This is a genomic window from Rhodoferax antarcticus ANT.BR (genome assembly GCF_001938565.1).
GTDB lineage: Bacteria > Pseudomonadota > Gammaproteobacteria > Burkholderiales > Burkholderiaceae_C > Rhodoferax > Rhodoferax antarcticus.
Window position 1 is genome coordinate 1 of record NZ_MSYM01000018.1, and the last position, 395514, is coordinate 395514.

The window sequence follows — 395514 nt, forward strand, 5'->3', positions numbered from 1 at the left end:
TTTATTTCTACATTGCGACTTGGCAAGTTCTAAAAGAACGTGTTGCAGAATGCGCATTTTTGCAACGATGGCTTAGATGATGGGATAGAAAAAAACATCATCGTAGAAAATGAAAAAACCCTAAGTAAATCAATCACTTAGGGTTTTCATCTGGCGGAAACGGAGGGATTCGAACCCTCGATGAGGCTCTACACCCCATACTCCCTTAGCAGGGGAGCACCTTCGGCCACTCGGTCACGTTTCCTGAAAATCAGAGCCGCAATTATCTCACGACTTGGTAGTCATTTATCAGACAGGGGCCTGATCCAAGCCAAAAGCTTTGTGCAGGGCTTTCACTGCCAACTCCATGTACTTTTCGTCTATCACCACCGAGGTTTTGATCTCGCTGGTAGAAATCATCTGGATGTTGATGCCTTCTTCGCTCAGTACACGAAACATGGTGCTAGCCACACCCACATGGCTACGCATGCCGATACCAACGATCGACACCTTGCAGATATTGGTGTCCCCCACGACCGCTTGCGCGCCCAGTTTAGGCAATACCACGGTTTTTAGCATGTCCAGAGTCTTGGCATGGTCGCTGTGGTTCACGGTGAAGCTGAAGTCTGCCATGCCGTCCTTGCTGAGGTTCTGGATGATCATGTCCACTTCAACATTGGCGTCGGCCACCGCGCCCAGGATCTGGTAGGCGGCGCCGGGCTTGTCGGGCACGCCCAGGACGGAAATCTTGGTCTCATCACGGTTAAACGCAATGCCAGAAACAATGGCTTGTTCCATGTTTTCATCTTCCTCAAAAGTAATCAGCGTGCCAGATTTGGCTTCTTCAAGAATATCGATATCCCAGGGCGTGAAACTGCTCAAAACACGCAGCTTGACCTTGTACTTGCCGGCAAATTCTACCGAGCGAATCTGCAGAACCTTGGAGCCCATGGAGGCCATCTCCAGCATTTCTTCAAAGCTGAGCGACTTCAGTCGTTGCGCCAGCGGCACCACGCGTGGGTCAGTGGTGTAGACACCGTCCACGTCGGTGAAGATCATGCATTCATCGGCCTTCATGGCTGCAGCCACCGCCACCGCCGAGGTGTCTGAGCCGCCGCGGCCCAGCGTGGTGATGTTGCCTTGGTCATCCAGACCTTGAAAGCCGGTGACGATGACCACCCTGCCCGCATCCAGATCCGCGCGCACCTTTTTGTCGTCAATCGACTCGATGCGTGCCTTGGTGTAGGCGTTGTTGGTGCGGATTGGCACCTGCCAGCCAGCGTAGCTGACCGACTCCAACCCTAGCGCCTGCAGCGCCATGGCGAGCAGCGCGCTGGAGGCCTGCTCGCCAGTGGCGGCCAGCATATCTAGCTCGCGGCTGTAGGCATCAGTGGGCCTAGCGGGGGCCAGTTCTTTGGCCAAAGCGAGCAAGCGATTGGTTTCGCCGCTCATGGCGCTGGGCACCACCACCATCTGGTGACCGGCGCGTGCCCATTTGGCAACGCGTTTGGCAACATTGCTGATGCGCTCGGTAGAGCCCATCGACGTGCCGCCGTATTTGTGAACAATCAAAGGCATTTTGGGGTTTTTACAGGCTGAAAAGCTAAAGATTGTACCAATGCAAGTTCGCGCCACGGCGTTCGCAAAAGCCCTGGGCAATCTTTAGATGCAGCGCATGGCCGCGTGTCTGGCAGGCGGCAATCTGGCGCATCAACTCATCCAATTGCGCGGCGCTGGGTGTCGCCTGGTGGCAGCTGTGCAGCCAGTGACGCAGCACATTAGCCAAGCGCGGTTGGCTTAAAGCTTGCAAAAGCTTGATGCGCGGCGGCACGCCCACCAGTGCCAGGTCCTGCTGGGCCACTTCCAGCAAAATTGCTTGTGCCTGCGCGGCATGCGCGCTGCAGCGGGCAAAGGTGTCTCGAAAATGCGGGAAACACTGCGCCAGCGCGGGTAGCACCTGTGCGCGAATACGGTTGCGTGTGTAACGCTCATCCACGTTGCTGGGGTCGGTGACAAAGGCCGCATCCTGCTCTGCAAGCCAGCGCCGGATGTCAGCCCCACTCACCCGCAGTAAGGGCCGGTAATACCTCAGGCCGGCGCGCGTCCAGCGCTGCGGCATGGCGCTCAAGCCGGGCAAACCGGCACCCCGGCTCAGGGCCAGCAACAGAGTTTCAATTTGGTCATCGGCATGGTGTGCAATAGCTATTGATTTAATAGCTACTTGCGCTTTATCCATAAGGGCTAGAGCCTCAAAAGCCTTATAACGTGCACGACGAGCAGCGTCCTCTGGGCTTTGCCCAGGCGCGTGACTGGCATCCATTTTTTGCACCGTGAGCGACACATCAAGTGCAGCGCAAACGCGCTGGCAGTGCGCCTCAAAATCATCCGCCGCGTCTTGCAGCCCATGGTGCACATGCACGGCGCTCACCTGGCCGGGCCACTTTTGCACACACGCCAGCAGCAGCGCCGTGGAATCTGCGCCGCCGCTGTAGCCCACTGCCAATGGCAATTCAGGCGCAAAGGCGGCCATGGCTTGCGCCAAAGATTGGGTCATGGCGCTGCCTGCAATGTCAGCAGAGACAAAAATTTGTCGTGGTAGGCAACGCGCAGCGCAGCGCACCGAAGCGTGCGCCATCACGCATGAGCAGCGAATTTACTTGCCCGGTTTGATGTCAGTAAAGCGGCCATAGCTTTGCAAGCGGTTGTAGCGCCGCTCCAGCAACTCGTCGGCTTTGAGGTCTTTGATCTGGCGGTAGGCATCGGTGAGGGCGCGTTTCAGGAACGTGGCCATCTGTTTCGGGTCGCGGTGTGCACCGCCCACCGGCTCGTTGATGATTTTGTCAACCACGCCCAACGCCTTGAGTCGGTGCGCAGTGATACCCAGCGCATCCGCTGCTTCCTGCGCCTTCTCGGACGTTTTCCAAAGGATCGAGGCACAACCTTCAGGGCTGATCACCGAATAGATTGAGTACTGCAACATCAGCAGTTGGTCGCCCACAGAAATGGCCAGCGCCCCGCCCGAGCCGCCTTCACCGATGATGGTGACGATGATCGGCACTTCCAGTTGCGCCATCTCAAATATGTTGCGGCCAATCGCCTCGGACTGACCACGCTCTTCAGCATCAATGCCAGGGTAAGCACCAGGTGTATCGACAAAGGTGAACACCGGCAGCTTGAATTTCTCGGCGGTTTTCATCAGTCGCAAGGCCTTGCGGTACCCCTCAGGCTTGCTCATGCCAAAGTTGCGCAGGCCACGCTCTTTGGTGCCACGGCCTTTTTGCTGGCCAATTACCATGCAGGGCGTGCCGTTGAAGCGCGCCAGGCCGCCCACAATACTCAGGTCGTCTGAAAAGTGGCGGTCACCGTGCATCTCGACAAAATGGGTGAACAGCTCGTTCACGTAATCCATGGTGTAGGGGCGCTCGGCGTGGCGGGCAATTTTGGTGATCTGCCAGGGCGTCAGGTCGCTGTAGATATCTTTGGTGAGTTGTTGGCTTTTTTTGGCCAACTGGGTAATTTCAGCCGAGATATCGACAGCGGACTCGGTCTGCACATAACGCAGCTCTTCGATCTTGTTTTCCAACTCGGCGATCGGCGTTTCGAAATCTAGGAAAGTCTTTTTAGCCATAAGTAATCCTTTTTAGCGGTCCAGCCTGCAGGGCAAATATCCGACGACATGTTGGGGACAGAGCAGATTTCACTTCGTGTAAATCCTGGTCTGTCCCGCAAGGTAAACATCCAAATATCCGACGACATGTTGGGGACAGAGCAGATTTCACTTCGTGTAAATCCTGGTCTGTCCCGCAAGGTTTCAGTATTCCACCGGCACCGGGTCCAACGAGCGCCAAATATACCAAGTTGCCACGGTGCGGTATGGTGCCCAGGCCAGCGCCACCTCTCGGGCGTCGCTGCGGCTGACCACATCACCCGAAAAATAGCACTTGCTGATGCCGTTGATCAGACCCACATCGTCCAGCGGCAGCACGTTGGGGCGCATCAGATGAAAGATCAAAAACATCTCGGCGGTCCAGCGGCCAATGCCACGGATGGCGATCAGCTCGGCAATGATGGCCTCGTCGTCCATGCCCATCCAGGCATCCACATGCAGCGCACCTCTGTCAAAGTGCAGCGCCAGATCAACGATGTATTCCACCTTGCGCGCGCTCAAACCGGCAGCGCGCATGTCGTCAATCTTCAGTTTGAGCACCTGTGACGGGGTGATGTGTTCCGGTAGTTTCGCAAAGCGGTCCCAGACCGTTTGTGCCGCTTTGACCGAAATCTGCTGCCCCACCACGCTACGCGCCAGTGTGGCAAACGCATCGCCACGACTTTGCAAACACGCCTTACCAAACTGCGGGATCAACCGCTTCATGACCCGATCTTTCTTCATCAGATGCTTGCAGGCGTCCGCCCAGTAGGCTGGCACCTCGCATACTATTGATTCAATAGCTATCATCGCTTATTCAATAAGGGCTAGAGGCATAAAAAACATATAAGCCATCAGTTAACCGCTTCCCAGCTTGTCCCGGCTGCAGCGTCTTTCAGCACGATTCCCTGCGCCAACAAATCCTCGCGAATGCGGTCGGCCTCGGCAAAATTCTTCACAGCCTTCGCAGCCGCTCGCTCAGTGATCAAGCGGTCAATAGCGGCATCATCCAAACCCGGCTGGTTCATTGCCACAGCCTCTGCGGTGCCTGTTGCATGAAGCGTCGGGCTGGGCGCGGTGAGCGCCGCCCCCGCCCTAAATTGCAAAAACTGGCGTGGATCACCCTGCAACAAGCCAAGACAGCCCCCCAGCGCCTTGAGTTGGCCTGCGAACTGGCCGCTGTGAGTGCGGTTGACCTCGCTGGCCAGATCAAACAGCACGGCCACGGCTTCCGGCGTGCCAAAGTCGTCATCCATAGCCGCTTTGAAACGCGCGGCAAAAGGCTCGGCCCAGTCAATCGCCACTGCTTCTGGCGTGACCAGATCCAGCGCGGTGTACAAGCGCTTGAGGCCACTGCGCGCATCGTCCAGATGCACATCGCTGTAATTCAGCGCGGTTCGGTAGTGGGTGCGCAGCAGGAAAAAGCGCACGGTCTCTGCGTCGAACTGGGCGAGCACATCACGGATGGTGAAGAAATTGCCCAGGCTTTTGGACATTTTTTCGTTGTCCACCCGCACAAAACCGTTGTGCACCCAGAATTTGGCCAGCGCCTTGCCACTGGCACCTTCGCTCTGGGCGATTTCGTTTTCGTGATGCGGAAATTGCAAATCCGCGCCGCCGCCGTGGATGTCAAAGGTTTCACCCAGCGTCTGGCAGCTCATCGCTGAGCACTCAATATGCCAGCCCGGACGGCCTTTGCCGTAGCCGTAGCCCAGCGCGTCGGCATCCCACTTGGCGTCTTCGGGTTCGGTGGGTTTGGCGGCTTTCCACAACACAAAGTCCAGCGGGTCTTGCTTGCTGTCCTGCACCGACACGCGCTCACCGGCGCGCAATTCATCCACCGACTTGCCCGACAGCTTGCCGTAGCCGGGAAACTTGCGCACCGCGAAATTGACATCGCCATTGGCCGCCTTGTAGGCCAAGCCCTTGCCTTCGAGCTGCTTGATCAGGTTCAGCATCTGTGGCACATAGTCGGTGGCGCGTGGCTCCAGCGTCGGTGGCTCAATGCCGAGCAGCGCAATATCGTGGTGCATGGCGGCGATCATCTCATCCGTCAACGCGCGAATCGTGATGCCACGCTCCAGCGCACGTTTGATGATTTTGTCGTCAATATCCGTGATGTTGCGCACATAAATGACCTGGTAGCCGCTAGCCTTGAGCCAACGCTGCACCACGTCAAACGCCATCATCATGCGCGCATGGCCGATGTGGCACAGGTCATAAATCGTCATGCCGCACACATACATACGCACCTGGCCGGGTTCGATGGGGGAAAAAGTTTCCAGCTCTCGCGAGAGGGTGTTAAAAATGCGCAAACTCATGGGGTTTAAAAAATTGGATTCGATTAGAGGCTGAAAACGCCGGTGTCGTTCAAGCAATTGTTGAGGCAATTTGCCTGCGCGATCAGAGATGAAACGCGTTCAGGCTGGTCAGACAAGGGCTGCGAAAGCAAGCCCTCCGCTACAATGGAAGGCAGTATAAAGCCCCATCGTCAGTTGCCGGTATCGCGACTTTTTTCTCTACTCCAACCCTCAGTGTCCATGAAACAGGCTCCCAACGCTCTTTATAAGTCGCTTCGTTTACTGGTACTGGCTAGCGCCTGCTTGACTGCAACGGTCTATGCAGATGAGTACGCCGACGTGAGTCAGCTGATGCGCGCCAACAAGTTTTCTGAAGCCATGACGCGGGTAGATAGCCACTTGGCTGCCAAGCCGGGTGACCCGCAGATGCGCTTTTTCAAGGGCGTTATCCAGCGCAGCCAGGGCAAGCCCACTGAGGCCATTGCCACCTTCACCGAACTGACGCAAGACTACCCGGAACTACCCGAACCCTACAACAACTTGGCGGTGCTGTATGCCGGCCAAGGTTTGTATGACAAGGCCCGGTCGGCGTTGGAAATGGCCATCCGCACCAACCCCAGCTACGCCACTGCCCACGAAAACCTGGGTGATGTCTACGCCAGACTGGCCAGTCAGGCGTACAACAAGGCTTTGCAACTAGACAGCGGCAACACCGCCGTTTCCCCGAAACTGGCCGTGATCGGTGAGGTGTTTGCACCCAACTTGGGCAAGCCGCGCCCACCTGCCAGCCCGCCCGTAGTCACCGAAGCGGTGATTCCGGCAGCCAAGCCAGCGCCAATGGCAAGGGCAACTGCTATGGCCAAGCCCGCAGCCCCCGCTGCCGCCGTGGCAACAGCTACGCCGATAGCCACAACCTCCTCGGCAACCCCTGTTGCCACCAGCAGCACTGAGCCCACATCTGTGCCGCTGGACGCTGAAGCCAACAAGGCTGTTGAAGCAGCCGTGCTGGCCTGGACCAAGGCCTGGTCGGCCAAAAATATGGACGCTTACCTGAAAGCCTACAGCCCCGATTTCGACCCCGCTGGCAAGCAAAGCCTGAGCGCCTGGAAAAAAGAGCGTTATGACCGCATCGTTGGCAAAAAGAGCATCAGCGTCAAGGTCACCAACCTGAACATCCGTGTTCGGGGTGACGAGGCGGTGGCCAGTTTTCGCCAGGCCTACAAGGCAGAACGACTGTCGGTTTTCAGCCAAAAAACCCTGGACTTGAAGAAGTCGGGGCAAAACTGGCTGATCACCCGGGAATCGACAGGCCGTTGAAGCCGCGCCAAGCCTTGATCAGTGGGTGTTGGCCCGGTAGTGCCAACTACCGGTCATGTTCCTGAATCTTATGTTGCCAAAGACTGCTTCCCTGCTATGTGCGATTTGTTGGGCTTGCCTGATGTTGGCGCCAAGCAGCGCCAACACCTCTGTCACGCCCAAGCCAGTGACCACAAAAACCGAAACGCTTGCCAGCTCTGGCGGTGTGGCCGAAGCGCGTCTGATCGAGATTTACCGTCTGATTGGCCGCTCTGACACCCGCCCGGCGCTACGCCTAGCGGAGATTCTGGTGCGCGACTACCCCCACTTTGCGCTAGCCCAATTGGTTTATGCGGACCTTCTGTCGGCCCGGATCCGGCCCCCGAACAACGTTGGCAAAGTACCGGCCCCCCAGCGCCAGGCCAATGCTGCGGCCCTGGCTGATTTGCGTGCTGAATCAGCGGCGCGCCTGAAAGCCCTGAAAGAGCGACCACCCGCCGGTTTTGTACCCGCCGAGTTTGTGCAGCTGTCCGGTGCTAATAAGCACGCCATTGCGGTGGATGCCTCACGCTCGCGGCTTTACTTGTTTGAAAATCAACCAAGCGGCATGAAGCTGGTGGATGACTACTACATCTCGGTAGGAAAACTGGGTGTTGAAAAGCAGACCGAAGGTGACCAGCGCACACCGCTGGGCGTGTATTTCATCACCAGCCAGTTGGATCCGAAATCGCTGACAAAATTTTATGGCTCCGGCGCCTTGCCGATCAATTACCCCAACATGCTGGACTTGCGTCGCGGCAAAACCGGCAGCGGCATCTGGCTGCACGGCACACCGCCCGACCAGTTTTCCCGCCCACCACTTGCCAGCGACGGCTGCGTGGTGATGGCGAACCCGGACCTGGAACGCGTCATCAAAACTGTGGCGATACGCAGCACGCCGGTGGTCATCGCCAGCCAGATTACCTGGGTGGCACTGAGCCAGACGCGAAAGAGTTCTGGCCCGTTTGAGTCTCGCCTGGCTGCCTGGCGCAAGGCCAAATCCAGCGGCAATCTGGCGGAACTCAACAGCTTTTACGCCACAGGTTTAAGCATCAATGGTAAAACCATGGCCGGCCTGCTGCCCGAACTGACGCGCGAGCTGGCGAAAAACCGGGGCCGCGAGCTGGAGTTGAAAGACCTGTCGCTGCTGCACTGGCAGGACAAGGAGGAAACCATGGTGGTCACCTTCGGCGAAGTGGCTGCAGGCCAGCGCACCGGCACCACCAAACGCCAGTACTGGCAGCACCGCTCGGGCCAATGGACAATTTTTTACGAAGGGGTGATCTGATGAGTTTCAAGAAGAAAGCCACTCTAGCCCTTATGGCTATTGCGTCTACAGCTATTTTTTCAATAGCATCAAACGCGCAGGCCGAGGCCTCACCGCAGGTCAGGTTTGCCACTTCGGCGGGCGACTTTGTGGTGGAGTTGTACCCCGACAAAGCCCCCAAGACGGTAGAAAACTTTTTGCAATACGTGCGTGACAAACACTACGACGGCACCATCTTCCACCGCGTCATCCCCAATTTCATGGTCCAGGGTGGCGGGTTCGATCTGAAATACGCCCAGAAAGCCACCCGGGCACCCGTCGTGCATGAAGGCCGCCAGGCGCTTGAAAAAGGTGGTCCGCGCAATGTCTCCGGCACGCTGGCGATGGCGCGCACCAACGACCCGCAGTCGGCCACCGCGCAGTTTTTCATCAACGTCAACGACAACAGTTTCCTGAACCCGAGCGCGCGAGACTACGGCTACACGGTGTTTGGCCAGGTGGTCTCGGGCATGGCGACCATTGACAAAATAAAATCGACGCCCACCGGGTCGGGTGGCCCGTTCCCCTCGGACGTTCCCAAAACGCCTATTCTTATCAACTCTGCAACCCTGGTGAAATAAATCATGAGCAACCCAAAAGTCGAACTCTACATTGCCAACTACGGCGTCATCACCCTGGAACTTGACCAGGACAAAGCGCCCAAATCGACCGCCAATTTTTTGAGCTATGTGGCCAAGGGCCACTACGACAACACCATTTTTCACCGCGTCATCCCCGGCTTCATGGTGCAAGGCGGCGGCATGGAGCCCGGCATGGCACAAAAAAGCTGCGACGCGCCCATCACCAACGAAGCCAACAATGGCCTAAAAAATGTCAACTACAGCGTGGCCATGGCCCGCACCGGTGACCCGCACTCTGCCACCGCACAGTTCTTCATCAACATCGCTGACAACGGCTTTTTGAACCACACTGCACCCAGCCAGCAAGGCTGGGGCTACGCGGTGTTTGGCAAAGTAGTGGCTGGAAGCGAGGTGGTGGACAAAATCAAGGCGGTTAAAACCAGCCGCAAGGGTCACCACGACGACGTGCCGGTAGAAGACGTGGTGATCGAAAAGGCTGTGGCGTTGTAAACCGGCCCGGTCTAGCACAACGCATACCACCACGCATCACCACGACTGACCAGCGCTGGCTGTTCACCTTAGCCTGCCATGTCCAGCCCCTTAACCGCCGGTTTGATGCCATCAGACTGGCCGGTGCTGGCGGCACCTGCCCGCTGGCACCGTATCGACTTCATCTCTGACTTGCACCTGCAAGCCAGCGAAGCCGCCACCTTTGCCGCGTTTCAGACGTATCTGGGCAGCACCCAGGCCGACGCCCTGTTTATCCTGGGCGATTTGTTTGAAGTCTGGGTGGGTGATGACGTGGCCAGCGTGCTGCCCGGTCGACCGCCGGGTTTCGAGGCCCAATGCCAGCACTTTCTGGCTGCTGCCTCAGAGCGTATTCCGCTGTTTTTTTTACACGGCAACCGCGATTTTTTGCTGGGTAACGCTTTTGCGGCTGCCAGCGGCATGACACTGCTGCCTGACCCGACGGTGCTGGTGTTTGACGCGCAACGCTGGCTGCTGTCACACGGCGACGCGTTGTGTCTGGGGGATACCGACTACCAGCAATTTCGCGCCCAAGTGCGCACACCCGCCTGGCAAAGTGCGTTTCTGGCCAAACCGCTGGCTGAGCGCCAAATCATCGCACGCAGCTTGCGCGCGCAAAGTGAATACCGCAAAACCAGTGGCGCGGTTTATGCCGATGTGGACACTCCCGCCGCGCTGCACTGGCTGGATGCGGCGCAAGCCAACACCCTCATCCACGGTCACACCCATCATCCGGCAGATCACCTGCTGAATCCGGGGGGCATAAACCCGTTACGCAGACTGGTGTTGAGTGACTGGGATGCGGCTGCCACGCCGCCGCGTCTGGAGGTGCTGCGGCTGCGCCACGGAGCGACGCCAGAGCGCTGCAAGCTTTTTTAGTCAGCCACTTCTACAGAAGAAATTGACCCAGCCCTGGTCAACGGGCGTGGCCAAACTTCATCAGGGCTTCAACAGCACCTTCAGCACATTTTGCAGGCGCCGAGCTGCGGCGGGCTCAAACGCGCCACCCAACACCACGGCAGCGTCTTGACCCCAGGTCTGCACCGGTGCCGGATCGTTGCGCTTGGTGAGCAACTGCAACTGCAACATGCGCCGGTCGCTGATGTGCTCTGCGGGTGTCGGTACTTCAGCCGCCATCTCCAGGCGCAGCAGTGCGGTGCTGGCATCACCTGCTGGCGCTTGGTTGACGGCTTGGTTTATGGCTTTGGACCAAGCGGCCCGCACCGCCGGGGCCACGCGGTTGCCCAGCTCTTGCGTACCGGGCACCAGCTCGGCGTCACGCTTTTCCCAGGCGGTGAGCAAATGGGTCAGTGCCTCGCCATGGGCTTGGGCGGCCAGCTTGCGCAGCGCAAACTGGGCCTGCTCCAGCGCATCACGCTGGGCGCGGAAAGCAGCGTCGCCTAGGCGCGGTGCGTCAAAACGCTCACCCATCGGCGCGCGGTCTGGGCGCGCGTCGCGGAACCCGCCACGATCTTCGGTGCGCGCACCGGGGCGGGCATCACGGCCACCATCACGACCACTTGGGCGGCCGGCGTCTTTGCGGTCACCAAACTTACCACCACGTCCGGGGGCCGCGGGCGCCTCTTTTTTCATGCCGGGGCGGTCATCACCGCGCATGGCCACCACGGGTTTGCGCACCACAGGTGTCGGCGCCTCGGGGGCAGCGCCTTCACCTGCAGCTTCGCCGGAGGACTCGGAAGACCCCTCGGTGGACGCCTCGGCAGATGCCTCGGTCGTAGCATCAGGATTAGCTTCTGTTTCAGTAGCTGCTTGCGCAGACTGCGTCTGGGCTAGAGCCTCTTTTTCTTCAGAAGTCTGGGCGCTGGCAACGACGGCCGCTTGCGCCTGCGCCTGGCCGCGCAAGGCAGCGTCCAGCGCAGCCATGGCGCTCTTGATGGCCTGCGCGTCGCCCGAGGCGTTGGCCGCCTGCAGCGCCTTGGAGGCGTCCAAAACCATACGGTCGCGCTCGCTCAAGGCACTTTGTGCCTTTTCGCGGTCTGCGGTTTTTCGGGTGAAGGCGTCGTCGATGGGTTTGCGAAACGCGTCCCACAGCTTTTGCTCGTGGCGGCGGTCTACCGGCACGCGGTGCACCTCAGCCTGCCAGCGTTGCTGCAGCGCCTTCACCGCGTCAATGCGCAGCACCTCTTGGGCACCGAGGGCTTTGGCCTCGTCGATCATCGCGTGGCGGGCTGCCAGGCTGAGCTTTTGCAGCGCCTCCAGCGGTGCGGCGGCTTCGTCGATGGCGGCTTTCCAGAGCGTGTTCAGCTCGGCATAGATTTTTTCGCCCACATGGCCGGATTCGCGCCAGCGGTCACCAAACTGGTGCAGCACACGGCTGAAGCCCTTCCAGTCGTCGTCCAGCGCGGTGCGGTTGGCCTGTGCAAAGGCTTTGACTTCTTCAATGAGTGCCAGGCGATGCGCGCGGTGCTCGGCCGTTTCTGACTTGAGTTTTTCCAGCCAGACCTCGACCACTTTGTGGGCTTCGTTGCAGGCTTCATCAAAACGCTTCCACAGGCCGTGGTTCGGCACACCGCCCTGGTCGGTCAGCTTCCACTGGTCACGCAGGGCGCGCAGGGTTTCCTGCATCTTGCGCCCGCCGATGGCCTGACCTTCAGGGCGCTTGAGCAGCCCCTCAGCCTTGGCCACCAGTTCTTCGCGCAACTGGTCGGCACGCCAGCGCTGCCAGCCCTCCAACTCACCAGCTGCGGCCAGCGCGCCGCGCGCCTGGTTTTCCAGCTTGTCGTCGATGAGACGGCCAAATTCTTTCAAGGCATTGCGCAACGCGTTGGCGGCACCGGCGCTGGCCTTACCGTGACCTTGGGTCACTTCCTGCTCTAATTTTGCAAGTGCGTCAGCCACAGCAGACGTGGCCTTGGCTTTGATTTCTGGGTCAACCGGTGCTTTGGGTGCCTTCACCACTGGCTCTAGCGGAATGCCGCGCAGCACGCGCAGCTCATCCGCCCACACTGGCACATTTGGCAATGCGGCAGTGGTGTCTTCAGCGGCCAGCACGGTGGAAGTCAATGCGGCCTGGAAAGCCTCCCAAACCAGACCCAGCTGCGCTTGCGAGGCTTGCAGCAGCGGCGGGAACTTGGCGTCCACGCTGGGCCAATTGGCGTCGCCTGCCAAGGCGCTGGCCTCGGTCTGCCAGTTGCTCACATCCGCGCTGAGCGCATCGTGGGCAGCTTGCGCGTCGCGCCAGGGTTTGGTGGACAAGACTTCAATGCGCTGGGCGACCAGCACGGCCGCTTCGCGCTGCACCTGTACCCGGTGCTGCAGGTCTTCAATGGCGCGCACCCGCTCCATCAGTTGGGCTTTCAGGCCGGCCAGCGGCTCTTTGCTCAGCGGTGCACCGGCCTTGGCGGCGTCACGCTGCCAGGCCAGGGCATCGGCCAGGTTCAGCTTGGGCACGGCCAGCAGCGCCTGGGCTTTGTCGGCCCACTCCAGCGCAATGGTGGCTTGCGTTTTGCTGCGTTTGATCTCGTCGAGCTTTTCGCGCAGCAGCTTGGCTGCGCCCTTGTCCTTGCCGCTGAGCTCCTTGAACACCTGCTGCAACTGCTCAGGCGTAGGGCCGCTGGCCAGCCACTCGCGGATGCTGGCCATGCGTTCGCCGGAGGTTTGCGCCGAAAACGCGCCATGCGTCAGCACGTCCAGCGGATGAGCCTCGTGGGTTTTGGTGGGCGCCACAGGGGCGTCAGAAAGGTTGTCAGCAGGGTTGTTTTTGGAGAAAGGAAACATCGACATCGCGTACACAAAAATAAAGGACGCCTGCCAGGGTGCGACAGGGAAAGCCTCTATTTTCGCCGGGTTTTGCTGCTATAGCCAAAACATTTACGCAGTTTGGCCATGCGCCCTACTCTGTGGCTAGGTTTAACTCGGACCGCGGACGCCATTTGGCCTCTGGGGGCACCGCTTTGGCGGCCCCCAAAAACAGCCGGTCGCTGGGCAGCTTCAGGCTGGCCAAATAATCGCGCACCACCACCCCGCGCTTGACCGCCAGGGCCTGCATGGCGGCCTCGGAGGCGTCCAGATGCGCCAGCAGCAAGGCTTCCATTTCGGGCACGGGGATGTCTTTGGTCAGGCCCACCAGGTTGCGCGGCTTGGGAAAATCACCCCGCTTGTAGACCGATTTCAACAAGGCTGGGTAGTCCTCTGCCGTCACTTTGAGCGCCGCTGCGGTCTCTTTGCCCTCGGCAGACGGCTGGCTTCGGCGCTTTTCACCCTGCACCAGCGCCTGCAACTGCTGGCGTTTGTAGTCGTCGCGCTCCACCTCCAGGCTGGCGGTGCCGACCACCGTCATCTTCAAAGTTGGGCGGTCTTGCAGCGCCCGCGCTACCTTGTCCAGGCCCGTCTTGGCTTGGTCATTCAGCACCGCCGAGCCGGCATCAAAGGGCACCATGCTGAGCTCGTCACCGCCGCCGCCGCTTAACGCGCTGGCGAGCAGGCTGAAGGGCGAGGTAATAGCCTTGACGATCAGGTTGCCGATGATCCGAAAAACGAGGGGCAGCAGACGAAACTGCGGGTCGTTGAGCGAGCCGCTGATGGGCAGGTCAATGTCAATCACCCCGTTGCGGTCGGCCAGCAGCGCCACCGCCAGCTTCACCGGCAGGCTGCTGGTGGCGTTGGGGTCTTTGTCACCGAATTTGAGCTGGTTCAGCACCACCTTGTTGCTGGCAGTCAACATGCCATCCGGCTGCACCTTGTAGGCCACATCCACACTGAGTTTGCCGCGCTCGATACCGTAACCCGCGTAACGCGCTGAATAGGTAGAGAGCGGTGCCAACTCCAGATCACGCACCTTGCCCGTGATGTCCAGCGCAATCGGCTTTACCAAGGGGTTGATCTTGCCCAGCACCTCTAGCGTAGCGCTGCCCTCAGCGCGGCCACGCAGCGCCAGGTCGGCCAGCTGGATGTCACCCGCTGCAGTTTGCGATGAGAAAGCGCTGAGCTTGCCCACCAGCTCGGTCAGATCTGCCGAGTAATTGGGCTTGATGAAGCGGTCAGTGAAGTTGACGCGCCCGCCCAGCAGGCTCACCGGGCCAAAGTGAATCACCGGGGCCAGCGCGCTGCTCACCGGCGTGGCCGCCTGAGCCGGAGCGGAAGCAGCCGATACCACGGATGCAGGTGTAGTCGCTATACCATTAGTAGCATTTGACGCAGCATCTGCTTGGGCTGCAGCCTCTTTTGTTATATTTTGCAGATTCAGTCGTCCGGCTGCGCTCAGAATCAGTCGGGCATAAAAATCACTCAACACCGTGCCCTTCACCGCCAGCTGGGTGGCTACACCGGGCGCCATGGCCAGGTTCACGCCACTCAGGCTCAGGCTTTTCCAGCTCAGTAATTCTTCAGCGGCTACAAAAGGCTCGGCCTGCGCCAGGCTTCGGACCCGCAGGTCTTCCAGCCGCGCGTCGCCTTTGACCTGCAGCGCCAAACCAGCGGCTTGCTGGGTCACGCCGATGCGGCCTTTGAAGCTGGTGTCAGCGCGCAGCAGGTTGACGTTCAAGCTGTCACTCAAGTACGGCGCCAGCGCGTGTAGCGGCAAGCGCTCGGCGTTCAGGTCGCCATTGAGCGCCAGCGGGCTCAAGGCACCACTGCCACGCCAGGCCAGCTTGCCCGGCTCGGTGTGACTGTGGCGCAGGCGCGCCGACAGGTTCAGCCCGAAGGTCTGCCGGCCGGTGTTGGTGAAGTTTTTAACCTGCAGGCTGGCACCTGCCACGTCCAACGTCACCGGTGTGGGTGTGGACTGGTCGTCAAAGGCAAAGCTGCCATCGCTGAGTTGCAGGTCATCGAGCTTGATCTGCCATGGCGTCGGTTGATTGGCCACAGGCTTGGCGGCCACAGCTTTGGGGCCAGCGGTTGGCACTATTGATGGTGCAGGCGTTGCTGTTGCTGCTTGCGTGCCGGATGCCCTGATCCAATCCTGCACCATCCAGCGCCCATCAGCCGCGCGGCTGATAGCGAGCTTCGGCTGGCTGACCTGGACCTTGCCAAGGCTGGCGGACTGGCGGCCCAGATCTACCGCCATGTCGTTGACTTGCACTTGCCCGATGCTGGCCAGCGGCGGCTTTTTACCCTCGCGCAAGGCGAGTTTGTCCAGGCTCAGGCTCTTGACGTGTAGGGCCGTCTGCGCCGCTTGCTTGCCGCTGGCGGCGGCCCAGCGCACACCCAGGTCGGCCGTGACCGAGCCTTCCAGCCGGGGCACCAGCACATCTGCCAGATACGGCTGCGCCAAACTCAGCGGCCAGCCCGCCAACTGCGCCGTGACCTCGGCCGCCTGATCAGTGGCACTGCCTTTGAACTGCAGCGCGGCACCGGCCAACTGTGCGCTGCCATCAAACGGCGTGGGCTGGCTGAAAGGCCACGCCAGCGCACTGGTCTGCAGGTTCAGCGCCGTCAAGCTGAGTTGCGCAGGCTGCGTGGGCACTTGGTCTCGCCAAGCCACTTCACCGCCCTGCAAAACGATGCTGTCGACACTTACCCGCCAGGCGGGCGCGTCTGCAGTGGCTGCGGCGGTATTAGCAGGTTTTAGGTCTTTTTCGGCCTCAGCCCTTTCTGCTATTGCGCTGACAGCTTTGTTTCTTGTAGCATCTGATACCGCTGGTGAAATGGTCAGCGCCAGTACATTGATGACACCCGCGCGGTTGCGCTGCAGATTGAAGTGCGGCTGGGTCCAGGTCACCTGCCCCAAGCTCACCTGGCGCAGCAGCGGCTGCACACTCTTGAGCTGCACACTCAGGCGGTCAAAGCTCAGCAGCTCAGCGCTGGCCGGGGGCCTGGCGGCACCCACCTGCGCGGCGCTGATCTGAACTTTGCTAGCGCTGACCAGCCCGCTCAGGATCACCGCTGGCTTGTCGGTCTGCTCAAAGGCGAGTTTGAGATCGGCATCCAGCACCGCCGAGCCCAGCCGCACCGGCAGACTGGCGGGCAAATAGGCCAGGTAGGGCGCCAGGTCGAGGTCTTTGACCAGAAGTTGTGCGTCGGTCTTGCGCGTTTGGGCAAACGGCAAGGTGTTGGCGGTGCTGTCGAACTGGCTGCCATTCAGGTTAAATGCCAGCGCGGGCTGCACCACAATGTCGCGCTTGGCGTCCAGGTTGCTCAAAAACGGCAGGTTCAGCGTCAGCTGGTTTAACTTATGCACCTTGTTATTGGGCACGTCGGTCAATTCCACCAGACCGTCAGACAGCATCAGGTTGTACAGCGCAAAGCGCAGCGCGTTGGATGCTGGCTCAGCCGGGTCTGTCGGCTTGGGCGCCAACCGGGCCAAGATGTCATCCACGTCGTAATGCCCCTCACCCGTGTGTGTGAGGCGCAAATGTGGCGAATCCACCACAACGGCATCCACAACCGGCGCCAGCCGCAACAACGATTGCAGTTCCATATCTATATAGAGTCGCCGTAGCGTGAACTGGGACGATTTATCGGCCTGCGCTGGGTTTTCTGAGGTAACGCTGGGCTGCTCTGCGCTGCTTGCGCGGGCAACCACCACATCACGCACGCTGAGCTCCAAAGACCAGGGCCTGAAGTCGACCTCGCCCACGCTCACCTGACGCCCCAACAGCGTGCTTAGCTGGGACTGGGCTTGCGATTGGAGCAAAAGCGGCACCATCAGCCAACTCGCCGCCCACAGCATCAGCAGCCCCCCCAGCGCCCAAAGCAAGCGGCGAAGCCAGGGCTTGGCAAGGGTCGAATGAAGGGTCACGGCAAGGCTGCGCTGTTCAGTAGTCATAGCCCGGATTTTCAGGGCTGAAACTCGTCAAAAGGTGTAGCAAATTACTCGGCAATCCACTTTTTAGGCATAACGACTCAAACCCATATGGTTGACCAGGCATATTGATCCCCCCTAGAATTTGCCAAACTCGGAAAACCCGGGTATACCCTAAGCTGCCAACCCCGGCAACATCAAGTCTCTGCACCACACAAGAAAGAAGCCAACCGCAGGATATTGATAGCGTAACAACCCAGGCGAGCGTTCAGATCAGCAGCATCAAGTGCCACGCACTGAACCCCCGCGCAAGAAGGAGAAGCTATGTCAGCATCTACAAATTTATTCCTTGGCCTGCGACGCGTGACCTCGACCGTCGCCAAAGGCTTTTTCGATATCACCCACAACAGCATTGCCCTGATCGGGCTGGTTGTTCTCTTTGTCTCTATTGCGCTGTTTGCCCGCCCCGAATTGCGGGCTTTGGGCGAAACCCAATTGTTCAGTTGGCTGCAAGAACGCCGCGTTGACTTGACCGGCTTGGTCAGCGACCCGGTTGCCAGCGACCGCGCCACCGCCGCGCACCCCAAAGACCTGCCCAAGCAACAAGCCACTGTGGCGCTGTGGCTGAGCAAAAAATACCGTGTCGCGCCCGAGCCAGTCAGTGCCATCGTGGCGGAAGCCTACGACATTGGCAAACGCGTGAGCTTGGACCCAACTCTGATCTTGGCCGTCATGGCCATTGAATCTGGCTTTAACCCGTTCGCCCAAAGCCACGTGGGCGCCCAGGGACTGATGCAGGTCATGACGCGCGTTCACAGCGACAAATACCAAAGCTATGGTGGGGAATTTGCCGCTTTTGATCCGCTGGCTAATCTGCGGGTGGGCGTAAAAGTGCTGCAGGACTGCATCCGTGCTGCCGGCTCCATCGAAGGTGGCCTGAAATATTACGTGGGCGCAGCCAACTTGGAATATGACGGCGGCTACACAGCCAAAGTCATGAACGAATACGTTCGGTTGAAGCAAGTTGCTTTGGGCAAGCCGGTTCCAGCTTGGGTGCCACCGCCTACTGCGCCGCTAAAAGCCAGCACACCTGCGGCCCCGCCGAGCGTGCCTGAAAGCCCCGACGAGGCGAGTGCGACCTCGGCCACAGTGGCCTTGAAGTAAAAGCCGTCGGCTAAAATAGCCCGGCACGCAACTGGCGATAGGCGCTCTACCCGCATCGGGTTTAGAGCGCCGATGTGGGAACACCACGGGGGAGCGTGCCGCAAAACTCATGTGGGTGTTGTGATCAGCCGTTCGCCTGGGCAGCCCTGGTGTCATCAGATGGATGACGCTCAGGCCCATAGTCTTTTAGGACTGCCATGTTCAACCGCAATATTCTCATCGAGCAAACCGACCCAGAGTTGTTTGCTGCCATCCAATCCGAAAACCAGCGTCAGCAAGACCATATTGAGCTGATCGCCAGCGAAAACTACGCCTCGCCTGCCGTGATGGCCGCGCAAGGCACCCAACTCACCAACAAATACGCCGAGGGTTACCCCGGCCGCCGCTATTACGGTGGCTGCGAGTTTGTCGACATTGCCGAACAACTCGCCATTGACCGTGTCAAACAGATTTTTGGTGCTGAAGCGGCCAACGTGCAGCCGCACTGCGGCGCATCAGCCAACGAGGCCGTCTTTTTGGCCTTTTTGAAACCCGGCGACACCATCATGGGCATGAGCCTGGCCGAAGGCGGCCACCTGACGCATGGCATGGCGCTGAACATGAGCGGCAAATGGTTCAACGCGGTCAGCTACGGCCTGGATGCGAACGAAGCCATTGACTACGAAGCCATGGAGCGCAAGGCCCACGAACACAAGCCAAAACTCATCATAGCCGGTGCCAGTGCTTACTCTCTAGCTATTGATTTTGAACGTTTCGCCAAGGTAGCCAAAGATGTGGGCGCGATCTTCATGGTCGACATGGCCCACTACGCCGGGCTGATTGCTGCAGGCGTTTACCCCAACCCGGTGCCGCACGCCGATGTGGTCACCAGCACCACCCACAAGAGCCTGCGCGGCCCGCGTGGTGGCATCATTTTGATGAAATCTCAGCACGAGAAAGCCATCAACAGCGCCATCTTCCCCGGCCTGCAGGGCGGCCCGCTGATGCACGTGATTGCGGCCAAGGCAGTGGCTTTCAAGGAAGCGCTGCAACCCGAGTTCAAGCTGTACCAGCAACAAGTGCTGGTCAACGCCCGCGTGGTGGCCGAAACGCTCACTGCACGTGGCCTGCGCATTGTGAGTGGCCGCACTGAGAGCCATTTGATGCTGGTCGACCTGCGCGCCAAGGGCATCACCGGCAAAGAAGCCGAGGCGGTGCTGGGCAGCGCGCACATGACCATCAACAAAAACGCCATCCCCAACGACCCCGAAAAACCCATGGTCACCAGCGGCGTGCGCATTGGCACACCCGCCATGACCACCCGCGGCTTCAAGGAAGAAGAAGCTCGCATGACTGCTAATTTGATCGCGGACGTGCTGGACAACCCAAGAGACGCTACCAACATTGATGCGATACGCGCCAAGGTCAACGCGCTAACCGCACGCTTCCCGGTCTACGGTTAAGCCACAACAAGAGCACAGGTGCTATTTTTTATATAGCTGCCTGCGCTTATTTTGTAAGGGCTAGCGCCATAAATCGCTTATAAAGAAGCTTACCTCCATGAAATGTCCCTTCTGCAGCCACCCCGACACCCAGGTGGTGGAAACGCGGGAGTCTGAAGACGGGGGCTTTATTCGCCGCAGACGCCGCTGCGCGTCTTGCGACAAGCGCTTTACCACCTACGAACGCCCCGAGGTCAATTTTCCGGCGATCGTCAAGAAAGACGGCCGGCGCATCGACTACGAGCGCAGCAAGGTGTTGGGCTCCATGCGGCTGGCGCTGCGCAAGCGCTCTGTCAGCACCGAACTGGTGGATGCAGCGGTAGAGCGGATTGAAGAAAAACTGCTCACCCTCGGCCAGCGGGAACTGCCGTCAAACCGCATTGGTGAACTGGTCATGGCCGAGCTGAAAAAGCTCGACAAGGTCGCCTATGTGCGCTTTGCCAGCGTGTACCGCAGCTTTGAGGATGTGGATGAGTTCAGGGCGGTGGTGGATGAGATGGGGCGGTAGAAAGCTGTGACTGAAGTCCTATCAGTCAGGCCCCGCTAGCTACCTCAACCACCCCAATTCCTGACGAATGGTAATACGCAACCTAGTCAGCGGCGTTGCAGTAGGACGGTTCCCCACCCTAGACTGTCGCCATGGGCAAACCAACCTCCACGTTCAACAGGCCGAAGAAGTCTACCGGCTTTACCATCATCGAACTGCTGGTGACCATTGCCATTCTCGGCATATTGCTGGCTCTGGGCTTGCCTGAATTTCGCAGCTTCATTGTCAGCAACCGGTTGTCAACCGATGTGAAGGGATTCGTTGGACTCATCAACTACGCGCGAAGTGAAGCCATTACAAGAAATCAGAGCGTGGTGATTTGCCCGAAGGCCAATAATGCCATCACTTGCCAGAACTCTCAGTTCTGGGGTGTATATGAAATACAAGCGTTTGTTGACATCAATGGCAATGGACAGAGAGACACGTCGGACACATTGCTAAAGACTTTGACGGCGGTTGACCGTACATCCCTAGAACGAGGGTTCACTAGGACATCGGTAGGCACCATTGTTTTTCGATCTGTCGGACTCTCCACCGACACGCACACCTTTGACATTTGGACAAAGTCCAGCGACGTTGCCTATGAGACCAAATACGGCAGGCGTGTGTGTATCAGTCGGCCAGGGCGCGTCAGGGTCATTCCTTATCTGACAACCTGCACCAGTTTTTAAACCATGACTACGCAACACCCTCTGGTTTTTCGCCAACGCCTCAGCCAAAGTGGTGCCACTTTGATTGAAGCCCTGATTTCCATTCTGATCATGTCAATCGGGCTACTGGGCATAGCTGGCATGCAACTTAAGGCCATTTCGTACCAAAAGAATGCCTGGTCTACGCATCGGGTGGCAGAGATCACCAACGACATCGCCGAACGGATACTCGCCAACCCAACAGGCGCCAAAAATGGCAACTACGCCTATACAGCCGACTACGCCACTGGCAAGGCTGCGACACCTAGCAGCAACAACTGCCGTACTTCAAGTGCCTCTTGCACCACAGCGCAAATCGCTGCCGACGACATTGCAGACCTTTTAAATAAAGCACAAACCATTCTGCCCGGTGGGGCCGCACAGATTACCGGCACGCCAGCGACGGGCATGGTGGTGACGACCATGTTCATGGACAAGGAGTTCGTGGACCCCGCATCGGGTGCGCTCCTACCGTCAACAACCTGCACTTCCACTATAGATGCATCGACAAGCGACATAGCCTGGCGCAATTGCTGTCCGGCGGCAGCCAGCGTGCCTGACGGTGTGCGGTGCCGCCGATTCAATCTTGTCCCAATTGAGCCTTGACCTCATGCGCAGAGCCAACAAAACACCATTCGCCGGAACCAGATACGGCAACAGCGGCTTTTCACTGATTGAGCTACTTGTTGGTTTGGCTATTGGAATGGTGATTGCCATTGTGGCTTCAACCATCTACCTTTATTCCAAGACCGCCTATAACGCAGCGACTGAGACATCCGAAATGGAAGAAAACGGCCGGTTCGCGCTGAACCTGGTTGCCAAATACATTCAGAGTGCCGGTTTTGTGATGGTTGACCCTAAAGGTACTTTGCCGGAGGGTCCCATAGACAACAAGATATTTGGATGTGACCTGGGTTTTGTCAACCCCACCACAACCGCATCGCTTGCCGACCTGGCCTGCAGAACCGCCACGCCTGCGGGCGAATTGCCCTCTGCTTCCATTAGGCTGATCGCAGAAACCGATGCATACGACTTGTCATCAGCCAAGTATCAGGGGTTTGATTGTGTCGGGATGGGCTCAATACCAACGACATTGGCTACCGGCACAGTGGTGAATGAAACACGCTCATATTTTGTGGTCACCCACACCAATGTTCAGACGCCCAATGGAACCGTGCGTATGGGGCAGTTAACCTGTGTCTCCGATCGAACGCTCCCCGCAGGTACGGCGGCCTTCCAAATGCAACCATTGATTCCAGGTGTTGAGCAACTTAGATTCACTTATTTGCTGCCGTCATTAATCGATCTGAATTCAGCTCAAAGAGCCAGAACTGCTGCGCAAGTCACTTCGGCCGTCAATGCAAGCGATCAGTGGCCGGCGGTACTGGCTGTTGAGGTTTGCGTATTAACAAAATCGGTACAGCCTGGGGGTAACGACACCGGAACTACATACACAGATTGCTACGGGACCGCTTTAGCCGCAACAGCTGGCGAAAGTTATCGCACCTTCACGACAACGGTCAGGCTCAGAAACAGGACCAGTTCATGAAGAAGTCAAGAGTTCTTTCCATGCGTGGTAGCCAATCATCAGCTCGGTCCCAAGCTGGCGTGTCCTTGGTCATTGTGATGATCTTTTTGGTTATTTTGAGCGGACTCGCTATCACTGCCATGCAAGGCTCAACCTTTTCAGCGCGTATTGCAGGCAATGAATCAGATCGAACGCTGGCTTTTCAAGCCGCAGAAGCAGCGTTAAAAGATGCTGAAAATGACATACGGAGTCAGCTTTCCAGTGGTGCGGTTTGCCCTGTTACATCGACATTGTGCCGGGCTGATCCGATTGACAAAGGCAATGGTTTTGACACGGCGTGCCCAAACGGGCGCTGCAATCCGAATGTCGGTTCGCCAATCTGGGAAACATCGAGCCGCTGGACCAATGCCTCGCCTGCGAACAACACTGCGATTTCAGACGGGAGCGTGGTGTATGGCTTTTATACCGGAGCGGCTGCGCTGCCGGTCGTTGCCCAACGGCCAAGGTACCTCATTGAATATTTCCCCAAATACGAAGCTACCGTGTACCGGGTGACTGCTTTAGGGTACGGCGCCAATGCAACAACTCGCGTGATGTTACAAACTTCTGTGAAGGCCAAGTAATCATGTTTACAACCGAACTCACCAGGTTTTCTTCAAGGCGCACCGTATCAGGGACCAGGGCGGCCGCCTGCGCATTGATGCTGCTTGTTACGGTGCTCATGACATTTGCAGCGCATGCGGTCAACCTCACTGCATTGCCCCCGTACCTTTCGGAGAACAAGGGGTCGCCCATGGTCATGCTGAATCTCTCCAGGGATCATCAGCTTTTTTATAAGGCCTACAACGAATACTCTGATCTGGATGGCGACGGTTTACCAGAAACTCAATACAAGCACACCTATCGCTATTACGGCTATTTCGATAACCAACGCTGCTATTCATACAACACCACCTCAAATCGCTATGTACCAGAGCGCAAAGAGAATGGAAGCGCTGCGACCGACCCTACCTATTGCGGTGGCGCGGGAGAATGGCACGGCAACTTCCTGAACTGGGCAACCACTACCCGCATGGACGTGGTGAGGCGCATTCTTTACGGGGGCTATCGGAGTACAGATGCTTCCATTGTTTCTGGCACATCCTTAACCGTTCTGGAGCGCGCCCACTTGCCGACCGATGCGCATGCGTTCGCCAAGTACTACTCCGGCACAGATATTCGGAAACTGACCCCCTTCAGCGCAGTGACCGAGATCAGCATCTGCAACGCTTCGTTCAAGAATGGTACGGTTAATTATTCTCATGGGGCCATCAGCGCACCGTCCATACGGGTGGCCAATGGAAATTTCGCGCTGTGGAACTCCAATGAAAGGTGGCAGTGCTATTGGAGCGAAGACAAGACAGCTACCAACGGCAACGTCGCTGCAAACTCCGGTATCAACGCGAGTGCCAATAACCCCTCACGCGCAACAAATGGACTGGGTACAGGTTATGCTGCGGGTTCCTACACAGCTCGCGTTGAAGTTTGTAAAACCGGGTTGGACAGCGCCGTGGCGCCAGCGACCGGATTTACAGATGATGAAAAATCGCGCTGCAAGTTATACCCACTGGGCAACTACAAACCGGTGGGTTTACTGCAAAAATACGGCGAGAGTAACCAAGCCGCTTTCGGGCTGATGACGGGCAGCTTCGACAAGAATATCTCTGGTGGCGTTCTGCGCAAAAACGTGGCCTCATTTACCGATGAAGTTGATTTGGACGATGGCCAGTTCAAGACAGGCGTGAATGGCATAGTCGAAAATCTTAACGCGTTGAGAATATACGGGTACGACTACAGGGATGGCACTTACACCGGGTTAGACACGTGCAATTTCCAATTGACCTCCATATCGGAAGGAAGTTGTACCAGTTGGGGAAATCCGATGGGGGAAATTTACCTTGAATCATTGCGCTATTTGGTTGGCAAGGTACCTGGAAGCCCGACAACTCAGATTTCTCCAACCACGGCATTCAATAACGCTGCCGGGGCTAAAGATGCGGCGATTGGGTTGACAGTTGCAGCTTGGTCAGACCCGTTTGCATCAACAACAACCGCGAGCTTTGGTGACCCTATTTGTAGGCGCACCAGCGTGGTCAACTTCAACGCAAGCGTCACGTCTTATGACATTGATCAGTGGGGCAGTCAGACAGACATTAATGGCCTCAGTGGTGCTACGACAGTTGCTGCGCGTACAGATCAGATTGGCACATCCGAAGGTTTATATGCATCGGGCGCCAAATGGGCTGTTGGCAGCACCGCAACTGATCCCAGCAAAATCTGCAATGACAAGTTTTTTACCAGTCTTGCGGGCGTCAGTGGCATTTGCCCAGAGGCACCTACCGCCAATGGTGGCTACCTGATGGCCGGTTTGGCATTGCAGGCCCATACCACGCCCATTCGTACCGATATATACGTTCCCACAACGAATACGCGCGCCTTTCGCGTTGACACCTATGGCGTCGCATTGGCAACAGGCACGCCGCGTATCAAGGTGCCGCTGCCAACTGACCCTGCCAAGTTTGTGATCATTCAGCCGGCTTACCGCCTGGTAACAGGTGGTGGCCAGGGTGGCGGCGCGTTGGTTGACTTCCGGGTGGTGTCTCAAACGTCGACGTATGGTAAGTACCTCATACAGTGGGAAGACTCCGAACAAGGCGGCGACTACGACCAAGATCTTTGGGGCACGTTGGAATACACGGTGGTGGGAAATAACATCAAGATTTCCACACAGACTTTTTTCGAGTCCACGAATACTGCTCAGGGTTTCGGGTATGTCATCTCTGGCACGGGCCCGACAGTGGCTGCCAGTCAGGATGGTGTGCACTTCCACTCCGGTATCGAAAACTTTTACTATGTTGATCCTGCGAACATTTCGGTTACGCCTACAACCAACCTGAATGCCTCAGGCGGTTGCAACCCTTGCAATGTCGGAAACGGCAAAACCATTGCTACCTATTCGATGCTAGGGGTATCTGGTTCGGTACTACACGACCCTTTGTATTACGCCGCCAAGTATGGTGGCTTTGACAGAGCCAAATATTCGACAACAGCCTATGTGCCAGGCAATGTGCTGATGCCCGATGCCTGGGATGCAAAGAACACGGCTGGCACCACCGTTGCAGGCGGTGATGGCATTCCCGATACGTATTTTTATGCCGTGGATCCGGGTCAGCTGGAAACGTCTCTGGAACAGATTTTTCAAACTATCTTGAAAGCTGGCGGTGCTGCACCCGCTGCAGCAACCTCCTCGCGCACGTCGGCTGGGGGCTACGTCTATACCAGCACTCACAGCATCAAAGAGGCAGGCGCAGGCGTTGATGCGGACGTCAGCGGGCAATTTTTGCGCTTTGGCTTTGCGCCAGATGGCAATGTTTCAGGTACCCAGGATTGGGATGCTGGGGCTGTGATGACGACGCAGGCGGCTGGTTCCGGCTGGGACACAGGGCGGAAAATATTTACCTTGTCCGATACTGCATCCGTCGCGTTCCGTTGGGCAAAACTGTCCGCAGTACAACAAGACGTTTTGAGAACGAATCCAGCATCCGGCGCGCTGAGCACCGCCACAGTGGGTCAGGCTCGCCTCAACTGGTTGCGCGGTAGTGCATGTGACGAGGTTGCAGCCGGCAGCACTTCTTCCACAGCGGGATGTGCGGCCAGCGTGGGTTTGCGTGCCCGGCCAGTTACCAAACTCGGAGCAATCGTGAACTCAACGCCTTGGTACGTGGGGCAACCGTCCGCCGGTTATACCAACACCGAATATGACGGCGGCTACGGTACTTTCCGCACCACCAATGCAGCAAGAAACGCCGTATTCGTTGCCGCCAATGACGGCATGGTACATGGCTTTAGCGGAGCCACTGGAAGCGAATTGCTTGCCTATGTGCCGCGCGCCCTCTACACCACTAGCGGTACCGCGCCCTATTCCAAATTGGCCGCCATTACTGCCAAAGACTTCTCCTTAGGTACTGGTGTGGATCGCATGAATGCCGATGGCAGCGTGATGGCCGCCGACATGAAGACCGGCACAACACCCACAACACTGACTTGGAAAACGTATCTGTTCGGCTCCTTCGGGCGAGGCGCAAAAGGCGTATTTGCGCTTGATGTGACCAACCCAGCGTCTGTTACCGAGTTGGATACCGATGCCGCAAATGTTGTCACGTGGGAGTTCACTGAGTCCTCCGATACTGACGTTCCTTCGGACATGGGCTACATAGTGGGCCGTACAAACACCCGTTCAAATGGACAACCTACCCAGACCGGATACATGGCCAATAAAAAATGGGCCGTCATCTTTGGCAACGGATACAACAGTGCCAGTGGGAACGCGGCCTTGTACATTTTATTTGCCGACGGCCCAGCAACTGCCAGTTCAACGACTTGGACTGCTGGTACGCATTACAAGAAGATCGTGGTGGGCACAGCCGGGCTCGGGCCCAACAATGGCTTGGCAACCCCAACCGCTGTTGACAGCAACAATGATGGCGTCATTGACGTGATCTATGCGGGGGACCTGAAAGGCAACGTCTGGAAGTTCAACGTTTCGGACCCTAATCCCGCAAACTGGGGGGTAGCGACGACAGGAAGCGTTCCCTCGTACCAAGCAACGACCGAAGTCATCAACGTCGGGCCACCTTCTACCACGACCACTGTCGCGCAGCCGATCACCACGGCCATCGTTCCGTTTCCTCATCCGCAGGGTGGGTTTCAGCTTTTCTTTGGTACCGGTAAGGTACTGGAAACTGGGGATTACCCCATGGCCTCGCCATATAGCCAAACCATTTATGGAATTTACGATCAACCTGGGGTCTCAACGGCAATCACCACCGGCAAAACCAATCTAGTTAAGCAGACCACGACTACCGTTGGTGGCTATCGCTACTTTTCACAAAATGCTGTGAGCTACCCGAGCAAAAAAGGCTGGTATCTCGATTTGCCAGAGTCGTCAGAGAGTGTGATTTTTAACCCGGTATCCGAGGGCGCATACCGGGTAAATGTCCGATCTCTGGCACCGCAGTCGACTTCTGACGGATGCCGCTATGACGCGACTTCATTTGATGCGACCATCAACCCGATCGGTGGCAACCCAATTGTTAGGCTCGTACCCGGTGCACCACTCGTCACTGGTTATGGTGCGGTCGGTGGTTCAACACAGAATGCATTTGAGTTCTCCAAGGGCGGCGTTTTTTCAGCCCCCACTCCAGCCCCCAGTACTACTGTTTGTACGGCCGGCGACCCAGACTGCGTATGCAATCCAGCTGTGCCAACGGAGTGTGTTTTATGTCCTGACCCGCTAACTTGCAATCCGCCATGGGCACCCAGAGCCCAGAACCAATGCATGTTCCGCACGCTTACTGCCTTGGGTAGTGGCGGCATAGAAACGACCCAGCGATTTGGCGCATGCAGCGACGGCCGGATTACTTGGCGCGAAATCTTGCGTAATCAATAGAGAAGATCACACGGAAACGATATGAACAAGCGACTCAATGCCTCTGGTTTCACGTTAATTGAATTGATGATTGTTGTAGCAGTGATCGGAATACTGGCGGCAATTGCCATGCCCTCTTATAGTGAATACGTGGCCCGTGGCAAGCGCGCTGAAGCGCGCGCTGAGGTGCTCAAAGCAGAAGGATGGCTGGAGCGATACTTTACCGAGAACAACCGTTACTCTGACACACCGACCAGCACGGTGAATGCAGCCTTCTCGAGCCGCTTTGGGGCAGTGCCAGCAACCGGCGGAGCAAACTACAACATCACGCTAGCAGTGGCAAGCGCAACTTACACAATCTCAGCAACCCCAGAGGGCAGCATGGCCGGTGACACCTGCGGAAGTTACTCAAAGACTAACACTGGCTCGCTGGCTGCATCGGGCAGTGGCAGCGATCCCAAAAAGTGCTTTAAATAGCCTGCTCGTAGCACCCTTAAAACTTTTTTTGCGGCTGGTGTTGAATTCAACAATCCCTTTTGCACCAACAACAGCCGCAACAAAGATGAAGGCTTCTATGGGAGTAGTGGTCTGCACACTTCTCGTTTTGAGCTTGCACTGGGCGGTCTTAGGTGCAATTACCAGTTGGGGGAGGTCGCCCAAGAGGCAAATAGCTGGACCGCAATCAACTCTGAAAGTGAGCTGGATTCAGCCGAATCCATACTCAATGAAACCTGGAAATACAGGTTCGCTAGATCCGGGACTAACTGGGGCTGCGGAAAAGGACTTGCCTCTAGGCGCACAAACCAAGGCACCAAACGCCACGAGCAATTCAGAAAGCCTGGTTTCCCAGGCAGATTTGTCCAGTTCAGACTCAAATCCCGGATGGAGTCCTCTGCTTTATCGTTCAAGCCACGAGGTAGATACCCGTACAGTGCCAGCCGTTGACTGGGTGATTCATCCTGACTCAGCGCCCAAGAACACCTTGGCAACCGTGGTTGTGACGGTCTGGGTTTCTGCAATGGGTGTTGTTGATCACTTTCAGATTGAGGACCAGCAACCTGCTGGGGATTGGACGTCTGCCACGATGTCTTCGTTGCAAACCACCATCATGGAGCCCGCGACTCTTGGCGGCGAACCGGTTGCGAGCACTATGACGATAGAAATTTTTATTGACAACCATGGTGATGCACCTCGAACAAATTGACGTCATACTGACTGCGCTTAGATACGCCACTGAGACGCGAGATGTCACCCCACCTCATCCAACACAGTTGGGTGCGTGTAAACCGACCCAAACGGGCAAGCTATAGGTATCGGGGTAACACAGGCGATAGGCGGCCCGCACGCCGACATCATGGCCCCCCAAGTTCGACACTTCCTGCACGCAAGTGATTGATTTCATTAGAAACGGACTTCAAAGCGTAGACTACAAAACAGGCTTAGCCAAGTCAGACGGGGTTGGCGGTGTCAAATCCAGTGCGGTAAACAGCGACTTCTGAGCCGGTGTGATCTCAGTTAAACCCGCCAGCGTTTTGCCATCGCCGCTCTGCACGGTCTGCTGATGAATGCGCTTGAGGCTCTCCAGCAGCGTGCTGGGCGACTCGGATCGCTTCGCAGCTTTCAGGCGCATGCGCATCACCCGGTACAGCACTAGCGCCATGAAGCAAATCAGTGCATGCGCGCGAATGCGCTGAGGCAGCCGGTGGTACACCGGGCCAATCTCGATGTCAGATTTGAGCACCCGAAATCCCCGTTCAATATCGGCCAGACTCTTGTAACGCTGCACCACCTCAGCCGCTGGTGCATTGGTGTTGGTCACCAGCAGCAACTTGCCATCGAGTAGTTCCAGGTAGCGCTTCTTATCCTCATCAATTGAATAGCTGAACAGGTCGGCCTTCAAATCCACCTTGATCAAATGCGCCATATGCGCGTCTTTGACTGCATGGTAGAAGCGTGCTTTGGTCCCCGAATCCGACATCGGGCGGCCTTTGCTTTTGTTCTTTTGACCCGCGCGTTGACTCTCGTCTTGCGCATCGAGTTTGACACTGCACTGCTGGCCCAATTTGAGCAACTCTGCCATCGTGTTGTCACGCGCCGTGGTGCGCCGGTTGGCAGCCACCGGGTCGTGTGCGACCACCAGACGGCTATCGCTCCATTTTGTTTCACCGCACCATTCTTGGGTGGCATCCTGGCCCTTATGCAGTTTTTGCAGATCATCTGCAAAGTCACCATAACGCGCCGCCGGCACCGCCAGGATGTACTCAACGGCGACATCACGGCCATCCTTTTTCAACTGGGCCTGCAACTTGTCCAACTCTTCAATGTTGGCCGTGCTGAGCAGCCCCCGATCGGCAATCAGCACCACACGCTTGAGCGGGTAACGCACCAACAACCCCCGAATCATGGGCAGCAGGGTTTTGGCCTCTGCCGTGTTACCGGGATGTACTTCATGCGCGATGGGCAGGCCCTCGCAGGTTTGCACCAAGGACAACATGAACTGGCGCTCAATCAGGCCCGACTTGGCCAAGCCGTAAGCGCGCACATCGTCTTGCAAATCCGTCTGTCCGGTGACCGCAACCGTGGTGAGGTCATAAAACACCACCGAGAGGTCTTGGTCAATCAGCGGACGCATGAGCGTGGCCAGTCGGAGCTTGAGTTTGTCGCTGTGCTCATCGAGTACATCCATGGCGCGCAGCAGGTGCTGATGCTCAGTGACGATGCCAGAGCCTGCGGGCAAAGCCACGGTTTGCAGCCAGCGCAGCACACCGAGTTTGCTGCCAGGGTCACACAGGCGGTTGAAGACCATCAGGCGCAAACAGGTCAGAACATCAATCTCTGTTTTGGAGCGCCGCCAAGAAGTCGCCAAATCATCAAAGCCCAAGGTTCGCCAGAGTTCAGACAAGGCCCAGATGTCACCAGCATGGCGACTGTCAGTAAAGCGCAGGTCATCAAGTGCAGACGCAGCAGGGGCAATACCTCGGGCGCGTTGCAAGGAGGCAATCAGGGTGTCAACGTCGCCGCCGGACTCCAGACGACCCAGGGTGCAGACGGTGCGCTGGCGGGGTTTGCCTTCATCATTGCGAAAGGACTCCACCAACTGGGCGTAGCGGCGACCGCCAGACTGGGTGACTTTGATGAACATGGCGCTGAGTGTAGCGCAAGTCAGAAAAAACGAAAACTACCCACCAAATGAAACGTGCCACTACATGCACTTTTTGCTTTCAACCAGAAAATCAACGTAAGTGGTTGAATTCATTGGTAAGCCAGGGCGGGAAAACCAGGAATTCGGAAAAACAGTGTCGAACTTGAGTGGCCAAGGCTTTGCGCGCATGCGGGCGGCGGGCATTGAGGTGCTGGTATTGCCCCCTGATGACCCGCTGGCCATTGCGTCGCGCGAGCTCAATATCGGCTTTTTCAGCCGGATGATCCGCAAAACACCGTGGGTGCGCATGAAAATGGCAGCCTCGCCGGACGGCGTCACGGCGCTGCCCAACGGTGCCAGCCAGTGGATTACATCGCTCGAAGCTCGCGCCGACGGCCATGCCTAGCGCGCCCGTGCCTGCGCTGTGCTCACCGGCATGGGTACGGTTTTGGCCGACAACCCAAAACTTGATGTGCGCTTGGTGCCCACCCCGCGTCAACCGCATTTGGTCGGGGTCGATAGCCGCCTTGAGACGTCACTGGATGCTGCACTATTCATAGCTAGTCGCGCTTGCTACATCTACGCTGCAGTGCCAAATGACATAAAAAAACAGGCACTCGAAGCGCGTGGCGCCACCGTCATCTACCTGCCCGCCACACAGGCAGACGGCATGCCTACCGGCCAGGTTGATCTGGCGGCCATGCTGCAAGACTTGGCCAGGCGCGAGATCAACGAGTTACATATAGAAGCCGGTGCAAGGCTTAAAGGCGCGCTGATTCGCGCCGGGCTGGTGGATGAATTTTTGGTGTACCTGGCACCCAAGCTCATTGGCCAGGGGCGTGGCATGGCGGATCTGGGGGCGCTCACCGACCTGTCGCAAGCCGTGCCGCTGACGTTTGTATCCACCGAATTGGTCGGCCTGGGCCTACGCGTGCTGGCCAGAAGGCAAGGGCGAGAGCCGTTTTAGCTTTTAACGTCGCAAAGTGCTGTCATATCGGGCACCCAGCTGTCATGATGGGAAGCGGTCTACCTCTAGAATGGTTTTATGAGTTCCACAGTCGCCAACCACATCGCCACAGCCGCTGCGCCCCGGCGCAGGCTGCCCATTGGCATTCAAACCTTTTCTGAAATTATTCAAGAAGGCCATTACTACGTGGATAAAAGCGCCTACGCGGTAGGCTTGGCCAATGAAGGCAAATATTACTTCTTGAGCCGCCCCAGGCGTTTTGGCAAAAGTCTGTTTCTAGACACGCTGCGCGAAATGTTTGAAGGCAACCAGGCGCTGTTCAAAGGCTTGGCAGCTGAAAACGCGTGGGACTGGTCCAAAAAATACCCGGTGATTCGCATCAGCTTTGGTGGTGGCGTGCTGGGCTCAGTGGCCGACCTGGGGCAAAGCCTGCACCAGCAGCTCACCCTGCTGGAGCAGTCTTTTGGCTTGAAGCCGCAGTTTCCCGACCACCGCAGTCGCTTCAAGGAACTGATCATCCATGTAGCCACCCGTGCAGGCCAGCGTGCCGTGGTGTTGGTGGACGAGTACGACAAACCCATTCTTGACCGCATTGAGTCCCCGGCCATTGCCACCGACATTCGCGAGGTACTCAAAGACTTTTATTCAGTGCTCAAGGACAGCGACGAGCATTTGAAGTTTGTCTTTTTGACCGGCGTCAGCAAGTTCAGCAAAGTCAGCCTGTTCTCGGGCTTGAATAACTTCAAAGACATCACCTTGGACCCGCGCTACAGCACCATCTGCGGTTACACCGATGCGGATGTGGACACGGTGTTTGCGCCTGAGTTGCCGGGGCTGGACCGTGAGCTGATTCGCCAGTGGTACAACGGCTACAACTGGCTGGGCGCCTCGGTTTACAACCCGTTTGGGCTGTTGCTGTTGTTTGACACGCGACAATTCAAACCGCACTGGTTCGAAACCGGCACTCCCACCTTCCTGATCAAACTGCTGCAACAGCGCCAGCAGTTCACCCCTGATTTGACGCGCATCGTGGCCTCAGAGTCTTTGCTGGCGACGTTTGATGTGGACAACATTCCGGTGGAGGCACTGATGTTTCAAGCGGGCTACCTGACCATCAAAGACATTTGGCAGGCACCCGGACAAATGGAGCTGACGCTGAAATACCCCAACATGGAGGTTCAGTCAGCCCTGAACAACAGCCTACTGCAAAGCCTGACGGGCGGCTTGAATGTGCCAGGGCAGCACCTAAGCCGACTCTACAAACTGTTGCAAGCGCAAGACTTTACCGGCCTGAAAACCCTGTTTCACGCTTTTTACGCCAGCATTGCCAATGACTGGTATCGCAAGAACGAGTTGAGCGGCTTTGAAGGCTATTACGCGAGCATTTTCTACAGCTACTTTGCCGCGCTGGGGCTGGATATCCAACTCGAAGAAGCCACCAACCAGGGTCGCATCGACATGACGGTGCTGTTTAACCAACAGGTGTTTCTGTTTGAGTTCAAGGTGGTGGAGCTGAACCCGGCGGGCCAAGCCTTGCAGCAAATCAAAGACAAGGGTTATGCCGACAAATTCAAAGCCCGGGGTGAGCCGATTCATCTGATTGGGGTCGAGTTCAGCAAAGCCACTCGCAACATTGTCGGTTTCGAGGTTGAAACGCTACAAGTTGCATAGCTGCTTGCGCTTGTAACATAAGGGCTAGAAGGTTATTTCTTATATAAAGCTAACCATGCCTGATACCGAAGTCTTCATTCAACAAGCCCTGGCGCAAGCAGCGCAAAGCTTGCTGCTCACCTCCCCCAACCCGCACGTAGGCTGTGTCATCACCAGCCCTGACGGTAATCTGTTGGGCCAAGGCCACACCCAGCCAGTCGGCGGCCCGCACGCCGAGATCATGGCTCTGCGCGATGCCGCCGCCATCGGCCATGATGTCCGCGGAGCCACCGCCTACGTCACCCTGGAGCCCTGCGCGCACCAAGGCCGCACTGGCCCGTGCTGCGACGCACTGATTGCTGCAGGCATCAAAAAGGTGGTCGCCACCAACACCGACCCCAACCCGCTGGTGGCCGGTCAGGGCTTTGCGCGCATGCGGGCGGCGGGCATTGAGGTGCTGGTGTTGCCCCCTGATGACCCGCTGGCGATGGCATCGCGCGAGCTCAACATCGGTTTTTTCAGCCGCATGATCCGCAAAACGCCCTGGGTGCGCATGAAGATGGCCGCCTCGCTGGACGGTAAAACGGCATTGCCAAACGGCGTCAGCCAATGGATTACCTCGCCACAAGCCCGCGCCGATGGTCACGCCTGGCGCGCCCGCGCCTGCGCTGTGCTGACCGGCATGGGTACCGTGCTGGCCGACAACCCCAAGCTCGACGTGCGGCTGGTGGACACACCGCGCCAGCCCGCAGTGGTGGTGGTTGACAGCCGCCTTGAAACTCCGCTTGATGCTAATCTTTTCATAGCTGGTCGCGCTTGCTACATCTACGCTGCAGTGCCAAATGACATCAAAAAGCAGGCACTCGAAGCGCGTGGCGCCACGGTGGTTTACCTGCCTGGCGCACAGGCCAATGGCACGCCCACCGGCAAGGTTGATCTGGCGGCCATGCTGCAAGACATGGCCAAGCGCGAAATCAACGAGTTGCACACAGAAGCGGGTGAAAAGCTCAATGGCGCCCTGATTCGCGCCGGGCTGGTGGATGAATTTTTGGTGTACCTGGCGCCCAAGCTCATTGGTCAGGGGCGTGGCATGGCGGATTTGGGGGCGCTCACCGACCTGTCGCAAGCCGTGCCGCTGACGTTTGTATCCACCGAATTGGTCGGCCCGGACCTGCGCCTTCTGGCCAGAATTCCGGGACGAGACAGTTTTTAACCAGGTGTTTGCACAGGCGCCCGAAGCGGGCGCGCCATTCCCTGCGAAAATACGCCGATGTTTACAGGCATCATCACCGGCATCGGCCACATCATTTCCGCTCAACCCTTGGGCGATTCAGTCACTTATGGCAAGCGCCTGACCATCGAGCCACCCACGGGCTACCTAGACGACGTGGTTTTGGGCGACAGCATTGCACTCAACGGCGCCTGCATGACCGTGACCTCGTTGGAGCGAGCGCAGCAGCAGTTCACCGTCGACATTTCTGCAGAGTCGCTCAACAAGACCGCAGGTTTGGACAGCATGGGCGCGATCAACCTTGAAAAAGCCCTTCGCGCCAATGACCGGCTGGGCGGGCACATGGTGTCTGGCCATGTAGATGGCGTGGGTGAGGTCACGCGGTTTGAGCAGGTCAGTGAAAGCTGGCTGCTGCAGGTGTTGGCACCTACCGCTCTGGCGAAATACCTGGCCTACAAGGGCTCCATCACCGTCAACGGCGTGAGCCTCACCGTCAACAGTGTTCAGGACCTTCCCGAAGGCTGCCTGGTGAGCATCAACCTGATTCCCCACACCATTGAAAACACCGCACTGGGCACCTTGCGCAGCGGCTCCACGGTGAATTTGGAGATTGATCTGATTGCCCGCTATGTTGAGCGCATGCTCGACCCCGGCCTTCAGCCAGTCACATGAGCCACGCTACACCTTATTACTGCCTGCACTATCCCCAAACACATGACTACTGCACTGCAACCCGTTGCCATCTCCCCAGTTGAAGACATCGTCGCCGACATTGCGGCTGGCCGCATGGTGATTCTGGTCGATGAAGAAGACCGCGAAAACGAGGGCGACCTGATCATGGCCGCTGACCACGTCACGCCGGAAGCCGTGAATTTCATGGCCCGCTTTGGCCGTGGCTTGATCTGTCTGACGCTGACCAAAGAACGCTGCGAGCGGCTTCAATTGCCCCCCATGGCGGCCCGCAATGCCGACAAAAAAAACACGGCGTTCACCGTGTCCATCGAGGCTGCCGAAGGCGTCACCACCGGCATTTCTGCCGCTGACCGCGCCCGCACCGTGCGCGCCGCCGTAGCCACAAACGCCCAGCCTGAAGACCTGGTGCAGCCTGGCCATATCTTTCCGCTGCAGGCGGTAGAAGGCGGCGTGCTGATTCGCGCGGGCCATACCGAGGCGGGTTGTGATCTGGCTGCCATGGCCGGTTGCTCGCCTGCCGCCATGATTTGCGAGATCATGAAAGACGACGGCACCATGGCGCGGCTGCCCGATTTGCAGCTGTTTGCCGCCGAACACGGCCTGAAAATTGGCACCATTGCCGACATGATTCACCACCGAAGTCGCATGGAGTCACTGGTGGAGCACATCGGGCAGCGCCCTTTCAACACCGCTTTTGGTCAGTTCACCGCCCATGCCTTCAAAGACAAAACTGCCCACGGCGTGCACCTGGCGCTGGTCATGGGCGAATGGGCGGTTGACGAAGCCGTGCTGGCCCGCGTGCATGAGCCATTGTCTGTGTTGGATGCACTTGAAAAAGGCCGCACCATGCACTCCTGGAGCCTGGAAGCCGCCCTGACCCGTGTTGCCGCCGAGGGCAAGGGTGTGGTGGTTTTCCTCAACTGCGGCGAAAGCAGTGCGCAATTGCTGGCGCAGTTTGAAGGCACCGCCAAGGCCAGCCACGGCCCCGAGCGTGGCCGCCTGGACCTGCGCACCTATGGCGTGGGCGCACAAATTTTGCGCGAATGTGGCGTGCACAAAATGAAACTACTGGGCAACCCCCGGCGCATGCCCAGCATGACCGGCTACGGTCTTGAAATTGTCGGCTACGTCACGCCCTAACCCCAACAACCCATCCAAACACCATGCTGATCGCAGAACAAGGCGCACTTGACGCCACCGACCCCCGCCTGAACGGCAAAAAGCTCACCATTGGCATCGTGCAAGCGCGTTTCAACACCGACATCACCAACGCCTTGGCAGAGGCCTGCCGCACCGAACTGCTGGCCCTGGGCGTCGCCGAAACAAACATCACCCTGGTGCAAGTACCCGGCGCGCTAGAAGTGCCCGTTGCCCTGCAATCCCTGGCCGACAACCTGAAATACGACGCGCTGATTGCGCTGGGCTGCATCATCCGCGGCGAAACCTACCACTTTGAGCTGGTGGCCAACGAATCTGGCGCGGGCGTGAGCCGCGTTGGGCTGGACTACAAGGTGCCGATTGCCAACGCCATCCTGACTGTCGAAAACATCGCCCAAGCCGTGGCCCGCCAAACCGACAAAGGCCGTGACGCTGCACGCGCGGCCGTTGAGATGGCCAACCTGCTGGAAAGTATTGCATGAGTGAATCAAGCCACCCCAGCCCCTCCAAACGCCCGCCGCGCCAACCCCGCAAGGGCCTGACCAGTACCGGCGTGCGCAAAGCGGCCAGCAAGTCTGAGCGTTCCCGCGCTCGTGAATTTGCACTGCAGGCGCTCTACCAAGTGCTGGTCGGCAAAAATCCGCTGGACGACGTGGACACCTTCACCCGTGACCTGGCCGGGTTTTCCAAAGCCGATGCAGTGCATTTTGATGCGCTGCTGCACGGCTGTGCCGAACACGCAGCCGAGCTGGATACGCAAATTCAGCCGGCGCTGGACCGCCCTTTGAGCGAAATCTCGCCGGTGGAACACGCCTGCATGTGGATTGGTGTGTATGAATTTGCCCACTGCCCGGATGTGCCTTGGCGCGTGGTGCTGAACGAATGCATCGAGCTGGCCAAGGAGTTTGGCGGCACCGACGGCCACAAGTATGTGAACGCCGTGCTCAACGTCCTGGCCCGCCAGCTGCGTGAGACAGAAGTGAACGCCGACCGACCCTCGGGCCGCGCCTCTGCTTGACCATGAAGGTGTCTGAGCGCGCCCAGCGCATTGAGCCGTTTTACGTGATGGAAGTCGCCAAAGCTGCACAGGCTTTGGCAGCCGGTGCAGCAGATTCTGGCAAGCCGATGATCTTTTTGAACATTGGTGAGCCTGATTTCACCGCGCCGCCGCTGGTGCAAGAGGCCGCGGCCAAAGCCATCCGCGACGGTTTGACGCAATACACACCGGCCACCGGTCTGCCTGAACTGCGCGAGCGCATCAGCCAGTGGTACCTGCAGCGCTTTGGCGTGGCAGTGCCTGCCAGCCGCATTGTGGTGACCGCCGGGGCCTCGGCCGCGCTGCAACTGGCTTGTCTGGCGCTGATCGACCCGGGCGATGAGGTGCTGATGCCTGACCCCAGCTACCCTTGCAACCGGCACTTTGTGAGCGCTGCCGGGGGCAATGCGGTGCTGATCCCCACCACCGCTGCGGAGCGCTTTCAGCTCAGCGCCGACAAAGTCGCTGCCGCCTGGAACCAAAAGACACGCGGCGTGCTGCTGGCCTCCCCCTCGAATCCCACTGGCACCTCTATATCGCTATCAGAAATGAAGCGTATTCATGAGGTAGTACAAGGGCTGGGAGGCATTTCTATCATTGATGAGATCTACCTGGGCCTGAGCCATGAGGCCGAGTTTGGCCAGACGGCTCTGGCGCTGGGTGACGACATCATCAGCATCAACAGCTTTTCCAAATACTTCAGCATGACCGGCTGGCGCCTGGGCTGGCTGGTGGTGCCCGAAGCGCTGGTATCGGTGATCGAGCGGCTGGCGCAAAACCTGTTCATCTGCCCCAGCACCATTGCACAACATGCCGCGATGGCATGCTTTGAGGCCGAGAGCCTAGCCGAATACGAGCGCCGCCGTGCCGAGTTCAAGGCCCGGCGCGACTACTTCATCCCCGCCCTTAACGCCCTGGGGCTAAGCGTGCCAGTGATGCCCGACGGTGCGTTTTACGCCTGGGCCAACTGCGAGGCCGCGTGCGACAAGCTGGGCGTGCAAGGCAGCTGGGATTTGGCTTTTGCGCTGATGAACCGCGCCCATGTAGCGGTCACGCCCGGGCGTGACTTCGGCCATGCCGACACCGGGCACTTCATCCGCTTGTCAACCGCCAATTCAATGGCGCAACTGCAAGAGGCGGTCAGCCGACTCACCATGCTGCTGGCATGACGCGCACCACTGCCACCCAGCCAGGCACTGATCGGCCATCGTTTAGCTGGCCGTTGCGCGTGTACTGGGAAGACACCGACGCGGGTGGCATCGTCTACTACGCCAATTACCTGAAGTTTTGCGAACGGGCCCGCACCGAGTGGTTGCGTGCCTGCGGCATCCACCAACAAGCCTTGAAGCTGGAAACCGGCGGCATGTTTGTGGTGGGTGAAGCGCATGTGCGCTACCTGAAAAGTGCCCGGCTCGACGATGAACTTTTGGTGACCACCGCGCTCACAGAACCGGGTCGGGCGTCCATGACCATCCAGCAGCAGGTGCTACGCCAAACCGACAGCGAGCCGGTGCTGCTGTGCCAAGCCACCATCCGCGCCAGCTGGGTCAACGCCCAGGGCAAACCCACCCGAATTCCCCAAGTTATCCTGGACCAACTGTTATGAACCAAGACCTTTCCATCCTCACCATGGTGCTCAATGCCAGCCTGGTGGTGCAACTCGTGATGGTGCTGCTGATGGGGATTTCGATCGCCAGCTGGGCAGCCATCTTTCGCAAACTGTTTTCGCTGGGCAAGGTCAAGGGCCTGAACGACAGCTTTGAGCGCGAGTTTTGGTCAGGCAGCAGTTTGAACGACCTGTATGCCGGAGCGGCCAAAAACGCCAAAACCTCCGGCCCGATGGAGCGCATTTTTGCCAGCGGCATGCGTGAGTACCAAAAACTGCGCGAAAAACGCATTGCCGACCCCGGCACCCTGATGGACGGTGCCCGGCGTGCCATGCGCGCCAGCTTTCAACGTGAGATGGACGTGATCGAAACCCATCTGTCGTTTCTGGCCTCGGTAGGCTCTGTGTCGCCGTATGTGGGCCTGTTTGGCACCGTCTGGGGCATCATGCACTCGTTCATTGGCCTTGCTGCCTTGACCCAGGTGACCCTGGCCACAGTGGCGCCCGGCATTGCCGAAGCGCTGGTGGCCACCGCCATTGGCCTGTTTGCCGCCATTCCGGCGGTGGTGGCCTACAACCGCTTTGCACGCGACATTGACCGCATCTCCATCCGGCTGGAGACCTTCATCGAAGAGTTCTCCAACATCCTGCAGCGCAACGTTGGCGCCCAATCTGCCTCCGGGCATTAACCAGGAGCCAACAACATGCCAGCAACAGTGGGCCGGGGCCGCGGGCGGCGCGCCATCAACGAGATCAACATGGTGCCTTTCATCGACGTGATGCTGGTGCTGCTGATCATCTTTATGGTCACTGCTCCGCTGATTTCACCCAGCATGATCAACCTGCCCAGCGTCGGCAAGGCCGAGAAGCAACCGGACCAAGTGCTGCAGATCATCATTGGCAAAGACGAATCGCTGGAGCTCAAAGTCAAAGACAAAACCAGCTCTGTCACCCTCAAAGACGTGGCAGGCGTGGTCAAACAGGCCCAAGAAGGTGTCGCCAACTCGGCCGTGGTCATCAGTGCCGATAAAAACGTCAAGTACGAAGCAGTAGTGAAAGTCATGGACAAGCTACAACGTGCGGGTGTGGCGCGCGTGGGTTTGTCAGTGCAACTGGCCAACTGATCAACAGGACATGCACGCCCACACCGACCGCCTTGAATTCGCACCGCCAGGCACCCCTGGCCGGGTGCGCGCGGTGATTCTGGCGCTGCTGGTTCACGGCCTGCTGCTGGCGGCCCTGGCCTGGGGCGTGCGCTGGACCCGAGACACGCAGATTTTGAGCGCAGAGGCCGAGCTTTGGTCTGCCCTGCCACAAGAAGCCGCGCCCCGAGCCATTGAGCCACCGCCCCAACCTACAGTCCCGCCACCGCAACCGACACCACCACCGCCCAAGCCAGTGCCGGTAGTGGAACCCCCTGCCCCGCTGCCCAAAGTGGACATTGCACTGGAGCAGGAAAAACGTCGCTTGCAAAAAGAGCAGGCTCGGCTGGAAGAACTCAAGCAGGAGAAACTGCGCCAGAAGCTGGCCAAAGAGCGCGAAGACAAACTGGAAAAGGCCAAGCTTGACAAATTGAAGCAAGACAAGCTCAAGCAAGAGCAGCTCAAGCAAGAGCAGCTCAAGCAGGAGAAACTCCAAGCCGCGCAAGACAAGCTAAAAGAAGAGCAAGCCACCAAGGCAAAGCAAGCCGCCCAGGACAAAAAGCAGACCGCGCTGGAGGCCAAACAACTCCAAGCCCAGCGCCAGAAAAACCTGCAACGCATGGCCGGGCTGGCGGGCGCCAGTGGTGCGGCTAATGCCACTGGCAGTGCAATGAAGTCGTCTGGGCCATCGGCCAGTTATGGTGGCCGTATCCGCGCGCGGGTCAAACCCAACATCGTATTTATCGATGACATTGCCGGCAACCCCACCGCCGAGGTGGAGGTGCGTGCCGCGCCTGACGGCACCATTGTGGGCCGCAAGATCACCAAAAGCAGCGGCAACCAGGCCTGGGACGACGCGGTGATCCGCGCCATCGACAAGACCGAAGTACTGCCCCGCGACATCGACGGCAGCATGCCGTCAACCCTGACCCTGATCTTCCGGCCCAAAGACTAGCAGCTACTTCTGATAGCTGCCCGCGCTTTATCCATAAGGGCTAGAGGCTTATTTCATGTATAAAGTTCTTGCCCAGCCACACGGAATTCGGCGGCTTTTTCTGCCAGCGCGCTGCTGACCTGCGCAGCATCGGGCGCGCCATCAGAGCCCGCCAGTAGCGCATTCGCCGATTGAATGCGGGCAAATTCGCGCACCTCTTGCGAGATGCTCATCGAACAGAATTTGGGCCCGCACATCGAGCAAAAATGCGCCAGCTTGGCGTTGTCTTTGGGCAAGGTTTCGTCGTGGTACGCCATGGCCGTGTCGGGGTCAATGGCTAGGCGGAACTGGTCTTCCCAGCGAAATTCAAAGCGCGCCTTGCTGATTGCGTTGTCCCACATCTGCGCGCCGGGGTAGCCTTTGGCCAAGTCCGCGGCGTGGGCGGCGATTTTGTAGGCGATCAAACCCTGTTTCACGTCGTCGCGATTCGGCAAGCCCAGATGCTCCTTGGGCGTGACGTAACACAGCATGGCGGTGCCGTACCAACCAATGTTGGCCGCGCCCATGGCTGACGAAATATGGTCATAGCCCGGTGACACGTCGGTGATTAGCGGCCCCAAGGTGTAGAACGGCGCTTCAAAACAGGCGCTGAGTTGCTTGTCGACGTTTTCCTTGACCATTTGCAGGGGCACATGGCCGGGGCCTTCAATCATCACCTGCACATCATGCTTCCAGGCGATTTGCGTCAGCTCGCCCAGCGTGTGCAGTTCGGCAAACTGGGCTTCATCGTTGGCATCGGCAATCGAGCCGGGGCGTAGGCCGTCGCCCAGCGAAAAGCTCACATCGTAGGCTTTCATGATGTCGCAGATGTCTTCAAAATGCGCGTAGAGAAAGCTTTCACGGTGGTGCGAGAGGCACCATTTGGCCATGATTGAGCCGCCGCGCGAGACGATGCCGGTGAGCCGGTTCGCGGTCAGGGGGACATAGGCTAGGCGCACCCCGGCGTGAATGGTGAAATAGTCCACGCCCTGCTCGGCCTGCTCAATCAGCGTGTCACGAAACAGCGGCCAGCTCAGTTCTTCGGCTTTGCCGTTGACCTTTTCCAGCGCCTGGTACAGCGGCACGGTGCCAATCGGTACCGGGGAGTTGCGCAGAAGCCACTCGCGGGTTTCATGAATGTTCTCGCCGGTGGACAGGTCCATCACCGTGTCGGCGCCCCAGCGGATCGACCAGACCAGCTTGTCCACCTCTTCTTCAATGCCTGAGGTGGTGGCTGAGTTGCCAATGTTGGCATTGACCTTGACCAGAAAGTTGCGGCCAATGATCATCGGCTCGCTCTCGGGGTGGTTGATGTTGCACGGGATCACTGCGCGCCCGCGCGCCAGCTCGTCGCGCACAAATTCTGGCGTGACCGGCTGCGCCATCAGCGCGCCAAAGGCCTGGCCGGGTCGGGGCAAGCGCTCGGTGGCGAGGCGCTGGGCGAGTTGCGCGCGCACCAGGTTTTCACGGATGGCGACAAATTCCATCTCCGGCGTGATCAGGCCACGGCGCGCATAGTGCATCTGCGTCACATTGGCGCCGGTCTTCGCCCGCCGGGGAATGGGCGGCTGGGCCATGCGCAGAGCGCTCAAGCTGGGCTCGCTTAAGCGCTGCTGGCCGTAGGCGCTGCTCAAGCCGGGCAGCGCTTGCGTATCCAGCCGTTCGGCAATCCAGCCGCTGCGCAGGGCTTGCAGGCCCCGGGTAATGTCAATCTCAACGCTTGGGTCGGTGTACACGCCGGAGGCATCCGGCAGGCGCAAAGGCGGGTTCGGTACGCGGCTGACATCAGCTTGCGTGGGGCCAGACTTGACCAGCGTGTCGGTGAGGGCGACCTCGCGAAACGGCACCCGGATGTCGGGGCGCGAGCCAGTGAGGTAAATTTTGGACGAGCCAGCAAACGGCGTGCGCGTGATGCGACGGGTGATTTGGCTGATGTCTACTGCAGGTGAGTGAATGGTCAAGGTGGTCTCCTGAAAGGTCAAAGGAGCCTGCCTGGAGTGCCGGGGAGTCACTGGAGATCTTGGGTAGAGCTCACAGATGCGCCGGTGCCAATTGCGTTGTTCCCTACGCGGGCATGACCCCGATCAGGTTCAGCGGGTTCCACAGAAGTGGTCTCAGCCCCGACTTTCGTCTTGGGCGCCCCGACAAGCCAGACCAGTGTACCAATCTAGCATGCGCCAGCCGCCGGAGCGGCTCGGCAACGGCTGCTACGGCTGCTACAGCTGTCACGACTCGCTTGACCCGCTATGCCTGTGTTTGGGGCGTGGTTGCCGGGTGAACGCCTGAATGGCAATCGAAACAATTAACTACTAAATTAATAGCTACTAGCGCATTACCTACAAGGGCTAGACGCCAATTTCATTCATAAACAATGTCTGCTGTGCCCGGTGCCGCTTGCGCCCACCAACTGGCCAGCGCGGCGTTTGTGGGGTAAAACTTGGCGCGCTCACCCAACTGCAGTTCGACGCTGGCCGCACCCTCCTCGCCTTGGCAGGTTAACGCCATGCGCACCTGCAAGCCGCGCCACAGGTCGCCCTGCTCGGTCACCTCACGCTGCGCCGGGTAATCTTTGAGCAGGCGCGCCACATCTGGCGCTCTGGTGGGGGTGGCATGGGTTGGCGTCGCCAGGGTGGTCGCCGCACTGGCGGGGGCCACATCTGTCCCGGCACCGGTAGCATGCGCAGCATGCCCCAGCACCACCCGCAAATACTTACCAAAGCGGCAGCGCGCCTGCTCCAGGTCCCAAACCTGCGTCACCGTCAGCTGCATGCCGCCAGAGAAACGGTCTGGCTGCGCCTTGCCCATGACGATGATCAGTTCGTCGTCTTTCAGCAGGTTTTTATGCGCGTTGATCAGTGCTTCGTCGGCTCGCGCGTCGATCACGCCAGATTTATCGTCCAGCTTGAACAACCCCAGCTTGCCGCGCTGGCCGTTGATGATGCGAAAGTCGGTAACGATGCCCGCCAGCAATTGCGGCTCACGGGTGTCCAGCAGTTCAGCCACAGGCCGCTTGGCAAAGCGGCGCACCTCGTCAGCCACCTCGTCAAACAAGTGGCCTGACAAATAAAAGCCCACCGCCGTCTTCTCATACGTCAGGCACTCTTTCACGCCCCAGGGCGTGGCCTGCACCAACTCGGGCTCCTGGGTGCTGGAGCCCACATCGTCGGCGCCGCCCATGTCAAACAGGCTGCACTGGTTGGCGTTGGCCAGGGTGGCGGCACCAAACTCAAACGCCAGGTCCACGCTGGCCAGCAGACTGGCGCGGTTGAGGTGGATCGCGTCAAACGCACCGGCCTTGATCAGCGCCTCCACCGTTCGCTTGTTGATGCGGCTGCGGTCGACCCGGGCGCAAAAGTCAAACAAGCTCTTGAACGGCCCACTCACATCACCCAGCGGCCCCACGCCGCGGCCCGTGCGTGCGGCAACAATGGCTTCGATGGCTTGGGCACCGCTGCCCTTGACCGCCGCCAACCCATAGCGGATCACCGTGTCAGACACCGGCTCGAAACGGCTCACACCCCGGTTCACGTCAGGCGGCTCAAAGGTCAGGCCCATTTTGATGGCGTCTTCCAGCAACACTTTGAGCTTGTCGGTGTCGTCCATTTCCACCGTCATGTTGGCGCAGAAAAACTCGGCGGTGTAGTGCACCTTGAGCCAGGCGGTGTGGTACGCCAGCAATGAATACGCCGCAGCGTGGCTCTTGTTGAAGCCATAGCCGGCAAACTTCTCCATCAAGTCGAAGATGTCGTCGGCCTTGTCCTGGGTGATGGCGTTTTTGGCGGCACCATCACGGAAGATCTGCCGGTGCCGGGCCATCTCATCCGCGTCTTTTTTACCCATGGCGCGGCGCAGCATGTCGGCGCCACCCAATGAGTAGCCGCCCAGAATCTGCGCGGTCTGCATCACCTGCTCCTGGTAGACCATGATGCCGTAGGTCTCAGACAGCATGTTGGCCACCAGCGGGTGCGGGTACTCCACCACTTCGCGGCCGTGTTTGCGCGCCACAAAGCTCGGAATCAGGTCCATCGGGCCGGGGCGGTACAGCGCGTTCAGCGCAATCAGGTCTTCCAGCCGAGTCGGCTTGGCGTCACGCAGCATGCCTTGCATGCCGCGCGATTCAAACTGGAACACCGCCTCGGTCTTGCCGTCCTGAAACAGCCGGTAGGTGGCTTTATCGTCCAGCGGCAGGTTCTCAAAAGCAAAGTTTTCCTGCCCTGGATGGCGCTGGATGATGAATTTGCGGGCGATCTCCAAAATGGTCAGCGTCGCCAGGCCCAAAAAGTCGAACTTGACCAGGCCGACCGCCTCCACGTCGTTTTTGTCGTACTGACTCACCGCCGAGTCGCTGCCGGGCTGCTGGTACAGCGGGCAAAAATCGGTGAGCTTGCCCGGTGCAATCAATACGCCGCCAGCGTGCATGCCGATGTTGCGGGTCATGCCCTCCAACTTGCGCGCCAGCTCCAGGAGTGTGCGCACATCTTCCTCTTTGGCTTCACGCTCGGCCAGAATCGGCTCGGCCTCTGAGGCGTACACCAGTTTGTCGTCTTTTTTACGGTCGGGCGGCGGTTTTTGCAGGGTAACGGCCACGCCCGGCTTGTTCGGGATCAGTTTGCTGATGCCATCGCAAAAGGTGTAGCTCATGTCCAGCACCCGACCCACGTCACGAATGGCAGCGCGCGCGGCCATGGTGCCAAAGGTGGCGATCTGGCTCACTGCGTCTTTGCCGTATTTGTCTTTCACATAGTCAATCACCCGGTCGCGGTTGCCCTGGCAGAAGTCAATGTCAAAGTCGGGCATCGAAACCCGTTCCGGATTCAGGAAACGCTCAAACAGCAGGTTGTATTGCAAAGGGTCCAGGTCGGTAATCTTCAGCGCATAGGCCACCAAAGAACCCGCACCAGAACCGCGCCCCGGCCCCACCGGGCAGCCGTGGCTTTTGGCCCAGTTGATGAAATCCCCCACGATCAAAAAGTAGCCGGGGAAACCCATCTTCAAAATGGTGCCCAGCTCAAACTCCAGGCGCTCCTGGTAGCGTGGCATCTCCGCCGCGCGCTTGGCGGGGTCGGGGTACAGATGCGCCATGCGCTCTTTCAAACCCTCTTGCGAAGCGTAACGAAAGTAGTCGTCGGCCTCCATCACCACGCCATCGACTTGCGGAATCGGAAAATCGGGCAACTGCGGCTTGCCCAGCACCAGGCTCAGGTTGCAGCGCTGGGCAATCGCCACCGTGTTGGCCAGGCTGCTTGGCACATCGGCAAACAGCTCGGCCATTTGCGCCGCGGTCTTAAAGTGCTGTTCGCGGGTAAAGCGGCGCACCCGGCGCGGGTTGGCCAGAATTTCACCCTCGGCAATGCACACCCGGGCTTCGTGGGCTTCAAAGTCTTGCGGGGCGGCGAACTGAATAGGGTGGGTGGCCACCACTGGCAAGTTCATGCGCTGCGCCAGCTGCACGGCGGCAGCCACCTGCGGCTCGTCTTCGGGGCGGCCTACGCGTTGCAATTCCAGATAAAAGCGGTGCGTAAACACCTGCGCCAGCTGCATGGCGGCATCAAATGCCCGGGCCTCGTCGCCCTGCAGCAGCGCCTGCCCCACTGGCCCGGCCTGCGCACCTGACAGGCAAATCAAGCCCTCGTTCAAGGCCTGCAACCAGGCCATGCTGATGGTGGCTTGCGCCTTGTTGGCGTTTTGCGTCCAGGCGCGCGCCAGCAGTTCTGACAGATTCAGGTAGCCGGCGGTGTTTTGTACCAGCAACACTACGCGTGAAAGTTGCGCGGCATCTTTGCCCAAGCCCTCCAGCCAGATTTCCGCACCGATAATCGGCTTGACGCCGCGTTTACGACCCTCTTTGTAAAATTTGATGGCACCAAACAGGTTGCTCAGGTCGGTAATGGCCAGAGCGGGCTGCTGGTCAGTGGCAGCCGATGTGACGATCTCATCAATGCGGTTGGTGCCGTCGATGACGGAAAATTCGGTGTGAAGGCGCAGGTGTACAAACATGGCCTGCATTGTAGGAAACAGGACTCAAGCAAAACCGCCCCAGCTTCGTTGCGCCGCCTTGCCGTACCGGGTGTACTGTCTGCGTCGGCGTGCCTAGCTAGGACAATTTTGCTTAAGCCCTTAGAACAGTTGGAGCTTCTAAATTGAAAATCCTGGTGGTTGATGATCATGCGCTGGTGCGCGCGGGCCTGTGCCAGGTGCTGCAGGGCTTGGAGCCTCTGGAAACCACTGAAGTGATTGAGGCGGGTGACTGCGCCCGCGCTTTTGTGCTGGCCGCCTCCCACCCCGATCTCGATCTGGTGCTGCTGGACTACCACTTGCCCGACATGAATGGTCTGGCAGCGCTCGGGGTGTTTGGCAAACGACACCCGGAGCTGCCGGTGGTGATTTTGTCGGGCTCGGCCAACCCCAGTATTGCCCAGCGGGTGCTGGCGCATGGTGCTGTCGGGTTTATCACCAAGTCCGGTCTGAGTGATGAGCTGCTGCACGCGTTGCGTCAGGTACTACAGGGCCAGGTTTATTCCCCACCAGAGTTCGGCATCGGCCCTGGCCCATCACCCACAGAGGCAAAAGCCCCGGTTTTCACGCCGCGCCAGCAAGAGGTGCTGCAACTGCTGTTGGGCGGCTGCAGCAACCGCGATATCAGTGACCAATTGTCCTTGTCGGACGAAACGGTGAAAAACCACGTCAGCAGCATTTTGCGGGGTTTCGGCGTGAAAACCCGCACCCAGGCGGCGCTGCAAGCCGGGCGCTGGGGTTACGACCGATCCTCCCCCGTCAGCCGCTGATCGCGCTGAGCCATCAGCAAGTGGCGCAGCAAACTGCGCAGCTTGGCCGGGCGCACCGGCTTGTGCAGCAGCGTCAGCCCGGCCACTTGGACCGCCTGAATCACCGCCGGATCGGTGTCCCCACTCATCAGGCAAGCGGCTGTGGGGCGGCCCAACTGCTGTTGCAACTGCTGCACCAGTTGCAAGCCAGAAAGACCTTCTTGCAAACGGTGGTCACTGATGATCACATCGGGCAACACACCCTCGGCCAAGCGTTGCAACGCCTGCGCTGGACCTTGCGCCTGCGCCACCCGCATGCCCCAGCTTTCCAGCAAACCCACCAGGGCCGTGCGGGCCAGGTCGTCGTCCTCAATCACCAGCGCCCACTTGCCCGACACATCGTCCGCCAACTGCCGGTCTTTGGGCAGCGCCTGCATCACTGGCAGCTCCGCGGTTGCCAAGGGCAGACTCAAGCTGAAGCAGGTGCCACGCCCAAGGCGTGAGCTCAAGGTGAGCGGGTGGTCCAGCAAGTTGGCGGTGCGCTGCACAATATTCAGACCCAGCCCCATGCCTTTGGTGCGGTCACGCGCAGCATTGCCCACCTGGTAAAACTCGGCGAAGACGGCCTGCTGATGCTGCGGTGCAATGCCAATGCCGGTGTCCCACACCTGCAATTGCACCTGCTTGTTGGCACACCGGCGCGCCGCCACCAGCACACCACCGCGCTCGGTGTAACGCAGGGCGTTACTCACCAGGTTCAGCAGGACGCGGTAGATCAGGGTGGCATCGCTCATCACCCACAGATCAGTGGGGCGCACGCGCAGCGTCAGCCCTTTGTCTAAAGCCTCGGCGCTCAAATCTTGCTGCAGCTGCTCAAAAAGCGCTGCCAGCGCAAACGGTCGCTTGCTCACCTGGATGGCGCGCGCCTCCAGCCGGGAAATGTCCAGCAGACCGTCCAGCAGGTTTTGCATGGCACGCACCGAAGCATCCAAATGGCTGATCAGCTCGCCAGTGCGGGCGTCATGCGGAAGCTGCGCCAGGCGCGACACAAACAGGCCAAGCGCATGCGTGGGTTGGCGCAAATCGTGGCTGGCAGCGGCCAAGAAGTGTGATTTGGCCTGGTTCGCCTGCTCGGCCTCATCTTTCTTCTCACGCAGGGCCTGTGTGGCCAGCGTGACCTGCTGCTCCAGCGCACCCTGGGCCAGGGCCAGGCGTTCGGCCATCAGGCGAATGTGGCTTTGCAGCTCATGCAGCGGTTCCTGCTTAGCCGCCTGACCGTGCAGCTTGTCTACCGCAGCAAAGTCACCCCGGCCAATGCGCTCAACCAGTTGCGTGATGCGGGTGATCGGGCGGATCACGCCACGGCTCAAAAACACGGCCAGTGCCATGCCAAACAGCAGGCTCAAGATACCAATGCCTCCCCCGGTCGCCAGCATCTGGCGCTTGCGCGCGTCCACGTTGTGGCGCGAAAACACCACCACCACCTGCCCCAACTGGATGGGTACCTGTTCCGGCCCGACCGAATTTCTGGCAAACAGATCATCCAGCGGCACATCACTGGGAAACACCGGCTGCGCCAGCCAGTCCAGCTGAGCCTGGCTGTCAAATCCTTGCTGCTCTGAGGTGATGAGTGGGGGCATCGGCAGTTGGGCGCCGTCGCCCGCACTGGCCAGCGTTTGGCCACGGCTGTCCATCACCAGCACTTGGCGCACATCGGCTTCATGCAGGGCGCCGGCCGCCAGGGCTTGCAATTGCTGCAGGTTGCCTGAAAACAGGCCGTATTCGCTGGCCAGCGCCATTTGCCGCACCACCGAACGGTTGCGCTGCTCATACGCGGTTTGCATGTCGTCAAAGCGCGCCGTCAAAAACACCGCTGCCAACAGGGTGCTGATCAAGAACAGCGGCAGCAAGGCCGCCAGCAGCATACGCGAGCGGATGTTGAGAGGTTTCATGGCAGGCGCTCCAGACGCCGCAGTGCCAGGCGCAGGCTGATACCGTCAAAAGTCAGGCCCAAAGAGCGGGCAACATGGGCATTCACACCCACTTCAAAGTCATTGGGTTCGGTCGGGTGATCGGGCAGCGGCTTGCCTTGCAGCACCTGCCACACCTGTTCTGCCGCCTGTTGGCCAGCTTGCTCAGGCGTGGTGTACAGCGCCAGCACCGCACCGGCACGCACATACGCCGGGGAAAAAGCCACCATCGGCACCCGCGCACGAAAGCTCGACAACAAAATGTTTTGAATGGTGCTGCTGTTAAACACCAGCGGGTCGGGTAGCGCCAGCAACACGTCGCTGTCTGCCAGCAGCTCTGGCAGACTGGTGGACAAATCTTCCACCCGACCAAGCACTACCTCCGACAAGCTCACGCCGTAAGCCGCCGCTTGCAGTTGTAAGCTGCGCGCGTTGCCAAACGACTCAGGTCCCCATAAAACTCCCAGACGACCGGCCTGTGGCAAGGCCAGCCGAACCAATGTCAACTGGCGCGCCAGCGGCTGGTCCAGGTAAATCGCGCTCAAGCGCCCCGACATGACCCGGCCATTGCTGCGCAGCAAGCGCTCAAAACTACTACGCGGCAGCAGTGCACACAAAACCGGCGCTGGAACTTTGCGAGCCAGCAGAACTTGCGCAGCCTCGCTACCCAGCGCCACAAAAATATCCTGGCGCGGGGCTTGATCCGACTGCAGGCGCAGCGCCAGATCCGAGGCGAACGACTGCGAAATCTGGGCAGGCGCCACACCCAACCGCGCCAGACCATCGGTCAGCGCCTGCACTGCCTGCGCGTAGGCGGGCGCGGGGTCACTGCTGACAATCATGACCCGCACCTGGCCCAAGGGCGTTTGCGCCAGTGCTGCACCGCACAGCAGCCAAGCCGCCGCACAGAGCCACAGTAAACGCCGCTGAACCCGCATCTGTATCGTCGGCTCAGTTTTCCAGGCGCAGGGTGATGTAAGCCTGCTGTTGGAACAAGTAATCGCGCTTGAAATCGGCATAAGCCGAGCCCAGGTTTTGCACTACCAGCGCCAGCTCGCCTCGCTGAGCACCCCAGCGCAGGGCTTTGGCCAAGCGCAGGTCGGTGCGCCGTTGCGGCTGCGGCCGATCAGCGACCAGTTTCACCGGACTGTTATCGGTGTGCAACAGCGTCAGGTTCCACTGACCGGGCAGTTGCTGGAAAAGCGCCAAGGAACTGGTTCGCTTGGACGTGGCAGTGGAGGCGTGCGTCAAATTTTCGCGGCCGGTGGCATAGGTGTTGTCAATGTAGGTCTGACCAAAAACGACCTGCCCGCCTTGCCAGGGCTGTAATTTCAACTGGTATTCCAGCCCCCGAAGATCAAAGGCGGCATCATTGCGATAGTCGCTGGGTGAGGGTTTAGTTTGAATATAGATGAGCTTGTCAAAGCGCTCCTGAAACAGTCGCACATCCAGACCCAAGCGCCAGTCGGGAAAATCACCCAGATAACCCAGCTCTTTGGCCAGCAAGGTCTCGGGTTCAGCCTGCCCGGTGGACAGGGTATTCTTTAAAGGCGGGATACCGTTCACGATGTAACGCACGTCTGCAAACTTTTCATAGCTGCTCGGTGGCCGAAAGGCCTTGGACACCCCCGCGCGCACGGTGTGACCGGGAGCCAGGTGCCAATTCAGCATCAGGCGCGGCGCCAGGGTGTTACCGGTGACGCTGCTGTTCTCGGCCAGAGCGCCGGCATTGAGCAGCCAATCCGGCGCCAGCCGCCACTCCAGATTGCCAAACAGGCGAAGAAAATCGGTGTCAAACGGCGCGCTGGTGTTGTACAGCGGGGCCGACACAATGCGCTCGCTGCGGTACTCGCCACCCACGACGCTGCGCAGCGTTTCAGAATGCCGCTGGGTGTACTGCAACGACACCGCATCGCTTTGCGCTTCACCGTTGCCACGCACCATGTACACATCGTTGATTCCATACGACAACAACGAGACCGGAAACTCTTCCCGATAGTGCTCTTGGCTGCGCGACAACTTGAAAGCCAAGTCTTCATCACTACTGAGGACGACCTTGTAATCCAGCTGCGCATAAGCCGAATCAAAGCGGAACGGGCGCAGCGGGTCAGACGGATACGACTTCTGGCCACGGCCCGAATCCAGATTCAAGGCACCCAGGCGCAACTGAAGTTCGTGACCGGCAGCGGTGTACCAGTCGGCTCGCAGGTTAACCCGGCTCACTGAATTGCTGACATAGGCGCCTTCCAGACCGTCGTCAGCGCGCCGGTCAGCGCTCAGCCTGATGCTGCCAGGCCCGGCCGACCAGCCTATGCGTGCCTGCGCGTCATGAATGCCGTTTTGCCCCGTCGTCAGCGAGCCTTCGCCACCCAGCGTGTCAGCTGTGTGGCGCGTCACAATGTTGATCACCCCCAGAAAAGCACGCGCGCCGTAGGCCGCCGAGTTGGAGCCACGCAGCACCTCCATGCGCTCAATGTCTTGTAACGCCACGGTCTGCAAACCAGGTGCAACGCTGCCGATAAAGTACGGCGAATAAGCCGAGCGGCCGTCAATGAGCAGTTCGACCCGGTTGGAATAGCGCCCAAAAATACCGTGATATCCCACCTGCGGCGCCACGCTCTCAAACGAATTGCTAACGCGAAACCCCGGCACCAAGCGCAGCAGGTCGGCCACATCCCGCGCGCCAGAGCGACGGATCATGTCGCGATCCAGAATCGTCACCGCGCCGGGTGTCTCGTCTTGGCGCTGCGCCAGCCGCGACACGCTGAGCACGATCGGCATGTCGCTGAGAAAGTCGTTCTCCGACAGCGGCACTACCGGCTGCGCCAGCACCTGACGACAGCACAGCAACACGCCAATTGCCAACACCGTCGGTACAGGGCGCAAAACAACGACGCGTGGAACAGGTAAAGCGGGTTGCATAACAGGTCAATCATTGTGGTTTTTGTGCGCAGATTTTGATCTGTGCCGCCGACGGCACATTGACGTCTGTCAGTTAGGACGCAAATGACCCAAAGCGTAGAATAGTGTGCTATAGTTTATATAGCTATAGACGCTTTGTATTCAAGGGCTATAGGCCTAAAAGACTTATAAAATCAAGCTTTGAAACGCGCTGTCACCTCGGCCACGCGCTTGCCGAAAAGGCGCGCTGTTTCCAGGTCACCGGGCAACATCTCTGAAGGCGACGCGTCAGACGGCGACTGCGCCATGGCGCCGGCCCAGGAGCCCACATAGTTCACATCGTTGCGTTTGGCGGCCTTGGCATTGCTGGGCATCAGGCCGGTGCCGACCCAGATGCCGTGGTGCTGCATGGCCAGGGTGAACAGGTAAGTCAGCGTGGAATGTTTGTCGCCGTTCATGGTGGCACTGTTGGTGAAGCCAGCAAACACCTTATCTTTCCACGCCTGGGCAAACCAGGCCTTGCTGGTGGCATCGGCAAATTTCTTGAACTGCCAGCTGACCATGCCCATGTAGGTGGGGCTGCCCATGATGATGGCGTCTGCGTCCTGCAGCGTGGCCCAGCCGGCATCATTGACGTTGCCTTCGGCATCAATCATCACCAGTGTGGCGTCTGCGCCGTCGGCCACCGATTGCGCCATGCGATGGGTATGGCCGTAGCCGGAATGAAAAACAACTGTCATCTTCACCATGCTGAAAACTCCTTGAAAAAACTAAAAAGTCTGCAAGTGTGCCCGCTTTCACACAAGCCTGCCTGCGCGCGATAGCGGTTTAAGGGTTGGCTGGTGGGACAATGCGATACACCTGCGCCAGCCGCCTGACCCTATTTACCTCTGGAGAAAACAACATGAACACATCCCCCCGCACCCGACAACACTTTGCCATCATCGGCGCTGGCATGGCAGGCGTGACCTGCGCGCGAACCCTGGTGCAAGTCGGCCACAGCGTCACCCTGTTCGAGAAAAGCGCGGGCCTGGGTGGGCGCATGGCCACCCGCGACAGCGCTTTTGGATCGTTTGACCATGGTGCCCAGTACTTCACCGCGCGCGACCCGCGTTTCGTCATGGCGCTGGAAACCTCACCTACGCTGGTCAAGCGCTGGAGCGCCAGCGCCGTGCAGATGATCAACGCCAACGGCCAGATCAGCGCGCCTGAGGCGCCAGTGAGCGAGGCGCATTGGGTCGGCGTGCCAGGCATGAACGCACTGGTGACGGGCTGGGCACAGGACCTGAAAGCCCCCAGCCAGATCGAGCTGAACACCCGCGTGACGTTGATCGAGCCCGACGCAGTCAAACCTGGCTGCTGGCAACTGCACTCCGAAGGGGTGGACGACGCGCGCCATGTTTACTCTGGTTTTGATGCTGTTTTACTGGCTATCCCCAGTGCTCAAGCGCAAAGCTTGCTACAAACTTCAAAGCAGGCCGAGCCCTGGACGCAGCGCTTGGCTGCCGTGCAAGCTGCGCCCTGCTGGACGCTGATGCTGGCTTTTCCGCAAGCCATGCAGCCTGATTTATCTACCCTGGGCCCAGACTGGAGCGCTGCGCGCAGCAAGCACCACCGCATTGCCTGGCTGGCACGCGAGTCCAGCAAACCCGGCCGTGGTCCGATTGAGCGCTGGACGGTGCAAGCCAGCGCCGACTGGTCGCAAGAGCATTTGCAAGACGACCCGGCCCGCGTTCAGGCCAAGTTGCTCAAAGCGTTTGCCGAGGTCACCGGCATCCACGCCGAGCCCTCGCATGTGGACAGCCAGCGCTGGCTGTACGCCAAAACTGAAAAGCCGCTGGGCCAAAGCCATCTTTTCAACGCCGAGCAGGGCTTGGGCGTGTGTGGCGACTGGTGCCTGGGGCACCGTGTTGAAAACGCCTATGTGTCGGGGCTGGAATTGGCGCTTGCGGTGGTGTGACCCACTACACCGGCCGCTTCGCCCCCTCCCCCACCGGGCCGCTGCACGCGGGCTCGCTGGTGGCGGCGCTGGCCAGCTGGCTCGATGCGCGGGCTCACCAGGGCACCTGGCTGGTGCGCATCGAAGACGTGGATACGCCGCGCTGCCTGGCCGGCATGGACCAGACCATCCTGCAGCAGCTCGCGCTGTGCGGCCTGCACCCAGATCAGCCGGTGCTCTACCAATCGCGCCGAGCAGACGCTTACCAGCAGGCACTTGATGCCCTGGTGCAGCGCGGTCTGGCCTATGCCTGTGGCTGCAGCCGCAGAAAAATTGAAGCGACGCTGGCGCAACACGGCGCAGGCAAACCCCGCCACGGCGAGCTGATTTACCCCGGTACCTGCCGCGCTGGACGGCACGGCACACAGGCACCAGCGTGGCGGCTGCGTACCGATGTTTATATAAGAAATATGCCTCTAGCCCTTATCAATAAAGCGCTGGTAGCTCCTGATTCAATAGTATTCTCAACCCTGCCTGCAGCTACTGCCGAGCCGATAGTCGGGCCTATCACTTGGTCAGACCGGCGTCTGGGCACCCAGCAGCAGGATGTCGCCGCCACGGTGGGTGACTTTGTGGTGAAGCGCTCTGACGCCTGCTTTGCCTACCAGCTGGCGGTGGTGGTGGACGACGCCGCCCAAGGCACCACCAACGTGGTGCGCGGCGAAGACCTCACCGACAACACCGCCCGGCAAATCTTGCTGCAGCGTGCGCTGGGTCTGCCCACACCGCGCTACCTGCACACGCCGCTGGTATTGGGGGCCAATGGCGAAAAGCTCTCCAAACAAAATGGCGCCGTCGCCCTGGATTTACAGCAGCCACTCACCGCGCTCAACGCTGCAGCCCAGGTGCTGGGTTTGGCGGCATGCACCAGCACAGTGCCACAGGCGCTATTGGCCTGGACCCGCCAGTGGAAAACCCTGTGGTAACGACCACCAGCAGAGGTTTCCAAAGCGCCTGAGCGCGCCCATAATGGTGGGAAAACCTCATCCCCCATGACCCAGCCCTTGACAGCCACTCTGCGATTCGTGGGCCACACTAGCCCGCAGGTGATCGCCGCCAGCGAATCCATCAGCGCTCTGCTGGGTTTTGCCGCAGCGCAGTTTCTGGATGGCTCGGTCACTTGGACCGCGTTGGTACACCTTGACGACCAAGACATCACCGAGCGGCTGTTTGCTGAAGATCGTCAACCCGCGCAACGCAGCTGCAACATTCGTCTGCGGCATCAGGATGGTCGCATCCGTTGCGTCAAGCTGGATTACCGCTGGGAGCAACCAGACGCGCAGCCCGCTGTACTTGAACTGCAGCTCACTGATGAGCAAGCTCAGCAAGCACTGGCTGAAAACGAGCACCGGTTCAAGACCATTTTTGATCAATTGCCCGCCGTTTCGGTGCAAGGCTACAACCGGGCGCGCCAGGTTATCTTCTGGAACCATGCCAGCGAAATTTTGTACGGCTACACCCGTGAGCAAGCCATGGGCCAACGCTTGGAAGAGCTGATCATCCCGCAGCCGATGCGCCAGGCCGTGGCTGGTTTCGTCACCGACTGGACCAACGGCGGGTCGGCCATTCCCGCCGCAGAACTGACACTGCAAAACGCCAAGGGTCAGCCGGTGGAGGTTTTCTCCAGCCACGTGATGTTTACCGACACCCAGGGCGAGCCTGAAATGTATTGCGTGGACACCGATATCTCGCAGCGCAAGCAGGCTGACCAAGGCTTGCGCGCCAGCGAATCGTTTTTGCGCACCATCATTGATGAAATTCCCGACCCACTGGTTTTAAAGGACCAGCAGGGCAATTTTCTACTCTGCAATCAGGCTACGGCCAGGTTGTACAACACCACGCCCGCGGCGATGGTAGGCAAACACGATGGTGACTTTGGCGTTCCCCAGGATCTGGCCGACGCTATGCGCAAGAGTACGCTGGCCATCATGGCCCGGGGCGTGGCCGACATCGTTTTCGAGGACAGCCGTGACGCCGCCACCGGCGAACTGCGCCACTACCGCTCCATCAAAAAACCACTGAAGGACTGCAACGGGCAAGACCAGATTCTGGTCGTGGCGCAAGACATCACCGATGTAATTCGGGTGCAACGCCAGCTCAAGGAGAGTGAGCTGCGCCTGCTGCATGTGCTGGAGGTCACCCGGGAAAGCATCTGGGACTGGCACTTGCCCAGCGGCACGGTGCAGCATAACCGCCAGTGGTTCGAGGCCTTGTGCTACGCCGAGGGTGAAATCGCCTCGACCATGCAAAGTTTTGTGTCGCTGATCCACCCGGATGACCGCGCACAGGTCAGCCAGCGCATCAACGACCTGCTTGAGGGCACGGTGACCCAGTACAACTCAGAGCACCGCATGCTGCGCAAAGACGGTCAAGCCATCTGGGTGCGTGACCGCGGCCAGGTAGTGCAGCGCGATGCACAGGACAAGCCTGAGCGCCTGGTGGGCAGCTTCACCGACATCACCCTGCAGAAGGCGCAGCAGCAGTATCTGGAGCGCATTGCCCACTACGACGACCTCACCGACCTGCCGAATCGGGTGCTGCTAGCTGACCGCATGCACCAGGCCATGCTGCAGGCCAAGCGCCGTGGCACCCGCATCGCGGTGGTGTACCTGGATCTGGACGGCTTCAAAGCCATCAACGACCGCCACGGACACGCCATGGGCGACCGGCTGCTGGCAGAGATTGCCACACGCCTGAAGCTCGTGCTGCGCGAGGGCGACACCATCGCCCGCCTGGGCGGTGACGAGTTTGTGGCGGTGCTGGTAGATTTGGCAGACGTGGATGACAGCCTTGCGCTGGTTGACCGATTACTGCAGGGCGCCTCGCACCCCACGGTACTCGACGACATGACCCTCAATGTGTCGGCCAGCATGGGAGTAAGTTTTTACCCGCAGACCGATGACACCGACGCTGATCAATTGCTGCGCCAGGCCGACCAAGCCATGTATGGCGCCAAACTCGCCGGCAAAAACCGCTACCAACTGTTTGATGCCGAGCACGATCGCACCTTGCGTGTCAAAAATGAGTCCATCGGGCGCGTGCACCAGGCGCTGGCACAGCAGGAGTTTGTGCTGTATTACCAGCCCAAGGTCAACCTGCGCACAGGAAAGGTGGTGGGCGCCGAGGCCTTGATACGCTGGCAGCACCCTGAGCGCGGCTTACTCGCACCGGCGGCTTTTCTGGCGGATATTGAAGGGCATGCGCTGGGTATTGCGCTGGGTGAGTGGGTGATCAGTACCGCACTGCAGCAGATCGAAACCTGGTCTGCCCAGGCACTGAACCTGGCTGTGAGCGTCAACATTGCCGCGCACCATTTGCAGCAGGCCAATTTTGCCAAACGCCTCACCAGCCTGATGGCAGCGCACCCCAGGGTGCCCCATGGCCAGCTAGAGCTGGAAGTGCTGGAAACCACCGCGCTCGAAGAGCTTGACGCCGTTGTCCAGGTCATGCTTGAGTGCGCGCAATTGGGCGTGAGCTTTGCCCTCGATGACTTTGGCACCGGCTACTCCAGCCTGGCGTATCTGAAACGCCTGCCCGCGCACACCCTGAAGATTGACCAGTGTTTCATTCGTGACATGCTTGACGATCCGGAAGACCGGGCCATCGTTGAAGGCGTGCTGGGGCTTGCCAAAGCCTTTAGTCGCCAAGCCGTGGCAGAGGGGGCAGAAACCCAAGCACATTGCAAGATGTTGCTGCAGTTGGGGTGCGACTTGGCGCAAGGCTACGGCATTGCCCGCCCGATGCCCGCCGAGCAGATGCCACAGTGGTGCGCCAACTGGCGCCCCGACCCGGCCTGGGGACGGACGAGCGTCACTCGGTGTGATGCAGATGCCGCAGGTCAAGGCACTGCCGTCATCGTCTTGGCAAAGGCCTCAAGTTGATCCACCGGCAGCGGCTTGCTGAAGTAGTAGCCCTGCGCCTCGTCACAGCCTTGCAAACGCAAGAAGGCCAGCTGACCGGGTGTCTCGACACCTTCGGCAATCGTTTGCATTCCCAAGCTGCTGGCCAGGTTGATGACGGCGGTAACGATGGCGCGGTCGTCCTTGTCGTCGCCAATATCACGCACAAACGACTGGTCGATCTTCAGCTTGGACACCTTGAATTTCTTCAGGTAACTCAAAGACGAGTAACCGGTGCCAAAGTCGTCAATCGACAGGCGCACGCCCTGCTCGTGCAACTGGTTCATCAGTGCAATGGCGGCGGTCGGGTTGTCCATGGCCATGGCTTCTGTCAGCTCCAGCTCCAGATACTGGGCCGGCAGGCCCGCCATTTGCAGCGTCTGCATCACCAAGGCCAGCAGATCGGGATGGCGAAACTGCACGGTTGACAGATTCACCGACATCACCATCGGTTTCATGCCAGCGTCCAACCAGGCTTTCATCTGCGTCACCGCAGTGCGCAACACCCATTCGCCAATGGCAAGAATCTGCCCGCTATCCTCAGCAATCGGGATGAATTCGCTCGGCGCTACCGCCCCGAATTCCGGGTGCTGCCAGCGTATCAGGGCCTCAACGCCCACCATATGGCCGTCCTGCAGAGAGATTTGCGGCTGGTAGTGCAGCAGAAATTCACCTCGCGTCAGGCCAAAATACAAGGCATTGCTGAGCTGCAGCCTGCGCGCCGAGTGGGACTGCATCTCGGGCGTGAAAAAGCAAAAATTGTTGTGGCTGGAGCGTTTGATGCGGTACATCGCGATGTCGGCGTTTTTGGACAACGTCTCGAAATCGTCGCCATCGTGCGGATACAGCGCAATGCCGATTGACAAGGTGCTGACCAACTCATGGTCATCAATGATGAAGGGCTCGGCCATGACGGACAGCACCTTCAAGGCCATCTGGCTGGCACTTTCCTCGGTTGCCGAGGGCAGCAGCAGGATGAATTCATCACCCCCCATGCGTGACAGTGTGTCGCCCGCACTCAGCACGCCTGCCAGTCGCTGGCTCACCTGCACCAGCAGACGGTCGCCAATGGTGTGCCCCAGCGTATCGTTAACGTTCTTGAAATGGTCCAGGTCAAGAAACATCAAGGCCAGACTCTCGCCGTTGCGCTGCGCCAGCTGCCGCACAAACTCAAAACGCTCTTGCAATTGACTGCGGTTGGGCAAACCGGTGAGTTGGTCAAAATGTGCCAGTTGGTTAATGCGCTCTTGCGCCAGCCGGATGTCGCTCATGTCACGGGTCATCGAAAGAATGCAGTCCACATTGTCAAAGCGCACCAAGGCGGCGGACATTAACGCGGTCGCCACAGTGCCGTCCTTGCGACAAAACTCCACCTCCATGTTGTAGCAGTGGCCATCGCGGTTCAAAGCCCGCTTCAACCGATGGCGATCTGCAGGACACCGCCAGATATTGATCTCCTGCGAGGTTTTGCCAATCACCTCGTCCGCCGTCCAGCCGCTCAAGCGCTCAAACCCTTCATTCACGTCAATGTACAGGCCGTCGCTCAGGCGGTTGATGTTGACGCTGTCCGGGCTGGTATGAAAAACCCTGCGGTAGCGCTCTTCACTGTCCTGCAAGGCCATTTGCACCCGGTTGCGCTCCCGCTCATCGGCAAAGCGCGCCAGCGCAAAGCTGATGTCTTGCGCTATTTCCAGCAACAAGGCCTGTGCCGAGTCGTCAAACGCATTGACGGTACCCGAATAAACCGACAGCACCCCATACATGGCGCCATGGCAGGTCAACGGCAGGCCCGCCACGCTGGCCCAGCCAAACTCACTGGCGCGGGCGCGCCAGGCTTGCGCCCGAGGGTCATGCAGAAAATCCTGAAACCAGACCGGCCGCGCCTCACGAAATGCGGTACCCACCGGCCCCTGACCGCTGGGTTGATTGGCGTGCGGTGTGATCAAAATATCTTGCAAGTAAGCTGTGCCCTCACCACTTGAGGCCACTGGCACGATCAAGCCGGTGGCCGCATTCAACGTCCCAATCCAGGCCATTTTCATGCCGCCGTAGTTCACTGCGTCAGCACAGATGATGGGAAAAAGTTCAGCCGCGCTGGTGCAGCGCAGAATAGCTTGGTTGCATTGGCTCAAGGCGGCATAAAGGTCGGTCAGGCGCTGCAGCTTGTGCTCGGAAGCCACGCGTTGGGTCACATTGCGCGCCAGCACAATAAAACTCACCGAGCGGCCCGCACCGTTGCTTTTGCGGGAAATTGACAGCTCAAACCAACGGTGGCCCGCTGGCAACCTCAGCTCAATCAACCGCCCAGTCGAAAAACCTAAGGTGTTGGCCTCTTGCAGCGCGGCCATGCAGGCGTCGGCAGGGATGGCTGGCATGACCTCATGCACTGTTTTGCCCAGCAGGGTCTCAGGCGGCACGGCCAGCAAGTCAGCCCGTGGCGAGTGGTAGTCAAGGTAGCGGCCATCCAGATCAAGCTCAAACAATGCGTCTGGCAGGGTGTCCAAAATCGCCAACAAACGGCGCTCAAAACTAGCGGCTTCGGCGGAACAAGCGCCTGGATTGACGGGAGCGGCAAGACGAGGGGGTTCGGCGGGACTGGATGGCAACATATCAAACGTCCATTTTCACTCTTTTTAGTAAGGTTTTACTCTTTTTAACAGACGGCTTTACCCTTAGTGTTCAGACGGCAGACGTCGCCTGAAACCTACAATCCGGCCTCACTTTGAGCGTATGCACTATGACCCCAGACCCCACCCCCGAGACCACTGCGCTGCAGCACCGGGTCATTCGCAGCTTTGTCAAACGCACCGGGCGCACCACCTCAGGGCAACACAAAGCTTTGACTGAACTGGGGCCCAGGTTCTTGCTCCCCTACCAAGAATCTACTCTTGATTTTGTAGCTGCTTACGCAGACAGTACAAGGGCTACAGGCCAAAATAGCATCAAACCGCAGCCGCTGATTCTGGAGATCGGCTTTGGTATGGGTGAAGCCACAGCGCACATTGCCGCGCTGCTGCCAGAGACAAACTTCCTGTGCTGTGAGGTGCATGACCCGGGTGTGGGCGCACTGCTCAAGCGTATCGGTGAGCAAGACCTGCACAACATCCGCATCTGCGCGCATGACGCAGTGGAGGTGATTGACCACATGCTGCCCGAGCAATGTCTGGACGGCATCCACATCTTTTTCCCCGACCCCTGGCACAAGGCGCGCCACAACAAGCGCCGCCTGATCCAAAGCCCGCTCATTGCCAAGCTGGCACCGCGCCTGAAGGTGGGCGGATACATCCACTGCGCCACCGACTGGCAAGAATATGCCGAGCAGATTTTGCAGGTGCTGACCGAGGAACCACTGCTGAAAAACACCGCGTTGGCCGCCCACCCTGAGTTGCAAGGCTACGCCCCCAAGCCGTATTACCGACCACTGACCAAGTTTGAAAACCGCGGCCTGAAACTTGGTCACGGCGTCTGGGACCTGGTTTTTGAGCGGGTTTAAACCTCCCACCTTAAACGGTATTGGCCCCAGCTGCGTTGGCCTGCCCGCTGGGCCGTGGCCGACGCTAATCGACTTTTTGACCGAGCGCTTTCCCAACGTCGCACCCGCCACCTGGCTGGCACGCATGGCCCGTGGCGACGTGTTTGACGAGCTTGGCGCAGCCATCACCCCCCAGCAGGCCAGCCAGCCACCCTACCCCGCCAACACCCGCCTGTATTACTACCGCGACGTGCCGGATGAGCCGCATATCCCGTTTGAGGAAGTGGTGCTGTACCAGGACGAGCACCTGCTGGTGGTGGACAAGCCACACTTTTTGCCGGTGGTGCCCTCGGGTGGGTATTTGCGCGAAACGGTGTTGGTGCGCCTCAAACACAAGCTGGGGTTGGCTGATCTGGTGCCGATTCACCGCATTGACCGCGACACCGCAGGACTGGTGATGTTTTCCAAACAACCCGCCAGCCGCGCTGCCTACGCTGCGCTATTTAGCCGCCATCAGGTGCGCAAGACTTACCACGCCATTGCCCCCTGGCGCGCTGATGTGCCCCTGCCGCAGTTGCGCCAAAGCCGCATCCGGGAGGCTGGGCATTTCATGCTGCAGCACGAAGTGCCTGGCCCGGTGAACGCCATCACGCAGATTAATGTGCTGGAGGTGCGCGGTGACTTGGCCCGCTACGCGCTCAAACCCGTTACCGGACAGCGGCACCAGTTGCGTGTGCACATGCTGGCACTTGGCTTGCCCATTTTGAACGACGGGCTGTACCCCACGCTGACCCCCGAGGGTCAGATGGACCACGCCCACCCGCTGCAACTGCTGGCCCGGGAGCTGGTTTTTACCGACCCGGTGAACTTGGCCGAGCGGCATTTTGTGAGCCAGCGCCAGCTGATGTTCTGAACCGGCAATCGGTTAGGGGCGGCACTCTACCCGTGGCACTCCTGAGTGCGTGTGCTACCCCTAAACTGCCAGATGAATTCCGCCCCAGAGACCACAGCGTACGCACCACCACGGGCACGCTCCAAAAATGAAAAAGAGGACATCACCATGACAAGCTACCCCCACCTGCTCGCCCCGCTGGACCTGGGCTTCACCACCCTGCCCAATCGGGTGCTGATGGGCTCGATGCACGTCGGGCTCGAAGAGGTCAAAGACGGCTTTGCCCGCATGGCGGCGTTTTATGCCGAGCGCGTGCGTGGCGGCGTGGGCCTGATCGTGACCGGCGGCATTGCGCCCAATGACCGTGGCCGCCCCATGCCTGGCGGTGCAAGGCTGACCACCGAGGCCGAGGCCGACAAGCACCGTATGGTCACCGATGCGGTGCACCTGGCGGGTGGCAAGATTGCCATGCAGATCCTGCACTTTGGTCGCTACGCTTACCACGACCAGCTCGTCGCCCCCAGCGCCCTGCAGGCGCCCATCAACCCGATGACACCCCATGCGCTCAGCACCGAAGAGGTCTACCAGACGGTGGACGACTTTGTACGCTGTGCCGCGCTGGCGCAAAGCGCAGGCTACGACGGCGTGGAAATCATGGGCTCTGAAGGCTATTTGCTCAACGAATTTATTGCCACACGCACCAACCAGCGTGATGACGAATGGGGTGGCAGCTATCAAAACCGTATCAGGTTCCCGCTGGAAATCGTGCGACGCACGCGCGAGAAGGTGGGGGTCAACTTCATCATCATCTTCCGCTTGTCGATGCTCGATCTGGTCGAAGGCGGCTCAACCCTGGAGGAAGTGATCGAACTTGCCCAGGCGCTGGAAAAAGCCGGGGCCAGCATCATCAACACCGGCATTGGCTGGCATGAGGCGCGCATTCCGACCATTGCCACCAAGGTACCGCGCGCTGCGTGGGCCTGGGTCACGCAGCAGCTCAAAGGCAAGGTGAACATTGCGCTGGTGGCCACCAACCGCATCAACACACCCGAGGTGGCCGAGAAACTGCTGGCAGACGGTTTTTGCGACATGGTGTCCATGGCGCGGCCGCTGCTGGCAGACTCCGAGTTTGTCAACAAGGCCGCGCAGGGCCGCGCTGACGAGATCAACACCTGCATCGGCTGCAATCAGGCCTGCCTGGACCACACCTTTGCCGGCAAAGTGACCAGCTGCCTGGTGAACCCGCGCGCCTGCCACGAGACGCTAATGCCCCTGACACGCGCTGCGACTGCCGAGAAAATTGCCGTCATAGGTGCGGGCCCGGCGGGCTTGGCATTTGCCACCACCGCCGCCCGGCGCGGACTGACCGTGACACTGTTTGACAGTGCCGCCGAGATTGGTGGCCAGTTCAACATTGCCAAACAGGTGCCTGGCAAAGAAGAGTTTTATGAGACGCTACGCTACTTTGGCAAGCAAATCGAACTCACCGGCGTGCAGTTGCAGCTCAATCACCGCGTCAACGCGGCTGAACTCATCGCCGGGGGGTACAGCCACATTGTTCTGTCCACCGGTGTGCTACCACGCACGCCGCCCATTGACGGCATCGACCACCCCAAAGTGTTGAGCTACCTGGACGTGCTGCGCGACAAAAAGCCAGTGGGCAGGCGCGTGGCGCTGATCGGCGCGGGCGGCATTGGCTTTGATACCGCTGAATTTTTGCTGCATGAGGGCGTGAGCCCGAGCCTGAGCCCGATCAAATTCTTTGCCGAGTGGGGCGTGGACACCAGCTACGCCGAGCGCGGCGGGCTCAAACAGGCGCACCTAGAGAAAAGCCCGCGCCACGTTTACCTGCTACAACGCAAGGCCAGCAAAGTGGGCGACGGCCTGGGCAAGACCACTGGCTGGATTCACCGCACCTCACTGAAGAACCGCCATGTCGAGATGCTGGCCGGGGTGAGCTACCGACGCATTGACGACGACGGCCTGCACATCAGCATCGGCGGGGAAGACCGCACGCTGGCGGTGGACAACATCATCCTGTGCGCGGGGCAGGAGCCACAGCGTGCCTTGCAAGCCGAGTTGCTGGCCGCAGGCTGCAGCGTGTTTCTGATTGGCGGTGCCGACAAGGCCGAGGAGCTGGACGCCAAGCGCGCCATCCAGCAAGGCACCGAACTGGCGATGCGCCTGGGCCAAAGCAGCGCACCTGCCGGTGAGCCAACAAGCGCTTCAACCCCTCATACAGCCGCTGCCCAGGCCAAGGCGGGTTTATATGACAAATCGACCTCTAGCCCAGGTGAAACAAGCGCGAGTAGCAATAAAAAAGATAGCGCGATGCAGTTTGAAACCCTGACCGTCAGCCTGGCCGACCACGTCGCCACCATCTGCCTGAACCGCCCCGACAAAGCCAACGCGATGAACCTGGCCATGTGGCACGAGTTGCGCCGCGCCCTCCAGTGGGTGGACGCCACGCCGCAGGCGCGCGTCGCCATATTGCAGGGCGAAGGCAAAGCCTTCACCGCCGGCATTGACCTGCAGATGATGATGAGCCTGGGCGACACGATTCAAAACGACTGCGAAGCGCGTACCCGCGAAAACCTGCGCCAGGTCATCCTTGACCTGCAAGACACGCTGACGTCTCTTGAGCGCTGCCGCAAACCGGTGCTGGCCGCTATCCACGGTGCCTGCGTGGGGGGTGGCATCGACCTGATCTGCTGCGCTGACATGCGTTATTGCTCGGCTGATGCGTCTTTCAGCATCAAGGAAATCGATATCGGCATGACCGCCGACGTCGGCACCCTGCAGCGCCTGCCCAGGCTCATTGGCGAAGGCATGGCACGCGAGCTGGCCTACACCGCGCGCAAGTTTGGCGCCGATGAAGCCTTGCAGATGCGTCTGGTCAACCGCGTGTTTGACTCACGCGAGGCGCTGTACGCGGGCGTGCGTGAAATTGCTGCAACCATTGCAGCAAAGTCTCCTTTGTCCATAAGGGGTACCAAGGAAATGATCACCTACGCCCGTGACCACTCGGTGGCCGACGGCCTGAACTATGTGGCCACCTGGAACGCCGCCATGCTGCTCAGCAACGACCTGCAGGAAGCCATGATGGCCACTATGGGACGGCGCCAGCCCGAATTCAAGGACTGATTGCCCCGCCCCCACCTACGCCTACTGAATCCCTCAGCGTGTTGGATAGGGTCGCTAATTTATACTCCCAGCCACTTCCATCATGACCCGTCGCACCATGAATCTCCAACTGCTCGCTGTGCCCCTGTTGACTGCCCTGGCTCTGTCATTGACCGCCTGTTCCAAGCCCGGCGAGCCGCCAACGTCTCATGCGGCCGCCGCAACGGCACCAGCCGCAGTGAACACCTCGTCTTATGACACGGTGGCCAATACCGGGCGGGGTTTTACGGTGGGTTCGATGATGAGCGCGCAGCCGGTGTATGTGCTGTTTGAGCCGCAATGCACGCACTGCGCCAGCCTGTGGAAAGCCTCACTGGCACTGCACGGCAAGGTGAAATTCATCTGGATGCCGGTGGCTTTTAACCAGGGCAAGAGTTTGTCGCAGGCTGCGACCCTGCTGTCTGCCGCTGACCCGCTGGCCGCCATGACGGAACATGAGAAACTGCTGCTCTCGGGCAACGGCGGCATCACCGCGATCGGCAGCGTCTCGCCCGAGTTGGCGAAAAGCATCAAAACCAACACCGACCTGATGACCACGCTGGGCATCGATTCGGTGCCGTTTATTCTGGCCAAAAACCGCCGCACCGGCGAGATTGTCAGCAACAACGGCGCTTTGGATACCGCGTCTCTGGCCAAGTTGCTGGGCGTGGACTAATTCCATTTCCAAACCATCCGTTTGGTGCTTGCATCGCCTCCCCGGGCGAAGGCACTGTTTCAGGCTTCGCCCCGGGATATGAATAGTTTGAAACAGGAATAAAGCAGCTCTGGCAGTCTTTCAAGCGGTGAAACTACCGCCCAGCAGCTCTGGCAGGCGCTCGGGCTGCATCTTGAAGCCACACGCCTGGGCGTGGCCGCCGCCGTGCATGCTTTCGGCCAGCGGGATGCAGTTGAAGCCTGAGCGCGAACGCAGCCCGCACTTCACCACACCGGTTTTGTCGACCGCCCACATCAGGGCAAAGGTGCCCGACTTTTCACACAGGATATCGCCCACCAGGCTGTGAAAGGCGCTGGGCACATTCACCATCAGGCCCCGCAAACCGTTGAAGGTGAGCGGCTGCGCTGCCTCGCTCATACCCTGCGCCAACTTGACAAACTTTTCGTCCATGGCGCGACCGCGATTAATGAACGCCTGCAACGCAACGCCCTGCAGTTGGGCAATGGCTTGCCAGCGGGCAAAGTCAAACGGCTCCATGTCGAGTGCAGCCAGAAAGCCAGCGCTCTCGGGGTATTGCCAAACCCAGATGTCGCGGTCTTCCACATACTTGACCAGGTCAGGCGCGGCCACGTCGGGGTGAAAAAATGCCCATGCCAAGTGCGCGCCTGACTTTTTCATATCGAAATGCACCACGCCGCTGCGACATTGAAAACCGGTTAGCTTCTCGGCAGCGCTCAAATGATGGTCCAACACCACCAGTTTGGCAGCCACGGCGTCGATGTCGCGCAGCAGAGGTTCAGCAAACGAAAAATCCAGAATATAGACAGCGCGCCCGGCTACAGGGGGCAGGTCTGCCAGCGTTTTCACATCACCATGGTCCAGCGCCAAAAACTCGGCCTGACCGTCGTAATACAGCCAGGCCGCCAGGGCAGCGGCAAAGCCGTCCGGGCAACTGCGGCCGTGGTAGATCACCAGCGGCTGCGGGTCTTTGATGTCAGGAAACGCGGTTAAATTCAGACTCATTTTTTGTTACTCTTTCACTTTTTCCAACGAACAAAACGCTACTATATAAGTAGCTACTTACCCTTTATTTATAAGGGCTTGAGAACATTTTCAAACAACATACAGCAAAAACCATGGCATTGCACCCGCCACCCCCATTTTTTACTGGCCAAACTCTGCCCGACGGCCAGACTTTTGACGCCTGGGCTGAGCAGCCTGTGCTGCAATCCATGGCGTCCGGTGGCCTGGATTGGTCCAGTTCGTGCCGCAATGGCACCTGCCGCACTTGCATTGGCAAGCTCGAAAGTGGCCAGGTGCGCTACCAGATCGACTGGCCGGGTCTGAGCGCCGGGGAAAAAGCCGAGGGCTATGTGTTGCCGTGTGTGGCCTACCCGTGTTCGGATGTGGTACTGAGCCGCTTCGACTGAGCCACACATCAACCACACACTGGCCACAAATAAGCTCCTCATCCGCCACCCCTTAGCGCCGCGACGCCGGGCGCGGCACCTGCTTGAAGCGGATTTTGCGGTCGAGTTCGATGGCGTCTTTTTTCAGTTGCCGTTCGGCGTCAAGCTTCTGGCCGGTGGCCAGCCACTGCGCGAATTCATCAGGCGTCTCCAGAGTGATGCGGCCCATGACGGCGCTGCGAAAGTCGTAAATCACGATTTCGGCGGCTTTTTGCCAGTTCACCCCCTTGCCACTTTGCAGCGCGCCACGCTGCCGACCAAGGGCCTCCAACAGTTGTTCGTCTGCCATTTGGGCCACACCTTGCAGCTTAAAGCGCGCTTCCAGCAAGGTCGGGTAGTGGGTTTTGAGACAGTCCAGCAGCTCCAGGGCCACTTCCTGTTCGTCAAACGCATTGCGCCCGACTGCGCCGCTGGCGGCCAGGTTGTAGCCGCTTTTGGCGACGATGATGCGCGGCCACAGCAGGCCAGGCGTGTCATACAGGTAAAAGTCGGGCGCAATCGCAATGCGTTGCTCCAGCTTGGTCACACCGGCCTCGTCGCCGGTCTTGGTGGCGCGCTTGCCCGCCAGCGTGTTGATCAAGGTGGATTTACCGACGTTGGGTATGCCGCAAATCAGCACCCGCATGGGCTTGGCCAGGCCGCCGCGATTCGGTGCCAGCGCGTGGCAGGCCCCTAGCAGCGCCTTGGCAGGCGCGCTCATGCTGGCGTCCAGCGCGATGGCGCGGGTGCCCGGCAGCGCGTTGTAATGCGCCAGCCATAAGGCGGTGCGCTCTGGGTCGGCCATGTCTTGCTTGTTCAGCACTTTCAGCGTGGGCTTGCCTTGGGTCAGTGTGGCCAGCATCGGGTTGGCACTCGACCCCGGCAGGCGTGCATCGAGCAGCTCAACCACCACGTCGATGGCTTTGATGCGCTCGGCAATGGCCTTTTGCGTGAGGTGCATGTGGCCTGGAAACCATTGAATCATGGCCATGAGGCCTCCTGTGGCCAGTTAAAAACCATCTGTGCCATGGCGTTGCGCCTTGATTTGGCTCTGGAACCGCTTGTCAGCCAGTCGCCGCTGGCGAGACGCCCGCGTGGGCCGGGTGGCTTTGCGCGCCTTGGGCGGCTGCGCCACGCTATCAACCAACGCTTGCAGGCGGGTTAGCGCGTCAAAGCGGTTGGACTCCTGGGTGCGGTGGTTTTGCGCCTTGAGCACCAGCACGCCGTCTTGCGTGATGCGGCTGTCGCGCAGGGCCAGCAGACGCTCTTTCACGTCATCGGGCAGGCTGCTGGCAGAGATGTCAAAACGCAGGTGAATCGCGCTGGAAACCTTGTTGACGTTTTGCCCACCCGCGCCCTGGGCACGGATGGCGGTGATCTCCACCTCGGTCAACGGAATCTGCAACGCTCTCATAAAAATAGCTGCTTGCGCTTATTAGATAAGGGCTAGAGGCCTAAAACGCTTATAAACCCGAGGACTCAGTAGGCAGCGACTGCACCTCGCCCGCACCTTGGTACTGCTGCTGATGCTCGCCGCGCACCTCGCCCTGTCCCTCGCCCTCGCCCTCGCCCTCGCCGACAGGCTGCTGGCTCTGCTGCGGCGCTCTGGTCTCGGGCGCATTCACATAGCGCGCCACAAACGCACCCACCGCAGTCTCAGGCAGCGCCAGCCAGACGGTGTGGCCGCTGCCGGGAGCTACGCTGATGGCTTTCGCGTCGACGTTTTCCATGGCGGTCAGCAGCACGTCACTGTTGCCTGCGGGGTGGATGATTTCCAGCCAGTCGCCCACCGCAAAGCGGTTACGCACGTTCACTTTCATCAGGCCGCGCGCGGGGTCAAATTCGAGTGCATCGCCCACATACAGGCTGCGGCCGGACTCGGAGTAGCCGCGCAGGTAGTTTTGCGTGTCTTGCGGCGTGTGACGTTGAAAGAAGCCGCTGGTGTAACCGCGGTTGGCCAGGCCTTCAAGCTGGCCGAGCAAGGCGGGGTCAAGCTCGCGCCCGGCCACCGCGTCGTCGATGGCGCGGCGGTAAGTTTGCACGGTGCGCGCCACGTAATACGGGCTTTTGGTGCGGCCTTCGATTTTGAGCGAATCCACGCCAATATCGACCAGCCGCTTGACGTGTTCGATGGCGCGCAAGTCTTTGCTGTTCATCACATAGGTGCCGTGCTCGTCTTCCTCGATGGGCATGTAGCTGCCTTCGCGCTGGCTTTCTTCGATCATGTAGACCTGATCGGCGTCCGGTGAACGCGCGATGGCACCCTGCTCGCGCTCGTCTGCGGCCTGCTCGGTGAGCACGTCGCCCGAGGCATCGACCACGCCTTTTTGCGTCTTGTAGTCCCAGCGGCAGGAGTTGGTGCAGCTGCCCTGATTCGCGTCGCGGTGGTTGAAATAGCCCGACAGCAGGCAGCGCCCGGAATAGGCAATACACAGCGCACCATGCACAAAAACTTCCAGTTCCATATCCGGGCAGGCCTGGCGAATTTCTTCCACTTGGTCAAGCGACAACTCCCGTGAGAGGATGATGCGTTTCAAACCGACCTTTTGCCAGAATTTCACCGCTGCAGAATTGACCGTGTTGGACTGCACCGAGAGATGAATCTCCATCTCGGGCCATTTCTCGCGCACCATCATGATCAGGCCGGGGTCGGACATGATCATCGCGTCAGGCTTCAGGGCAATCACCGGCGCCATGTTGTCGATGTAGTGGCGGATTTTGTTGCCGTGCGGAAAGATGTTGCTTACCAGAAAAAACTTGGCTCCCTTGGCGTGGACGGTGTCAATGCCACGTTTGAGCACCTCAATGTCGCCAAAGTCGTTGTTGCGCACCCGCAAGCTGTAGCGCGGCTGGCCGGCATAAATGGCGGTGGCACCAAAGGCCAGCGCTGTTTCCAGCATGGAAATCGAGCCGGCCGGGGCCAGCAGTTCAGGTGTTTTCATGTTGGTTCATTCAAAGGGCAGGCACATCAGTGTACTAGAATGATATTATTTCAATAGCTACTAGCGCACTATCTATAAGGGCTAGAGCACGTTTTTATCACTAAAGGTGGGCAGCGATTGGGGCCAGCACACGCGGCACATCACCACACTGGGCGCGGTGGCGCAGCGCGTGTTCCATCACCACCAGCGCCAGCATGGCTTCAAGGATAGGCGTGGCGCGAATGCCCACACAGGGGTCGTGGCGGCCTTTGGTGACCACTTCGGTGCTGTGCCCGGCCCTGTCGATCGACTCGCGCGGGGTCAGGATCGAGCTGGTGGGCTTGATCGCCACCGACACTTCCAGGTCTTGCCCGCTGGTGATGCCGCCCAGCGTGCCACCGGCGTTGTTGCCTTTGAACCCGGCCGGCGAGAGTGAATCACCATGGGTGCTGCCGCGCTGCGCCACGCTGGCAAACCCGGCGCCAATTTCCACACCTTTGACCGCGTTGATACCCATCATGGCGTAAGCAATGTCGGCGTCCATCTTGTCAAACAGCGGCTCGCCCAAGCCCACTGGCACGTTGGATGCGCTGACCCGCAGGCGGGCACCGCAAGAGTCGCCACTTTTGCGCAGCGCAGCCATGTAGTCTTCCAACGCTGACACATCGGCCACCGGCGCGAAAAAAGGGTTGCTGGGCACGTGCTCCCATGACTCAAACGCAATCGGCAACTCACCGACTTGCGTCATACAGCCGCGAAAAATGGTGCCGTATTTCTCGAACAACCACTTCTTGGCCACCGCACCCGCCGCCACCATGGGCGCGGTCAGGCGCGCGCTGCTGCGGCCACCGCCACGCGGGTCGCGGATGCCGTATTTCTGGAAATAGGCGTAATCGGCATGGCCGGGGCGGAAGCTTTGCACGATGTTGCTGTAGTCCTTGCTACGCTGGTCGGTGTTTTTGATCAGCAGACAGATCGGTGTGCCGGTGGTTTTGCCCTCAAACACGCCGGACAAAATCTCTACCGCGTCGGGCTCGTTGCGTTGGGTGACAAAGGGGTTGGTGCCGGGACGGCGGCGGTTCAGGTCGGGCTGGATGTCGGCCTCGCTCAAAGCCAGCCCAGGCGGGCAGCCGTCAATCACGCAGCCAATGGCCGGGCCGTGGGATTCACCAAAGTTGGTGACCGCAAAAAGATGTCCGAAAGTGTTACCGCTCATGGGGCGGGATTATCCCTTAGGTCCTGGCGGCAAGCGCTGCCGGTCTACCGCGTCGGTGAGAGTCAAAGTGATGTGCCATTTCAATAGGAGAGATGTTGGGTCCGTGGTGATTTGACGGTGTTTGGCTCCAACAGCCGGGCGAGTCAAAAGCTGCTTGTGTTGGATATGGCGCGAATAAATGTGAATGGCTGACAGCAGACATTCTGACCCAGACAGCGCTAGGCACGGTGATTGGGTGGTGCGACCGGGCTTCGGGGTGAAAGGCGTGCGCTAATAGTCGCTAGCGTACTGGGCTCTGCGTTTCGCGCGTGTTTTCACCCGGAAACCGCATGTGCATGACCCGGTCGCCGTGCCGGGTTTGACATGAAGCGCTGAGCCAGGGTTGACGTGATATCTTGATGTCTTCAGGATGTCACATCAGTTTGAATCGCACCCCTACAGCGTCGGCGCGGCAGCAGGGTCTTCGCCAGCGCCTTCGGGCCAGTCGTGGATGTAGGCCTTGAGCATCTTGTTCTCGAAGTTCTGGCTGTCCACCACCGCGCGTGCCACATCGTGAAAACTGATCACGCCCATCAGCATGCGTTTGTCCATCACCGGCATGTAGCGGGCATGGCGGTCAAGCATCATGCGCCGCACTTCGTCCATGTCGGTCTGGGTGGTGCAGGTCAGCGGCGAGTCGTCCATGGCGGTGCGCACAATGGTGGTGCCGATAGTGCCGCCGCTCTTGACCAGAAACTGGGTAATTTCGCGCACCGTGAGAATGCCCACCAGGTCGCCATGCTCCATGACCAACAGGGAGCCAATGTCCCGGTCGGCCATCAACGCCAAGGCCTTGATCAGCGGTTCGCTGGGCGTCACCGTGTAGAGAGTGCTGCCTTTGATGCGCAGAATGTCGCTGACTTTCATGCTTATCCTGATCTGATGAGGTTGAGGTTGGGGGAAGGCTTGCTGGGCTCATCTTAATGGCAAACACCAACCCGTCAAACACAAGCTGTCAAACCGCACGGCGCTTGATGGCCAGACCTGAAGTGCCAACAGAGCATGCAGAAGGACGCTTTTGACCTAACCCGGTCAACCAGATCGACCCACGACAAGGACCCATCCCTGCCCGGCTACGCCGACCCCGGTTTTGACACCCTCGCCCTGCACGCTGGTGCCGCGCCAGACCCTGCCACCGGCCGTGTGCGGTGCTGGAGCAGCGCATCAGCGCGCTCGAAGGCGGCATTGGCGCCATCAGCACCGCCAGCGGCCAGGCCGCGCTGCACCTGAGCATTGCGACATTGATGGGCGCAGTGAAGGGAGTTGAGATATTCAAAGGAGGAAAGGCGCGATAAACCGTAAGCGATCCATAAACCCCAACCTTGTAAATCACTGCCAACTTCGGCAAGCTTGCGCCATCTCAACTCAGATGGAAAAACGGACATGCAAGCACGATCAACCTCATTTGCGCAACACGTTGCTGCGGCCTGGCGCGAAGGAGTCACCATGGCCGCATATGCCAAAACGCATGGCCTAGCAGCTTCAACCCTGTACCGCTGGCAACAAAAGCTGCGCCAGACCAAAGCCACTGCAATTGACGCAATTGCCCTGACCCCCTCACCCGCCAAACCCGAAGCCCTCGAACCCACAGAGAGATAAAAGGGGCCAGGCTCGGATTAATTCGCAAATGCCCCCGCCGCACGGGCTACCTGCCCAGCACAGGAAACAGTTTCATCAGTCCGTCGGACATCACCTCCGCCGCCAGCGCAGCCAGAATCAGGCCCATCAGCCGGGTCAGCACGTTGATGCCAGTTTTGCCCAGCCGATGCGCTATCGGCTCGACCAACGAAAAGCACACGGCTGTGGCGAGCGCCACCACCACGCCGTAGCCCACCAGGGTGGAGAGTTGCAGCACCGTCTTGGCCTTTTCGGCGTAAATCACCACCGTGGACATGGCCGCCGGGCCGGTGAGTAGCGGGATGGTCAGCGGCACCACGGCAATGCTGGCGCGGGCGGCGGCGTCGTGCGCTTCCCCCTGGGTGGTTTTGGACTCTGCCGGGCGCGCGTTGAGCATGTCCAACGCAGAGGTCAGCAGCAGCATGCCGCCACCCACCTAAAAGCTCGCCAGCGAAATGCCGAAGAACTTCAGAATATGCAAACCCATCAGCGCGCTGACGGCAATCACCACAAAAGTGCTGGAGGACAAGATCAGGATGGTGCGGCGCCGCTGGTCGGGGTGAAGTCCACCGTGTAGTGGATGAAAAATGGCACGATGGCCAGCGGGTTGACGATGGCCAGCAAGGTGACGAGGGGTTTGAAATCCATGGCGGCATGTTAGCCGTGTGGAAGAAAGAAAAAGGCCCTTTCTTTTTGGCGAACAGCCAGGCCCCTTTCTTCAATCTTTAGAACGCCAGATGTGCCCAAACGTTGGCTGTTGTGGCAAGCCAGTGCGAGCCGATTTGGCGGTTCAGGTCGAATCCGATACGGGCGCGTTGGCTAAGATCACCAGACAGCGCCAGACCCAGGTTCAGGCGATTTCGACCGATAGCGCCGCTCTCGATGCTGTAAGCCCTCTCCAAAATATTAGCGTCAAGCGTCGTCATGGTGTCGGCAAACGCATGGGTCAAACCGGCAAGCATTGAGCCGCGCCAGTCGATGCCCTTGGCCTGAAAAGGCACGCTGACACGGGTAGACAACGTCGCCGACATCGACTCTTGGTTTTGTGCCTTAACGCTGATTTCGCCAAATGCATCGCTGGTGCTGTCCTTGAACCCGAAGCTGTGCAGCGCCAGATAGTTCAGCCCGAATGAGGTTTCGTAGCGGACGGAGTCGCGCTCGCCACGCGCCCAGCCGGTCAAGGCGCAGACGTTCAGGTTGGTCGTGTCGATCGACGCTTCCTATGGGCTGCCCAGCATGGCGACGGTGCGTTTGGCCTCAATGCGACCTGCACCGCCGCCGACTGCGCCTTGCACAAAGAAGCCGCTGTCAAACGCGCGGCTGGCATAGGCCGTGAGTTGCAGGCTTTGTGTTGGGCCATTGCCGATGTTGTGATCGACCTGCGGATGGCTACTGGCATAAGCGATCGAGACACCAGCCAGGGTTTGCGCATCAAGGTGCTTTTGCACGCCGCCCATGAGGACGCCCAGGGCGTCAGTCATGCCATAAGCTGAACTGTCCCCGGCCCAGCGAGAAGATCGACCCAGGGCCAGCGTCCAGAGGCGTTCTGTGGCATTGCCAGCAAGATCGCTCGCGGCTGGCCCTGCCAACTGCGGGCCTTCGCCGCGGCGTTGGCTACCTACCGCGGCAATAGTCTGCTCGGTCAGAAACTGGGTGTTCTCAAAGTGCATGCCGATCAACTGCGCATAGCCCACGCCGCCGAGTTGGTCCATGCTGATGGGCAGGCTGCTCTGGCTTTGCGGCGCCAGGCTATCAAAGAGTCGTTTGGTGGTGGCCTTGCTTTCGCGGATGCCGGGTGCCGGGCGAATCTCTTCCAGAATGGCACCAAGTTGCTGCCGGTTGACGCTGTTGGGTACGCCTGCCGCGCCGATGTCGGCGAACGAGGCCGGGCTGGCGTAGAGAGTCAAGGCGGTTTTGCCATAGACCAGATCCATGCGGGTTCCTGGCAACAAACCGGCGCTGGGTTGCGTGAAGGTGCTGAATTCGCCCAGCACGCCGCCAGGGGCGCTCACAAACTCGAAGCCTCGGCCCACCGCTGGTTGGTAGGTGTTGCTGGCGGCACCGCTGATGCCGCGCAGCAGCGGGTTCAAGCTGCCGCCAGCGGTGTAGCTGCTGCTGGCACCGGTCAGCAGCAGGCGGTCGTGATTGCCCGCACCAATGCCTGTCCCCACGCCATCAATTTCCACCACGAAACTGCTGCTGGGCAGGTTAACTACCGGACCAACCGCCGTCAGGGTCCCTGGTGAATTCCCAGGCGAGAGGGTGCCGGCAATGGTGAGATCGCCATTGACACGACCGTTCCCGCGCAGCGTCAGCGTGGCCGGAATGCGCAAATCGGCATTCCAGGTGCCATTGAGTGTGAGGTCACTGCCCAGGGTGAAGGGGCCTCCGATGAAGGAAAGCGTGCCAGCGCCACTGATTTCGCCGCCGGTGTAGCGCAGCGTGTTGTTGCCGGTATCCAGCACGCCGTTGCCGGGGCCGATTTCCAGGGGGCGGTTGAAGATTCCCGCTTCAGCCACAACGAAATTGTTCAGCAGATTTAGCCGCCCGTCGTCCAGGCTTACCTTGCTGCCTGCCGCGCCAAGGTAGTCGTCGCGTTGCGCATGGACCTGGCTGCCACCCCTGACGGCGATGCCGCCTTGCTGACTGTTGACGCGATCAAGGGTGTAGCTGCCGGCACCGGTGACAGCAAATTGGCCGCTGCCGCTGATGTTGCTGCTTTGCGTTTTGTTGTAACCATTCAAATGGAGTGTGCCGCCGACCGCGCCGATCAGCAGATCACGGTTGAGCGCAAAGTCGGCGCCGAACTTGAGCGTGCCGCCGTTAAATTGAAGTGCGATACCGGAACTGCCAAGATTGGCTTGGCTGTTAGCCACCAGGTCGCCACCGTCAAGGTGGGTGTCGCCGCTGTAGGTGTTGCTTGCGCTCAGAATGAGGGTGCCCGCACCCAGCTTCAGTAGGCCCGCCGTGCCGGAAATATTGTTGCTGAAGGTCGAGGCGTAGCCAGAGCTGACATTGGCCGCGAAGTCTTCCTCAAAGATGGCGGGGCCGTTGATCGCCTTGCCAATGTTCAAGAGGCCGCGCCCCCATTCGTCATCCGGATTCGCCGCGCGGCTGGCGGTGGTGAGGATGGTGGTGGCGAGATTCTTGTTCGTCATCCACGGAAACTGCTCGGCCACCAAGGCAACCGCGCCAGACACGATTGGTGCAGCAACAGAGGTGCCGGCTTGGTAGTCGTAGCCGCTATGGGTTGCGCCATCCACACCAAGAATGCCTTGCTTAGCAGGCGGCTGACTTTCGATACCAGTACCGCCTGGCGCAACGATGCAATAGGCCTTGGTGATACCGCACCGGTTGGAGTAACCAGCCAATTGCGTACCGTCAATCGTGCTGGCACCTACGACGATAAAGCCACCTTTGGCAGCAATTTCAGCGTCAAAGGACGGCAACACCGCCGGGGTCGCAGGGGTGAGTGCCCCATTGTTACCCGTGGTAAAAACAATCACGCTGCCCCGATCCAATACGGTCTTGATCGCTGAAATAAGCTGCGGGCCGTCATGCACAAGTGTTTGGTAATCCAGCGCCGGATTGCCAATGTGCTCGACCGTATCCCAACTGTTGTTGATGACTCTGACCGATTGGCCGCTGACGTAATTCAGCGCTGCAGCCATGCGATCAAAATAGCCGGGGGCAACATCCATGGTGCCGATCACGATGCCCGCGTTGTAGGCGACACCCTGCAGGTTGTCGGCACGTGCAGCGCCATCCAGGCGGCCGGCTGCAACGCTGGAGGTAAAGCTGCCGTGATTTCCGTAAACGGGGTTGTCGTGCAGAAAACTCGAAAAATCGCTGGTTCCGGACCGGCCAGATACAGAGTCAAAACCCGCCACGATGGCATTGGCAAATTCAAGGTGATTCGGGTTGATGCCGCTATCGACCAGCCCCAGCCTGACACCAGCTCCGCTGAGTCCGGCGTTGTAAGCAGGAAGAATATTGACCGTGGCCAATGCGGGCTGGTTGGAGTATTCCAGCCCGGGAACGAACTGCGCGAACACCAACAATGGCACAGATGAAAACGCTGCGCCAACCAGTAGAAACGCAATAAATCGTGACTGGAGACTCATCAAAGCCATTGTGAACCAGTTCTTCCCACACCGAGAGAATGGGAGAGGGCCGCCCCTAACGTCCTCGATTTTTTGTTGTCAGGCTTGGCATGTTGCAGGTTGACGCCTAGATTGGGGTGAAGACGTAATGCGCCCCCAACCTGAACCTTGTATCACTATTGTCGTGTTTGGAGGTTGACGCTTTGGGGCTGAAGGCGTGGGTAAAAACGCTACTTTTGTGAGCGTTTCCTGTACGGCACATTGAAATTCCGAATGAGCAGTCTATGGGCCGGCGTTGGGTTCTTCGTTGATCAAACACGATCAGCGGTACTTTCCTGCATGCGGCGATGGAAGAAGAATGATGTGGCATGCCTTTTCTGCAGCGCTATATACGGTGCAAATTAAACCGCTGCCAAAATCTCTGGCAAATACTTTCTATAGCGCACTACGCATATTCAATGCGGGCCAGCGGCCGTTTTCCCATAAATTTTGCGTGGATGCCTCCTGCTGCAGCAACAAGGCATTGAACAGTGGCGCCAACAGCGTGGCATCCGGGTCGGCCAGCAACACCAGGCGCGCGCTGGCACCTGGGCGCTCCTCACTCAGCTGGCCTATCCAGTCCAGTTCCTGCAGGGTTTCCACCACCGGCTCCAGTTGCAACTGGTCCACCTGCAGCAAGGTGCTGAGCTGCTCCAGGCTCAGGCCACGCTCAGGTGACTGGTGCACACGCTCCAGCTGTTGCAGCATCTCCAGCGCCAGCAAAAACTGCCAACCGTGGGCGCGGGCGCGGCGCTGCACGCCGGTCATTAAACTGGGCAAATAGGCGGCAATCACCGCGCCCAGCAGCACAATCACCCAGGCCACATAGATCCAGATGAGCAGGATCGGCACGGTGGCAAAGGCGCCATACAGCACCGAATAGGTCGGCACTTTGCCCAAATACAGCACCAGCAGGCTCTTGGCCAACCCAAACCCGGCCGCCACAAAAATGCCCCCCGCCCAGGCGTGCCCCCAACGCACATGGGTGTTGGGCACATAGTGGTACAGCGCCGCCATGCCCCAGGCCAGCAGCAAAAATTGCAGCGTGTCCAGCAGCAGTTGCAGGCCGCCAGGCACCACGCCGACAACGCCTGTGGAGGCCGACAGCGCATAGGACGTTGCGCTCAGGCTCAGGCCCAGCAACAGCGGCCCCAGCGTCATCAACGCCCAGTAGACCAGCACCCGCTGCCCCAGTGGCCGGGCTTTGCGCACCCGCCAAATGCCGTTCAAGGTGCGGTCAATTGTCAGAATCAAGGCCAGCGCCGTCAAAACCAGCGCCCCCAGACCCACGCCGCCGAGTCGGCTGGCTTTGCCGGCAAACTGCGTCAGATAGCCCAGCACCTGGCGCGCAATGCTGTCGGGAATCAAACTCTGAATCAGCCACTGCTGCAGTACCTGCTGAAACTTGGCAAACATCGGAAACGCGGTAAACACGGCCAGCGCGACGGTAACCAGGGGCACCAGCGCAATGGTGGTGGTAAAGGTCAAACTGCTGGCGGTCAGACCCAGCCGGTCTTCGCGAAAGCGCTCGCGCAGGGTCAGCGCGGTGTTTTTCCAGGGAAAGCCGCTCAGTTGCTGCAAAAGGGCTTCCGGCAGCGTGGTTTGGTCAGGGCGGTCGTGTGGCAAATCGGTCATGACCGCTATGATGCCATCCCGATGAATGCACCCAACCCACCCCTTCAAAACCAACCGTCCACTTCTGTGGCCCTGACACGCTATGTGGCGGTGGGCAGCTTGCTGGGCCTGATCGCGCTAGGCCTGGCCTGGGAACTGGTGCTGGCCCCGATACGCCCGGGCGGCTCGCTGCTGGCGCTTAAAGTGCTGCCGCTGTGCTTGCCGCTGATCGGCCTGCTGAAAAACCGCATGTACACCTACCGGTGGGTGACTTTGCTGGTCTGGCTGTATTTCACCGAAGGTGTGGTGCGCGCCTACAGCGATCGTCCACCGAGCAACTACCTGGCGATGATCGAGATTGTGCTGTGTCTGCTGCTATTTGCCGCCAGCGCCATGCACATCCGTTGGCGTTTTCGTGATTCCCGCGCGGCAGCGGCGGCTGCTGCAGTGGTCACGCCCGTTTCCGAGCATGCAAACCCTTCTTGATACGCTGGCTGGCATCGTCGGCCCTGCCCATGTACTGAGCCAGGGCGACCTGACCGCCTGGGAACAAGACTGGCGCCAACGCGGCCATGGCAAGGCATTTGCGGTAGTTCGCCCGGCCAGCACCCTGGAGGTGGCTGGCGTAGTCAAAGCCTGTGCCGCCTTCTGCGCCGCGCACCCCGAAAGTGGCCTGAGCATCGTGCCGCAGGGCGGCAATACTGGTCTGGTAGTGGGCTCCACGCCCGATGACAGCGGGCGGCAAATTGTTTTGAGCCTGCAACGCATGGGCGCCGTGCGCCAGATCGACGCGGCCAACCTGACGGTGACGGTAGAGGCCGGCTGTGTGCTGCAAACGCTGCAGCAAAGCGTTTTGGACGCGGGTTATCTTTTCCCCCTGAGCCTGGCAGCAGAAGGCTCCTGCACCATCGGCGGCAATCTGGGCAGCAACGCCGGCGGCACTCAGGTGCTGCGCTTTGGCAACGCCCGCGAGCTCTGTCTGGGCCTGGAAGTGGTCACCGCGCAGGGCGAGGTTTGGCATGGCCTGAGCGGCCTGCGCAAAGACAACACCGGCTACGACCTGCGCGACCTGTTCATTGGCGCGGAAGGCACACTGGGCGTAATCACTGCGGCCACCCTGAAGCTGTACCCCTTGCCCGCTGCGCAGCTAACCGCGTGGGCGGCGGTGCCCTCGATGCAGGCGGCGGTTGACCTGCTGGGGCTGGCCCACCGCCATCTGGGCGCCGGGCTCACTGGTTTTGAGGTGATGGGCCAATTCGCCCTGAGCCTGGTCGGCAGCCATTTCAAGCAGCTACGCGTGCCACTGTTTCAGGACTGGCCGTTTTGCGTGTTGCTGGAAAACTCTGACCACGAATCTGAAGCGCATGCCCGCACCCAGTTCGAAGGCTTGCTCGAAGCTGCGATAGAACAGGGCTGCGTGTCTGATGCGGTGATTGCCGAAAGCCTGGCCCAAGCCCAGACGCTGTGGCAGGTGCGTGAGAGCATTCCGCTGGCGCAAGCCGCAGAAGGCCTGAACATCAAGCACGATATTTCCCTGCCGGTGTCGGCCATCCCGGCGTTTGTAGAGGCCACCGATGCATTGCTGGCGCGAGCTGTTCCCGGCGTGCGGCTGGTGAATTTTGGCCACTTAGGTGACGGTAACCTGCACTACAACGTGCAAGCGCCGTTGGGCCTGGACGCAGCAGCATTTTTGCGTGACTTTGAGCCCGAGGTGAACCGCCTGGTGTTTGACTCGGTGGTGGCTTTTAGCGGCTCTATTTCTGCCGAACATGGCGTAGGCAGTCTAAAGGTGGATCACCTCACCCATTACAAATCGCCGGTTGCCTTGGCGATGATGCGCAGCATCAAGCAGGCACTGGACCCGCACAACCTGATGAACCCGGGGCGGGTGGTCAAGGTTTGACCGGCATCATCTACAAAAAGTCCGCTGATGAACAGCCATTTGTTCTGGCCAACTACGGCGCTGATGCGCATAAAATTTGCGCATTATTGATGGAGGATTTCCATGCTGAACTTTGACAACGCCCCCAGAAAAGCCACCAATCTGTCGCTCAACGTCAAAATGCTGCAAGCCGCCCGCGAGATGGGCATGAACCTGTCGCAAACGGTGGACACCTTGTTGGCTGAAGAAGTCAAAAAACGCTACTGGGCCAAATGGAACGAAGACAACAAAGAGGCTGTAGCAGCGTACAACGAGCGGGTGGCTACCTACGGCTTGCCGCTGGCCAAATATCGAACATGGGGAAAGTCGCTCGGCGATGGGCGCACCAGGGACGACGATGGCACGATTTGATGTTTACCCCAACCCAGACCCGCAAGATGCTGAGCTTGTGCCCTATTTTCTTGATGTCCAAAACGATCACATCCAGGGCTTCAAAACACGTGTACTCGTGCCCTTGTGGCACGCAGGTGCCCTGCCGTCAAAGCTCAATGATTTGAATCCTGAATTTGAAGTCGAAGGAAAGTCAGTGATCCTGGATACCCCTGCGCTGGGTGCTGTTGCGATCAGTTCCCTCATATCCCCTGTTGCCAGCTTGAGAGCCCAACAGTTTGTGATTCAAAACGCCCTCGACACACTCTTTGGGGGCTACTGAAATTGATGTCTGGCTCAAATCAATACGAAGATTTCCTGCGCCATGTGAACAGCCACGGCGTGTTCAAGGCAGACCGCACCGGCACCGGCACCAAAAGCGTGTTTGGTTACCAGATGCGCTTTGACTTGAGCCAGGGGTTTCCGCTGGTCACCAGCAAAAAGGTGTTTTTGCGCGCCATCATCGTGGAGCTGCTGTGGTTCCTGCGTGGCGACAGCAATGTCAAATGGCTGCAAGAGCGCGGCTGCACCATCTGGGACGAATGGGCCCGCCCGGACGGCGACTTAGGGCCGGTCTATGGCGTGCAGTGGCGCAGCTGGCCCACGCCGGGCGGCGGCCACATCGACCAGATTCAGCAGGCCATCGACACCCTCAAAGCGAACCCGGATTCGCGCCGCATCATCGTCAGCGCCTGGAATGTGGCCGAGTTGGACAAGATGGCGCTGATGCCGTGTCACGCGTTTTTCCAGTTTTACGTGGCACCGCCGAGCAGCCCCGGCGCGCGCGGCAAACTCAGCTGCCAGCTCTACCAGCGCAGCGCAGATATTTTTTTGGGCGTGCCGTTCAACATTGCCAGCTACGCGCTGCTGACGCATATGGTGGCGCAGCAGTGTGATCTGGATGTGGGCGATTTCATCTGGACCGGCGGTGACTGCCATATCTACAGCAACCACCAAGAACAGGTTGACCTACAGCTCACACGTGTGCCTTTTCCATACCCAGCCCTTGTGATTAAAGGCAAGCCTGCTAGCATTTTTGATTATCAGTTTGAAGACTTCGAGGTGCAGGGCTACCAGTGTCACCCGGCGATCAAGGCGCCGGTGGCTGTGTGACCACTGATTCACGGTGCGTCTGATCAACAAGGTGGCGCTGGTGCACCTGGCCCTGCTGAGCATTATTTACTTGGCCTTTGTCAGTCTGGGCCTGCCCGACGGTGCGCTGGGCGTCGCCTGGCCCGCCATGCGGCTGGATCTGAACCAGCCGCTGGCCGCTGTGGGCCTGCTGACCATCACGCTCACTTTGTGCTCCGCACTGAGCGCGTGGGTGAGCCCTGCTGTGTTGAAAAAACTCGGTACCGGGCCGGTGGTGATGATCAGCGGTTTTTTGACCGGCTTGGCGCTGCTCGGATTTTCCATGGCGCCCTCGCTGGGCTGGCTGCTGGCGCTGGCGGTGCCGTTAGGTTTGGGCGCGGGCGCGGTGGATGCGGGTTTGAACCATTTTGTGTCGGCGCACTATTCATCTCGGCACATGAACTGGCTGCATGGCTGCTGGGGCATTGGTGCCACGCTGGGGCCACTGATCATGGGCGCGGCTTTGGCCACACAAGGCTGGCAGCAGGGTTACCAGACGATTGCCTGGTTGCAGCTGTCCCTGTTGCTGGTGCTGCTGCTATCGCTCTCATTATGGAAGCGCGAAAGCGCCAAACCATCGCCCGAACTGCAGATCAAAGCAATGGCTGCCCGCCTCAAGCCAGTCTTTACCACGGCCACCTGGTTAGCGCCGCTGGCCTTCTTGTTGTATCTGGCGGCTGAAGCGGGCACCGGATTGTGGGCAGCGAGTATTTTGGTCAACAGCCGCGGCACCCCGGCTGCCACGGCCGCGCTGTGGGTGGCTTTTTTCTTTGGTGCGATCACTGCCGGGCGATTTGGGGCGGGCTTGGTGGCCGGCCGACTCGGCAACCGGCGGCTGATCCGCCTTGGCATCTTGGTCGCTATGGTGGGTGCGGTGGTGTTTGCCGTCCCCGCCCTGCCTGAACCCCTGTCGCTGGCTGGCCTGATGCTGATGGGGCTGGGTTGCGCGCCGATTTATCCGTCCATGATGCATGAGACAGCGCGGCGGTTTCCGCCTGAACTGAGCGCCAAAGTCATTGGTCGGCAAGTCGCCCTGTCTTATGTGGGTGTCGCCGGGGTGCCCGCCGCCTGCGGTCTGCTGGCGGCTTATGCTGGGCTGGCGCTGGTGATGCCAGCGCTGGTGCTGGTCTTGCTGGGCCTGCTGCTGGTCACCGAGCAGCTCAACCGGCTAACCTGAACGCGGCCAACCGCGACAATGGCGCCTATGCCCGCCCACATCACCCGCCGTCAACTCTGGAGCCTGGTGGCCCTGACGCTGATGTGGGGCATCAACTGGCCGATGATGAAGTACAGCCTGCGCGAGCTCTCGCCGCTGTACTTTCGCGCGCTGACCATGACCGGCGGCGCGATCTGGCTCTATACCTATTACCGCGCCCGGGGCTTGCGCATGATGCCGCAAGGCGCTGAATGGCGCTCGGTGGTTTGGCTGGGCCTGCCCAACATGCTGGGCTGGCACACTTTTGCGATTCTGGGGGTGAAGGAGCTGGCCAGCGGGCGCGCCGCCATTTTGGGCTTCACCATGCCCATCTGGACGGTGCTGCTGAGCGTGCTGGTGCTGGGCGAGCGACTCACGCGCCGGGTCGGTTTTGCGGCAGTGGCCGTGGCGCTGGCCATTGGGCTGCTCACTTTTAATGAGCTGACCACGCTGAGCGGACGCCCGCTGGGCATTGTCTGGATGGAGCTGGCCGCCCTGTCCTGGGCCACCGGCACACTCTTGATGCGCCACGCCCGGCTGACGCTACCGATTGAAACACTCACCGTGTGGATGATGATTCTGGCCAGCGCCTGCCTGTGGGTCATTGCCTACCTGAACGAGCCCTGGCCGACCTGGCAGTTCTCAGGGCTGATGTGGGGCAGCCTGGCCTACGGCATGCTCATCAACTATGGCTTTGCGCAGACCATCTGGTCTGGCCTGGCGCGGCATTTGCCACCCGCTACCAGCGCCATGAGCATCATGGCCGTGCCGCTGGTGGGCACGCTTAGCGCCACCCTGATTGTGGGCGAGCGCCCCACCTGGCAAGATTTTGCCGCCATGCTGTGTGTGATGGCTGCCATTGCCGCCGTACTCTTGCCGCCGCGCAAAACCCAAGCCCCATGACCCCGGACAATCGCCCCTGACGCCACCCTGGCCTACCGCTTGCCTCACATGCCCCTCAAACTCATCTTCGCCCGCGCCCGCAATGGCGTCATTGGCCACAACAACACCCTGCCCTGGCACCTGCCAGAAGATCTGGCCCACTTCAAACGCACCACGCTGGGCTGCCCGGTGATCATGGGGCGCAAAACCTGGGACTCGTTGCCGCCCAAATTTCGCCCGCTGCCGGGTAGGCTTAATGTGGTGGTCACGCGCCAAGCCAGTTGGCAAGCTGAGGGCGCGGTGACAGCGCACTCGTTGGAGCAGGCCTATGCGCTGTGCCCAGCGCAGAGCACGGCCTGGGTGATCGGCGGCGCTGAGGTCTATGCCCAAGCGCTGCCGCTGGCTGCTGAGGCAGTGGTGACCGAGATCGACGCGGATTTTACGGGCGACGCGATGGCGCCAACGTTTGGCCCCGCGTGGCGTGAGGTGGCACGTGAAGCGCATACTTCCAGCACCGGGCTGGGCTACAGCCTGGTCACCCATTCGCAACAAATTTAATAGCTACTCACGCTTATTCCACAAGGGCTAGAGCCCTATTTTTCATATGAAACTTGCCACCTGGAACGTCAACTCACTGACCGTGCGTTTGGCGCATGTGCTGGACTGGCTTGCCGCCAACCCGGTGGATGTGCTGGCGCTGCAAGAGCTCAAGCTGACCGACGACAAGTTTCCCCACGCCGCTTTTGCCCAAGCTGGTTACAGCTGCCAGTGTTTCGGCCAGAAAACCTACAACGGCGTGGCGCTGATCTCGCGCACGCCTGCTTGGGCGGTAGTGAAAAACATTCCGGGCTTTGACGACGACATGGCGCGGGTCATCAGCGCCACCTTTACGCTGAGCACGGCACCCGCTGAATACTCTGCTAATGAGAGCAGCTTACGCAACTTGAATAAGGGCTTGCGGGTAATCTGCGCCTATTTCCCCAACGGCCAGGAGCCCGGCAGCGACAAGTTTGAGTACAAGCTGGCCTGGTTGGACGGCCTGCGCGCCTGGCTGCGCACCGAGCTGCAGACCTACCCCAATCTGGTGCTGATGGGCGACTACAACATCACCTTTGACGACGCCGACGTGTGGGACCCCGAGGGCATGCGCGACCAGATCCACTGCACCGACGAGGAGCGCTACCACCTGCAAGCGCTGATCACCCTGGGCCTGGTTGACGCGCACCGGCTATTTGCCCAGCCACCCAAAAGCTATTCGTGGTGGGACTACCGCGACATGGCGTTCAGGCGCAACCGGGGCATGCGCATTGACCACATTTTGGTCAGCAATGCGCTTAAAACCCTGGTCACCGCCTGCCATATCGACAAAACCCCGCGCAAAAACGAGCGCCCCAGCGACCACGCGCCGGTGGTGGTGGACCTGCAAGACCCGCCCAGGGCTTGAAACCGCGCGACAAAAACCCTTTCTTGGCTGCGACTGCGACCCAAAAGTTACATTACTAACCGATTAGTCATTAGCCCATGTCTGTGCCGCTCGCCGAAGACCCCCCCTTGATAGATGCACACACCCGACGCGCCCGTCGCAAAGACGCGCGCCCAAGTGAGCTGCTGTCTGCTGCGCTGGATCTGTTTGTGGAAAAAGGTTATGCAGCCACCCGGGTTGAAGAGGTGGCCAGCCTGGCAGGTGTCTCCAAAGGCACGCTGTTTCTGTACTTTCCCAGCAAGGAAGAGCTGTTCAAAGCCGTGGTACGCGAACATATCTCGGGGCACTTTGCCAGCTGGAGCGAAGAAATTGAGCATTTCGAGGGCAGCTCGCAAGACATGCTGCGCGACTGCCTGAAAAGCTGGTGGGAGAACATTGGTGCCACCAAAGCCTCGGGCATTCCCAAGCTGATGATGAGTGAGGCGCGCAACTTTCCCGAGCTCGGGGCGTTTTACCAGCAAGAGGTGATCCAGCCAGGCAGCGCGCTGATTGCACGCATCCTGCAACGCGGTATCACACGCGGCGAGTTCCGCCCGATGGACCTCAAATACGGCGTCTACATGGTGATGGCGCCGCTGCTGTTTCTGGCCATGTGGACGCATTCGCTGGATGCCTGCTGCGGCCCGCAGGCCCGCATCGAGCCTGACAAATACCTGGCCGCGCAACTCGACATGTTGCTGTACGGCTTTGGCGCAGGCCACCCCCCACAGGCGCCTGCAAACCTTTCAAATTCGGAGTAACCAACGGCATGAAACCCTGGATCAAATGGACCGCCACCGGGCTGGTCATCGCCATTTTGGCGGGTGGCACCCTGCGCACCCTGTCGGCGCGCAAAGACAAGCAGGCCGCGCTGGACGCCCAGCAACTGGCGCAGACCACCCAGATTTCCATCAGTCTGGTGCCAGGTGACCTGATAACGGCGAGCCAGCGCCAGCTGCCGTTGAACGTGGCCATCTCCGGCACGGTAGCGGCAGTCAACACCGCCATGATCAAGGCGCGGGTGGCGGGCGAGCTGCAAGGGCTGAAGGTTCGCGAAGGTGACCCGGTGCGTGCTGGCCAGGTGCTCGGCCAGATCGACGCCACCGAGCCGGATGCCCGGCTGCGCCAGGCGCGCCAGCAGGCTCAGGCGGCCAAGGCCCAGGTTGATATTGCCCAGCGCACGCAGGACAACAACCAGGCGCTGGTCGCCCAAGGCTTTATCTCCGGCACCGCATTGAGCGCGTCGCAGGCCAGTTTGGCAGCAGCCCAAGCCAACTACGCCGCCGCCCAATCTGGCGCCGATGTGTCAGCCAAAAGTGTCAGCGACACGGTGCTGCGCTCGCCCATTGACGGCTTCGTGTCGCAGCGCCTGGCTCAACCGGGAGAACGCCTGGGCGTTGATTCCCGCATTCTGGAGGTAGTCGACCTGAGCCGCCTGGAGATGCAGGCCGAGCTCAGTGTGGCTGATGCACAGCAGGTGCAGGTCGGGCAAACCGCGCAACTCCAGGTGCAAGGGCTGGAAGAGCCAATTGCCGCCAAGGTGGTTCGCATCAACCCCAGCGCCTCGGTGGGGAGCCGGGCGGTGGTGGTTTACTTGGCGATTGTCCCGGGCAGCAGTTTGCGCCATGGTTTGTTTGCGCAGGGGCTGCTGTCCACAGGTACGCTGAGCACAGTGGCCGTTCCCTTGAGTGCGGTGCGCACCGACAAGCCTCAACCTTATGTGCAGGTGGTGCGTGACGGCAAGGTACAACACCTGACGGTGACGCTGGGCGCACGCAGCGAGGTTGACGGCCAGACCCTGGTGAGCCTGAGCGGCCTGCCCGAAGGGGCCAGTGTGCTGGCCGGCACCGTGGGTATGCTGCGCGAGGGCACCTCAGTGAAGGTTCCGCCAGCGGCTCAGGAGGCAAGCTGAATGTGGTTTACCCGTGTCAGCCTGAACAACCCGGTTTTTGCCACCATGATGATGCTCGCCCTGGTGGTGCTGGGCCTGTTTTCCATTCAACGCCTGCAGGTGGAGCAGTTTCCCAACATCGACTTCCCGGTGGTGGTGATCAGCACCGACTACCCCGGCGCCTCGCCAGAAATTGTTGAGAGTGAAGTCACCAAGAAGATCGAGGAAGGCGTCAACGGCATCGCTGGTATCAATGCGCTGACCTCGCGCTCCTCTGAAGGAAACTCGCTGGTGATCATCGAGTTTGGCCTGCACGTGGATGGCCGCCAAGGTGCCGAAGACGTGCGCGAAAAAGTGGCCTCCCTTCGCCCGATGCTGCGCACCGAGGTGAAAGAGCCACGGGTGTTGCGCTTTGATCCGGCCAGCCGGCCCGTCTGGTCGGTGGCAGTGCTGCCCGATGACAGCACAGCCACCCAGGCCATGAACTCGGTGGAGCTCACCAACTGGGCAGAGCAGGTGTTCAAAAAGCGCCTGGAAAACGTGCGTGGCGTCGGCTCGGTCACTTTGGTGGGTGGCAGCAAGCGCGAGATCAACATCTACCTGAACCCGCAAGCACTGGAGGCCTTTGGCATCACCCCTGACCAAGTGGTGAGCGCGGTGCGCAACGAAAACCAGGATTACCCGGCTGGCAGCATCCGTTCGCTGGATCAGGACCGCGTCATCCAGATCGCTGCCCGGGTGCAGCGGCCTGAAGACTTCGGGCGCATCATCATCACCCGCAAAAACGGTGCGCCGGTGCGAATAGATCAAGTCGCCAGCGTGACCGACGGCGCGCAGGAGGTAGAAAGCCTGGCGCTTTACAACGGCCAGCGCACCCTGCTGTTGAACGTGCAAAAGTCGCAGGACGAAAACACCATTGCCGTGGTAGACGGTCTGAAGAAAACGCTGCAAGCCGTGCAAGCGCAGCTGCCACCGGGCGTGAAGCTGGCCCAGATCAACGACAACTCGCGGCAAATCCGCGTCTCGGTGGCCAATGTGCAGCAAACGCTGATTGAAGGCGCGGGCTTGACCGTGTTGATCGTGTTTTTGTTCCTGAACTCCTGGCGCTCCACCATCATCACCGGGCTGACGCTGCCGATTGCGCTGATTGGCACGTTTTTCTTCATGAACCTGCTGGGCTTCACCATCAACATGATCACCATGATGGCGCTGAGCCTGTGTGTTGGCCTGTTGATTGACGACGCCATCGTGGTGCGCGAAAACATCGTGCGACATGTGCAGATGGGCAAGGGGGCGTTTCAGGCGGCGATGCAGGGCACCCAGGAGATCGGTCTGGCCGTGTTTGCCACCACGCTGTCCATCGTGGCGGTGTTTTTGCCGATTGGTTTCATGGGCGGCATCATCGGCAAGTTTTTCCATGAGTTTGGCCTGACCATTGTGGCGGCGGTGCTGATTTCGATGTTTGTCAGCTTCACGCTGGACCCGATGCTATCGAGCATCTGGCACGACCCGAGCATTGAGCCCCACGGCAAGCGCCATCGGCCGGTGTCTTTTTACGACCGCACCATTGGCCGCGTCACCGGGTTGTTCGACCAGGGCACCGATGCGCTGGTGGATGTGTACCAGTCTATTTTGCGGGGGGCGCTCAAGCACAAGCTGGCCACCCTTGGGCTGGCGGTGGTGGTATTTGGCACCAGCATTGCCATGGTGCCGCTGCTGGGCACCGAATTCGTGCCCAAGTCAGATTTCTCTGAAACCAGCATCACCTTCAACACGCCAGTTGGATCGTCGCTGGAAGTTACCGAAGAGCGGGCGCGCCAGGTGGAGGCCATCCTCCAATCGTTTCCGGAGGTGGATTACACCCTGGCCACAATCAACACCGGCAACGCCGCTGGCAAGATTTACGCCAGTGTTTACATCAGATTGGTCGACCGCAAGCTGCGCGACCGTTCGCTGGAAGACCTGTCGACCCTCATGCGCCAGCGGCTGCGTCAAGTACCGGGCATCGCCGTGACCCATGTGGGCCTGCTCGATCCCATCGGCGGCCAAAAGCAGATTGCCTTCTCGATCCAAGGGGCCGATATTGCCGAGTTGGCACGCCTGACCGACATGGCCCTGGAAAAAATCCGCAACCTACCTGGCCTGGTGGACCTGGACTCGTCACTCAAACCCGATAAACCAACGCTGGATGTACAGGTTCACCGCGACGCGGCCTCTGACCTGGGTCTGAGCGTGGCGCAAATCGGCTCCGCCTTGCGCACTCTGGTAGCAGGGCAAACCGTGGGCAACTGGCGCGCGCCAGACGATCAGACCTATGACGTGAATGTGCGCCTGTCACCGCAGGCACGCAACCAGCCCGCAGACCTGAACAACCTGCCCTTCACTCTGGGCACCCATGCTGACGGCAGCTCGCGGGTGGTGCGCCTGAGCCAGGTGGCCAGCGTAGTGCCGTCTACCGGCTCCAACCAGATCAACCGGCGCGACCTGACCCGCGAGGTGGCTATCTCCGGCAACGTCTCGGGGCGCGCTGCGGGCCAAGTTTCTGCCGACATCAAGACCGCCATGGACAGCATTGCCATGGCGCCTGGCTACAGCTACAAGTTCAGCGGCTCGACCAAAGACATGGGGGAAGCGTTTGCCTACGCGGTGTCGGCGCTGGTGCTGGCGATTGTGTTCATCTACATGATTCTGGCCAGCCAGTTCAAGAGCTTCTTTCAGCCACTGGCGCTGATGAGCGCCCTGCCGCTGACCCTGATTGGTGTGGTGCTAGCACTGCTGCTGTTCAACTCCACGCTGTCGATGTTCTCAGTGATTGGGGTGGTGATGCTGATGGGGCTAGTCACCAAAAACGCGATTTTGCTGGTGGACTTTGCCATTCGAGCCCGCGAATCGGTGCTCGACGACGACGGCAACCCGCAGCCCGGTTTGTCGCGCCAAGAGGCCCTGCTGATGGCTGCTCGGGTGCGGCTGCGCCCGATTTTGATGACCACCCTGGCGATGATTTTCGGCATGCTGCCGCTGGCTTTTGCCATGACCGAGGGCTCCGAAATGCGCGCCCCCATGGGCCAGGCAGTGATTGGCGGAGTCATCACCTCATCACTGTTAACCCTAGTGGTGGTACCGGTGATGTACTGCTACATGGATGATCTTTCCCAATGGCTGAAAAAGACATTGGGGCCCAAACCCGTGCCGGCCAGTTAAAATGCCGCAGCCCACCTTTATACCCCCTGGAGTAAACAGATGAATCTGCCTGATGTCGAACAAGCGCGCTTCAACATGATTGAGCAACAAATCCGCCCCTGGGATGTGCTCGATGCCGAAGTGTTGCGTGTGTTGGCCGAGGTCAAGCGCGAAGACTTTGTACCCAACCCCTTCAAGGCCATGGCCTTTGCCGACATGGCGGTGCCGCTGCCCGGCCAGCAGGTGATGCTGGCGCCGCGCCTGCAAGCCCGGCTGCTGCAAGACGCTGCCGTCCAGCCCACCGACAAGGTGCTGGAGATCGGCACCGGGAGTGGTTTCACTACTGCCATGCTGGCCAGCCAAGCACAGCGGGTGATCTCGCTGGAAATCAACGCCGAACTCGCCGACCTGGCGCGTGCCAACCTGCAGCGCGCCAACATCCACAATGCCGATGTACGCTGTGCTGATGGCGCGAAGGGTGCGGCTGAACAGGCGCCTTTTGATGTCATCGTGCTCGGCGGATCAGTGTCTGAAGTGCCGCACGCGCTGCTGGCCCAGCTCAAGATCGGTGGAAGGTTGGTGGGCATCGTCGGTGACGAGCCGGTCATGCACGCACTACTGATCACCCGCACCAGCGAAACCAATTTCAAGACCGACGAAAAGTGGGATGACAACGCCCCGCGTCTGCTGAACTTCCCCGAGCCATCGACCTTCAAGTTTTGAACATGATTGCCCAGATACGTCCTTCACAGCTCGCGGCTTGGCTCGAATCGGTCAAGGAATTTGGCAGCCCCGCGGTGCTGGACGTGCGCGAGCCGTGCGAGTTGCAAATGGCCAGCATCAAGGCCGAAGGCTTTGAGCTGATCACCATTCCCATGGGGGTGATTCCGGCGCGCCTGCACGAGCTCAACCCAAGCCAGCCGCTGGCCTGTCTGTGCCACCACGGCGCACGCAGCATGCAAGTGGCCTACTTTCTGAAAGCACGCGGCTTCAACCACTTGGCCAACATCGCCGGTGGCATCAACGCCTGGTCAGCCGAGGTGGACCCCACCGTGCCGCGCTACTGAACACGCCCAAAAAAACACTGGATCACCATGAAAACACTGCGTCTGCTCCCTCTATCGCTTGCCATCACCGCTGCGCTGGCAATCCCCGCCCAGGCGCAAAGTTTGCTGGACCTGTACCAGTCGGCCAAGACCTTTGACGCCAACTACCAGTCAGCCAAGTCGCTGTATTTGGCCAATGTGGCACGGGGTGAGCAAGCCCGGGCCGGGCTGCTGCCAAACATCGGCTTCGGGCTGGCCGCCAACCGCATCGACTCGGGCAGCAACCTCGCTAACTTTGAGCGCAACTATGGCAACCAGACTGCCACCCTGAGCGCCTCGCAGCCTGTGTACCGTCCGGCCAACGTTGCCGCTGCCGAACAAGGCAAAAAACTGGCCGAACTGGCCCAAGCGCAGCTGATCTCCGCTTACCAGGATTTGATCGTTCGCGTCAGCCAGGCCTACTTTGACGTGTTGGCCGCAGAAGACAACCTGGCCTTAGTCAAAGCGCAAAGAACGGCTGTGTCTGAGCAATTGGCCTCGGCTAGGCGCAACTTCGAGGTGGGCACATCCACCATCACCGATACCCGCGAAGCCGAGGCCAGGTCCGACCTGGTGCTGGCACAGGAAATCGCAGCAGAAAACGACCTGCGCGTCAAAAAACTGGCGCTGGATCAGGCCACTGGGCGAGCGGGCGCTGAGCCCAAGCCTCTGCTGGTGCCGGTCGTCCTGCCTCCCATCCTTCCTGACCAAGTAGCGCCCTGGGTGGCTGAGTCTCAAGAACTCAGCCCCGCCATTGTGCAAGCCGAGCTGAACCTGGAAATCGCGCAGCTCGAAACGCAGAAAGCCCAGGCCGGCCACAAACCTACGCTGGATTTGATCGGCAGCTACAACGTCACGCATAACAATGGTTCGGCCATCGCAACACAGGATTACCGCACCAATGTGGCGGCGGTGAGCTTGAGCTTCAACCTGCCGCTGTTTGCCGGTTTCGCCATACAAAACCGCGTCAAGGAAACAGTCGCGCTGGAAGAAAAATCTCGCTCCGATCTGGACGCCGCCACACGCGGTGTAGCCCAAAACACGCGCGCTGCGTTCTTTGGTGTGCAGTCAGGGCTGGGCCAAGTTAAGGCGTTGGAGGCGGCTGAGGTCTCCAGCCAGAGCTTGCTGGACGCTACAAAACTAGGTTACGAGGTGGGCGTGCGCATCAACATTGACGTACTCAATGCACAAACCACCCTGTTTGACACCAAGGCGAAGCTGGCCCGGGCACGTTACGATGTGCTGGTGGGCGAGTTGCGCCTGCGCCAGGCCAACGGCTCGCTCAAGGAAGAGGATATCTACCCGATCAACGCGCTGCTGGCGCCTTAAGCTACCCCATCGGCAGTGGCTGCTGCCCCCGCCTAAGCGAACGCACTACAGCGACCGGGCTTTAGCGCCGTACCCAGGCCGCTTATCAAGGCCGCTTATCAAGGTGTTACCCAGTGCGCACCAAGCCCGCCACCGACGCGATCATCACATGCAAAATAGCGCGTGCCAGCAGCTGCGTCGCACCGCGGTGGGCTTGCGAAAAATCATCACACGCCTGACGCGCCGTGGCCAGGCGCTTGGCATCGACAACCACTTCAGCTGCGTCAGACACCGCCTGCGCCAGGTCAGCCACCCGCAGCGCCGCCCCGGCAGCCAGCGCCTGTTCGGCAGCGTCAGCAAAGTTGAAAGTGTGCGGCCCCATCAGCACCGGGCAGCCGCAGGCCGCGGCTTCAATCAGGTTCTGCCCGCCCAGCGGCTTAAAGCTGCCGCCCAGCAAGGCCACATCGGCCAAGCCGTAGTACAAGGCCATTTCCCCTAAAGAGTCACCAAGCCAGATGGTGGGCACGGCATCTCCAGCCGCTGTTTTGTCAAGCCCTGACATTGCCACGCTGTTGACCGAGGCCGCCGCGTCTAGAGCAGATTGCGCCGGGGTGGCAGGGCCTTGCGCGCCCCAACTGCTACGCCGCGACACAGAGAATCCTTGCTCGGTGATCAGTTCTGCCACGGCGTCAACGCGCTGCGGATGCCTTGGCACGATCAACCATTGGATATCACTCACTACATTATTTATAGCTGCTTGCGCTTTATCTATATGGGCTGGGGGCCTAAAAGCCTTAAGAATCTGCAGCAGCGCCAGCTCCTCGCCTTCACGCGAACTGGCAAACATCACCACCGGTTTGCCAATGCGTGCGCGCGCCGTGCGCCCCAGGGCAATCTGCCGCATATCAGGATTGGCATCGAACTTGAGGTTGCCAAACACCGCGCGCACCGGTGCGTCAAGCTGGTTCAAGCGCTGGGCGTCAGCCTGCGTTTGCGGCCAAACCGCGTTCAGTCCGGCAAACGCCGGGCGCGCCAGCCACGACAACTTTTGCGCCTGGCGCAAAGATTTTTCGCTCAGGCGGGCGTTGGCCAGCACCAGCGGCATCTGCCGTGCGTGGCAGGTGGATACCAGGTTGGGCCAAATTTCGGTCTCCATCAGCACACCGATCTTCGGCCTGAAATGCTTCAGAAAGCGTTGCGTGGCACCCACCGTGTCCCAGGGTTGCCAGGCCTGCAAATCGCCAGGCTGCAGCAGTTTGACACCCTCGGCGCGGCCAGTGGCAGTGCCGTGGGTGAGCAGCAGGCGCATGTCGGGTATCTGATCGCGCAGCGCGGCCACCAGCACCATGGCAGCGCGCGTTTCGCCCAATGACACGGCATGAATCCACACCGTGGGGCCGTCATGTGCTGGCACCGGGCTGGTGTAACGGCCAAAACGCTCGTCCATGGCGTGCAGGTAGCCCGGCTCCTGCTGGCCCCGGCGTTTCAATTTGAGTGTGAGCAGCGGCTGCGCCAGCCACATCGCTAGGGAGTAAAGAGTGCGTATCACAAAGGGGCCAGGCGCGAGGCCCGAAAAAATGGGTTTGAAGTCTGCGGCTGGTCGACGGCCGCAGCCACCGCTTCCCACGCTTGCCAGACCTTGTCTACCGACGGTGTGGGCTGCTCAAATACGCTGACCTGTCGCGCCAGCGGGCCGCCAGAGATGCGGTGCTGCTCGCCCAGCGGACCGGTGCGCCAGGCGGTATCAAAGTTGTAAATCTGCACATGTGCCAGGTCCAGCGCCACGGCGATATGGCTCAGACCGCTGTCCACACCGATCACCCCGGCGCAGTTGGCAAGCGAATCGGTCAGCGCGTCCAGCGCCAGCCGCGGCCAGACTTGCGCGTGCGCGAGACCATCTGCAATTTGGTGGGACACCGCTTCTTCAGCCGCGCTGCCATGCGGCAAGGCGACCATGAAACCAGCGGCGTTCAGGCGGGCGCCCAGCTCGCGCCAGTGCGCCAGCGGCCACTCTTTGTCAGCGCGTGAGGTGCCGTGCACCAGCGCCACCAGGCCTTGCAGGCCGCTTCTAAAAGCTACGTTTTTAGTAGCTGTTAGCGCTTTACCCATAAGGGCTAGAAGCCCAAAAGACATATAAAACGGCAGCGTGTACCCAAGTGCCTGGCCGCACAACTGGCGCGATCGGGTCACCGCATGGCTGTGCGCTGGCAAGCTGATGGCCACATCTGCCACCCAGCGCGCCGGGGCTTCAAAACTGGAGCCTTCAGTCTGGTTGGCCATGCCATAACGCTTGCCACCCTTGGCTAAGCGCGCCAACCTTGAGACCAGCGCCGATTTGGTCAAACCCTGTAGGTCAATCACCGCGTCGTAATCGTCTTGCCGCAAATCGGCCTTGAACAGCCGCCAGGCCTGGCGCGTCTCAGCGCTGAACATGTCTTTGCGCCAGCGCCGCAGCTCGCAGCCAATCACCCGGTGCACACCCTTGCAGCGCAGCACCAGCGGCGCAAAAGCGCGCTCCACCACCCAGTCAATGCGCGCGTCAGGGTGAGCCTGGCGAATGTCCTGCACCGCCGCCATGGCGTGCACCACATCGCCCAAAGATGAGAGTTTGACGATCAGAATGCGCAACGCAGCCCCCTTGCCATCTACTGTGAACCTGCGCGTGCGGCCTCAGTGCGCGGCTTCATCAAACTGCGCATCAGGTTTTAGCGAGTGCAGCAGCGCCAGCATGTCGGCCTGGATGCGCTCCAGAGCCTCGGGCGTGTGGCCCTCAAAGCGCAGCACCAGCACCGGCGTGGTGTTGCTGGCGCGAATCAGACCAAAACCGTCTGGCCAGTCCACCCGCAGCCCATCAATCGTGCAGACCTGCGCTGGCGCCGGGAAGTTGACCTTGGCGAGCAGTTGATCAACTAGCACATGCGGTTCGCCCTCGGCGCATTTCACATTGAGTTCGGGCGTGGAAAAGCTGGTGGGCAGCGCGTTGAGCACCGCATTGGTGTCGGGTGACTGGCTCAGAATCTCCAGCAGGCGGCAAGCGGCGTAGGTGCCGTCGTCAAAGCCGTACCAGCGCTCCTTGAAGAAAATGTGGCCGCTCATCTCGCCACCCAGCGGGGAGCCAATTTCCTTCATCTTGGCCTTGATCAGCGAGTGGCCGGTTTTGAACATCATCGGCACGCCGCCAGCCTCGGTGATGGTGGGCGCCAGGCGCTGCGAGCACTTCACGTCAAACACGATAGTGCCGCCTGGCGCGCGCTGCAACACATCGCGGGCGAACAGCATCATCTGGCGGTCCGGGTAGATGATGTTGCCCTCTTTGGTGACGATGCCGAGTCGGTCGCCGTCGCCATCAAAGGCCAGACCAATCTCGGCATCGCTGGCTTTGAGCGCGGCCACCAGGTCGCGCAGGTTTTCCGGCTTGCTTGGGTCGGGGTGGTGGTTGGGGAAGTTGCCATCGACCTCGCTGAAGAGCTCGGTCACCTCGCAGTTAATCGCCCGCATGATCTCTGGCGCAGAGGCCCCGGCAATGCCATTGCCGCAGTCCACCACAATTTTCATCGGGCGCGACAGCTTGATGTCGCCCAGAATGCGCGCCTGATAAGCAGCCAACACCTCCACACTGCGCACCGTGCCGCCCTCTTGCAGCGCCCAGGCTTCGTCTTTCATGATCAGACGCAGGTTCTGGATCTCGTCGCCATATATGGCGCGGCCAGCCAGCACCATCTTGAAGCCGTTGTAGTCCTTCGGGTTGTGGCTGCCGGTGACCTGGATGCCACTGGCGCACAGGGTGTTGGCAGCAAAGTACAGCATCGGCGTGGTGGCCATGCCGATGTCCAGCACCTCAACACCCACCGACACCAGCCCGCTGACCAGCGCCGCGCTGAGCGCCGGGCCGCTTAGGCGCCCGTCGCGCCCGACTGCCACCGTTCTCTGCCCCTCGCGCAGTGCCACCGTGCCAAAGGCCCGACCCAGGGCTTGCGCCATCTCGACATTAACGGTGCTGGGCACCACGCCCCGGATGTCGTAGGCTTTGAAAATCGACGGTGATAGCTGCATGGTTTCCCCTTGCCGTGGCTGATTGAATAGGCAGATTTGGTGGGGGGATTGTAGGGCGCACCCCCGACCAAGGAGATGTCCGGAAACGGCTAGACAAGCCCCTCCAGGGGCGGATGCAACACGTATCATCCAGCGCATGACCCCTGCTGATGCCACCGCATATGATGACGCCTGCCACTTGGCGTTGAAGGCGCGGGACGCCCGTTTTGACGGCAATTTTTTCACCGGCGTGACCTCCACCGGCATTTATTGCCGCCCGGTATGCCGGGTGCGCACGCCAAAACGCGAGAACTGCCGCTTTTTTGCGCATGCCGCGTTGGCAGAACAGGCTGGGTTTCGCCCTTGCCTGCGCTGCCGGCCCGAACTGGCACCCGCCAGTGCGGGTAGGGGCGGCGCAACGGGTGACAAAGCCTGGTCCATGCAAGATGCCAGCGCCATCCTGGCCCATCAGGCCGCGCGGCTGATGGATGCTGCCTGTGGCGCAGCGACCCAACCGCTAGGGGTAGCCGCACTGGCGCAGCGCCTGGGCGTGAGCGACCGGCATTTGCGGCGTATTTTTGAGGCGCAGCTAGGTGTCTCGCCGCTGCGCTACCTGCAAACCCGCCGCCTGCTGTGCGCCAAGCAGCTGCTAACCGACACCCGCCTTGCCGCAGCGCAGGTGGCACGCATGAGCGGCTTTGCCAGCGTGCGGCGCTTCAACGCGGTCTTTGCGCAGCAATATGGTCTGAACCCCACCCAGTTGCGGCGCACCGGTTCGGCAGCGCCAGGGTCTGATCAGCCAAGCGGCATTGACATCAAGCTCTCTTACCGCCCGCCGTATGACGCGCGGGCGATGCTGGCGTTTTTCGCCAAACGCCAGATCGACGGTACGGAAAACGTGTTCTTGTCACCCAAACGCCCGGCATTCGCCAAAACCCTGCACCTCCATAGCGGTGGGCAGTCATTGCGCGGCTGGGTGTTTGCCGTGTTCGACGAGCCAAATTGCCGGGTGGGTCTCACGGTGAGTGAGTCACTGACCGAGGTGCTGGCGCAGGTGATGGCAAGCGTGCGCACGCTGCTCGACCTGGACGCCGACCCAATCGCCATCAACAGCGTGCTGCATGCGCACTTTCCGCAAGGCGACGGGCTGCGCCTGCCCGGCGCGCTGGATGGTTTTGAGCTGGCAGTGCGCGCTGTGCTGGGCCAGCAAATCACCGTGGCTGCCGCGCGCACCTTGTGCCAGCGGCTGGTGGCGCAGTTTGGCGAGTCGCTGCAAACACCAGTGGCGGGGCTGAATCGGTGTTTTCCCACGCCACAAGTGCTGGCGGCAACCAGCGGCGACGAACTCGGGCAGCTTGGCATAGTGAAACAGCGCCAGAGGGCTTTGGTAGCCTTGGCGCAGGCGGTAGCCGACGGCACGCTGCAACTGCACCCCGGTGCCGATCCAACACAAACCCATACAGCCCTGCTAGCCCTGCTAGCCCTGCCCGGTATTGGCGACTGGACGGCGCAGTACATCAGCATGCGCGCGCTGGCCTGGCCCGATGCTTTTGTGGCCGGTGATGTGGCCCTGCAAAAAGCGCTTGGGGTGCGCCACCTCCCCAACCCGGCGCAAGCGGCGCGGGCCGCGGCCAGCGCCTGGCAGCCGTGGCGCAGCTACGCGGTGATCCGCGCCTGGGCCAGCTTGCCCGCTGTGACAACCCCAGTCGACTAGCCACCCATCACTATTCATTAAATAGCTATCAGCGCTTTCAACACAAGGGCTAGAGGCCAAAAACACATGAAACTCCCTGCCTATACCCAAACCAGTCGCATGTCCAGCGAACTGGGCACCTTGCTCCTGGCAGCTTCTGACAATCAGTTGGTCGGCGTCTGGTTTGACGATCAGGCGCATCTGCCTGACCTGTCCGCCTGTGCGCCCGATACCGGCCAGCCCGTGCTGCACCAGGCTCAGGCGCAGTTGGCAGCGTACTTTGCCGGCCAGCGCAACCAGTTTGATCTGCCTTTAAGCCTGGCGACCGGCACAGCGTTTCAGCAGGCGGTTTGGCAAGCGCTGCTGGCGATCCCATTTGGCAGCACCTGCAGTTACGGCCAGTTGGCCAGCCGCATTGGCAAGCCGAGCGCGGCGCGTGCAATGGGGGCAGCGGTGGGGCGCAATCCTTTGACCATCATCGTGCCGTGTCACCGCGTGATCGGCGCCAACGGTAGCCTGACCGGCTACGCTGGCGGGCTAAGCCGAAAAACCGCCTTGTTGCAACTTGAAGGTGCCGTTTGACTTCTCACGCTCCCAAACAACCCTGGCTAATCGAATTCATCCTGCTTGGCGCCATCTGGGGCGCTTCATTTTTATTCATGCACCTGGGTGCGGCGGAATTTGGTGCCTTGCCTACGGCGGGGGTGCGGGTGGCCATTGCCGCCGCATTTTTGCTGCCTTTGCTGCTGGCGCGGCGTCAAATGCCTGCGCTGGCGCGGCACTGGAAGAAAATTTTATTCCTTGGCATGCTGAATTCAGGCATTCCGTTTGCCTGCTACTCCTATGCGTTGATGTCTATTTCGACCGGCTTGTCGGCGCTGCTTAACGCCACGGTGCCTCTGTTTGGCGCGCTGGTGGCCTGGGCCTGGCTCAAGGACCGGCCGCACCGCCTGAAGATCATGGGCTTGCTGATTGGCTTTATCGGCGTGGCGATGCTGGCCTGGGGCAAAGCCAGTTTTAAGCCTGACGCCTCAGGCCTTTCCAGCGGCTGGGCGGTGGTGGCTTGTTTGGTGGCCTGCCTGTGTTACGGCATCTCGGCCAGTTTCACCCGGCGTTACCTGCAGGGTGTGCCGTCGCTAGCTGTGGCCAGTGGCAGCCAGATCGGCGCCACGCTGGGCCTGGCCTTACCCACCTTATGGCTCTGGCCGACCACCCCACCCAGTACGACGGCCTGGCTGGCACTGGTGGCGGTGGGCGTGCTGTGCACCGGTGTGGCTTATGTGCTGTTTTTCCGGCTGATCGAGAACGTGGGCGCGGCCAGCACGTTGACGGTGACCTTCCTGGTTCCGGTGTTTGCTGTCGTCTACGGCCTGATTTTTTTGGGTGAGGTCGTCACGCCGTGGATGCTGACCTGCGGCGCGGTGATTTTGTGTGGCACCGCGCTGTCGCTGGATCTCTTCAAGCTGCGCAGACCTTCGGGTTCTGCGTAAGGACTGACGCAAAATTGTTCCAACCGGCACATCGCCGCAGACAGTACACCGGGAACGGCCGGGCAAGGCAACGACGCTGGAGCGATTTTGCGTCAGCCCTTTGAATGTGTGCGAGCGAACAGACGTGCCGGTTGCCAACCCTTAAAGTCAACGCATCAGCACTCTTGCTGCTCGTGAAGGTCGTAACTCTAAGGAACTCTTATGAAAAACTCCCACAGTCTGCTCAGTGGTGTCGCCGTGGCAATGTGTTTGCTGTTTGGTAGCAGTGCGATGGCGCAAACCATGTCTGACAGCGATTTCAGCGCCAGCAAGACCCGCGTCAAAGCCGATTACAAGGCTGGCAAAAAAGCCTGTGACTCGCAGTCCGGCAACGCCAAAGACATCTGTCAAGCTGAAGCCAAAGGCAAGGAAGTCGTAGCCCTGGCCGAACTGGACAACAGCCACAAACCTACTATAAAAACCCAACACAAAGTCAGTGTGGCCAAGGCTGAAGCGGCCTACGACCTAGCCAAACAAAAATGTGATGACCAGTCTGGCAACCCCAAGGATGTGTGTGTGAAGGAAGCCAAAGCCGCCCTGACCGCAGCCAAAGCCGATGCAGATGTGCAACAGAAGACATCAGAAGCCGCTGAAAAGACCACAGACGCCAAAGCCAAGACCAATAGCGAGGTCAAAGAAGTTCGCGCCGATGCAGCCGCTGACAAACGCGCGGCTGACTTGAAAGTGGCCGAAGAAAAGTGTGATGCTTTGGCATCCACCGCCAAAAACAACTGCCTGAAAGAAGCCCAGGCTGCCTTTGGCAAGCGATAAATTGACCTGACCGGCGCAAGCCGATCGGTCAGGCGGTTCAACCTTTTAGGAGAATCCCATGCTAAATTACGCCATTATATTTTTGGTCATCGCGCTGGTTGCAGCCCTGTTTGGCTTTGGCGGCATTGCCGCCGGTGCTGTGGGCATCGCCAAGATCCTGTTTTTCATCTTTATTGTTCTGGCCGTTGTCAGCTTCTTGTTCGGCATGCGCAAAGGCCGCTAGTTCACCCATTCATCCATCCACTTTTAAGGAATGACCATGTCAACATTTCCCTCAACTGACAAATCCGCAGACTTGATCAACCAAGCTTCCCAGTCGGCCGACCACGCCATCCGTGCCACCCAGCAAGCCGCCAACGGCGTGGTAGACAGCGCTGCGAACTCCCTGCAGGATCTGCGCCAGCAAGCGGCGCCCGCCATGGAGCGCGCCAGTGAGCGGGTCAGCTCCATGGCCCACCGTGGTCTGGACAGTGTCCGCGAAACGTCGCACCAGTTGCGTGTCAAGGCGGAACACGCCTCGGACAGCACGGTCAGCTATATCCGGGAAGAGCCTATGAAATCGGTTCTGATTGCCGCTGCTACGGGTGCCGCCCTGATGGCGCTGGTCAGCCTGGTTGCACGCTCTCGGGATCGCGGCTAAGCCTTTGTTTCCTGGTTGCTGATGCACCCCGCTCTTTCTCTGCTGGCGACTCGGCCACAGCTGCTTGTTGACCACGCGCAGGCGTATGCCGCGCTGGTCAACGAGGAGTCTGGCTTGGCCTACGGTGTCTGGCTCCGTCGGGTGCTGTTGTATGTCATTGCCCTGTGCGCCGTGAGCGTGGCGGCGGTGCTGGCAGGTGTGGCAACCTTGCTGTGGTTTACCGTAGCGCCGCCCGCATCGGCGTTGGGAGTATTGGTGGCGGTGCCTGCTGTGCCACTCCTGCTGGCGGTAGTTTGCGTGCTACTAGCGCGCCAGTCATCAAAATCAGCGTCCTTTGCCAATTTGCGCCGGCAGATCAACGAAGACGTGGCGATGCTGCGCGCAGCGGGTGAGCCATGAGTACTGAAGCCAGCCCCTGCGAACGCCTTGCTGCGTCGCGCGAGCGATTGCGCCAAGCCATGCGTCAGGACAATTCGGCAGAAACCTCTGGCGCCAACGCAGAAGGTCTGCTTGGCGGCTTGCGTGACCGCTTGCAAGCCGTGCCCGGCGCCGGCTTGGTCATGGATGGGGTGCAATCCTGGTGGCAAAACCAGCCCATGCGTTTGGTCTTGCTACTGGCCTTGAAGATGGCCAACGTGTTGCTGCAACCTGTCGCCCAGCGCCACCCGTACCGCTTGGTTCTGGCGGCTGCTGCTGTGGGTGGTTTAACGGTGATGCTGCGGCCCTGGCGCCGCATAGCGATCTCGGCTCTGTTAGCCGGCCTGATGCCGCGCGTCTTGTCCCATGCAATGAAACTGCTGGCCCCCAAGGCTGGCGGTGCACCACCCAAATAGCGGGAAGATGCGCCCAGAACCCAGGCCACCTGGTACACCCCGCGACACCAACCGCCTGTTCCCAGCCCTGCTGCTGGTCGCCTCGGTTGCGCTGATCTACATTCTGCTGCCGTTTTACGGCGCTGTGATGTGGGGTGTGATCATTGCGTTGTTGTTTACCCCGCTGTTTCGCTGGATGCTGCCTAAGGTAGGGCAACGGCCAAACGTTGCCGCAGTGCTGACCTTGCTAATCGTTTTAGTGATTGTGGTGCTGCCTATGGCGCTGATTGCCGCGTCGTTGGTGAGCGAGGCTTCACTGGTGTACACCCAGCTGCAAAGTGGTGAACTCAAGCCAGCGCTCTACTTTCGCGGTCTGTTTGATACCTTGCCCAGCTGGATCACCAGCCTGCTGGACCGCTTTGGTCTGGGCAGCTTTAGTACCCTGCAACGCCGCCTGACAGCGGCCTTGACGCAGGGCTCGCAGGTCATCGCCACACAAACATTCAGCATAGGACAAAACACCTTTGAATTTGTCGCCAGTGTGTTCATCACCTTCTACTTGGCGTATTTCTTGATCCGTGACGGCAAATCCGTGGCCAACACGCTCAGGAACGCGGTCCCGATGGCCACTGCGCAAAAAGACGTGTTGCTGAACACCTTCACCAAGGCAGTGCGCGCCACCGTCAAAGGTAACTTGCTGGTCGCCGCCATTCAGGGCGCGCTCGGTGGCCTAGGCTTCTGGGTACTGGGCGTCAGCGGCGCGGTGCTGTGGGCGGTGCTGATGGCTTTTTTGTCGCTGTTGCCCTCGGTGGGTGCCGCGCTGGTTTGGGTGCCAGTGGCGGCTTATTTCTTGCTGGCCGGTGAATTGGGCAAAAGCGTGGCGCTGGTGGCCTATGGCGTGCTGGTGATCGGTCTGGTGGACAACCTGCTGCGCCCGATTCTGGTGGGCAAGGAGACGCGCTTGCCTGACTACATGGTGATGATCACCACCTTGGGCGGCATGGCCGTGTTTGGCATCAATGGCTTTGTGCTCGGGCCGGTGATTGCCGCCCTGTTCATGGCGGTGTGGAAAATTCAAATCAATAGCCAGAACGGCAAACGCCCGCCGTAGCCCTCACGCCGCCTCCTTGCGTGTCGTAGCGCACAGATCAGAGCAGCTGGCGGTCCGACACTGGGGTCTGACCTGGCCTTGAGAACGCCGCCATGACAAACAACACCCCATGCAGCACCGGCCGCCGCTGTGGCTGCTGGCGGGCTTGTCGGTTCGGGCGCTAGGTCTCAAAATCAAACCATGAAATACAAAGACTATTACGAAACGCTGGGCATACCCCGCGACGCCGATCTGGACCAGATCAAAAAGGCCTACCGCAAATTGGCGCGCACGCACCACCCAGACGTGTCCAAGGCGCCAGGGGCCGAGGCGTGCTTCAAGGAAGCCGCTGAAGCCTACGCTACCCTCAAAGACACCGCCAAACGCGCCGCCTATGACGAGTTGGGCCACCCACAGCCGGGCGCCGAGTTTTCACCACCGCCACAATGGCAGCAGGATTTTTCAACCAGCGGGCAGTCGTTTGAAGACATTGACCTGGCTGACCTGCTGGCGGCCATGGGTCGGGGGCGACAGGGGGCTGGGCGCGCCGCCATGCCGGTGAAGGGACGCGATTTTGAGACTGGCATCACCATCACCCTGGCCGATGCGCGCCGGGGCACCGGCGTCAACCTCAATTTGCAAGACGGCACCGGTGAGCGCACGCTGGAAGTCACCATTGCCCCCGGCGCGCGGCAAGACCAAAAACTGCGCCTGCGTGGCAAAGGCGGCAAGGGCCTGCACGGCGGGGCCGACGGCGACATTTACCTGCAGATCTCGCTGGCACCACACCCGGTGTTTCGACCCGATGGACTTGACCTGTACTTCGACCTAGCGCTGGCACCCTGGGAGGCCGCTTTGGGCGCCGAAGTACAAGTGCCCACGCTGGATGGCCCGGTGCTGCTGACCGTGCCAGCGGGTACTCGCTCCGGGCGCAAACTGCGCCTGCGTGGCCGTGGCCTGCGGGACGGCCACAGCGACCTGTACGCCATCGTTCACATCGACGTGCCATCCACCCTGACAGAGCCAGAACGTGCGCTGTACCTGGAACTGGCGCGTATTTCACACTTCAACCCGCGTGCAGCCACACCCTAGGAGAACACCACATGACACAAGATCAAACCCAGTGGCGGTGGCTGGACACCCGTGAAACCGTGAGCTTGACCGAACTCAGCCATTCCTGCGGCATGAGCGAGTCCGAACTGGACGAGCTGGTGGAGTATTGCGCCCTGGTGCCGGTGAGCCCGGCGACACCGGAACTGGTCTTCAGCGCCCAGTGGGTGACGCCGCTGCGCCATGCCTACAAGTTGCGGGTGGACTTTGACTTGGACATGTTTACCGTGGCGATTCTGCTGGACAACCTGACGCGCATTGAGGTGCTGGAGCGCCGGGTGCAGTCGCTCGAGGCCCTGATACCGCAGCACATGCGCCCGGACCTGCGCGGTTGACAGCCACAGCATGGCCGACCCACTTCCATGGCATCAGCGCGAGGCAGAAGAACTCCTGACTGAACAGGCGGTAGACGCTGCCCAAGGTTTGAGCCAGGACGAGGTCACCCGGCGGCTGCAGCGTTTTGGCGCCAACGCGCTCGTTAGCACGACGCAGCGCAGCACTTGGCGCCTGCTGCTGGCGCAGTTCTCCGACTTCATGGTGCTGGTGCTATTGGCCGCCGCAGTAGTGTCTGGCCTGATTGGTGACCTGATCGACACCTTGGCCATCCTGGTGATTGTGCTGCTCAACGCGGTGATCGGTTTTGTGCAAAGCTGGCGCGCCGACCGCGCCATGGCGGCACTACAGGTGCTGGCCACCGCACAGGCCAGCGTGCTGCGTGATGGCCAGGTGCAAGCGGTGCCCTCCCCGGCGCTGGTGCCCGGTGACATCGTGCTGCTGGAGGCGGGCAACCAAGTACCGGCAGACATGCGCCTGATCGACCTGGCGCAGTTACAGGTGGACGAATCGTCGCTGACCGGCGAATCCGTGACGGTGGCCAAACAAACGGCCGCCTTGGTACAACCCGCCAGCAACGCGCTGGGTGACCAGCTCAACATGGTGTTCAAAGGAACGACGGTCAGCTTGGGCCGGGCGCGCGGCTTGGTGCTGGCCACCGGCATGGCCACCGAGTTGGGCAAAGTCGCCCAATTGCTGGACCAACCCGACCGCAGCACCCCGCTGCAAAACCGGTTAGCGGCCTTTGGCAAGCGTTTGGCCTTATTGGTGATTGGCATCTGCGTCATCATTTTTGTCTCTGGCGTGTGGCGCGGCGAGGCACCGCTGTTGATGGCCCTAACCGCCCTTAGTTTGGCGGTAGCGGCCATTCCCGAGGCCTTGCCGGCGGTGGTCACTGTGCTGCTGGCGCTGGGCGCCAAACGCATGGTGGCCGTGCACGCGCTGGTGCGGCGTCTGCCATCGGTGGAAACCTTGGGCTCGGTCACTACCATCTGCTCCGACAAAACCGGCACCCTGACGCAAAACAAGATGCACGCCGAGCTGTTGTGGGCCAACGGCCAAGAATGGCTGCCGGGTAACAACAAGATGCCACCCGGCCAGGTGGTGATGCAAGCCCTGCGCGCCGGGGCACTGTGCAACGACGCGCACCGCAATGGCAACGGCAACGGCAACCGCAACGGCAACGGCAACCGCAACGGCAACGGCAACGGCAACGGCAACCGCAACGGCAACGGCAACCGCAACGGCAACGGCAACGGCAACGGCAACGGCAACGGCAACGGCAACGGCAACGGCAGCGGTAACGGCAACGCCAGCACAGCGGATGCCGCCCAGCCCTGGCAAGGAGACCCCACCGAAACCGCTCTGGTGGATGCCGCCGCCGCTGCCGGGCTAGACAAGACCGCGTTGGATTCCGATTGCCCGCGCGTGCAAGAACTGCCATTTGACTCTGACCGCAAACGCATGACCACCCTGCACAGCAGCGCAGCCGGATTTGTTGGCTACACCAAAGGCGCGCCCGAATCGGTGCTGGCCTGCTGTAACGCACAGTGGGCAGCGGATGGCGCACAAGCGCTAAATGCCCAGGCGGTGATCGACCAGGCCAACACCCTGGCAACACAAGGCCTGCGGGTGCTGGCCTTGGCGAGGCGCGATTTTGCCGCCTTACCTGCGCAAGATGCCCTGGCCGGGGAAGAGAGCCAACTACAGTTTCTCGCGCTGGTTGCCCTGATTGACCCGCCACGCGCGCAGGCGGCAACCGCCGTGCGCGACTGCATCAGCGCAGGCATTACCCCGGTGATGATCACCGGCGACCACCCGGCAACGGCTCTTGCCATTGCGCAACGTCTGGGCATCGTGCCTGACGCCCAGGCCCCAGTGTTGACCGGGCACGACCTGAGCACGCTGGACGAGGCCGCGCTGCTGGCACGCGTGGCGGATGTGCGGGTCTACGCCCGGGTCGACCCGGCGCAAAAAATCCGTATTGTGGAGGCCCTGCAGGCGCAGGGCCAGATTGTTGCCATGACCGGCGACGGCGTGAACGACGCGCCAGCGCTCAAACGTGCCGACATCGGCGTGGCCATGGGCAAAGGCGGCACCGACGTGGCGCGCGAAGCTGCCAGCATGGTGCTGCTTGACGACAACTTTGCCACCATCGTGGCGGCGGTGCGCGAGGGGCGGCGCATCTTTGACAACATCCGCAAATTCATCCGTTACGCCATGACCGGCAACTCGGGTGAAATCTGGACACTGTCTTTGGCGCCGCTGTTTTTGCTGCCGATCCCGCTGCTGCCGATCCACATCCTGTGGGTCAATCTGGTGACCGACGGCTTGCCGGGCCTGGCACTGGCGGCCGAACCGGCCGAGCGCGGTGTCATGCAGCGCCCGCCGCGCGCACCCAAAGAGAGCCTGTTTGCGGACGGCATGTGGCAGCACATTCTGGGTGTGGGGCTGCTGATTGGCGGCTTGTGCCTGGGCGTGCAGGCCTGGGCGCTGTCCACCGGCCACGCCCATTGGCAAACCATGGTGTTCACCGTGCTGACCCTCTCGCAAATGGTGCATGTGATGGCGATTCGCTCCGAGCGCGATGCGTTGTGGACGCTCGGCCTGCTCAGCAACAAGCCGCTGCTGGGCGCGGTGCTGCTGACGTTTGCGCTGCAAATGGCCACCATTTATGTGCCGCTGCTCAATCCCATCTTCAAAACCCAGCCGCTGAGTCTGGGTGAGTTGGGCATCTGCCTGGGCGCATCGGCGGTGGTGGGTGTGGTGGTGGAGTTAGAGAAAGCCTGGCGCAGACAGCGCACTGCTTGAGCGCCGCACCAGGTGCTCGCTCTCAATCCGTTCAAAACGGCAATCAATGCTGCGTTAAATATAGCTACTAGCGCATATGGATAGAGGGCTAGAGGCATAAATCGTGCTTAAAAGTAACGAAGGTAGTCTGAGCCACCATGCCCTGTGACATCGGCCAACGCCAGACGGTATTTCAACGACCTGCGCTCAAAGACAAGAAAGTCGCCTGTTTGCGCTGCTATCAGGCCTACGCTCAGACGATTTTTCTGGCTTCCATATAAAACCGTTTCTCATGTGCCTGGCCGAGCGAGAAGGTTTTGCGCGGCAAGGCACCTTCCAGAATGACTGTTTTGAACAGATCCGACTTGGGCATGCCCGCCAGATAAAAGCCTGCGTTGTCCGGCTGCAAAGCCAGCCGCTCCAGCACGTCGGCACCATGCAGGTAGTCAATCGTGTCCGCGCCAGCGTCTTTCATGAACTGGTCCAGAAAGGTTTGCAGCGTGCCCACGGCCAGATTTGACAATGGCTGATTAATTTCTATGACGCCAAACTGCCGCCCACCGCCCACCAGCCCGATGGTCTGCTGGGTGCCCTGTGCGCCATCCACGCGTTGGCGCATGGCCGCTGCGCTGGCCACTTCGGTGTAAGTGAAGCGCTCACCCCAGGCGCATTGCATCTCAGCCAACAGATTTTTCTTCAGGCCAAACAAGGCCCGATGGATCGGCTCAAACGCCAGGCCCTGATCGTGAACGTTTTCCATTTCAACCAGGGCATAGCGGCTCGGGTGGTCCATGCCGACCAGCGGCTTGTTTTTGTCCCAGATGGCTTTGGCGGTGGCCAGCGAGTGGTTGCCGTCGCCCATAGCAAACAGCAACACCGGCTGACTTTGATCTACCCCGTATTTGGCGGCAAAAGTGTCTGGCTGGGCGAGCGCACGCAGGGCTTGCACTACCTGGCCTTCAGCAGCGGCTGGCACGGCAAAACCGGTCAGGTGGCCACCGCCCTGCATCAGTTCCAGGTCATAAAGTGTGTCTAAGGCGGCTTTGGCGCGGGCAAGCGGCGCGATCACGCTGTGCTCGGGGTCGTCAATCAGCACCAGAATGTGCGGTAACTCCAGCGCCGCCGCTTCACGGATTTTGATACGCGGGGGCAAGCGGTCAACAATCGTGCCCTCGGTGGGGCGAATCAGGCTCGACGAGCCCGCGCGGATGTCATAACACTCCAAGTCCAGACACAGCATGATGCCGTGGCGGGTGATACCCTCCACGCAGCGCTCGACATACACCAGGCCCTCATGCGGCTCAAATAGGTCGGCCTGCAGATAGGTGTTCATGGTGCTGCCGATCGCCGCAATGCGCTCCGGTGCGCCGGGTTGCTCCAGATACACCTCGGGAAAGATCAGGTTAAGCGTCGAAGGCGCACCACCCACCAGTTGCTGCACGTCAGCCCAGTAGCTGGGCTCCGAGGTGTACTGGTCGCAGGCAACCACCGCCCACTTGTGCAGGTCGGTGCCGGCTTTGGGCAAAACCACCTGCGGAATCTGGATACCGATGTCTGGGAAATTTTTCATAAAGGGGTTGACGCGTTGGACGATGGGAAAGGTTTTGACAACGCCCCATTATTCACCGGCATCACACCCGCGCACCGGGAACAGCTGTGCCCTGCACTGCGGTTCATAAATTAATGACTTTTAGCCCCTCAGCCCATATAGAACAAGCAACTGTCACTATCCATTCAGCAGTAAACAAAGGGTGGAATTGTTGGCCCTAAGCGCTCGGCACGGGCGGCCTTGAGGACATCTGCCGCAGCGGCTGCCAAACGGTCTGCGGGTCTAGCCCCAGCCAGCAACGGGCTGGGCAGCGAAAACCAGCGGGCTATCTGCCAGTTGTCGTACACCTGAACCAATTCTGACAACACCTCATCAAGCCCGCTGAGACGAGACATGTCGGCGCGCTTGAACTGAAACACCGGCAGCCAGATGCGCGACAGCCATTCGAAACTGATCACCTGGCGATGCACCATCCAGCCCGCCAAGGTCGGCACATCCGTGCCACCGCGTGGCTTGCAGCGCGCTGCCGCGTCCTGCGCCCGCAGCAAGCCGCCGCTGGGACGGTAGGCTTTGAGCAGGCCCATGAACTGCTGGCTAATCTGCGGGCTGACGCTGTCTGGCTCAATGGGCTGGCTGACCTGCCATAACGCGTCTGAGGAAGCAGGCGCTTGGGCCCGCCCTGGCAGCGTGTCGGCCGAAAAATGGTGCATATAGGACATGCGGCCTCCTGGAGAAGATCGTTGAAGATACAGCTGTGCCAGCGCGCGGTCTGTGCGCTGGCGAACTTTGTTCATACGGATCACCTGGCTTTTGCGGCCAGCTGCAAAGCAAAAGGGGGCTGCAGGCTGACTATACGCTATGCTTTACATAGCTGTTAGCCATTTGGTGGTATGGGCTACAGGCTGTTTTCATGCCCGTGTGTTCGGCAACGCACAGACCCTGACCGCGGCCTGGCCCACACTCCAAACCGGATATACCCAGACCATGAAGTCGTGCCCTCCAGGCACTTTGGGGTATTCGCCAAATCTCAACACAGGGGCTTACCATGACTATTCTTACCCATACGCCTCACTTCCATAGCACGGCTTCCAATGGCTTCGCCGCCGACACATTGCCGGGCGATCTCTGCGAGCTGGGTGACCATCTGGGCACCTGTCAGAACTCGCACCGCCACCTGTTGACCTTGCGCTGCGCCGCGGTGTCGGCGCGCGGCTTCATCGCGACACGCCTAGTCACTACGGTGATGGTGGGTGTGGCCTTTGCGGGTCTGTACGTCTGGCTCGTCTAGAGCCACAGCACAGTGCCCGCCACACTGCAAAGCCTGCTTTCGGATGCCCCGCCTGCGTTGCGCGACATTCTGGACAGCCAACGCGGGCCAGTTCAAGCGCCGATCCGCTCGGAGATTTTTGGCCCTCAGCGCTTTGCCCAGCATGGTCGAAGCCTCGCCGTCACCCACCGCGCGGCGCACAGCACCTTAGGTGCCGCGACTTTTTTTCCGCGTCTTCAGGGCAATATTGCAGCGCTGCGCCAAGCCCATGGCTACATTGGCACTTTGGCGGGCACGGGCTATGACATCAGCCCAGCTGCCGAATGGCTGCTGGATAATTTCCACCTGGTCGAAACCCAACTTAAGGAAATCCGCAAGGGCCTGCCACCCAGCTACTACCGTTCGCTGCCAGTCCTGCTAGACGAGCCACTGGCCGGGCTGCCGCGTATTTACGGTGTGGCCTGGGCGTTTGTGGCGCACACCGATGGCGCTTTTGACGAGACCTTGCTGATCGAGTTTCTTCGGGCTTACGAAGAAGAACGCCAACTCAACCTGAGTGAAATGTGGGCGCTGCCCACCACCTTGCGGGTGGTGCTAGTAGAAAACCTGCGCCGCCTGGCTGAAAGTATTGCCGCCCACAAGGGCGCCCGCGAAGCGGCCAATCTGTGTTTTGATGAGATCGACACCCTGACGGTTGAGGTGCTGGAGCAACTCCTGGCCCTGCTTTACGAGCGTGGTGTCGGGCATGTGTTTCTGCTGCAGTTCGGGCTACGCCTACAAGACCACCGCTTGGCACGACTTGATGGCGAGCAGGCCGCACTGCACACCTGGCTGCAAAACGTCCTGCCCGATCTGGCCATGCTGCAAACCCAGCAAGCGGCTGATCAGGCGGCTGACAACCTGAGCGTGAGCAACGCCGTGACCTCACTGCGCGCCATTGGCGACGCCGATTGGCCCGAGATTATTGCCAGCACCAGCACGCTGATGCGCCTGATGCTGACCCAGCCTGTATTTGAAGCCGAAGACAACATCACCCGTGACCACAGTCTGCACGCGATCGAACACCTGGCGCGTCAAAGTGGTCACACCGAGGTGGTGGTGGCGCAACGGCTGCTGGGGCTGATGGCAGGTACCAGCAGCCAGGCCCAGCCCGGCGCAAACCCCGCCCATTGGCTGCTGGGTTTGGGCAAGCCCGACATGCTCCAAGCACTAGGTCTGCCAACGTGGCGCGCGCGCGCCTGGTTGGTGGTGTCGCGCCAACTGGCGCTCCCTTTTTACCTGGGCACGCTGAGCGCTGTTTTGGCCTTGCTGATGTGGCTGATGCTGCGCGACAGCCCGCAACCGCTGGACTGGAGCCTGTGGCTGCTGGGGCTGCTTGCGGTGTTTCCAGCGTCCGAGGCGGTGGTAGCCGTCATCAACCGGCTGATCAGCGAGTCTGTCAAGCCACAGCACTTGGCGCGCCTGGCGCTGACCAACGGCATCCCGCCAGAGCACCGCGTGCTGGTGGTGATTCCGGGCATGCTCAGCAGCGCTACTTCAGCCACTGAGCTGGCGCACCAACTGCATCTGCACTATCTGGCCAACCCCGAACACGAGGCGCAGTTTGCCCTGTTGACCGACTTCTCTGACGCCGGCACCGCGCAACTGCCCGGTGATGCCGACCTTTTGGCCAGCGCCGTGGCACAGATTCAAGCCCTCAACGCCCGCCACGCCAGCACCGCTGAAGGCATGGGTGCGCCACGTTTTGTATTGCTGCACCGCGAGCGCCAATTCAGCGACACTGAGCAGCGCTGGATTGGCTGGGAACGCAAGCGCGGCAAGTTGGAGATGCTGATTTCCGCGCTGGCCACTGGCAGCCCCAGCGGCTTCATCGATCTCGGCGACAACTCGCGCCTGGCTGGCGGCGTGACCTATGTGCTAACACTCGACAGTGACACCCAGTTGCCACCGGGACGACTGCGCGAGCTGGTGGGCGTGGCAGCCCACCCGCAAAATCAACCCAAGTGGGACGCCAATGCCAGGCGTGTGGTGGCGGGCTACGGGATTTTGCAACCCCGGGTGGCCACGCCGCTGCCCGATGTGTCGGAGTTCACCCGTTACCACTGGCTGTTTGCTGGGCAGTGCGGCATGGACCCCTACAGCGCGGCCAGCTCCGAGGTCTATCAGGACGTGTTTGCAGAAGGCACTTTCACCGGCAAAGGCCTGCTGCACGTGCAGGCCATGCATGCGGTGCTGGCCAACCGCCTGCCCGACGGCCAGGTGCTCAGCCATGACTTGCTGGAAGGCTCGGTAGCGCGCTGCGCCGCGGTGACCGATATTTCGGTGATTGAAGACGCACCGTTCCACGCCGATGTGGCGGCCTCACGGGTGCACCGTTGGACGCGCGGCGACTGGCAGTTGCTGCCCTTCATGCTGCAGCCCAAGCGCTATGGTCTGAGCGCCATCCACGTCTGGAAGATGACCGATAACCTGCGCCGCTCGCTGGTGGCACCGATGTCGCTCGGGCTGCTGCTGCTGACCTTGGCAGGCAGTGTCATGTCGCCCTGGACAGCCCTGCTGCTGGTACTGGCAGCGTTTTCTGGCGGGCCGCTGATGGGTGCGCTGGCGGGCCTGGCACCCGGCAGCAGCGACATCGCCATGCGGCACTTCTACCGAGAAGCGCTGACCGACTTGGCGCGCGCCGTGCTCAGCGGCATCTGGCTGCTGGCCGAGCTGCTACAGCATGCCAAAGCCAACCTGGATGCGATCAGCCGGGCGCTGTACCGCACGCTGGTGAGCAAACGCCATTTGTTGCAATGGACCACCGCCGCTGCTGCCCAGGCGCAAGCCAAAAGCGGCCTGGCAGCCATTGCGCGTCAGCACTGGCGCGAGCCGGTGCTGGCTCTTGCGCTGCTAGTTGTGTTACTTTTCTTGCCCACACCCACGCCAGTATTGGCTACATTGCTATGCTTTTTGTGGGGTGCGTCACCCGTTTGGACTTGGTGGGTCAGCCGGGTCAGCCCGCGGGGCGTGCAGGAACAGCTCTGCGCATCAGACCATAACTACCTGCAAGGTGTAGCGCGTGACACTTGGCGCCTGTTTGAGCGCTGCGTCGGCCCGGAGGATCACCACCTGCCGCCCGACAACCTGCAAGTGCTGCCGCACGACCTGGTAGCACACCGCACTTCACCCACCAATATCGGCATGTACTTGCTGAGCACCGCCTGCGCCCGCCAGTTTGGCTGGATCGGCATGCAAGATTTTCTCGCCCGGCTCGAAGCCACACTGTCCACCTTGCAAGGCATGCAGCGACACCGTGGCCACTTCATGAACTGGTACGACACGCAAACCGCCCAGCCCATGCTGCCCATGTATGTCTCCGCCGTGGACAGCGGCAACCTCAGCGGGCATCTGCTGGCGGTGGCCGAGGCCTGCCTTGAATTCGCCGAAACCCCTGACGATGGTGGCACCTGCCAAGCCGCGCTGAACGCCAGCAAGGCGCGACTGATGCCGCTGGTGAGAGAGCGCCGCACCTTGTCTATCGCTCGGCGCGAAGAGCTCAAATGGCTGCTGGCTGACCACCGCAACACCCGGCGCTCAGCGCAGCGCGATACGCGGGCGCGCAGCTTCATGGGTCAGTCCGGCTTCGCCGACGCCGTCCAGGCGCGCTCAAAAGCACTGTCCCAGGCCTTGGCCACGCTGGCTTGGGAAGCGGATTTTCAGTTTTTGTATTCGCGCAAGCGGCATCTGTTGCACATCGGCTACCGGGTGGCAGAGCGTCAGCTGGACGCCGGTTTTTACGATCTGCTGGCCTCCGAATCGCGGCTTACCAGCCTGCTGGGGATTGCCCGGGGAGACTTGCCAGTGCGGCATTGGGCGCACCTCGGACGCGCCTTTTTTGCCCGAGGCACTGACACCGGTCTGCGCTCTTGGAGCGGCTCAATGTTTGAGTACATGATGCCGAGCCTGGTGCTGAAAGAACCGCTGGGCAGCGTCCTGTGTGGCGCCTGCCATACCGCGCTGCTGGAGCAAATGGACTTTTCCAAGGCGCACGGCGTGCCCTGGGGCATTTCAGAATCGGCCTATGCCGCCAGCGACTACACCTTGGCCTACCAATATTCACCGCAAGGCGTGCCACGCCTGGCCTTGCGGCGCACACCGCCTGACGAGCTGGTGATTGCGCCTTACGCCACCGCATTGGCCGCCCTGCTGGCGCCACAACTGGCCAGGCAAAACTACAACCTGATGCAAAACATGGGTGCGCGGGGCCGCTACGGCTTCATTGAAGCGCTGGACTTTACCCAATCTCGGCGCGTGGGCGCCGAGCCATTTGTGCCGGTGGCCACCTTCATGGCGCACCATCAAGGTATGACCATTGTGGCTCTGGCCAATGTGCTGCTGGCCGGCACGCCGCAGCGCTGGGGCATGGCCAACGCGCATTTGCAGGCGGTGTCGTCGCTGCTGCATGAGCGCATTCCGCGCGCGGTATCTAGCCTGTATGCACCGCCGGTGAGCGTACGCCCATTGACACAGCGGCGTCGTTCAGTGGGCATGCTGCGCGAAATCGTGCCGGGCAACACCGCCATCGAACCCACCCATTTACTCTCCAACGGGCGCTACAGCGTGACGCTGCGTGCCAATGGCGCAGGCAGCAGCAGCTTTGAGCAAATTGGCATCACCCGCACACGTGACGACGCGCTGCGCGATGACCGGGGCAGCTTCTTTTACCTGCGCCGTGCGCCCGGTGCGGGTGTTTTTTCGATGACCCAGCACCCGGCACCTGACCCAGGTGCGAAATACAGCAGCGTCTTTCATGCCGACCGAATCTGCCTGAACGCCGCGTGGGACGACCTCCAGGCCACCACCACCGTCTGGACCAGCCCGGAGGACGACATCGAGTTTCGCCAGGTGGAGCTGCGCAACACCGGCACCTCGGCGCTGGACCTGGAACTGCTCAGCGCTTTTGAAGTGGCACTGGCAGACGCGCGGGCCGACGAAGCCCACCCGGCTTTCAGCAACCTGTTTGTCAGCGCCCACTGGCTGGCGTCGCACCAGGCCCTGCTGATGGAGCGCAAGCCGCGCCTAGCCACCGAGCAAGGGCTGCGTTTGGCTCACTTTTTGACCGACAGCCGACAACCCATCGGACCGGTACGCTTGGCCACCGACCGCCAAGCCTGGCAGGGCCGCAACCGCGCTGCCAGCCAGCCCTTGGCGCAACTGAGCCTAGCCCCCGCCACACCCACCGCAGGAGCCGAGGAGTCCAGCCTGCTAGACACCGGACTGGACCCGGTCTGCGCCTTGTCGGTGGCGTTGCACATTGCCCCGGGCGCTACCGCGCGCATCACTTTTGCCACCGCTGTTTCCAGAGATGCCGATGTATTGCGTGCGGTGATCGACAAATACCGCCTGGCCAGCAATGTGCAGCGTGCCTCACTCATGTCGGCCACGCTGGCTGGCATCCGGCTGCGTGGCTCGCGCATCAATGCAGACAATTTCAACGCCATTCAGACCCTGACCAGCACCCTGGTGATGAGCCTGAGTCGCTCGCAGGCGCGCGCTGTGCGACCGCAAGGCGCTGCAGCCGAGGTCTGCGACCGGCGCTTGTTGTGGCGCTTTGGTATCTCTGGCGACCGCCCCATCGTTCTGGTGCTGGTCAGCGTGGCAGAAGGTCTGGGTCTGATTCGGGCGCTGTCACAAGCCTTGGGTCTGTGGCTTTGGGGCAATGTGCCTTGTGATCTGGTGGTGATCAACGCCGAGCCAGCGTCTTATCTGATGACGCTGGACCATGAGATTGCCGCGCTGCGCGACCGCCATACCGCCGAGGTCAACGCCCATGTTGGCCCGGCCAGCACCCGCCTGCACCTGTTGCGCGCCGACGACCTGACCCACCCCGAGATCAACACACTGCACAGCTTGGCGCGGGTGATGCTGCGCGCTGACGGCCGCCCATTCACCCACCACGTGAGCGATTGGTTGCGTCGGCAAGAGTTGGCGCTGGCGCGCAGGCGCGACAGCTCAAGAACCCCGCTGGCCTTGGCAGCACCGTTCAGCGGGCATGTCTCTGCCGCACAGGGCGCATTTGCACCAGCGTCAGCCGACTTCAGCTTCCTGGTCTCGGCACGGCAACGCCCGCCGCGGCCGTGGATCAATGTGCTGGCCAATGCCGACTTTGGCGCGCACCTGTCAGAAGCGGGTGGCGGCTACACCTGGGCGCTCAACAGCCGCCTGAACCAGCTCACCGGCTGGTCCAATGACGCCCTGTCTGACCCACCCAGCGAGTGGTTCTTGCTGCAAAACACCGCCACCCGCGAAGTCTGGTCAGTCTGCCCCGGCGCCGGGGTGGGGCCAGCACTGAGCTACCAGATCACCCACGGCCAGGGCTTCACCCAGGTGCAGCACCGTTATGCGGATATGGAAGTCACTGCCACCTGGTGTGTGGATTCCCATACGTCGATCAAGCAGATCCACATCACGCTGGTCAACCACGGCACCCGCACGCTGCGCCTGCGGGTCATTGGTATTGCCGAATGGCTCATGGGTGCCAACCGCAGCGACCGTGGCACGGTGCGCACTGCTATGTTGAACCACAGCGGCCAGACTGCTCTGCTGGCCACGCAGCGCGAGCTGGCCAGTGGCTTCGGCGATGGCACCGCCTTTTTGAGCCTGAGCAGCACTGGCAAAGACGCCCCGGACTGGACCTGTGACCGCCGCGAGTGCTTTAACTCGCGCGGACGCTTGGTGCTACCTGAGTCATTTGACCAAAACAGTGGCGACGGCCTGGACCCCTGTGCCGCGCTCGCCACGCCGCTGATGTTGGCTGCCGGGCAGTCCGAGCAGTGCCGCTTTTTGCTTGGCTTTGCAACACATGCCGACCAGGTGCCAGCGTTGCTGGCGCAGGCCGCAGCACTGCCCGCAGACGCGCGACTGGCGCAGGTGCGCGCTGGCTGGGACCGCTTGCTGGGCGCCACCACTGTGAAGACGCCCGATCCGCTGCTGGACGCACTGGTGAACCGCTGGCTGCTGTACCAGACGGTGTCTTGCCGCCTGTGGGCCAAGTCCGGCTTTTACCAGGCCGGCGGCGCCACTGGCTTTAGAGACCAGTTGCAAGATGCGATGGCGCTGGCATGGGCGGCACCCGACATGCTGCGCGAGCAGATCGTGCTGCACGCGTCGCGCCAGTTTGTGCAGGGGGATGTGCAGCACTGGTGGCACGCGCCCACCGGCGTCGGCGTGCGAACGCATTTTTCTGACGACCGGCTGTGGCTGGTGCTGGCCTGCACCCGCTACCTGCAAGCCACCGGTGACGCCAGCCTGCTCGATGCCCAGGTGCCGTTTTTGGAGGGCAACCCCATCCCCGCAGGCGCGGAAGATATTTACGAAACGCCCACCATCAGTGCCCAGTCCGCCACGGTTTATGAACACGCCGCGCGCACGCTTGACCGCAGCATGGCGCTGGGCAGCCACAACTTGCCGCTGATGGGCAGCGGTGACTGGAACGATGGCATGAACCGCATCGGCATCGAAGGCCGGGGCGAGTCTGTCTGGCTGGGCTGGTTCTTATGCCGCCTGATTGCCGACTTTGCGCCGCTGGCGCAGACCCGCGGTGACGCCCAGCGGGCTGCACGTTGGCAGCAAACCGCACAAACCATCCAGTCCGCGCTCTCCACCACCGCCTGGGATGGCGAGTGGTTCAAGCGCGCCTACTTTGATGATGGCCAGCCCTTAGGCTCGAAAGACAACACCCAAGGCCGCATCGACCTGATTGCCCAGGCCTGGGCGGTACTTTCCGCAGTGGCGCCACCAGCGCTGGCACAACAGGCCCTGGCTTCCTCGCATACCCATCTGGTGGACCCGGTCGCCGGGCTGATCAAGCTGCTCGACCCGCCGTTGACCGATGCGGTGCCCAGCGCCGGTTACATCCAGGCCTACCCACCCGGCGTGCGTGAAAACGGCGGGCAATACAACCACGCCGGTATCTGGGCACTGATGGCGCAAGCCCAGGCCGCTGCCGACGGCGACGGCGACACCGCCTACCGTTACTTCACCTACCTGAGCCCGGCACACCGCGCCAGTCACCCAACGCGCGGGCCGGTCTACGGGCTAGAGCCCTATGTGATGGCCGCCGACGTGTACACCCAGCCGCCTTATGTGGGGCGCGGCGGCTGGAGCTGGTACACCGGTGCAGCGGCCTGGTTGCACCGCGCCGCCATCGAATCGATTCTTGGCCTGACCCAAGAGGCGCAAACACTGGCATTCCAGCCCCGTCTGCCCAGCCATTGGCCCCAAGCCGAGCTGACGCTGGTACGCGGCACGCGCACCATGCGCTTTATCCTGATGCGCGCCTCGCCAGAGGTGGCGCTGCAAGCCACCGCCAAGTCGGCGGCGACCCTGTTGCTGCCTGGCCAGGCATTGAACTGGTCAGACCTGCCTGACAACAGCTGCTTTGTAATCCCGCTGTAGTGGCTTTGGTGTTCACTTTTTAGACCTTGAGTGCGCCAGCGTACTGACGCAGTAGCTGCCAACTCTTAAAGTTCACTGACCAACTGGGGTTATCCCGGTTTTTCGCCCAAAGGTGGTGGGGCTTTCACCATCAAACTGTCCAGGAGTCCCTATGAATATGAAACTTGCCCTCGCTGCCGTCATGACTGCCGCCACCCTACTTACTGCTACCGGTTGCGCTGTCAGCCGTGGTCAGCAATCCGTAGGCGCCTATGTCGATGACGCTGGCATCACCACCTTGGTGAAATCACGCATGGCTGAGAGCAAACTGGTCAGCGCCTCGTCCATCAGTGTTGAAACCCTCAACGGCGTGGTCATGCTGTCTGGCTTTGCCAAGAGCAACACCGAAAAGTCTGAAGCTGAACGTATTGCGCGTGGCGTGAACAACGTCACGTCGGTCAAGAATGAGATTGCTGTTCGTCCTTGAACTCGTTTCACCAAGCTAGAGAAAGGGAACTCATAAAGAACCAGTGAATAACGCCCACTGTGCTTGAGCTTGGCCCAAAAAGCTTGTCGCCCCGTCATTTACCTATCGGATGCCGGGGCGTCTTCACGTCTGAGGCAAGAGATTCAAGGTGATCTTCGTGCAAACAGACCTGGTTACCGCCCGCTTGCTTGGCCTGGTACATGGCCAGGTCGGCCCATTTCAGGACATCTTCCTGGCTGTTGGCGTTGTCCTGAAACAGCACCGCGCCAATGCTGGCCGTGCTGCGGTGTGCCACGCTTACTGCGGCTTGGCCCGCGTGCTGCCAGGTCAACACATAGGGCTTGTCCAGCTCGGCGCGCAGCTTTTCTGCAACCGCCAGCATTTGCGCAGCGGACCGTGCGCGCTCCAGCCCCAACTCGCTCAAAATCACCACAAACTCGTCGCCGCCAAAGCGCACCACCACATCCACAGCGCGCACGCAGCTGACGATGCGCTGCGCCACCTCAATCAGCAGCAAATCGCCCAAGTAATGACCGTGGTTGTCATTGAGCGGTTTGAAATTGTCCAGGTCCAGAAACATCAGCGCGCTGAAGCGCCCGCTGCGCTTGCCCGCCGCCATGGTTTGCGCCAGCCGCTCGGTGAGCAGGAGGCGGTTGGGCAGGCGCGTCAATGCGTCATGCAAGGCCAGATCCAGAATCTGCTTTTCGGCCAGCTTGCGCTCGGTAATGTCGCGCGCTGCAGCAAACACGCCCTGCAGGCGGCGGTTGCGGTCATAAAAGGTGGTGGCGTTGTACGACACCACCGTCTCTTTGCCATCGCGGTCACGCGCGGTCAGCTCGTAGTTGGTGACCTTCTTCCTGCTCAGCACCAGGCGGATCGACTCTTCAGCACGGGCGGGGTCGGTAAAGTAGTTTTTAAAAGGGGCACCAATCAGTTCGTCACGGGTGCAACCGGTGAGCAATGCCATCTGCTGGTTCACATCGGTGATGATGCCCGCCGGGTCGGTGGTCATGAGCGCGTCAATATTGGCCTCAAACAATGAGCGGGTGTAAAACTGGTGATCCCGCAGGCGCTGACCCAGCAGCGTTTTCTCAGCCTCCATCTGCTTGCGAATGGTGTTGTCAGTGCCGATCAACAGGTAACCAATGATGCTGTTGTGGTCATCACGCAGCGCGGTCACCGACACCACCGCCGGAAAGCGGCTGCCGTCTTTGCGGATATAGGTCAGCTCGTAAATATCTTCAATACCGCGTGAGGCCTTGAACACCAGCGCCTCAAAGCCTGGGGCAATCGGTGTTTCCAGTTCCGCACTCAGCGCGCTGGCGCGCAAGATCAGTTCTTGCGGGTCAGAAATGTCGGCCGGGGTGATCAAATTCACCACATCCGCCGCCACATAGCCCAGCATGCGCTCGGCACCCACATTGAAAATCTGGATCACGCCCTGCTCGTCAGTGGCAATACTTGAGAAATTGGCACTGTTGAAAATCGCCTTTTGTAAGGCACCCGCAATCAGCAGGCTTTCCTGACGCTGTCCCACAACCAGACCCGCATCAAGCTCTACCAACGCTGGCGGCAGCTCGGAAACGTACCGATGGGAATGTGACATTAACTGCGCCCCGGCGACAAACAAGCGGTGTTCATAATAAGCTAAAAGAAAATAAACCTCGATCTTCACCACGCTACAGATTGGCGTCGGTGCGTCAATGCACCGACGCCCAGCCCACCAAAGGCTAGCCTTGCGCAAACTGCCCCTTTTTCACACCATGCAACCTTCAACCCGCCAGAGCTCCCCGCTTGCCCTCTTGGTGGTTCTGTGCGTTTTCAGCACCGCAGGCTGCGCCAGCTTGCCCGACACAGATGCCATTCTGGCGCGCCATGCCATGCAGGCCGCGCAGTTTGAGACCGCGCGTGGACCGGTGTCGGTCCAGAAAAGCGCCGCCATCGTGGCTGAGCTCAAGCGCACATCAGGCGACATCGACATTCTGGACAAACAAATCGCCCTAGAGCAGGCCCTCACCGACAGGCCGCTGATGCTGGGCAACAAGGTCACTCTGCTGCAGGACGGCCCAGCCACCTATGCCGCCATGTTGAAAGCCATTTCAGGTGCGCAAGACCATATCAACATGGAGACCTACATCATCGAAGACGATGCCATGGGCCAGGCGTTTGCACAGGCGTTAATCACCAAGCAGCGCCAGGGTGTGCAGGTGAATTTGATTTACGACAGTGTGGGTAGCCTAGCCACGCCCAAGCAGTTTTTTAACGAGTTGGCCGCTGCCGGTGTGGCGGTGCTGGAGTTCAATCCGGTCAACCCGCTGCAATCGCGCGGCGGGGCCTGGCTGCTCAACAACCGCGACCACCGCAAGCTGCTGATAGTGGACGGTCGCACGGTCTTTCTGGGCGGCATCAACATCAGCAGCGTGTATTCATCGGGCTCGATCATCCACCGCGCGACCAAACTCCCGGTGGGTGATGGTGCCTGGCGCGACACCGACCTGCAGATTGACGGGCCGGTCGTGGCTGACTTCCAAAAACTCTTCATGCAGACCTGGGACAAGCAACACGGAAAGACCCTCATGCCCAAAAATTACACCCCGGTACTCACAGCGGTGGGCAAAGACATCGTGCGCGCCATTGGCGGCACGCCAGACGACGCCTTCAACCAGGTTTACCTGACGATGATCTCGGCCATCAGCAACGCCGAACGCCAAGTGTTTTTAACCAACGCTTATTTTGTGCCCAACCCGCAACTCATTCAGGCGCTGCTTGACGCTGTGACTCGCGGGGTCGATGTGCGGCTGATTCTGCCCAGCTACAGCGACTCAGGCTTGGTGTTTCACGCTGGCCGGGCGCAGTACACACAGCTGCTGGAGGGTGGTGTGAAGATTTATGAGCGCCAAGGTGCCTTGTTACACGCCAAAACCGCCATGATTGACGGCGTCTGGTCCACCGTAGGCTCGAGCAATCTGGACTGGCGCAGCTTCATGGACAACGACGAGGTCAACGCAGTGATTCTGGGGCGCGATTTTGCCCAGCAGATGGCCGCCATGTTCGCCATTGACCAAGCTGCATCCAAACTCATCACACCCCAAAGCTGGGCAGATCGACCGTTGCAGTTCAAGCTGAAAGAATGGCTGGCAAGGTTGTGGGAGCGCTGGCTGTGAGCCAGCCCGGCCAAGAGATAAGCCACTCGGTTCGCCAACACACTGACACCACCCGCCCAAACGGCCATAGTCAAAGCTGTTTCACTACTTTCACCGGAGATCACCTCATGAGAAACCCACTTGGGCTGCGCATTCTTACCACCACACTGGCTGGCGTCATGACCATTTCAATGGTGGCTTGCAGCAAGGCTGCTGACACCAGCACCACCGGTACGCCCGCACCCAGCACCAGCGTGGGCAATGAAATCGACGACAGCGTGGTCACCACCCGGGTAAAAACCGCACTGCTGGACAACATGGAAGTCAAGGGTTTTGACATTCAGGTCGAGACCCGCAAGGGCGAAGTCTTGCTCAGTGGCTTTGTCGACAACCAAGGCCAGATCGACGGGGCGATGACGGTGGCCCAAGGCATTGAGGGCGTGAAAGGTGTCAGCAACAAGCTCAGCCTGAAAGAAGGTGCGGCCACCGTCGGTAGCCAGATCGACGACAGCGTGATCACCGGCAAAATCAAAGCAGCACTGCTGGCCGACAACACCATCAAGGGCCTGGACATCACCGTCACCACGAACAAGGGCGAGGCCCAACTCAGCGGCTTTGTGGACAACCAGGGTCAAATTGACCGCGCCGTGGAGGTAGCCCGTGGCATTGAGGGCGTGACCCAGGTTGGCAACGAGATGAGTCTGAAGAAATAACAGGAGCACAACATGACAATTCAGAAAAACGCCCAACGCATCATCGGCATCACCGCGCTGTTCATCGTGAGCGGCTGCGCCAACTACCCAGCCCCCGCCAACCCCAGCGGTACGGTCTTGCCACAAGCCACCACTGTAAACACCCAGTTTGGTGTGGTGCAGTCAATTGACTTGGTGCAGCAGCAGGCGGCCTCTGGCATCGGCGGTTTTGGCGTGGGCACGATTGCTGGCGCCGTCATCGGTGGGGTGCTGGGCAACCAAGTAGGTGGCGGCAGCGGCCAAACAGCCGCTACTATTTTGGGAGCTGCCGGCGGCGCCTATGCTGGGAACACACTGGAAAAGAACAACCAAGGCATACAGACGGTGAATGCCTACAAGTTCACCGTGCGCCTGAACAATGGCAGCTACCAGACCTATACCCAGACCAGCACCACCGACATCCGTGTGGGCGACCGGGTGCAGATCGACAACGGTATGCTGCGCCGTTACTGATGCGGCTGGACATCGCTGAAGAGCCTTTCCAGCTCTTTTTTGACCACGCCGTAGCATTCGCACACGTTTTGTTCCAGCCCGGCGCGGCTGAGCACGCTGATGTGGCCGCGCCGGTAGCGGATGTAGCCGGCGTTTTGTAAACGCCCTGCAGCGTCGGTGACGCTTTCGCGGCGCACGCCCAGCATGCTCGCCACCAACTCCTGTGTCATCACTAGCTCACGGTCAGGCAAACGGTCCAGGGTCAGCAGCAGCCAGCGGCATAGTTGCTGTTCTACCGAATGGTGGCGGTTGCAGACGGCGGTCTGCGCCATTTGCGTCATCAGCGCCTGTGCGTAGCGCAGCAGCAGGCGCTGCAAGGCACCCCCGCGATTGAATTCCTCTTTGAGGGTGTGGCGGTCCAGCCGGTAGGCAGAGCCTGCGGTTTGCACCACCGCCGAGCTTGAGGTGGTGTCGCCGCCCATGAACAGCGACACACCCACTACACCTTCGTTGCCCACTCCGGCGGTCTCGGCCGAGGCACCGGATTCAGTGACATAGTGCAGCGAGACGATGCAGGTGGTGGGAAAGTAGGCATGGCGCATCTGAATGCCAGGCTCAAACAGCATCTGCCCGAGTGGCATGGGGACCCATTCGAGGTGCGCCAACAACAGTTCCAGGTCAGCCGCAGGCAGCGCGGCCAGCAGATAGTTCTGGGTCGGGGTGTGAGGCGGCAGCATGGTGTTCTCTCCCTGTCGTTTTTGTTGGTTCAAAGCTTCGATGTCAATTCCACACCAATCCCCCGGTAGCCGATGAAACGGCTGGCGCGGTCAAACATGGGCTCGCCACTGACCTGAAAGGTCTGCTGTTTGCCGTCTGCGCCCACGCGGTGAAACACATAGTCCAGAAACGGCTGGCGCTCGGCAATGGTACTGCGCAATTTCTCGTGTTCGGCCTGCACCCAGCCGCCCTGTGCCGCAGCGCTGTCGGGCACAGCCAGCGGCTCCACCTGCATGCCCAGCATCTCCAGCACCGGGCCAGAGACTTTGGTAAAGACGCCGTTCTCGTCTTGCTCCCAATACCAGTCGGACGCCAGTTCAGTCAGGCTGCGGTAGCGCGCCTCGCTCTCGCGCAGCTCAGCGGTGCGCTCGGCCACGGTGGCTTCGAGCTCGGCGTTGTAGTTGGCCAGTTTTTTGTACAGCAGGCGCACTTCAAGCATGTTGTGGATGCGGGTTTTCACTTCCACCAGGTCAAACGGCTTGCTGATGAAATCTTTTGCGCCCGCCTGCAACGCGCGCACCTTGTGGCCGGGTTGGGCGGTCAGCACAATCACCGGCAGGTAGCTGTCAGCAGCGTTGGTTTTTAGGCATTCCATCACTTGAAAACCGTCCATCACTGGCATCTGCAGGTCCAGCAAAATCAGGTCGTAAGCGTTTGTTCGGTGCAACGCGCATACCTCATCGGGTTTCATGGTGGCGCTGAGTTGGCTGTAACCCGCCTCGCTCAGCAGTTGCTCCAGCAACTGCACATTGGCCCGCTGATCGTCAACGATCAGGATGCGGGCCTGAAGAATTTCAGCAAAGAGTGTCATGGTAGGTTTCTGTTCATGATGGCACAAACGTCAGTTAACTACATTTTTTATAGCTATTGACGCTTATGGAATAAGGGCTAAAGGCATATTTATCTAATTTTTTGGTGTTACACCGAGCGCTGTCGGCGGTGGCTCATTCGATGGCGCGCGGGCCAGTTCCACAATCTTTATGGCAATGTCTTCGGGTGACAGCACAAAGTCAATATACCCACTCTCGATCGCGCTTTCTGGCATGTCGGGTCGGCTGGCGGTGCTGGGCATTTGGGCCATGGTGATGCCGCCAACTTCATGGACGGCACCCAGCGCCGCCGCACCGTCACCGTCATAACCCGACACAATCACCGCGATCAGCTTGCCTTCCCAGAGTTGCGACAGCGAGCGCAAAAACACCGTGATTACATCCGGCCAGCCCCGCGGTTTGGAGATCGGCTTGAGCGCAAACACACCGTCTTTGACATGCAAATCGCGGTTCGCCGGGATGATGAAAACACAGTTGGGCTCCACTCGCAGCCCCTCGGTAATGAGCACCACCGGCATGCTGGAAAAGCGCTTCAGCACCTCGTGCAGTTGCGTCGCGGCGATGGTGATGTGGTTGACGATAACCACCGCCACGCCCATGTCAGGCGGCAAGTTTTGTAGCAGCCGGATATAGGCGTCCAGCCCCCCGGCCGAGCCGCCGACACAGACGATGGGAAAATCTCTCATGTGCCCTCCTCGGCCAGTGCCAGCTCAAACCAAAACACGCTGCCCACACCCACCCGGCTGGTCACGCCAATGCTGCCGCCCATCATCTCGACCAGCCGTTTGCTCACCGCTAGGCCAATGCCGGTGCCTTCCTGCGGGCCGTGCTCCGCGCCTAGCCGGTTGAAGGGCTGAAACAGGTTTGCCATCTGCTCCGGCGTCAGGCCCTGACCGTCGTCGCGCACACTCAGGCGCACCCGCCCCGTTGATGGTTGGCTGACACTCACCGTCACCGTGCCTTGCTGGCGGTTGTATTTGATGGCGTTGGACAGCAGGTTAATCACCACCTGCTTGAGCCTGCGGCGGTCCGCCAGCACCAGAAAAGGCTGCGCAAACGCCGGGAAATTAACCACAATGCCGCTGGCAGTGGACTGTGGCTCAATCATGCTCTGGCACTCTGTCAAGACTTCCGCCAGCGACTCGTGCGCCACGGCCAGCGCCATTTGGCCAGACTCAATGCTGGCCAGATCCAGAATCTCGTTCACCAAGTCAAGCAGGTACCAGCCGCCATGAATGATCTGCTCAATCGACGACTTCTGCGACGCTGTCGGCGCCGGGTTGCCGCCCTCCAGCAGTTGGGCAAAACCCAGAATCGCGTGCAGGGGTGAGCGCAGCTCGTGGCTCATGCTGGTCAGAAAATCCGACTTGGCGCTGTTGGCTTTGTCGGCCAGTCGGCGGGCACGTTCCAGCTCGGCGTTTTTGACCTGCAGGATGGCGTCCATGCGCACCCGCTCAGACACATCTTTGAGCATCACCCGCAGGATGATGGCGCTCTCGGCACTTCGCGCCATGTTGGCCACCAGATTGACCCAGATCGGCTGACCCGTGGCGGTGATCATCTGCAGCTCGCAGGTCTGCGTCTGCCCGAAGGTGTCCAGCAATGCGCAGCACTGCTGGTAAATACTGCGCTGCGCCATCGGCATGAAGTGGGTGATGCGCAGCTTCACCAGAGCGCTGCGTGGCACTCCCAGCAGCGTGGCAGCGGTCAGATTGGCCTCCCGAATCTGGCCATCACCATTGACGGTGCAATAACCCACGGGCGCCATGTCATACAGGTCAAAGTAGCGCTCACGCGCCGCTTCAAGCTCCACCTGCACCCGGCGCAACTCTTCGTTTTGCAGCTCCAGCTCGATCTGGTGCACCCGCAATTCGTGGTACAGCAACTGGGCATCTTGCGCTGGCATCTCCTTGAGCATCTCCAGCGGCAGTGCCAGCTTGACCTGGTAGCGGTCTTCAGCCCGACGCCGCAGCGACGGGGCCTCGCCAGTCGGTGGCGCCGGGTTATCAGGGGTCTGGGGTGGCATGACCGTGCGGTTGTCAGAATCCAAAACTTGCTCCGATGGTGGTAGCGATTTGCTCTTTTTCCACCGGGATCATAGGTCTTTTTGTAGGCATTTCACAGTGTCACTTGCTGCGTTTGCGCCAGCGCCAGCCCGGCGTCCAGGGCCTCCATGAACTCGGTCACCCGGATCGGCTTGGTCAGGTAGCGGAAAAACCCGGCAGCCAGGCCGCGCTCAATGTCTCGCGGCATGGCGTTGGCGCTCAGTGCCAGCACCGGAATATGCCGGGTCGCCTCATCTTCCTGCAAGATCTGCAGCGCCTGCAGGCCGCTGATGCCGGGCAGGTTGATGTCGAGCAAAATCACATCCGGCTGGTGCTCACGCGCCATGGCAATGCCACGTATGGCATCTTCAGCACCAAACAGGCGCATATCGGGCCGCCTGGCAATCAGCTGGGCCATCAACTCCATGTTGGCGCGGTTATCTTCTACATACAGCAGGGTTCGTTTGCGCTCGCCGGCAGGCAAGGGCGTGGCCTGTGACAGCAGCATGTCAGAGATTTCGTCCGTGAGCTGCGGCGCACCGATGTGCGCCAGTTCAACCCAGAACACACTGCCCGCACCCTCGGCGCTGATCACCCCCATTTCGCCGCCCATCTGCTCGACCAGGCGTTTGCTCACAATCAGACCGATGCCGGTGCCCTCCTCGTCGCTGCTTTCCTTTCCCAGCCGGTTAAACGGCTGAAATAGCTGCGCTACCTTGTTGGCGGACAGGCCATCGCCAGTATCTTGCACGCTCAGGCGCACCCACCCCGGCTTACGCTCAATGCAGATCACCGTCACGCTGCCACCAACGCGGTTGTATTTGATGGCGTTGGACAGCAGGTTGATCACCACCTGTTTCAGGCGGGTACGGTCAGCGTCGACAAAACACGGCTCGGGCAGTGCTGCAAAGTGCAGGCTCACCTCTTTTTTCAGCGCCATCGGCATCATCAGCGTCTGGCAGTCGTGCAGCACCTCCGACAGCGACACCGGCTCGCGCGACAGCGACAGCTGCCCCGACTCAATCAGCGCCAGGTCCAGCACCTCGTTAATCAGCTCCAACAAATACCAGCCCGCGCGCAGGATCTGCTCGATGCTGGCCTTTTGTGACGCTGTCGGCAGCGGCGCGCCTGACTCCATGAGTTGTGCAAAACCCAGAATCGCGTTCAGCGGTGAGCGCAGCTCGTGGCTCATGGCCGACAAAAATTCAGACTTGGCCAAGTTGGCCTTGTCGGCCGCGGAGCGTGCGGCTTCAAGCTCGGCATTTTTGGCGCGCAGCGCGTGGTCCAGTTGCTCCCGCTCGACTTCTGCCGCACGCCGGGCGGTGTTGTCAGTGCCAATCAGCAGGTAGCCAATAATGGCCTCAGCCTCGTCACGCAAGGCCGTCACCGACACCAAGGCGGGCAGCCGACGGCCGTCCTTGCAGATGTAATTCAGTTCGTCAATGTCTTCCATGCCGCGTGCGGCCTTGAACACCAGCGCCTCAAAACCGGGGCTGATGGAGGTGCCGAACGCCTTGCTCAGCCACGCGGCACGCACCACCAGTTCTTGCGGGTCAGACAGGTCGGCCGGCGTCACCTGATTCACCACCTCAGACGCGGTGTAGCCCAGCATGCGCTCGGCGCCCACGTTAAAAATCTGGATCACCCCCTTGGCATCGGTGGCGATGCTGGAGAAATTGGCGCTGTTGAAAATGGCGTTTTGCAGCGCGCTGACCTGGCGCAGCGCCTGCTGGGCGGCGTAATCCTCGGTGACGTTGCGAAACACCAGCACCGCACCCACCACCAGCCCCTGAGCGTCGCGCATGGGCGCGCAGCTGTCGGCAACGTCGTACTCCGCGCCGTCGCGCGCCAGCAGCAGTGTGTGGTTCGCCAGGCCTTGCACCGTGCCTTGTTCCAGCGCCGCCAGCACCGGCACCGTCAAACGCTCGCGGCTGGTCTTGCCAACAATCCTGAACACCTCGTCCACCGGCTGCCCAAGTGCCTGCTCTTGCGTCCAGCCGGTGAGTTTCTGGGCGACCGGGTTGATCAAGGTCACCCGCGCCTGGGCGTCAGCGGCAATCACGGCGTCGCCAATCGAGTCCAGGGTCACCGCCAGCTTTTGCGCACTGTCCCGCGCTTTCTCGTTGGCTTGCAACAACTGGTAGTTGCTGTCCTCCTGCGCCGCCAGCAAACGACGGGCGTCAAGGTGCGCCAGGCTGATTTCGGCCTGCTTTGTTTTCTGCGCGCCCCAAAACACCAGAAACCCCGCCAACGACAGGGCCAGCAGCACCATGGCTTCCAGCCGGGGGTACACCGACGCAAAGGTGAAATAGGCACCCGCACTCGACAGCAGCAGCGTAGCCGCCACCCATGCCAACGGTTTAAGGATGTTTTTCAAGCAGTAACCCAATGGAACGTGGCCACAATAGCCCACGCGAACTCGTGCGCTAGCTTAAACGGCGCAGCCCGGTTACCTTCGTGCGCTGGCACACACAAAAGTTTTACGCAAGTCAAATTGGCCTCTAACCCTTATACATAAAGCGCTGATAGCTATGGTTTTTATACAACAACCCAAGCTCTACACTGCAGCAAAGCGCTGTTGCCAATGACACGCAGACACCACCGGCCCAAACAGGAGCCCAGCATGACCAAAAAAATCCCGGGCCCAAGCGCTAAACCGCCCAAAACCTCACCCCCAGCCCCACCTGCAACCCCACCGACGCCGGTGGCAACCACAGCGCTAGAGAGCTTTCCCATCGTGGGTATCGGCGCCTCGGCAGGCGGGCTGGCTGCGTTTCAGGCATTTTTCTCCGGCATACCCACGGGCAAGGCGCCGGGTATGGCTTTTGTGCTGGTGCAACACCTGGCACCAGACCACAAAAGCCTGCTGGCCGAGTTGCTTCGCCGCTACACACCGATGCCGGTGTTCGAGGTCGAAGACACCATGGTGGTGCAGCCCAACTGTGTCTACGTGATACCGCCTAAGCACGACATGGCCTTGCTCAACGGCTGCCTGCAGCTGCTCGATCCCGGTGCACCGCGCAGTCAACACCTGCCGATTGATTTTTTCTTCAAGTCCCTTGCCGCTGACCAGCGGGAACGGGCCATTGGCATCGTGCTCTCAGGCACCGGCAGCGACGGCACCTTAGGTGCGCGCGCCATCAAAGACGCCGGTGGCATGGTGATGGTGCAGACGCCGGACGCGGCCGAGTTTGACGGCATGCCGCGCAGCGCCGTCGCCACGGGTTTGGTGGATTACCAGCTCAAGGCCAACGAGCTTCCCGCACAGCTCATCGCCTTTCTGAAATACGCCTACGGCAAGTTTTCACCCAACGCTGACAAACCGGTGCTGATCAACGACAACGCCTTGAAGCGCATCTTTGTGCTGCTGCGCACCCACACCAAGCACGATTTTTCGCAGTACAAACCCAGCACCATCCACCGCCGAATTGAGCGGCGCATGGCGGTGCACCAGATCAGCCAGGTTGACGACTATGTGCGTTACCTGCAGCAAAACACCGAGGAGGCAGAGGCACTGTTTCGCGACCTGCTGATTGGTGTCACCAACTTTTTCCGCGACCCAGAAGCCTTTGAGGCGCTGGAACACCAGGTGATTCCACTGCTGTTTGCCGGCAAACCCACCATTGGCGGTGTGGTGCGCATCTGGGTAGCCGGCTGCTCCACCGGCGAGGAGGCTTATTCCATTGCCATCCTGCTGCAGGAGTACATGGAGGAAGTCAAACAAAGCTACACCGTGCAGCTGTTTGCCACCGACATTGACAGCCGGGCCGTTGCCATTGCCCGCGCCGGGCTGTATCCGCCGGGGATTGCCGCCGACCTGACACCGCTGCGCCTGGCGCGGTTTTTCACCGAAGAGCCCAACGGCGGCGGCTATCGCATCCACAAGAGCCTTCGCGACATGCTGGTGTATTCCGAGCAGGACCTGACCCGCGATCCGCCATTTTCCAGGCTTGACCTGATCACCTGCCGCAACCTGCTGATTTACCTCAACGCCGACCTGCAAAAGCGCCTGATACCGCTGTTTCATTACGCACTGAATCCGCAAGGCCTGCTGTTTCTGGGCACCTCCGAGGGCATTGGTGATGCTCTGGTACTGTTCAGCACGCTGGACCGCAAGGCCAAGATCTTCCAGCGCAAAAACGCCGAGCCGGGGAGCCAGCGCTTACCCAGCCGCTTTTACCCGCCACTCTCAGGGCTGGAAGCCGCCCAGCCGCGCGCGTTGGACCGGGACGTTTCCCACAGCAAACTGTCGCTGCGCGAGCTGACCGAGCAGGCTCTGCTGGCCCAGGTGGCACCGGCAGCCGCGCTGATCAACACGCTGGGCGACATTCTTTACCTGCATGGCCGCACCGGCATGTACCTGGAACCCGCGCCCGGCGAGGTGGGTGTGCCCAACATCCTCAAAATGGCCCGTGAAGGCCTGCGCCCGGCCCTTTCCAACAGCCTGCATCGCGCCATGGCCTCACAGGCGCCGGTGCACACGCCGGGTTTGCGCGTCAAAACCAATGGCCACTTCACCCGCGTCAACCTCTGCGTGCGCCCGGTGAGCAGCAGCCCGAGCGCGCCTGCCAGCCGGGCTGAAACGCATGACTCGCTGGCCAAAGCGCCGCAGGATGTGCAGCTGTACCTGGTGATGCTGGAAGAAGCGCCGGACCAGCTGCCAGAGGCCAACGCGCCGCTTCTTCTCGCTGGCGCGGCGGCACCAGAGCTGGCCGAGCCCCAAAACGCCGACACCGCAGCCCAACTGGCGGCGCTGCGCAACGAATTGCGCGCCAAGGACGAATACTTAAGAAGCACACATGAGGAGCTGGAAACCTCCAACGAAGAGCTCAAATCGAGCAACGAAGAGATGCAGTCGATCAACGAGGAACTGCAAAGCACCAACGAAGAGCTGGAAACCTCCAAGGAAGAGCTGCAGTCTCTCAACGAAGAGCTCTCCACCGTCAACCACGAGCTCAACCTCAAGGTGGACGACTTGTCACACCTGAACAACGACATGAACAACCTGCTGGCGGGCACCGGCATTGCCACAGTGTTTGTGAACATCCAGTTGCGCATCCTGCGCTTCACCCCCACTGCCTCAAAACTCATCAACCTGATCGCCAGTGACATAGGCAGGCCGGTGGGGCATATTGTCTCGAACCTGGTCGGCTACCGCAGCTTGGTGGCTGATGCACAAGCGGTGCTTGACACCTTGGCGCCCAAGGAGCTGCAGGTGCAAACCATCGACGGCGCCTGGTTCACCCTGCGTCTTCGCCCCTACCGCACGCTGGACAACGTGATTGAAGGTGTGGTGATCACCTTCAGCGACATCAGCGAGCTTAAAAGCACCGAAGCAGCACTGGCGAAGGCCAACGAGCTGACTCGCCTGGCGGTGGTGGTGCGCGACGCGTTTGATGCCATCACCATGACCGACCTGGAGGGCCGCATCCTGGCCTGGAACCCGGCTGCCGAGCGACTCTACGGCTGGACCGAGGCGCAGGCCCTGCAGATGACGCTGCGTGAACGCATACCCCCCGAGCTGGTCGACGAAGCCATGCAGCGGCTCAAACAGCTCAGCGAGGGCAAGGTGTTGGCGCTGTACCCGACACAAAGGCTGACCAGAAGTGGCAAGACCGTGGCGGTTTCTCTGTTCGCCACCGCACTGATTAATGCGGCAGGCCAGGTTTATGCTGTAACGACGACTGAGCGCTTGCGAACGTCAGACACCTAAAACCACGGGAGCCCTTCCATGCCTGCCCAGACCCCCGACCCAACCGCAAGTCAAAGCGTTGGGCTGCAGCCAGCGCACACTTCGCCCGGGGCGCACGCTTTGCGTCAGCGCGCCGTAGCCACGCTCATGCAGCGCCAAGCCAGGTGCGACAGCGCCGAAGACCTCTCGCCTGAGTGCACCCTGCGCGCCTTGCAAGAGTTGCGCGTGCACCAAATTGAGCTGGAGATGCAAAACGAGGAGATGCGTCGCACGCAAGTCACGCTGGACGCCGCCCGCGCCAACTATGCCGATCTGTACGACCACGCCCCGGTGGGCTATGTGACGCTGGATGACGCCGACCACATCCTGCAGGCCAACCTGACGGCCGCCCGGCTGCTGGGGGTGCCACGTTTGGCCATGCTCGGCATGGCGCTCAACAAGTTCATCCATCGCGACGACCAGGATGCCTACTATCTGCTGCGCAAACAGCGCCAGACATGCGAGGAGTTGTCGATTGAGTTGCGCTTGAAGCACCAAGACGGCAGCTTTTTCTGGGCCAAACTGATGGTCACTCTGGCGCTGGCTGACAGCGGTGCGCCGGTGTTGCGGGTGGTCCTGATGGACATCAGCCTACGCTTCGCCGCGCAGGAGCAGATGCGGTTGGCCGCGAGTGTGTTCAGCGAGGCCCGCGAGGGCATCATGATCACCGACACCAATGGTCAGATCGTGAACGTGAATGCGGCGTTTACCCACATCACCGGCTACAGCCGCGACGAGGCGGTGGGCCAAACACCGCACATTTTGAACTCGGGGCGCCAGAGCGCTGCCCACTATGCGGCCATGTGGCAAGCCATCCTGCAAAAAGGCCACTGGTACGGGGAGATCTGGAACCGTCGCAAAAACGGCGAAATCTACGCCGCGTTTCAAACCATCAGCACGGTGCGTGATGCGCGGGGCACGGCCACCCATTTCGTGGCGCTGTTTTCCGACATCACCGCCTTCAAGGCGCAACAGGCCCGACTGGAACACATTGCGCACTACGACCTGCTGACCAATCTGCCCAACCGCGCGCTGCTGGCCGACCGCCTTCGCCAAGACATGGCGAAGGCCTTTCGGCAAGGCGTGCTGCTGGCGGTGGTCTATGTTGACTTGGACAGTTTCAAGGAGGTTAACGACCAGCACGGGCATGAATCCGGCGATCGGCTGCTGGTGGCCTTGGCCAACCGCATGAAAGAGGCCCTGCGCGAGGGCGACACGCTGGCACGCATCGGCGGCGACGAGTTTGTGGCGGTGTTGACCGGCCTGGCCGACACGTCGAGCTGTGTGCCCATGCTGAACCGCATGCTGGCAGCAGCCAGCGAGACGTTTGAGATTGGCGAGCTAAAACTGCAGGTATCGGCCAGCCTGGGCGTTACTTTTTACCCGCAGGCCGAGGTGGTGGAGCCCGACTGGCTGCTGCGCCAGGCCGACCAAGCCATGTACCAGGCCAAGCAAACCGGGAAAAACCACTATCACCTGTTTGACGCGGCACACGACCGCAGCGTGCGTGGCCACCACCAAGGCCTGGAGCGTATTCGTACGGCACTGGCCAGTGGTGAACTGGAGCTGTATTACCAGCCCAAGGTGAACATGCGCACCGGCCAAGTGATGGGTGTTGAGGCGCTGATACGCTGGCAGCACCCGCAAGACGGTTTGTTATACCCGCTGACATTTTTGCCGCTGATTGATGCCGACCCGCTGGCCATTGAGGTGGGGGAATGGGTCATCAGTACTGCGCTGACGCAGATTGAGGCGTGGCAGGCACAGGGCCTGAATCTGCAGGTCAGCGTGAATGTGGGGGCCCAGCAGTTGCAACAAGCCGATTTTGTTGAGCGCCTGCGCACGCTGATGCAGGCGCACCCGGGCGTGCTCCCGACAAAACTGTCACTGGAAATGCTCGAAACCAGCGCCCTGCACGACATTGGCTTCGCCTCGCAGGTGATCGAAAGCTGCCACAAGATGGGCGTGGCATTTGCGCTGGACGACTTTGGTACCGGGTATTCGTCACTGACCTACCTGAAACGCCTGGGGGTGTCGACCATCAAAATTGACCAGAGTTTTGTGCGCAACATGCTTGATGACCCGCAAGACCGCAGCATCCTGGAAGGGGTGATCAGCCTGGCCAAGGCTTTCAACCACGAGGTGATTGCCGAAGGTGTGGAAACCATTGCTCACGGCAGCCTGCTGCTGCAACTCGGCTGTGACCTGGCGCAGGGTTATGGCATTGCCCGCCCCATGCCAGCGCAGTCGCTACCCGCCTGGGTGGCCAGCTGGCAGCCCGACGCTGCCTGGAGCGACAACGCAGCAAAAAACCACCATTTTCATTAAGAAATAGGGCTCTAGCCCTTTATTTATAAGCGCTAATAGCTCTACTATTAATAGCAAATTTAAATTGCAAACGGTGGTAACCAGCGTTCGCTGACGCACAGACAGACCGTGCACAAGCACCCACAATGAGCATTCGCCCATGAAAGCCTGAAGGTTTCCATGATTGGATTTACTTTTGTTTGTCTGGAGAAATTAGCCATGAAATTGAATACCCCTTTTAGCGCCGGTCTGTCGGCTGTGGTGCTGGTCGTGTCCCTGGGTCTGGCCGGCTGCTCCGGCATGACCCGTCAGGAAAAAGGCACTGCAACCGGCGCCGTCATCGGTGGCGTCGCTGGCAATGTGCTGGGTGGTGGTTTGCTCGGCACCGGCGCTGGTGCAGCGGTGGGCGGTGTGATTGGCCACGAAGTCACCAAGTAAGCTTGTGAGTAAAACAGCGCGGGCGGTCAGCCAACTGAGCTGCCTGGCCGCGCTGGCTCTGGCCTCCTGCCTGGGAACCGCACTGGCGCAACAGAGTTCAGACGCCGCGCAGCGACTTCGGACACAACGTTCCGCGCTGGACGCGCAGCTCCAGCACAACGCCTTTAAAAGTCCGCTGGTGCTGGTGTCTACCGAAACACCCCAGGGCCTGCGCGGCGACATGTATGCGCTGATGGACTTCCCGTTTGCCACCATCAGCAGCGCGTTACAAGACCCGCAGCAATGGTGCGAGGTGTTGATCCTGCACCTCAACACCAAGTATTGCCATGTCGTCGATGGCGCGCAGGCGAGCCTTCTGAATGTCAACATTGGCAGCAAAACCCCCCAGACACTGAGCCAGTCCTCGCGGGTGGCTTTGGCCTACACCGTGTCAGCGACCCAGACAGACTATTTTGAGGTGCAACTCAATGCGCCAGATGGCCCGATGGGAACCAGCGACTACCACATTGCCCTGGAAGCGGTAGCGCTGCCAGCAAACCAGACTTTTTTGCACCTGACCTACGCTTACAGCGCCAATCTGGCGGCCCGAATGGCCATGCAGGTCTATTTGGGCACCGTGGGCAGCGACAAAGTGGGCTTCACCGTATTGGGCGAATTACCAGACGGGCAGCCCATCTGGATCGACGGCGTGCGCGCGGTGGTGGAGCGCAACACCATGCGCTATTACTTGGCCATCAACAGCTACTTGGTGACGCGCCAGCAACCACCCGCCAAGCGTTTCGAGGCCAGCCTGCAAAACTGGTTCAGCGCCTCAGAGCGTTTTCCGCAGCAACTGCATGAAGTAGAACGGCCCGCCTATCTTGAGATGAAGCGGGCCGAACATCTGCGCCAGCAAACGGCGCAGTGAACGCGCGGTGGACTGGGCCCACCACGCGCTGTGGTGCGTCAAACCTGTGACTTGAAGTAGCGAAATGAATGCACAAAGGCGTCGCGCACTTTGTCCATCTCGGCTGCCATGTTGTCCCAGGTGGATTCGGTGCTGGCCTGCATTTCGGCGAGCTTGAGCTTGGCCTTCTCGGACTGAAGGTGCAGCTTGGCCATCTCCGCCTTGTAGGTGTCGCGCACATCTTCGCGGGCCTCTTGGGCACGGGCTTCGAGCTTGGCCATTTGGTCGTTCAAGTCATCGAGTTGATGTTTCATTTTGGTTATGTAAGCGTCGCGTGTGGTCATGATGTGTACTCCTGGTTAAAAAAACTGGGGGGCTGCGTACGTCACTGCCTGGCTGAAGTCAGCTTAAGTTGCACGGCATGACAGGTCGGTGCGCTGGCACACCCTCGCCGCATAGCGAGCCTCGGCGCATGGTTGGTGTGTATGCCAACGCACCGACCAAATACCGCGCCTTGGCTATTCTTGGTGCAGAGTCTGCATCAGACTCGTGTTTGAAGTTATTCACATCCTTAAAGGGGAACATCATGAACAAAGATCAAGTCAAGGGCACGGCAAAAGACATGGCTGGCAAGGTCCAGGAAGCCGCCGGCAAAGTGATAGACAGCAAAGAACAGCAAGCTAAAGGGCTGAAGAAACAGGCAGAAGGCACGGCGCAAAAGGGTTATGGCGATGCGAAAGAAGTCGCCAAGGATGCACGCGATTCGGTGAAAGCATCAGTCAAGTCGCACTCCTGAGTCGGCACAGCCGTCTCCCACGCAACAGAAGGGAACACCGATGAACTATGTAGAACGCGACAGTTTTGGCATGTACGCTGTGGCTGACAGCGGTGGCCCCGGCCCCCGGTTGATGGGGGCAGACACCCTGTTGGGCAACGCTGTTTTCAACCGCCAGGAAGAAGATTTGGGCAGCGTCAAAGAGATCATGCTGGATGTGCGCGCGGGTCGCATCAGCTACGCGGTGTTGTCGTACGGCGGCCTGCTGGGCATTGGCGATAAATTGTTTGCGGTGCCCTGGGCAGCGCTGACCCTAGACACCGACAACAAACGTTTCACGCTGGACGTGACCAAGGACCGCTTGGAGCGCGCACCAGGTTTTGACAAGGACAACTGGCCCAACATGTCTAACCAGGAATGGGCCAAGGATCTTGATGACTATTACGGCACACAGCCAACACCATCCCCGTAACCGGGAGACTGACAGCACCTGATACTCAGGATGCTGTCAATTGATGCTTAAACGGCGTCTTAAACACTACAAATACTATAGCTGTCAGCGCTTATATTTAAAGGGCTTGAAGCCTATTTGGCTATAAACCCTGACCACTGACGCGCCACACCACATTGCCGACATCGTCGGCCACCAGTAGCGCACCTTGTTTGTCCAGCGCCACACCTACAGGCCGTCCCTGCGCTTTGCCGCCGTCGCTTAAAAAGCCGGTCAACACATCCACCGGATCACCGGCAGGTTGACCACTTTTGAACGGCACAAAAATCACCTTGTAACCGCTGTGCGGTCGACGGTTCCATGAGCCGTGCTGGCCAATGAACATGCCGCTGGCAAAAGCTGCCCCTAACGTGTTGCCACTGGCATCTGCCAGCCCAAGTGACGCGGTGTGTGCGCCCAGCGCGTAATCTGGCGCAATGGCTTGTGCCACCAGATCAGGGCGCTGCGGCGTGACCCGCGTGTCAACGTGCTGGCCGAAATAGCTGTAGGGCCAGCCGTAAAAGGCACCGTCGCGCACCGAGGTTAAAAAGTCGGGCACCAGGTCGTCGCCGAGTTCGTCGCGTTCATTCACCACCGTCCATAAGGCCTGCGTTTCTGGCTCCCAGGCCAGGCCGTTGGGGTTGCGCAGGCCGGTAGCAAACAGGCGGTGGCTGCCGCTGGCGGCGTCCACCTCCCAAATGGCAGCGCGCTCGGCTTCTACTTCCATGCCGCGTTCAGCCACGTTGCTGTTGGAGCCGACGGTGACATACAACTTGCTGCCGTCGTTGCTGGCAATCAGGTTTTTGGTCCAATGGTGGTTGATGGGGCCGCCAGGCAGAACGACTAGCTTGGTGCCTGCGGCCATGATGTTGGTGGCACCGTCGGTGTACGGAAAACTCAGCACCGCGTCAGAGTTGGCCACATACAGGGTCTGCCCAACCAGCGCCATACCAAAGGGTGAGTTCAGCCCGTCCAGCAGCACTGAGCGCAAATCGGCCACGCCGTCGCCGTTGCTGTCGCGTAACAAGGTGATGCGGTTGGCGCTGGTGACGGTGGCACCGGCGCGCTTCATCACCAACCCCATGATCCAACCTTTGATGCCTTTGCCGTCTTCGGGTTTGGGTGGCGCATTGGTTTCTGCCACCAGCACATCGCCATTGGGCAGCACGTACAACCAGCGGGGGTGATCCAGGCCACTGGCAAAAGCAGTGACGCGCGTGCCGGGTGCGGGGGTGGGCGCGGCGTCTGCGGGCCAGCCGATGGCGGGCGCAATGTTTACCGTGGGAATCAACGAATGCTCAGGCGCTGGCAGTGTGGGCTGAGCACCAAAACCTACATCGGCGCTGTGTGCCAGCATCTGGCTGCAGACCAACATAACGGCCAATAAAACACCGGCTGACCGATTCAGTCTCGGCATGGACGGCGGCTGAGAAACAGCGAGGAATGTCATACAACAGGCTCCTGGAGCGGATGAGTGGCGCATGGTTCTTCCCTTAAAAAAAGCCACTTTAAGGTGGCGTAGCGACCCCGTCGGTGGGCTGGCGAACACACGGCCCATTGCGTGGCAGGTGACAAATTCACACACCTTGAGAAGGTGCGGTTGGTTCGGCATGTGCGGCAAGTGCGCCAACCATTTGGCGTGCGTCCACCCAGGCATCAAACTGCTCGGCGCTGACCGTGCCCAGTGCCAGCGCGGCCTCACGTAATGTGGTGCCGTGGCTTTGGGCGTGTTTGGCAATGGCGCCAGCGCGGTCGTAGCCAAGGTGCGGCGCCAACGCTGTGACCAGCATCAGCGAGCTTTGCACCAGCGCGTCCACCCGCGTCTGGTTGACCGCGATGCCCACCACACAAAACCGGGAGAAGCTGCGCATGGCGTCAGCCAGCAGGCGCAGGCTGTCGAGTGTGTTCAGGGCGATCAGCGGCTTGTACACATTGAGCTCAAACTGGCCTTGGCTGGCGGCAAAACTGATGGCCACGTCATGCCCGAGCACCTGGGCGCAAACCATGGTCAGCGCCTCCACCTGCGTTGGGTTCACTTTGCCGGGCATGATGGAGCTGCCGGGCTCGTTTTGCGGCAGCGTCAATTCACCTAACCCGGCGCGTGGCCCGCTGGCCATCAGGCGGATGTCGTTGCCGATTTTGGTCAGGGCCATGGCCAGCATCTTCAAGCTGGCATGCAGAGCCACCAGCGCTTCATGGCCGGCCATGGCGGCAAACAGGTTGTCGGCCTGGCGCAAGGGCAAGCCCAGCCGCCTGGCCAGCGTCGCGCACACCCGGGCACCAAATTCCGGATGGGTGTTGATGCCGGTGCCCACCGCGGTGCCACCCATGGCCAGGGCGTGCACTGCAGCCAGCGCGAACTGCAGGCTGTCCTGGCAAAGCTGCAGTTGCGCAGCGTAGCCACCGAGTTCCTGGCCGAATGTGACCGGTGTCGCGTCTTGCAGGTGGGTGCGGCCAATTTTCACTACCGATGCAAAGGCCACCGCTTGGGCTGCCAGAGCGGCGCGCAATTCGTCCAGCGCGGGCAGCAACTGCTGCTGGGCAGACACGGCCACTGCGATGTGCATGGCGCTGGGGAACACATCGTTGGAAGACTGGCCCAGGTTGACATCGTCATTCGGGTGCACCGACCCGCCGCTGGTTTTACCCTGCACCAAAGCCTGCGTAGCCAGCGTGGCAATCACCTCGTTGACATTCATGTTGCTTTGGGTGCCGGAGCCGGTTTGCCATGCTGAGAGCGGAAACTGGTCATCGAACGCACCGCGGGCCACCTGCTCTGCCGCATGGCAAATAGCTTGCGCCTTGAGCGGCTCTTGCAACTGCAGATCGCGGTTGACCTGCGCAGCAGCCCACTTGATCCAGGCCAGGGCGTGAATGATGCCCAGCGGCATTTTTTGCTCACCAATGGCGAAAAAATGCAGGCTGCGGGCGGTCTGCGCGCCCCACATCACACCGGCAGGCACGCTGACCGTGCCAAAACTGTCAGAGACGGTGCGCGCCCGCGCGTCGTCAGGGGTAAGGAGCGCGGGTGACGGACTGACTGAGGGCATGGCGGACGACCTTTCATAACAAACAACAATCCTAAGGGGCACGTCCATCATCAAATGTTCGCCAGCACACGCAGACAGTCGCGAGGTAACGGTGAAGCCGTGCCAGCTGGTGGTCATGGTTGATGCCAAGGTGCGCTAGCGCACTGTCACCAAGCAGGGTGCGACGCAAACTGGCTTTCTTTTTCTGGAGAACGACATGACCCAGTTTCATATCGCCGTCATTGTGGGCAGCCTGCGCCAGGATTCATTCAACAAAAAACTCGCGACGGCGCTCGCCCGGCTGGCACCCGCGGATTTCACCTTCAAGCAGCTCCAGATTGGTGACTTGCCGCTGTACAACCAGGACGACGACGGCCATCAGGCGGCGCCGGTGCTTAAGCTCAAGTCAGACATCAAGGCGGCGCAAGGGCTGCTGTTTGTCACGCCTGAATACAACCGTTCGTTTCCCGGCGTGCTTAAAAACGCGCTGGACCATGCTTCGCGCCCCTATGGCGATAGCGCCTGGGACGGCAAACCGGCAGGGGTGGTGGGGGTGTCGGTTGGCGCCTCCGGCACGGCCATGGCCCAACAGCACCTGCGCAATGTCCTGGCCTACCTCAACGTGCCGACCCTGGGCCAACCCGAGGCTTTTATCCAGGCCAAAAATGGTCTATTTGACGAAGACGGGGGCATTGGAGAGGACAGCAAAAAATTCCTGCAACGCTGGATGGACCAGTACGTGGCCTGGGTCAGGCAACACGCAGCGTAAGCAGCACAATCACAGGAGACTAAATCATGAATACCACCCCACCCCACTTTGGCGCGTTATTTGCGCAACTTGGCCTGCCCGACGACGATGAGAGCATTGCGGCGTTTTTGGTCAAACACAGGTCGATGGCACGCAACGTGCGACTGCCAGACGCGCCTTACTGGAGCGCCTCTCAAGCCAGTTTTTTACGCGAAGCGTTGACTCAGGACGCCGAATGGGCGGTGGTGGTGGACCAACTCAGCAAAGCGCTGGAGGACCCCGAAGTCACCGAACAAACTAGGTCATTGGATGACTCTTAACATGCGCTAACACCTCAAGGAGATTTTTCACGTTCAGCGTCATCGCGGCTACCGACACTCGGTTCTGCCTGAAAGATTGGGAAACCCGCCGCCCCGATGCCATCCAAGCATGAAGGCTGACGTGCTGGGCGCTGCCCGACATCATTCACCGACCTGCTTTAGCGACTGGTTTGCCTACAGACTGGTCAGGTTCATGCGGTTTATAGCTCCACCGAGTATCTGGCGGGGATAGACAACGGCGCCAATGAAAATGTGCCAGCACCACAGGTTGCCATCGACTACTGCAAGCCCGAACCAGGTACCTTGTTGCGCGATGTCATTGTTTTGATGCGGGCGGATGAGGCCAACCACCGCGATGTCAACCACCAGTTTGCTGATGAACTGGCAGGCACACGAAGAACAACTTCGTCTTCAAGGTCCGTTAAGCGGCGCCTGAGGTGTCTTGCCGGGCCAACCCTACATGAGCCTTGCACAAAATATGTCATGGCAAGGCCAGTGGATTGGCCCCAGACAAGGGTCAGCGCGGCATGATGCGACCGGTTTCGTCAGACAGAACAATTTCAACCCGGCGGTTGAGCTGGCGGTTTTCCTCGGTGTCATTGGCCGCCACCGGGAATGACTCACCATAGCCACGGATGGCCACACGGTTTGGCGCAACGCCCATCCCTCGTAACGCGGATTGCACCGCACCGGCACGGCGCTCGGACAAGGCCTGGTTGTAGCCTGCAGCCCCGGTGCTGTCAGTAAAACCTTCCACCAGCACATTACGCTCTGGGTTGTTTTGCAGTACGGTAGCAAGCTTTTGTGCGGCGGCCATACCGTTGCTGGTCAGGCTGGCCTTATCGAAACCAAACAAGACGTCATTCATGGTGATGACCATGCCACGCTCAGTCTTTTTGGCAGCCAAGTCAGCCAGCTGCGCTTCCAGCTGGGCGTTGCGTGCCTGGGCAGACACGGCAGCGTCTTGCGCCAATGCTGTCTGCTGTCTGGCGTTGGCGGCATCCGCTTGGGCAACCACAGCGCCTAGCGCCGCTGCATTGGCGCGAATTTGTGCGGCGTTGGCTTCGTTGGTACGCTGGTTCAGCAGCAGTTGATCACGCTGTTTGCCAGCGTTGGCTATCTCAGCCTCGGCCACCTTGCGTTTGGCGACTTCCTGCGTCAGGGCAATTTTTTGCCGTGCCAAGTAGGCCAGTTTGTCAATGTCGGCATCGCTCTCGCGATCAGTGGTTGCGGTTTCGGCTTTGGCCATGGCATCGCTGGCCTGCTTCATCTCCATCTGCGCATAGGTCGCCACGTTGGGGCTGGATTGGGCGGCGCGGTATTCAACCCGCGTCTGGTCCATCAGCGTGGTGGCCTGGGGTGTGGAGCCGCAGGCTGCAAGCAATGCTGCCACGGCCACAACAGTGGCGGTCAAAGTTTTGTTTTTCATAAAGGTGCCCGGTAAATTTGGGTGAGGTGCGAACCAAGTGGTTTTAAAGATTGCGCTCAAGCTCTATGCGCAGCACGCGAATGTCTTCTTGCAGCGCATCAGCTGCCGCCTGTGCTGTGGCAGAAGTGGACTTGGCTTGAGCCAACTTGGCATCAGCTTGAGCCTGGGCGGCCAGTTCACGCGCTAGTTTGTAGTCTTTGTCGGCCATGGCTTTGTTGGCCAGTGCCATCTTGGAGCGTGCGGCGGTCATCTCAACAGGTGCGTATTCCACGCCACCCGCGCCGACCGCATTTTCTACGGCTGCCTTGGAAACCGCTACATCAGCGGTTGCAGGGGTTTTCAAATTGCTACAACCCACTGCTAGCATGGCCGAAGCACTGAACAAGGCCGTAAGCCAGCGTCTTGAATTTGTCGTCATTGTTTCTCTCCTGTAAGTTCATCAAGTGCACGATCACTCTTGATGGCCTCAGTTATAGGTTTGCAAGTGAGACGGGTCTGTTCGCTGGCACACGATGCCGTGGGTCGCTGAAAAAAACCTAAGCAGTGCGTGCGGTCAATGACATCCCCCTACTCGGTTTGCGCGCCAGCGCACTGACAGCACACCAGACTTCGCAGATGCTAGGCACCACATGCTGGGAAATTCGCTGGTCTATGTCGACGTGAACCTTGCGATGACCAATCTCATTCAACGAAGGACTTGAAAATGCTTCATTCGCTGATTTCCGGAGCCAAACCATGAAACCCCGCCGTCCTCCCGTGCTTCTTGCCCTGTCCGTCATCGCTGCGCTGGCGGTGCTGGGCGAGTCAGGGCGCGTTGCTTGGCGCATCTCGCAATCGGCAGAGTTGGCCCGCCAGAGCGAACCTTTTCAGGCTTCTCCGACGCAGCCCGTGGCAACGCTGCTGGTCGCAGGCGACAGCACTGGCGTCGGCACCGGGGCTTCATCACCGGCGCAGAGCCTAGCCGGCCTGATCGCCATCGATCATCCGCTGTTACAAATCGTCAATCGCGCCAAAGACGGTGCCAAATTCGCCGATATCGCCAGACAGCTGGAGGCCTTGGGCGACCAGCGTTTTGATGCGATCCTCGTCTTGGGCGGCGGCAATGATGTGATTCGGTTCACCGGTCACAAAGCGCTGTCACAGGCGGTGGTGCGCACTGCGCAACTGGCAAGCACGCATGGCAAGCTGGTGGTCATCATGCCCTCGGGCAACGTCGGCAATGCGCCCTTCTTTTTCCCGCCCTTGTCCTGGCTGATGGCGCAGCGTTCGCGTCAGCTGCACAGACTAGTGCGCGAAACCGCTGCGGACAACGGCGCGCTCTATGTCAACCTGTACAAGGAAAAGGCCGAAGACCCGTTTGCGCAGCGGCCGGTTGAACTCAATGCCAGTGATGGCCTACATCCCAGCGATGCCGGCTACCGCGTCTGGTATTCAGAACTCAACGCGCAGGCGGATTTTTCCAACCGACTGGCCGCACGCGGGCGCTGAGACTGGCGCTGAACTTGGCGTCGGAAACGAAACCAAGGCTTTAGGCGCCGCCGTAGGCAAAACGCACTTGACCTCGATGGCGCCTTGAGACTCGGCAGGAGCAGACTCCATACAAAGAGGCGCTCATGCCAAGGCGCCCGAAGCGCCTTTGGCTGAAATCAATAGCCCAGCGTCTTGCCGTCGGGGTTACGCGGATCTGAATAGCCGTACAGCATGCCGCCTTGAAGCCCAATGGTCTGTGTACGGCCCATCGATGCTTTGACAGCGATCTTGTGCCCGCGCTGCTTGAGCAGGGCCAGCGTGTCGGGCGACAGGCCTTTTTCTACGCGCAACTCGTCCGGTGTCCACTGGTGGTGCACACGCGGCGTGGCAGCGGCTTCGGCGGGGTTCATGCCAAAGTCGATGGTGTTGACCACCGTTTGCAGCACCGTGGTGATGATGCGCGCGCCACCAGGACTACCGGTAACTAGCGCGGGCTTGCCGTCTTTCAGAACCAGCGTGGGTGTCATTGACGACAAGGGGCGCTTTTTAGGGGCCACGGCGTTCGCGTCGCCACCGACAAGGCCATAGGCATTCGCCACACCGGGTTTGGCAGAGAAGTCGTCCATCTCGTTGTTGAGCAGAATGCCGGTGCCCTTGGCCACAATGCCGCTACCAAAGTTGGTGTTGAGCGTGTAGGTCACGGCCACCGCGTTACCGGCTTTGTCAACCACCGAGTAGTGGGTGGTCTGGTCGCTCTCATACGCCTGGGGCTGCCCCGGCTTGATGGTCTTGCCCGAACGCGCCGTGTTGGCGTCGATGCCCTTGGCCAATGCAGCCGCGTAGCGCTTGGACGTCAGGCCCTTCAGGGGAATTTTCACGAAGTCGGGGTCGCCCAGGTATTCTGCACGGTCGGCGTAAGCCAATTTCATGCTCTCGGCCATGTAGTGAATGGTTAGCGCGCTGTTCGGGCCCCATTGAGCCAGCGGCAGGGGTTCGAGCATGTTGAGGATTTGTACCAGGTGTGGGCCGCCCGAAGAGGGTGGCGGCATGGTCACAATTTCATAACCCCGGTAGGTGCCGCGTGTGGGTTCGCGCTCCGCCACTTTGTACTCGCGCAGGTCTTGCAGTGAGAGAGCATTGGCGTGCAGCGCCATTTCTGCGGCAATTTTTTGGGCGATGTCGCCCTCATAAAAGGCCTTGGCGCCCTGCTGACCAATCAAACGCATGGACTTAGCCAAGTCTTTTTGCACCAGTGCATCACCGACCTTGAGCGGTTCACCGTTCTTCCAGAAGATGTCGCGCGTGGCGGGCCACTGGCCCATGATCTTCTTTTCTTGCTGCAGGGTTTTGGCGAGCGTTTCGCTCACCGGAAAGCCCGACTCTGCCAACGCGATGGCAGGCGCTATCACCTTGTCCAGTGGCAGGGTGCCCCATTTCTTGAGTGCATGCTCCATGCCAGCCACCGTGCCAGGCACCCCGACCGCGTAGTGGGTGTACAGCGATTTGCCATCCACTACATCGCCCTTGGCATCAAGGTACATGTCGCGGCTGGCCTTGATAGGGGCTATCTCGCGGAAATCGAGGGCGACGCTTTTGCCAGTTTTGGCGTCGTACACCATCATGAAGCCGCCACCGCCAAGGTTGCCTGCATTGGGCAGAGCGACGGCCAGTGCAAAGCCAATGCCGACAGCAGCGTCTACCGCGTTGCCGCCAGCTTTGAGCATATCAAGACCGATTTTCGACGCCAACTCTTGCTCGGTGGCGACCATCCCATTCTTGGCCACCACCGGGTGGAACACGTCCATATCAAAGTCATACGCGGCAGCTGCTGCCTGTGCCGATACGGTTTGCTGGACCGCAGCGGGCGCTGCGGTGACAGTTGGCGAGGTGCTGCTGCAGGCAGTCAGGCTAGCCAAGGCCAGCGCAATACTGCTGGTGAGCAGGGTATGGCGAATGTGCATATTGAGTCTCCTTTTGTTGGTGTGCTGTGGTGCAACGGGATGAGGTGGTTGCCCACCGCACGCAGTTTAGACCAGCCCAAGGTGGAGGTCACCACAAAGTTGGATGCCACTTGGGATCAGTGATTTCCAGCGATGCAAGCCGGATTTGGCTGTCAATAGAGCGCCGGGAGATGAGGCGCATCCAGAAGATCAGCCATGCCAATCTGTTGCGCTGGCGCTGGCACTCACGAAGACAAGACCGCAGCGGGACTTGCACCCCCAGGTGTGCGCCAAAATTGGACGCGCATGAAAAAGCCCTAAGTAAATCAATTACTTAGGGCTTTTATTTGGCGGAGCGGACGTCCACATTTTTAGCGTCTAAGGTAGTCTCATAAAGTATCGTAAGCCATTGATTCACAATGACAAACAAACAATTTGATACCAATTTAGATTACCTGTTGTCTTATTCAATCCTATCATTTATGATGGGAACAACGATAGGACAACAAAATGCCAAAAAAAGCTAAAGAGTTATCAGCACTTGAAATCAACCGACTGACAGCACCCGGCATGGTGGCTGTAGGCGGCGTTGCCGGGCTGTACATGCACATCAATGCCAACGGCGCTAAGTCTTGGATTTTGCGCGCTGCTGTTGGCACCAAGCGCCGGGATATGGGACTAGGTGGCTTTCCTGATGTAACGCTCGCTGGCGCAAAAGAACGCGCGCGCGCTGCACGTCAAGCCATTGATCAAGGTGTTGACCCTATTGCAGAGCGCCAGCAGGCCAAGAGCGCCCTATCTGCCAAGCAAGCCACCGCAAAGACATTCGCGCAATGCGCTGTGGAATACATCGAGCGCCATCGTGACACCTGGGCCAATGCAAAACACGCTGCACAGTGGTCAAGCACACTCGAGACATACGCTAACCCGGTTATGGGAAAGCTGCTGGTGAGTGATGTTGCGCAGGCGCACGTTTTGAGTGTGCTTGAGCCGGTATGGAAAACCAAGACAGAGACAGCAACACGTTTGAGAGGCCGCATCGAAAAGGTGTTGGACTATGCCACTGTTCGCAAATACCGCAGCGGCGAGAATCCGGCACGCTGGAAAGGTCACCTAGAGCAACTGCTACCAGCACCAAACAAGATCGCAAAAGTCGTGCATCACCGCGCGTTACCAGTTGACGCTATTGGCGCATTCATGGCGCAACTGCGCAAACAACCCGGCACCGCTGCAAAAGCACTTGAGTTCGCGATTTTGTGTGCATCACGTTCTGGTGAAGTGCGACTCGCTACATGGGGCGAGTTTGATCTTGGCGCAAAGATTTGGACGATACCCGCAGAGCGCATGAAAGCAAAAGTTCAGCATCGCGTACCGCTGAGCGAATCGGCAATGCGAATCCTGAACGAGCATTCAAAACAAGCAACACCTGATGCCCTGCTGTTCCATGCGGCGTCTGGCAAACCGCTATCAGATATGACATTGACCGCGCTAACCCGCCGCATGGGGGTAAATGCAGTACCGCATGGCTTCCGCAGCACGTTTCGCGACTGGTGCGCGGAGTGCACCAACTACCCGCGCGACTTGGCAGAACAAGCCCTCGCCCATAAGCTGGAAAACAAGGTCGAGGCCGCATACCTGCGCAGCGACGTTCTGGAAAAGCGCCGCACACTGATGCAAGCTTGGGCTGACTATTGCGACCGCGCAACCGCTGATGCCAAGGTAGTCCAGTTTCGGGGGGTTGCAGCATGATTTCCATCGGTGCTGCACAGCTAGCAGAGCGCGACCTATGGGATCAAAAGCTAATGCAGGGCGACTGCGACCTGGAGGCCGCCCTAATGATGGTTTTGCACATTGGAGCGCCAGCATCACCCTACCTAATCGCACGGCTTGAGCAAGCGTTTATGAGCTACCGCGACGGCTTGTTTGATGATCTGGCTACTCCCTTTGGGTGTGCAATTAATCAGCGCGAAAAGCAGCGCGAAAAGCATGAAACGCACCGCTCAAACGTGAAATTTCATGTTCAATCATTCAGTGAGCAGGGCTACCCGCTCCTGAATCCAAATAACTACCCTGAAACTGAATCAGCTTTCACAAAAACCGCTGATCTATTGAAAACCGTTACCGCTACAACAGCATTCGATATTCATTACGACCGAGACACCAGAAAGCGGAAAGCACGTAAATAAATGTTGTTGTTGGGTGCAATTTAGTTTTTTGCGCTCAATTTTCAAGAGGTTGATGCCCTTTCAGAATCGCCGTCATACCGCAGTCAAAAGACAACGCGGGGTTATTTGAAAGTGACTTATGTCGCAAATCTTGAATCAGTCGTATCGGCCAAAGCAGGCCGCCGAATTACTTGGCATCGCGCCTGCAACCCTGTGGCGCTGGATTAAAGAGCGCCCCGACTTCCCTAAACCAAAACGTCTTAGCGCACGCTGTACCGTCATTGATGGCGCTGAGCTTGTCGCATGGCGCGATGCACAGGGCAAACCCTAATATGACACCGACTGAAAACGTCTTATCCCGACTCGAAAAGGTTCGCCAGCGTCAGCCCGGCCAATGGAGCGCACGCTGCCCGGCGCACGCTGACAAAGGCCCGTCCTTGTCGGTTCGCGAGTCACCGGACGGCGGCGTGCTGATTCACTGCTTTGCTGGGTGCACTGCTGGCGAAATTGTTGACGCTATGGGCATGGAGTTAAGCGAGCTATTTCCGCCGCGAGACAGGCCACCAGGCGCACCCAAACGCACCCCGCGCCTTCTATCGGCTGGGCAGGCACTTACCCTACTCGCGGATGAAGCTCTGCTTGTAGCGGTCGCTGCTGGAAATGTTGGATACGGTGTCAAGCTTACCGAGGTCGACACCACCAGGGTTCTGAAAGCCGCTGGAATCATCAATTTTTTACGCGACCAATCGAAAGGTCAATATGCTTAATCCCGAAACTATGGCAGAGGTCGAGCGCATGGCCGCAAAGTATCAGCCGCAGATGCGAAACGTTAGCGCATTCGACTATGAGGCGTTGGACGATGAAGTCATTGACACGCCAGACCACCACCGCAACGCACCAAAGCCAGACCAGGCCTGTCTGCATGGGTTGATCGGCGACGTGGCTCGTGCAGGGAGTCGCGATACCGAGGCTAACCCGTTTGCAATCGCTGCGAACTTCATTGTCTATATGAGCGCAGCTATCGGTCGCGGCGCATATACATACATCGGAAACACCCGGCACCATTGCCGAATCAATGCGCTGCATGTCGGCAGGACTGGCCGAGGCCGCAAGGGTGATGCCGCAAGCCTGATTCACCGCCTGGACATAGCTTTGCGTGCGCTTGACGAATACATTGCACCGCAAGTGCATTCTGGTGGCTTGTCTACCCGAGAAGGACTGGCGCTGATGATTCACGATGGATGGTCGAAAGGAAAAAACGAGGTCGAGCCGATTCACGATAAGCGGCTTTGGGTGATCGAGTCCGAGTTCGTTAACGTGCTGATGCAGTCAAAGCGCGATGGCAACACCTTATCCAGCGCACTGCGCGACTGTTGGGATGGTGTAAGCATTAGGCCAGCCACCAAAGGTCAGCCGCGGATATGGGCCAGTCACCCACACGTCAATCTGAGCGCCGCGATTACCGGCAACGAGCTGCATGCTGTGATGGCCGCACGCGAATTGACAAACGGTTTCGCAAATAGGTTCCTGATTTTCTGGGCAGAGCGCACACGAATGCTGCCATTCCCAAGGGCCACACCGCAACATGATGTCGAGGCGCTAGCGCAGCGGGTTCTGGAGGTGATTCGCTTTGCTGGTGGAGATCGTCCAGTAGAGCGAGATGCACTTCAAATCACCATGAGCACAGACGCGCAGGCAATGTTCGCCAGTCTGTACCTGGACGAGCTTAACGACCAATCATCCGGCGAAATTGTCACCGCCTTGCTTGAGCGCCGGGCACCTGTTCTGCGACGGCTGGCGATGTTGTTCGCACTGTGCGACCTCAAAACCGAAGTTGACGTTCAGCACATTGAAGCGGCGCTGGCCTGGACGCGGTACTGGGCGGAGTCGGTGAAGTTCATTTTCAGCGACGGCGCTGCTGAGGCTGCGAGCGCGGTAACGGACGATGCAGCCCGGCAAATTCTGGATTTTCTGGCGAAGGATGGAAAAGCGACACGCTGGGAAATAAGCAAAATCTGCTTCAACGGCCACAAATCCAAAAGTCTGATCGATAAGGCACTTGATGAATTGCTGACAAGTTCACCGGCTCAGATCGAGGTTCAGACGATACCCAGACCCAAAGGTTCACCAGGTACAGCAACAAAAATTTACTTACTGGCTGCGAAGTGTGCGAAGTCTGCGAAGAGTGAGCATTCACGCGGGTTACAGCCTGATTTTGATGTTTGCGAAGTCTGCGAAGTCTGCGAAGTGTCGCAAGAATCAGATTCAACACTTCGCACACTTCGCACACTTCGCGAAGTGTCAAATCAGCCGCAAACCCGCGCCAGTGTTGACACTTCGCACACTTCGCACACTTCGCAAGGGGTATCTGAAAAAACTATTGAGCGGGAGGTTTTATGACACCGGCTGAAATGTTGGCAGACCTTTTTCACGATGACATTGATGTGCGCCTAGCTGATGATGGGCTGAATGTTGTCGTGTCGGCACCAACCGGCAAGCTGACCGACCACCATCGCAGACTGGTTAGGGGCAGCAAGCCCGAGTTAATCGGGTTTCTGCTGGATGTGGAGCGCACCACCGCCTTGCTGATCGCCGCCGCCATGCGCTGCTGTGATCGCCACGGCGATGGTGCGCAAGCCAGGGACGATATGAGGCAGCAGTGCAAAGATACGCCGCCGCATCTTCGCCAGGACTTGCTAGACCACTTCAACGGTAAACCCGCCAACCACTGACCCCAAAACAGCCCGCCCACCCCGGTGGGTTTTTTTCGCTTGACAAGCAATTTCATAATGTGATAATCAAACTTCACAATGTGAAATTCGCCCGGCGACCGCATGGGCAATCAACCAAAGAAAGCCCACACCTTGAAAACTCACGAAATTCGCGAAGCCCGCGCCGCCAAAGTCTCCGAAGCCCGCGCCCTGCTGGCCAGCTCGCCCACTCTCACGCCCGAAGGCCAGGCGAAGTTCGACGCGCTGAAAACTGAAATCACCGCTCTGGAAAACCAAGAAGCCCGCGCCCAATTTGTTGACGACGCCGAGCGCCGCAGCCTGGGCCAAACGGTTGACAAGAGCCGCGATTCAATGGAGCGCCAAGTTAATGTGCTGGACGCTATCCGCTGCCAGGTGGAGCAACGCGCCGCTGTGGGTGCCCTTGCCGAATTCCAAGCCGAAGCTAAGCGCCAAGGCCTTGAAGCCCGCCAAGGCGGTGTTCTGGTGCCCTCAAGCGTATTTGAAAAGCGTGCCACCCAAAACACCACCACCAACGCCGCTGTAGCGCCAGACGAATACCGCCCCGAGCAGTTCATCGGCCTGTTGCGCAATTCGATGATCGTTCGTTCGCTGGGTGCCCGCGTGCTGAGTGGCTTGCGCGGCGATACTGTCGTGCCCAAGCAAACGGGAAGCGCATCGGCTTTCTGGATCGCTGAAGGTGCCGCCCTGACCGAATCGAGCGCCACCTATGGCAACGTGACGTTGTCACCTAAGCACGTTGGAGCGCTGTCTAGCATGAGCCGCCAACTGATCCAGCAAGCCAACCCCGCTATTGAGCAACTGACCCGCGATGACTTCGCGCAAGTTATCGGGCTTGCTGTTGACCGGGCTTTGATTCACGGCGCATCGGCCGCATTCCAGCCGGTGGGCATTCTCGCCACCGCTGGTGTTCAAACCGCCGTTCTGGGCACACCGACATGGGCCGCGCTGGTGGCCATGCTTGAAAAACTCGCCATCGCCAACGTGACGCCAAACGCTGTGCTGACCCATGCCAAGGGTGCGACCAAGCTGCAAACTGTGCTCAAAAACGCCGCCAATGGTGCTGAGTATTTGATGGCCGGTGGGCGTGTTGCCGACCTGCCCGCCTATGTGACAAATCAATTGGACGCAGTGTCCGGCGTTTTGGGCCGCGTGATCGCTGGCGACTTTAGCCAAATCCTGATCGGTGAATGGGGCGTGACCGAGATTTTGGCCAACCCCTACGCCACCGGCTTCTATGAGCGTGGCGACGTGCAAATCCGCATCCTTCACACGATGGATGCTGTGGTGAGGCAACCCGCCGCGTTTGTAATCTCTTCCGATATGGCGATCTGACCCATGAGCGCCCCGGACATTGAGCGCCGGGGTGCAGTCGCTGGTGTGACAGCCAGTGGCCGCACCTTGAGCGGGTACGCCGCGACATTCGGCACGCCCGCCGCCATTGGCGGGTTTACCGAGCGCATCGCGCCTGGTGCGTTTCGCGCATCGCTGGCCAGTGGCCGGGACGTGCTAGCCCTGCTGGATCACCGTGCTGATGCGCTGTTGGGCCGCACACGTTCGGGCTCGCTGAAGTTGTCCGAGGACGCCAAGGGCCTGCACTTTGAATTGCAGTTGCCCGACACCGCCGCCGCCCGTGACGTGACCGCGCTGGCTGAGCGTGGCGACTTGGGGGGCATGAGCTTTGGTTTCGTGGCCACCGACGAATCATGGGACGGCAACACCCGCGAGCTACGCGCCGTGGAGCTTCACGAGGTGAGCATTGTGCAATCGTGGCCCGCCTATCAGCAGACTGAAATCAATCTGCGCTCCAAGCCGTTCGAGAACGAGCCGCGCAACAACAATTATTTGTGGCTTAGCACGCTATGACCATCGCCAACCGCGTCAAATCATTCCTGGGCCTTGAAACCCGCGCAACCCTGGGCATCAACGGCTGGCCTATGCCCTTGCAAGCTGGGCAGGTAACGCCCGAATCTGCGCAAAGCGTGGCTGCTGTTTACGCGGCTGTTGCCTTGATCGCCGAAGCCATCGGCTCGCTACCGCTAAAGCTGTACCGCAAGGCAGACAACGGTGACCGCACAGTGGCAGTGCATCCGCTGGCCACCGTGCTGCACCGCACCCCCAACGGCAGCCAGAGCGCGACCGAGTTCTGGGAATACCTGGTTACGTGCATGTTGCTGCACGGCAACGCCTACGCCCGCATCACCAGGGACGCCGCTGGCCAGGTGCGCGCCCTTGACCCGCTGGCACCTGAGCGCATCACCATCATGCGAGCCGGTGACCGCATCGGCGGGTTCGAGTACAGCGCCCGAGACGGCAAACGAGAGCGCCTGCTACCTGATGACGTGTTTCACCTGAGACACCGTGCTGGCAGTGATCCGCTGATCGGCGTGTCGCCCATTCAAACGGCATTGGCTGTGATCCAGCTCGCGCAAGCTGAAGCCCACCACGGCCAAAGCGTGTGGGAAAACGGCACCCGCGCATCCGGCATTTTGTCAATGCCAGGCCTGTTGAAGCCAGAGCAACGCGCCGCCCTTGCAAACAGTTGGGCATCGCAGTACGCCGGTGGTGGCAACGCGGGGAAGGTGCCGGTCTTGGAATCTGGCGTGACGTACACGCCCGTGAGCATGTCCCTTGCTGACAGCGAGTTTGTCGCATCGCGGGCCTTTTCAGTGCAGGAAGTGGCCAGGCTGTTTAAGATCCCGCCCATCATGCTGGGCGATCTGAGCAACGCCAATTACAGCGTAAGCGAGTCAATGAATCGTTGGTTTGTGACGCACACATTGCAGCGCCACCTAAGCGCCATTGAAGGTGCGATTAGCAGGCAGTTACTCACGCCCGCCGCTGCACAGACGCTGTACCCCGAGTTCAACCTTGAAGGCTTGCTCCGAGGTGACAGCGCACACCGAGCAGCCTTCTACAGCTCCGGCATCGCGGACGGCTGGCTGTTGCGCTCCGAGGCCAGGGCACTGGAGAACCTTTCCCAGATCCCCGGCATCGACGCCGCACCGACTGGCCAGGCCACACCCAAGGCAGCCGACTACCCGAGCAAGCAAGTATGAAGCTGACCATGGTGGGGGTAAGGCGCAACGATGGCGGATACTTCATAAAGCCCGCCCGCTCCAAGGGTAACGCGTCAGGACGTGATGCAGACCCGCGCCGCACACTGAAACTAAACGGCAGCGCATGGCAAAAGCTGCGGGCCCACGTTCTCGATGGTGAGCCACTTTGTCGGCAGTGCACCAGCGAAGGACACACGACTGTTGCGACGGACGTTGATCACGCGGACGGCAACCCCGGCAACAACAGCATGACCAACCTGCAACCGCTGTGCCATCAATGCCACTCACGCAAGACGGCCAAAGACCACCGCAAGCGCGTGGCCTGTGGGTGCGACGTAAGCGGAACCCCTGCCGACCCATCGCACCCGTGGAATCGGGCTGCTGTGGGCGATTCTGGCACCGCCTGAGCCGCTCCTGACAGAAATCACCAGCAACCGCAACCCCTAGACCGACTGTATCCCCTTGTTTTTATCCTAAGTCCAAAGAGATCGTATGAAAGTGACCCCAAAGCGCAACCGTTCAAACAGTGCCGCCGCTGCTGTGGCCGCCGCTCAGTCGGCATCACTGGGGCCGTTGCAGCCGCCCGCCCATATTTCTTTGCGTCCTGGTGACCGCCCGTTCTGGGATGGCATCATGCGGGCCCGTGCCCGCAACACCTGGACCGACGCCGACCTGGCCACCGCTGCCGGGCTGGCCCGCAGTCAGGCAGACATCGAACGTTTGCAGGCCGAGGTGGATACCGAGGGCTTCACCATCCTTAGCGGCAAAGGTGCGCCCATAGTGAACCCCAAACACAAAGTTCTGGAGACCTTGACGCGCCGCGCCGTGTCCTTGTGCCGTGTGTTGCACGTCCATGCTGAGGCGACAGTGGGCCGCAGCCGTGATGTCGGCAACGCCCTGGCCAATGAGCGCCAGGCCTGCTTGCCGCTCGACGATGAAGATGACCTGATTCCGCGCCTGCGAATCGTGTCCTGAACCCTTGAAAGCCGACACCATGACCCGCGCCGCCCGCGTTATCAGCTTCATCGAAAAGCATTGCGTGACGCCTGACGGTGCCCATGTTGGCATGCCCATGGTGCTGGCAAAGTTCCAAAAGGACTTCATCCGCGCCGTGTACGACAACGCCGCCGGCACGCGCCGCGCCATCCTGAGCGTGAGCCGCAAGAACGGCAAGACCGGCCTGATCGCCGGGCTACTGCTGGCGCACCTGGTCGGTCCTGAATCCAAGCAAAACAGTCAGATTATCAGCGGGGCCATGAGCCGCGACCAAGCCGCCTTGGTGTTCAACCTGGCCGCCAAGATGGTGCAGCTTTCGCCCCGGTTGTCTGGCATCGTGCGCATCGTTCCGAGCGGAAAGCGCCTGCTAGGCCTGCCGCTCAATACCGAATACCGCGCCCTGGCCGCTGATGGCAGGACTGCGCACGGCCTGAGCCCGGTGCTGGCCATCTTGGATGAAATTGGCCAGGTGCGTGGCCCGCAGTCCGATTTTGTTGACGCCATTACCACCAGTCAGGGCGCGCATGAATCGCCACTGCTGATCGCCATATCGACGCAGGCCGCCAGTGATGCCGACCTCCTTTCGGTTTGGTTGGACGATGCCCAATTGAGCGCCGACCCGCGCATCGTGTGTCGCCTGTATGCGGCGCCTGATGGGTGTGACCTGCTAGACCTGGAGGCTTGGAAGTTAGCCAATCCGGCGCTGGGGATTTTTCGCAGCCTTGACGACTTGCGCGAGCAGATGACGCAAGCGCAACGCATGCCATCCATGGAAAACAGCGCCCGTAACCTGCTGCTGAATCAGCGGGTGAGCACAGAAAGCCCGTTCTGTTCGCCAGACGTGTGGCGGGCCTGTGGCGGGCCTGTGCACCCTTTTGATGGGCCTGTGTATGTCGGCCTGGACTTGTCGGCACGCATTGACCTGACGGCCGCTGTTGTCATTGGCCAGGTGGGCGATGTGTGGCAGGTGGTGCCGTACTTTTGGACGCCAGAGCAAGGACTGGCTGAGCGTGCCAGGCGCGACCGTGCACCCTATGACGTGTGGGCCAAACAAGGCCACCTGCGCACAACGCCAGGCGCAAGCGTCGATTACAGCTTTGTGGCCACCGCGCTGGCCGAGCTGCTGGCCGATCTGGACGTTAGAGCTGTGGCCTTCGACCGCTGGCGCATTGACGTGTTCAAACGCGAGCTGGACAACATCGGCTGCGATCTGCCCATGGTGCCGTTTGGCCAGGGTTTCAAGGATATGGCCCCGGCATTGGATGCGCTGGAGGCTGAGCTGCTGAACCGGCGCATCGCCCACGGTGGGCACCCGGTACTCACGATGTGCGCAGCCAATGCCACGGTGACCAAAGATCCCGCCGGTGGGCGCAAGTTCGAGAAAAGCCGCAGCACGGGCAGCATTGACGGTATGCAGGCGCTGGCCATGGCCCTGGGTGCCGCCACCAAAGCCGAGCAGGAACAGGCGTTCTCGCTCGATAGTTTCACATTCGTTTAAAACCCTGTCTGGGGGGTGCCCGCAAGGGCAAGGCCAGCAGCAGATTAGCCGGTTTAGTGCTGCTTTTCAAAAAAACACCGGCAGTCAGTGCGCTCTTTCATAGAGGGCGTGAACTGACAAACCGGGCAGGGTGTGCGCTGTGCCACCCTGCCCACCCCTATTTTGTGGGTTGTCGTGCACGCGTCTGCACTGAATTGGTTATGTAGGTTGAATCGGTTTGCCCCAGCCAAGCTGCGAAAAGTGTCAGATGCAGAAAACGGTTTGAACAAGCGTTTATTTCTACATTGCGACTTGGCAAGTTCTAAAAGAACGTGTTGCAGAATGCGCATTTTTGCAACGATGGCTTAGATGATGGGATAGAAAAAAACATCATCGTAGAAAATGAAAAAACCCTAAGTAAATCAATCACTTAGGGTTTTCATTTGGCGGAGCGGACGGGACTCGAACCCGCGACCCCCGGCGTGACAGGCCGGTATTCTAACCAACTGAACTACCACTCCTGGTAGCTAACGTTTACTCTTTCGAGCCAAGCCATCTGCTTTTTCAAGCAAACCGTTAGTGACTTGCGCCGCTTTATCTTGCGATAATTTGGCGACCCCACGGGGATTCGAACCCCGGTACCTACCGTGAAAGGGTAGTGTCCTAGGCCTCTAGACGATGGGGTCAAAACCTTTTGGACTAACCAGTCAACCTTTGGTGGAGGTAAGCAGGATCGAACTGCTGACCTCTTGCATGCCATGCAAGCGCTCTCCCAGCTGAGCTATACCCCCAAAACCACTTGCTTCTTTTACAAGCTGCCCGTAATTCCCAAGCCTCAAATTATAGTATGAAAATTAAGCCTGCTTCAGCCTGTGAATCACTATTTCTCTGGAAAAAAGCGCCAACATCGCGTCGACCGACGGTGTGTGGGCGGTGCCCGCCACCAAAACGCGCACTGGCATGGCCAAATGCGGCATTTTCAGGCCGCAAGAGGTCAGCACTTCCTTGATGGCCGCCGAAATACCGGCTTTGTCCCAAGTGCAACTCGCAAACTTGCCAACCAGTAGGCTCAACGCAGGTTTGATGGCGTCGGTGACATGCTGCGACAGCTCAGCTTCAGTCGGTGTCACATCGGCGTAAAACACGACTGCCCAGTCTGCCAGCGCCACGGTGGTGTCGCAGCGGTCTTTGAACAAGGCACAAATGCCGGTCAAGCGCGCGTCCGGCGTGATGCCGCGCTTTTGCAACTGCTCTTGCACCAGCGGCGCCAGCACCTCGTCAGCGCTGGCCTTGAGGTGCTGGGCGTTGACCCAACGCAGTTTGGCCTCGTCAAACTGCGCCGCACTTTTGCCCAGGTGGTCCAGGTTGAACCATTGCAAGAACTGCTCACGGCTGAAGATTTCGTCATCGCCGTGGCTCCAACCCAGGCGCGCCAGGTAGTTCACCATGGCCTCAGGCAGGTAGCCTTCTTCGCGGTACCGGGTGACTGGCTTGGCACCGTTGCGCTTGCTCATCTTTTCACCGAGCTCGTTGAGCACGGTGGGCAGGTGGGCATACACCGGGTGCTCTTTGCCCAGCGCTTTGAAAATATTGATCTGGCGCGGCGTGTTGTTGACATGGTCGTCACCGCGAATCACATGGGTGATGGCCATGTCGATGTCGTCCACCACCACACAGAAGTTGTAGGTGGGTGTGCCGTCTGGGCGGGCAATCACCAGGTCGTCGAGTTCGTCGTTGCTGATTTCGATGCGCCCCTTGACCTTGTCGTCCCACACCACCGAGCCACTCTGGGGGTTTTTGAAACGCAGCACCGGCTGCACCCCATCGGGAATCGGCAGCAAGACCTTGCCTTCAGCGGGTCGCCAGGTGCCGTCGTAACGTGGCTTCTCTTTGGCTGCCGTCTGGCGGTCGCGCAGCAAGTCAAGCTCTACCAGGCTCATGTAGCACGGGTAAACATGGCCTGCGGCCACCAGGTCGGCCAGCACTTCCTTGTAGCGGTCCATGCGCTGCATTTGGTAGAACGGACCCTCGTCATGGTCCAGACCCATCCATTTCATGCCCTCAATGATCACGTCAACTGCCGCCTGGCTGGAGCGCTCCAGGTCGGTGTCTTCAATGCGCAAAATGAAATCGCCACCGGTAGAGCGTGCGAACGCCCACGGATACAGCGCTGAGCGGATATTGCCCAGGTGGATAAAGCCGGTGGGCGACGGTGCGAAGCGGGTGCGGGTGTGTTGAGAAGGTGTCACAGGTGCATTCATATCAAAAAGAGGTCAGGCCGCGTTCCAGATCGGCCTGTATATCGAACAGGTGTTCCAGGCCCACCGCCACGCGAATCAGCCCCTGACTCACGCCAGCGAGTGAGCGTTGCGCAGGCGTCAGACGACCATGCGAGGTGCTGGCCGGATGCGCCAGCAGGGTTTTGGTGTCGCCCAGGTTGGTGCACCGCGACAGGGTTTGCAAGCTGTCCAGCAGGTGGAAAGCGCGCTGGCGGGCCAACTCGTCACCCGTGGCTTTCACCTCGAACGACAGCACCGCACCGCCACAGTTGGACTGCTGCGCCATGGCCAGCAGGTGCTGCGGATGGCTCGGCAAGCCAGGGTAATGCACAGCTGCCACTGCGGGATGCGCCTGCAGCCATTGCGCCAGTGTCAAGGCACGGGCAGATTGCGCCTGCATGCGGATGTCCAGCGTTTCCAGCCCCTTGAGTACCACCCAGGCATTGAAAGGCGCCAGTGTCATACCGGCGCTTTTGAGCACCGGCAAAAAGGATTCAGTGACCAGTTTCTCACTGGCACACAAGGCACCGGCCATCACCCGGCCCTGCCCGTCCAGGTACTTTGTGCCGGAATGCGTGACGATGTCGGCACCCAGCGCCATGGGGCGCTGCAGCGCTGGCGTGGCAAAACAGTTGTCCACCGCCAGCAACGCACCGGCGTTGTGGGCGATGTCTGCCAGCGCTCGGATGTCGCACACCTCGGTCAGCGGGTTGGTGGGGGTTTCGGCAAACAGCAGTTTGGTGGCGGGCTCGATGGCGGCCTGCCAGGCGGCGGCATCGGTTTGCGGCACAAAAGTAGAACGCACGCCAAACTTGGCCAGATCCGTACCAATGAGCTTGATGGTGGAGCCGAACATCGAGTGTGAACAGATCACATGGTCGCCGCTTTTCAGCAGGCCCATGCACATCATCAGGATGGCGGACATGCCCGACGCGGTGGAGATACAAGCCGGTGCGCCTTCCATGGCCGCCAGGCGCTGCTCGAAACTGGCCACAGTGGGGTTGCCGTAGCGCCCGTAAGTGAAGCCTTCTTCGTCACCGGCAAAGCGGCGCGCGCTGGCCTCGGCGCTGGGCTGCACATAACCACTGGTGAGGAAGAGCGCCTCAGAATGTTCGCCATATTGGCTGCGTTCGCTGGCAACGCGCACCGCCCGCGTTTGGGCGTGCAGGTGATCGGGGAGCTTCTGCGTGGACATGTTCAGTCCTCGTGGTTGGGCAGCGCCAGGCGTGAGTTGTCGTCCTGGTTTTCTTCGATACCGACACGGTGCGTGTTCATGCGCTCGATGTCGGCAGCGGTGATATCGCCGGTGACATAAATGCCATCAAAACACGAGGCATCAAAACCCTTGACCGCTGGATTGAGCGAACCCACAGCCTTTTTCATGGCCTCAACATCCTGATAAATCAGCGCGTCGCAGCCGATGATCTCGCGAATTTCGTCCACCGTGCGGTTGTGCGCCACCAGCTCTTGCGAGGTGGGCATATCGATGCCATACACATTGGGGTACCGCACCGGCGGCGCAGCGCTGGCCATGTAGACCTTGCGGGCACCGGCGTCGCGCGCCATCTGCACAATTTCTTTGGAGGTGGTGCCACGCACAATGGAATCGTCCACCAGCAGCACATTGCGGCCCTTGAACTCGCTGGCGATCACGTTGAGCTTCTGGCGCACCGATTTTTTGCGCACCGATTGCCCCGGCATGATGAAAGTGCGACCCACATAACGGTTCTTCACAAACCCTTCGCGGTAAGGCAAACCCAGCAGTTGTGCCAGCTGAGCGGCGCTGGGTCGGCTGGATTCGGGAATGGGGATGACCACGTCAATCTCGTTGGGCGGCACGGTGGAAATCACCCGCTTGGCCAGGGTTTCGCCAAGGTTCAGGCGCGCCTGGTAAACCGAGATACCGTCCAGCACCGAATCTGGCCGGGCTAGGTAGACAAATTCAAAAATACACGGGTTCAGCACCGGCGCGTCAGCACATTGCTGGGCGTGCATCTGACCTTGCATATCAATAAACACCGCTTCACCGGGCGCAATGTTGCGCTCGAACTTGTGCGACGTGCCTTCCAGCGCCACCGATTCACTGGCCATCATCCAGGTGTCGTCGGTGCGGCCCAGGCACAGCGGACGAATGCCAAACGGGTCACGAAACGCCAGCACACCATGCCCGGCAATCATGGCAATCACCGCGTAAGACCCCTTGATGCGCCGGTGCACTTTGCGCACCGCTTCAAACACATCGCCCGGCGTGAGCGGCATGCCGCGTGTCGTGGCTTCAATCTCGTGCGCCAGCACGTTGAGCAGCACTTCGGAGTCGCTCTCGGTGTTGATGTGGCGGTGGTCGGCGTTGAACAGCTCGGCCTTAAGCACCTGTGCGTTGGTCAGGTTGCCGTTGTGCACCAGCACGATGCCAAACGGTGCGTTCACATAAAACGGCTGGGCTTCTTCTTCGCTGAACGCATTGCCTGCCGTGGGGTAGCGCACCTGGCCCAGACCGCAGTTGCCGGGCAGCGAGCGCATGTTGCGGGTGCGAAACACGTCGCGCACCATGCCTTTGGCCTTGTGCATGAAAAACTTGCGTTCTTGCTGGGTGACGATCCCGGCTGCATCCTGACCTCGGTGTTGCAACAGCAGCAACGCGTCATAAATCAGCTGGTTAACAGGTGCATTGCTGACAACGCCGACGATTCCACACATTTTTTATGTTTCCTGGTTATTCAACGACGCCTCAAGCGGGCAAAAACTTGTCCAGATCACGCGGCAGGGATGGTTTGAGCCCTTTGAGGGTGCCCGCCGCCAGCCTGGCACCCACCGACTCTTGCCAGGACACGCTGTCTTTCATCGGTGTCAGATGCACCACCACGGTGGCCAGCAACAACAGCAGCACCCCGCGCGTGGCACCAAAAATAGCGCCCAAAGTGCGGTCAACCGGGCTCAAGCCGACCGCCGCGGTAAGCTTTTTGATCACCACCGCCAGCAGACCACCCACCACCAGCACCAGCACAAACACCAGCAGAAAACCTGCGCCGTAGCGCATGGCAGAACTGGCACCGCTCATGGGCAGCATCTGAGCGGCATCCAGGGCGAACAGCCGGGCCAGCACAAACGCCACCACCCAGTTGACCAGCGACAACACCTCGTAGACCAAGCCGCGCCAGGCACCCAGCGCCATCGACAGCACCAGCACTACCGCAAAAATCCAGTCAAGCGCGGACATGGTCAAGCAGCTGCCCCTACAGCGTGAGCACGGCGGCAGGAAGGCTCAACTTCTTGACCTTTTCGGCCGCTTTTTCGGCCTCGGCCCGTGTCGCAAAGGGCCCCAGCCGCACGCGAATGCGCTGTCCGTCTTTGGTTTGCGCGGTTTGTGCGTAGGTCTTCAGCCCGGCGCGCTCCAGCTTCATGCGCACCTCATGGGCGCGGGCGTTCTCGGCAAAGGCACCGACCTGGACCACAAAACGTCCCTCAGTCGCTGGCGGCTTGGTGGCGACTGGATTGGCGTCGGCTGCCTCTGCCTTGACGGTTTGGGTTGCTTTGGCGGCTTTGGCATCAGCCTCTTTGCCGTCCAGCAGGGCCTGCGCCCGATTGGTCTCTGGCTTGGTCGGCTCGGGTTTGCTGACGGCAGGCGCTTCCTTCTCTATTATATTGGTAGCTGCCTGCGCTTTATCCGTAAGGGCTAGGGGTGGTTTTGATGCATTATTGTTATCTGCACTGGCAGCAGCAGTCTCATTGGTCTTCTCTGGCGAAACCGGTGTCGCAGGCTTGGCTACAGCCTCGGCTGCTACCTCAGGCGCTGTCGCAGTGGCCACCGGAGGTGCCACTGCCGGTGTGGCAGGAATCACCAGCGCAGGCACCTTGTTTCTGTCGGGGATAGAGATCGGCGTGTCGACTGCCATTGGCCGGGGCTGCTTGTCAAACAGCATGGGCAGGCCAACGACCCCAATCAGCACCAGCAGCGTGGCACCCGCCAGCCGGTATTTGGCGCGCTGGCGAATGGCTTCGATGCTTTGCGGTTGCGCCGGCGCCCTGGGAGATTCATCAGTGCCCTTGCGAAACTTGAAAAAAGCCATGCTGGTGTGTGGTGGTGAATCAGGAGGTGGGGAGGTGTTTGGCCGCTAGCCGGGGCGTGCCGTCTTTCAAGACGCCGCCGACGGTAAAAAACGACCCGAAGACGACGATTCTATCAGCGGGGTCTGCGCCAGCGAGGGCCGCCTGCAGGGCGGATTCGGGGTCGGCGTGCAGCGTGGCAGTGACATTTGTGCGCTTGTTTTGCGCCTGCCATTGCGCCAACAATGCGGCGCCCGAGAACGCACGGGGCGTGGGCAAATCAGTGAAATACCACTTGTCAATGATGGGGCCGATGCGCGCCAGCATGGCGTCCAAATCTTTGTCGGCCATGGCGCCAAACACCGCGTGGGTGGTCGGGAAAAAACCCATTGCGTCCAGATTGGCGGTGAGCGCGGCCACCGCATGCGGGTTGTGCGCCACGTCCAGCACCAGGGTCGGCTGGCCCGGCACGATCTGAAAACGCCCGGGCAGTTCTGCCGACAGCAACCCGCAGCGCACCGCCTGCGCGGTCACTGGCAGCTGCTCGCGCAGCGCCACCAGCGCCGCCAGCACGCCTGCGGCATTCACCAGCTGATTGGCACCGCGCAGCGACGGGTACGCCATGCCCGCATAACGCCTGCCCCGCCCGGCCCAGGCCCACTGCTGCTTGTCGCCAGACACATTGAAGTCCAGCCCGACGCGCCACACATCCGCACCCACCTCCAGCGCCCGGTCCAGCACGCTTTGCGGCGGCACCGGGTCACTGATGATCGCCGGCTTGCCAGTGCGCATGATGCCGGCCTTCTCGTAACCAATGGCTTCCCGGTCGCTGCCCAGCAAAGCCATGTGGTCCAGGTCGACGCTGGTGATGATGGCGCAGTCTGGCTCAATGATGTTCACCGCATCCAGGCGTCCGCCCAGGCCTACCTCCAGAACCACGACATCCAGCGTGTGGTGGCGCATCACGTCCAGAATCGCCAGCGTGGAAAACTCGAAATAGGTGAGCGAAATAAGCTCATCATTTTGGCATCTGGCCCTTTCCACGCTTGCGAAAGATGCCATCAATTCAGTAGCATCTACTGACGCACCATTGAGCCGCAGTCGCTCTTCAAAGTCCACCAGATGCGGCGAGGTGTAGACGCCAGTGCGGTAGCCTGCCTGCAGAAAAATGGCTTCGAGCATGGCGCAAGTAGAGCCTTTGCCGTTGGTGCCGGCCACGGTGATCACCGGGCATTTCATGCTGATGGCCATGCGCTGCGCCACGGTGCGCACCCGCTCCAGGGTCATATCGATGGCGGTGGGGTGGAGTTGCTCGCAGTAGACCAGCCACTCGTTGAGGGTTTGGAAAGAATGTGTCATAGCGGCCCGAATTGTCGCGCAGGTGGGCGCATCTGGCAGGGTTAACCCGGTTAATGGCATCATTGTCGGCATGAAAAATCCCGAAAAAACCACCTCCCACGTCACCGTTTTCGGTATTCCCAACTGCGACACGGTGAAAAAGGCCCGCACCTGGCTGGCTGGGCAGGCGCTGGAGGTGGCGTTTCATGACTTCAAAAAGCAAGGGGTGCCAGTTGACTTGCTGCCCGGCTGGCTGGCGGCTGTGGGCTGGGAGGCACTGGTGAACCACAAGGGCACGACTTGGCGCAAGCTCGATGAAGCCACACGGCTGGCGGTTGTCGACGATGCATCGGCCACGGCGCTGATGCTGGCCAACCCCAGCGTGATCAAGCGGCCGGTGGTGGTGTGGGGCGATGGCTCGGTGAGCGTGGGGTTTTCTGCTGAGGCGTTTGCTGGGCGGGTTTGAGGCCCGCTAGTGAGTGTCCCGAGGATGCTATTCATCTTGAAGACAGCCAGATATCGCGTTAACCCCGGCGCAGCGCTTCAGGTCTAACCCGGCACGGCGACTGGGTGATGCGCATGCGGTTTCGGGGTGAAATCACACGCGAAACGGAGTGATCAAAACGCATGCGACTGTGGGCGCGCGCCTTTCACCCCGAAGCCCGGTCGCATCTCCCAATCACCGTGCCTAGCTGCTTTTGGGTCAGAATTTCTGCTGTTAACGACTCACATCCATTCTTGCCATATCCGATGCAGGCAACTTTTGACAGTCCTCCGCCGGCGTACCAAAACGCTTGCAGAATCAGTCGGGTGATGCGCTTTGCGTAGGTTAAGGAGGAGACCGCGCAGCGGGCGGGGGACACGTAGCAAAGCGCATCGCCCGGCTGATTCACCAACCACGGAGACATCACCCTCTGACCCAAAAAGACGCATCCGAGGTCAACATCGGTTTGAACCACACCCGCCTGAATCTACCCTGCGACAAGCTCCCCTAAAATCCAACGCTTTCACCGCCTGGAACCAGACCCACCATGACCACCACCGAAATCAGCGGCGTGACCGTCGCCACCCAAGCCAGCGTTTACTTTGACGGCAAATGCATCAGCCACGGCATCACCTTCGCTGACGGCACAAAAAAATCGGTTGGCGTGGTGCTACCCGCCAGCCTGACCTTCAACACCGGCGCACCCGAAATCATGGAGTGTGTGGCTGGGGGTTGCGAGTACAAACTCAAAGGCACTGACGTCTGGCTCACCTCTGCACCGGGCGACAAGTTCAGCATTCCAGGCAATTCCAGCTTCGATATTCGTGTGACAGAGGCGTACCACTACATCTGCCATTTCGGTTAATTTGATAGCTACTCACGCATATTCCATAAGGGCTAGAGGCCAATTTAATGTCCAACACTATTCTGCAAAACATTCCCGTTGACCAAAAGGTCGGCATCGCTTTTTCGGGCGGCCTGGACACCAGCGCCGCGCTGCACTGGATGAAGCTCAAGGGCGCCCTGCCCTACGCTTACACCGCCAATCTGGGCCAGCCTGACGAGTCGGACTACGACGAAATCCCGCGCAAAGCGATGGAATACGGTGCCGAAAAAGCTCGCCTGATCGACTGCCGCCAGCAACTCGCTGCCGAAGGCCTGGCCGCGCTGCAAAGCGGCGCGTTTCACATCAGCACCGCTGGCGTGACCTACTTCAACACCACCCCGATTGGCCGCGCCGTGACCGGCACCATGCTGGTGGCCGCCATGAAAGAGGACGACGTCAACATCTGGGGCGACGGCAGCACCTTCAAGGGCAACGACATTGAGCGCTTTTACCGCTACGGCCTGCTGACCAACCCGACGCTGAAAATCTACAAACCCTGGCTGGACCAAGCTTTCATCGACGAACTCGGTGGCCGCGCCGAGATGAGCGCCTACATGACTGCGCACGGTTTTGGCTACAAGATGAGCGCCGAGAAAGCGTATTCGACCGACTCCAACATGCTGGGCGCCACCCACGAAGCCAAAGATCTGGAATACCTGAATGTCGGCATCAAAATCGTCAACCCGATCATGGGTGTGCCTTTCTGGCGCGACGACTGCGTGGTGAAGGCCGAAGAGGTCAGCGTGCGCTTTGAAGAAGGCCGCCCGGTGGCGTTGAACGGCGTGGAATACCCGGATTTGGTGGAACTGTTCCTGCAAGCCAACCGCATTGGTGGGCGCCACGGCTTGGGCATGAGCGACCAGATTGAAAACCGCATCATTGAAGCCAAGAGCCGCGGCATCTATGAAGCCCCCGGCCTGGCGCTGCTGTTCATCGCCTACGAGCGGCTGGTCACCGGCATCCACAACGAAGACACCATTGAGCAGTACCGCGAGAGCGGGCGCAAGCTCGGCCGCCTGCTGTACCAGGGCCGCTGGTTCGATTCACAAGCCATCATGCTGCGCGAAACCGCTCAACGCTGGGTGGCGCGCGCCATCACTGGCACCGTCACGCTGGAACTGCGCCGGGGCAACGACTACTCCCTGCTCAACACCGAAAGCCCCAACCTGACCTATGCGCCCGAACGCCTGAGCATGGAAAAGGTGGAAGACGCGCCTTTCAGCCCGCTGGACCGCATTGGCCAACTGACCATGCGCAATCTGGACATCGTCGATACCCGCGCCAAGCTGGGCATTTACGCCAAAGCTGGCCTGCTGTCGCTGGGCGCTGATGGCGACTTTCTGCGACTGGGCGGGGATGGCAAGAAGTGATTGGGACTGCTGCAGATGCAAAGGGCGTGGGTTAATCTCTGGCCTTTCCCTTCAAGCAGACCTGCCTTAGCCCTACGCTTAGTCAAACTTCAGACCACACAAACATGCCGCGCTGGCTGCTCAAACTTAAAGGTCAACCCGCGGATCTCGAAGAGTTCCCGCACTGGTTCCCAGTCGGCGATCCGTACGCACTCACTGAAGACGAGACGACATACTAATGTCGGCCTGGCTCCAAGGCCTGAGCGCGAATTAAGCAGGTCTGTCCTGCTGCTCAACTTATATTTGGACCAACTCGATAGCAAGGTCGGCGGTGTATCCATTAGTGCCGCCAATCAAGATCTCACCGAAGCACTTTGCCCATAGGGTGGTTTGCGTGATGGCCCATTGTGCTGGGGACATAGAAGCGCAAATTCTGCGACCTGCCGCCGCCGCCAACCGGCGCTTTCGACCAAGTACAGTCATTTGGTCTGTTGCCGAAGTGCAGACTTTGGCGCGTGAAATCATTTGGAGCCACAACCACTCGGCCAACCCCAATGCCAGGCGGACTATGGCGTTCGATTCGGCTTAGGGATGCCTTCGTGTTTGTCCGACTCTTGCAGGATGGCAAACAAAGCGTCAACGACCGCACCGTCGTACCACCTGTCTCGACCACGCTCAAGTTCGGCAATGGCCTCTTTCTGGCCTTTCGCTGCCCGGTAGGGGCGATGCGACGAAATCGCGTCGAATACGTCGGCCACAGCAATGATTCTGGCTTCCAGGGAAATTTCGGCCCCCTTCAAATGTCGGGGATACCCGGACCCGTCCAAGCGTTCATGATGCTGGTACACCATTTCAGCGATTGGCCATGGAAAGTCGATTCCTCGCAAAATATCGTAGCCGGTTTCGCAGTGGTACTTGATGAGCTCAAGTTCTGGCGCGAGCAAATGCCCCGGGCGGGACAAAATCTCAGCCGGTACCGACATCTTGCCGATGTCATGGATACTCGCCCCGAGCCGCAGGCCGTTCAGCCGCTCAGCACCCAAGCCTAGGCGCTGCCCGATGGCGACACACAGCGCGGATACCTTCAGTTGATGTCCGGCGGTGTAGGGGTCTCGCTTTTCGATGAACATTGCAATCGCGGCGATAGTGTCGCTAAATGCGCGGCTAAGCTGCAAACTCTCCTCCAAAACTTTGGCTTCGGAGAGCTTCAGTGCAGAGATATCTTCATGCGCGACTACCGCACGAAGCAGCCCCGCCCCAGGAAATGGCGTAATCGTCAGCAAGTACCAGCGCTTGTCTGTCGGTGAGTTACAAGGGTATTCAATCTGAAATTTATCCACAGCGTTGCTGAGCACATTTCGCAAGCCGCCTGCAACCAGCCCGGCAAATGACAGGTCTTGAGCCCCCTTTTCACTGCGGTTGTCATTGGGCTTAATGCCCACTAATGGCGCCAGATAGTTGGACCCCAACCCATAGTTCCTTAGGTGGCTGTTGTTAGCGTCAGCAAATTGCATCCACGCTTGATTGACGCCGCGTATAACGCCATCCCCGTCGAGCAACGCGATATTCGCCGACAGCGCGTCAATGATGGGTTGAAAGCTCAGGACGGGTGCCATGCCTGAATGGGGCAAAGGTGCCGCTAAGGAAAGCTTGACAATTTCTTCACTACGCACATCAGATGAAAGCGGATATCGGTGGATGGCGGACCGCATGCTGGAACTTGCGGCAGAACAGTCCGGTTTTCCTGGCGTCGAAAGTGTTCGAGAAGTTGATGGGTTCGGCATGGCTGTTTCTAACTCGGAAAGTGATGAAACCATTGCGTCTTGGCAATCCCAGGCTAAGAATCAAGTTGCCCAAGAAGCGTGCAAGGCACTTTGGAAGGAGCACTATTAGCTGCGGATTTCTCGCGTAGAGCATGCCTATGCTAAACGAGCTTTGGTCAAGCATGTTGACGCCGACACCAAATGAACGAATGCTGCCGGAATTTAGGTGAGCAGTTCCAAATACTGGTTCATCAATCGCGACAATCCGTTGCGTGAAATTGCACTGCTCAACCCAAAGTCAGCACATTACCTGCATTCTGGTCAGTCCAGAGCAGGCGCGCGCACCTAGCGACCTTAAGCTGTTTTTCCACACACTCCAGGGTTGAGCGTCTACTGATACCGCCTGGCCCTTGGCGGCGGTCTTCAAGACGGTTGCGGGAATTGATACCGGTAGTCGCATGGGCCCAAAGCAGACGCATACCTATGTCTGCGTGGAAGCCACCACAGGTGGCAGTCACCTGGAGGCTGGCTTCTTTGACTTCAATGCGACCGGCTGCGCACGCCCATCAAGCCGCTACGGATGTTGCGACCGTTCAGGTATTCCTGCGCAATCGGCTGCAAGCTTGAGGCGGTGATGCCCAGTGACGCCAGACCAGGCTGCTGGCCGGTGGAGACGTTATCCAACTTCATCGAATCCAGGTTGTCATCACTCATCACCGGCTCACCGGGGGCCAAGCTCATCACTTTGGCTTGAAGACGCCCGGCCCATTCAGGCAGTGCAAAAACCGGCCGCCCAAAGCCGCCGCCAATGCCTGCCAGCTTGGCAGACAGTTGCACCAGTTCCTTCAAGGTAAACACTTCCGGCCCCACCGCTTCGATGATGCGCGGTGACGCCGCTTTGCTAGCTCCGGCTAGGCAGTTCACCACCGCCTGGGCCACGTCTTGCACCCACACCGGCTGAAACCGGGCGGTGGCACCGGCCAGCGGCATCACCGGGAAGATGCGCTGTAGCTTGGCAAACACGTTGATGAACTTGTCTTTTGCGCCAAAGATGACGCTCGGGCGCAGAATACTTAGATCAAAGCCTTCACGGCCAGCGGCTGCGCCAGCAGAGGCAGCCTGCGTCAGCACCGCTTCGCCCTCGCTCTTGGAACGCAGGTACATCGACGGCAACTTGTCTGGCTGCACCGCATCTGCGCCGAGCGCGCTGATATGCACCATTTGCTGCACGCCTCCAGCCAGACAGGCTCTGGCGATTTTGCGGGGCAATTCAACATGGGTGCGGTCAAACGATTCCTGGGTGCCGTGCAGGATGGCTACCAGGTTGACCAGAGCATCGCGGCCCGCCACCGCGCGGGTCAACGCCGCTTCGTCGTGGACATCGAGCTCCAGTACCGTCAGGTTCGGAAGATGCATGATGTCGTTGGCGTTGGCGCGGCGGCGGGACGGTACCGTGACGTCCCAGCCATCGCTCACAAGCTTTTCACACACATGGGCACCTACAAAGCCGGTACCGCCGAGCACAATGATTTTTTTCATAGGGCGGATCATGCTTCAAAAATGCCGCCGAGTCTGTCCGCTTGGTCACAAATCCCGAAGCGCCCTCGGGACAAAGCGGCTAAAAGTGGTCAAACGCGTCGCCGCATCGCGCGCGCGGGCTACACCACCACCGGCTCGGGCTCCAGCAAGATGCCAAAGCGCTCGTAAACACTGGTCTGGATGGCTTTGGCCAGGGTCATCACCTCGCCGCCGGTGGCGCCATCCGGCCCGTCCACCGAGCCGCGATTTACCAGCACCAGCGCCTGCTTTTCATAGACGCCCGCCATACCCACCGACTTGCCACGCCAGCCGCAGGCATCAATCAGCCAGCCAGCGGCCAGCTTGAAGCTGCCGTCGGGCAGCGGGTAATACACCACTTTGGGGTCGCGACCGATGATGTCGGTGCACTGCTCGGGCGACACCGTCGGGTTTTTGAAGAAGCTGCCGGCATTGCCGATCACCGCCGGATCAGGCAGCTTGGCATGGCGAACCTCGCACACCCAGTCAAACAACTGTTGTGCGGTGGGCTGATCTGTGCAGTGCTCAGCCATCTTTTTGTCGATGTCGGCGTAGCCCAGCACCGGCTTCCAGGGCTTGGGCAGGGCAAAGCGCACGCGCAAGATCAGTGCCCGGTCTTTAAGCCCAATTGGGCTGTAGCCCCCGTCTTGCTTGCCTGAGCTGCTATGTTTAAAGACAGAGTCACGGTAACCAAAGGCGCATTGGCCGGCGTTCAGAGTGAAGGTTTCGCCAGTTTGCAGGTCAATGGCGTCCAGCGACTCAAAGCGGTCTTGCAGCTCCACACCGTAGGCGCCAATGTTTTGCACCGGTGCAGCCCCCACGGTGCCCGGAATCAGCGCCATGTTTTCCAGGCCCGGCAAGCCCTGCGCCAGCGTCCAGGCGACAAACGCGTGCCAGTCTTCACCGGCGCCAGCTTCCACAATGACCGCTTTGGCGGTTTCACCAACCACCTGGCGGCCCAAAACTTCGACCTTGAGCACCAGCGGCTTCACGTCGCCGGTGAGCACAATGTTGCTGCCGCCGCCCAGCACAAACTTGGGCTCGCTGGCCCAGGCGGGGTCAGCCAGCAGCGATTTGACGTCAGCCTCGCTGGTGATGTGCGCCAAAGCTTGCGCCCGCGCCACGATGTGAAAGCTGTTGAGGCCCTGAAGAGGCACGTTTTTCTGAACTAACATGGCGGAATTGTCGAACATTTAGTGAGAACCCTTATGCCCTCTTTTGACACCGTTTGCGAAGCCAGCATGGTTGACGTGAAGCACGCCGTAGAAAACACCGCCAAGGAAATTGGCACGCGCTTTGACTTCAAAGGCACGCCCGCCAGCGTGGAACTCAAAGACAAGGAAATCACCCTGATTGGTGATGCCGATTTTCAGCTCACCCAGATCGAAGACATCCTGCGCAACAAGCTCACCAAGCGCAATGTGGATGTGCGTTTTCTGGACAAGGGCGATGTGCAGAAAATCGGCGGTGACAAGGTCAAACAGATCATCAAGGTGCGCGACGGTATTGAGACCGAGTTGGGCAAAAAAATCCAGCGCTTTATCAAAGACAGCAAGATCAAGGTGCAGGCCGCCATTCAGGACGGCAAACTGCGCGTCACCGGCAAAGACCGTGACGACCTGCAAGCCGCGCAGGCGCTGATCAAAAAAGAAGTGCCCGACATGCCGCTGGGCTTTGACAACTACCGCGACTGATGGCCTGCGCTGATGGCCTTTGATTTTCGCCTTCTGCCTGGCTTGACGCTGGCGACGCTGCTGGTAGCGCTGGCGGGCAGTGCCGGCGCGCAAAGCGTGGCCTTGGCCGGACTGTTGGGCAGCAAGGCCCTGCTGGTGATTGACGGCGGCCAGCCGCGCAGCCTGGCGGTGGGTGAGTCGCACCAGGGCGTCAAACTGATCAGCTTGCAAGGTGAGCTGGCCATGGTGGAGATGGGTGGCAAGCGCCAGTCACTGCGCCTGGGCGGTGCACCGGCCAGCGTGGGGGGTTCGGGCGAAGCAGCGGGTGGCAACCGAATAGTGCTTAGCGCCGACTCACGTGGCCACTTCATGACACAAGGGCAGATCAACGGGCGCAGCGCCGCCATGATGGTGGACACCGGTGCCTCCCTGGTCAGCCTGTCGGCACAGCAAGCCCAACAATTCGGGCTGGCCTACAAACAGGGCCGTATGCAGGGCATGAGCACCGCCAATGGCGTCATTCCCAGCTGGCGCATCAAGCTTGGCCAACTGCGTGTGGGCGAGGTAACCCTGTACGACGTGGACGCGGTGGTGTCCGAGGGTGCCATGCCCTACGTGCTGCTGGGCAACAACTTTTTGAGCCGTTTCCAGATGAACCGTAACAACGACCAGATGGTGCTGGACAAGCGCTTTTAAGGGTCAGCAACGCATGCCCCTGATTGTCAAAACCGAAGACGAGTACGAAGACCTGCTGGGCCAGTGGTCTGACCTGGAGTCTGGCCTGGCGGTGGTGTTGACGCACCCCGACAGCGTGCAGGAATTCAGCCAGCGCATTCACCAGTACGACCGCTGGCTGCAGGATTTGCTCAAACAAGACGCCGACGTCAGCCTGTACCTGCTGTTTCAGCTGGCGACCCAATCGCCGGTGGGTTACAGCGCCTCACACGCTTTGGTATGTGCCGTGCTGTGTGATTTGCTGGCCACCCACTTCGCCATGCCACGCCTGCAGCGTGACAGCTTGGTGCGTGCCGCGCTGACCATGAACGTGGCCATGACCGTGCTGCAGGACCACATGGCCACCCAGCGCAGCCGCCCCACACCTGAGCAGCAATTAGTGATCAAGGCACACCCGGACAAAGCCGCAGCGATGCTGGAGGCCAAAGGCATCACCGACCTCCTCTGGCTGGACGTGGTGCGCCGCCACCACCTGGAAGACGTGTCGCAGGAAGCCCTGAGCATGTTGCCTGCGGCGCGCCGTCTGGCGCATATCCTGCTGGTGGTGGACCGCTATGCCGCCATGATCAGCCCGCGTGAATCGCGTGAGGGGCAAAGCGCTGCCGATTCGGCCCGCAACCTGTTGCAAAGCCAGACCGGGAACGGCGGCGCGGTGGGCCAGGCGCTGATCAACAGCGTGGGTTTTTGCCCGCCGGGCACGTTTGTGCAGTTGGAAGATGGCCGGGTGGCTATCGTCACCCGGCGCACCAAGCAGGCTAACCAGCCCGATGTGGTGGTGGTGCTGGACGTGCAAGGCAAACTGTCGCGCCCGCCGGTGTGGCATTGCACCTCGGGCGCCGGTGCAGGCATTGCTTCGGCGCTGCTGGCCTCAGCGGTGCGCGAGCGTATCAACCACCATCTGATTTTGCAGATGGGTGATACGGCGCAGGCCGCAAGCGTTATTTAATTTATAGCTACTCACGCTTATCCTATAAGGGCTAGAGGCTTTTTTGACCATGATCTCTGAACCCACCAGCCCCACGCCGCATGAGCCGCGCCTGAACCGCGCACTGCGCAAGCTGATACACACCCAGCGTGTGGCGGCGCTGGGCACGCTCAACGCGCAAGGCAAACCGTTTGTGTCGATGGTGCCGTTTGCCATTGAGCCGGACTCAGCCACGCTGGTCATCCACGTCAGCTTGCTGGCACCACACACCCGCAACCTGCTGTCAGACCCGGCGGTTTCGCTCATGGTGATGCAGGCTGAAGCGCCACTGGAGCCGGTGCACGCCCTGCCCCGCGTGTCACTGGACGGCACGGCCGCCCGTTTGACGCCCGACAGCGCTGCCTGGCAAGCCGCCCGTAGCGCCTACCTGGCGCGTTTTCCTGAAGCAGAGATGATGACCCGGCTCGGCGATTTCAGCTTCTTTGCGATTAAGGTCACCGAGGCACGCCACATCGCTGGATTCGGCTCGGCCCGCCCGCTGGCACCCGAAGACCTGACCAGCGTGCTACACTATTTGTAGCTGCTCGCGCTTTACAGACGGGAGCTAGAGGCTGATTTAGCCCGCAATAAACGCGACGATCATGCGCGCCACGGCATCGCCGTCATGGCCTTCGGCCAGGCTGTCGGTGCAGGCCAGGTACTGCGCCTCACCCAGCACAGCACGACGCTTGTCCAGCAAAAAGGCGCTGTAGGCCTCGACAAACTCGGGGTGCGGCTGCACGCAAAACACCCGGTCTTCCACCGCAAACGCTGCCACCGGGCAAAACGCACTGGTGGCCAGCAGCGTGGCGCCTTCGGGCAGGTCAAACACCTGGTCCTGGTGGCTGGCCAGCAGGGCGATGTCAGTGCGCCCCTCGGCTTGCGGCAGCTCTGGCGCCAGCCACTGGTAAGCCATGCGCCCGGCACCCCAGCCCTGCGGCGCGCGGCCCACCCGCGCGCCCAAAATCAGGCCAATCAACTGGTGGCCAAAACACACGCCAACCAGCTTCTTTTTGGCTTGCAGAAGCTGCTCTACCTTCTCACGCAGCGCCAGCACCCAGGGCTCTTGCGAGAAGGCATCAGCCCGGCTGCCGGTCAGCAGCACGGCGTCATAGCTGTCAAACGTCGCGGGGTACTCACCCTTGTAGGTTTTGAAAATGTCAAAGCTGCCGGTGGCGCCCGCATCACGCAGCAGGCGCTCAAACATGGCGCCATAGCCTGTATAGGTGGCCTCAATGGCCGGGTCGAGGTAGTCGTTGTCGAGAATGCAAAGATTCATGAGCGGCGTTTGCCCGTTTTGGTGGGCTTATTGGGTGTCGTGGTGCCTGGCTTGGCAGACCGCTGATGCGGGTGACCCTGATGCGCACCAGGGCTGGGCACGGCGACGGGTGGCGGTGCCTTTTTACCCAGCTTCGACTCGGTGCCCTTGATCAGGCGGTTGATGTTTTCAGCATGCCGATACAGCAGGAAAAGTGTCATCACCGCAATACTCAGAGCCACCGCGCTGCTGGTCTCCCACAGCGGGCCACCGGCGAGCAGATACACCACGGGCGCCATGGCCGCGGCGGTAATGGACGCCAGCGACGAATACCGAAACCCGGCCGCCATCGCCAGCCAGATCAGCCCGGTGGCCAGGCCCAGCCAGCCGCTCACCCCCAGCAACACACCCAGCGCCGTGGCTACACCCTTGCCACCGACAAACCTGAAAAACACCGGATAGAGATGTCCCAAAAAAGCCGCCAACCCGACCATGGCCAGCGTGCCTTCGCGCAAGCCGTAGGCTGGGCCAAACCAGGCGACCAGTGCCACCGGCAGCCAGCCCTTGGCCGTGTCCAGCAGCAAGGTGATGATGGCAGCCGCTTTAGAGCCAGAGCGCAACACGTTGGTGGCGCCGGGGTTTTTGCTGCCAAAGGTGCGCGGGTCGTTCAAGCCCATGACCCGGCTGACAATCACCGCAAACGACAGCGACCCCACCAGATACGCAGCCACCGCTGCCAAAACTGGCCAAAAACTTTGCATGGATTCCAAAAAACACTCCTGCGTGCCCGGCACGGCGGGCTTGAAAAGGCGTATTTTGCCAGCCCAAGTACCGTGTGTCGCAGTTGCCCGCGTGAAGCCTAGCCCAGCACCTCGGCCAGCGCGCATTGCACAGGCCGGGCGCCCAGCAGATCAACGCACACGTGCGCAGCCAGCCCCACCAGATAACCCCGGCGCCCGCCGTTGATCAAAATCTTGGGCAGATCAAGAATGGTCGATTCGATGAACACCGGCATGGCTTTGCGCGTGCCAAACGGCGAGGTGCCGCCCACCAGATAACCACTGTGGCGGTTGGCCACCTCAGGGGGGCAGGGCTCCACCGTCTTGGCACCGATCTGGCGTGCCAGGTTTTTGGTCGACACCTTGCGGTTGCCGTGCATCAACACCACCAGCGGCTTGGCGTCCTGGTCCTGCATGATCAGGGTCTTGACCACGGCGTAAGGGTCCCAGCCGAGTTCAGACGCGCTGTGCAGCGCACCGCCGTGCTCCAGGTAGTCGTAAGTGTGCTCGGTAAAGGTGATCAGCCGTGCTTTGAGCAGTTGGGTCGCCGGGGTCAGGCTAACGTGGTCTTTTTTGGTCATGAACGCTCGCTCAGAACATACCTTGGCTGAAAAGCTGCAGCATCTCCAGCGCCACGCCGGGCTTGGCCTGAATGGCCTTGGCGTCAAAGCCAAATTGGAAAAATGGCGCGTACTGCGGCACGCTGCTGGCCACTTCTGGGCTGAGGTGGCGGTAGCCCATGCTCCATTGCGCAAAATGACGCTCGGTCACCAGGTCTTCAGTGATCAGGATGGCATTGTTGTGGCGCCGGTCCTCACAAATGCGCGCATAGGTCTTGTCGACGGCGGCTTTCTCGCCCTCCAGAACCTGCAAGAAATTACCATTGGAATACAACAGCATGCCGGTGATGCCGTCTTGCTGGTTGTGGCGCACAGACGCCTCCAATATCGACGTCATCTGGGTCTCGTCCTTGTTCACCAGATCACTCACATAAATCAATTGCACCAAGCTCATACCGCCCCAACCTCACAGTGGTTTAACCCTCAGATGGCCGGATCGCGCATCTCCCAGCGAATCTTATCAATGTCCTGAAGCACTTCGGCAGACAAACCTGTGCTCCAGACCGCCAGATCCTCATCAAGCTGCGCGACTGAGGTCACGCCAATAATGGTGCTGGCCACCCGCCACTGGGTGTAGCAAAACGCCAGCGCCATTTGGGTAGGCGTGAGTCCATAGGCACGCGCCAAGGCGCTGTAGCGCTTGGCAGCCGCCAGCGCCTCGGGACGACCCCAGCGCTGCTTGCGGCTGGACTCAAACTTGGTCAGCCGCGCTGCAGCGGGTGCATCCGGCCCGGTCAAACCGCTGTCATCGTATTTGCCGGTCAGCAGGCCAAACGACAGCGGTGAATATGCCAGCAGCGAAACATTGAGCCGGTGCAGACTTTCGTCCAGCGCGTTTTCCACACTGCGGTTCAGCAGGCTGTAGCCGTTTTGCACCGTGGCCACGCGCGGCAAGCCGTGCTGCTCAGCCAAGCACACAAACTCATGCACACCATACGGCGTCTCGTTGGACAAGCCCACTGCACGCACCTTGCCCGCGCGCACCAAGGTGCCAAGCGCTTCAAGTTGCGCGTGGATCGGGGTGCCTTCCGTCTCGCTGGGCTGGTAATACAGACCGCCAAACATCGGCACGCTGCGCACCGGCCAGTGAATCTGATACAGGTCAATCACGTCGGTCTGCAGACGCCTCAAGCTGGCGTCGCAGGCGGCAATGATGTCGGCACCCGTCAGGTCGGGGCTGCCGCCGCGAATCCAGGGCATGCCGCGGCTGGGGCCCGCCACCTTGGTGGCAATCACCAGTTTTTGCCGTGCTCCTGGGCGTGCGGCCAGCCAGTTGCCGATGATGATCTCGGTGGCGTTGAAGGTCTCGCGGCGCGGCGGCACTGCGTACATCTCGGCCGTATCCACAAAATTGATACCGCGCGCCAGCGAGCGGTCCAAAATATCAAACGCCGTGGCTTCGCTCACCTGCTCGCCAAAGGTCATGGTGCCGAGGCAAATCGGGGTGACAAACAGGTCGCTGAACCCCAGTTGAACAGTTTTCATGTGTCGCATATCTCGTATTTTTTTGATCTGGCTTACGTCCACGCACCAGCCCAGTGACTGCCTGGTTTATCCGGCCGCTTGAACCAACGCCGTTGCCCAGACCAGCCCTTCTTCAGATACAGCGGCTGAGCACACCTGGTTGCGCCCGGCATCCTTGGCGCGATAGAGTGCCTGGTCTGCCAGACCCAGCAGGGCGTCAGCCGTGAGCGGCTGGTGAGGGTCAAAAACGGCCACGCCCGCACTCAGTGTCAGCACCTTGGCCACCGAACTTCCCCCATGAACGACCTGCAGATCGTGCACCCGTTGCAATACCTCATTGGCCAGTTGCATGGCACCGGCCTGGTGGGTCTCGGGCAGGATGGCAACCATCTCTTCGCCTCCAAAACGTGCCACCACATCGTTGGGGCGGCGGCAAACCTCACGCAGCACGCCAGCCACCTCGCGCAGACAATTGTCACCGGCCAGATGACCATACAAGTCGTTGAATTGCTTGAAGTAATCGATGTCAAACATGACGGCGGCCACGGTGGTAGCCAGCCGCTGCGCAGTGCGCAGTTCCAGCGCCAGCTTGTCGTTGAGCAGGCGGCGGTTGCCCAGACCGGTTAGGGTATCCATGTTGGCCATGTCCTGCAGTTTGCTGGCTTGGGCCTTGAGCAGGCGCTCGCGAACCACCGAATTGGTGACGTCGGTGATCTGGATCAGGGTGTAACGCTGGTCAGAACTGCCGGCCGCCTGAAAACCCATGGGAATAATGCGGATGGACTGGCGCAGCAACTTGTCCTGACTGCGCTGTGAGAGTTCTAGGCGCAGCGGAAACGGCGCGGGATGCAACGTCTGCGACAACACCGCCGGAAAGCCACTGGCAAGCGCGTGATCCAGCAGCAGCGTGAAGTGGCTACGCCCAAGCTGCGGGAAGACCTCGTCGAGCTTTTTCTTAATCATCTGAGGCGCAGACAGGTGCGCATGGCGCAAAAACCATTTGTTGGCAAATACCACACGGCTTTCGCTGTCGAGCACGATCAGACCGAGTTGCAGGTGATCAAGCGCCCAGTCGGACCAGGGCTGCCTGCTGGCTGGTTCAGAGGGGCTCATAAAGACAACGTCTCCAGGAAGGCACGCACCGTCGTCTTCAGCGAAGCCACAGATTCGACATCGAGCAAGAAGATGAGATAGCCTCGAATCTCCAGCGCCTCCACGGCAAAGTCAATTTGCAGGCTCAGCACTTGCTCCTGCATGTCGCTTTGGTCGTGGCCGCACAAAACTTCTCTGACTGGTCCCATTTCCACCTGGGGCATGGAACCTTCAAATTTCAGCCGCAACACATCGGCGATGCCGGACACCACCGAATTGAGCAGGATGTTGCCAATCTCTGCCATGGCCTCCTGCTCCATCTCACCGAGTTGCTCCAGAGGTATGTCACCCCCTACCATCATCTGCACCAGTTGCAAGCTTTGTTGCACCGGAAACATCAGCACAGCTTCGGTGTTGAGAACCCCTAAAAACTCCTGGCGCACCGCACAGATGCGCTCGGTGCCCTGGGCCGTCAGTTCGTCACTGATGCCTTGTTTGGAGATCATCGCCACGCGCGGCACATTCAGTCGCACGGGTGAACCCGCCAATTGGCTCAAGGCATCAGCGGCCTGCCCGACGCCAACGTTGAAAACCTCGGTCAGGGCATCAAGTTCAATATCGGTCAAGTTCATGAGGCTGCCAGAAAGTGGTAAATGGCCTCGCGAATCGCTGGTTCGGTGGCCGGCTTTTTCACAAAAGTGACTTTGAGTTCGGCAGCGCGTTCACGGCTGGCTTCCTGGATGTTGGCCGTCAGCATGGCGATACGCGCTGTGGTGTTAAAGGCGCGAATCTGCTCCACTGCCTCAAAACCGTTGATGCCGGGCATGTTGACGTCCATGGTGATGAAATCTGGCGCGCTGGCACGCACCATGGCTACTGCGACCTCACCGTTGGCAGCTTCTTGGATGACCCAGTCGGGCTGCAACTGTGCCATTTTGGCCCGGATCATCATCCGGGACACTTTGCTGTCATCCACGATCAACAGGGTGCGGGACATATCCAACTCGCTTTTCGGTTTTTGTAAACCTAAATTATGCCGCCGCCCGCTGAAGCGCAGGAATTCGAGCCAGCGTGGCCACTGGGAGCGATTGGGCCATGTCCTTTCTCCGGGGCATGCGTCAGTCTGCTTATGATCATATGAATGTACAGAATCCAAAAAGTCTCCCGTAGCGTACTTATCCCTATCCGAGGCCTGCAATATTACGCGCGAGTCTGGGGTGAGCCGCTGCTAGGCCAGCCACCGCTGGTGCTGCTGCACGGCTGGATGGACGTAGCGGCCAGTTTTCAGTTTGTCGTCGACGCGCTGCAAGCGGATCACTATGTCATCGCCCCGGACTGGCGAGGCTTTGGTCTGAGCGCCTCCGGCGGTGCCGACAGCTTCTGGTACCCCGACTACCTGGCCGACCTGGACGCTTTGCTGGACCATTTTTCGCCAGACGCACCGGTGAATCTGGTGGGCCACAGCATGGGTGGCAATATCGCCATGCTCTACACCGGGGTGCGCCCTGAGCGTGTGCTGCGCCTGATCAATCTGGAAGGTTTTGGCCTGCCCGCCACCCAAGCCGACGAGGCGCCCGGGCGGCTGACGCGCTGGCTGGGTGAGGTGAAACAGCACAACAGCGGCACGCTGAGCCTGAAAACCTACCCCTCACTAGAAGCCGTGGCACGGCGTCTGATGAAGAACAACCCGTACGTCTCCGAAGACAAGGCGCACTGGCTGGCCAACCACTGGTCAGCCGAACTGTCACCGGGGCAATGGAGCATTTTGGGCGAGGCCGCCCACAAGGTGATCAACCCACAGCTTTACCGGGTGGATGAGGTGCTGGCTATCTACCGCTGCATTAGGGCACCGGTGCTGATGGTTGAGGCCAGCGACGAGAGCATGACCCAGTGGTGGCGCGGCAGCTTTACCTTGGCCGAGCATCGCCAACGTATGCAGCAAGTGGCAAAGTTGGAGATCGTCACCCTGCCCGACTGTGGCCACATGCTGCACCACGACCAGCCCGAGGCGCTGGCCGGGTTGATTGAGCGGTTTATCGCCCAGGTTGCGGGGACGTGAGAAAATCCCTCCTTTGCCGAATCAACCACTTAGAAGAACAGGACCCCTCCCATGGAAGCAGAACGCATCAACGCTATTGGCAACCTCCTCGCTGATCTGAGCGCGCGTACCCTCGATTTACGGGGGTATCTTTGACTTCGATGCCAAATTTGAACGTCTGAGAACCGTTAACGCCAGCCTGGAAGACCCCTCCGTCTGGAACGACCCCAAACGCGCCCAGGAACTGGGCCGGGAAAAAAAACTGCTCGACGGCGTGGTGGTCACCCTGACCGACCTGCAGCGCGATCTTTCTGACAACACCGAGTTGTTCGAGATGAGCCGCGACGAGGGCGACGAGGCCGGCCTGATCACCATCGAAGAAGACGCCGCTCGGCTGGAACAGATCGTGAAGGATCTGGAATTCCGCCGCATGTTCAACAACCCGGCCGACCCGCTGAACTGTTTTGTCGATATTCAGTCCGGCGCCGGTGGCACCGAAGCCTGCGACTGGGCCAGCATGCTGCTGCGCCAGTACCTGCGCTACTGCGAGCGCAAGGGTTTCAAGACCGAGATCGAAGACGAAACCGCCGGTGACACCGCGGGTATCAAGGGCGCGTCGTTCAAGGTTGAGGGCGAATACGCCTTTGGCCTGCTAAGGACTGAGACCGGCGTGCACCGCCTGGTGCGCAAGAGCCCGTTTGACTCGTCTGGCGGGCGCCACACCAGTTTTGCCAGTGTGTTTGTCTACCCTGAGATTGACGACTCGATTGAGATCGACATCAACCCCAGCGACGTGCGGGTCGACACCTTTCGCGCCAGCGGTGCCGGTGGCCAGCACATCAACAAGACCGACTCTGCGGTGCGCCTGACCCACTTGCCTACCGGCATCGTGGTGCAGTGCCAAGACGGCCGCAGCCAGCACGGCAACCGCGACGTGGCCTGGAAGCGACTGCGTTCGCGCCTGTACGATTTTGAGCTGCGCAAGCAGCAAGAAGCGCAGCAAAAGCTCGAAGACACCAAGACCGATGTGGGTTGGGGCCACCAGATCCGCAGTTATGTGCTGGACAACAGCCGCATCAAGGACTTGCGCACCAATTACGAGACCTCGGCCACGCAAAAAGTGCTCGACGGTGATCTGGATGCCTTTATTGAAGCCTCCCTGAAGCAGGGTGTGTGATGCCGGTCACTATGATAAATGAAGCTACTCACGCTTTATCCATAAGGGCTGGAGCCGTTTCAGGCTTAATTTTTGACATGGACGGCACGATGATCGACTCGATGCCCAGCCACGCACAGAGCTGGATTGCTTTTGTGCAGCAGCATGGCATCGACATCGACGTAGCTGACCTGATGCGCCGCACCACCGGGCGCACCGGCGCCGAGTGCATGTGCGAGCTGTTCCAGCGTGACCTCTCTTTTGAGGAAGCCTGGGGCTTTATTGCCATCAAGGAGCAGATGTACCGCGACCTGTTTGCCCCGGTGTTTGCCGAGGTGGCAGGCTTCAAACAATTTGCCGCGCAGACGCTGCAGCGCGGCTTGAAGCTGGGCGTCGGCACCGCCGGTGACCGCCACAACATCGCTTTTGCCATGCAACATCTGCAGCTGGCCGTGCCACCCCACGCCATCGTCGGCGGTGACGAAGGGCTGCCCGGCAAACCTGAGCCAGCTATATTTTTAGAAGCAGCTAGCCGAATGGCTATAAGGGCTGGTGACTGTATTGTCTTTGAAGACGCGCCGCTGGGCATTGAAGCCGCGCGCCGCGCCGGCATGCGGGCGGTGGCCATCTGCACCACCCACAGCGCCGAAGAACTGGCCGGGCCGCATGTGATTGCGGCAGCCAGCAACTACCTTGAACTGATCGAATCTGAATTTTTGGAGACCTTACATGTTGCAACTGCCTGATTCAAGCGGCGCGGCCACGGCGGTGCGCCGGGCTGACTATGCTGCCCCGGCGTTCTGGATAGACACCGTGGCGCTAACGTTTGACCTGGACCCGGCCAAAACCCGCGTGCTCAACAAAATGACACTGCGTCGCAACCCCGATGTGCCCGCACAAGCGCTGCGCCTGGACGGCGACGAGTTGAACCTGGCGCGCGTGCTAGTCAACGGCGCTGGCTGCTCATTCAAGATGGACGGCAGCCAACTGGTGCTGGAAAACCTGCCCGTGCAAGGCAGCTTTGAGCTGGAAATCTTCACCACTTGCACACCCGCCAAAAACACCAAGCTGATGGGCTTGTATGTCAGCAATGACTCGTTTTTCACCCAATGCGAGGCCGAGGGTTTTCGGCGCATCACCTACTTTCTGGACCGCCCCGATGTGATGAGCAGCTTCAGCGTGCTGCTGCGCGCCGACAAGGCACGTTACCCAGTGCTGCTGTCCAACGGTAACCTGACCGAACAAGGCGACCTGGAAGACGGCCGCCATTTTGCCCGCTGGGTCGACCCGCACAAGAAGCCCTGCTATCTTTTTGCATTGGTGGCGGGCAAACTGGTGGCGCGTGAGCAGCGCATCACTGCGCGCAACGGCCGTGAGCATTTGCTGCAGGTCTACGTGCGCCCCGGTGACATGGACAAGACCGAGCACGCGATGCAGTCGCTGATCAAGTCGGTGATCTGGGACGAAGCCCGCTTTGGCCTGGCGCTGGACCTGGAGCGCTTCATGATTGTTGCCACCAGCGACTTCAACATGGGCGCCATGGAAAACAAAGGCCTGAACGTCTTCAACACCAAGTACGTGCTGGCCAGCCAGGCCACCGCCACCGATGTGGACTTTGCCAACATCGAATCGGTCGTGGGCCACGAGTATTTCCACAACTGGACCGGCAACCGCATCACCTGCCGCGACTGGTTCCAGCTCAGCTTGAAAGAAGGCCTGACGGTGTTTCGCGACCAGGAATTCAGCATGGACCTGTGTGCCGACCCATCAGCTAGGGCGGTGAAGCGCATTGAAGACGTGCGCGTGTTGCGCACTGCCCAGTTCCCTGAAGACGCCGGCCCGATGGCTCACCCGGTGCGCCCCGACAGCTACATCGAGATCAACAACTTCTACACCGTCACCATCTACGAAAAAGGTGCCGAGGTGGTGCGCATGATGCAAACGCTGGTCGGCAGAGCCGGTTTTGCCAAAGGCATGACGCTGTACTTTGAGCGCCATGACGGCACCGCCGTGACCTGCGACGACTTCGCCCAGGCCATTGCTGACGCCAACCCCGACTCCGCCTTGGCCAAATTGCTACCGCAGTTCAAGCGCTGGTACAGCCAGGCCGGCACGCCGCGCTTGCAAGCACGCGGCGACTTCAATGCGGCAGAGCGCACCTACACGCTCACCTTCACGCAAAGCTGCCCAGCCACACCGGGGCGGGACAGCAAGGAGCCGTTTGTCATCCCCATCAACCTCGGCCTAGTCGGCGCCAGCGGCGCAGCCTTGCGCCTGCACATCCAGAACGACCTGACCAGCGTGGGCGACAGCCACTTGTTTGTCATGACGCAGGCCACCGAGTCAATCACCTTCGAGAACATCCCGGAGGAACCGGTGCCCGCCATCCTGCGCGGTTTCAGCGCGCCGGTGATTCTGGACTTTGACTACACCGACGCCCAGTTGCTGACCCTGCTGGCGCACGACACGGACCCCTTCAACCGCTGGGAAGCCGGTCAACGGTTGGCCTTGCGAAGCGCTATTCAATCAATAGCTGATAGCCCAGATGGCATAAGGGCTAAGGGCCTAAATCATGCTTATATTGCAGCCATGCGCGCGGTGCTACGGCACCCCACGCTGGACGCTGCGTTCAAAGAGCTGGTACTGACGCTTCCGTCTGAGACCTATCTGTCCGAACAGCTTGACGTGGTCGACCCGCAGCGCGTGCACGCCACCCGCGAAGCCATGCGCGAGCAGCTGGCGCGCGAGCTGGCAGACGACTGGCAGTGGGCTTTTGAGGCCCACAGCGCCAATGGCAGCTATGTGCCTGACACCTTGTCCAGCGGCCGCCGCGCCCTGGCTGGCCTAGCCTTAAGCATGCTGTGCCTGGCAGCCCGCCAGTCGGGCGACACCGTCTGGCCCGGCAAAGCCTACCAACGCTTCAAAGACGCCGACAACATGACCGACCGCTTCAACGCCTTGGCGGCACTGGTGCACACCGGCCATGAGCTGGCCAAACCGGCACTGGCGCGCTTTCACAGCCTGTTCCAGAACGAAGAACTGGTGCTGGACAAATGGTTCGCCCTGCAAGCTGGTTGCAGCGACCGCGCCGGCCAGGTGCTGCCTGCGGTGCGCATGCTCATGAAGCACAAAGACTTCAACCTGCAGAACCCGAATCGCGCGCGCAGCGTCATCTTCAGTTACTGCAGCGCCAACCCCGGTGCGTTTCACCGCGCCGATGCGGCGGGCTATTTGTTTTGGAGCGAACAGGTGCTGGCGCTGGATGCCATCAACCCCCAAGTGGCAGCACGCCTGGCGCGCGCGCTTGACCGCTGGAAAAAACTCGCTGTGCCTTACCGTACTTCAGCCCAGGAAGCACTCAAGCGCGTCGCGGCCAAAGCCAGTTTGAGCAACGACGTGCGCGAAGTCATCAGCCGCGCGCTGGCAGATTGACCCATTTCCGGAGCTCTATGTACAAAAAAACCTACCTAACCCGCTACCTTGTCGAGAAACAACGGCTGAACGAGCACATTTCGCCCGAACTGCGGTTACTGCTTGAAGTGGTGGCACGCGCCTGCAAACGCATCAGCCAGGCCGTCAACAAAGGCGCCCTGGGCGAAGTCATGGGCAGTGCCGACAGCGAAAACGTACAAGGCGAAATGCAGAAAAAGCTCGACATCATCGCCAACGAAGTGCTGATCGAGGCCAACGAATGGGGTGGTCACCTGGCCGCCATGGCCAGCGAGGAAATGGAAGGCATCCATGTGGTGCCGAATCGCTACCCACAAGGTGAATACCTGCTGATGTTTGACCCGCTGGACGGATCCAGCAACATCGACGTGAATGTGAGCATCGGCACCATCTTCAGCGTGCTGAAAAAGCCTGAGGGCACGTTGGTGTCGGAGCAAGACTTTTTGCAGGCTGGCACCAAGCAAGTGGCCGCAGGCTACTGCGTCTATGGCCCGCAAACCACGCTGGTGCTGACCGTGGGCGACGGCGTGGCGGTCTTTACCCTGGATCGCGAACATGGCTCGTTTTTATTGACCCAAGAAGACCTGCGCATCCCTGACGACACCAACGAATTCGCAGTGAACATGAGCAACCAGCGCCACTGGACGCCGCCCATGCAGCGCTATATTGACGAATGTATGCAGGGTATAGACGGCCCGCGCGGCAAAGACTTCAACATGCGCTGGGTGGGCAGCATGGTGGTCGACGTGCACCGCATACTGACGCGCGGTGGCGTCTTTTTGTACCCCTGGGACAGGCGTGAACCGAATAAGCCCGGCAAACTGCGCCTGATGTACGAGGCCAACCCGATGAGCTGGCTGGTGGAACAGGCGGGCGGCGTAGCCACCGACGGTAAATGCCGCATCATGGACATCCAGCCGAGCCAATTGCACCAGCGCGTCAGCGTTTTCATGGGCTCCAAAAACGAAGTGGACCGCGTGGCCAGCTACCACGCCGAGCCCTGATCCGACCGCTATAATTTCTGGCTTACCAAGCCGGTGTAGCTCAGTCGGTAGAGCAGCTCATTCGTAATGAGAAGGTCGGGTGTTCGATTCATCTCTCCGGCACCAATAGAAACAAGGGTTTGCCGCTAGTTAATTGGTAGCAAGCCCTTTCTCTTTTCACCCCGTGTAGCCACTGCGTAGCCACCAGTACCGGGTTTTGTACCGTGTAGCCAAGTCAACCAGCACCAGCGATAAGCCCCAATCGTTCGCCTATTTCGTGTCTGTCACGCAACTGTTAGCTTTTCGCAGGGTCTGAAAGTGCCTGATTTTTTACCGATAGACAAAAACGGCAAAGCGAGTCCATCGCTCTATCCCATCATCCATAAAATATTTTGACAGGTCGCAAGGTAGAAATAAACGCTTGTTTGAACCGTTTTTCGAATCTGACACTTTCACCAAGTCAGGGGAAACAAACCGTTCAAACCGATGTAACCGATTTCCCGCCAAAATTGGGCCGTTGAATTGTTGCCCTACTGGATTCGAAGTCCGAAAGGGCAGGTCGCGTTTCAAATGCCAATGGGTCCAGATTTGGACACACCCGCTTGTCACGACGGGGTGTCATTGCTCAAAATGAGACCCAGCTCTCGGGCTCGGAGATATCACCAAGTTTGGGGGCATCTATCTGGCTAGCGACAACTCACAAAAGATACGGCGGGTTTTCGCCGCATCTATGCACGCTCTCAGGCGCGACGGTTCAACCGTATGCGAGAAATTGCGCAGGCGGTCAGGTGCTCTTAGGCGCGTGTTTAGGTGCTCACGCCAGCCAATTCAAAAAGTGTCATAGCCATTACATATTGAAAACGCATGGCACAGGATATGCATCCCGCAATAAACGTGCCTGATAGATTTTGACAATCACACTGCCGCTTTGTTTTTGATAGCGTACCGTTTGGGAGCTGCATGGTCAGCCGGTGACGTAAAAAAACCCGGTTGATTAGGCCGGGTCGTTTGTTCTACACCTTCAACGGTTCTACGCCTGCCGTGCGCTTCAATCGCATCAGCCCATATCTGCAAGCGTCTGCCCCATGATCCGGCCCGGTGGAGTCCAGGTCTTCCACCCGCTTTTGATCCCGTGCCAAGTAAGGCAGGGTGTCCCAGAAGTAAGTACAGGCGCGGCTGATATACAGGCCCGGCACGTCAAGTTTTCCCGCATCACCCATCAGTCGCCGCATCAGGTTCCAGCCCGTGATTCGATCAGCCTTCTTTGCGGGCGTGAAGTACACCTGTTTTCGTGCGAACTCATCAGCAATTGACCCTGAGCTGTAGCCTTGCCGGGCGAAGCACGCATCATCAGCCACGCCCTTAGCCTTGATGCCCCATTGCTGACACATCTCCGTGATGCCCTCTGCGGTCGTTGCGGCGGTCCAGTTGAGGCCCTTGTTCAGATTGTCGCGTTGCACGGCTGCCAGCTCGTCAACCAGCACGACAGAGCCTCTCGGGTAGAACTTGCCTTCATGGAAGTCACCAGGGCTTTGCGCCATGATGTAGGTGACGCTTGGGGCACTCGATCCAAAGTCGTGGGCTAGCCACGTGTCCCAGTTCTCGGGCATGGCGGTCCAGGGGTCGACTGCATTACGGTGCTCGTCAAGGACGGTCGCGAAGTAAGCGCCCCTGTTCACGGCCCAGTCTCCAAACAGCCAGGCGCGAAGCAATTCAGGGTCTGACGGGCAGGCGCTTTCTAACTGGTTGCGGTACTGGTCACGATCAATGAACTGGTTTTTGTCAAAGGTCGAGGGCGCATAAATCCAGTGGCGTTTACTTTTTGATTCGAGAAACGGTTTCCACGGCCCGGCCTGAAACACGTAACGCTTGGCGATCCAGTGATGCCCAGGCCCTCCGGGATTTGCGGCCATCACCACGCGAATGGGAATCTCCTTTGAACCGCGCAAGTTGGAACGCATGATGTCGAGTAAATCCGGCTGCGCATACTGCCCGGCCTCATCGATCAATAGCAGCGTGAAACTGCGGCCTTGATACTTGGCATAGTCGCCTTGCGTTTCAAGCTGTCCCAGCTCGATATAGCCGCCATTCGGTAGCTTCCAAATATGCTCGGTGCCGTTGTAGCGGGCGGTCGTTCCGTACACCATGCCGAACAGTTCCCGCGTGACAAGCTCAAAGTCCCTCAAACCGGCGTAGCTCTTGCGGATGTACAGCACGCGGGCTTTTTCGCCGTACTGCTCACAGTGACGCAAGGCCAGCAGCGCCAGGCCGAAGGACTTGCCGCCACCACGCCCACCACCTGCGAACACGTCAAGTTCTTCAGGTGCAGCCAGCAGGTTTTGCTGAAACTCGTTCAGTTCAATTGTTTGAGCCATTTTCGATCACCATGTATTTGTCGAGCGGCTGCGCGCCGGGGATGTTGAACGTGACGCTCACGCGGTTGGCTTGACCCTCTTGCTGCCCTTCCTGATAGCCGTGTCGGGCTTTCAAGAGGAACATGGCGGCGATCAGCCCACCCTTGTCGCCTTGAGTGGTCGCTGCGGTGTACAAGGCGTTATGCAGGGTCTGGCGCTCTTTTTCGCGGCCTTCACTGAAAGCGGCGTGAAGTTCCGGATATTCTTCAAGCCAGCGGCTCAGAACCGAATCGGCAACGCCTAAGGCCATGCCTACGCCTTTCTTGTTCGCGCCGTTCGCGCTAGCGTGCCGGATTACTTCGGCGGCGTCTTCGGGGGGCAGGGCACGGGGTCTGCCAAGTTTGAGCTTTTCCTCAATCGGCTTGACGCGGCCCGGGTTTCTGGCTCGTGGTGTGCTCATAGCTAAACCGGGCACTAGGCCCGGCTCCGTGGTTATGCCAATTTGTGAATGATGTACGCCACGGGCACGTTCTTGCGCTGCGCGACACGATCCCAGTTCACGGCCAGGGCCAGCTCTGCGATGGTCGGGGAGTCACCCGCTACGGTGGTCTCCTTCCACTGAAAACCCAGTGGATGCATGGCCAGGTTCACCCGGCTGTGAAGGATTTGTTGGCCTCCACCATTCCCAGCGCCGGGGATGTTCTCGATCTCCGTTCCTGAGGCGATGCGCGGCGAACTGGTGCCGTAGCCCACAGCACCAGGGCCGAACAACACGGTGGTGTATTTCGACGACGCCACTGGCAAACCATCATCAACCAAGATTCCCAGGCCCCTGAATGTCTGGATGAAACCGCCTTGACTGTCGGGCAGGGTGACGATCATGTCAGCTTTCAGAGCTGCCTTGTAGGTCGCGCTGTGCATACCGATAGCTGTGAAGTCCCGCATACCGTCGCCAAGCGATCCGGCGGCGTCAAGCACAGCGTTCGCACTGAAGTTGGCCAGAGCCCCAACGGCCGCCGAAATGTCGGCCACCATGTCGCTGGAATCATTCGCCACGTTGTCGGCCATGATGCCAGCCAATGAGGCTATGAGGCGTTTTTGCGCCTGCCGTGTCCAGTAGGCCGCCACGCGGTCTTGAATGCGACCCAAGGCGTTGGCGCCGCTCAGTTCACTGGCCAGATTCATAGCGGCCCAGCTTTGGTGAAGGAACGCTTTGCGCACGATCTGTTTGCCGCTCGATAACTTGCGCGGCACGGCCAAAATAGCCGGGTCGTCGTTGGCGATGTTGGCTTCATCGTCTGCCAGGTCTTTCCAAAATGGAGCGCTGAAGCTGTCCGCACCAGCTTGCAATTGGGAATCAATCGCAGCATTGCGCGTGACGATCCCGCTTGTGACAAGGGCGGATTTTTCAATCGAGTTTTCGACGATGTAGGAGGTGAATTGTCCGGGGACGACAACGTCCTGGATTTGTACGGTAGCCATGATTTGGCCTTTCAAAAACAGTGGGTGTTTTCGTGGCCAGCGTAGCTGTCAACGTGTGGCGTGTGACGCCTTGAGGGGTGACTGTCAACCAGGCGTAACCCGGATGACAGTGCCCACATTTTAAGCGGTCTTGGGGTTCAGCGCAAGCCGAATGAAGGCGGCGCGACTGGTGCCGGTGCGGTGGGTGTCTTTGGCGCAAAGCCGCTGGATGATCCCGCACCTGAGCCGCTCGTGTTTTTCGCACGAATCATCTTGCTTAGTACCGGGTCTGCGATGTCGCAGAGAAACTTGTGCAAGTCGACGGGAGTGGCCCGCTCGCCGTTTAGATACCAGGCCGGGCGCTCGGTGCCTTGCGCATCAGGTTCCAGCTTGAGAATTTCGCGCTCCAGCAATTCAGCGCGCAGGTACTTGGTCGGCCCGACACAGGCGTCTTCAAGCGCAGCGTCCAAAGGCGCGATAACGCTCAGATCGTGCCATTGCTTGCGCCAGGACGCTGACTCCGTTTGCGCGGCTTGTAGCGCGACCTGAGCGGATGCAATGTCATCCTGAGACTGCTTCAGCTTCGTCAGCAGCTCCTTATTTTTTGCGATCAGTGCAGCCGGGTTTTTTACTTCGATTTCTTGCGTTTCGGTGCCGGTGTCGAGGGTGAGTTTTTCAGTCATAAAGTTGGCCTTTCGTTGTTAAAAAATTTCCATGAAATTGCGTTGACGGTTACTTTCGGCAAGCCATGCTCTCGCAGCAAGGTTTCGAGGTGCCGTTTGGCTTGGGTGCGCCGATAACGCGGGGACAAGTGGCGCATGAACTGCGCAATTTTTGAGAGCGTTTTCATGTTTTTGCGCGGCCGGGGTGGGTTTGCTGGAAGTGCGCCAGCAAGTCGGCTTGCAGGTGCGCTGGCGTCGCCAGACAGTCCTGCCGCATGGCTTCACACGCGGCGGTGCTGTCGCCATGATGCGCACAGCAGCGCATGGCGGCGGCGATCAGCAAGGCGGTGCTTTCTCGCGCCTGCAACATCAGGGCGATCAGCTCGGTTCTATGCGTCTTCACCAGTTCCCGATTCGCAGGGGTAAGACGCCCAGCCGGTGCCACTAGATTCTGCCCGTCATCTGATAGCTGAATTGAAATTCCAGCCCTCCACAGCTCGTTAAAAATGGCGTGCGGTGTCATAAAAACTCCACGTCCGAAGATTCCATTTCGTCCGAAGATTCCGAAGATTCCCCGTTCAGAATGTTGGAATCTTCGGAACCTTCGGGGGAATCTTCGGGGCTAACCATCCGAAAAGCCACGTCCGTGAGTCCAGGTAGTCGCCAGTACCATCCCTCGTTCATGCCGCCTTTTTTGCGAATCACGCCCACCTTCTTGGATGCGTTCCAAATCTGTTTTTTGGAAAATCCAGCGGCCTTGAGCGGCTTTGACGCTTCTTCGGAATTCGTCCAGTTGTCGGCCACTAATTCGGCCATCAGTAATTGAGCTGCGTCGCTGGCTTCGCTCGTGCCGCCTGCACCATCGTCCGGCTCGGTCAGCAGCTCGCGTGCAGTACCCGCCACAGCAGAACCCCATGCGATGTAGCTCGCTTGGATGCCTGGCAGTGCCTCGGTCTGTTCAATGTGGTATTCAAACCCGCCATCGTCCGGGCCGATGTTGGATTTGCTGCGGGCCAGAATGCGCCGATCTTTGCCGTCCTCGCTGGCCACCTTCGCAGCCACCAGCACCACGCGGGCCACTGCACTGAATGCAACGCTTCCCACAACTCGCTGGGTTGGGTCTTGTCCTTGGCCACCTTTGGAAAAGTGGCTGATTCCCAGCGCGGCACAGTTGCAGTGCGCTGCAAGATCAACCAGCGGTTGCAAGGCTCTGCGCACTTCGGTGTTTTTGTGCGAGTCACCCGCCACAGCGCTGACTATGGGGTCAACAACCAGCAAGTTGATGCCGCCTATTTTCTCGATTGCGCGAAGCAACTGATTCAAATCGCGGGCAGGGTCAAAGGTCAGCAACTCGCCAGAGATCCGTGCGCCGGTCACAAAAAACACCCGGCTTCGGTCAGCACCCATCGCGATCAAGCGCGGTAGCAGCGTATCGGCTGGGTCATCCTCACCGCTCCATATCAGCACGTTGCCCAGGCTGGATCGTGAACCATCAGGCCAGCGCCCACCTATGGTGATGGTTGCAGCCATCGCCAGCGCAAGGGTTGTCTTGCCCTGCCCAGGCGCACCAGCCAGAACATGCAACTTCCCTTGCGCCAGCCAGTTTTCCCAAACCCAGGTCACTGGCTGCGGCTCCAGCGTTGACCCGCAAGTCAACACCACGCCATCCTGAATTGATCTCCTCTTATGCGCATCGTCCAACGCCTCATAGTCGAATGCGCTAACGTTTCGCATCTGCGGCTGATACTTTGCGGCCATGCGCTCGACCTCTGCCATAGTTTCGGGATTAAGCATATTGACCTTTCGATTGGTCGCGTAAAAAATTGATGATTCCAGCGGCTTTCAGAACCCGGGTGGTGTCGGCCTCGGTAAGCTTGACCCCGTATCCGACATTTCCAGCAGCGATTGCTACAAGCTGACTTTCAGCAGCCAGCAGGTCAAGTGCCTGCCCAGCCGATAGAAGGCGCTGGGTGCGTTTGGGTGCGCCTGGTGGCCTGTCTCGCGGCGGGAATAGCTCGCTTAACTCCATGCCCATAGCGTCAACAATTTCGCCAGCAGTGCACCCAGCAAAGCAATGAATCAGCACGCCGCCGTCCGGTGACTCGCGAACCGACAAGGACGGGCCTTTGTCAGCGTGCGCCGGGCAGCGTGCGCTCCATTGGCCAGGCTGGCGCTGGCGAACTTTTTCAAGTCGGCTCAAAACGTTGTCAATCGGGCTCATAGCGACCCCCCCAGGGCGGTCAGCGCCAGCGCCAACAGCATCCCAAATTGCAAGCCGTAAATAAAAACCAGCCCTTCCAGCGCATGCCGGTTGACTGTTGTAAATAAAGCATTAAATAGGGCTCTAGCCCTTGCGAATACTGCGCGAATAGCTATAATTACAATAGCACTTTTTGACGGGTGTTTTGTGGCCACTGATTCGCAGTCAGTGGCTTTTCTTTTGGTGCTCATGGGGTCAGACCCCCAGCAAACGGCGAATGTCAGCCACTGGCCAGGCCAGTTTTCCAGACACCCTGATTGGCCGCAGCGGCCCCGATTCGCTCGATGCCCAACCGCGCATGGTTTGCTCTTGCCTACCCAGCCAATGCGCTGCAACGGCGGTTTTGACGTGCGTCCGGCTCTCGGTGCGAATGTCGGGAAACCCGTCAGACTTGCGGGTCAGTTGCTCCAGTTGGGCAGGCGGCAATTGCGCCAGAAACTGAGAAAACAGGGCCTGAATATCGGGCGGCTGTTGATTTGGGAATGCTTGCATGGTGGCTACCTTTCGGTTTCGTTGATTGATGAACGAACCGATGGTTTTCCGGTGGGTATCCTCCCCCGCAAGTGTCCCCGTATCCCCCAGTTAGGGGGACACCCCACGGGGTAGGGTCATGATTTGTCGGCTATTTCACCGTTGCTGCGAAGTCTTTCCCATGCTTTTTCAAACTGGCTCCCATCTTTCGGGAATACTGGATTTTTCCCAACCAGATTTGCACGGATAGCGGCCTTGACTCCGGGTTTGCCAGGTGCGTTTTTGGGCAGCTCCATCGGGTCATAACCAGGCTCGCGGATTGCGTCAAGGATTGCAGCTTCTTGCACGGCGAACCGTTGCGCGGGCTTTTTTAACTCGCCCACCACCGAATCAGCCAGGCCCCCAGCGGCTCCAGGCTCGGCCATTGTTGCAGCGGGCGCTGTTGTGGCTTGCGGGGTGTCGAGTGATTCCAACGACGGCAGGAATTTGTCAAGGTCTGACACTATCACGCGCAGTTGCGCCAGTGTGCGAATGACTTGCGGCGAATATGCGGCTTTCCCGTCAAGGCCAAATGCTCCCGTTATGCGGGACTGCCCTTCGGTTTCTATTGTCAGTAGCTCGCTGGGTGCCAGGACAAGTAGCCCCACATATTCCTCATTGGTGTGTGCCGTTAGGTTGCGCATCAGACCATTGAATGATGCGGCTATCAATAACAGCCCATGCACCCCGGCACGTAGCAGGCTCGCAGACTCCACGGTAAAACCCTTTACCCGGCTCGCATATGCAGCGGCTTCAGTCAGCGTGAGATAAGACATAGCACCCCTTCAGGGCGTCGCTTCAAAATAAGGAGCCCCGGCCTGTTCCAAAATGTGCGCTTCAATGGTTTCAAGATACGGGCGCAGGGCATCCACGCTGCGGGGTCTGTAGCCCTCAGCGGTTGCGCTTGGTCGGTGTCCCATTACTTGCGCGATTGCGCCAGCAGGTGCGCCAGCAGATTCACCCAGCAACGAAAACGAACGGCGCAGGCCGTGAATGGTCAGGGTTCCGATTCCGGCGCTCTGTAGGGCTTTCTGGTGGGCGTTGCGGGTGTCGGCAATGCGGCCCTGTTTGCCAGCGGATGCAAACACAAATTCATTCACCCGTGGCAAGGTTGCCAGCAGTTGCGCCAGATACGGGGTCAAGGGAATAGTGCGTGTCGCGTCCACCTTGTCAGCAATGGTCAGCTTGCGCCACTGAAAATCCACGTTCGCCCACGTCAGCCCGGCCAATTCCTCGCGGCGTGCCCCGGTCAGCAGCAGCGCACGCAAATACACCCCGGCGGTGCGGTTGCTCAATTGCTCCACGGCCTGCCACCATCCCGGCAGTTGCGCGGCTTCCAGGCAGTCTGTGCGCTTGGTGTTGCTGGGCAGGTTTTCCAGAATGGCAGGGGCGCGGCCAGCGTCGCGGTTTATCAGTTTGCGATATTCAGGCCGGGCAGCGCACCAGCGAAGGAACCCGCGAAACATCATCAGGGCGCGGGTAGCTTGGTGCCTACATGCCACGGTTTCGCGCTCAAACCAGATTTGCAGTGCATCCTCGGTCACGTCCACCAGCGCCAGCGCCAGCAGCGGGTAAAGCGGCCCCTGCCGGGTCAGCCCCTGCCCTCTCACTTTCTGGACGCCACCGGGCGCGGCCATCGCTTCAATGTCGGCACGATAGCGCGGCTTCCATGCGTCCTTGCGCTTGGGCTTACCCTCGGCAAGGTAGCGCGGCCAAATATCGCCCACAGTCACAACGGCGGCGGCTTCCTGCTGGGCTTTTGCGGCCTTGTCTGCCTGTTGCTGGCGCTCTAGCTCTCGTGGGTCGGTGCCACTGTCCAGCATCACGCGCAGGCGGTTTGCTTCGGTACGGGCAGCGTCAAGGCTCCAGGCGCGAACGTCGCCTATGGTGCGCCGGATGGTCTGGCGGTCTAGCTTCGCCTCAAATACAAACGACTTCGCGCCAGTGTTGGAAACCCTCACGCGCAGGCCGGGTGCCTTGGTGTCACGCAAGAACGCTTGCGCCTTGGTGTCGGTGCGGCAAGTCAGGCGCTCGATTGCACCAGCGGTCAACTCAATGGCCTGTGCCGTGTCTGGTGCGTCTGTTTTCTTTGGTCTTGCCATGATGTTTTGCCTCAATTCCGCGTAGCCACTGCGTAGCCAACTTACAGCCCGCGTAGCCACTGCGTAGCCACTTTTGCCCCATTTTGGGGAATATCAATCAACGCTGGCACTGTCAACCTGTCCAGTGCTTTGCTCGTAAGCTGTTGATTTGTATTGATTCTATACGCTTTAATCAACACTGGCAAATACTATATCGCCATCATTCGTAATGAGAAGGTCGGGTGTTCGATTCATCTCTCCGGCACCAAATGAAGAGGGGATAACTGTTATGGTCATCCCCTTATTTTTTCACTTTGTCGGTACGTAGTAGTCGACTAGGTACTATCTTACGGCGACGTGTTATTCAAAGTTCGCGTTTCGAGGTCAAGGTATAGCCTGTAGCCGCCCATGCTCTCCAGGCCCCCTTTCATAATCCTGACTCTCTTACAGAGTAGTGGTGCGATTCGCGCCCAAAGATTTTGCTCCACCACTCGACTACCCGACACCTTTAGGATCAGTTCGGTGGACTTTCTAGGGATTGGATAACGGCCCGCCCATTTAATGTATGGAGATAGCCGGGACAAAAACATGATCTTATCGGCAGTGAGAGCCAATTCGCCACATTCAACTCGCGTAGCCAGCGCTTCGAGCTTATGAACATAGCAATCGCGGGGCAATGCGGGTTTCTGGCCGGTCTTTAGGCGTACCAACACAATGAAACCTTTAAGGAGGTTTTCGAAGGCTAGTCCAAGCAATAATTGATGTTCGGAAAGAAATGAAAGTGTCGGCTCATCATCTTGGGCTGGATGCTTTTCCCGGTCGAGTCGTTCGGCTGCAGCGTGCAACCCCGTCGCTTGAATGAACCAACCGCCAGAGCTCTCCTGACTGGCGAGGAAGGAGCGTTCTTTATAAGCAGTGTCCATTTGTAAATTGACAAAAATTGGAGGCCAACGGCGAGATTCTCGGCACGGCACGGTTTCGTCGCGCAGCCTGCCGTTTGGTTAATAGAAGACGGCCGAAATTCGATGCCCTTTTTGAAAGGGAGTTTAGTCGACAGGCCGCAAGTTCCTGACGTTTGGCACAGCATTAGCGCAACTTCCGGCCATAGATTGACTTTTCCGGCCGCCAATCCCATGAAGTTCAAGCGTCAGGGTTCTAGTCCCGTGTTACAAGCTGGACGCATGGCAAGACAGGCGCCTCCTAGAATGGCCTAAGGCCCAGACGGTGTGTGTTTTGGGCAAGGAGGTTTGGCATGAAGGCGCTTCGCATCGTGAGTATCCTGGTAGGTTTGATCGTGGCCTTGTTGGTCGTGGGGGCTGTCGTGCTCTACGCAGTCTTCGACGGCGAAAAAATCAAGTCTGAATTCAGCCGCGTGGTGCTGGAGCAAACACAGCGCAAACTGGTGATTGCGGGTACCCCAAAGCTGTCTGTTTGGCCCAATGTGGGTATTGCCTTGCAGGGCGCCACGCTGTCTGAGCATGCCAGCGACGCGCCTTTTGCCTCGCTAGATTCTGCGCGTATCTCCGTGGCGGTGATGCCGCTGCTGTCGCGCCAGGTGCAGGTACGCGCGCTGGAATTGGATGGACTGAAAGCCACGGCCATCAAAAACAAGGATGGCAGCCTCAATATTGCTGACCTTCTGGGCCAGGACACAGTTAAAGCGAACAGCCAGGCAGCCGACGGCCCGCAAGGTGATGCTCAGCCTTTACAGATCGACGTGAATTCCATTCGTCTGGCCAATGTCCAGTTGACCTGGCGCGACGATAAAGCTGGCACGCGCACCGATGTGTCCAATCTGTCACTCAGCACCGGCACGGTGCGGGCCAATTCCGCCAGCCAGACCGCCAGTGTTGACAAGCTGCTTTTAACGATTGACGGAAAAACTGACGGCCAAGCATTTGAGCTGAAGCTGGATGCGCCGCGGCTAAACCTGTCACCGCAACAGTCCAGTGCGGACGTCATCAACCTGTCAGCCACCCTGAATGCGGCAGCACGCAAGGCCGACGTTAAGTTGACGCTGAACGGTGTGCAGGGCAACGCCGGGAAACTCAGTATTAACACCCTGAGCGTCAAAATGGACGCGAAGACGGGCGACAGCAGCGTTAAAGGTGAGCTCACGTCGCCTGTGGCGGTAAATTTGGCGAAGCAGTCTGTGGCTTTGAGCAAATTGACCGGCAACCTGGACATCGCCAATCCTGCCATGCCGATGAAAAAGGTGACGCTGCCGATCCAGGGCGCGCTGCAGTTCAACGGCAAGGCGCAGACCGCCACGCTGGACCTGAGTACCCAGTTCGACGAGTCAAAAATTGTGGCCATTGTCAACGTCGGCGAGTTCAACCCACTGACCTTGGCGTTTGACCTGAACATCGACAAACTCAACTTCGATCAGTACCTGCCACCAAAAAAAGCCACAGAGGTTGCAAGCAACGGCGCGGGTGGTGCGGGTGGTGCGGCCACGCCAGACGCGCTCCTCGACCTGGCTGCCCTGAAGGGTCAAACGGTGGTTGGCGCGATACGCATCGGCGCGGCGCAAGTGTCAAACCTCAAGCTCGACAAAATCAAAGCCCGTATCACTCTGGCAGATGGCAAGCTGGACGTAGCGCCGCTTTCCATGAATTTGTATGGGGGCAGCGCCAACGGCAGCCTTAGCGTCAGTGCCAATGGCAACGTCATTTCCGTCAAACAGACCTTGGCTGGCATCAGCATCAACCCGCTCATGAAAGATCTGATGGACAAAGACCTGCTGGAAGGGCGCGGCAATGTGGCGCTGAACATTACCACCCATGGCGCCACAGTGGAGGCCATGAAGAAGGCGCTGGGCGGCACGGCGTCGCTGAGCCTGCGCGACGGTGCCATCAAGGGCATTAACTTGGCCCAGACATTGCGCGACGCAAAGGTGAAGCTCGGAATGGCAGACAGCACCCAGGCGGCGAATGCGAGCCAGAAGACTGACTTTACAGAGTTGGCCGCATCCTTCAAAGTCGCCAACGGCGTGGCGCGTAACGACGACCTGAGCATGAAGTCACCCTATATCCGCCTTGGCGGCGCGGGTGATATCGACGTGGGCAACGACCGGATGAACTATCTGGCCAAGGCCACCGTGGTGACTAGCGCCATAGGCCAAGGCGGCGCCGGTCTGGGACAGCTTAAAGGGCTGACGGTGCCGGTGCGTGTGAGTGGTGCCTTTGAGAGCCTGAGCTACAAAATTGAATGGGGCGCCATGCTGGAAGACGCCACTAAAGCCCAGGTTGACGCGAAGAAAGCCGAGCTCAAAGCCAGGCTCGACGAAAAGGTGGACGAAGCCCGCACCAAGGCTGAAGATGCACTTAAAGACAATGGTTGGGACAGGCTCAAAGGCCTGTTTGGGCGGTGATTCGAAGCAGTGTGGTACAGGGCGTTTCGCCTAACGAAGCACGCTGATAAAGGTCCCGGCGATGATCGCTGAGGTGATCACTCCGCTGATGTTCGCCCCAAGCGCCTGCGGCAGGATGATGGCCGACGGATTGGCTTCAGTGGCAATTTTTTGTACCACCTTGGCCGTGGTGGGAACGCAACTCACACCGGCAATCCCAATGATCGGGTTGAACTTTTTACCCGTGGCAAAGTACAAGATGTAGCCACCGCCCAGGCCGCCCAGGGCGGAAATAAGCAGCGCCAACATGCCCAGCAGCAGCAGCTTGAGCACCACCGGGTCGAGCAAGGTACTGGCTTCACAAAGCACACCCAGCGTCAGGCCAAGGAAAAATGTGGCGCCGTACAAGAAAGTTTCACTGAGCAGTTTGGTGAACGACTCCAGCCCGCTTTCACGCACAACAACACCCACAAACAGCGAGAAGAAAAGTGGCGCAGCCACTGGGAACAACAGGCACAACAAGGTGCAGGCCACCACCGCAAAAACCAGCTTTTGTGACCGGCTGATCTTCGGACCGCGGTCTGTTGACATGTTGATGCCGCGAATGTGTTTTGGCACCAGCCACTTGACCAAGTAAGGATAAAGACCATAGGTCAGGCCCAAATACAGGTAACCCACCACCGTGATGGGAACGAACAGGTCTTTGGCCAGAATCAGCGATGTGAACAGCACCATCGGGCCGTCGGCACCGCCAATCGTGGCCACAGAAGCAGCCTGGCCCGGCAACATACCCAGCCAGATGGCAACCGGAAACACGGCGAAGGTGCCCATTTCAGCAAACAGCGCAATGAACATGCTCTGAAACGGCCGGGCCATCACATAACCGACATCCAGCAGCACACCGATACCCATAAAAACAAAGCAAGCAATCAAGCCATTGCTGAAGGTCAGTGTGTAGATCGGCTGCAGCCAGTTGACCTGCAGGATGTTGACTAGATCCGTCGGGTTCGACATCAAAGGATCAATGAACAGTGTGCCGGCTTTGCCACTGTCTAGAAACATGACACCCGCGTTGATGGCAGACATGCCCAAGCCCATCGGGATCATCAGCAAGGGCTCCAGAACTCCACGCGATCCGAGATAAATCAAACAAAAAACCCAAAAAAATCAAAAAGATGCGCCCGTACATGACAGACGGGTCGGCTGCCACCAAGGTCGCGATGCCCTGAAACAGATTCAGAAAACTTAAATGTTCCATCGTGAGTTGCTCAGGCTGTGAGTTGGTTATTGAATGGTCAACAAGGGTTGACCACTCTCAACCACATCACCCGCACCAACCAGAATGCGCATGACAGACCCGGCCCGACTGGCCAGCAGATGGTTTTTCATTTTCATCGCTTCAAGCACCAGCAAGCTGTCACCCACTGCCACATTCTGGCCCACCTTCACATTAACTTGAATGATCACGCCACCCATTTGGGCGACCTCGTCGCCGGTGGCTGACGCGCTGGCAGGCGCAGCAACAGGTGTCGGTGCCCGGGCGGGCATGGCAACCATTGGCGCTGACGCATCCGCCGACGGCATGGGCTGCACCTGTCCGGCTGTAGGCGTTGTGCCAGGCGTCATTTCCAACACGGCCACATCGTATTCGCGGCCATTAACAGTAACTTTAAACAATCGGGTCATGGTGGGTTCCTGTATCAACGAGGGGGCCGCTGGAATCCGGCGTGTGAGTGCTGGGCTGCCCGGCCTTGGCTCGACCAAGTTCGGTTGGTGGGTGCAATATGCAAAATATGGTGAGGTCCAATCACCGCGAAGATGGCCGCTGACAGTGCCGCCACATCTTCATCCAGAATGCCAAAGGACACCGGGCAAACTTCGCCTTGGGGCACTGACTTGGCAGCTGCATCTCGCTCAAGCCGCCCCGTCACGAACACCAACAGCTTGATCAGCGCCGCCACCAACATGGCGACAACAATAGCGATGCCGTAAACCTGCAACGAAAAAAGAATGGGCTGATTCATCGTTTGAAGCCTTGCTGGTGGTCGACTAAAGCGGCATGTTGCCGTGCTTCTTGCCGGGGCGCAGTTCACGCTTGCCCAGCGTTTTGCGTAACGCCAGTGCGAGCGTCCATCGGGTATCTGCCGGGTCGATAACGTCAGTAATGTAAAAATTGGAAGCGGCAGCGTAGGGCGAGGCAAACTCGTCGCGATATTGCTGCGTCAACTCCGCTGCTTTGGCCTTGCCGTCCGCCGCTTCCTTGATTTCTTTTCGATAAAGAATTTTCACGGCGGCTTCTGCGCCCATAACCGCGATTTCGGCCGACGGCCAAGCGTAAACCATGTCGGCACGCATCTCCTGGCTGCACATGGCCAAGTAAGACCCGCCATAAGACTTGCGCAAAATGACCGTCAGCTTGGGCACCGTGGCAGAAGCAAACGCGTGCAGCATCTTGGCGCCGTGGCGGATGATGCCGCCGCGCTCTTCTTCCACACCGGGCAGGAACCCCGGCACATCCACCAGCGTAACCAAAGGAATGTTGAAAACATTACAGGTGCGAACGAAGCGAGCAATCTTGTCAGCCGCGTCCATATCCAACGCCCCAGCCATCACCATCGGGTTGTTAGCCACGATGCCGACCACCGCGCCAGAAATGCGGGCAAAACCCACGATCACGTTGCGCGCGAAACCGGCATGCACTTCCAGCAGCTCACCCCTGTCCACCAAACGTTGAATCACCGCGTGCATGTTTAGCGGTTCGGAAGAATCCCCAGGGATTAACGCCTTGATGTCCTGATCCACCATCTCGTCAATCGGCACCGACAGATCGTGCGGTGGGTCCTCGGTGTTGTTGGGCGGCAGGTAGGACAGCAGGTTTTTGACCAGAGCAATCGCATGCTGGTCATCTTCAGCAATGAAGTGCACATTGCCGCTGACTGACGCATGCATCTCTGCACTGCCCACTTCGTCCATGGTGGTGGTGCGCCCGGTAACTGCCTTGATGACTTCAGGGCCGGTAAGGAACATGTAGGCGTTGTGCCGGGCCATGATGACAAAGTCCATCAACGCTGGCGAGTAGGCTGCGCCACCGGCGCACGGGCCGAGCACCACCGCAATCTGCGGCACCACCCCAGAGAGCATGACGTTGTAATAAAACACATCGCCGTAGCCAGACAGCGCGTCGACACCTTCCTGAATCCGGGCGCCACCAGAGTCTTTGAAAGCCACCATGGGCACACCGACGCGCAGCGCGTGGCGCATCAGGCGCACGATCTTGCGCGCCTGCATTTTGCCCATGGTGCCGGCCAAGACCTGAAAGTCCTGGCTGAAAGCGGCCACCTGCATGTTGCCCACATAACCGGTGCCTGTGATCACACCGTCAGTGGGCAGCTCACGCCCGGCCATTCCGAACGACACGGCATTGTGGTGCGCGTGCATGCCCAGTTCCTGAAAGGAGCCATCAAGAAACAGGATGTTCACCCGCTCACGGGCTGACAACATGCCCTTGGCGTGCAGCGCTGCGAGCTTTTCAGGGCTGATATTCTGGATAATCTTCTCGCGCCGACGGCGCAAGGTGTTCATGGCTTCTAGCGATAAGGTCATTACGGTTCCGGTTTAGTTGCTTGGTCTGACACACCTTCAATCCGCTGAAGCGTCAAAGTCAGTGAATGATTCTGATGGGGGATTTATTTCGTTTCAGTATATCGCCGCACCTAAGCTATTCATTCCTAATGAATGCTTCGTTGACTTTGATCCGTGATCAGTTTTGTTCTGGTTTTCAACCCTCTTTGAATTGACCCCCATGTTTTTGGCTTCCAAACTTCTGGCCTTTTTAACCCAGCCCCTGGCTTGGGTGGCCTTACTCTTGCTGGCGTCTATGCTGCTGATCAGGGCCAGCCCACGCTGGGCCTTCCGGCTGGGTGCAATAGCCTTTGGCACGCTGCTACTGCTGGGTTGGGAGCCTTTGCCCAACGCAGCATTGCGCTACCTGGAGGCGCAGTATCCAGCGCCTGCGGGTGACCACCGCTGGCAAGCGCAGGTGGGCGTGATTGTATTGGGTGGCGCGCTGGAACCTGCCTACGTCTGGACGGTGCCAGGGCAAAGCGCCTTGAACGACGCCGCCGAGCGAATGACCGAAGTCGCCCCGCTGTTGCGCCGCTATCCGCACCTGCAGGTGCTTTTCACCGGCGGTGAGGGCGAGCTGTTTGGCTCAGGTTTGTCCGAGGCCGAGCGTGCACGGCAGTTTTTTCAGGCACAGGGCGTGCCACCCGACAAATTGCTGCTCGAATCAGATTCGCGCACCACTTTCGAAAACGCCATCCTGAGCAGACGGATCGCGGGTATTGACGCGACCAAACCCTGGCTGCTGATAACCTCGGCCTACCACATGCCGCGCTCGATGGCAGTTTTCCTGAAAGCGGGCTGGAACGTCACCGCTTACCCGGTGGATTTCCGCAGTGGACTGGCCACGCCGTGGTCGCAGTATTCGATGGATCAAGGCGTGAAAAGATGGCGCCTGGCCCTGCATGAGCTGCTCGGCCTGCTAGCTTACCGACTGGCTGGACGCGCCTGAAACACCCCCTGCGGGCTTAAGACGCTATCTGGATCTTGCTGGCCAACACCTTATCCACGCGTTTGCCGTCCAATTCAACCACCTCAAACAGCCAACTTTCGCAAACAATCTGGTCCCCCGGCTCCGGCAGATGGCCACTGACCGCCATCAACAGGCCCGCCAGGGTGTTGTAGCGGCCCCGATTCTCCGCAGGGAGGTCGTCGATATCCCAGGCGTGCCTTGAGCTCGTTGACCGGCATCATGCCGTCGAGCAGCCAACTGCCGTCCTCACGCAGCGTGGCCCAGGCTTCCGTTGGCAGGCCAGGATGTAACTCACCGGTAATGGCTTCGAGCAGGTCATGGGGCGTCAGCAACCCCTGCACCACGCCGTATTCGTCGACCACCAGCACCAGACGACCCACCTTTGCACGAAACTGTTCCAGCAGCTCCATGCCACTGAGCGTCTCGGGCACAAACACGGCAGGTTTCACATAGTCGGCCAACGTACCAAGGCTGTTCGCACCCAGTTCCAGCAAATGCGCCACACTGATCTTGCCAATCACATCGTCCAGCGACCCGCGGCACACCGGATACCAGGAATGGGATTTCTGCGCGCCGTCGGCCCCCACCTTTTGCAAGCTCTGGGCCACCGTCATGTTGGCGTCCAGCCAATCGACCTCGGCACTAGGGACCATCAGGGAAGTCAGGGGACGCAGATCTAGGCTAAACACGTTTTGCACCATCTGGTGTTCATGCTCCTCAATCACACCGGCATCGACGCCTTCTTCCAAGCTAGCGGCGATTTCCTCCTCGGTCATGGGGCGCGATGCGTTGGTGTCGATGCGCAGCAGTTTCAAAACGCCAGCGGTGGTGCCTGACAGCAGCTTGACGAAGGGGCCCGCCGCAACTGCCAGCCACAACATGGGCCTGGCGATCCAGCGTGATACTTGTTCTGGGTAAAGCTGACCAATACGCTTGGGGACAAGTTCGCCAAAAATAATGGTGGTGAAGGTGATGATGGTGACCACCAGCGCTGTCGCTGACACGGCAGCGGCCCCTTCAGCAATGCCCCAGCCCTGCAACCAAGACGCCAGCCCGCCGCTGAACGCTGCCTCGCCCACGATGCCGTTGAGCACACCAATGGAGGTGATGCCCACCTGAACCGTCGACAAAAACTGATTCGGGTCCTCCAGCAGTTTCAACGAGGCCTGGGCACCTTTGTCGCCGGCTTCAGCCATGGCGTTCAAACGCGACTTACGACTGGCAGCCAAAGCCAGTTCGGACATGGCAAAGACGCCATTGAGCAGCGTCAAAAAAACAATTAGCAAAATTTCCATGCAGGACAAACGACAATGAACAGCATGGCACTTTACCTGATTGGCGACGTGCAGGGCTGTGATGCTGCCTTGCAAACCCTGCTCGACAAGATCTCTTTTTCACCGAGCCGTGACACCCTGTTTCTTCTGGGCGATCTGGTGAACCGGGGGCCAGATTCAGTGGGTACGCTGCGCCGCCTGATGTCGTATGGCACAGCTTGCCAATGCATTTTGGGCAACCATGATCTGCACCTGCTTGCCACCGCCCACGGCGCGCGCAAGCCCAGCCGCAAAGACACCCTCTGTGACGTGCTGAACGCGCCCGACCGCTCAGCCCTGCTGGACTGGCTGCGCCAGCAACGCATGGCTATCCGGATGCAGCACTGGGGTAATGAGTATTTATTGGTTCACGCCGGCGTTCTGCCTGCGTGGAGTGCTACAAAAACCATTGCACTTGCCAACGAGGTTGAAACTGTTTTGCGCGGCCCCGATTTGCCAGACTTTTTGCACCAGATGTACGGCAACACACCCACTGGCTGGCATGACAGCCTGACAGGTGTTGACCGCTTGCGCGTTATCGTCAACGCACTGACACGGTTGCGCTTTTGCACGGCTGCCGGTGAGATGGAGTTTTCAGTGGCAGAAGGCGCAGATGCTGCGCCGCCAGGTTACCTGCCGTGGTACGACGTGCCAGGCCGTCAAAGTGCAGATGTGTGTGTGGCTTTCGGGCACTGGTCCACCGTGGGCTGGTTGGACAGACCCGATGTTTTAGCGTTGGACACCGGCTGCGTGTGGGGCGGCTCGCTCAGCGCTCTCAAACTCGGTCAGAGCGCTGACCCGGCCAGCCGGGAGTTGATTCAGGTTCGCTGCCCGCAGGCGCAAAAGCCTAGCGTTGACTAGCGTTTAAGCCGAAGTGAACAGCGCTGCGACCTTGCGCTTGGAGCGGATGTTGCCAGAAATAGAGCGCACCCCGGGGCGAACAGCTGCACCCTCCCAGGCGGGGGTTGCCTCGGGCGGCAGTGACGGCTCGTAGGGCTTGTCAAAAAACGGGTCCGCCGGTGCCGACCTGACACGCGGCTTGTAGTCGCTACGCTGTGCGCGGGGCGACCTGGCTGCGGCATCTTCACGCGGCAGGTTGCCCGACTCTTGCTGGTACATGCGCCGACCATCGTTGATATGACCTTGCTTGCGGATATCAGGCAGGTCTTCTTCGAACTCGATAGGTTCCAGGTCAATCTTGGTTTTGAGCAGTTTCTCAATGTCGGCCACAAGACGCATATCGCTCTTGGAGACAAAAGTCAACGCCAGACCAGACTGACCCGCGCGGCCGGTGCGGCCAATGCGGTGCACATAGTCTTCAGCGTGGAACGGAATGTCAAAGTTAAACACCGCAGGCACGTCCTTGATGTCCAGCCCACGGGCGGCGACGTCAGTGCAGACCAGCAAATCGACCTCACCCGATTTGAACGACTCCAGCGCTTTCAGGCGCTCATCCTGGCTTTTGTCGCCGTGTAGCGCGGTGGTTTTCAGGCCTTCACGCTCCAGCGAGCGCGCCAGGCGGGCACAGCCGAGTTTGCTGTTAACAAACACAAAGGCTTGCTTCAACTGGCGCTGGCGCAGGATCTGGTGCAACGCATGGCGCTTGTCGTCGTCACTGACGCTGTAAAAATGCTGCTCGACGGTGGAGGCTGTGGCGTTGGAGCGCGCCACTTCAATTGTTACCGGGTCTTGCAGGTAGCTGTTGGCCAGGCGCTTGATCTCGGGTGAGAACGTGGCCGAAAACAGCAAGGTGGTGCGTTGTTTGGGCAGAAAGCTCAGAATGCGCTGCAGGTCCGGCAGAAAGCCGATGTCCAGCATGCGGTCAGCTTCGTCCAGCACCACATACTCCACCTGATTCAGCACGCAGTTTTTGGCTTCAATGTGATCCAGCAGCCGCCCAGGGGTAGCCACCAGCACTTCAACGCCTTTTTTCAGCTCGGCGGTTTGCGGCTTCATGTCGATGCCGCCAAACACCACGGTGCTGCGCAGGTTGGTGTATTTGCCGTACAGCGCCACCTGCTCAGCCACCTGGTCAGCGAGCTCACGTGTGGGCAACAGCACCAAGGCGCGCACCGGGTGGCGTGCTGGCGAGGTGGAGGCGTTTTCATGCTTGAGCATGCGCTGCAGCAGCGGCAAGGCAAAAGCAGCGGTCTTGCCGGTGCCGGTCTGGGCAGCACCCATCACGTCACGCCCCTGCAGCACCACAGGAATCGCCTGGGCCTGGATCGGCGTCATGGTCTCGTAACCCATCTCAAACACAGCGCGGGCCAAGGGGTCGGACAACTGCAGTTGGGCAAAAGCCATGGGCAGTGTGTCGGCGGTCAATTCATTCGAGGTATCAGAGGTCAGGTCGGTCATTCAGAGCCAGTTTCAGTTGCTACCCATCCGATAGCTGGTGCAGCCCCACGACTTGGAGCAAACCCTCATTATCGCCCAAGCGTCAAAGTTGGCGCGCCGAGAAGGTATCGCAGCGCTTGACGTTGCCATTTGTCAAGCCATTCTCAAACCAGCGCTGGCGCTGGGCACTGGTGCCGTGGGTGAAGCTGTCAGGCACCACCTGGCCGGCGCCAGCGCGCTGCAGCGCATCGTCACCAATTTTGGCGGCAGCGTTCATGGCTTCTGCCACATCACCTGCTTCCAGCAACTGGCGCGATGCCTGCGCATGGTTGGCCCAGACACCGGCGAAACAATCAGCTTGGAGTTCCAGGCGCACGCTCAGGGCGTTGTACTCCACCTGGCTAACGCGACCGCGCATGTCGTCCATCTTGGCGCTGATGCCCAGCAGGTTTTGCACATGGTGACCCACCTCATGGGCAATCACATAGGCCTGGGCAAAGTCGCCCGGCGCACCCAGGCGGTTTTGCAGGGTTTCGTAAAAATCCAAGTCAATATAAACCGTGCGGTCAGCCGGGCAATAAAACGGGCCCACGGCCGCTTGCCCGGCACCACAGGCAGTTGATGTCGTGCCACGAAACAGCACCAGCTTGGGCTCCTGATAGGTGCCACCGGCCTGGGTGAAAACATCTTTCCAGACATCTTCGGTATCTGCCAGCACGGTGGAGACAAAGCTGGCCATGCGGTCATCCGCCGGGGGGCGCTGCGCGGGTGCAGATTGGGTTTGCGGCGCCGGGTTGCCGCCGCTGAGCAGGCTCAACACCGTCATCGGGTTGATGCCAAAGAAATACGACGCTACAAGGGCGATAGCAATAGAGCCAATACCAATGCTGCGTCCACCCAAACCACCACCGCCAGATGAGCCACCGCCGCTGCGGCGGTCTTCCACATTGTCTGACTGGCGGTTACCCTCCCATTTCATGAGGGTGCGCGCCGGCTCAAGCCTTGGGCAGCGTTACGCCGCGTTGACCCTGGTACTTGCCGCCGCGGTCTTTGTAGCTGGTTTCACACACATCGTCTTTGTCGCTCTCAAAGAACAGCACCTGCGCGCAGCCTTCACCGGCATAAATTTTGGCCGGCAGCGGCGTGGTGTTGGAGAACTCCAGCGTCACAAAACCCTCCCATTCGGGCTCAAACGGGGTCACGTTGACGATGATGCCGCAGCGTGCATAAGTGCTTTTGCCCAGGCAAATGGTCAGCACATTGCGCGGAATGCGGAAGTATTCCAGCGTGCGAGCCAGCGCAAAGCTGTTGGGCGGGATGATGCAAACCTCTTCGTTGAAGTCAACAAAGCTCTTCTCATCAAAGTTCTTCGGGTCCACCACCGTGCTGTGAATGTTGGTGAACACCTTGAATTCAGGCGCGCAACGGATGTCGTAACCGTAGCTACTGGTGCCGTAGCTGATGATTTTGTTGCCGTCGCGCTGGCGGATCTGGCCGGGCTCGAAGGGCTCGATCATGCCGGTGGTTTCGGCCATGTGGCGAATCCATTTGTCGCTTTTGATGCTCATGAGAATTCTGGTTCCTGTGGGGATGGCGGATTGTAAGCAGGCCTAAATTCCTGGCAGGAGAAGCTTTCCCCGTTGTCTGAGGTATCAGCGCGCCAAACACCACTTTTTGACACAAGGGCAGCACTCGAAAATTATCTCATGAATACTACTAAAGTTATAGCTATCAGCGCTTAATCCATAAGGGCTAGAGGTCTAAAAGGCTTATGAAATCACGGTCTGCGCCACCAGCCGGTCATCACCCAACACAATCATCGCAAACAGCAGCTCGTCCAGGCTGCTGGCTTGCGCGGTGCGGCGTGCAAGCAGCGGCGTGGCCTGCGGGTTGAGCAGCACAAAGTCCGCCTCGCAGCCCGGCTGCAGGTTGCCCACCACACCGCCCAGGCCCAGCGCCTGCGCCGCGCCAGCGGTGTGTTGCCACCAAAGGTGCTGGGGCGACAGCGACAAACCCGTCTTGGTCTGCCCAACGCGGCCCACGTAGTAAGCCGCCAGCATGGTGTGAAACGGGCTGAAACTGGTGCCACCGCCCACATCATTGGCCAGGCCGTACTGGAAACCCACGCGGTCGGCCCCGGCGTAGTCAAAAAAGCCACTACCCAGAAACAGGTTGCTGGTCGGGCAGACGGCCGCCGCAGCACCGCTGTCACGCATCAGCGCCCGGTCGGCATCGTCAAAGTGAATGCAATGCGCGTAGATAGCGCGCTGTCGCAGCAGGCCAAAGTCGGCGTAGGTGGACAGGTAACTGCTGAAGGCCGGAAAAAGATCCCGCGCCCAGGCAATTTCTTCGTGGTTTTCCGCCACATGGGACTGGATCCAGACACTCGGGTAACGCGCCGCCAGTTCGCCCGCGCCGCGCAACTGGGCGTCTGAGCTGGTGGGCGCAAAACGCGGCGTGATGGCGTAGCCCAGGCGGTCCACGCCGTGCCAGCACTGCAACAAGGTTTCGGAGTCGATCAGACTTTGCTCGGTGGCGTCCGAGCCGCCGGGCTGGGAGGACTGGTTCAGCAGGTCGGGCGGTGCGTGCCGGTCCATCAGGCACAGGCCGGTGATCAGCCGCAGGTGTTGGCGTTGTGCCTCGGAAAACAAGGCCTGCACCGAGGCCGGGTGCGAGGTGGCAAAAGTCAGCGCCGTGGTCACGCCGTTGCGCAGCATCTCCGCTACAAAGAATGTAGCTGCTTGCGCACAGTAGTCGGGGGCTGCAAAGCGATTTTCTTCTGGAAAGGTGTAATGCTCAAGCCATGGCAGCAAGCCCTCTGCAGGCGAACCGATGACGTTGGTTTGCGGGTAGTGGCTGTGCAAATCCACAAAACCCGGCGCGATGATATGCCCCGGAAAATGCTGCACCGGCACATTCGGGTAGCGCGCCGCCAGGCCACGGTACGGCCCCACGGCCTGCACCACCTGGGTGCCCTGCGCGTTTTGGTCCACCACCAGCAAGCCATCTTCTTCATAGACGGCGCTTTGGCCAGGATCACTGTGAGGCCGGAAATACAGGAGGGCAGATCGGTAGGCTTGCATCAGCCGCAGAGCTTAGCCAATTTGCCAGTAGCAGGCCTCGACGCATGCCGCGCGGCGATAATCGCCCGATGATTTCTTCAAGCCCAGCTCCTCTTTTGACCCTTTGGCGGCCGATTTTGGCCATGCTGGTGGTCATTGTTTCGTCTAATTACCTGGTGCAGTTTCCGATCAACGACTGGTTGACCTGGGGTGCCTTTACCTTCCCGGTGGCGTTTTTGGTTACTGACTTGACCAACCGCGCGCTGGGCAATGTGGCTGCCAGGCGTGTGGCCTTGGCCGGTTTTGCGGTTGCAGTGGTGGTGTCGCTGGCGCTGGCACCGTGGCGCATTGCGCTGGCCTCGGGCGTGGCGTTCCTTGTGGGCCAGTTGCTAGACATTGCGGCGTTTAATCGCCTGCGCACCGCGTCGTGGTGGAAGGCACCGCTGATTGGCTCGGTGGTGGCCTCCGTTGTGGATACCGCGGTGTTTTTCTTCCTGGCTTTTTACGGCTCGGACATGAACTGGCTGATGCTGGCCACCGGCGACCTGAGCATCAAATGCCTGATGGCTGCCCTGCTGCTGGCACCCTACCGGGCGATGCTGCCGCGGCTGCAACTCAGGGTGCCGGTGCGCTGATTGCCTAATCGGCAGCCCCGTGCTGCCAGCCAGCAGCACGCCCCCTATTCAAAGGTTTCAAACAGCTCGGCCAACTGGTCTTGGTAGGCCCGTTTGGCGGATGCATCTATAAAACTCGCCTCAAAGCTGTTACTCGCCAGTTGGAAAGCATTTTGTGCTGTCAGGCCCAGTGCGGCAAATGTCTGGGCGAAGTTCTCGTTGATGTAACCGCCAAAGTACGCGGGGTCGTCCGAATTGACCGTGGCGACCAAGCCCGCCTGCAGCATCGCACCCAGGTTGTGTTGCGCCAGACTGGGAAACACTCTTAACTTCAGGTTGGACAGCGGGCAGACGGTGAGCGGCACTTTGTCGCGGGCCAAGCGCGCCACCAGCGCCGGGTCTTTCATCGCTTGCACTCCATGATCGATGCGTTCGACTTTAAGAGCATCCAGCGCGGCCCAGATATAGGCTGGCGGCCCTTCTTCCCCGGCATGGGCCACCAGGTGCAGCCCCAGGCTACGCGCCTTGGCAAACACCCGAGTGAACTTTTCTGGTGGATGCCCCAGCTCGCTTGATGCCAGTCCGACGCCCACCAGCTTGTCAAGATGGGGCATGGCTTGCTCCAGCGCTTCAGACGCTTCTTCTTCGCTCAGATGGCGCAGAAAACAGAGGATGAGACTCGCGCTGACGCCCAACTGCTGCTGTACGTCGACGCAGGCGCGGTGCAGGCCGTTGATCACCGTGTCGGCGCTCACACCATGCCCGGTGTGCGTCTGGGTGTCAAAAAAGATCTCGGTATGCAGCACCCGGTCTGCTGCGGCACGCTGCAGGTAGGCCCAGGCCATGTCGTAAAAGTCCTGCTCGGTACGCAATACCAGCGTCCCTGCGTGATACACGTCCAGAAACGCCTGCAGGTTGCCAAACACATAGGCACGTTTGAGAGCCGCAACATCTGCATACGGCAAGCTCAGGCCATTGCGCGCAGTCAGCGCAAACATCAGTTCGGGCTCCAGCGAGCCTTCAATGTGCATATGCAACTCAGCCTTGGGCATCCGCTTGAGCAAGTCTGGCAGGCGCTCAGCGCTAACTGGTTTGACAAGGGTCATGATGAATTTGAGCGTTTTGTACAGCGCTCAGTCTAGCGGAGCGAAGGTGCCGCATTGGCAGGGCAGCCTGGTGTCCGACCAGGGTCTATCAGCAGCAAACACCCAAAACAAAAGCCGCCCAAAGGCGGCTTTTTATGCCAGCTGAGCTTATTTGCTGCCAGGCACCTTGCCTTCCACGCCCTTGACGTAGAAGTTGATACCGCTCAGGAACGTGTCGTCAGCCACGGCGTCTTTGGCCAGCACTTCCTTGCCCGCGTTGTTCTTCAAGGGGCCTTTCCAGATGGCAAACGAGCCGTCTGCCAGACCCTTCTTGACTTCTTCCACCCGGGCCTTGGTCTCAGCGGGCACGTCTTCGGCGATGGAGACGATATCAATCGCGCCCTCTTTCACACCCCACCAGCTGTGTGAGCCTTCTCCCGCCTTCCAGCTGCCATCCAAGACCTCATTGGTGGTCTTGACGTAGTACGGGCCCCAGTTGATCACGGCAGAAGCCAGATGCGCTTTGGGTCCGTAGGCGGTCATGTCGGAATCCCAGCCAAAGGCGCGCTTGCCCTTGGCTTCGGCGGTCTTCAGCACCGCAGGGGAGTCGGTGTTCTGGAACAGCACGTCAGCACCGCCATTGATCAAGCTGGTGGCAGCTTCGGTTTCTTTCGGCGGGTCAAACCAGCCGTTCACCCAAACCACCTTGGTCTTGATCTTGGGGTTGCTGCTTTGCGCGCCCAGGGTAAAGGCGTTGATATTGCGAAGTACTTCAGGAATCGGCACCGAGCCCACCACGCCCAGCATGTTGCTCTTGGTCATAGCGCCAGCAATCACGCCAGCCATGTAGGCACCTTCGTAGGTGCGGCTGTCGTAGGTGCGCATGTTGTCGGCTTGTTTGTAGCCGGTAGCATGCTCAAACTTGACGTCATTGAACTCGGCCGCCACCTTCAGCATGGGCTCCATGTAGCCAAATGTGGTGCCAAAAACCAGCTTGTTGCCTTGACCTGCCATGTCGCGAATGACACGCTCGGCGTCAGCGGACTCAGGCACGTTTTCCACAAAAGAGGTGACGATCTTGTCGCCAAACTCGGCTTCCAGGGCTTTACGGCCATTGTCATGGGCAAACGTCCAGCCGCCGTCACCCACCGGGCCGACATAAACGAAACCGATCTTCAGCGGATCTGGCTTGGCGGGTTCAGGGGCCGATACCACCGGGGCGGGCGCAGGTGCAGGCGCGGGCGCCGGCTCCTCTTTTTTGCCACAGCCCACCAACGCGGCGGCGGCCACGGCGGAGAGTGCAGCCGCTTTGAGCAGCGTACGTTTTTGCAGATCAGTCATGTGAATTCCTTACTTAAGGGGGTTACGACGGGTGAAACAAACAGTGATTATGAACGCAGAGCAGACCGTTTCGTCAAGGTTCAGCCCCCTGGATAAAACGGCTTGCCAATGCTGGCGGGCATGTTGATGCGAATCCACTGCGGGTTGCGCGAGATGATCGCCAGCACAAGAATGGTGGCCAGATACGGCAACATGCTCAAAAACTGGCTGGGTACATCTACGCCAATGCCCTGCAGGTGAAACTGCAACATGGTCACGCCGCCAAACAGGTAAGCACCAAGCAACACCCGTGCCGGGCGCCAAGTGGCAAAGGTGGTGAGCGCCAGCGCAATCCAGCCCTTGCCCGCTACCATGCCTTCCACCCACAGAGGGGTGTAGATGACTGAGATATAGGCACCCGCCAAGCCGCACAACGCGCCACCGGCCACCACCGCAGCCAAGCGGATACTGCGCACCGGGTAGCCCAGGGCGTGGGCCGACTCAGGGCTTTCGCCTACGCTGCGCATGATCAGGCCGCTGCGGGTGCGGTACATGAACCAAATCAGCGCCAGCGCCAACACCACCGTCAAGTACACCAGCGGGTGGTGTCTGAAGAGTGCCGGGCCAACCAGAGGAATGTCTGACAGATAAGGAATGGCGAACGAGGCACGCTGCGGAATTTTGGCCTGCACAAAATTGGTGCCCACAAAGGCCGAGAAACCGGTGCCAAACAAGGTGAGTGCCAATCCGGTGGCGTATTGGTTGGTGTTAAGCCAGATCACCAACACCCCAAAAATGGCGGCAAGCCCTGCGCCAGCGGCCATACCAGCCATAAAACCAAGCATATCCGAGCCGGTCGTCACGACCGTGGCAAACCCGGCAATGGCTGCGCACAGCATCATGCCCTCCGCCCCCAGATTGACGATGCCCACCTTTTCGTTGATCAACAGCCCCAGCGAGGCGAGTGCCAGCACCGTGCCGGCGTTCAGCGTGGCGGCCAATAACAGCGCATAAGACTCCATCATTTGCTCCTGTTTTTCTGCAGCACCAGCCGGTAGTTCACCAGCGTGTCACACGCCAAAAGGCTGAACAGCAGTAAACCCTGAAACACCCCGGTAAGTGATTTGGTCAGCCCCAAACGCGACTGCGCCAGCTCACCACCGATGTAAAACATGCTCATCAACAAGGCCGACAACACCATGCCCACCGGGTGCAGGCGCCCGACATAGGCGACGATGATGGCGGCAAAGCCGTAGCCCGCCGGTACATAGGTGGTGAGCTGGCCGATGGGCCCCGCCACTTCCAGCGCACCCGCCAGCCCAGCGGCGCCACCAGAGATCAACAACGCCGTCCACAAAGCCTTGCGCGACGAAAACCCGGCATAACGCGCTGCCGCTGGTGCCAACCCACCTACCTGCAGCGAAAACCCGGCACGCGTACGAAACAAAAATATCCACAGGCCAACCACACCCAACAACGCAAAAAACACCCCGATGCTGACCCGCGAGCCACTGAACAGGCGCGGAATACGCGTGACCGCATCGAACGTCTTGCTTTGCGGAAAGTTGAACCCCATCGGGTCCTTCCACGGCCCGCCCACTAGGTAACTCAACAGGTGCACCGCCACATACACCAGCATCAGGCTCACCAAAATCTCATTGGCATGAAAGCGGTCGCGCAACAAGGCGGTCATGCCCGCCCACAGCGTGCCACCGAGCACACCGGCGAGCAAAATAGGCACAACGATCCACGCGCCGGTGCCGGGCTCGGCCAGCAGCGCCACCCCGGCGGCAAAAATGGCCCCGATGATGTACTGCCCTTCGGCACCAATGTTCCAGACATTCGAGCGAAAACACACCGCCAGCCCCAGCGCGATGATCAACAGCGGCGTGGCCTTGACCAGCAACTCGCCCCAGGCGTAGCCGCTTTGAATCGGCAGCCAGAAAAACATCTGCAGCCCCTTGACCGGGTCTTTGCCCAGCGCGGCAAACATCAGCGTGCCAATCAGCACGGTGATCATCAACGCCAGCAGCGGCGAGGCGTAGGTCCAGACCCTGGATGGCTCGGGGCGCGCTTGCAGCTTAAGCATGGCCAGCCCCCTGCGCCGCGTCCACCGTGGCCGCCATTTCGGCCAGATGGGCTTGCACCTCAGGGTCCCACAGGCCGCTCATCCACTCGCCGATGGTCTCCACCGTGGCATCCGCTGCGGGTACGGGGGGCGACAACTGGCCGCGCGCCATCACATGCAGGCGGTCAGACACTTCAAACAGCTCATCGAGTTCTTCGCTGACCACCAGCACCGCGCAGCCTGCATCGCGCAGCGCCAGAATCTCGCCGCGAATCTGCGCCGCAGCGCCCACATCCACCCCCCAGGTGGGTTGCGACACGATGAACAGTGTGGGGTTGGCGTCAATCTCGCGCCCGACAATGAATTTCTGCAAGTTGCCGCCCGACAGCGAACGTGCCTCAGAGCGCGGCCCGCCAGCTTTGACGTTGAAGCGTGCAATGATGTCCGCCGCCTGCGCCTCCAACTGTTTGACGCGCACCCAGCCTCCGAAAAAGCCGGGGTAGGCAATGGCTTCTTGGCGCGTCAGCAACAGATTCTGCGCCAGCGACAGCGTCGGCACGGCACCGCGGCCCAAACGCTCTTCGGGCACAAAATGCAGACCCAACTCGCGCCGACGCCCTGGGTGCATGGCAGACACATCCACCTGGCCCATGCGTACACTCCCCGGCTTGGGTCGACTGTCTTCTCCGGACAACGCGCAAAGCAGCTCCTTCTGGCCGTTGCCTGACACGCCTGCAATACCCACCACCTCTCCCGCGCGAACTTCAAAAGAGATGCCCTCCAGATCCACACCAAACTGGTCTTCACGCGCCAAGGTGAGGTTGCTTACCCGCAGCACACTCGGGCCGGGGTCTTGCACGCGATGCGTCAACTGCGGCGGCTCGGCGCCAATCATCATGCGTGACAGCGACGCATTGCTCTCGTTGGCCGGATTGCAAACGCCGGTGACCTGGCCGCCGCGCAGCACCGTGCAGGCGTTGCAGAGCTCGCGAATTTCGTGCAACTTGTGGCTGATGTAGAGGATGCTGCAGCCCTCGCTGGCGAGCTTTTTCAGCACCACAAAGAGCTTTTCAACCGCCTGCGGGGTCAGCACCGAGGTGGGTTCGTCCAGTATCAACAGCTGCGGGTTGGTCAGCAGCGCGCGGATGATTTCCACCCGCTGCATCTCACCCACGCTCAAAGTGTGCACCGGGCGCACCGGGTCGATGTCGAGCCCGTACTCGGCGGCTTTGGCCTCGATGCTGCGGGTAACTTCCGCCAGACTCAGGGTTTTGCTCAGGCCCAGCCAGACGTTTTCAGCCACGGTAATGGTGTCAAACAGGCTGAAGTGCTGAAACACCATGCTGATGCCCAGAGCCCGCGCCTCTTGCGGGTTTTTGATGTGCACCACCTGGCCGTTAAACATCACCGTGCCTTCGTCGGGCTTGACCGAGCCGTAGATGATCTTCATCAACGTGGATTTGCCGGCTCCGTTCTCGCCCAGCACCGCATGGGTTTCACCTGGCAGCACCCTTAATGACACCTCGCTGTTGGCGACCACACTGGGGTAACGCTTGGTGATGCCGCTGAGCTGGAGTCTGGGTGGGGTCATGGGCGCAGGCACAGATTTTGTTTGAAAATGCCGAGAAACTGGGTTTGAACAACGACGTGAAGCGGAAGTGTATTGAATAAATGACGGCAGCTGATGCCCAACGCCATAATCAATTCAAGCAAGGACGATGCCACCAGTGGCAAGAATCTTGCCGAATCAAGACAGAACCCAGACGGAAAACTGCTTGCCCTGATACCTTCGGACAGCAAAATTTATCAACGAAAGTTGATGAGGGCCTGAATGCATGGCAAGGCGCGTTGCAAGGCAGTTTGGCCGCTTGTGAAGCGTCCCCAGCGGGGCCAGTTTGCTATCGTTTTGACGTCTCACTCGGTCATGGCAATCACAGTGATATTCCAACTAACGCTCTCATAACAAGAGCTATCTACCCAATATCAGAAAGGGCTAGAAGCCATTTTTTAGCGAATGCCAGCAGCAGCAACTTGACGCCAGCAAAATCTGCAACGCCTGTGCATCCTGCATGACGCAGGTCGCGCCATCCGCTGCAGGCTTGACGTGGGTCAGATCGAAGACGGTTCTGCGAAGAGTATGCGCTGCTCACAACCGACAAACTCGACTGGAACGGGCGCCCGTCCACTGTGCCTTTGGTCACCCGCACTAATCCGCGCAACCAGTACCATCGGGCGTTTTCATTTATCTCATCGAAAGGCCCCCATGAAGCAAACCATGCTGCACGAAAAGTACCCAATATTTTTGGCTGAAATCCCCAAGACTGAGACCACCTACCAAACGGTAGACGCGCTGGTGGACTACTACAAAACCTGCATTGCCAGCAACCCGAAGGTGCAATTCATCAGCGTGTTTGACCACTATGCCCACACCAAACGCATTGAAGGCCCCATCGTTGAAGGCATGACCGCTGCAGTCGACGTGATTTTCTGCTTTGGTTTTGCCATTCCCAGTCCGCAAATGCTGGCGGTGCGCCCGCGCTCTATCGGCATTGCCGACATGGGCAGCAAATTTGTCATCAGCTTCATGGAAGCCCCGATGCAACCCGCCAACGAGGCCATGGAAAAGTGGACGCTGGCGCTGCGCAACGCCTGATCCAGCAAAAAAAAGAGCTTCGCAGTAGCGAAGCTCTGGCTGAACCCGAGGCTGGCTTAGAAACCGGCCAGTGAGCGCAAGGCGCTGGGGTTCAGCAGATTCAAAACGCGGCCTGAGCCGCTGATCAGCCGCTTGTCACGCAACTGTCGCAACACACGCGACAAGGTCTCGGGCGCAATGCCCAGCTGCGCTGCAATGCTGCGTTTGCGTTGCTGCAACTCCACGGCCAGATCGCCTTTGGCACCAAAGCGGGCGTGGCTTAGCAGCCATTCGGCGCAACGTGCTTCCGCATCTTTGGCCAGACGGCTCATGGCAAATTCAGTTTGCTTGCGGTGCGCCATGGCGACATCGGTCAGCACAGCCCGGGCCGAACCCGGCATCTCCGTGATGGCTTGCTTGAAATCCGCAGCTGCCACAGTGCAGAGCTTGAGCGGGGTGTCAGCCACAGCGTCCACCAGATGCGGCATGCCCAAAACGACTGAGCTCGCATCCAGCCAGCACGGCCCCTCCAGCACACCAATTTGGTGCGCCATCTCGTTGGAGCCCATGACACCTAACGCGACCCGGCCCGACTCGATGAAACTCACCTGGTCGGCCTCAAAGCCACGCCGTAGAAGGACCTGACCCCGGCCCAAGGTGCGCGTTTGCGCAAGCGGATTGATGGTGTGGACGGTAAACATACTCTCGAATATGGTGTACCAAGATCGTGACACACTTGAGGTATATCAAAAAGTAAAGCAAATTTGACAAAGTTGCTGTAAAACACGTCCGCCAACCTCTGCTTACCAACACCCTGCCCTGTCTGCTGATCCAAATCGCCCGGTGTATCGCCACTTTTGACCCCGCCGACGCAACAACCGCGCACGTGTGGCGCGACGCTTGGGCGTTTTTCCCGGGCCAGCGCGTCAAAGCCTCAGGTCCGGCGCTTGATCTGCCGCAAGAAGCTGACAAGATCGTTGACGCATGTCAGCACTTCATGCAGCCTTCTGACTGTATTGATTTTTATAGCTGTCTGCGCTTATGCCATAAGGGCTAGATGGTTAAAAGACTTATATTTTTTATCGAGCTCATGGTGATCTGGCCAGCATCCAACACATCACCAAGATCGGCAATGGCCAGGACGCGGTTGGCGCTTTGCCACACCTCAGACATCGCTTCAAGGGCCAGACGTTCGCCTACACTCTTTGACCACCCACGCCCACCGATACTCACTCACGCCAGCCCATGCAAGGACAACTCTTCAGCCAAGACTTTTTGACGCGCGGCGTGCAGGGTACTCCGCCCAACCAAGCCTTGAGTGTCACGTCGTTTGCCGCATTCGAATCTACTCTGCGCACCATTTACGGTGGTCTGGACGCGGCCTCCACCATCAACGAGGCGCAAACTGAAAGCTTGGTCATCAACAAGGTGCTGGTCGCATTGGGTTGGGGCGACGACTTCATGCCCCAGGTCAACCTGTCGGGCAAGCGCCGTGAAGACGTGCCGGACTGCCTGCTGTTTGCCGACGCAGCCGCCAAAGCGCGGGCGCTGCCGCTGAAGGACGATCTGCGCTACCGCCACGGCCTGGCCATTCTGGAAGCCAAGCGCTGGCTGCGTCCACTGGACCGTGGCGACCTGTCAGAAGCCACTGACCCGGATGCGCCGTCAAGCCAAATGCTGCGCTACCTGAGTCGCTCCGACGTGGTGTCTGAGCGTGCCGTCAAGTGGGGCATGCTGACCAACGGTGCCGTCTGGCGCCTGTATTGGCAAGACGCCCGCTCCCGCTCTGAAGAATTCTTTGAGGTAGATCTTGCGGCTGCCTTGGGCCTGCCAGGCATTCAACACACTTTGGACGAGGTAGCGCCCGACCACGCCCTCAAACTCTTTCACCTGTTCTTTAGCCGCGCTGCATTTTTGCCGCAGGACTGGGACAACGCTGGCCGCAGCTTCCACGCCTACGCGCTCAACGAAGCCCGTTTGTATGAAGAAAAAGTCTCACAAGACCTGGGTGCACGCGTCTTTGCCGACATCTTCCCGCAACTCGCCGATGCCCTGGCCCGTGGCGACCTGCACGCCCAGACCCACAAAATTGGCCACGGCCAGTTCACCCGGCCCCAATTTACCCCCGTGTATCTGGACGAGGTACGCGAAGCCGCGCTAGTGATGCTGTATCGCTTGCTGTTTTTGTTTTACGCCGAAGACCGCAACTTGCTGCCCGTACGCGACCCACGCTATGCACCCTACAGCGTGCGGCGCATCCGCGAGGAAGTACGTGACAAAGTGGATGCTGGCACCCGCTTCTCGAAAACCATGCCGCTTATTTGGCTTTCCCTGAGCGGTGCGTTTGATCTGATTGATGTGGGTGACGACGACATCGGCATGCCTGCCTACAACGGCGGCCTGTTCGCCCGCGAACGCTCAGCGCTGCTGACGCGCACCAAGGTGCCCGATTCGGTCATGGCCCCCATCATCGACGCCCTCTCGCGCCGCACCGAAGAACTGCTGCGCGGCTGGATCAACTACCGCGACCTGGCCGTCGCCCACCTGGGCAGCATCTATGAGCGTTTGCTGCAATACAGCCTGGTGCACGAAGTGCAAGCCAAAGACGACTACAAAGACAAGCCCGAAATCAACCGCATCAGTGCGCAGCCCGCCAGTTTTGCGCGCAAGGTCTCAGGCAGCTATTACACGCATGACGACCTGGTACGCCTGATCCTGCGCGAGTCGGTGGGCCTGCTGGCCCAGGAACGGCTGGATGGCTTTGCCGCCCACCTGAAAAAACTGTCCAAAAAAACCTCGCTTAACCCTAGCGACTGGGACGCGCTCGACACCAAAGACCCGGCCAGCCAGATTCTGGAGCTCAAAATTTGCGACCCCGCCATGGGCAGCGGCCATTTTTTGGTGGCGTTGGTGGACTTTCTCGCCGATCGCGTGCTGGAAACCGTTGCCACCGCCACGCTGGACGTCAACGCCCAACCCTGGGCTGCACATCTTGTAGAAAGTGGCCGGCCCTGGCAAAGCCCGGTGCTGGCGCGCCTGGCGCACATTCGCAGCAGCATCAAAACCACCGCCAAAGAACATGGCTGGGTGGTAACTGACGCGCAGCTGGACGACCGCCACATCGTGCGACGCATGATCCTGAAGAAAAGCATCTTCGGCGTGGACAAAAACCCCATGGCCGTGGAACTGGCCAAAACCGCGTTGTGGCTGCACACATTCACCGTCGGTGCACCGCTGAGCTTTCTTGACCATCACCTCAAGATTGGCGACAGCCTGCATGGCGAGCAGTTGCCGGTGGTGCAGCGCGGACTGCAGGATTTAGGCGCGCTGCTGTTGCAAACAGAATTCGACCGCCTGGCACGCTCAGCGAAAGCCCTCGCTCAGGTCGCTGATCTCACCGATGTGGACATCGGCGAGGCCCAGCTTTCCAAGCAACTCGCCACCGAGGCCGCCGAGCAACTCGCGCCCATCCACGCGGTGTTGGACTTCTGGCGCGCACTGCGCTGGCTGATTCCCGGCTGGCCGGTGAAAAAAGTCAGCCAGCTGGCGCAGTTGCTCAAACTCCCCAAGCAAGAGCAAATGCGCCAGAGCGAACTCGCGGACGGCAAGCACCCTGAATATGCGGCCATGCTGAAGCTGCTGGAGCCCGGGCAAAACCTGGTCGCGCTACTGGGTGTAGGGCAAGTTGAAGGCACCGACCCAGCCAGCCAGGCTGCCAATGCGTTGATGGGGCGCGCCCGTGCGTTGGCCCAGCGTGAAACGTTCTTTCATTGGCAAACCAGCTTTCCCACTGTATTTGGCATGGGCAGCAAGGGCGGCTTTGACGCCATGATTGGCAACCCGCCGTGGGACCGCATCAAGCTGCAAGAGGTCGAGTGGTTTGCTGAACGTTCACCCGCCATTGCCGCCCAACCGCGCGCAGCCGACCGCAAACGCATGATCGCCGCCCTGCAAGGTGTCAACATGACGCAAACCGGCGTCAACACCCCGCCCATGGTGGACTTGTGGGCGCACTACCAGGACGCCAGTGAGCGCGCCGAGGCCAATGCCCGCGTGCTTGGCAACGGCAAGCTCGGCAGTGGTGACTACCCGCTCTTGGGCGGCGGCGATGTCAACCTCTACAGCTTGTTTGTTGAGCGGGCACAGGCGCTGATTCAGCCCCAAGGCGTGGTGGCACTCATCACCCCCAGCGGCATTGCGGCAGACAAGGGTGCGGCGGAGTTTTTCCGCTCCATCAGCAGCACCGGCAAACTGCGCGCCCTGTTTGATTTTGAAAACCGCAAGGTGTTTTTCCCCGACGTGCACGCCAGCTTCAAGTTTTGTGCCCTGGTGTTTGGCAACGCCCCGCGCTATGCGCCAGTTCCTGGAAACTCGTCATATTCAGTGCCAAATCCGCCCCTAGCCCTTGCCAATCAAGCGCTAGTAGCTATTGATTTAGGAGCAGTCGAGATCACTGGCGCGACCCCACCCAAGCCGCTGCCACTGCCACTGCCACTGCCCACGCGCTGCGCCTTTTATTTGCACAGCCTGGCGGAGCTGGACGACCCTGAACGCACCCTGCTGCTGGGCGCGCAAGATTTTGTGCGCGTCAACCCCAACACCGGTGCCGCCCCCATCTTTCGCAATCGCCGCGATGCGGACATCACGCTCAAGCTGTATGCCCGGCACCCGGTGCTGGTGCGGCACGGCGCCGTCAGCAACTCCCTGGGCAAGCAGTCGGATGAGAAAACCTGGCCGGTGAAGTACGCCGCCATGTTTCACATGACCAACGACTCGGGTTTGTTTCTGAAAGCCGAAGAGTTGCAGGCGCAAGGCTGGGTACCTGCGCCGCTGAATCGTTGGGAAAAACCCGCTACAGGCAAAGACAAGGGTCGAATTCAAACCGCTGTGCCGCTGTACGAGGGCAAGATGGTGCAGATGTTCGACCATCGGGCGGCGGATGTGGTGGTGAATGAGGCCAATCTCAAACGCGCCGCGCAACAGGAAAGCGTCTCCCAATCCGAAAAAGCTAGTTCAGCTCGTTACCCCTCACCACAGTATTGGGTGCTTGATTCGAACGTCGTCAATACTTGGGACGGTGATTGGTGCATAGCCTACAAATCCGTGACAGCCCCGAGCAATATGCGCACCTTGATTGCGGCCATCGTACCCAGGTGCGGCGTGGGCAACAGCATGGCCATGCTGATACCTCAAGCCGGGGCCGAGACGGGTTACGCCGACTGGGCACCATTGCTCATGGCAAACTTAAGCAGCATGGCCTTTGACTTTGCCTTGCGGCAAAAGGTACAGGGACAAAACCTCAACTGGTTCATCGTTGAACAAGCCACCGTCATCGCCCCCGAGCGCTTTCAAGAGCCCCTGCCCGCAGCCTTCGCCGCCGCCATGCGCGCCGCCAAGCTGATGAACGGCCACCCTGACGACCCGACCGTGGCCGACTTCGTAATTCCCCAGGTGCTGGCACTGACCTACACCGCCTTTGACATGGCACCGTTCGCCCGCGACCTGGGCTATGTGGATGCCCAAGGCGCGGTGTTGCCGCCGTTTGTGTGGAACGAGGACGAACGCCGTGCCCGCCTTACCGCGCTGGATGCGCTGTTTTTCTACCTCTATGGGCTAGACGCTGAAGATGCGGCCTACATCATGGACACCTTCCCGATCGTGCGTGAGCACGACACCAAAGTTTTGGGTCACTACCGCACGCAGGTGGATGTTTTGCAGGTGCTGGCGCTGTTGTAGTCTGGCGTCAATGAACCGAGGCTGAGCGTGCTGTCATTAAGCGCACCAGCCCAGAATCTCTCGACAGACGCAGCGCAGGTTCGAAGAACCGCTAATCAACCACTTCGATTAACAACGGCAAGTGTTCGCACTACTACATGAAAAATAAGCCTCTAACCCTTATAAGTCAAGGGCTTTTAGCTATAAATATAGAAGCAATCTTAATCTGGTAAATCATTCACCCAGATATGCAGCGCGCACTTTCGGGTCTTTCAGCATGGTTTTGCCCTCGCCGGTCATGGTGATCAAGCCGGAGTCCATCACATAACCGCGGTCAGCAATGGCCAGCGCGCGGCTGGCGTTTTGCTCCACCAGCAGCACGGTCACGCCTTGGGCGGACACGTCGCGGATCACCTCAAAGATCTTGTCGACCATGATCGGTGCCAGGCCCATGGAGGGCTCGTCGAGTAACAACACCTTGGGCCGGCTGATCAGCGCGCGGCCCATGGCCAGCATCTGCTGCTCGCCACCGCTCAAGGTACCCGCTAGTTGGTCTTTGCGCTCGTTCAGGCGCGGGAAAATGCCAAACACCTTGTCGATATCGCGCAGGATCTCAGCCTTGTCATTGCGGATGTACGCGCCCATATGCAGATTTTCCAGAATGGTCATGCGGGTGAAAATGCCGCGGCCTTCGGGCACCATGGCCAGGCCCTGCTTGACCAGATCCCACGGGCCCTGACCACGAATGCTTTTGCCCATGTATTCGATGTCGCCATCGTTGATTGGCAAGGAGCCGGTGATGGCCTTCATGGTGGTGGTTTTGCCCGCACCGTTGGAGCCGATCAGCGACACCAGTTCGCCCTCGCGCACCTCAAAATCCACGCCCTTGACGGCCTGGATGCCGCCGTAGGCCACTTTGAGGTCTTTGATTTTCAGAAGAACATTTGTCATATCAGTGGCCACCTGTGCCCAAATAGGCTTCAATCACTTTTTCATTGCGCTGCACTTCGGCGGGTGTACCCACAACCAACTGCTTGCCATAGTCCAGCACGGTGACGCGGTCACACAGACCCATGACCAGCTTCACGTCGTGCTCAATGAGCAAAATGGTGCGGTTGTCATTGCGAATTTTGTCGATCAGCTCGCGCAGCAACACCTTTTCGGTGTTATTCATACCGGCGGCGGGCTCGTCCAGGGCAATCAGTTGCGGGTCGGTGGCCAGGGCACGGGCGATCTCCAGGCGCCGCTGGTCACCATAGCTGAGCGTGCGCGCCTTGAAGTCCGCCAGGCGGCCAATGCCCACGTAGTCCAGCAGTTCCCGGGCGCGCTGGGCAATGGCAGCTTCTTCCGACTTGAAACTTGAGGTGCGAAAAATGGCACCCAACAGGCCCGAATGGGTGCGCACATGGCGCCCGACCATGACGTTTTCCACCGCTGTCATTTCCGCAAACAGCCGAATATTTTGAAAAGTGCGGGCAATGCCAGCCTTGGCCACCTCATGCACGGCGGTGGGCTTGTAGAGCTTGCCCGCCAACTCGAAGGTGCCGGTGTCGGGGGTGTACAAGCCGGTGAGCACGTTGAAAAAAGTGGTTTTGCCCGCGCCGTTGGGGCCAATCAGGCCATACACCTGGCCGCGCTGTATCTGGATGCCTACATCGCTCAGGGCCTGCAGGCCGCCAAAGCGCTTGGACACACCTGATACGTTAAGTACTGTGTCTGTCATAGTCTTGAGTTCCTTGGTAACACTGCCCGGACCCGTTCAGGGCTTGACGTTGGGCAGTGACTTGCCATGCTCGGGCGACGGCCACAGGCCGCGCGGGCGCAACAGCATGATGCTGATCATGGCCAGCGCAATCAGCAACTGGCGCAGGATGGAGGCATCCAGCCGACCGCCCGTCAGGCTTTGCAAGGGGCCGGCCACGTAGCGCAGCACTTCTGGCAAGGCGGATAGCGCAACTGCGCCCAGAATGACGCCTGGCAAGTGGCCGATGCCGCCCAATACCACCATGGCAACGATCATGATCGACTCCATCAGACTGAACGATTCGGGTGAGATAAACCCTTGGAACGAGGCAAACATGGCGCCCGATACGCCACCAAAAGTGGCACCCATGCCAAAGGCCAGCAGTTTCAGGTTGCGGGTGTTGATGCCCATGGCCTTGGCCGCAATTTCATCTTCGCGAATCGCCATCCAGGCGCGGCCCACGCGCGACAACTGCAGGCGGTGCGAAATGATCACACTGACCACCACCAGCGAGAGAAACAGGTAGTAATACAGCGTCACAGACGGGATGTCGTAGCCAAACACCTCAATGCGTTTGCCAAAACTCATGCCAAACAAGGTCAGCGAATCGATCTGGCCAATACCCTTGGGGCCGTTGGTGAGGTTGATTGGGTGGTCCAGGTTGTTCATGAACACACGGATAATTTCTCCAAAGCCCAGCGTCACAATGGCCAGGTAGTCACCTCGCAGGCGCAGCGTGGGTGCACCCAGCAGCACCCCAAACAGCCCCGCCAAACCCGCCGCTGCCGGGATGATGAGCCAGATCGGGGTATGCAAGCCATCCGGGAACATGGCGGCAATGGCCGGAAAGTTCTCTGACAGGTGCGGTGAGGCCAGCAAGCCATACATATAAGCGCCGATGGCGAAAAACGCCACATAACCCAGGTCCAGCAGACCAGCGTAGCCCACCACAATGTTCAGGCCCAGGGCCAGCAACACATACAGCAGCGCCATGTCGGCAATGCGCACCCAGGCGTTGCCGAAGTTCTGCAGAATCAGGGGTGCGACCAGCAGTCCGACGGCTGCCAGCAGGAAAACGATGATTTGTTTTTGTTTCATGGCGGGTCTCCTAGGCACGATCTGCCACACGCTCACCCAGCAAACCAGAGGGCCGCAGCGTCAACACAAAGATCAGCACGATGAACGCAAAAATGTCTGAATAGTGGCTACCCAGCAAGCCACCGGTGAGGGCACCGATGTAACCCGCGCCGAGAGATTCAATCAAGCCCAGCAAAATACCGCCCACCACCGCACCTGCCAAGTTGCCAATGCCGCCAAAAACCGCCGCGGTGAACGCCTTCAGGCCGGGCAAAAAGCCCATGGTGTGCTGCACCGTGCCGTAATTGGCGGCCCACATGACGCCCGCGATGGCCGCCAAAACCGCACCGATCACAAAGGTGGCCGAGATCACGAAATCGGGCTTGACACCCATTAGCGCGGCCACACGCGGGTTTTCCGCAGTGGCGCGCATGGCACGACCCAGCCGGGTGTAATTCACCAGCCACATGAGTACCGCCAGCGAGATCGCGGTCATGCCCAGAATCAGCACCTGGGTGAGGGTGATCACCGCCCCGCCAATTTCGTACGGCACCATTGGCAGCAGATTGGGATAGGGTTTGTAGTTGGGCTTCCAAATGATCATGGCCAGCGTCTGCAACAGCAGCGACATGCCAATGGCGGTGATCAGTGGCGCCAGCCGGGGGCTGTTGCGCAACGGCCGGTAAGCTAGCTTCTCGATCGAGAAGTTCAAGACAGCAGCCACCACCGCAGCAATCGCCATGGCCACCAGCAGAATCACCCAGCCGGGCGTGCCAGGCATGGCGTCCTGCATCATGCCGATGATGCTCCAGCTGGTCAGTGCGCCCACCATCAGCACCTCGCCATGGGCAAAGTTGATCAGGCCAATGATGCCGTACACCATGGTGTAGCCCAAAGCCACCAACGCATACATGCTGCCCAACACCAGACCATTGATGATCTGTTGTATGAAGGTTTCCATAAATATTATTCTCCGAAATTAGCCGAAAGCTGTGTCGACCGGTACGTCGGCTCACCTGGTGAACCTGCAAAACCCTGCACTACAAGCAACTCAAATCGTCACGCAATATACATGCCAAAACGACGCCGTCAGGGGCGGAAGTGGCCGCGATTGTAGTCAACGCGGCGGGTCGGTCCGAGGAGCATATTGCGGGGTCGACCCTTGTCAGTAGGTGACGTCAAGTTAGCTTAACCAGCATAAGGTTAACGCATTGAGAACGACTGCCCCGTCTGTTCGAGCCATGCTTTTCTGGAGCAAACACCCTGTCGCAAGCACTGCCAATTTTGTCATTCAGCGCTGGCCAAACAATTCCGATACGCTGAAAATTTTTAATTTAGTCAAATAAATCAACGCTTTACAAGCACCTATTTACAATGGCATGATGGTTGCTTATTCACTGGCTAACGCAGCAGCCGCTGCCTCCTGATTGAGACGCCCCATGAAAATCGCTATTACCAGCCAAAACCGAAAAACTATTACCGAACACGCCGGCAAGTGCCGCAAGTTCTGGATTTATGACATTCAAAACCAACAGATTGTCAGCAAAACGATGCTGGAACTCGACAAAGAGCAGAGTTTTCACGAAAGCGCCCAGAGGGTCGGCCCCCAGGCGGCTCACCCGTTGGATGGCACAGACCTGCTGATCGCAGGCAGCGCCGGAACCGGCCTGCAAAACCGGCTGGCCCAAAAAGGCATGCAGACCTTGGTCACCACCGAAACTGACCCGGATCAGGCCGTGGCTGCCTGGCTGGCTGGCAAGCTGCCACTGGTGACCACGCCACCCCATGACTGCGAAAGTCACCATGGTGATGGCCACGACCACCACCACGATCACGACGACCAAGACGCCTAAGCAGCGCCAGTCGGCCCGGCAGCCTGTTTGGCTGCCTGATTTTGTGCACGCAGGCCACGCAGCTTTTCGGCTATTTTGATCTCCAGTCCGCGCTCTACTGGCTTGTAAAAGCCAGGCTCAGCCAAGCCGTCGGGCAGATAACGCTCACCGGCAGCGAAACCGCCCGCCTCGTCATGCGCGTAGCGGTAGCCTAGGCCGTAGTCCAACTCTTTCATCAACTTGGTTGGCGCGTTGCGCAGATGCATCGGTACCGGGCGGGTGCTGTCCTTTTTGACAAAGGCTTTGGCCGCGTTGAAGGCCTTGTAGACGGCATTGCTTTTAGGCGCGATGGCCAGATAAATCACACATTCGGCCAGCGCCAGTTCGCCCTCGGGCGTACCCAGACGTTCATAAACTTCGGCGGCATCCAGCGCCAGACGCAGGGCGCGTGGGTCGGCTAAGCCGATGTCTTCGCTGGCCATACGGATCAGGCGGCGCGCCATGTATTTCGGGTCGGCACCACCGTCAAGCATACGCACCAGCCAGTACAGAGCGGCGTCAGGGTCGCTACCACGCACGCTCTTGTGCAGCGCGCTGATCGTGTCATAAAACTGCTCGCCACCCTTGTCGTAACGGCGCATGCGTTCACCCAGCACTTTGAGCAACCAGACGTCGGTGATCTCGCTACGCTGCTCCTGCGCGGCCGCGACCGTCAGGGTTTCCAGTGTGTTGAGCAGGCGCCTGGCATCGCCATCAGCATACGCAACCAAACGCTCAATCGCTACATCTTCAATAGCTGGCAGCCCTTGTAACGCTTGGGCTGAGGCCGCTATTTGCTTCAAATTTTCGGCGGTGAGCGATTGCAGCACATACACGGCAGCGCGTGACAACAAGGCCGAGTTCACCTCGAACGACGGGTTTTCGGTGGTGGCGCCGATGAAGGTGAATAGGCCACTTTCCACATGCGGCAAAAACGCGTCTTGCTGGCTTTTGTTGAAGCGGTGCACCTCATCCACAAACACCAGCGTGCGCCGACCCTGGGCCTGCGCCAGTTGGGCCTGCTCCACCGCCTCGCGAATGTCTTTGACGCCGCCGAGCACCGCGCTGATGGTGATGAACTGTGCGTCAAACGCATCGGCCATCAGCCGCGCAATGGTGGTTTTGCCGGTGCCCGGTGGCCCCCAGAGGATGCAACTGTGCGGCTGGCCCGACTCAAACGCCAGCCGCAACGCCATGCCCTCGCCCAGCATGTGCTGCTGACCGATGACCGCACTCAAGGTTTTGGGGCGCAGCCGTTCGGCCAGTGGAGGGTGAGGTGCGAGGCGGGATGTCATGCGCGCTATTGTGGCGCACCGGGCGCGCACACCAGAGCTTCGTGCGCTATCAAGGACGTGACCGTCTACATACTAAAAATAGCCTCCAGCCCTTATGCAGAAAGCGCTGGCAGCTATTGTTTTGAGAATAGGATAGGCCACTGCGCCAAACCACCTGGCCGGGTCTTCATTCCAGCCGGTAGCTCAGCGAAGTTGGCGCAGGCTAGTCAGTGATCAATTTGTGGTTGTTCAGCAAGCTCTGAATCACTTGCTGATCGGTGCTGGAGGAGCCAATCAAATCAACACCGCTCAGGGTGATGGTCTGAACGTCTTTGGCAGCGCTGAAGCCACCGGAGAATTCCCCGTTGCTGCTGATGTGCACCACGGTGTCACTGCCCGTCTTTTCAAAGTGCAGGTAGCTGGTCAAGTTGCCAGTGCCTGAAGTGTGGTTCTCACCGGTCAGCAGGTCGCGCAGGTCAAGCACATCGCCCCCCGCAGTGTGCGAAGCCGTGTTGAAGTCTGTGATGGTGTCGCGGGCTGGGGCGCCCATGATGCCTTGATCAGCCAGCGCCCACACGAACGTGTCAGAGCCCAAGCCACCGGTGAGCAGGTCGTTACCCGCGCCGCCTGATATGACATCTGCACCGTCGCCCGCATTGACAGTGTCGTTGCCTGCGCCCGCATTGACAGTGTCGTTGCCTGCGCCGGTGTGGATGGTGTCACGCCCGTCACTGCCAATTACCTTTTCAGAAGCCTCCGTGCCCGTGTAGGTTTCACCTGTTCGCACCGCCCAGACGCCGTTTGTGGTGGATTCAACGATGTCTTGGTTGGCGGTGAGCACCGGTAAGTCTGACGGCGAAAACAGTGCAAATTCATCGTTACCGATAATTTTGTAAGTGGCGTCTGCGGTGCCAGAAGACTTGACTTCAACACGCAGGCTGGCATGGCCACCCTGATCCCAATACAAAATTTCAATGGGTTGCAGGCCTTCTGAAATTGGTTGATTTGAATAGACCTCGGTTGTCGTTTGCTGGATATAGTCCGCCTGCGCTAAGTCTTGACCACCAATCCGGACGCGATAGCCGTCGTCTGCAGTAATGCGCAAGTCGTACGCACCGCCTGCTGGGATATAGATGTAACCAACCATCCGGATCACAGCGTCGGTGGTGTCACCCAAACCGCTGGTGGCAGCCAAGGCATCGGCATTGCCTGAAGTCACCTTCAGGAAGTTATAAAGGTTGTTGGCGCCACCCGAGGAGGCTGCGGCACCAATAGACCCCGTCTCGACCTTGCCGTTTTGACCTAGATCGTTGCTGAACAACGGCGTGTTCGATCCCGAATGCAAGCCAAACTCAAGTTTGTTGGCGGAGAAAGTAGCGTCAGCTTTGGCTGCACCCGAAGCGGTACTACCAACCAGGTCTGCGTTGCCGTTGCGGTCTTCGATGATTCTTTCGACATCGGCCAAGCTGTCCACGTTGCCAAATTTTCCATCGTCCGAGTGCAACCTAGTTGCTGTTGTTCCTGAGTAAAGCGTATCGTTCGCGGCGCCTGTTCGGTTGTCGTTGTGCCCAAAATACTCGCCCGACAGGCCAAGATTGCCGATTTCCTTTGTCTGACTGGTGAGATAAACGTCCCCTGGGGGCGCAGTGTCGACTTGGTAGCCTTCGGTGTCGCTGGCGCTGGCGGTGTTGCCCGCAGCATCCGTGGTGCTCACGCTGGCCTGGATGGTTTTATCAGGGTCAGCCACCAGGTCGGCGCCGGGGACGTTGATGGAGAAGGTCTTGTCGGCCTGCACCAAGCCGGTGAAGGTGTTGCCGTTGACGGTCAGGGTGACGGTGTCATCGACCTTGGCATCGCCTTCGACGACGCCGGTGATGGGGATGTTTTGGCCTGCTTCGGCTTGGTTGATGATGTCGTCTGCTGTGATGTTGGCATCCAGCGTGATGCTGAGTTCCGGTGGCGTTGTGTCAATGTTCACCGTGTCGCTGCCAGCGCTGCCAGGGTTGCCCGCTGCGTTGGTGTAGCTGCCCGCTGCCACGGAGACTTGGCCATCGCCTTCAAAGCCGACATTGGCGGTGAAGGTCGCTGTGAAGACCAGTAGATCAGATGTGGGCTGCAGGTTGCTCAGGGTGCCGTTGGTGGCTGTGATGTCATCAAGGGTAAAGCCCACCGGCGCTTGGGTGAAGGTGAAGCTCACCTCGGAGACTCTGTCAGCCACGTTCAGGCTGGCGTCAAGGATGTCCACTGTCACCGCAGGGGCGCTGGCGTCAACGCCGTAGCCTTCGGTGTCGCTGGCGCTGGCGGTGTTGCCCGCAGCATCCGTGGTGCTCACGCTGGCCTGGATGGTTTTATCAGGGTCAGCCACCAGGTCGGCGCCGGGGACGTTGATGGAGAAGCTCTTGTCGGCCTGCACCAAGCCGGTGAAGGTTTTGCCGTTGACGGTCAGGGTGACGGTGTCACCGACCTTGGCATCGCCTGCGACGACGCCGGTGATGGGGATGTTTTGGCCTGCTTCGGCTTGGTTGATGATGTCGTCTGCTGTGATGTTGGCACCCAGCGTGATCGTGGGTACTGGGGGCGCAGTGTCGACTTGGTAGCCTTCGGTGTCGCTGGCGCTGGCGGTGTTGCCCGCAGCATCCGTGGTGCTCACGCTGGCCTGGATGGTTTTATCAGGGTCAGCCACCAGGTCGGCGCCGGGGACCTCAATGGAGAAGGTCTTGCCGGCCTGCACCAAGCCGGTGAAGGTGTTGCCGTTGACGGTCAGGGTGACGGTGTCACCGACCTTGGCATCGCCTGCGACGACGCCGGTGATGGGGATGTTTTGGCCTGCTTCGGCTTGGTTGATGATGTCGTCTGCTGTGATGTTGGCACCCAGCGTGATCGTGGGTGCCAACGTGATGCCAGGTACTGGGGGCACTTCGCCTTCGGCAAGTCCAGTCGCAGTGCCAACATACAGGTTCAGGTCATTGGTTACATCATCAGGACCACGCCCAATGGACAACGGATCAACGGCCTCAACAATTCGCAACACGCGCAACAAAACCATGCGAGTCGCTGGCTTCGCCTCCGTTAAACCCGCAGCCGTTGGATCAAGTTCCGTTAAAAGATCACCGCCAGCAGCAAGCGCTTGAGCGAGATCACTGGCACCACTGTTCAAGTCTTTCAGCGCTGCCTCGGTAGCATCCAAAGGCGCAGTGCCCAAAAGGGTTGCGTCAATCAGCAATTCTCTGGCGGAGGCCACTGAGACCTGTTGGCCGTTGGGCAGAGACAATTCAAGTTCTGCGCCATTTTCTGTGACGACGCGCTGGCCTTCCTGCACTTCATCGCCAACCTTCAGAAGCCTGCGGCTGCCATCCGGGTCGACCAACCAAGCATTACCCTTGAGGGCGACAACAATGCCTTTAGCTTCAACAGAATTTTGAACAGTAGCCACAGAACACTCCAAAGTTAACGAATTGATCCGCTAACTTTAAGGCTCGGGCTGTCACGCCGCTATTGTCCTCAGGTACAGGTACAGGTACAGGTGCAGGCACAGCTACACCAAGATACGTCCATCTCAGCTAATGCCATGCACCCGCAAAGCCAGTTGCAGGCGATCTGTGAGGTTGAGCTTCTGGAAGACGGCACTCAGGTGCGCCTTGACGGTGCGCTCCGAAATCGCACAGTTGCTGGAAATCAGTTGATTGGAGGCACCATTGGCAGCCAAAAAAGCCACTTCTTTTTCTCTGGGTGTCAGGTCAACAGACCAATCCTCTACCACAAGCTTGACTTGGTCGGGACGATTGGCCAGCTTCGCGCCGCGAATGAGCTTTTGCATCAGGCTGCTGCCAATCCAAATTTGCCCTGCTTCGACCACCTGTTTGATTTGAACCAGCGTCGCGGGGTCTGAATAAGCATGGCAATAGGCTGAGCAACCCGCGTCAAGTGCAGCAATGCCCTCAGCATCGGTTGGGGATGAACTGCAAGCGACCACCTTAAGGTGCGGCTGACCCAGCAGTTGCTTCCAATCTGGTGCAACCCAGGCCGGAACCTCAGGCAAACTCAGATCCAGCCACAGCAAAGATTCAGGCCCGACAACACCCTTCGCGGCGCTGAACGTCTCCACGAGGTGTGCCTGCTTTGTCAGCCCGTTTTGCCAATGCCTTAGCAAACCTTGGTCTGATGTGGCAAAGATAGTTGACTTAGCCAAATTCATCGCTCTGTCATGGCCATCGCTTTGGCTCTCAAAATCGGCTTCAAAAGATAGGTCAACACCGATTTCTTGCCCGTCAGAATGTCAACCTCGGCCATCATGCCAGGGATGATCGGCAATTTTTGCGGGCCAATGGTGGTTGACAGCGTTCTCACTCGGACCAAAAAGAAAGCGTTGCCTTTGTCATCCAGCACGCTGTCAGCGCCGATCACTTCCAACTCCGCCTCAAGGCTGCCATAGATGGCGTAGTCATAGGCGGTGAACTTCACCATCGCCTTCTGACCAGGTTTGAGGAAAGCGATGTCTCTTGGACTGACTCTGGTTTCTAGAATCAAAGCGTCATCAGAGGGCACCAACTCAATGATGTCTTTGCCCGGCTGCACCACCCCACCCACCGTGTTGACTTTGAGTTGTTTCACGGTTCCATTCACAGGCGAGCGAATTTCGGTCTGTTTCACACGGTCTTCAAGCGCAGTGCTGCCCTCCGACAACGCATTGATTTTGGCGTTGACCTCGCTTAACTCAGATCTGGCGATGTTGCGAAACGTCAGGTCGGTCTCCTGAATTTTTCTGTTGGCCTCTGACACCGCCGCTTGCAGCCTGGGAATGTCAGAGTCAGCACTGTCGCGCTCGCCGCGATAGCGCGCCACATCGCGCTCCAGTCTTAAAAGCTCCACATCAGAAATAGCCCCCGTTTTTGCCAACGGTCGGGTCATTTCGAGTTCCCTGGCGGTCAAGGAGTAGCTTTGCGCAGCTTGTTCGCGCCGTGCACGCACAGAAATGAGTTCCTGTGATCGCTGCACCGACTGCTGCCTGGCCACCGCCATGCCAGCTTCAAGCTCTGCCTGACGCGACTCAAAAAGATTGCGTTCCTGCTCGGCAATTTCAGGGGCTTCCTTGACGACTTCTGCTGGCGGTAAAAACTTGGACCCCTCTGCAATCGCCTTCAGTCGAGCCGCCTTGGCCAGCAGCGACAGGTATTGGGATTGGTTCTCGCGCAATGACGACACCATTCGCGTGGGGTCAACTTTCACCAACAAGTCACCGATTTTGACAGTCTGGCCTTCTTTGACCAAAATATCCGAGATGATGCCGCCGTCAAGGCTTTGCAGAATCTGGACTTGCCGCGACGGAATGACCTTGCCCTCACCGCGCGTCACCTCATCCAAATCAGCCAGTGCCGCCCAAACGATCAACACAAAAAAGGCAATCGCACCGAGCCAAATGAGCAGACGTGCGCCGCGCGGTGTCTGCTCAGCGATAGCCCAGTCTGCGTTGGCATCAAAGTCGCCGTCCAGCTCCTTCTGCTTGCCCATCAGCATAAGCAAAAACGCATCTATTTGCGCCGAGACAAAGCCGTAAAACCGGGACCAAACTCCTGAACTTTTGGCTGCAGGTGTGTCGTAAGCCATCATGCGGCCTTCCCGATGCGGCCACTTTGCAGCGCCTCAACCACTTGTGCCTTGGGGCCGTCAGCCATGATTTGACCGTTGTCGATCACGATCAGCCGGTCGACCATCTCAAGCAATACGTTTCGGTGGGTCACCAAAACAACTGTTTTCCCAGCGGAAAAACGCCGCAATCTGGTTTTCAAGGCATCTTCGCTTTGATGATCCATGGCGCTGCTTGGCTCGTCTAAAAGCAAAATAGGCGAATCATTCAAAACCGCGCGAGCAATACCCACCGCTTGTCGCTGGCCCCCTGACAAAGACTCGCCGCGCTCGCCGATGGCCATGTCATACCCCTGCGGGTGTCGATTGGCGAACTCCGCAACGCCAGCGATCTCAGCCGCATCAATGATGTCTTGGTCGTCCGCGAATGGCGCACCCAAGGCAATGTTTTCCTTCAATGAGCCATAGAAAAGACTGACGTCCTGCGACACGTAGCCAGCTGCCCGGCGCAGCTCTGCCGGATCGATTTGGCGCATGTCGATGCCGTCGATAGAAATGGCGCCCTCGGTCGGCTGGTGCAAGCCCAGTATCAGCTTTTGGATCGTCGACTTACCAGACCCCACGCGCCCAATCAAAGCCACCTTTTCCCCCGCTTGGATCTTGAATGACACTTTGTTCAAGGCACCCTGCTGCTGCCCGGGATAAGTAAAACTTACGTTCTTGAACTCGATCTGCCCTTGAAACCGTGTTCGGTGCAAAAACGCGGCGTCACCGCCCCGCTCAGACGGGGTTTTCATGTGACCTTCAATGGATGCCAAGCCATTTTTAGCATGATGAAACTGCATTAACAGTCCAGCGACCTGGCCAAACGGTGCCATCGCCCGACCAGCCAACATGGACGCCGCGATGATGCCGCCCATGCTGACCTGTTTGTCAATCAGCAGATACACCCCGACCACCAATACAGCGACCGTGACAAACTGCTGCAAGGTCTGCGCAAAGTTCATGACGGCCGCTGACAAAAATTTGAGTTTGCTGCCCTTTTGCGCCAGAAAAATAGTCGAGTGCTCCCACTTCCTCTGAAAGCTGCTTTCGGCCACCATGACTTTGATGGTTTCAATTCCCACCAGACTTTCTACCAACGTGGCGTTGCGCTGCGATGCTGCCCGTTGGGTGACATCCACCAATTCCTGCATTTTTTGTTGCACCAACAAGCCGGAGATCAACAACAAAATGATGCTGATCAGGGGCGGCAATATCAGCCAAGGGGATATCCAGGCGAGTACAAAAAAGAACACAAAAACAAAGGGGATATCTACCAAGGTGGTGATGGAAGCCGAGGCCACAAAATCTCTCACCGCCTCAAATGCTCTTAAATTTGCAGCAAAAGACCCCACAGATACAGGCCGATCGGCCATTTTCATGCCTAAAACTTTACCCATGATCTTGGCCGATAGGGTGACGTCAATCCTCTTGCCAGCCGTGTCCAGCACGTAAGCCCTGACCGTGCGCAGCGCCGTATCAAAGAACAGCATCAATACAACGCCGATCGCCAGAACCCACAGTGTCTCTTGCGCACGGTTCGGAACGACCCTGTCATAAACCGTCATGGTAAATAACGGCAAGGCCAGCGCAAACAGGTTGATCAAAGCCGCGGCCAGCAAACTGTCGCGGTACAAGCGCCAGTTTTGGAACACGACGCCCCAAAACCAGTGTCTGGATTTGATGTGCCCGGTATCTGGCGCGCGCTGGTCAAAATTGAACACCGGGCGGACAAAAAAGACGATGCCGCCATAGACCGCATCGAGCTCGTCTTTGGACAATACATCAGCTGATTCGCCAGATTCAGCAAACCTGACCCGTGCCTGGCCATCGGGCAGCCACTCCAACAGAATGCAAGCTTGGTTGTCTTTGAGGAGAAGAATGACAGGCAAAAGACCCGGGCGCAGATCCGCCAATTTGCGTCTGGCCAATTTGGCAGTCAGCTTGGCGCGTGCAGCAGCCCTAGGTAGCAGCGCTGGAGTGATCAGGTTGTTTTCAAGTGGTAGACCTGCTGAAAGGGCTTCGGCCGTCGTCGTCGTGCCAAAAATTCGCGCCATGGCCACAACGCACTGCAACAGCGGATCAAAATGGGCACTGTGTTCACCCACATGCCAAGACCCAAGCGGGCTGCTTCCTGCAGGGGTCGGATTCAGGTTTGGCGCGGTCATAAGGTCACAGGTTCAACGTTCATCATATGCTTTTAGATCACTCTATCGTCCGAATCCAGCAAATCTAAAGCCCCGTTTAGACGACTTCGCAGGCCTTTGCGGAACATGAGTTTTTTCTGCGCTGCAGCTGGCAGGTCGGTGTGCATGATGAGGTTCTTGGTAATCAGCACATCAATCAAATCTTCAATCACGCGAACAAATTCCGCATCAGCCGTACCAAATGACGGCTGCGGGGGCGCGTTTCCCAAAAAAGCACCCAGCTCTGGATCACTTTCTTCCAAAGGCTCACTGTTATGTAAGGTCACTTTGGACACTTGCTGAATGGAACCGTCAGGGCTACGAAGCACATGAAACATTTGAAAAAGCTCCACAAAAAGACACACGTTGACTGGGCATTGACATCCATCTTGCAGTGTATGGCCACGTAGGTTGAAGCTTGCGGCTGCGGGTCAAGCCAAGGCGACGTCCGTGACCACTGGGCCGGTAGCCCCATCGAAACCCACAGCACTCAGGGCCCGCAAATCATCCGCACTGGCAGCACCCTCTGCAATCACTGTGAGGCCAATGCTGTGCGCAATGGCGGAGAGTCCACGCAAGAATGCCTGATTGCCCGCATTCGCGTGGATACCGCGAATAAAGCTGGCGTCTACCTTGAGATAGTCAAGCCCCAAATCATGAAAGCGCCCAAACTCGCTGAATTGGCGGCCAAAGTGCTCCAAACCTATCTGACATTTCAGATCGCGCAGCTCCAGACACAGGGCGCGAAACGCCTCGAAGTGCACCAGCGCCCCCGCCTCAGAGACTTCTAGCCACAGGCGTGATGTGCCAGGCCGACTCAACAACGCCTTACGCAATTTGGCGCGAAATTCCGGCAACTGGATTGAACTCGCCGACAAATTGATCGCCAGACCGGTCAGATTTGGTTTGTTTTCAAGTTCGGTCAAGCCCAGTTCAACCGCAGCCAAGTCCAGCTGTGGGGTGAGCTTCAAGCGCTCAGCGACGGGTAAAAAATACCCGGCTGGATGCCACTCGCCGTGGGCATCAAACATCAGCCGCAACGGGCATTCGCGGTGTATCAAACCACCCTCCAGGGTCATCACCGGGAAGGAAACCAGTCGAACCCATTTCTCGCTCAGCGCCCTTTGGATGATGGTGGCCCAATCCTTGGCGCTTTTTGGCAGCGCCTCATTGTCGTAGCCACCACAAAAATGCAGCCCATCACGCGCCTCCAGTTCGGCTGCGGCCAGGGCAGTATCAACCTGCGCCAGGATGTTGTCCACCTCCATGCCAGGCGGGAAATAGCCACCGCCTAGCCAAGTGGTTGCTTTATCCGGGACAAAGGCGCCGGTGGCCGAGGTCAGCGCGGACAAAAGATTTTTCGCGACTTTTGTCAGTTCAAACCGACTGGTGCCCGGCAGCAGCAGAGCAAAGTCGGCACCATTGAGTCGCGCGGCCAACGCCTCCGGGTGCAGGGCGGCGACCTCTTCCAAGGCGCTCCCGAAACGGCACAACAGTTCGTCGGTCGCCGCCCGGCCCAGCGTCTGATTAACCACGGCCAAGTTGGCCAGCCTAGCAATGATGACGGATTCGCCAGCAGAGTCTTGGGCTATGGACGCTTCACGCAGCCGCGCCAGAAAATAACTTCGATTCGCCAAGCCGGTCAGCGGGTCACAGTTGGCATCTTGGCGCACCTTGTCCAGCCTGGCAGCTTCCTCCTCAAACATGCTTTTCAGACGTTTGACGGTCGCGTTCATGGCGGATGCCAGCTGTTTCAGTTCTGGCACCTCGGGTTCTTCTATTGTCACAAACCTTCTATTGGTGATCGCATTGGCTTGACCAATCACCGCATCCAGTGGCTTGCGCAAACGCCTGAGCACCAGTGAGCCCAAATAGCCGCCAACCAACCCTGCCAGGATCAATGCCAGTGCCACTTGTTGTGCACTTTTCCACAGCGCCGCGTAGGCAAACCGGCTGTGGCTGACCAGGGTGACCGTGCCAAACTGCTTCCAGCCATTGCTGATTTGAGCCAAGCCCGGGTCGGCATGGATCGGCAACGCGCGCACAAACCAGCGCGGTGCGTTCAAGTCAACCTCGGTCGCAACCCGCGTCACCATCACCGCGCCCGCCGGGTCAGTCACGCTGATACGCTCGTAGTGGCCGCGGTCAAACATAGACGAGACGACCAGCTCCACCATCACCGGGTCGGGGTTGCTCTGGCTGAGCGACAAAGCCAGCGCAGTGGCGTTGTCAGCGTTCTTGATTGACAGCTGCGACTGCAGATAGCTGCGTGCACTGAGCATTGAAGCAAGCATGCTGCCGCAAAGCGCCAGCAACGTGCTGACGATGATGGCAAGCCACAGTTGGCGGTACATGGACATGGGGGTCAACTCCTGTTTCTAATCGGACTATTCAAAGCCCTCTGCGCGCGCGCGCTTGAGTAAATCTTCCCAGCGCGACAGGCGGCCCGCGCCCTGAGCGGGCGCAACCACGGTGCTGCTGGTTCCGGCAAAAATACCTTGCGTGTTAAAACTGAACACCGGCGTCAAATCCGGGCGACCTGAGGCCAAGCGCACATCGCCCAGCAGGTTGTCCAGCACCACTGGCTCCGCCTCGGGTGTGGCATAAAACGCCAACACCATATGCGCCTGCCGAGGTGCTGCCGCGCCAGAGCCTGTGCGCGCGTAAACATAAATCAGCCGCAATTTTTCTACCGGCACGCCCATCAGCTTGAGCGTGAAAAACTTTGCAATCACAAAGTCCTCACAATCGCCAGCACCCCGGCCCATCGTCTCGAAGGGTGTGGCCCAGTAGTCCGGCTGACCCCACACAGCGACATCGTCGGCAAAGACAACGCTCCGGTTAAAAAACTGGTTGACCTGCTTGAGCCGTTCTTCATCTTGTAAGGCAGCAGCCGAAGCAATTAACTCACGCCAAGCTCGAAACTTGACGAGGTCGCCTTGAGGCCACTGTTTGACATAGGAAGCTTGCAAAGTGTCGGCATCAGGCGCTGCGCCCACCGCCAGCACGACCGTGAGCCCGATAAAAAAATGGCAGACTTTGTGCAATAGGTCACGCATGCTGTCGGTCTGTTACAAATTGCAACCCTAAAATCCGCAGTCGTTGCACTGGGTAGACGGTCATACCCTTGATTGGTCAGTCATGAGTTGCTGAGAATAACTTATCTTGAAAGGTACACCATGTATTTCAAACCATCTCTCGTGGCATTTGCTGTCGCGCTTGTCACCACTGGCATGGCCTGGGGCCAGAGTGCCATCACACTGAAAGATTCGGTTGAGCGCGCCGTGCTTAAAAACCCCGAGGTGATGGTCAAGAACGAAAACTTCTTGGCGGCGACCAGCGAACAAGACGCGTCCAAAGGCGGCTGGAGACCACGGGTTGATCTGAATCTGACCGCGGGTCGCGAAAGCTCCAAAACGCCTGGCTCTGCAGACTACAACAGCTACAACCATTCCCTCGGCGTGATCCAGTTGCGCCAGACATTGTTTGATGGGTTCGCCGTCGCAAGCGACGTGCGCCGCCTGGGGCACAGCCGTATGGCGGCTTACTACGACCTGATTTCAACCAGCGACCAGATTGCTCTGGAAACCGCCGGTGCTTATGTGGACGTGTTGCGCTACCGCGAACTCGTGCGGTTGGCCGAAGAGAACTACGCCAGCCACCGCGACGTGAACGAGCGACTCACCGAGCGCACCAACGCTGGCGTGGGTCGGCGAGTGGATACGGAGCAGTCTTCTGGAAGAATGGCACTGGCTGAATCCAACTGGTTGACAGAAGTCAGCAACCTACATGATGTTTCAGCACGCTACCACCGGTTGGTGGGCGAAGAGCCAGTTGCCACCATGAACCCGGTGCCACAACTGAGTAGTTTTTTGCCAGCCAGAGCCGATTTTGTGGCCCAAACAGTGCGCACAAACCCGGACTTTCTCAGCGCCGTGTCCACCATCCGAGCTTACCGGGCTGATGTTGAGTTGCGCAAATCCAGCTACTGGCCAACCGTCGAGTTGCGGCTCAGCCAGGCCATCGAACGCAACCGTGAGGGCCAGAACGGCACTTACCGTGACCGCGCTATTGAATTGGTGATGAACTACAACCTGTACAACGGCGGCTCTGACTCGGCACGGGTGAAGCAATATGCCGCCAAACTGAACGCCGCTTATGACCTGCGCGACAAACAGTGCCGCGACGTGCGCCAGACATCGTTGATTGCGCTGAACGATGTCTCCCGCCTGGAGTCTCAGCAAAGCCTGCTGGCACAGCACGAGCTATCCACCGCCAAGGCGCGTGAAGCCTACCGCCAGCAATTCGACATTGGCCAGCGCTCCTTGCTGGATTTGCTCGATACGGAAAACGAGCTCTATGAGGCGCGCCGCGCGCTGGTTAACGCCCAATACGATCTCGAGCTGGCCAAAGCCCGTGTGCTGGCCGCCAATGGCACATTACTGCAAGCGTTGGAATTGCGCCCCCTGCAAACCGAGGTCCCTGCGCTTGCGGGTGGTACCGATAATGAGGACGGTGCCCTGACCTGCAGCCTGGCCATGCCCGAAATGATGGTGCTTAAAAAACAGGATCTGGCCAAAACCTCGGTCACCAGCAAGCCTGTACCGGCTTTAGCGCCGACTGCGGTGCCCGCTGTGGCCAAATGACGGCAGGATGGACCGGCAGTCACCCACTGCGGTTCAACCAGTAACAACAAGGATTTCAAAGCCTACCCGGCTGCCTAAAGCGACACGTTTGAGCCTTGAAATTTGTTGCCAACGAATGGAGGATCACGCGTGAAGCCATCACCAAAGTTCGCTCCTTTTAAGCTGGCGAAGGCTTTGTCAACAGTGTTGCTCTTGGGTGCCGCCGCCAGATACCTCAGCGGTCTGAAAACCGGATGACGTTGCGGCCTGCAGCTTTGGCTTGGTACATGGCGTTATCCGCCCATTTCAGGAGATCATGCTGGCTGGCTTCCTGACCCAGGAACAGCACCACACCCAGGCTGGCAGAGCATTGGTGCTGAACTACGGCCTCAGCCTGATCCGTCTGCATGACCTTCAAAAGATAGGGCGCAGCCAGACTGTTGCGGATTTTCTCGGCTACTTCAGTGGCCTGGCGCAGGGACATTAGCTTGACGGTACTCAACTCATCCAGGATCACCACAAACTCGTCACCGCCAAAACGCGCCACGGTGTCCTTCTGGCGCACACAGTGCACCAGGCGCCGGGCCACCTCAAGCAACAGAAAATCGCCCACGTCGTGGCCGTGCAGGTCGTTAAGTATCTTGAAGTTATCCAGATCGAGAACGATCACCGCGCCATAGTTGCCACTTCGCTTGATCACCGCGATGCTCTGGCGCAGTCGGTCATCTAGCAGCCGCCGATTGGGCAAATTCGTCAGCGGATCAAAAAAAGCCAGTTGACGAACTTCGCTTTCCAGGCGAACCCGATCGGTGCATTCACGGGTCGTGCCGTGGTAGCCCACGATCTCGCCGCGCGCGTCAAAGTCTCGCTTGGCGATAACTTCGCCCCACAAAACCCCTGCGTTTTTGGTCCGATGCTGCGCGTTAAAGGTCAGGTATTCGTCTGGTGCGGTACGGCTCGGTGCCCCTTCAGATCTCTTCTCGATCAGCGCCTTCACCGAGGCCACACCGTCCTCGGTAAACAGGTCAAACACCTGCTGGCCAATCACCTCTTTTGCTTTGAAACCGCGCAGCCGCTCGTCAGCCGGGCTGATGTAGGTGATGCGCAGATCGCGGTCGGTCTTCCAGATTACGTCCAGGGCTTCTTCTGTCAGCAAACGGTACAGCGCCTCGCTTTCCCGAAGCTCTTGGGTGCGCTGCGTCACCAAGGCCCCCAGCTCAGTGTTGCGATCCTGTCATCCTTTGAGGGGGTAGACCTCACCTGCCTGCACCAAAGCGTAAGGAATCGAGATACCGCTGTGCGCAATTTTCCAATCCTCGTTTTCAAGGCGGAAGATCAGCACCAGCCTTGCCGTCTCCTTGGACAGCACACTTTCGTTACCGGGCAAGTGAATGTGGAAAAAGGCCGTCACCACCACCACATCCTGACTCAGGTCCTGCAAGGCGATGTCGATCATGTCGATACGCAACGGCTCGGTCACCTGGGAAAAATCCTGTCGGGTGATCTTCACCCACTCGGCGCGGTCCTTGACGAGGAAATTCCCCCCGCCGGTGTAACCACTGAAGTTGTCACTGAATCGCGCCGTCAGCCGGTCGTCGCGCGTGGCGTACTGCGCGATGTAGTCATCAAACAATGACCTGATTTTGGACAGTCGATCCGATTTCAAAGGCGAAGACATGGGAACGAGCTGGTGGGGGTCAATCTGGTGGCAGCGAACTTGACACCGGTATCGACGGTACCCAATTCATCTGAAACACTGGCTATTGTCGACGTTGACCGCCAAGCTGCAGCCCAAACTAGATCAAGTCTAGGCTAAAAATAGGCCTGATTCTGATGTAGGCACCAGACGAAGCAGCGTCGGCGGTGACCTACCTCATTGCCGGAGAATATCTGCGCCAACTGGCGGCTTGAAGTCAAACGCGTTGGCAGGCAAAGCCGGGTTAACCTGAAAGCCCGAAAAACTCAGCACCGAACGCTGACCAAAGCTGTCCAGAATTTCCAGCACTTCCAGCGTCGGCGCTCCGTTGGCTGAGGCTTTCAAGCCCACACGCACCGTCTGCAACTGCCCGTCTGTGGCGGTAGGCGTGGCTACTACCCACTCCAAACCATCTTTGTCAGGCGCATCGGCCAGAGCGAAGTCGGCTTGCAGCGCCTTCAAATCAGCGGCAGAGGCAATCAGCGCCGCCGGGGTTGAACCCAGCACCTGCGACTGCAGGCGCGCGGTGACCTGGTTCAGGTCTTGGTCATACAGCCACAACGTCTGGCCATCGGCGACGATGGTCTGAGCAAAAGGTTTGACGTAGGTGAATTTGAAACGACTGGGCCGGGAAAACTCGAACTGGCCGCTGGATTTTTTCACTCTCGGTACCCGGCCGTCTTTGGCAGGCGAGGTCACCACCTGGGTAAAGTCAGCCTGGCCCGTCTTCACGGTTTTGACAAACTCTTCCAAGCTTTTTAGGCCTGTAGCCCACGTGTTACCTGCGGTAGCAGCTATCAAAGTTGTAGCAAGAAAAAACCGTTTAAATTGCATGGTTTGCCCTGTCATTCGTTGCGCGCCGGAACCAAAATGTCGCGCTGGCCGCTGGTGCTCATGCTGCTGACCAGACCGGCCTTTTCCATGTCTTCCACCAGCCGAGCCGCGCGGTTGTAGCCAATCTTCAAGTGACGCTGCACCAGCGAGATACTGGCTTTGCGGTTTTTGAGCACCACTTCCACCGCCTGGTCGTACAGCGGATCTTTTTCGCCACCGCCGCCGTCGAGTGTGCCTGCACCGTCTTCACCATCGACCGTGCCACCCTCCAGAATCCCTTCAATGTAATTGGGCTCGCCCTGGCTTTTCAGGTAGCCAACTACGCGGTGCACTTCCTCGTCGCTGACAAACGCACCATGCACGCGAACGGGTAAGCCGGTGCCACTGGGCATGTAAAGCATGTCGCCCATGCCCAGCAGGGCTTCAGCGCCCATTTGGTCGAGGATGGTGCGGCTGTCGATCTTGCTGCTGACCTGAAACGCAATACGCGTCGGAATATTCGCCTTGATCAGCCCGGTGATCACATCCACGCTGGGGCGCTGGGTGGCCAGAATCAGGTGGATACCGGCAGCCCGTGCCTTTTGCGCCAAGCGGGCGATGAGTTCTTCAATCTTCTTGCCCACCACCATCATCAAATCAGCCAGTTCGTCGATCACCACCACGATGTGCGGCAGGCGCTCCAGTGGCTCGGGCGCTTCAGGCGTCAGGCTGAACGGGTTGCCAATCAGCTCGCCGCGCGCCTTGGCGTCGTCCATGCGGGTATTGAAGCCCGCTAGGTTGCGCACGCCCATCTTGCTCATCAGTTTGTAGCGGCGCTCCATTTCGGCCACGCACCAGGTCAGGCCGTTGGCCGCCTGTTTCATGTCGGTGACCACCGGGCACAGCAGGTGCGGAATGCCCTCATACACCGACATCTCCAGCATCTTGGGGTCAATCATCAGCAAGCGCACGTCATGCGCCTCGGCCTTGTACAGCAGGCTCAAAATCATCGCGTTGATACCCACCGACTTGCCAGAACCCGTGGTACCAGCCACCAAAACGTGCGGCATTTTTGCCAGGTCAGCCACCACCGGGTTGCCGATGATGTCTTTGCCCAAACCCATGGTCAGCATGGATTTGGCTTCGTTGTAGATCTTGGAGCCAAGAATCTCGCTGAGCTTGATGGTCTGGCGCTTGGCATTGGGCAATTCCAGCGCCATGTAGTTCTTGCCCGGTATGGTTTCCACCACACGGATCGACACCAGGCTCAAAGACCGCGCCAGGTCTTTGGCCAAGCCCACAATTTGTGAACCTTTAACCCCCGTGGCCGGCTCGATTTCATAACGCGTGATCACCGGGCCAGGCTGCGCCAGCACCACGGACACGTCCACACCGAAGTCTTTGAGCTTTTTCTCGATCATGCGGCTGGTCATCTCCAGCGTCTCGGGTGCCACGGTTTCCTGGCGCAACAGGGCTGCATCGAGCAAATCGACCTGTGGCAGCTTGCCATCGAGTTCGCGAAACAGCGGCTTCTGGCGCTCTTTGACCGCCCGGTCGCTCTTGGGTACTGCGGCCAGCAGCGGCTCGATCACGACCACCGGTTTGGGATGCGGCCCAGCCATGTCTTGGCGCTCTTCCACCCGCACTTCGGCGCGCGCCTGTGCGGCCTGCTGGCCCAGGGCCACGTCTTCTTCCAGGGCGATCTTTTCGCGCCGGGTATCGATCTGGCTGAACATCCAGGCGCCTAGCCGCTCGGCCAACTGTCCCCAGGAAAACCCAAACACCAGCGACGAGCCGATGACGCCAGTGGCTATGGCCACCAGCCCCGAGCCGGTGTAGCCGAGCAACTGCATCCCCAGCGGCCCCACAAAATAGCCCAAAACGCCCCCGCTATGGCCGGGCAGTTGCGCCTCCAGGCTGTAAAAACGCGTCCACTCCAACATCGCGCTGGCACACAGCAGCAGCACCAGACCCAGCCAGAACAGCGCCCGGTCACGCCCCGGCCGTGGCACTGATTCCAGTGGCACACCAGGTGCCAGTGGCCTGTCGTGGCCGCGCAGCCAGCGTGCCAAAGCCGACAGCCAGACGCGCAAACCCGCCGCCACACCCCACCACACCGAATAGCCCAGCAAGAAATAACTGCCATCGGCCAGCCAGGCCCCAAGCTGGCCCGCGTAATTGCGTTGCGGCGCACCTGTCCCAGACGTGGACCAGGCCAGATCAAGCGGGGAATAGCTCAGCAAGGCCAGCAGCCACAGTGCCAGGGCGGCAGAGGCCAATACCAGCCAAAGTTCATCGGCAAAGCGACCCAGGCCGGAGCGCGGCGCTCTGGACGTGTCGCCGCGGGATGCATTGAGGGTGTTAAGTGAGTAAGTCATAGACTGTTAGCGCGGGATCAGGCGGCGTTCGTTGAGCTCAATAGAGCCGTCTTCCTGCGGATTGATGAAGCCTTGGTCTTCAAAATCGCGCATCACCCGGCTCACCATTTCGCGAGAGGCACCAACCATCTTGGCGATGTCCTGGCGTGTCATCTTGTCGCAAATCAGCAGACCTTGGTCTCCTCTGGGTTGGGCAGCGTCCATCAGCACTTTGGCCACGCGCCCGTACACATCCATCAGCGCCAGTGAAATCACCTTGTCACTCGACTGACGCAACCGTTGCACCAGCCCCTTCATGATCCAGACGGCAATGGTCTGGTTTTCGGCCAGGCAACGTACAAACTCGGCATGGCTGAGCACCAGCACATCGGTCTGCACCTCGGTTTTAACGCTGGCAGAGTGAGCTTTGCCATCGATCAGGCTCATCTCACCGATGTAATCACCCTGCCCTAGCGTATTCAGAATCACCTCTTTGGCGCACCGGTCGGACATGATCACCCGCGCCCGACCGGACAAAATAATGAACAAAGCACCGCTTATCCGACCCTGTTCGATAATCAGTTCACCCCGTTTGAAGCGCTGTTTGACTACCGTCTTAGACAAATGCGACATCTGCGACGCAGTCAATCCCGAGAAAATAGGAACCCGGCGCAGCAAGTCTGAAGTTGTCAACATCGCCATCTCATCACCCTTATAAACTCTAACCCCTGGAACGCATAGGATTTCAATGCATCAAAATAGCGGTTGAGCAACCAGCTAGTTTAGAAACTATTCGCAACTGTACACGGCAACCACCCTGGCTTTAAAAGGTAACAAATGACAACACAACGCCATTCCCAAGTGCTGATTCTCGGATCCGGCCCCGCTGGTTACACCGCCGCCATTTACGCGGCACGCGCCAACCTGTCTCCGGTGTTGGTCACCGGTATGGCGCAGGGCGGCCAGCTGATGACCACCACCGATGTGGACAATTGGCCCTCAGACGTGCATGGCGTGCAAGGCCCGGACCTGATGCAACGGTTTCTGGAGCATGCAGAGCGTTTCAAAACCCACATCGTGTTTGACCAGATCAGTCAGGTGGATTTCTCCAAACGCCCGTTCACCCTGGTGGGCGACAGCGCCACCTACACCTGCGACGCGCTGATTCTGGCCACCGGTGCCTCGGCCAAGTACCTGGGCCTGCCATCGGAAGAAGCTTTCATGGGCCGTGGCGTTTCCGGCTGCGCCACCTGCGACGGCTTTTTCTACCGCAATGAGGTCTGCTGCGTTGTCGGCGGTGGCAATTCGGCGGTGGAAGAAGCGATGTACCTGGCCAACATTGCCAGCAAGGTCTACCTGATCCACCGCCGCGACAAGTTCCGCGCTGAACCGATCATCATCGACAAGCTGATGGAAAAAGTGGCAGCGGGCAAGATTGAGCTGCGCACCTTCAGCACACTGGACGAAGTGCTGGGCGACGAAACCGGCGTGACCGGTGTGCGCATCAATAACATCACCACCGGCGCGCTTGAAGAACTGACGCTCAAAGGCTGCTTCATCGCCATCGGTCACGCACCCAACACCGCTATTTTCGAGGGCCAGTTGGCCATGGAAGGCGGTTACATCATCACGCAAGGTGGAAGCAAAGGCTTTGCCACCCAGACCAGTGTGCCCGGCATTTTTGCCGCTGGCGATGTGCAGGACCACGTTTACCGCCAGGCCATCACCAGCGCCGGTACTGGCTGCATGGCGGCACTCGATGCGCAACGCTTTCTGGATCAGCAGGGTTAAAACCCTTGCACCAGCGAGCTAAAAGCCCGCCCCGATAGCGGGCTATAATGATCGGCTTTGCTGAACGCTCCCGTGAGGGAATCGATCAGCAATCGGGTTACCGCCACCCTTTTTCTTGGCGAGGTGAGGCTCCCAACGTCAGTTGGGGCCGTTAAAAAGTATCGGAGTGACCTCAATGGCACGCGTATGTGAAGTCACGGGCAAAGGCCCGATGGTCGGGAACAAGGTTTCCCACGCCAACAACAGAACCAAGCGCCGGTTTCTGCCAAACCTGCAATATCGCCGCTTCTGGGTTGAGTCTGAAAACCGCTGGATTCGTCTGCGGATCTCCAACGCCGGTCTGCGTTTGATCGACAAAAAAGGCATCGACACTGTGCTCGCAGACTTGCGCGCGCGTGGTCAGGCTTAATCACTCCATTCAGAAAGACCATCATGGCAAGCAAAGGCGGACGCGAAAAAATCAAGCTGGAATCGACAGCCGGCACCGGTCACTTCTACACGACCGACAAGAACAAGAAGACCACTCCTGAGAAGCTGCTGATCAAGAAATTTGATCCCAAAGCTCGCAAGCACGTGGACTACAAGGAAATCAAGCTGAAGTAATTCAGCGCCTTCCTGACCACAAAAAAGCCCGCATGATGCGGGCTTTTTTGTGGTCAAAATACTCTTTTAATAATAGCTACCAGCGCAATCTCCATAAGGGCTAGAAGCCTAAAACGCTTATAAAATTTTCAGGCCCGCACAGAGCGCAGGCGCAAGGAAAACTCTTGCAGCGCAGCAATGCCGCTGGCCTCGGCCCGCTGGCACCAGCCCTGCAAATCGGCGGCAAGTTGTTCACGGGTGTGCGAGCGGTTCAGCCACATCTGGCGCAACTCTTCACGCATCACCACCATCTTGTCGAGCACCGGCGAGGCAGCCCGCGCGGCTGCCAGCTGCGCGGCAACGGCCTTCGGGATCTTCTCGGCATCACGGTGCAGCCAGCTTCTGGCAGCGCGAATCACGGCCACGTCTGCCTGGCGGGCTTTGAGCGCAGCCACCTCGTCATTAAAGGCGCGACGCATGCCCTTGGCGTAGCCCGCCATCAGTTCAAAGCGGTTTTGAATCAGCGCTTCGAGCGTTTGCTCGTCTGCCATAGCGCGCACCATGCCCAGCGCCAGCTTCGGCGGTGTCTTTTTGACGCTGGCCAAACCAAGGCGCTGCAACAGACTGATGTACATCCAGCCAATGTCGAACTCGTAGCGCTTCACCGACAGCTTGGCCGATGTCGGGTAGGTGTGATGGTTGTTGTGCAACTCTTCCCCGGCAATCAGCACACCCCAGGGCGAGATGTTGGTGCTGGCATCGGGTGCTTCAAAGTTTCGGTAGCCCCAGTAATGCGCCGCGCCGTTGATGATGCCTGCGGCCATCACTGGCGTCCAGATCATTTGCACCGCCCACACGGCCAGGCCCGCGGCACCAAACAGGGTCAGGTCGATGAGCAGCATGGCCACGACACCCACCATGGAAAAACGGCTGTACAGGTTGCGTTCGAGCCAGTCATTGGGGGTGCCATGACCGTAACGCGCCAGCGTTTCCTGGTTTTTCGTTTCCTTGCGATACAGCTCGTAGCCCTGCAGCAGCACAGTTTTGATGCCGTAGACATGCGGGCTGTGCGGGTCTTGCGGCTGTTCGCACTTGGCATGGTGCTTACGGTGGATAGATGCCCACTCTTTGGTCACCTGCCCGGTGGTCAGCCACAGCCAGAAGCGAAAAAAATGCGCCGCGATCGGGTGCAGATCCAGCGCGCGGTGCGCCTGGTGCCGATGTAAAAAGATGGTGACGCTGATCATGGAGATGTGTGTCATCACCAGCGTGAACAGCACGATTTGCCACGCACTCAGGCTCCACAGGCCTTGTGCGGCCCAGTCCAACAACGAATTCATCTTTTTGCCTCTCTTGATTTAAGGCGTGATAGCCAAAACTACTTGCGCTGCCAGACAGCGGCAAAAAACCCGTCAGTCTGGTGCTTGTGCGGCCAAAGCCTTAGATATCGCTGGCTGTTGTCGCCACCGCTGCACAAGTCTGCGGCTTGCGCCACTTTGAGGCCGGTCAGCACTTCACCAACGTCCATCGGCTCAAAATCAGGATTAGCTTGCGAAAACGCCTGCGCAATGGCTTCGTTTTCCTGCGGCAGCACGCTGCAGGTGGCATACACCAAACGGCCACCCGACTTCAGCAGGCGCGCCGCGCTTTGCAGGATGGCGGCTTGCTTGACCGTCATTTCCTCCACAGCTTTCATGTCCTGACGCCATTTCAGATCAGGATTGCGGCGCAGTGTGCCCAGGCCGGTGCAGGGCGCGTCCACCAGCACCCGGTCAATCTTGCCTGATAGACGCTTCACGCGGTCGTCGCGCTCATGGGCAATCGCCGCTGGATGCACATTGCTCAGGCCGCTGCGTGCCAGCCGTGACTTGAAGGCGTCCAGCCGACCTGCTGACGTATCAAACGCATACAGGCGCCCAGTTGAGCGCATGGCTGCGCCAATGGCCAGCGTCTTGCCGCCAGCACCCGCACAAAAATCCACCACCATCTCACCGCGTTTGGCATCAAGCAGCATGGACAACAGCTGCGAACCCTCGTCCTGCACCTCAAAATCACCGCGCACAAAGGCCTCATGCTTGTTCAGCGTCGGCTTGCCCGCAATGCGCAAGCCCCACGGGGAATACGCTGTGGGCACGGCCTTGATGCCAGACACTGCCAGCGCCTTTTGCACGTCAGCACGCTTGGCCTTGAAGGTGTTCACGCGCAAGTCCAGCCCGGCGCCTTTGTTCAAGCTCTCCACCAGAGGCCAGAAGTCAACCCCCAGCTGGTCTTTGAGGGGCTGCACCAACCACTCAGGCAGGTTGTGGCGATGGCGCTCCATCAGGTCTTGCGGCTTGATTTTTTCACATTGATCAAGCCAGTTGACTTCTTGCTCACTTAAAGCGCTGCGTAAAAAGTCGCCGGGGCCGTAAAAGCCCAGAATCGCCAGACGGCGCTCTTTGGGGCCGCTGCCCGAGGGTGCAAAGTGGTCAAACAGGTTCTTTTTGCGCAGCACGGTGTAGACCGTCTCGGTCAGCGTGGCGCGCTCGCGCGGCCCCAAGCCACGGTTGTCGCGGAAAAACCGCGACACGATGGCGTCAGCCGGGTGATCTAATTTGAGGGTCAGACGCACCAGTTCAGAACAGGCGTCAAGCAGGGCTTTTGGATGCATAGCCGGGCATTGTCCCATGCCTGATTCCACCGCAGACAGTCTGTGGCTTAGAGAGCCCCCAGGGAACTTTACGCAGGTTTACCCTTCTGATTACCGCCCTTCACGGTGTTGCCAGACAATGCCGACTGCTTATTTTCATGACCCACGCCAGCTTGACCATGCCAGCCATCCCCGCCCTGCCTTTTTGCGCCAGCCAAACCAAGCCACGAGGGCGCCCGTATGCGGTGATCGTGGGGCTGATGCTGGCCACCTTAACTGGCTGCGCCAGCATCTTCCCAAGTGCCTCGGCTGAAGGACAAGGCCCTGCCACCAGCGCCGGGCCGCAGTTGCAGTCCTGGTGGCACAACCTGAACGACGCCACCCTGCACCAGCTGATCAACGACGCCTTGCTGGCCAACCCCACGGTGGACGCGGCGCGCGCTGCGGTGCGGCAAGTGCGTGCCCTGCGCGATGCAGAACTGGCCTCACAGCGGCCGCAGCTCGGGCTGTCAGGCTCACTGCAACGCAACACCTCAGAGGGTTCATCCAGCAGCACCGCCGCCCGCACCGGGCTGGATGCCAGTTGGGAACTGGACATTTTTGGGGCCAAGCGCAGCGCGCTGGCCAGCCGCGACGCGGGAATTGTGGTGGAAGTCAACAACCTGCGGGATGTGCGCTTAAGCCTGAGTGCCGAAGTCGCCCTGGCCTATATCCAACTGCGTGGCCAGCAGGCGAAGCTGGATATTGCCCAACGCAACCTGACCAGCCAGCAGGAAACCCTGCAAATCACGCAGTGGCGCGCGCAAGCCGGGCTGTTGACCTCGCTGGAAGTAGAGCAGGCCCTGACCGCTGCCGCGCAGACCTCGGCGCAAATTCCGGCGCTGCGCAGCAGCCTGGGCAAAACCCGCCACAGCCTGGCCGTGCTGACCGCACGACCACCGACCGAACTGGATGCGCTGCTGCAAGCCACACAACCCATTCCGCAAGCGCCAAGCCAAGTAGCTGATGTGATTGAGGCCGATCGCATGCGCCAGCGCGCCGATGTGCGCGCGGCGCAGGCACGCATCACCGCTGCCCTAGCCAACGTGGACGCCGCAGACGCCGCACGCCACCCCAAATTCAAGCTGGGTGGCTCGGTTGGCCTGACAGCACTCACGCTAGCGGGCCTGACCAACGGCGCCGCTGTGGCAACCCAAGTGCTGGCCAGCATGAGCGCTCCGCTGTTTGACGGTGGCGCGGTGAATGCCCAGGTCAAGGTGCAGCAAGCGGGGGTCGACCAAGCCCGAGCCAATTACCAAACGACCCTGTTGACGGCCCTGAAAGATGTAGAAGATGCCATGCTCAGCTGGCGCAACGACAAAGACCGGCTGATTTATCTGCAACAGGCCGCCACTGCCGCTGAAAACGCCGACCTACTGGCGCAAAACCGCTTTGCCAGCGGCCTGATCGACTTTCAGACGGTGCTGCAAACCCAGCGCACCCTGCTCAGCGCACAAGACAGCCTAGCGGGCGTGCAGGCCGACCTGAGCAGCGATTACGTGCGAATCGTCAAAGCCATCGGTGGCGACTGGCAATAGCGCCTTCACCCTCTTTCAACTGTATTTCCCGAACACCTCACTCTATGGCTGACAACTTAAAAACCTCTTCTGGTGCCAATCCTGACGCCAGTGCCTTGCAGGCGCTGCTGAATGCGCCAGCGCAAGTAGCTTGGTGGCGCAGGCGCACTGTCTGGGCGGTGGCTGTCTTGGCCCTTGTGGCTTTTGGCGCTTACTACGCGTGGCAGCAAAGCAAGCTGCACGCAGCGGCCCCCAGTTATGTGACCGAGCCCGCCAGCATTGGCAACCTCACCCTGAATGTCTCGGCCAATGGCACGCTGCAGCCTACCCGCTCGGTGAACATTGGCAGCGAGCTCTCTGGCACGGTGCGCGCGGTGCTGGTAGACGTGAACTCCGAGATTAAAAAAGGCCAGGTACTGGTGGAATTGGACACCGCCAAACTCAATGATCAGGTGACTCGCTCGCGCGCGGCCGTCGCGTCGGCACAGGCGCAACTGGCCCAAACCATCGCCACCGCGCGCGAAAGTCAGGCCAGCCTGGCGCGGCTGGAAGAGGTTTCGCGCCTGTCGGGCGGCAAAGTACCCTCGGCCTCTGAACTCGACAGCGGCCGCGCGACGCTAGAGCGTGCGGTGGCAGCAGAGGCCAGTGCCCGCGCCAACCTGGATTCAGCCCGCGCCACCTTGTCCACCGATGAGACCAACTTGTCCAAAGCCTCAATTCGCTCGCCGATTGACGGTGTGGTGCTGACCCGCAGCGTGGACCCCGGCAACGCCGTAGCCGCCTCATTGCAAGCCGTGACACTGTTCACCATTGCCGAAGACCTGAGTCAACTGCAACTCAAGGTGAATGTGGACGAGGCAGATGTGGGCCGCGTCAAAGTCGGCCAAAAGGCCAGTTTCACGGTGAGTGCGTTCCCGGCGCGGCGCTTTCCGGCCACCATCACCATCGTGTCGTATGGCTCCACCATCACCGACAACGTGGTGACCTACGTCACGCAAATGGATGTGGTCAACGACGATCTGAGCCTTCGCCCCGGCATGACCGCCACAAGCACCATCACCGCTGTGGAACGTAAAGGCGTGCTGTTGGTGCCCAACACGGCGCTGCGCTTTGCACCGCCCGTGGCAGAAGCGGATGCGCCCAAGGCGAATAGTGGCTTCATGAGCAAGATGATGCCCAGCAGGCCCCGCCCACGCAAAACGGCCAGCGGCGGCCCGGCCAAACGCGTGTGGGTGCTGCGCGACGGCGCGCCGATGGAGATGAATGTCACCGCCGGCATCAGCGACGGCCGAATGACCGAAATTTTGGAAGGCGACCTCCAGGCAGGCATGGCCGTCATCACCGAACAACGCACCAACGCCACCGCTGCCAAACCATGAGCGACGCACCGCTGATCCAACTCAAGGGCGTAACCAAGCTGTACGGCGAGGGCGCGACCGCCCTGCTGGCGCTCAAAGGGGTTGACCTGACCATTGAGGCCGGGGAGTTTGTGGCCATCATGGGCCCCAGCGGCTCAGGCAAATCCACGGCCATGAACACCCTGGGCTGCCTGGACACCCCGACCACGGGCGAATACCTCTTCAACGGCGTGCATGTCGAAAAGCTCAGCCGCGACCAGCGCGCGCTGCTGCGCCGCAACTATCTGGGCTTTGTGTTTCAGGGCTTCAACCTGCTGGCACGCACCAGCGCGCAAGAAAACGTGGAGTTACCCCTGCTGTACCGCGGCGAGCCCGCCAAACAGCGCCATGCCGCCGCCAAAAAAGCGCTCGAATCGGTGGGCCTGGGCGGCTGGGAACACCACACCCCCGCTGAACTCTCGGGCGGACAGCAGCAGCGCGTGGCAATTGCCCGCGCCATCGTCACCGAGCCTGCGGTACTGCTGGCTGACGAGCCCACCGGCAACCTCGACACCCAGCGCAGCTTTGAGATCATGGACTTGCTGTGGAAGCTCAATATAGACCACGGCATCACCGTGCTGATGGTCACCCATGAGGCTGACATGGCGGCGTATGCCAAACGCATCGTGCGTTTTGTCGACGGCGTAGTTGCCAAAGACGAGCGCAACCTGCACCCGAAGGCCCTGACGAAAACCCCGCCTGCGGCACTGCTGCACGCTAGCCAGGCGGAGCCCGCCTGATGTGGCTTAGCACCCTGCTTTTGGCCCTGCGCTCCATCCGGCGCAATTTGATGCGCTCGTTTCTGACCATTCTGGGCATTGTGATCGGCGTCAGCGCGGTGATCACCATGGTCACCGTGGGCAACGGTGCCACCCTGTCGGTGCAAAACCAGATCACCGGGCTGGGCACCAACCTGCTGCAACTCCGCCCAGGCCAACGCATGGGCGGGCCTGGCGGCGGTGCTGGCGCGCCCGCGTTTCGCGAAGCGGACGCCACCGCCATCATCAGCCAGGTCAGCGGCCTGCTGGCGGTCGCACCCGAGGCGCGCACCTTTGCCAGCATCGTGGCAGACAGCCGCAACTGGAACTCCAGCGTGATCGGCAGTACCAACGACTGGCTGGTGACCGGCAACTGGAAGCTGCTGAGCGGGCGCGAATTCACCGAAGAGGAACAACGCGGCGGCGCGTCGGTATGCATCGTGGGCACCACCGTTCAACGCGAGCTGTTTTCCGGCAGCAGCGCGCTGGGCGCCATGATTCGGGTGAAACAGATCACTTGCGAAGTCATCGGCGTGCTGGACTCCAAAGGCCAGGGCGCGTTTGGCAATGACCAAGACGATGTGGTGCTGATGCCTCTGCACACGCTGCAGCGGCGCATCACCGGCCACACCCGCATCAACACCCTGCTGGTGTCGATGCAAGACAGCGCCGACCCGGTGCGCGTCAAGGCGGCGCTGACCGACTTGCTGCGTGAGCGGCGCAAGCTGGCCGAGGCCGAAGAAGACAACTTCAACGTGCTCGACACCAAACAGCTCAGCGAAACCTTTGCCAGCACCACCAAAGTGCTGACCATGTTGCTGGGTGCGGTGGCCGCTGTGAGCCTGCTGGTGGGCGGCATTGGCATCATGAACATCATGCTGGTGAGCGTGACCGAGCGCACCCGCGAAATCGGCCTGCGCCTGGCGATTGGCGCGCTGGAGGGCGAGGTGCTGCTGCAGTTTTTGATAGAAGCGGTGGTGCTGTCAGCACTAGGCGGGGTGGTTGGCATCGTGCTGGCCACCGGCGCTTCAATCGGCTTGGCCAGCCTGATGGATGTGCCCTACGTTTTCAATTTGGGCGTGAACGTGCTGTCGTTTGTGTTCTCAGCCGCGATTGGGGTGGTGTTTGGCTACTTTCCGGCGCGCCGGGCGGCCCGGCTGGACCCGATCGAGGCGCTGCGGCACGAGTGAGGTTTACATCAAATGAGCCTGCAGCCCTTACCAGATAAGCGCAGACAGCTTCTATATTGATAGCATTCTAGTAATTCAGACGACCAACGACTGAAACTCACGGATACGCGCAGCGACCTTGTCACGGCTCTGGCGGGTCACCATGCGCATGTCGCACTCGGCTTGGAGGCTCAGCCAGTAACGCGATTCCATGCTGAAAAGACCATGAACGGCAGCGTGAATATGTCAAAGACAGAGGCTTGACCAGGCACACCACGCACTCGGTTGTATAGTGATCCGATGAAACCAACTGCCCAAACCGCCCATCCCCATACCCGTGCCGATCTGGTTCACATTGCCACCCAGGCCATGATTGAGCGCGGGCTGGAACCCGAGTTCTCAAACCAGGTCAAGCAGCAGCTTGAGTCGATCAGCGGGCTCGGCCATGAGAGCGGCCCCGACATCCGTGACCTGACCCAACTGCTGTGGTGCTCAATCGACAACGATGACTCGCTCGACCTGGACCAGTTGACGGCATGCGAGGCGCTGCCCAAGGGGGCGGTGCGGCTGTGGGTGGCCATTGCTGATGTCGATGCGCTGGTGCGCAAGGGCTCGGCTATCGATCGACATGCCCACATCAACACCACCTCGGTCTATACCTCAGCGCGCATTTTTCCGATGCTGCCTGAGCGCCTGTCGACCGACCTGACCTCGCTCAATGAGGGTCAGGATCGCCTTGCGCTGGTCACGGAAATGGTGTTCGATGCCGATGGCGCACTCAGTGGCTCCACGGTCTACCGTGCCGTGGTTCGCAATCAGGCCAAGTTGGCCTACGACGCCGTTAGCGCCTGGATCGAGGGCGCAGGCGAGTTGCCTGCGCCCGCTGCCAAGGTCAAGGGCATGGATGCCCAACTGCACACCCAGGATGATCTGGCGCAACGTCTGCGCGTGCGCCGCCGAACCGCGGGCGCACTGGAGTTTGAGACCTTCCAGCCGCGGGCCGTGTTCGATGGCGAACAGGTGGTCGACATTCGCCAGCAGCTGCAAAACCGCGGCCGCCAGTTGATTGAAGAAGTGATGATTGCGACCAACGGCTGCACCGCGCGCTATCTGAGCCATCACGGGGGTGCCTCGCTGCGGCGTGTGGTGCGTTCGCCTGAGCGCTGGCTGCGCATCGTGGCGGTAGCAAAGGAGTACGGTGAAGCGCTCCCTACTGAACCAGATGCCAAGGCACTGGAAGCCTTTTTGGCACGGCGCCGGCGTGCCGACCCGCTGCGCTTTCCCGATCTGTCGCTAGTCATCGTCAAGCTCATGGGCCGGGGCGAATACGTGGCGGAGATCCCAGGCGCCGAGCCGATCGGCCACTTCGGTCTGGCGGTGCAGGATTACACCCATTCGACGGCACCGAACCGGCGCTATCCCGACCTAATTACCTCGCGCCTGCTGAAGGCGGCGCTGGCGCACCAGCCCCACCCCTACAGCAATGCTGAACTAGGGCAACTCGCCGAGCACTGCACCCGGCAGGAAGACGCAGCGCAAAAAGTCGAACGACGCATGCGCAAGTCTGACGCGGCGCTGCTGCTGGAATCCCGCTTGGGAGAGTTCTTTGATGCGGTCGTCACGGGGGCCACCCTTCAGGGCATTTGGGTGCGCGTTTTCACGCCCCCCGCCGAAGGCAAACTGGTCTCAAACGGGGCAAACCTGGGGGTCGGAGACAAAGTACGCGTAAAACTCATCGCCGCCAACGTGGAGCGCGGCTTCATTGACTTTGAGCTGGCGGGCTGAGTCGCAGAGCGGCTGATGGACGTGCCCTATGTCTTCAACGGGCGTCAACGTGATGTCGTTTGTTTTCTCAGCCGCGATTGGGGTGGTATTTGGCTACTTTCCAGCCCGCCAGGAGGCAAGATTGGACCTGATCGAGGCGCTGCGGCATGAATAGATTATTATTTAATTGATAGCTGTCCGCGCTTATTCAGTAAGGGCTAGAGCCTATTTTCATTCAATACGCTCGGCGATTGGCCTCTGGGCTATTGGTATGTTAAGGTTACGCAAATCCGTTTTAACCCCTTTGAAAGAGAGTCTTCACGCATGACTGTTATACCTTGCGCACGCACGTTTCTCATCGCCACTAGCTTCGCGCTGACCTGTTTTTCAAGCAGCGTCGCTGCCGAAATGGTCAGTACCAAGGGCAATACAGTGAATATGCGCGCGAAGCCGAGCACTCAGAGCGAGAGGTTGTGGGAGTTGGACAGAGGCTACCCATTGCGCGTCCTCAAACGCCAAGGCAAATGGGTGCAGGTGCAGGACTTTGAAAACGATCGCGGCTGGGTCTACGCCCCCCTGACAAGCCGTACGCCATACCACATCGTCAAAGCCAACGTCGCCAACATTCGCACCGGGCCTGGCACCAAATACCGCGTGATTGCCCGCGCCAGTCGCGGCGACCTGCTGCGTACCAAGGCCAAAAAAACCGGATGGGTCAAAGTGGAGCAATCGAACGGCCAGATGGGCTGGATGTCCAAGAAATTGGTGTGGGGCTGGTAGGCCGCTTGCGGGTTCTGTCGGGGCCCTGAAAAAAATAACGGGCCTGGTAACTATTGCACCTGCAGCAAGCTCGCCACCGCCTGTGGATAAATCAGATGCTCCTGGCTGAGTACCCGCGCCGCCAGCGTTTCAGCACTGTCATTGGGCAAGATTGGCACCACGGCCTGCGCCAGGATTGGGCCGTGATCCAGCTCGGGGGTCACCAGATGAACTGTGGCACCCGCCAGTTTGCAGCCCGCATCAATCGCGCGCTGGTGCGTGTGCAGACCAGGAAACGCGGGCAACAGCGATGGATGAATATTCACCAGCCGCCCGGCGTAGTGGTTCACAAAGCCGGGCGTCAGAATACGCATGAAACCTGCCAGCAACACCAACTGCGGTTGGCCGGGCGTGGCATAGCTGTCAATACGCTGCGCCAGCGCGGTATCAAACGCCTCGCGGCTGGCAAACGCCTTGTGATCCAGCGATGCGGTGGCTATACCTTGCTGCGCGGCCAGCGCCAGACCTTTTGCATTAGTTTTGTTGCTGATCACGGCGGCTACCTGAGCCTGATAATTGGCAGCCCAGTTCTCGCGTTTGGAAGCTTTGACGATGGCCAGCATGTTTGAGCCGCCGCCTGAGATCAAAATAACGATGTTTTTCATACTTGGCTGAATTATGACTTTGACCCCTCCCCCCAGTTTCCGGCGAAAGGTTGCCGAAACTGCGCATTCACCAGCTCGGCCAGCGCCGTCGAATAGGTTTCGTCGCGGACATACCAAGCTTGCAACCAGGACAGCTTGGCATACGTTGTGCCCGGGCAGGACTTGGCCATTTTGGTCAAGTCAAGGTTGATCGCATCGGCCAGGATGGTCGTCATCAGCAAGGTTTTGTCCTTGGCGGTGTCGCCAGTCTTCAGGTGCGTGAAGTGGCGGGTGAAGCCCGTCCACTCATCGACCTCCATCAGCAGCTCGGTCATCTTGAGGTGTGGCAGGATCATGGCCGTCTGGTCGATCAGGGCTTGCGCAGCATCGGGCACCGCCGCGTCCAACGATGTAATTTTCAGGCCCGACGCTGTGGTGATGATGGCGTCCGGCAGATCATTGGCCGGCGCCATGCGATTGACTGTGGTGAGCTGCTCCTCCAGCAATTCCAGACGTTCACGCAGGTACTGATCGCAGTCAGTGGCCACAGCCAGCGGCAATTCGCTGGCCAGCTTCAGAGTGACGAACTTCTCGACCGGCACCAGGTATTCGTCGAAGTCTTTGAACTGGCGCGAGCCTTGCACCCACACGTCGCCCGAGCGCAGCGCGTTCTTCAGTTCCGACAGCGCGCATAACTCGTAGTAACGCCGGTCGATGCCCTCGTCGGTCAGAACCAGTTTGGCCCAACGTGGCTTGATGAATGCGGTTGGCGCGTCGGCGGGCACCTTGCGGGCGCTGTCGCTGTTCATGCCGCGCAGAACGTCGATGGCATCAAGCACACCCTTGGCGGCAGGCGCGGCTCGCAGCTTGAGCACGTCGAGGAAATGAGGCGCGTAGCGGCGCAAGTTGGCGTAGCTCTCGCCAATGTGATGCAAGAAATCAAAATCCGCAGGCCGCGCCAGTGTTTGCGCCTCGGTGACACTGGCGGCGAAGGTGTCCCACGGCATGACGGCCTCAATAGCGGCAAACGGGTCGCCGCCGTTTTGCTTGGCCTCGATCAAGGCTTGGCCGATACGTCCGTACAGCCGCACCTTGTCATTGATCGCCTTGCCGCTGGCCTGAAACTGCTGCTGATGCTTGTTCTTGGCCGCGTTGAACAGCTTGCCGATGATGCGGTCGTGTAGGTCGATGATTTCATCGGTGACTGTGGCCATGCCTTCGATGGCCAGCGCGACCAAGGTGGCATAGCGTCGCTGCGGCTCGAATTTGGCCAGGTCAGCGGGCGTCATCTGTCCACCCTCGCGGGCAATCTTGAGCAAGCGATTTTGGTGTACCTGCCGTTCGATGCCAGTAGGTAGGTCGAGCGCCTGCCAGGTTTTGAGACGTTCGATGTGTTCAAGCATGTGGCGCGAGTTCGGTTTTGCAGGCGATTGGCGCAACCACGCCAGCCAAGTCGCTTTGCTGCCCTCCTTGCGCTTGAGAAGTTCGTCCAGGCGCTGCCGGTGGACGCTTGTCAGGGTGTCGGTCAGAGCGGCGTGAATGCGCAGGTTGGCGCGGGTGATCGCCTCGGCGCAGATGCGATCCATCACGCCGACCGCTGGCAGCAAAACGCTCCTGCGCCGCAACCCCTCAGCCAGCTCGCGTGCCAGCACAATACCTTTATCGGTTTGCCAGGCCAGATCGTCCAGGCTATGCACGGCAGTCCGATAATGGCCCAGCGTCGTGAACGATTGAAAGCCATAGGCTGACTGCAACTCCAACAGATGTTCGCGCCGCGTTTCGGCGCGTTGGCCGTAGTCGTTCCAGATGTCGCCAGGCAGCTTGAGCTGGTCGGCCACCATGCGCAACAAGGGCGCATCGGGTTCCGCGTCAGCAGTGAGCGCGATGCCCGGATAGCGCATGTAGCAAAGCTGCACCGCAAAGCCCAGCCGATTTTCCGCACCACGATGCTGTCGAATGCGGGACAGGTCGGCGTCGTTGAAGGTGTAGAGCCGGATCAATTCATCTTTGGTGTCGGGCAGTGCCAACAGGCTTTCGCGCTCAGTGGCGGACAGGATTGAACGGCGCGGCATGCAGGCTCCTTCTTCTTGAAAACGAGGGTTTTTGAGAAGCCACACCAGGCCACAGAAGTGACAAGTGAAATCAAGGCGTTGCGATTCTCAAAAATAGTTCTTGAAATGCTATTCTCGATCCCTTATCATTGCAATGAGTTTCGATAAGAAAGAATGCCCATGCGCCCGTCCGTTGTGCTTGACATGAAGCGAAGTGCAGTGCGCGAAGCGGTGAACCGCTTTCGCACGGCGAACCCACGCGTCTTCGGTTCGGTGCTGCATGGCACCGACCGAGAAGACAGCGACCTTGATCTGTTGGTGGATGCACTGCCAGGTGCCACCTTATTGGACTTAGGCGGTCTGCAAGACGATCTGGAATCGCTGCTCGGCATTCACGTTGATTTGCTGACACCCGGCGACTTGCCGCCGAAATTTCGGGCCAAGGTGCTCGCAGAGGCGCAACCGGTATGAATGAGACTCGTCTGCCTGATTACATCGATCACATACAGCAGGCCGCAGCGGATGTGTGCAGCTTCGTAGAGGGCTTGGCCAAGGACGACTTCCTGGCCGACAAGCGCACCCAGCAGGCCGTCATCATGAGCCTCATCATCATCGGCGAGGCCGCCACGAAGGTGATGGAGGGCTATGCCGCATTCACTCAAGCGCACCCAGCGGTGCCTTGGCGCAACATGCGCGGCATGCGCAACCGAATGGCCCACGGCTATTTCGACATCGACCTCAATGTGGTGTGGGCGACGGCACAGGAATGGTTGCCGGAGTTGCTAAAGCAGCTACCTGCCGTGCGCCAAGACGCCACCGACGATGAAGGCCGCGATAGCTCAGAACGAAGCAAGCTATGTTGATTGGCTACGCTCGTGTTTCTACGTTGGATCAGAACCTCGAATTGCAGCGGGAGGCCCTGATCAAAGCCGGGTGCCAGAAGGTCTTTGAGGACAAGGTGAGTGGTACGCGGGCTGATCGCCCAGGCTTAGAAAAAACAAAGGAAATGCTGCGCGAGGGAGACACTTTGGTTGTCTGGAAGCTGGATCGTTTAGGGCGCAGCGTCAAGCAACTGGTCGATCTAGTCGGTGAATTACACAAGCAAGGCATCCAGTTCAAGAGCCTGACAGACGCTATTGACACCGGCACGCCATCTGGCCGGTTCTTCTTTCATGTGATGGCAAGTCTTGCCGAAATGGAACGTGAGCTGATCGTCGAACGCACCCGCGCCGGACTGGATGTCGCCCGCCAACTGGGTCGCAAGGGCGGTCGCAAGCCCAAGATGACCGATAGCAAGATTGAGTCAGCCAAAAAACTGTTGGCCAGTGGCGTACCACCCAAGGATGTTGCAAAGAATCTTGGCGTGTCCGTTCCTACGCTTTACCGCTGGGTACCAGCTTCAACCCAAGTGTGAGCCATGCGCACCGGGCCAGCGGAGTTTGATCAGCCAAACACGGCCGCCAGTGAGTGGGCGAGGTTGTTCACTTTTTCCAAGTAGGCGATAGACGAAGTGTCGTCTGGTCGCAGACGCTTGGCCGCATCAAGCGTTGCACTGAGGTCGGCAATGAAATTCCGCTTCTCATCTGGATTGGCGACGCTTTGCATCTGTGCATTGAATTGATCGACATAGGGAGCGGTCAGATCGAGGCGCTGCTCGCCTGTGATGACGCCTGCGTCGTAGAGCTTGTTCGTCAGTTCTTTGAGTTCATTCTTTGAGATATTGCTCAGGTCTTGTCCGGCCATAATGTTGGTAGCACGATTCGCTCTTTCTCCATGGTAAACATCACTTGTACCTATGGCCGAGGCGTTTGACGTTGGCTGAGTCAATGCCTTGGTGGGCGACGCATATGAGACGGCACCTTGTGTGGCTTGAAACCCTTGAATTTTCATATGTACCCCAAAAAGGCAAAGTGCCCGCGAGGGCACTTTGGGAATCAAAGAATAGAAATTGAGTCGCTCAGGGTGTTCCAGGGCGAATTCGTTGAGGTGTTCTGATAAGAGAACGATCCGTTTTGCTTTCCGTCCAGATTCCAATACTTCCGGAAACCCACCACCGTTTGACCAGCAGAACGTGGCAGAACATAAGCACTGCCATTCCAGCAGATGGTCTGTGTAAGATAGTTTGCCGAAGTAGGCAAAACACTGCCGTTGTAGCGCGCTACCGGCACATTGCCATAGCCGAATTCATCGGTCACAACGCGCAACTGTGCTCCACCATGGTCGTAAACGGTGGTGGTTTGAGCAGCTGCGATGCTTTCCCAGCCAACGTTGCTCGAACCAACGTTGCTGATTTGCAGAGAGCTAAGGGCTGGTGCTGGACCTGCCGCAGCAAGTGCAGCTTTCGCACCGGAACGATTCGCGGCGCTGGGCACTGGCACCGTCGCCATTTGGGCCGCATCCGTCGAGCTTGGCACGGTGCCAAAGAAAATTTCAACTTGCTGAACAGTGGTATCGGCAGCGTAAGCAAACCCGGCCATAAAAGCCAAGGCAGAAACGACAGTGGTTTTGACAAAATGATTCATTGCGACTTTCTGGTTGTTCTGCGGTGATGACTGCGCAACACCTCGCAACTGCACGTTGCGAAATATACACCAGAAAAGCCGTGCTGTCCATCGGAAAAAACTGGCAAAGAAGCCGCATTACGAACTTCGAGGCACCGCTCTTCATCATGCGTTCGTCCAATGCTGCATCGCTGAGTCCAGCCTCGACACAGCCTTAACGTACTTTAAATTCCGTTTTCTGAGACGACCCCTTCACGCATGACTGTTATACCTTGCGCACGCACGTTTCTCATCGCCACTAGCTTCGCGCTGACCTGTTTTTCAAGCAGCGTCGCTGCCGAAATGGTCAGTACCAAGGGCAATACAGTGAATATGCGCGCGAAGCCGAGCACTCAGAGCGAGAGGTTGTGGGAGTTGGACAGAGGCTACCCATTGCGCGTCCTCAAACGCCAAGGCAAATGGGTGCAGGTGCAGGACTTTGAAAACGATCGCGGCTGGGTCTACGCCCCCCTGACAAGCCGTACGCCATACCACATCGTCAAAGCCAACGTCGCCAACATTCGCACCGGGCCTGGCACCAAATACCGCGTGATTGCCCGCGCCAGTCGCGGCGACCTGCTGCGTACCAAGGCCAAAAAAACCGGATGGGTCAAAGTGGAGCAATCGAACGGCCAGATGGGCTGGATGTCCAAGAAATTGGTGTGGGGCTGGTAGGCCGCTTGCGGGTTCTGTCGGGGCCCTGAAAAAAATAACGGGCCTGGTAACTATTGCACCTGCAGCAAGCTCGCCACCGCCTGTGGATAAATCAGATGCTCCTGGCTGAGTACCCGCGCCGCCAGCGTTTCAGCACTGTCATTGGGCAAGATTGGCACCACGGCCTGCGCCAGGATTGGGCCGTGATCCAGCTCGGGGGTCACCAGATGAACTGTGGCACCCGCCAGTTTGCAGCCCGCATCAATCGCGCGCTGGTGCGTGTGCAGACCAGGAAACGCGGGCAACAGCGATGGATGAATATTCACCAGCCGCCCGGCGTAATGGTTCACAAAGCCGGGCGTCAGAATACGCATGAAACCTGCCAGCAACACCAACTGCGGTTGGCCGGGCGTGGCATAGCTGTCAATACGCTGCGCCAGCGCGGTATCAAACGCCTCGCGGCTGGCAAATGCCTTGTGATCCAGCGATGCGGTGGCTATACCTTGCTGCGCGGCCAGCGCCAGACCTTTTGCATTAGTTTTGTTGCTGATCACGGCGGCTACCTGAGCCTGATAATTGGCAGCCCAGTTCTCGCGTTTGGAAGCTTTGACGATGGCCAGCATGTTTGAGCCGCCGCCTGAGATCAAAATAACGATGTTTTTCATACTTGGCTGAATTATGACTTTGACCCCTCCCCCCTTCGGCAGCGCACCGCCCCCTACGGCGGCACCTGTCCTCCTGCTCACCCCCATCGAGGCGCGCGTGCTGGGCACGTTGATGGAAAAGGCCCGCACCGTGCCAGACAGCTACCCGCTGTCTCTGAACTCGCTGATGCTGGGTTGCAACCAAAAAACCACCCGTGACCCGCTGATGAACCTGTCCGAGCCCGACGTGGCCGACGCGGTGAGCAGCCTCAAAGAGCGCCATCTGGTGCGCGAAAACAGTGGCAGCCGTGTGACCCGCTTTGAGCACAACTTCCAGCGCGGCGTGGGTGTGCCAGAGCAATCAGCCGTGCTGCTGGGCTTGCTGATGCTGCGCGGCCCACAAACCGCCGCCGAGTTGCGCCTGAACACCGAGCGCTGGTACAAGTTTGCCGATATTTCTTCAGTGGAAGGCTTTTTGGAAGAACTGCAGGACCGGGCAGATGAAAAAGGTGGGCCGCTGGTCATCAAGCTGACCAAGGCACCCGGCGCACGTGAGCAGCGCTGGGCGCATCTGCTGTGCGGCGCGGTGGATGAAGCGGCACTGGCACAGGGTTCTGGCGCACGTGCTGTGGACGGCGCTGCACTGGATCGCATCGCCCGCCTGGAGGCCGAAGTGGCAGAACTACGCGCCACCGTGAAGCAACTCTGCGCTGAGCTGGGCGTCGCTGGCGCGGCTGGCTAACCTAAATTTAACCTGCGTTTAAGCTGGGTTTAAGACGACTTGCGCACGCAAGCCGACAGCATGTCCATCTGAGCCTGGGCCACCTGCGTCTGCACGCCAGACAAGCCCAGCAAGGTATGAAACAGGTTGTCATGCGACCAAGGCTTGTCGGCCTGCGCCTGAGCGCAGTCCATGCCAAGGGCGTGTGACTGCAGCAGGCTCTTGGAAAACCACATCAGCATCGGTACGTGCGTCTGCTCTTGCGGTGCCATGGCATAGGGCATGCCATGCAGGAAAAGGCCTTTTTCACCCAAGGACTCACCGTGGTCAGACACATACACCAAGGCGGTGGGCCGGTCTTTGGATTGGCTCTGCAACCAGTGGATGGTTGCCGCCAGAAAGTGATCGGTATCACGTATGGAGTTGTCGTAGGCGTTGACGATCTGCTCTGGCGGGCAATCCTGCAACGCATGGCTTTTGCATTCGGGCAGAAACGCCTTCTGCGTGGGCGCTGAACGCTTGTAATAGGCTGGGCCATGGCTGCCCATCTGGTGCAGCACCACCACCGTGCCGCGCGCGGTTTTTTGCGGGTCGAGCCGGGCCAACTGGTCTGGCAAAACGCGCAGCAAGGCTTCATCCAGGCAATCTCCGTCCTGGCACACATCGTTGGCCTTCAAGGCCTGGGTGTCAGCATGCGCCACCCGGTCACACACGCCTTTGCAGCCAGCCTGGTTGTCCAGCCACAGCACCGCCAGCCCGGCGCGCTGCATCACATCAAGCACATTTTCATAGCGCGCAGCGTTGCCCATGTAATCTTTGCGACCCAAATGCGCAAACATGCAGGGCACTGACGTCTGAGTGTTGGTACCACATGAGCTAACCTGGCTGAAATACACCAAGTCACCTTCTTTTTGCAACTGGCGCAATTCGGGTGTGGTGTCGCGAGCGTAGCCGCCCAGGCCAAAATTGGCCGCGCGGGCGGTTTCACCCACCACCATCAGGATCAACGGCCCGGCGCCTGAGTTGCTCGCAGGCAACCGCAGATGGGCATCCTCACCAATGGGTTGAAGCACCTGCTGCGCCTGCGCCGCTTGTCCAAGGCCATTACGCGCCAAGGCATAGACCGTGTTGAAAGGGTTGATCATGTAACGCAGCGACTTGTGGTTGCGCATCAGTGAGGCCACGTCCTGAAACGACACCCACAACAACAACACCGCCAGCAGCAGCGCCAAAACCATCGTGCCCAACTGCTGCCAAGCCAAGCGCCCACCGCGCACCGGGCGCACCTGCTGACGCCAAAGCCAAAGCCCCGGCAGCACCAAGCCAAGCCCGAGCGTCCAAAGCATCGACCATGACAGCAGGTCCAGCGCCTCCTGGGTGTTGGTTTGGGTCACATTGGCGATCATGCTGGCGTCAATCACTACCCCGTAGCTTTGCATGAAATAGCTGCTGGACGCCACCACTGCCAGCAGCAGCAGGGCAACGGGTTTGAGCCAGCGCGGCCAGACCAGCAAGCACAAAAAAGCCAGAGTAAATGCCAAAACTGCCACCGCCAAGGTGCTCAGCGTCATCAGCGCGTGAGGCCCTTGGGTTTCGGGCAAAAGCCAGATGGCGCGCCACAGCGGCAAATTGCCGATAGTTGCCAGCCACGCCGCCAAGGCAAGCAAAAGTGTTGTCGGGTGCCAGGGCGTGCGGCCAGTCAAGGTCAATGTCATAAGTGCCTGATAAATGCGTCTAGCCGGGCATCGTAAAAATCCCGGATTAAGGGCAGATTAAGAAAACTTTTGGCAAAAACGGTAGGACCGACGGCCTTAAGCGTGGCTTAACAAAGCTGGGCTGCAATGCATGGCATGTCGCTACCAATTTCCCTTCAAACGCGCCAAGTGACTGCCAAGCGGAACCCGCCAGCCACCCTTTGGTGGCTCAGTCTGGTCGGTTTGACGATCACCTTGCTGTGGGACGCTGCTGGCCTGGACCAGTGGGTGATGACGCAGTTTGGCTCGCCGCAAGGTTTTGCACTGCAGCACAACTGGTGGCTGGAAACTGTACTGCACCAGTGGATGCGCCATCTGGCCTGGGTCTTCCTGGCGCTGTTGGCGTTGATGGTGTGGCACCCACTCGGGTTTTTTCGACAGGTGTCGCGCCAGCAACGCACCGAGATGCTGCTGGGCACGCTGCTGGCCTTGCTGCTGATCAATGTCATCAAACACGACAGTCTGATCAGTTGCCCCTGGGACTTGCGGCTGTTTGGCGGGGTCGCCGAATACCGCTCGCACTGGTCCTGGGGCGTGTCCGATGGCGGGCCGGGCAGGTGTTTTCCGGGCGGGCATGCGTCAGCGGCACTGGCCTTCCTGGCGCTGCCACTGGGTCTGCTGACCTCACAACGTGCGGCAGATCGCCGCATTGGCTGGTGGAGTCTGACGGCGGTACTTCTGGTCGGCGCCGTGCTGGGGGCAGCGCAAACGCTGCGCGGTGCACATTTCCCCAGTCACACGTTGTGGACCGCTCTGCTGTGCTGGACAGCGGCCCTACTCAACCACTTGGTCTGGCGCTCAATCACAAAAAACCGTCTTAAGCCCGCATCCATTTCGCCGCAGCATCGCAGCGAGTCTCTGATCAACCCACAGATGTGAGTTCGGCCACCACACCCGCGCCATCAGCCTGTGGGTGGTAGGACAAGACCAGACCATGCAGTGCTGCAATGCGCTGCGCAATCGACACGCCCAGGCCACTGCCTAGCTCGGCTTGCCCGTCCGGGCGATAAAAACGCTCCCCCATACGCCCTAACTGCTCTGCAGGAAGCGGTGCGCCGGCGTTTTCCACCGACACGCTGGATGGTGTCAGCCGCAACGTCACGGTGCTGCCTTCTGGGGCATAACGCACAGCGTTGTCCAGCAGGTTGCGCAGCAACACCGCCAGCAAATGCGCGTCGCCCTGCCAGTCGGGCGGGTTGTGGGGTTGCTCGGGCCATTCGCACGCCAGGTCGATTTGGCGGCGCTCTGCCAGCGCCAGGGTGTCACTCATGCTTTGTTCGGCCAGGGCGCGCCAGTCCAGCGGCTCGGCGCGGGTGAGACCGTCAGTAGCCTCCAGCCGGGACAGGCGTAAAAGCTGGTCGACCAAGCGCGTCATGCGCTGCATGCCAGCACTCAGTTTGCCAGCGGCCTGCACACGCTCTGGTTCGGTACGAGCGCTTTGCAGCACTTCCCACTGCGCGCTCAGCACGGCCAGCGGTGTGCGCAGCTCATGCGCGGCATCAGCAGTAAAACGACGTTCCCTGGCCAGGGTGGCGTCAATACGGCCAAAAAGTCCGTTCATCGCCTGCAACAGCGGCTGGATCTCAGCAGGCGCCTGCTGCGACGGGATGGCTTGCAGATCGTCTGCGGTGCGCTGTTGCAGCTCATGGGTCAAGGCGCGCATCGGGCTCAATGCCTGGCGCACCGCCCAGGCCATGGCCAGCAGCAATACTGGCAGGGTCAGCAGCCAAGGAAGAAGCTGACTCTCAACCAGCCCCCACACCAGTTCGTCACGCTCATCTATCTTTTGCCCAGCCGCCACCAGCCACTCCCGGTTGGGCGCCTGCAGGTAATACACCCGCCAAGGCTGATGCTGCAAAGACAGCTCGACAAAACCAACGGCATCCGCAAGCAGAGGCAACTGTGTGCCTTCACGATCTGCCAGCAGAACCTTGCCCTGTTGGTCCCAGACGGTAATGGCCAGATCTTCCAAGTCAGCCTCTTTGCTGACCGCGGTGGATGTTGGGGTGCCTTTGGTTCGGTCCAGCCCCAACAGCGTGGCCTGCACTTGCAATGCCAGGCGAATCATTTCGGTGTCAAACAACTCGTTGACCTCGGCACGGGCCCGACTAGACGACACCCAGGCCGCTGCCGCCCACACCAGGGGTGCACAAATTAGCAAATAAATCAACAAGCGGCGTTGCAGACTCATGTGGCCTCCTGCGCACCCAGGGCCGGGCCCAACGCGTACCCAAGCCCACGAATGGTGCGCACCAGCGTCGGGTGAAGCTTGCGGCGCAGGTGGTGGATATGCACTTCCAGCGCGTTGCTTTCTGGCTCATCACCGCTCCAGTCGTACATCTGCTCCAGCAGCTGGGTTTTGGACAACACCCGCTGCGGATGTTTGAGCAGGATCTCCAGCAAAGCCGTTTCACGTGCGGTCAGCTCCACGGGCTGGCCTTGCCAGTGCACCTGCCGGGTCGACGGGTCGTAACGCAAGCCGCCATGCAACCACTCGGATTGACTGCGCCCCGTGGCGCGGCGCAGCAAGGCACGCAGGCGCGCCGCCAGTTCGTTGATCGCCACAGGCTTGATCAAGTAGTCATCAGCCCCTGCATCCAGCCCGGCGATGCGTTGCTCAAGACCATCGCGTGCGGTCAGAATCAGCACCGGCAAGGCCACACCACGCTCTCGCCAGCGCCTGAGCCAGACCATGCCATCGGCGCCGGGCAGACCAAGGTCAAGGACCAAGGCGTCGTAGTGGGCCGTGCCAAGGGCGGCATCTGCCCGCACACCGTCGGGAAAACAGTCCACCACGTGACCAAGTTGCCGCAAACCCGTACCAAGGGCATCGGCGAGTTGGGCATCGTCTTCGAGAATCAGTAAACGCATTGGGCTACCTGGGTCTGGGTGGCATCACCCTGCATCGAAGGCATGAGCGAACGGCCCCCTTCTACCAGTCTTCGGGTTTTGTTTCATGTTTTATCTTGATATATGCGGTCGCTCTGGCGATGCGGCGAGTCTGGGGGAATGGGGCTTGTCAGTCAAGCAAACAGCCACTACCTTCTGACCAAACGGGTCTATGGGCTGATGACTGCCGGGGCCAGGTGCAGCACCCGTATTTTAAGCATTAATGCCTTGAAACCCTTGTCAAATAAGCGGTAGCAGCTAGGTTTAATATAGCAAGCTTACTTTCAAACTGCAGGTGACGATTTGCTATCGGTGGCCGAGTGCGCCTTGGCGAATGTCAGGATCACTTCACGGATCAGCTTGCGCTGGGGCACAGGCAATTTCAGGAACGCCTCGAAAATATCCCGATCTTGGTAGCCAATCCCACTGTCCCAGCGGCCGCGACGTGCTTCCACCTTGCGCTGAATTTCATCACCAAAGTTAAGTTGCTGCGGCGGCACTGCCAGCCATTCAGCGAGCACCAGCAATTTTTCGTGCGTGGGCAGGGTCTCGCCGCGCAGCCAGCGACGCACCCCGTGCAGCGTCATGGGTTTGCCCCAGTAACGGGTGTTGAATTCGCGCTCCAGCACAGCGGGCTTGGGCTCGAAGCCGGCGGCCACCATGGCCTCGCGTAACCGGTTCGCAAACAAAGTTTTTGCGTTTTCCATGCAGTTACGTTATTGGGCAAGTCACGGAACGAAGTAACCAGTCTGTATAGTTACGTTCTTTGCGTAACTAACAATTAAGTTGACAGGTTCTGCGCAAGCAGAGGGAGATCAACACACCATTCATGCACAAATCCCCACCTGAACTCGCGTCTGATATTGGCTCCATCACGGCCTCACCACCCCAAGAACACAACGCCCACCCTGCTTACCGACCCGACATCGACGGCCTGCGGGCGGTGGCGATCCTTTCGGTCGTGCTGTTTCACGCCTTTCCCAGCAAACTGCGCGGTGGTTTTGTGGGCGTGGACATCTTCTTTGTGATCTCGGGCTTTTTGATTTCGACCATCATTTTCAGAAGCCTGCAGCGCGGGGATTTCAGCTTCACCGAGTTTTACGCGCACCGTATCAAGCGCATCTTCCCGGCGCTGATTCTGGTGCTGGCCGCCTGCTACGCCTTTGGCTGGTTTGCCCTGCTGCCTGACGAATACAAGCAGTTGGGTAAGCACATGGCAGCGGGGGCAGGCTTTGTCCAAAACTTTGTGATTTGGAAAGAAGCTGGGTATTTCGACACTGCCTCTGAACTCAAACCCCTGATGCACCTTTGGTCGCTGGCCATTGAGGAACAGTTTTACCTGCTTTACCCCGTTCTCATTTGGGGCGCGTGGCGGATGGGCCTGAATGTGCTGACGGTCGTGATTTTGCTGGGCCTGCTGTCGTTTGGATTGAACGTGGGCGGCATTGAGAAAGAGGCCATCAAGACATTTTTCTTGCCGCAAACCCGGTTTTGGGAGCTACTGGCCGGGTCGGTGTTGGCCTATGTGCAACTGTACAAACCGGCACCGTTTGCTGCCTGGCTCAAACGCAGCCTGTTTCATCCGCTGGTGTTCAGGCAGCCCCCAGCGGCGCAGCGCCGTGAGGCGGTTTTGAACAATCTGCTGTCAGGCTTCGGCTTGTTTTTGATCGTTCTGGCCGTGTTTGGTCTGCATAAAGGCAAGCTGTTCCCGGGCTGGTGGGCGTTGTTCCCGGTGTTGGGCGCTTGCCTGCTGATCTTGGCCGGGCCGCAAGCCTGGGTGAACCGCAAGATTCTGGCCAATCGCTTGATGGTGTTTGTTGGCTTGATCAGTTACCCGCTGTACCTGTGGCACTGGCCCATTCTGGCGTTTGCGCGGATTATGGAATCCGAAACGCCGTCACGCACTATTCGGATGGCGGCGGTGGTGTTGAGCTTTGTTTTGGCGTGGCTGACCTACCGGCTGGTGGAGCGGCCGATCCGGTTTGGACGCAATACCTGGGTGAAGACGGCGACGCTGTGCGTACTGATGAGCGTGGTGGGGTATGTGGGGTACAACGCGTTTATGAGGGATGGGTTGGAGTTTCGGTACCGACAGCTGACTGAGCGTAATGCCCAGTTTATTTGGGTAGCGGAGAACAACCAAAACGAAGAATGCAAAACCAGCTTCCCGGAGTTCGCAAAAACTGGGTATTGCGCAAAATCGAAGGCATCCGGACCAACGATTCTTTTGTTGGGAGACTCCCACGCCAATCACCTATACCCCGGCATGGCCGCAGTTACGAATTCCACGGTAGAAAGTGTTTTAAATTTTGGCGAGGGAGCATGTCTGCCATTTTTTGATGTAGCCTCGTTCCAAAAGGGGGGGCAAGATCCATGTGCCGACCGAATGAACCGCTCACTCAAGGTAGCCGAAGACACTAAATCGACTCGTATCATAGTGGTTTCATCCCGTGGCCCGCTCTACCTTTATGGAAAAGGTTTTGGTGAGATCGCTGATGAACAAAGTCATGATCGTGCTTTGGCTTCGACCAATAACCCTAGCGTTTCCGATTTCCGAGAAGTCTTTAAAACCGGGATGCGATCCACGATGGAGCGACTGACAAAAAAAGACAAGCGAGTCGTTTTTGTGCTTGATGTTCCGGAACTGGGATTCGATCCAAGGTCATGCGTTGACATCCGTCCACTGCGTTTGACCACACGTCAGATCAGACAACCCTGCGCAGTGTCCCGGAAGGACTTCGATGCGCGCAACCATGAGTACCGCGAGATTGTGTTTTCAGTATTGAGGGACTACCCAACCGTCAAAATATTTGATGCCGCCGCCGAGCTGTGCGATGACAAATGGTGCTGGGCCATGAAAGACGGCAACATGCTTTATCGCGACGACGATCACCTCTCCGTGCAAGGCTCCGAATACATCGCGCGGACACTGTCCAAGCTAATTGATCCCGCGCACAAGTGAAACACGTTGTAGCCTGGCCCCGCATCCCAGGTTCTGCCGTAGTACAGACCGCTTGCCGTCAGTCTGTGCTGCGCATAGAAACAGACGCCAGCGCTCGTAGATAAAGCGTATATAGCTATAAAAACAAGAGCACTTGCTCCAGAAGTGATGTCGGTGCTTGTATGAGTCTGACCTACGCCGACGCCGCCACTTTGTGGTTGGGTGCGCGGGGCACCGTTGTTCGTACCAGCGCGGCCAACTCGCGCTTACTTTGCAGCAGCAATGCGACTTCGGACGGTGTCAGCCGTCTCGGTGCGAGCAAGGTACCGAGCTTCTGATTCAGTAAGCGCGTCGAAGGCGTGAGCGAATTGTTCCATCCACCAATTTCCATGTTCCGTGCCATGTATTCCTCGCAATTCGCAAAGTCGCTGGGGCGAGAGTCAGGCCGCAGCCAGCTCCCGTACCGCGCGCAAGCTGTCTTTCCATTCGGCTTGCGCCACTTTCAAGTCGTAGGACGTTTGCAGATTGAGCCAGTACTGCGGCGTTTGCCCCAAGGCTCGACCCAAGCGCAGCGCCAGTTCGGCCGTAATTGGGCGATCACCCCGCAGCACGTGCGACACGCGCATGGGCGAGATGCCAATGGCCTCGGCAAAGGCCGCCTGCGTCAACGCCAAGTCATCCAGAATTTCTCGCAGAAATTCGCCGGGGTGAATCGGGGGCATTCCATTTTTCAAAGTGCGCATGGTGCAGTTTCCTCATTGGTAGTCGGCAATTTCAACGTCAAGCGCTTTTCCATCCTCAAACCGAAAGCACACACGCCATTGGTCGTTGATGCGAATGCGCCATTGCCCAGCGCGGTCACCGATCAACGCTTCGAGCCTGTTGGATGGCGGCATGCGCAAGTCATCAATGACCATTGCCGCGTGCAATTGCGTCAAACGCATCAAAGCCCGACGCAGGATGTCCGGCGGCAGCCGACGGGACTTGCCTGTCAAGAACAAGCGTTCGGTTTCAGTATGCGCAAAGCTGTCAATCACAGCCCAATCATAAACAATTTGTTTACTCCGCAGCCAGCACAGGGATAAAAATGTCTGAACCCGACCACCAACTCGCTCTTTCCCACAGCCTCACCACCAAGACAAACCGGCTCTGCCTGGGCCTGGAATCTGGCGTTGCAGACATTCTGGAACTGGTCACGCCCACCACGGCCGAGCTGTTGCTGTGGTAGTTTGCCGAGGACATGGTCACTGCCCGCGGCGGCAGCTTTGCTTACGGCGGGGGCCTGAACTTTCACGCCGGGCAGCGCCAAGCCATTTTGAACGCCATCGTTGCCCACGAGGTACTGGGCTGTGATCAGCCGCATTGGTCGCTGCTTGATTTGTACAAAGCCGCCGCACCCGACGCTTTGCTGAGCGGCGCCCGGCTAAACGAGGTGGCACAGGACAAGCATGCCCACCCCAAATACTGCTTCAAGATGGCCACTGGCACCGGCAAAACCTGGGTGCTGCAGGCGCTGATGATCTGGCAGTTGCTCAACAGGTCGGCGGCGCTGGCTGAAGGCCTCGACGATGCGCGCTTCACGCGGCAGTTTATGGTGGTGGCACCGGGGTTGATTGTTTACGAGCGGCTACTGGATGCGTTTTGCGGCAAGCTGGTCGAGGGCAGTAATGGCTCGCGGGATTTTGCCAAGTCAGATGTGGCGCAGTTTGCCGACCTGTTTATCCCGGAGGCGCACCGCGATACAGTGTTTGCCTTTGTGCGCGGCAATGTGTGCAGCAAGACCGAGATTGGACTGAAAGCCACTGGCGAAGGCATGATTGCCATCACCAACTGGCATTTGCTCACCGATGCCGATGCGGTTGACCAGGTGGAAGATGCAGATGGCGTCGATGCGCCAAGCGTGCCGCTGGTGGCGCAACAGGTGGTGAATGCCGTGCTGCCTTTGATGCCAGGCCGAGCCACAGGCAACAGCCTGGACGTGCTGGACCGGCGCTATGCCCGTGGCAATGTGTTGGAATTTTTGGCGGCACTGCCTGAGCTGATGGTGTTCAATGACGAGGCGCACCACATCCATGAGTTCAAGCGTGAAGGTGAAGTGACCGAGGTGGAATGGCAAAAAAGCTTGTCGAAGATTGCCACCAGCAAAGGCCGGCGCTTTGTGCAAGTGGATTCTTCGGCTACACCGTACAACGATGTCGGCGCGGGCAAACACAAACGCAAGCTCTATTTCCCGCACATCATCACCAACTTTGACCTGAAAAGCGCCATGCGCGCCGGGCTGGTGAAGTCGCTGGTGTTGGACCGGCGCAAGGAAATCGGCGCACTGCCTTTGACGTTCACCGCCGAGCGCGATGAATCCGGCCACCCCAGTTTGAGCGAAGGCCAGCGTGTGATGCTTCGTGCGGGCCTGCACAAACTGCGCAAACTGGAAGCCGACTTTGCCCGGCTCGACCCAAGCCGCCACCCCAAGCTGCTGGTGGTGTGTGAAGACACCACCGTGTCACCACGGGTTAGCTCCTTTTTGCAGGAGCAGGAAGGTCTTTGCCATGACGATGTGATGACCATTGACTCTGGCAAAAAGGCCGAGTTGGGTGAAAAAGACTGGGCGCCAGTGCGCCAGCGCCTGTTCAGTGTGGACCGCCACGCCACGCCGCGCGTGATTGTGAGCGTGCTGATGCGGCGCGAAGGCATTGATGTGAACAACATCTGCGTCATCGTGCCGCTGCGCTCCAGTCAGGCGCAGATTCTGCTGGAGCAGACCATTGGTCGGGGCTTACGGCTGATGTGGCGTGACAACGAATACACGGACCTGAAACGCGAGAACCGCGAGCGCATCAATGCCGGCCAGGAGGTTGGCAGCTTGCTTGACGTGCTGTCAATTGTTGAGCATCCGGCGTTCCAGTCGTTTTACAACGACCTGATCAACGACGGGCTGGCCACCACCACCGGTGACGATACCGACAACACCAGCGCCACCGGTGACGTGATGGCCGCTGACTTACGTGACGGGTTTGAAGCGTTTGACTTTGGCATCCCCTTCATCTTGCAGGAAACCGACGAACTGCATGGGCAAAAAACGCTCGATGCGCTTACTCCTCCTACCTTTACAGCTATGAATAGTGAAGCATTGGCAGCGCTGCTGGGCAAGGGCGACACGTTTGTGTCGCAAGACTTGCAAAGCGCCACGCTGTTTGGCGACTATCGGGTGGGCGGTGCGTTGGACGATTACATCTGGACGCAGCTCTTTGGCCAGACCTTCAACCCGCTGGGGGAAGATTTTGGCTGTGAAAACTGGCGCTTGTTGCTGTTGCAGCCGGTGGTGGATCACATCACCAAGGTGTTTGCAGTCGCGCTAATGGGCTCAGAGAAAAAACGCGTCACTGGACAAGCCGAGGTACACCAGCGCTGGTTGAGCGAGGTGCCGCGCCTGATGCTGCGCGAGAGCAATTCGGTCGAAGTATCCAAGTGCATCTCTACCCGGCTGGGCTGGCCCAGCCAAAACGGTGGGCTGGAGCGCGCCTTTATCCACTGGGCGCAGGCCGACTCACACGTGCTGGCGTTTTGCAAAATCAGTGAAAACCGCCACACTTTTGCCCGACTGCGTTACGTGAAGGATGACGGTCTGGCCGCTTTTTAGTCGCCTGACTTTCTGGTGCGTACCAAAGATGCAATCTATCTGGCCGAGACCAAGGCGCAAGCGCAAACCATTCACCCGAATGTGCAACGCAAGTTCAAGGCGGCGGTGGCTTGGTGCGAGCGCATCAACCAGTTGACACCGGAACACCGAGGCGGCCTGCCCTGGCATTACGTGCTGCTGGCTGAAGAGGTGGTATACGAATGGCAAGTCAAAGGCGCGCACCTGGCCGAACTGTTGGACTATGCTCGGCTGCGCCCGCTGGCGGTTGCGTCGCTGCAAGCACGTTTACTATAAAGACAGGCTGTAGCCCTTACAGATCAAGCGCATATAGCTATATTTACAGTAGCATCCCCCCAATCAGCCACCGCGTGTGTTTGGCCGATCCATCTACTCTCCCTCACGCACCCGCAAAAACGAGGCAAAACGCGGCAGGCCCTTGGGCGTGCGGTCGCGGTAGCGGTAGGTGACCAAGCTGCCAACGGGCGGCGGGTTGGCGCGCTGCGCGTCGCTGAAACCGCTGCCCAGCGCAAAACGCTGGCCGTTGGGCAGTTCCAGCAGCAAGGCGCCCAGGCGTCCCGCGTTGCGGCCTTTGCCCGGCAAATGCGCCACCACCCGCGCATCGTCGTCGGCCACGGGTTTGAATTTCAGCAGCGTGGTACTGCGCCCGGGCGACCAAAGCGCGCTGGCGCGGTGCAGCACCAGGCCCTCGCCGCCGTCTGTCACGGTCTGCTTGAGTAAAGCCTGCAACGCCACAGCGTTAGGCACCTGCTGCTGCGCCACCACTTGCAGCCAGGGTTGCTGGGCCTGGGCCACCACCGCTTGCAGTTGCTGCACGCGCTGCCCAAACGGCACCGGCCTGCCAGGCAGGTCAAACACCATGTAACGCACGGCGCGCCAATCTGCGTCCACCGGCTCAGCGTGCCGCACGATGCCTGAGAGTTCGTCAAACCGGCCCCGGCCCAGCCAGAGTTCGCCATCCAGCGCCGCTTTGGGCAGCGCTGCGGTGAACCAGCCTGGCGCGGCGATGGGCAGACCGCTGCGAAAGCGCAGCGTCTGACCGTCCCACAAGGCACGCACGCCGTCGAGCTTTTCGCTGACCAGAAAGCCTGCCGGGTCTTCCCCGCTCGGCCAGTCGCTGGCGAGCATCAGTACCGCGACAGCAGGCGCTGGAACCACGTCTGAGGTGGCGTTGGATGCGGCTGCGGCGGATGTGGCCCCGTTTAGCGCAGGTACCGCCACCACCGCGCTGGCCGCAGCGGCCAAAAGCGACAGCGGCGCACTGCCCAGCAGCAGCGCCAGGCCGGCAGCAGACGTGGCTGATCGTGAAAAATGCATGAAGACCCCCCTTTTTTTATATGCCAAATTGGCCTCTAGCCCTTTATAGATAAGGGCTAATCACTCTTATTTTGATATTAGGCTGTCAAGCGCGACGACTTGGGCACGTGCGCCATTAAAAACGCCATCTGGTCCACCAGAATGCGCCGGTTGCGCAGGATGAAGTCTTCCCACAGGCTCGGCACATAAGGCGTGTAAATGAGCGGCATGTGCGCCTGCTCGGGGGTACGGTGGCTTTTGCGGTGGTTGCAGGGTTTGCAGGCGGTGACCACGTTCATCCAGGTGTCGATGCCATGCTGCGCAAACGGAATGATGTGCTCACGCGTCAGGTCGACTTCGTCAAACAAGCCGCCACAGTAGGCGCAGAGGTTGCGGTCGCGGGCAAAGAGCTTGCCGTTGGTCAGGCCCGGGCGCAAATCAAAGGGGTTGATGTTGGGCACGCCTTTGGTGCCGATGATGCTGCTGACCGTGATGACCGACTGGCGGCCAGTGATGGCGTTGTGCCCGCCGTGGAACACGGCCACTTCGCGCCCCAATTCCCAGCGGACCTCTTCGGCGGCGTAGTGCGTCACCGCTTGTTCCAGCGAAATCCACGATTGGGGCAGCCCCTGGGCTGACAGCTTCAAGACCTTCAAAACACGACTCCTGAAAAAAGACGTTATCCGAAACCAGCTCAAAACCTCACGAATGCATTACTTTCAAAGCCACATCACCCGATTCACCTTCTGCTTGGATGCACAAAACGCGCCAACATTCACCAACCCGCGGGTGTAAGACACAATATACCCCCTTTGCATGTCAAATTGGCGTCAAGCCCAATAGTCCTTTGCCCGTTTTGCTATTTAATTCATAACAAGAAATGAAGATTTACAGGGGTTTCAAACACCCGGACATGGCGCCTGCCTGCGCTTTGACGATAGGCAATTTTGACGGCGTGCACCTTGGCCACCAGGCCATGCTCTCCTTGCTCAAGGGCGAGGCGCAGCAGCGCGCTGTGCCCAGCTGCGTGCTGACCTTTGAGCCGCACCCGCGCGACTTCTTCGCCTCGCTGGCGCAAAACCCTGGCTTGGCGCCGGCGCGGGTCGGCACGCTGCGCGACAAGCTGATGGACCTGGCCCAGTGCGGTATCGATCAGGCGGTGGTGCTGCCTTTTAACGCCCGCCTGGCAAACCTGTCGCCGCAGGCGTTTATCGACAGCGTGCTGCTACAGGGCCTGGGCGCGCGCTATGTTTTGGTGGGCGATGATTTCCGCTTTGGCCAGCGTCGCGCGGGTGACTTCACGCTGCTGGCCGCGGCTGGCTTGAAGCAGGGGTTCGATGTGGCGCGCATGAACAGCCACGAGGTGCACAACCTGCGCGTGTCGAGCTCGGCGGTGCGCGATGCGCTGGCCGAGGGCCGCATGCGCGACGCCACTCGCTTGCTCGGCCACCCCTACCGTATTTCTGGCCATGTGATGCATGGACGCAAACTGGGGCGCAGTTTGGGCTTCAAAACCCTGAACCAACGCTTTGCCCACTGGAAACCCGCTGCGCGCGGTATTTTTGTTGTGCGCGTGCACGGCCTGACAGCGAAGCCGCTGCCCGGTGTCGCCAATCTGGGTGTGCGTCCATCGGTTGACCCGAATGACGTGAATGCTGGGCGCGTGCTGCTGGAAACGCATTGCCTGGACTGGCCCGAGCATCTCGGGCCAGAAGGTGCCTACGGTAAAATCGTCAGCGTGGAGTTGCTCCACAAACTGCACGACGAACTCAAGTACGACTCTCTGGATGCATTGACCGTCGGCATCCGCCAAGATTGCCAGGATGCCCGGGCCTATTTCGCAAATTCCCCATCATGACCACTCAAACTGATTACCGCAGCACCCTGAACCTGCCCGACACCCCGTTTCCCATGCGCGGCGACCTGCCCAAGCGCGAGCCGGTGTGGGTCAAGTCCTGGGAAGACCAGGGGCTGTACCAAAAGCTGCGCGACGCACGCCAAGGCGCCCCGCTGTTTGTGCTGCACGACGGCCCGCCTTATGCCAACGGCCAGATTCACATGGGCCATGCGGTCAACAAGATTCTGAAAGACATGATCGTCAAGGCGCGCCAGCTCAAGGGCATGGACGCGGTCTACATCCCCGGCTGGGACTGCCACGGCCTGCCGATCGAGAACGCCATCGAGAAAAAGTATGGCCGCAACCTGGCCCGTGACGAGATGCAGGCCAAAAGCCGCGCTTTTGCGGTCAAGCAGATCGCGCTGCAAATGGCCGACTTCAAGCGCCTGGGTGTGCTGGGCGACTGGGACCACCCCTACCTGACCATGGCTTTCAAGACCGAAGCCAATGAAATCCGCGCCTTCAAGCGCGTGGTGGAACGCGGTTTTGTCTATCGCGGCCTGAAACCCGTGTACTGGTGTTTTGACTGCGGCTCCAGCTTGGCCGAGTTCGAGATCGAATACGCCGACAAAAAGTCGCAAACGCTGGATGTTGGCTTTTTGTGCGCTGAACCCGCCAAACTCGCCGCTGTGTTTGGGCTAGCTGCTATTGAAAAGCAAGCCTTTGCGGTTATCTGGACGACCACCGCCTGGACCATCCCCGCCAACCAGGCGCTCAATCTGAACCCCGATCTGACCTATGCGCTGGTCGATACCGAGCGCGGCCTGCTGGTGCTGGCCGAGAGTTTGGTTGAAAAATGCATGGTGCGTTTCGGCCTGAGCGGCAAGGTGCTGGCCACCACGCTGGGCAAAAACCTGGCTGGCCTGAATTTCAAACACCCGCTGGCCCATGTGAACCCAGGTTACGACCGACTCAGCCCGATTTATCTGGCCGACTACGCCACGGCTGACGACGGCACCGGCGTGGTGCACAGCGCACCCGCCTATGGGGTAGAGGATTTCAACAGCTGCGTCTCTCATGGCATGGCCTATGACGACATCTTGAACCCGGTGCAAGGCAATGGCGTTTTTGATGCCGAACTGCCGCTGTTTGGCGGCCAACACATCTGGAAAGCCTGCCCGGTCATCATCAACGCGCTGCGCGAGGCGGGCCGACTGTTTGCCACCGAGAACATCGTGCACAGCTACCCGCACTGCTGGCGCCACAAGACGCCGGTAATCTACCGCGCGGCTGCGCAGTGGTTCATCCGCATGGACGAAGGTGTGGGCATTTTTACCAAGGATAAAGCGCCGCTAACCCTTAGGCAGACTGCACTGGCTGCTATTGAAAAGACAGCGTTTTACCCCGAGAACGGCAAGGTGCGCCTGCGCGACATGATTGCCGGGCGGCCCGATTGGTGCATCAGCCGCCAGCGCAGCTGGGGCGTGCCGCTGCCGTTTTTCCTGAACAAAGACAGCGGCGAACTGCATCCAAAAACCATGGCCATTCTCGACATCGCCGCCGATATGGTCGAACAGGGCGGCATCGAAGCCTGGAGCAAAGCCACCAAAGCCGAGATTCTGGCGAAAGTCGGTTGCGAGGCCGATGCAGACGCTTACACCAAGAGCAGCGACATTCTGGAGGTCTGGTTTGACTCCGGCACCACCCACACCACCGTGCTGCGTGGCTCGCACAAGGGCTGCGGCCATGACGTCATCGACCCGGCCACCGGCCAAAGCGGCCCCGAAGCTGACCTGTACTTGGAAGGCCACGACCAGCACCGCGGCTGGTTCCATTCCAGCTTGCTGACCGCCTGCGCCATGTACGACCGTGCACCATATCAGGGCATCCTGACGCATGGTTTCACCGTGGACAGCAAGGGCCACAAGATGAGCAAGAGCGCCGGTAACGGCGTCGACCCGCAGGAAACCAGCAAGAAGCTCGGTGCCGAAATCATTCGGCTTTGGGTCGCCTCCAGCGACTACTCTGGCGACATTGCCGGTGACGAAAAAATTCTGGCGCGCGTGGTGGACATTTACCGGCGCGTGCGCAACACGCTCAAGTTCCTGCTGGCCAACACGCACGACTTTGACCCAGCCACCGACAGCGTTGCGCTTGACCAAATGGTCGAAATTGACCGCTACGCCCTGAGCCGCGCTGCCCAATTGCAAGCTGAAGTGCTGGCGCACTATGAGGTGTACGAATTTCACCCGGTGGTGGCCAAGCTGCAGATTTACTGCAGTGAAGACCTGGGCTCGTTCTACCTGGACGTGCTCAAAGACCGGCTCTACACCACCGGTGCCCACTCGCTGGCCCGGCGCAGCGCACAAACCGCGCTGTGGCAAATCACGCAAGCGTTTGTGCACTGGATGTCACCTTTCCTGAGCTTCACCGCCGAAGAGGCTTGGGCCGTGCTGGGTGCGCAAGGCAAAACGCCTGTAGCCACCCGCGACTCGATCTTCATGGACACCTACAGCACGCTGGCCCCGGCTGACGACGCGCTGCTGGCCAAGTGGGCCCGCATCCGCGAGATCCGTGACCTGGTCAACAAAGACATTGAGGTGCTGCGCGCCAACGGCTTGGTGGGTTCATCCTTGCAAGCCGAGGTGGAGCTCACCGTGGCTGCGGATGACTTCGCGCTGCTGAGCAGTCTGGGGGCGGATCTGAAGTTCGTCTTCATTACGTCCGCTATTGATATGATAGCTGGTGACGCTTTATCCATAAGGGCTAGCGCCTCTAAAGGCATTAAATGCGAGCGTTGCTGGCATTACAGCGACGCCATCGGTAGCGACGCCGCTCACCCCACCTTGTGCCCGCGCTGCAGCAGCAACCTGTTTGGCAGCGGTGAAACCCGGATCTTTGTCTGATGGCGGGCAAACGGCGCGCGGGTGCCACCCGATCCAAAAGCATTTTTTCCAACAGTTCGGGCGGTATGCTGCCTTGGCTGGCGCTGGCGCTCATCATCATCTTGTTGGATCAGTTCACCAAGGTGCTGATCCTGGGCTACTACGAGTATGGTGACAGCACCCGCATCACCAGCTTTTTCAATCTGGTGCGGGTGCACAACCACGGCGCGGCGTTTTCGTTTTTGGCTTCCGCAGGCGGCTGGCAGCGCTGGCTCTTCACCGGCATTGGTGTGGGTGCCGCGGTGCTGATCGTCTGGCTGCTCAAAAGCCACCCCGGCCAAAAGCTGTTTGCGCTGGCGCTGGCCTGCATTCTGGGCGGCGCCATAGGTAACGTGATTGACCGCGTGCTGTACGGCTATGTGGTTGATTTTTTAGACTTTTACTGGAAGGGCTGGCACTTTCCGGCCTTCAACGTGGCCGACAGCGCCATCACCATCGGTGCCACGCTGTTGATTCTGGATGAGCTGCTGCGCGTGCGCCGTGGCCGCTAAGCCGCCATCAGGCACCTGACGTGACGCACCTGCTGAACCTGCTGGCCGCCATTGCCCTGCTGGTCTGGGGCACTCATTTGGTGCGCAAAGACACGCTGCGGGTGCTCGGCGCGAATCTGCGCAAGATTCTGGCGCAAAGTGTCGGCAACCGTTTCACCGCTGCCATGTCGGGCGTGGGTGTCACCGCGCTGCTGCAGTCCAGCACCGCCACCGCGCTGATCATCTCGGCGTTTGTTGCTCAGGGCCTGATGACGCTGACCTCGGCGCTGGCGGTGATGCTCGGTGCTGACCTGGGCACCAGCCTGATGGCGCTGCTGTTCTCGCGGGATTTGTCCTGGCTGTCGCCCCTGTTTATCTTTGTCGGCGTGGTGCTGTTCATTGCCAAACAAAGCACCACCGCCGGTTATGTCGGGCGCATTCTGATCGGCCTGGGGCTGATGCTGCTGGCGCTAAGCCTGGTGCGCGCCTCAGCCAATGAGCTGACCCAGTCCGAAGCCGTGCGCGCCCTGCTGGCTTCGCTGAGCAGCGACCGACTGCTGGAAATCACCCTGGGTGCGGTGCTCTCGGTGCTGAGCTACTCCAGTCTGGCCATCGTGCTGCTGATTGCCACCCTGGCCAACAGCCAGGTGGTGACGGTGGATGTGGCACTCGGCCTGGTGCTGGGCGCCAACCTGGGCAGTGGCTTGCTGGCAGTGATTACCACATTGCGGTCTCCGGTAGAGGCGCGTCAGGTGCCGCTGGGCAACCTGGTCTTCAAGGTCTTGGGCGTGGCGTTGATGTTGCCTGGCGTCGATTTGTGGCTCCGCTATGTGGGCCCCTATGTGCACGACGCCGCCAACATGGTGGTGCTATTTCACTTTACCTTCAATGCGCTGGCGGCCATGTGCCTCATTGGCGTGACGCAATGGGTGGCGCGCTGGGTGAAATATTTGCTGCCGGTACCGCAGAACAACACCATCAATGGGCGCCAACGCCATCTGGACCCCTCCGCGCTGGCTACACCCTCAGTGGCGCTGAGCTGTGCGGTGCGTGAGGCCATGCACCAAGCCGATGTGGTGGAAACCATGCTGCGCGGCGTGCTCGACGTGATCAAGAACAACGATCTGGCGCTGGCCCAATCGCTGCAAAAAATGGACGATACGGTCGACCGGTTGCACTCAGATATCAAGTACTACCTGACCCGAATCTCGCGCGAAGCCCTTAATGAGAAGGAAGGCCAGCGCTGGGCCGACATCATCAGCTTCACCATCAATATGGAACAGATCGGTGACATCGTTGAGCGCATCCTGGCAGACATTGAGGTCAAGAAAATCCGCTCCGGACGGGAGTTTTCGCAGGCCGGCATGGCCGAGATCTCCGAGATGCATGCCAACCTAGTCAACAATCTGCGCCTAGGGATGAGCGTGTTTTTGACCGATGATCCGCGTGACGCGATCAAGCTGCTCGAAGAAAAAACCCGCTTTCGCGATCTGGAACTGAAATACGCCAATAACCACATCAACCGGCTGAGCGACAAGTCGCTGCACAGCATGGAAACCAGCTCGCTGCACCTGGACCTGATCAGCGAACTCAAACGCGCCAACTCGCTGATCTGCGCCATCGCCTACCCGATTCTGGAGAACTCCGGCGTGCTGGCACCCAACCGACTGCGCCAGCAAGCGCTGCCAGAGCTCGCGCCTGACGGCCCGGCGTCTGCGCAGTCCCGATGAGCGCCACTGCGCCGCAGGCCGGGCAGACCACCGCTGCGTCGTCCTTGCCATCCTTGGCGTCTTCACCGTCCCCACTGCCCTTACCGCACTCACCGCACTCAACACCCTCGCCGCCTTTGCCCCGTTACCTGGCTCTGGCTGGCCCAACTGCCTCGGGCAAGACGGCGGCGGCGCTGACCATTGCGAGGCAGCATCCGGTGGAAATCATCAGTGTCGACTCTGCGCTGGTCTACTGTGGCATGGACATCGGCACCGCCAAGCCCAGCGCCGCTGAACTGGCCGCCGCGGCGCACCATCTGATCAACATCCGCGACCCGCTCAACGCCTACAGCGCCGCAGACTTTGTGGCGGACGCCACCCGGTTGATGCATGAGATCAGCGCACGCGGCAACCTGCCACTGCTGGTGGGCGGCACCATGCTGTATTTCAAAGCGCTGCGCCACGGCCTAGACGACATGCCCAAGGCTGACGCGGCCACGCGAGCGCACATCGAGATTGAGGCCGCACAACGCGGCTGGCCCGCATTGCACGCCGACCTAGCGCTGGTAGACCCTTTCACCGCCGCGCGTCTGGCACCCAACGACTCGCAACGCATCTCCCGCGCGCTGGAGGTTTACCGCCTCACCGGTCAGCCCTTAGCGAGCTTTCATACTACAAAAAAAGAAGCTACTGGCGCTTATCCCATAAGGGCTAGAGGCCAAAAAGATGCATCAACCCCAGCAGATGCCCTGCTGATCTCGCTGGAGCCGCTAGACCGCGCCTGGTTGCACCAACGCATCGCCCAGCGGTTCGATGCCATGCTGGCCAATGGCTTTCTGGACGAAGTCACGGCCCTGCGTGCACGCGGCGACCTGCACCCGGACCTGCCCGCCATGCGCTGTGTCGGCTACCGCCAGGCTTGGGCGTATCTGGACGCGCTGCAGGCCCCAGGTGCCAACCCAGCGCAGCGCTTGAACGATCTGCGCGAACAAGGCATCGCCGCCACCCGCCAGCTCGCCAAACGCCAGATCACCTGGCTGCGCAGCACCCCCGAACGCCGTGTGGTGGCCTGTGATGCGCCCGATGCGCTGGCCCAGGTGCTGGCGCTGGCCAATGCGTTTTGCAGCCATCTTCAACGCACCCGCTAAGCAAACGGTTTGGTCCCAGCGAGATGGCGCGCAGCACCGTGCAAGACACCGGCCCGGGCCTGACGGCCGCCGAGATCGACCAGATTTTCGAGCCGTTCGCCCGCGGCGGCGGTAGCGCTCTGGCGGGCGCCAGCACCGCGCCGGCGCACTCTGGTGGTGGACAACGCGAAGGCCGAGCGCGAACTGCTGGTGCAACTGCTGGCACCCCGGGGCTTTGAGTTGCGCCAGGCCTGCAGCGGGCATGATGCGCTCGACCTGCTGGCCACTGGCTACCGGCCCGACGCCCTGTTGCTGGACTTGTCCATGCCGGGCATCGACGGCTGGGAAACCTTGCGGCGCTTGCGCCAGATGCCGCTGCACGGCCTGCGCTGCGCCAGCGTGTCGGCCAATGCCCTGGACAAGGGGCTGGAGCGCGCGCTGGCGCTGGTGTGGCTCGATGCGGCGCCTGCGGCCATGCCCCCGCCTATCGCCCCGGCCGCCCTGGCAACGGCTTTGTCCTTTCCGGGCGGCGCGGCGTTGGCGGCGTTGCAGCAGAGCGTGGCACTGGGCTACTACCAGGGCATCCTGAATGCGCTGGACGAGATTGAGCGCGACCAGCCCGACAACCTGGCCGTGCTGCACGATGCGCTGGACGAATCGGGCTACACCGTGCTGGTGGCCACGCGCGGCGATGCGGCGCTGCAACGCGCCGCGCAGGCACTGCCCGACATCGTGCTGCTGGACGCCCTGATGCCGGGCATGGACGGCTTTGAGGTGGCGCGGCGCCTCAAGGCGATGGCGCAGACGGCACACACATCCAGATCATCTTCATGACCGGGCTGACCGAGACCGAACACTTGGTGGCGGCGCTGGAGGTCGGCGGCGTGGACGACGTGACCAAGCCGATCAAGCCCAAGGAAGTGCTGGCGCGCATGAACGTGCACCCGCAAGGCGCACGCCGCGCCTGCCAGGAAGTACGCCAGGCCGGGCAGGCGCGCAATGCACTGGATGCCTTTGGCTACGCCAGCACCTGCCCGATCTGGCCAGACTGGCCCAGCAGCTGGAGCCGCCGCGGCTGAACGTGCAGCAGGATGCGCGCTACCTGGGTTTTCGGTTGCACCGCCAGACCGGCGACGGCGAGGGCGCCGGCGACTGGCTGATCGTGATGCGCGAGGTGTCTGACGCCGCCGTGATGGCCTGCCTGGGCTTGGGCTTTCGGCTCACAGCACGCGAGGCCGAGGTGCTGTACTGGCTGGTCAAGGGCAAGACCAACCGCGACATCGGCGAGATTCTGGGCAGCAGCCCGGCCACGGTAGAAAAACACCTGGACACGCGAGGGAGACATCAGCCGCCAGCGACGTGGCACAGTTTTTGCATAACAAAAGGTTCTAGCCCACGGAGTTCCCATGCACGCATTGACCTTACCCGCTGCGAACCATTACGACGAGATGTTGCTGCCCAGTGGCGCCATCCGGCCGCATTACCAATCCTTTGCTAACTGGCTGCAGGCGCAAACGCCCCAGGCGCTGGCCAAAAAGCGCACCGAAGCCAATTTGTTGTTTCACCGGGTCGGCATCACCTTTGCCGTGCATGGCGACGAGGCCGGTGCCGAGCGGCTGATTCCGTTTGACACGGTGCCGCGCATCGTGCCCTCGAACGAGTGGAAGATGCTGGAGGCGGGCCTGCGCCAGCGGGTGACGGCGCTCAACCGTTTCTTGTGGGACATCTACCACGACCACAACATCATCAAAGCCGGGCTGATTCCCGCCGAACAGGTGTTCGCCAACGCCCAGTACCAGCCGGCCATGCAGGGCCTGGACTTGCCGCACGGCATTTACGCCCATATCACCGGGGTCGATCTGATTCGCCATTCGGATGGGGGTTACCACGTGCTGGAAGACAACCTGCGCGTGCCCTCGGGCGTGAGCTACATGCTGGAAAACCGCAAGATGATGATGCGGCTGTTTCCCGAGTTGTTTGCCCATTACCCCGTTGCGCCGGTGGCGCATTACCCGACCTTGCTGCTGGAGACCCTGCGCCACTCCAGCGAAGCGCAAAACCCCACCGTGGTGGTGCTGACACCGGGGTCGTGCAATTCGGCCTATTTTGAGCACGCCTTTCTGGCCCAGCAAATGGGCGTCGAACTGGTCGAAGGACAAGACCTGTTTGTCAAAGACGACTACCTCTATATGCGCACCACCGTCGGGGACCAACGGGTCGATGTGATCTACCGGCGCATTGAGGACGCCTTCCTTGATCCGCTGGCCTTCCACGCCGACTCCATGCTCGGTGTGCCCGGCCTGCTGTCGGTCTACAAGCAGGGCCACCTGATTTTGGCCAACGCCATTGGCACCGGCGTGGCCGACGACAAGTCAATTTACCCCTACGTGCCCGACATGATCCGCTTCTACCTGGGCGAGGAGCCGATCCTGCACAACGTGCCGACTTGGCAATGCCGCAAGCCCGACGACCTGGCCCATGTGCTGGAGCACATGGCCGAACTGGTGGTCAAGGAAGTGCATGGCGCGGGCGGCTACGGCATGTTGGTCGGGCCGGCCTCCACGGCGGCAGAAGTGACCGACTTCAAAGAGCGGGTGCGCGCCAACCCCAGCAACTACATCGCCCAGCCCACGCTGTGCCTGTCGAGCTGCCCGACTTTTGTCGAGAGTGGCATTGCGCCGCGCCACATCGACCTGCGCCCGTTTGTGCTCAGTGGCCGCGAGGTCTCGATGGTCGCGGGCGGCCTGACGCGTGTGGCCTTGAAACAAAGCTCGTTGGTGGTTAATTCGTCCCAAGGTGGTGGCACCAAGGACACCTGGATTCTGGAGGCCTGAGATGCTGTCACGTACCGCCGCCCAACTCTTTTGGATGAGCCGCTACCTTGAGCGTGCTGAAAACCTGGTGCGTATGCTGGATGTCACGCACTCGCTGTCGCTGCTGCCGCAATCGCGCGGCGCCATGACCGAGTTCGCCGCGCCGCTGGCCGTCACCGGCACGTTGGACCCGTACATTGCGCAAAACCGCAAGCTCAATGGCGACGCGCTGTTTCACTACATGGCACTGGATCTGGAGAATCCGGCCTCGGTGCTGTCGTGCCTGAAGCTGGCGCGCGAAAACGCCCACGCCGTGCGCGGCAAAATCACCACCGAAATGTGGGAGGCAATCAACGCCAGTTGGCTCGAAGCGCGCGAAATGCCCAAGCTCGGTATCACCGATGTGTCGGGATTTTTTGACTGGATCAAAGAGCGCTCCCACCTGTTTCGCGGCGCCACCTTCGGCACCTTGCAACGCAACGATGCCTACTGCTTTATCCGTTTAGGCACTTTCATCGAACGCGCAGACAACACGGCCCGCTTGCTGGATGTCAAATCCCAACTGATCGAGCCGGCCGTCGCCGGTTTGGCCCCGGTGAATCTGCCGCAAGAAAGTGCCTCCGAGTTCTATGCCTGGAGCGCCCTGCTGCGCTCGCTGTCGGCCTTTGAGGCCTACCACGAGGTGTACCGCGATGCGCTGGATGGTCGCCGGGTCACGGAACTGCTGGTCTTGCGCCCCGACGTGCCGCGCAGCCTGCGCGCCTGCTGCGACGAAATACGCGCCATCCTGCCGGAAATCCAGGCCCTGCCAGGTTCCATGGACGCGGGCCGCGAGGTCAAGATGCTGGCGGGCAAGCTTGCGCTGAAGCTGGAATACGGCGTGATCGATGACATCCTGGACGCTGGCGTGCACCGCTGGTTGACCGAGTTTCTGGCCCAGTCGGCACATTTGGGCGAAGCCATTGGCAAGGCCTACCTCGAAGCCAACTGAGCCTGTTTTAGTTACCCACAAGGAAACGAGATGCACCTGCTCATCGCCCACGAAACCGTTTACCGCTACGACCGACTGCTCCAGCGCAGCACGCAGTACCTGCGCCTCACACCGCGCCCCGGCCACGGCTTGAAGGTGCTGTCCTGGCAGCTCACCCTGCCGGCACCGGCATCGCGCTGCCTCGACGCCTACGGCAACATCATGCATGTGCTGACGCTGGACCGGCCCACCAGTGAAATCCACCTGATGGCCCAGGGCGAGGTCGAGACCGACGACAGTCGGCCCACGCCCGACCCCGAAGACGCATTGCCCGCGCAACTGTTCCTGCGCGATTCCACCCTGACGCGCGCAGACGCTGCGCTGCGCCAGTTTGCCCACGGGCATACGGCGCAGGTGGCATCAGACCCGCTGGCGGGGTTGTTGCAAATGATGCAGGCGCTGGTCGTGGTCATGCCCTACACGCCGGGCACCACCGACGCGGCCACCCCGGCGGCCGAAGCCTTTGCCAACAGAAACGGCGTTTGCCAGGACCACGCACAGGTTTTTGCCACCTGTGCGCGGCTGCTGGGCCTGCCAGCGCGTTACGTCAGCGGGTATCTGGCGGCCGATACCGAGCATGTGGCCAGCCACGCCTGGGCCGAAGTGCGCCTGCCCCAAGGCTGGCTGGGTTTTGACGTGTCCAACCAATGTCTGGCCGACGGACGCTACGTGCGCTTGGCCATCGGCGCCGACTATGCCGACGCCTGTCCGGTGCGCGGCATGCGTCTGGGCGGGGGCGTAGAGCACCTGCAAACAGCCGTGCAGGTCAGCCAAGGCGACAAAGGCGATGAACAGTGAGTCGGGCAAGAGATAATCCCGCCGATTCAACGCGCCTTCTCCTTCTTTCTCTCTCACCATGACCTACTGTGTTGCCATGCGGCTGGATGCCGGCTTGCTGTTTGCCTCGGACTCGCGCACCAATGCCGGGGTCGATCACATCGCCACCTTTCGCAAGATGAGTGTGTTTGAAGTGCCCGGTGAACGCCTGATTACGCTGCTGAGTGCCGGCAACCTGGCGACCACCCAAAGCGTGGTCAATTTGCTGCGCCAGCGGCTGGCACACCTGGGGGCGCCTGAAGGCGAGCACTTGCTCAATCGCCCCTCGATGTACGACGTGGCCGAACTGGTAGGGCGCACCGTCAAGGAAACGGTGGCCCGCGATGCCAATGCCCAAAGTCTGGGACAGGGGGTGGATTTTGGCGGCAACTTTCTGGTGGGCGGGCAAATTCGGGGCGAGGAACCTCGGCTGTTTCACGTCTATGCCCAGGGCAATTTCATTGAAGCCGGGCAAGACACCCCGTATTTCCAGATCGGTGAGTCCAAATACGGTAAGCCCATCATTGACCGTGTGGTGCGCTACAACACCTCGCTGAAAGAAGCCGCCAAGTGCACGCTGATCTCGTTTGACTCGACGATTCGCAGCAACCTGTCGGTGGGTTTGCCGATCGACATGCTGCTCTACCGCACCGACTCCTTTGCCAAGGTCGAGCCCCACCGCATTGGCGCCGATGACCCTTATTTCAACAAGCTCAGTCGGGGATGGGGCGAGGGGCTGCGGCGTGCCTTTGCCAAGCTGCCCGACGAAGACTGGTTTCGTTAACCGACTTTGCGCCGGGCCGGGCCAGCAGGTGTACGCCACCTGGCGTGTTGGCCGGGCGCCAGGGTGTCTCCAGAATCAATGTATCGCTGATAAAACTGCCGCCAGCACAACGCGCCAGACACAGCGACACCACCCTTTCACTTCCTGGAGCCGCTCATGCACCGTCGATCCACCCTCAAGGCACTGATCGCCGCCATGGCCTTGGCGGGCCTGGCCGCCATCCCCGCCCACGCCGCCGACACCATCAAGGTGGGCGTGCTGCACAGCCTGTCGGGCGCCATGGCCATTTCAGAAACCGTGCTCAAAGACACGGTGCTGATGGCGATTGACAAAATCAATGCCAAGGGCGGTGTGCTCGGCAAAAAGCTCGAACCCGTGGTGGTCGATCCGGTTGCCAACTGGCCTCCCGAGTTCGACAGTTAAATTTGTAACGTGTTGATTTATATAGGTGCGCCCCGCGCGTGTGCCACTACAAAAGGGTCAACTGGGCGGGAAGGGTCGGTTTCTTGATCGTCAGTGCTTGCAAAATCTCCGCGTGTTCGTGGTTGATGCTTGAGAGCGCGGCAATGGGCTCCAAATCATTGACCTTCACCACCTGATGCTGAATGCGGCGCAACTTGTCGAGTGCGCGCTCTGGTGATATCTTGGTGTTGCTGTTTCTGAGGCGGCTGCGCATGACCCGGTACAGAATCAGCGCCATAAAGCAAATGGTCGCATGGGCGTGAATCCGATCGGGCAGGCGGTGGTAAATCGGCCCAATCTCGATCTCAGACTTCAGCACCCGAAACCCGCGCTCAATGTCAGCCAATGACCTATAGCGCTTGATCACCTCCTCGGGCGTGAAGTCTGGCGCATTGGTCACCAACAGCAGCTTGCCGTCCATCATCTTGGCGTGCTTCAAAGCCCGTTCATCAATGTCGTAGGTGAAGAGCTCACTCTTGAGGTTCACCTTCACAATCCGCGCCAAATGGGCCTCGCACACCTCGCGGTAAAACTTGGCTCGTGCCCCGCCATCAGAGAGCTTGCGACCAGGTTTTTTCTTACCCGCATCCTGATCATTGAGCTTGCCCACCCACAGATCGGCTTGCGCTTTCAACTCGTTAATGCGTTTGTCACGCTTGGCACCCGCATCCAACGACACCTGTGGATCATGGGCAATGATCAAGCGCAGCTTGTTCCAAGCGGCCTCACCCAGAATTTCTTCTTTGGCGGGTAAACACTGCTTTGTATGAAACGGCTCCAGCAGCTCAACGAAGTCACCATAACGCCTGCCCGGTACGGCCAGAATGAATTCGAGCTTGTTGCCCCCAGGCAAAACAATTTCCTGCAAATCAGCCAAGTTCTCTGTGGATAGCAAGCCCCGGTCGGCCACCGCAATGACGCGTTTGATGGGAAAGCGCGCCACGATCTTCTCGATCACACCCTTGATCGTGGTCACCTCCGCCGTGTTGCCGTCAAACACCTCGTGGTACAGAGGCAAACCCTCTGAGGTCTGTACGACTCCGAGCATGACCTGGCGCTCAACCACGCCTACTTTGGCCATGCCATAGTGGCGCAAGTCCCCTTCCTGCTCAGACAGACCGGCAGCCCGAATGGTCGTCATGTCATAAAACACCATGGCCAGGTCTTGATCAACCAGAGGGCGCAGCAAGCTGGCCATCACGTTATCAACCTCTGCCTTGTGATCGACCAGTGCATCCATGGCGCGCAGCAGGTGCTGATGGTCAATCGATTCCAGTGACGTTCCCGGCAAAGCCACCGTTTCCAACCAGCGCAGCACGCCCAGCTTGGAGTCCGGATCACACAGGCGGTTGAACACCATGACCCGGATCAGGGCTTCAACGTCAATGCTGTGGCGGGTGTGGCGAAAAACACCGCGCAGGCCATCAAAACCCAAAGCGTTCCACAATTCGGTGAGTGTGTAGACATCACCAAAATCACGGGCGGCCTCAAAGCTGAGAACGGGTGGTGTTGCCGGTGCAAGCGCTGCAGGGGTTTGCCCCGTGACACGCTGCAAGCCGGCAATGACGGAATTGAGCTCGGTGTTTAACTGGTCGATGCGACCCAGCGATGCAATAGTGCGTTGTTTGGGTCTACCGGTGGATGCATCACGGTACGCCTCGACGAGTTGGACGTAGCGATTAGGACCGCGGCGGGTGACTTTGATAAACACGCCACTACTCTATCACAGGACATGGCTAGCAAATTTACAAATAAATCGTTAATCGCGCCATTACACAAATGAATTTTTAGAGAAGAAAACTGTTGATTTCACTGGGGATTGAGGTGACGGGGGGCAAATAGCTGTCGAACCCGGGAGGTCTTCGACTTGATGCTGGGGTCGGCCTAAGGTTAGGATTTCCAACCGCATGAGGCCAAGTACCGCACCCCAAACCGTCCTGTAAAAACGGGTCTCCCCTGAATTGACCGTCTGAATCCCCAAGAATCTGCGCTCACCCATCTCAAACTGCGCTCCGGGCCGCCAATGGACACATGCCTACCCCGGCCGGCTGATGTCGCCACACTTGTCAAGTTCACCAAGCAGTGCGCTGATCGTCGGGGTAGTCTGGTGCTGGCTGGGCTGCCAGATCCCAGTCCGGCAAAACCTCAACACCTTCCCCCGTCTCCTGCGCACCACACTCGTCCCACAGCGGTGGCCCGCGTGCCGGGGTGATGCGGGGAGCTTGGCGCACTGCCAGAAGCAGTGCACGCAGCGTCAGCCACGCAACCGTGCACCACAGGCGCCACCACCTGCTCGGCCTGCGCCATGGCAGTCACCGCCGCCCGCAGTGGCGAGTTCGGAGCCAGCACGCCGTAATAGCGATGCCGGTGGGTGCGCGGTGGCGGCACCAATTGGGCGATGCGGTTGATCAGCTCCAGTGGCGTGAGCACCAGTTCGCCCGAGTGTTTGTCGGACTGTAGGGGCTCTGTGTGCCCTTTGCCACAGCGGTAAACCAGGACAGAGGCGCGCTGCTTGAGCCGGTCCATAGCGAAGGGTGGGCGCGTGCAGTAGCGCAGCAGGCGCTCCAGCCCAGCGCGGTCGTCGGCCTTGATACGCACCCCGGCATCGACCGAGAAGCCGCCACCGTGAGCGTAAGCGGCCATGTCTTTGGCGTCACAGGCCTCAATGTGGCCGCGTGCCACAAAGGCGCGCAGGATGCGTTTGCGCACGAAAGCTCGCACTGTAGCGATGGCGTGGCCTGTGATGCGCCGGACGCACTGGCCCAGGTGCTGGCGCTGGCCGATGCGTTTGTGGCGCGCGGCTAACGCACTACCAGCACGCTTGGCTTCCAGCCCTTGAGCGCTGCGCGGCGAGCAAACTTTTTGTCGTCAAAGGTCAACATTTGGCGACACAGGCGGCAAGACGCATGGTGCAAGGCATCGGCAAAATCAAACCCATCTGCCAGCGCATCCGTGGCCGCGACCATGGCGATGCTGTCTTCAATCTCTATATTGGGCATTGACAACAAGTGTCGCAGCACCGTCAACACATCGGCGACCGGACTTTTGTAGTAGCCGCGCAGCACCCACTCCAGTTCGAGCACCACCGATTTGCACACAAAAAACCGCTTGCCGCTTTCGATCAACTCGCGGGCCAGTGCACTTTGCTGTTGGGTCCCCTCATCCGGGCTGGCCACGTAGTAGCGCGCCAGCACATTGGTGTCGAGCCCGATCATGGCGCTTCCACCGCCAAAGCGGCCACGTCAAAGTCGGCAGGCACACCCGGGCGCTGGCTGCGAATCAGGCCAAAACCGCTGACCGCCGCCTGCCGCGCCGACGATGCAGGTCGTATGGCAATATGGTCTCCTTCAACCGTGAAGCTCACGGACACACCTTGACGCAAGCCAAATTGCTGGCGCACATCCCGCGGAATGGTGACTTGGCCTTTGCTGGTAACGGTAGTTTGCATGGTTCAGCTCCAAAAGTATTACGGCGTAATACTATCACCTCCAGCTTTGTCAGGAACCTCGCTCACCGACAAGTTGTGGCCTCAGGTTTTCAGTCTGGTTTTTTGCGCTGACCCAAGCTGGTTTTTGAATACTACAAATACAGTAGCTACTAGCCCTTATTAAATAAGGGCTAAAGGCCAATTAAGCATCTCATCTTGGTTTCTTCCATACTTGGTAAACACTTTTTTCATCACACTTTGGCACGGATGTTTTTGCCAGAGCCCCGGCTTTTGCCACCAAGCATCGTGGGCCTATGGCTGCGGTCAGGCCGCCACCTAGCCCAGCCTCATGTATAAACACGTAGAAACATTTTCAGGAGTCTCACCATGTCACCCACAGTTAGCGCAGAACAAACCATTCAGGAATGGGGCAATGGGCTGGCGGTGCGCATCACCGCGCCGGTAGCCCGGGCGGCGCACTTTGCGCTTGGCCTGCCCATTCGCGTCGAGGTGGTCGAGGAAGGTGTTTTGCTTCGGGCGGTAGGCGCACCCAAGCTGACGCTGGCACAAAAACTCAAAGCGTTTGATCCAGACGTTCACGGCGGCGAGGCCATGGCCAGTGGCCGCATGGGCAACGAGGTGTTCTGATGGTTGGCGGCAAACTCTGGGTGCCTGATCGGCGCGACATGATCTGGATCGACTTCAACCCACCAATCGGACAAGAGATGCAAGACCAACACCCAGTGCTGGTGCTGTCGCCCAAGGCGTTCAACGAGCGCACGGGCATAGTGATTGGCCTTCCAATGACGCATGCTGGATCCAACGAGACCAATCCTTTCGCGGTGAAGGTCACCACTGCCAAAGGCGAAGTGGCTTATGTGCTCACGCACCAGCCCAAAACGTTTGACTGGCGCCAACGCGGTGCCCGCTCGCATCCCTGGAAGCAGCTGCCAGCGGCGTTGTTTGCAGCCGCTTGTGAATCGCTGAACGGCATCATTGCCATCGCTTGAGCGCCCACTATGAGCCTTGTCATCCAAAATTTAAGCAAGCATTACGGCAGCGTGCCGGTGTTCCGCCACGTCTCACTCAATGTGGCGCCGGGCGAGTTTGTCGCCATCATTGGCGAATCGGGTGTGGGCAAATCCACGCTGCTGAACTGCATGGCTGGCCTGGACAGCTGGGACAGTGGCAGCGTGCTGCTCGACGGGCTGGACCTGAGCACCCAGAGCGATGACCAACTGGCGCGCCTGCGGCGCGAGAAAACCGGTTTTGTCTTCCAGGCCTTTCACGTGCTGCCGCACCTGAGCGTGGCGCAAAACGTGGCGCTGCCGCTGATGCTGCTGGGCCAGCATGACGATGCGCGGGTGCAAGCGATGCTGACCGAAGTGGGGCTGGACGGCCTGGGAGAGCGCTTGCCGCAGCAGCTCAGCGGCGGGCAGTTGCAGCGCGTGGCGATTGCCCGGGCGCTGGTGCACCGCCCGATGCTGCTGCTGGCCGACGAGCCCACCGGCAACCTCGACCCGCGCACCGCCGAGCGGGTGATGGACGCGCTGGTCAACCAGACGCGTGCCCATGGTGCGGCGATGGTGCTGGTCACCCACTCCAAAACCGCCGCCGCACGCGCTGACCGCACCCTGCTACTGACCGCCGACGGGCTGGTGGACCATGTTGGCGTGGATTGATTTTGCCGACCCGCGCCGCCCACCCGGCACGTCTGACACGTCTGACACCTCAGATGCGTCGGCTGACCCGGCACCGTCTGGCCGGCTACGCGCCGCTTTAGCGGCACCGCTACACACGCTGATCGCCCGCACGCCAGAGCAGGTTAAGCCCGTGCTGGACGCCGTTGAGGCCTTCGCCCGTCAGGGCCTGTGGTGCGTCGGGTATCTGCGCTATGAAGCCGCCAGCGCGTTTGATAGCGCCTTGCAAACCCACCTGGCAGACGGTCCGCTGGCCTGCTTTGGCGTGTTTGCGCAGGCCCTGCCTTGGCCAGACAACCCAGCAACACCATCCAGCGCCCCCTTGTCCAGCGCTATCGTGTCCGGCGGCAAAGATGCCGGCAGCCACACAACTCAGCCGCCCGATGCCAATGCCAATGCCGGTGTCACAGTAACCACAACTGCAGCCACAACTGCAGCCGCAACTGCAACAACAACAACCGCAACTGCGGCAACAAAGACGGCAGCGGACCCGGCAACGGCAGCGGCAACGGCAGTTTCAGCGGCTGCTTTAGCCACCAGCGTGCACTGGCAGCAAGCCCTTACCCGCGAGCGTTTCGACGCGGCCTTGACAACCATCCACGATGCCATTGGCGCAGGCGAGTACTACCAGGTGAACTACACCGCGCCGCTGCATGGCGAGTTTTCGGGCAACCCCGCCGCCCTGTTTGAGCGTCTGCAACGCGCCCAGCCCGGCGGCTACGCTGCCTTCATCGACACTGGCGCTGAGCAACTGCTGTCGGTCTCACCCGAGCTGTTTTTTGACTGGGACGGCCGGCACATCCTGACCCGGCCAATGAAAGGCACCGCGCCGCGTGGCGTTGACGCCGCATCCGACGCGGCGCTGGCCCAGGCTTTGACCACCTCGCCCAAGGAGCGCGCCGAGAACGTGATGATTGTTGACCTGTTGCGCAACGACCTGTCACGCATCGCCCAGCCTCACTCGGTGCAGGTGCCCCGCCTGTGCGCAGTGCAGAGCCTGCCCACCGTGCACCAAATGGTGTCAGATGTGACTGCGCAGACGCGCCCTGGCACCACGCTGGCGCAGGTGTTTGCCGCGCTGTTTCCGTGTGGCTCCATCACCGGTGCGCCCAAGGTGCGTGCCATGCAAACCATTTGCGCGCTGGAGCCGCAGCCGCGCGGCGTGTACTGCGGTGCCATTGGCGTGGTGCGCCCGGGTGGCCATGCCACCTTCAACGTGGCCATCCGCACCGTGACGCTTCAGGGCGCGCAAGCCTACTGCGGCATTGGCAGCGGCATCACCTTTGACGCCACGCCGGCCAACGAGTGGCAGGAGTGGCAACACAAACGCGGCTTTCTGGCGCGCGCCAGCGTTGACTTTCAGCTGCTGGAAACGCTGCGCCTGCAAGCCAGTGAATTTCACAATTTAGGAGCACACTTGGCAAGGCTGGCGGGGGCTGCAAGGCATTTTGGCTATCCATTTGACGAGGGCCGAATTCGCGCATCCTTGCAAACACTCATCTACAACGCAGCACTTTGCGTTTCTAAGGACACCGCTCACCAGCACCTTGACACCCACCCGCACCACGCCCAGCCGGATGCGTTGCCAAGCGGCCAAAACCCAAGCGATACCGCCTGGCGGGTGCGCCTGCTGCTGGATGCTCGTGGCAGACCTTCTGTTGAAAAATATAAGCTAAATAGTGCTCCAGCCCTTATAACCATTGCGCTTGCAGCTACACCTTTTGAAGCACATCTGAGCGAATTCACCCGCTTCAAAACCACCCACCGCGCGCATTACGAGGCCTATGCGCCGGTGGACGCGGCACTGTTTGACACCCTGCTCTACAACCCGCACGGCGAAATCACCGAGTGCACACGCGGCAACATCGCCCTGCTGCTGGATGGCCAGTGGCTCACCCCGGCGCTGCACTGCGGGCTGCTGCCCGGCGTAGGTCGGGCGAAGTTTCTGGCCGAAGGCCGTTTGAGCGAAGCGGTGATCACCCTGGCCGATTTGCCTCGGGTGCAGGCTTTTGCGTTTATCAACAGCTTGCGCGGCTGGCTGCCTGCGCGGCTGCAGGTGTGAGTCAGGGTGTGATCGGCTGCAACGTTGTGTCGGAAAAGTTTACAGTTGTGCAAGAAATATCTGACAACGTACCGCAAACCTTGCATTGCGCAAAGAAATATATTCTTATGAATCAAACCCCTTAGTTCAGCGCCTTCCTTTGCTCCACGGGGAGGCACGGTTACTGCTTATGTTTTACAGGTATCCATTAAAACAAAGTCAGGAAATTTTCTAAATGAAGCGTTCAAATATTTCAACAATCATCGCAGCTCTTACCTTGACCGTGGGTGCTGCTGGCGCCGCGGTGGCTGCACCCACCTATAGCACCTTCGGAGCTCTGCCGCAGGCCAATTTTGGTGGCTCCGGCATTCCAAACGGTGCTGTGGCCTCCAGTACGGTTGGCAACGACGGCGTACTGGGTTTAACCGCGACACAACGCTATTCAAACCCCACGGTGACCAACGATGGCGCTGGCCTCTTCTTTGCGCAAACTGGCGTTGATCAGACGAGCGCGTCTTCGATAGCCAGCAACTACGCACGCTGGAACTTCGCTTATTACATTAACAAGGGGACCAATACCGGGCTCACCTATCAGTTGTTCATGGACGTGAACCCGAACATGGGGCAATCGTTCGTATCGATCGCTCCTCCCACGACCCAAGACTCGTGGAATTTGGGCTTCAACGCCTTTGAAACCGGATTTGGCTACTCATTTGACCCGACCATTGACGGCGTCTACACCTTCATGCTAACGGCCAATGACGCAAACGGCCTGCGAGTTGGAATGACCTCTATCGACGTCCAGGTGGGTAACGGCGGTAACGTGCCCGAACCAGCAACGCTGGCGTTGGTTGGCCTGGCCATTGCGGGAATGGGCGTTGCGCGCCGCCGCAAGTCTTAATCATTTTTGATTTCAGAGACGGCACCTTCGGGTGCCGTTTTTTTTGGTCATCCTGGGCAAAGAACCCAATTCCGAGCCACTGCTGACGTTCGCATTAAGAAGGTGCGTGTTGATAGTCGGCTCGAAGCAGGCCGTTGACAGCGAGCAAAGAAATGCAGAGGATGGCTCAAAACCTCAGTTTTGAACGCCCTAACCGAGCGGCTAGGGCGTTAACGACCAGTCTTATTTCCGAAACGTCATACGTGCCAGCACGCCGTCTTTCAAAACAAACTGGTGGTACAGCGCCGAGGCCACATGCAATGCCACCAGCGCCATCACGCCTTTGGCGACCCAGCCATGCACCTGGCGGGCGGAAAATACCTTGAAGTCTTCCGGCAGGGCGCCGCTACCAAACACCACGTCAAACAAGCCACTTTGCAGCGCCAGCACGCTGCCGCTGGCGGCCATCAGCAACACCGCCAGGTTCAAGACGATGTGCACCAGATGCGCTTTTTTCTGGTCAACTGTGACGGGCGGCGCGGGCAGCATGCGGCCCATCACCACGCGGGTCAGGATCAGCACCGCCACCAGCATGCCCATCATCATGTGGATGCGCAACATGCCAACTTTGTCGGGCGTGTTGGGCAGGTTCGACAAAATGAAGGTGCCGCTGAGCAGCATCACAGCGATCACCAGCGCGGCCACCCAGTGCAAAACAACCTGGGACTTGGCGTAACGAAAAGCTTGCATGGCAGGAAAATCCAAAAGTTAAAACAGTCTGCATTCTCGCGGCTGCAGAGCCATTCAAGCGTGACCCAGGTCACACAGTCGACCCCGCCGTGCAGCTCAGGCCTGGCACACCACGCGGTTGCGGCCTTCTGCCTTGGCCAAGTACAGCCGGTGGTCGGCGCGGCTGAGCAACTCCTCCAGCCTCTCGCCAGCACGGTAGCTGGCCACCCCAACGCTGACGGTAAACGCGACCTGCGCGCCCTCAAAGACCACCGGTGTGCTTGCCATGGCGCAGCGCAGGCGCTCACCCAGCAGGGCGGCCCCTTCTTGATGCATGGCAGGCATCAGCACCACAAATTCTTCACCGCCATAGCGGCAGATCACATCGGTTTGGCGCACCACTGCGCGGCTACGCAGAACAAACTCACGCAGCACCGCGTCCCCCGCCGCGTGGCCAAAAGCGTCGTTGACCCGCTTGAACAAATCCAGGTCGATCATCAGCAGTGAAAACGCCTCACCGCCGCGCAGCACCCGCAGCCTCTCGCTATTGAGCAGGTCAAACAAGTGGCGGCGGTTGAAAGCACCGGTGAGCGGGTCAGTCACCGACAAGGCTTGCAGGCGGGCATTGGCCGCCTGCAGCGCCTGCGTGCGTCGGGCCACGCGCTGTTCCAGCACCTCATTGCTCTGCTGCAATTCAGCCAGGTAGCGCCTGCGGTCGCCAAAGGCTTGCGCCATGGCGTCCAGCCATGGTTGCCACAAGCGCGGTACCTTGGGCAGCGCTGGATGACTGCCGCCAGACTCGCTGGCCACAAAGTCTGCAATCTGCAAAGCCGGAGCCACATAGAGGCGCCACAACAGCAGATTGATGATTAACACAACCAGCACCAAAAACAACGACAGGTAAAGCTGTGCGGAAAAGGCCTCCATAGCGCGCTGTTGGAGGGTGACCTTGGGTATTTGGAAGACGATACGCCAATGCGGATCGTCCAAGCTGGCAGAAAACACCAGATCGCTACCAATGGAGTCAGCGTGCAAGTGGTCCAGTGTCCGCCCTTCGAGCAGGTGTGGCGGCAACAGCGTGTCGATGGAAGCAATGCTTTTTTGCCCAACCAGCGTCGCGCGACGGTCGCCCAAAATTTGACCTTGCTCGTTGGAAATCGTCAACAGGCCTTCTTGGTCGGGGAACTTGCGCAAAAAATCATCCAAAAAACCCAGCAGCACATCGGTGGCCACCACACCCACAAACGCGTCGCCCCAGTAGATGGGTGCGGCGTGCGAGATCATCAGGCCGGCACCGGCCTGGTCCTGATAAGCGCGCGTCCAGTACGGCTTGCGCTGTGGGTTATTGGCGGGCAACCCGGCGGTGGTCACCTCGTATTGCCAGGCCTGTTGCAAAAACCTGCGGCTACTCGGTTCGCTGCCCAGCAGGTCTTTTTTGGGCAGCCAGGGGGCGATCAATAGCAGGTTTTGGCTGGCAGCGTTGAAATAGGTCCAGCGCAGGCATGGCGAGGTTTGGGCATCTACTCCAAGGCGGTCCACCAGCGCCAGGGCCAGATCCAGGTCAGACGGCAAGCCGCCCGCTCTGGGCTGGCTGGCAGCAGGCAGCGCCACCAGCTGGCCCAGACGGTGCGCCGGCGGCAAACTGGCCAGCGCGTCCAGCGTGACCTCGCCGCCAGGCAACGCCTTGCGGGCCAGCTCTATCGCCAGGCGGACCTCGCCAGACCCCTGGTAAGGTGCATGGCGCGGAAAGTTGTTTGACCAGCTGGCCAGCTGGGTGATCTGGTCAGTGGCTGACTTGATGATGCCTTTCAACTGGATCACGCTGGCGTGCATACGCTGGTGAATCACCGCTACCTCGGCCGCCATATGGCGCTGCCAACCGTCATACACCGTCAACCCCACCACCAGCAAAAAGCCCACCGAACCCAACAGCATCAAACGCTGATAGGCCCGCGCCAGCGCATAGGCGGGCGGGGAGCTTAGTACCTTTTTCTTGGAAATAGACACAGGTTGCGCAGACGTGACAGCAAAAAGAGAGTCCGTGCATCGTAGTTCACTTGGCACCCTGCCATGCCGCAAAGCCCAGATGTCTTAGCTCCTCGTGGGTGCGGCGCAACACACGGGCATTTCTGGCGACGCATCACGGCACCCGGTGCAAACTGCCAGAATACCCGGCGATGTTTGAACTCCTCAAAACTTTTTCCTGGCAGGAACTGCGCCAGCACCCGTGGCGCAATGCGGCTGCGGTGCTGGCGGTGATGCTGGGCGTGGCGCTGGCGTTCTCGGTGCATCTAATCAACAGCTCGGCGCTGGATGAATTTGCCCAAGCGGCCCGCTCGGTGGGCGGCCAAAGCGACTTGGAGCTGCGCGGCGTGCAAGGGCATTTTGATGAGCGTCTGTTTAAAACCATAGCACAAACCCCTGGCGTGGTGGTGGCTTCACCCCTTTTGGAGGTCGGCAGCTACGTGATGACGGCGCAGGGTAAGCGCTCGCTGCGGGTGGTGGGGGTGGATGCTTTGAGTGTTTTTGGCATTTCGCCCGATTTGATGCCCATCCCGCAGGCGCTTGCGCCCAGCAGCAACCAAGCGCGCCAGATGGACCGCTGGGCGCTGTTTGCACCGGGGCAGATCTTTCTGAACGCCGCTGCGCGCCGCATCGCCCTGCCCGAGGCACCCGCCAACCCGCCAGCAGCGGGTGCGCTGAAGCTGCAAAGCGGCATGCAATGGCTGGATGTCAACGTGGCGGGCAGCGTGCGTGCCAGCGGCCCGGCCCTGGCAGTGATGGACCTGGGTGCTGCGCAAGACCTGTTTGACAAACCCGGTCAGCTCACCCGCATCGACCTGCGCTTGCAACCCGGTGTGAACCGCGAAGCCTTTGCGCGCCAGTTGCAAGATTCCCCTGGTTGGCCGCTGGATGTGACGGTTGCGCTGCCGCAAGAGGCCCAGTCGCAGATCAACAACCTGTCGCGCGCCTACCGGGTCAACCTGACGGTACTGGCGTTGATTGCGCTGTTTACCGGGGCGTTTCTGGTGTTCTCAGTCCTGTCGCTGAGTGTGGCCAAACGCGCGCAGCAGTTTGCGCTGCTGGGTGTGCTGGGCCTGTCCGGGCGCAACCGCCTGAAACTGGTGCTGTGGGAGTCGTTGTTTTTGGGGCTGATGGGCAGCGGTTTAGGTCTGGCGCTGGGCACCGCTTTGGCGGCGCTGGCGCTGGGGCTGCTGGGGGGCGACCTGGGCAGCGGCTTCTTTTCTGGCGCCACACCCAGCCTGCAGTTCAGCCCAGTCGCCGCCTTGATTTATGGCGCGCTGGGCGTGGGCGCAGCGCTGGTGGGCGGCTGGTGGCCAGCTCGGGCGGCGCAATTGTTGCCACCGGCGCAAACCTTGAAGGGCCTGGGCAACCTGGGCGTGGGCTCCAAATCGCATTGGATCAGTCTGTTTTTGATAGCTGTTGGCGCTTTACTGACGTGGGCTCCGCCCGTTTTTGGCATTCCGTTGGCAGCCTACATCGCCATTGGCATGCTGCTGGTAGGTGGCATCACCGCTCTGCCCTGGCTGATTGGGCTGCTGCTGGGCTGGTTGGCACCGCGGCTGTCACGCCAGACCTTGCCGCTGCTGGCAGTGGAGCGCGCCCGCCGCCAGCGCGACACGGCGGCGGTGGCTGTGAGCGGCGTGGTGGCAGCTCTGAGCCTGGCGGTGGCACTGACCGTGATGGTGGCGAGTTTTCGCGACTCGGTCATCAGCTGGCTGGACCGCATCTTGCCCGCTGACCTGTATGTGCGCAGCTCGGCCGGCATGGGCGCCAGCGACACGGTGTATTTCAGCCCAGAATTTGTGCTTGCTGCCGCCAAGCTGCAGGGCGTGCAGAAGTTGCAGCCGCAGCGCATGGTGCCGCTAAGCCTGCAAGCCAGCCTGCCCGCGGTGGCGCTGCTGGCGCGTGACCTGGGTGACCCGGCGCAAAGCCTGCCGCTGCTGGAGGCGCCCCTGCCGGTGCCGCCAGGGATGATTGGCGTCTATGTGAGCCAGGCCGTGGTGGACCTGTACGGTGCGCAGGCTGGCCAGACCTTGCCCATACTTTCAAAGGCTTTTAGGCCTCTAGCCCATACAGGTAAAGCGCCAGAAGCTATATTTTTTGTAGCTGGCGTGTGGCGCGACTATGCCCGCCAGTCGGGCTCGATCGCGATCGACCTGGGTGATTTTCAACGCCTCACCGGTGACCGCCGCGCCAACGACCTGGCGCTGTGGCTCAGTGACACCAGCAACACCGAAGCGCTGCAAAAAGAATTGCAGGCGCTGGCTGAGCGCCAAAGCGGGCAAGCCAGCGGGCAACGCAACGACCCTGCCCCAGCGCCGTCTGTGCCTGCTGCACCTGGCAACACTGTCGCAGGTGATGCAGGCCCAAGCGTCGGCGGCCTGCTGGAATTTGGCACCTCGGCGCAGATTCGCGCTATCTCTTTGAAGATTTTTGACCGCAGCTTTGCGGTGACCTATTGGTTACAAAGCGTGGCCATTGCGATTGGGCTGTTTGGCATTGCGGCCAGTTTCAGTGCGCAGGTGCTGTCACGCCGCAAGGAGTTTGGCCTGCTGGCGCACTTGGGGCTGACACGGCGCCAGATCCTGACGGTGGTGGCCCTGGAAGGCACCGCCTGGACAACGCTGGGCGCCATTGCCGGGCTGGCGCTGGGCCTGGTGGTAGCAGTGGTGCTGGTGCACGTGGTTAACCCGCAAAGCTTTCACTGGACCATGGACCTGATGCTGCCGTGGCAAAAGCTGCTGGCACTGTGTCTGGCCGTGGTGGCGGCAGGCACCGTCACCGCGTGGCTGGCAGCACGCGCAGCAGCGGGTAAAGACGCAGTGATGGCCGTGAAGGAAGATTGGTAGCTGGCACGAACGATGCTAGTTCCACCAGATGCATGGTCTTGGTGAAAACCTGCCCCTCCAGAGGCTAAGGCTGAACTTAGAATGCCCCGTTACCCTTTTATCAACCCGCCGAATCCCGGCATTGTCCCAAGGAAGCTACTGTATGAAAAAACTCCTGCTTGCTGCTGCCATCAGCGCCATGTGCGTGACCGCCTTTGCCGCTGGCAAAGACCTCAAGGTCGCCATCGACGCTACCTACGAGCCCTTCACCTACAAAACTCCAGACGGCAAGCCCACCGGTTTTGACGTGGACATTGCCAGCGCCATCTGCGAAGAGATCAAACGCACCTGCGTGTTTGTCGAACAGCCCTGGGACGGCATGATCCCCGGTCTGATGGCCAAAAAATACGACGTGATCATCAGTTCAATGTCAATCACCGCAGAGCGTCTGAAGCAGGTGGACTTCACCGACAAGTACTACAACACGCCAAGCCGCGTGGTGCTCAAGAAAGACGTGAAGTACAGCGGTCCGGAATCCATCAAGGGTAAAAAAATCGGTGTTCTGAAGGCCTCCACTCAAGAAAAATACGCCTTGGGCGAGCTCAAGACCAAGGGTGTGGAAATCGTGTCGTATGACGCTCAAGACCAGGTTTACCTGGACATCAAAGCGGGTCGGCTCGACGGCACCGTGGCTGACATTCTGGAAGTGGGTGGTGGCTTCCTGAGCAAGCCGGGCGGTGAGGCTTATGAGCTCAAGGGTGACGAGCTTCACATTCCCAAGTACTTTGGCACTGGTGCTGGTGTGGCGCTGCGCAAAGGCCAGGGCGAGCTCAAGGGCCAGATCAGCGCTGCCATCAAGACCATTCGTGCCAACGGCAAGTACAAGGCCATCAACGACAAGTACTTCACGTTTGACGTTTACGGTAAGTAAACCCCGTCCGGCGGCCCAACTACCCACCCGATGCAAGCCTACTTTTGGGGCATCCTGCAAGGCGCTGTGCTAACGGTGGGGGTGTCGTTACTGGCGCTGTTGGTCGCCATCATTTTTGGGCTGGCCGGTGCTGCGGCCAAACTCTCGGGCAAGCCAGTCCTGGTCGGGCTGGCGACCCTCTACAGCACCATCATTCGTGGTATTCCTGACCTGGTGCTGATGCTGCTGGTGTTTTACGGCGGCACCATTGGCATCAACACGCTGCTTGAAAAATTGGGCAGCGAAGCCACCGTGGACATCAACCCGTTCATGGCAGGCGTGCTGACCATCGGTTTTATTTATGGCGCGTACATGACCGAGACCTTCCGGGGCGCGATTCTCTCCATCCCCAAGGGGCAGATGGAGGCCGCTTGGGCGTTTGGCATGAGCCGTTTCCAGACCTTTTTTCGCATCACGCTACCCCAAATGGTGCGCTATGCCCTGCCCGGTTTTACCAATAACTGGCTAGTGCTGATCAAGTCCACCGCGCTGATCAGCCTGATTGGCTTGCAGGAAATGACTTACCTCGCCAAGCAAGCCAGCGCCGCCACCCGCTCGCCGTTCATCTTTTTCATGTTCACCGGGGCACTGTTCCTGATCTATACATCGGTGTCGCTGTTTGTTCTTAAAAAGGTCAACGCCCGCTACAGCCTGGGTTCCAAGCGAGTGCAGTTGTAATGGAATGGGCTGTCATTTTTGAGCCGGAGAATCTGGCGCTGTTTGGCAACGGCATCGTGATCACACTGTGGCTGCTGTTTGCCTCGCTGGCCATTGGTGGCATTGCGGCGGTGATTTTTGCGCTGATCCTCACTGGCCCCTGGGCAACCCTGCGCTGGATCGTCAGCGCCTACACCTTTGTGATTCGCGGCACGCCGCTGCTGATTCAGGTGTATCTGATCTATTACGGCCTGGGTCAGTTGGAGTGGATTCAGGCGCGTTGGGACAGCATCTGGCCGTGGACGTATTTCAAGGAACCGTTCTTCTGCGCGCTGCTGGCCTTTAGCCTCAACACCGCGGCCTACACCGCCGAAATGTTGGCCGGGGCCATTCGCGAAACCAGCGCTGGCGAGATCGAAGCCGCCCACGCTTACGGCATGAGCCGCTTTCAGACCATGCTGCGCATTGTCTTGCCCAGCGCCATGCGCCGCACCCTGCCCGCCTACAGCAACGAAGTGGTGATGATGCTACACGCCACCAGCCTGGCCAGCGCGGTGCCCAACATGCTCGATGTCACTTCTGCCGCCAGCCGCATCTACGCCACCTATTACCTGCCGTTTGAAGCCTATCTGGCCGCCGCCGCCATTTACCTGACCGCCTCTTTTGCGCTGATTGGCTTCTTTCGCTTCAGCGAAGGGCGCCTGCTGGCGTACCTGACACCCCAAAAGCATTAAAAGCTGTTTGTAATCACCAACGTGAGCCACTTTGACCATGCAGCGCATTGATCACCCCCTGTTGTCGCCCAGCCTGGGAAGCTTCAAGACCCTCAGCAGTTTTCACTTTGGGCAGCCTGGTTCGGGCACCAAAATCTACATTCAGGCCAGTTTGCACGCCGAAGAACTGCCCGGCATGCTGGTGGCGCACCATCTGCGCGCTGCGCTTGAAGCGGCCGATGCGCAGGGGCTGATCAGCGGCGAGGTGGTACTGGTGCCGGTGGCCAACCCGATTGGCCTGGCGCAGCGCCTGGACCACAAGCCCATGGGCCGCTTTGAGCTCGACACCTCTGAAAACTTCAACCGCCATTACCCGGACCTAGCCAGTGCAGTGGCCCCGGTGGTGATGAACGGCCTGACTGACGACGCCCAGGCCAATGTCAATCTGGTGCGCCAAGCCATGCGCGACCACCTGCAGGCCTGGACGCCGAACACCGAACTGCAAAGCCTGCGCAAAACCCTGCTGCTGCTGGCGCATGATGCCGACTATGTGCTGGACCTGCATTGCGACTGCGAAGGCGTGCTGCACTTCTACACCGAAGAGCCCTGTTGGCCGCAAATGGCCGAGCTGGCGTACTACCTGCGCAGCCGCACCATTTTGCTGGCGCGCAATTCGGGCAACCGGCCGTTTGACGAGTGCCTGTCCAGCGCCTGGTGGCAGTTATCAGAGAAGCTGCAGGCCGCAGGCAGCACGGCACCGCTGCCGCAGGGCTGCTGCAGCACCACCATCGAGCTGCGCGGCGAACTGGATGTGAGCCATGCCTGGGCGCAACAAGACGCCCAAGCTATTGCTTATTGGCTACAAACTCTGGGCGTCTGGGCCTGTAATGAGGCACCCGAAGTGCCTGAGCCGCTGTGCCAAGCCACGCCGCTGGCGGGTTCCGAGAGCCTGTACGCCCGCGCGCCCGGCGTGGTGGTGTTTGCCGTCGAGCCCGGCCAGCTGTTGGCCAAGGGCGATCTGGTAGCCGAGGTTATCGACCCGATTGAAGGGCGTGTGGAGCGCGTCGTGGCCGGTGTGGATGGCCTGTTTTACGCCCGCATCCGCGACCGCTACATCACCGCCGGGGGTGAGTTGGGCAAGATCGCCGGTGCGCAAGCGTTTCGCTCCGGCGAACTGCTGGGGGCCTGAACATGACCACTGCCACCACCCTCAAACTCCAGGTTGAAAACATCCACAAGCGCTTTGGCAGCAATGAAGTGCTCAAAGGTGTGTCGCTCACCGCGCATGCGGGTGATGTGATCAGCATCATTGGCAGCTCGGGCTCGGGCAAAAGCACTTTTTTGCGCTGCATCAATATGCTGGAGAAGCCGCATCAGGGCCGCATCAACGTGGCTGGTGAAGAGCTGCACCTCACCCCCAGTGCCAACGGCGAGCTGCACGCGGCCAACCCGAAACAGCTGGCACGCCTGCGCACCAAGCTGGCCATGGTGTTCCAGCACTTCAACCTTTGGGCGCACATGACAGTGCTGCAAAACATCATCGAAGCCCCGGTGCATGTGATGAAGGTGCCGCATGACCAGGCGGTGGACACTGCCCGCAAATACCTCGCCAAGGTGGGGCTGCAAGGCAAGGAAGACGCTTACCCGGCGCACCTCAGCGGCGGCCAGCAGCAGCGCGTGGCAATTGCCAGAGCGCTGGCCATGGAGCCCGAGGTGATGCTGTTTGACGAGCCCACCAGCGCACTCGACCCCGAACTGGTGTCAGAAGTGCTCAAAGTCATGAAAAACCTGGCGCTGGAAGGCCGCACCATGGTGGTGGTCACGCATGAAATGGGTTTTGCTCGCGAAGTGTCCAACCACCTGATCTTCTTGCACAAAGGTGTGATTGAAGAAGAAGGCAACCCATCCCATGTGCTCTCCAACCCCAAGAGCGTGCGCCTGGCGCAGTTTTTATCGGGCAGCCTGAAATAAGCATCAAAACAGGCTTCAGCCCTAATACCTAAAGGGTTGATAGCTATTGTTTTTAATTTTCTAGAAAGGGCTTGGCCGTGACCCCTATCCAAAGGTTGACACGCTTTGCAACGCGACGTCAATGGCTGAGCGCTGCACTGGCTGCCACGTGGGGCGCGGCGTGGCCTCAAGTCGATGCCGCGACCCAGCAGGCAGTTGCGCCCCCACTGCTGCCCAGGCCGCTGCAATTTCCATGCGATCTGGGCAGCCACCCCGAGACCGCCATTGAGTGGTGGTATGTCACAGGTGCCTTGCAGGCACCGGGCAATGTGACGCTGGGGTTCCAGTTGACGTTTTTCCGCTCGCGCGTGCCCAACACGCAAGCCATGCGCTCCCGCTTTGCCGCCAAGCAACTGTTTTTTGCCCACGCCGCCGTTACCGATGTAGCTGGCAAGCGCCTGCTGCACGACCAGCGCATTGCGCGCAGCGGCGACGCGCCAGAGCTGGATCTAGCCCAGGCCAGCGAGACCGATACCGACGTGCGCCTGCGCGACTGGTCACTGGTTCGCACCGGCGAGGTGTATCTGGCCAAAGCCGTGGGCAGCGACTTTGCCTTGAACCTCACGCTGCGCGAGACACAGCCACTGCTGTTACAAGGTGATCAAGGCTTTTCACGCAAGGGGCCGCTGCCTGAGCAGGCCAGCTTTTATTACAGCCTGCCACAACTGGCCGTCACCGGGCAGGTGACGCTTTCCGGCAAGGTACTACCAGTCACCGGGCGCGCCTGGCTAGACCATGAGTGGAGCCAGTCGATCATGCCGCCACAGGCCGTGGGCTGGGACTGGACTGGCGTGAACCTGAACGACGGCGGCGCGCTCACCTTGTTTAGGCTGCGAGACAAGGTAGGCGGCTCCGTCTGGGCGGGTGGCTCATGGCGCAAAGCGGGTGCCACCCAGGCCGTGATCCTGACATCCGAGCAAGTGGTGTTCAAGCCTGAGCGTCTTTGGAAAAGCCCCAGCAGCGGCACCACTTATCCGGTGGAATGGTCGCTAAGTATTCTGGGGCTGAGGAAGCTTACGGGCCCATCGGGTTTGGCGGGTTCGACAGGCATGCCCGAAACAGCGCCAATTCCGGGTGCGATGACTTCCGCCACAGAACCTCTGCACTTCACGCTGCGCGCGCTGATTGACAACCAAGAACTCGACAGCAGCCGCTCCACCGGGGCGATCTACTGGGAGGGTTTGAGTGACCTGTTGGACGCACAAGGCCAGCCAGTGGGCCGAGGCTATCTGGAAATGACGGGTTACTCCAAGCCTCTTATCCTTTGAGCCCCTTAGCCTTTGAGCCTTTGGCAGAAATCAGGCTGCCGGGTCACCTGCCTACGCGGCTGTCCCCCGGCCTGCGGCCGCCTCCTTGATGCCGCTGCGCCAAATGACCCGACAGCCTGATCCTTCACGCAGTTTTGGTATGCGATGCGCCGGAACAGCCGAAGTCACAGGGCGAGTGCGCTGCAATGGGTGGCGTAGCGTGGACTTGGGGTTTTGCCAAATCAAGGAGGAGGCCCAAAGGGCCGGGGGACAGCCGCGTAGTCGACCATCGCAGCGCACTCGACCGCGCACACCCAAAACGCTGACTTGCAAAAGCCACTTCCAGTAGGCGGGTAGCTCCAATGGTCAGCAGCCAACTAGCCACCGCGCAATCAGCCTCAACGTGAGCTCAGACTGACATCAATTCCAGCGCAATTCAAACCGACAGGCAGCATCACCCTGGGCTTCGCAGGCGGTTTCTTCGACCTTGGTTTTGGGGTGCACCAGCACCTGAAACAGCCGCTCAAACGTGGCCGAATAGAAGTCGCACACCGGCAGTTCGGTGCGCACCTCGCGGCACAGCGGGTTGTTGCGTATGGTCAGCACCACCGTCTCGCCCACCTCATAACTGAACTCGCCGCTACCGGCAAAGGTCCAGCTATGGCCACCAATGGTTTTCAGCAGCAGGCGTGCTGAAATCGCGGCCGGCAAAGCCTTGAAAACTACCTGGGCAAATTTGGGGATGCGGTTGGCCAGCAAGTAGTCAGCCGTTTTCAGACCGGCCTTCCAGGTGATGTCAGCACAAGCCGACTGCCCGAGCTGACCGCGCAGCACATTGTGCAGACGCAGCACCTCGGCCTCATTCACCATTTTTTCGGGCAGTTTGACCAAGTAGTGACCCAAGCCAGCCTGTTCAAACAGGCCCGCTGTCACATCTGGACCCAAGGTTTCGCGAAGTGTTTCGGCCACCCGAATAATCGCGTTGGGGCCGATACGACCCGCAACGCCCTCAGCCGAACTCATCAGTATTTGGCCATTTCTTCTTCGGTCATCTGATCCTTGCCTCCACCACAAGCAGAAACTGCCTGCGCTGTCGCTGTCGCTGCCGCTGCCGCTGTGGCAATAGCCTCGGCGGCGATCAATTCGCCCTTCTTGCGGCGCATCTCGATCTTCGGACCGTGCATCGTCACCCAGCCTTCGTCAGCTTCGGCCACCAGCTCGGCATCCGGACGCTCGCGGCGGGTGGCGCTTTCGAACTTGAAGTCCACCTTCTTCTTGCTCTGTGGGCCCCAGTAACCAACGCGACCCAGGTCGTAGAACTTGCGCTCAAAACTGCTCTTCAGGAACGCTTTCAGGCAGCCCATCAGGTACCTGCGGCGCACCGGGTCGCGCGTCCAGGGGTACTGAAGGAAGGTCTTGTTCATGAAGAACCGACGGTAGTTTTTCATCACCCCGTCCAGCAACTCGGCGCGGTCCATGGCGTCGGGCTTCATGATAGGGGTCACAAAGTTGTATTTGTCGTAGTCAAACACTTCCACCTTGTCGCCCAGTTCCTGGAACAAATCCGAGAACGGCCAGGGGGTGTACATCGCCCAGTTGGCCAAGTCGGGGTTCCAGTCGCGGGTCATTCGATAGGTCTCCTCAATGGTCTCGGCGGTTTCGTTCTCCAAGCCAACGATGAACTGGGCTTCGGTCACGATACCGGCTTCACGCAGCAGGCGAATAGCCTTCTTGTTCTGATCGATCGTGGTTTCTTTGTTGAAGCGGTCCAGCTGCAGCTGTGCGGCAGCTTCAGTGCCCAGCGAGATGTGGATCAAGCCCGCCTTGCGGTACATCGGCAGCAGTTTTTCGTCACGCAGAATGTCGGTCACGCGAGTGTTGATTCCCCACAACACCGGCAAATTGCGCTCAATGAGTTCTTCGCAGAACTGGATGAACTTTTTGCGGTGAATGGTGGGCTCTTCGTCGGCCAGAATAAAGAAGCCGATCTTGTGGTTCTTCACCAAGTCCTCGATCTCGTCCACCACCTTCTTTGGGTCGCGAATACGGTAGTCGCGCCAGAACTTCCACTGGCTGCAAAAGCTGCAAGTGAACGGGCAACCACGCGCAAAGTTGGGAATAGCCACCCGCACATTCAACGGGGTGTACAGGTACTTGCTCCAGTCCAGAATGCTCCAGTCTGGGGTGATGGTGTCCAGGTCAGCAATCGGCGGCTCGGCCACGGTGGAGACAATCTTGCCTTCTTGGTTAATGAACGCAATGCCCGGCACCGATTCCCGGTTTTCCAGGAAGTTGCCGGCATCGACCGCTTTCACCAGGTTCAGGAAAACCTTCTCCCCCTCGCCGCGCACCACGGCATCAATCCAGGGCGACTCGCCTAGCACCTGCGAGAACATGAAAGTGCCATGAATGCCACCCAGCACGGTAATCACGTTCGGGTTCACTTCCTTGGCCACCTGCAACAGGCGCTGCGCCTTGTAGATCGACGGCGTGATCGAGGTGCAACCCACGATGTCGGCATTGATCTCAGCGAACTTTTTGCGCATCACCTCGTCGTCCAGGTCCAGCGTCATTGCATCGACAAAAATCACGTCGGTGTAACCGCCCGCCTTCAGAAAACCATTCAGGTAGGCAACCCAGGCTGGTGGCCAGGTGCCGGCAATTTCGGCACCGCCGGAATGGTAGTTGGGGTGAACAAGCAAAATGCGCATAACTTTTCCTGTAAGTTGAGGGGTCGGGTTAATGTGCCTAGGATGTCAGTTTCTGACATTGATGAATGTCAACTTTTGTTGACATTCGGGCACCGTTTTGACTTAAGGCAATACCTGGCCGCAGTGGCGCTGCGTCAAGGTTCGGCCTTGGCAACTGCCACTGGCCGGGGTGCAAAGCTCTTGGCATCCGGCAATACTGACTCGAGTGCCTTGGCAGATCCGATCACACCTGGCACGCCCGCGCCCGGGTGGGTGCTGGCACCCACCATGAACAGGTTTTTCACATCTTCGCTGCGGTTGTGGGGCCGGAACCAGGCGCTTTGTATCAGGATCGGCTCCGGACCAAAGGCCGCGCCACGGTAAGACAGCAAGCGGTTTTGGAAGTCCAGCGGCGTGGTCACCAGCGACTCGGTAACGTGTGCCTCAAAACCTGGCAGCACCGTGTCGTTGAGGTACTTGGCAATCAACTTGCGGTAGGGTTCCGCCCGCTGCGCCCAGTCAACGCCGCTGGCCAGATTCGGTACCGGCGAGAGCGCATAAAAGGTGTCGCAGCCCTGCGGTGCCATGGCGGGGTCATGGGCGCTGGGGCGGTGCAGGTAAAGGCTGAAATCATCAGCCAGCACATGCTTTTTAAAAATATCGGTGAGTAAGCCCTCATAACGCGGCCCGAGCAAAATCATGTGCTGCGGCACGTCATCGAATCGCTTGTTGGTGCCAAAGTACCAAACAAACACACCCATCGACGATTTGGTGCGCTCGATTTTTCGGTCGGTCCAGGTCTTGCGGAACTCAGCGGGAACCAAGTTTTTATAGGTCCAAGCGGTGTCGCCATTGGAGACCACGATGTCAGCCTCCAGCTTGTCGCCGTTGGCCAGCAGCACGCCAGTAGCCAGCCCCTGCTCGACGGTGATCTGCTTGACTTCGGAGTTCATCAGCACCTGGCTGCCCTGGCCACGAATCAGGTCGACCAGCCCGTTGATCAGCGAGCCAGTGCCACCCATCGCCCAGTGCACGCCATGGCGGCGCTCCAGGATGTTGATCAGCGAATAAGCGCAGGTCACGCTAAACGGGTTACCGCCAATTAACAACGGGTGAAAGCTGAACACCTGCCGCAATTTCGGGTTCTTGATGTGTTTGGCCACCAGCGAATAGATGCTTTTCCAGGCGCCCATGCGCAGAAAATCTGGAATAACCTCCACAAAATCACCAATGCTGTCAAACGCCTTCGAGGCCATGCCCTCGTAGCCCAAGCGGTAACATACCTCCGCTTCCTTGAAGAAGTTTTCGTAGCCGGGCAGGTCTTCGGGGCTGAACCGGGCCACCTCTTTGCGCATCGCCTCCGGGTCGCCGGTGTAGTCAAACCAGGTGCCGTCGTCAAACCGAATGCGGTAAAACAGGTCCTTCAAATAGCGCATTTCGACGTGGTCGGCGAGCTTCTTGCCACACAACTCCCAAAGCTCTTCCAGCAAAAACGGTGCGGTAATGATGGTGGGCCCAGCATCAAAAACGTGGCCATTGCGGCGGTGCACATAGGCCCGCCCGCCGGGCGCATCGAGTTTTTCCAGAACCGTGACCCGGTAGCCTTTGGCACCAAGTCGAACCGCAGCGGCCAAGCCGCCAAATCCGCTGCCGATAACGATGGCGTGAGGCTTGAAGAGAACAAGATTGGGGTTTTGCATGAGGGGAGTTTATTCCGTGAAAGTAGCGTGTTGATTGATCTTGCGCATGATTGTTGTTTGGATTGGGCGGCGCTTTCAGCCACCCGTGGCAGGAAACCACGCCGATTGTTCGCCACACTTTGGGTGCAAGGCGCGACGAAAGTTCACCCCCATTTTTCCGAATTGACATGAAGATGCGCCGCTGGCTTGTTTGCGGGCGTCGTTCACTTGCTCGGCGACCAAAAAGCCAGCTAAAGCCGCGCGAGGCAGACCCACGACCTTGCTAGACTTCTTCCGATGACCGACACCGCCACGCCGCACACCCCCATGATGACCCAGTACCTGGGCCTGAAGGCGGACTACCCCCAGACACTGCTGCTCTACCGCATGGGGGACTTTTACGAGCTGTTTTACGCCGACGCCGAAAAAGCCGCACGCCTGCTCAACATCACACTCACCCAACGCGGCCAAAGCGCCGGACAGCCGGTGGTGATGGCCGGCGTGCCGTTTCACTCGGTCGAAACCTATCTAGCGCGCCTGATCAAGCTGGGCGAATCGGTGGCCATCTGCGAACAGGTCGGCGATGTAGCCACGGCCAAAGGCCCGGTCGAGCGCAAAGTGGTGCGGGTCGTGACCCCCGGCACGTTGACCGATCTGGAGCTGCTCAGCGACAAAACCGAGGCGCTTTTGCTCGCCGTACACCAAGGCCCGCGCCAAGCCTGCGGCCTGGCCTGGCTAAGCGTGACCCAAGGCGTGGTGCATCTGGCTGAATGTGCCGCCGACGAACTGGCCAACTGGGTGCTGCGCATCAGCCCGGGCGAGCTGATCTTCAGCGCCGGGGCGACACCGGCTTTTGAGGCTAGGCTGCGCGCCATTCCGACCACTACAGCGCTGTCGATCTCGGTGCGACCCGACTGGCAGTTTGACGCGGGCCTGGGCCAGCGCACCCTCACCCAACACCTGCAAGCGGCCAGCTTGGCCCCCTGGCAGGCGCAAGATCTGGTGCAAGCGCAGGCCGCAGCCGCAGCGCTATTGAGCTACACCGAACACACCCAGGGCCGCGTGCTCACCCACATCCACAGTGTGCAAGTGCAGCGCGAGGGTGACCTGATCGACCTGCCGCCCACCACCCGGCGCAATCTGGAACTGGTGCAAACCCTGCGCGGTGAGGATTCGCCCACGCTGTTTTCGCTGCTCGACACCTGCCAGACCGGCATGGGCAGCCGCTTGCTCAAAAGCTGGTTGCTGACACCCCGGCGTGACCGCAGCGAGGCCATGCAACGCCACCGCGCGATTGAGGCGCTGCGCAGCGGCCCCACATTGTCAGCAGGCGCTGGCCCGTGGGACAAGCTGCGCCAGCAGCTCAAAGGCAGCACCGATGTGCAGCGCATCACCGCGCGTATTGCGCTGCGCCAAGTGCGACCGCGTGAGCTGGTGGGACTGCAAGTCACACTACAAAAAACAGAGCTACTCGCGCCCGTAATACATGGGCTAGAGGCCTATTTGACACATATTTCTCAGAATCTGTTGCCGCCCGCTGGCTGCGCAGAATTACTGCGCTCCGCTATCGACGCTGAGCCCGCCACGCTGGTGCGCGACGGTGGTGTGATTGCCTCGGGCTTTGATGCCGAGCTGGACGAACTGCGTGCCATCCAGACCAACTGCGACGGCTTTTTGCTGGACCTGGAAACCCGCGAGCGAACCCGCACCGGCATCACCAACCTGCGGGTGCAGTTCAACAAAGTCCACGGCTTTTTCATTGAAGTCACCCAGGGCCAGGCCAACAAAGTACCCGACGATTACCGCCGCCGCCAGACCCTGAAAAATGCCGAGCGCTTCATCACCCCCGAACTCAAAGCCTTTGAAGACAAAGCCCTCAGCGCGCCAGGAACGTGCCTTGGCGCGTGAAAAATGGCTGTATGAGCAGCTGCTGGACCAGTTGCAGGCGCATGTACCGGCGCTCACCCGCCTCGCTAACGCGCTGGCCACGCTGGACGCCTTGTGCGCGCTGGCCGAGCGCAGCCTCACCCTGGACTGGTGCGCGCCGCAGTTTGCCCGCGAGCCATGCATCGACATCGAGGCGGGCCGCCACCCGGTGGTGCAAGCCCGGTTGGCTGAACTCAGCTCGGGTGCCTTCATTGCCAACGACACGAGGTTGAGCGTCAAGCAGCGCATGCAGATCATCACCGGCCCCAACATGGGTGGTAAATCTACCTACATGCGCCAGATTGCGGTGATGGTGCTGCTGGCGAGCATCGGCAGTTATGTGCCTGCCGCCAGCTGCCGCCTCGGGCCGATCGACGCCATCCACACCCGCATTGGCGCAGCCGACGACCTGGCCAACGCCCAGTCCACCTTCATGCTGGAAATGTTGGAGGCCGCGCAAATACTGAACGCAGCCACACCCAACTCGCTGGTGCTGATGGACGAAATTGGCCGTGGCACCAGCACCTTTGACGGTTTGGCGCTGGCCAGTGCCATTGCCACGCAGCTGCACGACAAAACCCAGGCCTACACCCTGTTTGCCACGCACTACTTTGAGCTGACCGAGTTTGCGGCCACGCATCACGCCGCCATCAATGTGCATGTGAGTGCCGCTGAAAGTGGCCGCGACATCGTCTTTTTGCACGAGATCCAGCCTGGCCCCGCCAGCAAAAGCTACGGCATTCAGGTGGCGCGGCTGGCCGGCATGCCCGCCGCAGTGGTCAACCGCGCCCGCCACACGCTGGAAGCGCTGGAGGCGCAAGCCAGCCAGCATCAGGCCCAGGTGGATTTGTTTGCGGCACCAGTCGCTACAGAAGTCATAGCTTACAACGCAATAGAGGTATGGGCTAGAGCCCTAAATCCTGATGAACTGAGCCCGCGTGAGGCGCTGGAGGCGCTGTACCAACTCAAGAAGCTGGTGGTCAGCCAAGTCGGCTGAAAAAGTGCCGGGCTGGCCCGCTTACCAAGCCAGATGGGCGTAGCCCTGCAGCTGCAGCCGCATGACGGCCAAGGCACCAAAGTCTTCCACCTCAACAAACTCCAGCATGTCCTTTGCGCCCCAGCCAATGGTTTTCATGGTGTTTTCGCAGGCGATGAACTTCACGCCATAGGACTCGGCCATGCTGCGCACCCGCTGCTGGTAGAACTTCGACACCGGCCGCTGGGGCTTTTTGGCCAGAATGTGGATGCCCGGCCCCCACACCACCACCACGATGCTGATGTCGTCCACAAATTTCCACCCCGCAAGACAAGCTAGCTGAGGCAGTCAAGCGTTGGGCAGGACCACAGTTATGGTGGTGATAAACGCGTCAAGAATCCGCGCTAGGTGATGGGTACAGGTGAATGGCCAGCCACAAGGCGCCTTCGGTCACGCTCAAAACCATGTGTGGCGTTTCTGCAGGTAAAAACAGATAGCCTCCCGAGGTGAGCGCGATGGCTCGGCCATCGACATCCAGCGTGGCCTCGCCCTGCAGCAAAACCACCCACTCGTCTTGTGCCTGCACATAGCGCTCACGCGCAATGCGTGACGAGCTCACAATCCGCTCGATCACAACACCACGCTGGTTCAACAAGGTCTCAAAGCGCTCACCTTGCTCAGGTGGGGTAGCGTCGGCAAACAGGTTGCTCATCACATCACGATCTGCAGCTTGGCAGGGCTGACCGGCACCAGCACGGCTGGCGTAGGGTGTCTGGAAGGTTTTTACTCGGTCCAAGTCACGGTACCTGTCCAGGCGGTTAGCAGCACCACCACGCCAAACGCAATACGGTAATAGGCAAAACCGACAAAGCTATGGGTGGAAATAAACGCCAGCAACCAGCGGATGCACAGCCAGGCGCTCAAAAATGACATCACCAGCCCAACACCAAACATCGGCGCATCGGCCAGCGACAACAAAGCGCGCTCTTTGTACAAGCTATAAGCACCCGCACCAATCAGCGTCGGAATCGCGAGATAGAACGAAAAATCAGTGGCGGCCTTGCGCGACAAGCCCAACAACATGCCACCAATGATGGTGGCGCCACTGCGGCTGGTGCCCGGAATCATGGCAAAACACTGCACCAGTCCAACCTTCAGAGCATCCGCTGGGCTCATTTGGTCCACATCATGAATGCGGGAACTGGACGGATTTTTCTGCTGGCGGCGCTCGGCCCATAAGATGATGAAGCCGCCAATGATGAAGGCGCTAGCCACCACCACCGGCGTGAACAGGTTCTCTTTAATGGCCTTGCCAAACGCCAGCCCCAAAATCACCGCCGGGAAAAACGCAATCGTCACATTCAAGGCAAAACGCTGCGCCTGCTTGTCAGTTGGCAGCGCCACCACCGTGTCGCGAATCTTTTGCCAATACACCAGGATCACGGCAAAAATCGCACCGGTCTGAATAGCAATGTCAAACACCTTGGCTTTCTCGTCATCAAACCCCAGCAACGCACCGGCCAGAATCAGGTGGCCGGTAGAAGAAATGGGCAAAAACTCGGTCAACCCCTCCACCAGGCCCATGATGGCCGCCTTGATCAACAAAACAATATCCACGAAAACTCCTTGTCTGACCGCGGATTATCACAGCCTGCGCGCCTTGGCTTTTTTGGTCACACGCGTAAAACACGCTAAATGCGCCGCTCTGCAAGCCTGTATTTTTCGTGGGATCATGGGCGCCACTCCAGACTGATCTCACCTATGACCGACACGCTTGCGCTCCAATCCTTACCGCTGTTTCCACTGGGTACGGTGCTGTTTCCGGGCGGCTACCTGCCGCTGCAGATATTTGAGGTGCGTTACCTCGACATGATTGGCAAGTGCTTCAAGGCTGACACCCCGTTTGGCGTCGTGTCGTTGGACCGGGGCAATGAAGTGCGCCAGGCCCCAAGCAACCAGCCTGCGGGCGAAAGCATTGCGCAAGAAAATTTTTACCCCACCGGCACCCTCGCCCGCATCACCCACCTAAGCCGACCCCAGGCGGGTTTGATGCTGATTCAGTGTACGGGCGAGCAGCGGTTTACCGTCAGCAACCACCATTTGCTCAAGCACGGCCTGTGGGTGGCCGATGTGGCGCTGCAGCCGGACGACCAAAAAGTCACCATTCCGCCAGACCTGCTGCCCGTGGCCACCACGCTCAAGCGGGTGATTGAAACCCTGAATGAGCAGGAACTGGAGGCCGATCAAATACCCATTCAGCCGCCGTATCAACTGGATGACTGCGCCTGGGTGGCCAACCGCTGGTGTGAGCTGTTGCCGATGGCGCTGGAGCTCAAGCACCGACTGATGGCGCTGGACAACCCGCTGGTGCGCCTTGAACTGGTCAGCGATCTGCTAGAGCGCAACGGCATTTCTACCTGAGGCTACCGCGCCAGGCAACTGGCCTGCGGCTCGCTTGTGAGAGCTTGCATAATCGTCTTTCCTGGCACACCATCGCCCAAAAGTCGTTATTTAACCGGTGACCCATCATGAGTATTCGCTACACCAACGTCATCAACCACCTGCCGCAGACCAAGATGCGGATTTACCCCACCAAGGTGATCAACATCATTGGCGGGCCGGGTAGCGACAAGTCACTTTTTTCAGCGGCCATGGTGCTGCAATTAAGTTTGCACGGCAAAACGGTTGAAACCATTCCCGACTTTGCCAAATCACTGGTGTGGCAACAAAACTTTGAGGTGCTGAAAAACCAGTATTTCATTGCCCAGCGGCAGTTTGAAATGCTCAGCCTGATTGATGGCCAGGTGCACTTTTTGATCACCGAATGCTCTTTGCCACAGGTGCTGTTCTACAACGAGAACTACGCCGACAACATCTGCGACGTGGCCAAAACCCGCGAGCAGATCTTGGAGTGGTATCGGCAAAACGACAACATCAACATCTTGGTCAAGCGCGGCAACAAAAAGTATGTGCGCAGCGGACGTTTTCAGGACGAAGAACAGGCTCGCGAGGTAGACCAGGGCCTGCGCGAGATTCTGGTCCGCGAGAAGCTGCCCTTTACCGAACTCGCGCCTGACCTGCAAGCCATCCACGCCTTTGCCAAAACGCTAATGGAATAACGCGCGGCTTGCGGCACTTACCGGGGCCGCAAGCCCTCTGGCAGCCAACTTGCGAAGTAGCCGCTGATGCGCTCCTCGTAGCGCTGCCACCAGATGCCCAGCGCCACCAGCCCCAGGCCAATCAGCGTCAGGACAAACGCAAAAGCCAGGCTGTCGCCAAACACCCGGTGCGACAAGTAGCCCAGGTAACCCGCCACACCCAGCCCGCCAAACACGGTAAACACCCGCCGCCCAATCACCGCCCCGGCAAACACCAGCACCAGGTTGATCAGGCAGTACAGCGCTTTGCCAAGCTCTGAGTCTGAGTTGCGCCAACTCAGGCCGCCCCAAAACATCACCGTGCCAAACAGATATAGCCAAAAAGCGTAGTCCTGCCGCCACTCGGGCGCTTGCGCCTGGCGGCTGCGCGCATCGACCCACAGGGCAATAAACACCGTGGCCATGCCAAACACCAACGACACATCACGCATGAACTCAAAGTCCCACTGCTCACCCTGCTGCATCAGGCCATTTGCGGCGTCCATGCTCAGGTACCACAGCGTCACCGCAATCGGCATCACCATAAAAGGCAGGCGGTAGCGCCACAACATCAGCACACCAGCGGCCAGCGTCACATATTCCAGCGTCAGCCAGCGCCAGTTGATGTCGGCGTGGTACGCCGAGTAGCCAAGTGGCCCGCCCGGCGGCCACCAGCCCATGCCCTGCTGAAAACACCACACCACCAGCGGCACCAGCACCACCGCCAGCGTGGCCAGAATGCCGGCCGGCACCGGCAAGTGGCGGCTTTTCAGGTGGTCCGCCACCTTCAGGCAGGCCACCAGATAAGACGCGCTAATGGCCATCAAGCCCCAGGCACCGAAGGCGTCCCAGCTCAAGGTCATGAACAGCGTCATGGCCCCTATGGCCACCATGCCGCCAAAGTAATACAAGGTGTTGGTGAAACTGAAGCGCGGCGCGCTCGCGTACGCACCTGCTGGTGCATCAACAGCTGGCCGGGCAACCTGCGGCGCGGCGTTGGCTTGCTTTGCCCAACGCGCCCAAAGCGCTTGCGCCTGCAGCCGCGTGATCACACCGTCTTGCGCCGCCTGCAACAAGTCACGCTGGCCCACCTGCGCGACAGCAGGCGTCGGCTTCTCGGGCGGGTTAGCGGATGGGGTTTCAGGCATATTGAACTCTGTGGTAAGCGCACACAATGAGCGGCCACAAATCATAGCTAACGTAAGCACGCCGCCTAAAATCGCGCACATGAGCCACCCCACCCCACCCCAAAACCAAGCAGCCGCAAGCCAAGCGGCGCCTGACGCCGTCAAACCCAGCAACTTTTTACGCCAGATCATCGAAAACGATCTGGAAAAAGGCACCTACGCATCCCGCCACTGGGCCGGTAGCCCCGGCGATGCCGCCCACCAAGCCGCAGGCGAACCCGACCCAGCCAGAATCCGCACCCGCTTCCCGCCCGAGCCCAATGGCTACCTGCATGTGGGCCACGCCAAAAGCATCTGCATTAACTTTGGCCTGGCGCGTGACTATGGCGGCGTGTGCCACCTGCGCTTTGACGATACCAACCCCGAGAAGGAAGACACCGAGTACGTCAACAGCATCGTCGAATCAGTGAAGTGGCTGGGATTTGATTGGCGCCAGCCCGGCAACGACAAGCCCTACCAGGCCAGCGACTACTTTGACTTCATGTACCGCGCAGCCGAATGCCTGATTGAAGCCGGCCACGCCTATGTGGACGAACAAACCGCCGAAGAAATCCGCGTCAGCCGGGGCGACTTCGGCAAGCCCGGCGTTAACAGCCCCTACCGCGACCGCACACCCGAAGACAACTTGCGCATCTTGCGCGAGATGCGCGACGGCCAGCATGCCGATGGCTCGATGGTCTTGCGAGCCAAAATTGACATGACCAGCCCCAACATCAACATGCGCGACCCGGCCATCTACCGCATCCGCCGCGCCACCCACCACAACACGGGCGACAAATGGCGCATCTACCCGATGTACACCTTTGCCCACCCGCTTGAAGACGCGCTGGAGCAGATCACCCACAGCTTTTGCACGCTTGAATTTGAAGACCAGCGCCCGTTTTATGAGTGGGTGCTGGAGCGGCTGATTGAAAAGAAAACGCTGCCAGATGGCCGCGTGGTGGGCGGCCTGCTGACCGCACCGCCGCCGCGCCAGACCGAATTTGCCCGCCTGAACCTCACCTACGTCATCACCAGCAAACGCAAACTCGCCCAACTAGTGAACGAAAACAAAGTCAACGGCTGGGACGACCCGCGCATGCCCACCATCGTCGGTCTGCGCCGACGCGGCTACACACCAGAGGCGCTGCAAGCCTTTGCCGAACGCATTGGCGTGACCAAGAGCGACAGCTGGATCGATTACGGCACGCTCGAAGGCTGTCTGCGCGAAGACCTGGAGCTCAAAGCCCACCGCGGCATGGCCGTGCTCAACCCGGTCAAACTGGTGCTGACCAACTGGGCCGAGGTGTTTGGCAGCGACGCCCACCAAGAGCCCTGCACCCAGCCCGCCCTGCCGCACGTGCCTGAAGGCATGGAACCACCCGCACCGCGTCACTTCTCAGTAGGCAAAGAAGTGTGGATTGAGCGCGAAGACTATGAAGAAGTGCCGCCCAAGGGCTACAAGCGCTTGGTTCCCCCAAGCATTGACGGCAACGGCAATGCGGTCCCAGGAAGCAAGGTGCGCCTGAAAGGCGGCTACGTGATCGAATGCACAGGCGCTATCAAGGATGAAGCAGGAAACATAAGCAGCGTAAGGGCTACCGTCATTCCAGACACCAAGAGCGGCACCCCCGGCAGCGACCGGGTCAAGGTGAAAGCCGCCATCACCTGGGTGGGCGTGGCTGATGGCGTGCAGGCCGAAGTGCGCCTATACGACCGCCTGTTCCTGGACGCGCAGCCTGACGCGGGCGGCAAGGACTTCCTTGACCTGCTGAACCCAAACAGCCTGAAGGTGGTCACCGCGGTCGTGGAGCCTTCGCTGGCCAACGCCCTGCCCGGCCAGAACTTCCAGTTTGAGCGGCATGGGTACTTTGTGGCGGATCGGGTGGATCACATGCAGGGGAATAAACCGGTGTTTAACTTGTCGGTGGGGTTGCGGGATAGTTGGGGGAAGTAGAGTCTGTGATCATGTCTAGAAACATGAACAGAATCCCAGCAATAACGGATCGGGGAACAAAAGCGCAATCAGTAGTGTCCCAACGTTCTTCAGAGGAGAGCGAGCTGATTTGACTCGAAATCCGACTCGGGATTTTTCGATGGTGGCGTAAGCAGTTGATTTATTGGGATATTTTCAAACATGGACAGACTCAGGATTTGTAGAATTTCGTACAGGCTGTGATCATCAAGATGCAAGCGTTTCTTTGCGATGGCAATGAGCAGATATGTCGATATGGCAATCCATATCTGCGTCTTCACGGCGTTCTCGCTGGTGCCAAAGAACACCTTGATGCGCAAGTGCTGCTTGATCCATTTGAAGAACAACTCCACCTGCCAGCGTTGGCGGTAAAGATCGGCAATCAGCTCGGGCTTCAAGCTGAAATTGTTGGTCAAAAACACCAGCCGTTTTCCGCTGTCGTCCTTGACCACCACCCGGCGCATGGTCGCGGGGTAATCCTTGCTCGACTGATAGGTTGTCAGCACGCCGGTCTGATCGCACAGCACTGCAGTACCCACGCGGTCCACCGGATGCGAGTAACGTCGCTTGAACTTGGTGTTGCTCTTGGCGCGGGTGACAAAGAAGGCTTGCGCCTCGTGAATCACGAACACCCTTGCGAAGTCCAGGTAGCCCCGATCCATCAGGTAAAACGCGCCCGGCTCCAGCACCAGATCGTCCATCACATTGACCTCGTGCGTCTTGCCGTCGGTGATGTGAATGAAACTGGGGATGTTGCCCCTCAAATCCAGCAGCGTGTGCAGCTTGATGGCCGCCTTGGTCGACCGAAATGGTGCCCATGCAAACACCGACAGGCACAGGTCAATGGTGCTGGCATCGAACGCGTAAACCGCCGCGTCGAGTTCCAGTCCGAACGGCTCCGTGGCATACAAGGGACGTGCCAAACCAATCAGGTGTTGTGCAAAGTCGGCGTAGATTTGCCATGGGCGTGTCGCGTTCGCATTGGCCAGCGTATTGCGCGATATCGTCTGACAACGAAAGCCCATGTGGTACAGCCGCCGAGCCTGAGCGCGAAGGTTGACTTCGATGTCGCGCAAGGACTCGCGGTAGGTCAACTGCGCAAATGCCATGGCGAAGAATTGGTCCAGGCACGAGAAGTCCTTGACCTTGTGTTCGCCGTTGTGATCGGCCACACAGCGACGAAACGTGCTCAGTGGAAGGTACAGCATGAGTTGCGCAAATACGAGCGTGCCTTTGTGCATGACGGTTTGGGGCGGGAATCCGCAAAAAACCGACAGTCTGACGCACCATGACGTTCAAATCGAGACCAGACTCAAACACCAAATTTAACAACCAAATCAAGAGCTTACAACGTTCCGACAAGACAACGTTGGGACACTACTGAAGCGCAATGAAGAAACTTAAACACCCACTAGGGCTCTTACCATGCTGACTAGACTCAGAGTTCAGGGCTTCAAAAGCCTCATAGATGCTGAAGTTCGATTCGGGCCGTTCACGTGCATAGCTGGTGCGAACGGCGCGGGCAAGTCAAATTTATTTGATGCAATCTTATTCTTGCGTGATCTTGCAGACTTCCAAAATTCCACCGCTGAAGTCGTCGCGCGCCACCGCCTGCTGCAGTTTGGCGAACTGGGTTTTGACGCGCTGGGCGTCTAGGTGGTGGTGGGTGAGCAGGCGCATGGGCGGGATTCTAGGGGCGGTGCCGGGGTCCATGTTGCGGGAAGCTGCCTTTGAAGAGGCGAGTTACACGGTTTGAGTGACAAATAGGGCTGTAGCCCCCGTGGAATATGCGCATAAAGCTATCAATAGCAGAGCAGATCGTGACCGACTAGCAATTCACCCAAGTTTAAAGTGTCGCGATTCTCAATCTCGCAAGCCAGCTTCGGTGTGCAGGAAACACCGTCCTTGCAAAGCCATGAACAGCGCAGAGCCGCACAGACAGGCGCTTGCCGCGCATAGCTGTACAGGAACACAGCTTTAGTGGCAGTGCCAGTCTGTAGCCAAACTGGCGCAGCCCCATGCAAGGCCCGCCTCACCGATCACCGCAGCGTTTAAACCAGCACCCGCGTGGGCACCAGCATGCCCCGCTACGCCCTCAATCTGCGCGAGTTGCCGCGGCCACTCAGCCCACTAAATCCACTAAATCCACTAAACCCACCAAAGCCTACAACCCCCGCCACCCCGAGCGCACCTTGCTATACCGCACGATTGCCGAGCACTTCGAGACCTGGTTTGAGCTGGCCAGCGCCGGCCAGTTCGACGGCCAGGGCGACCACCACACCCCACCTGCGTATGTCGAGAAGACGTTTCGCAAGTATCTGGAATGCGGCATCTTTGCCCACGGCTTTGCGTGCGTCCGGTGTGACGACTGTGGGGACGACTTCCAAGGCCCCACGGTCGCTCACTGCGTGTAGCTTCCTGCCCCCAAGGGGCTGCAGCCTTGCTTGGGGCGGCCCGGCACGGCGGCTAGTCGCCTTCTCCTGCAAAAGCCGTGGCGTCTGCCCCTCGTGCAACACGCGGCGCATGGCCGAGGCCGCAGCTCACCTGACGGACCCTGTATTTCCCCGCTTGGCCAGTGCGCCAGTGGGTTCTGTCGGTGCCCAAACGGCTGCGCTACTACCTGCAGCGCGACAAAGGCGCACTCAATGCGGCGCTGCGTATCTTCTTGCGGATGGTGCAGCAAAGCCTGCAGGCCCATTGCCCCGGTGCGGCACAGTGTGACCCGGCCAGTCTGCACCTGGTTGCCGTCGCCTTGCGTCCACCGCTTTGGTGCCAGCCTGAACACGCATGTGAACCACGGCCACCATCGCACTACCTGTGGGCCGCGCTCATTGCGCGCATTTATGAGGTGTTCCCGCTGCTGTGCCCAATGTGCGGGGGCCAGATGCGCCTCATCGCCTTCATCGCCTTCATCACCTTCATCGCCTTCATCACCTTCATCACCTTCAGTGCCGACATTCACAAAATTCTGGAGCACATCGGGGTCGACCCCGAAGCGCCGCGCATCGCCCCCGCATGCGGGCCACCGCTGTGGGATGACTGCGCTGCGCAGGAGTCGGGCGAGGGTGTGGAGGCTGCGCCGGACTGGGATCTGGCAAACCAATCACCGCCCGACTACCCCGACGATCAGCGCACTGCTTGGTGAACTCGAATTGGGTCGCGACGACTGCGCCGGGGTAGGGTTGTGTTCTTCGGCAGCCTGGCGCGTGGTTTGCGATGAGGGGGCGCAGATTCCTGGAAATTCAGACTTTCACCTCAGAGAAAACCCGTTTTTCAGGACGGTTTGGGGTGCGACACTTTGCCCCATGCGGTTGAAAGTCCTATCCGTGTGCTGCGCACAACCATGTTCCTCCAGTCCCACTGCACAGTGTGGACCCCATCGCCACCACCCAACCCAGGCCGGCTGGCGGCGCTCACACTTCTAGCAATTTGTTACAAAAAAAGAGGGCGGGTTCATAATGCGCCACAAACCATCTCAGGGGCGGGATAACAACAATGGCTACCTTGATACCGGCGCTTGGCGCCTGCGTGTCGCGCATGACGCAAGGCGAGAAGCGCCTGGCCGAACGGCTGGAACAAAAGCTCGACGCCGACTACCTGCTCTGGTACGACGTGCCGGTTGGCCCAAATCAGTCACACCCCGATTTTGTCGTGATGCACCCCCGGCGCGGCTTGCTGATTCTGGAGGTGAAAGACTGGAAGCCCGACACCATCCGCCAGGCCGACAAGCTCAACTGGGTAATTTTGGACCACGGCCAGCCCAAAACTGTCGCCAGCCCCATTGAGCAAGCCCGCCAATATGCCCACACCGTGGTCGATGCCCTCAAGCGCGACCCGCAGCTGGTACAGGCCGACGGCAAACACCAGGGTCAACTCGCCTTTCCGTGGAGCTACGGCGTGGTGTTGCCCAACCTCACGCGCAAGCAGTTCATGGACGGGCAATTGCACCGCGTGATCGAGCCGAACCGCGTCGTCTGCCGCGATGAAATGACCGATTCGGTGGACGCCGAAGACCTGCAAAGCCGCCTGTGGGGCATGTTCCCGTTCATGATGGGCGGCGTCATGAGCCTGCCGCAACTCGACCGCGTGCGCTGGATCATGTTCCCCGAGGTGCGGGTGCAGACGCAAGGCGCGCTGTTTGACGACAACGACGGCGAGGCCGAGCTGCCCGACATCATGCGCGTGATGGACATTCAGCAAGAGCAACTGGCCCGCAGTTTGGGCGATGGCCACCGCGTGATTCACGGCGTGGCTGGCTCGGGTAAAACCATGATCTTGGGCTACCGCGCCGAGTATCTGGCCAAGGCGCACACGCCCACGTCCAAACCGATCCTGATCCTGTGCTTTAACGAGCCGCTGGGCGTGACGCTGGACTCTGTCATGCATGCCAAAGGGCTGGCGGACAAGGTACATGCGCGGCATTTTCACAAGTGGTGCCGCGACCAGCTGGTGGCCTACGGGCAGACACTGCCCGCGCCCAATCTGCCGGTGGACGCCAAGATGGCCGATATGGTGCAGCGCGTTATCCGCGCTGTGGACCGCAAGCAAATCCCATCCGGCCAATACCAGGCCGTGATGATTGACGAGGGCCACGACTTTGCGCCCGAATGGCTTAAGCTGATCACGCAAATGGTGGACCCGACCACCAACAGTCTGCTGCTGCTGTACGACGATGCGCAAAGCATTTATGAGCGCCGGCATTCACGTGATGGCAGCAAGCAGTTCAGCTTCAAAAGCGTGGGCGTGCAGGCGCAGGGCCGCACCACTATTCTGAAAATCAACTACCGCAACACCCGGCAGATTCTGCAAACCGCCAGCCTGATAGCGGCCGACCTGCTGACCGCCGACGACAAAGACGACGACGGCATCCCGCTGGTCAAACCCATCAGCTGCGGGCGCGACGGGCAAGCGCCGCTCATCATCCGCCTGCCCTGTCTGCGCGACGAAGCATTTGCCATAGCCGACCACCTGGCCAGCGCCCATAACGAAGGCTTTGCGTGGGGCGACATGGCGGTGCTGTGCGCCGACTGGGCCACCATGGACCTGTGCGCCAGCGCCCTGGCCCAACGCAAGCTGCCGCACCGCGTGCGCAAACGCAGTGGCGACTACCAACCCGGCGCAGACGCCATCCAAGTGATGACCATGAAAGTCAGCAAAGGCCTTGAATTCCCCGTGGTGGCGCTACCCGGCGTGGGGCACATGCCTGCGCCCGACGAGGATGAGAAGGAAGCGGCGCGGGTGTTTTATGTGGCGGCGACAAGGGCTACGCAGAGGTTGGTGCTGGGGGTGGGTGGGGATGGGGGGTTTGGGGTTAGGCTGGGAACATGAAAAGGCAAGCAACATGAACACGAACAACACATTACTGGTGCCGCGTATTGAGAGCCGTATCCAAGTGATTCGCGGCCAGCGGGTCATGATTGATGTGGACTTGGCTACGCTGTACGGGGTGCAGACCAAGCGACTGAACGAGCAGGTCAAACGCAACCGGGACCGCTTCCCCAGCGACTTCCTGTTTCAACTCACACAGGATGAGAAAACTGAGGTGGTCGCAAATTGCGACCACCTCCAAAACCTGAAGTTTTCCAAGGCGCTGCCGTTTGCGTTTACCGAGCACGGGGCGATTCAGGCAGCTAATGTGCTGGCGTCGAGCCAAGCTGTGGAGATGGGCATCTATCTAGTGCGCGCGTTTGTGCAGTTGCGCCAGTCACTATCTGCAAATGTGGATGTCGCCAAGCGCCTGGCCGATTTGGAGATGAAGACCGAATCGCTAGAGATGTCGCACGATACGTTTAGCAGGAACACCCGGCTGCAGTTGCGCCAACTGCTGGACGCGGTGCGTGAGCTGACCACACCACCGGAGCCGATCAAACGACCCATTGGGTTTCTGACGCATGAGGATAAGGTGGGCCACAAGTCCGGCAAGGCGATCAAAGAAAAGAAGTCTCCGTGAGCGCCTTATCAAAACTTCAAGACAAATACCGGTCATGAAAAAGGCAACCACTATGAACGAGGCAACAATCTTGACAGCCACAGCGGCGGCGCCCACTCCTGCCGACAACCTGCACGCCGAACTGCGCAGCCTGATTGCCAGTAGCCGCCAGCGGCTGGCGGGTGCGGTGAATGCGGAGCTGACGCGGCTGTATTGGAGCGTGGGCAAGCGCCTGCACACCGAGGTGCTGGGCGGTGCTGACCGCGCCAAATATGGCGACCAGCTTGTCAAGCGCGTGGGCGAGCAACTGGCGCAAGAATTTGGCCGTGGCTTTGAGGCCAAAAACCTGCGCCGCATGGTGCAGTTTGCACTGGCTTTCCCAGACGTGGAGAAAGTCGCATCACTGATGCGACATTTGAGCTGGACGCATTTTTTGCAACTCCTGCCCCTCAAAGCTGACTCGGCGCGCTGGTTTTATGCGCAGCAAATTGTGGAATCACGCTGGAGCGTGCGCGAACTCCACCACCAGATAGAACGCAAAGCCTTCGAGCGCACCGAACTCGCCAGCCTGCAAGCCCCCAACCCCGTTCGGGCTGAGCCTGTCGAAGCCAGCGCCTCCACCCCCGCCCAAGTCTTCAAGGACCCGTATTTTTTAGACTTCCTGGGCCTGCGCCAAGGCCACGACGAAGCTGATTTGGAGGCCGCCATCCTGCGCCAGCTAGAAGCTTTCATTTTGGAACTGGGCCGTGGCTTTGCGTTTGTGGAGCGCCAAAAGCGCATGGTCATCGACGGCGAGGACTTTTACCTCGACCTGCTTTTTTACCACCGCCGCCTGCGCCGCCTGGTGGCCGTAGAGCTGAAGCTGGGCCGCTTCAAAGCCGCCCACAAAGGCCACTCCCATTACCATTGGCCTAATTTTGTGCGCCGAATCCAGCCGCGAACAAGTGGAGCTGCTGCAAATGCACAAAGACGGCATCACTGTGGCCGAATACTGGACCGAGCTGCCGCCCAAGGCGGAGCTGAAGCAGCACCTGCATCAGGCTTTGATCGAGGCGCGCGAGCGGCTGGCGAGGCGGGGGGTGTTGCTGGAGGGGGGTGAGGATGAGTGATGTGCTCAAACGCTGGAAATTCCCCATGGTGTCGCTACCCGGCGTGGGGCACATGCCTGCGCCCGGCGAGGACGAGAAGGAAACGGCGCGGGTGTTTTATGTGGCGGCTAATCGGGCTACGCAGAGGTTGGCGATGGCCGCAGAAGGTGGGAGTGACTTCGCGATACGGCTGATTTACTCTTCAGTGGAGAAGTCGTTATCGGTTAGCTCCTGCACGTACCATCAAGCAAACACCGTATGGTTTAACCAACTGTCGAGTAAATAGCGACTGATAAATTCTTACCCGATATGCACTAAATATTCAAAAATATGAGAAAAAAACAATACACGGCAATTGATCTATTTTCCGGTGCAGGAGGCTTAACTCTTGGATTAAAGAGTGCTGGTTTTAAAGTTTTAGCGGGTGTTGAAATTAGCCCGATTGCTGCAAGTACATATCGCGCCAATCACCCCGACATAAAATTAATCGAATGCGATATTAAAAATCTGTCAGAAACTGAAATCCTCAAAGGTCTGAAGTTGAAGCGAGGCGAGCTAGATCTGCTTGCAGGTTGCCCGCCTTGTCAAGGGTTCTCTACCCAAAGAACTAGAAACAAAGTCGCATCGATTACTGATGACCGTAACGAACTCATATTTGAATTCTTGAGAATTGTTGAGATTACTTTTCCAAAAACAATCATGCTGGAAAATGTTCCGGGCTTAGCCAAAGATTGGCGAATAACCTCTTTGCGCGAAAAACTGTCCCTCCTTGGCTACGTTATTGATGAAGACTTTGCACAGGTCAAAGATGCCGCCAACTATGGCGTTCCGCAGCGCCGACGTCGACTTTTAGTCAAAGCATCACGCCTTGGTTTGATTTCAAATCCTAGGCCTTCTCCTTTAAAAAATACTGTTAGAGCAACTATTTCACAACTCTCAGAACCGGGGACAAGCGGCGATAGTTTGCATGACATCGTAGAAAACCGCAGTGAGAAGGTAAAGAAAATAATGTCTCTCGTACCCAAGAACGGAGGATCGAGATCAGATATTCCCAGGGAGTATTGGCTTGAATGTCACAAAAGGAACGAGGCAGGCTATCGCGATGTATATGGAAGAATGCCTTGGGATGATGTAGCACCCACAATTACTGGTGGCTGCCACAATCCGTCGAAGGGCCGATTCATCCATCCTGATCAAGATCGAGCAATAACTTTGAGAGAAGCAGCGCTTCTCCAAACGTTTCCTCAGAATTATATTTTTTCTCTGGACAAAGGAAAAGACGCCGTTGCCTTAATGATTGGCAATGCGCTTCCTCCCGAGTTCATTAAGCAACATGCCGCACAGTATTTGATTCATCTTAAGGAGGTTACCCGTGAGTCTGTCCCTCAAATTTGACCCAAAGACAATTGAACACTTGGGTGTCAAGATGTACGCGACACTCCCGCCCGCCCTTGCAGAACTGATATCAAACGCCTACGACGCGGACGCTAGCGAAGTCACGGTCTCTTTTCTTGAGCAGAATGGCACCCCCAAAGCCATCACCGTGGAAGATAACGGAACGGGGATGTCGCTAAACGATATCCAGGGCAAGTTTTTGGTAATTGGCAGGAACAGACGAGACGAAGGTGATATTCCATCCGCAAAATTTAGACGACTCGCTACCGGCAAAAAAGGTTTGGGCAAGTTAGCGCTATTTGGTCTCGCTAAGGAAATCAGTGTGGAGACCGTTAAGGATGGTCTCCGAAACAGGTTTCGACTGAACTGGGACGCACTGCTAGCCTCCGCTGACATATACAATCCCCAAGTGGATGTTGAAGATAAAAAGGTTAGTCAGGAGCCGAAAACGATCATTCAACTTACCGAACTAAAGCGAAAAAGTCCATTTGACCTGGAGGCGATAGCCGATAGTCTTTCCCGCATATTTATCGTTGATTCCAATTTCAAAATTAGACTCAAAGATGGGAAAGGTCGCGTAATTACTATTTTAGAAGACCGGCGTTATTCAAATATAGAACAACAATTCACATGGAGTGAAGATGATCTGATCGAGTCTGATAGTGAGTATTTTGGAAAAGTAAAAATATTCTTAGCAACCGGAGTAACTCCAATACCACCTAGCTCCGGCTTACGCGGTATCGCTTTATTCTCAAGAGGGAAGCTAGTCAATGCTCCCGAATATTTCGCTGATAGCACATCAAGTCATTTCTATCAATACTTAACCGGTTGGATTAAGGCTGATTTCATTGATTTGCTCGACGAAGATGTAATCTCCACCAATAGACAAGCCCTCAACTGGGATCAGCCTGAAATGAGCAAGTTTCGGGAATTTCTTTCAACGCTCATTGCACGGGTTGGTCAGGACTGGAGAAAACGCCGAGCTAACAAAAAAGACAAAGATGTCGAAAAGGTAACGGGCATCAACAAGGAGCATTGGTTTAGCACGCTCCCCCCGGATATAAAAACCTCTGTTGAGGCAATTGTTAAGAAGATGGGGGAAAGTGAAGAGGTCTCAGAGACATTCGCGCCCGTAGTGATGGCTTTGTACGCGATTGTTCCGGAATACCCTCTATTGCATTGGCGCCATTTGCATGCGTCTATCAAAGATGGCGTTTTCGAATACTACAAAAATCAGCAGTACGGGCATGCTGCCGATCAAGGGGCCAAGCTATACGCTGCATTTGTTCGCAAGTTAGCGGCTACAGATAAAGATGGAGTGGAATTGGCAAATTTTTTCAGCTTCACCTACGACACCATAGCCAGGAAATGTTCCAAGTCGCCGACTATTCCAGTAAATGATTTGAGTACTGACTCCTTACGGAACGTACAAGAAGGGCAAGGTGCCCTGACACGTGGGCTTATGCAGGGCTTCCGCAACCCCATTAACCACGCGCCTATGTCGGCAGTAGTACCAAGCTTGATCTCAGAGCTTGATTGCTTAAACATTTTGAGCCTGGTTTCATATTTGGCCAATAAGCTTGAGTACGCGGAAAATTTGTCCAAACCCTAACGTGCCATTGCTGTGCGATCTGACTGGAGAGGCGGTGGGATCTGCCGCCCGAGCAGGCTAACGCTGCAATTTTGATAGCTGCTTGCGCATCTTGCACGTAAGCTAGAGGCCTATTTGACCAACAATTACCCTGTACACCGCCCCCCTCCCGCCAGCTTGCGCAGCGCCCGGCGCGCCAGCAGGTCGTTGATATTGCGCAGCGACGTGTCCGCCGAGCAACTACCAATAGCCGCCCACTTGGCGTTGGTTCGCTTGCCCGCCATGCCGTCCAACACCCGGTTCAGCACCAGGGTCTGCGGCGCATGCATGGGGGTACCAGCCCAGCGCTGCCAGAACTAGGCCATGTAGAGGCAGTGCAAAATTCGAAAGTTGTCTCAGTTGAATACCAATTACTACGAAGCACGCTTTCATCGTCGTATGCAAATTGATGCGGATCTGGTTGCGGCCGCAGAACACACAGCGACGGCTTACCTTGATGGCAAGCCTGTACATCAAGGTCAGCACAAAGTCACTAGAGCACAGCGCCAGGCCGCCTTCTGGTCCAGCAGCTACCTGAGCAATCTGCCAGCGGCTGCATGGCAGTCGCAGACGATGATGCTTGCGCTGGCGCAATACTTGGGGCAAGAGCGCGTGTCCAACATGAAAATGCTGGCCAACGTGGCTAGCGTTGCCCCCGAAGTGTTGATCTGCGCAGTGCGCTGTTCTGGCCTGGTGCTCACCCAGCATTCGCCCAGGCGCACTGAGTTGGACCTGCTTGCGGCGGACAACCCGCTTATTGCGGAGTTGTGTAAAGTGCTGGATATTTTTGATCTGGCACATCGGCAGCGGACAAGCGCCGTCTTCATGTGGCAAAGCCAACTAGCGGAGTTGTCGCCTCTTGAGCTGCTGATCTATGCCAGCCTTCACGCGTTTGAACATTGGATACCCAAAAGGTTTGGGGCAGCAGCCCAATCTGACGATGCGAATGACGGGGCGGATTGGGATGCGGTCAACGATATCCTGCTCTGGAAGCTGTCAGCCTGCACCGACGAAGCGACGCGGCTTACCGAGTCCGTCATCGGCCAGTCACTCGCCAAGCACTTGTCACCCTTCCTGTTCCCATCGCCCGCTGGGCAACCCGCCCGCCGCGACTTGCGCGAGGCGTTTGCCAACCTGTTGGCGGCGCAGATGGAGTTGAATAGCTTTGTGGCCCAGTCCGCCAACGCCTTCAGCTACGACCACAGTATTGAATTTGTGCGTTTGGGGGAGCGGCTTGAGATCAACGTGCTGGATGTTGCATCCTGCGCCGCCTGGCACCGCAATGGCCGCAAGCTGGCCGCGCTGCACAACTACTGGCACTACCGTGCCGTGGACGCGTTTGTGGATTCCGGCATGGCAACGCGGCAGATTGGCAGCACTGCCAACCACGCACTCAACCAGGTGGCCTACATCAAGGCGCTGCGCACGCAGTTGCAGTTGACCGAGGTGTATGGCGTGAGCGATACGGTCACCACCGACGCGGGCGACACCGTGCCGCTGTTTCAGGCGCTGCTGTCGCTGGAGTTGATGAATGTGCATTTTCAGCGGGATTTTCTGGAAGCCTATATGCAGCATCTGCGCACCACGGGCAACTGGGCTATGGCACTGAGCGTGATGGCGATGAACGGCTTGAGGGATGGCAACCAAATTCGCTTCCCACTGACTTGGTCAAGCCGCGATTCCAAGGTTTCCAACATGGTTGGCTGGACGGTCACGCCAGAGTTTCCAAAAGGTAACCCGCGCTATGCTGCGGCGATTGTTGATTTTTGGACCAGCGACTGGAGCAAGCTGGCGGCCCAATTGCAGGGCGATGCGCCAGGTCAGACGCCTGAATTGCTGGAGCGCCCGATTCTGAAAATGGGCCAGACGTTGGTGCAATTGCCTTGGATGGTGAGCCTGCAAAACAACAGCACGGCGGCCATCAACAACCTGCGGCGCTTGGGTGCGCGGCGCAATGAGGCACGCGCCGAGACTCAGCGCATAGAAACACAGCTGGGTGCCAAGCTGGAGAAGCGGGGTTTCAAAGTGGTGTTGAACTGGAGCCCGCCCGTGGCGCCAGACGGCAATGCCGGTGAAGTGGACGTGATTTGCGCACGCGATGGCACGGTGCTGGTGCTGGAGGTGAAGTCCACCTACCTGCGCCGCTCCCAGCAAGACGCCTGGCAGCACGAAACCACCACGCTGCGCAATGCGGGGCGGCAACTGCAGCGCAAGGTAGCGGCCGTGCAGCAGGCCTTGATAGATCAACCCGAATTGGCGAAACGCCTTGGGCTGGAGACTGGGGCATCGGCCATTACGGTATGCGGCTGGATTGTGGACACCAGCATCGAATGCGACCATCAGCGGTTTGGCGGTTTTCTGAAAGTGTCTTTAGAAGAACTGCTGATTGCGCTAAACGATAACCGCCATTTGCTGCACGACCCGGAAGGGCTGTTTTCGCAAAGTGCGCCCGGAGACAGAGCCGAGCCGCAAAGCCTTTACCCGCAAGGGTTTAACGCCCAACGATTGAATGAGGTGGTGGAATCGCAGGCGGTTTGGGATGACGTTTGACTGGCGATTTGCTGCGAATTTGATAGCTGCTTGCGCACATTCCACGAGGGCTAAAGCCTTATTTGGCACTCAACCCTGAACCGGCCGAGCCCCCACGTTGAACTGCAAGCCCAGCGCGTGCATGACTTTGATAACCGTCGCAAAGCTGGGGTTGCCTTGTTCGCCGAGGGCTTTGTAGAGCCCCCCAAGTTCGACACTTCCTGCACGCAAGTGATTGATTTCATTAGAAACGGACTTCAAAGCGTAGACTACAAAACAGGCTTAGCCAAGTCAGACGGGGTTGGCGGTGTCAAATCCAGTGCGGTAAACAGCGACTTCTGAGCCGGTGTGATCTCAGTTAAACCCGCCAGCGTTTTGCCATCGCCGCTCTGCACGGTCTGCTGATGAATGCGCTTGAGGCTCTCCAGCAGCGTGCTGGGCGACTCGGATCGCTTCGCAGCTTTCAGGCGCATGCGCATCACCCGGTACAGCACTAGCGCCATGAAGCAAATCAGTGCATGCGCGCGAATGCGCTGAGGCAGCCGGTGGTACACCGGGCCAATCTCGATGTCAGATTTGAGCACCCGAAATCCCCGTTCAATATCGGCCAGACTCTTGTAACGCTGCACCACCTCAGCCGCTGGTGCATTGGTGTTGGTCACCAGCAGCAACTTGCCATCGAGTAGTTCCAGGTAGCGCTTCTTATCCTCATCAATTGAATAGCTGAACAGGTCGGCCTTCAAATCCACCTTGATCAAATGCGCCATATGCGCGTCTTTGACTGCATGGTAGAAGCGTGCTTTGGTCCCCGAATCCGACATCGGGCGGCCTTTGCTTTTGTTCTTTTGACCCGCGCGTTGACTCTCGTCTTGCGCATCGAGTTTGACACTGCACTGCTGGCCCAATTTGAGCAACTCTGCCATCGTGTTGTCACGCGCCGTGGTGCGCCGGTTGGCAGCCACCGGGTCGTGTGCGACCACCAGACGGCTATCGCTCCATTTTGTTTCACCGCACCATTCTTGGGTGGCATCCTGGCCCTTATGCAGTTTTTGCAGATCATCTGCAAAGTCACCATAACGCGCCGCCGGCACCGCCAGGATGTACTCAACGGCGACATCACGGCCATCCTTTTTCAACTGGGCCTGCAACTTGTCCAACTCTTCAATGTTGGCCGTGCTGAGCAGCCCCCGATCGGCAATCAGCACCACACGCTTGAGCGGGTAACGCACCAACAACCCCCGAATCATGGGCAGCAGGGTTTTGGCCTCTGCCGTGTTACCGGGATGTACTTCATGCGCGATGGGCAGGCCCTCGCAGGTTTGCACCAAGGACAACATGAACTGGCGCTCAATCAGGCCCGACTTGGCCAAGCCGTAAGCGCGCACATCGTCTTGCAAATCCGTCTGTCCGGTGACCGCAACCGTGGTGAGGTCATAAAACACCACCGAGAGGTCTTGGTCAATCAGCGGACGCATGAGCGTGGCCAGTCGGAGCTTGAGTTTGTCGCTGTGCTCATCGAGTACATCCATGGCGCGCAACAGGTGCTGATGCTCAGTGACGATGCCAGAGCCTGCGGGCAAAGCCACGGTTTGCAGCCAGCGCAGCACACCGAGTTTGCTGCCAGGGTCACACAGGCGGTTGAAGACCATCAGGCGCAAACAGGTCAGAACATCAATCTCTGTTTTGGAGCGCCGCCAAGAAGTCGCCAAATCATCAAAGCCCAAGGTTCGCCAGAGTTCAGACAAGGCCCAGATGTCACCAGCATGGCGACTGTCAGTAAAGCGCAGGTCATCAAGTGCAGACGCAGCAGGGGCAATACCTCGGGCGCGTTGCAAGGAGGCAATCAGGGTGTCAACGTCGCCGCCGGACTCCAGACGACCCAGGGTGCAGACGGTGCGCTGGCGGGGTTTGCCTTCATCATTGCGAAAGGACTCCACCAACTGGGCGTAGCGGCGACCGCCAGACTGGGTGACTTTGATGAACATGGCGCTGAGTGTAGCGCAAGTCAGAAAAAACGAAACTACCCACCAAATGAAACGTGCCACTACATGCACTTTTTGCTTTCAACCAGAAAATCAACGTAAGTGGTTGAATTCATTGGTAAGCCAGGGCGGGAAAACCAGGAATTCGGAAAAACAGTGTCGAACTTGAGGAGCCCTTCTCGGGTGATGCCGGTGTCGCGGGCCAGCTGCATCATGCCGCGCGCCCGTGCAATGTCGCCAACGGCTTTGGTGAACAAGGCGGCGTCTTCTGGGGCTTCGTCCATGCAGGCCTGGAGGTACTGCGCGCAGTCTTCGTCAGATTGCAGATAGTCGGCGGCTTCAAAGGGTTTGATGCCAAGTTGTGCGGCGGCGGTGGGGTTCATCACGCCAGCCATGTGTCGAAATCGGCTGTGCGGAGGATTGGGAGCATGGTTGAAATGTAATCTATGGTTTACGAATTTGCAAGTAAGCAGAGTTTCCTGAAAGGCATTTGTGGTGTCCAAATCAGGCTACGCAGCGACTTGCTTTTCGCGCTTCGGCGCCCCCACCCCCGCCTCCCACAACATGGACACCGGCGCCGCGTGCAGTTTCTCGTCAAACGGGGTGATGCGGTCGTGGTCGTGCAATACCAGGCCGTGGACGAACTTGTCGCCCACGGCGGCTTGCAGTTGGCGCAGGCCGCGCAGGTCTTGTGGGCGCACGGTGGCCGAGGCTTTGACTTCAATGCCAATGACCCGCCCGCGCCGGTCTTCTAGAACTAAGTCCACCTCGTCTTGGTCTTTGGTACGAAAGTGGGAGATGCGCAGCCGTTGGTCTGACCAGGTGGCGAGTTTGAGCACTTCTGACTCCACAAAACTCTCGAGCAGCGGGCCATAACTGGTACGGTCTTTCTGCAACTGGGCGGCGGTGTCTCCGCGCAGGGCAGCCAGCAAGCCGGTGTCCAGAAAATGCAGCTTAGGTGTTTTGGTGAGGCGGCTCACGGCGTTGTGCGACCACGGGGGTATTTGGCGCAATAAAAACAAACGCTCCAATATGCCCACATACTTTTGCGCCGTGGGCGCGGTCAGGCCCAGCGCCGCGCCATAGCTGCTGTGGTTGACCAACTGCCCGGCGTGGGCGGCCAACACATCAAGCAGGCGGGGCATGCGGTCCAGCTGGTCGATGTTGGCAATGTCGCGCACATTGCGGTCCAGGATGAGCGCCACATAGTCCTCCAGCCACGCCTGTCGGCGGCTGGCGCTGGTGCGCCGCAGCGCTTCGGGGTAGCCTCCGCGGAGCACACGTTCCATCAGGGCATCGCCCACCACCGGGTTCACCGCTGGGGGCAGTGCATCGCCGTCGAACAGGCGGTCCAGCAAATCCCCCGGCGCACCTGCCAGCTCGGCTTGGGCAAAAGGCAGCAAGGTGATCACCGCCAGTCTGCCTGCCAATGAGTCGGCAACGATAGGCAGTGCCATCAGGTTGGTGGAGCCCGTGAGCAGAAAGCGGCCAGGGGCTTGGTCTTTGTCCACACTTTCTTTGATGGCCAACAACAGGTCGGGGGCGCGTTGCACCTCATCGATCACCGCGCTTTTCAGACCGCGCACAAAGCCCGCCGGGTCTGCCCGTGCGGCTGCCAGCGTGGCGGGGTCATCCAGCGTGAGGTAGGGGCGTTCGCTATTGGCGTAAAGCCGGGCCAGCGTGGTCTTACCCGCTTGCCGTGGGCCAACCACCAGCACCACGCGTGTATCTTGCAAAGCGGTAGTGATTCGGCTCTGCGCGTGGCGGGCAATGGTGCCGTTGGGTGAAGGGCTTGGTTCGGGGGTCATGCGCAAAAATCTATGGCAAAGAACTGCGTCCAATTAAAACCTAAATATCGACCGATTCAAAATATAAATCCGTCCAATGCAAACTTTCATGAGAAACAGTTCGGCTAATTACGGACAAAATGGGGTGTGTGTGCTATCATAATAATAGCTTCTTGTGCAGGCTAGACGAGCGCTACAGTCCTATTTGACCAACAAATACCCGGTACTGCGCCCGCCGCCCTCCAGCTTGCGCAACACCCCACGCGCCAGCAGGTCGTTGATATCGCGCAGCGCCGTGTCCGCAGAGCATTTGCCAATCGCAGCCCACTTGGCATTGGTCAACTTGCCCTCCATGCCGTCCAGCACGCGATTCAACACCAGCGTCTGCCGAGCGTTCATGGGCGTGCCCGCCCAGCGCTGCCAGAACTGTGCTTTGTCCAACACGCCCGCCAGTAACCCATCGGCGCCCTGCACGGCGCGCAGCAGGCAGGCCAAGAACCAGCCGAGCCACGGCGTCACGTCCAGCGTGCCGCGCTGGGTGGCTTCTAGCTGGTCGTAATACTGTTTGCGTTCGCGCTGTATCTGGGCGCTGAGGCTGTAGAAGCGCTGGTTAGCTTTGTGCCCCCGCGCTCCGCCGCTCCGCGGGTCGCTGCCCCCCTGGGGGGTGCTCGCGCCTTGGGGCGGCCCGGCGGCGCTCAGCCCTTCCGCGCGGGCCAGCGCCATGTCGCCCACGGCGCGGCTGATGCGGCCGTTGCCGTCGTCGAACGGGTGCAGGGTGACGAGCCACAGGTGGGCCAGAGCGGCGTGGATGAGAGGGTCGCTTGTTGGAATGACTGGGGCGGCGTTAAACCATTGCAAGAAGGCGGCAGTCTCTGTGGGTAGTGCGGAGGCGGGTGGTGCCACAAAGTGCACCTTCTCTTTGCCCACGGGGCCAGACACCACTTGCATGGGGCCAGCCGTGTCGTTGCGCCAAGTGCCCACCTGTATGCGCCCGCGCCCGCTGTAGCCGGTGGGGAACAGCGCCGCATGCCAGCCAAACAGGCGCTCAGGTGTCAGCGGCTGGGCGTGGCGCTGGGTGGCGTCTAGCACCATGTCCACAACGCCTTCTACATTGCGGTCCGCCGGAGCCAAATCTTCCTGTTTCTCGCCAATGTCCACACCCAGCTTGCGTGCGATGGATGATCGCACGGCGCTCAGGTTAAGCGCTTCGCCTTCGATGGCGCTGGTGGTGATGACTTCTTGCGTCAGGGCTTGCAGTGTGGCCTGGTCGCGCTGCGCCAGCCCCTGCTCGGCCATGCGGCCCATTAACTGCCCCTGCGCGCGGTGCACCTGCGCCAGCGGCGCGGCCAGCACAGCCGCGTCAAACCGCCACTGCGGCCAGTCGGTGCGCTGCCAGAGGTAGGTGCGGCGGGGTTGGGGTTTGTGGGAAAGCATGCGGCGATTATGCGTTTTATTCACCGCATTAAGTGCGGTGAATAGGATGGTTATTCACCGCAGAGTCAGTAGATATGCTCTAGTATTAATAGCTGCTACCGCACATTCCACCTGGGCTAGCGCCAGATTCGTCGCGAAATCAAATGAGCGTTATCGCTTCGCGCAGCATGTCCGCCGTCATCGGCAGTCCCCGTATCTCAAATGCCGTGATCAACTCTTGCGCCGATCGCGTGGGGTTGGTCTGCCACTTACAGCTCCAGCCCCAGTTCTTCAGACAACTTGGTCAGGTCTTGGAGAGACAGTTCCAATTGCTGCTGCTGCGCGGCCTGGTAGCGGCGTAGCTCTTCAAATTCGATGCGGCGGTGACGGTTAACTTTGCGGCATGCCAAGCGGTTGGCCTCGATCTCCTGCCCAGGCGTTCCGACAGATCGTTTCGGTAGCGGCATCTTTGCCCACGGCTTTGCGCGAGTCCGGTGTGACGACTGCGGTGTCGACTTCCTGGTCGCCTTCTTCTGCAAAGGCCACGGGGTCTGCCCCTCGTGCAACACCCGCCGAATGGCCGAGGCCGCAGCGCACCTGGCCGCGCCAAAAGCTGCCGTCATTGCGAGGCAAAAGCCTTTAGCCGCGAGGAGCGTAGCGACGTGGCGGGCAGCGACGCGGCAAACCAGAACTTGCGGGCTCATGGATTGCCACGGCCTTCGGCCTCGCAATGACGGAAAACCCACACCACCTCGCCCACCTCGCCCACCATCGCACTATCTGTGGGCCGCGCTGATCGCCCGTATCGACGAGGTATTCCCGCTGATCTGCCCGCACTGCGGAGGCCAGATGCGCCTCATCGCCTTAGCTGCTACATAACTTCAGACTTCCTGATGCGCACGGAATCCATTTGGCATGGTGAAAGCCTGGTTGTGACTTTGTGGGAGGGCTGGCAAGCCCGAATTCGCGGCTGCCGCCGCTCCTACAAGTGCCAGTCCTATTCCTGAAAAAAGCAAACTGTGCCTATACGCATCAAGAAGTCTGAACTTAAGCACAAGTTAGTCTTCGCTGAAACTTCGCTTTCATCACCTTCAGCGCCGATATTCACAAGATACTGGAGTACATCGGGGTCGAGACGCAAGCCACACGCATCGCCCCGGCACGCGGGCCACCGCTGTGGGAAGGTGAAGGTGCGCAGGAAACGGGCGAGGGTGTTGAGGCTGCGCCAGACTGGTATCTGGCAAACATACACCGCCCGAGTACCCCGACGATCAGCGCACTGCTTGGTGAACTCGAATTGGGTCGCGACGACTGCGCCGGGGTAGGGTTGTGTCCGACGGCAGCCTAGCGCGTGGTTCGCGATGCTGTGGCGCAAATTCTGGGGGATTCAGACTGTAATCTCAGGGAAAACCCGTTTTTCAGGCCGGTTTGGGGTGCGAAACTTGGCCTCATGCGGTTTGGATGTCCTATCGGTTCATCACCGAAGTACTGGCCACCGTGGTGCCCGACACCAAAAGCGGCACCCCCGGCAGCGACAGCGTGAAAGTGAAAGCCGCCATCACCTGGGTGGGCGTGGCCAACGGCGTAAGCGCCGAAGTCCGCATGTACGACCGCCTGTTTTTGGACGCCCAGCCGGATGCGGGTGGCAAGGACTTTATCGAGAGCTTGAATCCGAACAGCTTGAAAGTGGTGACGGCGATTGTGGAGCCGTCATTGGCGAATGCGACACCGGGTCAGAAGTTTCAGTTTGAACGGTATGGGTACTTTGTTGCGGATCGGGTGGATCACGTGCAAGGCAGTAAACCGGTGTTTGATTTGGCAGTGGGGTTGAAGGATAGTTGGGGAAATTGATTTTTTGGCCTCAAAATTCAACTTGAAAACTTATCAGTATTGATAATATGAAGCGTATCCAGTGGCTGGGGACCTCGCTCAATACGGTTCGCGAGTTTCCAGACGATGCGCGCGCCTTGATTGGTCAAGAGCAACGCATGGTGCAAAGCGGTTTGATGCCAAGTGACTTCAAGCCTACGCCTACGGTAGGCTCTGGTGCCTATGAGATCAGAGTGCGGTCAGGCAATCAGTACCGGGTGATTTACGTGGCCAAGTTTTCGGGTTCAGTTTATGTACTGCACTCTTTCGGCAAGAAAACGCCAAAGACTACGCAAGCTGACCTGGATGTTGCCAAGAGCCGATACGCCGCCATGTTGATTGAGCGCAAGGAGAGAAAATCATGACCAAGAACCTGAATGTCGTTGTCGGTAGCGATAACGTTTTTCTCGACCTCGGCTTCCCCGAGGCACAGGCGCAAAACCTGCTGCTGCGGGCGGACTTGGTGGTGCATATCCGTAAGGTGATTGACAAACTCGGCATCACACAAGCCGAGGCCGCACAGCGCACCGGAATCACCCAGCCCCGCATGAGTGACCTGATCAAGGGCCGCACGCACAAATTCACTCTGGACGCACTGGTCAACGTAGCCGCGCAACTGGGCTACACGGTGAAGCTTTCTTTGAAGAAAGTCGCCTGATGCTGCAACCTGCCGCACAGAAATCCAACCACTCGAAAGTGTTGACGGCGTTTGTGGAGCCGTCATTGGCTTCTGCTGCGCCGGGCCAGCAGTTTCAGTTTGAGCGGCATGGGTACTTTGTGGCGGATCGAGTGGATCACGTGCAAGGGAGTAAGCCGGTGTTTAACTTGGCGGTGGGGTTGAAGAATAGCTGGGGGAAGTAACGTCATGCACAATGCATTTCCAGACCGGAGGTTCTCACCATGAAAATTTCATACGACAAGGCGACAGATTCGCTTTATATCCACTTGGCCGACCGCGCCGCGGTGGACTCGGATGAAGTGAAAGACGGCGTAGTGCTCGATTTCGATGCTAACGGCGCTTTGGTAGGAATCGATGTTCAGCACGCCAGCGTGCGAGCAGATCTGAATAATCCGTCACTGTCCAAACTGCCGTTTGGGGAATTGCTGGCGGCGTGAACTGTAAGTCGATAGTGCGCGAGGTACCGCAAGACTGGCGTACCAACATCAGCTAAGCGGAAGGCGGCTCAATTCAGCTCACGCCAAAATGCTTCGTTTTGCGTAGCTGCTTGCGCATATTCCACGGGGGCTACAGCCCGTTTTAACTAGAAATCATCAAATGCACACTGTCTGGAACGAAAACAATGTCCGCACCTTCACCATGCCGCCAGCGCATGCCACCGTTGTGCCCGACACCAAGAGCGGCACCCCCGGCAGCGAGACGGTGAAGGTGAAAGCCGCCATCACCTGGGTGGGCGTGGCCAACGGCGTGCAAGCCGAAATGCGCATGTATGACCGATTGTTTTTGGACGCCCAGCCGGATGCGGGCGGCAAAGATTTCATTGAGAGCTTGAACCCGAAGAGCTTGAAAGTGGTGACGGCGATTGCTGTGCCGTCACTGGCGAATGCGACACCGGGCCAGCAGTTTCAGTTTGAAAGGCATGGGTACTTTGTGGCGGATCGGGTGGACCACGTGCAGGGGAGTAAGCCGGTGTTTAACTTGGCGGTGGGGTTGAAGGATTCGTGGGGGAAGTGAGTCCGACAAAACAATTGCGATGCCCCAAAATACTCAAGCGATTTACAAAGTACACACATGCTTCGTCTGAACCACCAATTGAAGCAAACTCGTCTTCACGTTAGCAGGACTGTCCGCTGGCTCTTCAATCAAAAAAAACTTGCCACTGAGAAGCATTTACTCAGATATATGCTTGTGGGTCTAGCTACAGCGTTTACGTTTACTTTTGGTCATTTCTATGAAACATACAAACAAGAGAAACCAGAACTAACAGCGAGCTGGGTACTCCATAAAGTTATTCAGGCAGATGAAATTGTTCTCGCAGTTGCGTATGCAGGAACTACCTTGATATCGCTACTCGTGTGCATGGGGCTATGGATGCTTCGTAGTGCGTGGAACGCCAATAAAAAAATAGAGAAATTAGGCATTTCAATTTATTCAAAACCGAATTCTGACACCAATTTATTTTTAAAAATCTCCAATGAAAATGAAATTGAGTATAAAGTAATTGGAACAATAATAGAAATTGCCAAACATCCTATTATTTCCCCAGACTTGGGTGTAAGCGGATGGGACTGTCTTGATAAAAACTCAATAAGGCTTCTACACGACTTTGGCTTACCGTACACAAAACATGATATTCAGCTAATTAAAGATATACCTAAACCAGACGGAAATAACGGAACAAAATTTTCACTAATCGAAACGCCGGTTGATTATCTAGATGCATCGAAAATTTTAGTCATTCGAGTGCACAAAACAGATTACTACACCATACAACGTTTTCAAAAATATATAAAAGATAAATCAATCAGATTTAGTCTTGGATCCATTCAACCGGAACATCATCAGATCCCGCATTCGCTCTGTTTGCACTATCTCGTCCAACTGACTGATGGCCACATTATTTGCATTCGTCGCAAGCCAAATGTTAACTACGCGCCAGATCAGATCAGCATTTCCGGCGAGGAGCAGCTTTCAAGTGATGACATCGAAGGCATTGACTCCGACAGTTCAATGGGGCATTGGTTTCGACGTGCCCTCTGCGAAGAGATATTCCCACTGCGAGCCACGAGCACAAATGAAATTGAAAAAAATTGGCAGAAGATATCCATCCATATTAATGCTCTCCGTGTTCTATCAATTTTTTATGAAGAAAATTTCGCCAACTTCTCTATTTTCGGCTTTGCTAGACTAAATTTAAACCTAGATGAGTACAAATCTATTTTTAGAGAATTATCTCGGGTTTCGCCGACTGGTAGAGACAAAGAAGGACAACTTCTTTGTCTAACGAAGATTGAAGCCAAAAACCTAATAATGACGGGAGTTGCGAAAATTAAACCCGTGTGGGGAGATGATGCGGAAGAATCTATTAAGGATGAACAGCTGCATTCCAGTTCACGGTATCGTTTGCTAGTATTTCTCCAAGCTGTTGGCGAATTGCGTGATTAGTCGGATCCGATAGACTAATCCCAAGTGCCACTTGCAATGCCGCGCCCCCAAACCATCCAAATCTCCCTGCCCGCCGGTGACCCGCGCGGCATGCGCGTGGCCGAGATCACGACGCGCATTGTTCGCGTCATTGAAGTGCCGCGCAGCCAACTGGCAGACTTCCTCAAGATGCCCGCCCGAGTTCGACAGTTAAATTTGTAACGTGTTGATTTATATAGGTGCGCCCCGCGCGTGTGCCACTACAAAAGGGTCAACTGGGCGGGAAGGGTCGGTTTCTTGATCGTCAGTGCTTGCAAAATCTCCGCGTGTTCGTGGTTGATGCTTGAGAGCGCGGCAATGGGCTCCAAATCATTGACCTTCACCACCTGATGCTGAATGCGGCGCAACTTGTCGAGTGCGCGCTCTGGTGATATCTTGGTGTTGCTGTCTCTGAGACGGCTGCGCATGACCCGGTACAGAATCAGCGCCATAAAGCTAATGGTCGCATGGGCGTGAATCCGATCGGGCAGGCGGTGGTAAATCGGCCCAATCTCGATCTCAGACTTCATCACCCGAAACCCGCGCTCAATGTCAGCCAATGACCTATAGCGCTTGATCACCTCCTCGGGCGTGAAGTCTGGCGCATTGGTCACCAACAGCAGCTTGCCGTCCATCATCTTGGCGTGCTTCAAAGCCCGTTCATCAATGTCGTAGGTGAAGAGCTCACTCTTGAGGTTCACCTTCACAATCCGCGCCAAATGGGCCTCGCACACCTCGCGGTAAAACTTGGCTCGTGCCCCGCCATCAGAGAGCTTGCGACCAGGTTTTTTCTTACCCGCATCCTGATCATTGAGCTTGCCCACCCACAGATCGGCTTGCGCTTTCAACTCGTTAATGCGTTTGTCACGCTTGGCACCCGCATCCAACGACACCTGTGGATCATGGGCAATGATCAAGCGCAGCTTGTTCCAAGCGGCCTCACCCAGAATTTCTTCTTTGGCGGGTAAACACTGCTTTGTATGAAACGGCTCCAGCAGCTCAACGAAGTCCCCATAACGCCTGCCCGGTACGGCCAGAATGAATTCGAGCTTGTTGCCCCCAGGCAAAACAATTTCCTGCAAATCAGCCAAGTTCTCTGTGGATAGCAAGCCCCGGTCGGCCACCGCAATGACGCGTTTGATGGGAAAGCGCGCCACGATCTTCTCGATCACACCCTTGATCGTGGTCACCTCCGCCGTGTTGCCGTCAAACACCTCGTGGTACAGAGGCAAACCCTCTGAGGTCTGTACGACTCCGAGCATGACCTGGCGCTCAACCACGCCTACTTTGGCCATGCCATAGTGGCGCAAGTCCCCTTCCTGCTCAGACAGACCGGCAGCCCGAATGGTCGTCATGTCATAAAACACCATGGCCAGGTCTTGATCAACCAGGGGGCGCAGCAAGCTGGCCATCACGTTATCAACCTCTGCCTTGTGATCGACCAGTGCATCCATGGCGCGCAGCAGGTGCTGATGGTCAATCGATTCCAGTGACGTTCCCGGCAAAGCCACCGTTTCCAACCAGCGCAGCACGCCCAGCTTGGAGTCAGGATCACACAGGCGGTTGAACACCATGACCCGGATCAGGGCTTCAACGTCAATGCGGTGGCGGGTGTGGTGAAACACACCGCGCAGGCCATCAAAACCCAAAGCGTTCCACAGTTCGGTGAGTGTGTAGACATCACCAAAATCACGGGCGGCCTCAAAGCTGAGAACGGGTGGTGTTGCCGGTGCAAGCGCTGCAGGGGTTTGCCCCGTGACACGCTGCAAGCCGGCAATGACGGAATTGAGCTCGGTGTTTAACTGGTCGATGCGACCCAGCGATGCAATAGTGCGTTGTTTGGGTCTACCGGTGGATGCATCACGGTACGCCTCGACGAGCTGGACGTAGCGATTAGGACCGCGGCGGGTGACTTTGATAAACACGCCACTACTCTATCACAGGACATGGCTAGCAAATTTACAAATAAATCGTTAATCGCGCCATTACACAAATGAATTTTTAGAGAAGAAAACTGTTGATTTCACTGGGGATTGAGGTGACGGGGGGCAAATAGCTGTCGAACCCGGGTGCCCGAGGCGCAGCAAGTAGGTGTGTATTTCTTGATGGGCGAATTGTCCGAGGCCGGACTGCCGCGCGCCTACATCGGGCAGTCCGGCAACGTGGGCAACCGGCTGGTGCAGCACAACCAAGGCAACAACCAGAACAAAGACTTCTGGGACCGCGCTCTGGTGGTCATCTCCCTCACCAACAGCATGACGCAAACGCACGCGCTGTTTCTGGAGTGGTTCGCCATCGCAGAGGCCACCAAGGCCGGGCGCTACAGCCTGGAGAACGGCAACACCGGCTCGCAGCCCAACACCCCCGCGCCGCTGCAAGCCCACACCACGAGATCCACGAGACCACCGCCACCCTGCTGGCCACGCTGGGCCAGCCCATTTTTGAACCGCTGACCAACGCCCCCACTGCCAAGGGCGAGGCAGAGCTGTTCTATTGCAAAGGCTCTGGCGCCGATGGCGTGGGCGAATACACCACCGAAGGGTTTGTGGTGCTCAAGGGCTCCAAAGGCCGCGTTGAAAACGTAGCCTCCATTCAAGGCACATCCAACGTGCAGACTCGCGAGTCGCTGGTGAACGATGGCGTGATGGCCCCGCAAGACGGCCTGTACGTCTTCACCCGCAACCACCTCTTCCCCAGCCCCAGCCAGGCCGCCATGGCGCTGATGGGCCGCTCTGCCAACGGCTGGGTGGAGTGGAAGGCCGCCAATGGCAAGACGCTGGATGAATTAAAGCGGCAGGCAGTGGCTGTGGTCGGCTGACGATCTGCTACGTTTGTAGTAGCTGCCTGCGCATATTCGGCGAGGGCTAGAGGTCTATTTGACACATAAACCGTGGCCAGCGGTAAACTTGCCCCATGCGCCCCTCAGAAGCCCTATTGCTACACCGCACGCAAATCCGCGAGATTGCGCTGCGCCACCGCGTCACCGGTGTGCGGGTGTTTGGCTCTGCGCTGCGCGGTGACGACACCGCAGATAGCGACCTGGACCTGTTGGTAGAGCCCACAGCGCAAACCACCCTCATGGATATTGGCGCCATCCGGTTTGAGTTGAAGCAGCTTCTTGGTATGGATGTGGATGTGCTCACCCCCAACGGCTTACCCGGCAGCTTTCGCGAGCAGGTGCTGCGCGAGGCCGTGGCCGTATGAACCGAGCAGACCCGCTTCGCATTCCTGACTACTTGCGGCACATTCTGGAAGCCGTAAACAACATTCAGGTCTATACCGCAGGCTCTGACCTCGCCGGATTCATGGCGGACCGAAAAACACAAGACGCCGTGATTCGTTGAAGTGATTGGCGAGGCGTGCAACAACGTCACAAAGAATCATCCCGACTTTGCCGGGCAACACGCCGCCGTGCCATGGGGTTTTGCCTACGAAATGCGCAACGCCTTGGCCCATGGCTATTTCAATGTGGATTTGGCGATCGTCTGGCAAACTATCCAGAACGACTTGCCCGCACTCAAGGCTCAAGTCGTTTTACTGGACTGGTCCTATGCCTGTCGTATTCCGCTACTGATCGTTCCGGTTTTTCTTCCACTCCAATGAAGGGAACCCGCGCGAGGCAATGCATATCCATGTAAGAGGCCCCGAGGGTGAAGCTAAATTTTCGCTCACACCGACGGTGTATCTCGCTGACAGTGACGGATTCGATGCACGGACGCTGCGCGAACTGCGTGACGCAGTAGTTGCCAACCAAGAACTGATTGAGAGGACCTGGAACGAACACTTCGCCTAAAGCGGTTCGATTCGATGACGACACCTTGTGGGTCAGCCTCTGCGACGGTCGCACCATTGCCGCACCACTTGCCTGGTTTCCACGCCTGCTGGATGCAGCGCCTGAGTAGCGCGCGCAGGTAGAACTTAGCAAAGGCGGCCTGCACTGGGAGGCCCTGGATGAAGATATATCCGTGGCGGGCCTATTGGCCGGGCAACCCGATCTGTCGCGGCGCGCAAGCCACTTGCCCGTCTGAGCAGATAGGTCGCGCTACCTTTTTTAGTAGCTGCGTACGCATATTCGGCGGGGGCTAGAGGCCTATTTCATGTGGATTTCTGTGATTGATTAGGGCCAGGGTCCGTTCTGCTGGCGGTATAGTTGTATTTAGACCACCACGTCCCATTTTGGAGCCCACCATGAACCCAACCGCAGAAACCCTCAGCGCCCAAGCTGTGCGGTTGCCGCCCGATGAACGCATGGCGCTGGTGGAGCGAATCTTGGACAGCCTTGACGAACCCGATGCGTCTCTGAATGCGCTATGGGCCAAAGAGGCCGATGACCGGCTAGCTGCGTACCGCAGTGGCGAAATTCGTGCGCTGGCGTTGTCCGACGTGATTGCCAAATACCAAGTTACCAATAAGCCCGCATGAGCGTTCGCCTGCTGGAGCCAGCCCAGGCTGAATTGGACGAAGCCATCGGCTGGTATGCAGAGCAAGCGCCAGGCTTGGGAGATGCGTTTCTGCTGGAGACCTTAAAAGTTTTGAAGCTGATTGAGCAATTCCCACAGGCCTGGCATCCACTCACGCTTGAGATTCGACGCTGCCGCCTCAAGCGCTTTCCCTACAGCGTGGTTTACACGCTAGACGCAGCGGACATACTGGTCCTCGCGGTGGCTCACCAGCATCGCAAGCCCAGCTACTGGCGCAATCGCATCTTGCCCAGCCATTGACCATGCGCCCCCAAACCATCCAAATCTTCCTCCCCTTTGGCGACCCGCGCGGTATGCGTGTGGCCGAGATCACGACGCGCATTGTTCGAGTCATCGAAGTGCCGCGCAGCCAGTTGGCAGACTTCCTCAAGATGCCAGAGGCGTTGCAGGTGGGCGTGTATTTCTTGATGGGCGAACTGTCGGACGCCGGATTGCCGCGCGCCTACATCGGGCAGTCTGGCAACGTGGGCAACCGGCTGGTGCAGCACAACCACGGCAACGATCGCGGCAAAGACTTCTGGAACCGCGCGCTGGTCGTGATTTCGCTCACCAACAGCATGACGCAAACGCACGCGCTGTTTCTGGAATGGTTTGCTATTGCTGAGGCCGCCAAAGCCGGGCGCTACAGCCTGGAAAACAGCAACACCGGTTCGCAACCCTACACACCTGCGCCTTTGCTGGCCGACTGCCACGAAATTCATGAAACCGCAGCCACCCTGCTGGCCACGCTGGGCCAACCCATTTTTGAGCCGCTGAGGAACGCAACCACTGTTCCAAGTGAGAAAGAGCTGTTCTATTGCAAAGGCTCGGGTGCAGACGGCACTGGCGAATACACAACAGAAGGCTTTGTGGTGCTCAAAGGGTCGCGCGGGCGCGCTGAAAACGTGGCGTCCATTCAAGGCACGTCGAACGAGCGTCTGCGCGAACTATTGGTGAAAGAAGGCGTGATGACCGTACAAAACGGTTTGTACGTCTTTACCCGCGACCATCTTTTCCCAAGCCCCAGCACGGCCGCCATGGCGGTCATGGGGCGTTCTGCCAATGGTTGGGTGGAGTGGAAAGCCGCTAACGGCAAAACACTGGACGAGGTGAAGCGGCAGTCGGTTACCGTGGCAGGCTGATAGTTACTACGCTTTTTATAGCTGCTTGCGCATATTCTACGGGGGCTAGAGGCGAATTTGTTATAAATAACTCATTAGAATCACTCTCCGGATAGTCAGTCAAAATCAAAACAAAAGATTGAAAAAGAAGAAGAAAAACCATGACAACACAAAGCAACACCCTGCCAGTGGTCATCAAAGCAGCCCAAGCGCCGCAAATACTTGGCAGCCGCATTCTTGAAGTTCGTGGTCAGCGCGTGCGGCTGGACTCCGACTTGGCGGATCTCTATGAGGTGGACACCAAGCGGCTCAACGAGCAAGTCAAGCGCAATGCGGAGCGCTTTCCGGCCGATTTCATGTTCCAACTGTCATCCGAAGAGTTTGCAGACTTGAAGTCGCAATTTGCGACTTCAAGTTGGGGCGGTTGGCGAACGCGGCCCTATGCGTTCACCGAGCATGGGGCCATCATGGCCGCCAGCACCACAAAGACACACAAAAGTTGATTGCACCATGCCCATCTCCTGGAACGAAATCAAATCCCGCGCGCACGCGTTCAGCCGCACCTGGGTTGACGCGGCCAATGAAGACAGCCAGGGCAAGCCGTTCTGGATCGACTTCTTCGAAATCTTCGGCATCACCAACAAGCGCGTGGCCACCTTTGAGCACGCCGTCAAAAAGCTGCTGGGGGAGAAAGCCCGCGTAGACGGCTTTGTTGACCTGTTCTGGCCCGGCATGCTTCTGGTGGAGCAAAAGTCGCGCGGCAAAAATCTGGACGCCGCGTTGACACAGGCGCTGTCTTACTTTCCCGGCATTGCCGAGCGCGACCTGCCGCAGATCATCATCGTGTGCGACTTTGCCCGGTTTCGGGTGCACCGCCTGGCAACCGGCGAAACGGTTGAATTCGCGCTCAAAGACCTGCACAAGCACATCAAGATTTTTGGTTTTGTGGCGGGATACAAAGCGCTTGAAATCAAGCCGCAAGACCCGGTCAACATCAAGGCCGCCTTCGCACTAGGCCGCCTGCACGACGCACTCAAGGCCAGCGGCTACACCGACCACCCGCTCGAAGTGCTGTTGGTGCGCCTGCTGTTTTGCCTGTTTGCCGACGACACCGGCATCTTTCAACCGGCACAGGCGTTTCGCGCTTTTATTGAGGAGCGCACCGCCACCGACGGCTCCGACCTGGGTTCGCGGCTGGGGCAACTGTTTCAGATACTGAACACCGCCGACGGCGCGGGCAGCGTTGGCAACCATGAGAACAAACGCAGCAAGGCACTCGACGAGCAAGTGGCTGCCTTCCCGTATGTGAACGGCAAGCTGTTTGACGAGCCGCTGCCCATGGCCGACTTCAGCGCCGCCATGCGCGAGGCGCTGCTGGACGCCTGCGCGCTCGACTGGTCGGCCATCAGCCCGGCCATTTTCGGCAGCCTGTTTCAGAGCATCATGGACGACAAGGCGCGGCGCAACCTGGGCGCGCATTACACGTCGGAGGAAAACATCCTCAAGCTGATCAAGCCGCTGTTTCTGGACGAGTTGTGGGCCGAATTTGGCAAGGTCAAGAGCAACAAAAACCGGCTGTTTGAGTTTCACAAAAAGCTGCGCACGCTCACGTTTTTTGACCCGGCCTGCGGCTGCGGGAATTTTCTGGTGATCAGCTACCGCGAGCTGCGTCTGCTGGAGCTGGAGGTGCTGCGCGCCAGCAACACCGCTGGTCAGTTGTCGGTGGACGTGCACCAGCTCATTGGCGTCAATGTTGATCAGTTTTATGGCATTGAGATTGAAGAGTTCCCAGCCCAGATTGCACAGGTCGCCCTGTGGCTGATGGACCACCAGATGAATCTGCGGGTGAGCGAGGAGTTTGGTTTGTACTTTGCCCGCATTCCGCTGCGCACCACGCCGCATGTGGTTCATGGGAATGCTTTGCGGCTGGATTGGAATGAGGTGTTGCCGGTGGAGAGGTGCAGTTATGTGCTGGGGAATCCGCCGTTTATCGGAAAGAAAGAACAGTCGGTAGCGCAAAAGGCAGACTTTGCCCCGGTCATGACCGCCGTCCATGGGGCTGGGGTTTTGGACTTCGTTTCTGCCTGGTATGTAAAGGCAACGCAATATGTTCGTGGCGACGCTCCGGCGCGAGCGCGGCAGATGCCGGGGGCTCATACGCTTCGCTTTTTGAAATCGCCCCCAACATCCGCCCCGCCCACGCCTCACTGGACGGATGAGGCGCAGGCAAATGGGGGTCAGATTCCAATTTCGGGCACAAACGCAGGCAAAACCACAGTCGCCACCACGAATTTGGGCTCTGACCCCTATTTGCCGGACCACATCCCCATCACGCGCTGCGCCTTTGTTTCAACCAACAGCATCACGCAGGGCGAACAGGTGGGCGTGTTGTGGGGCTGGATGCTGGCGCAGCACATGCACATCCACTTTGCCCACCGCACCTTCAGCTGGAGCAACGAGGCTTCCGGCAAAGCCGCCGTGCACTGCGTGATCATCGGTTTTGGCTTGGAAGACCGGCCCGGCAAGATGATTTACGAGTACGACGACGTTCGAGGCAAGCCACATGCAGTGACAGTTGGCAACATCTCGCCCTATCTGACCGACACGCCATCAGTGGTCGTTTGCAAACGAGCCACCCCAATCTGTCCGGCGCCGGAAATCGTCTTTGGCAGCAAAGCAGTTGATTTTGGCCATTTCATCTTGGAAGAGGCCGAGCTAGACGGATTCCTCAAGAAGGAGCCACAGGCAAAGCCGTATATCCGCGAGTACATCGGTGGCGAAGAATTTCTTAACGGTACCAAGCGCTTTTGTTTGTGGCTTAAAGACATTCCGCCCGGCCAACTCCGCGCGATGCCAGAGGTCTTAAAGCGCGTTGAAGCTGTCAAGGCTGAACGCTTGAAAAGCGTCAAGGCACCCACCCGCGAACTCGCAAAAACGCCATCTGAGTTTGGTGAAAACCGCCAGCCTTCAACACCCTATTTACTCATCCCCAAGGTCAGCTCGGAAAACCGCGACTACGTGCCGCTGGGTTTTTTCGGGCCCGAAGTCATCATCAACCCATCCGTATTGGTGGTACCGCAAGCAGGTTTGCTGGAGTTGGGTGTTCTGCAGTCTGCTATGCATATGGCCTGGATGAGAGCGACCGCAGGACGAATGAAGAGCGACTATCAGTACTCTGCCCAAATCGTCTACAACAACTTCCCCTGGCCCGATCTCCCAAAAACTTCAGAGCAAAATCAGCCTCCAGCCCCCGTCCATAAAGCGCAGGCAGCTATCGAAACAGCAGCACAAGCCGTGCTCGATGCCCGCGCCCAGTTCCAGACCGGCGAGCATCCCGCCTCGCTGGCCGATCTGTACGACCCGCTCACCATGCCGTCGGTCTTGCTCAAAGCCCACCAAAAACTCGACGCCGCCGTGGACGCGGCCTACGCCTCAAGCGGCGGCAAAAAGACCTGGAAGAGCGACGCCGAGCGCGTGGCTTATCTGTTTGAGCTGTACCAGCGCTACACCAGCCTGCTGCCTGTCACCGCGGCAAAGCCGAAGCGAAAATCCAAAAACGTCATTAGAAATAGGGAGAAAAATGAATGGCCAAGTTTCTAACCACCACCGGCACCAACTACCACCTTGAGGAATTGATCAAAGGCGCCTCAGACCGCTTGATCTTGATCAGCCCATTCCTCAAACTCAATGACCGCATGAAAGAGCTTCTGGCGGACAAGAACCGCCTGAAGATTGACGTGCGCATCGTCTACGGCAAGAGTGAATTGCAGCCGCAAGAAATTGAATGGTTGCGCGGCCTGACCTACATCCGCACCAGTTTTTGCAAGAACCTGCACGCCAAGTGCTACATGAACGAAGAGATGTGCATCGTGACCAGCCTGAACCTGTATGAGTTCAGCCAGGTCAACAATAACGAGATGGGCATCCTGATTCAGCGCAGCGAAGACGGCCAGTTGTACAAGGACGCTTATGAAGAGGCGCAGCGCATCATCCGCATCAGTGATGAGGTGCGCATTTCTCTGGAGCGCGTGACCAGCGAGACGGCCCCCGCCAACAAAGATGATGACAAGGGAACGGAACACACCAGCGCAACAGCAACCGCGACCGCCACAGCCCCCGCGACCTCGGACAAGCTGACAACCTCCAAAATGGGGCAACGGCTGGGTTTCAAGACGGCACAGTTTTTGGAGCGCGCCACTGAGTTGGGTTATCTGGTGGCCGATGCCGACAAACACAGCATCACGCCAAAAGGGGAACAAGCTGGCGTGGAGTTTGTTGCCAAGTCACGCTTTGGCCCGTACTTTTTGTGGCCGCAGGATTTTCAGTTGGTGTGATCAGCAGCCATGCCCAACGCATCAAAACCAGCACCTCGCGTCGTGATCTTTGCCGGCCCCAATGGCGCAGGCAAATCCACATATGCAGATGCCATTCTTGCAGCGCTGGGCATCAAGACCTTCGTCAACGCCGATTACATTGCGCGCGGCCTGTCAGGCCGTAATACAGATGCGGTGGCATTTGAGGCTGGGCGCATCATGCTCAATCGTTTACATCAGTTGGGGGAGGCCAAAGCTGATTTCGCTTTTGAATCAACGCTTTCGAGCCGGACATTTGCTGCGTTTATCACCAAGCTGAAGCAACAGGGCTATGCGATCGTCATCTACTACTTTTCATTGGCCAATGCCCAATTGGCCATTCGACGTGTCAAGCTGCGGGTGTCACTTGGCGGTCATGATGTGCCTACGGATGTCGTTCGGCGGCGATTTGCCCGAAGTCTGAACAACTTCTTTAACCTTTACATGCCGCTGGCCGATGAATGGACCCTGTTTGATAATTCCGCGCTACCCCATGCGCGCACAGTCGCCGCAAAGCTCAATGACAAACTCACTGTGACGGAAACCGCAACATGGCACAAACTGCAAAAACCAAGCCCAATAGGCTAACGCCCTCCCCCAAGGCCCTGCAAAAAGCTTTAGAACAGTCTGCCAAACAAGCTCAACGCCTGGCCGATGCCTTTGGTGTTGTGGTGCCGACCATCAAGCCGAAAACAACCCACAGCGCCCGCGCAACAAGTTGACGGCTGTGCTATCCCGCTTTGGCCGAAGTTGCCTTGCAGCGCACATGCAAATGCACGTTGGTTGAGCCGTCACCGATAGGAACTTCCTTAATTTCCAAGTAGTCCTGCTTACGCATCAGCTTGCCCAGTTGGGCAAAGCCGTAGTTACGCGGGTCAAACGACGGGTTATTTTTGTTCATTTGGCTACCAACCGGCCCCAATGGTGCCCAACCATCATCCCGTGCCACTGCATCCACTGCCGTTTCGATCATAGGTCGCAGTGCTGGCAGCTCAGCAGTCTCCACGACTGGCTTCGCGTTCGTTGAGGCGGGCATCGCTTCTGCTTTAGGCTCTTGCGGCTTGGTACGCAAAATTTCCGTGTAGATGAACTTGTCACATGCCGCCACAAAAGGCTCGGGTGTTTTGCGCTCGCCAAAGCCATACACCAACAGCCCTGCCTCGCGGATGCGGGTGGCCAGGCGGGTGAAATCGCTGTCGCTGCTGACTAGGCAAAAGCCGTCGACCGCGTTGTCGTGCAGCACGTCCATGGCGTCAATGATGAGCGCGGAGTCGGTGGCGTTTTTGCCGGTGGTGTAGCTGAACTGCTGGATGGGCTGAATCGCCATTTTGTGCAACACGTCTTTCCAACCCCTGAGGTTGGTTGTGGTCCAGTCGCCATAGGCGCGCTTGATGGTGGCCGTGCCGTAGCGCGAAACCTCGGCCAACAGCTCTTGGATGACTGCCGCCTGTGCGTTGTCGGCGTCGATCAAGACGGCGAGTTTTGGGTTGGTGTTGGCTGCCATGGTGTGTGAAATTTGTGTTTGACGGGATGTTACAGCGCGTTATCCTCAACACCATGCAACCCACCAACATCCTCCACTTCTGGTTCAACGACCTAACCCCCAAGCAGCACTTCGTCAAAGACGCCGCGCTGGACGACACCATCCGCACGCGCTTCTGTACCACGCTGGAGGCTGCAGCACGCTGCGAGTTGTCTGCCTGGCGCGCCACGCCCGCGGGGCGGCTGGCAGAGATCGTGGTGTTAGACCAGTTCTCGCGCAATGTGTACCGCGACACGCCGCGTGCCTTTGCGCAGGACGCGATGGCGCTGGCGCTGGCGCAAGAGCTGGTGGCCAGCGGGCAAGATCGCAGTCTGCCGCTGGCGCAGCGTCCTTTTGTCTACCTGCCCTATATGCACAGCGAGTCCGCGCTGATACATACACAAGCAGTTGCGCTGTTTTCTCAAGCAGGCCTGGAAGACAACTTGCGTTTTGAGCTGCACCACAAAGAGATGATCGACCGCTTTGGCCGCTACCCGCACCGCAACGCCATGCTGGGCCGCACCTCCAGCGCCGAAGAGCTGGTTTTCCTGAGCGAGCCAGGGCCTTCGTATTAGCTTGGTACCTTGAAATTGCTGCGTATTTTGTAGCTACTAGCGCTTATTACTTAAGGGCTAGAGGCCAATTTAGCTAAAAAATGATGAGGGCCACACCAGCGATTAGATGCGGGTGTAGCCCATCAGTAAAGGTGAGAAATCGGGCCAGCTTGGACTGACCCGATTTACCCATCAATAGCTGTAACGCACACCCAAGGTGGCCAGACTCACGCGGTCTTTGTTGCCGCCGGCAAACCGCAGCTTGTGTGATTCAACTTGCACCACCGCAGACCACTTCGGGGTGAAGGCGTATTCCGCGCCAATACCGTAGGACAGATCAAACCCGTTGTCCGAACCGGTTGCGATTCCTGAGAGCGGGTTAGCAGTGGTGTCGGTATCACTGTAGGTGGTGCCAATCTTGCCCAACAAGTTGAATTGAGGCGACAACGGGAATTTACCCACCAAGCTCAGGTTGATGCCACGGGCCTTGGTCCTGCCGCCAGCGCGGTCGATGCTGCCAAAGTCGGTGTAGCCAATTTCCATGCCCAGGTTGTCATTGAAATAGCTGCCAATGTGGGCGCTGTAGGAGGTGTCGCCGTCATCCGAGGTGAAGGGAAGAAGGCCGTTGCCCACGGAAAAGTCGGATTGACCGGCATTCAGGTCAAAGTAGCTGCCGCCCGCGCCGTACGAAAAGCCGGTGTTCGCGCGGGCGTTGGTGTTTGTCGTGGTGCTTTGGGCTTGTGCCACACCCGCCAGGGCGAAAGATGCTGCCACAGCCAACAGGCTGGCCGTGTTACGAAATGATTTTTTCATTAAAGGTCCTTTGCGTTACGTGATTACCACGGCTCAACGCCATGGCAGGGCGTCACAAACAAAGACTTGTTTGCAAACGTCTGATAAGCATAAGGTGCGCCCTAAAAGAGGTCTGTTCGTTTGCACACTTAACACCCACCATGCACGCCTTGGGCATCAAATTTGCTGCGTATTTTGTAGCAACTTGCGCTTATTCTATAAGGGCTAGAGGTCAATTTCTTATATATTTTTCACGCAAGTGTCTAGCGCAAAAAGCATTTACCGGGCATGCCACGTGAATCCGCTGAGGTGCTATGGTTCGCTCTTTTCTACCCACCGGACACTTACCCATGCTTTTTAATCCCCTACAAGTTGGCCGCCTCACGCTTGCCAACCGGATCCTGCTCGCACCGCTCACCCGCACCCGAGCTGGCATGGAACACCTGCCCAACGACCTGATGGCCGAGTACTACGCCCAGCGCGCCACCGGTGGCCTCTTGATTACTGAGTGCACCATGGTGCTGCCCAACACGTCGGCCTTTGTCGCCGAGCCTGGCATTTATTCAGCAGAGCAGATTGAAGGCTGGAAGAAAACCACCTCTGCCGTGCACGCCAAGGGTGGGCGCATCTTCCTGCAAATCTGGCACGGCGGGCGCGCTGCGCACCCTGACATGAATGCTGGTCAGGCCAGCGTGTCGTCCACCGCGGTGCCGATTGAAGGCGATGTCCACACCCCAAACGGCAAGGTGCCCAATGCGCCCGCCCATGTGCTGACTGAGGCTGAAATTCCCACCATCGTGGCCGCCTTTGTCCAGGGTGCCAAAAACGCCATCGAGGCCGGCTTTGACGGCGTGGAAGTGCACGGTGCCAACGGCTACCTGATCGACCAGTTCTTGCGCGACGGCGTGAACCAGCGCACTGACGGCTACGGCGGTTCGATGGAAAAGCGCGCCCGCTTGCTGTTTGAAGTGCTGACCGCCGTGACCGCCGCCATTGGCGCTGACCGCGTCGGCGTGCGCCTGTCGCCACTGAACAGCTACAACAGCATGATCGACAGCGACCCGATCGCGCTGACCCGCTTCCTGGCGGACAGGCTCAACGCCTTCAATCTGGCCTACCTGCACCTGATGCGTGCTGACTTTTTTGGCGTGCAAAAGGCAGATGTGATACCCGTTGCCCGTGAAAAATACACCGGCGTGCTGATCGGCAACATGGGCTACACGCCCGAAGAAGCCGAGCAAGCCATCAAGGACTGCGCATTGGACGCGGTAGCCTTTGGCACCCCCTTCCTCGCCAACCCCGACCTGCCCGCACGCATCAAGGCCGGTGCTGCGCTCAATAGCCCCGACGCCAGCACCTTCTACACCCCAGGTGCCAAGGGCTACACCGACTACCCCACGCTGTAAAACCGGCAATTTAAGCTGCGTCGAAAGTCAATTAAGTGCCAAGCGCGCTCACCCTGAAGCCCGTCAACGCCAATGTGCACAGCGTGCACTTGGCGGACGGCGCACACGCGGGCAACCTCAAACGGGTGGGCGCGGTGTGGAAGTTCAAGGCCGTCGGCTACGACCCAAACGGTGCCGTCGAGCCCGGTGGCGGCCCGCTGACAAACCAGCACAACCTGGTTTTTGCGCAGCCAGATGCAGCAGAGGTGAGTGCGTGTCTGTTGGCAAGTTACACTGAAATGCTACGTAGTTAGTAGCTGCTTGCGCACATACCACGGGGGCTGCAAGCGTATTTGTTTGATAACTTCGGCAACCACTCTGCCCACACCATGCTGCGCCGCAAGCACCACCACGTTTACGTGGTTGAACTCTCACCAGATGTGCTCTTTGAGCCACGCTTTCGCAAAAGCAACCCGAACTACATCCAAGGCAAGCCTTGCGTTTATGTGGGCATGACCGGGCTGGACCCTGATGCGCGCTTTGACAAGCACAAGGCGGGTATTCAGGCCAACCGCTATGTGCAGCACTTCGGCCTGCGCCTGCTGCCCGACCTGTATGAGGCCTTTAACCCCCTGCGCTACGAGGATGCGGTGGACAAGGAAATCGAGATCGGCATCGACCTGCGCTCAGCAGGCTTTGGCGTGTGGCAGGCGTGAGGCGGTGCGCACCAACAAGTTCGCCCGGCTGATGTTGCACTTTTCAGAGCAAATTCAGCCCGTCGCGTCAACCGATTAAACTTTTTGGCGGCATCTTGCTCCTACAAGTCCTTTGTCAACCTTGCTCACTTTCACCATGTTCAGCCCCTTCAAAACTCTTTTGACCAGTTTCTTCATGCCCGACCAGCCCTCTGGCCCCAGCCGGGCACAACGCCTGCAACTCGCGACTGCCGTCTTGATGGTGGAGGTGATGCGCTCGGATGCCAACGTCAGCCCGGTCGAGCGCGATCAGACACTGGCAACCCTGCGCCTGCGCTTTGCGCTGAACGACGATGCGCTGACGCAGTTGATGGCGCAAGCCGAGCAAACGGCAAAACGCGCCAACGACTACTTCCATTTCACCAGTGCCATGAACGACGAGTTCACGCAGCCCGAAAAAATTCAGGTGGTGGAATACATGTGGCAGGTAGCCTACGCAGACGGCACGCTGGACGCCAATGAAAACCACCTCATCAGCAAGGTGGCCGGCCTGCTGCACGTAACCCACGGTGAATACATTGGCGCAAAAATGCGCGCCAAGGAAGCTGCGCAGTTGACGGATTGAGGCCGCCTGGCGCCGCACCTGCCCAAAACCAACGACAAACCATGCGTGGTCGTTGCAGCAGAAGGTCGTGGCAGCACGGTATACCGCTGCGATTTGCTTCTCTTTCAATAGCTTATAGCGCTTATTCCTAAAGGGCTAGAGGCAAATTTTGCATACAAACCTCAGCCTTGCCCCAACGCCCCCACCTCATGCACCAGTCCATCGACATCCACCACCCGGTGCAAATAACTGTAGGCCACGCGCCACTGGCGGGGGCCGCATTGCAGGGTGACGGTTTTGTCGTTGGGGCGGATGATTTTGCCGATGCGCTGCTGCTGGGCGCGGTCCAGAAAGCCCACCATATCACCCAGCGCCACTTCGGTGCGGCCCAGGCCCTGTGACATGAAGGTCGCCGTCGTACAAGCATCATGGCGCTTGGCCACGGCACTGTGGCAGCACCATCTTTTTTGAATTGACAAACGCCTTTAATTGCCCTGGGCAGTGACCTGACCATTCAGTCGCTGACGCAACCCCCCAGTGGTGCGCATGGCAATTTATGATGGCTGCCTTTACCAACTGACATACTGGACACCCCATGAAAAAACTCAACGTCACCATTAGCCTAGAAATGTCGGTGCCCGACGACTGGACGCTGGCCGAAACCTCTGAGGGAACCCAGGTGCTGGCGCTGCCGCAAGGCCAGTTTTTGGACCTGAGTGTCGAACCCCTGTTCACCGACGACCCAGAGGGCATCTGGGCCAGCACCGACGACGAAGGCGAGCTCCACACCGTGCTAGACATGGTTGAGAGCGAAGAGGTGCGCTACACCTTTGTCACCCACTGACGGCGCCACCCTCCGCGCCATTAGGCTGACCCAGCGCCCATGTTCACCCCCGATTTCAGTCCGTCTGCCGAGCAAAACAAGCAGCCCATCCTGACCCGGCTGCTGCAGTTGCTACCAGCGCAAGGCACCGCACTTGAGATTGCTTCAGGCACCGGGCAGCACGCGGCCAGTTTTGCCAGCCACCTGCCCGGCTGGACCTGGCAACCCACCGACACGCACTCAAATGCTTTTGCCAGCATCAACCACTACGCGCAGCAGGCAGGCGCGTCCAATGTGCTGGCACCGCAGCAGCTCGACGTGTGCGCTGAGCGCTGGCTGGCACAAGCCCCTGGCACCGATGCACCGCCCAACTTTGATCTGATTTTTTGCGCCAACATGCTGCACATAGCGCCGTGGACAGCATGCACCGGGCTGATGCGGGGCAGCGCCCGCCACCTGGCACCCGGCGGGGTGCTGGTCACCTACGGCCCCTATCTGGAGCAAGAGGTGCCCACCGCCCCAAGCAACCTGGGCTTTGACGCCAGCTTGCGCGCGCACAACCCGGCTTGGGGGGTACGCTGGCGCGAAGACGTTCAGGCGCAGGCGCAGCTGGCGGGGCTGTGTCTGGCGCAGCGCCACACCATGCCTGCCAACAACCTGCTGCTGGTCTGGGCCCAGCCTGCGGCGGCGCATAAACTCGCTCTTTGAATCGCCGTGCCGCTGGCGTGGCTGGTGCGCGCCATCTAACGCTGTGGCCATCACCGCAGGCAAGATGACGAGGCTTAAGACGCGGCCAGACCCAGCGCCTGATACACGCGGATAGCAGCGTAGGCGTCATTGGCGGCGTAGACAAGCTGCGCTTCGGTCAGGCGCGGATTGGCCCAGTTGCTGGTGGCGGCTTTTTTTGACTTGATGAAGCGCTGGTTAAACAGCACCGCCACCGCGCCCTTCACACCCATGTCCTTGCGGTAACCGCGCTCGCGAAAGACGCTGTTGAGCTCCAGCACACCCGCAGGCTCTACGCCCAGCTTGTGGATGATGCGTTTGCGGTCATCCCCCAGGCCAAAGCCGGCCTTGGCAATGCCACCCGCAGCCAACAGCTCTGCCGCCACAGCGCGGCAATCGGGCTCGTGCAACTGGAACACCCAGGCGCGCTTGCAAGTGGACAACTGCAGAATGTGCGGCCCGTCAGACTGCTCACCGACGCGAAAGGTGGGCTTGGATTCGGTATCAAAACCCCAGGCCGGTGCATCGGCCAGCGCGGCAGCGGCTTCGCGCGCGGCAGCACCGGTGCACACCAAGGTGATGCGGTCCGGCCCGAGCCGCTCAAAAACTGGCAGCAGAGCAATGGCGTCTTTGTCGGGGGTGGCATGGCGCGTCTGCTGGGCAGAAGGGTGTGGCCTCGCCAAAGGCTGACCCGCGTTGTCTCGCGCTGAACTCACTGCGCGACCTGACGTGCGTGGTCAATTTTGAGGCAACGGTTTTGCACCGCCACCATGCCGGCGGCGTGGGCACGCGCCAGCGCTTCGTCATGGCTGATGCTGAGTTGCAGCCAAATGGCCTTGAGACCCAGGGCAATAGCTTCGTCCACCACCGGCGGCACGGCGTCGCTGTTGCGAAACACATTGACCAGGTCCAGCGCTTCATGCTGCGCGGCATCTGTCAGGGTGGCATAGACCTTTTCGCCCAGAATCGGTTGGCCACTGGCTGCCGCCACCGGGTTGACCGGCACGATGCGCCAGCCATGCGCCTGCATGTAGTGCGCCACCTCGTAGCTTTCGCGGTGCGCTTTAGGCGACAAGCCGACCACCGCCACGGTGCGGCAGTGCGCCAGGATATGCGCTACGGCTTGTGGCTCGATAAGGTCAGCTGCAGGGGGGGTGGTCATGGCGTGTCCTTTTCTTCTTGCATAGCCTCTGATGCGGTGGTGTCGGCCACCAAGGCACGAAGGCGCGCAAACGCCTGCAAAGCGTTGCGGGTGGTGGCATCAGCCAGCGCCTGCAGGCTGATGCCGCGCAGCTGGGCCAGCTCAGCGCCAATGCGCGGCACTTCGGCCGGTGAGTTGATGCCTTGGGGCTCGCCTGTGGCACGTTGTTCGGCAGATTTGTAGAGCCAGCGCGGCGGCATATCGGGCGAATCGGTCTCCAGCACGATGGCCTCCAGCGGCAGGCCGGTGGCCAGGCTGCGCAGATGCCGGGCGCGCTCATAGGTCAGCGCGCCGCCAAAACCCAGCTTGAACCCCAATTGGATGAACGCCAACGCTTGCTGAAAACTGCCGTTGAAAGCGTGCACGACGCCGTGCCATTGCCCGCCGGGGCCAGCGACCTGGCGCAGTGCTTTCAAAATCTGGTCCACCGAACGGCGTGAATGCACCACCACGGGCAAGTCATAGGCGCGGGCCAATTTCAGCTGCGCGTAGAAAAAATCGTGCTGGCGCTCGCGCCAGGGGCTTTTGCACAGCTCTGGCACAAAATAATCAAGCCCAATTTCACCAATGGCCACCAGGCGTGGATCAGCATGGTATTGCTTTACGGCGGCGGTCAAGCAGCTCAGCGCATCAACGCTGGCATAGGGCACGTTCATGGGCGTGATGCCCAGACAATAACTGTCGCCGCTCTGGTGCGCCATGGCGCGAACTGCCGCAAAGTTGTCAACAGCAATCGCGGGTATTACACAGTGAACGACACCATTGCTAGCCGCCAGCGCCCGTTGTGCCTGGATGGTGGTGCCGAACTCCGGGGCGTCCAGGTGGCAATGGGTATCTATCCAGCGCATGGTGCCTCTGGCGGGTGTCAGGCCCACACAGCAAGGTACTGGGCCAGTTCCGCGTCCAGGTTGGCAACGTGGCGGTGCGCCCAGTCGGTCATCACCCCGACGATGGCTTTTTTGTTCATGTGGCCCTTGCCCACGTCCATGCTGCGGTCGCGCAGGCGGGTGAGCAGGTGCAGATGGTCTTCGGTATGCGCCTGCGCGCCGGGAAAAGCCACCTTGGTCATCAGCGCCTCTTCCAGCTCAAACTGCTGTTCCAGCTGCTTGAACAGGCTCACAATCATGGGGCGCAAGGCCATCCAGTCTTCACAGTCAGCAATCTGGTTTGTCAGCTCAAAAAGCTCTTTTTGCGATGCGTCAATCTCGGCGTTGCCAATCTTGTAACTCTCTAACCATTCGATGCTCATCGGTGCTACTCCAACTTTAAAAATTTTGTGTGTTGCTACGCCGCGATGCTGCTGGCCTGTGCTAGGCGCCCCTGCACCAGGGTGAGTTGGCGGCCACAACGCGCGGCCAGCGCTGTGTCGTGCGTGACCAGCACAAACGCCGTGCCCTGGGTACGAGCCAGTTCCAGCATCAAATCAAACACCCCATGCGCGGTACTGCGGTCCAGGTTGCCGGTGGGCTCGTCGGCCAGCACACAGGCGGGCTGGGTCACCAGTGCGCGGGCAATCGCCACGCGCTGGCGCTCGCCGCCGGACAGCTCGCTGGGTCGGTGGTGCAGCCGCTCGCTTAAGCCCACGGTAGCCAATATTTTCGAAGCAATTTGCGCCGCCTGTGCGGGCTCAGAGCGCCTGATCCATAAGGGCATGGCGACATTGTCCTGCGCGCTGAATTCGGCCAGCAGGTGATGGAACTGGTAAACAAAGCCCAGATGCTGGTTGCGCAAACGGCCCTGCTCTGCCGCACTGCTGCGCGCCAGGTCTTGCCCCAGCAGCGCCACTGTGCCGCTGGTGGGCGCATCCAGGCCACCCAGCAGGTGCAGCAAAGTGCTTTTGCCTGAGCCAGAGGCCCCCACAATCGCCAGCGTTTCACCCGCATACACATCCAGGTCCACGCCCTGCAACACGGTCACATCCAGCCGCCCCTCGGTGAACCGCTTGGTCAGGCCACGTGCACGCAGTACCAACTTGCCGGGTGCACCAGTTTCGCCGCCGGGCAGGCCGGACACGCCAGTACCGAGCGTGGTGACCATTTCACTCATAACGCAACGCCTCGGCGGGGTTCACGCGGCTGGCGCGCCAACTGGGGTACAGCGTGGCCAGGAACGCCAGCACCAAAGAGATGATGGCAATCGGCAAGATGTCTGCCTGCTGCGGCTCACTGGGCATGCTGCTGATCAAGTAAACATCACGCGGCAAAAAGGTGGTGTGCAGCAGCTGCTCAATGGCCGGCACGATCACGTCAATATTGAAAGCCACGGCCAGCCCCAGTGCCAGGCCAGCCAGGGTGCCAATGACTCCGACCATTGCACCCTGCACCACAAAAATCCCCATGATGCTGGCCGGGCTGGCGCCCAGCGTGCGCAGAATGGCAATGTCGGCACGCTTGTCGGTCACCGTCATCACCAGCGTGCTGACCAAATTAAAGGCCGCCACCGCCACGATGAGGGTGAGGATGATGAACATCATGCGTTTTTCAAGCTGCACCGCGGCAAACCAGGTGCGGTTTTGGCGTGTCCAGTCGCGAATCAACACATGATCGGTCAGGCTGCCGGCCAGCTCGGCGGCCACCGTGCGCGCCTGATGCAGGTCTTTCAGGCGCACCCGCACACCGCTGGGGCCTTCCAGGCGAAAGATGCGCTGCGCGTCTTCGATGTGCATCAAGGCCAGCGTCGAATCGTATTCATAGTGGCCCGAATCAAAGGTACCCACCACCGTCATCTGCTTCAGGCGCGGCACCACACCGGCAGGCGTGACCTGGCCGCTGGGGGCTACCAGCGTGACCTTGTCGCCCTGGCTGACACCCAGACTGCGGGCCAGCTCGCCGCCCAGCACCAAGCCAAATTCACCGGGCACCAGGCGCGCCAGAGCAGAGCCTTTCAGCGCCACTGCCAGGTCGGTGACCTCGGGCTCCAGCGCTGGGTCAATGCCCCGGATCATGGTGCCCTTCATGTCCTCACCCCTTGCCAGCAAAGCCTGGGTAGCTATGAAAGGTGCAGCACCTATGACTTCAGGGTTGGCCCGCACTTGGGCCAGGGTGCGCGCCACATCGGGCAAGGCTTCGCCGTTGGGCGCAAAAATTTCGATGTGTGACACCACGCCCAGCATGCGGTCGCGCACTTCCTTCTGAAAACCGTTCATCACGCTGAGCACAATGATCAGCGCGGCCACACCCAGCGCAATGCCGAGCATGGAGACGCCAGAGATGAAAGAGATGAACCCGTTGCGCCGGGTTGCGCGGCCAGCGCGGGTGTAGCGCCAGCCAAGGGTGAGTTCAAAAGGGATAGGCATCGGGTGGTGGGGGTTGCGGCAGGGTGCCGACAGGTTAGACGGCGATTATCCCGGACAATGCCCGCCATGCACCTGATCATCCCTTATGCAGCCCCCTCTTCTCAAGGATTTGCTGCAGCGCTGACCCACCTGAAGCTGCCCAATCTGCAGAAACTGCTGTCCAGACTGACGCCCGGCCCCTTAGACAGCGGTGACGAGTTCAGCCTGTCGCCACCGCATGAACGCGCGCTGGCCGCTGCCCTGAGCCTGAGCGCGCCAGACGGCTGCATCCCCTGGGCGGCGCTGCGCGCCCATCAATCCGGCCAGACGGATAGTGCCAACAGCGCCTGGGCCTTCATCACCCTGTGCCATTGGCAGGTCAACACCGGCCATGTGGCCATGAGCCAGCTGCCGCTGCCCGCGCTGTCGGACGCGCAATCTGCGGCGCTTCTTAAAGCCATGCGGCCCTACTTTGAAGAGGATGGCATCACGCTTTACTTTGATGAACCGGGCCGCTGGCTCGCGCATGGTGAGGTGTTCGCTGGGCTGGCCACCGCCTCGCCTGACCGGGTAGTGGGCCGCAACCTGGCCGCCTGGATGACCACCAGCGCGCAAGCCGCACCGCTGCGCCGCCTGCAAAACGAGATGCAAATGCTGCTCTACACCCACCCGGTGAATGACGCACGCGAAGCGATGAACCTGACACCCGTGAACTCATTCTGGTTACACGGCAGCGGCACGTTGCCTGCGGCCTACCAGCCAGCGCCTGCCAATGCACAGCCGGTGGTGCTCGACACCTTGAAGCCGCTGGCGCTGACCGACGACTGGCAAGGCTGGGCGCAAGCCTGGCAAGCACTGGACGCGGGCGACATCCAGCAACGGCTGCAAACCGCTGCCGCCGGGCAAACCGTGCAACTCACCCTGTGTGGCGAGCGCAGTAGCCAGACCTGGACCGCCGAGCCGCAGCCGGTCTGGCAGAAGTTCAAGGGTCTTTTTGGCTCTCAGCCCTTATCTATGTTGCTTGAGAAGCTATGAACCTTATAGCAATTTACAGCTCAGACTTGGTGCACTTGCGTCGAAGACAAAGCCGTGCTAACACCAGCCATTGATAATCAAGGCTTAACGAATCCAGAGGACATCGCCATGGGACTCGCTGCAGAAAAATCCATTTTTACCGCCGATGACTACCTGCCTTGGCAAGCCATGCAACTGGATCGCCATGAATACCTGGATGGCGAAGTGTTTGCCATACCCGCCACTGAAGATCGGCACAACACGACATCTGGCAACATCGCTCTGGCCCTGCGCCAGCACCTCAGTGGCAGCCCCTGCCGCACCTACATGAGCGACATGCTGCTGCAGGTGGCCGCCTCCAACAGCTATTTTTACCCCGACGTGCTGGTGACCTGCAGCGCAATTGACCAAGCCAGCCCGCTGGTGAAAACCGAGCCCAAGCTGATCATTGAAGTGCTCTCACCCAGCACCGCCGCCTATGACCGGGGCTTGAAGTTCAGCCATTACCGCAGCCTGCCCAGCCTGGAAGAGTATGCGGTGATTGATCTCGGCAGCCGCATCACCGATGTGCATCGCAAAGGTGCGGACGGCCTGTGGGTGCTGCACCCGTTTGGCCAGGGCGAAACCGTTGAACTCGCCAGCGTGGCCTTGCAGGTCAGCGCAGCACAACTGTTTGCTGATGTCCTGGACGTCTGACGCTGCGATTTCAGTCACACCAGGCACGTCAAGCCGCCGCCACGGCTTTTTGAGACTTTTAGGCCTCTAGCCCTTATCCCCCTTGCTTGAGTAGCTATGAAAATTATTGTTAGAGACGCCCCGCCGCGCAGCGTTTGGGCGCTGGAAAAAGCCGGCATTCACCCGTTGCTGGCGCAGTTGTATGCGGCGCGTGGCGTGTTGGACCCCTCTGAGCTGGATGCCGCGCTGGCGCATCTGCTGCCACCCACCGCCATGAAAGGCACAGCTGAGGCCGCACGCCTGCTGGCTGACGCGATTGCTGCCGATAAAAAACTCTGCATCGTGGCTGACTACGACTGCGACGGCGCCACCGCCTGCGCTACTGCCGTGCGCGGCCTGCGCCTGCTGGGCGCCAAACACGTCGACTACATCGTTCCCGACCGCGTGCAAGACGGCTACGGCCTGACCGCCCCGATTTCCGCGCGCGTCAAAGCCAGCGGCGCCGACGTGCTGATCACCGTGGACAACGGCATCGCCAGCTTTGACGGTGTGGCCGCAGCGCGTGCGCTGGGCCTGCAAGTGCTGGTGACCGACCACCACCTGTGCGCCAGTGTTAACGGCCAGATTGCCCTGCCTGACGCCGATGTGATCGTCAACCCAAACCAGCCCGGCTGCAGTTTCGAGAGCAAGTCCATCGCCGGCGTGGGTGTGATGTTTTATGTGCTGCTGGCGCTGCGCGCCGAGCTGCGCCAGCGTGGGGTGTTTGAAACACAGAGCGCCGCAGGGCTACCCGAAGGCGCGAGCACACCCATAGGGAGCAGCGCAGCACACGCAGTGGCAGGCGTGGCGGCCAACCAGACCGGCCCGCGCCTGGATACCCTGCTACCGCTGGTGGCGCTGGGCACGGTGGCCGACGTGGTGCGCCTGGATGCGAACAACCGCCGCCTGGTGGCTCAAGGCTTAAAACGGGTCCGAGCCCTTGCCATGCCTGCGGGACTAGCTGCGTTATTTGTAGCATCCTCACGCGACGCTGCTGCTGCTACCACCTTTGACTTTGGCTTTGCTCTGGGCCCGCGCATCAACGCTGCCGGGCGATTGAGTGACATGACACTCGGCATCGAATGCCTGCTGACCGACGACCCGAACCGCGCCCTCGAACTGGCCAAAACCCTGGACAACATCAACCGCGAACGCCGCGAGATTGAGGGCAACATGCGCGAGCAAGCGCTGCTGGTGGCCGAGTCGCTGTTTGAAGATGCCGCCGAGGCACCCGCCGCCATTTGTGTGTTTGACCCGGACTTTCACGAAGGCGTGGTTGGCATCGTGGCCTCGCGCATCAAGGACAAACTTCACCGGCCAGCTTTTGTGTTTGCACCCAGCGGGGCCACGGGCCACAGCCATGAGCTCAAAGGCTCGGGCCGTTCCATCCCAGGTTTTCACCTGCGCGACGCGCTGGACCTGGTGGCCAAGCGCCACCCCGGCGTGTTGCTGCGCTTTGGCGGCCATGCCATGGCGGCCGGCTGCACCATTGCCGAGGCGCATTTTGAAACCTTCGAGCAGGGCCTGGCCCAGGTCGCGCAGGAGTGGCTGTCTGCCGCCACCCTACAGCGCCGCCTGGACACCGACGGCCCGCTCAAGCCCGAATACCGCCGGGTGGACTTGGTGGATGCGCTGCACCACGAGGTCTGGGGCCAAGGCTTTGCCGCACCGACTTTCAGCGAAGAGGTGGAGGTGGTGTCGCAGCGGCTGGTGGGCGAAAAACACTTATCCCTGAAGCTCAAACACCGCGGCGAGCCGGTCGACGGCATCTGGTTTGGCCGCACCGAGCCCCTGCCCGCGCGGGTCAAACTGGCCTTCCGGCTGGACGCCGACAGCTGGCGCGGTGAACGCAAGGTGCGGTTTTTGGTGGAGGCGGCGGAGTTGGTCTAAGGCCTATTGGGTTAGACAGCGCCCGTGCTAGCCATGACGAACCGATTTCTGCCCTGCTTTTTTGCCTGATACAAAGCATCGTCTGCTTCCAAGTCCCGGCAGAAGAACCACAAACTCCTCGCCACCATAACGGGCAACAAGATCCTCTGCCCGCTGCACCGAAGTACAAATAGTGTGCGCCACCCGCTTCAGACACATATCGCCTGCCTGATGCCCGTAGTGATCGTTGTATTTTTTGAACAGATCAACGTCTATGAATACCAGGGCAAGCGGCTGGCCTAAGCGTTTGGTTCGCTGCCACTCTTTAATGAATGTTTCATCAAAACGGCGATCTACCACCGCATCATCTGAGACGATAGGCTGAAGCGTCTTCAGTGCCAATCGCTGCACGCTGCTTGACACCAGGCGCTTTTCCTCGGCCTCATGCTGCGTCATACGCTCCATTTGCTCGCGACCTCGCAAACCGCCCTCCAGGATCCAGCGCTTCTCGTCGTCCAGCAAACTGAACCGTACATCTGTCGCTCCGGTCATTTGCCCCACAAGTTCAACAATCCGCATCACAAGCCGAGGAAGTGATGTTTCAGATGCGAGCATCTGGAAAGCTCGCAGAAGGGAATTTTGATCAGAAGGATCACCATGGTTGCTAAGCCAGCGCCCCCGCTGGGCAGTGCCAACAAAGGGTAGTTCGGTCTTCATTGCCTGTGTCTTGCCAACTGCGCCCCACGCTTGGTAGAGGCTATGCGCCCGCGTCAACAGTTGCCGACCGACATGCTCCAGCCTACGGCGCATACAGAATTGGCTGGCCCGTTCGGTGATCAGCGCATGATGCCAGGGACGCTGGTTTCCCTGCGCCTTCAGCATCGCCTGCTCGAACAACTGAAGTGCGCTCCACGGTTGTTCAATGGCGTCAAGCCGTTCTGCCTCTACAAGGTCGTAGAGGTGTCCAAAATTCATCGGGGCATCTGACGCGCGGGCAGAAAGCCATGTCTGGTTGGCCGCCAACCGCTCAAGAAGGCCGGTTCGCTCCGAGTCTGCGGGCGTCGTAGCCCTGATGTGCTGGATCAAAGCCAATGAGTGCAGCAGGTTTGCCAGGGCGGTCGGGTAAAACCCGGTGATGTAGGGCGCAAGGGTCACTGCCTTTTCGACATGTTGGCGCAGGGCCTCATCTTTGTTGAAAAGGCAAGCCGACAGCGCCCTGTAAATGTGGAAGTAACAGAGCGCCACGGGAATATCCTTGGCGGCTATCAGGTGCTGCGTCTCTTTGAATTCTGCGTCGTCGAAACGTCCCGGGCTATGGGTCTGGCCTTGCAGCGCACGCAGCAGTTGCCGCATGCTGACCAAGGACTTGGCGCAATGGCGATTCCCGGTCTTCAGGGCAAAGCACAAGGCCGCTTCGATGGTGTTGTTGAGCTCTGCAAAACCTGCACCCGTATCCAACTGGGCGGTAAATGTCTGGTAGTAGGTAAAGCAGGCATATTCAAAATCGCCTGCCCGAACCAGTCCATCAAGCGCCATTCGTGCGGTGGTTATGACCTCTTCCAGGGGGCGAACCCAGTGGCTACCGACGACCGAAAATGCGTCGTAGGTTCGCGCTGCCTGTAGACCTTGCTGACGTTTTTTCGCGAGTTCTACGGCGATCAGACTGGCGCGGCAGCCTGTGACGTAGTCGCCGCGCAGCGTTATCGTGCACATGACAACGGCACTCAGCGACGCAATGCCTTTCGGGCAATAGCCATGTTCCAGCGCCAAACAAGCCGAGCGAATGAAAAACCAGAAGCCGATCAACGGGTTAAAAAACAGAGCCGCGGCCGCGGTGCGGTTCAGGAGCCTGGCCACGGCCAGCAGTCTGTCATCCGACAAATCCGACCCTTGACCGAGTTGCTCCAGCGCACCAGCAGCCACCAGGGCATAAAACCGGTCAAGCTCCAGCTGAACCACCGCAACAACGTCGTCTGTTGGCGCGCCTATATGCCAGTGTCCGAGCAAAGTGTTGCACAAAGCCACGGCTTCGCCATAAAGGGTCCGATTGGACAGGCTGACAATCTGCACACAGGCAGAGTCGACAAGCTGCATCGGCGATGTGACGTACGTTGTCAGTTCCGCATAGAGTGCATCGGCTTCAACGTGGCGCGACAGGCTATAGAGAACGAGGTGCAGTTCAGCATGGAGTGCGAAAGCTATCGTGCTTGCGCTGCTATCACCTTGGTGTGCTTCATCGTTTTGCCAACCGCCTTGCGGCAACAGATTGACCCCCAGTCTCAGATACCGCTCTGCGGTGGTGAACGAGCCAGATTGACGCGCTTGTACTGCCGCTTTAAGGAACAGCTGACATGCAAGCGCCCGTTCGGCAGCGTCGACAAGCAAGGACACCGCAATCGCGTAGTGCTCGGCTGCGCTGAATTGCGACTGATTGAAATGGCTGACGGGGTCATCCATTGACCGGGCAAACCGTCGAGCCATAGCCAGATGCATCTGACTGCGCCAGTCATGATCTCGCAGTTGCTAAACCGCCTGCTGCATTCGGTCGTGAGAGAACCGGATCTGGACACCGGCCTCGCCCTGATGAAATGCGAGGACTGTCGGCGTTACGATTACTCCCCGCTCCATGGCAGGGCTCAACTGCGCAGAGAGTTCCTGCGGACGGGTCGCAGTGGCGAGTGACAACGGGCCCAAAGTGCATTCGTTACCCAGACAGGAGAAGGCAACCAATGCTTCGGCAGTGGCTAAAGGTAAGTCCGCAAGATGCTCAGAGAGGAAATCCAGGACATTGGCGCTCACCGGCCGGGCCAAGATAGCCGCCGTGTCCCAGCGCCACAATCCGCTTTCGGCATCGGGCTGTAGGGCTCCTTGCCGATAAGCGCATTGAGATACTCAACCGCAAAAAATATATTGCCCTCGGTCTTGGCGTAGAGCGCGGCAGCGAGCGGCTGAACTGCACCCGAAGGTGTGTGGAGCATGTCGGAAAGCAGATCGGTCAGATCAACGACTGTCAGATTGTCCAAGTGAAGAACGGTGGGCGGCTCTCCTGTTCCCGGTGCAGTTGGCTGGCGTAACGGCCTCAACAGCCTCATCAAGGGGTGGGCTGCATCTACTTCGTTGTCTCGGTAAGCGCCGATCAGCATCAGCCCGTTGAGGTCGCTCTCTTCAAGAAGTGCGCCGATGAATTCAAGCGATGGCTGGTCTGCCCATTGCAGGTCATCAAGAAACAGAACAAGCGGATGCTCAGCAGCGGCAATTTGGCGAACCATACCAACCAACAAGGAGCGCAAACGTATTTGTGTTTCGATAAGGCCCAATTCCGAAACTGCGGGTTGTGGGCCGAGCAGCACCTCCAACTCTGGCACCACCTCAAGCCCGGGATGTTGATCATCAAACGCAAGTCTCAATTAGTGCAATGTGCGGCAGTTTACTGGCTGAATTCCAGTGGAGAGTTCGGTGAATTCAAGTTAAATATTTTCCGGTGCAAGTTCAACTTATTCAAGTGATTTCAATGCTTGCTGGCTTCGACCTGTAACTCAAAATCGCGTCAGAAGCAGATACTTGGCAAACAGCGGGGTGCCATCAGCGCGACCAGCGCGCCCGGTCAAACGTATTCATTGGATTGCGCAGCGCCAAGGCACACGGCACAAGGTCATTGCCCGGGGCCTAAAATTAGTTGATGAATGTCATGATTAACGCCGACCTGCACTGCCACTCGGTGATTTCCGACGGCACACTTACCCCTGAAGAACTCGCTCAACGCGCCAAAGTCAAAGGCGTCAACCTGTGGGCGCTGACCGACCATGACGACATTGGCGGACAGGCCCGTGCCGCCGCAGCTGCCGCCGCAGTTGGGCTGGACTACCTGACGGGTGTTGAGGTTTCGGTGAGTTTTTTGCACCAGACGGTGCACATCGTCGGCCTCGGTTTTGATGCCAGCAACGTGGCGCTGTGCCTCGGTCTGACACAAACCCGCAGCGGGCGTGCCCAGCGCGCCCGCGACATGGCCGAGGACTTGGCGCGTGTCGGTATCAAAGACACGTTTGAGGGGGCTAAAAAATACGCAGGCAACCCCGACCTGATTTCGCGCACCCACTTTGCCCGTTTTCTGGTGGCAACCGGTGTTTGCAAAGACACGCAAGAGGTGTTTCGCAAATTCCTCACCGAAGGCAAGCCCGGCTACGTGCAGCACCGCTGGGCGACCCTAAAGGAAGCCGTCACCTGGATCACCCAGGCAGGCGGCATGGCGGTGGTGGCGCACCCGGCGCGCTACAAGTTCAGCGCCAACGAAGAATTTGCCCTGTTCACCGAATTCAAGGGTTTAGGCGGCGCCGGCGTTGAAGTGGTCACCGGCAGCCACTCAACCGCCGAGGCCGCAGCTTATGCCGACATTGCACTGGAGTTTGCTCTGGCCGCCTCACGCGGCAGCGACTTTCACAGCCCCCAGGAGAGCCGTGTTGACCTGGGTGACCTGCCCGCGCTGCCAGAAAACCTCACACCGGTTTGGGCGCTGCTGCAAGACCGCATTCAGCGGGCAGTGCCCGTGCGCCAACCCTAAGGGCTCGTGTCGCAATAACATCCACATTTGCCTTGTCAGATTTGCGCGCATTGCCTTGTTCCAAATCGTTTGTTTAGCAGGGCTAACTGGCGCGCTTTGCGCCTAGCACCGCATCCCAAAGCCGACACCTAAATGCACACCTTGTTACGTAACGAGCCCTCACTTGGCATGTCAATGGTTTTGTCATGCCCTTGACGTTTTGGCGCAGCCGCCAGGGTGGCGGCATTTTGCTGATCATCACGGCCGCACTTTCCTTTGCGCTGCTGGATTCAGCCACCCGCCACATCACCCAGTTGGCACCGGTTTTGATGCTGCTGTGGTTTCGATACGCTTTTCAGGCGGTAACCACTTTCGCACTGCGCTTTCCGGTGCAAAAAACCAGGCTGTTTGCCACACCCAACCCGAAGTTTCAGGCGCTGCGTGGTGCCTTGCTGCTGACCACCAGCCTGTGTTCGTTTTTTGGGCTGAAGTATTTGCCGGTGGCGGAATTCACCGCAATGATCATGCTCTCACCCTTGGTCGCGACCGCCATGGCGTCCGTCCTGCTCAAAATCCATGTCTCCCGTCTGCGCTGGGTGTTGATGGTGGTGGGCCTGAGTGGCGTGTTGCTGGTGGTGCGCCCCGGTGGCCAAGTGTTTGGCTGGGCGCTGCTGTTTCCGCTGCTGCTGGTGAGTACCTACGCCGGGTTTCAGGTGCTGACCAGCCGTCTGAGCGGCGACGAAAACCCCTACACCACCCACTTCTACACCGGGCTGGTGGGCACTCTGGTCATGAGCCCGGCACTGTTATGGAACTGGAGCACCCAGGCGCTGCTAACTTATTGGCCCTGGTTCCTGGCGCTCGGTTTTTTTGGCACTTTCGGCCACCTGATGCTGATTCGCGCCTTCAACCGCGCCAGCGCGGTGGTGCTTTCGCCCTACCTGTACACCCAGATCGCCTTTGCCACGCTGTGCAGTTGGCTATTTTTCAACCATGTTCCCGACGCACTGGCCTGGGTGGGTATTGCGGTGATTGCAACGAGCGGCGTGGGCAACGCGCTGCTGTCCATCCGTGAGCTTAGGCCCAAGCGACAATAGCGCCATGCCTGAACTTTTTGAAATCCACCCCGACAACCCGCAGCCACGTCTATTGAAGCAGGCCACCGCCCTGCTTGACAAGGGCGAGGTGCTGGCCGTGCCCACCGACTCCAGCTATGCGCTGGTCTGCCATTTGGACGACAAGGCCGCGGCCGACAAGCTGCGCCGCATCCGGGGTGTGGACGACAAGCACCATCTGACGCTGCTGTGCCGCGACCTGTCAGAGCTGTCGAGCTATGCGCAGGTGGACAACCAGCAGTACCGTCGCCTCAAGGCGGCCACGCCCGGCCCGTTTACCTTCATTCTGCTAGCCACCAAAGAGGTGCCACGCCGCTTGAGCCACCCCTCGCGCAAGACCATCGGCCTGCGCGTGCCCGAACATAAAGTGCTCCAGGAGCTTCTAGCCCTTTACAGTGCTCCGCTTCTAGCTACTACCTTGATAGCACCAGGTGAAGAGCATCCGTTTAACGACGCGCAAGACATCCGCGAGCACTACCGCGGTCGCGTTGCGGCGGTGATCGACTCTGGTGCCTGCCCGCGCGAGCCCACCACGGTGGTTGACCTGACCGGTTCAGAGCCTGTCATCATCCGCGAAGGTCGCGGCTCACTGGCGCTGCTGGGCCTGTAAGCCAAAGGATTTTTTACATATGGACTTTGGCAACCTGATACAGACCATCACGATCTACGCGATACCGGTGCTGCTGTCGATCACCCTGCACGAAGCTGCCCACGGCTATGTCGCACGGCATTTCGGTGACAACACCGCCTACCTGGCCGGGCGGATCACCCTCAATCCGTTCAAACACATCGACCCAGTTGGCACCATTCTGATGCCGCTGATGCTGTACTTTGCCACCTCTGGCGCGTTTTTATTTGGCTATGCCAAGCCGGTGCCGGTGCGTTTTGATAAGCTGCGCCACCCAAAAAAAGACATGGTCTGGGTCGCGCTGGCCGGCCCCGCATCCAACTTTGTGCAGGCGTTGCTCTGGGCCGTGGTGTTTTACTTGATGCAGGCCAGCGGCGTCAACGAACCGTTCTTCCTTAAGATGGCTCAGGGTGGCATTCTGGTCAATGTGATCATGTTTGTGTTCAACCTTTTTCCCCTCCCGCCGCTGGACGGCGGGCGCATTCTGGTGGGCCTGTTGCCGTACCGGCAGGCGACGATGGTGTCGCGGGTGGAGCCGTATGGTTTTTTCATCGTCATAGCCTTGGTTTTGACCGGCGTAGTGACCAGCCTGTGGTTGCGCCCGTTGATGAGCTTGACGCTCGGACTGATCGACCTGCTGCTCACGCCATTGCTGCTGTTGCTGCGCTAAGCGTGCTTTTTTTGTTGTTTTTGACTGTTTCCTCATGAGTATCGAGCGCTTTCTTACTGGCATCACGCCTTCCGGCACCCCTCACTTGGGCAACTATGTGGGGTCGATTCGGCCCTCGGTTGCCGCCAGCCTGCGTTTGGGCGTGCAGAGCTTTTACTTTCTGGCCGACTACCACGCCTTGATCAAGGTCGACGACCCGGCGCGTATCCAGCGCTCCAGTCTGGAAATTGCCGCCAGCTGGCTGGCATGCGGGCTGGACCCGGACGAGGTGGTGTTTTACCGCCAGTCAGACGTGCCCGAAATCCCAGAACTCACCTGGTTTTTAAGCTGCGTGCTCGGCAAGGGCGTACTCAACCGCGCTCATGCTTATAAGGCCGCGGTGGACAAAAACAACGCCGCCGGGCTTGATGCTGACGCCGATGTGAACGTCGGTCTGTTCATGTACCCGGTGCTGATGGGGGCCGACATTTTGATGTTTAACGCGCACCAGGTGCCGGTGGGGCGTGACCAGGTGCAGCACATCGAGATGGCCCGCGACATGGCCAACAGCTTCAACCACCGCTACGGCGTGCACTTTGTCGCGCCCGAAGCTGCCATTGAAGACAATGTGGCCACCCTGCCCGGCCTGGATGGCCGCAAGATGAGCAAGAGCTACGACAACACCATCCCGCTGTTTGCGCCACGTGACCAGTTGCAAAAGCTCATCAGCGGCATCGTTACCGACAGCAAAGCCCCGGGCGAGCCGAAAAGTGTCGACGGCTCAGCACTGTTCCAGATTTACCAGGCCTTTGCCAGTGCCGAAGAAACTAAAAACCTGCGTCAAGCCTATGCCAACGGCATTGGCTGGGGCGAGGCTAAACAGATAGTGTTTGAACGCATTGATCAGGAGCTGGCGCCAATGCGCGCCGCTTATGAAGCGCTGATGAACAACCCCGGCAAGATCGAAGCCATTTTTCAGGTTGGGGCAGTTAAGGCGCGCGCCATTGCCACGCCCTTCATGGCCGAGTTGCGCCATGCGGTGGGCCTACGCGATTTGCGCGTCCAAGCCACGCAGACTGCCAGAACGGTCAAGTTAGCACTTCCCGTGTTTAAACAATACCGCGAGACGGATGGCCACTTTTACTTCAAATTGCAGAGCGCCGAAGGCAAGCTGCTGCTGCAAAGCAACGGCTTTGCATCACCCAAGGTAGCCGGGCAAAGCATTGCCACCCTGCAAGCCGAGGGTGCCAGCGCACTTGCCACCTTGGCGGGGCAGGTGCAACTGGCAAAGGGTGTGAGCAGCGACGAGCTTGAATCCGCTGTGCAGGCCTTGCATGAGGCCCGGGCCGAATCCAACGGCAAATAGGCCACTGATACAATCTCGGGTTCGCGGAGAGATGGCAGAGTGGCCGAATGTACCTGACTCGAAATCAGGCGTACCGCAAGGTACCGTGGGTTCGAATCCCACTCTCTCCGCCAATGATCGGTTTAAGGGCTTCCAAGGGAGTCCAAAAACAAAGCAAAAAGCCCCGTAATTCAACAGGTTACGGGGCTTTTTTGTTTATTACCGTTCGTTAAAGGTTGTTGACAGCCAGCCAAAAAAGGGGGCATAGTTGGGGGCATCAATCGGGATTTTCCGATGCCCCCACAAAAAATGCCCCCATCATGCCCCTGACAAAGATCGAATGCGACCGGGCCGTCTGCCCGCCTGACAAGTCCCTGAAAAAATTTGCCGATGAAAAAGGCATGTATTTGGAGGTGACGGCAGCGGGCGGCAAATACTGGCGTTTGAAGTATCGGCACGCGGGCAAAGAAAAACGCCTGGCGCTGGGTGTCTTCCCTGATGTTTCCCTAGCACAAGCCCGCAAGGCCCGCGACCTGGCACGCGAGGCGCTGGCGAAAGGCGATGATCCAGGCCAAATCAAACGAGAAGCCAAGTTGACTCGGGCCATAAACGATGCAAACACGTTTGAGTTGGTAGCGCGGCAATGGTGGGCGCACTGGAAAGGCCTGAAAAGCACCCGCCATGCCGATTACGTGCTGCGCAGACTTGAGGCGGACGTTTTCCCAGCATTGGGCGGCCGCCCGGTGGCCAGCGTGACCGCCCCAGGCTTGTTGGCGATGGCCAAGACAATCGAGGCACGCGGTGCCGTTGACATTGCGAAACGATCCCTTCAAACGTGTGGCCAGATCATGCGGTTTGCCGTGGCACATGGCCTGATTGAGCGCAACCCCGCTGCGGACGTGAAGCCCTCAGACGCACTCAAGCCCCACAAAAAAACCAATTACGCCCGGCTGGATGCGAAGGAACTGCCCGAACTGCTGCGCAAAATCGAGGCGTATCAAGGCAGCCCTTACACCCGCCTGGCAATCAAACTGATGTCGCTTACCTTTGTGCGCACGGGCGAACTGATAGCCGCCCAGTGGGATGAATTCGACTTACAAGCCGCACAGTGGCGCATTCCGGCATCCAGGATGAAGATGAAAACGCCCCACATCGTGCCCCTGGCACCGCAAGCCGTGGAGGTGCTGCAAATTTTGCACACGGTATCGGGCGGCCGCGCCCTGCTGTTCCCCGGCGAACGCGACCACGCAAAACACTTGAGCAACAACACCATTTTGAAGGCGTTGCAGCGCATGGGGTATCAGTATCGGATGACAGGCCACGGGTTCAGGGGCATGGCTTCAACCATCCTGCACGAGCAGGGCTACGGGCACCACCTGATTGAATTGCAGCTGGCACACATGGAACGCGATACCGTGGCAGCCGCCTACAACCACGCCACATATTTGACCGACAGGGCCGCCATGATGGCCGCATGGGCAGACCACCTCGACAAACTGCGCAAGGGTGCGGACGTTGTCAGCCTGCCCAAGCGGGCCGCGTGATGCACCAAACCATCAAAAGACAAAGCGGGGACACTTTTATATGGTGAAAATGAAATTCTTACTCTTACCAATACTTGACTCCCTCAAACCTGCCAAACCCCGCCCCGCTTCGGGCTTTGCTGGCAGGCTTTGCACCTTGCTGGAGACGGGCGCGAGGGGTATTTCCTTGGCGCACCCCCGCCCGGCGCGATTTTTTCAAAGAAAAAGTATTTGGTGATAATCACACAATATAATGTGATAATCACAAAAGATAAAACCATGCCAACAAACGAAGCCCCAAAGAAACCCGGCCGCCCTGCCAAATACGGGCAGCCCATGAGCGACACCATGCGGGCCGCCAGCTACCGCACCAGGCGGCGCGAAGCCGCCAGCGCGGCGCATGAAAATTTAAAGGAGGCAGCCCCGGCGGTGTTGCTGGCCGCGCTGGTGCGGCAATTCAAAGCCCTGGCAAATCCAGACCTTGATCACGCGCCTGTCACCCGCGAACTGGCCGGGCTGATCATGGCTGAATTATGTGAACGTTACGAAATACCATTACCGCGAAGCCCCGGCGCGATTTGACCGGGGCAAAAGGGCGGCGGGGCCGGTGTCATTACCACCTGCCCCGCCTGACCACCAACAATCAAACAAGGATTGAAAATGGCTGATATGAATTCTGCCCCAACCAAGGCGGCGCGGCGGCCGCGCAATCAAACCAAAACGGTACGCGAACCCGTGGCAGCCTATGCGGCGGGCGATGGCGTGTTGTCCTTTCGGCACGGCCTGACTTGCCGTGAGCGGGGCACCGTTGACCGGGCGTTGGCTATTGTGGGGCGTTGCATGGCTGGCGGACGTACTGCATTTGACTGCCCGGACACGGCGAAACAATACCTTCAATTGCAACTTGGGGGCGAACGTCATGAGGTTTTCGGCGTGCTGTTTTTGGACGGGCAAAATCGCTTCCTCGCCTTTGAAAAAATGTTCCATGGCACCCTGACACATACCAGCGTTTATCCGCGTCAAGTGGCGTTGGCTGTCCTGGGGCACCATGCTGCGGCCGTGGTGATTTGCCACAACCACCCCGGCGGTTCGGCGCAACCCAGCCGGGCCGATGAAGCGCTGACCCAAACCCTGAAAGAAGCGCTAAGCCTGATTGATGTTAGGGTGTTGGATCATGTGATCGTTGCACCCCGCGAAGCCCTGAGCATGGCAGAGCGGGGCATGATGTAACTTGTAAATCATCGATTAACAGGTTATGATTTTCCCATTCAAGCCCCGAGCTGGAAATCTTTAAGGCGCACACCATGAAAATGCACAACCCTGCCCTACCAGGCGAGCTGCTGAAAGCTTGGCTTGATGACCTGGCCATGAGCGTGACCACGTTCGCCGCCCACATTGGCATCAGCCGGGTGATGATGTCCAAGATACTGCACGGGCGCGCCGCCGTGAGCGCCGGCATGGATTTGAGGCTGTCCGAGGCGTTGGGCACGACGCCGGGCTACTGGCTGGCGCTACAGACCCAGCGTGATTTATGGGCGGCTGGGCAGACTGCCAAAACCCGCAAGCGCATCAAACGCATGGCCGTGCAACCGGCGGGGCACCCGGCCGGGCAGTAATCCGCAAGTTTCGCCAGCGTCTAGCCCGAGGCTGATCCCCAAAGGCGAAAAGTCGGACACCTTCACCGACCCCGGCGCTGGCACCTTATGAAGGTCGCACCAGAAGGGGCGCGAGTTGGAAATAGACAAATTAGAACGCGAGCGGCGTAGCCTGCAAGCGATACACGACCGCAAGCATTGGCACCGCTGGCCACTAGAGCGCCCCGATGGTGCAGACGCGTTTCTTGATTCACTGAACGATCTTGGCAATTCCCCATTGACTTGGGGCATTGATGAGCACCAATTCACCGGGCTTGAAATCACAAAACTGATTGACGAATTGGAAACAGCCTACTATTTGGCGGCGAAACCGTGGGCGCGCTTGAAAACCGTTTACGACTCCCCGAACACGACCCGTGAAGAATTAAGGTGGCCTGATGGCACCTACCCTTCGAAGGTGCAACGAGATGCCCGTTTTCGCTTTCAGGAGCTTGTAACGACTTCGCGGTTTTCAGTGAACGAAGTGCCCAGCACCCAAGCACTTAAGCAAGTCAATACCCCGATGCACCCAGTGACGATTCTGCACGTGGCGTGCCTTGCAGCGATGGTTTGCATATTTGACGGAATACAAGCGCTTGAAACCATTCTGACAGGCTGGCACGACATAAGCGAACCCTACCGAGGCAGCAAGCCGTTTCAATGGCTGGTAGACCGCGACTGGCCAACACTTAGATTGATTCTGACAAAGGCACTGAACGCCCCTGGCGAAGTCGATTTTTACCAAGATCAAATCAAAGATGCGCGCGAGGCAAGCGATCAGGCGAACGCCTGGCTATTGCTAGTCGAAAACCTGCAACCCGTCATGAATGAAATCAACCGGGCAAACATGCGCAATGATGAGCTGAAAGCGAAAAACGAGCAGGCAAGATTGGCCAAAAAGAAACAATCAAACCTGGCATCAAGCAAGCCGCGCCCAAAAGCGAGAAAGCCCGTTTCAGATCAGCAGGTCGGTGAGTTTTTCAATGCCCGAAAAGGGCAAAAACACAGCGCGGTATTGTTGGAAGCATCGATTGAGCTTGACGCTTCAGAATCAACAATTGCACGGCGATTGAAAAAATATGAAAAATCTACATTCACTAGCGGCGCTGCTGAAGTGACATAAATTAAAGGCACTTGCATCATTCCTACTTGCTAAAACCACTTAGGAACCCAAGCGATGCAAACAAACCCAAAAGATCAACCCCAGCCCAAGCAACCCACGCACGGCGCGGCCCCGGTTTCCTTTGATGGCCGGGTCAATTTAACCCCCACCAGACCCGACAAGCTTTTGCGCCTTCCACGCGTGCAAGACCTGACCGGATTTGGCAAATCATCCATTTACGCGGGCGTTAAGACTGGCACCTTCCCGGCACCCGTGCGACTGTCCGCCCGTGCTGTTGGCTGGCGTGAGTCGGACATTTTTCAATGGATCGAAAGCCGAACCGCAACCGCCACCAAAACGGCGTAACGCGATGCGGAGCGCAATCACCAGCACGTCAAAGCGTGCAAGCACCACACCGACAAGCAATGCTATTTTATTCATAGCACCTTGCGCAAGCAGCATAAGGGCTACAGGCATAAAATGCTTGAAACGTGCAGCACAGAAAAATAATTCTTGCACGGCACGCGGCAACGTACCGGCCGCGCTGGCACGCATGCGCCGGGCAGGAACCCACCTTAAAAACGGTTGCGCAACATCGCCGATTCAAGGGCGCAAAAGCGCACTTCGGTTGCAACACCACCCGGCCCGGCGGCGCTTCCTGGCTGGCAACGTCAACCAACCCCAATGATTTGATTTTCGCGACGGTCGTAGGCAACCGACAAACCCGGCGACTGGCGCGGAAAACCCTGGCGAAGATGTTGAAAAACGCGCTCGATTCAATCCCGTTATCCAGATGAACATGCGCAAATTTTTAGTTTCCAAACCCGATTTGCACCGGCGGTTTTCCGGTGCTACCAACCCATTTTTTTGAAAGCCCCATCATGTTTAAAACAATCCTATCCAAATTGAAACCCGCTCAAACCAACCTGAGCCGGGCTGAAGAGGCCATGCTGACAACACTTGCCAACCCTGAAAAAACAGCGGCGCTAGTCAGCCGGTTTGAAGCCGCCCTGACCGCAGCGCCGGATTATTCCGCCGTGCGGCGCTTCGAGGAATCGAGGCTTGTTCAGGCGCGATTGGCGATGAAACGGCACGTGATAGATTCCGAGCGCCAGCGTGTGGCTGCTGTGATGCAAGCCGACCAGGCCATTTGTGACCAAGACCTACAAACGGCCAACGAAAACCACGCCACTGCCCTACGGGCGCTGGGGCTGTGCGATTCGCGGCGCGAGGCAGTTCTAAAACGCCTGGAACCGCTTGAGGCCGAGCAGACTGCGCTGGGTCAAGCCGCTTTGCAGCGTGCGGCAGCTGCACAAATTGAATTCGATGAAGCAATCACCACGGCCGCCCCCGAGGGTGAAGCCATTGCGGCAACCAAGCTCTTTCAGGCGCAAAAAGACTGCGAAGGCGGGTCGGTTTTGAATGGCCCGCTGGGGCTGCGCATTGTGGCGTTGCAACGCGAAATCCAGGCAGTTTCTGATGCGATGGATTTGCAGCAATCCGCAGTTGACCAGGCCGCGCAAGCCCGACTTGATGCGCAAGCAGCGCTTGCTTCGTTGGAATACGACCGACAGGCGCAAGCCTTGCTTGAGGCCTATCTGGCGCAGCGAATTGCCATTTCTGCAGCGCAAGCGCTCCAAAAACCAGGCGCACCAACCAAGGTTTTTTGGAACCAAAAAATCGACAAATTCGAGTCGCAAATTAGTTCGACTCAACGAATCATTTTTGGCGGTGATATCGACCCGCGCACCCGCCATTTGTCAAATTATGCAATTGACGACCTGTGCCGAGCGCTGGAATTCAAGCCAAATTTGAGCTTGCTCGTTTCCGAGTTTGAAGCGGCGCAGCCCGAGTCAATCGAGCCTGAAGACACCTTGTAAAAAAATACACATAGGGCTTGTTCCCCCTATGTTTGGCGAAGTTCGACCGCCAAAACCCTCCCGGACGGTTCCGGGAAATGCAGACGAAACCCCAGCCGGTGTGCTGGGCCGGCTAATCACCGGGCGATCTGGACACCGAGTCGCGAATATCGGGTTCCATTTTTTTGCTGAATTCATTTTTCCGTTGCCAGAATGACAAACTCAAATATCTCCTTTAACTCGACGGGCGAGGCGCTGCGGTTCGTTGCCAGTGAAATTTCCGCCATCAACAGCGCGTTTTTAGAAATCCATTACCCCGCGTGTGGTGAAAGGTTTGAAAAATGATGCCACCAGAGCCGGATTTTCAAAAGCTCAAGCGTGCCCTCGCAGCGCATAACCGTGCACTTACGCGGATTGTCAACTCAGGAACCTTGGTCACTTATTTTGAGGTGCACCACGGCGGCAAAAAACACTGGTTTCGTGATCTTGAGAGTGTTGCGGCGCACCACCAAACACTGGAGGTGCTCCATGACATCAAGTAGCGCCAGTTTCAGCGATGCGATGGCAGCGGCAGGCTTGGCACCTGCCAAGCCACTTGATATGCACCAGGACGGAAAAATTCACCGCTACCGAGTCGTGGGCGATAAATCCGGTAGCGTCAACGGCTGGTATTCGCTGCACGATGGCTCGCCAGCTTTTGGCGCTTTTGGCTCGTGGAAAACCAGCGAGTCACACACCTGGCACGAGGCCACCACCCGGCCACAAACGGCGGCAGAGCGCGCTGAGTTCCAGCGGCAGATGCATGCGACACGGCAGGCGCGTGAGGCTGAACAGCAGGCCGTTTACAGTGCAGCACGCGACAAGGCTGCAAAGCTTTGGGCGCGTGCGCACCCGGCAAAATCCGACCACCCTTACCCAAAACGCAAGCAGATCAACCCGATTGGCATCCGCCAGTTGCGCGATATGCTGCTGGTGCCTGTGCGCGATTCTGACGGCACCCTGCACTCGATCCAATTTATCGGGCAGGACGGCACCAAGCGGTTTCTGACCGGCGGGCGCACCAGGGCTTGTTACTTCAGCATGGGCCAGATCACCGACACACTGCTACTGGCGGAAGGCCTGGCCACCGGCTGCACGCTGTTCATGGCCACCCGACACGCTGTGGCCGTGACATTCAGTTGCGGCAACCTGCAGCCCGTGGCAAAGGCTTTGCGCGCCAAATTCCCCGACCTGAAGTTTGTGATTTGTGCCGACAACGATGTGGCCACAACCGGTAACCCCGGCGTGACGGCTGCGCGCGAAGCGGCGCGCGCGGTAGGCGGCTGGCTGGCCGTGCCGTCATTCACCCAGGAGGTGGCACCATGCCCAGCACAATGAGTTCACCGACCGACTTCAACGATATGGCGGCGCTGGCAGGCCTAAAGGGTGTGGCCGCTGCGGTGGCGGCTGCTACACCAGTTGACGCGCCAGATTGGCGTGATGGCCCGCGCGCCTGGCCTGAAATGAGTTCGGACGATATCGCGTTCTACCACGACGCACCCGAGCCAACACAGGCACCAGACACCACCAGTGATGCACCATGGCCAGAACCAACGCTGCCCGGCGTAATGGTGTGTCCGGAGGTGCCGTGCGCCGTCCTGCCTGGCGTGTGGGGTGAGTTTGCCCAAGCGGTGGCGGCCAACACCCAAACACCGGCGGCAATGTCGGTGTTGGCGGCGCTCGGCGTGCTTGCAACGTTGCTGCAGGGACGATTCGAGGTTGATCTGGGATCGCACCGCGAAATACTGGCGTTCTGGAGTGTGACAGTCAGCCCAAGCGGCACGCGCAAATCAGCCGTGATGAGCGTGTTCCAAGAGCCGTTGCTGTATTGGGAAAAGTTGGTGCGTGATCGTATGCGCCGGGATGTTGCCCGTAACGAGGCCGTTAGGTCAACCATTGCCAAGCGCATCGAGGCCCTGAAGCAATCGTCGGCCAAAGCCCACGACGAGGAGCTGAAAGCCATCCGCGAGCAAATCGAAAATGAAGAACTGAGCATCCCCGATGAAATTCGGATACCCACGTTGTTCACTGAAGACAGCACGCCAGAAACGATGCAACGGCTGATCGCAGAGAACGCCGGGCGCATGGCCGTGTTGTCAGACGAACCCGGCCTGTTCCGCATCTTGGGCGGGCTGTACAGCAAAGGTGGCGCAAGCCTTGAGGTGTTTCTGAAAGGTCATGTAGGCAGCGCGCTTAAGGTCGAGCGCGCGGCGCGTTCGATTTTTGTTCAAAAGCCCTGCGTATCCATGGGCCTGATGATCCAGCCTGATATGGTGGCAGACCTGGCTGGCAACAAACAGTTCAGGGCGAGCGGGCTGATGGCGCGATTTTTTTACGCTGTGCCGCAGTCCAATATTGGCAGGCGCAATGTCCGCCAGCGTAACCTGATGCCACAGCACATTGTCCAGGCCTATGAGTCAGCCGTGATGGGTTTGCTGGCTGACTACCCACCAGAGCCCGGCACCGCCACCAAACCTGTTGTCCTGCGGCTGGATGCCTTGGCTGAAGATTTATGGCTTGACTTCTCCCAAGAGATCGAGGACGGACTGACAGACGGCGGCGCGTTCACCGACATTGGCGATTGGATGAAAAAGCTGGCGGGGGCCGTGGCGCGCATTTCAGCACTGTTTGAGCTGGCAGCCAATGGCTTGGCAGTGACCACCGTCAGCCTTGAATCCATGCACCAGGCCATCAAGTTGGCACGCCTGCTGATACCCCACACCCGCGCGGCATTCGGGCTGCTGGGGGCTGATGCGGTTGAAGACGATGCCGTGGCTGTGCTCAAGTGGATCCAGACCAACCAGGTTGAAGAGTTCAGCCAGCGCGACCTTCAACGCAAGCTTGACTACAGGTTCAAGACCGCGGCACAGGTTCAAAAAGCGATTGAGTCTTTGAAGCTCAAGGGCTGCGTTCGGACTGAGACCAAAAAGAACCAAGGTGCAAGGCCATCTACCGTGATCCGTGTCAACCCGCTGGCTTTGTCTGGTTTTTAAGGTTTGTCGTATTAAGAGAATTTAACCCTTTTATTTATTTATTTATGTATATCAACCACTTACAAGCCACACACACAAACAGCACTGACACACTGACAAACCAGACAAACCCAAAAAATGAAGACCAGCACCACACATCGTGAAGTCCAGGAAAGCCGGGTTTGTCTGGTTTGTCAGTGTGTCAGTGCCTTGTGCGTGGGTGCAACCGTGCCTGTCCAACGCCTCAATTCATGATGCCAACCCGACCCCCCCAAAAGCCAAAAGGTACTTCCAAGACCCCCCTTTCACCACGGGTAATTCGAACCGCGAAAAAACGCTAGCCAACAGTTTTTAGGAATGCTTAATCGACTTAACTTAGTTAATAGAACTTAACTATCAATCATGAATCCACAAAATCGAATCACTCAAAAACAAATCGCAGCTGCGCTGGGCGTGTCGGGTTCAGCGATAAGCCAATTCCGAAAAAAAGGGATGCCGACCACCAGTGTTGAAGCTGCCCGCGAATGGCATGAATCCACCCGCAACCGCGCCCAGCGCAAGCATGTCACCGCCACACCGCAGCACGGGGCCGCCACCGACGCTAGCGAGACCTTCGACGCAGCCAGACGGCGTTTGATGATCGCGAACGCCGACATAGCCGACATCGAGGCCGCTGAGCTGCGCAACGAACTGCTGGATAAAAAAGAAGTCGATGCCGCCGTGTTTGAAATCGCCCGAGCCATGCGCGACGGCCTGACCAACTGCGCCAGGCGCATTGCCGCCGAGGTCTCCACCCTGACCACTGCAGACGCGTGCGAGACCGTCATCGAGCGTGAGCACCGCGCCCTGCTGGACAGCATGGCCCACCAGATTGGTGTGCGCCTGGGTGCTGTTGACCTGGTGCCGGTGCCAGCGTGCCCATGACCTCGACCGCAGGCGCTGGCCAGCATGGCCGGGCGCAAGCCCTCGACCTCGACGGCCGGGCGCAAGCCGCTACCCGCTGATCTGGTGCGATGCCCCCAGCTGCTGAACGGTGCCAGCGGTGCAGGCCTGGCACTGGCCACCACCACCACCACCACCAGGCGCAAGCCCCCGACCTCGACGGACGGGTGCAAGCCGCTGCCGGTTGATCTGGCGCTG

General features: G+C 59.3%; 356 protein-coding genes, 6 tRNA genes, 21 pseudogenes and 2 riboswitches. Of the genes and pseudogenes, 227 read left to right on the forward strand and 156 right to left on the reverse strand.

Annotation, left to right across the window (positions count from 1 at the left end; translation table 11 throughout):
* Nucleotides 1–151 precede the first annotated feature (151 nt).
* The 6 genes from BLL52_RS16225 to cysS form a co-directional block, all read right to left on the reverse strand.
* A tRNA-Ser gene (locus BLL52_RS16225) sits at nucleotides 152–244 on the reverse strand.
* 44 nt (nucleotides 245–288) lie between these two features.
* Nucleotides 289–1557 (reverse strand): aspartate kinase, encoded by a 1269-nt coding sequence (locus tag BLL52_RS16230; protein ID WP_075587716.1) that lies wholly within the window; start codon nucleotides 1555–1557, stop codon nucleotides 289–291.
* 25 nt (nucleotides 1558–1582) lie between these two features.
* Entirely contained in the window at nucleotides 1583–2533 is a 951-nt protein-coding gene (gene tilS, locus BLL52_RS16235; RefSeq protein WP_075588006.1) for a tRNA lysidine(34) synthetase TilS, read from the reverse strand.
* A gap of 99 nt (nucleotides 2534–2632) precedes the next feature.
* Entirely contained in the window at nucleotides 2633–3607 is a 975-nt protein-coding gene (locus BLL52_RS16240; protein ID WP_075587717.1) for an acetyl-CoA carboxylase carboxyltransferase subunit alpha, read from the reverse strand.
* Between the two features lie 183 nt (nucleotides 3608–3790).
* Nucleotides 3791–4435, reverse strand: a complete 645-nt coding sequence (locus BLL52_RS16245; protein ID WP_075587718.1) for a DNA-3-methyladenine glycosylase family protein — start codon at nucleotides 4433–4435, stop codon at nucleotides 3791–3793.
* Nucleotides 4436–4479: 44 nt separating this feature from the next.
* On the reverse strand, nucleotides 4480–5946 hold the full coding sequence (gene cysS / locus BLL52_RS16250) for a cysteine--tRNA ligase (protein ID WP_075587719.1): 1467 nt from the start codon (nucleotides 5944–5946) through the stop codon (nucleotides 4480–4482).
* A gap of 219 nt (nucleotides 5947–6165) precedes the next feature.
* On the opposite strand from cysS, the gene BLL52_RS16255 reads away from it, so the two are divergent.
* The 5 genes from BLL52_RS16255 (at nucleotide 6166) to BLL52_RS16275 (ending at nucleotide 10554) form a co-directional block, all read left to right on the forward strand.
* A complete protein-coding gene (locus BLL52_RS16255; protein WP_075587720.1) occupies nucleotides 6166–7242 on the forward strand; it encodes a nuclear transport factor 2 family protein in 1077 nt (358 codons plus the stop codon).
* Between the two features lie 121 nt (nucleotides 7243–7363).
* Nucleotides 7364–8548 (forward strand): L,D-transpeptidase family protein, encoded by a 1185-nt coding sequence (locus tag BLL52_RS16260; RefSeq protein ID WP_241839229.1) that lies wholly within the window; start codon nucleotides 7364–7366, stop codon nucleotides 8546–8548.
* Nucleotides 8548–9147: a peptidylprolyl isomerase gene (locus tag BLL52_RS16265; RefSeq protein WP_075587721.1), complete on the forward strand. Its 600-nt coding sequence runs from the start codon at nucleotides 8548–8550 to the stop codon at nucleotides 9145–9147. Before BLL52_RS16260 ends, BLL52_RS16265 begins: the two co-directional genes overlap by 1 nt.
* Before the next feature lie 3 nt (nucleotides 9148–9150).
* On the forward strand, nucleotides 9151–9657 hold the full coding sequence (locus BLL52_RS16270) for a peptidylprolyl isomerase (RefSeq protein WP_075587722.1): 507 nt from the start codon (nucleotides 9151–9153) through the stop codon (nucleotides 9655–9657).
* Nucleotides 9658–9735: 78 nt separating this feature from the next.
* The gene (locus tag BLL52_RS16275; RefSeq protein ID WP_420852632.1) at nucleotides 9736–10554 is read left to right on the forward strand and encodes a UDP-2,3-diacylglucosamine diphosphatase; all 819 of its coding nucleotides are present in this window, start codon (nucleotides 9736–9738) and stop codon (nucleotides 10552–10554) included.
* A gap of 60 nt (nucleotides 10555–10614) precedes the next feature.
* Here BLL52_RS16275 and BLL52_RS16280 read toward each other — a convergent pair whose 3' ends face one another.
* Entirely contained in the window at nucleotides 10615–13413 is a 2799-nt protein-coding gene (locus tag BLL52_RS16280) for a DUF349 domain-containing protein (RefSeq protein ID WP_075587723.1), read from the reverse strand.
* Between the two features lie 115 nt (nucleotides 13414–13528).
* The gene (locus tag BLL52_RS16285; RefSeq protein ID WP_075587724.1) at nucleotides 13529–17401 is read right to left on the reverse strand and encodes a DUF748 domain-containing protein; all 3873 of its coding nucleotides are present in this window, start codon (nucleotides 17399–17401) and stop codon (nucleotides 13529–13531) included.
* A gap of 300 nt (nucleotides 17402–17701) precedes the next feature.
* On the opposite strand from BLL52_RS16285, the gene BLL52_RS16290 reads away from it, so the two are divergent.
* From BLL52_RS16290 to BLL52_RS20460, 10 genes are all read left to right on the forward strand, one after another.
* Nucleotides 17702–18541, forward strand: coding sequence for a lytic transglycosylase domain-containing protein (locus BLL52_RS16290; RefSeq protein ID WP_075587725.1), 840 nt, complete (start codon nucleotides 17702–17704; stop codon nucleotides 18539–18541).
* Nucleotides 18542–18558: 17 nt separating this feature from the next.
* A riboswitch (ZMP/ZTP riboswitch) is annotated at nucleotides 18559–18690 on the forward strand.
* Between the two features lie 48 nt (nucleotides 18691–18738).
* Nucleotides 18739–19983 carry a serine hydroxymethyltransferase gene (glyA, locus tag BLL52_RS16295; RefSeq protein ID WP_075587726.1) on the forward strand — a complete coding sequence of 415 codons (1245 nt, stop codon included), beginning with the start codon at nucleotides 18739–18741 and terminating at the stop codon, nucleotides 19981–19983.
* Between the two features lie 97 nt (nucleotides 19984–20080).
* The gene (gene nrdR, locus BLL52_RS16300; RefSeq protein ID WP_075587727.1) at nucleotides 20081–20530 is read left to right on the forward strand and encodes a transcriptional regulator NrdR; all 450 of its coding nucleotides are present in this window, start codon (nucleotides 20081–20083) and stop codon (nucleotides 20528–20530) included.
* Nucleotides 20531–20661: 131 nt separating this feature from the next.
* Nucleotides 20662–21240: a GspH/FimT family pseudopilin gene (locus BLL52_RS16305; RefSeq protein ID WP_075587728.1), complete on the forward strand. Its 579-nt coding sequence runs from the start codon at nucleotides 20662–20664 to the stop codon at nucleotides 21238–21240.
* A gap of 3 nt (nucleotides 21241–21243) precedes the next feature.
* Nucleotides 21244–21864 (forward strand): type IV pilus modification protein PilV, encoded by a 621-nt coding sequence (gene pilV / locus BLL52_RS16310; RefSeq protein ID WP_075587729.1) that lies wholly within the window; start codon nucleotides 21244–21246, stop codon nucleotides 21862–21864.
* Nucleotides 21845–22807, forward strand: coding sequence for a PilW family protein (locus BLL52_RS16315; protein ID WP_156876248.1), 963 nt, complete (start codon nucleotides 21845–21847; stop codon nucleotides 22805–22807). Before pilV ends, BLL52_RS16315 begins: the two co-directional genes overlap by 20 nt.
* Complete coding sequence (locus BLL52_RS16320) at nucleotides 22804–23409, forward strand: pilus assembly PilX family protein (protein WP_083634013.1); 606 nt, start codon at nucleotides 22804–22806, stop codon at nucleotides 23407–23409. Before BLL52_RS16315 ends, BLL52_RS16320 begins: the two co-directional genes overlap by 4 nt.
* Nucleotides 23410–23411: 2 nt before the next feature.
* The gene (locus tag BLL52_RS16325; protein WP_075587732.1) at nucleotides 23412–28274 is read left to right on the forward strand and encodes a pilus assembly protein; all 4863 of its coding nucleotides are present in this window, start codon (nucleotides 23412–23414) and stop codon (nucleotides 28272–28274) included.
* Between the two features lie 21 nt (nucleotides 28275–28295).
* Complete coding sequence (locus BLL52_RS16330) at nucleotides 28296–28730, forward strand: type IV pilin protein (protein WP_075587733.1); 435 nt, start codon at nucleotides 28296–28298, stop codon at nucleotides 28728–28730.
* On the forward strand, nucleotides 28699–29457 hold the full coding sequence (locus BLL52_RS20460; protein ID WP_139313438.1) for a hypothetical protein: 759 nt from the start codon (nucleotides 28699–28701) through the stop codon (nucleotides 29455–29457). Before BLL52_RS16330 ends, BLL52_RS20460 begins: the two co-directional genes overlap by 32 nt.
* A gap of 222 nt (nucleotides 29458–29679) precedes the next feature.
* Here the strand turns inward: BLL52_RS20460 and BLL52_RS16340 are convergent, their stop codons facing one another.
* Entirely contained in the window at nucleotides 29680–31395 is a 1716-nt protein-coding gene (locus tag BLL52_RS16340) for an IS1634 family transposase (RefSeq protein ID WP_075585441.1), read from the reverse strand.
* A gap of 163 nt (nucleotides 31396–31558) precedes the next feature.
* Here BLL52_RS16340 and BLL52_RS16345 point away from each other — a divergent pair.
* The 12 genes and pseudogenes from BLL52_RS16345 to tolA all read left to right on the forward strand — a co-directional run.
* Nucleotides 31559–32362 (forward strand): annotated as a pseudogene (locus BLL52_RS16345) (RibD family protein); the annotation flags it as partial.
* Nucleotides 32363–32440: 78 nt separating this feature from the next.
* A complete protein-coding gene (locus BLL52_RS16350) occupies nucleotides 32441–34033 on the forward strand; it encodes an ATP-binding protein (protein WP_075587735.1) in 1593 nt (530 codons plus the stop codon).
* Between the two features lie 55 nt (nucleotides 34034–34088).
* Nucleotides 34089–35225: a bifunctional diaminohydroxyphosphoribosylaminopyrimidine deaminase/5-amino-6-(5-phosphoribosylamino)uracil reductase RibD gene (ribD, locus tag BLL52_RS16355; protein ID WP_075587736.1), complete on the forward strand. Its 1137-nt coding sequence runs from the start codon at nucleotides 34089–34091 to the stop codon at nucleotides 35223–35225.
* A 57-nt stretch (nucleotides 35226–35282) separates the two neighbouring features.
* Entirely contained in the window at nucleotides 35283–35915 is a 633-nt protein-coding gene (locus BLL52_RS16360) for a riboflavin synthase (RefSeq protein ID WP_075587737.1), read from the forward strand.
* Nucleotides 35916–35957: 42 nt separating this feature from the next.
* Nucleotides 35958–37076, forward strand: a complete 1119-nt coding sequence (ribBA, locus tag BLL52_RS16365; protein ID WP_075587738.1) for a bifunctional 3,4-dihydroxy-2-butanone-4-phosphate synthase/GTP cyclohydrolase II — start codon at nucleotides 35958–35960, stop codon at nucleotides 37074–37076.
* A 23-nt stretch (nucleotides 37077–37099) separates the two neighbouring features.
* The gene (gene ribH, locus BLL52_RS16370; RefSeq protein ID WP_075587739.1) at nucleotides 37100–37576 is read left to right on the forward strand and encodes a 6,7-dimethyl-8-ribityllumazine synthase; all 477 of its coding nucleotides are present in this window, start codon (nucleotides 37100–37102) and stop codon (nucleotides 37574–37576) included.
* Complete coding sequence (gene nusB / locus BLL52_RS16375; RefSeq protein ID WP_075587740.1) at nucleotides 37573–38112, forward strand: transcription antitermination factor NusB; 540 nt, start codon at nucleotides 37573–37575, stop codon at nucleotides 38110–38112. Before ribH ends, nusB begins: the two co-directional genes overlap by 4 nt.
* 2 nt (nucleotides 38113–38114) lie before the next feature.
* Nucleotides 38115–39299 carry a pyridoxal phosphate-dependent aminotransferase gene (locus BLL52_RS16380; protein WP_075587741.1) on the forward strand — a complete coding sequence of 395 codons (1185 nt, stop codon included), beginning with the start codon at nucleotides 38115–38117 and terminating at the stop codon, nucleotides 39297–39299.
* The gene (ybgC, locus tag BLL52_RS16385) at nucleotides 39296–39736 is read left to right on the forward strand and encodes a tol-pal system-associated acyl-CoA thioesterase (protein WP_075587742.1); all 441 of its coding nucleotides are present in this window, start codon (nucleotides 39296–39298) and stop codon (nucleotides 39734–39736) included. Before BLL52_RS16380 ends, ybgC begins: the two co-directional genes overlap by 4 nt.
* Nucleotides 39733–40425, forward strand: coding sequence for a protein TolQ (tolQ, locus tag BLL52_RS16390; RefSeq protein ID WP_075587743.1), 693 nt, complete (start codon nucleotides 39733–39735; stop codon nucleotides 40423–40425). Before ybgC ends, tolQ begins: the two co-directional genes overlap by 4 nt.
* Nucleotides 40426–40440: 15 nt before the next feature.
* The gene (locus tag BLL52_RS16395; protein ID WP_075587744.1) at nucleotides 40441–40860 is read left to right on the forward strand and encodes a biopolymer transporter ExbD; all 420 of its coding nucleotides are present in this window, start codon (nucleotides 40441–40443) and stop codon (nucleotides 40858–40860) included.
* 10 nt (nucleotides 40861–40870) lie between these two features.
* Nucleotides 40871–41833, forward strand: coding sequence for a cell envelope integrity protein TolA (gene tolA / locus BLL52_RS16400; RefSeq protein WP_075587745.1), 963 nt, complete (start codon nucleotides 40871–40873; stop codon nucleotides 41831–41833).
* Nucleotides 41834–41886: 53 nt separating this feature from the next.
* Here the strand turns inward: tolA and thiC are convergent, their stop codons facing one another.
* Both thiC and dnaE read right to left on the reverse strand, forming a co-directional pair.
* Nucleotides 41887–43812 (reverse strand): phosphomethylpyrimidine synthase ThiC, encoded by a 1926-nt coding sequence (gene thiC, locus BLL52_RS16405; protein WP_075588009.1) that lies wholly within the window; start codon nucleotides 43810–43812, stop codon nucleotides 41887–41889.
* 83 nt (nucleotides 43813–43895) lie between these two features.
* Nucleotides 43896–44005, reverse strand: a riboswitch (TPP riboswitch).
* A 204-nt stretch (nucleotides 44006–44209) separates the two neighbouring features.
* Nucleotides 44210–47848, reverse strand: coding sequence for a DNA polymerase III subunit alpha (gene dnaE / locus BLL52_RS16410; RefSeq protein ID WP_075588010.1), 3639 nt, complete (start codon nucleotides 47846–47848; stop codon nucleotides 44210–44212).
* Between the two features lie 143 nt (nucleotides 47849–47991).
* On the opposite strand from dnaE, the gene BLL52_RS16415 reads away from it, so the two are divergent.
* Nucleotides 47992–48636: a response regulator transcription factor gene (locus tag BLL52_RS16415; protein ID WP_075587746.1), complete on the forward strand. Its 645-nt coding sequence runs from the start codon at nucleotides 47992–47994 to the stop codon at nucleotides 48634–48636.
* Here BLL52_RS16415 and BLL52_RS16420 read toward each other — a convergent pair.
* The 4 genes from BLL52_RS16420 to BLL52_RS16435 all read right to left on the reverse strand — a co-directional run bounded on the left by BLL52_RS16420 (nucleotide 48606) and on the right by BLL52_RS16435 (nucleotide 54235).
* The gene (locus BLL52_RS16420) at nucleotides 48606–50567 is read right to left on the reverse strand and encodes a hybrid sensor histidine kinase/response regulator (protein ID WP_075587747.1); all 1962 of its coding nucleotides are present in this window, start codon (nucleotides 50565–50567) and stop codon (nucleotides 48606–48608) included. The two genes, BLL52_RS16415 and BLL52_RS16420, sit on opposite strands and share 31 nt — an antisense overlap.
* On the reverse strand, nucleotides 50564–51427 hold the full coding sequence (locus tag BLL52_RS16425; protein WP_158025701.1) for an ABC transporter substrate-binding protein: 864 nt from the start codon (nucleotides 51425–51427) through the stop codon (nucleotides 50564–50566). The genes BLL52_RS16420 and BLL52_RS16425 overlap by 4 nt, the downstream gene beginning before the upstream one ends.
* A gap of 109 nt (nucleotides 51428–51536) precedes the next feature.
* Nucleotides 51537–53507 carry a TonB-dependent receptor plug domain-containing protein gene (locus BLL52_RS16430; RefSeq protein WP_083634015.1) on the reverse strand — a complete coding sequence of 657 codons (1971 nt, stop codon included), beginning with the start codon at nucleotides 53505–53507 and terminating at the stop codon, nucleotides 51537–51539.
* A gap of 173 nt (nucleotides 53508–53680) precedes the next feature.
* Nucleotides 53681–54235: a flavodoxin family protein gene (locus tag BLL52_RS16435; RefSeq protein WP_075587749.1), complete on the reverse strand. Its 555-nt coding sequence runs from the start codon at nucleotides 54233–54235 to the stop codon at nucleotides 53681–53683.
* A gap of 155 nt (nucleotides 54236–54390) precedes the next feature.
* Between BLL52_RS16435 and BLL52_RS16440 the strand changes: the two genes are divergently transcribed.
* The 3 genes from BLL52_RS16440 (at nucleotide 54391) to BLL52_RS16450 (ending at nucleotide 59366) form a co-directional block, all read left to right on the forward strand.
* Nucleotides 54391–55446 carry an NAD(P)/FAD-dependent oxidoreductase gene (locus tag BLL52_RS16440; protein ID WP_075587750.1) on the forward strand — a complete coding sequence of 352 codons (1056 nt, stop codon included), beginning with the start codon at nucleotides 54391–54393 and terminating at the stop codon, nucleotides 55444–55446.
* Entirely contained in the window at nucleotides 55443–56411 is a 969-nt protein-coding gene (gene gluQRS / locus BLL52_RS16445) for a tRNA glutamyl-Q(34) synthetase GluQRS (protein ID WP_075587751.1), read from the forward strand. The genes BLL52_RS16440 and gluQRS overlap by 4 nt, the downstream gene beginning before the upstream one ends.
* 66 nt (nucleotides 56412–56477) lie before the next feature.
* The gene (locus BLL52_RS16450) at nucleotides 56478–59366 is read left to right on the forward strand and encodes an EAL domain-containing protein (RefSeq protein WP_075587752.1); all 2889 of its coding nucleotides are present in this window, start codon (nucleotides 56478–56480) and stop codon (nucleotides 59364–59366) included.
* Here BLL52_RS16450 and BLL52_RS16455 read toward each other — a convergent pair.
* Entirely contained in the window at nucleotides 59324–61897 is a 2574-nt protein-coding gene (locus BLL52_RS16455; protein ID WP_241839231.1) for a sensor domain-containing protein, read from the reverse strand. The genes BLL52_RS16450 and BLL52_RS16455 overlap by 43 nt on opposite strands.
* Nucleotides 61898–62121: 224 nt before the next feature.
* Between BLL52_RS16455 and trmB the strand changes: the two genes are divergently transcribed.
* The 5 genes and pseudogenes from trmB (at nucleotide 62122) to BLL52_RS16475 (ending at nucleotide 67586) form a co-directional block, all read left to right on the forward strand.
* On the forward strand, nucleotides 62122–62877 hold the full coding sequence (gene trmB, locus BLL52_RS16460; RefSeq protein ID WP_075587754.1) for a tRNA (guanosine(46)-N7)-methyltransferase TrmB: 756 nt from the start codon (nucleotides 62122–62124) through the stop codon (nucleotides 62875–62877).
* A gap of 76 nt (nucleotides 62878–62953) precedes the next feature.
* Complete coding sequence (locus tag BLL52_RS16465; RefSeq protein WP_241839232.1) at nucleotides 62954–63769, forward strand: pseudouridine synthase; 816 nt, start codon at nucleotides 62954–62956, stop codon at nucleotides 63767–63769.
* A gap of 147 nt (nucleotides 63770–63916) precedes the next feature.
* A pseudogene (locus BLL52_RS16470) lies at nucleotides 63917–65926 on the forward strand (oxidoreductase); the annotation flags it as partial.
* A gap of 165 nt (nucleotides 65927–66091) precedes the next feature.
* Nucleotides 66092–66892, forward strand: a pseudogene (locus tag BLL52_RS21575) (crotonase/enoyl-CoA hydratase family protein); the annotation flags it as partial.
* Between the two features lie 97 nt (nucleotides 66893–66989).
* Nucleotides 66990–67586 carry a hypothetical protein gene (locus tag BLL52_RS16475; RefSeq protein WP_075588013.1) on the forward strand — a complete coding sequence of 199 codons (597 nt, stop codon included), beginning with the start codon at nucleotides 66990–66992 and terminating at the stop codon, nucleotides 67584–67586.
* Between the two features lie 120 nt (nucleotides 67587–67706).
* Here BLL52_RS16475 and BLL52_RS16480 read toward each other — a convergent pair whose 3' ends face one another.
* Complete coding sequence (locus BLL52_RS16480) at nucleotides 67707–68609, reverse strand: DHH family phosphoesterase (RefSeq protein WP_075587756.1); 903 nt, start codon at nucleotides 68607–68609, stop codon at nucleotides 67707–67709.
* 113 nt (nucleotides 68610–68722) lie between these two features.
* Here BLL52_RS16480 and BLL52_RS16485 point away from each other — a divergent pair, with 113 nt between their 5' ends.
* On the forward strand, nucleotides 68723–69016 hold the full coding sequence (locus BLL52_RS16485; RefSeq protein WP_075587757.1) for a 2Fe-2S iron-sulfur cluster-binding protein: 294 nt from the start codon (nucleotides 68723–68725) through the stop codon (nucleotides 69014–69016).
* Nucleotides 69017–69068: 52 nt separating this feature from the next.
* Here BLL52_RS16485 and ylqF read toward each other — a convergent pair whose 3' ends face one another.
* The 5 genes from ylqF to BLL52_RS16510 all read right to left on the reverse strand — a co-directional run bounded on the left by ylqF (nucleotide 69069) and on the right by BLL52_RS16510 (nucleotide 74077).
* A complete protein-coding gene (gene ylqF, locus BLL52_RS16490) occupies nucleotides 69069–70025 on the reverse strand; it encodes a ribosome biogenesis GTPase YlqF (RefSeq protein WP_241839234.1) in 957 nt (318 codons plus the stop codon).
* Between the two features lie 18 nt (nucleotides 70026–70043).
* A complete protein-coding gene (gene arfB / locus BLL52_RS16495; RefSeq protein ID WP_075587758.1) occupies nucleotides 70044–70448 on the reverse strand; it encodes an alternative ribosome rescue aminoacyl-tRNA hydrolase ArfB in 405 nt (134 codons plus the stop codon).
* 49 nt (nucleotides 70449–70497) lie between these two features.
* Nucleotides 70498–71976 (reverse strand): prephenate-dependent tRNA uridine(34) hydroxylase TrhP, encoded by a 1479-nt coding sequence (gene trhP / locus BLL52_RS16500; RefSeq protein WP_083634018.1) that lies wholly within the window; start codon nucleotides 71974–71976, stop codon nucleotides 70498–70500.
* 100 nt (nucleotides 71977–72076) lie between these two features.
* Nucleotides 72077–73171 (reverse strand): chorismate synthase, encoded by a 1095-nt coding sequence (gene aroC, locus BLL52_RS16505; RefSeq protein ID WP_075587759.1) that lies wholly within the window; start codon nucleotides 73169–73171, stop codon nucleotides 72077–72079.
* Nucleotides 73172–73606: 435 nt separating this feature from the next.
* The gene (locus BLL52_RS16510; protein WP_075587760.1) at nucleotides 73607–74077 is read right to left on the reverse strand and encodes a CBS domain-containing protein; all 471 of its coding nucleotides are present in this window, start codon (nucleotides 74075–74077) and stop codon (nucleotides 73607–73609) included.
* 198 nt (nucleotides 74078–74275) lie between these two features.
* On the opposite strand from BLL52_RS16510, the pseudogene BLL52_RS20060 reads away from it, so the two are divergent.
* Both BLL52_RS20060 and tnpA read left to right on the forward strand, forming a co-directional pair.
* Nucleotides 74276–74463: pseudogene (locus BLL52_RS20060) on the forward strand (bifunctional O-acetylhomoserine aminocarboxypropyltransferase/cysteine synthase); the annotation flags it as partial.
* Nucleotides 74464–74593: 130 nt separating this feature from the next.
* Nucleotides 74594–74809 (forward strand): IS66 family insertion sequence element accessory protein TnpA, encoded by a 216-nt coding sequence (gene tnpA, locus BLL52_RS16515; RefSeq protein ID WP_075587761.1) that lies wholly within the window; start codon nucleotides 74594–74596, stop codon nucleotides 74807–74809.
* Nucleotides 74810–74855: 46 nt separating this feature from the next.
* On the opposite strand, the pseudogene BLL52_RS16520 reads toward tnpA, so the two are convergent.
* The 3 genes and pseudogenes from BLL52_RS16520 to BLL52_RS16535 all read right to left on the reverse strand — a co-directional run bounded on the left by BLL52_RS16520 (nucleotide 74856) and on the right by BLL52_RS16535 (nucleotide 80604).
* A pseudogene (locus BLL52_RS16520) lies at nucleotides 74856–75475 on the reverse strand (MarC family protein).
* Between the two features lie 77 nt (nucleotides 75476–75552).
* Nucleotides 75553–78960: pseudogene (locus BLL52_RS16530) on the reverse strand (S8 family serine peptidase).
* A 405-nt stretch (nucleotides 78961–79365) separates the two neighbouring features.
* Nucleotides 79366–80604: a YihY family inner membrane protein gene (locus BLL52_RS16535; RefSeq protein WP_075587764.1), complete on the reverse strand. Its 1239-nt coding sequence runs from the start codon at nucleotides 80602–80604 to the stop codon at nucleotides 79366–79368.
* Between the two features lie 21 nt (nucleotides 80605–80625).
* Here BLL52_RS16535 and BLL52_RS16540 point away from each other — a divergent pair, with 21 nt between their 5' ends.
* From BLL52_RS16540 to BLL52_RS16610, 15 genes are all read left to right on the forward strand, one after another.
* On the forward strand, nucleotides 80626–81069 hold the full coding sequence (locus BLL52_RS16540; RefSeq protein ID WP_075587765.1) for a DUF2069 domain-containing protein: 444 nt from the start codon (nucleotides 80626–80628) through the stop codon (nucleotides 81067–81069).
* Nucleotides 81053–82486 (forward strand): FAD-binding oxidoreductase, encoded by a 1434-nt coding sequence (locus tag BLL52_RS16545; RefSeq protein WP_075587766.1) that lies wholly within the window; start codon nucleotides 81053–81055, stop codon nucleotides 82484–82486. Before BLL52_RS16540 ends, BLL52_RS16545 begins: the two co-directional genes overlap by 17 nt.
* A gap of 102 nt (nucleotides 82487–82588) precedes the next feature.
* Complete coding sequence (locus BLL52_RS16550) at nucleotides 82589–82876, forward strand: type II toxin-antitoxin system CcdA family antitoxin (protein WP_075587767.1); 288 nt, start codon at nucleotides 82589–82591, stop codon at nucleotides 82874–82876.
* A complete protein-coding gene (locus BLL52_RS16555) occupies nucleotides 82863–83177 on the forward strand; it encodes a CcdB family protein (protein WP_075587768.1) in 315 nt (104 codons plus the stop codon). The genes BLL52_RS16550 and BLL52_RS16555 overlap by 14 nt, the downstream gene beginning before the upstream one ends.
* A 5-nt stretch (nucleotides 83178–83182) precedes the next feature.
* A complete protein-coding gene (locus BLL52_RS16560) occupies nucleotides 83183–84007 on the forward strand; it encodes a thymidylate synthase (RefSeq protein ID WP_075587769.1) in 825 nt (274 codons plus the stop codon).
* A gap of 13 nt (nucleotides 84008–84020) precedes the next feature.
* Nucleotides 84021–85202, forward strand: a complete 1182-nt coding sequence (locus BLL52_RS16565; protein ID WP_083634019.1) for an MFS transporter — start codon at nucleotides 84021–84023, stop codon at nucleotides 85200–85202.
* 27 nt (nucleotides 85203–85229) lie between these two features.
* Nucleotides 85230–86123, forward strand: a complete 894-nt coding sequence (locus tag BLL52_RS16570) for a DMT family transporter (RefSeq protein WP_075587770.1) — start codon at nucleotides 85230–85232, stop codon at nucleotides 86121–86123.
* Nucleotides 86124–86171: 48 nt separating this feature from the next.
* Nucleotides 86172–86660 carry a dihydrofolate reductase gene (locus BLL52_RS16575; RefSeq protein WP_075587771.1) on the forward strand — a complete coding sequence of 163 codons (489 nt, stop codon included), beginning with the start codon at nucleotides 86172–86174 and terminating at the stop codon, nucleotides 86658–86660.
* A gap of 46 nt (nucleotides 86661–86706) precedes the next feature.
* A complete protein-coding gene (locus BLL52_RS16580) occupies nucleotides 86707–87546 on the forward strand; it encodes an exodeoxyribonuclease III (protein WP_075587772.1) in 840 nt (279 codons plus the stop codon).
* 77 nt (nucleotides 87547–87623) lie between these two features.
* On the forward strand, nucleotides 87624–88325 hold the full coding sequence (locus BLL52_RS16585; RefSeq protein ID WP_075587773.1) for a TetR/AcrR family transcriptional regulator: 702 nt from the start codon (nucleotides 87624–87626) through the stop codon (nucleotides 88323–88325).
* A gap of 8 nt (nucleotides 88326–88333) precedes the next feature.
* Nucleotides 88334–89476 (forward strand): efflux RND transporter periplasmic adaptor subunit, encoded by a 1143-nt coding sequence (locus tag BLL52_RS16590; protein ID WP_075587774.1) that lies wholly within the window; start codon nucleotides 88334–88336, stop codon nucleotides 89474–89476.
* Complete coding sequence (locus tag BLL52_RS16595; protein WP_075587775.1) at nucleotides 89477–92656, forward strand: efflux RND transporter permease subunit; 3180 nt, start codon at nucleotides 89477–89479, stop codon at nucleotides 92654–92656. It begins immediately after the preceding gene.
* Nucleotides 92657–92695: 39 nt separating this feature from the next.
* Nucleotides 92696–93358 carry a protein-L-isoaspartate O-methyltransferase family protein gene (locus BLL52_RS16600; RefSeq protein WP_075587776.1) on the forward strand — a complete coding sequence of 221 codons (663 nt, stop codon included), beginning with the start codon at nucleotides 92696–92698 and terminating at the stop codon, nucleotides 93356–93358.
* A 2-nt stretch (nucleotides 93359–93360) separates the two neighbouring features.
* Complete coding sequence (locus BLL52_RS16605) at nucleotides 93361–93702, forward strand: rhodanese-like domain-containing protein (RefSeq protein WP_075587777.1); 342 nt, start codon at nucleotides 93361–93363, stop codon at nucleotides 93700–93702.
* Between the two features lie 27 nt (nucleotides 93703–93729).
* The gene (locus tag BLL52_RS16610) at nucleotides 93730–95049 is read left to right on the forward strand and encodes a TolC family outer membrane protein (RefSeq protein WP_075587778.1); all 1320 of its coding nucleotides are present in this window, start codon (nucleotides 93730–93732) and stop codon (nucleotides 95047–95049) included.
* Between the two features lie 106 nt (nucleotides 95050–95155).
* On the opposite strand, the gene BLL52_RS16615 is transcribed toward BLL52_RS16610, so the two are convergent.
* From BLL52_RS16615 to BLL52_RS16625, 3 genes are read right to left on the reverse strand one after another with little or no spacing between them, the layout of a single operon-like run.
* Nucleotides 95156–96577: a 3-deoxy-D-manno-octulosonic acid transferase gene (locus BLL52_RS16615; protein ID WP_420852633.1), complete on the reverse strand. Its 1422-nt coding sequence runs from the start codon at nucleotides 96575–96577 to the stop codon at nucleotides 95156–95158.
* Entirely contained in the window at nucleotides 96574–97656 is a 1083-nt protein-coding gene (waaC, locus tag BLL52_RS16620) for a lipopolysaccharide heptosyltransferase I (protein WP_075587780.1), read from the reverse strand. Before waaC ends, BLL52_RS16615 begins: the two co-directional genes overlap by 4 nt.
* Before the next feature lie 42 nt (nucleotides 97657–97698).
* Complete coding sequence (locus tag BLL52_RS16625) at nucleotides 97699–99081, reverse strand: phosphomannomutase/phosphoglucomutase (protein ID WP_075587781.1); 1383 nt, start codon at nucleotides 99079–99081, stop codon at nucleotides 97699–97701.
* Between the two features lie 136 nt (nucleotides 99082–99217).
* Between BLL52_RS16625 and BLL52_RS16630 the strand changes: the two genes are divergently transcribed.
* From BLL52_RS16630 to BLL52_RS16685, 12 genes are all read left to right on the forward strand, one after another.
* On the forward strand, nucleotides 99218–100774 hold the full coding sequence (locus tag BLL52_RS16630) for a DNA-3-methyladenine glycosylase 2 family protein (RefSeq protein ID WP_075587782.1): 1557 nt from the start codon (nucleotides 99218–99220) through the stop codon (nucleotides 100772–100774).
* A gap of 66 nt (nucleotides 100775–100840) precedes the next feature.
* The gene (locus BLL52_RS16635; RefSeq protein WP_075587783.1) at nucleotides 100841–101335 is read left to right on the forward strand and encodes a methylated-DNA--[protein]-cysteine S-methyltransferase; all 495 of its coding nucleotides are present in this window, start codon (nucleotides 100841–100843) and stop codon (nucleotides 101333–101335) included.
* The gene (locus tag BLL52_RS16640; protein WP_075587784.1) at nucleotides 101332–102243 is read left to right on the forward strand and encodes a DMT family transporter; all 912 of its coding nucleotides are present in this window, start codon (nucleotides 101332–101334) and stop codon (nucleotides 102241–102243) included. Before BLL52_RS16635 ends, BLL52_RS16640 begins: the two co-directional genes overlap by 4 nt.
* 201 nt (nucleotides 102244–102444) lie before the next feature.
* The gene (locus BLL52_RS16645; protein WP_075587785.1) at nucleotides 102445–103053 is read left to right on the forward strand and encodes a hypothetical protein; all 609 of its coding nucleotides are present in this window, start codon (nucleotides 102445–102447) and stop codon (nucleotides 103051–103053) included.
* A gap of 58 nt (nucleotides 103054–103111) precedes the next feature.
* Nucleotides 103112–103276, forward strand: coding sequence for a DUF1328 domain-containing protein (locus BLL52_RS16650; RefSeq protein ID WP_075587786.1), 165 nt, complete (start codon nucleotides 103112–103114; stop codon nucleotides 103274–103276).
* Nucleotides 103277–103312: 36 nt separating this feature from the next.
* Nucleotides 103313–103693, forward strand: a complete 381-nt coding sequence (locus BLL52_RS16655; RefSeq protein WP_139313440.1) for a hypothetical protein — start codon at nucleotides 103313–103315, stop codon at nucleotides 103691–103693.
* Nucleotides 103694–103714: 21 nt separating this feature from the next.
* Nucleotides 103715–104092 (forward strand): hypothetical protein, encoded by a 378-nt coding sequence (locus BLL52_RS16660; RefSeq protein WP_083634020.1) that lies wholly within the window; start codon nucleotides 103715–103717, stop codon nucleotides 104090–104092.
* Nucleotides 104089–104526: a hypothetical protein gene (locus BLL52_RS16665; RefSeq protein ID WP_075587788.1), complete on the forward strand. Its 438-nt coding sequence runs from the start codon at nucleotides 104089–104091 to the stop codon at nucleotides 104524–104526. Before BLL52_RS16660 ends, BLL52_RS16665 begins: the two co-directional genes overlap by 4 nt.
* A gap of 7 nt (nucleotides 104527–104533) precedes the next feature.
* Nucleotides 104534–105616 carry an AI-2E family transporter gene (locus tag BLL52_RS16670; protein ID WP_075587789.1) on the forward strand — a complete coding sequence of 361 codons (1083 nt, stop codon included), beginning with the start codon at nucleotides 104534–104536 and terminating at the stop codon, nucleotides 105614–105616.
* Nucleotides 105617–105796: 180 nt separating this feature from the next.
* Complete coding sequence (locus BLL52_RS16675; protein ID WP_075587790.1) at nucleotides 105797–106687, forward strand: DnaJ C-terminal domain-containing protein; 891 nt, start codon at nucleotides 105797–105799, stop codon at nucleotides 106685–106687.
* Nucleotides 106688–106698: 11 nt separating this feature from the next.
* On the forward strand, nucleotides 106699–107040 hold the full coding sequence (locus tag BLL52_RS16680; protein WP_075587791.1) for a chaperone modulator CbpM: 342 nt from the start codon (nucleotides 106699–106701) through the stop codon (nucleotides 107038–107040).
* A 10-nt stretch (nucleotides 107041–107050) separates the two neighbouring features.
* On the forward strand, nucleotides 107051–109849 hold the full coding sequence (locus BLL52_RS16685) for a cation-translocating P-type ATPase (RefSeq protein ID WP_075587792.1): 2799 nt from the start codon (nucleotides 107051–107053) through the stop codon (nucleotides 109847–109849).
* Nucleotides 109850–110081: 232 nt separating this feature from the next.
* Here BLL52_RS16685 and BLL52_RS16690 read toward each other — a convergent pair whose 3' ends face one another.
* A complete protein-coding gene (locus BLL52_RS16690; RefSeq protein ID WP_075587793.1) occupies nucleotides 110082–111398 on the reverse strand; it encodes a DUF1015 domain-containing protein in 1317 nt (438 codons plus the stop codon).
* 164 nt (nucleotides 111399–111562) lie between these two features.
* A complete protein-coding gene (locus BLL52_RS16695) occupies nucleotides 111563–112171 on the reverse strand; it encodes a hypothetical protein (RefSeq protein WP_075587794.1) in 609 nt (202 codons plus the stop codon).
* Between the two features lie 251 nt (nucleotides 112172–112422).
* Here BLL52_RS16695 and BLL52_RS20465 point away from each other — a divergent pair, with 251 nt between their 5' ends.
* The 3 genes from BLL52_RS20465 (at nucleotide 112423) to BLL52_RS16705 (ending at nucleotide 121549) form a co-directional block, all read left to right on the forward strand.
* The gene (locus BLL52_RS20465; RefSeq protein WP_139313441.1) at nucleotides 112423–112665 is read left to right on the forward strand and encodes a hypothetical protein; all 243 of its coding nucleotides are present in this window, start codon (nucleotides 112423–112425) and stop codon (nucleotides 112663–112665) included.
* A gap of 12 nt (nucleotides 112666–112677) precedes the next feature.
* Nucleotides 112678–121083, forward strand: a complete 8406-nt coding sequence (locus tag BLL52_RS16700; protein ID WP_241839237.1) for a glycoside hydrolase family 94 protein — start codon at nucleotides 112678–112680, stop codon at nucleotides 121081–121083.
* A 151-nt stretch (nucleotides 121084–121234) separates the two neighbouring features.
* Nucleotides 121235–121549 (forward strand): BON domain-containing protein, encoded by a 315-nt coding sequence (locus BLL52_RS16705; RefSeq protein WP_075587795.1) that lies wholly within the window; start codon nucleotides 121235–121237, stop codon nucleotides 121547–121549.
* 94 nt (nucleotides 121550–121643) lie between these two features.
* Here the strand turns inward: BLL52_RS16705 and BLL52_RS20065 are convergent, their stop codons facing one another.
* On the reverse strand, nucleotides 121644–123155 hold the full coding sequence (locus BLL52_RS20065) for a sensor domain-containing diguanylate cyclase (protein ID WP_083634052.1): 1512 nt from the start codon (nucleotides 123153–123155) through the stop codon (nucleotides 121644–121646).
* A gap of 157 nt (nucleotides 123156–123312) precedes the next feature.
* Between BLL52_RS20065 and cls the strand changes: the two genes are divergently transcribed.
* From cls to BLL52_RS16730, 3 genes are all read left to right on the forward strand, one after another.
* A complete protein-coding gene (gene cls, locus BLL52_RS16720) occupies nucleotides 123313–124713 on the forward strand; it encodes a cardiolipin synthase (protein WP_075587796.1) in 1401 nt (466 codons plus the stop codon).
* A gap of 107 nt (nucleotides 124714–124820) precedes the next feature.
* Nucleotides 124821–125405: a BON domain-containing protein gene (locus BLL52_RS16725; RefSeq protein WP_075587797.1), complete on the forward strand. Its 585-nt coding sequence runs from the start codon at nucleotides 124821–124823 to the stop codon at nucleotides 125403–125405.
* Nucleotides 125406–125417: 12 nt separating this feature from the next.
* Nucleotides 125418–125897: an outer membrane lipoprotein gene (locus BLL52_RS16730; RefSeq protein WP_075587798.1), complete on the forward strand. Its 480-nt coding sequence runs from the start codon at nucleotides 125418–125420 to the stop codon at nucleotides 125895–125897.
* Here the strand turns inward: BLL52_RS16730 and BLL52_RS16735 are convergent.
* From BLL52_RS16735 to BLL52_RS16755, 5 genes are all read right to left on the reverse strand, one after another.
* Nucleotides 125891–126613, reverse strand: a complete 723-nt coding sequence (locus BLL52_RS16735; protein ID WP_075587799.1) for a Crp/Fnr family transcriptional regulator — start codon at nucleotides 126611–126613, stop codon at nucleotides 125891–125893. The genes BLL52_RS16730 and BLL52_RS16735 overlap by 7 nt on opposite strands.
* A gap of 29 nt (nucleotides 126614–126642) precedes the next feature.
* Nucleotides 126643–127464 (reverse strand): response regulator, encoded by an 822-nt coding sequence (locus tag BLL52_RS16740; RefSeq protein ID WP_075587800.1) that lies wholly within the window; start codon nucleotides 127462–127464, stop codon nucleotides 126643–126645.
* A 93-nt stretch (nucleotides 127465–127557) separates the two neighbouring features.
* On the reverse strand, nucleotides 127558–128169 hold the full coding sequence (locus BLL52_RS16745; RefSeq protein ID WP_075587801.1) for a chemotaxis protein CheB: 612 nt from the start codon (nucleotides 128167–128169) through the stop codon (nucleotides 127558–127560).
* Entirely contained in the window at nucleotides 128166–129509 is a 1344-nt protein-coding gene (locus BLL52_RS16750) for a PAS domain-containing sensor histidine kinase (protein ID WP_075587802.1), read from the reverse strand. Before BLL52_RS16750 ends, BLL52_RS16745 begins: the two co-directional genes overlap by 4 nt.
* Nucleotides 129510–129601: 92 nt before the next feature.
* A complete protein-coding gene (locus BLL52_RS16755; protein WP_338065749.1) occupies nucleotides 129602–131905 on the reverse strand; it encodes a PAS domain-containing hybrid sensor histidine kinase/response regulator in 2304 nt (767 codons plus the stop codon).
* A gap of 246 nt (nucleotides 131906–132151) precedes the next feature.
* Between BLL52_RS16755 and BLL52_RS16760 the strand changes: the two genes are divergently transcribed.
* The 4 genes from BLL52_RS16760 to BLL52_RS16775 all read left to right on the forward strand — a co-directional run bounded on the left by BLL52_RS16760 (nucleotide 132152) and on the right by BLL52_RS16775 (nucleotide 138911).
* Nucleotides 132152–135241, forward strand: a complete 3090-nt coding sequence (locus tag BLL52_RS16760; RefSeq protein WP_075588019.1) for a chemotaxis protein CheB — start codon at nucleotides 132152–132154, stop codon at nucleotides 135239–135241.
* 18 nt (nucleotides 135242–135259) lie between these two features.
* A complete protein-coding gene (locus BLL52_RS16765; protein ID WP_139313443.1) occupies nucleotides 135260–137587 on the forward strand; it encodes a putative bifunctional diguanylate cyclase/phosphodiesterase in 2328 nt (775 codons plus the stop codon).
* Between the two features lie 198 nt (nucleotides 137588–137785).
* Nucleotides 137786–138004 (forward strand): glycine zipper 2TM domain-containing protein, encoded by a 219-nt coding sequence (locus tag BLL52_RS16770; RefSeq protein ID WP_075587803.1) that lies wholly within the window; start codon nucleotides 137786–137788, stop codon nucleotides 138002–138004.
* Between the two features lie 4 nt (nucleotides 138005–138008).
* Complete coding sequence (locus tag BLL52_RS16775; protein WP_173861783.1) at nucleotides 138009–138911, forward strand: hypothetical protein; 903 nt, start codon at nucleotides 138009–138011, stop codon at nucleotides 138909–138911.
* A gap of 38 nt (nucleotides 138912–138949) precedes the next feature.
* Here BLL52_RS16775 and BLL52_RS16780 read toward each other — a convergent pair whose 3' ends face one another.
* The gene (locus BLL52_RS16780; RefSeq protein ID WP_075587805.1) at nucleotides 138950–139234 is read right to left on the reverse strand and encodes a sll1863 family stress response protein; all 285 of its coding nucleotides are present in this window, start codon (nucleotides 139232–139234) and stop codon (nucleotides 138950–138952) included.
* A gap of 242 nt (nucleotides 139235–139476) precedes the next feature.
* Between BLL52_RS16780 and BLL52_RS16785 the strand changes: the two genes are divergently transcribed.
* A complete protein-coding gene (locus tag BLL52_RS16785) occupies nucleotides 139477–139686 on the forward strand; it encodes a CsbD family protein (protein ID WP_075587806.1) in 210 nt (69 codons plus the stop codon).
* A gap of 40 nt (nucleotides 139687–139726) precedes the next feature.
* Nucleotides 139727–140137 carry a PRC-barrel domain-containing protein gene (locus tag BLL52_RS16790; RefSeq protein ID WP_075587807.1) on the forward strand — a complete coding sequence of 137 codons (411 nt, stop codon included), beginning with the start codon at nucleotides 139727–139729 and terminating at the stop codon, nucleotides 140135–140137.
* A gap of 121 nt (nucleotides 140138–140258) precedes the next feature.
* Here the strand turns inward: BLL52_RS16790 and BLL52_RS16795 are convergent, their stop codons facing one another.
* Entirely contained in the window at nucleotides 140259–141530 is a 1272-nt protein-coding gene (locus BLL52_RS16795) for a PQQ-dependent sugar dehydrogenase (RefSeq protein WP_241839268.1), read from the reverse strand.
* A 202-nt stretch (nucleotides 141531–141732) separates the two neighbouring features.
* On the reverse strand, nucleotides 141733–143205 hold the full coding sequence (locus BLL52_RS16800) for a class II fumarate hydratase (protein ID WP_075587809.1): 1473 nt from the start codon (nucleotides 143203–143205) through the stop codon (nucleotides 141733–141735).
* A gap of 196 nt (nucleotides 143206–143401) precedes the next feature.
* Here BLL52_RS16800 and BLL52_RS16805 point away from each other — a divergent pair, with 196 nt between their 5' ends.
* From BLL52_RS16805 to BLL52_RS16815, 3 genes are all read left to right on the forward strand, one after another.
* Nucleotides 143402–143953 (forward strand): NADPH-dependent FMN reductase, encoded by a 552-nt coding sequence (locus tag BLL52_RS16805; protein ID WP_075587810.1) that lies wholly within the window; start codon nucleotides 143402–143404, stop codon nucleotides 143951–143953.
* A gap of 26 nt (nucleotides 143954–143979) precedes the next feature.
* Nucleotides 143980–144252 (forward strand): DUF2789 domain-containing protein, encoded by a 273-nt coding sequence (locus BLL52_RS16810; protein WP_075587811.1) that lies wholly within the window; start codon nucleotides 143980–143982, stop codon nucleotides 144250–144252.
* Nucleotides 144253–144417: 165 nt separating this feature from the next.
* The gene (locus tag BLL52_RS16815) at nucleotides 144418–144783 is read left to right on the forward strand and encodes an alternative oxidase (protein WP_083634021.1); all 366 of its coding nucleotides are present in this window, start codon (nucleotides 144418–144420) and stop codon (nucleotides 144781–144783) included.
* On the opposite strand, the gene BLL52_RS16820 is transcribed toward BLL52_RS16815, so the two are convergent.
* Nucleotides 144770–145681, reverse strand: coding sequence for an OmpA family protein (locus BLL52_RS16820; protein WP_075587813.1), 912 nt, complete (start codon nucleotides 145679–145681; stop codon nucleotides 144770–144772). The genes BLL52_RS16815 and BLL52_RS16820 overlap by 14 nt on opposite strands.
* Nucleotides 145682–145724: 43 nt before the next feature.
* Complete coding sequence (locus BLL52_RS16825; RefSeq protein ID WP_075587814.1) at nucleotides 145725–146099, reverse strand: DUF4398 domain-containing protein; 375 nt, start codon at nucleotides 146097–146099, stop codon at nucleotides 145725–145727.
* Nucleotides 146100–146416: 317 nt separating this feature from the next.
* On the opposite strand from BLL52_RS16825, the gene BLL52_RS16830 reads away from it, so the two are divergent.
* Complete coding sequence (locus BLL52_RS16830; protein WP_075587815.1) at nucleotides 146417–147169, forward strand: GDSL-type esterase/lipase family protein; 753 nt, start codon at nucleotides 146417–146419, stop codon at nucleotides 147167–147169.
* Between the two features lie 158 nt (nucleotides 147170–147327).
* Here the strand turns inward: BLL52_RS16830 and ggt are convergent, their stop codons facing one another.
* Nucleotides 147328–149112: a gamma-glutamyltransferase gene (gene ggt, locus BLL52_RS16835; protein ID WP_075587816.1), complete on the reverse strand. Its 1785-nt coding sequence runs from the start codon at nucleotides 149110–149112 to the stop codon at nucleotides 147328–147330.
* Between the two features lie 489 nt (nucleotides 149113–149601).
* Between ggt and BLL52_RS16840 the strand changes: the two genes are divergently transcribed.
* The 3 genes from BLL52_RS16840 (at nucleotide 149602) to BLL52_RS16850 (ending at nucleotide 151587) form a co-directional block, all read left to right on the forward strand.
* Nucleotides 149602–150840 carry a tyrosine-type recombinase/integrase gene (locus BLL52_RS16840; RefSeq protein ID WP_075587817.1) on the forward strand — a complete coding sequence of 413 codons (1239 nt, stop codon included), beginning with the start codon at nucleotides 149602–149604 and terminating at the stop codon, nucleotides 150838–150840.
* Complete coding sequence (locus BLL52_RS16845; protein WP_075587818.1) at nucleotides 150837–151277, forward strand: hypothetical protein; 441 nt, start codon at nucleotides 150837–150839, stop codon at nucleotides 151275–151277. The genes BLL52_RS16840 and BLL52_RS16845 overlap by 4 nt, the downstream gene beginning before the upstream one ends.
* A gap of 118 nt (nucleotides 151278–151395) precedes the next feature.
* Nucleotides 151396–151587 (forward strand): helix-turn-helix transcriptional regulator, encoded by a 192-nt coding sequence (locus BLL52_RS16850; protein ID WP_075587819.1) that lies wholly within the window; start codon nucleotides 151396–151398, stop codon nucleotides 151585–151587.
* A 395-nt stretch (nucleotides 151588–151982) separates the two neighbouring features.
* Here the strand turns inward: BLL52_RS16850 and BLL52_RS21585 are convergent, their stop codons facing one another.
* A complete protein-coding gene (locus BLL52_RS21585) occupies nucleotides 151983–152393 on the reverse strand; it encodes a hypothetical protein (RefSeq protein ID WP_241839239.1) in 411 nt (136 codons plus the stop codon).
* 15 nt (nucleotides 152394–152408) lie between these two features.
* Between BLL52_RS21585 and BLL52_RS16860 the strand changes: the two genes are divergently transcribed.
* The 8 genes from BLL52_RS16860 to BLL52_RS16895 all read left to right on the forward strand — a co-directional run bounded on the left by BLL52_RS16860 (nucleotide 152409) and on the right by BLL52_RS16895 (nucleotide 159559).
* Nucleotides 152409–153656 (forward strand): DUF3987 domain-containing protein, encoded by a 1248-nt coding sequence (locus BLL52_RS16860; RefSeq protein WP_241839240.1) that lies wholly within the window; start codon nucleotides 152409–152411, stop codon nucleotides 153654–153656.
* Nucleotides 153653–153988, forward strand: coding sequence for a TubC N-terminal docking domain-related protein (locus tag BLL52_RS16865; protein WP_075587822.1), 336 nt, complete (start codon nucleotides 153653–153655; stop codon nucleotides 153986–153988). Before BLL52_RS16860 ends, BLL52_RS16865 begins: the two co-directional genes overlap by 4 nt.
* 132 nt (nucleotides 153989–154120) lie before the next feature.
* Nucleotides 154121–155341, forward strand: coding sequence for a phage major capsid protein (locus tag BLL52_RS16870; RefSeq protein ID WP_075588021.1), 1221 nt, complete (start codon nucleotides 154121–154123; stop codon nucleotides 155339–155341).
* Nucleotides 155342–155344: 3 nt separating this feature from the next.
* Nucleotides 155345–155872, forward strand: a complete 528-nt coding sequence (locus BLL52_RS16875; protein WP_075587823.1) for an HK97 family phage prohead protease — start codon at nucleotides 155345–155347, stop codon at nucleotides 155870–155872.
* Nucleotides 155869–157065 (forward strand): phage portal protein, encoded by a 1197-nt coding sequence (locus tag BLL52_RS16880; protein ID WP_075587824.1) that lies wholly within the window; start codon nucleotides 155869–155871, stop codon nucleotides 157063–157065. Before BLL52_RS16875 ends, BLL52_RS16880 begins: the two co-directional genes overlap by 4 nt.
* A gap of 8 nt (nucleotides 157066–157073) precedes the next feature.
* Nucleotides 157074–157472 (forward strand): HNH endonuclease signature motif containing protein, encoded by a 399-nt coding sequence (locus BLL52_RS21785; protein WP_083634054.1) that lies wholly within the window; start codon nucleotides 157074–157076, stop codon nucleotides 157470–157472.
* A gap of 85 nt (nucleotides 157473–157557) precedes the next feature.
* Nucleotides 157558–158040 (forward strand): TerS protein, encoded by a 483-nt coding sequence (locus tag BLL52_RS16890; RefSeq protein ID WP_075587825.1) that lies wholly within the window; start codon nucleotides 157558–157560, stop codon nucleotides 158038–158040.
* Between the two features lie 19 nt (nucleotides 158041–158059).
* The gene (locus BLL52_RS16895) at nucleotides 158060–159559 is read left to right on the forward strand and encodes a terminase large subunit (RefSeq protein WP_075588023.1); all 1500 of its coding nucleotides are present in this window, start codon (nucleotides 158060–158062) and stop codon (nucleotides 159557–159559) included.
* Nucleotides 159560–159982: 423 nt separating this feature from the next.
* Here BLL52_RS16895 and BLL52_RS16900 read toward each other — a convergent pair.
* The 9 genes from BLL52_RS16900 to folC all read right to left on the reverse strand — a co-directional run bounded on the left by BLL52_RS16900 (nucleotide 159983) and on the right by folC (nucleotide 167220).
* Nucleotides 159983–160059: transfer RNA gene (locus tag BLL52_RS16900), tRNA-Asp, on the reverse strand.
* Nucleotides 160060–160148: 89 nt separating this feature from the next.
* A tRNA-Glu gene (locus tag BLL52_RS16905) sits at nucleotides 160149–160224 on the reverse strand.
* Between the two features lie 29 nt (nucleotides 160225–160253).
* A tRNA-Ala gene (locus tag BLL52_RS16910) sits at nucleotides 160254–160329 on the reverse strand.
* Nucleotides 160330–160392: 63 nt separating this feature from the next.
* On the reverse strand, nucleotides 160393–161799 hold the full coding sequence (gene gltX, locus BLL52_RS16915; RefSeq protein ID WP_075587826.1) for a glutamate--tRNA ligase: 1407 nt from the start codon (nucleotides 161797–161799) through the stop codon (nucleotides 160393–160395).
* Between the two features lies 1 nt (nucleotide 161800).
* Nucleotides 161801–163012, reverse strand: coding sequence for an O-succinylhomoserine sulfhydrylase (locus BLL52_RS16920; protein WP_075587827.1), 1212 nt, complete (start codon nucleotides 163010–163012; stop codon nucleotides 161801–161803).
* Between the two features lie 2 nt (nucleotides 163013–163014).
* Nucleotides 163015–164514: an amidophosphoribosyltransferase gene (gene purF / locus BLL52_RS16925; protein WP_075587828.1), complete on the reverse strand. Its 1500-nt coding sequence runs from the start codon at nucleotides 164512–164514 to the stop codon at nucleotides 163015–163017.
* A gap of 31 nt (nucleotides 164515–164545) precedes the next feature.
* Entirely contained in the window at nucleotides 164546–165034 is a 489-nt protein-coding gene (locus BLL52_RS16930) for a CvpA family protein (protein ID WP_075587829.1), read from the reverse strand.
* 16 nt (nucleotides 165035–165050) lie between these two features.
* Nucleotides 165051–165884 (reverse strand): SPOR domain-containing protein, encoded by an 834-nt coding sequence (locus BLL52_RS16935; RefSeq protein ID WP_075587830.1) that lies wholly within the window; start codon nucleotides 165882–165884, stop codon nucleotides 165051–165053.
* A 19-nt stretch (nucleotides 165885–165903) separates the two neighbouring features.
* The gene (gene folC / locus BLL52_RS16940) at nucleotides 165904–167220 is read right to left on the reverse strand and encodes a bifunctional tetrahydrofolate synthase/dihydrofolate synthase (protein WP_075587831.1); all 1317 of its coding nucleotides are present in this window, start codon (nucleotides 167218–167220) and stop codon (nucleotides 165904–165906) included.
* 70 nt (nucleotides 167221–167290) lie between these two features.
* Here folC and BLL52_RS16945 point away from each other — a divergent pair, with 70 nt between their 5' ends.
* The 3 genes from BLL52_RS16945 to argG all read left to right on the forward strand — a co-directional run bounded on the left by BLL52_RS16945 (nucleotide 167291) and on the right by argG (nucleotide 169939).
* Nucleotides 167291–167665 carry an ArsC family reductase gene (locus BLL52_RS16945; RefSeq protein WP_075587832.1) on the forward strand — a complete coding sequence of 125 codons (375 nt, stop codon included), beginning with the start codon at nucleotides 167291–167293 and terminating at the stop codon, nucleotides 167663–167665.
* Between the two features lie 565 nt (nucleotides 167666–168230).
* A complete protein-coding gene (ppnP, locus tag BLL52_RS16950; protein WP_075587833.1) occupies nucleotides 168231–168548 on the forward strand; it encodes a pyrimidine/purine nucleoside phosphorylase in 318 nt (105 codons plus the stop codon).
* 47 nt (nucleotides 168549–168595) lie between these two features.
* Complete coding sequence (gene argG, locus BLL52_RS16955; protein WP_075587834.1) at nucleotides 168596–169939, forward strand: argininosuccinate synthase; 1344 nt, start codon at nucleotides 168596–168598, stop codon at nucleotides 169937–169939.
* 545 nt (nucleotides 169940–170484) lie between these two features.
* On the opposite strand, the gene BLL52_RS16960 is transcribed toward argG, so the two are convergent.
* Nucleotides 170485–171534 carry an HD-GYP domain-containing protein gene (locus BLL52_RS16960; protein ID WP_075587835.1) on the reverse strand — a complete coding sequence of 350 codons (1050 nt, stop codon included), beginning with the start codon at nucleotides 171532–171534 and terminating at the stop codon, nucleotides 170485–170487.
* Between BLL52_RS16960 and BLL52_RS16965 the strand changes: the two genes are divergently transcribed.
* Nucleotides 171533–171811, forward strand: a complete 279-nt coding sequence (locus BLL52_RS16965; RefSeq protein WP_075587836.1) for a hypothetical protein — start codon at nucleotides 171533–171535, stop codon at nucleotides 171809–171811. The two genes, BLL52_RS16960 and BLL52_RS16965, sit on opposite strands and share 2 nt — an antisense overlap.
* A 410-nt stretch (nucleotides 171812–172221) precedes the next feature.
* Here BLL52_RS16965 and BLL52_RS16970 read toward each other — a convergent pair whose 3' ends face one another.
* Complete coding sequence (locus BLL52_RS16970) at nucleotides 172222–173220, reverse strand: complex I NDUFA9 subunit family protein (protein WP_075587837.1); 999 nt, start codon at nucleotides 173218–173220, stop codon at nucleotides 172222–172224.
* Between the two features lie 119 nt (nucleotides 173221–173339).
* The gene (murB, locus tag BLL52_RS16975; protein WP_075587838.1) at nucleotides 173340–174413 is read right to left on the reverse strand and encodes a UDP-N-acetylmuramate dehydrogenase; all 1074 of its coding nucleotides are present in this window, start codon (nucleotides 174411–174413) and stop codon (nucleotides 173340–173342) included.
* A 33-nt stretch (nucleotides 174414–174446) separates the two neighbouring features.
* Here murB and BLL52_RS16980 point away from each other — a divergent pair, with 33 nt between their 5' ends.
* From BLL52_RS16980 to BLL52_RS16995, 4 genes are read left to right on the forward strand one after another with little or no spacing between them, the layout of a single operon-like run.
* Entirely contained in the window at nucleotides 174447–174932 is a 486-nt protein-coding gene (locus BLL52_RS16980; protein ID WP_075587839.1) for a YajQ family cyclic di-GMP-binding protein, read from the forward strand.
* Nucleotides 174933–174944: 12 nt separating this feature from the next.
* A complete protein-coding gene (locus BLL52_RS16985) occupies nucleotides 174945–175607 on the forward strand; it encodes a retropepsin-like aspartic protease family protein (protein ID WP_083634023.1) in 663 nt (220 codons plus the stop codon).
* A 13-nt stretch (nucleotides 175608–175620) separates the two neighbouring features.
* A complete protein-coding gene (locus BLL52_RS16990) occupies nucleotides 175621–176592 on the forward strand; it encodes an HD-GYP domain-containing protein (protein WP_075587840.1) in 972 nt (323 codons plus the stop codon).
* A gap of 49 nt (nucleotides 176593–176641) precedes the next feature.
* Complete coding sequence (locus BLL52_RS16995; RefSeq protein WP_075587841.1) at nucleotides 176642–177151, forward strand: HugZ family pyridoxamine 5'-phosphate oxidase; 510 nt, start codon at nucleotides 176642–176644, stop codon at nucleotides 177149–177151.
* A 36-nt stretch (nucleotides 177152–177187) separates the two neighbouring features.
* On the opposite strand, the gene BLL52_RS17000 is transcribed toward BLL52_RS16995, so the two are convergent.
* The 8 genes from BLL52_RS17000 to BLL52_RS17035 form a co-directional block, all read right to left on the reverse strand.
* Entirely contained in the window at nucleotides 177188–177889 is a 702-nt protein-coding gene (locus BLL52_RS17000; protein ID WP_075587842.1) for a glutamine amidotransferase-related protein, read from the reverse strand.
* On the reverse strand, nucleotides 177886–178629 hold the full coding sequence (plsY, locus tag BLL52_RS17005; RefSeq protein WP_083634024.1) for a glycerol-3-phosphate 1-O-acyltransferase PlsY: 744 nt from the start codon (nucleotides 178627–178629) through the stop codon (nucleotides 177886–177888). The genes BLL52_RS17000 and plsY overlap by 4 nt, the downstream gene beginning before the upstream one ends.
* A gap of 98 nt (nucleotides 178630–178727) precedes the next feature.
* Nucleotides 178728–179228 carry an aminoacyl-tRNA deacylase gene (locus BLL52_RS17010; protein WP_075587843.1) on the reverse strand — a complete coding sequence of 167 codons (501 nt, stop codon included), beginning with the start codon at nucleotides 179226–179228 and terminating at the stop codon, nucleotides 178728–178730.
* 10 nt (nucleotides 179229–179238) lie between these two features.
* Nucleotides 179239–179661 (reverse strand): BLUF domain-containing protein, encoded by a 423-nt coding sequence (locus BLL52_RS17015; RefSeq protein WP_075587844.1) that lies wholly within the window; start codon nucleotides 179659–179661, stop codon nucleotides 179239–179241.
* Between the two features lie 29 nt (nucleotides 179662–179690).
* Nucleotides 179691–180752: an aldo/keto reductase gene (locus BLL52_RS17020; RefSeq protein WP_075587845.1), complete on the reverse strand. Its 1062-nt coding sequence runs from the start codon at nucleotides 180750–180752 to the stop codon at nucleotides 179691–179693.
* Nucleotides 180753–180818: 66 nt separating this feature from the next.
* Entirely contained in the window at nucleotides 180819–181844 is a 1026-nt protein-coding gene (locus tag BLL52_RS17025) for a sensor domain-containing diguanylate cyclase (protein WP_075587846.1), read from the reverse strand.
* A complete protein-coding gene (locus tag BLL52_RS17030; protein WP_075587847.1) occupies nucleotides 181841–182455 on the reverse strand; it encodes a chemotaxis protein CheC in 615 nt (204 codons plus the stop codon). Before BLL52_RS17030 ends, BLL52_RS17025 begins: the two co-directional genes overlap by 4 nt.
* On the reverse strand, nucleotides 182452–182820 hold the full coding sequence (locus BLL52_RS17035; protein WP_075587848.1) for a response regulator transcription factor: 369 nt from the start codon (nucleotides 182818–182820) through the stop codon (nucleotides 182452–182454). Before BLL52_RS17035 ends, BLL52_RS17030 begins: the two co-directional genes overlap by 4 nt.
* A 144-nt stretch (nucleotides 182821–182964) precedes the next feature.
* On the opposite strand from BLL52_RS17035, the gene BLL52_RS17040 reads away from it, so the two are divergent.
* The 6 genes from BLL52_RS17040 to BLL52_RS17065 all read left to right on the forward strand — a co-directional run bounded on the left by BLL52_RS17040 (nucleotide 182965) and on the right by BLL52_RS17065 (nucleotide 189576).
* Nucleotides 182965–183882, forward strand: a complete 918-nt coding sequence (locus BLL52_RS17040; protein ID WP_075587849.1) for an alpha/beta fold hydrolase — start codon at nucleotides 182965–182967, stop codon at nucleotides 183880–183882.
* A gap of 51 nt (nucleotides 183883–183933) precedes the next feature.
* A protein-coding gene (prfB, locus tag BLL52_RS17045) for a peptide chain release factor 2 (RefSeq protein ID WP_139313445.1) occupies nucleotides 183934–185038 on the forward strand; the annotation gives its coding sequence in 2 pieces (ribosomal slippage) (nucleotides 183934–184014 and nucleotides 184016–185038; 1104 coding nt in all).
* A gap of 11 nt (nucleotides 185039–185049) precedes the next feature.
* Nucleotides 185050–185763, forward strand: coding sequence for an HAD family hydrolase (locus BLL52_RS17050; protein ID WP_075588025.1), 714 nt, complete (start codon nucleotides 185050–185052; stop codon nucleotides 185761–185763).
* On the forward strand, nucleotides 185747–188449 hold the full coding sequence (gene pepN / locus BLL52_RS17055) for an aminopeptidase N (RefSeq protein ID WP_075587850.1): 2703 nt from the start codon (nucleotides 185747–185749) through the stop codon (nucleotides 188447–188449). Before BLL52_RS17050 ends, pepN begins: the two co-directional genes overlap by 17 nt.
* Nucleotides 188450–188466: 17 nt before the next feature.
* A complete protein-coding gene (locus BLL52_RS17060) occupies nucleotides 188467–189471 on the forward strand; it encodes a class 1 fructose-bisphosphatase (RefSeq protein WP_075587851.1) in 1005 nt (334 codons plus the stop codon).
* A gap of 29 nt (nucleotides 189472–189500) precedes the next feature.
* Nucleotides 189501–189576: transfer RNA gene (locus tag BLL52_RS17065), tRNA-Thr, on the forward strand.
* Between the two features lie 887 nt (nucleotides 189577–190463).
* On the opposite strand, the gene BLL52_RS17070 is transcribed toward BLL52_RS17065, so the two are convergent.
* From BLL52_RS17070 to BLL52_RS17125, 12 genes are all read right to left on the reverse strand, one after another.
* Nucleotides 190464–191825 (reverse strand): phage terminase large subunit, encoded by a 1362-nt coding sequence (locus BLL52_RS17070; protein ID WP_075587852.1) that lies wholly within the window; start codon nucleotides 191823–191825, stop codon nucleotides 190464–190466.
* Nucleotides 191809–192264 carry a hypothetical protein gene (locus BLL52_RS17075; RefSeq protein WP_075587853.1) on the reverse strand — a complete coding sequence of 152 codons (456 nt, stop codon included), beginning with the start codon at nucleotides 192262–192264 and terminating at the stop codon, nucleotides 191809–191811. The genes BLL52_RS17070 and BLL52_RS17075 overlap by 17 nt, the downstream gene beginning before the upstream one ends.
* A 32-nt stretch (nucleotides 192265–192296) precedes the next feature.
* Nucleotides 192297–193286: a hypothetical protein gene (locus BLL52_RS17080; RefSeq protein WP_075587854.1), complete on the reverse strand. Its 990-nt coding sequence runs from the start codon at nucleotides 193284–193286 to the stop codon at nucleotides 192297–192299.
* Nucleotides 193287–193423: 137 nt separating this feature from the next.
* Nucleotides 193424–193948 carry a hypothetical protein gene (locus BLL52_RS17085; RefSeq protein WP_075587855.1) on the reverse strand — a complete coding sequence of 175 codons (525 nt, stop codon included), beginning with the start codon at nucleotides 193946–193948 and terminating at the stop codon, nucleotides 193424–193426.
* A gap of 163 nt (nucleotides 193949–194111) precedes the next feature.
* Nucleotides 194112–194450 carry a TubC N-terminal docking domain-related protein gene (locus BLL52_RS17090; protein ID WP_075587856.1) on the reverse strand — a complete coding sequence of 113 codons (339 nt, stop codon included), beginning with the start codon at nucleotides 194448–194450 and terminating at the stop codon, nucleotides 194112–194114.
* Nucleotides 194447–195721 carry an AAA family ATPase gene (locus BLL52_RS17095; protein WP_241839243.1) on the reverse strand — a complete coding sequence of 425 codons (1275 nt, stop codon included), beginning with the start codon at nucleotides 195719–195721 and terminating at the stop codon, nucleotides 194447–194449. The genes BLL52_RS17090 and BLL52_RS17095 overlap by 4 nt, the downstream gene beginning before the upstream one ends.
* Nucleotides 195714–196148, reverse strand: coding sequence for a hypothetical protein (locus BLL52_RS17100; RefSeq protein ID WP_075587857.1), 435 nt, complete (start codon nucleotides 196146–196148; stop codon nucleotides 195714–195716). The genes BLL52_RS17095 and BLL52_RS17100 overlap by 8 nt, the downstream gene beginning before the upstream one ends.
* Complete coding sequence (locus BLL52_RS17105; RefSeq protein ID WP_075587858.1) at nucleotides 196145–196378, reverse strand: hypothetical protein; 234 nt, start codon at nucleotides 196376–196378, stop codon at nucleotides 196145–196147. Before BLL52_RS17105 ends, BLL52_RS17100 begins: the two co-directional genes overlap by 4 nt.
* Nucleotides 196379–196382: 4 nt before the next feature.
* Nucleotides 196383–196679, reverse strand: a complete 297-nt coding sequence (locus BLL52_RS17110; protein ID WP_241839245.1) for a hypothetical protein — start codon at nucleotides 196677–196679, stop codon at nucleotides 196383–196385.
* Between the two features lie 116 nt (nucleotides 196680–196795).
* On the reverse strand, nucleotides 196796–197473 hold the full coding sequence (locus tag BLL52_RS17115; RefSeq protein ID WP_075587859.1) for a hypothetical protein: 678 nt from the start codon (nucleotides 197471–197473) through the stop codon (nucleotides 196796–196798).
* A gap of 9 nt (nucleotides 197474–197482) precedes the next feature.
* Nucleotides 197483–198799, reverse strand: coding sequence for a tyrosine-type recombinase/integrase (locus BLL52_RS17120; protein WP_075587860.1), 1317 nt, complete (start codon nucleotides 198797–198799; stop codon nucleotides 197483–197485).
* Nucleotides 198800–199125: 326 nt separating this feature from the next.
* Nucleotides 199126–199701 carry a hypothetical protein gene (locus BLL52_RS17125; protein WP_075587861.1) on the reverse strand — a complete coding sequence of 192 codons (576 nt, stop codon included), beginning with the start codon at nucleotides 199699–199701 and terminating at the stop codon, nucleotides 199126–199128.
* 329 nt (nucleotides 199702–200030) lie between these two features.
* On the opposite strand from BLL52_RS17125, the gene BLL52_RS17130 reads away from it, so the two are divergent.
* Nucleotides 200031–202151: an AsmA family protein gene (locus BLL52_RS17130; protein ID WP_075587862.1), complete on the forward strand. Its 2121-nt coding sequence runs from the start codon at nucleotides 200031–200033 to the stop codon at nucleotides 202149–202151.
* A 30-nt stretch (nucleotides 202152–202181) separates the two neighbouring features.
* Here the strand turns inward: BLL52_RS17130 and BLL52_RS17135 are convergent, their stop codons facing one another.
* From BLL52_RS17135 to BLL52_RS17150, 4 genes are all read right to left on the reverse strand, one after another.
* Nucleotides 202182–203279, reverse strand: a complete 1098-nt coding sequence (locus tag BLL52_RS17135; protein ID WP_198930650.1) for a sodium ion-translocating decarboxylase subunit beta — start codon at nucleotides 203277–203279, stop codon at nucleotides 202182–202184.
* Nucleotides 203280–203414: 135 nt separating this feature from the next.
* Nucleotides 203415–203816 (reverse strand): biotin/lipoyl-containing protein, encoded by a 402-nt coding sequence (locus BLL52_RS17140; protein WP_075587863.1) that lies wholly within the window; start codon nucleotides 203814–203816, stop codon nucleotides 203415–203417.
* Nucleotides 203817–203830: 14 nt separating this feature from the next.
* On the reverse strand, nucleotides 203831–204154 hold the full coding sequence (locus BLL52_RS17145) for a hypothetical protein (RefSeq protein WP_075587864.1): 324 nt from the start codon (nucleotides 204152–204154) through the stop codon (nucleotides 203831–203833).
* Nucleotides 204155–204179: 25 nt separating this feature from the next.
* Entirely contained in the window at nucleotides 204180–205733 is a 1554-nt protein-coding gene (locus BLL52_RS17150) for an acyl-CoA carboxylase subunit beta (RefSeq protein ID WP_075587865.1), read from the reverse strand.
* Nucleotides 205734–205932: 199 nt separating this feature from the next.
* Here BLL52_RS17150 and BLL52_RS17155 point away from each other — a divergent pair, with 199 nt between their 5' ends.
* Nucleotides 205933–206703, forward strand: coding sequence for a YdcF family protein (locus BLL52_RS17155; RefSeq protein ID WP_075587866.1), 771 nt, complete (start codon nucleotides 205933–205935; stop codon nucleotides 206701–206703).
* A 16-nt stretch (nucleotides 206704–206719) separates the two neighbouring features.
* Here BLL52_RS17155 and BLL52_RS17160 read toward each other — a convergent pair.
* Nucleotides 206720–208019, reverse strand: a pseudogene (locus BLL52_RS17160) (hemolysin family protein).
* 24 nt (nucleotides 208020–208043) lie between these two features.
* Here BLL52_RS17160 and BLL52_RS17165 point away from each other — a divergent pair.
* On the forward strand, nucleotides 208044–208898 hold the full coding sequence (locus BLL52_RS17165; protein ID WP_075588028.1) for a symmetrical bis(5'-nucleosyl)-tetraphosphatase: 855 nt from the start codon (nucleotides 208044–208046) through the stop codon (nucleotides 208896–208898).
* Between the two features lie 3 nt (nucleotides 208899–208901).
* Here BLL52_RS17165 and BLL52_RS17170 read toward each other — a convergent pair whose 3' ends face one another.
* From BLL52_RS17170 to guaD, 4 genes are all read right to left on the reverse strand, one after another.
* Entirely contained in the window at nucleotides 208902–210341 is a 1440-nt protein-coding gene (locus tag BLL52_RS17170) for a DEAD/DEAH box helicase (protein ID WP_075588029.1), read from the reverse strand.
* A 136-nt stretch (nucleotides 210342–210477) separates the two neighbouring features.
* Nucleotides 210478–211353: a KPN_02809 family neutral zinc metallopeptidase gene (ypfJ, locus tag BLL52_RS17175; protein WP_075587867.1), complete on the reverse strand. Its 876-nt coding sequence runs from the start codon at nucleotides 211351–211353 to the stop codon at nucleotides 210478–210480.
* Nucleotides 211354–211369: 16 nt separating this feature from the next.
* The gene (gene dcd, locus BLL52_RS17180; protein WP_075587868.1) at nucleotides 211370–211942 is read right to left on the reverse strand and encodes a dCTP deaminase; all 573 of its coding nucleotides are present in this window, start codon (nucleotides 211940–211942) and stop codon (nucleotides 211370–211372) included.
* Between the two features lie 201 nt (nucleotides 211943–212143).
* A complete protein-coding gene (gene guaD, locus BLL52_RS17185) occupies nucleotides 212144–213457 on the reverse strand; it encodes a guanine deaminase (protein ID WP_075587869.1) in 1314 nt (437 codons plus the stop codon).
* A gap of 68 nt (nucleotides 213458–213525) precedes the next feature.
* On the opposite strand from guaD, the gene BLL52_RS17190 reads away from it, so the two are divergent.
* The gene (locus BLL52_RS17190; protein ID WP_075588030.1) at nucleotides 213526–214071 is read left to right on the forward strand and encodes a queuosine precursor transporter; all 546 of its coding nucleotides are present in this window, start codon (nucleotides 213526–213528) and stop codon (nucleotides 214069–214071) included.
* A gap of 44 nt (nucleotides 214072–214115) precedes the next feature.
* Here BLL52_RS17190 and BLL52_RS17195 read toward each other — a convergent pair whose 3' ends face one another.
* The 5 genes from BLL52_RS17195 to BLL52_RS17215 form a co-directional block, all read right to left on the reverse strand.
* Nucleotides 214116–215156: an adenosine deaminase gene (locus BLL52_RS17195; RefSeq protein WP_075587870.1), complete on the reverse strand. Its 1041-nt coding sequence runs from the start codon at nucleotides 215154–215156 to the stop codon at nucleotides 214116–214118.
* 147 nt (nucleotides 215157–215303) lie between these two features.
* Nucleotides 215304–216476, reverse strand: coding sequence for a BMP family ABC transporter substrate-binding protein (locus BLL52_RS17200; RefSeq protein ID WP_075587871.1), 1173 nt, complete (start codon nucleotides 216474–216476; stop codon nucleotides 215304–215306).
* An 80-nt stretch (nucleotides 216477–216556) separates the two neighbouring features.
* Nucleotides 216557–217477, reverse strand: coding sequence for an ABC transporter permease (locus BLL52_RS17205; RefSeq protein WP_075587872.1), 921 nt, complete (start codon nucleotides 217475–217477; stop codon nucleotides 216557–216559).
* Complete coding sequence (locus BLL52_RS17210) at nucleotides 217477–218544, reverse strand: ABC transporter permease (RefSeq protein ID WP_075587873.1); 1068 nt, start codon at nucleotides 218542–218544, stop codon at nucleotides 217477–217479. Before BLL52_RS17210 ends, BLL52_RS17205 begins: the two co-directional genes overlap by 1 nt.
* Complete coding sequence (locus tag BLL52_RS17215; RefSeq protein WP_075587874.1) at nucleotides 218537–220114, reverse strand: ABC transporter ATP-binding protein; 1578 nt, start codon at nucleotides 220112–220114, stop codon at nucleotides 218537–218539. The genes BLL52_RS17210 and BLL52_RS17215 overlap by 8 nt, the downstream gene beginning before the upstream one ends.
* 672 nt (nucleotides 220115–220786) lie before the next feature.
* Between BLL52_RS17215 and BLL52_RS17220 the strand changes: the two genes are divergently transcribed.
* Nucleotides 220787–221176, forward strand: a complete 390-nt coding sequence (locus tag BLL52_RS17220; protein WP_075587875.1) for a DUF6858 family protein — start codon at nucleotides 220787–220789, stop codon at nucleotides 221174–221176.
* Between the two features lie 56 nt (nucleotides 221177–221232).
* Here the strand turns inward: BLL52_RS17220 and BLL52_RS17225 are convergent, their stop codons facing one another.
* Nucleotides 221233–221856 carry a Crp/Fnr family transcriptional regulator gene (locus BLL52_RS17225; RefSeq protein WP_075587876.1) on the reverse strand — a complete coding sequence of 208 codons (624 nt, stop codon included), beginning with the start codon at nucleotides 221854–221856 and terminating at the stop codon, nucleotides 221233–221235.
* Between the two features lie 544 nt (nucleotides 221857–222400).
* On the opposite strand from BLL52_RS17225, the gene BLL52_RS17230 reads away from it, so the two are divergent.
* Nucleotides 222401–226891 (forward strand): Eco57I restriction-modification methylase domain-containing protein, encoded by a 4491-nt coding sequence (locus BLL52_RS17230; RefSeq protein ID WP_075587877.1) that lies wholly within the window; start codon nucleotides 222401–222403, stop codon nucleotides 226889–226891.
* Nucleotides 226892–227104: 213 nt separating this feature from the next.
* On the opposite strand, the gene BLL52_RS17235 is transcribed toward BLL52_RS17230, so the two are convergent.
* The 4 genes from BLL52_RS17235 to BLL52_RS17250 are packed head-to-tail and all read right to left on the reverse strand — an operon-like array spanning nucleotide 227105 to nucleotide 230652.
* A complete protein-coding gene (locus BLL52_RS17235; protein ID WP_075587878.1) occupies nucleotides 227105–227821 on the reverse strand; it encodes an ABC transporter ATP-binding protein in 717 nt (238 codons plus the stop codon).
* 1 nt (nucleotide 227822) lies between these two features.
* Nucleotides 227823–228593 (reverse strand): ABC transporter ATP-binding protein, encoded by a 771-nt coding sequence (locus BLL52_RS17240; RefSeq protein ID WP_075587879.1) that lies wholly within the window; start codon nucleotides 228591–228593, stop codon nucleotides 227823–227825.
* Nucleotides 228594–228629: 36 nt separating this feature from the next.
* Complete coding sequence (locus BLL52_RS17245) at nucleotides 228630–229712, reverse strand: ABC transporter permease subunit (protein ID WP_075587880.1); 1083 nt, start codon at nucleotides 229710–229712, stop codon at nucleotides 228630–228632.
* A 10-nt stretch (nucleotides 229713–229722) separates the two neighbouring features.
* Complete coding sequence (locus tag BLL52_RS17250) at nucleotides 229723–230652, reverse strand: branched-chain amino acid ABC transporter permease (protein ID WP_075587881.1); 930 nt, start codon at nucleotides 230650–230652, stop codon at nucleotides 229723–229725.
* A gap of 478 nt (nucleotides 230653–231130) precedes the next feature.
* Here BLL52_RS17250 and BLL52_RS17255 point away from each other — a divergent pair, with 478 nt between their 5' ends.
* Nucleotides 231131–231544: a NifB/NifX family molybdenum-iron cluster-binding protein gene (locus tag BLL52_RS17255; protein WP_075587882.1), complete on the forward strand. Its 414-nt coding sequence runs from the start codon at nucleotides 231131–231133 to the stop codon at nucleotides 231542–231544.
* On the opposite strand, the gene BLL52_RS17260 is transcribed toward BLL52_RS17255, so the two are convergent.
* The 8 genes from BLL52_RS17260 to BLL52_RS17295 all read right to left on the reverse strand — a co-directional run bounded on the left by BLL52_RS17260 (nucleotide 231541) and on the right by BLL52_RS17295 (nucleotide 243706).
* Complete coding sequence (locus BLL52_RS17260; protein ID WP_075587883.1) at nucleotides 231541–232857, reverse strand: replication-associated recombination protein A; 1317 nt, start codon at nucleotides 232855–232857, stop codon at nucleotides 231541–231543. The genes BLL52_RS17255 and BLL52_RS17260 overlap by 4 nt on opposite strands.
* 202 nt (nucleotides 232858–233059) lie before the next feature.
* Entirely contained in the window at nucleotides 233060–236269 is a 3210-nt protein-coding gene (locus tag BLL52_RS17265) for a retention module-containing protein (protein WP_075587884.1), read from the reverse strand.
* 123 nt (nucleotides 236270–236392) lie between these two features.
* The gene (locus BLL52_RS17270) at nucleotides 236393–236941 is read right to left on the reverse strand and encodes a response regulator transcription factor (RefSeq protein WP_158025703.1); all 549 of its coding nucleotides are present in this window, start codon (nucleotides 236939–236941) and stop codon (nucleotides 236393–236395) included.
* An 86-nt stretch (nucleotides 236942–237027) separates the two neighbouring features.
* Nucleotides 237028–238440, reverse strand: coding sequence for an HlyD family type I secretion periplasmic adaptor subunit (locus tag BLL52_RS17275; RefSeq protein WP_241839247.1), 1413 nt, complete (start codon nucleotides 238438–238440; stop codon nucleotides 237028–237030).
* Complete coding sequence (locus BLL52_RS17280) at nucleotides 238440–240629, reverse strand: type I secretion system permease/ATPase (protein WP_083634027.1); 2190 nt, start codon at nucleotides 240627–240629, stop codon at nucleotides 238440–238442. Before BLL52_RS17280 ends, BLL52_RS17275 begins: the two co-directional genes overlap by 1 nt.
* Before the next feature lie 32 nt (nucleotides 240630–240661).
* The gene (locus tag BLL52_RS17285) at nucleotides 240662–240985 is read right to left on the reverse strand and encodes a hypothetical protein (protein ID WP_075587886.1); all 324 of its coding nucleotides are present in this window, start codon (nucleotides 240983–240985) and stop codon (nucleotides 240662–240664) included.
* A gap of 93 nt (nucleotides 240986–241078) precedes the next feature.
* A complete protein-coding gene (locus BLL52_RS17290) occupies nucleotides 241079–243007 on the reverse strand; it encodes a bifunctional diguanylate cyclase/phosphodiesterase (protein WP_075587887.1) in 1929 nt (642 codons plus the stop codon).
* 27 nt (nucleotides 243008–243034) lie between these two features.
* On the reverse strand, nucleotides 243035–243706 hold the full coding sequence (locus BLL52_RS17295; RefSeq protein ID WP_083634028.1) for a transglutaminase-like cysteine peptidase: 672 nt from the start codon (nucleotides 243704–243706) through the stop codon (nucleotides 243035–243037).
* A 120-nt stretch (nucleotides 243707–243826) separates the two neighbouring features.
* Here BLL52_RS17295 and BLL52_RS17300 point away from each other — a divergent pair, with 120 nt between their 5' ends.
* Nucleotides 243827–245293: a TolC family outer membrane protein gene (locus tag BLL52_RS17300; RefSeq protein WP_075587888.1), complete on the forward strand. Its 1467-nt coding sequence runs from the start codon at nucleotides 243827–243829 to the stop codon at nucleotides 245291–245293.
* 214 nt (nucleotides 245294–245507) lie between these two features.
* Here BLL52_RS17300 and BLL52_RS17305 read toward each other — a convergent pair whose 3' ends face one another.
* The 5 genes from BLL52_RS17305 to BLL52_RS17325 form a co-directional block, all read right to left on the reverse strand.
* Nucleotides 245508–246476 (reverse strand): sensor domain-containing diguanylate cyclase, encoded by a 969-nt coding sequence (locus tag BLL52_RS17305; protein WP_198930651.1) that lies wholly within the window; start codon nucleotides 246474–246476, stop codon nucleotides 245508–245510.
* Nucleotides 246477–246506: 30 nt separating this feature from the next.
* Nucleotides 246507–246950 (reverse strand): nuclear transport factor 2 family protein, encoded by a 444-nt coding sequence (locus BLL52_RS21085; RefSeq protein WP_075587890.1) that lies wholly within the window; start codon nucleotides 246948–246950, stop codon nucleotides 246507–246509.
* Nucleotides 246951–247145: 195 nt separating this feature from the next.
* A complete protein-coding gene (gene lolA / locus BLL52_RS17315; protein ID WP_075588034.1) occupies nucleotides 247146–247802 on the reverse strand; it encodes an outer membrane lipoprotein periplasmic chaperone LolA in 657 nt (218 codons plus the stop codon).
* Between the two features lie 11 nt (nucleotides 247803–247813).
* The gene (locus BLL52_RS17320; RefSeq protein ID WP_075587891.1) at nucleotides 247814–250159 is read right to left on the reverse strand and encodes a DNA translocase FtsK; all 2346 of its coding nucleotides are present in this window, start codon (nucleotides 250157–250159) and stop codon (nucleotides 247814–247816) included.
* A gap of 6 nt (nucleotides 250160–250165) precedes the next feature.
* Nucleotides 250166–250840, reverse strand: coding sequence for a Crp/Fnr family transcriptional regulator (locus BLL52_RS17325; protein ID WP_075587892.1), 675 nt, complete (start codon nucleotides 250838–250840; stop codon nucleotides 250166–250168).
* A 135-nt stretch (nucleotides 250841–250975) separates the two neighbouring features.
* On the opposite strand from BLL52_RS17325, the gene trxB reads away from it, so the two are divergent.
* The 3 genes from trxB (at nucleotide 250976) to rpmG (ending at nucleotide 252532) form a co-directional block, all read left to right on the forward strand.
* Nucleotides 250976–251929, forward strand: coding sequence for a thioredoxin-disulfide reductase (gene trxB, locus BLL52_RS17330; RefSeq protein ID WP_075587893.1), 954 nt, complete (start codon nucleotides 250976–250978; stop codon nucleotides 251927–251929).
* Nucleotides 251930–252104: 175 nt separating this feature from the next.
* Nucleotides 252105–252338 carry a 50S ribosomal protein L28 gene (gene rpmB / locus BLL52_RS17335; RefSeq protein ID WP_075587894.1) on the forward strand — a complete coding sequence of 78 codons (234 nt, stop codon included), beginning with the start codon at nucleotides 252105–252107 and terminating at the stop codon, nucleotides 252336–252338.
* 23 nt (nucleotides 252339–252361) lie between these two features.
* Nucleotides 252362–252532, forward strand: a complete 171-nt coding sequence (gene rpmG / locus BLL52_RS17340) for a 50S ribosomal protein L33 (protein ID WP_075587895.1) — start codon at nucleotides 252362–252364, stop codon at nucleotides 252530–252532.
* Nucleotides 252533–252660: 128 nt separating this feature from the next.
* Here the strand turns inward: rpmG and BLL52_RS17345 are convergent, their stop codons facing one another.
* Both BLL52_RS17345 and BLL52_RS17350 read right to left on the reverse strand, forming a co-directional pair.
* Entirely contained in the window at nucleotides 252661–253851 is a 1191-nt protein-coding gene (locus tag BLL52_RS17345; protein ID WP_075587896.1) for a DesA family fatty acid desaturase, read from the reverse strand.
* A 38-nt stretch (nucleotides 253852–253889) separates the two neighbouring features.
* Entirely contained in the window at nucleotides 253890–255161 is a 1272-nt protein-coding gene (locus BLL52_RS17350; protein ID WP_075587897.1) for an RsmB/NOP family class I SAM-dependent RNA methyltransferase, read from the reverse strand.
* Between the two features lie 137 nt (nucleotides 255162–255298).
* On the opposite strand from BLL52_RS17350, the gene BLL52_RS17355 reads away from it, so the two are divergent.
* The 7 genes and pseudogenes from BLL52_RS17355 to BLL52_RS17385 all read left to right on the forward strand — a co-directional run bounded on the left by BLL52_RS17355 (nucleotide 255299) and on the right by BLL52_RS17385 (nucleotide 262564).
* Nucleotides 255299–256717, forward strand: a complete 1419-nt coding sequence (locus BLL52_RS17355) for an efflux transporter outer membrane subunit (protein WP_241839249.1) — start codon at nucleotides 255299–255301, stop codon at nucleotides 256715–256717.
* 44 nt (nucleotides 256718–256761) lie between these two features.
* Entirely contained in the window at nucleotides 256762–258075 is a 1314-nt protein-coding gene (locus BLL52_RS17360; protein WP_075587898.1) for an efflux RND transporter periplasmic adaptor subunit, read from the forward strand.
* Entirely contained in the window at nucleotides 258072–258833 is a 762-nt protein-coding gene (locus BLL52_RS17365; protein ID WP_075587899.1) for an ABC transporter ATP-binding protein, read from the forward strand. The genes BLL52_RS17360 and BLL52_RS17365 overlap by 4 nt, the downstream gene beginning before the upstream one ends.
* A complete protein-coding gene (locus tag BLL52_RS17370) occupies nucleotides 258833–260041 on the forward strand; it encodes an ABC transporter permease (RefSeq protein WP_075587900.1) in 1209 nt (402 codons plus the stop codon). The genes BLL52_RS17365 and BLL52_RS17370 overlap by 1 nt, the downstream gene beginning before the upstream one ends.
* 279 nt (nucleotides 260042–260320) lie before the next feature.
* Entirely contained in the window at nucleotides 260321–261805 is a 1485-nt protein-coding gene (locus tag BLL52_RS17375) for an RNB domain-containing ribonuclease (protein WP_075587901.1), read from the forward strand.
* 12 nt (nucleotides 261806–261817) lie between these two features.
* Nucleotides 261818–261959, forward strand: a pseudogene (locus BLL52_RS22045) (ABC transporter permease); the annotation flags it as partial.
* A gap of 149 nt (nucleotides 261960–262108) precedes the next feature.
* On the forward strand, nucleotides 262109–262564 hold the full coding sequence (locus BLL52_RS17385) for an SH3 domain-containing protein (RefSeq protein WP_075587902.1): 456 nt from the start codon (nucleotides 262109–262111) through the stop codon (nucleotides 262562–262564).
* A gap of 50 nt (nucleotides 262565–262614) precedes the next feature.
* On the opposite strand, the gene purN (BLL52_RS17390) is transcribed toward BLL52_RS17385, so the two are convergent.
* Together purN (BLL52_RS17390) and BLL52_RS17395 are read right to left on the reverse strand one after the other, a co-directional pair.
* Entirely contained in the window at nucleotides 262615–263208 is a 594-nt protein-coding gene (purN, locus tag BLL52_RS17390; protein WP_075587903.1) for a phosphoribosylglycinamide formyltransferase, read from the reverse strand.
* A 14-nt stretch (nucleotides 263209–263222) separates the two neighbouring features.
* Nucleotides 263223–265259, reverse strand: a pseudogene (locus BLL52_RS17395) (Tn3 family transposase); the annotation flags it as partial.
* A gap of 159 nt (nucleotides 265260–265418) precedes the next feature.
* Here BLL52_RS17395 and BLL52_RS17400 point away from each other — a divergent pair.
* From BLL52_RS17400 to BLL52_RS17410, 3 genes are read left to right on the forward strand one after another with little or no spacing between them, the layout of a single operon-like run.
* Entirely contained in the window at nucleotides 265419–265709 is a 291-nt protein-coding gene (locus tag BLL52_RS17400) for a nucleotidyltransferase family protein (protein ID WP_075588036.1), read from the forward strand.
* On the forward strand, nucleotides 265706–266101 hold the full coding sequence (locus BLL52_RS17405; RefSeq protein WP_075587905.1) for a HepT-like ribonuclease domain-containing protein: 396 nt from the start codon (nucleotides 265706–265708) through the stop codon (nucleotides 266099–266101). Before BLL52_RS17400 ends, BLL52_RS17405 begins: the two co-directional genes overlap by 4 nt.
* Nucleotides 266095–266652, forward strand: a complete 558-nt coding sequence (locus BLL52_RS17410) for a recombinase family protein (protein WP_075587906.1) — start codon at nucleotides 266095–266097, stop codon at nucleotides 266650–266652. The genes BLL52_RS17405 and BLL52_RS17410 overlap by 7 nt, the downstream gene beginning before the upstream one ends.
* Nucleotides 266653–266681: 29 nt before the next feature.
* Here the strand turns inward: BLL52_RS17410 and BLL52_RS17415 are convergent, their stop codons facing one another.
* Both BLL52_RS17415 and BLL52_RS17420 read right to left on the reverse strand, forming a co-directional pair.
* A complete protein-coding gene (locus tag BLL52_RS17415) occupies nucleotides 266682–267128 on the reverse strand; it encodes a hypothetical protein (protein ID WP_139313446.1) in 447 nt (148 codons plus the stop codon).
* A gap of 44 nt (nucleotides 267129–267172) precedes the next feature.
* Nucleotides 267173–267760, reverse strand: a complete 588-nt coding sequence (locus BLL52_RS17420; RefSeq protein ID WP_075588037.1) for a DUF4879 domain-containing protein — start codon at nucleotides 267758–267760, stop codon at nucleotides 267173–267175.
* Nucleotides 267761–267997: 237 nt separating this feature from the next.
* On the opposite strand from BLL52_RS17420, the gene BLL52_RS17425 reads away from it, so the two are divergent.
* Entirely contained in the window at nucleotides 267998–268453 is a 456-nt protein-coding gene (locus BLL52_RS17425; RefSeq protein WP_075587902.1) for an SH3 domain-containing protein, read from the forward strand.
* 50 nt (nucleotides 268454–268503) lie between these two features.
* On the opposite strand, the gene purN (BLL52_RS17430) is transcribed toward BLL52_RS17425, so the two are convergent.
* The gene (gene purN, locus BLL52_RS17430) at nucleotides 268504–269097 is read right to left on the reverse strand and encodes a phosphoribosylglycinamide formyltransferase (RefSeq protein ID WP_075587903.1); all 594 of its coding nucleotides are present in this window, start codon (nucleotides 269095–269097) and stop codon (nucleotides 268504–268506) included.
* Nucleotides 269098–269116: 19 nt separating this feature from the next.
* On the opposite strand from purN (BLL52_RS17430), the gene BLL52_RS17435 reads away from it, so the two are divergent.
* Nucleotides 269117–269818, forward strand: a complete 702-nt coding sequence (locus BLL52_RS17435; RefSeq protein ID WP_420852634.1) for a YceH family protein — start codon at nucleotides 269117–269119, stop codon at nucleotides 269816–269818.
* Between the two features lie 29 nt (nucleotides 269819–269847).
* Here BLL52_RS17435 and BLL52_RS17440 read toward each other — a convergent pair whose 3' ends face one another.
* Nucleotides 269848–271512, reverse strand: a complete 1665-nt coding sequence (locus tag BLL52_RS17440) for a phosphoethanolamine transferase (RefSeq protein ID WP_075587908.1) — start codon at nucleotides 271510–271512, stop codon at nucleotides 269848–269850.
* 135 nt (nucleotides 271513–271647) lie between these two features.
* Between BLL52_RS17440 and BLL52_RS17445 the strand changes: the two genes are divergently transcribed.
* Entirely contained in the window at nucleotides 271648–272430 is a 783-nt protein-coding gene (locus BLL52_RS17445) for a phosphatase PAP2 family protein (RefSeq protein WP_241839251.1), read from the forward strand.
* Here BLL52_RS17445 and BLL52_RS17450 read toward each other — a convergent pair.
* The 3 genes from BLL52_RS17450 to BLL52_RS17460 all read right to left on the reverse strand — a co-directional run bounded on the left by BLL52_RS17450 (nucleotide 272414) and on the right by BLL52_RS17460 (nucleotide 275147).
* Nucleotides 272414–273742 (reverse strand): ATP-binding protein, encoded by a 1329-nt coding sequence (locus tag BLL52_RS17450; protein ID WP_075587909.1) that lies wholly within the window; start codon nucleotides 273740–273742, stop codon nucleotides 272414–272416. The genes BLL52_RS17445 and BLL52_RS17450 overlap by 17 nt on opposite strands.
* Complete coding sequence (locus BLL52_RS17455; RefSeq protein WP_075587910.1) at nucleotides 273739–274422, reverse strand: winged helix-turn-helix domain-containing protein; 684 nt, start codon at nucleotides 274420–274422, stop codon at nucleotides 273739–273741. The genes BLL52_RS17450 and BLL52_RS17455 overlap by 4 nt, the downstream gene beginning before the upstream one ends.
* 302 nt (nucleotides 274423–274724) lie before the next feature.
* Entirely contained in the window at nucleotides 274725–275147 is a 423-nt protein-coding gene (locus tag BLL52_RS17460; RefSeq protein WP_075587911.1) for a DNA-binding protein, read from the reverse strand.
* Nucleotides 275148–275269: 122 nt separating this feature from the next.
* Here BLL52_RS17460 and BLL52_RS17465 point away from each other — a divergent pair, with 122 nt between their 5' ends.
* Complete coding sequence (locus BLL52_RS17465) at nucleotides 275270–277402, forward strand: acyltransferase family protein (protein ID WP_083634031.1); 2133 nt, start codon at nucleotides 275270–275272, stop codon at nucleotides 277400–277402.
* A 161-nt stretch (nucleotides 277403–277563) separates the two neighbouring features.
* Complete coding sequence (locus BLL52_RS20825) at nucleotides 277564–277719, forward strand: hypothetical protein (RefSeq protein ID WP_156876250.1); 156 nt, start codon at nucleotides 277564–277566, stop codon at nucleotides 277717–277719.
* A gap of 102 nt (nucleotides 277720–277821) precedes the next feature.
* Here the strand turns inward: BLL52_RS20825 and BLL52_RS17470 are convergent, their stop codons facing one another.
* Together BLL52_RS17470 and BLL52_RS17475 are read right to left on the reverse strand one after the other, a co-directional pair.
* Nucleotides 277822–278124, reverse strand: coding sequence for a HigA family addiction module antitoxin (locus BLL52_RS17470; RefSeq protein ID WP_075587912.1), 303 nt, complete (start codon nucleotides 278122–278124; stop codon nucleotides 277822–277824).
* 12 nt (nucleotides 278125–278136) lie between these two features.
* Nucleotides 278137–278418: a type II toxin-antitoxin system RelE/ParE family toxin gene (locus BLL52_RS17475; RefSeq protein ID WP_075587913.1), complete on the reverse strand. Its 282-nt coding sequence runs from the start codon at nucleotides 278416–278418 to the stop codon at nucleotides 278137–278139.
* A 50-nt stretch (nucleotides 278419–278468) separates the two neighbouring features.
* On the opposite strand from BLL52_RS17475, the gene BLL52_RS21090 reads away from it, so the two are divergent.
* From BLL52_RS21090 to BLL52_RS21095, 3 genes are read left to right on the forward strand one after another with little or no spacing between them, the layout of a single operon-like run.
* The gene (locus BLL52_RS21090; protein ID WP_198930652.1) at nucleotides 278469–278609 is read left to right on the forward strand and encodes a hypothetical protein; all 141 of its coding nucleotides are present in this window, start codon (nucleotides 278469–278471) and stop codon (nucleotides 278607–278609) included.
* A 12-nt stretch (nucleotides 278610–278621) separates the two neighbouring features.
* On the forward strand, nucleotides 278622–281018 hold the full coding sequence (locus BLL52_RS17480; RefSeq protein ID WP_198930653.1) for a DEAD/DEAH box helicase family protein: 2397 nt from the start codon (nucleotides 278622–278624) through the stop codon (nucleotides 281016–281018).
* 15 nt (nucleotides 281019–281033) lie between these two features.
* A complete protein-coding gene (locus BLL52_RS21095) occupies nucleotides 281034–281312 on the forward strand; it encodes a hypothetical protein (protein ID WP_198930654.1) in 279 nt (92 codons plus the stop codon).
* 93 nt (nucleotides 281313–281405) lie between these two features.
* Here the strand turns inward: BLL52_RS21095 and BLL52_RS17485 are convergent, their stop codons facing one another.
* Together BLL52_RS17485 and BLL52_RS17490 are read right to left on the reverse strand one after the other, a co-directional pair.
* Nucleotides 281406–282353 (reverse strand): DNA ligase, encoded by a 948-nt coding sequence (locus BLL52_RS17485; protein ID WP_083634032.1) that lies wholly within the window; start codon nucleotides 282351–282353, stop codon nucleotides 281406–281408.
* Nucleotides 282354–282430: 77 nt separating this feature from the next.
* Entirely contained in the window at nucleotides 282431–282988 is a 558-nt protein-coding gene (locus BLL52_RS17490; RefSeq protein WP_075587914.1) for an HNH endonuclease, read from the reverse strand.
* 224 nt (nucleotides 282989–283212) lie between these two features.
* Here BLL52_RS17490 and BLL52_RS17495 point away from each other — a divergent pair, with 224 nt between their 5' ends.
* From BLL52_RS17495 to BLL52_RS17555, 13 genes and pseudogenes are all read left to right on the forward strand, one after another.
* Nucleotides 283213–284190 carry a bifunctional riboflavin kinase/FAD synthetase gene (locus BLL52_RS17495; RefSeq protein WP_075587915.1) on the forward strand — a complete coding sequence of 326 codons (978 nt, stop codon included), beginning with the start codon at nucleotides 283213–283215 and terminating at the stop codon, nucleotides 284188–284190.
* Nucleotides 284187–287075, forward strand: a complete 2889-nt coding sequence (gene ileS / locus BLL52_RS17500; RefSeq protein ID WP_075587916.1) for an isoleucine--tRNA ligase — start codon at nucleotides 284187–284189, stop codon at nucleotides 287073–287075. Before BLL52_RS17495 ends, ileS begins: the two co-directional genes overlap by 4 nt.
* Nucleotides 287075–287605 (forward strand): signal peptidase II, encoded by a 531-nt coding sequence (lspA, locus tag BLL52_RS17505; protein WP_075587917.1) that lies wholly within the window; start codon nucleotides 287075–287077, stop codon nucleotides 287603–287605. The genes ileS and lspA overlap by 1 nt, the downstream gene beginning before the upstream one ends.
* Before the next feature lie 20 nt (nucleotides 287606–287625).
* Nucleotides 287626–289314 (forward strand): Na/Pi cotransporter family protein, encoded by a 1689-nt coding sequence (locus BLL52_RS17510; RefSeq protein ID WP_075587918.1) that lies wholly within the window; start codon nucleotides 287626–287628, stop codon nucleotides 289312–289314.
* Nucleotides 289311–290441, forward strand: coding sequence for a tRNA (adenosine(37)-N6)-dimethylallyltransferase MiaA (gene miaA, locus BLL52_RS17515; protein WP_083634033.1), 1131 nt, complete (start codon nucleotides 289311–289313; stop codon nucleotides 290439–290441). The genes BLL52_RS17510 and miaA overlap by 4 nt, the downstream gene beginning before the upstream one ends.
* 23 nt (nucleotides 290442–290464) lie before the next feature.
* Nucleotides 290465–290659: a HAMP domain-containing histidine kinase gene (locus BLL52_RS22050; protein WP_139313447.1), complete on the forward strand. Its 195-nt coding sequence runs from the start codon at nucleotides 290465–290467 to the stop codon at nucleotides 290657–290659.
* Nucleotides 290631–290801 (forward strand): annotated as a pseudogene (locus BLL52_RS22055) (response regulator); the annotation flags it as partial. The gene BLL52_RS22050 and the pseudogene BLL52_RS22055, both read left to right, overlap by 29 nt.
* 93 nt (nucleotides 290802–290894) lie before the next feature.
* Nucleotides 290895–291750, forward strand: a pseudogene (locus BLL52_RS20075) (response regulator); the annotation flags it as partial.
* Nucleotides 291751–291826: 76 nt separating this feature from the next.
* Nucleotides 291827–293254, forward strand: coding sequence for a circularly permuted type 2 ATP-grasp protein (locus tag BLL52_RS17535; RefSeq protein WP_075587922.1), 1428 nt, complete (start codon nucleotides 291827–291829; stop codon nucleotides 293252–293254).
* A 1-nt stretch (nucleotide 293255) separates the two neighbouring features.
* Complete coding sequence (locus BLL52_RS17540; protein ID WP_075587923.1) at nucleotides 293256–294224, forward strand: alpha-E domain-containing protein; 969 nt, start codon at nucleotides 293256–293258, stop codon at nucleotides 294222–294224.
* A 30-nt stretch (nucleotides 294225–294254) separates the two neighbouring features.
* Nucleotides 294255–295061, forward strand: a complete 807-nt coding sequence (locus BLL52_RS17545) for a transglutaminase family protein (RefSeq protein ID WP_075587924.1) — start codon at nucleotides 294255–294257, stop codon at nucleotides 295059–295061.
* A 58-nt stretch (nucleotides 295062–295119) separates the two neighbouring features.
* Nucleotides 295120–295863 (forward strand): proteasome-type protease, encoded by a 744-nt coding sequence (locus BLL52_RS17550; RefSeq protein ID WP_075587925.1) that lies wholly within the window; start codon nucleotides 295120–295122, stop codon nucleotides 295861–295863.
* 156 nt (nucleotides 295864–296019) lie between these two features.
* Nucleotides 296020–296268: pseudogene (locus tag BLL52_RS17555) on the forward strand (transporter substrate-binding protein); the annotation flags it as partial.
* A 64-nt stretch (nucleotides 296269–296332) separates the two neighbouring features.
* Here the strand turns inward: BLL52_RS17555 and BLL52_RS17560 are convergent.
* Together BLL52_RS17560 and BLL52_RS17565 are read right to left on the reverse strand one after the other, a co-directional pair.
* Nucleotides 296333–298036: an IS1634 family transposase gene (locus tag BLL52_RS17560; protein WP_075587926.1), complete on the reverse strand. Its 1704-nt coding sequence runs from the start codon at nucleotides 298034–298036 to the stop codon at nucleotides 296333–296335.
* A 361-nt stretch (nucleotides 298037–298397) separates the two neighbouring features.
* Nucleotides 298398–299031, reverse strand: a pseudogene (locus tag BLL52_RS17565) (transposase); the annotation flags it as partial.
* On the opposite strand from BLL52_RS17565, the gene BLL52_RS22170 reads away from it, so the two are divergent.
* Complete coding sequence (locus tag BLL52_RS22170) at nucleotides 298951–299130, forward strand: hypothetical protein (protein WP_476748463.1); 180 nt, start codon at nucleotides 298951–298953, stop codon at nucleotides 299128–299130. The pseudogene BLL52_RS17565 and the gene BLL52_RS22170 overlap by 81 nt on opposite strands.
* On the opposite strand, the gene BLL52_RS17570 is transcribed toward BLL52_RS22170, so the two are convergent.
* Both BLL52_RS17570 and BLL52_RS17575 read right to left on the reverse strand, forming a co-directional pair.
* Complete coding sequence (locus tag BLL52_RS17570) at nucleotides 299127–299540, reverse strand: type II toxin-antitoxin system VapC family toxin (RefSeq protein ID WP_075587928.1); 414 nt, start codon at nucleotides 299538–299540, stop codon at nucleotides 299127–299129. The genes BLL52_RS22170 and BLL52_RS17570 overlap by 4 nt on opposite strands.
* The gene (locus tag BLL52_RS17575) at nucleotides 299537–299773 is read right to left on the reverse strand and encodes an AbrB/MazE/SpoVT family DNA-binding domain-containing protein (protein WP_075587929.1); all 237 of its coding nucleotides are present in this window, start codon (nucleotides 299771–299773) and stop codon (nucleotides 299537–299539) included. The genes BLL52_RS17570 and BLL52_RS17575 overlap by 4 nt, the downstream gene beginning before the upstream one ends.
* Nucleotides 299774–300139: 366 nt before the next feature.
* On the opposite strand from BLL52_RS17575, the gene BLL52_RS17580 reads away from it, so the two are divergent.
* The 5 genes from BLL52_RS17580 to BLL52_RS17600 all read left to right on the forward strand — a co-directional run bounded on the left by BLL52_RS17580 (nucleotide 300140) and on the right by BLL52_RS17600 (nucleotide 304394).
* Entirely contained in the window at nucleotides 300140–300400 is a 261-nt protein-coding gene (locus BLL52_RS17580; RefSeq protein WP_075587930.1) for an AbrB/MazE/SpoVT family DNA-binding domain-containing protein, read from the forward strand.
* Nucleotides 300400–300762, forward strand: coding sequence for a type II toxin-antitoxin system PemK/MazF family toxin (locus BLL52_RS17585; RefSeq protein ID WP_075587931.1), 363 nt, complete (start codon nucleotides 300400–300402; stop codon nucleotides 300760–300762). Before BLL52_RS17580 ends, BLL52_RS17585 begins: the two co-directional genes overlap by 1 nt.
* A gap of 9 nt (nucleotides 300763–300771) precedes the next feature.
* The gene (locus BLL52_RS17590) at nucleotides 300772–301434 is read left to right on the forward strand and encodes an ABC transporter ATP-binding protein (protein ID WP_075587932.1); all 663 of its coding nucleotides are present in this window, start codon (nucleotides 300772–300774) and stop codon (nucleotides 301432–301434) included.
* The gene (gene pabB, locus BLL52_RS17595) at nucleotides 301418–303514 is read left to right on the forward strand and encodes an aminodeoxychorismate synthase component I (protein WP_075587933.1); all 2097 of its coding nucleotides are present in this window, start codon (nucleotides 301418–301420) and stop codon (nucleotides 303512–303514) included. The genes BLL52_RS17590 and pabB overlap by 17 nt, the downstream gene beginning before the upstream one ends.
* A 214-nt stretch (nucleotides 303515–303728) precedes the next feature.
* The gene (locus BLL52_RS17600; protein ID WP_083634035.1) at nucleotides 303729–304394 is read left to right on the forward strand and encodes a PEP-CTERM sorting domain-containing protein; all 666 of its coding nucleotides are present in this window, start codon (nucleotides 303729–303731) and stop codon (nucleotides 304392–304394) included.
* A gap of 222 nt (nucleotides 304395–304616) precedes the next feature.
* Here the strand turns inward: BLL52_RS17600 and BLL52_RS17605 are convergent, their stop codons facing one another.
* Together BLL52_RS17605 and BLL52_RS17610 are read right to left on the reverse strand one after the other, a co-directional pair.
* Nucleotides 304617–305123 carry a cytochrome b gene (locus BLL52_RS17605; protein WP_075588043.1) on the reverse strand — a complete coding sequence of 169 codons (507 nt, stop codon included), beginning with the start codon at nucleotides 305121–305123 and terminating at the stop codon, nucleotides 304617–304619.
* 96 nt (nucleotides 305124–305219) lie between these two features.
* Nucleotides 305220–307109, reverse strand: a complete 1890-nt coding sequence (locus BLL52_RS17610) for a sensor domain-containing diguanylate cyclase (protein WP_075587935.1) — start codon at nucleotides 307107–307109, stop codon at nucleotides 305220–305222.
* 170 nt (nucleotides 307110–307279) lie between these two features.
* Here BLL52_RS17610 and BLL52_RS17615 point away from each other — a divergent pair, with 170 nt between their 5' ends.
* The 7 genes from BLL52_RS17615 (at nucleotide 307280) to BLL52_RS17645 (ending at nucleotide 315573) form a co-directional block, all read left to right on the forward strand.
* Nucleotides 307280–309976 carry an ABC transporter permease gene (locus BLL52_RS17615; RefSeq protein ID WP_075587936.1) on the forward strand — a complete coding sequence of 899 codons (2697 nt, stop codon included), beginning with the start codon at nucleotides 307280–307282 and terminating at the stop codon, nucleotides 309974–309976.
* Nucleotides 309977–310118: 142 nt separating this feature from the next.
* Entirely contained in the window at nucleotides 310119–310886 is a 768-nt protein-coding gene (locus tag BLL52_RS17620; protein ID WP_075587937.1) for a transporter substrate-binding domain-containing protein, read from the forward strand.
* A gap of 30 nt (nucleotides 310887–310916) precedes the next feature.
* A complete protein-coding gene (locus BLL52_RS17625) occupies nucleotides 310917–311603 on the forward strand; it encodes an ABC transporter permease (protein ID WP_075587938.1) in 687 nt (228 codons plus the stop codon).
* Nucleotides 311603–312316 carry an ABC transporter permease gene (locus BLL52_RS17630; RefSeq protein WP_075587939.1) on the forward strand — a complete coding sequence of 238 codons (714 nt, stop codon included), beginning with the start codon at nucleotides 311603–311605 and terminating at the stop codon, nucleotides 312314–312316. Before BLL52_RS17625 ends, BLL52_RS17630 begins: the two co-directional genes overlap by 1 nt.
* A 37-nt stretch (nucleotides 312317–312353) precedes the next feature.
* Entirely contained in the window at nucleotides 312354–313484 is a 1131-nt protein-coding gene (locus BLL52_RS17635) for a succinylglutamate desuccinylase/aspartoacylase family protein (RefSeq protein WP_075587940.1), read from the forward strand.
* A gap of 2 nt (nucleotides 313485–313486) precedes the next feature.
* The gene (locus tag BLL52_RS17640) at nucleotides 313487–314266 is read left to right on the forward strand and encodes an ABC transporter ATP-binding protein (protein WP_075587941.1); all 780 of its coding nucleotides are present in this window, start codon (nucleotides 313487–313489) and stop codon (nucleotides 314264–314266) included.
* Nucleotides 314267–314343: 77 nt separating this feature from the next.
* Nucleotides 314344–315573, forward strand: a complete 1230-nt coding sequence (locus tag BLL52_RS17645; RefSeq protein ID WP_241839253.1) for a lipocalin-like domain-containing protein — start codon at nucleotides 314344–314346, stop codon at nucleotides 315571–315573.
* Nucleotides 315574–315972: 399 nt separating this feature from the next.
* Here BLL52_RS17645 and bchJ read toward each other — a convergent pair whose 3' ends face one another.
* From bchJ to BLL52_RS17660, 3 genes are all read right to left on the reverse strand, one after another.
* Nucleotides 315973–316575, reverse strand: coding sequence for a bacteriochlorophyll 4-vinyl reductase (gene bchJ, locus BLL52_RS17650; RefSeq protein WP_075587942.1), 603 nt, complete (start codon nucleotides 316573–316575; stop codon nucleotides 315973–315975).
* Entirely contained in the window at nucleotides 316575–318263 is a 1689-nt protein-coding gene (gene bchE, locus BLL52_RS17655; RefSeq protein WP_075587943.1) for a magnesium-protoporphyrin IX monomethyl ester anaerobic oxidative cyclase, read from the reverse strand. Before bchE ends, bchJ begins: the two co-directional genes overlap by 1 nt.
* 134 nt (nucleotides 318264–318397) lie before the next feature.
* Nucleotides 318398–319942: a phytoene desaturase gene (locus BLL52_RS17660; RefSeq protein WP_075587944.1), complete on the reverse strand. Its 1545-nt coding sequence runs from the start codon at nucleotides 319940–319942 to the stop codon at nucleotides 318398–318400.
* 276 nt (nucleotides 319943–320218) lie between these two features.
* Here BLL52_RS17660 and mutS point away from each other — a divergent pair.
* Nucleotides 320219–322844, forward strand: a pseudogene (gene mutS, locus BLL52_RS17665) (DNA mismatch repair protein MutS).
* A 21-nt stretch (nucleotides 322845–322865) separates the two neighbouring features.
* Here the strand turns inward: mutS and BLL52_RS17670 are convergent.
* The 3 genes from BLL52_RS17670 to BLL52_RS17680 form a co-directional block, all read right to left on the reverse strand.
* A complete protein-coding gene (locus tag BLL52_RS17670; protein WP_075587945.1) occupies nucleotides 322866–323135 on the reverse strand; it encodes a DsrE family protein in 270 nt (89 codons plus the stop codon).
* 79 nt (nucleotides 323136–323214) lie between these two features.
* A complete protein-coding gene (locus tag BLL52_RS17675; protein ID WP_198930655.1) occupies nucleotides 323215–323619 on the reverse strand; it encodes a cupin domain-containing protein in 405 nt (134 codons plus the stop codon).
* The gene (locus tag BLL52_RS17680; protein ID WP_075587946.1) at nucleotides 323607–324440 is read right to left on the reverse strand and encodes an undecaprenyl-diphosphate phosphatase; all 834 of its coding nucleotides are present in this window, start codon (nucleotides 324438–324440) and stop codon (nucleotides 323607–323609) included. Before BLL52_RS17680 ends, BLL52_RS17675 begins: the two co-directional genes overlap by 13 nt.
* A 144-nt stretch (nucleotides 324441–324584) precedes the next feature.
* Here BLL52_RS17680 and BLL52_RS17685 point away from each other — a divergent pair, with 144 nt between their 5' ends.
* Together BLL52_RS17685 and BLL52_RS17690 are read left to right on the forward strand one after the other, a co-directional pair.
* The gene (locus BLL52_RS17685) at nucleotides 324585–325244 is read left to right on the forward strand and encodes an LON peptidase substrate-binding domain-containing protein (RefSeq protein ID WP_075588046.1); all 660 of its coding nucleotides are present in this window, start codon (nucleotides 324585–324587) and stop codon (nucleotides 325242–325244) included.
* Between the two features lie 107 nt (nucleotides 325245–325351).
* On the forward strand, nucleotides 325352–325942 hold the full coding sequence (locus BLL52_RS17690) for a hypothetical protein (protein WP_075587947.1): 591 nt from the start codon (nucleotides 325352–325354) through the stop codon (nucleotides 325940–325942).
* A 17-nt stretch (nucleotides 325943–325959) separates the two neighbouring features.
* Here BLL52_RS17690 and BLL52_RS17695 read toward each other — a convergent pair whose 3' ends face one another.
* Nucleotides 325960–327108, reverse strand: a complete 1149-nt coding sequence (locus BLL52_RS17695; protein WP_075587948.1) for a DUF2157 domain-containing protein — start codon at nucleotides 327106–327108, stop codon at nucleotides 325960–325962.
* A 79-nt stretch (nucleotides 327109–327187) separates the two neighbouring features.
* Here BLL52_RS17695 and BLL52_RS17700 point away from each other — a divergent pair, with 79 nt between their 5' ends.
* Entirely contained in the window at nucleotides 327188–329083 is a 1896-nt protein-coding gene (locus BLL52_RS17700) for a glutamine--tRNA ligase/YqeY domain fusion protein (RefSeq protein ID WP_075588047.1), read from the forward strand.
* 89 nt (nucleotides 329084–329172) lie between these two features.
* Here the strand turns inward: BLL52_RS17700 and BLL52_RS17705 are convergent, their stop codons facing one another.
* Complete coding sequence (locus BLL52_RS17705; RefSeq protein ID WP_075587949.1) at nucleotides 329173–330342, reverse strand: IS4 family transposase; 1170 nt, start codon at nucleotides 330340–330342, stop codon at nucleotides 329173–329175.
* Between the two features lie 184 nt (nucleotides 330343–330526).
* Between BLL52_RS17705 and BLL52_RS22060 the strand changes: the two are divergent.
* Nucleotides 330527–330643 (forward strand): annotated as a pseudogene (locus BLL52_RS22060) (AAA family ATPase); the annotation flags it as partial.
* Nucleotides 330644–330649: 6 nt separating this feature from the next.
* On the opposite strand, the gene BLL52_RS21790 reads toward BLL52_RS22060, so the two are convergent.
* A complete protein-coding gene (locus BLL52_RS21790) occupies nucleotides 330650–330781 on the reverse strand; it encodes a hypothetical protein (RefSeq protein WP_264568347.1) in 132 nt (43 codons plus the stop codon).
* A gap of 512 nt (nucleotides 330782–331293) precedes the next feature.
* Between BLL52_RS21790 and BLL52_RS20085 the strand changes: the two are divergent.
* From BLL52_RS20085 to BLL52_RS17750, 7 genes and pseudogenes are all read left to right on the forward strand, one after another.
* Nucleotides 331294–332246: pseudogene (locus BLL52_RS20085) on the forward strand (transposase zinc-binding domain-containing protein).
* A gap of 350 nt (nucleotides 332247–332596) precedes the next feature.
* Nucleotides 332597–334429, forward strand: coding sequence for a DEAD/DEAH box helicase (locus BLL52_RS17725; protein WP_173861784.1), 1833 nt, complete (start codon nucleotides 332597–332599; stop codon nucleotides 334427–334429).
* A gap of 13 nt (nucleotides 334430–334442) precedes the next feature.
* Nucleotides 334443–335051, forward strand: a complete 609-nt coding sequence (locus BLL52_RS17730) for an ORF6N domain-containing protein (RefSeq protein WP_075587953.1) — start codon at nucleotides 334443–334445, stop codon at nucleotides 335049–335051.
* Between the two features lie 52 nt (nucleotides 335052–335103).
* Complete coding sequence (locus tag BLL52_RS17735) at nucleotides 335104–336129, forward strand: PDDEXK nuclease domain-containing protein (RefSeq protein ID WP_338065751.1); 1026 nt, start codon at nucleotides 335104–335106, stop codon at nucleotides 336127–336129.
* Nucleotides 336130–336131: 2 nt separating this feature from the next.
* Nucleotides 336132–336404, forward strand: a complete 273-nt coding sequence (locus tag BLL52_RS17740; RefSeq protein WP_075587954.1) for a hypothetical protein — start codon at nucleotides 336132–336134, stop codon at nucleotides 336402–336404.
* Between the two features lie 44 nt (nucleotides 336405–336448).
* A complete protein-coding gene (locus BLL52_RS17745; RefSeq protein ID WP_075587955.1) occupies nucleotides 336449–337513 on the forward strand; it encodes a DNA cytosine methyltransferase in 1065 nt (354 codons plus the stop codon).
* Nucleotides 337491–339125 carry a TIGR02391 family protein gene (locus BLL52_RS17750; protein ID WP_075587956.1) on the forward strand — a complete coding sequence of 545 codons (1635 nt, stop codon included), beginning with the start codon at nucleotides 337491–337493 and terminating at the stop codon, nucleotides 339123–339125. The genes BLL52_RS17745 and BLL52_RS17750 overlap by 23 nt, the downstream gene beginning before the upstream one ends.
* Nucleotides 339126–339250: 125 nt before the next feature.
* On the opposite strand, the gene BLL52_RS17755 is transcribed toward BLL52_RS17750, so the two are convergent.
* Entirely contained in the window at nucleotides 339251–339433 is a 183-nt protein-coding gene (locus tag BLL52_RS17755) for a hypothetical protein (protein WP_075587957.1), read from the reverse strand.
* Between the two features lie 109 nt (nucleotides 339434–339542).
* Here BLL52_RS17755 and BLL52_RS17760 point away from each other — a divergent pair, with 109 nt between their 5' ends.
* Nucleotides 339543–341693, forward strand: coding sequence for a nuclease-related domain-containing protein (locus BLL52_RS17760; protein ID WP_083634040.1), 2151 nt, complete (start codon nucleotides 339543–339545; stop codon nucleotides 341691–341693).
* 69 nt (nucleotides 341694–341762) lie between these two features.
* On the opposite strand, the gene BLL52_RS21610 is transcribed toward BLL52_RS17760, so the two are convergent.
* From BLL52_RS21610 to BLL52_RS17785, 6 genes are all read right to left on the reverse strand, one after another.
* Nucleotides 341763–341933, reverse strand: a complete 171-nt coding sequence (locus BLL52_RS21610) for a helix-turn-helix domain-containing transcriptional regulator (RefSeq protein ID WP_420852635.1) — start codon at nucleotides 341931–341933, stop codon at nucleotides 341763–341765.
* Nucleotides 341934–341941: 8 nt separating this feature from the next.
* The gene (locus BLL52_RS17765) at nucleotides 341942–343657 is read right to left on the reverse strand and encodes an IS1634 family transposase (protein ID WP_075585441.1); all 1716 of its coding nucleotides are present in this window, start codon (nucleotides 343655–343657) and stop codon (nucleotides 341942–341944) included.
* Between the two features lie 59 nt (nucleotides 343658–343716).
* Entirely contained in the window at nucleotides 343717–344049 is a 333-nt protein-coding gene (locus BLL52_RS17770) for an addiction module antidote protein (RefSeq protein ID WP_241839255.1), read from the reverse strand.
* Between the two features lie 114 nt (nucleotides 344050–344163).
* Nucleotides 344164–345462 (reverse strand): ATP-binding protein, encoded by a 1299-nt coding sequence (locus BLL52_RS17775; RefSeq protein ID WP_075587958.1) that lies wholly within the window; start codon nucleotides 345460–345462, stop codon nucleotides 344164–344166.
* A 180-nt stretch (nucleotides 345463–345642) separates the two neighbouring features.
* Nucleotides 345643–346875 (reverse strand): Fic family protein, encoded by a 1233-nt coding sequence (locus BLL52_RS17780; protein WP_075587959.1) that lies wholly within the window; start codon nucleotides 346873–346875, stop codon nucleotides 345643–345645.
* 248 nt (nucleotides 346876–347123) lie between these two features.
* Nucleotides 347124–347321, reverse strand: a complete 198-nt coding sequence (locus BLL52_RS17785; RefSeq protein WP_241839274.1) for a hypothetical protein — start codon at nucleotides 347319–347321, stop codon at nucleotides 347124–347126.
* Between BLL52_RS17785 and BLL52_RS20485 the strand changes: the two are divergent.
* The 9 genes and pseudogenes from BLL52_RS20485 to BLL52_RS20490 all read left to right on the forward strand — a co-directional run.
* Nucleotides 347317–347454: pseudogene (locus BLL52_RS20485) on the forward strand (transposase zinc-binding domain-containing protein); the annotation flags it as partial. The gene BLL52_RS17785 and the pseudogene BLL52_RS20485 sit on opposite strands and share 5 nt — an antisense overlap.
* An 876-nt stretch (nucleotides 347455–348330) precedes the next feature.
* Nucleotides 348331–348705: pseudogene (locus tag BLL52_RS17800) on the forward strand (glutamine--tRNA ligase); the annotation flags it as partial.
* Between the two features lie 47 nt (nucleotides 348706–348752).
* Complete coding sequence (locus BLL52_RS17805; RefSeq protein WP_075587962.1) at nucleotides 348753–349088, forward strand: type II toxin-antitoxin system RelE/ParE family toxin; 336 nt, start codon at nucleotides 348753–348755, stop codon at nucleotides 349086–349088.
* A complete protein-coding gene (locus BLL52_RS17810) occupies nucleotides 349085–349381 on the forward strand; it encodes a helix-turn-helix domain-containing protein (protein ID WP_075587963.1) in 297 nt (98 codons plus the stop codon). The genes BLL52_RS17805 and BLL52_RS17810 overlap by 4 nt, the downstream gene beginning before the upstream one ends.
* 35 nt (nucleotides 349382–349416) lie before the next feature.
* A pseudogene (locus BLL52_RS17815) lies at nucleotides 349417–349584 on the forward strand (hypothetical protein); the annotation flags it as partial.
* A gap of 39 nt (nucleotides 349585–349623) precedes the next feature.
* Nucleotides 349624–349839, forward strand: coding sequence for a DUF2283 domain-containing protein (locus BLL52_RS17820; protein WP_075587964.1), 216 nt, complete (start codon nucleotides 349624–349626; stop codon nucleotides 349837–349839).
* A gap of 217 nt (nucleotides 349840–350056) precedes the next feature.
* Nucleotides 350057–350416 (forward strand): annotated as a pseudogene (locus BLL52_RS17825) (glutamine--tRNA ligase); the annotation flags it as partial.
* A gap of 57 nt (nucleotides 350417–350473) precedes the next feature.
* Nucleotides 350474–351847, forward strand: coding sequence for a hypothetical protein (locus BLL52_RS17830; protein WP_075587965.1), 1374 nt, complete (start codon nucleotides 350474–350476; stop codon nucleotides 351845–351847).
* A 36-nt stretch (nucleotides 351848–351883) separates the two neighbouring features.
* Nucleotides 351884–352048 (forward strand): hypothetical protein, encoded by a 165-nt coding sequence (locus BLL52_RS20490; protein WP_241839256.1) that lies wholly within the window; start codon nucleotides 351884–351886, stop codon nucleotides 352046–352048.
* 38 nt (nucleotides 352049–352086) lie between these two features.
* Here BLL52_RS20490 and BLL52_RS17835 read toward each other — a convergent pair whose 3' ends face one another.
* Entirely contained in the window at nucleotides 352087–353790 is a 1704-nt protein-coding gene (locus BLL52_RS17835) for an IS1634 family transposase (RefSeq protein WP_075587966.1), read from the reverse strand.
* Between the two features lie 180 nt (nucleotides 353791–353970).
* On the opposite strand from BLL52_RS17835, the gene BLL52_RS17840 reads away from it, so the two are divergent.
* The 15 genes and pseudogenes from BLL52_RS17840 (at nucleotide 353971) to BLL52_RS20830 (ending at nucleotide 362520) form a co-directional block, all read left to right on the forward strand.
* On the forward strand, nucleotides 353971–354318 hold the full coding sequence (locus tag BLL52_RS17840) for a GIY-YIG nuclease family protein (protein ID WP_076072206.1): 348 nt from the start codon (nucleotides 353971–353973) through the stop codon (nucleotides 354316–354318).
* Nucleotides 354319–354383: 65 nt separating this feature from the next.
* Nucleotides 354384–354683, forward strand: a complete 300-nt coding sequence (locus tag BLL52_RS17845; protein WP_075587968.1) for a DUF4357 domain-containing protein — start codon at nucleotides 354384–354386, stop codon at nucleotides 354681–354683.
* 95 nt (nucleotides 354684–354778) lie between these two features.
* Nucleotides 354779–355069: a nucleotidyltransferase family protein gene (locus BLL52_RS17850; protein ID WP_075587969.1), complete on the forward strand. Its 291-nt coding sequence runs from the start codon at nucleotides 354779–354781 to the stop codon at nucleotides 355067–355069.
* On the forward strand, nucleotides 355066–355209 hold the full coding sequence (locus tag BLL52_RS21615; protein WP_241839258.1) for a ribonuclease HepT family protein: 144 nt from the start codon (nucleotides 355066–355068) through the stop codon (nucleotides 355207–355209). The genes BLL52_RS17850 and BLL52_RS21615 overlap by 4 nt, the downstream gene beginning before the upstream one ends.
* 1 nt (nucleotide 355210) lies before the next feature.
* Complete coding sequence (locus BLL52_RS21620) at nucleotides 355211–355468, forward strand: HepT-like ribonuclease domain-containing protein (RefSeq protein ID WP_241839259.1); 258 nt, start codon at nucleotides 355211–355213, stop codon at nucleotides 355466–355468.
* A 19-nt stretch (nucleotides 355469–355487) separates the two neighbouring features.
* Nucleotides 355488–355658 (forward strand): DUF4160 domain-containing protein, encoded by a 171-nt coding sequence (locus BLL52_RS17860; protein ID WP_241839261.1) that lies wholly within the window; start codon nucleotides 355488–355490, stop codon nucleotides 355656–355658.
* Nucleotides 355627–355893 (forward strand): annotated as a pseudogene (locus BLL52_RS17865) (DUF2442 domain-containing protein). The gene BLL52_RS17860 and the pseudogene BLL52_RS17865 overlap by 32 nt, the downstream one beginning before the upstream one ends.
* Before the next feature lie 160 nt (nucleotides 355894–356053).
* Nucleotides 356054–356287: an addiction module protein gene (locus BLL52_RS17870; RefSeq protein ID WP_075587970.1), complete on the forward strand. Its 234-nt coding sequence runs from the start codon at nucleotides 356054–356056 to the stop codon at nucleotides 356285–356287.
* Nucleotides 356284–356586, forward strand: a complete 303-nt coding sequence (locus BLL52_RS17875) for a type II toxin-antitoxin system RelE/ParE family toxin (RefSeq protein ID WP_075587971.1) — start codon at nucleotides 356284–356286, stop codon at nucleotides 356584–356586. The genes BLL52_RS17870 and BLL52_RS17875 overlap by 4 nt, the downstream gene beginning before the upstream one ends.
* 2 nt (nucleotides 356587–356588) lie before the next feature.
* On the forward strand, nucleotides 356589–357467 hold the full coding sequence (locus tag BLL52_RS17880) for a GIY-YIG nuclease family protein (RefSeq protein ID WP_075587972.1): 879 nt from the start codon (nucleotides 356589–356591) through the stop codon (nucleotides 357465–357467).
* Between the two features lie 140 nt (nucleotides 357468–357607).
* Nucleotides 357608–357949: an ORF6N domain-containing protein gene (locus tag BLL52_RS17885; RefSeq protein ID WP_075587973.1), complete on the forward strand. Its 342-nt coding sequence runs from the start codon at nucleotides 357608–357610 to the stop codon at nucleotides 357947–357949.
* Nucleotides 357950–357956: 7 nt separating this feature from the next.
* Nucleotides 357957–361046 carry a class I SAM-dependent DNA methyltransferase gene (locus BLL52_RS21625; protein ID WP_241839262.1) on the forward strand — a complete coding sequence of 1030 codons (3090 nt, stop codon included), beginning with the start codon at nucleotides 357957–357959 and terminating at the stop codon, nucleotides 361044–361046.
* Nucleotides 361031–361780: a phospholipase D family protein gene (locus BLL52_RS17895; RefSeq protein ID WP_075587974.1), complete on the forward strand. Its 750-nt coding sequence runs from the start codon at nucleotides 361031–361033 to the stop codon at nucleotides 361778–361780. The genes BLL52_RS21625 and BLL52_RS17895 overlap by 16 nt, the downstream gene beginning before the upstream one ends.
* 9 nt (nucleotides 361781–361789) lie before the next feature.
* Entirely contained in the window at nucleotides 361790–362386 is a 597-nt protein-coding gene (locus BLL52_RS17900) for an ATPase (protein WP_075587975.1), read from the forward strand.
* Entirely contained in the window at nucleotides 362350–362520 is a 171-nt protein-coding gene (locus tag BLL52_RS20830; protein ID WP_156876252.1) for a hypothetical protein, read from the forward strand. Before BLL52_RS17900 ends, BLL52_RS20830 begins: the two co-directional genes overlap by 37 nt.
* An 8-nt stretch (nucleotides 362521–362528) precedes the next feature.
* Here BLL52_RS20830 and BLL52_RS17905 read toward each other — a convergent pair whose 3' ends face one another.
* On the reverse strand, nucleotides 362529–363302 hold the full coding sequence (locus BLL52_RS17905) for an NYN domain-containing protein (protein WP_075587976.1): 774 nt from the start codon (nucleotides 363300–363302) through the stop codon (nucleotides 362529–362531).
* A 53-nt stretch (nucleotides 363303–363355) separates the two neighbouring features.
* Between BLL52_RS17905 and BLL52_RS17910 the strand changes: the two genes are divergently transcribed.
* On the forward strand, nucleotides 363356–363895 hold the full coding sequence (locus BLL52_RS17910; protein ID WP_075588049.1) for a DUF924 family protein: 540 nt from the start codon (nucleotides 363356–363358) through the stop codon (nucleotides 363893–363895).
* 171 nt (nucleotides 363896–364066) lie between these two features.
* Here BLL52_RS17910 and BLL52_RS17915 read toward each other — a convergent pair whose 3' ends face one another.
* Nucleotides 364067–364687 (reverse strand): outer membrane beta-barrel protein, encoded by a 621-nt coding sequence (locus tag BLL52_RS17915; RefSeq protein WP_075587977.1) that lies wholly within the window; start codon nucleotides 364685–364687, stop codon nucleotides 364067–364069.
* A 329-nt stretch (nucleotides 364688–365016) separates the two neighbouring features.
* Between BLL52_RS17915 and BLL52_RS17920 the strand changes: the two genes are divergently transcribed.
* From BLL52_RS17920 to BLL52_RS17935, 4 genes are all read left to right on the forward strand, one after another.
* Entirely contained in the window at nucleotides 365017–366072 is a 1056-nt protein-coding gene (locus tag BLL52_RS17920; protein WP_075587978.1) for an alkene reductase, read from the forward strand.
* A gap of 35 nt (nucleotides 366073–366107) precedes the next feature.
* The gene (locus BLL52_RS17925; RefSeq protein ID WP_075587979.1) at nucleotides 366108–366365 is read left to right on the forward strand and encodes a hypothetical protein; all 258 of its coding nucleotides are present in this window, start codon (nucleotides 366108–366110) and stop codon (nucleotides 366363–366365) included.
* A 75-nt stretch (nucleotides 366366–366440) separates the two neighbouring features.
* Nucleotides 366441–366767 carry a hypothetical protein gene (locus BLL52_RS17930; protein WP_075588050.1) on the forward strand — a complete coding sequence of 109 codons (327 nt, stop codon included), beginning with the start codon at nucleotides 366441–366443 and terminating at the stop codon, nucleotides 366765–366767.
* A 136-nt stretch (nucleotides 366768–366903) separates the two neighbouring features.
* Complete coding sequence (locus BLL52_RS17935; RefSeq protein ID WP_075588051.1) at nucleotides 366904–367371, forward strand: tellurite resistance TerB family protein; 468 nt, start codon at nucleotides 366904–366906, stop codon at nucleotides 367369–367371.
* A 161-nt stretch (nucleotides 367372–367532) separates the two neighbouring features.
* On the opposite strand, the gene BLL52_RS17940 is transcribed toward BLL52_RS17935, so the two are convergent.
* Entirely contained in the window at nucleotides 367533–367754 is a 222-nt protein-coding gene (locus BLL52_RS17940; protein WP_175580242.1) for a hypothetical protein, read from the reverse strand.
* Nucleotides 367755–367945: 191 nt separating this feature from the next.
* On the opposite strand from BLL52_RS17940, the gene BLL52_RS17945 reads away from it, so the two are divergent.
* Nucleotides 367946–368194 carry a hypothetical protein gene (locus BLL52_RS17945; protein WP_075587980.1) on the forward strand — a complete coding sequence of 83 codons (249 nt, stop codon included), beginning with the start codon at nucleotides 367946–367948 and terminating at the stop codon, nucleotides 368192–368194.
* Between the two features lie 39 nt (nucleotides 368195–368233).
* A complete protein-coding gene (locus BLL52_RS17950; RefSeq protein WP_075587981.1) occupies nucleotides 368234–368881 on the forward strand; it encodes a DUF938 domain-containing protein in 648 nt (215 codons plus the stop codon).
* A gap of 74 nt (nucleotides 368882–368955) precedes the next feature.
* On the opposite strand, the gene BLL52_RS17955 is transcribed toward BLL52_RS17950, so the two are convergent.
* The 6 genes from BLL52_RS17955 to BLL52_RS17980 are packed head-to-tail and all read right to left on the reverse strand — an operon-like array spanning nucleotide 368956 to nucleotide 373395.
* On the reverse strand, nucleotides 368956–369615 hold the full coding sequence (locus tag BLL52_RS17955; RefSeq protein ID WP_420852636.1) for a 3'-5' exonuclease: 660 nt from the start codon (nucleotides 369613–369615) through the stop codon (nucleotides 368956–368958).
* Nucleotides 369612–370061, reverse strand: a complete 450-nt coding sequence (locus tag BLL52_RS17960) for a CoA-binding protein (protein WP_075587982.1) — start codon at nucleotides 370059–370061, stop codon at nucleotides 369612–369614. The genes BLL52_RS17955 and BLL52_RS17960 overlap by 4 nt, the downstream gene beginning before the upstream one ends.
* On the reverse strand, nucleotides 370058–370948 hold the full coding sequence (locus tag BLL52_RS17965; protein ID WP_075587983.1) for a TatD family hydrolase: 891 nt from the start codon (nucleotides 370946–370948) through the stop codon (nucleotides 370058–370060). The genes BLL52_RS17960 and BLL52_RS17965 overlap by 4 nt, the downstream gene beginning before the upstream one ends.
* Before the next feature lie 17 nt (nucleotides 370949–370965).
* The gene (locus BLL52_RS17970) at nucleotides 370966–371349 is read right to left on the reverse strand and encodes a bacteriohemerythrin (RefSeq protein ID WP_075587984.1); all 384 of its coding nucleotides are present in this window, start codon (nucleotides 371347–371349) and stop codon (nucleotides 370966–370968) included.
* Nucleotides 371350–371384: 35 nt separating this feature from the next.
* Nucleotides 371385–372146 (reverse strand): lipoprotein-releasing ABC transporter ATP-binding protein LolD, encoded by a 762-nt coding sequence (lolD, locus tag BLL52_RS17975; RefSeq protein WP_083634044.1) that lies wholly within the window; start codon nucleotides 372144–372146, stop codon nucleotides 371385–371387.
* Nucleotides 372139–373395, reverse strand: a complete 1257-nt coding sequence (locus BLL52_RS17980) for a lipoprotein-releasing ABC transporter permease subunit (RefSeq protein ID WP_075587985.1) — start codon at nucleotides 373393–373395, stop codon at nucleotides 372139–372141. The genes lolD and BLL52_RS17980 overlap by 8 nt, the downstream gene beginning before the upstream one ends.
* A gap of 66 nt (nucleotides 373396–373461) precedes the next feature.
* Between BLL52_RS17980 and BLL52_RS17985 the strand changes: the two genes are divergently transcribed.
* From BLL52_RS17985 to recJ, 3 genes are all read left to right on the forward strand, one after another.
* Complete coding sequence (locus tag BLL52_RS17985; RefSeq protein ID WP_241839263.1) at nucleotides 373462–374409, forward strand: phosphoglycerate mutase; 948 nt, start codon at nucleotides 373462–373464, stop codon at nucleotides 374407–374409.
* Between the two features lie 108 nt (nucleotides 374410–374517).
* A complete protein-coding gene (locus BLL52_RS17990) occupies nucleotides 374518–375084 on the forward strand; it encodes a Uma2 family endonuclease (RefSeq protein WP_075587987.1) in 567 nt (188 codons plus the stop codon).
* 96 nt (nucleotides 375085–375180) lie between these two features.
* Entirely contained in the window at nucleotides 375181–376992 is a 1812-nt protein-coding gene (recJ, locus tag BLL52_RS17995; RefSeq protein WP_075587988.1) for a single-stranded-DNA-specific exonuclease RecJ, read from the forward strand.
* Between the two features lie 27 nt (nucleotides 376993–377019).
* On the opposite strand, the gene BLL52_RS21630 is transcribed toward recJ, so the two are convergent.
* Entirely contained in the window at nucleotides 377020–379428 is a 2409-nt protein-coding gene (locus BLL52_RS21630) for a diguanylate cyclase (protein WP_075587989.1), read from the reverse strand.
* Between the two features lie 338 nt (nucleotides 379429–379766).
* Nucleotides 379767–380378: an AAA family ATPase gene (locus BLL52_RS18010; RefSeq protein ID WP_075587991.1), complete on the reverse strand. Its 612-nt coding sequence runs from the start codon at nucleotides 380376–380378 to the stop codon at nucleotides 379767–379769.
* A 272-nt stretch (nucleotides 380379–380650) separates the two neighbouring features.
* On the opposite strand from BLL52_RS18010, the gene BLL52_RS18015 reads away from it, so the two are divergent.
* The 18 genes from BLL52_RS18015 (at nucleotide 380651) to BLL52_RS18095 (ending at nucleotide 395298) form a co-directional block, all read left to right on the forward strand.
* Nucleotides 380651–381529, forward strand: a complete 879-nt coding sequence (locus BLL52_RS18015) for a 3',5'-nucleoside bisphosphate phosphatase (RefSeq protein ID WP_075587992.1) — start codon at nucleotides 380651–380653, stop codon at nucleotides 381527–381529.
* A gap of 185 nt (nucleotides 381530–381714) precedes the next feature.
* On the forward strand, nucleotides 381715–382605 hold the full coding sequence (locus BLL52_RS18020; protein ID WP_075587993.1) for a DMT family transporter: 891 nt from the start codon (nucleotides 381715–381717) through the stop codon (nucleotides 382603–382605).
* Nucleotides 382606–382609: 4 nt separating this feature from the next.
* Nucleotides 382610–383233, forward strand: a complete 624-nt coding sequence (locus BLL52_RS18025) for an L-threonylcarbamoyladenylate synthase (protein WP_075587994.1) — start codon at nucleotides 382610–382612, stop codon at nucleotides 383231–383233.
* Between the two features lie 19 nt (nucleotides 383234–383252).
* On the forward strand, nucleotides 383253–383921 hold the full coding sequence (locus tag BLL52_RS18030) for a site-2 protease family protein (protein ID WP_075587995.1): 669 nt from the start codon (nucleotides 383253–383255) through the stop codon (nucleotides 383919–383921).
* A gap of 34 nt (nucleotides 383922–383955) precedes the next feature.
* Entirely contained in the window at nucleotides 383956–385266 is a 1311-nt protein-coding gene (locus BLL52_RS18035) for a tryptophan--tRNA ligase (protein ID WP_075587996.1), read from the forward strand.
* 25 nt (nucleotides 385267–385291) lie between these two features.
* A tRNA-Ser gene (locus tag BLL52_RS18040) sits at nucleotides 385292–385379 on the forward strand.
* 186 nt (nucleotides 385380–385565) lie between these two features.
* Complete coding sequence (locus BLL52_RS18045) at nucleotides 385566–386789, forward strand: tyrosine-type recombinase/integrase (RefSeq protein WP_075587997.1); 1224 nt, start codon at nucleotides 385566–385568, stop codon at nucleotides 386787–386789.
* A gap of 258 nt (nucleotides 386790–387047) precedes the next feature.
* On the forward strand, nucleotides 387048–387350 hold the full coding sequence (locus BLL52_RS18050; RefSeq protein WP_139313448.1) for a hypothetical protein: 303 nt from the start codon (nucleotides 387048–387050) through the stop codon (nucleotides 387348–387350).
* Nucleotides 387351–387428: 78 nt separating this feature from the next.
* Nucleotides 387429–387998 (forward strand): JAB domain-containing protein, encoded by a 570-nt coding sequence (locus BLL52_RS22065; RefSeq protein ID WP_083634046.1) that lies wholly within the window; start codon nucleotides 387429–387431, stop codon nucleotides 387996–387998.
* 74 nt (nucleotides 387999–388072) lie between these two features.
* Complete coding sequence (locus BLL52_RS18060) at nucleotides 388073–388384, forward strand: HigA family addiction module antitoxin (RefSeq protein WP_075587999.1); 312 nt, start codon at nucleotides 388073–388075, stop codon at nucleotides 388382–388384.
* Between the two features lie 115 nt (nucleotides 388385–388499).
* Complete coding sequence (locus BLL52_RS18065) at nucleotides 388500–389525, forward strand: hypothetical protein (protein ID WP_075588000.1); 1026 nt, start codon at nucleotides 388500–388502, stop codon at nucleotides 389523–389525.
* A 54-nt stretch (nucleotides 389526–389579) separates the two neighbouring features.
* Entirely contained in the window at nucleotides 389580–389870 is a 291-nt protein-coding gene (locus BLL52_RS20095) for a helix-turn-helix transcriptional regulator (protein ID WP_083634047.1), read from the forward strand.
* Between the two features lie 125 nt (nucleotides 389871–389995).
* Nucleotides 389996–390301, forward strand: a complete 306-nt coding sequence (locus tag BLL52_RS20495) for a hypothetical protein (protein WP_139313449.1) — start codon at nucleotides 389996–389998, stop codon at nucleotides 390299–390301.
* Nucleotides 390302–390385: 84 nt separating this feature from the next.
* Nucleotides 390386–391384, forward strand: a complete 999-nt coding sequence (locus BLL52_RS18075; RefSeq protein WP_139313450.1) for a hypothetical protein — start codon at nucleotides 390386–390388, stop codon at nucleotides 391382–391384.
* A gap of 320 nt (nucleotides 391385–391704) precedes the next feature.
* A complete protein-coding gene (locus BLL52_RS18080; protein ID WP_075588002.1) occupies nucleotides 391705–391905 on the forward strand; it encodes a hypothetical protein in 201 nt (66 codons plus the stop codon).
* Nucleotides 391892–392740 carry a primase/helicase family protein gene (locus BLL52_RS18085; protein ID WP_075588003.1) on the forward strand — a complete coding sequence of 283 codons (849 nt, stop codon included), beginning with the start codon at nucleotides 391892–391894 and terminating at the stop codon, nucleotides 392738–392740. Before BLL52_RS18080 ends, BLL52_RS18085 begins: the two co-directional genes overlap by 14 nt.
* A complete protein-coding gene (locus BLL52_RS18090; protein WP_083634048.1) occupies nucleotides 392725–394395 on the forward strand; it encodes a YfjI family protein in 1671 nt (556 codons plus the stop codon). The genes BLL52_RS18085 and BLL52_RS18090 overlap by 16 nt, the downstream gene beginning before the upstream one ends.
* A 471-nt stretch (nucleotides 394396–394866) precedes the next feature.
* Nucleotides 394867–395298: a hypothetical protein gene (locus BLL52_RS18095; protein WP_075588005.1), complete on the forward strand. Its 432-nt coding sequence runs from the start codon at nucleotides 394867–394869 to the stop codon at nucleotides 395296–395298.
* The last annotated feature ends 216 nt before the right edge of the window (nucleotides 395299–395514 follow it).

Bases quoted from the DNA above. Each gene is read 5' to 3' on its own strand.
- BLL52_RS16230 (WP_075587716.1), bottom strand. From the start codon at position 1,557: ATGCCTTTGATTGTTCACAAATACGGCGGCACGTCGATGGGCTCTACC.
- tilS (WP_075588006.1), bottom strand. From the start codon at position 2,533: ATGACCCAATCTTTGGCGCAAGCCATGGCCGCCTTTGCGCCTGAATTG.
- BLL52_RS16240 (WP_075587717.1), bottom strand. From the start codon at position 3,607: ATGGCTAAAAAGACTTTCCTAGATTTCGAAACGCCGATCGCCGAGTTG.
- BLL52_RS16245 (WP_075587718.1), bottom strand. From the start codon at position 4,435: ATGATAGCTATTGAATCAATAGTATGCGAGGTGCCAGCCTACTGGGCG.
- cysS (WP_075587719.1), bottom strand. From the start codon at position 5,946: ATGAGTTTGCGCATTTTTAACACCCTCTCGCGAGAGCTGGAAACTTTT.
- BLL52_RS16255 (WP_075587720.1), top strand. From the start codon at position 6,166: ATGAAACAGGCTCCCAACGCTCTTTATAAGTCGCTTCGTTTACTGGTA.
- BLL52_RS16260 (WP_241839229.1), top strand. From the start codon at position 7,364: ATGTTGGCGCCAAGCAGCGCCAACACCTCTGTCACGCCCAAGCCAGTG.
- BLL52_RS16265 (WP_075587721.1), top strand. From the start codon at position 8,548: ATGAGTTTCAAGAAGAAAGCCACTCTAGCCCTTATGGCTATTGCGTCT.
- BLL52_RS16270 (WP_075587722.1), top strand. From the start codon at position 9,151: ATGAGCAACCCAAAAGTCGAACTCTACATTGCCAACTACGGCGTCATC.
- BLL52_RS16275 (WP_420852632.1), top strand. From the start codon at position 9,736: ATGTCCAGCCCCTTAACCGCCGGTTTGATGCCATCAGACTGGCCGGTG.
- BLL52_RS16280 (WP_075587723.1), bottom strand. From the start codon at position 13,413: ATGTTTCCTTTCTCCAAAAACAACCCTGCTGACAACCTTTCTGACGCC.
- BLL52_RS16285 (WP_075587724.1), bottom strand. From the start codon at position 17,401: ATGACTACTGAACAGCGCAGCCTTGCCGTGACCCTTCATTCGACCCTT.
- BLL52_RS16290 (WP_075587725.1), top strand. From the start codon at position 17,702: ATGTCAGCATCTACAAATTTATTCCTTGGCCTGCGACGCGTGACCTCG.
- glyA (WP_075587726.1), top strand. From the start codon at position 18,739: ATGTTCAACCGCAATATTCTCATCGAGCAAACCGACCCAGAGTTGTTT.
- nrdR (WP_075587727.1), top strand. From the start codon at position 20,081: ATGAAATGTCCCTTCTGCAGCCACCCCGACACCCAGGTGGTGGAAACG.
- BLL52_RS16305 (WP_075587728.1), top strand. From the start codon at position 20,662: ATGGGCAAACCAACCTCCACGTTCAACAGGCCGAAGAAGTCTACCGGC.
- pilV (WP_075587729.1), top strand. From the start codon at position 21,244: ATGACTACGCAACACCCTCTGGTTTTTCGCCAACGCCTCAGCCAAAGT.
- BLL52_RS16320 (WP_083634013.1), top strand. From the start codon at position 22,804: ATGAAGAAGTCAAGAGTTCTTTCCATGCGTGGTAGCCAATCATCAGCT.
- BLL52_RS16325 (WP_075587732.1), top strand. From the start codon at position 23,412: ATGTTTACAACCGAACTCACCAGGTTTTCTTCAAGGCGCACCGTATCA.
- BLL52_RS16330 (WP_075587733.1), top strand. From the start codon at position 28,296: ATGAACAAGCGACTCAATGCCTCTGGTTTCACGTTAATTGAATTGATG.
- BLL52_RS16340 (WP_075585441.1), bottom strand. From the start codon at position 31,395: ATGTTCATCAAAGTCACCCAGTCTGGCGGTCGCCGCTACGCCCAGTTG.
- BLL52_RS16350 (WP_075587735.1), top strand. From the start codon at position 32,441: ATGAGTTCCACAGTCGCCAACCACATCGCCACAGCCGCTGCGCCCCGG.
- ribD (WP_075587736.1), top strand. From the start codon at position 34,089: ATGCCTGATACCGAAGTCTTCATTCAACAAGCCCTGGCGCAAGCAGCG.
- BLL52_RS16360 (WP_075587737.1), top strand. From the start codon at position 35,283: ATGTTTACAGGCATCATCACCGGCATCGGCCACATCATTTCCGCTCAA.
- ribBA (WP_075587738.1), top strand. From the start codon at position 35,958: ATGACTACTGCACTGCAACCCGTTGCCATCTCCCCAGTTGAAGACATC.
- ribH (WP_075587739.1), top strand. From the start codon at position 37,100: ATGCTGATCGCAGAACAAGGCGCACTTGACGCCACCGACCCCCGCCTG.
- nusB (WP_075587740.1), top strand. From the start codon at position 37,573: ATGAGTGAATCAAGCCACCCCAGCCCCTCCAAACGCCCGCCGCGCCAA.
- BLL52_RS16380 (WP_075587741.1), top strand. From the start codon at position 38,115: ATGAAGGTGTCTGAGCGCGCCCAGCGCATTGAGCCGTTTTACGTGATG.
- ybgC (WP_075587742.1), top strand. From the start codon at position 39,296: ATGACGCGCACCACTGCCACCCAGCCAGGCACTGATCGGCCATCGTTT.
- tolQ (WP_075587743.1), top strand. From the start codon at position 39,733: ATGAACCAAGACCTTTCCATCCTCACCATGGTGCTCAATGCCAGCCTG.
- BLL52_RS16395 (WP_075587744.1), top strand. From the start codon at position 40,441: ATGCCAGCAACAGTGGGCCGGGGCCGCGGGCGGCGCGCCATCAACGAG.
- tolA (WP_075587745.1), top strand. From the start codon at position 40,871: ATGCACGCCCACACCGACCGCCTTGAATTCGCACCGCCAGGCACCCCT.
- dnaE (WP_075588010.1), bottom strand. From the start codon at position 47,848: ATGTTTGTACACCTGCGCCTTCACACCGAATTTTCCGTCATCGACGGC.
- BLL52_RS16420 (WP_075587747.1), bottom strand. From the start codon at position 50,567: ATGAAACCTCTCAACATCCGCTCGCGTATGCTGCTGGCGGCCTTGCTG.
- BLL52_RS16425 (WP_158025701.1), bottom strand. From the start codon at position 51,427: ATGATTGTCAGCAGTGACCCCGCGCCCGCCTACGCGCAGGCAGTGCAG.
- BLL52_RS16430 (WP_083634015.1), bottom strand. From the start codon at position 53,507: ATGCAACCCGCTTTACCTGTTCCACGCGTCGTTGTTTTGCGCCCTGTA.
- BLL52_RS16435 (WP_075587749.1), bottom strand. From the start codon at position 54,235: ATGGTGAAGATGACAGTTGTTTTTCATTCCGGCTACGGCCATACCCAT.
- BLL52_RS16440 (WP_075587750.1), top strand. From the start codon at position 54,391: ATGAACACATCCCCCCGCACCCGACAACACTTTGCCATCATCGGCGCT.
- BLL52_RS16450 (WP_075587752.1), top strand. From the start codon at position 56,478: ATGACCCAGCCCTTGACAGCCACTCTGCGATTCGTGGGCCACACTAGC.
- trmB (WP_075587754.1), top strand. From the start codon at position 62,122: ATGACCCCAGACCCCACCCCCGAGACCACTGCGCTGCAGCACCGGGTC.
- BLL52_RS16475 (WP_075588013.1), top strand. From the start codon at position 66,990: ATGAATCTCCAACTGCTCGCTGTGCCCCTGTTGACTGCCCTGGCTCTG.
- BLL52_RS16480 (WP_075587756.1), bottom strand. From the start codon at position 68,609: ATGAGTCTGAATTTAACCGCGTTTCCTGACATCAAAGACCCGCAGCCG.
- BLL52_RS16485 (WP_075587757.1), top strand. From the start codon at position 68,723: ATGGCATTGCACCCGCCACCCCCATTTTTTACTGGCCAAACTCTGCCC.
- ylqF (WP_241839234.1), bottom strand. From the start codon at position 70,025: ATGGCCATGATTCAATGGTTTCCAGGCCACATGCACCTCACGCAAAAG.
- arfB (WP_075587758.1), bottom strand. From the start codon at position 70,448: ATGAGAGCGTTGCAGATTCCGTTGACCGAGGTGGAGATCACCGCCATC.
- trhP (WP_083634018.1), bottom strand. From the start codon at position 71,976: ATGAAAACACCTGAACTGCTGGCCCCGGCCGGCTCGATTTCCATGCTG.
- aroC (WP_075587759.1), bottom strand. From the start codon at position 73,171: ATGAGCGGTAACACTTTCGGACATCTTTTTGCGGTCACCAACTTTGGT.
- BLL52_RS16510 (WP_075587760.1), bottom strand. From the start codon at position 74,077: ATGAAAGTCAGCGACATTCTGCGCATCAAAGGCAGCACTCTCTACACG.
- tnpA (WP_075587761.1), top strand. From the start codon at position 74,594: ATGCAAGCACGATCAACCTCATTTGCGCAACACGTTGCTGCGGCCTGG.
- BLL52_RS16535 (WP_075587764.1), bottom strand. From the start codon at position 80,604: ATGACCGATTTGCCACACGACCGCCCTGACCAAACCACGCTGCCGGAA.
- BLL52_RS16540 (WP_075587765.1), top strand. From the start codon at position 80,626: ATGAATGCACCCAACCCACCCCTTCAAAACCAACCGTCCACTTCTGTG.
- BLL52_RS16545 (WP_075587766.1), top strand. From the start codon at position 81,053: ATGCAAACCCTTCTTGATACGCTGGCTGGCATCGTCGGCCCTGCCCAT.
- BLL52_RS16550 (WP_075587767.1), top strand. From the start codon at position 82,589: ATGCTGAACTTTGACAACGCCCCCAGAAAAGCCACCAATCTGTCGCTC.
- BLL52_RS16555 (WP_075587768.1), top strand. From the start codon at position 82,863: ATGGCACGATTTGATGTTTACCCCAACCCAGACCCGCAAGATGCTGAG.
- BLL52_RS16560 (WP_075587769.1), top strand. From the start codon at position 83,183: ATGTCTGGCTCAAATCAATACGAAGATTTCCTGCGCCATGTGAACAGC.
- BLL52_RS16570 (WP_075587770.1), top strand. From the start codon at position 85,230: ATGCCCGCCCACATCACCCGCCGTCAACTCTGGAGCCTGGTGGCCCTG.
- BLL52_RS16575 (WP_075587771.1), top strand. From the start codon at position 86,172: ATGCCCCTCAAACTCATCTTCGCCCGCGCCCGCAATGGCGTCATTGGC.
- BLL52_RS16580 (WP_075587772.1), top strand. From the start codon at position 86,707: ATGAAACTTGCCACCTGGAACGTCAACTCACTGACCGTGCGTTTGGCG.
- BLL52_RS16585 (WP_075587773.1), top strand. From the start codon at position 87,624: ATGTCTGTGCCGCTCGCCGAAGACCCCCCCTTGATAGATGCACACACC.
- BLL52_RS16590 (WP_075587774.1), top strand. From the start codon at position 88,334: ATGAAACCCTGGATCAAATGGACCGCCACCGGGCTGGTCATCGCCATT.
- BLL52_RS16595 (WP_075587775.1), top strand. From the start codon at position 89,477: ATGTGGTTTACCCGTGTCAGCCTGAACAACCCGGTTTTTGCCACCATG.
- BLL52_RS16600 (WP_075587776.1), top strand. From the start codon at position 92,696: ATGAATCTGCCTGATGTCGAACAAGCGCGCTTCAACATGATTGAGCAA.
- BLL52_RS16605 (WP_075587777.1), top strand. From the start codon at position 93,361: ATGATTGCCCAGATACGTCCTTCACAGCTCGCGGCTTGGCTCGAATCG.
- BLL52_RS16610 (WP_075587778.1), top strand. From the start codon at position 93,730: ATGAAAACACTGCGTCTGCTCCCTCTATCGCTTGCCATCACCGCTGCG.
- BLL52_RS16625 (WP_075587781.1), bottom strand. From the start codon at position 99,081: ATGCAGCTATCACCGTCGATTTTCAAAGCCTACGACATCCGGGGCGTG.
- BLL52_RS16630 (WP_075587782.1), top strand. From the start codon at position 99,218: ATGACCCCTGCTGATGCCACCGCATATGATGACGCCTGCCACTTGGCG.
- BLL52_RS16635 (WP_075587783.1), top strand. From the start codon at position 100,841: ATGAAACTCCCTGCCTATACCCAAACCAGTCGCATGTCCAGCGAACTG.
- BLL52_RS16645 (WP_075587785.1), top strand. From the start codon at position 102,445: ATGAAAAACTCCCACAGTCTGCTCAGTGGTGTCGCCGTGGCAATGTGT.
- BLL52_RS16650 (WP_075587786.1), top strand. From the start codon at position 103,112: ATGCTAAATTACGCCATTATATTTTTGGTCATCGCGCTGGTTGCAGCC.
- BLL52_RS16655 (WP_139313440.1), top strand. From the start codon at position 103,313: ATGTCAACATTTCCCTCAACTGACAAATCCGCAGACTTGATCAACCAA.
- BLL52_RS16660 (WP_083634020.1), top strand. From the start codon at position 103,715: ATGCACCCCGCTCTTTCTCTGCTGGCGACTCGGCCACAGCTGCTTGTT.
- BLL52_RS16665 (WP_075587788.1), top strand. From the start codon at position 104,089: ATGAGTACTGAAGCCAGCCCCTGCGAACGCCTTGCTGCGTCGCGCGAG.
- BLL52_RS16670 (WP_075587789.1), top strand. From the start codon at position 104,534: ATGCGCCCAGAACCCAGGCCACCTGGTACACCCCGCGACACCAACCGC.
- BLL52_RS16675 (WP_075587790.1), top strand. From the start codon at position 105,797: ATGAAATACAAAGACTATTACGAAACGCTGGGCATACCCCGCGACGCC.
- BLL52_RS16680 (WP_075587791.1), top strand. From the start codon at position 106,699: ATGACACAAGATCAAACCCAGTGGCGGTGGCTGGACACCCGTGAAACC.
- BLL52_RS16685 (WP_075587792.1), top strand. From the start codon at position 107,051: ATGGCCGACCCACTTCCATGGCATCAGCGCGAGGCAGAAGAACTCCTG.
- BLL52_RS16690 (WP_075587793.1), bottom strand. From the start codon at position 111,398: ATGAAAAATTTCCCAGACATCGGTATCCAGATTCCGCAGGTGGTTTTG.
- BLL52_RS16695 (WP_075587794.1), bottom strand. From the start codon at position 112,171: ATGAACAAAGTTCGCCAGCGCACAGACCGCGCGCTGGCACAGCTGTAT.
- BLL52_RS20465 (WP_139313441.1), top strand. From the start codon at position 112,423: ATGACTATTCTTACCCATACGCCTCACTTCCATAGCACGGCTTCCAAT.
- BLL52_RS16705 (WP_075587795.1), top strand. From the start codon at position 121,235: ATGAATATGAAACTTGCCCTCGCTGCCGTCATGACTGCCGCCACCCTA.
- BLL52_RS20065 (WP_083634052.1), bottom strand. From the start codon at position 123,155: ATGTCACATTCCCATCGGTACGTTTCCGAGCTGCCGCCAGCGTTGGTA.
- cls (WP_075587796.1), top strand. From the start codon at position 123,313: ATGCAACCTTCAACCCGCCAGAGCTCCCCGCTTGCCCTCTTGGTGGTT.
- BLL52_RS16725 (WP_075587797.1), top strand. From the start codon at position 124,821: ATGAGAAACCCACTTGGGCTGCGCATTCTTACCACCACACTGGCTGGC.
- BLL52_RS16730 (WP_075587798.1), top strand. From the start codon at position 125,418: ATGACAATTCAGAAAAACGCCCAACGCATCATCGGCATCACCGCGCTG.
- BLL52_RS16735 (WP_075587799.1), bottom strand. From the start codon at position 126,613: ATGCTGCCGCCTCACACCCCGACCCAGAACTATCTGCTGGCCGCGCTG.
- BLL52_RS16740 (WP_075587800.1), bottom strand. From the start codon at position 127,464: ATGACACTCTTTGCTGAAATTCTTCAGGCCCGCATCCTGATCGTTGAC.
- BLL52_RS16745 (WP_075587801.1), bottom strand. From the start codon at position 128,169: ATGAGAGATTTTCCCATCGTCTGTGTCGGCGGCTCGGCCGGGGGGCTG.
- BLL52_RS16750 (WP_075587802.1), bottom strand. From the start codon at position 129,509: ATGCCACCCCAGACCCCTGATAACCCGGCGCCACCGACTGGCGAGGCC.
- BLL52_RS16760 (WP_075588019.1), top strand. From the start codon at position 132,152: ATGACCAAAAAAATCCCGGGCCCAAGCGCTAAACCGCCCAAAACCTCA.
- BLL52_RS16765 (WP_139313443.1), top strand. From the start codon at position 135,260: ATGCCTGCCCAGACCCCCGACCCAACCGCAAGTCAAAGCGTTGGGCTG.
- BLL52_RS16770 (WP_075587803.1), top strand. From the start codon at position 137,786: ATGAAATTGAATACCCCTTTTAGCGCCGGTCTGTCGGCTGTGGTGCTG.
- BLL52_RS16780 (WP_075587805.1), bottom strand. From the start codon at position 139,234: ATGACCACACGCGACGCTTACATAACCAAAATGAAACATCAACTCGAT.
- BLL52_RS16785 (WP_075587806.1), top strand. From the start codon at position 139,477: ATGAACAAAGATCAAGTCAAGGGCACGGCAAAAGACATGGCTGGCAAG.
- BLL52_RS16790 (WP_075587807.1), top strand. From the start codon at position 139,727: ATGAACTATGTAGAACGCGACAGTTTTGGCATGTACGCTGTGGCTGAC.
- BLL52_RS16795 (WP_241839268.1), bottom strand. From the start codon at position 141,530: ATGTTGGTCTGCAGCCAGATGCTGGCACACAGCGCCGATGTAGGTTTT.
- BLL52_RS16800 (WP_075587809.1), bottom strand. From the start codon at position 143,205: ATGCCCTCAGTCAGTCCGTCACCCGCGCTCCTTACCCCTGACGACGCG.
- BLL52_RS16805 (WP_075587810.1), top strand. From the start codon at position 143,402: ATGACCCAGTTTCATATCGCCGTCATTGTGGGCAGCCTGCGCCAGGAT.
- BLL52_RS16810 (WP_075587811.1), top strand. From the start codon at position 143,980: ATGAATACCACCCCACCCCACTTTGGCGCGTTATTTGCGCAACTTGGC.
- BLL52_RS16820 (WP_075587813.1), bottom strand. From the start codon at position 145,681: ATGAAAAACAAAACTTTGACCGCCACTGTTGTGGCCGTGGCAGCATTG.
- BLL52_RS16825 (WP_075587814.1), bottom strand. From the start codon at position 146,099: ATGACGACAAATTCAAGACGCTGGCTTACGGCCTTGTTCAGTGCTTCG.
- BLL52_RS16830 (WP_075587815.1), top strand. From the start codon at position 146,417: ATGAAACCCCGCCGTCCTCCCGTGCTTCTTGCCCTGTCCGTCATCGCT.
- ggt (WP_075587816.1), bottom strand. From the start codon at position 149,112: ATGCACATTCGCCATACCCTGCTCACCAGCAGTATTGCGCTGGCCTTG.
- BLL52_RS16840 (WP_075587817.1), top strand. From the start codon at position 149,602: ATGCCAAAAAAAGCTAAAGAGTTATCAGCACTTGAAATCAACCGACTG.
- BLL52_RS16845 (WP_075587818.1), top strand. From the start codon at position 150,837: ATGATTTCCATCGGTGCTGCACAGCTAGCAGAGCGCGACCTATGGGAT.
- BLL52_RS16850 (WP_075587819.1), top strand. From the start codon at position 151,396: ATGTCGCAAATCTTGAATCAGTCGTATCGGCCAAAGCAGGCCGCCGAA.
- BLL52_RS16865 (WP_075587822.1), top strand. From the start codon at position 153,653: ATGACACCGGCTGAAATGTTGGCAGACCTTTTTCACGATGACATTGAT.
- BLL52_RS16875 (WP_075587823.1), top strand. From the start codon at position 155,345: ATGAGCGCCCCGGACATTGAGCGCCGGGGTGCAGTCGCTGGTGTGACA.
- BLL52_RS16880 (WP_075587824.1), top strand. From the start codon at position 155,869: ATGACCATCGCCAACCGCGTCAAATCATTCCTGGGCCTTGAAACCCGC.
- BLL52_RS21785 (WP_083634054.1), top strand. From the start codon at position 157,074: ATGGTGGGGGTAAGGCGCAACGATGGCGGATACTTCATAAAGCCCGCC.
- BLL52_RS16890 (WP_075587825.1), top strand. From the start codon at position 157,558: ATGAAAGTGACCCCAAAGCGCAACCGTTCAAACAGTGCCGCCGCTGCT.
- BLL52_RS16895 (WP_075588023.1), top strand. From the start codon at position 158,060: ATGACCCGCGCCGCCCGCGTTATCAGCTTCATCGAAAAGCATTGCGTG.
- gltX (WP_075587826.1), bottom strand. From the start codon at position 161,799: ATGAATGCACCTGTGACACCTTCTCAACACACCCGCACCCGCTTCGCA.
- BLL52_RS16920 (WP_075587827.1), bottom strand. From the start codon at position 163,012: ATGTCCACGCAGAAGCTCCCCGATCACCTGCACGCCCAAACGCGGGCG.
- purF (WP_075587828.1), bottom strand. From the start codon at position 164,514: ATGTGTGGAATCGTCGGCGTTGTCAGCAATGCACCTGTTAACCAGCTG.
- BLL52_RS16930 (WP_075587829.1), bottom strand. From the start codon at position 165,034: ATGTCCGCGCTTGACTGGATTTTTGCGGTAGTGCTGGTGCTGTCGATG.
- BLL52_RS16935 (WP_075587830.1), bottom strand. From the start codon at position 165,884: ATGGCTTTTTTCAAGTTTCGCAAGGGCACTGATGAATCTCCCAGGGCG.
- folC (WP_075587831.1), bottom strand. From the start codon at position 167,220: ATGACACATTCTTTCCAAACCCTCAACGAGTGGCTGGTCTACTGCGAG.
- BLL52_RS16945 (WP_075587832.1), top strand. From the start codon at position 167,291: ATGAAAAATCCCGAAAAAACCACCTCCCACGTCACCGTTTTCGGTATT.
- ppnP (WP_075587833.1), top strand. From the start codon at position 168,231: ATGACCACCACCGAAATCAGCGGCGTGACCGTCGCCACCCAAGCCAGC.
- argG (WP_075587834.1), top strand. From the start codon at position 168,596: ATGTCCAACACTATTCTGCAAAACATTCCCGTTGACCAAAAGGTCGGC.
- BLL52_RS16965 (WP_075587836.1), top strand. From the start codon at position 171,533: ATGCCTGAATGGGGCAAAGGTGCCGCTAAGGAAAGCTTGACAATTTCT.
- BLL52_RS16960 (WP_075587835.1), bottom strand. From the start codon at position 171,534: ATGGCACCCGTCCTGAGCTTTCAACCCATCATTGACGCGCTGTCGGCG.
- BLL52_RS16970 (WP_075587837.1), bottom strand. From the start codon at position 173,220: ATGAAAAAAATCATTGTGCTCGGCGGTACCGGCTTTGTAGGTGCCCAT.
- murB (WP_075587838.1), bottom strand. From the start codon at position 174,413: ATGTTAGTTCAGAAAAACGTGCCTCTTCAGGGCCTCAACAGCTTTCAC.
- BLL52_RS16980 (WP_075587839.1), top strand. From the start codon at position 174,447: ATGCCCTCTTTTGACACCGTTTGCGAAGCCAGCATGGTTGACGTGAAG.
- BLL52_RS16985 (WP_083634023.1), top strand. From the start codon at position 174,945: ATGGCCTTTGATTTTCGCCTTCTGCCTGGCTTGACGCTGGCGACGCTG.
- BLL52_RS16990 (WP_075587840.1), top strand. From the start codon at position 175,621: ATGCCCCTGATTGTCAAAACCGAAGACGAGTACGAAGACCTGCTGGGC.
- BLL52_RS16995 (WP_075587841.1), top strand. From the start codon at position 176,642: ATGATCTCTGAACCCACCAGCCCCACGCCGCATGAGCCGCGCCTGAAC.
- BLL52_RS17000 (WP_075587842.1), bottom strand. From the start codon at position 177,889: ATGAATCTTTGCATTCTCGACAACGACTACCTCGACCCGGCCATTGAG.
- plsY (WP_083634024.1), bottom strand. From the start codon at position 178,629: ATGCAAAGTTTTTGGCCAGTTTTGGCAGCGGTGGCTGCGTATCTGGTG.
- BLL52_RS17010 (WP_075587843.1), bottom strand. From the start codon at position 179,228: ATGACCAAAAAAGACCACGTTAGCCTGACCCCGGCGACCCAACTGCTC.
- BLL52_RS17015 (WP_075587844.1), bottom strand. From the start codon at position 179,661: ATGAGCTTGGTGCAATTGATTTATGTGAGTGATCTGGTGAACAAGGAC.
- BLL52_RS17020 (WP_075587845.1), bottom strand. From the start codon at position 180,752: ATGAAAACTGTTCAACTGGGGTTCAGCGACCTGTTTGTCACCCCGATT.
- BLL52_RS17025 (WP_075587846.1), bottom strand. From the start codon at position 181,844: ATGAGCCCCTCTGAACCAGCCAGCAGGCAGCCCTGGTCCGACTGGGCG.
- BLL52_RS17030 (WP_075587847.1), bottom strand. From the start codon at position 182,455: ATGAACTTGACCGATATTGAACTTGATGCCCTGACCGAGGTTTTCAAC.
- BLL52_RS17035 (WP_075587848.1), bottom strand. From the start codon at position 182,820: ATGTCCCGCACCCTGTTGATCGTGGATGACAGCAAAGTGTCCCGGATG.
- BLL52_RS17040 (WP_075587849.1), top strand. From the start codon at position 182,965: ATGTACAGAATCCAAAAAGTCTCCCGTAGCGTACTTATCCCTATCCGA.
- BLL52_RS17050 (WP_075588025.1), top strand. From the start codon at position 185,050: ATGATAAATGAAGCTACTCACGCTTTATCCATAAGGGCTGGAGCCGTT.
- pepN (WP_075587850.1), top strand. From the start codon at position 185,747: ATGTTGCAACTGCCTGATTCAAGCGGCGCGGCCACGGCGGTGCGCCGG.
- BLL52_RS17060 (WP_075587851.1), top strand. From the start codon at position 188,467: ATGTACAAAAAAACCTACCTAACCCGCTACCTTGTCGAGAAACAACGG.
- BLL52_RS17070 (WP_075587852.1), bottom strand. From the start codon at position 191,825: ATGGCTCAAACAATTGAACTGAACGAGTTTCAGCAAAACCTGCTGGCT.
- BLL52_RS17075 (WP_075587853.1), bottom strand. From the start codon at position 192,264: ATGAGCACACCACGAGCCAGAAACCCGGGCCGCGTCAAGCCGATTGAG.
- BLL52_RS17080 (WP_075587854.1), bottom strand. From the start codon at position 193,286: ATGGCTACCGTACAAATCCAGGACGTTGTCGTCCCCGGACAATTCACC.
- BLL52_RS17085 (WP_075587855.1), bottom strand. From the start codon at position 193,948: ATGACTGAAAAACTCACCCTCGACACCGGCACCGAAACGCAAGAAATC.
- BLL52_RS17090 (WP_075587856.1), bottom strand. From the start codon at position 194,450: ATGACACCGCACGCCATTTTTAACGAGCTGTGGAGGGCTGGAATTTCA.
- BLL52_RS17095 (WP_241839243.1), bottom strand. From the start codon at position 195,721: ATGCTTAATCCCGAAACTATGGCAGAGGTCGAGCGCATGGCCGCAAAG.
- BLL52_RS17100 (WP_075587857.1), bottom strand. From the start codon at position 196,148: ATGAGCCCGATTGACAACGTTTTGAGCCGACTTGAAAAAGTTCGCCAG.
- BLL52_RS17105 (WP_075587858.1), bottom strand. From the start codon at position 196,378: ATGAGCACCAAAAGAAAAGCCACTGACTGCGAATCAGTGGCCACAAAA.
- BLL52_RS17110 (WP_241839245.1), bottom strand. From the start codon at position 196,679: ATGCAAGCATTCCCAAATCAACAGCCGCCCGATATTCAGGCCCTGTTT.
- BLL52_RS17115 (WP_075587859.1), bottom strand. From the start codon at position 197,473: ATGTCTTATCTCACGCTGACTGAAGCCGCTGCATATGCGAGCCGGGTA.
- BLL52_RS17120 (WP_075587860.1), bottom strand. From the start codon at position 198,799: ATGGCAAGACCAAAGAAAACAGACGCACCAGACACGGCACAGGCCATT.
- BLL52_RS17125 (WP_075587861.1), bottom strand. From the start codon at position 199,701: ATGGACACTGCTTATAAAGAACGCTCCTTCCTCGCCAGTCAGGAGAGC.
- BLL52_RS17130 (WP_075587862.1), top strand. From the start codon at position 200,031: ATGAAGGCGCTTCGCATCGTGAGTATCCTGGTAGGTTTGATCGTGGCC.
- BLL52_RS17140 (WP_075587863.1), bottom strand. From the start codon at position 203,816: ATGACCCGATTGTTTAAAGTTACTGTTAATGGCCGCGAATACGATGTG.
- BLL52_RS17145 (WP_075587864.1), bottom strand. From the start codon at position 204,154: ATGAATCAGCCCATTCTTTTTTCGTTGCAGGTTTACGGCATCGCTATT.
- BLL52_RS17150 (WP_075587865.1), bottom strand. From the start codon at position 205,733: ATGACCTTATCGCTAGAAGCCATGAACACCTTGCGCCGTCGGCGCGAG.
- BLL52_RS17155 (WP_075587866.1), top strand. From the start codon at position 205,933: ATGTTTTTGGCTTCCAAACTTCTGGCCTTTTTAACCCAGCCCCTGGCT.
- BLL52_RS17165 (WP_075588028.1), top strand. From the start codon at position 208,044: ATGGCACTTTACCTGATTGGCGACGTGCAGGGCTGTGATGCTGCCTTG.
- BLL52_RS17170 (WP_075588029.1), bottom strand. From the start codon at position 210,341: ATGGCTTTTGCCCAACTGCAGTTGTCCGACCCCTTGGCCCGCGCTGTG.
- ypfJ (WP_075587867.1), bottom strand. From the start codon at position 211,353: ATGAAATGGGAGGGTAACCGCCAGTCAGACAATGTGGAAGACCGCCGC.
- dcd (WP_075587868.1), bottom strand. From the start codon at position 211,942: ATGAGCATCAAAAGCGACAAATGGATTCGCCACATGGCCGAAACCACC.
- guaD (WP_075587869.1), bottom strand. From the start codon at position 213,457: ATGCAAGCCTACCGATCTGCCCTCCTGTATTTCCGGCCTCACAGTGAT.
- BLL52_RS17190 (WP_075588030.1), top strand. From the start codon at position 213,526: ATGATTTCTTCAAGCCCAGCTCCTCTTTTGACCCTTTGGCGGCCGATT.
- BLL52_RS17195 (WP_075587870.1), bottom strand. From the start codon at position 215,156: ATGACCCTTGTCAAACCAGTTAGCGCTGAGCGCCTGCCAGACTTGCTC.
- BLL52_RS17200 (WP_075587871.1), bottom strand. From the start codon at position 216,476: ATGACTGATCTGCAAAAACGTACGCTGCTCAAAGCGGCTGCACTCTCC.
- BLL52_RS17205 (WP_075587872.1), bottom strand. From the start codon at position 217,477: ATGGAGTCTTATGCGCTGTTATTGGCCGCCACGCTGAACGCCGGCACG.
- BLL52_RS17210 (WP_075587873.1), bottom strand. From the start codon at position 218,544: ATGCTTAAGCTGCAAGCGCGCCCCGAGCCATCCAGGGTCTGGACCTAC.
- BLL52_RS17215 (WP_075587874.1), bottom strand. From the start codon at position 220,114: ATGACCCCACCCAGACTCCAGCTCAGCGGCATCACCAAGCGTTACCCC.
- BLL52_RS17220 (WP_075587875.1), top strand. From the start codon at position 220,787: ATGAAGCAAACCATGCTGCACGAAAAGTACCCAATATTTTTGGCTGAA.
- BLL52_RS17225 (WP_075587876.1), bottom strand. From the start codon at position 221,856: ATGTTTACCGTCCACACCATCAATCCGCTTGCGCAAACGCGCACCTTG.
- BLL52_RS17230 (WP_075587877.1), top strand. From the start codon at position 222,401: ATGCAAGGACAACTCTTCAGCCAAGACTTTTTGACGCGCGGCGTGCAG.
- BLL52_RS17235 (WP_075587878.1), bottom strand. From the start codon at position 227,821: ATGACAAATGTTCTTCTGAAAATCAAAGACCTCAAAGTGGCCTACGGC.
- BLL52_RS17240 (WP_075587879.1), bottom strand. From the start codon at position 228,593: ATGACAGACACAGTACTTAACGTATCAGGTGTGTCCAAGCGCTTTGGC.
- BLL52_RS17245 (WP_075587880.1), bottom strand. From the start codon at position 229,712: ATGAAACAAAAACAAATCATCGTTTTCCTGCTGGCAGCCGTCGGACTG.
- BLL52_RS17250 (WP_075587881.1), bottom strand. From the start codon at position 230,652: ATGGAAACCTTCATACAACAGATCATCAATGGTCTGGTGTTGGGCAGC.
- BLL52_RS17255 (WP_075587882.1), top strand. From the start codon at position 231,131: ATGAAAATCGCTATTACCAGCCAAAACCGAAAAACTATTACCGAACAC.
- BLL52_RS17260 (WP_075587883.1), bottom strand. From the start codon at position 232,857: ATGACATCCCGCCTCGCACCTCACCCTCCACTGGCCGAACGGCTGCGC.
- BLL52_RS17275 (WP_241839247.1), bottom strand. From the start codon at position 238,440: ATGGCTTACGACACACCTGCAGCCAAAAGTTCAGGAGTTTGGTCCCGG.
- BLL52_RS17280 (WP_083634027.1), bottom strand. From the start codon at position 240,629: ATGACCGCGCCAAACCTGAATCCGACCCCTGCAGGAAGCAGCCCGCTT.
- BLL52_RS17285 (WP_075587886.1), bottom strand. From the start codon at position 240,985: ATGTTTCATGTGCTTCGTAGCCCTGACGGTTCCATTCAGCAAGTGTCC.
- BLL52_RS17290 (WP_075587887.1), bottom strand. From the start codon at position 243,007: ATGTCCATGTACCGCCAACTGTGGCTTGCCATCATCGTCAGCACGTTG.
- BLL52_RS17295 (WP_083634028.1), bottom strand. From the start codon at position 243,706: ATGCGTGACCTATTGCACAAAGTCTGCCATTTTTTTATCGGGCTCACG.
- BLL52_RS17300 (WP_075587888.1), top strand. From the start codon at position 243,827: ATGTATTTCAAACCATCTCTCGTGGCATTTGCTGTCGCGCTTGTCACC.
- BLL52_RS21085 (WP_075587890.1), bottom strand. From the start codon at position 246,950: ATGTCTTCGCCTTTGAAATCGGATCGACTGTCCAAAATCAGGTCATTG.
- lolA (WP_075588034.1), bottom strand. From the start codon at position 247,802: ATGCAATTTAAACGGTTTTTTCTTGCTACAACTTTGATAGCTGCTACC.
- BLL52_RS17320 (WP_075587891.1), bottom strand. From the start codon at position 250,159: ATGACTTACTCACTTAACACCCTCAATGCATCCCGCGGCGACACGTCC.
- BLL52_RS17325 (WP_075587892.1), bottom strand. From the start codon at position 250,840: ATGGCGATGTTGACAACTTCAGACTTGCTGCGCCGGGTTCCTATTTTC.
- trxB (WP_075587893.1), top strand. From the start codon at position 250,976: ATGACAACACAACGCCATTCCCAAGTGCTGATTCTCGGATCCGGCCCC.
- rpmB (WP_075587894.1), top strand. From the start codon at position 252,105: ATGGCACGCGTATGTGAAGTCACGGGCAAAGGCCCGATGGTCGGGAAC.
- rpmG (WP_075587895.1), top strand. From the start codon at position 252,362: ATGGCAAGCAAAGGCGGACGCGAAAAAATCAAGCTGGAATCGACAGCC.
- BLL52_RS17345 (WP_075587896.1), bottom strand. From the start codon at position 253,851: ATGAATTCGTTGTTGGACTGGGCCGCACAAGGCCTGTGGAGCCTGAGT.
- BLL52_RS17350 (WP_075587897.1), bottom strand. From the start codon at position 255,161: ATGCATCCAAAAGCCCTGCTTGACGCCTGTTCTGAACTGGTGCGTCTG.
- BLL52_RS17355 (WP_241839249.1), top strand. From the start codon at position 255,299: ATGACCCACGCCAGCTTGACCATGCCAGCCATCCCCGCCCTGCCTTTT.
- BLL52_RS17360 (WP_075587898.1), top strand. From the start codon at position 256,762: ATGGCTGACAACTTAAAAACCTCTTCTGGTGCCAATCCTGACGCCAGT.
- BLL52_RS17365 (WP_075587899.1), top strand. From the start codon at position 258,072: ATGAGCGACGCACCGCTGATCCAACTCAAGGGCGTAACCAAGCTGTAC.
- BLL52_RS17370 (WP_075587900.1), top strand. From the start codon at position 258,833: ATGTGGCTTAGCACCCTGCTTTTGGCCCTGCGCTCCATCCGGCGCAAT.
- BLL52_RS17375 (WP_075587901.1), top strand. From the start codon at position 260,321: ATGAAACCAACTGCCCAAACCGCCCATCCCCATACCCGTGCCGATCTG.
- BLL52_RS17385 (WP_075587902.1), top strand. From the start codon at position 262,109: ATGACTGTTATACCTTGCGCACGCACGTTTCTCATCGCCACTAGCTTC.
- purN (WP_075587903.1), bottom strand. From the start codon at position 263,208: ATGAAAAACATCGTTATTTTGATCTCAGGCGGCGGCTCAAACATGCTG.
- BLL52_RS17400 (WP_075588036.1), top strand. From the start codon at position 265,419: ATGCGCCCGTCCGTTGTGCTTGACATGAAGCGAAGTGCAGTGCGCGAA.
- BLL52_RS17405 (WP_075587905.1), top strand. From the start codon at position 265,706: ATGAATGAGACTCGTCTGCCTGATTACATCGATCACATACAGCAGGCC.
- BLL52_RS17410 (WP_075587906.1), top strand. From the start codon at position 266,095: ATGTTGATTGGCTACGCTCGTGTTTCTACGTTGGATCAGAACCTCGAA.
- BLL52_RS17415 (WP_139313446.1), bottom strand. From the start codon at position 267,128: ATGAAAATTCAAGGGTTTCAAGCCACACAAGGTGCCGTCTCATATGCG.
- BLL52_RS17420 (WP_075588037.1), bottom strand. From the start codon at position 267,760: ATGAATCATTTTGTCAAAACCACTGTCGTTTCTGCCTTGGCTTTTATG.
- BLL52_RS17425 (WP_075587902.1), top strand. From the start codon at position 267,998: ATGACTGTTATACCTTGCGCACGCACGTTTCTCATCGCCACTAGCTTC.
- purN (WP_075587903.1), bottom strand. From the start codon at position 269,097: ATGAAAAACATCGTTATTTTGATCTCAGGCGGCGGCTCAAACATGCTG.
- BLL52_RS17440 (WP_075587908.1), bottom strand. From the start codon at position 271,512: ATGACATTGACCTTGACTGGCCGCACGCCCTGGCACCCGACAACACTT.
- BLL52_RS17445 (WP_241839251.1), top strand. From the start codon at position 271,648: ATGTCGCTACCAATTTCCCTTCAAACGCGCCAAGTGACTGCCAAGCGG.
- BLL52_RS17450 (WP_075587909.1), bottom strand. From the start codon at position 273,742: ATGAGTCTGCAACGCCGCTTGTTGATTTATTTGCTAATTTGTGCACCC.
- BLL52_RS17455 (WP_075587910.1), bottom strand. From the start codon at position 274,422: ATGCGTTTACTGATTCTCGAAGACGATGCCCAACTCGCCGATGCCCTT.
- BLL52_RS17460 (WP_075587911.1), bottom strand. From the start codon at position 275,147: ATGGAAAACGCAAAAACTTTGTTTGCGAACCGGTTACGCGAGGCCATG.
- BLL52_RS17465 (WP_083634031.1), top strand. From the start codon at position 275,270: ATGCACAAATCCCCACCTGAACTCGCGTCTGATATTGGCTCCATCACG.
- BLL52_RS20825 (WP_156876250.1), top strand. From the start codon at position 277,564: ATGAGTCTGACCTACGCCGACGCCGCCACTTTGTGGTTGGGTGCGCGG.
- BLL52_RS17470 (WP_075587912.1), bottom strand. From the start codon at position 278,124: ATGCGCACTTTGAAAAATGGAATGCCCCCGATTCACCCCGGCGAATTT.
- BLL52_RS21090 (WP_198930652.1), top strand. From the start codon at position 278,469: ATGTCTGAACCCGACCACCAACTCGCTCTTTCCCACAGCCTCACCACC.
- BLL52_RS17480 (WP_198930653.1), top strand. From the start codon at position 278,622: ATGGTCACTGCCCGCGGCGGCAGCTTTGCTTACGGCGGGGGCCTGAAC.
- BLL52_RS17485 (WP_083634032.1), bottom strand. From the start codon at position 282,353: ATGCATTTTTCACGATCAGCCACGTCTGCTGCCGGCCTGGCGCTGCTG.
- BLL52_RS17495 (WP_075587915.1), top strand. From the start codon at position 283,213: ATGAAGATTTACAGGGGTTTCAAACACCCGGACATGGCGCCTGCCTGC.
- ileS (WP_075587916.1), top strand. From the start codon at position 284,187: ATGACCACTCAAACTGATTACCGCAGCACCCTGAACCTGCCCGACACC.
- lspA (WP_075587917.1), top strand. From the start codon at position 287,075: ATGGCGGGCAAACGGCGCGCGGGTGCCACCCGATCCAAAAGCATTTTT.
- miaA (WP_083634033.1), top strand. From the start codon at position 289,311: ATGAGCGCCACTGCGCCGCAGGCCGGGCAGACCACCGCTGCGTCGTCC.
- BLL52_RS22050 (WP_139313447.1), top strand. From the start codon at position 290,465: ATGGCGCGCAGCACCGTGCAAGACACCGGCCCGGGCCTGACGGCCGCC.
- BLL52_RS17535 (WP_075587922.1), top strand. From the start codon at position 291,827: ATGCACGCATTGACCTTACCCGCTGCGAACCATTACGACGAGATGTTG.
- BLL52_RS17540 (WP_075587923.1), top strand. From the start codon at position 293,256: ATGCTGTCACGTACCGCCGCCCAACTCTTTTGGATGAGCCGCTACCTT.
- BLL52_RS17545 (WP_075587924.1), top strand. From the start codon at position 294,255: ATGCACCTGCTCATCGCCCACGAAACCGTTTACCGCTACGACCGACTG.
- BLL52_RS17550 (WP_075587925.1), top strand. From the start codon at position 295,120: ATGACCTACTGTGTTGCCATGCGGCTGGATGCCGGCTTGCTGTTTGCC.
- BLL52_RS17570 (WP_075587928.1), bottom strand. From the start codon at position 299,540: ATGATCGGGCTCGACACCAATGTGCTGGCGCGCTACTACGTGGCCAGC.
- BLL52_RS17575 (WP_075587929.1), bottom strand. From the start codon at position 299,773: ATGCAAACTACCGTTACCAGCAAAGGCCAAGTCACCATTCCGCGGGAT.
- BLL52_RS17580 (WP_075587930.1), top strand. From the start codon at position 300,140: ATGTCACCCACAGTTAGCGCAGAACAAACCATTCAGGAATGGGGCAAT.
- BLL52_RS17585 (WP_075587931.1), top strand. From the start codon at position 300,400: ATGGTTGGCGGCAAACTCTGGGTGCCTGATCGGCGCGACATGATCTGG.
- BLL52_RS17590 (WP_075587932.1), top strand. From the start codon at position 300,772: ATGAGCCTTGTCATCCAAAATTTAAGCAAGCATTACGGCAGCGTGCCG.
- pabB (WP_075587933.1), top strand. From the start codon at position 301,418: ATGTTGGCGTGGATTGATTTTGCCGACCCGCGCCGCCCACCCGGCACG.
- BLL52_RS17600 (WP_083634035.1), top strand. From the start codon at position 303,729: ATGAAGCGTTCAAATATTTCAACAATCATCGCAGCTCTTACCTTGACC.
- BLL52_RS17605 (WP_075588043.1), bottom strand. From the start codon at position 305,123: ATGCAAGCTTTTCGTTACGCCAAGTCCCAGGTTGTTTTGCACTGGGTG.
- BLL52_RS17615 (WP_075587936.1), top strand. From the start codon at position 307,280: ATGTTTGAACTCCTCAAAACTTTTTCCTGGCAGGAACTGCGCCAGCAC.
- BLL52_RS17620 (WP_075587937.1), top strand. From the start codon at position 310,119: ATGAAAAAACTCCTGCTTGCTGCTGCCATCAGCGCCATGTGCGTGACC.
- BLL52_RS17625 (WP_075587938.1), top strand. From the start codon at position 310,917: ATGCAAGCCTACTTTTGGGGCATCCTGCAAGGCGCTGTGCTAACGGTG.
- BLL52_RS17630 (WP_075587939.1), top strand. From the start codon at position 311,603: ATGGAATGGGCTGTCATTTTTGAGCCGGAGAATCTGGCGCTGTTTGGC.
- BLL52_RS17635 (WP_075587940.1), top strand. From the start codon at position 312,354: ATGCAGCGCATTGATCACCCCCTGTTGTCGCCCAGCCTGGGAAGCTTC.
- BLL52_RS17640 (WP_075587941.1), top strand. From the start codon at position 313,487: ATGACCACTGCCACCACCCTCAAACTCCAGGTTGAAAACATCCACAAG.
- bchJ (WP_075587942.1), bottom strand. From the start codon at position 316,575: ATGAGTTCGGCTGAGGGCGTTGCGGGTCGTATCGGCCCCAACGCGATT.
- bchE (WP_075587943.1), bottom strand. From the start codon at position 318,263: ATGCGCATTTTGCTTGTTCACCCCAACTACCATTCCGGCGGTGCCGAA.
- BLL52_RS17660 (WP_075587944.1), bottom strand. From the start codon at position 319,942: ATGCAAAACCCCAATCTTGTTCTCTTCAAGCCTCACGCCATCGTTATC.
- BLL52_RS17685 (WP_075588046.1), top strand. From the start codon at position 324,585: ATGACCGACACGCTTGCGCTCCAATCCTTACCGCTGTTTCCACTGGGT.
- BLL52_RS17690 (WP_075587947.1), top strand. From the start codon at position 325,352: ATGAGTATTCGCTACACCAACGTCATCAACCACCTGCCGCAGACCAAG.
- BLL52_RS17695 (WP_075587948.1), bottom strand. From the start codon at position 327,108: ATGCCTGAAACCCCATCCGCTAACCCGCCCGAGAAGCCGACGCCTGCT.
- BLL52_RS17700 (WP_075588047.1), top strand. From the start codon at position 327,188: ATGAGCCACCCCACCCCACCCCAAAACCAAGCAGCCGCAAGCCAAGCG.
- BLL52_RS17705 (WP_075587949.1), bottom strand. From the start codon at position 330,342: ATGCACAAAGGCACGCTCGTATTTGCGCAACTCATGCTGTACCTTCCA.
- BLL52_RS21790 (WP_264568347.1), bottom strand. From the start codon at position 330,781: ATGCGCCTGCTCACCCACCACCACCTAGACGCCCAGCGCGTCAAAACC.
- BLL52_RS17725 (WP_173861784.1), top strand. From the start codon at position 332,597: ATGGCTACCTTGATACCGGCGCTTGGCGCCTGCGTGTCGCGCATGACG.
- BLL52_RS17730 (WP_075587953.1), top strand. From the start codon at position 334,443: ATGAACACGAACAACACATTACTGGTGCCGCGTATTGAGAGCCGTATC.
- BLL52_RS17735 (WP_338065751.1), top strand. From the start codon at position 335,104: ATGAACGAGGCAACAATCTTGACAGCCACAGCGGCGGCGCCCACTCCT.
- BLL52_RS17740 (WP_075587954.1), top strand. From the start codon at position 336,132: ATGAGTGATGTGCTCAAACGCTGGAAATTCCCCATGGTGTCGCTACCC.
- BLL52_RS17745 (WP_075587955.1), top strand. From the start codon at position 336,449: ATGAGAAAAAAACAATACACGGCAATTGATCTATTTTCCGGTGCAGGA.
- BLL52_RS17755 (WP_075587957.1), bottom strand. From the start codon at position 339,433: ATGCATGCGCCGCAGACCCTGGTGCTGAACCGGGTGTTGGACGGCATG.
- BLL52_RS17760 (WP_083634040.1), top strand. From the start codon at position 339,543: ATGCAAATTGATGCGGATCTGGTTGCGGCCGCAGAACACACAGCGACG.
- BLL52_RS17765 (WP_075585441.1), bottom strand. From the start codon at position 343,657: ATGTTCATCAAAGTCACCCAGTCTGGCGGTCGCCGCTACGCCCAGTTG.
- BLL52_RS17770 (WP_241839255.1), bottom strand. From the start codon at position 344,049: ATGGCTGGCGTGATGAACCCCACCGCCGCCGCACAACTTGGCATCAAA.
- BLL52_RS17775 (WP_075587958.1), bottom strand. From the start codon at position 345,462: ATGACCCCCGAACCAAGCCCTTCACCCAACGGCACCATTGCCCGCCAC.
- BLL52_RS17780 (WP_075587959.1), bottom strand. From the start codon at position 346,875: ATGCTTTCCCACAAACCCCAACCCCGCCGCACCTACCTCTGGCAGCGC.
- BLL52_RS17785 (WP_241839274.1), bottom strand. From the start codon at position 347,321: ATGCCGCTACCGAAACGATCTGTCGGAACGCCTGGGCAGGAGATCGAG.
- BLL52_RS17805 (WP_075587962.1), top strand. From the start codon at position 348,753: ATGAAGCGTATCCAGTGGCTGGGGACCTCGCTCAATACGGTTCGCGAG.
- BLL52_RS17810 (WP_075587963.1), top strand. From the start codon at position 349,085: ATGACCAAGAACCTGAATGTCGTTGTCGGTAGCGATAACGTTTTTCTC.
- BLL52_RS17820 (WP_075587964.1), top strand. From the start codon at position 349,624: ATGAAAATTTCATACGACAAGGCGACAGATTCGCTTTATATCCACTTG.
- BLL52_RS17830 (WP_075587965.1), top strand. From the start codon at position 350,474: ATGCTTCGTCTGAACCACCAATTGAAGCAAACTCGTCTTCACGTTAGC.
- BLL52_RS20490 (WP_241839256.1), top strand. From the start codon at position 351,884: ATGCCGCGCCCCCAAACCATCCAAATCTCCCTGCCCGCCGGTGACCCG.
- BLL52_RS17840 (WP_076072206.1), top strand. From the start codon at position 353,971: ATGGGCGAATTGTCCGAGGCCGGACTGCCGCGCGCCTACATCGGGCAG.
- BLL52_RS17850 (WP_075587969.1), top strand. From the start codon at position 354,779: ATGCGCCCCTCAGAAGCCCTATTGCTACACCGCACGCAAATCCGCGAG.
- BLL52_RS21615 (WP_241839258.1), top strand. From the start codon at position 355,066: ATGAACCGAGCAGACCCGCTTCGCATTCCTGACTACTTGCGGCACATT.
- BLL52_RS17860 (WP_241839261.1), top strand. From the start codon at position 355,488: ATGCATATCCATGTAAGAGGCCCCGAGGGTGAAGCTAAATTTTCGCTC.
- BLL52_RS17870 (WP_075587970.1), top strand. From the start codon at position 356,054: ATGAACCCAACCGCAGAAACCCTCAGCGCCCAAGCTGTGCGGTTGCCG.
- BLL52_RS17875 (WP_075587971.1), top strand. From the start codon at position 356,284: ATGAGCGTTCGCCTGCTGGAGCCAGCCCAGGCTGAATTGGACGAAGCC.
- BLL52_RS17880 (WP_075587972.1), top strand. From the start codon at position 356,589: ATGCGCCCCCAAACCATCCAAATCTTCCTCCCCTTTGGCGACCCGCGC.
- BLL52_RS17885 (WP_075587973.1), top strand. From the start codon at position 357,608: ATGACAACACAAAGCAACACCCTGCCAGTGGTCATCAAAGCAGCCCAA.
- BLL52_RS21625 (WP_241839262.1), top strand. From the start codon at position 357,957: ATGCCCATCTCCTGGAACGAAATCAAATCCCGCGCGCACGCGTTCAGC.
- BLL52_RS17895 (WP_075587974.1), top strand. From the start codon at position 361,031: ATGGCCAAGTTTCTAACCACCACCGGCACCAACTACCACCTTGAGGAA.
- BLL52_RS17900 (WP_075587975.1), top strand. From the start codon at position 361,790: ATGCCCAACGCATCAAAACCAGCACCTCGCGTCGTGATCTTTGCCGGC.
- BLL52_RS20830 (WP_156876252.1), top strand. From the start codon at position 362,350: ATGGCACAAACTGCAAAAACCAAGCCCAATAGGCTAACGCCCTCCCCC.
- BLL52_RS17905 (WP_075587976.1), bottom strand. From the start codon at position 363,302: ATGGCAGCCAACACCAACCCAAAACTCGCCGTCTTGATCGACGCCGAC.
- BLL52_RS17910 (WP_075588049.1), top strand. From the start codon at position 363,356: ATGCAACCCACCAACATCCTCCACTTCTGGTTCAACGACCTAACCCCC.
- BLL52_RS17915 (WP_075587977.1), bottom strand. From the start codon at position 364,687: ATGAAAAAATCATTTCGTAACACGGCCAGCCTGTTGGCTGTGGCAGCA.
- BLL52_RS17920 (WP_075587978.1), top strand. From the start codon at position 365,017: ATGCTTTTTAATCCCCTACAAGTTGGCCGCCTCACGCTTGCCAACCGG.
- BLL52_RS17930 (WP_075588050.1), top strand. From the start codon at position 366,441: ATGCTGCGCCGCAAGCACCACCACGTTTACGTGGTTGAACTCTCACCA.
- BLL52_RS17935 (WP_075588051.1), top strand. From the start codon at position 366,904: ATGTTCAGCCCCTTCAAAACTCTTTTGACCAGTTTCTTCATGCCCGAC.
- BLL52_RS17940 (WP_175580242.1), bottom strand. From the start codon at position 367,754: ATGTCACAGGGCCTGGGCCGCACCGAAGTGGCGCTGGGTGATATGGTG.
- BLL52_RS17945 (WP_075587980.1), top strand. From the start codon at position 367,946: ATGAAAAAACTCAACGTCACCATTAGCCTAGAAATGTCGGTGCCCGAC.
- BLL52_RS17950 (WP_075587981.1), top strand. From the start codon at position 368,234: ATGTTCACCCCCGATTTCAGTCCGTCTGCCGAGCAAAACAAGCAGCCC.
- BLL52_RS17960 (WP_075587982.1), bottom strand. From the start codon at position 370,061: ATGACCACCCCCCCTGCAGCTGACCTTATCGAGCCACAAGCCGTAGCG.
- BLL52_RS17965 (WP_075587983.1), bottom strand. From the start codon at position 370,948: ATGCGCTGGATAGATACCCATTGCCACCTGGACGCCCCGGAGTTCGGC.
- BLL52_RS17970 (WP_075587984.1), bottom strand. From the start codon at position 371,349: ATGAGCATCGAATGGTTAGAGAGTTACAAGATTGGCAACGCCGAGATT.
- lolD (WP_083634044.1), bottom strand. From the start codon at position 372,146: ATGAGTGAAATGGTCACCACGCTCGGTACTGGCGTGTCCGGCCTGCCC.
- BLL52_RS17980 (WP_075587985.1), bottom strand. From the start codon at position 373,395: ATGCCTATCCCTTTTGAACTCACCCTTGGCTGGCGCTACACCCGCGCT.
- BLL52_RS17985 (WP_241839263.1), top strand. From the start codon at position 373,462: ATGCACCTGATCATCCCTTATGCAGCCCCCTCTTCTCAAGGATTTGCT.
- BLL52_RS17990 (WP_075587987.1), top strand. From the start codon at position 374,518: ATGGGACTCGCTGCAGAAAAATCCATTTTTACCGCCGATGACTACCTG.
- recJ (WP_075587988.1), top strand. From the start codon at position 375,181: ATGAAAATTATTGTTAGAGACGCCCCGCCGCGCAGCGTTTGGGCGCTG.
- BLL52_RS21630 (WP_075587989.1), bottom strand. From the start codon at position 379,428: ATGGATGACCCCGTCAGCCATTTCAATCAGTCGCAATTCAGCGCAGCC.
- BLL52_RS18015 (WP_075587992.1), top strand. From the start codon at position 380,651: ATGAATGTCATGATTAACGCCGACCTGCACTGCCACTCGGTGATTTCC.
- BLL52_RS18020 (WP_075587993.1), top strand. From the start codon at position 381,715: ATGCCCTTGACGTTTTGGCGCAGCCGCCAGGGTGGCGGCATTTTGCTG.
- BLL52_RS18025 (WP_075587994.1), top strand. From the start codon at position 382,610: ATGCCTGAACTTTTTGAAATCCACCCCGACAACCCGCAGCCACGTCTA.
- BLL52_RS18030 (WP_075587995.1), top strand. From the start codon at position 383,253: ATGGACTTTGGCAACCTGATACAGACCATCACGATCTACGCGATACCG.
- BLL52_RS18035 (WP_075587996.1), top strand. From the start codon at position 383,956: ATGAGTATCGAGCGCTTTCTTACTGGCATCACGCCTTCCGGCACCCCT.
- BLL52_RS18045 (WP_075587997.1), top strand. From the start codon at position 385,566: ATGCCCCTGACAAAGATCGAATGCGACCGGGCCGTCTGCCCGCCTGAC.
- BLL52_RS18050 (WP_139313448.1), top strand. From the start codon at position 387,048: ATGCCAACAAACGAAGCCCCAAAGAAACCCGGCCGCCCTGCCAAATAC.
- BLL52_RS22065 (WP_083634046.1), top strand. From the start codon at position 387,429: ATGGCTGATATGAATTCTGCCCCAACCAAGGCGGCGCGGCGGCCGCGC.
- BLL52_RS18060 (WP_075587999.1), top strand. From the start codon at position 388,073: ATGAAAATGCACAACCCTGCCCTACCAGGCGAGCTGCTGAAAGCTTGG.
- BLL52_RS20095 (WP_083634047.1), top strand. From the start codon at position 389,580: ATGCAAACAAACCCAAAAGATCAACCCCAGCCCAAGCAACCCACGCAC.
- BLL52_RS18075 (WP_139313450.1), top strand. From the start codon at position 390,386: ATGTTTAAAACAATCCTATCCAAATTGAAACCCGCTCAAACCAACCTG.
- BLL52_RS18080 (WP_075588002.1), top strand. From the start codon at position 391,705: ATGATGCCACCAGAGCCGGATTTTCAAAAGCTCAAGCGTGCCCTCGCA.
- BLL52_RS18085 (WP_075588003.1), top strand. From the start codon at position 391,892: ATGACATCAAGTAGCGCCAGTTTCAGCGATGCGATGGCAGCGGCAGGC.
- BLL52_RS18090 (WP_083634048.1), top strand. From the start codon at position 392,725: ATGCCCAGCACAATGAGTTCACCGACCGACTTCAACGATATGGCGGCG.
- BLL52_RS18095 (WP_075588005.1), top strand. From the start codon at position 394,867: ATGCCGACCACCAGTGTTGAAGCTGCCCGCGAATGGCATGAATCCACC.